This window comes from Rhodanobacter sp. UC4451_H18 (genome assembly GCF_052978225.1).
This window is the reverse complement of record NZ_CM129663.1, coordinates 1298767-1756070: the sequence shown is the minus strand read 5'-3', so window position 1 is coordinate 1756070 and position 457304 is coordinate 1298767. Positions and strand designations below refer to the sequence as shown.

At 67.7% G+C, this 457304-nt stretch carries 386 protein-coding genes, 2 tRNA genes, 3 pseudogenes and 1 riboswitch (2 of these 392 only partly in view); of the genes and pseudogenes, 238 read left to right on the top strand and 153 right to left on the bottom strand.

The features are described 5' to 3' along the window. The 18 genes from ACVCMG_RS08060 to ACVCMG_RS07975 all read left to right on the top strand — a co-directional run. On the top strand, positions 1-914 hold the 3' portion of the coding sequence (locus ACVCMG_RS08060) for an eCIS core domain-containing protein (RefSeq protein WP_447115334.1). Its footprint begins 514 nt before the window's first position; the window shows 914 of its 1428 coding nt (coding positions 515-1428); its start codon lies beyond the left edge, outside the window; the stop codon is at positions 912-914. Further along, complete coding sequence (locus ACVCMG_RS08055) at positions 911-1723, top strand: hypothetical protein (RefSeq protein WP_447115333.1); 813 nt, start codon at positions 911-913, stop codon at positions 1721-1723. Before ACVCMG_RS08060 ends, ACVCMG_RS08055 begins: the two co-directional genes overlap by 4 nt. After that, positions 1720-2376, top strand: a complete 657-nt coding sequence (locus ACVCMG_RS08050) for a hypothetical protein (RefSeq protein WP_318159794.1) — start codon at positions 1720-1722, stop codon at positions 2374-2376. The genes ACVCMG_RS08055 and ACVCMG_RS08050 overlap by 4 nt, the downstream gene beginning before the upstream one ends. Positions 2377-2439: 63 nt before the next feature. Beyond that, positions 2440-3048 (top strand): M15 family metallopeptidase, encoded by a 609-nt coding sequence (locus ACVCMG_RS08045; RefSeq protein ID WP_447115332.1) that lies wholly within the window; start codon positions 2440-2442, stop codon positions 3046-3048. A 39-nt stretch (positions 3049-3087) separates the two neighbouring features. Continuing rightward, on the top strand, positions 3088-3408 hold the full coding sequence (locus ACVCMG_RS08040) for a LysM peptidoglycan-binding domain-containing protein (protein ID WP_318159792.1): 321 nt from the start codon (positions 3088-3090) through the stop codon (positions 3406-3408). Beyond that, a complete protein-coding gene (locus tag ACVCMG_RS08035; protein WP_447115331.1) occupies positions 3401-4537 on the top strand; it encodes a hypothetical protein in 1137 nt (378 codons plus the stop codon). Before ACVCMG_RS08040 ends, ACVCMG_RS08035 begins: the two co-directional genes overlap by 8 nt. Then, positions 4534-5040: a phage baseplate assembly protein V gene (locus tag ACVCMG_RS08030; RefSeq protein ID WP_447115330.1), complete on the top strand. Its 507-nt coding sequence runs from the start codon at positions 4534-4536 to the stop codon at positions 5038-5040. Before ACVCMG_RS08035 ends, ACVCMG_RS08030 begins: the two co-directional genes overlap by 4 nt. Positions 5041-5050: 10 nt before the next feature. Next, positions 5051-5374, top strand: a complete 324-nt coding sequence (locus ACVCMG_RS08025) for a hypothetical protein (protein ID WP_447115329.1) — start codon at positions 5051-5053, stop codon at positions 5372-5374. A 7-nt stretch (positions 5375-5381) separates the two neighbouring features. Continuing rightward, complete coding sequence (locus ACVCMG_RS08020) at positions 5382-5741, top strand: GPW/gp25 family protein (protein WP_447115328.1); 360 nt, start codon at positions 5382-5384, stop codon at positions 5739-5741. Beyond that, positions 5738-8473 (top strand): putative baseplate assembly protein, encoded by a 2736-nt coding sequence (locus tag ACVCMG_RS08015; protein WP_447115327.1) that lies wholly within the window; start codon positions 5738-5740, stop codon positions 8471-8473. Before ACVCMG_RS08020 ends, ACVCMG_RS08015 begins: the two co-directional genes overlap by 4 nt. Then, positions 8470-11586: a putative baseplate assembly protein gene (locus ACVCMG_RS08010; RefSeq protein WP_447115326.1), complete on the top strand. Its 3117-nt coding sequence runs from the start codon at positions 8470-8472 to the stop codon at positions 11584-11586. The genes ACVCMG_RS08015 and ACVCMG_RS08010 overlap by 4 nt, the downstream gene beginning before the upstream one ends. Next, entirely contained in the window at positions 11583-13817 is a 2235-nt protein-coding gene (locus tag ACVCMG_RS08005) for a hypothetical protein (RefSeq protein WP_447115325.1), read from the top strand. The genes ACVCMG_RS08010 and ACVCMG_RS08005 overlap by 4 nt, the downstream gene beginning before the upstream one ends. Positions 13818-13827: 10 nt before the next feature. Further along, the gene (locus ACVCMG_RS08000; protein ID WP_447115324.1) at positions 13828-15465 is read left to right on the top strand and encodes a DUF6519 domain-containing protein; all 1638 of its coding nucleotides are present in this window, start codon (positions 13828-13830) and stop codon (positions 15463-15465) included. Between the two features lie 55 nt (positions 15466-15520). Next, positions 15521-17020 (top strand): esterase/lipase family protein, encoded by a 1500-nt coding sequence (locus ACVCMG_RS07995; RefSeq protein WP_447115323.1) that lies wholly within the window; start codon positions 15521-15523, stop codon positions 17018-17020. Between the two features lie 60 nt (positions 17021-17080). Then, positions 17081-18064: a tRNA dihydrouridine(20/20a) synthase DusA gene (gene dusA / locus ACVCMG_RS07990; RefSeq protein WP_447097355.1), complete on the top strand. Its 984-nt coding sequence runs from the start codon at positions 17081-17083 to the stop codon at positions 18062-18064. A gap of 81 nt (positions 18065-18145) precedes the next feature. Beyond that, positions 18146-18457, top strand: a complete 312-nt coding sequence (locus tag ACVCMG_RS07985) for a PepSY domain-containing protein (RefSeq protein ID WP_298851460.1) — start codon at positions 18146-18148, stop codon at positions 18455-18457. Between the two features lies 1 nt (position 18458). Next, on the top strand, positions 18459-19151 hold the full coding sequence (locus ACVCMG_RS07980; protein WP_136259750.1) for a response regulator transcription factor: 693 nt from the start codon (positions 18459-18461) through the stop codon (positions 19149-19151). Further along, the gene (locus ACVCMG_RS07975) at positions 19117-20538 is read left to right on the top strand and encodes an ATP-binding protein (RefSeq protein ID WP_395121329.1); all 1422 of its coding nucleotides are present in this window, start codon (positions 19117-19119) and stop codon (positions 20536-20538) included. The genes ACVCMG_RS07980 and ACVCMG_RS07975 overlap by 35 nt, the downstream gene beginning before the upstream one ends. Before the next feature lie 6 nt (positions 20539-20544). On the opposite strand, the gene ACVCMG_RS07970 is transcribed toward ACVCMG_RS07975, so the two are convergent. Together ACVCMG_RS07970 and ACVCMG_RS07965 are read right to left on the bottom strand one after the other, a co-directional pair. Then, positions 20545-21330, bottom strand: a complete 786-nt coding sequence (locus ACVCMG_RS07970; RefSeq protein ID WP_395116212.1) for a M90 family metallopeptidase — start codon at positions 21328-21330, stop codon at positions 20545-20547. Positions 21331-21342: 12 nt separating this feature from the next. Continuing rightward, positions 21343-21660, bottom strand: coding sequence for a hypothetical protein (locus ACVCMG_RS07965; RefSeq protein ID WP_395116214.1), 318 nt, complete (start codon positions 21658-21660; stop codon positions 21343-21345). A gap of 197 nt (positions 21661-21857) precedes the next feature. Between ACVCMG_RS07965 and ACVCMG_RS07960 the strand changes: the two genes are divergently transcribed. The 7 genes from ACVCMG_RS07960 (at position 21858) to rocF (ending at position 26503) form a co-directional block, all read left to right on the top strand. Next, on the top strand, positions 21858-22838 hold the full coding sequence (locus tag ACVCMG_RS07960; RefSeq protein ID WP_395116216.1) for a biotin--[acetyl-CoA-carboxylase] ligase: 981 nt from the start codon (positions 21858-21860) through the stop codon (positions 22836-22838). Continuing rightward, on the top strand, positions 22835-23596 hold the full coding sequence (locus ACVCMG_RS07955) for a type III pantothenate kinase (protein WP_447101006.1): 762 nt from the start codon (positions 22835-22837) through the stop codon (positions 23594-23596). The genes ACVCMG_RS07960 and ACVCMG_RS07955 overlap by 4 nt, the downstream gene beginning before the upstream one ends. A gap of 32 nt (positions 23597-23628) precedes the next feature. Beyond that, on the top strand, positions 23629-24288 hold the full coding sequence (locus ACVCMG_RS07950; RefSeq protein WP_447115322.1) for an SPOR domain-containing protein: 660 nt from the start codon (positions 23629-23631) through the stop codon (positions 24286-24288). Between the two features lie 37 nt (positions 24289-24325). Continuing rightward, positions 24326-24401: transfer RNA gene (locus ACVCMG_RS07945), tRNA-Thr, on the top strand. A 167-nt stretch (positions 24402-24568) separates the two neighbouring features. Next, positions 24569-24811, top strand: coding sequence for a hypothetical protein (locus ACVCMG_RS07940; RefSeq protein WP_395116221.1), 243 nt, complete (start codon positions 24569-24571; stop codon positions 24809-24811). Positions 24812-24902: 91 nt separating this feature from the next. Further along, complete coding sequence (locus tag ACVCMG_RS07935) at positions 24903-25112, top strand: hypothetical protein (RefSeq protein WP_447101004.1); 210 nt, start codon at positions 24903-24905, stop codon at positions 25110-25112. 476 nt (positions 25113-25588) lie between these two features. Further along, complete coding sequence (gene rocF, locus ACVCMG_RS07930; protein WP_447115321.1) at positions 25589-26503, top strand: arginase; 915 nt, start codon at positions 25589-25591, stop codon at positions 26501-26503. A gap of 135 nt (positions 26504-26638) precedes the next feature. Here the strand turns inward: rocF and ACVCMG_RS07925 are convergent, their stop codons facing one another. Both ACVCMG_RS07925 and ACVCMG_RS07920 read right to left on the bottom strand, forming a co-directional pair. Then, positions 26639-27238 carry a hypothetical protein gene (locus ACVCMG_RS07925; protein ID WP_447105515.1) on the bottom strand — a complete coding sequence of 200 codons (600 nt, stop codon included), beginning with the start codon at positions 27236-27238 and terminating at the stop codon, positions 26639-26641. A gap of 79 nt (positions 27239-27317) precedes the next feature. Further along, positions 27318-27908: a hypothetical protein gene (locus ACVCMG_RS07920; RefSeq protein ID WP_447115320.1), complete on the bottom strand. Its 591-nt coding sequence runs from the start codon at positions 27906-27908 to the stop codon at positions 27318-27320. 372 nt (positions 27909-28280) lie between these two features. Here ACVCMG_RS07920 and ACVCMG_RS07915 point away from each other — a divergent pair, with 372 nt between their 5' ends. The 18 genes and pseudogenes from ACVCMG_RS07915 (at position 28281) to ACVCMG_RS07830 (ending at position 47773) form a co-directional block, all read left to right on the top strand. Continuing rightward, the gene (locus tag ACVCMG_RS07915; RefSeq protein WP_447115319.1) at positions 28281-29642 is read left to right on the top strand and encodes a tryptophan--tRNA ligase; all 1362 of its coding nucleotides are present in this window, start codon (positions 28281-28283) and stop codon (positions 29640-29642) included. Positions 29643-29699: 57 nt separating this feature from the next. Next, on the top strand, positions 29700-30023 hold the full coding sequence (locus ACVCMG_RS07910; protein ID WP_447097345.1) for a hypothetical protein: 324 nt from the start codon (positions 29700-29702) through the stop codon (positions 30021-30023). Between the two features lie 162 nt (positions 30024-30185). Then, positions 30186-32414 carry a DUF5916 domain-containing protein gene (locus ACVCMG_RS07905; RefSeq protein ID WP_447101003.1) on the top strand — a complete coding sequence of 743 codons (2229 nt, stop codon included), beginning with the start codon at positions 30186-30188 and terminating at the stop codon, positions 32412-32414. Positions 32415-32492: 78 nt separating this feature from the next. Further along, positions 32493-33011 (top strand): YgjP-like metallopeptidase domain-containing protein, encoded by a 519-nt coding sequence (locus tag ACVCMG_RS07900; protein WP_447115318.1) that lies wholly within the window; start codon positions 32493-32495, stop codon positions 33009-33011. A gap of 2 nt (positions 33012-33013) precedes the next feature. Next, positions 33014-33658 (top strand): DUF6348 family protein, encoded by a 645-nt coding sequence (locus ACVCMG_RS07895; protein ID WP_447115400.1) that lies wholly within the window; start codon positions 33014-33016, stop codon positions 33656-33658. 597 nt (positions 33659-34255) lie between these two features. Continuing rightward, positions 34256-40126, top strand: coding sequence for a hypothetical protein (locus ACVCMG_RS07890; protein ID WP_447115317.1), 5871 nt, complete (start codon positions 34256-34258; stop codon positions 40124-40126). Further along, a complete protein-coding gene (locus tag ACVCMG_RS07885) occupies positions 40123-41058 on the top strand; it encodes an RHS repeat-associated core domain-containing protein (protein WP_447115316.1) in 936 nt (311 codons plus the stop codon). The genes ACVCMG_RS07890 and ACVCMG_RS07885 overlap by 4 nt, the downstream gene beginning before the upstream one ends. A gap of 11 nt (positions 41059-41069) precedes the next feature. Next, a complete protein-coding gene (locus tag ACVCMG_RS07880; protein ID WP_447115315.1) occupies positions 41070-41429 on the top strand; it encodes a hypothetical protein in 360 nt (119 codons plus the stop codon). 101 nt (positions 41430-41530) lie between these two features. After that, positions 41531-42496, top strand: a complete 966-nt coding sequence (locus ACVCMG_RS07875) for an RHS repeat-associated core domain-containing protein (protein ID WP_447115314.1) — start codon at positions 41531-41533, stop codon at positions 42494-42496. Between the two features lie 2 nt (positions 42497-42498). Beyond that, on the top strand, positions 42499-42951 hold the full coding sequence (locus ACVCMG_RS07870; RefSeq protein ID WP_447115313.1) for a hypothetical protein: 453 nt from the start codon (positions 42499-42501) through the stop codon (positions 42949-42951). Between the two features lie 283 nt (positions 42952-43234). Further along, positions 43235-44224, top strand: coding sequence for an RHS repeat-associated core domain-containing protein (locus tag ACVCMG_RS07865; protein WP_447115312.1), 990 nt, complete (start codon positions 43235-43237; stop codon positions 44222-44224). A 64-nt stretch (positions 44225-44288) separates the two neighbouring features. Continuing rightward, entirely contained in the window at positions 44289-44579 is a 291-nt protein-coding gene (locus ACVCMG_RS07860; RefSeq protein WP_447115311.1) for an energy transducer TonB, read from the top strand. A 250-nt stretch (positions 44580-44829) separates the two neighbouring features. After that, entirely contained in the window at positions 44830-45051 is a 222-nt protein-coding gene (locus ACVCMG_RS07855; RefSeq protein ID WP_447115310.1) for a hypothetical protein, read from the top strand. Further along, entirely contained in the window at positions 45044-45742 is a 699-nt protein-coding gene (locus ACVCMG_RS07850) for an RHS repeat-associated core domain-containing protein (protein ID WP_447115309.1), read from the top strand. Before ACVCMG_RS07855 ends, ACVCMG_RS07850 begins: the two co-directional genes overlap by 8 nt. Before the next feature lie 11 nt (positions 45743-45753). Beyond that, positions 45754-46230 (top strand): hypothetical protein, encoded by a 477-nt coding sequence (locus tag ACVCMG_RS07845; RefSeq protein ID WP_447115308.1) that lies wholly within the window; start codon positions 45754-45756, stop codon positions 46228-46230. A 259-nt stretch (positions 46231-46489) separates the two neighbouring features. Then, a complete protein-coding gene (locus tag ACVCMG_RS07840; RefSeq protein WP_447115307.1) occupies positions 46490-46804 on the top strand; it encodes a DUF1153 domain-containing protein in 315 nt (104 codons plus the stop codon). A 100-nt stretch (positions 46805-46904) separates the two neighbouring features. Beyond that, positions 46905-47126, top strand: a pseudogene (locus ACVCMG_RS07835) (YgjP-like metallopeptidase domain-containing protein); the annotation flags it as partial. Positions 47127-47128: 2 nt separating this feature from the next. After that, positions 47129-47773 (top strand): DUF6348 family protein, encoded by a 645-nt coding sequence (locus ACVCMG_RS07830; protein ID WP_447101510.1) that lies wholly within the window; start codon positions 47129-47131, stop codon positions 47771-47773. An 88-nt stretch (positions 47774-47861) separates the two neighbouring features. Here the strand turns inward: ACVCMG_RS07830 and ACVCMG_RS07825 are convergent, their stop codons facing one another. The 4 genes from ACVCMG_RS07825 to pdhA form a co-directional block, all read right to left on the bottom strand. Then, entirely contained in the window at positions 47862-48635 is a 774-nt protein-coding gene (locus tag ACVCMG_RS07825) for a DUF2306 domain-containing protein (RefSeq protein WP_447115306.1), read from the bottom strand. A gap of 470 nt (positions 48636-49105) precedes the next feature. Beyond that, positions 49106-50506, bottom strand: coding sequence for a dihydrolipoamide acetyltransferase family protein (locus ACVCMG_RS07820; RefSeq protein ID WP_447115305.1), 1401 nt, complete (start codon positions 50504-50506; stop codon positions 49106-49108). Between the two features lie 112 nt (positions 50507-50618). Then, on the bottom strand, positions 50619-51599 hold the full coding sequence (locus ACVCMG_RS07815) for an alpha-ketoacid dehydrogenase subunit beta (protein WP_447097340.1): 981 nt from the start codon (positions 51597-51599) through the stop codon (positions 50619-50621). A 3-nt stretch (positions 51600-51602) separates the two neighbouring features. Next, positions 51603-52688 carry a pyruvate dehydrogenase (acetyl-transferring) E1 component subunit alpha gene (gene pdhA / locus ACVCMG_RS07810; protein ID WP_447105521.1) on the bottom strand — a complete coding sequence of 362 codons (1086 nt, stop codon included), beginning with the start codon at positions 52686-52688 and terminating at the stop codon, positions 51603-51605. A gap of 332 nt (positions 52689-53020) precedes the next feature. Between pdhA and ACVCMG_RS07805 the strand changes: the two genes are divergently transcribed. Beyond that, positions 53021-53869, top strand: coding sequence for a tryptophan 2,3-dioxygenase (locus ACVCMG_RS07805; protein WP_447115304.1), 849 nt, complete (start codon positions 53021-53023; stop codon positions 53867-53869). 14 nt (positions 53870-53883) lie between these two features. Here the strand turns inward: ACVCMG_RS07805 and ACVCMG_RS07800 are convergent, their stop codons facing one another. After that, positions 53884-54591, bottom strand: coding sequence for an ArsR/SmtB family transcription factor (locus ACVCMG_RS07800; protein ID WP_447115303.1), 708 nt, complete (start codon positions 54589-54591; stop codon positions 53884-53886). A 177-nt stretch (positions 54592-54768) separates the two neighbouring features. On the opposite strand from ACVCMG_RS07800, the gene ACVCMG_RS07795 reads away from it, so the two are divergent. Then, positions 54769-56271, top strand: a complete 1503-nt coding sequence (locus ACVCMG_RS07795) for a peptide MFS transporter (protein ID WP_447115302.1) — start codon at positions 54769-54771, stop codon at positions 56269-56271. Positions 56272-56450: 179 nt separating this feature from the next. Further along, a complete protein-coding gene (locus ACVCMG_RS07790; RefSeq protein WP_447105522.1) occupies positions 56451-57959 on the top strand; it encodes a peptide MFS transporter in 1509 nt (502 codons plus the stop codon). Positions 57960-58055: 96 nt separating this feature from the next. On the opposite strand, the gene ACVCMG_RS07785 is transcribed toward ACVCMG_RS07790, so the two are convergent. Beyond that, a complete protein-coding gene (locus ACVCMG_RS07785; RefSeq protein WP_447105523.1) occupies positions 58056-58517 on the bottom strand; it encodes a MarR family winged helix-turn-helix transcriptional regulator in 462 nt (153 codons plus the stop codon). A gap of 107 nt (positions 58518-58624) precedes the next feature. Here ACVCMG_RS07785 and hppD point away from each other — a divergent pair, with 107 nt between their 5' ends. The 5 genes from hppD (at position 58625) to ACVCMG_RS07760 (ending at position 64484) form a co-directional block, all read left to right on the top strand. Next, positions 58625-59719 (top strand): 4-hydroxyphenylpyruvate dioxygenase, encoded by a 1095-nt coding sequence (gene hppD, locus ACVCMG_RS07780; protein WP_447115301.1) that lies wholly within the window; start codon positions 58625-58627, stop codon positions 59717-59719. A gap of 12 nt (positions 59720-59731) precedes the next feature. Further along, positions 59732-61030, top strand: a complete 1299-nt coding sequence (gene hmgA, locus ACVCMG_RS07775) for a homogentisate 1,2-dioxygenase (RefSeq protein WP_447115300.1) — start codon at positions 59732-59734, stop codon at positions 61028-61030. A gap of 37 nt (positions 61031-61067) precedes the next feature. Continuing rightward, positions 61068-62054: a fumarylacetoacetate hydrolase family protein gene (locus ACVCMG_RS07770; RefSeq protein ID WP_447097335.1), complete on the top strand. Its 987-nt coding sequence runs from the start codon at positions 61068-61070 to the stop codon at positions 62052-62054. 232 nt (positions 62055-62286) lie between these two features. After that, entirely contained in the window at positions 62287-63687 is a 1401-nt protein-coding gene (hemN, locus tag ACVCMG_RS07765; protein ID WP_395116267.1) for an oxygen-independent coproporphyrinogen III oxidase, read from the top strand. Positions 63688-63722: 35 nt separating this feature from the next. Next, complete coding sequence (locus ACVCMG_RS07760; protein ID WP_395116269.1) at positions 63723-64484, top strand: helix-turn-helix domain-containing protein; 762 nt, start codon at positions 63723-63725, stop codon at positions 64482-64484. 56 nt (positions 64485-64540) lie between these two features. Here the strand turns inward: ACVCMG_RS07760 and ACVCMG_RS07755 are convergent, their stop codons facing one another. The 3 genes from ACVCMG_RS07755 to ACVCMG_RS07745 are packed head-to-tail and all read right to left on the bottom strand — an operon-like array spanning position 64541 to position 67280. Further along, entirely contained in the window at positions 64541-65302 is a 762-nt protein-coding gene (locus tag ACVCMG_RS07755; RefSeq protein WP_447115299.1) for a glycosyltransferase family 2 protein, read from the bottom strand. Then, positions 65299-66090, bottom strand: a complete 792-nt coding sequence (locus ACVCMG_RS07750) for a beta-ketoacyl synthase chain length factor (RefSeq protein ID WP_447115298.1) — start codon at positions 66088-66090, stop codon at positions 65299-65301. The genes ACVCMG_RS07755 and ACVCMG_RS07750 overlap by 4 nt, the downstream gene beginning before the upstream one ends. Continuing rightward, positions 66087-67280 (bottom strand): beta-ketoacyl-[acyl-carrier-protein] synthase family protein, encoded by a 1194-nt coding sequence (locus tag ACVCMG_RS07745; protein ID WP_447115297.1) that lies wholly within the window; start codon positions 67278-67280, stop codon positions 66087-66089. Before ACVCMG_RS07745 ends, ACVCMG_RS07750 begins: the two co-directional genes overlap by 4 nt. Before the next feature lie 154 nt (positions 67281-67434). Between ACVCMG_RS07745 and ACVCMG_RS07740 the strand changes: the two genes are divergently transcribed. Beyond that, positions 67435-68118 carry a YdcF family protein gene (locus tag ACVCMG_RS07740; RefSeq protein WP_447115296.1) on the top strand — a complete coding sequence of 228 codons (684 nt, stop codon included), beginning with the start codon at positions 67435-67437 and terminating at the stop codon, positions 68116-68118. Positions 68119-68213: 95 nt separating this feature from the next. After that, on the top strand, positions 68214-69116 hold the full coding sequence (hemF, locus tag ACVCMG_RS07735) for an oxygen-dependent coproporphyrinogen oxidase (RefSeq protein WP_447105531.1): 903 nt from the start codon (positions 68214-68216) through the stop codon (positions 69114-69116). A 96-nt stretch (positions 69117-69212) separates the two neighbouring features. Here hemF and ACVCMG_RS07730 read toward each other — a convergent pair whose 3' ends face one another. Continuing rightward, positions 69213-69869 carry a hypothetical protein gene (locus tag ACVCMG_RS07730; RefSeq protein WP_447115295.1) on the bottom strand — a complete coding sequence of 219 codons (657 nt, stop codon included), beginning with the start codon at positions 69867-69869 and terminating at the stop codon, positions 69213-69215. Between the two features lie 142 nt (positions 69870-70011). Here ACVCMG_RS07730 and gpmA point away from each other — a divergent pair, with 142 nt between their 5' ends. Both gpmA and ACVCMG_RS07720 read left to right on the top strand, forming a co-directional pair. Further along, entirely contained in the window at positions 70012-70755 is a 744-nt protein-coding gene (gpmA, locus tag ACVCMG_RS07725) for a 2,3-diphosphoglycerate-dependent phosphoglycerate mutase (protein ID WP_395116283.1), read from the top strand. Positions 70756-70858: 103 nt separating this feature from the next. Further along, positions 70859-71419, top strand: coding sequence for a DUF1453 domain-containing protein (locus ACVCMG_RS07720; RefSeq protein WP_447115294.1), 561 nt, complete (start codon positions 70859-70861; stop codon positions 71417-71419). A gap of 19 nt (positions 71420-71438) precedes the next feature. On the opposite strand, the gene ACVCMG_RS07715 is transcribed toward ACVCMG_RS07720, so the two are convergent. From ACVCMG_RS07715 to ACVCMG_RS07705, 3 genes are all read right to left on the bottom strand, one after another. After that, on the bottom strand, positions 71439-72755 hold the full coding sequence (locus ACVCMG_RS07715) for an amidohydrolase (protein ID WP_447115293.1): 1317 nt from the start codon (positions 72753-72755) through the stop codon (positions 71439-71441). A gap of 95 nt (positions 72756-72850) precedes the next feature. Continuing rightward, positions 72851-73969 (bottom strand): cell division protein ZapE, encoded by a 1119-nt coding sequence (zapE, locus tag ACVCMG_RS07710; protein ID WP_447115292.1) that lies wholly within the window; start codon positions 73967-73969, stop codon positions 72851-72853. 8 nt (positions 73970-73977) lie between these two features. Then, entirely contained in the window at positions 73978-74667 is a 690-nt protein-coding gene (locus ACVCMG_RS07705) for an alpha/beta hydrolase (RefSeq protein WP_447105536.1), read from the bottom strand. Between the two features lie 42 nt (positions 74668-74709). Here ACVCMG_RS07705 and ACVCMG_RS07700 point away from each other — a divergent pair, with 42 nt between their 5' ends. Next, positions 74710-75300: an acyl carrier protein phosphodiesterase gene (locus tag ACVCMG_RS07700; RefSeq protein ID WP_447115291.1), complete on the top strand. Its 591-nt coding sequence runs from the start codon at positions 74710-74712 to the stop codon at positions 75298-75300. 345 nt (positions 75301-75645) lie between these two features. Here ACVCMG_RS07700 and ACVCMG_RS07695 read toward each other — a convergent pair whose 3' ends face one another. Beyond that, entirely contained in the window at positions 75646-76110 is a 465-nt protein-coding gene (locus tag ACVCMG_RS07695) for a c-type cytochrome (RefSeq protein WP_395121332.1), read from the bottom strand. 504 nt (positions 76111-76614) lie between these two features. On the opposite strand from ACVCMG_RS07695, the gene ACVCMG_RS07690 reads away from it, so the two are divergent. The 6 genes from ACVCMG_RS07690 to ACVCMG_RS07665 all read left to right on the top strand — a co-directional run bounded on the left by ACVCMG_RS07690 (position 76615) and on the right by ACVCMG_RS07665 (position 88094). Further along, positions 76615-77832 carry an efflux RND transporter periplasmic adaptor subunit gene (locus ACVCMG_RS07690; RefSeq protein WP_447115290.1) on the top strand — a complete coding sequence of 406 codons (1218 nt, stop codon included), beginning with the start codon at positions 76615-76617 and terminating at the stop codon, positions 77830-77832. Between the two features lie 84 nt (positions 77833-77916). Beyond that, the gene (locus ACVCMG_RS07685) at positions 77917-81156 is read left to right on the top strand and encodes an efflux RND transporter permease subunit (protein ID WP_447105538.1); all 3240 of its coding nucleotides are present in this window, start codon (positions 77917-77919) and stop codon (positions 81154-81156) included. A 160-nt stretch (positions 81157-81316) separates the two neighbouring features. Continuing rightward, a complete protein-coding gene (locus tag ACVCMG_RS07680) occupies positions 81317-84454 on the top strand; it encodes an efflux RND transporter permease subunit (RefSeq protein WP_447115289.1) in 3138 nt (1045 codons plus the stop codon). Between the two features lie 106 nt (positions 84455-84560). After that, positions 84561-84845, top strand: coding sequence for a LysM peptidoglycan-binding domain-containing protein (locus tag ACVCMG_RS07675; RefSeq protein ID WP_447115288.1), 285 nt, complete (start codon positions 84561-84563; stop codon positions 84843-84845). 281 nt (positions 84846-85126) lie between these two features. Further along, the gene (locus ACVCMG_RS07670) at positions 85127-85633 is read left to right on the top strand and encodes a hypothetical protein (RefSeq protein ID WP_447115287.1); all 507 of its coding nucleotides are present in this window, start codon (positions 85127-85129) and stop codon (positions 85631-85633) included. Between the two features lie 235 nt (positions 85634-85868). Then, positions 85869-88094, top strand: a complete 2226-nt coding sequence (locus ACVCMG_RS07665) for an NADP-dependent isocitrate dehydrogenase (RefSeq protein ID WP_447115286.1) — start codon at positions 85869-85871, stop codon at positions 88092-88094. Positions 88095-88112: 18 nt separating this feature from the next. On the opposite strand, the gene ACVCMG_RS07660 is transcribed toward ACVCMG_RS07665, so the two are convergent. Together ACVCMG_RS07660 and ACVCMG_RS07655 are read right to left on the bottom strand one after the other, a co-directional pair. Next, on the bottom strand, positions 88113-89057 hold the full coding sequence (locus ACVCMG_RS07660) for an aldo/keto reductase (RefSeq protein ID WP_447105543.1): 945 nt from the start codon (positions 89055-89057) through the stop codon (positions 88113-88115). 102 nt (positions 89058-89159) lie between these two features. Further along, complete coding sequence (locus ACVCMG_RS07655; RefSeq protein WP_447097255.1) at positions 89160-89357, bottom strand: hypothetical protein; 198 nt, start codon at positions 89355-89357, stop codon at positions 89160-89162. Positions 89358-89465: 108 nt separating this feature from the next. Between ACVCMG_RS07655 and ACVCMG_RS07650 the strand changes: the two genes are divergently transcribed. From ACVCMG_RS07650 to ACVCMG_RS07635, 4 genes are all read left to right on the top strand, one after another. Further along, positions 89466-90386: a LysR substrate-binding domain-containing protein gene (locus ACVCMG_RS07650; protein WP_447115285.1), complete on the top strand. Its 921-nt coding sequence runs from the start codon at positions 89466-89468 to the stop codon at positions 90384-90386. A gap of 73 nt (positions 90387-90459) precedes the next feature. Continuing rightward, positions 90460-91572, top strand: coding sequence for an S-(hydroxymethyl)glutathione dehydrogenase/class III alcohol dehydrogenase (locus tag ACVCMG_RS07645; protein WP_447115284.1), 1113 nt, complete (start codon positions 90460-90462; stop codon positions 91570-91572). A gap of 234 nt (positions 91573-91806) precedes the next feature. After that, complete coding sequence (locus ACVCMG_RS07640) at positions 91807-92766, top strand: class I SAM-dependent methyltransferase (protein WP_447115283.1); 960 nt, start codon at positions 91807-91809, stop codon at positions 92764-92766. Positions 92767-92789: 23 nt separating this feature from the next. After that, positions 92790-93326, top strand: a complete 537-nt coding sequence (locus tag ACVCMG_RS07635) for a pseudouridine synthase (protein ID WP_395116325.1) — start codon at positions 92790-92792, stop codon at positions 93324-93326. Between the two features lie 61 nt (positions 93327-93387). Here ACVCMG_RS07635 and ACVCMG_RS07630 read toward each other — a convergent pair whose 3' ends face one another. Next, positions 93388-94185 carry a TatD family hydrolase gene (locus tag ACVCMG_RS07630; protein ID WP_447115282.1) on the bottom strand — a complete coding sequence of 266 codons (798 nt, stop codon included), beginning with the start codon at positions 94183-94185 and terminating at the stop codon, positions 93388-93390. Positions 94186-94390: 205 nt separating this feature from the next. On the opposite strand from ACVCMG_RS07630, the gene ACVCMG_RS07625 reads away from it, so the two are divergent. The 15 genes from ACVCMG_RS07625 to ACVCMG_RS07555 all read left to right on the top strand — a co-directional run bounded on the left by ACVCMG_RS07625 (position 94391) and on the right by ACVCMG_RS07555 (position 114328). Continuing rightward, complete coding sequence (locus ACVCMG_RS07625; protein WP_447115281.1) at positions 94391-95983, top strand: M4 family metallopeptidase; 1593 nt, start codon at positions 94391-94393, stop codon at positions 95981-95983. A gap of 134 nt (positions 95984-96117) precedes the next feature. Next, on the top strand, positions 96118-98568 hold the full coding sequence (locus ACVCMG_RS07620) for an ESPR-type extended signal peptide-containing protein (RefSeq protein WP_447115280.1): 2451 nt from the start codon (positions 96118-96120) through the stop codon (positions 98566-98568). 148 nt (positions 98569-98716) lie between these two features. Further along, positions 98717-100447, top strand: a complete 1731-nt coding sequence (gene gspE / locus ACVCMG_RS07615; RefSeq protein WP_447100984.1) for a type II secretion system ATPase GspE — start codon at positions 98717-98719, stop codon at positions 100445-100447. Between the two features lie 114 nt (positions 100448-100561). Next, on the top strand, positions 100562-101779 hold the full coding sequence (gene gspF / locus ACVCMG_RS07610) for a type II secretion system inner membrane protein GspF (RefSeq protein ID WP_447115279.1): 1218 nt from the start codon (positions 100562-100564) through the stop codon (positions 101777-101779). Between the two features lie 297 nt (positions 101780-102076). Then, on the top strand, positions 102077-102445 hold the full coding sequence (locus tag ACVCMG_RS07605) for a type II secretion system protein GspG (protein WP_246031223.1): 369 nt from the start codon (positions 102077-102079) through the stop codon (positions 102443-102445). Positions 102446-102579: 134 nt separating this feature from the next. Continuing rightward, positions 102580-102990: a GspH/FimT family pseudopilin gene (locus ACVCMG_RS07600; protein WP_447105552.1), complete on the top strand. Its 411-nt coding sequence runs from the start codon at positions 102580-102582 to the stop codon at positions 102988-102990. A 140-nt stretch (positions 102991-103130) separates the two neighbouring features. Next, a complete protein-coding gene (locus ACVCMG_RS07595; protein WP_447099538.1) occupies positions 103131-103499 on the top strand; it encodes a type II secretion system protein in 369 nt (122 codons plus the stop codon). Then, positions 103496-104158 (top strand): prepilin-type N-terminal cleavage/methylation domain-containing protein, encoded by a 663-nt coding sequence (locus ACVCMG_RS07590; RefSeq protein ID WP_395116336.1) that lies wholly within the window; start codon positions 103496-103498, stop codon positions 104156-104158. Before ACVCMG_RS07595 ends, ACVCMG_RS07590 begins: the two co-directional genes overlap by 4 nt. Further along, positions 104155-105027, top strand: coding sequence for a type II secretion system minor pseudopilin (locus ACVCMG_RS07585; protein ID WP_395116338.1), 873 nt, complete (start codon positions 104155-104157; stop codon positions 105025-105027). The genes ACVCMG_RS07590 and ACVCMG_RS07585 overlap by 4 nt, the downstream gene beginning before the upstream one ends. Then, entirely contained in the window at positions 105024-106178 is a 1155-nt protein-coding gene (locus tag ACVCMG_RS07580; protein ID WP_447115278.1) for a type II secretion system protein GspL, read from the top strand. Before ACVCMG_RS07585 ends, ACVCMG_RS07580 begins: the two co-directional genes overlap by 4 nt. Further along, positions 106175-106813, top strand: coding sequence for a type II secretion system protein GspM (gspM, locus tag ACVCMG_RS07575; RefSeq protein WP_395116342.1), 639 nt, complete (start codon positions 106175-106177; stop codon positions 106811-106813). Before ACVCMG_RS07580 ends, gspM begins: the two co-directional genes overlap by 4 nt. After that, on the top strand, positions 106810-107532 hold the full coding sequence (locus ACVCMG_RS07570) for a hypothetical protein (protein WP_447115277.1): 723 nt from the start codon (positions 106810-106812) through the stop codon (positions 107530-107532). Before gspM ends, ACVCMG_RS07570 begins: the two co-directional genes overlap by 4 nt. 22 nt (positions 107533-107554) lie before the next feature. Next, positions 107555-109855: a type II secretion system secretin GspD gene (gene gspD / locus ACVCMG_RS07565; RefSeq protein ID WP_447115276.1), complete on the top strand. Its 2301-nt coding sequence runs from the start codon at positions 107555-107557 to the stop codon at positions 109853-109855. Positions 109856-109919: 64 nt separating this feature from the next. After that, positions 109920-112577, top strand: coding sequence for an ATP-dependent helicase HrpB (gene hrpB / locus ACVCMG_RS07560; RefSeq protein WP_447115275.1), 2658 nt, complete (start codon positions 109920-109922; stop codon positions 112575-112577). Positions 112578-113257: 680 nt separating this feature from the next. Next, positions 113258-114328: an IS110 family transposase gene (locus ACVCMG_RS07555; RefSeq protein ID WP_447115274.1), complete on the top strand. Its 1071-nt coding sequence runs from the start codon at positions 113258-113260 to the stop codon at positions 114326-114328. Between the two features lie 367 nt (positions 114329-114695). On the opposite strand, the gene ACVCMG_RS07550 is transcribed toward ACVCMG_RS07555, so the two are convergent. The 3 genes from ACVCMG_RS07550 to ACVCMG_RS07540 form a co-directional block, all read right to left on the bottom strand. Next, positions 114696-115676: a hypothetical protein gene (locus ACVCMG_RS07550; protein WP_447115273.1), complete on the bottom strand. Its 981-nt coding sequence runs from the start codon at positions 115674-115676 to the stop codon at positions 114696-114698. Between the two features lie 104 nt (positions 115677-115780). Further along, on the bottom strand, positions 115781-117214 hold the full coding sequence (locus ACVCMG_RS07545) for a hypothetical protein (protein ID WP_447115272.1): 1434 nt from the start codon (positions 117212-117214) through the stop codon (positions 115781-115783). A gap of 82 nt (positions 117215-117296) precedes the next feature. Further along, positions 117297-118004 (bottom strand): FRG domain-containing protein, encoded by a 708-nt coding sequence (locus ACVCMG_RS07540; RefSeq protein WP_395120837.1) that lies wholly within the window; start codon positions 118002-118004, stop codon positions 117297-117299. 613 nt (positions 118005-118617) lie between these two features. Between ACVCMG_RS07540 and ACVCMG_RS07535 the strand changes: the two genes are divergently transcribed. The 12 genes from ACVCMG_RS07535 to fabB all read left to right on the top strand — a co-directional run bounded on the left by ACVCMG_RS07535 (position 118618) and on the right by fabB (position 133487). Then, positions 118618-121248 (top strand): bifunctional diguanylate cyclase/phosphodiesterase, encoded by a 2631-nt coding sequence (locus tag ACVCMG_RS07535; RefSeq protein WP_447115271.1) that lies wholly within the window; start codon positions 118618-118620, stop codon positions 121246-121248. An 89-nt stretch (positions 121249-121337) separates the two neighbouring features. Further along, entirely contained in the window at positions 121338-122579 is a 1242-nt protein-coding gene (locus ACVCMG_RS07530; RefSeq protein WP_447115270.1) for an NnrS family protein, read from the top strand. A 418-nt stretch (positions 122580-122997) separates the two neighbouring features. Then, entirely contained in the window at positions 122998-124512 is a 1515-nt protein-coding gene (nirK, locus tag ACVCMG_RS07525; protein WP_447100978.1) for a copper-containing nitrite reductase, read from the top strand. Positions 124513-124514: 2 nt separating this feature from the next. Next, positions 124515-125279 (top strand): formylglycine-generating enzyme family protein, encoded by a 765-nt coding sequence (locus ACVCMG_RS07520; protein WP_447115269.1) that lies wholly within the window; start codon positions 124515-124517, stop codon positions 125277-125279. 10 nt (positions 125280-125289) lie between these two features. Next, positions 125290-125862 (top strand): SCO family protein, encoded by a 573-nt coding sequence (locus tag ACVCMG_RS07515; protein ID WP_447100976.1) that lies wholly within the window; start codon positions 125290-125292, stop codon positions 125860-125862. 189 nt (positions 125863-126051) lie between these two features. Beyond that, entirely contained in the window at positions 126052-127299 is a 1248-nt protein-coding gene (locus ACVCMG_RS07510) for an alginate export family protein (RefSeq protein ID WP_447115268.1), read from the top strand. A gap of 68 nt (positions 127300-127367) precedes the next feature. Next, on the top strand, positions 127368-127658 hold the full coding sequence (locus ACVCMG_RS07505; RefSeq protein WP_395116363.1) for a DUF2249 domain-containing protein: 291 nt from the start codon (positions 127368-127370) through the stop codon (positions 127656-127658). Beyond that, on the top strand, positions 127639-128892 hold the full coding sequence (locus tag ACVCMG_RS07500; protein ID WP_447115267.1) for a hypothetical protein: 1254 nt from the start codon (positions 127639-127641) through the stop codon (positions 128890-128892). The genes ACVCMG_RS07505 and ACVCMG_RS07500 overlap by 20 nt, the downstream gene beginning before the upstream one ends. Positions 128893-129166: 274 nt before the next feature. Then, complete coding sequence (gene nadA, locus ACVCMG_RS07495) at positions 129167-130192, top strand: quinolinate synthase NadA (RefSeq protein ID WP_447115266.1); 1026 nt, start codon at positions 129167-129169, stop codon at positions 130190-130192. Next, positions 130189-131637, top strand: a complete 1449-nt coding sequence (locus tag ACVCMG_RS07490) for an FAD-binding protein (protein WP_447115265.1) — start codon at positions 130189-130191, stop codon at positions 131635-131637. Before nadA ends, ACVCMG_RS07490 begins: the two co-directional genes overlap by 4 nt. Positions 131638-131761: 124 nt before the next feature. After that, entirely contained in the window at positions 131762-132277 is a 516-nt protein-coding gene (gene fabA, locus ACVCMG_RS07485) for a 3-hydroxyacyl-[acyl-carrier-protein] dehydratase FabA (protein WP_395116372.1), read from the top strand. 1 nt (position 132278) lies between these two features. Continuing rightward, positions 132279-133487 carry a beta-ketoacyl-ACP synthase I gene (gene fabB / locus ACVCMG_RS07480; RefSeq protein WP_447115264.1) on the top strand — a complete coding sequence of 403 codons (1209 nt, stop codon included), beginning with the start codon at positions 132279-132281 and terminating at the stop codon, positions 133485-133487. Positions 133488-133551: 64 nt separating this feature from the next. On the opposite strand, the gene ACVCMG_RS07475 is transcribed toward fabB, so the two are convergent. Next, positions 133552-133914 carry an ArsR/SmtB family transcription factor gene (locus ACVCMG_RS07475; RefSeq protein WP_447115263.1) on the bottom strand — a complete coding sequence of 121 codons (363 nt, stop codon included), beginning with the start codon at positions 133912-133914 and terminating at the stop codon, positions 133552-133554. Between the two features lie 127 nt (positions 133915-134041). On the opposite strand from ACVCMG_RS07475, the gene ACVCMG_RS07470 reads away from it, so the two are divergent. The 6 genes from ACVCMG_RS07470 (at position 134042) to ACVCMG_RS07445 (ending at position 141042) form a co-directional block, all read left to right on the top strand. Beyond that, positions 134042-134248 carry a YgaP family membrane protein gene (locus ACVCMG_RS07470; RefSeq protein WP_447097230.1) on the top strand — a complete coding sequence of 69 codons (207 nt, stop codon included), beginning with the start codon at positions 134042-134044 and terminating at the stop codon, positions 134246-134248. Between the two features lie 18 nt (positions 134249-134266). Then, on the top strand, positions 134267-134650 hold the full coding sequence (locus ACVCMG_RS07465; RefSeq protein WP_136257650.1) for a DUF302 domain-containing protein: 384 nt from the start codon (positions 134267-134269) through the stop codon (positions 134648-134650). A gap of 95 nt (positions 134651-134745) precedes the next feature. Further along, positions 134746-136035: an NAD(P)/FAD-dependent oxidoreductase gene (locus ACVCMG_RS07460; RefSeq protein WP_447115262.1), complete on the top strand. Its 1290-nt coding sequence runs from the start codon at positions 134746-134748 to the stop codon at positions 136033-136035. Between the two features lie 104 nt (positions 136036-136139). Continuing rightward, entirely contained in the window at positions 136140-137216 is a 1077-nt protein-coding gene (locus ACVCMG_RS07455) for an efflux RND transporter periplasmic adaptor subunit (protein ID WP_447115261.1), read from the top strand. Further along, entirely contained in the window at positions 137213-140461 is a 3249-nt protein-coding gene (locus tag ACVCMG_RS07450) for an efflux RND transporter permease subunit (RefSeq protein WP_447115260.1), read from the top strand. The genes ACVCMG_RS07455 and ACVCMG_RS07450 overlap by 4 nt, the downstream gene beginning before the upstream one ends. Before the next feature lie 83 nt (positions 140462-140544). Next, the gene (locus tag ACVCMG_RS07445) at positions 140545-141042 is read left to right on the top strand and encodes a DnrO protein (protein ID WP_447115259.1); all 498 of its coding nucleotides are present in this window, start codon (positions 140545-140547) and stop codon (positions 141040-141042) included. A gap of 20 nt (positions 141043-141062) precedes the next feature. On the opposite strand, the gene ACVCMG_RS07440 is transcribed toward ACVCMG_RS07445, so the two are convergent. The 6 genes from ACVCMG_RS07440 to ACVCMG_RS07415 all read right to left on the bottom strand — a co-directional run bounded on the left by ACVCMG_RS07440 (position 141063) and on the right by ACVCMG_RS07415 (position 150451). After that, on the bottom strand, positions 141063-142262 hold the full coding sequence (locus ACVCMG_RS07440; protein WP_447115258.1) for an acetate/propionate family kinase: 1200 nt from the start codon (positions 142260-142262) through the stop codon (positions 141063-141065). A 13-nt stretch (positions 142263-142275) separates the two neighbouring features. Continuing rightward, on the bottom strand, positions 142276-143247 hold the full coding sequence (locus ACVCMG_RS07435; protein ID WP_447115257.1) for a bifunctional enoyl-CoA hydratase/phosphate acetyltransferase: 972 nt from the start codon (positions 143245-143247) through the stop codon (positions 142276-142278). A gap of 144 nt (positions 143248-143391) precedes the next feature. Further along, positions 143392-145785, bottom strand: a complete 2394-nt coding sequence (locus tag ACVCMG_RS07430; RefSeq protein ID WP_447115256.1) for a phosphoketolase family protein — start codon at positions 145783-145785, stop codon at positions 143392-143394. Positions 145786-145994: 209 nt separating this feature from the next. Next, on the bottom strand, positions 145995-148598 hold the full coding sequence (gene mgtA, locus ACVCMG_RS07425) for a magnesium-translocating P-type ATPase (protein WP_447115255.1): 2604 nt from the start codon (positions 148596-148598) through the stop codon (positions 145995-145997). Positions 148599-148777: 179 nt separating this feature from the next. After that, positions 148778-149578, bottom strand: coding sequence for a universal stress protein (locus ACVCMG_RS07420; protein WP_395116402.1), 801 nt, complete (start codon positions 149576-149578; stop codon positions 148778-148780). A gap of 138 nt (positions 149579-149716) precedes the next feature. After that, complete coding sequence (locus tag ACVCMG_RS07415) at positions 149717-150451, bottom strand: cyclic nucleotide-binding domain-containing protein (RefSeq protein WP_447097222.1); 735 nt, start codon at positions 150449-150451, stop codon at positions 149717-149719. 227 nt (positions 150452-150678) lie between these two features. Between ACVCMG_RS07415 and ACVCMG_RS07410 the strand changes: the two genes are divergently transcribed. Both ACVCMG_RS07410 and ACVCMG_RS07405 read left to right on the top strand, forming a co-directional pair. After that, positions 150679-150966 (top strand): toxin-antitoxin system TumE family protein, encoded by a 288-nt coding sequence (locus ACVCMG_RS07410; protein WP_447115254.1) that lies wholly within the window; start codon positions 150679-150681, stop codon positions 150964-150966. Next, complete coding sequence (locus tag ACVCMG_RS07405) at positions 150963-151301, top strand: HVO_A0114 family putative DNA-binding protein (protein WP_447115253.1); 339 nt, start codon at positions 150963-150965, stop codon at positions 151299-151301. Before ACVCMG_RS07410 ends, ACVCMG_RS07405 begins: the two co-directional genes overlap by 4 nt. Positions 151302-151373: 72 nt before the next feature. Here ACVCMG_RS07405 and ACVCMG_RS07400 read toward each other — a convergent pair whose 3' ends face one another. The 4 genes from ACVCMG_RS07400 to ACVCMG_RS07385 form a co-directional block, all read right to left on the bottom strand. Next, positions 151374-152159 carry a prephenate dehydrogenase/arogenate dehydrogenase family protein gene (locus ACVCMG_RS07400; protein ID WP_447115252.1) on the bottom strand — a complete coding sequence of 262 codons (786 nt, stop codon included), beginning with the start codon at positions 152157-152159 and terminating at the stop codon, positions 151374-151376. Continuing rightward, the gene (locus ACVCMG_RS07395; RefSeq protein WP_395116408.1) at positions 152156-154111 is read right to left on the bottom strand and encodes a pyridoxal phosphate-dependent decarboxylase family protein; all 1956 of its coding nucleotides are present in this window, start codon (positions 154109-154111) and stop codon (positions 152156-152158) included. The genes ACVCMG_RS07400 and ACVCMG_RS07395 overlap by 4 nt, the downstream gene beginning before the upstream one ends. Continuing rightward, positions 154108-154512 carry a SirB2 family protein gene (locus ACVCMG_RS07390; protein WP_136257637.1) on the bottom strand — a complete coding sequence of 135 codons (405 nt, stop codon included), beginning with the start codon at positions 154510-154512 and terminating at the stop codon, positions 154108-154110. The genes ACVCMG_RS07395 and ACVCMG_RS07390 overlap by 4 nt, the downstream gene beginning before the upstream one ends. Positions 154513-154585: 73 nt before the next feature. After that, positions 154586-156868 (bottom strand): nitric-oxide reductase large subunit, encoded by a 2283-nt coding sequence (locus tag ACVCMG_RS07385; RefSeq protein WP_447115251.1) that lies wholly within the window; start codon positions 156866-156868, stop codon positions 154586-154588. Between the two features lie 165 nt (positions 156869-157033). On the opposite strand from ACVCMG_RS07385, the gene ACVCMG_RS07380 reads away from it, so the two are divergent. Next, positions 157034-157699, top strand: a complete 666-nt coding sequence (locus tag ACVCMG_RS07380) for a DUF2238 domain-containing protein (protein WP_395116412.1) — start codon at positions 157034-157036, stop codon at positions 157697-157699. Between the two features lie 28 nt (positions 157700-157727). Here ACVCMG_RS07380 and ACVCMG_RS07375 read toward each other — a convergent pair whose 3' ends face one another. Both ACVCMG_RS07375 and ACVCMG_RS07370 read right to left on the bottom strand, forming a co-directional pair. Further along, on the bottom strand, positions 157728-158576 hold the full coding sequence (locus tag ACVCMG_RS07375) for a universal stress protein (protein ID WP_447105579.1): 849 nt from the start codon (positions 158574-158576) through the stop codon (positions 157728-157730). Between the two features lie 27 nt (positions 158577-158603). After that, complete coding sequence (locus tag ACVCMG_RS07370; protein WP_136257633.1) at positions 158604-159176, bottom strand: GNAT family N-acetyltransferase; 573 nt, start codon at positions 159174-159176, stop codon at positions 158604-158606. 271 nt (positions 159177-159447) lie between these two features. On the opposite strand from ACVCMG_RS07370, the gene ACVCMG_RS07365 reads away from it, so the two are divergent. Together ACVCMG_RS07365 and ACVCMG_RS07360 are read left to right on the top strand one after the other, a co-directional pair. After that, positions 159448-160011, top strand: coding sequence for a cytochrome b (locus ACVCMG_RS07365; RefSeq protein WP_447115250.1), 564 nt, complete (start codon positions 159448-159450; stop codon positions 160009-160011). A gap of 102 nt (positions 160012-160113) precedes the next feature. Beyond that, the gene (locus ACVCMG_RS07360) at positions 160114-161463 is read left to right on the top strand and encodes a ferredoxin reductase family protein (RefSeq protein WP_447115249.1); all 1350 of its coding nucleotides are present in this window, start codon (positions 160114-160116) and stop codon (positions 161461-161463) included. A 143-nt stretch (positions 161464-161606) separates the two neighbouring features. On the opposite strand, the gene ACVCMG_RS07355 is transcribed toward ACVCMG_RS07360, so the two are convergent. The 6 genes from ACVCMG_RS07355 to ACVCMG_RS07330 all read right to left on the bottom strand — a co-directional run bounded on the left by ACVCMG_RS07355 (position 161607) and on the right by ACVCMG_RS07330 (position 168214). Beyond that, positions 161607-163295 carry a cbb3-type cytochrome c oxidase subunit I gene (locus ACVCMG_RS07355; RefSeq protein ID WP_447115248.1) on the bottom strand — a complete coding sequence of 563 codons (1689 nt, stop codon included), beginning with the start codon at positions 163293-163295 and terminating at the stop codon, positions 161607-161609. Beyond that, positions 163295-164257 (bottom strand): c-type cytochrome, encoded by a 963-nt coding sequence (locus tag ACVCMG_RS07350; RefSeq protein WP_447115247.1) that lies wholly within the window; start codon positions 164255-164257, stop codon positions 163295-163297. The genes ACVCMG_RS07355 and ACVCMG_RS07350 overlap by 1 nt, the downstream gene beginning before the upstream one ends. Then, positions 164254-164505, bottom strand: coding sequence for a hypothetical protein (locus tag ACVCMG_RS07345; RefSeq protein WP_447115246.1), 252 nt, complete (start codon positions 164503-164505; stop codon positions 164254-164256). Before ACVCMG_RS07345 ends, ACVCMG_RS07350 begins: the two co-directional genes overlap by 4 nt. 230 nt (positions 164506-164735) lie before the next feature. After that, the gene (locus tag ACVCMG_RS07340; RefSeq protein ID WP_447115245.1) at positions 164736-165254 is read right to left on the bottom strand and encodes a PEGA domain-containing protein; all 519 of its coding nucleotides are present in this window, start codon (positions 165252-165254) and stop codon (positions 164736-164738) included. A gap of 34 nt (positions 165255-165288) precedes the next feature. After that, entirely contained in the window at positions 165289-166623 is a 1335-nt protein-coding gene (locus ACVCMG_RS07335; protein WP_447115244.1) for a hypothetical protein, read from the bottom strand. A 199-nt stretch (positions 166624-166822) separates the two neighbouring features. Continuing rightward, positions 166823-168214 (bottom strand): MBL fold metallo-hydrolase, encoded by a 1392-nt coding sequence (locus tag ACVCMG_RS07330; RefSeq protein WP_447105587.1) that lies wholly within the window; start codon positions 168212-168214, stop codon positions 166823-166825. 163 nt (positions 168215-168377) lie between these two features. On the opposite strand from ACVCMG_RS07330, the gene ACVCMG_RS07325 reads away from it, so the two are divergent. From ACVCMG_RS07325 to ACVCMG_RS07305, 5 genes are all read left to right on the top strand, one after another. After that, a complete protein-coding gene (locus ACVCMG_RS07325; RefSeq protein WP_447107183.1) occupies positions 168378-169799 on the top strand; it encodes a diguanylate cyclase in 1422 nt (473 codons plus the stop codon). A 66-nt stretch (positions 169800-169865) separates the two neighbouring features. Beyond that, positions 169866-170138, top strand: coding sequence for a PepSY domain-containing protein (locus tag ACVCMG_RS07320; protein ID WP_056081726.1), 273 nt, complete (start codon positions 169866-169868; stop codon positions 170136-170138). Positions 170139-170168: 30 nt separating this feature from the next. Continuing rightward, positions 170169-170687 (top strand): cytochrome b/b6 domain-containing protein, encoded by a 519-nt coding sequence (locus tag ACVCMG_RS07315; protein WP_395116424.1) that lies wholly within the window; start codon positions 170169-170171, stop codon positions 170685-170687. 247 nt (positions 170688-170934) lie between these two features. Next, positions 170935-171609, top strand: a complete 675-nt coding sequence (locus tag ACVCMG_RS07310) for a winged helix-turn-helix domain-containing protein (RefSeq protein WP_447105589.1) — start codon at positions 170935-170937, stop codon at positions 171607-171609. Next, positions 171606-172988 (top strand): ATP-binding protein, encoded by a 1383-nt coding sequence (locus ACVCMG_RS07305; RefSeq protein WP_447115243.1) that lies wholly within the window; start codon positions 171606-171608, stop codon positions 172986-172988. Before ACVCMG_RS07310 ends, ACVCMG_RS07305 begins: the two co-directional genes overlap by 4 nt. 19 nt (positions 172989-173007) lie before the next feature. Here the strand turns inward: ACVCMG_RS07305 and ACVCMG_RS07300 are convergent, their stop codons facing one another. The 15 genes from ACVCMG_RS07300 to ACVCMG_RS07230 all read right to left on the bottom strand — a co-directional run bounded on the left by ACVCMG_RS07300 (position 173008) and on the right by ACVCMG_RS07230 (position 189390). Then, complete coding sequence (locus tag ACVCMG_RS07300; RefSeq protein WP_136257623.1) at positions 173008-173481, bottom strand: cytochrome c; 474 nt, start codon at positions 173479-173481, stop codon at positions 173008-173010. A gap of 53 nt (positions 173482-173534) precedes the next feature. Further along, the gene (locus tag ACVCMG_RS07295; RefSeq protein ID WP_136257622.1) at positions 173535-174389 is read right to left on the bottom strand and encodes an LOG family protein; all 855 of its coding nucleotides are present in this window, start codon (positions 174387-174389) and stop codon (positions 173535-173537) included. Further along, the gene (locus tag ACVCMG_RS07290; protein WP_136257621.1) at positions 174386-175801 is read right to left on the bottom strand and encodes an MBL fold metallo-hydrolase RNA specificity domain-containing protein; all 1416 of its coding nucleotides are present in this window, start codon (positions 175799-175801) and stop codon (positions 174386-174388) included. Before ACVCMG_RS07290 ends, ACVCMG_RS07295 begins: the two co-directional genes overlap by 4 nt. Before the next feature lie 59 nt (positions 175802-175860). Further along, positions 175861-176430, bottom strand: a complete 570-nt coding sequence (locus ACVCMG_RS07285) for an alpha/beta fold hydrolase (RefSeq protein ID WP_246031061.1) — start codon at positions 176428-176430, stop codon at positions 175861-175863. After that, positions 176423-177931, bottom strand: coding sequence for an efflux transporter outer membrane subunit (locus ACVCMG_RS07280; RefSeq protein WP_136257620.1), 1509 nt, complete (start codon positions 177929-177931; stop codon positions 176423-176425). The genes ACVCMG_RS07285 and ACVCMG_RS07280 overlap by 8 nt, the downstream gene beginning before the upstream one ends. A 32-nt stretch (positions 177932-177963) precedes the next feature. Beyond that, a complete protein-coding gene (locus ACVCMG_RS07275) occupies positions 177964-179082 on the bottom strand; it encodes an ABC transporter permease (protein ID WP_136257619.1) in 1119 nt (372 codons plus the stop codon). A 4-nt stretch (positions 179083-179086) separates the two neighbouring features. Beyond that, positions 179087-180250 carry an ABC transporter permease gene (locus tag ACVCMG_RS07270; protein ID WP_136257618.1) on the bottom strand — a complete coding sequence of 388 codons (1164 nt, stop codon included), beginning with the start codon at positions 180248-180250 and terminating at the stop codon, positions 179087-179089. Continuing rightward, complete coding sequence (locus tag ACVCMG_RS07265; RefSeq protein ID WP_136257617.1) at positions 180247-182019, bottom strand: ATP-binding cassette domain-containing protein; 1773 nt, start codon at positions 182017-182019, stop codon at positions 180247-180249. Before ACVCMG_RS07265 ends, ACVCMG_RS07270 begins: the two co-directional genes overlap by 4 nt. Position 182020: 1 nt before the next feature. Beyond that, positions 182021-183046, bottom strand: a complete 1026-nt coding sequence (gene hlyD / locus ACVCMG_RS07260; protein ID WP_136257616.1) for a secretion protein HlyD — start codon at positions 183044-183046, stop codon at positions 182021-182023. A gap of 28 nt (positions 183047-183074) precedes the next feature. Then, a complete protein-coding gene (locus ACVCMG_RS07255) occupies positions 183075-183497 on the bottom strand; it encodes a hypothetical protein (RefSeq protein WP_136257615.1) in 423 nt (140 codons plus the stop codon). 46 nt (positions 183498-183543) lie between these two features. Further along, a complete protein-coding gene (locus tag ACVCMG_RS07250; protein WP_136257614.1) occupies positions 183544-184152 on the bottom strand; it encodes a TetR/AcrR family transcriptional regulator in 609 nt (202 codons plus the stop codon). A gap of 217 nt (positions 184153-184369) precedes the next feature. Beyond that, on the bottom strand, positions 184370-186901 hold the full coding sequence (locus ACVCMG_RS07245) for a cation-translocating P-type ATPase (protein ID WP_447115242.1): 2532 nt from the start codon (positions 186899-186901) through the stop codon (positions 184370-184372). A gap of 37 nt (positions 186902-186938) precedes the next feature. Further along, entirely contained in the window at positions 186939-187376 is a 438-nt protein-coding gene (locus ACVCMG_RS07240; RefSeq protein WP_136257612.1) for a universal stress protein, read from the bottom strand. A gap of 25 nt (positions 187377-187401) precedes the next feature. Beyond that, positions 187402-188163 (bottom strand): glucose 1-dehydrogenase, encoded by a 762-nt coding sequence (locus ACVCMG_RS07235; RefSeq protein ID WP_447105594.1) that lies wholly within the window; start codon positions 188161-188163, stop codon positions 187402-187404. A 108-nt stretch (positions 188164-188271) separates the two neighbouring features. Continuing rightward, positions 188272-189390 (bottom strand): PLP-dependent cysteine synthase family protein, encoded by a 1119-nt coding sequence (locus ACVCMG_RS07230; protein WP_447105595.1) that lies wholly within the window; start codon positions 189388-189390, stop codon positions 188272-188274. A gap of 241 nt (positions 189391-189631) precedes the next feature. Here ACVCMG_RS07230 and ACVCMG_RS07225 point away from each other — a divergent pair, with 241 nt between their 5' ends. After that, positions 189632-190069, top strand: coding sequence for a CopD family copper resistance protein (locus tag ACVCMG_RS07225; protein WP_447105596.1), 438 nt, complete (start codon positions 189632-189634; stop codon positions 190067-190069). Between the two features lie 25 nt (positions 190070-190094). Then, positions 190095-190595, top strand: coding sequence for a thiol peroxidase (gene tpx / locus ACVCMG_RS07220; RefSeq protein ID WP_395116444.1), 501 nt, complete (start codon positions 190095-190097; stop codon positions 190593-190595). A 90-nt stretch (positions 190596-190685) separates the two neighbouring features. On the opposite strand, the gene ACVCMG_RS07215 is transcribed toward tpx, so the two are convergent. Next, on the bottom strand, positions 190686-191093 hold the full coding sequence (locus tag ACVCMG_RS07215; protein ID WP_447105597.1) for a group III truncated hemoglobin: 408 nt from the start codon (positions 191091-191093) through the stop codon (positions 190686-190688). A gap of 88 nt (positions 191094-191181) precedes the next feature. Beyond that, the gene (gene azu, locus ACVCMG_RS07210; protein ID WP_395116448.1) at positions 191182-191628 is read right to left on the bottom strand and encodes an azurin; all 447 of its coding nucleotides are present in this window, start codon (positions 191626-191628) and stop codon (positions 191182-191184) included. A 141-nt stretch (positions 191629-191769) separates the two neighbouring features. Here azu and fdxA point away from each other — a divergent pair, with 141 nt between their 5' ends. Continuing rightward, complete coding sequence (gene fdxA / locus ACVCMG_RS07205; RefSeq protein WP_447107184.1) at positions 191770-192093, top strand: ferredoxin FdxA; 324 nt, start codon at positions 191770-191772, stop codon at positions 192091-192093. A 465-nt stretch (positions 192094-192558) separates the two neighbouring features. On the opposite strand, the gene katG is transcribed toward fdxA, so the two are convergent. From katG to ACVCMG_RS07190, 3 genes are all read right to left on the bottom strand, one after another. Continuing rightward, positions 192559-194748 carry a catalase/peroxidase HPI gene (katG, locus tag ACVCMG_RS07200; RefSeq protein WP_447115241.1) on the bottom strand — a complete coding sequence of 730 codons (2190 nt, stop codon included), beginning with the start codon at positions 194746-194748 and terminating at the stop codon, positions 192559-192561. Positions 194749-194965: 217 nt separating this feature from the next. Then, entirely contained in the window at positions 194966-196309 is a 1344-nt protein-coding gene (locus ACVCMG_RS07195; RefSeq protein ID WP_447115240.1) for an Nramp family divalent metal transporter, read from the bottom strand. Positions 196310-196447: 138 nt separating this feature from the next. Continuing rightward, positions 196448-196960: a Dps family protein gene (locus ACVCMG_RS07190; protein WP_447105600.1), complete on the bottom strand. Its 513-nt coding sequence runs from the start codon at positions 196958-196960 to the stop codon at positions 196448-196450. Positions 196961-197050: 90 nt separating this feature from the next. Here ACVCMG_RS07190 and ACVCMG_RS07185 point away from each other — a divergent pair, with 90 nt between their 5' ends. Further along, positions 197051-198049 carry a LysR substrate-binding domain-containing protein gene (locus tag ACVCMG_RS07185; protein WP_447105601.1) on the top strand — a complete coding sequence of 333 codons (999 nt, stop codon included), beginning with the start codon at positions 197051-197053 and terminating at the stop codon, positions 198047-198049. Positions 198050-198387: 338 nt separating this feature from the next. Here the strand turns inward: ACVCMG_RS07185 and gap are convergent, their stop codons facing one another. Next, entirely contained in the window at positions 198388-199389 is a 1002-nt protein-coding gene (gene gap / locus ACVCMG_RS07180) for a type I glyceraldehyde-3-phosphate dehydrogenase (RefSeq protein WP_447115239.1), read from the bottom strand. A 172-nt stretch (positions 199390-199561) separates the two neighbouring features. On the opposite strand from gap, the gene ACVCMG_RS07175 reads away from it, so the two are divergent. The 4 genes from ACVCMG_RS07175 to ACVCMG_RS07160 all read left to right on the top strand — a co-directional run bounded on the left by ACVCMG_RS07175 (position 199562) and on the right by ACVCMG_RS07160 (position 203605). Further along, the gene (locus ACVCMG_RS07175; RefSeq protein WP_447115238.1) at positions 199562-200392 is read left to right on the top strand and encodes a S1/P1 nuclease; all 831 of its coding nucleotides are present in this window, start codon (positions 199562-199564) and stop codon (positions 200390-200392) included. Between the two features lie 45 nt (positions 200393-200437). Continuing rightward, positions 200438-201910: a pyruvate kinase gene (gene pyk, locus ACVCMG_RS07170; RefSeq protein WP_447115237.1), complete on the top strand. Its 1473-nt coding sequence runs from the start codon at positions 200438-200440 to the stop codon at positions 201908-201910. 94 nt (positions 201911-202004) lie between these two features. Further along, the gene (locus ACVCMG_RS07165; protein ID WP_447115236.1) at positions 202005-202445 is read left to right on the top strand and encodes an energy transducer TonB; all 441 of its coding nucleotides are present in this window, start codon (positions 202005-202007) and stop codon (positions 202443-202445) included. Positions 202446-202600: 155 nt separating this feature from the next. After that, a complete protein-coding gene (locus ACVCMG_RS07160; RefSeq protein WP_447115235.1) occupies positions 202601-203605 on the top strand; it encodes a class I fructose-bisphosphate aldolase in 1005 nt (334 codons plus the stop codon). A 70-nt stretch (positions 203606-203675) separates the two neighbouring features. Here the strand turns inward: ACVCMG_RS07160 and ACVCMG_RS07155 are convergent, their stop codons facing one another. Beyond that, positions 203676-204275, bottom strand: a complete 600-nt coding sequence (locus ACVCMG_RS07155) for an outer membrane protein (RefSeq protein WP_447115234.1) — start codon at positions 204273-204275, stop codon at positions 203676-203678. Between the two features lie 255 nt (positions 204276-204530). Between ACVCMG_RS07155 and tkt the strand changes: the two genes are divergently transcribed. Next, positions 204531-206540 (top strand): transketolase, encoded by a 2010-nt coding sequence (gene tkt, locus ACVCMG_RS07150; RefSeq protein WP_447115233.1) that lies wholly within the window; start codon positions 204531-204533, stop codon positions 206538-206540. Positions 206541-206879: 339 nt separating this feature from the next. Next, positions 206880-207860, top strand: coding sequence for an IS110 family transposase (locus ACVCMG_RS07145; protein ID WP_395118692.1), 981 nt, complete (start codon positions 206880-206882; stop codon positions 207858-207860). Positions 207861-207901: 41 nt separating this feature from the next. Here ACVCMG_RS07145 and ACVCMG_RS07140 read toward each other — a convergent pair whose 3' ends face one another. Together ACVCMG_RS07140 and ACVCMG_RS07135 are read right to left on the bottom strand one after the other, a co-directional pair. Continuing rightward, positions 207902-208537: an HAD hydrolase-like protein gene (locus ACVCMG_RS07140; RefSeq protein WP_447105608.1), complete on the bottom strand. Its 636-nt coding sequence runs from the start codon at positions 208535-208537 to the stop codon at positions 207902-207904. Continuing rightward, positions 208537-209721 carry a phosphoglycerate kinase gene (locus ACVCMG_RS07135; protein ID WP_447105609.1) on the bottom strand — a complete coding sequence of 395 codons (1185 nt, stop codon included), beginning with the start codon at positions 209719-209721 and terminating at the stop codon, positions 208537-208539. Before ACVCMG_RS07135 ends, ACVCMG_RS07140 begins: the two co-directional genes overlap by 1 nt. 182 nt (positions 209722-209903) lie before the next feature. On the opposite strand from ACVCMG_RS07135, the gene maiA reads away from it, so the two are divergent. Further along, positions 209904-210566: a maleylacetoacetate isomerase gene (maiA, locus tag ACVCMG_RS07130; protein ID WP_447105610.1), complete on the top strand. Its 663-nt coding sequence runs from the start codon at positions 209904-209906 to the stop codon at positions 210564-210566. A gap of 99 nt (positions 210567-210665) precedes the next feature. Here the strand turns inward: maiA and ACVCMG_RS07125 are convergent, their stop codons facing one another. Next, positions 210666-211778: a PilT/PilU family type 4a pilus ATPase gene (locus ACVCMG_RS07125; RefSeq protein ID WP_395116475.1), complete on the bottom strand. Its 1113-nt coding sequence runs from the start codon at positions 211776-211778 to the stop codon at positions 210666-210668. Positions 211779-211850: 72 nt separating this feature from the next. Here ACVCMG_RS07125 and ACVCMG_RS07120 point away from each other — a divergent pair, with 72 nt between their 5' ends. The 5 genes from ACVCMG_RS07120 to glmS all read left to right on the top strand — a co-directional run bounded on the left by ACVCMG_RS07120 (position 211851) and on the right by glmS (position 217070). After that, entirely contained in the window at positions 211851-212435 is a 585-nt protein-coding gene (locus ACVCMG_RS07120) for a DUF4398 domain-containing protein (protein ID WP_395116477.1), read from the top strand. Beyond that, on the top strand, positions 212432-213091 hold the full coding sequence (locus ACVCMG_RS07115) for a hypothetical protein (protein WP_447115232.1): 660 nt from the start codon (positions 212432-212434) through the stop codon (positions 213089-213091). Before ACVCMG_RS07120 ends, ACVCMG_RS07115 begins: the two co-directional genes overlap by 4 nt. Before the next feature lie 332 nt (positions 213092-213423). Continuing rightward, positions 213424-213651: a YdcH family protein gene (locus tag ACVCMG_RS07110; RefSeq protein WP_136257589.1), complete on the top strand. Its 228-nt coding sequence runs from the start codon at positions 213424-213426 to the stop codon at positions 213649-213651. Between the two features lie 151 nt (positions 213652-213802). Continuing rightward, positions 213803-215173, top strand: a complete 1371-nt coding sequence (locus ACVCMG_RS07105; protein WP_447097185.1) for a pyridoxal-phosphate dependent enzyme — start codon at positions 213803-213805, stop codon at positions 215171-215173. A gap of 67 nt (positions 215174-215240) precedes the next feature. Continuing rightward, complete coding sequence (gene glmS / locus ACVCMG_RS07100; RefSeq protein WP_447115231.1) at positions 215241-217070, top strand: glutamine--fructose-6-phosphate transaminase (isomerizing); 1830 nt, start codon at positions 215241-215243, stop codon at positions 217068-217070. Between the two features lie 7 nt (positions 217071-217077). Here the strand turns inward: glmS and ACVCMG_RS07095 are convergent, their stop codons facing one another. The 4 genes from ACVCMG_RS07095 to ACVCMG_RS07080 all read right to left on the bottom strand — a co-directional run bounded on the left by ACVCMG_RS07095 (position 217078) and on the right by ACVCMG_RS07080 (position 225692). Next, the gene (locus ACVCMG_RS07095; RefSeq protein WP_447115230.1) at positions 217078-218637 is read right to left on the bottom strand and encodes a glycoside hydrolase family 30 protein; all 1560 of its coding nucleotides are present in this window, start codon (positions 218635-218637) and stop codon (positions 217078-217080) included. A 54-nt stretch (positions 218638-218691) separates the two neighbouring features. Next, positions 218692-220725 (bottom strand): glycoside hydrolase family 3 protein, encoded by a 2034-nt coding sequence (locus ACVCMG_RS07090; protein WP_447115229.1) that lies wholly within the window; start codon positions 220723-220725, stop codon positions 218692-218694. A gap of 348 nt (positions 220726-221073) precedes the next feature. Further along, positions 221074-223623, bottom strand: coding sequence for a TonB-dependent receptor (locus ACVCMG_RS07085; protein ID WP_447115228.1), 2550 nt, complete (start codon positions 223621-223623; stop codon positions 221074-221076). Positions 223624-223673: 50 nt separating this feature from the next. Further along, positions 223674-225692: a tetratricopeptide repeat-containing sulfotransferase family protein gene (locus ACVCMG_RS07080; RefSeq protein ID WP_447115227.1), complete on the bottom strand. Its 2019-nt coding sequence runs from the start codon at positions 225690-225692 to the stop codon at positions 223674-223676. Between the two features lie 302 nt (positions 225693-225994). Between ACVCMG_RS07080 and ACVCMG_RS07075 the strand changes: the two genes are divergently transcribed. From ACVCMG_RS07075 to ACVCMG_RS07065, 3 genes are read left to right on the top strand one after another with little or no spacing between them, the layout of a single operon-like run. Further along, on the top strand, positions 225995-227065 hold the full coding sequence (locus ACVCMG_RS07075) for an aromatic ring-hydroxylating oxygenase subunit alpha (protein ID WP_447115226.1): 1071 nt from the start codon (positions 225995-225997) through the stop codon (positions 227063-227065). A 25-nt stretch (positions 227066-227090) separates the two neighbouring features. Beyond that, complete coding sequence (locus ACVCMG_RS07070; RefSeq protein WP_447115225.1) at positions 227091-228419, top strand: APC family permease; 1329 nt, start codon at positions 227091-227093, stop codon at positions 228417-228419. Positions 228420-228423: 4 nt separating this feature from the next. Then, on the top strand, positions 228424-230484 hold the full coding sequence (locus tag ACVCMG_RS07065) for an oxidoreductase (protein WP_447115224.1): 2061 nt from the start codon (positions 228424-228426) through the stop codon (positions 230482-230484). Between the two features lie 84 nt (positions 230485-230568). On the opposite strand, the gene ACVCMG_RS07060 is transcribed toward ACVCMG_RS07065, so the two are convergent. The 5 genes from ACVCMG_RS07060 to rfbB all read right to left on the bottom strand — a co-directional run bounded on the left by ACVCMG_RS07060 (position 230569) and on the right by rfbB (position 235667). Continuing rightward, entirely contained in the window at positions 230569-231981 is a 1413-nt protein-coding gene (locus ACVCMG_RS07060; protein WP_447115223.1) for a mannose-1-phosphate guanylyltransferase/mannose-6-phosphate isomerase, read from the bottom strand. A gap of 248 nt (positions 231982-232229) precedes the next feature. Next, a complete protein-coding gene (gene rfbD / locus ACVCMG_RS07055) occupies positions 232230-233180 on the bottom strand; it encodes a dTDP-4-dehydrorhamnose reductase (RefSeq protein ID WP_447115222.1) in 951 nt (316 codons plus the stop codon). Continuing rightward, positions 233177-233734 carry a dTDP-4-dehydrorhamnose 3,5-epimerase gene (gene rfbC, locus ACVCMG_RS07050; protein ID WP_447115221.1) on the bottom strand — a complete coding sequence of 186 codons (558 nt, stop codon included), beginning with the start codon at positions 233732-233734 and terminating at the stop codon, positions 233177-233179. The genes rfbD and rfbC overlap by 4 nt, the downstream gene beginning before the upstream one ends. Then, entirely contained in the window at positions 233731-234621 is an 891-nt protein-coding gene (rfbA, locus tag ACVCMG_RS07045) for a glucose-1-phosphate thymidylyltransferase RfbA (RefSeq protein WP_447115220.1), read from the bottom strand. Before rfbA ends, rfbC begins: the two co-directional genes overlap by 4 nt. Continuing rightward, positions 234618-235667 (bottom strand): dTDP-glucose 4,6-dehydratase, encoded by a 1050-nt coding sequence (rfbB, locus tag ACVCMG_RS07040; RefSeq protein ID WP_447115219.1) that lies wholly within the window; start codon positions 235665-235667, stop codon positions 234618-234620. The genes rfbA and rfbB overlap by 4 nt, the downstream gene beginning before the upstream one ends. 182 nt (positions 235668-235849) lie before the next feature. Here rfbB and ACVCMG_RS07035 point away from each other — a divergent pair, with 182 nt between their 5' ends. From ACVCMG_RS07035 to ACVCMG_RS07000, 8 genes are all read left to right on the top strand, one after another. Further along, a complete protein-coding gene (locus ACVCMG_RS07035) occupies positions 235850-237016 on the top strand; it encodes a cystathionine gamma-synthase (RefSeq protein WP_447115218.1) in 1167 nt (388 codons plus the stop codon). Further along, positions 237013-237870 (top strand): ABC transporter permease, encoded by an 858-nt coding sequence (locus ACVCMG_RS07030; protein WP_447115217.1) that lies wholly within the window; start codon positions 237013-237015, stop codon positions 237868-237870. The genes ACVCMG_RS07035 and ACVCMG_RS07030 overlap by 4 nt, the downstream gene beginning before the upstream one ends. Then, positions 237860-239239 carry an ABC transporter ATP-binding protein gene (locus ACVCMG_RS07025; RefSeq protein ID WP_447115216.1) on the top strand — a complete coding sequence of 460 codons (1380 nt, stop codon included), beginning with the start codon at positions 237860-237862 and terminating at the stop codon, positions 239237-239239. Before ACVCMG_RS07030 ends, ACVCMG_RS07025 begins: the two co-directional genes overlap by 11 nt. Before the next feature lies 1 nt (position 239240). Continuing rightward, entirely contained in the window at positions 239241-243344 is a 4104-nt protein-coding gene (locus ACVCMG_RS07020; protein WP_447115215.1) for a glycosyltransferase, read from the top strand. A gap of 38 nt (positions 243345-243382) precedes the next feature. After that, the gene (locus ACVCMG_RS07015) at positions 243383-245161 is read left to right on the top strand and encodes an HAD family hydrolase (protein WP_447115214.1); all 1779 of its coding nucleotides are present in this window, start codon (positions 243383-243385) and stop codon (positions 245159-245161) included. A 285-nt stretch (positions 245162-245446) separates the two neighbouring features. Beyond that, on the top strand, positions 245447-246004 hold the full coding sequence (locus ACVCMG_RS07010; protein WP_447115213.1) for a hypothetical protein: 558 nt from the start codon (positions 245447-245449) through the stop codon (positions 246002-246004). A 356-nt stretch (positions 246005-246360) separates the two neighbouring features. Next, complete coding sequence (locus ACVCMG_RS07005; RefSeq protein ID WP_447115212.1) at positions 246361-247374, top strand: IS30 family transposase; 1014 nt, start codon at positions 246361-246363, stop codon at positions 247372-247374. A 100-nt stretch (positions 247375-247474) separates the two neighbouring features. After that, positions 247475-249055 (top strand): acyltransferase family protein, encoded by a 1581-nt coding sequence (locus ACVCMG_RS07000; protein WP_447115211.1) that lies wholly within the window; start codon positions 247475-247477, stop codon positions 249053-249055. A gap of 118 nt (positions 249056-249173) precedes the next feature. On the opposite strand, the gene ACVCMG_RS06995 is transcribed toward ACVCMG_RS07000, so the two are convergent. From ACVCMG_RS06995 to ACVCMG_RS06980, 4 genes are all read right to left on the bottom strand, one after another. Then, positions 249174-250313 carry an NAD-dependent epimerase/dehydratase family protein gene (locus tag ACVCMG_RS06995; protein WP_447115210.1) on the bottom strand — a complete coding sequence of 380 codons (1140 nt, stop codon included), beginning with the start codon at positions 250311-250313 and terminating at the stop codon, positions 249174-249176. A gap of 141 nt (positions 250314-250454) precedes the next feature. Next, positions 250455-252386 carry a rhamnan synthesis F family protein gene (locus ACVCMG_RS06990; protein ID WP_447115209.1) on the bottom strand — a complete coding sequence of 644 codons (1932 nt, stop codon included), beginning with the start codon at positions 252384-252386 and terminating at the stop codon, positions 250455-250457. A gap of 684 nt (positions 252387-253070) precedes the next feature. Further along, positions 253071-254015: an electron transfer flavoprotein subunit alpha/FixB family protein gene (locus tag ACVCMG_RS06985; protein WP_447115208.1), complete on the bottom strand. Its 945-nt coding sequence runs from the start codon at positions 254013-254015 to the stop codon at positions 253071-253073. 157 nt (positions 254016-254172) lie between these two features. Then, positions 254173-254919, bottom strand: a complete 747-nt coding sequence (locus ACVCMG_RS06980) for an electron transfer flavoprotein subunit beta/FixA family protein (RefSeq protein WP_447115207.1) — start codon at positions 254917-254919, stop codon at positions 254173-254175. Between the two features lie 291 nt (positions 254920-255210). On the opposite strand from ACVCMG_RS06980, the gene ACVCMG_RS06975 reads away from it, so the two are divergent. Continuing rightward, positions 255211-256197 carry a glycosyltransferase family 2 protein gene (locus ACVCMG_RS06975; RefSeq protein ID WP_447115206.1) on the top strand — a complete coding sequence of 329 codons (987 nt, stop codon included), beginning with the start codon at positions 255211-255213 and terminating at the stop codon, positions 256195-256197. Further along, on the top strand, positions 256190-257134 hold the full coding sequence (locus ACVCMG_RS06970; protein WP_447115205.1) for a glycosyltransferase family 2 protein: 945 nt from the start codon (positions 256190-256192) through the stop codon (positions 257132-257134). The genes ACVCMG_RS06975 and ACVCMG_RS06970 overlap by 8 nt, the downstream gene beginning before the upstream one ends. 140 nt (positions 257135-257274) lie before the next feature. Here ACVCMG_RS06970 and ACVCMG_RS06965 read toward each other — a convergent pair whose 3' ends face one another. Continuing rightward, the gene (locus ACVCMG_RS06965) at positions 257275-258882 is read right to left on the bottom strand and encodes a 4Fe-4S dicluster domain-containing protein (RefSeq protein ID WP_447115204.1); all 1608 of its coding nucleotides are present in this window, start codon (positions 258880-258882) and stop codon (positions 257275-257277) included. 336 nt (positions 258883-259218) lie between these two features. Between ACVCMG_RS06965 and ACVCMG_RS06960 the strand changes: the two genes are divergently transcribed. The 8 genes from ACVCMG_RS06960 (at position 259219) to ACVCMG_RS06925 (ending at position 267778) form a co-directional block, all read left to right on the top strand. Beyond that, positions 259219-260619, top strand: a complete 1401-nt coding sequence (locus ACVCMG_RS06960) for an amidase (RefSeq protein ID WP_447115203.1) — start codon at positions 259219-259221, stop codon at positions 260617-260619. 192 nt (positions 260620-260811) lie between these two features. Then, complete coding sequence (cysD, locus tag ACVCMG_RS06955) at positions 260812-261723, top strand: sulfate adenylyltransferase subunit CysD (RefSeq protein ID WP_447115202.1); 912 nt, start codon at positions 260812-260814, stop codon at positions 261721-261723. Further along, on the top strand, positions 261723-263591 hold the full coding sequence (gene cysN / locus ACVCMG_RS06950; protein ID WP_447115201.1) for a sulfate adenylyltransferase subunit CysN: 1869 nt from the start codon (positions 261723-261725) through the stop codon (positions 263589-263591). Before cysD ends, cysN begins: the two co-directional genes overlap by 1 nt. Before the next feature lie 79 nt (positions 263592-263670). After that, positions 263671-264771 (top strand): glycine cleavage system aminomethyltransferase GcvT, encoded by a 1101-nt coding sequence (gene gcvT, locus ACVCMG_RS06945; RefSeq protein ID WP_447115200.1) that lies wholly within the window; start codon positions 263671-263673, stop codon positions 264769-264771. 84 nt (positions 264772-264855) lie between these two features. Then, positions 264856-265251, top strand: a complete 396-nt coding sequence (gene gcvH, locus ACVCMG_RS06940) for a glycine cleavage system protein GcvH (RefSeq protein WP_395116546.1) — start codon at positions 264856-264858, stop codon at positions 265249-265251. 147 nt (positions 265252-265398) lie between these two features. Further along, positions 265399-265677 carry a hypothetical protein gene (locus tag ACVCMG_RS06935; protein WP_447097152.1) on the top strand — a complete coding sequence of 93 codons (279 nt, stop codon included), beginning with the start codon at positions 265399-265401 and terminating at the stop codon, positions 265675-265677. Positions 265678-265860: 183 nt separating this feature from the next. Then, complete coding sequence (metJ, locus tag ACVCMG_RS06930; protein ID WP_447115199.1) at positions 265861-266427, top strand: met regulon transcriptional regulator MetJ; 567 nt, start codon at positions 265861-265863, stop codon at positions 266425-266427. A 331-nt stretch (positions 266428-266758) separates the two neighbouring features. Next, the gene (locus ACVCMG_RS06925) at positions 266759-267778 is read left to right on the top strand and encodes an energy transducer TonB (protein WP_447115198.1); all 1020 of its coding nucleotides are present in this window, start codon (positions 266759-266761) and stop codon (positions 267776-267778) included. 276 nt (positions 267779-268054) lie between these two features. On the opposite strand, the gene ACVCMG_RS06920 is transcribed toward ACVCMG_RS06925, so the two are convergent. Then, positions 268055-269335, bottom strand: a complete 1281-nt coding sequence (locus tag ACVCMG_RS06920) for a serine hydrolase domain-containing protein (protein WP_447115197.1) — start codon at positions 269333-269335, stop codon at positions 268055-268057. A gap of 55 nt (positions 269336-269390) precedes the next feature. Between ACVCMG_RS06920 and ACVCMG_RS06915 the strand changes: the two genes are divergently transcribed. Both ACVCMG_RS06915 and ACVCMG_RS06910 read left to right on the top strand, forming a co-directional pair. Then, positions 269391-269978, top strand: coding sequence for a LemA family protein (locus ACVCMG_RS06915; protein WP_447097150.1), 588 nt, complete (start codon positions 269391-269393; stop codon positions 269976-269978). Positions 269979-270028: 50 nt separating this feature from the next. Continuing rightward, positions 270029-271906 (top strand): M48 family metallopeptidase, encoded by a 1878-nt coding sequence (locus ACVCMG_RS06910; RefSeq protein ID WP_447115196.1) that lies wholly within the window; start codon positions 270029-270031, stop codon positions 271904-271906. A 109-nt stretch (positions 271907-272015) separates the two neighbouring features. Here ACVCMG_RS06910 and ACVCMG_RS06905 read toward each other — a convergent pair whose 3' ends face one another. Then, complete coding sequence (locus ACVCMG_RS06905) at positions 272016-273638, bottom strand: GMC family oxidoreductase (protein WP_447115195.1); 1623 nt, start codon at positions 273636-273638, stop codon at positions 272016-272018. Between the two features lie 79 nt (positions 273639-273717). Between ACVCMG_RS06905 and ACVCMG_RS06900 the strand changes: the two genes are divergently transcribed. Next, entirely contained in the window at positions 273718-274983 is a 1266-nt protein-coding gene (locus tag ACVCMG_RS06900) for an NTP/NDP exchange transporter (protein ID WP_447107186.1), read from the top strand. A 36-nt stretch (positions 274984-275019) separates the two neighbouring features. Here ACVCMG_RS06900 and ACVCMG_RS06895 read toward each other — a convergent pair whose 3' ends face one another. Together ACVCMG_RS06895 and mtgA are read right to left on the bottom strand one after the other, a co-directional pair. After that, entirely contained in the window at positions 275020-275448 is a 429-nt protein-coding gene (locus ACVCMG_RS06895) for a CBS domain-containing protein (RefSeq protein ID WP_395116563.1), read from the bottom strand. Positions 275449-275532: 84 nt separating this feature from the next. Next, a complete protein-coding gene (gene mtgA, locus ACVCMG_RS06890) occupies positions 275533-276261 on the bottom strand; it encodes a monofunctional biosynthetic peptidoglycan transglycosylase (RefSeq protein WP_447105641.1) in 729 nt (242 codons plus the stop codon). An 83-nt stretch (positions 276262-276344) separates the two neighbouring features. Here mtgA and hslO point away from each other — a divergent pair, with 83 nt between their 5' ends. After that, the gene (gene hslO, locus ACVCMG_RS06885; RefSeq protein WP_395116567.1) at positions 276345-277244 is read left to right on the top strand and encodes an Hsp33 family molecular chaperone HslO; all 900 of its coding nucleotides are present in this window, start codon (positions 276345-276347) and stop codon (positions 277242-277244) included. 9 nt (positions 277245-277253) lie between these two features. Here the strand turns inward: hslO and ACVCMG_RS06880 are convergent, their stop codons facing one another. Beyond that, positions 277254-280154: a bifunctional diguanylate cyclase/phosphodiesterase gene (locus ACVCMG_RS06880; RefSeq protein WP_395116569.1), complete on the bottom strand. Its 2901-nt coding sequence runs from the start codon at positions 280152-280154 to the stop codon at positions 277254-277256. A 275-nt stretch (positions 280155-280429) separates the two neighbouring features. On the opposite strand from ACVCMG_RS06880, the gene ACVCMG_RS06875 reads away from it, so the two are divergent. Further along, on the top strand, positions 280430-281350 hold the full coding sequence (locus ACVCMG_RS06875; RefSeq protein WP_395116571.1) for a hypothetical protein: 921 nt from the start codon (positions 280430-280432) through the stop codon (positions 281348-281350). A gap of 117 nt (positions 281351-281467) precedes the next feature. Here ACVCMG_RS06875 and ACVCMG_RS06870 read toward each other — a convergent pair whose 3' ends face one another. The 5 genes from ACVCMG_RS06870 to ACVCMG_RS06850 form a co-directional block, all read right to left on the bottom strand. Further along, on the bottom strand, positions 281468-282376 hold the full coding sequence (locus ACVCMG_RS06870; protein WP_395116573.1) for a DUF4097 family beta strand repeat-containing protein: 909 nt from the start codon (positions 282374-282376) through the stop codon (positions 281468-281470). A 20-nt stretch (positions 282377-282396) separates the two neighbouring features. Beyond that, complete coding sequence (locus ACVCMG_RS06865) at positions 282397-282825, bottom strand: hypothetical protein (RefSeq protein WP_395116575.1); 429 nt, start codon at positions 282823-282825, stop codon at positions 282397-282399. Further along, entirely contained in the window at positions 282822-283367 is a 546-nt protein-coding gene (locus ACVCMG_RS06860) for an RNA polymerase sigma factor (RefSeq protein WP_395116577.1), read from the bottom strand. Before ACVCMG_RS06860 ends, ACVCMG_RS06865 begins: the two co-directional genes overlap by 4 nt. Positions 283368-283542: 175 nt before the next feature. Continuing rightward, on the bottom strand, positions 283543-285327 hold the full coding sequence (locus ACVCMG_RS06855; RefSeq protein WP_395121341.1) for a phosphoenolpyruvate carboxykinase (GTP): 1785 nt from the start codon (positions 285325-285327) through the stop codon (positions 283543-283545). A 122-nt stretch (positions 285328-285449) separates the two neighbouring features. Beyond that, positions 285450-286028, bottom strand: coding sequence for a TetR/AcrR family transcriptional regulator (locus ACVCMG_RS06850; RefSeq protein ID WP_395116579.1), 579 nt, complete (start codon positions 286026-286028; stop codon positions 285450-285452). 113 nt (positions 286029-286141) lie between these two features. On the opposite strand from ACVCMG_RS06850, the gene ACVCMG_RS06845 reads away from it, so the two are divergent. The 3 genes from ACVCMG_RS06845 to ACVCMG_RS06835 are packed head-to-tail and all read left to right on the top strand — an operon-like array spanning position 286142 to position 290018. Further along, complete coding sequence (locus tag ACVCMG_RS06845) at positions 286142-287041, top strand: alpha/beta fold hydrolase (RefSeq protein WP_447097141.1); 900 nt, start codon at positions 286142-286144, stop codon at positions 287039-287041. Between the two features lie 17 nt (positions 287042-287058). Further along, positions 287059-289509, top strand: a complete 2451-nt coding sequence (locus tag ACVCMG_RS06840; RefSeq protein WP_395116583.1) for an acyl-CoA dehydrogenase — start codon at positions 287059-287061, stop codon at positions 289507-289509. 35 nt (positions 289510-289544) lie between these two features. Further along, on the top strand, positions 289545-290018 hold the full coding sequence (locus ACVCMG_RS06835) for a hotdog fold domain-containing protein (RefSeq protein WP_395116585.1): 474 nt from the start codon (positions 289545-289547) through the stop codon (positions 290016-290018). A 3-nt stretch (positions 290019-290021) separates the two neighbouring features. On the opposite strand, the gene ACVCMG_RS06830 is transcribed toward ACVCMG_RS06835, so the two are convergent. From ACVCMG_RS06830 to ACVCMG_RS06815, 4 genes are all read right to left on the bottom strand, one after another. Then, a complete protein-coding gene (locus ACVCMG_RS06830; RefSeq protein WP_395116587.1) occupies positions 290022-290927 on the bottom strand; it encodes a CPBP family intramembrane glutamic endopeptidase in 906 nt (301 codons plus the stop codon). A gap of 74 nt (positions 290928-291001) precedes the next feature. Continuing rightward, complete coding sequence (locus tag ACVCMG_RS06825; RefSeq protein WP_395116589.1) at positions 291002-292603, bottom strand: peptide chain release factor 3; 1602 nt, start codon at positions 292601-292603, stop codon at positions 291002-291004. A 381-nt stretch (positions 292604-292984) separates the two neighbouring features. Continuing rightward, positions 292985-293806, bottom strand: a complete 822-nt coding sequence (locus tag ACVCMG_RS06820; RefSeq protein WP_447115194.1) for a hypothetical protein — start codon at positions 293804-293806, stop codon at positions 292985-292987. Positions 293807-293942: 136 nt separating this feature from the next. Continuing rightward, on the bottom strand, positions 293943-295340 hold the full coding sequence (locus ACVCMG_RS06815) for a M20/M25/M40 family metallo-hydrolase (RefSeq protein WP_447115193.1): 1398 nt from the start codon (positions 295338-295340) through the stop codon (positions 293943-293945). Between the two features lie 304 nt (positions 295341-295644). Between ACVCMG_RS06815 and ACVCMG_RS06810 the strand changes: the two genes are divergently transcribed. Beyond that, positions 295645-296211 carry a manganese efflux pump MntP gene (locus ACVCMG_RS06810; protein ID WP_447115192.1) on the top strand — a complete coding sequence of 189 codons (567 nt, stop codon included), beginning with the start codon at positions 295645-295647 and terminating at the stop codon, positions 296209-296211. A 39-nt stretch (positions 296212-296250) separates the two neighbouring features. Here ACVCMG_RS06810 and ACVCMG_RS06805 read toward each other — a convergent pair whose 3' ends face one another. The 9 genes and pseudogenes from ACVCMG_RS06805 to ACVCMG_RS06765 form a co-directional block, all read right to left on the bottom strand. Further along, complete coding sequence (locus ACVCMG_RS06805) at positions 296251-297549, bottom strand: M20/M25/M40 family metallo-hydrolase (RefSeq protein ID WP_447099540.1); 1299 nt, start codon at positions 297547-297549, stop codon at positions 296251-296253. A gap of 168 nt (positions 297550-297717) precedes the next feature. After that, on the bottom strand, positions 297718-298398 hold the full coding sequence (locus tag ACVCMG_RS06800; protein ID WP_447099594.1) for a winged helix-turn-helix domain-containing protein: 681 nt from the start codon (positions 298396-298398) through the stop codon (positions 297718-297720). A 38-nt stretch (positions 298399-298436) separates the two neighbouring features. Continuing rightward, a pseudogene (locus ACVCMG_RS06795) lies at positions 298437-299822 on the bottom strand (sensor histidine kinase); the annotation flags it as partial. 87 nt (positions 299823-299909) lie between these two features. Further along, positions 299910-301787, bottom strand: coding sequence for a potassium transporter Kup (locus ACVCMG_RS06790; RefSeq protein WP_447115191.1), 1878 nt, complete (start codon positions 301785-301787; stop codon positions 299910-299912). A 268-nt stretch (positions 301788-302055) separates the two neighbouring features. Further along, positions 302056-304185 (bottom strand): elongation factor G, encoded by a 2130-nt coding sequence (fusA, locus tag ACVCMG_RS06785; RefSeq protein ID WP_395116608.1) that lies wholly within the window; start codon positions 304183-304185, stop codon positions 302056-302058. 236 nt (positions 304186-304421) lie between these two features. Beyond that, complete coding sequence (locus ACVCMG_RS06780; protein ID WP_395116610.1) at positions 304422-304868, bottom strand: hypothetical protein; 447 nt, start codon at positions 304866-304868, stop codon at positions 304422-304424. Positions 304869-305079: 211 nt separating this feature from the next. Next, the gene (locus ACVCMG_RS06775) at positions 305080-305766 is read right to left on the bottom strand and encodes a M24 family metallopeptidase (RefSeq protein ID WP_447115190.1); all 687 of its coding nucleotides are present in this window, start codon (positions 305764-305766) and stop codon (positions 305080-305082) included. Continuing rightward, a complete protein-coding gene (locus ACVCMG_RS06770; RefSeq protein ID WP_447115189.1) occupies positions 305763-306116 on the bottom strand; it encodes a DUF1304 domain-containing protein in 354 nt (117 codons plus the stop codon). The genes ACVCMG_RS06775 and ACVCMG_RS06770 overlap by 4 nt, the downstream gene beginning before the upstream one ends. 88 nt (positions 306117-306204) lie before the next feature. Continuing rightward, the gene (locus ACVCMG_RS06765) at positions 306205-306954 is read right to left on the bottom strand and encodes a 2OG-Fe dioxygenase family protein (RefSeq protein ID WP_447115188.1); all 750 of its coding nucleotides are present in this window, start codon (positions 306952-306954) and stop codon (positions 306205-306207) included. Between the two features lie 175 nt (positions 306955-307129). Next, positions 307130-307246: riboswitch (SAM riboswitch) on the top strand. Positions 307247-307333: 87 nt separating this feature from the next. Between ACVCMG_RS06765 and metX the strand changes: the two genes are divergently transcribed. The 3 genes from metX to ACVCMG_RS06750 all read left to right on the top strand — a co-directional run bounded on the left by metX (position 307334) and on the right by ACVCMG_RS06750 (position 310715). Next, positions 307334-308344 (top strand): homoserine O-succinyltransferase MetX, encoded by a 1011-nt coding sequence (gene metX / locus ACVCMG_RS06760; RefSeq protein ID WP_447115187.1) that lies wholly within the window; start codon positions 307334-307336, stop codon positions 308342-308344. A gap of 101 nt (positions 308345-308445) precedes the next feature. After that, a complete protein-coding gene (gene metB / locus ACVCMG_RS06755) occupies positions 308446-309636 on the top strand; it encodes a cystathionine gamma-synthase (protein WP_447115186.1) in 1191 nt (396 codons plus the stop codon). Next, a complete protein-coding gene (locus ACVCMG_RS06750; RefSeq protein ID WP_447115185.1) occupies positions 309633-310715 on the top strand; it encodes a homoserine dehydrogenase in 1083 nt (360 codons plus the stop codon). Before metB ends, ACVCMG_RS06750 begins: the two co-directional genes overlap by 4 nt. Before the next feature lie 9 nt (positions 310716-310724). Here ACVCMG_RS06750 and ACVCMG_RS06745 read toward each other — a convergent pair whose 3' ends face one another. The 3 genes from ACVCMG_RS06745 to ACVCMG_RS06735 form a co-directional block, all read right to left on the bottom strand. Continuing rightward, the gene (locus ACVCMG_RS06745; RefSeq protein ID WP_447105658.1) at positions 310725-311312 is read right to left on the bottom strand and encodes a YceI family protein; all 588 of its coding nucleotides are present in this window, start codon (positions 311310-311312) and stop codon (positions 310725-310727) included. A gap of 143 nt (positions 311313-311455) precedes the next feature. Continuing rightward, on the bottom strand, positions 311456-313120 hold the full coding sequence (locus ACVCMG_RS06740) for an APC family permease (RefSeq protein WP_447115184.1): 1665 nt from the start codon (positions 313118-313120) through the stop codon (positions 311456-311458). Positions 313121-313374: 254 nt separating this feature from the next. Then, on the bottom strand, positions 313375-316311 hold the full coding sequence (locus ACVCMG_RS06735; protein ID WP_447115183.1) for a DEAD/DEAH box helicase family protein: 2937 nt from the start codon (positions 316309-316311) through the stop codon (positions 313375-313377). An 85-nt stretch (positions 316312-316396) separates the two neighbouring features. On the opposite strand from ACVCMG_RS06735, the gene ACVCMG_RS06730 reads away from it, so the two are divergent. Next, positions 316397-316678 carry a type II toxin-antitoxin system RelE/ParE family toxin gene (locus ACVCMG_RS06730; protein WP_395116628.1) on the top strand — a complete coding sequence of 94 codons (282 nt, stop codon included), beginning with the start codon at positions 316397-316399 and terminating at the stop codon, positions 316676-316678. Positions 316679-316690: 12 nt separating this feature from the next. Then, the gene (locus ACVCMG_RS06725; RefSeq protein ID WP_447115182.1) at positions 316691-316996 is read left to right on the top strand and encodes a HigA family addiction module antitoxin; all 306 of its coding nucleotides are present in this window, start codon (positions 316691-316693) and stop codon (positions 316994-316996) included. A gap of 62 nt (positions 316997-317058) precedes the next feature. On the opposite strand, the gene ACVCMG_RS06720 is transcribed toward ACVCMG_RS06725, so the two are convergent. Beyond that, entirely contained in the window at positions 317059-318990 is a 1932-nt protein-coding gene (locus ACVCMG_RS06720) for a DNA methyltransferase (protein ID WP_447115181.1), read from the bottom strand. A 106-nt stretch (positions 318991-319096) separates the two neighbouring features. Between ACVCMG_RS06720 and ACVCMG_RS06715 the strand changes: the two genes are divergently transcribed. Beyond that, a complete protein-coding gene (locus ACVCMG_RS06715; protein WP_395116634.1) occupies positions 319097-319495 on the top strand; it encodes a helix-turn-helix domain-containing protein in 399 nt (132 codons plus the stop codon). 111 nt (positions 319496-319606) lie between these two features. Here the strand turns inward: ACVCMG_RS06715 and ACVCMG_RS06710 are convergent, their stop codons facing one another. Continuing rightward, complete coding sequence (locus ACVCMG_RS06710; RefSeq protein WP_395116636.1) at positions 319607-320989, bottom strand: L-serine ammonia-lyase; 1383 nt, start codon at positions 320987-320989, stop codon at positions 319607-319609. A gap of 67 nt (positions 320990-321056) precedes the next feature. On the opposite strand from ACVCMG_RS06710, the gene ACVCMG_RS06705 reads away from it, so the two are divergent. Further along, complete coding sequence (locus ACVCMG_RS06705; RefSeq protein WP_447105664.1) at positions 321057-321293, top strand: glutaredoxin family protein; 237 nt, start codon at positions 321057-321059, stop codon at positions 321291-321293. A gap of 102 nt (positions 321294-321395) precedes the next feature. Here ACVCMG_RS06705 and ACVCMG_RS06700 read toward each other — a convergent pair whose 3' ends face one another. The 5 genes from ACVCMG_RS06700 to ACVCMG_RS06680 all read right to left on the bottom strand — a co-directional run bounded on the left by ACVCMG_RS06700 (position 321396) and on the right by ACVCMG_RS06680 (position 325683). Further along, positions 321396-322757, bottom strand: coding sequence for a DUF697 domain-containing protein (locus tag ACVCMG_RS06700; protein ID WP_447105665.1), 1362 nt, complete (start codon positions 322755-322757; stop codon positions 321396-321398). A gap of 8 nt (positions 322758-322765) precedes the next feature. Beyond that, positions 322766-323314: a YceI family protein gene (locus ACVCMG_RS06695; RefSeq protein ID WP_136257514.1), complete on the bottom strand. Its 549-nt coding sequence runs from the start codon at positions 323312-323314 to the stop codon at positions 322766-322768. Beyond that, positions 323311-323889, bottom strand: coding sequence for a cytochrome b (locus ACVCMG_RS06690; RefSeq protein ID WP_136257513.1), 579 nt, complete (start codon positions 323887-323889; stop codon positions 323311-323313). Before ACVCMG_RS06690 ends, ACVCMG_RS06695 begins: the two co-directional genes overlap by 4 nt. After that, positions 323886-324497, bottom strand: a complete 612-nt coding sequence (locus ACVCMG_RS06685) for a YceI family protein (protein WP_447105668.1) — start codon at positions 324495-324497, stop codon at positions 323886-323888. Before ACVCMG_RS06685 ends, ACVCMG_RS06690 begins: the two co-directional genes overlap by 4 nt. A gap of 184 nt (positions 324498-324681) precedes the next feature. Next, positions 324682-325683, bottom strand: coding sequence for a polyprenyl synthetase family protein (locus ACVCMG_RS06680; RefSeq protein WP_447115180.1), 1002 nt, complete (start codon positions 325681-325683; stop codon positions 324682-324684). Positions 325684-325815: 132 nt separating this feature from the next. Here ACVCMG_RS06680 and ACVCMG_RS06675 point away from each other — a divergent pair, with 132 nt between their 5' ends. The 3 genes from ACVCMG_RS06675 (at position 325816) to ACVCMG_RS06665 (ending at position 328987) form a co-directional block, all read left to right on the top strand. Beyond that, the gene (locus ACVCMG_RS06675; protein WP_395116652.1) at positions 325816-327018 is read left to right on the top strand and encodes an MFS transporter; all 1203 of its coding nucleotides are present in this window, start codon (positions 325816-325818) and stop codon (positions 327016-327018) included. A 149-nt stretch (positions 327019-327167) separates the two neighbouring features. Beyond that, positions 327168-328157: a DedA family protein/thiosulfate sulfurtransferase GlpE gene (locus ACVCMG_RS06670; protein ID WP_447115179.1), complete on the top strand. Its 990-nt coding sequence runs from the start codon at positions 327168-327170 to the stop codon at positions 328155-328157. A 179-nt stretch (positions 328158-328336) separates the two neighbouring features. Beyond that, complete coding sequence (locus ACVCMG_RS06665; protein ID WP_395116656.1) at positions 328337-328987, top strand: BON domain-containing protein; 651 nt, start codon at positions 328337-328339, stop codon at positions 328985-328987. Positions 328988-329078: 91 nt separating this feature from the next. Here ACVCMG_RS06665 and ACVCMG_RS06660 read toward each other — a convergent pair whose 3' ends face one another. After that, positions 329079-329882 carry a universal stress protein gene (locus tag ACVCMG_RS06660; protein WP_395116658.1) on the bottom strand — a complete coding sequence of 268 codons (804 nt, stop codon included), beginning with the start codon at positions 329880-329882 and terminating at the stop codon, positions 329079-329081. 201 nt (positions 329883-330083) lie between these two features. On the opposite strand from ACVCMG_RS06660, the gene ACVCMG_RS06655 reads away from it, so the two are divergent. From ACVCMG_RS06655 to ssb, 4 genes are all read left to right on the top strand, one after another. Then, on the top strand, positions 330084-331967 hold the full coding sequence (locus tag ACVCMG_RS06655; protein ID WP_447115178.1) for a DUF4118 domain-containing protein: 1884 nt from the start codon (positions 330084-330086) through the stop codon (positions 331965-331967). Beyond that, the gene (locus ACVCMG_RS06650) at positions 331886-332599 is read left to right on the top strand and encodes a sensor histidine kinase (protein WP_447115177.1); all 714 of its coding nucleotides are present in this window, start codon (positions 331886-331888) and stop codon (positions 332597-332599) included. Before ACVCMG_RS06655 ends, ACVCMG_RS06650 begins: the two co-directional genes overlap by 82 nt. 10 nt (positions 332600-332609) lie before the next feature. Then, positions 332610-333302 (top strand): response regulator, encoded by a 693-nt coding sequence (locus ACVCMG_RS06645; protein ID WP_447115176.1) that lies wholly within the window; start codon positions 332610-332612, stop codon positions 333300-333302. 167 nt (positions 333303-333469) lie between these two features. Continuing rightward, positions 333470-333979, top strand: coding sequence for a single-stranded DNA-binding protein (gene ssb / locus ACVCMG_RS06640; RefSeq protein ID WP_447100862.1), 510 nt, complete (start codon positions 333470-333472; stop codon positions 333977-333979). 57 nt (positions 333980-334036) lie between these two features. Here the strand turns inward: ssb and ACVCMG_RS06635 are convergent, their stop codons facing one another. The 5 genes from ACVCMG_RS06635 to ACVCMG_RS06615 form a co-directional block, all read right to left on the bottom strand. Continuing rightward, on the bottom strand, positions 334037-335341 hold the full coding sequence (locus ACVCMG_RS06635) for a S8 family serine peptidase (protein WP_447115175.1): 1305 nt from the start codon (positions 335339-335341) through the stop codon (positions 334037-334039). Continuing rightward, on the bottom strand, positions 335338-335973 hold the full coding sequence (locus ACVCMG_RS06630) for a zf-HC2 domain-containing protein (RefSeq protein ID WP_395116687.1): 636 nt from the start codon (positions 335971-335973) through the stop codon (positions 335338-335340). The genes ACVCMG_RS06635 and ACVCMG_RS06630 overlap by 4 nt, the downstream gene beginning before the upstream one ends. Beyond that, positions 335970-336554: an RNA polymerase sigma factor gene (locus ACVCMG_RS06625; RefSeq protein ID WP_395116689.1), complete on the bottom strand. Its 585-nt coding sequence runs from the start codon at positions 336552-336554 to the stop codon at positions 335970-335972. The genes ACVCMG_RS06630 and ACVCMG_RS06625 overlap by 4 nt, the downstream gene beginning before the upstream one ends. 76 nt (positions 336555-336630) lie before the next feature. Beyond that, positions 336631-337407, bottom strand: a complete 777-nt coding sequence (locus ACVCMG_RS06620; RefSeq protein WP_447105673.1) for a hypothetical protein — start codon at positions 337405-337407, stop codon at positions 336631-336633. A 316-nt stretch (positions 337408-337723) separates the two neighbouring features. Continuing rightward, entirely contained in the window at positions 337724-339082 is a 1359-nt protein-coding gene (locus ACVCMG_RS06615) for a cytochrome C (RefSeq protein ID WP_447115174.1), read from the bottom strand. A gap of 226 nt (positions 339083-339308) precedes the next feature. On the opposite strand from ACVCMG_RS06615, the gene ACVCMG_RS06610 reads away from it, so the two are divergent. From ACVCMG_RS06610 to ACVCMG_RS06540, 15 genes are all read left to right on the top strand, one after another. After that, the gene (locus tag ACVCMG_RS06610) at positions 339309-339746 is read left to right on the top strand and encodes a sugar 3,4-ketoisomerase (protein ID WP_395116695.1); all 438 of its coding nucleotides are present in this window, start codon (positions 339309-339311) and stop codon (positions 339744-339746) included. Continuing rightward, positions 339731-340396, top strand: coding sequence for an acetyltransferase (locus tag ACVCMG_RS06605; RefSeq protein WP_395116697.1), 666 nt, complete (start codon positions 339731-339733; stop codon positions 340394-340396). The genes ACVCMG_RS06610 and ACVCMG_RS06605 overlap by 16 nt, the downstream gene beginning before the upstream one ends. Positions 340397-340402: 6 nt before the next feature. Then, complete coding sequence (locus ACVCMG_RS06600) at positions 340403-341356, top strand: hypothetical protein (protein WP_447115399.1); 954 nt, start codon at positions 340403-340405, stop codon at positions 341354-341356. Further along, positions 341343-342275 (top strand): GNAT family N-acetyltransferase, encoded by a 933-nt coding sequence (locus tag ACVCMG_RS06595; protein ID WP_447115173.1) that lies wholly within the window; start codon positions 341343-341345, stop codon positions 342273-342275. Before ACVCMG_RS06600 ends, ACVCMG_RS06595 begins: the two co-directional genes overlap by 14 nt. After that, entirely contained in the window at positions 342275-343432 is a 1158-nt protein-coding gene (locus ACVCMG_RS06590; RefSeq protein WP_447105676.1) for a DegT/DnrJ/EryC1/StrS family aminotransferase, read from the top strand. The genes ACVCMG_RS06595 and ACVCMG_RS06590 overlap by 1 nt, the downstream gene beginning before the upstream one ends. After that, on the top strand, positions 343429-344682 hold the full coding sequence (locus ACVCMG_RS06585) for an O-antigen translocase (RefSeq protein ID WP_447115172.1): 1254 nt from the start codon (positions 343429-343431) through the stop codon (positions 344680-344682). Before ACVCMG_RS06590 ends, ACVCMG_RS06585 begins: the two co-directional genes overlap by 4 nt. Next, entirely contained in the window at positions 344682-345608 is a 927-nt protein-coding gene (locus ACVCMG_RS06580) for a glycosyltransferase (RefSeq protein WP_447115171.1), read from the top strand. The genes ACVCMG_RS06585 and ACVCMG_RS06580 overlap by 1 nt, the downstream gene beginning before the upstream one ends. Beyond that, on the top strand, positions 345605-346768 hold the full coding sequence (locus tag ACVCMG_RS06575; RefSeq protein ID WP_447115170.1) for a hypothetical protein: 1164 nt from the start codon (positions 345605-345607) through the stop codon (positions 346766-346768). The genes ACVCMG_RS06580 and ACVCMG_RS06575 overlap by 4 nt, the downstream gene beginning before the upstream one ends. Positions 346769-346778: 10 nt before the next feature. Then, a complete protein-coding gene (locus tag ACVCMG_RS06570; RefSeq protein ID WP_447115169.1) occupies positions 346779-347597 on the top strand; it encodes a Wzz/FepE/Etk N-terminal domain-containing protein in 819 nt (272 codons plus the stop codon). 183 nt (positions 347598-347780) lie between these two features. Further along, positions 347781-348626, top strand: a complete 846-nt coding sequence (locus ACVCMG_RS06565) for a class I SAM-dependent methyltransferase (protein WP_447115168.1) — start codon at positions 347781-347783, stop codon at positions 348624-348626. Positions 348627-348630: 4 nt separating this feature from the next. Continuing rightward, complete coding sequence (locus ACVCMG_RS06560; RefSeq protein WP_447115167.1) at positions 348631-349851, top strand: amidohydrolase family protein; 1221 nt, start codon at positions 348631-348633, stop codon at positions 349849-349851. A gap of 2 nt (positions 349852-349853) precedes the next feature. After that, positions 349854-350555 carry a class I SAM-dependent methyltransferase gene (locus ACVCMG_RS06555; RefSeq protein WP_447115166.1) on the top strand — a complete coding sequence of 234 codons (702 nt, stop codon included), beginning with the start codon at positions 349854-349856 and terminating at the stop codon, positions 350553-350555. A gap of 26 nt (positions 350556-350581) precedes the next feature. Then, positions 350582-352099, top strand: a complete 1518-nt coding sequence (locus ACVCMG_RS06550; RefSeq protein WP_447115165.1) for a B12-binding domain-containing radical SAM protein — start codon at positions 350582-350584, stop codon at positions 352097-352099. Positions 352100-352103: 4 nt separating this feature from the next. Beyond that, positions 352104-353240: a glycosyltransferase family 4 protein gene (locus ACVCMG_RS06545; RefSeq protein ID WP_447115164.1), complete on the top strand. Its 1137-nt coding sequence runs from the start codon at positions 352104-352106 to the stop codon at positions 353238-353240. Next, positions 353237-354364 (top strand): glycosyltransferase family 4 protein, encoded by a 1128-nt coding sequence (locus ACVCMG_RS06540; protein ID WP_447115163.1) that lies wholly within the window; start codon positions 353237-353239, stop codon positions 354362-354364. The genes ACVCMG_RS06545 and ACVCMG_RS06540 overlap by 4 nt, the downstream gene beginning before the upstream one ends. On the opposite strand, the gene ACVCMG_RS06535 is transcribed toward ACVCMG_RS06540, so the two are convergent. From ACVCMG_RS06535 to ACVCMG_RS06525, 3 genes are read right to left on the bottom strand one after another with little or no spacing between them, the layout of a single operon-like run. Then, entirely contained in the window at positions 354340-355299 is a 960-nt protein-coding gene (locus ACVCMG_RS06535; protein ID WP_447115162.1) for a methyltransferase domain-containing protein, read from the bottom strand. The two genes, ACVCMG_RS06540 and ACVCMG_RS06535, sit on opposite strands and share 25 nt — an antisense overlap. 9 nt (positions 355300-355308) lie before the next feature. Next, positions 355309-356526 carry a nucleotidyltransferase family protein gene (locus ACVCMG_RS06530; RefSeq protein WP_447115161.1) on the bottom strand — a complete coding sequence of 406 codons (1218 nt, stop codon included), beginning with the start codon at positions 356524-356526 and terminating at the stop codon, positions 355309-355311. Beyond that, the gene (locus ACVCMG_RS06525; RefSeq protein ID WP_447115160.1) at positions 356501-358015 is read right to left on the bottom strand and encodes a B12-binding domain-containing radical SAM protein; all 1515 of its coding nucleotides are present in this window, start codon (positions 358013-358015) and stop codon (positions 356501-356503) included. The genes ACVCMG_RS06530 and ACVCMG_RS06525 overlap by 26 nt, the downstream gene beginning before the upstream one ends. Before the next feature lie 231 nt (positions 358016-358246). On the opposite strand from ACVCMG_RS06525, the gene ACVCMG_RS06520 reads away from it, so the two are divergent. The 3 genes from ACVCMG_RS06520 to ACVCMG_RS06510 all read left to right on the top strand — a co-directional run bounded on the left by ACVCMG_RS06520 (position 358247) and on the right by ACVCMG_RS06510 (position 361954). Next, a complete protein-coding gene (locus tag ACVCMG_RS06520) occupies positions 358247-359275 on the top strand; it encodes a serine kinase (RefSeq protein WP_447115398.1) in 1029 nt (342 codons plus the stop codon). A gap of 136 nt (positions 359276-359411) precedes the next feature. After that, positions 359412-359999, top strand: a complete 588-nt coding sequence (locus ACVCMG_RS06515) for a peroxiredoxin (RefSeq protein ID WP_447115397.1) — start codon at positions 359412-359414, stop codon at positions 359997-359999. Positions 360000-360187: 188 nt separating this feature from the next. Further along, positions 360188-361954 carry an ATP-binding cassette domain-containing protein gene (locus ACVCMG_RS06510; RefSeq protein ID WP_447115159.1) on the top strand — a complete coding sequence of 589 codons (1767 nt, stop codon included), beginning with the start codon at positions 360188-360190 and terminating at the stop codon, positions 361952-361954. Between the two features lie 111 nt (positions 361955-362065). Here ACVCMG_RS06510 and ACVCMG_RS06505 read toward each other — a convergent pair whose 3' ends face one another. The 5 genes from ACVCMG_RS06505 to ACVCMG_RS06485 all read right to left on the bottom strand — a co-directional run bounded on the left by ACVCMG_RS06505 (position 362066) and on the right by ACVCMG_RS06485 (position 368015). Continuing rightward, complete coding sequence (locus ACVCMG_RS06505; RefSeq protein WP_447115158.1) at positions 362066-362932, bottom strand: AraC family transcriptional regulator; 867 nt, start codon at positions 362930-362932, stop codon at positions 362066-362068. 715 nt (positions 362933-363647) lie between these two features. Continuing rightward, entirely contained in the window at positions 363648-365246 is a 1599-nt protein-coding gene (locus ACVCMG_RS06500; protein ID WP_447115157.1) for an alpha-amylase family glycosyl hydrolase, read from the bottom strand. Then, the gene (locus ACVCMG_RS06495; RefSeq protein ID WP_447115156.1) at positions 365243-366067 is read right to left on the bottom strand and encodes an alpha/beta hydrolase; all 825 of its coding nucleotides are present in this window, start codon (positions 366065-366067) and stop codon (positions 365243-365245) included. The genes ACVCMG_RS06500 and ACVCMG_RS06495 overlap by 4 nt, the downstream gene beginning before the upstream one ends. Then, positions 366064-367182 (bottom strand): zinc-binding dehydrogenase, encoded by a 1119-nt coding sequence (locus tag ACVCMG_RS06490; protein ID WP_447115155.1) that lies wholly within the window; start codon positions 367180-367182, stop codon positions 366064-366066. Before ACVCMG_RS06490 ends, ACVCMG_RS06495 begins: the two co-directional genes overlap by 4 nt. Continuing rightward, positions 367179-368015, bottom strand: coding sequence for a phytanoyl-CoA dioxygenase family protein (locus ACVCMG_RS06485; protein WP_447115154.1), 837 nt, complete (start codon positions 368013-368015; stop codon positions 367179-367181). The genes ACVCMG_RS06490 and ACVCMG_RS06485 overlap by 4 nt, the downstream gene beginning before the upstream one ends. 659 nt (positions 368016-368674) lie before the next feature. Here ACVCMG_RS06485 and ACVCMG_RS06480 point away from each other — a divergent pair. From ACVCMG_RS06480 to ACVCMG_RS06460, 5 genes and pseudogenes are all read left to right on the top strand, one after another. Continuing rightward, a pseudogene (locus ACVCMG_RS06480) lies at positions 368675-368872 on the top strand (alpha/beta hydrolase); the annotation flags it as partial. 116 nt (positions 368873-368988) lie between these two features. Next, positions 368989-370296 carry an ABC transporter permease gene (locus tag ACVCMG_RS06475; RefSeq protein WP_447115153.1) on the top strand — a complete coding sequence of 436 codons (1308 nt, stop codon included), beginning with the start codon at positions 368989-368991 and terminating at the stop codon, positions 370294-370296. Position 370297: 1 nt separating this feature from the next. Beyond that, positions 370298-371530 (top strand): ABC transporter permease, encoded by a 1233-nt coding sequence (locus ACVCMG_RS06470; protein WP_447115152.1) that lies wholly within the window; start codon positions 370298-370300, stop codon positions 371528-371530. 505 nt (positions 371531-372035) lie between these two features. Beyond that, positions 372036-373061 (top strand): type IV toxin-antitoxin system AbiEi family antitoxin, encoded by a 1026-nt coding sequence (locus tag ACVCMG_RS06465; RefSeq protein ID WP_447115151.1) that lies wholly within the window; start codon positions 372036-372038, stop codon positions 373059-373061. After that, positions 373045-373884 carry a nucleotidyl transferase AbiEii/AbiGii toxin family protein gene (locus ACVCMG_RS06460; protein WP_447115150.1) on the top strand — a complete coding sequence of 280 codons (840 nt, stop codon included), beginning with the start codon at positions 373045-373047 and terminating at the stop codon, positions 373882-373884. The genes ACVCMG_RS06465 and ACVCMG_RS06460 overlap by 17 nt, the downstream gene beginning before the upstream one ends. A 120-nt stretch (positions 373885-374004) precedes the next feature. Here ACVCMG_RS06460 and ACVCMG_RS06455 read toward each other — a convergent pair whose 3' ends face one another. The 5 genes from ACVCMG_RS06455 to ACVCMG_RS06435 all read right to left on the bottom strand — a co-directional run bounded on the left by ACVCMG_RS06455 (position 374005) and on the right by ACVCMG_RS06435 (position 381310). Next, the gene (locus tag ACVCMG_RS06455; RefSeq protein WP_447115149.1) at positions 374005-375507 is read right to left on the bottom strand and encodes an MFS transporter; all 1503 of its coding nucleotides are present in this window, start codon (positions 375505-375507) and stop codon (positions 374005-374007) included. Positions 375508-375806: 299 nt separating this feature from the next. Continuing rightward, complete coding sequence (locus ACVCMG_RS06450) at positions 375807-377780, bottom strand: M1 family aminopeptidase (protein WP_447115148.1); 1974 nt, start codon at positions 377778-377780, stop codon at positions 375807-375809. Beyond that, a complete protein-coding gene (locus ACVCMG_RS06445; protein ID WP_447115147.1) occupies positions 377777-379012 on the bottom strand; it encodes an AGE family epimerase/isomerase in 1236 nt (411 codons plus the stop codon). The genes ACVCMG_RS06450 and ACVCMG_RS06445 overlap by 4 nt, the downstream gene beginning before the upstream one ends. Then, entirely contained in the window at positions 379009-380001 is a 993-nt protein-coding gene (locus ACVCMG_RS06440) for a carbohydrate kinase family protein (RefSeq protein WP_447115146.1), read from the bottom strand. The genes ACVCMG_RS06445 and ACVCMG_RS06440 overlap by 4 nt, the downstream gene beginning before the upstream one ends. Then, the gene (locus ACVCMG_RS06435; RefSeq protein WP_447115145.1) at positions 379991-381310 is read right to left on the bottom strand and encodes a sugar MFS transporter; all 1320 of its coding nucleotides are present in this window, start codon (positions 381308-381310) and stop codon (positions 379991-379993) included. Before ACVCMG_RS06435 ends, ACVCMG_RS06440 begins: the two co-directional genes overlap by 11 nt. Positions 381311-381464: 154 nt before the next feature. Here ACVCMG_RS06435 and ACVCMG_RS06430 point away from each other — a divergent pair, with 154 nt between their 5' ends. From ACVCMG_RS06430 to ACVCMG_RS06415, 4 genes are all read left to right on the top strand, one after another. Beyond that, positions 381465-383762, top strand: coding sequence for a GH92 family glycosyl hydrolase (locus ACVCMG_RS06430; RefSeq protein ID WP_447115144.1), 2298 nt, complete (start codon positions 381465-381467; stop codon positions 383760-383762). Positions 383763-383825: 63 nt separating this feature from the next. Further along, a complete protein-coding gene (locus ACVCMG_RS06425) occupies positions 383826-385622 on the top strand; it encodes a sensor histidine kinase (RefSeq protein WP_447115143.1) in 1797 nt (598 codons plus the stop codon). Beyond that, positions 385619-386065: a response regulator gene (locus ACVCMG_RS06420; protein ID WP_447115142.1), complete on the top strand. Its 447-nt coding sequence runs from the start codon at positions 385619-385621 to the stop codon at positions 386063-386065. Before ACVCMG_RS06425 ends, ACVCMG_RS06420 begins: the two co-directional genes overlap by 4 nt. Before the next feature lie 90 nt (positions 386066-386155). Then, complete coding sequence (locus tag ACVCMG_RS06415; protein WP_447115141.1) at positions 386156-387715, top strand: response regulator; 1560 nt, start codon at positions 386156-386158, stop codon at positions 387713-387715. A gap of 150 nt (positions 387716-387865) precedes the next feature. Here the strand turns inward: ACVCMG_RS06415 and ACVCMG_RS06410 are convergent, their stop codons facing one another. From ACVCMG_RS06410 to pgmB, 5 genes are all read right to left on the bottom strand, one after another. Next, on the bottom strand, positions 387866-389260 hold the full coding sequence (locus ACVCMG_RS06410) for a sigma-54-dependent transcriptional regulator (protein ID WP_395116778.1): 1395 nt from the start codon (positions 389258-389260) through the stop codon (positions 387866-387868). A 255-nt stretch (positions 389261-389515) separates the two neighbouring features. After that, the gene (locus ACVCMG_RS06405) at positions 389516-391759 is read right to left on the bottom strand and encodes a glycosyl hydrolase family 95 catalytic domain-containing protein (protein WP_447115140.1); all 2244 of its coding nucleotides are present in this window, start codon (positions 391757-391759) and stop codon (positions 389516-389518) included. Between the two features lie 19 nt (positions 391760-391778). Further along, the gene (locus ACVCMG_RS06400; RefSeq protein WP_447115139.1) at positions 391779-393026 is read right to left on the bottom strand and encodes an MFS transporter; all 1248 of its coding nucleotides are present in this window, start codon (positions 393024-393026) and stop codon (positions 391779-391781) included. Positions 393027-393139: 113 nt separating this feature from the next. Next, positions 393140-395683, bottom strand: coding sequence for a TonB-dependent receptor (locus ACVCMG_RS06395; RefSeq protein ID WP_447115138.1), 2544 nt, complete (start codon positions 395681-395683; stop codon positions 393140-393142). 73 nt (positions 395684-395756) lie between these two features. Beyond that, complete coding sequence (pgmB, locus tag ACVCMG_RS06390; RefSeq protein WP_447115137.1) at positions 395757-398783, bottom strand: beta-phosphoglucomutase; 3027 nt, start codon at positions 398781-398783, stop codon at positions 395757-395759. A gap of 343 nt (positions 398784-399126) precedes the next feature. Between pgmB and ACVCMG_RS06385 the strand changes: the two genes are divergently transcribed. Continuing rightward, the gene (locus ACVCMG_RS06385; protein ID WP_447115136.1) at positions 399127-400131 is read left to right on the top strand and encodes a LacI family DNA-binding transcriptional regulator; all 1005 of its coding nucleotides are present in this window, start codon (positions 399127-399129) and stop codon (positions 400129-400131) included. A gap of 110 nt (positions 400132-400241) precedes the next feature. Here ACVCMG_RS06385 and ACVCMG_RS06380 read toward each other — a convergent pair whose 3' ends face one another. Further along, positions 400242-401885 carry a sensor histidine kinase gene (locus ACVCMG_RS06380; protein WP_447115135.1) on the bottom strand — a complete coding sequence of 548 codons (1644 nt, stop codon included), beginning with the start codon at positions 401883-401885 and terminating at the stop codon, positions 400242-400244. A 298-nt stretch (positions 401886-402183) separates the two neighbouring features. On the opposite strand from ACVCMG_RS06380, the gene sucC reads away from it, so the two are divergent. The 3 genes from sucC to ACVCMG_RS06365 all read left to right on the top strand — a co-directional run bounded on the left by sucC (position 402184) and on the right by ACVCMG_RS06365 (position 406088). Next, the gene (gene sucC, locus ACVCMG_RS06375) at positions 402184-403347 is read left to right on the top strand and encodes an ADP-forming succinate--CoA ligase subunit beta (RefSeq protein ID WP_447099541.1); all 1164 of its coding nucleotides are present in this window, start codon (positions 402184-402186) and stop codon (positions 403345-403347) included. A gap of 14 nt (positions 403348-403361) precedes the next feature. Next, complete coding sequence (sucD, locus tag ACVCMG_RS06370; protein WP_395116784.1) at positions 403362-404234, top strand: succinate--CoA ligase subunit alpha; 873 nt, start codon at positions 403362-403364, stop codon at positions 404232-404234. A 183-nt stretch (positions 404235-404417) separates the two neighbouring features. Further along, on the top strand, positions 404418-406088 hold the full coding sequence (locus ACVCMG_RS06365; protein WP_395116786.1) for an NAD+ synthase: 1671 nt from the start codon (positions 404418-404420) through the stop codon (positions 406086-406088). Positions 406089-406168: 80 nt separating this feature from the next. Here ACVCMG_RS06365 and ACVCMG_RS06360 read toward each other — a convergent pair whose 3' ends face one another. After that, complete coding sequence (locus tag ACVCMG_RS06360) at positions 406169-407035, bottom strand: outer membrane protein assembly factor BamD (RefSeq protein WP_395116788.1); 867 nt, start codon at positions 407033-407035, stop codon at positions 406169-406171. 70 nt (positions 407036-407105) lie between these two features. Here ACVCMG_RS06360 and rluD point away from each other — a divergent pair, with 70 nt between their 5' ends. Next, positions 407106-408080 (top strand): 23S rRNA pseudouridine(1911/1915/1917) synthase RluD, encoded by a 975-nt coding sequence (rluD, locus tag ACVCMG_RS06355; RefSeq protein WP_447097095.1) that lies wholly within the window; start codon positions 407106-407108, stop codon positions 408078-408080. Between the two features lie 82 nt (positions 408081-408162). Then, a complete protein-coding gene (gene pgeF / locus ACVCMG_RS06350) occupies positions 408163-408912 on the top strand; it encodes a peptidoglycan editing factor PgeF (RefSeq protein WP_447100828.1) in 750 nt (249 codons plus the stop codon). Here the strand turns inward: pgeF and otsA are convergent. Genes otsA through otsB form a run of 3 tightly spaced genes read right to left on the bottom strand, consistent with a single transcriptional unit; the run spans position 408903 to position 412916 of the window. Further along, positions 408903-410312: an alpha,alpha-trehalose-phosphate synthase (UDP-forming) gene (otsA, locus tag ACVCMG_RS06345; protein WP_447115134.1), complete on the bottom strand. Its 1410-nt coding sequence runs from the start codon at positions 410310-410312 to the stop codon at positions 408903-408905. The two genes, pgeF and otsA, sit on opposite strands and share 10 nt — an antisense overlap. Continuing rightward, a complete protein-coding gene (locus ACVCMG_RS06340) occupies positions 410312-412117 on the bottom strand; it encodes a glycoside hydrolase family 15 protein (protein ID WP_447105700.1) in 1806 nt (601 codons plus the stop codon). The genes otsA and ACVCMG_RS06340 overlap by 1 nt, the downstream gene beginning before the upstream one ends. Continuing rightward, positions 412077-412916, bottom strand: a complete 840-nt coding sequence (otsB, locus tag ACVCMG_RS06335; protein ID WP_447115133.1) for a trehalose-phosphatase — start codon at positions 412914-412916, stop codon at positions 412077-412079. The genes ACVCMG_RS06340 and otsB overlap by 41 nt, the downstream gene beginning before the upstream one ends. A 160-nt stretch (positions 412917-413076) precedes the next feature. Between otsB and clpB the strand changes: the two genes are divergently transcribed. Continuing rightward, entirely contained in the window at positions 413077-415662 is a 2586-nt protein-coding gene (gene clpB / locus ACVCMG_RS06330; protein WP_395116800.1) for an ATP-dependent chaperone ClpB, read from the top strand. A gap of 113 nt (positions 415663-415775) precedes the next feature. Here the strand turns inward: clpB and ACVCMG_RS06325 are convergent, their stop codons facing one another. Next, a complete protein-coding gene (locus ACVCMG_RS06325) occupies positions 415776-418196 on the bottom strand; it encodes a TonB-dependent receptor plug domain-containing protein (protein WP_447100826.1) in 2421 nt (806 codons plus the stop codon). A gap of 349 nt (positions 418197-418545) precedes the next feature. Next, a complete protein-coding gene (locus ACVCMG_RS06320) occupies positions 418546-419274 on the bottom strand; it encodes a CsgG/HfaB family protein (RefSeq protein WP_395116804.1) in 729 nt (242 codons plus the stop codon). 425 nt (positions 419275-419699) lie between these two features. On the opposite strand from ACVCMG_RS06320, the gene ACVCMG_RS06315 reads away from it, so the two are divergent. From ACVCMG_RS06315 to ACVCMG_RS06230, 18 genes are all read left to right on the top strand, one after another. Beyond that, positions 419700-420023 (top strand): FmdB family zinc ribbon protein, encoded by a 324-nt coding sequence (locus ACVCMG_RS06315; protein ID WP_447115132.1) that lies wholly within the window; start codon positions 419700-419702, stop codon positions 420021-420023. Positions 420024-420151: 128 nt separating this feature from the next. Continuing rightward, the gene (gene aspS / locus ACVCMG_RS06310) at positions 420152-421915 is read left to right on the top strand and encodes an aspartate--tRNA ligase (RefSeq protein WP_447115131.1); all 1764 of its coding nucleotides are present in this window, start codon (positions 420152-420154) and stop codon (positions 421913-421915) included. A gap of 49 nt (positions 421916-421964) precedes the next feature. Then, positions 421965-422663, top strand: a complete 699-nt coding sequence (locus tag ACVCMG_RS06305; RefSeq protein WP_395116810.1) for an esterase/lipase family protein — start codon at positions 421965-421967, stop codon at positions 422661-422663. 39 nt (positions 422664-422702) lie between these two features. Further along, positions 422703-423437: a YebC/PmpR family DNA-binding transcriptional regulator gene (locus tag ACVCMG_RS06300; RefSeq protein ID WP_447115130.1), complete on the top strand. Its 735-nt coding sequence runs from the start codon at positions 422703-422705 to the stop codon at positions 423435-423437. Positions 423438-423470: 33 nt separating this feature from the next. Beyond that, positions 423471-423992 carry a crossover junction endodeoxyribonuclease RuvC gene (gene ruvC, locus ACVCMG_RS06295; RefSeq protein ID WP_447115129.1) on the top strand — a complete coding sequence of 174 codons (522 nt, stop codon included), beginning with the start codon at positions 423471-423473 and terminating at the stop codon, positions 423990-423992. Continuing rightward, positions 423989-424585: a Holliday junction branch migration protein RuvA gene (ruvA, locus tag ACVCMG_RS06290; protein WP_447097085.1), complete on the top strand. Its 597-nt coding sequence runs from the start codon at positions 423989-423991 to the stop codon at positions 424583-424585. The genes ruvC and ruvA overlap by 4 nt, the downstream gene beginning before the upstream one ends. 15 nt (positions 424586-424600) lie before the next feature. Continuing rightward, complete coding sequence (locus ACVCMG_RS06285; RefSeq protein ID WP_395116816.1) at positions 424601-426517, top strand: potassium transporter Kup; 1917 nt, start codon at positions 424601-424603, stop codon at positions 426515-426517. 110 nt (positions 426518-426627) lie between these two features. After that, positions 426628-427677 carry a Holliday junction branch migration DNA helicase RuvB gene (ruvB, locus tag ACVCMG_RS06280; RefSeq protein WP_447115128.1) on the top strand — a complete coding sequence of 350 codons (1050 nt, stop codon included), beginning with the start codon at positions 426628-426630 and terminating at the stop codon, positions 427675-427677. Next, the gene (gene ybgC, locus ACVCMG_RS06275; protein ID WP_447097083.1) at positions 427670-428089 is read left to right on the top strand and encodes a tol-pal system-associated acyl-CoA thioesterase; all 420 of its coding nucleotides are present in this window, start codon (positions 427670-427672) and stop codon (positions 428087-428089) included. The genes ruvB and ybgC overlap by 8 nt, the downstream gene beginning before the upstream one ends. A gap of 40 nt (positions 428090-428129) precedes the next feature. Then, positions 428130-428813, top strand: a complete 684-nt coding sequence (gene tolQ, locus ACVCMG_RS06270; protein WP_136260021.1) for a protein TolQ — start codon at positions 428130-428132, stop codon at positions 428811-428813. Positions 428814-428826: 13 nt separating this feature from the next. Further along, entirely contained in the window at positions 428827-429291 is a 465-nt protein-coding gene (tolR, locus tag ACVCMG_RS06265) for a protein TolR (RefSeq protein WP_136260022.1), read from the top strand. Continuing rightward, complete coding sequence (gene tolA / locus ACVCMG_RS06260) at positions 429278-430219, top strand: cell envelope integrity protein TolA (protein ID WP_447115127.1); 942 nt, start codon at positions 429278-429280, stop codon at positions 430217-430219. The genes tolR and tolA overlap by 14 nt, the downstream gene beginning before the upstream one ends. Next, a complete protein-coding gene (gene tolB, locus ACVCMG_RS06255) occupies positions 430216-431544 on the top strand; it encodes a Tol-Pal system beta propeller repeat protein TolB (RefSeq protein ID WP_447115126.1) in 1329 nt (442 codons plus the stop codon). The genes tolA and tolB overlap by 4 nt, the downstream gene beginning before the upstream one ends. Before the next feature lie 249 nt (positions 431545-431793). Beyond that, entirely contained in the window at positions 431794-432303 is a 510-nt protein-coding gene (gene pal, locus ACVCMG_RS06250) for a peptidoglycan-associated lipoprotein Pal (RefSeq protein WP_395116826.1), read from the top strand. Continuing rightward, entirely contained in the window at positions 432303-433142 is an 840-nt protein-coding gene (gene ybgF / locus ACVCMG_RS06245; protein WP_395135990.1) for a tol-pal system protein YbgF, read from the top strand. Before pal ends, ybgF begins: the two co-directional genes overlap by 1 nt. Positions 433143-433149: 7 nt before the next feature. Continuing rightward, positions 433150-433842: a 7-carboxy-7-deazaguanine synthase QueE gene (queE, locus tag ACVCMG_RS06240; protein ID WP_447105707.1), complete on the top strand. Its 693-nt coding sequence runs from the start codon at positions 433150-433152 to the stop codon at positions 433840-433842. Between the two features lie 103 nt (positions 433843-433945). Next, entirely contained in the window at positions 433946-434632 is a 687-nt protein-coding gene (queC, locus tag ACVCMG_RS06235) for a 7-cyano-7-deazaguanine synthase QueC (protein ID WP_395116832.1), read from the top strand. Between the two features lie 76 nt (positions 434633-434708). Continuing rightward, positions 434709-434784: transfer RNA gene (locus ACVCMG_RS06230), tRNA-Lys, on the top strand. Positions 434785-434821: 37 nt separating this feature from the next. On the opposite strand, the gene ACVCMG_RS06225 is transcribed toward ACVCMG_RS06230, so the two are convergent. The 4 genes from ACVCMG_RS06225 to ACVCMG_RS06210 form a co-directional block, all read right to left on the bottom strand. After that, positions 434822-436744, bottom strand: coding sequence for an ATP-binding protein (locus ACVCMG_RS06225; protein ID WP_447115125.1), 1923 nt, complete (start codon positions 436742-436744; stop codon positions 434822-434824). Between the two features lie 102 nt (positions 436745-436846). Continuing rightward, positions 436847-437557, bottom strand: coding sequence for a TVP38/TMEM64 family protein (locus ACVCMG_RS06220; RefSeq protein WP_447105708.1), 711 nt, complete (start codon positions 437555-437557; stop codon positions 436847-436849). Next, entirely contained in the window at positions 437554-438114 is a 561-nt protein-coding gene (locus tag ACVCMG_RS06215) for a nucleoside deaminase (protein ID WP_395116838.1), read from the bottom strand. Before ACVCMG_RS06215 ends, ACVCMG_RS06220 begins: the two co-directional genes overlap by 4 nt. Before the next feature lie 10 nt (positions 438115-438124). Continuing rightward, positions 438125-439873, bottom strand: coding sequence for a glutamine--tRNA ligase/YqeY domain fusion protein (locus tag ACVCMG_RS06210; RefSeq protein WP_447105710.1), 1749 nt, complete (start codon positions 439871-439873; stop codon positions 438125-438127). Between the two features lie 113 nt (positions 439874-439986). Between ACVCMG_RS06210 and ACVCMG_RS06205 the strand changes: the two genes are divergently transcribed. The 14 genes from ACVCMG_RS06205 to folE all read left to right on the top strand — a co-directional run bounded on the left by ACVCMG_RS06205 (position 439987) and on the right by folE (position 451156). After that, positions 439987-440256, top strand: coding sequence for a putative signal transducing protein (locus ACVCMG_RS06205; protein ID WP_395116842.1), 270 nt, complete (start codon positions 439987-439989; stop codon positions 440254-440256). 100 nt (positions 440257-440356) lie between these two features. Further along, positions 440357-441307: a muramoyltetrapeptide carboxypeptidase gene (gene ldcA, locus ACVCMG_RS06200; protein WP_395116844.1), complete on the top strand. Its 951-nt coding sequence runs from the start codon at positions 440357-440359 to the stop codon at positions 441305-441307. A gap of 39 nt (positions 441308-441346) precedes the next feature. Further along, positions 441347-441811, top strand: a complete 465-nt coding sequence (ribH, locus tag ACVCMG_RS06195) for a 6,7-dimethyl-8-ribityllumazine synthase (RefSeq protein ID WP_136259631.1) — start codon at positions 441347-441349, stop codon at positions 441809-441811. Further along, the gene (gene nusB / locus ACVCMG_RS06190; RefSeq protein WP_447105711.1) at positions 441808-442254 is read left to right on the top strand and encodes a transcription antitermination factor NusB; all 447 of its coding nucleotides are present in this window, start codon (positions 441808-441810) and stop codon (positions 442252-442254) included. The genes ribH and nusB overlap by 4 nt, the downstream gene beginning before the upstream one ends. Further along, positions 442254-442799 (top strand): GNAT family N-acetyltransferase, encoded by a 546-nt coding sequence (locus ACVCMG_RS06185; RefSeq protein WP_395116848.1) that lies wholly within the window; start codon positions 442254-442256, stop codon positions 442797-442799. The genes nusB and ACVCMG_RS06185 overlap by 1 nt, the downstream gene beginning before the upstream one ends. Before the next feature lie 30 nt (positions 442800-442829). Then, positions 442830-443798, top strand: coding sequence for a thiamine-phosphate kinase (gene thiL / locus ACVCMG_RS06180; protein WP_395116850.1), 969 nt, complete (start codon positions 442830-442832; stop codon positions 443796-443798). Continuing rightward, positions 443795-444316 (top strand): phosphatidylglycerophosphatase A family protein, encoded by a 522-nt coding sequence (locus ACVCMG_RS06175; protein WP_395116852.1) that lies wholly within the window; start codon positions 443795-443797, stop codon positions 444314-444316. Before thiL ends, ACVCMG_RS06175 begins: the two co-directional genes overlap by 4 nt. 246 nt (positions 444317-444562) lie before the next feature. Next, complete coding sequence (locus tag ACVCMG_RS06170; RefSeq protein WP_447115124.1) at positions 444563-445672, top strand: catalase family peroxidase; 1110 nt, start codon at positions 444563-444565, stop codon at positions 445670-445672. After that, a complete protein-coding gene (locus ACVCMG_RS06165) occupies positions 445669-446235 on the top strand; it encodes a cytochrome b (protein WP_447115123.1) in 567 nt (188 codons plus the stop codon). Before ACVCMG_RS06170 ends, ACVCMG_RS06165 begins: the two co-directional genes overlap by 4 nt. Positions 446236-446338: 103 nt before the next feature. Beyond that, positions 446339-446917 carry a lipocalin family protein gene (locus tag ACVCMG_RS06160; protein ID WP_447115122.1) on the top strand — a complete coding sequence of 193 codons (579 nt, stop codon included), beginning with the start codon at positions 446339-446341 and terminating at the stop codon, positions 446915-446917. Then, positions 446914-447675 carry a hypothetical protein gene (locus ACVCMG_RS06155; RefSeq protein WP_395116860.1) on the top strand — a complete coding sequence of 254 codons (762 nt, stop codon included), beginning with the start codon at positions 446914-446916 and terminating at the stop codon, positions 447673-447675. Before ACVCMG_RS06160 ends, ACVCMG_RS06155 begins: the two co-directional genes overlap by 4 nt. Before the next feature lie 24 nt (positions 447676-447699). Next, positions 447700-449223 (top strand): cryptochrome/photolyase family protein, encoded by a 1524-nt coding sequence (locus ACVCMG_RS06150; RefSeq protein ID WP_447115396.1) that lies wholly within the window; start codon positions 447700-447702, stop codon positions 449221-449223. A 49-nt stretch (positions 449224-449272) separates the two neighbouring features. After that, positions 449273-450307 (top strand): ferrochelatase, encoded by a 1035-nt coding sequence (gene hemH / locus ACVCMG_RS06145; RefSeq protein WP_447115121.1) that lies wholly within the window; start codon positions 449273-449275, stop codon positions 450305-450307. A gap of 177 nt (positions 450308-450484) precedes the next feature. After that, positions 450485-451156, top strand: coding sequence for a GTP cyclohydrolase I (folE, locus tag ACVCMG_RS06140; protein ID WP_447105716.1), 672 nt, complete (start codon positions 450485-450487; stop codon positions 451154-451156). Positions 451157-451230: 74 nt separating this feature from the next. Here the strand turns inward: folE and ACVCMG_RS06135 are convergent, their stop codons facing one another. Further along, complete coding sequence (locus ACVCMG_RS06135; RefSeq protein ID WP_447115120.1) at positions 451231-451899, bottom strand: oxidoreductase; 669 nt, start codon at positions 451897-451899, stop codon at positions 451231-451233. A 163-nt stretch (positions 451900-452062) separates the two neighbouring features. Continuing rightward, positions 452063-452788 carry an SDR family NAD(P)-dependent oxidoreductase gene (locus ACVCMG_RS06130; RefSeq protein ID WP_395116868.1) on the bottom strand — a complete coding sequence of 242 codons (726 nt, stop codon included), beginning with the start codon at positions 452786-452788 and terminating at the stop codon, positions 452063-452065. Positions 452789-453022: 234 nt separating this feature from the next. Between ACVCMG_RS06130 and ACVCMG_RS06125 the strand changes: the two genes are divergently transcribed. Then, on the top strand, positions 453023-453790 hold the full coding sequence (locus ACVCMG_RS06125; RefSeq protein ID WP_395116870.1) for a MipA/OmpV family protein: 768 nt from the start codon (positions 453023-453025) through the stop codon (positions 453788-453790). Positions 453791-453880: 90 nt separating this feature from the next. Here ACVCMG_RS06125 and ACVCMG_RS06120 read toward each other — a convergent pair whose 3' ends face one another. Then, positions 453881-454777, bottom strand: a complete 897-nt coding sequence (locus tag ACVCMG_RS06120; protein ID WP_447115119.1) for a LysR family transcriptional regulator — start codon at positions 454775-454777, stop codon at positions 453881-453883. A gap of 104 nt (positions 454778-454881) precedes the next feature. Here ACVCMG_RS06120 and ACVCMG_RS06115 point away from each other — a divergent pair, with 104 nt between their 5' ends. Further along, positions 454882-456468, top strand: a complete 1587-nt coding sequence (locus ACVCMG_RS06115) for a proton-conducting transporter transmembrane domain-containing protein (protein ID WP_395116874.1) — start codon at positions 454882-454884, stop codon at positions 456466-456468. A gap of 10 nt (positions 456469-456478) precedes the next feature. After that, on the top strand, positions 456479-457304 hold the beginning of the coding sequence (locus ACVCMG_RS06110; protein ID WP_395116876.1) for a YbcC family protein. The gene runs 1691 nt beyond the window's last position; only the first 826 of its 2517 coding nucleotides appear in the window; the start codon lies at positions 456479-456481; its stop codon lies off the right edge, out of view.

Sequence of the window (457304 nt, the reverse complement as noted above, 5' to 3'; positions counted from 1 at the left end):
GCAGTGCCAGGGGGGCGCGATTGCTCGCGCACGAGCTGACCCATGTGGTGCAGCAGGGCGCTGCGGGTCGCCTGTCCTTGCAGCGCGACGGGAAGAAGGACAAGGCGAAAGACGATGCGGCCAGGCAGCAACCTGCGCCGGTGACCCCGGATCCGTCCACGGCCTATTTCCACATCGTGGTGCGCGACCCGGGACTCGACCTGGGAGGCGGCGTGCTGGTGTCCGACCTGGCCGCCGCCAAGGCCCGGCTGATGCAGCGCAGGATCGACAAGCCCTGGACGCTGGTGCTGGCGATCCACGCCTCGCAGAACCGGCTCGGTGCGCAGGCGCCGCCGGACTGGCAGAAGAACGCGGTCTTCTACGACGATGCCGCCATCAAGGCCCTGTTCGGCGGCGACAGCGCGTTCGTCGGATGGCGCGACCAGTTCGGTCCGAATCGCGTCGTGCTCTACGGCTGCCAGGTGACGGCGGCCTTCGAGCAGACGATTGCCGACAACCTGGCGCGTGGCGGCAAGGCACCGACCGCCGCGGGGCTGGGCGAAGGCTGCAAGCCGCTGGCGACCACGGTGACGTTCGGGGTGGAAAGCCGACGTGCCTATGACGCGCTTTCCGACGACGACAAGCAGAAGGTGCTCGGCGAGGTCCAGGCGGCCAACGCCACCTGGGGTTACTACGGCGGGCCGCCGGTGCCGAGGGACCAGGTGCTCGACTACCTCTTCAAGGGGCCGAAGCCGGGGAGCTGGCCGCAGGTCGAGGTCATCGTCAAGCAGGGCGACGACTACGTCTCGGCGAACCCGCCGATCCCTTACTGGAACCGCCTGTCGAACTCCACGTTCCTGCGGATGTGCACCCGCGCTGTTGGCAACTTGCGCGAACGCACGCCGCAGGCGCCGACGATGAGGGAGGGCGAATGAACATGAACATCTTCGACGGCCTCTACGGCTACGAAAAACTGATGCTGGTGTGCGGCTTCATCCTGTTCGTGTTCGCGCTGGCGGCGATCACGGTGATGATCGTGCAGCGGCGCGACTTCAAGATGGCGATGGGGTTGATCGTGTTCGCGATCGTGCTGATGGGCTTCCCCGGCATCCAGGCGGTGAAGTTCAGCCAGGACACGGTGGAGCTGGACCGCATCCGCACGCAGCCGCAGGCACCGACTGACCCGGCGCAGAAGCAGCAGGCGCAGCAGGTGCTGGCCGATCTGGAACGCCGCGCGGCCGACAACCCGCAGCTGCAGGCGCAAGTGTCGGACGGCTATCGCGCGATCGGCGAGGTGGACAAGGCCTACGACCTGGCCAGGTCGGTGCTGCGCGAGAAGCCGTCGGCGCAGGTGCAGGCCACCCTGGTGCCGGTGCTCACCGCGAAGTTGAACCAGGTGCAGGCGAATGCGCCGATCGCGGCGCCGCCTCCCGCTGTCAGCGTGCCGTCCACGGCCGCGAACACCGCGGTGGCGACAACGGCCCCCGTCGGTACCGCCGCCGTCCCGGCGCCCACGCCGGCGGACAGCGCGCGCCAGCATCAGATCGCCGAGATCGCCCGGCAGTTGCAGTCGACCGACGCGGCGCTGCCTGCCGCGTCGCATGCGGCGCTGGCCAAGGCCTACGTGGTGCTGGGCCAGCCGCAGAAAGCGCAGGCGAACGTCGAGGCGGCCCGCCGCATCGACCCGAACATCCGGATCAACCCCAACGTGCTGCGCGCGGCCAGGACGGGCGACCACCCATGAGCGCCTTCCCCGGTTCCCCGCGCATCCTCAAGGGCGGCATCGTGCTGATCGATGCGGCCAGCTCGGCGGTGCGGCGGGTGATCGCGCTGCAGTACAACCCCGATTCGCTGACCCGTTCGCTGCAGGTGCAGGGAATGAGTGCGGATGGCGGCGACCGTTCGGAGGCGCTGCGGCTGAAGGGGCCGCCGGTGGAGACGCTGAAGCTGGAGGCGGAGATCGACGCCACCGACCAGCTGGAGTTCCCGGAGCAGAACGGCGGCGTCACCCGGTCCGGCATCTTCGCCCAGCTGGCGGCGCTGGAAACCATGGTCTACCCGAGCAGCGGCCAGCTGCGCGCGAACGACGCGCTGGCGCAGATCGGCACGCTGGAGATCGTGCCGATGGAGACGCCGCTGGCGCTGTTCGTGTGGAGCCGCTCGCGCATCCTGCCGGTGCGGGTCACCGAGTTCGGCATCACCGAGGAAGCGTTCGACACCGCGCTGAACCCGATCCGCGCCAAGGTCAGCCTGGGCCTGCGCGTGCTGTCGGTGAACGACGTGCCGAGTGGGCACAAGGCCGCCAGCCTGTTCATGAGCTACCTGCAACAGAAGGAGCGCCTGGCCGGCGGCGCCGGCGGCCAGCTGGCCGCGCTCGGCCTGAGCGGCGTGCCGTGAGCGGGGCGCGGGAATCGTATTTGCGCCCGTGAAAGCCGGGCATCGCACGAAACGGAGAGCGACATGCGTATCGAGGAAATGATTGCCGCCGTCCAGCAGGCCCTCGGCGTGGAGGTGGACGGCAAGGCCGGCCCGCAGACCTGGGGTGCGATCTACGCGCGGCTGGTGGACAAGAAGATCGATCAGATGAAGCCGGCCGAAGCCGTTTCGCCGGTGGATGATCGCAGCGAGAACGTGATCGCCACGCTGCTGCCGCCAGTGCGCCCGATCGCGCGCGCCCTGGTGCAGAAGGCCGCGGCCGCCGGCATCACCATTCGCGTGATCAGCGGCCTGCGCAGCTACGAGGAGCAGGCGGCGCTGTATGCGCAGGGGCGCACGGCGCCCGGCAACAAGGTGACCAACGCCCGCGCCGGCTACTCCAACCACAACTTCGGCATCGCGTTCGACGTTGGCGTGTTCGAGGGCAACCGCTACCTGCCGGACTCCCCCAAGTACAAGGCCGTCGGCGCGCTGGGCATGGATCTGGGCCTGGAGTGGGGCGGAAACTGGAAGACCATCGTCGACCAGCCGCATTTCCAGTTGCGGCCCGCCTGGGCGGCCGACGAGAGCGAGCAGCAGATGCTGGCCGAACTGCGCTCGCGCAAGGATCGCGGCGAGGCGGTGTACGCCTGACGCCAGCGCAGCGATCGACACGCCGCCACGGAGATGCCCATGACCTCGAACTTCCCGCCCACCAGCCGCTACGCGCTGACCCCTACCACCAGCCTGGTGCGCGCCGACGGCAGCATGGTGACCTACCTGAAGCGCCGCTTCGTGCCGGCGCCGGAGAACTTCGCGCTGTTGCAGTGGCACCGCGTGGTGCAGGGCGAGCGGCTGGACAACATCGCGGCGCAGTACCTGGGCGATCCCGAGCAGTTCTGGCGCCTGTGCGACGCGAACCGCGCGCTGCGGCCGCAGGAGCTGACCGACACGATTGGCCGGAAGCTGCGCATCACCTTGCCCGAGGGCATCCCGGGGGTGCCAAGTGCTTGAGGGCGTGCACCTGACCTTGCTGGTCGGCCCGGTGGTGCCGGTGCCGGTGCCGCAGCTCGTGCTGGATGCGCTCACCCAGGTCGAGGTGAATGCGCCGGACGAGGGCGCGGGCGCGTTCACTTTGCAGTTCACGTTGAGCGTGCGCTCGCCGCTGCACACGCTGTTCCTGCTCTCCGGCGGCGGCGTGGTGCCGCTGCTGCGGGTGATCGTGGTAGCCACGGTGAACGGCATGCCGCAGGTGCTGATCGACGGCGTGGTGACCCGCACCGAAGTGCTGCCCGGCGCCGACCAGCGCCACACCACGCTGCAGGTCACCGGCGACGACCTCACCACGGTGATGACCAAACTCGAGTTCTCCGGCCTGCCCGGGGTGCCGTACCCGGCGATGCCGGCCGAGGCCATCGTGGCGCTGCTGCTGGCTAAGTACGCCTTCCTCGGCATCGTGCCGCTGGTGATCCCGAGCATCGCCATCGACGTGCCGATCCCGACCCAGCGCATTCCCACCCAGCAAGGCAACGACCTGGAATACATCCGCCTGCTGGCCGAGCGCGTCGGCTACGTGTTCTATCTCGATCCCGGTCCGCTGCCCGGCACGAGCACCGCGTACTGGGGGCCGAAGATCAAGGTAGGCGTGCCACAGCCGGCGCTGAACGCGGACATGGACGCGGCCAGCAACGTCGACGAGCTCAGCTTCAGCTACGACGGCAACGCGCGCCAGCTGCCGGTGGTCTACATCCAGAACGAGCAGACCAAGCTGCCGCTGCCGCTGCCGATTCCGGACATCGGTCCGCTGAATCCGCCGCTGGGCCTGCTCGATCCGCCGCCGCAGCAGTTCCGCCCCTTGCCCGAGACCGCCAAGTATTCGCCGCAGCGCGCGCTGCTGCTGGGCATGGCCGAGGCGGCGAAGTCGGCCGATACCGTCACCGGCCGCGGCAGCCTCGACGTGGTGCGCTACGGCCGCGTGCTGAAGCCGCGCCAGCTGGTCGGCGTGCGCGGCGTGGGGCCCGCGTTCGACGGCCTGCACTACGTCAGCCAGGTGCGCCACACGATCAAGCGCGGCGAGTACCGGCAGAGCTTCCAGCTGTCGCGCAAGGGCCTGCTCTCCACCGTGCCGCTGGTGCCGCCATGAACAAGTTCTTCGGCAAGTACCGCGGCACGGTGGTCCAGAACGTGGACCCGGAGCAGCGCGGGCGCCTCCAGGTGATGGTGCCGGACGTGTCCGGGCTGATCCCGTCGAGCTGGGCAATGCCGTGCGTGCCGATCGCCGGCAAGCAGAGCGGCGTGTACGTGGTGCCGCAGATCGGTGCCGGCGTGTGGATCGAGTTCGAGCAGGGCGATCCGGATTACCCGATCTGGGTCGGCGGCTTCTGGGGCAGCGCGGCGGAAGTGCCGGCGCTGGCGCTGGCGGGCAACCCGGCCAGCCCCAGCGTGGTGCTGCAATCGGGGCTGCAGAACACCATCGCGATCAGCGACGTGCCGGGGCCGGCCGGCGGCATCCTGATCAAGAGCGTCACCGGCGCGATGATCATGGTCAACGAGGTCGGCATCACGATCTCCAACGGCCAGGGCGCCACCATCGTGCTCGCGGGGCCGACGGTGACGGTGAACAACGGCGCGCTGGTGGTCACCTAGGAGGCATGCGATGCCGGGCTTCCTCATCCATGTCGGTGCCAGCGTGCTGTGTGCGCACGGCGGCCAGGCGCAGGCCACCGCACCGAATCCGCGCGTCAGCGTGAGCGGCCAGCCCACGGTGACGATTGCCGCGCCGTGGCTGGTCGCCGGCTGCACGCTGCCGCCGCCCACGGCCGCGAACGGGCCGTGCGTCAGCGCGCAGTTCGTCACCGCCGCCATCCGTGTCACTTCCAACGGCCAGCCGCTGCTGCTCATCGACAGCCAGGCGATCTGCGCGCCGACCGGCACGCCGCTGGCGATCGTCGCCAGCCAGACGCGCGTCACCGCGATGTGAGGACGCCATGAACATCGACTACCCGTTCCATTTCGATCCGCGCGGCCGCACCGCGGAGACCGGCGACGACGAGCACGTGCGCGACCTGATCGAGCAGCTGCTGTTCACCAGCCCCGGCGAGCGGGTGAACCGCCCCGACTTCGGCAGCGGCCTGCTGCAGCTGGTGTTCGCGCCGAACAGCCCGGAACTGGCCGCCGCGCTGCAGTTCACCCTGCAGGCGGCGCTGCAGCGCTGGCTGGGCGACGTGATCGAGGTGGGCGGCCTGGAAGTGAGCAGCGAGGACGCCAGCTTGCGCGTCGACCTCAGCTACACCGTGCGCGCCAGCGGCGACACGCGCAGCGACAGCTTCGTGCGGAGCCTGCCATGAACACCGCGCACGAAACGGCGAGCCTCGGCACCATCGGCTGCGCGCCGCTGCCGGCCTGCAGCGTGCCCGCGCGGCGCGACAAGCTGCGCCGGGCCGGCACGCTCAACGGCATCGACTACGTCGAGGTCGGCGATGACGGCACCAGTCTGTGCGTGCACCTGTTCGGCGACATCCCGCAGGGGCTGGGCGTGGCGAACGTGCGCATCAGCGGCGGCGAGCGCATCACCGGCCTGCGCGTGCTCGGCGTGAATCCCGAGCTGGAGCCGGAGCGGCATGACGATGCCTGCCTGCGCGTGCTGCTGGATCGCGAAGGCGACCACACCGCGTATTGCCTGTGCCTGGTGGAGGCGACCTCCGGCAACGATCCGGCGAGCTGGCGCGCGTATCCCGGCTTCGATCCGCGCTACGCCTGCGCCACGCTGCACTTCCGCCTCGACTGCGCGAAGACGCTGGACTGCGCCGACGAGGCGCCATGCGTGCGGCCACCGTCGCCTGCGCCGGAAATCAACTACCTGGCGAAGGACTACGCCAGCTTCCGCCAGCTGTTCCTCGATCGCCTCGCGCTGGACATGCCGGCATGGCAGGAGCGCCACGTGCCGGACATCGGCATCGCGCTGGTGGAGGCGCTGGCGTATACCGCCGACCAGCTCAGCTACTACCAGGACGCGGTCGCCACCGAGGCCTACCTCGGCACCGCGCGCAAGCGCATCTCGGTGCGCCGGCATGCGCGGCTGGTGGATTACCGCATGCACGAGGGCTGCAACGCGCGCGCCTTCGTCACGCTGGCCTCGAGCAACGACCTGAGTCTGGACCTCGCCAACCTGCTGTTGCTGGTGCCGCCGTCGGGGCCGACGCAGCCGCCACCCGGCATCATCGACGCGGACCAGCTCGCGGCGGCGCGGGCGGCGGGCGCGCTGATCTACGAGCCGATGCCGCTGGATGGCATGACCCGCTTCGACGTGGTCGCCGCGCACAGCGCGATCCGCCTGCACACCTGGGGCGACGAGCTGTGCTGCCTGCCGCGCGGCAGCACGCGCGCCACCCTGGTCGACACGCCGCCGCCGGCGCCGGAGGCGCCCGCCGTGCTGTTGGCGGCAACGGATACCGCAAGCGCGCCGGCGCGCGCGCTGAAACTGGCTGTCGGCGACCTGCTGATCTTCGAGGAAGTGCTGGGCCCGCAGACCGGCAATCCGGCCGATGCCGATCCCGCACATCGCCATGCGGTTCGCCTCACGGCCGTCCAGACGTCCGTCGATCCGCTGGACGGCACGCTGCTGCTGGAGGTGGCGTGGGACCCCTGCGACGCGCTGCCGTTCGACCTGTGCCTGTCGGTGCGCACGCCCTCGCCCGACTGCGCGTGGCTGCACGACGTCAGCCTCGCGCGCGGCAACGTGCTGCTGGTCGACCACGGCGAACACGTGCGCGGGCAGTGCACCTCCAGCGCCATCTGCACGCCGAGCGGCAGCGATGGCGACTACCCCGGCCTCGCCGCCGCGCTCGCCGCGATGCCGGATGCCTGCGCGCGCTGCGGCACGCTGGCCGAGGATTGCTGGCTGGTGCCGGGCGACACGCAGTACGGCTGCTGCCGTTGCGACGGCGCGGTGCCGGACGTGCGCCGTCCGCCGTCCGCCACCGGCCACGTGCTGCCGGACGTGCCGCTGACCTGGGCCGAGCCGCTGCCGCCACACGCGCCGGTGTGTCGGCTGCTGGCGCGCGACCCACGCCAGGCGCTGCCGCAGCTCGCCGTGCACGGCGGCGCGCTGGCCGACGTGCTGGTGGCCGGTACGCCCGACCCGCGCTGGCGCTGGCAGCCGCGCTACAACCTGCTGGAAAGCGGCCCGGACGATCGCCATTTCGTGGTCGAGATCGACGACGACGGCGCCGCGCACCTGCGCTTCGGCGACGGCGTGCTCGGCGCGCAGCCGCAGGCCGGCGACTTCTTCCGCGCCGCCTCGCGCATCGGCAACGGCCCGGCCGGCAACGTCGGGCGCGACAGCATCGTGTGGCTGGCGCTGAAGTCGGGCGTGTTGTCGGCCGACCTGGTGCCGCGCAATCCGCTGCCGGCCAGCGGCGGCACCGCGCCGGAAAGCCTGGCCGAGGTGAAGCTGTATGCGCCCGGCGCGTTCCGCGCGAAGCCGCTGCGCGCGATCGTCGCCGACGACTACGCGAGGTTCGCCGCGCGCGCGCCGGAGCTGCAGGGCGCCGCCGCCGCGCTGGAATGGAGCGGCAGCTGGTACGCCGCCGACGTGGCGGTCGATCCACTGGGCCGCGAAGACCTGCCGGAGGGCCTGGCGCGGCGGATCAGGGCGCAACTGGAGCGCTACCGCCGCATCGGCCACGACGTCGAGGTGCATGCCGCCGGCTACGTGCCGCTGCGCATCGCGCTGAACGTCTGCGTGCGGCCGGACTTTCTCGTCGCCCATGTCGAGGCCGAGCTGCGCGACCGCTTCGGCGCCGGCCTGCGCCGCGACGGTACGCCCGGTTTCTTCCATCCGGACCGGCTGAAGCTGGGTGCGCCGGTGTTCGTCAGCGCGCTGCTGGCCGAGGCGCAGGCGATCACCGGCGTGGCCCACGTCGAAGTGTCGTGCCTGGTGCGCGCCGACGACCCGGCCGACGGCGTGCCCGCCGACGGCGTGCTGCACCTGGCCGCGCGCGACATCGCGCGCGTCGACAACGACCCGGACCATCCCGATCACGGCAGCATCCGCTTCACGCTGGGAGGTGGCCGATGAGCTGTTGCAGCGCCTGTGGCAAGCACGCCTGCGCCTGCGGTTGCGGCGCGATCGCCGGCACGCCGTTGCCGCTGGCCAACCGGCCGGGGCTGGCGGCGCTGGATTACCGCGTCGGCCGCTACGCCGATTTCCGCGCCACCATGCAGGCCGCTCTCAGCGACGCGGCGCTGCCGGCATTGGCCGGACTGCGCACGCGCGAAGCGGACGATCCGGCGATGGCCCTGCTCGACGCCTGGGCGGTGGGCGCCGACGTGCTGAGCTTCTACACCGAGCGCATCGCCAACGAGGCCTACCTGCGCACCGCTACCGAGCGCCGTTCGGTGCTGGAACTGGCGCGCCTGGTGGACTACCGGCTGCGCCCGGGCGTGGCCGCCAGCGTGTACCTCGCCTATACGGTGGAAAAGGATTCGCCGCCGGTGACCATCCCTGCCGGCGCGCGCGCGCAGTCGGTGCCCGCGCCCGGCGAGCAGATGCAGACCTTCGAGACCGCCGAGCCGCTGGATGCGCGCTACGAATGGAACGCGCTCAGGCCGCGGCTGACGCGGCCGCAGGACATCACGCTGGACAACGTCGCCACGCTCGACGCGCTGTGGGTGGCCAGCACGGCCACCGGCCTGAAGCCGAACGATCGGCTGCTGTTCGTGTTCGGCGAACTGCCCGACGGCGTGCCGGTGGTTCGTCAGGTGCAGTCGATCGAGGTGCAGCCGCGGAGCGGGCGCAGCAGGCTGCTGCTGCAGCCGTTCGGCGCATTGCAGGGGCTGATCGTCGCGGCGGCGAAAGTGGCGATCGCCGCGTTGTCCGGCGGAACGCCATTGCGCGACCGGATCGAAAGGCTCTACCGCGGCTTGCTGCTCGGCGGCGGCGACGCCGGCAGCGTCAACCGTCTGCTGGGGAGCTTCGGCCTGGAGGTGGGTAATCTTGCCGGTGGCCCGGCCCCGGCGCAGGCGTTCCTGCTGGCCGTGGTGAAGGCGTTTGGCGGCGACGGCGCCGTCAGCCCGCCGCCGGCGGGCGGCTTCGGTGCGCTGTTCGGCGCGTTGACGCGGCCAGCCACGCTGCAGCCGGCCAACAGCTTGCGCCTGCAACGCAGCGTCGCCGCGGCACTCGGCAAGGCCAGCGATGCGCGGCCGCAACTGCTGCTGAAATTCGCGCCGCAGCTGCACGACACCTTCTACCGTGCCTGGGCCAGCGTGCCGCAGGGCGAGCCTTCGCCGACCCTGAACGGCGTGTACGCGCTGCGCCTGGCCGCGCCGCTGTTCGGCTACAACGCGCCGCGCATCATGGGGCTGGGACTGAATGACGACCCCGCCACCAAGGGCACCGTGCCCTACGTCTCCAGGCCCGACGGCGACTGGGATGCCATCGCGGACGGCGGCGAGGAGGACGACCTCGTGCAGCTCGACAACGCCTACGACGGCGTGCAGGCGGGCAGCTTCCTGCTGATCCAGTCGGGGCGCTACGGGCCGCCGGTCGTCGCGCAGGCCAGGCGCGTACAGGTGCATCCGCGCAGTGCCTACGGCATCAGCGGCAAGACCACCGGGATCGAATTGGTCAAGCCGGATGCGGATACGTCCGTGTGGCAGGCGCCGAGCATGTCGACCCTGCGTGCCACGCAGGTCCACGCACAAAGCGAGTCGTTGCCGCTGGCCGAGCTGGTGATCGGCGACGAGGTCGGCGCGCTCGTCGCCGACGGCAGCCCGCGCAGCACCGGCGACAGCGCCACCCGGCTCACTCTCGATGGCGCGGTGGATGGCCTCAAGGCCGGCCGCTGGGTGATCGTCGAGGGCCGGCGCAGCGACGTGCCGGGTACCGATGCGGTGACCGCCGCCGAGCTGGTGATGCTGGCCGCGGTGGAGCAGGGCACGGATGCGGACCTGCCTGGCGACACCGTGCACAGCACCCTGGTGTTCGCCAACCAGGGCCTGGCATACAGCTACGTGCGCGACAGCGTGACGGTGCGCGCCAACGTGGTGCGCGCCACCCATGGCGAGACGCGCAACGAGGTGCTCGGCAGCGGCAATGGCGCGTTGTCGATGCAGGCCTTCGTGCTGAAGCAGTCGCCGCTGACGTACGTTTCCGCCGCCACCGTCGACGGCGTGCAGAGCACGCTCACGCTGCGCGTCAACGGCATGCAGTGGCACGAGACGCGCAACCTCGCCTTCGCCGGCGCGGCCGAGCGCCACTTCGTCACCGCCATCGACGACGGCGGCAAGACCACCGTGCAGTTCGGCGACGGCACGCACGGCGCGCGGTTGCCCACCGGCATCGAGAACATCGTCGCCACCTACCGCAACGGCATCGGCACGCCGGGCAACGTGCGCGCGCAGCAGGTCAGCCTGCTGGCGACCCGGCCGCTCGGCGTCAAGGACGTGATCAACCCGTTGCGCGCTTCCGGCGGCGCCGACGCGGAGACACGCGACCAGGCGCGCCGCAACGTGCCGCTGGCAGTGCTGGCGCTGGACCGGCTGGTCTCGGTGCCGGATTACGCCGACTTCGCGCGCACGTTCGGCGGCGTCGGCAAGGCGGCGGCGGTCAAGCTCGGCCACCGGGTGCAGGTGACCATCGCCGGTGCCGCCGATGCGCCGATCGACCCGAGCTCCGACCTCTACCGCAACCTGCTGCAGGCACTGCAGCGCTACGGCGATCCGTCGCTGCCCGTGCGCCTGGACGTGCGCGAGCTGCTGGCGCTGACCGTGAGCGCGAAGGTGGGGCTGTTGCCGGACTTCGCATGGGAATCGGTCGAGCCGGCCGTGCGCGCGGCGCTGCTCGATGCGTTCGGCTTCGAGCGGCGCGCGCTGGCGCAGGCCGTCTATCTCAGCGAGCTGGTTGCCTGCATGCAGGCGGTGCGCGGTGTGGCCTGGGTCGACGTGGACGCGTTCGGCAGCCTCGACGAGGCGACCCTGCTGGCCGGCTTCGGCGCCGGCGACAACGGCAAGCAGGGCGATGGCGCCGCGTTGATGACCCACGTCACCGCCGCGACCGCCACGACGGTGCAGCCGCGCGTGCCGGTGCTGCCCGCCCGCTACGACGACACCGGCACGCTGCGCCCGGCGCAGCTCGCCTACCTGCCGCCGAACGTCCCCGACACCTTGCTGCTGCAGGAGGCCACGCCATGACTGCGCGCCCGGATCGGCTGTACGACCTGCTGCCGGTGGTCTATCGCATGCGCGATGCGGAGCAGGGCTGGCCGCTGCGCGACTTCCTGCGCGTGCTGGCCAGCCAGGCCGATGTGCTCGAGCAGGACATCGCCCGGCTGTACGACAACTGGTTCATCGAGACCTGCGACGACTGGGTGGTGCCGTATATCGGCGACCTGCTCGGTTACAGCTTGTTGCCCGAAGCGGCCACGCTGGGCGAGGACGGGCGCCGCGACGCCAGCCTCGGCCGCGTGCTGGCGCCGCGCGCCGACGTGGCCAACACGATCGACGCGCGCCGGCGCAAGGGCACGCTGTCGCTGCTGGAAGACCTGTCCCGCGACGCGGCCGGCTGGCCGGCGCGCGCGGTGGAGTTCTACCGCCGGCTCGGCTGGATGCAGCACCTCGATCATCAACATCCGCAGCGCGGCGGCACGGCCGACCTGCGCGATCCGGGGCGGCTGCAACGACTCGGCTGGGCGAACGGCGCGTTCGATCCGTTCGCGCACAGCGTCGATGTGCGGCGCATGGGCGGCGTGCATCGGCGCGGCCGCCACAACATCCCGGCGGTCGGCGTGTTCGCCTGCCGCCTGCGCAGCTACCCGGTGAGCTGCACGCCGGCGTACTGCATCGAGGAACGCGGCCCGCAGTGCTTCAGCTTCAGCGTGCTCGGCAACGACACGCCGTTGTTCCAGCGCCCGGTCGCGGAAGCCGAACCCACCCACATCGCCGACGAGCGCAACCTGCCGCTGCCGCTGCGCCGCTGGCGTTTCGCCGAGCGCGGGCCGCTGGCCGACTACGCCAGCGTGGCGGACGAGTTCTACGGTGACGGCCGCAGCGTGCAGGTGTGGGCGCCGGACTGGCCGGCGAAGGGGCAGGGAGTGCCGGTGCCGCGCGAGCTGCTGGTGCCGGCGGATCTGTCCGGCTGGCGCGGGCAGGTCAAGCGCGGGCGCGTGGCAGTCGACCCCGAGCGCGGCCGCCTGATGTTCCCGGCCAACCAGCGGCCGAAGCGCGGCGTATGGGTGAGCTACCAGTACGGCTTCGCCGCCGACCTCGGCGGCGGCGAATACGCGCGGCTCACGTCGGAGCTGGAAGGCGCCACCCGCTACGTGGTGCATGCCGCCTTGCCGGATCGCGCGGCGAGCGGCAACTGGCCGGCCGGCCACTTCGGCAGCATCGCCGACGCACTGGCGGCCTGGGTGCAGGCCAAGGCGGCCACGCCGGCGTTGCGCACACTGGTGATCGAGCTGGCCGAAAGTGGCGTGTACGAGGGCAGCATCGACCTGCAGCTCGATGCGGGCGAGGCGATCCAGCTGCGCGCCGCCGAGCGCACGCGGTCGGTGCTGCGCCTGCTCGACGTGCGTGCCAGCCAGCCGGACGCGCTCAGCGTCAGCGGCCGCGCCGGCAGCCGCGTGCTGCTGGACGGCTTGCTGATCGTGGGCCGCGGCATCGAGGTGCACGGGCCGGGCGACGAGGCCGCCGCAGACGACGACCTGTGCGAGCTGCTGATCCGCCACTGCACGCTGGTGCCGGGCTGGGCGCTGCACTGCGACTGCGACCCGAAGCGCCCGGGCGAGCCCAGCGTCACGCTCGATGGCACGCGCGCGGCGCTGCGTGTCGAGCACAGCATCCTCGGCGCGATCATGGTGATCAGCCCCGAGCGCCGCGGCGAGCCGCCGCCGCTGGAACTGTGCGACAGCATCCTCGACGCCACCGGCATGGAGCGTGTGGCGCTGGGTGCGCCGGACGAGGCGGTGGCGTACGTCGAGGCCAGCTTCCGCCGCTGCACGGTGATCGGCGAAGTGCAGGCGCATGGCATCGCGCTGGCCGAGGACTCGATCTTCGCCAGTCCGCTGCGCGTGCTGCGTCGGCAGCACGGCTGCGTGCGCTTCTGCCACGTGGCGGACGGTTCGCGCACGCCGCATCGCTTCCATTGCCAGCCCGACCTGGCGCTGGCCGCGGTGGCGCCGGAGCAGCGCGAGCACGAACGGCTGCGCGTGGTGCCGCAGTTCCGCAGCCGGCGCTACGGCACGCCGCACTACCTGCGCCTGGCCGACGGCTGCTGCGCGGAGATCCGCCGCGGCGCGTCCGACCGTTCGGCAATGGGCGCCTACCACGACCTGTACGAACCGCAGCGCGAGGCGAACCTCGCGGCGCGGCTGACCGAATACGTTCCGGCGGGCACGGACGCCGGCATCCTCTTTGCGAGTTAGGAGATCGACCATGAAAGGCGACTTCGCACGCGTCAGCTTCGACCCGACCCTGCACTACAGCCAGGTGTTCCAGCAGCAGGGACGCGTGCTGCTGGAGGCGGACTGGAACGAACAGGCGCACATCCAGCTGCACCTGCTGCGCAGCCTGGTGCGCGACCTGGTCGGCCCGTGCTGGGCGGCAGGCGGCGGCTTCGCCATCACCGGCAGCACCACCAACGCCGATGGCAGCAGCAAGCCGTTGCCGCTGACCGACTGGCAGCTGGCGCCGGGGCATTTCTACGTCGACGGCATCCTGTGCGTGAACGAGGCCGCGTGCACGCTGGCGCAGCAACCGAACGCGCCGACCCCCGACTATGGTGTGGCCGACGGCAAGAGCGGTTTCGAGAATCCGCCGGCGGGTTTCGCGCTGTGGCTGGACGTGTGGGAGCGGCACCTGTGCGCGGTGGAAGCGCCGCGCATCGCCGACGTGGCGCTGGACGGCGTCGACACCGCCTCGCGCGCGCAGGTGGTATGGCAGCTGCGCCTGCTCGACCAGCCGCGGGCGCAGCAGCAGCTCGACGACGTCACCGCGGCACTGAAGACGCGCCAGCAGGCCGCCGGCAGTTCTGCCGACGCCGCTGCGATCAAGCAGCAGCTCGCCGAGGTTGCGCAGTTGCGCAAGGGTCTCGACGGCGGCAACCAGACCAACGCCTCGCCCTGCGCGTTGCTGCGCCAGCTGCTCGGCGCGCGTGCGGCGTACGCGTTGCCGCGATTGCGCGCGGAGCTGGCTCCGCAGGAGTCCGACGACGATCCCTGCGTGATCGCCGCCGACGCGCGCTACCGCGGCTGCGAGAACCAGCTGTACCGGGTCGAGATCCATCAGGGTGGGCCGGCCGGCACGGCCAGCTTCAAGTGGTCGCGCGAGAACGGCTCGGTGGTGTTTCCGGTCATGCGCAGCGACCTCGGCGCGGCGGCCGATGACGGCAGTGCGCCGCTCACGGTGACGCTGGCCCGGCTCGGTCGCGATGCCCGGCTCGGGCTGGCGGCGAACGACTGGGTGGAACTGGTCGACGACCGCTACACGCTGGGGCAGCGCGCGTATCCGCTGCTGCAGGTGATCGCGATCGACCTGGCAAGCTGCAGCGTCACCCTGAACGTGCCGAAGAACACCACGCCGTGGCCGCTGGACGACGACCCGCGCCGGCATCCGCTGCTGCGCCGCTGGGACCAGCGCGAGGCGGTGAATGCGCAAGGTGTGCTGGCCGTGGCCGAAGGCGCGCCGATCGCGCTGGAGGACGGCATCCAGGTCAGCTTCGAACCGGGCGGGTTGTATGCCACCGGCGACTACTGGCTGATTCCCGCGCGGGTGGCCGGCAACGGCCAGCTCGACTGGCCGATGACGGGTACGGCGCCCGCCGCGCTGCCGCCGCGCGGATGGCATCACCACGCGGTGCTTGGCGTCAGCGGCGACAACGGCGGCTACGACGAATGCTGCTGCCGCTTCGACAGCCTGTGCGAGTTGCTGCGTGCCTCGACCAAGGCCACGCCCGGCACGACCACGCACACGTTGTCCGCCGCGCCCACGGCCGGCGCGGCCAAGTCCACGGTGGCGGGTGGTGCCAGGCGCAAGCGGACCCGCAAGCCGGTGAAACCCGCCGGCCCGGCCTGAGCATTGTCGCGCCGATGTCTTTTCCGCCCGAGAACATCAAAGAGGAAACGGCCCCATGGATCCGCTGACCGCCCCCTACTTTCCGATCATCTACGTCCGCGGCTACGCGATGACGGCGAACGAGATCGCCGACACCGTCGCCACGCCGTACATGGGCTTCAATCTCGGCTCCACCAAGGTGCGCCAGGCCTGGGACGGCACCGTGCGGCGCCACGTGTTCGAATCGCCGCTGGTGCGGCTGATGAAGGACTACGGCTACCGCGACACCTACACCGATGGCAGCGAGATCGACGGTGAGCTGCCGGCGCGCAGCGTGGTGATCTACCGTTACTACGAAACGGCCGATACCGACCTTGGCGATGGCAAGGTACTGTCGATCGTCGAGGCCGCCACCGGCCTGCGCGACCTGATCCGCAAGCTGCGCGACCAGGTTTGCGGCGCCGACGCGGCGCGGAAGAAGGCATTCCGCGTGTACCTGGTCGCCCATTCGATGGGTGGACTGGTATGCCGCAGCTTCCTGCAGAACGACAAGATCAGCACCGGCGCCGACCGTGCCATGGTGGACAAGGTGTTCACCTACGCCACCCCGCACAACGGCATCGAGATGGCCGGCTTCAACGTGCCGGCGGTGCTCGGCCTGTGGGACATGAACAACTTCAACCGCAAGACCATGGCCGGCTACCTCGGCCTGAAGGGCACGCCGGAGCGCGTGGACACGCTGGACGGCAAGTTCGATCCGCAGCAGTTTTTCTGCTTTGTCGGCACCAATCACCGCGACTACGAAGCCGCGCTCGGCGTGTCGCGCAAGCTGGCCGGCGAGATGAGCGACGGCCTGGTGAAGATCGAGAACGCCACCGTGAGCGGCGCGCCGCGCGCGTTCGCCTACCGCAGCCACAGCGGCGTGTACGGCGTGGTCAATTCCGAGGAGGGCTACCAGAACCTGGTGCGCTTCCTGTTCGGCGACATGCGCGTGGACGGCACGCTGGAGGTCGACGCGCTGCCGCTGCCGGCCTCGGTGCAGAAAGCCAAGGACGACGGCAAGCAGGTGCGCGCCTCGTACTATTTCGAGGCCACCGTGGCGCCGCGCGGCACCAACAGCTACCGCCTGACCGAGCGCCGCCGCGACACCTTCAGCGCGGTGCTGCGCAGCTTCGACGAACTGCTGCGCCCGGCCAACGTCGGGCTGGACGCACCGCGCTCGCCGGTGCTGTTCTCGGCCTTCCTCGACACCAGCAAGATCACCTCCGGCAAGACCGTCGTGTTCAGCGTGGAGCTGACCGTGTCGACCACCGGCTACACCATCGACAACAAACTGTGGCTGGACAAGCACGTCGAAGGCGAATACCTGTTCCGCGACACGCTGGTGGTGCGTGCCACGCAGACCGACGAAGGCTGGAACCTGCGCTACCTGCTCGTCGACGAGCAGTCCAGCGAGAGCCTGGGCACCCTGGTCGAGCCGCAGGGCGACGGGGGTTACCTCATTCCGCTATCGTCGCAGAAAGGCTTCCAGGGGCGATTGCGCCTGGCGGTGTCGATGACGCGCGGAAAGGCATAGCCGCCGCCATGCAGCCCGGCTGCCGCCGGTGCGGGCGGCGGCAGCACGTACACTACGCGCATGAACGATTCCGCCGCCGCCTCGCCGTGGCACTTCAGCGTCGCGCCCATGATGGACTGGACCGACCGCCACTGCCGCTACTTCCACCGGCTGCTGTCGCCGCGCGCGCGGCTGTACACCGAGATGGTGACCAGCGCCGCGCTGGTGCGCGGCAAGCAGCTGCGCCTGCTCGAACACAGCCAGCAGGAACATCCGCTGGCGTTGCAGCTGGGCGGCAGCGAGCCGCAGGAACTGGCACAGGCGGCGCGCTTCGGCGCGGAGGCCGGCTACGACGAGATCAACCTCAACGTCGGTTGCCCCTCCGACCGGGTGCAGTCGGGCCGCTTCGGCGCCTGCCTGATGCGCGAACCGGCCCTGGTCGGCGAGTGCGTGAAGGCGATGCGCGATGCGGTCGAGGTGCCGGTGACGGTGAAGTGCCGCATCGGCGTGGACGACCAGGATGACTACGCAGGCCTGCAGCACTTCACCGAGACCATGCTGGAGGCGGGCGTGCGCGTGCTGGTGGTGCACGCGCGCAAGGCCTGGCTCAAGGGCCTGTCGCCGAAGGAGAACCGCGAGATCCCGCCGCTGGACTACGAGCGCGTGTACCGGCTCAAGCGCGAGTTTCCCGAGCTCGTGGTGGTGGTCAACGGGGGCATCACCACGGTCGAGCAGGTGCGTACCCACCTGGCCCGGCTGGATGGGGTGATGCTGGGCCGTGCGGCATACCACGATCCGTACCTGCTGGCACAGATCGAGCACGCGCTGCACGGCGAGCCGCTGCCTACCCGGGAAAGCGTGCTGCAGCGCCTGCGGCCCTACATCGAGGCCGAGCTGGCGCGCGGCACCGCGTTCAAGCACATCAGCCGCCACCTGCTGGGCCTTTACCAGGGCGAGCCTGGCGCGCGCGCATTCCGCCGCGCGCTCAGCGAGGGCGCGCATCTGCCCGGGGCAGGCTGGGCATTGCTCCAGCAGGCCATGGCGCCGTGCGCGGCGGCAGCGTGACAGGCGCGCCCCGTCCGGCCAGTATTCAGGCCTGACCTCTTAGGCTGGGCGTTCGCTCAACGCCGGACAGGATATTCACGCATGATCAGGTACAAGAGCATGCTGCTGGCAGCCCTGATCCCGTTCGGGGGCGTGGCGGCGGCGCAGACGGGCAAGCCGGCGGTGACGCTGGATCAGGCGGTGCTCCAGGTGCAGCAGGAAACCGGCGGCAAGGTATTGTCGGCGGAGTCGCGCGGGGTCGGCCGCCGGATGGAGTACCGCATCAAGGTGCTCACCCCGAACGGCCATGTGAAGGTGATGGCGATTTCCTCCGAAGCGAGCAAGAATCCGGGGTCGGCCCAGTCGACCAAGAACCCGCCCGGGCGGAATGCGGGCAGCAAGGAGAAACATTGATATGCGCATCCTGTTGGTGGAAGACGAGGCGCCGTTGCGCGAGACGCTGGCGGCCCGGCTGAAACGCGACGGCTTTGCCGTCGATGCGGCGCAGGACGGCGAAGAGGGCATCTATCTCGGCCGCGAGGTGCCATTCGACCTGGCCATCATCGACCTTGGCCTGCCCAAGATGTCGGGCATGGACCTGGTCAAGGCGTTGCGCGAGGCGGGCCAGCGCTACCCGATCCTGATCCTCACCGCGCGCGGCAGCTGGCAGGACAAGGTCGAGGGACTGAAGTACGGCGCCGACGACTACCTGGTCAAGCCGTTCCACGTCGAGGAGCTGCTGGCGCGCATCAACGCGCTGGTGCGCCGGGCCAGCGGCTGGTCCAAGCCGATCCTGGCCTGCGGCGTGATCAAGCTCGACACCACCGCGCAGACGGTGACCGTGGAGGGCAAGCTGGTCGACCTCACCAGCTACGAGTACAAGGTGCTCGAATACCTGATGCTGCACGCGGGCGAACTGGTCTCCAAGGCCGACCTCACCGAGCACATCTACCAGCAGGATTTCGACCGCGACTCCAACGTGCTGGAAGTTTTCATCGGCCGCCTGCGCCGCAAGCTCGATCCGGAAGGCACCCTGAAACCCATCGAGACGGTACGTGGACGCGGATACCGCTTTGCCATCCCGCGCACCGACGGCGACGACGAATGAGCCATCGCCCGCGCGCCGCCCGCTGTCGCTGGCGGCGCGCGCGGCGATCGCCACCGGATTCGTGCTGGCCGGCTTCCTCGGCCTGGTCGGCCTGACCCTGTCGCAGGCGAACAAGGAGCGTGCGCTGAGCGCGCTGCACGACCGCCTGCAGAACTTCGCGATCGCCTACATCACCAACTTCGACGTCAACCGCTACGGCCGCATCCTGTCGCCGGACACCTCGCCGGATCCGAATTTCTCGCGCCCGGGTTCCGGCCTCTACGCGGTGGCGGTGGGCGACAAGGACTTCCGCTGGGAGTCACCCTCCGCGATCGGCCGTGACTTCAGTTTCCTGGTGCCGCTGGAGCCGGGCGCCAGCCGCTTCGTCGGCCCGATCGACACGCGCATGGGTCGCCTCTACTACTACAGCTACGGCGTGGCCTGGGACACCGAGGCGGGCAAGTCGGTGCGCTTCACCGTGATGGTGGCGCAGACCGAGGATCAGCTCGAGGGCGGCAACATGGCCTACCGGCGCGCGCTGGTGATCTGGCTGTCGATCCTGGGCGTGATGCTGATGGTGCTCCAGCTATTGCTGCTGCGCTGGAGCCTCACCCCGCTGCGCAAGGTGGCCAGCGACATGAGCCGGGTCGAGCGCGGCGACAGCGAGCAGCTGGACAGCCAGTACCCGCTGGAACTGACCGGCCTGACCGAGCGCATCAACGCCTTCATCACCAACGAGCGCGAGCAGCGCACGCGCTACCGGCACACGCTGGCGGATCTCGCGCACAGCCTGAAGACGCCGCTGGCGGTAATCCGCTCGCAACTGGAATCCACCACCGGCGAGGTGCTGGCCGGGCGCAGCACGGCGGTGCTCGATCAGGTGCGCCGGATGGACGAACTGGTCGCCTATCAACTGGCCCGCGCGGCCACCTCTGGCCGGCAGACTTTCGCCAGCGCGGTGCCGATCGCGGGCGCGGCCGAGGATCTGGTGCAGGGTCTGGAGAAGGTCTACGCGGCCAAGAACGTGTTGTGCGAGTTCGACATCGGCGAGGGCGCGGCGTTCTACGGCGAGCAGGGCGACCTGCTCGAACTGCTCGGCAACCTGCTGGAGAATGCCTTCAAGTGGGCCTCCCACCGCGTGTTGCTGGAGGTCAAGGCGCAACCGGAGCACGGGCGCAAGCGGCCGGGCCTCTACATCAGCGTGGAAGATGACGGCCCCGGCATCGCCGAGGACAAGATCGAGAAAGTCCTGCAGCGCGGCGTGCGCGGCGACGAGCGCGTGCAGGGCCACGGCATCGGCCTGTCGATCGTGCAGGACATCGTGCACGCCTACCAGGGCGAACTGGTGGTCGATCGTTCGCCGGAACTGGGCGGCGCACGCTTCAGCGTGCGGCTGGCCGCGAGCTGATCCTGCTCAGCGGCGACAGCCGCCGCACGGCTCCTCGCCGTCGGCGGGCGAGGGGCCGTAGAACGCGTGCAGCAGTTCGGCCACCGCCGGCTCGGTTTCGCGCAATACGGCTGGCTGCGAGTAGTGCAGCTCGCTGACCACGGCGAAATACTCGCCGGCGCTTTCGGTCGCGTAGTGGTCGATCGGCGCGTGGCCGGGGCCGGCGGCCAGCAGGCGGTCGTAGGCGCGCTGGAACTCCCCGATCCAGCGCCGCCGCGGAATCTCGCGCAATGGCGGCACGCCGTCGGGCGGGCCATCGAGCATGTCCAGCTTGTGGGCCATCTCGTGCACGACCACGTTGTAGCCGTCCCACGGCTGCTCCAGGTCCAGTTGCACGTCGGCCAGGGACAGCACCAGCGGGCCATGCTCCCAGGCCTCGCCGATCAGCACCTCGTCGCTCTCGGTGACCACGCCGGTGTGGTCGTCATGGTGGCTGCGGCGCACCTTGAACTCGCCCGGGTAGATCAGCACGTCGCGCCAGCCGCGCAGGCTGGTCGCACCCTGCTGCAGCGCCGGCAGGCAGGCCTGCATGGCAATCAGCAATCGCCAGTAGTCGTCCAGTACCGCGCCGGCCAGCGCGTGAAAACGCTTGCGCGCCAGGAAGATGCCGGCGAGCTGGCGCAGTTGCAGTTGTCGCGCGGGGTCCAGCCGACGCGCCAGCGGACAGGCCGCCAGGGCTCGCCGCCACAGGGGGTCGGCGATCGGTGCAGGTTCAAAGTGTGCCCGCAGGGATGTCCACCAACGGCGCGGCATGCCGCCGAACGCTTACTGGATCGACCCAGGCAGCAGCGATTGCCAACCCAGATGTGGCCGGGGCGCAGGGGCCGGTGCCGGCGAAGCCGCGCCGGAACGGTCGTTGCTGCTGCGCACGGCGCCGCTGGTGCTGCTGCTGCCGGGGCTGCTGTTCTCGCGGTTCATGCCCAGCACGTCGCCGGCGATGCCGTCTTCGCTATCGTGCGATGACGCGTTGCTTGCGGTTGGGCTGCCGCTGTCCACGCCTTGGCTATCGAGGCTGGCCGCTGCTGTCGCGCCGGCGAAGGCGAGGCACAGGATGCAAGCGATGATCCGGTGGGTGGCGCGCATGGCAGTGAAACTCCCCAGGCCGCAAGCGAAGAATCCGATCGTCGCAGAAACCGGGCGCTGCTGCCAGTGCAAGCGGCGGGCGCGCGTGCCGCAGTGCAGCGTGCGGCAGGCTAGAATGATTCGATGGTTCTTTTCTCCACCGTTCCCCTGCCTCGCGCTGCCCCCACGGCGCGCGCCGCCGCGCGCCGGGTTCGCTGATGCAGCCGCTGCAATTGCTGGCCTTGCTGGCTCCCGGCGCACCGCTTTCCGGCGCGGCGCTGGCCGAGCGCAGCGGGGTGACCCGGGCGGCGATCTGGAAGCAGGTCGAGGCACTGCGTGCGCGGGGCGTGCCGGTGCAGACCCGCGGCCGGGCCGGCTATTGCCTGCCGTGGCCACTGCAGATGCTCGACGCGCAGCGCATCCGCGCCGCCTTGCCGGCCGATGTCGCACGCACGCTGGGTACGCTGGAAGTGCACGACGAGCTCGACTCGACCTCCAGCGAACTGCAGCGGCGGCTTGCCGATGCAGCCGACCTTTGCGTGGTGCTGGCCGAATCGCAGAGTGCCGGGCGCGGCCGGCGCGGTCGCGACTGGCTGTCGCCGCCGGGGTTGAACATCTATCTCTCCTGCCTGAAACGATTCGGTGCGGGCTTCGCGGCGCTGGGCGGCCTGTCGCTGGCGATCGGCGTGATCGTGCTGCGCGCGCTGGATGAACTGGGCGTTGCCGGTGCGGGGCTGAAATGGCCGAACGATGTCTTGGCCAGCGACGGCAGCGGCAAGCTGGCGGGCATCCTGGTCGAGCTCAGCGGCGAATTCCAGGGGCCCTGTTCGGCGATCATCGGCATCGGACTCAACCTGCGCCTGACCCCGGCCCTGCAAGGCCAGGCCGGCCAGCCGGCCACCGACCTGGCCAGCCTGTGCGCGGGCGCGCCGCCGGATCGCAACCGCGTGGCCGCGGCGCTGATCGCTGCGTTGGCGCAAGGCCTGGCCGAGTTCGAGCGCGAAGGCTTCCACGCCTTCGCCGCCGACTATGCGCGCCACGACCTGCTGCGCGGTCGGCCGCTGCAACTCAGCGGAGCGCTCGGCACGTTCGACGCACTCGGCGCAGGCATCGACGCGCGCGGCGCCTTGCGGGTGCAACTGCCTGACGGCAGCGAGCGGCGCATCGACAGCGCCGACGTCACGGTGCGCCGCGCATGAGACTGCTGCTGGATCTGGGCAATTCGCGCCTGAAATGGGCGCTGCAGGGACCGTCGCCCGCATGGCTGGCGCAGGGCGTGCTGGAGTGGCGCGAGGATCTGGCCACGCTGCCGGATGCGGCGTGGGCGGGTTTTCCGCGATCGACCCAGGTAGTCGGCGCGTCGGTGGTCGACGACGCGCGCGAGCAGCGCGTTGCCGCCGTGCTGCGGCAGGCATTCGACAGCGCGCCCGAATGGCTGCGCACCCCGGCCAGCGCCTGTGGCGTACGCAATGCCTATGCCGAGCCACAGCGGCTGGGCGTGGATCGCTTCCTCGCCATGGTTGCCGCGCATGCCACCCATCGCGAGCCGTGCGTGCTCGCCAGCGCCGGCACCGCGCTGGTGCTCGATGCGCTGGCCGCCGATGGCCGGCACCTGGGCGGGTTGATCGCGCCGGGCGTGCAGCTGATGCAGCGCTCGCTGCTCGATGCGACTGCGCTGGTGCGCCCGCAGCGACCCGGCGACATCCTGCAGCTGGCCGACAACACCGCCGATGCGGTGACCTCCGGCTGCTGGCAGGCCGCCGCCGCACTGATCGAGCGCTTCCATGCGCAGATGCGTCCGCGCCTGGGCGGCGAACCGGCGCTGATCCTCGACGGCGGCGATGCGCCGCGACTGGCGCCGTTGCTGTCGCTGCCCGTGCAAGTCGGCCAGGACAGCGTGTTGCGTGGCCTGGCATTGTGGGCGGATGCGCACATGCCGACGCCGGCCAGCCACTAGAATGAGTGGTTGGCGGTCTTGATGGGGGTTCGATGTTCCTGCGTCTGCTGTTTGTCCTGTTGAGCGCGCTGAATATCGCGGTCGGAGCGTGGCTGCTGTTGGGCCAGCCCTACCGGCACGTCGGCGACGCCACCGACCCGGGCGTGGCGCCACTGCAACTGTTGTCGGAACTGCCCGCGGCGGAAGGCACGATCGCGGTGCCCGAAACGCCGGCCGCGGCCGTCGATGCCTCGCAAGGCTTTCGTTGCATGGCGCTGGGGCCGTTCGACACGCCGCAGGACCTGCGCAGCGCGCGCCAGGCGCTGGACGGGCACGTCGCGCGCATGCGCTCGCGCCAGCAACAGACCACCCAGCCCAGCGCGTGGTGGGTCTACCTGCCCGCCGCCGCCAGCCGTGCGCAGGCGCTGCAGACGGCCCGCCAGCTTGCCGCGAAAAACATCAACGACTATTTCGTGGTCGGCTCCGGCGACCAGGCCAACACGGTGTCGCTCGGCCTGTTCCGCGACCCGGCCAATGCGCGCAAGCGCCTGGACCAGGTGGCCGCCGCCGGCTTTCCCGCGCGCATGAGCGAGCGCAGCGAAAGCGTCCCGGAGTACTGGCTCGACCTCGCCATCGGCGCCGCCCAACCCTTCGACTGGCGCCAGTACCTCGGCGCCAGCGACCTCGGCACGCAGGACATCCGCTGCTTCTGAGCGAGCGCAGCGCCCCGCTGCTAGAATCCCCGCCTGCGCCGGCATAGCTCAGTTGGTAGAGCAGCTGATTTGTAATCAGCAGGTCCCGGGTTCGATTCCTGGTGCCGGCACCATCCGCCTGCATGGCCGCCGCCGCGCCATCCGCCCGCGGCGCGCCGACTCCCCACAGCAACTGTAGGCCTGCGCTGACAGACCCGGCGCCAGGCCTCGACACATCCTTGGCAAGCTCCGGTGCGCCCCTGCGCGCATCGGTCTCTATTCTTCGGCCGAGGGGGCGCCCATGAGCGTGGTCCTGACCATCAAGGAAAGCCGCCACGGCCTGTGGCGCATCTGCAGCGGCCCGGACGTCCTGTTCGACCGCCTGCGCTTTGCCCATGCCATCCGCCTGGGTCGCGGCCTGGCCCGCGAGGAGCACGCCAGCTCCGGTACCGCCGCCCGCGTGGAGATGATCTGCAACGATTTCAGCATCCCGCTGGTGCAGTACGCCGAGGTACGCCGCTCCCCGATGACCGCCGTGTCCTGAGCCCAAAGCTTGGCGGTACGTTGCGGCGCGGCGTGCGTGCGTCGCGAAATTTGTTACGATCGCTTCAACGGCTACGCAGGGGTAGCCGGGAGTGATCGACATGCAAACACCGTATGTGCAGCCCGCCCTTTGGCGCGGCTTGCAGCTGTTTGCAGGGATGCTGTGGGGGAAACCGGCCAAACCAGCTACCGCGGGCGCGACAGCGCGTGCGGCGGGCGATCTGGTGACGTGGCGGGCCGGCGCGCGATCGCGCCGCGAGGATGAACTCGAACGCATGCGCGACGACGCACCTCTGACTTGACGGCGTCCCGACCCGGTTTCGGGCTCGTCGTTCCGGCGAAGGCAAGCTGTTGTCCGCAGCAGATCCGTTCTTGACGTCCACCGCGTCAAGGCGCAAGACGGGCGTTGCGTGGCCCACCTCGACACGCCCGCTTGCCCCTTCGTCGGTCCGGCGGAGGCTGGCATTGTCCTTCCGTCATGCCACCACACGGCGCGCGGGCCATGGCAGCCCACGGGCCTCGGGTTTCGCTGTCGTCGCAGGCCACCCGCCGGTCATGGCGTGGTGGGTCACGCATCGCGCGTGACGCGGCCCCCACGACCTGATCCGTTAGACTTGCACCATGCGCGGCGGTCATCGCCGCGCATGCATTCTTGCGTCCACGACCGCGCACCATGTTTGCGCGATGTCCCGGTACAGCGCCATGGACGCCGCGTGATCCACCGTGCCGGTGCACCGCGTCAGCGTGCGCGCCGGACTCCACCGCAGGCAAGAACTTCATGAACACACAAACCGTTTCACTGATCGGCGTTCCCACCGACATCGGCGCCGGCCACCGTGGCGCCTCGATGGGGCCGGAAGCCATGCGCGTCGCCAACCTGGCCGCCAAACTCGAACAGCGCGGCCTGCAGGTAATCGACCGCGGCAACCTGCAGGGGCCGCTCAATCCGTGGCTGCCGCCGGTCGACGGCTATCGCCATCTCGACGAAGTGGCCGCATGGAATACGGCCGTCTATACGGCTGTTCGCCAGGAGCTTCAGTCCGGCCGCCTGCCGATCATGCTCGGCGGCGACCATTGCCTCGCCATCGGCTCGATCAGCGCGGTGGCCGACCACTGCCGCGAAACCGGCAAGCAGCTGCGCGTGCTGTGGCTCGACGCGCATTCGGATTTCAACACCGCCGAGGCGACGCCGTCGGGCAACATCCATGGCATGCCGGTGGCCTGCCTGTGCGGCCGCGGCCCGCAAGTATTGACCGGGATCGGCAGCCACACCCCGGCGATCACCCCCGACGTGATCCGCCAGATCGGCATCCGCTCGGTCGACTACGGCGAGAAGCAGCTCGTGCGCGAAGCCAACGTGGGCATCTTCGACATGCGCCGGATCGACGAGGACGGCATGAAGCGGGTGATGGAGCAGGCACTGGACGGCATGGACGACAACACCCACCTGCACGTGAGCTTCGACGTCGACTTCCTCGACCCCAGCATCGCGCCCGGCGTCGGCACCACCGTGCGCGGCGGCCCCGGTTATCGCGAGGCGCAGCTGTGCATGGAAATGATCTCCGACAGCGGCCGGCTGGCCTCGCTCGACCTGGTCGAACTCAACCCCGCCTTCGACCGCCGCAACGCCACCGCCAAACTGGCAGTGGATCTGATCGAGTCGCTGTTCGGCAAATCCACGCTGATCCGCTGAAGCGGATCGCAAGACCGCTTCATGCGTGCACCATTCCTTCAATACGCGTGCAACATGTTGACTGAGCAGATTCGTAGGGAAACCTCAGACTCTGCCCATCTTTCTGTGCTGAACTGGGGTCTGGAAACCGCCTAGCTATTTGTATGGGCCTCGCTCACCGAAGAAAACTAACAGGATCGGACTAGTGATTGCCGCGATCAGGTGGGCCAGCGAGGAGAGAAAAAACCTTCGTTGCTTGGCTTGCGACGATGCGTAGAACCTCAAACCCCAAGGCATGCCGCTAAAGAAGGCCCGCAGATACCACCGATTTGCGGCGGAAAAGTCATTTTTAGTATTCTGAAGCACATGGCCCATTATCATCATGGCCTTGGCATTCCCGTCGACAGAGACTGCTCTCTCGCATAAATCAAGAACCTCGTTTGCATTTTCCCTTTCGCTAAGTCTGTACAGCATTCTTGCCCGACCAATTAGGCCTTCACTTTGAAACTCGCCTTCTTCTGAAGATAGCTCGGAAAAAGCACTTAAAGCAACTGGGTTGTTGTTTCCACCAAAGGCACCTTCTTCTTCGAGCCTCGCATAGATATATCGCATTCCAGTAGCACTTGGAAATGAAGAAGGATCGGATTTAGATCTATCCAATAATTTTTTAACCTGATCAAAGTCATCCTTATCAAGGCAACGCATAATTTCACGAAGCTTTTTTTCCGCAAGATATAACTGACTAGTTGATTTCACGCGCTTGTCTCCGACTAATGCCGCCGACCATGGCCACCGTTACTTTATATAGGATGCGAGCCAGGGCGGGCTCTAGATTTTAGGCGGTGGCGGTGGCGGTGGCGATGGCGGCTCGGGCGGTGGCGGACGGCAGGCGATAGGGGCCACCACTGGACGGCACAGGAACGGCTGCGTCCAACCCCAGTGCCGTGGTGTCGCCTCGACCGGGCAGGTGGATGGCGATACCTTGCCAGGCTTCGCCGCGGGAGAAAGCCATGTTAGGCCCGAACGCCAAACCGGGAACGCTTCCCTGGGAGCAACGTTGCGCGCTCCAGCCAGTCGACGTCGGGTAGGTCGCGGCCATCAACGGCACATCGACATCCCAATTGCCCGTGCCTCGAAGCAGAGAGTCGTAGGGCTGGATATCGTCCTGCGGTTGCAGCTCAATGGCCAACGTGCGGGCAAGTTGCACAGGCAAGCCGAAATTGCCCGGCACGTCGATATCGGTGACGGAAAACGACGTCGAGCCATTTGAAAGGCTGACATGTTCGCCCGCAAAGCCGTTCTCTAACGCTGAAATTTGCTGAGTGGCCTTGATGCGCTTGGCATATTCGACCCATGTCGGAATGCCGCCTCCGCTGTCCAGTGCGAACGCCCTCGGCGCGGCACACAGCGGCACCAGCAAAACCATCAGACAAAATGCCACTCGCGTGGCAAACCCTTGCGGTAGCCGCATCGTGTTCCGAGCCATGCTTCCCCCTTTTCCCTGTGCCGCTTCGGCGGAAATCCCTCGTGCACAGGCCTTGCGTAGCCTTGCGCGGCGCGTGGTACGGCGTGTTCGCTCTCAATACTCGCCGCAAGTTCATGCGTCAAGGGGTTGCTGGCAGCAAGCTTTCGCCGTTGATGCAAGATCATGCATGAGGAGACGCATTGACCGCTCCCATGAGGCTGTGCAGGAGCTGCATAGTGGGCGCGCTCGTTGCCTGCCGGCGTGCTACCAGCCCCGCGGTTCAATCCGCGCGGTCCGATGTCGTAGACTGGCGTTTTCCTTGCGCGGCGCAGCATGAACACCCGAGTCCTTACCGGCATCACCACCACCGGCACGCCGCATCTGGGCAACTACGTGGGCGCGATCCGCCCCTCGGTCGAGGCCAGCCGACGGGCGGACGTGGATGCGTTTTTCTTCATGGCCGATTACCACGCCCTGATCAAGAGCGATGACGCGGCGCGGATCGAGCGGTCGCGGCTGGAGATCGCGGCGAGCTGGCTGGCGGCGGGGCTCGATCCGGCGCGGGTGACGTTCTATCGGCAATCGGACATCCCGGAAATCCCCGAGCTGACCTGGTTCCTCACCTGCATCGCGTCCAAGGGCATGCTCAACCGCGCGCACGCATACAAGGCGGCGGTGGACAAGAACGCCGCGGCAGGCGAGGACGCCGACGCCGGCATCACCGCCGGCCTGTACATGTATCCGGTGCTGATGGCGGCCGACATCCTGGCGTTCGATGCGCACCAGGTGCCGGTGGGGCGCGACCAGATCCAGCACATCGAGATGGCGCGCGATCTCGGCCAGCGTTTCAACCATCTGCATGGCCGCGAGTTCTTCGTGCTGCCCGAGGCGCTGATCGAGGAGCAGGTGGCCACGCTGCCGGGGCTCGACGGGCGCAAGATGTCCAAGAGCTACGACAACACGATCCCGCTGTTCGCCGGCGGCAGCAAGGCGCTGCGCGAGGCGATCATGCGCATCGTCACCGACTCGCGTGCGCCGGGCGAGCCGAAGGATCCGGACGACTGCGCGCTGTTCACCATCTTCCGCGCCTTTGCCAGCGAGACCGAAACGGCGGCATTCCGCCGCGCGTTGGAGGAGGGGCTCGGCTGGGGCGAAGCCAAGCAGGTGCTGTACGAGCGCATCGAAACCGACGTGGCGCCGATGCGCGAGCGCTACGACACGTTGATGGCCGACCCGGCCGCGATCGAGGTGATCCTGCAGGAAGGCGCGCGCAAGGCGCGGGCGATCGCCACGCCGAAAGTGGCCGGCCTGCGCGAGGTGCTGGGTTTGCGTGCGATGCGCACGGCTGGCGCAGCGGCGGGCCCGGCGCGGCCGGCGAAGGTGCAGCGCGTCGCACGGCTGGCCAGTTTTCGCGACGACGACGGCCGCTTTCGTTTCCGCCTGTTCTCGGCCGAGGGCGAGGAGCTGCTGCTGTCGGTGCCGTTCGCCGACCCCAAGGCGGCGGGTGCAAGCCAGAAGCGCCTGAAGCAGTTGGGCGCCACCGCGGCCGTGGTGCAGGTGCGCGGCGCGAATCTGGTGCTGGAGATCGATGGCGAGGCCGTGGCGAGCACGCCGGATTATCCGGACGAAGCCGCGCGCGAGCAGGCGCTGACGCGCCTGCGGCTCGCGCTGGACCAGCTCGCGACGCAGGATTGAATGGCCGCGGTGCTCTCGCCGTTCCGACTCGCCGCCGCGCCCTGAAAGGAGATATCCGTGCGTTACCTGTCCATCCTGTTGCTGGCCCCCTGGCTGCTGGTGCTGTGCGTGATCTACTGGATCTGGCCGCGCAGCCTGCCGCGAACGGCGGGCCGGCGCACGTTCGACGTGCTGGTGCTGCTGCTGGCCGGCATCGCCACCGCGCTCGCCGCGCTTGCCGGTTTCGATTCGGCCGTGCTGCCGGAGCCGGGCGAATTCGGCCCGGTCAGCGGGTCGATCTGGCAGCAGGTGCTGCCCGCGTTGTGGGGCTACGGCGCATTTGCCGCGGTGATCGTGCCGGCGCTGGTGCTGCGCCAGTGGTGGTGGGGGCGCAAGCGCTGATCGTGTCCCGGCGCGGCGCGGGCCGCGCCCGCGTCATGCCCTTTGCATGACCAATGGCCGTCGAGGAATTCAAACCTTCGCGGCAAGCTGTGCATCTACCCCATGCCGAGCGCGCCGGTTCCACTGCGCCGCGCGGCATTCTCTCCCCGTGGATTCCCCGACATGCGCCTTGCATGCCTGTTGTTCCTGACCCTGGCCGCGGCCTCGGCGCCGGCGCTCGCCGTCGAGATTGACGGTCACATCCAGCCGGCCGAGTGGGCCGGCGCACGACACATCACCGATTTTCGCCAGACCCAGCCGCTCAACGGCCAGCCCGGCACGCTGCATACCGAGGCCTGGGTGCTGGCGACGCCGGAGGGGCTGGCGGTGGCGTTCCGCTGCGACCAGCCACCGGAGGTGCCGCGCACGCGCCAGCGCGTGCAGCGCGATTTCGACGACCAGGTGGACCGCGTCAACGTGATGGTCGACTTCAACGGCGACGGGCGCACCGGCTACGATTTCGTGGTCAGCTCGACCAACGGCATCAACGATGCGGTGATCACCAACGAGAGCCGGTTCAACAAGGACTGGGACGGCAGCTGGCAGCACGCGGTGAGCGAAGATGCGGCCGGCTGGAGCGTGGAGATCCTGATCCCCTGGTACACCGCGCCGATGCATGCGGCGAAGGACGGCCAGCGCACGCTCGGCATCTATCTCGATCGCGTCACCGGCTCCACCGGCGAACGCGACGCATGGCCGGTGGCCAGCTTCATGCGCCCGCGCTTCCTGTCCGAGTTCGAGCGGATCGAGGTGCCGCAGTACCACCAGTCGCTGTTTGCGATCACGCCGTATGCGTCGGGCCTGTACGACAACGTGCGCGGCCGCAGCCATTTCCAGCAGGGCGCCGACATCCTGTGGAAACCGAACGGCCAGTTCCAGCTGACCGCGGCGTTGAACCCGGATTTCGGCCAGGTCGAGAGCGACGACCTGGTGGTCAACTTCGGCGCCACCGAAACCTACGTCAGCGACAAGCGCCCGTTCTTCACCGAGAACCAGGGCATCTTCGATTTCAGCCTGCTCGACGACAACAGCCAGCTGGTCTACACGCGCCGCGTCGGTGGTCCTTCGGACGATGGCATGGGCGCGGCGGACATCGACGCCGCGGTGAAGCTCAATGGCAGCGTCGGCACCACCAGCTACGGCGTGCTGGCCGCCGACGAGGACGGTCAGGCCGGGCGCTTCTTCGGGGCCGCGCGGGTGACCCACGACTTCGGCACGCAGAGCCTGGGCATGCTGCTGACCCGCGTCGACCGGCCATGGCTGGATCGCGAGGCGACCGTGCTCGGCGTCGATCACCACTGGCAGCCCACCGCGCAGCTGACCATCGCCACCAACGTGGTGGCCAGCGACATCCTGCAATCGGGAACGCACACGCGCGACAGCGGCGGCACCGTCATCGCCGACCTGGAAATGGGCGACGGCTGGCGCCAGCAATGGCTGGGCATGCACTTCGGCGACCGACTGCAGGTCAACGATTTCGGCTACCTCGAACGCAACAATTTCAACTACGCCCACTGGGAGGTGCGCAAGCGCTACGCCTCGCTGCCGGCGGACTCGGCCTACAGCTCGCACGACTGGCATTTCCGCATCGACGCGCTGGACAACGACCACGGCCTGCGCCTGCGGCGGCAATTGCGCATCCGCCGCACCAGCACGTTGCGCGACGGCACCACCGAGGATGCACAGCTCAACGTCAACACGGCCGGCTGGGACGACTTGCTGACGCGCGGGCATGGCGCGCTGTTCCTGCCGCCGTCGCTGGATTTCTTCTACGAGCGCATCAGTCCGCGCCACGGCGACTGGGCGTTCAAGCTGGATGCGGAGGTTTTCACCGGCGGCCTCGGCGGCAACCGGCAGGCCGCCTTCGACATCGAGTTCGTGCCCACCTACTTCATCAACGACGCCTTCAGCGTGTACGCCGGGCCGTCCTGGCAGCGCATTCCGGACTGGCTGGTCTGGCAGCACGACAACCTGATCGGCCGCTTCGACCAGCACACGCTGCAACTCGATGCCGGTTTCGACTGGGCCATCGACCCGCGCCAGGAACTGCGCGTGAAGCTGCAGGCGATCGGGCTGGACGCGCGCCTGCGCGGCGGCTACCGCGTCGGCGCCAGCGGCCGCGCCGAGGCCAGCGACGAGCCGATCGACGACTTCAACGTGCGCAACCTCGGCCTGCAGATCCGCTACCGCTACGAGCTGGCTCCGCTGTCCTACCTGTACGTGGTCTACGGCCGCGGCGGTTACGCGATGGATGGCCTGGCGCGCCACACGGGCGATGTCCTCGGCAACAGCTTTGCGTTGCGCGACGACGAGCAACTGCTGGTCAAGCTGAGTTACCGCTTCGACATGTAGCGGCGTGCGTCGTCGCATCCGCGCGACTTCCGTGGGCGCTCCACCCGGATCGAGGCGGCGCAGTGCGAGAATGGCCGCATGGTCGCGCTCAAGTATCTCCAGGCATACCCCGCCACGCTGCAGGACAAGGTGCGCGCGCTGATCGCGCAGGAGCGCCTGGGCGAGCACCTGGCCAGGCGTTACCCGGCGCGCCACGACGTGCAGAGCGACAAGGCGCTGTATGCCTACGTGGCTGCCTTGAAACAGCAGCACATGAAGAATGCACCCGGCATCGACAAGGTGCTGTACGACGCCAGGCTCGACGTGCTGCGCAACGCGCTCGGCCTGCACACCGCGGTCTCGCGCGTGCAGGGCGGGCGGCTCAAGGCGAAAAAGGAGATCCGCGTGGCCAGCCTGTTCAAGGCTGCCGCGCCGGAGTTCCTGCAGATGATCGTGGTGCACGAACTGGCGCACCTGAAAGAGATGGAGCACAACAAGGCGTTCTACCAGCTGTGCACGCACATGTTGCCGGACTACCATCAGCTGGAGTTCGACCTGCGTGTCTACCTGACCTGGCGCGAGCTGCCGTCGAACGACACCACCCCCTCGCAGGCATGACGATGGACAGCGCGGCGTTGCAGAAATACCTGTTGCAGTTGTTCGAGCGCCACGACGTCGAGCTGGAAGCGGACGAGGACGGCTGGCTGGTCACCGACGGCGATTTTCCGGCGATCCGCGCTGCCTGGCATGCGGGTGCGGCGGGCGAGCCCGGCCGGCTGGACGTCGACGTGGTGCTGAGCGAGGAGCGCTACATCGAGGAGAGCTTCGCCGGAGCGGGCGGCGGCGACACCGGTTGCCGCGACGCGCTGCGCGCGTTCGAGCACGATGCGTTCCACCCGCTGCTGGCCGCATGCTGGTACGTCACCGACGACCGCCGCATGCGCATTGCCGCGTGGGAGATCGGCGTGCGCACGTGGGACGTGTTCATCGGCCCGTTCAGTGCACGCGGCGCGGATGCCGCCAGCATGCCCACCGAGGCGCTGGCGTCGATCGAGGCGGCATTGAAGCGCGAAGCGCTCAGCCCCGAACTGCACTGGGTGCGCCTCGTGCACAGCCATGCCGCGGATGGCGATTCGCGCTGCGAGGCACTGCTCGACAACGAGCTGTGGACCGCCGGCACGCTGGCGTTGAACGCGGTCGCCTGGCCGCAGGCCGGTGACTACAACGCGCGCTGTTTCATGCTGCCGGATGTGCGCGACTACTGACATCGTGTTCCCCGCGCGATGAAGCACATCGTGCAAACATCTGGGCTATGCCCAGTGCCGTCTGGTTCTTCGGCTTCCTGATAAACAGTTCCGGCGTATTCAGGCGCCAGGCGCGCGTTTGCCATGCCGTCACCTGGTAGGCGCAGATTTCACGCTTGCCCGTCGCGATCCTGATTCTGGTTCTGCATGAAACACAGGCTGGTGGTCAGCGCACGCGCTTCGGTCGGCAAGGATAGCCATGGAGGATGCAGGCCCAAGGATCCCTCTCCGGATATGACCGTTCACGCGGACGTCTCATCGACACAGATTGCTTCTTGCCATACGCTTGTGATCGAGCTAGGTTTTCGCGGTCGGATGCAAGGTTCGATTTAGGGGGCCATGGGGATGGCGTTCAAATTGCAAATTCGCTGCGGCTCGCCGATCCGTTCTGGATAGCGCGGTTCCTACACCTTCGCTGTGGTGCTTTTTGCAGTATTCACCAGCAGCTCAATGCTCATTTGACTCGTTCAAGACGAGCGTTTTGGCATCTTCGCACCATGCCGTGTGCACCAACGCGTGAACGGCAATTCGCAGTAGTAAATGGACTTTGGGGAAATCATGAAGACACGCACGGGAAGCTGGTTGGGCTTGGTATTGTTGATGGCGACGCTGGGGGTTCACGCGCAGTCCACCGATGGCGTTGAGCCCTACGAAGAATACGGCAAGCACCTCCGCAGTGCGCAGGAGGTTTCCCCGCTTACATCCGATCTCTTTGGAGACCAGGTCAGTCTCTACAACGGCGCCACCGAGTTCGATGTTGCCGACATCGACTTGCCCGGTAACAGCAGTTTGCCGGTGCGCTTCGGTCGCCGCCTTACCATCGACGACCGGCGTCGCCCCACCGGGCGGCTGGGCGGGTTAGGCGACTGGGACCTGGATGTTCCCTACATCAATGGGGTGTTCACGCAGCAGAACGGATGGGTCGTCCTGGGTAGCGATTACCAGACTGCGAGCACAGCACGCTGCAGTATCACCCACCCGGTGTACACAACGGTTGGATCCGAAGTGCCGCCGGTGGCATCGGTCTGGGACGGCAACCAGTTGCATATTCCTGGTGCGGGTAGTGAGGAGTTGCTGCGCAACACCGAGGCGAAATTGCCGGCTATCACTGATGGCCAAACCTACCCATGGATCACCAAGAATTACGATCTGGCGAGATGTCTTTCCAGTACCGCCAATGGCTATCCCGGCGAAGCGTTTTCCGTACTCACGCCGAGCGGCGTGACCTACACCTTCAACTGGGCCTTGATCAATCCCACATCGACCCTGCTCTACTCGGGCGTGGCAACCAACGGCGCGTCCTACAACGCCAACGTGACGCGTTCTCGCATCTATCTGTTGGCTACCCGGGTGCAGGACCGCTTTGGCAACTGGGTGACGTACACGTACAACAGCTCCTCGCAGTTAACCAAGATCTTGGCCAATGATGGCCGCGAGATAGATATCACCTGGTCCGGTGATCATGTCACCAGCGCCGCAGCCGGCACGCGAACCTGGACCTACGGCTACGCCGGTGATGGCAGTTTGATCAGCGTGACCCGACCCGACGGGTCGCAGTGGAAGTACGCCGTTGTTTCCGGTTCGCTGGCGACGGTCACCAATCACGATCACTCGCCGCCCCCTTCGGCGCACTGCCAATTGGCGCCCGACCCCAACACCGGAAACGTCGTCTACGCCATGGATAGCCCTTCGGGCGCCCATGGCGTGTTTACGTTCCAGTACCAGCGCCACTGGCGCACCTACGTGCCCAAATCATGCGTGCCGTACAACGAGTACACCGCATACGCTGAAATTTATGACTTCTTCGACAACTTCACGCTCCAATCCAAGCAGATCAGCGGTGCCGGGCTGAGCACTCAGAACTGGACCTACGACTACGGTAGCAACAATGGCGGGTATTTCACGCCAACGATCCCGGCCTCCGTCAATGAGGGTGAGGACTACATGCCACCGGGTGATTGTTCGACGTGTGCCGTGTCCAAGGTGGTGACGGTGACCAGTCCCGGCGACATCAGCAAATACACTTTTGGCGTCGAGTACGCGCGCAATGAGGGTCGCCTGCTGCAAACCGAGACCGACGCACTTGACGGCACCACGTTCAGGACGGTCAGCAATACCTACCTTGACGATAGCCAGATCGGCGCGCAGGCCTTCCCGGACAATGCCGGCATCTCGGTGCAATCGATCGCCAAGAACCCCATGGTCGGGCGCATTCGACCAGTGGTCACAATCGCCACCGTGCAGGACAACAACACTTACACGCGCCAGAACCAGGCTTTCGACGCCTTTGCCAACCCGACCTTGGTTACGCGTTCGAACGACATTGCGGGCCAGACCCCAATCACCGAACAGACGACGTACTTCAACGATTTGAGTCGATGGGTGCTGAGTCTGCCGCAAGACGTGACCAACACAGGCACCGGCGAAGTGGAGTCGAGCAACACCTATGACCCCAGCGATGACACGTTGCTGAGCCGGGCGCGGTTCGGCCAGACGCTGATGCATTACACGTACAACAGTGCCGGCCAGTTGGCCAGCTTTACCGACGGCGATAGCAACACCACAAGTCTGAGCAACTACTACCGCGGCATTCCTCGACTGATCAACTATCCCGACAGCACCAGCCAATCCGCCACCGTGAGTGACTACGGTGAGATCACCTCGGTGACCGATCAGCTTGGTCACACCACCAACTATCAGTACGACGCCGTGGGCTGGCCTGTTGAAATCGACTATCCCGGTGGCGACGAGGCCGCGTGGTATCCGCGCAAGTTTGCGTTTGCCTACGTGGCCAGTGCCGAACGCGGCATCGCCGGTGGTCATTGGCGGCGTACCGTCAGCACGGGTAACAACGTGTCGGTGACGTACTTCGACGCAATGCTGCGCCCGCTGCTCAGCGACACTTACATCAACGGCACCGCGGGTTCCGACATCACGATGGCAAGCGCTTTCGACTGGCGTGGTTTGGCGACGTTCTCTTCCTACCCGGTGAGCGGTACGCCTGACCTGGCTGCGATCACCTCGGGCACTCATACAACCTATGACGTGCTGCAGCGTCCCACGCAGACTGCGCAGGATTCCGAGCAGGGAACGCTGCTGACCAAGACCCAGTATCTGTCCGGCGCTCGCGTGCAGCTGACTGATCCCGGAAACAATGTCACCACCACCACCTATCAGGTTTTCGACCAGCCCTCCACCCACGCCGTCATCCAGGTACAGGCGCCCGAGGGCGTGACCCAGACGATCGCTCGCGACGTCTACGGCAACCTGACCGCAATCACCCAGTCGGGCCTCTACGGCACCGAAACGGACAGCGTTGCCAAGCAGTTCTACTACGACAGTTTCCATCGTCTGTGCCGCACTACCGAGCCGGAAAGCGGCAGCACGATCACCACCTACGACAACGCCAACAATGTGCACAGCACGGTATCGGGGCTGGCGATCAGTGGCGACGGCTGCGGCAGTGCTCAGGCCAGCGCGCTGACCACCTTCAGCTACGACCCGATGAACCGGGTCACGTCCATCCTGCCGCCGGCAGGCACCCAGAGCACGTCCTATCACTACACACCCGCCGGCAATGTGGATCAGGCCAACTCCGGCACCAGCCTGTGGAGCGCGCACTACAACTACCGCGGCATGATGACCGATGAGACCTTGACGCCTGCCACGGGTCAGAACCCATTGATGCTGGGCTACGCGCACAACGCCTACGGCGACCTCGATCACGTGGTCTACCCGGACAGTGAAAGCGTCAGCTACGCACCCGACGCCCGCGGCCGCCCGACGAAGGTCGGCAGTTATGTGCATGGCGTGGAATATTTCCCGAACGGCCAGGTCGCCGGATACACCTATGCCGACGGCACCAGTTACGTCGCCGAGCAGAACGCACGGCAGTTGCTGAAGAATTTCACCTACGGCAACGGCACAAACCTGACCCTGAGCGAGGATCTGAGCTACGACCACAACGGAAACATCCTGAGCGTGCAGGATCTGGTCGACGGCAAACGCAGCAAGACATTTGGCTACGACGGCCTGAACCGGTTGGTCAGCGCCGTGGCTCCCCAGCTTTGGGGAACTGAATCCTACAGCTACGACCCGCTCAACAACCTGCGCACGCGCCTGACCGCCGGCCAGACCAATGTCTATGCTTACGATCCGTCCAATCGCCTGACAAGTATCGTACGGGCCGGCGTCACCATCGCCAGTTTCGGCTACGACAATCGTGGCAACGAAACCAGCCGGAACGGCAACGCGTTGCTGTTCGATTTGAAAAATCAGCTGACCCATATTCCGGGGTTTGACAGCTACCAGTACGATGCCGCAGGGCGGCGTACCGTGAAAACGCCGGACAACGGCGGTGGATCGACCTACAGCTTCTATAGCCACGCCGGTCAGCTGCTGTACCAATACGAGCCGGGAATCAGCAAGAGCACCAATTTCATCTATCTTGGCAGTCACCTGGTTGCCGACAAGGAGCACCTGCAATTGTCGGCACCCGGAGCGGTGAGCTTCGATGCCAACCCCAACAACGGCAATTACACCGTGAGTTGGGGTGCGGTCACGGGGGCCTCCAGCTATCTGCTGCAGGAACAGCCCAGCAACGGGAGCTGGACTACGGTCTACAGCGGCGCGGCAGCGAGCAAGGCACTGAGCGCCCGGGTCGGCGGCAGCTACGTTTATCAAATCAAGGCATGCAATGGCAGCGCTTGCGGGCCCTGGACGCTATCGGCCACGCTGGGCGTGCGCCCGACACTGCCCGTGGTGACGGTGCCCAGCGGTACCGTCAATGGCGGCTACACGGTGAGCTGGACAGCACCGGCCAGCGCCAACGCCTATCAGGTACAGGAACGGGTCGATGGCGGCGCCTGGACCACCATTGCCAGCAGCACGCCAAGTACCTCGATCAGTCGCCCAGGAACAAGCAGCGGCAGCTACACCTACCGGGTGGCGGCCTCCAACAGTTACGGCACCCGCGGTTGGGCCACCTCCGGCGCGGTGACCGTGGACACGACCTACGGTGTGCTGCCCGATGCACCGACCAGCCTCAGTGTACCGGCGACCAGCAACAATGGCAGCGCCACGCTGAGTTGGGCGGCCACGACCCTGACCACTAGCTACACGCTGCAGCAAAGCGGCAACGGCGGCACCAACTGGGCAAACGCCTACCAGGGGACCGCGACCAGCACCACCGTGTCAGGTCTGCCCGATGGTTCATACAGCTATCGCGTGCAGTCGTGCAACACCTATGGCTGCAGTCCCTGGCAGGCCGGCAGCGGCACTCTGGTGGTGACGCATCCGCCCGCCGTCGCTCCGGCGTTGAATGCCACTCCGGACAGCAGCAACGGCAGCTACACGGTTACCTGGAATGGCGTCAGTGGCGCGCTGACCTATCAGTTGCAGGAACAGGTCAACGGGGGCAGCTGGACTACCGTCCAGAACTCCGCCGCGACCCAGTGGAGCGCCAGTGGGCGCGGCACCGGTACCTATGGCCATCGTGTCCAGGCCTGCAACGTAGGGGGCTGCGGGCCATGGAGTGCCACGGACAGCCTGAGCGTGCTGCTTCCGCCGCCGGTCCCGGCCAGCGTCAGCGTGCCGCCGACCAGCAATGGCCCGGTCACGGTGAATTGGTCGGCCAGCGCGACGGCGACAAGCTACACCCTGCAGCACGCCAATAACGGCGTCACCGGTTGGAGCACGCTCTACAGTGGTGGTGCGACAAGCTACAGCGGGAGCGAGACCACTACGGGTTCCTGGATTTATCAGGTGCAGGCGTGTAACGCGAGCGGCTGCAGCGCCTTCCGCGTCAGCAGCGGGGTGACGGTGACGATACCGCCGGCCAGCGCACCGAGCCTGAGCGTGCCGACGAGCAGTGCCAACGGCAGCTATACGGTCACTTGGAGCGCCATCAATGGTGCCAGCGCCTACGTCCTGCAGGAGCAGGTCAATGGCGGCGGCTGGAACACCACACAGAACAGCGGCGCCACCAGCGACGCGTTCAGCGGCAAGAGTACCGGGTACTACGGCTATCGCGCGCAAGGTTGCAATGCCGGTGGTTGCGGTCCCTGGAGCGCGGTCAGCACCATTGCGGTGGCGCAGCCACCGGCCCCGCCATCATCGGTAACGGCACCATCTTACGTGCACGGCACGGCGTACACCGTCAGCTGGAGTGCCTCGTCAGGCAGCACGTCCTACAACGTGCGTCGCACCAACACCGACACCGGTGGGTCGGCCATCATCGCCAGCACCGCGGCGACCAACGTCGGCATTGCCGCGCCCACCTCCAGCCAGACCTTGCAGTACGCGGTGCAGGCCTGCAACGCCAACGGCTGCTCGGGCTTCACCAACGCCCCCAACACCACCTATACCGATCGCAAGGGGACACCGCAAATCGTGAATCCCGTGCCGCTCCAGCTGGGAGGCACGCCATGAATACCTGGCAGAAGATCGCGCTGGCCGTGTTGATGCTGGCCGCCGGCCAGCTGCACGCCGAGGACGCCGTGCACTACTACTACACCGATCCGCAGGGCACGGTGCTGGCCAAGGCGGACGCGACGGGCAATGTCATTGCGACCTACGACTATGCGCCGTACGGCAGTCAGGCGCTGGGGATGCCGCCAAGCGGCCCGGGGTATACCGGGCATGTGAACGATCCGGATACCGGGTTGGTGTATATGCAGGCGCGCTATTACGATCCTGCCACAGGGCGGTTCCTGAGTACCGATCCGGTGGGGCCAAGTCCTGGGAGTCTCTTCCACTTCAATCGGTACGATTATGCCAATGACAATCCGTATCGGTATACGGACCCCGATGGGCGGTGCGCCGACGGTTTGAGTTGCGACACGATGGTGCAGTCCTTTGGAGGGCAGCCGTCGTCACCGCAGGCAGCAGAGCTGGCGGCCAGTGCGCTTCCGGTTGTAGGCGATGCTGTCAACATCGCCGAGGCGATCAAGAATCCGAGCGCGTTGACTATTACAGCGGCTGTCATCGGGGTCGTTCCGGAGGGCGCTGTAGTCGGTAAGGCGCTGAAGGGAGTCGCGAAGCTTTTTGGAAAGGCACAGAAAACCTTTAAGGCCGGAAAGGAAACGATGCACGCCGCAACAAGCGAAGGAATTGCTGCAAAGGAACTGACCCGCACTGACGCGGTAAGCGTGAATCTAAATCAGACCATCACTACCGCAACCGATGGCGAAGTAAAATCTGCGCTGCGCCCGGATGTACAAACGGTCCGCACAGACGGCAAGGTTGATGTTCATGAGGTGCTGTCGCCAGGGCAGAACGCGAATGCCTCAGCTGCTAAGTACACCAACGCGTTGGGTGATAAGGCCGGAACGGTTAAGTGTGTTCCCCAAGACAAGTGTTAGATGACTCACGCATGGAAAACAAAAATGACTATGCGCTAGACAGCGAACATCCGATTCCAAACTTGGATGTAGTTGATGTAAACACCGTAAAGAAAGGCGGTGGTTCTGATTTGTTTATCGTGGTCGCGACGCCACTCTCTGATGATCGCCGGTCACTGCAGCGCTTGTTGCGCAAGATTGAGCGCTATTTGGAGTTCATGCACACCTCGGAGTTTCGCACTGAGAGCGGCATACACACGGTCGAAAATACAAATATCATCGTGAAGATCCACCCCGATTCATCTCCAGCCGCCTTTGAACTGTTGGAGCGCAGTAAGCCATGGGTGACGGACAACAATGCTAATCTCGTTGTCGACACGCAGCTTACATAGGAACAGAACAAGAAAAGGCAATTAATGGGGACGTGGCTAATTAAGTCGCAAGGGGCACCGCAAATCGTGAATCCCGTGCCGCTCCAGCTGGGAGGCACGCCATGAATACCTGGCAGAAGATCGCGCTGGCCGTGTTGATGCTGGCCGCCGGCCAGCTGCACGCCGAGGACGCCGTGCACTACTACTACACCGATCCGCAGGGCACGGTGCTGGCCAAGGCGGACGCGACCGGCAATGTCATTGCGACCTACGACTACGCGCCGTACGGCAGTCAGGCGCTGGGTGCGCCGCCGAGCGGCCCGGGGTATACCGGGCATGTGAATGATCCGGATACCGGGTTGGTGTATATGCAGGCGCGGTATTACGATCCGGGGGTGGGGCGCTTTCTCAGCGTCGATCCGGTGACGCCGTCACCGGGAAATACGTTCAACTTCAACCGGTATGACTACACCAACAACAATCCGATCAATCACACCGATCCGGATGGGCGCAACCTCACCGAGGCGCTAGGCGGACTGTTTTACGAAACGGGGTCCTTCGTCACAGGCAATGGCTTCCACGGTAGTCAAATCGTGGGCGCGTTGAAAGATGGCTACAACGGCGAAGGCGGTGGTGTATTACACGCACTTGGACAGGATGCGACCACGATTTCTGTTGCCGCGGGTGGTGTCGGCGCGTTGAGGGCTGCAGGAGCCCTTGCGGTTCGAGAAGCTGCTACCGAGGGCGCGGGCGTGGTCTACAAGAGGATTAACCCGGAAACCTTGGAAGAATACGTCGGAAAAGCTAAGTCGATTGAGCGTTATATTGCTAGGCAAGGCGAGCATAATCGCAAATTGGGCATAGATCATGAATACAAAATACTAGGGCGCGCTGAGCCAGGAAAAGAACTGAGCTATTTGGAAGAGACCCAGATTCGTGCAAATGGATGGTTGCAAAAGGAAGGAGGGACGCTTGCAAACAAGATTCACGCCATGAGTCAAAAGAATTACAATAGTTTCCAAGGCACGTTCAGGGTAGAAGGGCGTATAGATTCGATCAATCTCGGAAAGAAATTGGATGGTGGCTAGCCGTGATCAGAAGAAAAATAAAATACAAAGAAGGGGATGTTTTTTTCATCCCTTCCTCAAAAGAAGGGTTTTATGTGGGGCAAATTGCGGTTGATACCACGGGTGAGATCGGCGCTCCTTTTTGTTATATTTTTGATGGCAATGTGCCGAATGACTATGCATGCGAAGCGATAGCATTAGATTCTTCGCGAGTCATTAGTGCAAATCTCATCACTCCTGAGTTGCTTAAGTATGGGGTGTGGAAAATATGTGAAAATAGGCCAGTGCCCGCTCATATCGCCATGCGAGATTTGAAAAGAGCTAGAGAAAATGGTTTTGTGGGTAGCTCTATAATTGGCGCTGGATTGGCCACAAAATATCTCGACACATTTTATGGTGTTATGGACCTAAACCATTGGCCGGACCCAAGCTTTGTCCAAAAATTTTTCTTGATTTCCTTGCCTCATCTGCCGTAAAGCAGGACTACCGTTCGGCGAGGCGCAAACGCAAACGGCACAAGGGGTCAGGTCATGAGGTTTCCCCACGAATTCATGCTGGCACACCGAGTTGATCGAGCAGTTGTGGGCATGGATGTCGTAGCTGGTTGATGGAGGCTCGGGGTCGTGTCTTGTATTGCCACATGGCTCCGGAAAGTCTCCCGCGCCGACGGACGTCAATTAATGGGGACGTGGCTAATTAAAGTCGCAAGGGGGCACCGCAAATCGTGAGTCCCCTGCCGCTCCAGCTGGGAGGCACGCCATGAATACCTGGCAGAAGATCGCGCTGGCCGTGTTGATGCTGGCCGCCGGCCAGCTGCACGCCGAGGACGCCGTGCACTACTACTACACCGATCCGCAGGGCACGGTGCTGGCCAAGGCGGACGCGACGGGCAATGTCATTGCGACCTACGACTATGCGCCCTACGGCAGTCAAGCGCTGGGGATGCCGCCAAGCGGCCCGGGGTATACCGGACATGTGAATGATCCGGATACCGGGTTGGTGTATATGCAGGCGCGCTATTACGATCCGAGCGTGGGGCGGTTTTTGAGTGTCGATCCGGTGGCGCCGGCGCCCGGGGATCGTTTCAACTTCAATCGGTATGAGTATGCGAACAGCAATCCAGTCACTAACATGGATCCGGATGGGCGCTGCACCGGCTCGCACATTGCGAATGATGATGGTAGCTGCGCAAGCACAGGTGAATTCACCACGCATGCTCAGAACGCTAGAAGTTTGGATGCTCGCAGTGTAGCTAAGGTTTTTACTCATTCGTCGGTGTCGCGATTGGGAGGAGATGCAGAATCTTCTCCTTTCCCTAGAGAAACGCGACATGCTCTACATAAATTTCTTGGTTCGGCTGTTGGAGGAAAAATTGGGAGAGAGGCGGTCAGTACGGGAGAAAAAATTGGTCTGGAGCAGATCTTGCCAACTTCAGGATATCCAGGAGTCTTCGCCACTGTTGGTGGCGTCATCACTTACACGCTGCAGTGGAAGCAGTTCCTTGCAGACAGCGAATTTGGCTATGAATTTAAAGGCGCAGGTCTGGACGTATTGCTTGCACACGAAATTGGCCATACACCTGTAGCAGGAAGAGCTTTTGGCTACCGGCCCGTTACGTCGGATTCCGACGCGGATGAGTTTAATGCCGTTAGATACTTGGAAAATCCATATCGGAGATATTTTGGCATCCCGTTGCGGACCCATTATTCAGGAATAAAGATACCAGATCCATTAATTACGGAGAAATAGAGTGTTGTCTACAACCTTGGCAATAGTGGTTTTCGCGTTGGGTGGCGGCTTGAAGTGCGATTGCATGCCGAACGAATGGGCGCAGGTAGTAGAGAGGACCGAAAGCCAAGTTGTGCGTAAAAAGTCGCTTCATATCCCGAAAGATCCAGTTGGAACCAACTACGCCAAGTCATGTGTGCGACTTGTGTTCAATATAGACAAAAATGGCGTACCTATAAATATAAGAATTGATCACAGCTCAAGAAACAGGATCCTCGACCTTGCGGCTAAAGACGCACTGAAACATTACCGATTCAAGCCCCTGCCAGAACAAGGGCATGAAACCCTATTGTCGTTGGTTTTTTGGTCAGACTAAAATAACGTTAAGGAAATTCTGAATTTGCTTTGCTGTCGAAGTGCGCAGTCCCCGTTTGTCACGATAGTTGTCCGCTCTTCTGGAACCAGCCCTGAGGGGGCAAGAGGAGAATTAATGGGGACGGAGAATTAATGGGGACGGAGAATTAATGAGAATTAATGAATGAGAATTAATGGGGACGTGGCTAATTAAGTCGCAAGGGGGCACCGCAAATCGTGAGTCCCGTGCCACTCCAGCTGGGAGGCACGCCATGAATACCTGGCAGAAGATCGCGCTGGCCGTGCTGATGCTGGCCGCCGGCCAGCTGCACGCCGAGGACACCGTGCACTACTACTACACCGATCCGCAGGGCACGGTGCTGGCCAAGGCGGACGCGACGGGCAATGTCATTGCGACCTACGACTATGCGCCCTACGGCAGTCAGGCGCTGGGGATGCCGCCAAGCGGCCCGGGGTATACCGGACGTGAATGATCCGGATACCGGGTTGGTGTATATGCAGGCGCGCTATTACGATCCCGCCGTGGGGCGCTTCCTCAGTGTCGATCCGGTTGGCCCAAGCCCGGGGAATACGTTTAATTTCACCCGATATGACTATGCCAACGCTAATCCGATCAATCGGACGGATCCAACAGGACGGGTTACGTTTTGTGATAGTAAGTTCTGCGTTACTACTGCGGATACGGCTAACTCGCATCGATCAATGAAGACAATTGAAGCTGGAGCAAAAATACAAGCCGCTGCAACCAAGGGCATTGGTGTAGTTGCTGTGCACAGTGGATCAAAGGAAAAAGCAGGATTTGTTGAAAAAGGAAGTGATACGGTCTCACCAGCAAAACATGTAAGGAACGGCTCCACTGCTACAGGGGTTACCGCGAAGGTCGAAGTGCCTTCGAATGCAGTGGCAATGGTGCACGGACACATAGACAGTGGCCCACAAGAGTCAAATGGGATGGTCGACGACCCCAAGAGTAACGGTGGTTACGGCGACACCCAGTCTCTAAAAATTGGTATACCTCAAGGTACTGTTTCGCATGGTCAAATTGGTTGGCACGAAATGGTGGATGGAAGGCTTCAATTTTCCTATCCGGCCGGAGCATTGAACAGCAAGCAGACGGATCAAATGCAGAATAATTTGAATGTTGAACAAAAGCTCTTCCAGTAGAAGGTCTTTCGATGATTAAATTAATTTTAATGTATTTATTAGCTGGGTTGGGTTTGACTAGCCAAACGGCTATCGATAAGAATGCGATATTAAGGCCAAGTGATCTAAATTCTAATGCTGCTGAGTATGATAAACACAAGGTATTCGTCCAAGGGTTTATTACAATAGGGCCGGAAAGTCATACGATTTATGAATCCTCTAATATTAATAAAGAATTTATAAAAAAATGGGATTCGGGCGATGATAATTTTGATCCAAAAAAATATGCTAAATATTGTTTAACAATCGCCAATCCAAAATTGTTCTACCAAAATCGTTCTAGAGTTAACGGGCAGACCATCGTAATAAAAGGAAAATTTATTAAAAATTACTTAAATGATCATAGTATTGATTTGGGGGCCTGCCCTTTGCCGACGGCAATATTAGTGGACGAAAAATATTTAGTTCGTCACTACCCTCTAATTTTCGTAAATTTTCGTACAAATTAATACAAATTAATGGAAATTAATGGGGCCGTGGCTAAGGAAATTAATGGGGCCGTGGCTAATTAAGTCGCAAGGGGGCACCGCAAATCGTGAATCCCGTGCCACTCCAGCTGGGAGGTACGCCATGAATACCTGGCAGAAGATCGCGCTGGCCGTGTTGATGCTGGCCGCCGGCCAGCTGCACGCCGAGGACACCGTGCACTACTACTATGTGATGACCCAGTGATTTTCTGCTCAGGTGCTACCTTTTACGGAGAGCACGATGAGCCAAGTGATGGAAGAAGAGATCAGGCGTTGGACGGCGCGACGGAAGTCGGCGCTGGTGCTGGAAATCATCCAGGGCAAGACGACGGTGGCCGAAGCCAGCCGGCAGTTCGACCTGACGCCGTCGGAGATCGAGAGCTGGATCGAGGACAGCAAACGGGGGATGGAGAACGCCCTGCGGGCGAAGCCCGAGGACGTCCGGGAGCAATACGAGCGCCAGCTTAAGGACCTGCAGGAGGCGTACGGCGAGGCCATGCTGGAGTTGCGCGCCCGAAAAAAATTGCAGTCCCTGTTGGGCAAGGACGAGACCTGATGGTCTCGATCCAGCAGGGGCTGCGGGACGATGGCTTCGAGGTCTCGATGGTGAAGCTGTGCCGCTGGTTCGGCGTGGCGCGGCGGACCGTGTACTACTGGAGATCCGCGTGGCCAGCTTGTTCAAGGCCGCCGCGCCGGAGTTCCTGCAGATGATCGTGGTGCACGAACTGGCGCACCTGAAAGAGATGGAGCACAACAAGGCGTTCTACCAGCTGTGCACGCACATGTTGCCGGACTACCATCAGCGGGAGTTCGACCTGCGTGTCTACCTGACCTGGCGCGAGCTGCCGTCGAACGACACCACCCCCTCGCAGGCATGACGATGGACAGCGCGGCGTTGCAGAAATACCTGTTGCAGTTGTTCGAGCGCCACGACGTCGAGCTGGAAGCGGACGAGGACGGCTGGCTGGTCACCGACGGCGATTTTCCGGCGATCCGCGCTGCCTGGCATGCGGGTGCGGCGGGCGAGCCCGGCCGGCTGGACGTCGACGTGGTGCTGAGCGAGGAGCGCTACATCGAGGAGAGCTTCGCCGGAGCGGGCGGCGGCGACACCGGTTGCCGCGACGCGCTGCGCGCGTTCGAGCACGATGCGTTCCATCCGCTGCTGGCCGCGTGCTGGTACGTCACCGACGACCGCCGCATGCGCATTGCCGCGTGGGAGATCGGCGTGCGCACGTGGGACGTGTTCATCGGCCCGTTCAGTGCACGCGGCGCGGATGCCGCCAGCATGCCCACCGAGGCGCTGGCGTCGATCGAGGCGGCATTGAAGCGCGAAGCGCTCAGCCCCGAACTGCACTGGGTGCGCCTCGTGCACAGCCATGCCGCGGATGGCGATTCGCGCTGCGAGGCACTGCTCGACAACGAGCTGTGGACCGCCGGCACGCTGGCGCTCGCCAGCGTCGCATGGCCACAAGCCGGCGACTACAGCGCGCGCTGTTTCCTGTTGCTGGACGTGCGCGATTATTGAACGGGCGCCACCCGCCGGGCACGCGCGAAGTCTTCCGGTTTGGGTGGTGAATCCCTGGCGGGCATGGCGCAGCGAGAGCAAGCTGGCGCTACCGCAGATGCGGCAGCCACAGCATCATCGACGCGGCGAAGATGCCGGCCGCCGTCAGCAGCGTCGCGGCAAACAGGCTCGCGGCCATGGCCGTGCGTCCGCGCGACCCGCCTCGTTCCTGCGCGTGGAAGTAGATCTGGAGCACGGCCAGCGGCAGCAGGTACTGGGCGAACGCGAGGGTGGTGAGCGCCGGCCCGGTGAACGTCTCCGGGTCGAAACCCGCCGGCCCCTGGTTCAGCAATATCCAGAACGTCAGGCCGATGCGGAAGAACCACACGCCGCTCACCGCCAGGAACAGGCGCAGCGCCCAGCGCCGATGCAGTGCGAAGCGACGGTCCATGGCGTGGCGCAACGCCATCGCCGCGCACAACAGGATCAGGATCGCGTTGATGCTGATCGCGACGTGCTGCCACGGGCCGCCCACCTTGGTTCCCGTCCATACCATCGCCAAGCCGCCCACGCCCATCACGAACGCCGAGGCGAGATAGATGCGTCCGTTCCAGCGATGGAAACGCGGGAACCGCCGCCGCACGCCCGTCGCCAACTGAAGCAGGCCGCCGATGGTGATCAGCGCCGCGAAAGCCAGGTGCGCGGCCACCGCGGCGTTGTGCAGCGGATCTCCCGCCACGTGGGCGCGTGGAAAGATCCGGTTCCAGGCGTCGAATTGGCCGAGCAGCGCGGTGCGGCCGTAAAAGCCGAACAGGTACGCGACGAAGATCAGCTGGCCCAGTCCGGCCACCACGAACCAGCCCGTCGCCGCGGCCTGCAGCACGGATTTTCCGTGCGCAGGTGGTCGCGCGCCAGCGAAGGCCGCCGCCGGTGAATTGCGTATCCGTGGATCGGAGGCGCAAAGGCTGTCGCTGGCAGGCGTCGTCGCGTCGGGCGGAGGAGTCATCGGGCCGGTTCCGGAGTGCATTGCCCGGCAGTGTTGCCAGTGGCGGCACTGCCGGGAACACGTCAGGCGACGGACGGCGGTTTGAGGTTGCCGAGGCACGGCGGGAGACGACGGCGTGCGCTGCCGCCGACCGGTTTCCCCGCGCGCCGGCCTGCGCGCCCGAAGTCGGAGGGCAGCGCCTCGACTTCCTCGCCCTCAAGTGCGAACGGATCTGGATCGGGTACGGCGGTACTGCGCGTCGCCGGTAGCGCGGGATGTTGTCCGGGAACGGGGGCCGTGCCCGGCCCGCGAGAGTGAAAGAAACAGGGCGCCCGCGGGCGCCCTGTTTTCCGCCGGGGGTCGCCCGCTCAGTTCGGCAGGGACAGATCGTCCAGCAGCGCCTTGAGGAAGCGGGCTGCTTCGCCGCCGGTGGCGGCGCGGTGGTCGAAGGTCAGGCTGATCGGCATGCGCCGGTGCACTTCGATGCCGCCCATCACCGCCACCACGTCGTGGCCGAGCTTGCCGGCGCCGATGATGGCGACGGTCGGCGGCACCACGACGGGCGTGGCGTAGCGGCCGGCGAACATGCCGAAGTTGCTCAGGCTGATGGTGTAGCCGGACAACTCGGAGGCGGGGATGGTGCGGTCCTCGACCTGCGTGCGCAGGCGCTTGATCGCGGTGCGGATGCCGGCCGCGTCGAGCATGTCGGCGTTGCGCAACGCCGGCACGAACAGGCCGTCGTCGGTGTCCACCGCGATGCCGATGTCCACCTGCGGGTGCAGCGTGCGGGTGAGGTTCTTGCCGTCGAACCACGCGTTCAGCGCCGGCACCGTCTTGCATGCGGCGACGATCGCGCGGATCAGGCGCGCGGTGATGTCCTGCTTGCCGATCCAGGCGTGCAGGTCGGCGTCGTCGACCAGGGTGGTCGGCACGACCTGCGCGTGGGCGTCGGCCATCACGCGGGCCATGTTGCGACGTACGCCCTTCAACTGTTCCGGCTGGCCGCTGGCGGTGACGCTCGGCGGCGCGGTGCGCACCGGCTTGCCGGCCAGCGAGACGGGGCCGCGCTGCGGCTCCGGCTGCGGCAGCTCGGGCGCCAGGTGACGACCGGCGGACGCAGGCACGGCGCGCGCCGGAGCGGCGCCGAGTGCTGCCGAGCCGTTTGCCGCAGCGTCCTTGACGTCCTTCATGGTAACCACGCCGTCGGCGCCGCTGGGGCGCACGCGGGCCAGGTCGACCTTGAGTTTCTTCGCCAGCGCGCGCACCGCCGGCACGGCTTTCACGCCGCCGATGCTGGCGGCCTGCTCGACGTGCACGCTGTTGCCGCTGACCATCGCGCCGACCACGGTGCCTTCGTCCTCGCGCTCCTTGCCGGTCTGCGCGATCTCGCCGCCTTCGTCCGAGGCGATCACCTGGTCGTCGGCGTCGTTCGGGTTCGGCGTGGGCGTGCCGGCGCCGGCGGCCGGCTTTTTCGGGCCGTGGTGGTGGCCGGTGGCTTCGGCTTCGGCGCGCTGCTTGGCGTTCGGATCGGGCTCGAACTCGGCCAGCGCGGCACCGGTCTCGATGATGTCGCCCGGTGCGCCGTGCAGCCTGGTGACCTTGCCGGTGTACGGCGAGGGCACGTCGACGACCGCCTTGGCGGTTTCCATCGAACACAGCGGCGCGTCGAGCTTGATGGTGTCGCCCACCTTCACGTGCCATTCGACCACGGTCGCGTCGGGCAGGCCTTCGCCGAGGTCGGGGAGGTAGAACGTCTTGATGTCAGCCATTGGTTTTTCCGGGAATAGGGAATAGGGAATGGGGAATCGGAAGAGCGGGCGGGCATCGCACCTTGGCTTTGCCCATTCCCCATTCTCTATTCCCGATTCCCGGCGGCAAGCCTCAGCTTGCCGCCAGCGTACGCTTCGCCGCGTCGACGACGCGTTCCACGCTCGGCAGGTATTTCATTTCCAGGCGGAACAGCGGGATGTGGGTGTCGGGGCCGGTGACGCGTTCGACCGGGGCAAGCAGGTCGTACATGCATTCCTCGGCCAGGCGGGCGGCAATCTCGGCGCCGAAGCCGGCGGTCTTGGGGGCTTCGTGCACGATCACGCAGCGACCGGTCTTGGCCACCGACTCGGCGATGGTGTCGAAGTCCAGCGGGGTCAGCGTGGCCACGTCGATCACTTCGGCGCTGATGCCTTCGGCGGCCAGCGCGTCGGCCGCTTCGAGCGACTCCTTCACCTGCGCGCCCCACGTGACGATGGTGACGTCGCTGCCGTCGCGCAGCACGAAGCACACATCCAGCGGCAGGGCTTCGCCGTCGTCCGGCACCTCTTCCTTGTACTGGCGGTAGATGCGCTTGGGCTCGAAGAACATCACCGGATCGGGGTCGCGGATCGCGGCCAGCAGCAGGCCGTAGGCGCGCGCCGGGGAGGAGGGCAGCACCACGCGCAGGCCGGGGATATTGGTGAACAGGTGCTCGTTGGCCTCGGAGTGATGCTCCGGTGCGCGGATGCCGCCGCCCCACGGCGCACGCCACACGGCCGGCACGGTGAGGCGGCCGCGCGTGCGGTTGCGCATGCGTGCGGCGTGGCAGGCGATCTGCTCCATCATCGGGTAGATGAAACCCTCGAACTGCGCCTCGGCGACCGGCTTCATGCCCTGCACGGCGAGGCCGACGGTGACGCCGGCGATGGTGGTTTCGTCCAGCGGCGTGTCGAGCACGCGCAGTTCGCCGAATTTTTCCTGCAGGCCCTGGGTGGCGCGGAACACGCCGCCGTTGACGCCGACGTCTTCGCCCAGCACCACGACCGATTCGTCATGGGCCATTTCGTAGGCGAGCGCCTGGGTGACCGCTTCGATGAGAGTGATTTGTGCCATGGCTTAGTGGGCCTTCTGGTCAAGCGAGAGAACGTGGTCGCGCTGTTTTTCGAGGTCGGCGGGCAGCTCCGCGAAGGTGTAGTCGAACATCGCCGAGACCGGCTGGGTCCTGGTTTCCAGGTACGCGTTGACCTCGTTGTCCATCCACTCGTCGCATTCGGCCTTCCACGCCTCTTCCCTGGCGTCGTCCCACACTTTCTTCTTCACCAGCCAGTTGCGCAGGCGCTTCATCGGCTCCTTGGCCCAGGCCTCGTCGACCTCTTCCTTGCCGCGGTAGCGACGCGCGTCGTCGGCGGTGGTGTGGTCGCCCAGGCGATAGGTGACCAGTTCCAGCACGCTGCCGCCTTCGCCGTTGCGCGCGCGATCGAGTGCGTCCTCCATCGCCTTGCGCACCGCGATGATGTCGTTGCCGTCGACCTGGATGCAGAACAGGCCGGCCGCGATGCCCTTCTGTGCCAGCGTCGGCGCACCGGACTGGATCTTGCGCGGCACCGAGATCGCCCACTGGTTGTTGACGATCACCGCCACCAGCGGCAGGTTCTGCGCGCCGGCGATGTTGATCGCGCCGTAGAAATCGCCCTTGGACGAACCGCCGTCGCCGATGGTGCACACCGCCACGCGCTTCTCGCCGCGGATCTTGAACGCCAGCGCCGAGCCGGCCGCGTGCAGGCATTGCGTGGCGATCGGCACGCTCCACGCGAAGTCGTGGCGCGCCGGCTCCTTCTGGTAGTCGTTGCCGCGTTCGTCACCACCCCAGTACATGTAGACCTCGCGCGGCTGCACGCCGCGATACAGCTGCGCGCCGTATTCGCGGTAGCTCGGTGCGTAGACGTCTTCGGGCTTCATCGCGCTGCCGATGCCGACATGGGCAGCCTCGTGGCCGAGGCAGCTGGCGTAGGTGCCCAGCTTGCCGGTGCGCTGCAGCGCGATCGACTTGGCGTCGAACACGCGGGTGGACAGCATCAGCTTGTACAGCTCGACCATGTGGTCGAGGTCCTTGGCGAAGGCCGGGAGATCCTTGCGGACTTCCTTGCCTTCGGCATCGAGGTACTGCAGGTATTCGATTTCAAACTTGGCGGCGATGGTCACGACTCGCTCCGGAGTGAGTACAGAGGAAAACCTGGTGGCGCATGTCCCGCCGGTTGCGATCGGGCCGCAAACGACTGCGCAAGACCGCGCTTGATAACAGGCTGGCATGTTGCACTGCAAGGTACAGTGCAGCATGCGTGGCGGTATGGAAGGGCGGTTGCGGAGCCCGAAACCCCTGCAGGAGAGCACTCCGTGCGCGATGCTTCCGCGAATCCCGGATTCCGTTCCGGAAAGCATCGCGCACGGGGAGGGCTGCGCCTCTGTCCTGGATCAAGGTTCATGCGTCGCCCCAGCCGTTACCATGCCCGTTTCCGATGACACGACGGAACACCATGAGCGACAACCAGCGCGATCTCGAAGCGGGCATCCAGACCGACCTCAACGGACAGATCACCTACGGCGGCTACCTGCAGCTGGACACCTTGCTGTCGGCGCAGCAGCCGCTGAGCAATCCGCCGCATCACGACGAGATGCTGTTCATCGTGCAGCACCACGTGGCCGAGCTGTGGATGAAGCTGATGCTGCACGAGCTCACCGCCGCGGTGGCGCACCTGCAGCGCGATGACGTCGATGCCTGCCTGAAGATCCTGGCGCGGGTGAAGCAGGTGCAGCGCCAACTGTTCGAGCAATGGGCGGTGCTGGAGACGCTCACTCCGTCGGAATACCTGGAGTTCCGCGGCGTGCTGGGGCCATCGTCGGGTTTCCAGTCGCTGCAGTACCGCAAGATCGAGTTCACCCTGGGCAACAAGAATGCCGCGATGCTCAAGGTGTTCGCGCATGCCCCGGTCGCGCAGGCCGGATTGCGTGCGGTGCTGGAGGCACCCAGCCTGTACGACGAGTTCCTGCGCTACCTGTCGCGCCGCGGCCATGCGGTGCCGGCCGAGCTGCTCGATCGCGACTGGACCCAGCCCTACCGCCGCAACGCGGGCCTGCTGCCGGTACTCAAGCGCATCTACGAGGGCCGTGCGGATTTCTGGCCGGAGTACCACCTGTGCGAGCAACTGGTGGACGTGGAGGAGAGCTTCCAGCTTTGGCGCTTCCGCCACATGAAGACGGTGGAGCGCATCATCGGCCATCGCCGCGGCACCGGCGGCTCGTCCGGGGTGAGTTTCCTGAAGAAGGCACTGGACCTGGAGTTTTTCCCCGAGTTGCTCGACGTGCGCACCGAACTCGGCGTCTGACGACGGCGACTCGCTCAGCCGGAAACGGCGTCGAGCGCGTCGGCGTCGATGCCGAACTCGCGCGCCAGCGCCGCCGCGCCCAGCGGGGTAGGTGTCAGTGCGCGGCTGCTCGGCCGCCGGCGCAGCCAGCCGACCCGATCGATCATGCCGTGCGCCAGATCGCGTCCCAGCGTGCCGCCGACGTGATGGCGGCGTTCGGTCCAGTCCAGGCATAGCCGGCCGCGCAAGGTGGCCGGGCTGTCGGCGGCCAGCAGGTCGAGCCGCTGCAGCGCGTCGCGTCCTGCCCGGCTGAGGTCGCAACCGTCGCCATCGAGTTGCAGCCAGCCGCGTTGCAGCAGCGATTCGCGCAACAGCACGCCGAGCTGGCCGGCCAGATGGTGGTAGCACAACCGCGCACGCCACAGCGACGGATCGCCCGGTCGCTGGCGCGGTGGCGGTCGTGGCATCAGGCTGGCCATCGCCTCCAGGGCGGCGGCCACGTCGGCATTGGCCAACCGGTAGTAGCGGTGGCGGCCCTGCGGCTCGACCGCGACGAAGCCCTCGGCGACCAGTCGCGCCAGGTGCGCGCTGGCAGTGGCGGCACTGATGCCGGCCAGTTGGGCCAGCTCGCCGGCAGGCAGGGCGACGCCATCCAGCAGGGCCGCGAGCATCGCGGCGCGGCTGGGTTCGGCCAGTGCGGCGGCGGGTTTGAACAGGTGTTCGGGCCAGACGGTTTTGCGCATGCCCGCAGTGTAAGTCGGCGGCCGCGGGGAGGTTTCGTCGCGCGACGAAGCATGGCGGTGGCGACGGTGTGCCGGCGTGCCGCGGGTTGACGGCGCGCCGTGGGCCGGTTACATCTTCGACGCAATATCTTGCGATCACGCCGGCCGCAGCCGGCGCATCACTCTCACGGAAACCCCATGACGACCAGCAACTCCACGACCGCGCCGCTGCCGGAATACCCGCAACTGCTTGGCCACCCGCGGCCGCTGTGGATGCTGTTCATGTCGGAGTTCTGGGAACGCTTTGCGTTCTACGGCATGCGCTGGGCGCTCACGCTGTACATCGTGGCGCAGTTCTACGGCGGCAACGACGCCGGCCAGGCGGACGCCAGCCGCACCTACGGTGCCTACCTGGCGCTGGTCTACGCCACGGCAGTGTTTGGCGGTTACGTGGCGGACAAGATCCTCGGCTACCAGCGCTCGATCCTGCTCGGCGCGGTGGTGATGGCGGCCGGCCTGTTCATGATCATGCTGCCCAGCCACGAGATCTTCATGCTGGGCCTGTCCACGATCATCGTCGGCAACGGCCTGTTCAAGCCCAACATCTCCTCGATGGTCGGCCAGCTCTACGCCCCCGGCGACTCGCGCCGCGACCGTGGCTTCACGTTGTTCTACATGGGCATCAATGCCGGCGCGCTGATCGCGCCGATCCTCACCAGCATCCTGGCCAACAAGGTGTTCGGCACGCCGGGCCATCACAGCTACAACGTGGTGTTCGCCGCCTCCGGCGTGGGCATGCTGATCAGCCTGGTGTGGTTCTGGTTCGGCCGGCGCCAGCTCGGCCCGGTCGGCCGGCCCGCGCCTGAGATGGCCAACCCGATGCGCGTGGTGTACGTAGCGATCGGCGTGCTGGTGGCGATCCCGCTGGTCTACCTGCTGATGGATCGCGCCGGGGCGGTGGTGCTGCAGTGGCTGCTCACCGCGTTGTTCATCGGTGTGGGCGTGATGCTGGTGATCGAGGCGATCCGCACCGGCCGCGTGCAGATCCAGCGGGTGATCGCGATGCTGATCATTTTCACCTTCAACGTGCTGTTCTGGATGTTCTTCGAGCAGGCCGGCAGCTCGTTCAACTTCCTCGCCCAGCACATCGTCGATCGCGACCTGGGCGGCTGGATGTTCCCGATCGGCTGGTTCCAGTCGGTCAACCCGGTGGCGATCGTCTGCCTGGCGCCGCTGGTCGCGCTGGCCTGGGGCTGGCTGGACAAGCGCCGCATCGAGCCGTCGATCCCGCGCAAGTTCGGCCTGGGCCTGATCGGCAATGCGCTGGGCTTTGCCGTGCTGATGTACGCGCTGTCCCACCTGGTCGGTGGCGACGGCATGATTCCGCTGTGGCCGCTGGTGCTGTGCTATGTGCTGCAGACCGCGGGCGAGCTGTGCCTGTCGCCGATCGGCCTGTCGATGGTGACCAAGCTGGCGCCGGTGCGGCTGGTCGGGCTGGGCATGGGCGGCTGGTTCCTGTCCACCGCGATCGGCAACAACCTGGCCGGCCTGTTCGCCGCCCACGTCAGCGGCGAGTCCGGCATGACCGTGGACTCGGCCCTCTCCGGCTACACCTCCGGCTTCTGGATCCTGCTCGGCGGCGGCGTGCTGCTGTTCCTGCTCGCGCCGCTGATCAACAAGCTGATGCACGGGGTTCGTTGAGGCGAGAAGTGAGAAATGAGGAGTGAGGAGTGAGAGGCTGGCTTTCTCTCACTCCTCTCCATTCACTCCCCGCCTCTCCGGCGACTTCACTTTCCAGCGACGACAATTGACGCGGAGCGGGGCGCCCGGTTACATCTGGGCGCTTGCGGCTGCCTCACGCATGCCGATGAAGGACTTGCATGAGCCAGACCGGTACCGTCGACGTCGTCCCGACGCCTGATTTCCCGCCATTGCTCGGGCATCCGCGACCGTTGTGGATGCTGTTCATGACCGAGTTCTGGGAGCGCTTCGCGTTCTACAGCGTGAGCTGGGCGCTGGCGTTGTACATCGTGGCCGAGTTCTACCACGGCGACAGTTCGGGCCAGGCGTGGGCCAGCGCGATCTTCGGTTCGTACACCGCGCTGATCTACGGCACCGGCATCTTCGGCGGCTGGGTGGCGGACAAGTTGATCGGCTATCAGCGCACGATCCTGCTCGGTGCGGCGGTGATGGCGGCGGGACTGTTCGTGCTGGCGCTGCCCGACCGCGTGATGCTGCTGCTCGGGCTGGCGCTGGTGATCGTCGGCGACGGCCTGTTCAAGCCGAACATCTCCTCGATGGTGGGCCAGCTCTACGGCCGCGACGACCCGCGCCGCGACCGCGGCTTCACCCTGTTCTACATGGGCATCAATGCGGGCGCGCTGATTGCGCCGCTGCTTACCGGCTGGATGGCCGCGCAGTTCACCGCCACCCCGCTGGAGCAGAATTACCGGCTGGTGTTCATCACCGCCGGCGTGGGCATGCTGCTGAGCCTGCTGTGGTTCTGGTTCGGCCGGCGCCAGCTCAAGGGCGTGGGCCGGCCTGCGAACGGCGCGGAAAGCCGCTGGCGCGTGCTGTGGGTGGCGGCCGGCGCGCTCGCCGCGGTGCCGGTGATGTACTGGCTGCTCTCGGGCATCGGCGCGCGCGGCCTGCAATGGGTGCTGGGTGCGCTGTTCGTGGTGGTGGCGGCGATGCTGCTGACGGAGGCGGCGCGGCACGGCCGGGTGCAGACCCGGCGGGTGATCGCGATGCTGATCATCTTCGCCTTCAACGTGCTGTTCTGGATGTTCTACTACCAGCTCGGCACCACCTTCAATTTCCTCGCCGAGAACCTGGTGGATCGCCGGCTGTTCGGCGGCTGGACCTTCCCGGTGGGCTGGTTCCAGTCGGTGAGCCCGCTGGCCATCATCGTGTTCGCGCCGCTGGTGGCGGCGGTGTGGGCGTGGCTGGACAGGCGCCGGCGCGAGCCCTCGATCCCGCGCAAGTTCGGCCTCGGCCTGGTCTTCAACGCGCTGGGTTTCCTGGTGCTGGTGTACGCACTGGGACAGCTGCTGGGCACCGACGGGCTGATCCCGTTCTGGCCGCTGGTGCTGTGCTACGTGATGCAGACCCTGGGCGAGCTGTGCCTGTCGCCGATCGGCCTGTCGATGGTGACCAAGCTGGCGCCGCCGAAGCTGGTCGGCTTCGCGATGGGCGGCTGGTTCCTGTCACTGGCGGTGGGAGGCAACCTGTCCGGCCTGTTCGCCAGCCGCATCACCGGCACCCACGGCCTCACCGCCAGCGCCGCACTCGACGGCTTCACCTTCAGCTTCTGGCTGCTGCTCGGCGCCGGCGTGCTGCTGCTCGCCATCGCGCCGCTGGTGAACCGGTTGATGCACGGGGTGCGGTGAGCCCGGGAATCGGGGATAGAGAACAGGGAATCGTCAAAGCTCGCGCGGCGAGCGGCGCTGTTGCTCTTCCCATTCCCGATTCCCGATTCCCGGCCTTCAGGCCAGCAGCTTGTCCAGTATCCGCTCCAGCCACTGGCGCTCCTCGGCATCGAGTTTGGCCAGCACTTCACGTTCGCGGGCGCGGGCCATCGGGGCGACGTCGTCGTGGATGGCCCAGCCGGCGGCGCTGAGCTTGAGCACCGAGCGGCGCTTGTCGTTGTCGTGCACCGTGCGATCCACCCGGCCCGCGGCGACCAGGCGCGCCAGCGCGCGGCTCACCGCCACCTTGTCCATCGCCGTGCGCTCGGCCACCTCGCGCGCGGACAGCCCTTCGAAGCGGGCCAGCACCGCCATCACCCGCCACTCCGTCACCGAGAGATCGTGGCGGCTCTGGTAGTCGTCGGCGATCGTCTGGCTGATCGTGTTGGACAGGATCGACAGCCGGTAGGGCAGGAAGTGCTCCAGTTGCAACGGGGCGTGCTCGGCGCGGGCCAGCGTGCTCTTGTGGCGGAGGGACATGGACGGGTTCCTTGCAATTGGTTTCATTTGTAACTATAACGAAGGATTACCAGTGGTGATGGCACGCTCGTGGGCGGCCATCGTGCACCGACAATCAGGAGAGCGCCATGAACGCCCAGCCCAACCTTGGCATGCAGGTCAGCACCTTCGACAACCCGATGGGGATCGACGGCTTCGAATTCGTCGAGTTCGCCGCGCCCGCCGGTCGTGCCGGGGAGCTGCACGAACTGTTCAAGCGGATGGGCTTCGCGGCAGTGCTGAAACACAAGTCGCGGCCAATCACCGTCTACCGGCAGAACGGCGTGAACTTCCTGGTCAACGAGGACCCCGATTCCTTCGCCGCGGATTTCGCCAAGGCCCACGGCCCCAGCGCCTGCGGTTTCGGCATCCGCTTCCGCAAGCCCGGCGCGCAGGTGCTGCAGGCGGTGCTCGACAACGGCGGCGAGCAGGTCGGCCACAAGGAAGCCAGCAAGGCGGTCAACGCGGCGGTCATCAAGGGCATCGGCGACTGCATGCTGTACCTGGTCGACCGTTACGGCAACGTCGGCAGCATCTACGACGCCGATTACGTGGCGATCGCGGGGGCGGAGCAGAACCCGACCGGGTTCGGCCTCACCTTCATCGACCATCTCACCCACAACCTGTACTTCGGCAACATGCAGAAGTGGTCGGACTACTACGAGAAGCTGTTCAACTTCCGCGAGATCCGCTACTTCGACATCAAGGGCGCCAAGACCGGCCTGGTCTCCAAGGCGATGACCGCGCCGGACGGCGTCGTGCGCATCCCGCTGAACGAGTCGAACGACCCGAAGAGCCAGATCAACGAATACCTCGACGCCTACCACGGCGAAGGCATCCAGCACATCGCCTGCTTCACCGACGACATCTACGCCACGGTGGAGAAGATGCGCGCGGCCGGCGTGGAATTCCTCGACACCCCCGACACCTATTTCGAGGTGATCGACGAGCGCATCCCCGGGCACGGCGAGGACGTGCCGCGGCTGGCGAAGAACAAGATCCTGATCGACGCCGACAAGGAAACGAAGAAGCGCCTGCTGCTGCAGATCTTCACCCAGAACTGCATCGGCCCGATCTTCTTCGAGATCATCCAGCGCAAGGGCAACGAAGGTTTCGGCGAAGGCAATTTCCAGGCGCTGTTCGAGTCGATCGAGCGCGACCAGATGAAGCGCGGTTTCCTCTGAGGAGCGGTTCCCATGGCGATCGGCGTCAGCAAGGGTTACCAGTCGGGTTTCGGCAACGAGTTCGCCAGCGAGGCCATTCCCGGCACGCTGCCGGAAGGACAGAACTCGCCGCAACGCGTGGCGCACGGACTGTATGCGGAGCAGCTGTCGGGCACCGCGTTCACCGCGCCGCGTCATAGCAACCGGCGCAGCTGGCTGTACCGGATTCGCCCGGCGGCGGTGCACGAGCCGTTCCAGCCGCTGGCGCATGCCACCTTCCACAATCGTTTCGACGAGGCGCTGGCCACGCCGAACCAGTTGCGCTGGGATCCGCTGCCGCTGCCGGCGCAGCCGACGGATTTCGTCGACGGCCTGGTCACCCTGGCCGGCAATGGCGGGCCGGCGGAGCAGGCGGGCATCGGCATCCATCTGTATGCGGCCAATCGCTCGATGCAGGGGCGGTTCTTCCACGACGCCGACGGTGAGCTGCTGATCGTGCCGCAACAGGGTCGGCTGCGGCTGGCCACCGAGCTGGGCGTGATCGAGCTGGAGCCGCAGGAGATCGCGGTGATTCCGCGCGGCGTGCGTTTCCGCGTCGACCTGCTCGACGGCGAGGCGCGCGGCTATGTCTGCGAGAACTTCGGTGCGCTGCTGCGGCTGCCGGATCTCGGCCCGATCGGCTCCAATTGCCTGGCCAACGCGCGCGACTTCCTCACCCCGGTGGCAGCGTACGAGGACGTCGAGGGCGCGTTCGAGCTGGTGGCGAAATTCCAGGGCGCGTTGTGGTCGGCGAAGATCGGCCATTCGCCGCTGGACGTGGTCGGCTGGCACGGCAATTACGCGCCGTACAAGTACGACCTGCGCCGTTTCAACACGGTCGGCTCGATCAGCGTCGACCATCCCGATCCGTCGATCTTCACCGTGCTGACCTCGCCCAGCGACACCGCCGGCACGGCAAACGTGGATTTCGCGATCTTTCCGCCGCGCTGGCTGGTCGCGCAGCACACGTTCCGGCCGCCGTGGTTCCACCGCAACGTGGCCAGCGAGTTCATGGGCCTGATCACCGGCGTGTACGACGCCAAGGCCGAGGGCTTCGTGCCCGGCGGCGCCTCGCTGCACAACTGCATGAGCGCGCACGGCCCGGATGCGGCGACGTTCGAGAAGGCTTCGACTGCCGACCTGTCCAAGCCTGACGTCATCACCGCCACCATGGCCTTCATGTTCGAGACGCGCAAGGTGATCCGGCCCACGCAGCAGGCGCTGGACGCGCCGCAGTTGCAGCAGAACTATTACGCCTGCTGGCAGGGCATCGCGAAGCACTTCGCGCCGTGACGGCCATCCATCCACGAAGCACATACAAGGCGACACGATGAAACTCGGATCTCTCAAGGAAGGCGGCCGCGACGGCACGCTGATCGTGGTCAGCCGCGACCTCTCCCGCGCGGTGAAGGCCGACGCCATCGCGCCGACGCTGCAGGCGGCGCTGGACGACTGGTCGAACGCGGCGCCGCGGCTCAATGCGCTGTCCGAGGAGTTGAATGCCGGCCATGCCGCTGGCGCCTTTGCGCTGGACGTCCACGCGCTGGCCTCGCCGCTGCCGCGCGCCTACGAGTTCGTCGACGGTTCGGCCTACCTGCCGCACGTGGAGCGCGTGCGCAAGGCGCGCGGCGCCGAGGTGCCGGCCTCGTTCTACACCGACCCGCTGATGTACCAGGCCACCAGCGCCGGCTTCCTGGGCCCGCGCGATCCGGTGGTGGTGCCCAGCGAGGATTTCGGCATCGACCTGGAAGCGGAAGTGATCGTGGTCACCGACGACGTGCCGATGGCGGCGACCCCGACGCAGGCGTCCGGACACATCCAGCTGGTGGGCCTGGTCAACGACGTCAGCCTGCGCGGACTGATTCCGGGCGAGCTGGCCAAGGGCTTCGGCTTTCTGCAGTCCAAGCCGCGCTCCGCGCTGTCGCCGGTGCTGGTGACGCCGGACGAACTGGGCGACGCCTGGCAGGGTGACAAGCTGCACCTGCCGATGCGCACCTGGCTCAACGGCGCCTGGTTCGGCGAGGCGGAGTGCGGCGTGGACATGCAGTTCTCCTTCGCCGAGCTGGTGGCCCACGTGGCGAAAACGCGTCCGCTCACCGCCGGCACCATCGTCGGCTCCGGCACCATCGCCAACCAGGACACCGGCAAGGGCGCCTCCTGCCTGGCCGAGCAGCGCACCGTGGAAACGCTGCGCGATGGCAAGCCGTCCACGCCGTTCCTCAAGTTTGGCGACCGCCTGAAGATCGACGTCACCGACGCCGCCGGCGCCTCGATCTTCGGCTCCATCGAGCAGCAGGTCGAACCGCTCAAGCGCTGAACCACGCCGCTTCTGCAGGCGAGGCGTGGCGCGCGGGAATGGCTCGCGCAGGGCGGACACCGTGCGCCTGCCGTTCGGCGGGAAGCGGCGGGCGGTGCCCGCCCTGCGCCGCGCCTCCACGCGATGTTTTCCCGAATCCCGGCACGCGACCCGCTGCGGCAGGTTGACGCGACTTCCGGCGGGTTGATCCGGATCAAGGCGGACGGGCAGGGGGGTGGACAGACTCGTCCCCATGGCCACTCCCATTGAACCTCCCGACTTCGACCCTGCGCTGATTGCCCGTTACGACGTGGCCGGTCCGCGTTACACCAGCTATCCGACGGCGCCGCAGTTCAAGACCGAATTCGACGAAACCGTGCTGCGCGGCGTGATCCGGGCGTCCAACGAGGAGCCGATCCCGCGCCCGCTCTCGCTGTACGTGCACGTGCCGTTCTGCATGAGCCCGTGCTTCTACTGCGGCTGCAACCGCATCATCACGCGCGACCACAGTCAGGCCGATCGCTACCTCGAGCGGCTGTACCGCGAGATCGAGCTGATCGCGCCGTTGTTCGACCGCGACCGTCCGGTGCGCCAGCTGCACTTCGGCGGCGGCACGCCCAACTTCCTCGACATCCGCCAGATGGGCGAACTGCTGGAATCGCTGGCGCGGCATTTCAGCTTCAGCCGCGCGGCGGATCGCGAATTCGGCATCGAGATCGACCCGCGCTTCGCCGACGGTGCCTATGTGCACGGCCTGGGCGAGCTGGGTTTCAACCGCATGTCGGTGGGCATCCAGGATTTCGACCCGGCGGTGCAGGAAGCAGTCAACCGCATCCAGAGTTTCGAGCAGACCCGCGAGGTGCTCGAGGCGGCGCGCAAGTCGTGGTTCCGCTCGACCAGCGTGGATCTGATCTACGGCCTGCCGCTGCAGACCGTCGAGGGCTTCAGCCGCACGCTGGAGCAGGTGGTGTCGCTCGACCCGGATCGCGTGGCCGTCTACGGCTACGCGCACCTGCCGGAGATGTTCAAGGCGCAGCGGCAAATCGCCGCAGCCGACCTGCCCGACGCCGCCACGCGGCTGGCCCTGTTCGGCCGCGCGGTGGCGCAGCTGTCGGCGGCGGGTTACGTCTATGTCGGCATGGACCATTTCGCCAAGGCCACCGACGAACTGGTGCTGGCGCAGCGCGCCGGCACGCTGCAACGCAATTTCCAGGGCTATTCGACCCACGGCCACTGCGACATCGTGGGGCTGGGCGTCAGCGCGATCGGCCGCATCGGCGACAGCTACAGCCAGAACGCGCGCGACCTGATGGGCTATTACGGGGCGCTGGACGCTGGCCGGCTGCCGGTGGCGCGCGGGCTGGAGCTGGACGAGGACGACCTGATCCGGCGCGAGCTGATCGGCGAGCTGATGTGCCACGGGGTGGTCGACAAGCAGCAGTTCGGTGCGCGCCATCGGCTGCTGTTCGACGAATATTTCGTGCGCGCGCGCGAACGCCTCGCGCCGCTGGTGGCTGACGGTTTGGTGGAAGACGACGCGCGCGAGGTGCGGGTGACCTCGCGGGGCCGTCTGCTGTTGCGTATCATCGCCATGTGCTTTGACGCCTATCTCGACGACAAGGCACAGGCGGCGCGCTATTCGCGCGTGATCTGATCCACGCAGCTCCGACCAGGCAACCCGATCGCATCATGGATTCCAAGCACCCGGCAGGGCGCCTGCCCGAGCCGCCCAATCCGATTGCCGACGACGGCGACGAGGCGCACTTCTGCGGTACCTGTGCGTTCTCCAGTGCCTGCATCGCTGCGGGCTACAACAAGCCCGAGCTGGCGCAGTTGCAATGCCTGGTCGAGCACGTCGGGCCGTTCCGTGCCGGCGAGCACATCTTCCGCACCGGCGATCCGTTCCGTGCGATCTTCGCGGTGCGCAGCGGCACGGTGAAAACCCGCATGGTGGACAAGGAGGGCCGCGAGCAGGTGCTGGGTTTCTACCTGCCCGGCGAGGTGATCGGCCTCAACGCGATCTATCCCGAGCACTTCCCCTGCGACGCGGTGGCGCTGGATACCTCGTTCTTCTGCCGTTTCTCCTTCCCCGCGATGAGCGCGCTGGCCTCGCGCATCCCGGCGGTGCAGAAGCACCTGTTTCGCCTGCTGAGCAAGGAACTGGGCAGCGCAAGCCTGCTGGCCGGCGACCACAGCGCGGACGAGCGCATGGCGGCGTTCCTGATGGATCTCGCCGGACGCTATGCCGCGCGCGGTTTCTCCGCCACGCGCTTCCACCTCAGCATGTCGCGCGGCGACATCGCCAACTACCTGCGCCTGGCCGCCGAAACGGTGAGCCGCGTGCTGAGTCGCTTCCGCAGCCAGAACCTGATCCGTATCGAGGGTCGCGAACTGGAGCTGCTCAACCCCGATGCCCTGCGCCAGCTCGGCCAGGCGCTGCTGCCGGACTGAGTTCCAAGGTGTTCTGACCAGGCCGTCGTTCCAGCGAGGACTTGGCCATGGTGTCTCTAAGCTGCCGGCACGGCTTCCTCGATCACTCGCGGACGCGCGCGCGAGCGGCGATAGCTGGCGATGATGTCGCCGTAGTGGATCACCCGGCCGATCGTGTAGGTGGTGATGCGGGTGACGTCGCGCACCGGTTTCAGGTGGCTGGGGCGGAACGTGCCGTGGTAGCGCGAGGCGATCGGCACCGAGACGATGCCGAGTTTCTTCTCGCGCGAGGCGGCGATCAGGATGGCGGCCTCGAACACGAAGTTCTCCGCGGCCAGGTCGACCAGTTCCAGTGCCTCGCGCGGATACCAGCGCTGGCCGCTCTGGGTGTCGGCCACCGGTTGGGCGCAGGCCCACGAGATGCCCCAGTCGGCGACCGCGTTGGCGCGGCGACGGCCCTTCGGTTGCTGCGCCTTGTCCAGCAGCCGCGCGCCGATCACGATGTGCTGCGGGTAGCGCGCGGCGGCGGCGACGATGCGCGGGATGTCGCTGGCCAGGTGCTGGCCGTCGCCGTCCATCGTCAGTACCGCGTTGTAGCCCAGGCGCAGCGCCTCGCGGAAGCCCCGGCGCAGCGCCTCGCCCTTGCCGCAGCGTTGTTCGTGGCGCAGCAGGGTTACCGGCAGGCTGGCAGCGATATCCGGCGTGCGATCGTCCGAGCCGTCGTCGATCACGATCACCGGCGCCTCCAGCGCGAGCACGGATTCGATCACCGCGCGGATCGCCGCCTCCTCGTTGAGACAGGGGATCAGGACGCACCAGCGTGCGGTGGATGTATTCACGCGACCTTCTCCATGGCGATCTGCAATCCCAGCGCGGGGGCGGCGGTCAGCCGGCATGATCCCGCATTACCGGCCAGCAGGGCGAGCAGGGCGAGGCTGCGGGCCGATGGATTGCCCCGGCACCAACCGGCCAGTGGCTCGGGCAGGGCATCGTCGGGCTGCGGCGGGGCCAGCTGCAGGTCGAGCCGGGCCAGCGTGGCCGCGCCCGCCGCAGGGGCCAGCACCAGCGCGCAGGCGAAGGGCTGGTCGCAGTCGGTGACTTCGGCCAGCGGCCAGCTGCCGGCGCTGTCGCTGCACACCAGCAGCACCGCGCGTTGCTCGGTCAGCACCTGGCTGGCCGCTTCGAGCAGGCCGGCACCGAAGCTGGCTGCCTGCGCCGCGATCGCGGTGGACGGCGCGTGGCAGCCGGTGGCGATGGTCCAGTAGCCGACGGCGGCGTTGTGCACCGAGTTGTGGAAGCGGATCGGCGACAGCTCGGCCGGCGCATGGGCGAGCGTGGCACACATGTAATCGGTGATCGTCTGGTCGCCGTGCGAGGAGGCGAACACGCACGCCAGCGTGGCGGCGTCGCGGCCGCTCATCGCGACCGCCTGTCCGGCCGCCTCGATCGCCAGCAGCACGCTGGCCGGTGCGCGCCGGCGCTCGTTCGGCGGCAGCGTGGCGGCAGTGGGGCGCGCCGGCGGCGGCGCTGGCGTCTGTCCGGCGAGCAGGCTGCGCAATGCGGCGAAGTCGGCCAGCTGCGGCGACCACAGGCCGATGCCTTCGATGTAGACGCGCAAGTCGCTCATGCGACGAACCCCGCGCGAGCGAAGGCCAGGCAGGCATTGTTGCCGCCGAAGCCGAACGAGTTGCTGAGTGCCACGTCGATGCGCTGCTGCTCGTTGTGCCAGGCGAACTGCGCGCCGCAGACCGGGTCGGGCGTGTCGCCGCCGAGGTTGCCGGGCACCAGGTCGTGTTCGATTGCCTGCAGCGCCATGGTCGCCTCGACGATGCCCGCGGCACCCAGCGTGTGGCCGGTGAAACCCTTGGTGGAGCTGGCCCGCGTGGTAGCCGGGAAGGCGCGCGCAACCAGCGCCGCTTCCACTTCGTCGTTCTTCTGGCTGGCGGTGCCGTGCAGGTTGATGTAGCCGACCTGCGCAGGATCGAGCCCGGCGCGCGCCAGCGCGTCGTTCAGTGCCAGCTCCGCACCGAGTCCTTGCGGGTGCGGCGTGGACATGTGGTGCGCGTCGCTGGATTCGCCGTAGCCCAGCAGGCGCGGCGCATCGGGTGCGGTGTCGATGCGCTCCAGCAGCGCGAAGCCGGCGGCCTCGCCGATCGAGATGCCGTTGCGCGCCGCGTCGAACGGCCGGCACGGCTCGGGCGAGACCAGTTCCAGCGCGTTGAAACCGAACAGCACGCTGTCGCACAAGGTGTCCACGCCGCCGACCACGGCCGCGTCGATCAGGCCCAGCCGCAGCATCCGCTCGGCGCTGGCGAACACCTTGGCGCTGGACGAGCAGGCGGTGGAGACGGTCAGGCACGGCCCTTCCAGTGCCAGCGCCGCGGCCACGAAGGCGGCCAGCGAATGCGGCGCGTGGATCGCCGGGCGCAGCATGTCGTCGGGAAAACCGCCGTCGGCGTCGAGCCGCCGATACGCCTCCTCGGTGGCGCCGATGCTGGCGGTGGAGGTGCCCAGCAGCAAGGCGACGCGGCCGGCGCCGTAGCGCGCGCGCGCGGCGCGCACGCGGTCGAGGAAGCCGTCCTGGTTCAGGCCGAGCCAGGCCAGCCGGTTGTTGCGGCAATCCCATGATGCGAGCGCGGCGGGCAGCGCGGCGGTTTCCAGGCCATCGACGCGGCCGATCCAGCATGCCAGCGGCGCACTGCTGAAATCGTTCGGACGCAGGCCGCTGCGCTCGCCGCGCAACGCGTCGAGCTGGGCGTCGAGCCCGTGGCCGAGTGCCGACGTGGCGGTGTGCGCGGTAACCGCGAGAGGTGTCATCACATGAGGCATCGCGAAAGCCTAGCGGTCGCCCTGCAGCTTGCCTAGCCTGCGACCATCGGCGGAGTCCGATCGTGGCCAGCACGGCATGAAGATGCCGCGAACGTCGTACACCGTTAAGCTGTCGCGTCTCCCGCACCGACGATGCCTTGGCGTGTCCGCCCCGCGAAAACCCTCGAAATACCTGCGCGACGCCGACGTGCTGCATGCGGCAGTGGTCACCGGGCTGGTCGTGGTGCTCAGTGCCGGCCTGGTCTGGCTCGGCTATCTGGTCCATGTATGGCGCATCGCCACGCGCAGCCCGCTGTCGCCGCCGCGACGGATGACCGTGCTGGTGTTCGGCCGCCGGCTGGAACATGACGCGCCCGGCCATGATTACCGGCAGCGCCTGCAGCGCGCGCTGGTCCTGGCACGGCAGCAACAGACCGATCATCTGCTGCTGCTCGGCGGTTGCAGCGGCAGCGAGCTGAGCGAGGCCGCTGCCGGCGAGGCCTGGTTGCGCCAGCACGAGCTGACCGGCGACGTGCGCGTGGAGCTCGAACAGGATTCGATCGACTCGCTGGAGAACCTGCGCCATGCGCGCCGGCTGCTGCTGGAACGAGGCCACCTGCCGCCGGTGGCGCTGGTGACCAGCCGCTACCACCTTGCGCGCTGTCTGCTGCTGGCGCAGCGGCTCGGCTTCGACAGCATTGCCGTGGCGGCGGAACCGACGCTGCCGCGGCATGCGCGCTACCTCGGCCGGCTCGTGCTGGAAGCGCGCTACCTGATGTGGATCGACATCGGCATGCGCTGGGCGCGGTTGATCGGGCACGCGCGCATGGCCGCACGCATCAGTTGAATTGTGCCGGATCAGGCCGGCGCGGCGCTGCACCGCAGCCGGTCGCGCACGGCTGCTTGCTAAGCTTGGCGCCATCGAATCTTTCGGGCCAGACGATGAGTGCACAAGCCGACCTTGCCGAAACCTTCCTGCGCGAACTGCAGGACCGCATCTGCGCGGCGATCGAGCAGGCCGACGGCGGCGCACGCTTCGTCGAGGATGCGTGGACCCGCGCGGCGGGCGGTGGCGGGCGCACCCGCGTGCTGCGCGATGGCGCGGTGTTCGAGCAGGCCGGGGTGAATTTCTCGCGCGTGCACGGGCATCAGCTGCCACCCAGCGCGACCGCGCACCGGCCCGAGCTGGCCGGCGGCAGCTTCATCGCCACCGGCGTGTCGCTGGTGCTGCATCCGAAGAACCCGCACGTGCCGACCACGCATGCCAACGTGCGCTACTTCGAGGCCAGCAAGGAAGGCGTGGAGCCGGTGTGGTGGTTCGGCGGCGGCTTCGACCTCACCCCGTTCTACCCGGTGGACGAGGACGTGCGCCACTGGCACACCGTGGCGCGCGACCTGTGCGAACCGTATGGCTCGGACGTGTATCCGCGCTACAAGCAATGGTGCGACGAGTACTTCTACCTGAAGCACCGCGACGAAACGCGCGGCGTGGGCGGGCTGTTCTACGACGACATGAACGAGGGCGGCTTCGAGCGCTGCTTCGCGTTCACCCGCGACGTCGGCCAGGGTTTCCTCGATGCCTATCTGCCGATCGTCGAACGGCGCAAGGCCACGCCGTACGGCGAGCGCGAGCGCGAGTTCCAGCTGTACCGGCGCGGTCGCTACGTGGAGTTCAACCTGGTCTACGACCGCGGCACCTTGTTCGGCCTGCAATCCGGCGGCCGCACCGAATCGATCCTGATGAGCCTGCCGCCGCGCGTGCGCTTCGAGTATGCGTACCAGCCGGAAGCCGGCTCCGCCGAGGCGAAGCTCGCCGACTACCTCAAGCCGCGCGACTGGCTTTGAGAGCCAAGGAGTGAGTGGAGAGGAGTGAGAAGCGAGAGAGTGCAGTCGAGCGCCGGCTTTTCTCCCTTTCTCACTCTTCTCCACTCACTTCCGCTCTTACGGCGTGGCCCCGCTGAACTTCTCCACCGTGGCACCCTTCACCGGGCCGATCTGCGCGCTGTCGCTGACTTTCAGTTCCACCTCGCGGCGGAACTCCAGCGTGCCCTGCACCACGGCGTGGGGGCCGATGACCACCACCGGCTTGCGACCGTTGAAGTTGAACCAGCCGTGCGGCTTGTCGATCAGGATGCCGCCTTCGACGCGCGAGTTTTCGCCCACGGTGATGTCGCCGCTCACCGTGGCCAGACCGCCGGCGACGTGGGCGGCATCCAGCACGATGGCGCCGTTGACGTTGCCCAGCTTGCCGCCGACCTCGGCGCCGCGCGCCAGGCGGATGCTGCCGTTGACCGCGCTGACGTCACCACTGACCTTGCTGGCTTCGCCCAGCGTGATCGAGCCGTTGACGGTGTCCACCGCGGTGGCCTGGGCGCGGTCGCCGAGCTCCACCGCGCCGTTGACCGTGCCGGCCTTGCGCACGGTGGCGCCATCGCCGACATGGACCGCGCCGTTGACCGAGCTGACGTCGCCGGCCTGTTGGCCCGCCTCGACGCGTACCGCGCCGTTGACCTTGTCGATGTCGCCGTCGCGGGCCACTGCCAGGGCAGGCAGCAAGGCGAACGTGCACAGGAGAAGAATGGTCGAGATGCGGTGCATGGCAGGCTCCGTGGTCGGTGGGAGTCTCTAGGATGCCGCCGCCGCGGCAAAGGTTTGCCATGACCTGTGGCAGGGTGCGGATTTGACGCTGCCGGGGCCGCACTGCACCATTCGCGGTTCATCCCGTTTGCTGAGCGCACCCATGCACAAGCTCGTCCTGATCCGCCACGGCCAATCGCAGTGGAACCTCGACAACCGCTTCAGCGGCTGGGCCGACGTCGACCTCACCGAGCAGGGCAGGGCGGAGGCGCGCGAAGCGGGCCGCCTGCTGACCGAAGGCGGCTACAGCTTCGACGTGGCGCACACCTCGGTGCTCAAGCGGGCCGTGCGCACGCTGTGGGGCGTGCAGGACGAGATGGGCCTGATGTGGCTGCCGGTGGTCACCGACTGGCGCCTCAACGAGCGTCACTACGGCGGCCTCACCGGCCTGAACAAGGCCGAGACCGCGGCGAAGTACGGCGAGGAGCAGGTGAAGATCTGGCGGCGCAGCTACGACGTGCCGCCGCCGCCGCTGGAGCGCGCCGCGAACGAGTCGGTGCACGATCCGCGTTACGCGAAGCTCGACCCGAAGGACATCCCCGATACCGAGTGCCTGAAGGACACCGTGGCGCGCGTGCTGCCGTACTGGCACCAGGTGCTGGCGCCGGCGATCAAGGCGGGCCAGCGCGTGCTGGTCGCCGCGCACGGCAACTCGCTGCGCGCGCTGGTGAAATATCTGGACGGCATCTCCGACGAGGCGATCGTCGAGCTCAACATCCCCAACGGCGTGCCGCTGGTGTACGAATTCGACGACGAACTGAAGCCGTTGCGCCATTACTACCTGGGCGATGCCGAGGCGATCGCGGCGAAGATGGCCGCGGTGGCCAACCAGGGCAAGGCGAAGTAGCCGGGATTCGGGCTTCGCCAGGAGCAAAATCGCCGGCAGCCGGTGCGGGTGCCTTTCCGAACCCCGGCCCCCAGCCCCAGTCCCTCATCCACCGGACCACGCCATGCCCGCCCATCTGACCAGTTACCTGATCATGCTGCCGCTGCTGGCCTGGATCGTGTGGCGGCGGGTCAGCCGGCAGTTCGGTCGCCAGCCGATCCGGCGCAAGCGGATGATCGCCCGCATCGTGATCTTCGCGGTCATCGGTGGCCTGCTGGCGCTGAGCGGTTTCCATCATCTGGCGTTGGCCGAAGGGTTGCTCGGCGGGGTGCTGATCGGCGCCGCGATCGGTCTGTTCGGCCTGTGGCTGACCCGCTTCGAGGTCGATCCGGTCAAGGGCGACTGCTACGTGCCCAATGCGTGGATCGGCGCCCTGCTCACCGTATTGCTGCTCGGGCGCCTGGGCTGGCGGTTGATGGTGGTATGGCCGCAGCTGCAGCACGCGCAGGCGGCGGCAGACGCGGGCACCTCGATGCAGCCGATGGGCTACGCGTCCAGCCCGTTGACCATGCTGGTGATCGGCCTGCTGGTCGGTTACTACATCGCCTATTACAGCGGCGTGCTGGTGCACCATCGGCGCTTCCTGCGCGCGCATCCTGCGGCGGCGGCCGCGCACGTCGAGTGATCCGGGGCGGCCCGGCGCTTCACGGCCCCGCGGCTCCCAGATAGTCCAGGCTTGCCTGCAGCATCGACTGCATGCCGACCTTCAGGGCGCCCTCGTCAAGGAAGAACTTCGGCGAATGGTTGGCCGGCGCGGTCGCGGCATCCTGGCCTTTCGGCGTGGCGCCGACGAAGAAATACACGCTGGGGACCGCCTCGGCGAACAGCGCGAAATCCTCCGACGCCATCCACGGTTTCGCCTCGCGCACCTGCGCTGAGCCGTTGATGCGCACCAGGCTGGCGCGCACGCCTGCGGCCAGCTTGTCGTCATTCACCAGCACCGGGTTGCTGAGCAGGGGAATCTGCTCGTCCACCGTGGCGCCATGCGCGGCGGCGACGTTTTCGGCGATGCGCTTGAGGCCGTCCAGCGCCTGCTTCCGCATGGCGGGGTCGAAGGTGCGCAGCGTGCCTTGCAACTCCACCTGGTCGGGCACGATGTTGTAGCGCGCCCCGCCATCGACGATGCCGAAACTGAGCACCGCCGGAAGCTTGCTGATGTCGAGCTGGCGGCTGACGATGGTCTGCGACGCGCTGATGATCTCCGCTGCGGTGACGATCGGATCGATTCCGTTCCACGGCATGGCACCGTGGGTCTGGCGCCCGTGCACGACCAGCTTGAACCAGTCCGAGCCGGCCATGGTCGGCCCCGGCCGCACCGAGACGGTGCCCACGTTGAGCGAGCTGACCACGTGCATGCCGAACATCGCATCCGGCTTGTAGTCGCGGAACATGCCTTCCTTCAACATCAGCTCGGCGCCACCTTCCTCGCCGGCCGGCGCGCCTTCCTCCGCCGGCTGGAACACGAACAGCACCGAGCCGTGCAGTTGCCTTTTCATGCCGGCAAGCGCCTGCGCGATGCCCAGCAGCATCGCCGTGTGCGCGTCATGGCCGCAGGCGTGCATCACGCCGGTCTCCTTGCCGCGGTACTCGCCCTTCGCCTTCGAGGCGAAGGGCAGGTCGACCTCTTCGGTCACCGGCAGCGCATCCATGTCCGCGCGCAGCGCCAGGCGCGGCCCGGGCAAATCGCCCTTCAGCAGCGCGACCACGCCGGTGTGGGCGATCCCCGCATGCACTTCCAATCCCAGCTTCTTCAACTCCCTGGCCACGAGCGCCGAGGTGCGCACCTCGCGGTTGCTCAGTTCCGGGTGCTGGTGGATATCGCGCCGCCACGCGGTGACCTGCGGCAGCTCCTGCTGCACCAGGGCCTCGACCTGACGGGTCGGCGTCTGGAGGGTGTCGGCGGCGCGCAGCGGCGAGGCGACCAGGGCGGCAAGCGCCAGGGCGAAGGCGGTGCGATGCATGGCTGTCTCCATGGCGGGGGTCGCTCGATGCTAGCGCCTGGACAGGCTGGTGCCTACGTGATGGCCGGCCTCTGCGCCGCGCAGGCGCCGCCGGCTCATTCGGGCCGATGCTCCAGCGCGAGGTATTCCTCGCTCTGCATCTCGATCAGGCGCGATTCGGTGCGGCCGAATTCGGCGCGCAGGCGCTCGCCGTCGTAGAGCTCGGTGATCGGCGCGGCGGCGGAAAGCACCAGCTTCACGCGCCGGTCGTAGAACTCGTCGACCAGTTGCACGAAGCGTTTCGCCGCGTCCTCGCTGTAGATGGTGAACTGCGGCACGTTGGCGACGATCACCGCCGGGCCGGCCTTGGCCAGCGCGATGTAGTCGGCCACGGCGCGCGGGCCCTCGCACAGCGCGGCGAACTGGAACCACAGGATGGTCTCGGCGCGCTTGTGGAACGGGATGTCGCGGCCGTTGATGCGCAGCATGCCGTCGAGTTCGATCGCGCCACTGGCCTGGCTGGCGAAGATGCGCTCCAGTGCCCGATGCGACTCGGCGCCCGGCGGGGTGAGGTAGACCGGCGCCTGGGTCAGCGCGCGCAGGCGCCAGTCATGCGCGGAAACCATCTCGACCACGTGGCAGTGCTGCTCGATCAGCGCGATCGCGGGCAGGAATCGGGCGCGCTGCAGGCCGTCCTTGTACAGGTTCGCCGGCGCGGTATTTGAGGTGGTGACCAGGCTCACCCCGCGCTCGAACAATGCGTCGAGCAGGTTGGCCAGGATCATCGCGTCGCCGATGTCGTTGACCAGGAACTCGTCCAGGCACAGCACGCGGCAGCGTCCGGCAATGCCGGCAGCGACCTCCACCAGCGGGCTCTGCCGCTCGCCCAGTGCGCGCAGGCTGTCGTGCACCTCGCCCATGAAGCGGTGGAAATGCCGCCGCAGCACCACGCCGTGCGGCAGGCTGGCGGCGAACAGGTCCATCAGGAACGTCTTGCCGCGACCCACGTTGCCCCACAGGTACAGTCCGGGAACGCCGCGCGGCGGCTCGTTGCCCAGCAGCGATTTCAGCCGGCCGAACAGGCCGCCTTCGCCGGCAGGTTCCGCGCACAGTGCCGCATGCATGCGGTCGAACTCGGCCAGCAGCGCCAGCTGGGCGGGGTCGGACTCCCAGCGATGGGCGGCCACGCCTTCGGCATAACGCGCGCTGGGCGCGAGCAAAAACGTTTCGGTCATGGAGGGGGTCAGGCCTGGCGTGTCGGCGGCAGCCAGTCGCGCACGGCGTGCTTGATCGCGCCGCGCAGATCCATCAGCCGGCGATGGAAGAAGTGGCTGGTATCGGGCATGCGCACCAGTTCGGGCGGGTGTTCCAGGCTGTCGAGCCAGTCGAACACCGCCTGCGGTTCGACCACCTCGTCGGCCTCGCCCTGCACGACCAGCCAGGGGCAGGTCGGCGGCGTGATCGCATCGAGCCCGTAACGGCCCGCCGGCGGCGCGATGCTGATCAGCGCATCGACGTGCAGCGGCGCCGCCTGGGCGATGCTCACGCCGCTGCCGAACGAGAAACCGGCCAGCCACAGCGCATCGTCGGGTCGCACGCGACGCACCCAGGCGACCACGGCGGCGAGATCGTCGCGCTCGCCGCGGCCCTTGTCGAAACTTCCCTCGGAACTGCCCGCCCCGCGGAAGTTGAAGCGTACGGTATCCAGCCCCGACTCGCGCAGCGCGCGTTCGACCATGGTCACCACCTTGTTGTGCATGCTGCCGCCTTCGCTGGTCAGCGGGTGGCAGATCACCGCCACGCCTCGGCGCGCGCCGTCAGGCTCGGCGATGTCGGTGACGGTTTCCAGCTTGCCGACCGGGCCGGTCAGCACGAAACTGGCGGCGACATCCGGAAAGCCGGCAGGGTCGGCAGGGAACGAGGCGGGTTTCATGCCCACGATGATAACCGCGACGCCGCGCTGCCGCCCGCGGCAATGAACCATCTGGCGCATGCGCTGCTGGCCGGCGATGACGAGGCGCTGCAACTGGGCGGCCTGCTCGGCGACTTCGTGCGCGGCCAGCCCGATCCGGCGCAGTTCCCGCCACGGGTGATCCGCGGCATCCGCCTGCACCGCGCCATCGACGGCTACACCGACGCCCACCCCGCCGTGCTGGCCGCCAAGGCGCAGCTGCCACCGCCGTATCGCCGCTACGCCGGCATCCTGCTGGACATGTGGTTCGATCACTTGCTGGCCCGGGAATTTCCACGCTGGAGCGCACAGCCGCTGGAGGACTACTCGCTCGGCCTGCGTGGACTGCTGCGGCGGCGCGATGCCTTGCTGACGCCTGCGTTGCGGCGGTTCCGCAGTTACATGGAAGCCAACGACTTGCCTGGCGGCTACGCCGATCGAGCGGTGCTGGGGCGTGCACTGGCCGGGATCGGCGAGCGGCTCACCCGCGCCAATCCGCTGGATACTGCCTTGCCGGTGCTGGTGGCGCGGGAGGAGGAGTTGCAGCGGCGGTTCGAAGTGTTTTTTCCGGAGTTGCGGGGGTTTGTGCGGGAGTGGATCGAGGGGCAGGGGTGAAGAACCTGCCGCCGGGGCGGACCCGGGCTGCCTTCCTTCGCGAAGCGGGGAGGGTGCCGAAGGCGGATGGGGGTGCTGTTGATTTTACCGTTGCCTGATCGGGAAGCTGCGCCCAGGGTCGTGGCTTCCCCTTCCCAACCTTCCCCCGGAGGGGGAAAGGGCCAACGAAAACGCCGCCCAAGGGGCGGCGTTTGCTTTTGTTTGATTGGAGCGGCACGGGGCCGTGAACCCTCACCCCAACCCTCTCACCCGCAAGGGGACTCCCGTGGGTCGCCGGAGGGAGAGGGGGCAAACGAAAACGCCGCCCATGGGCGGCGTTTGGAGAAAGCTTTTTGGATCAGGCGACTACTTCGCCTGATCGACGATCCAGTGCACGGCGGCGGTGACCTGCTCGTCGGTGAGCGCGGGATTGCCGCCCTTGGGCGGCATGAAATTGCCGTCGGGGCCGTGGTAGCCCTCGATCGCGTGCTTGACCAGCACGTCGATGCCCTGCTTGATGCGTGGACCCCACATGGCCTTGTCGCCGAGCTTCGGCGCGCCGGCGATGCCGGCCGTATGGCAACTGGTGCACAGGTGGTCGTAGATTTCCTTGCCGTCGGTGGTGCCGCCGTAGGCCACCTGGGAGGCGGCGGCCTTGGCGGCCTGGTCGGCGGCGGCCTGCATGGCGGCACGGCCGGTGTCGCCGGCATAGACGGCGCCGGCGGGGGCGAGCCGTGCGGCGACCGTGGCCGGGTGGTTCGGATTGGTTTCCTTGGGCTCGCTGTTGTTGATCGCCAGCGCGGACAACACAAGGATCACGGTAAGAACCATCAGCGCGCCGATGGTCAGCGAGAACTGACGCAGGAAGCCCTGGTCGGATTTGCTAAGGGGACCGCTCACGCACGTACTCCTGTCAGTGGGCGGGCTTGGACCGCCTTGTTGCCTTACCGTCACGCCGGAATCGCGAAACCGCCGCAGCCGCCAGGGTCGAAAACCTCGATGCACCCCAACCCCTGCTGCCGGTGTCCGGATCGCGCCCTCGGGGGGCGCGCTGGCGACCAGTCCGGTATTATAAACGAAGCGCCCGACAAGTTTCAGGGTGACCGATCGGGTGTATGCCGATGCGGTGCCCGGAACGTTGTGCACACGGCCCGGTCCCATGTGCGGCGGGGCGCAAAACCCTGCCATCGGTCATGCCCCACCCCTGTCGACCGGCATTGTTCAAAGCGGTTGCCGTCCACCTATGCTTTGTCCATGGGGGCGCGTCTGCCCACGTGGTGCCTGCGGCAGCGGCCTTCCCCGGTTGCTCGCCCCGGTTCAATCCAGGAGTTCCACATGTCGCGTTTTTGGAAGATCGCGTTGATCGTGCTGGCGGTGGTCGTGATCGCCGTGGTCGGCATCCGCATGTTGCACAAGCCGGGCGATGGCGCGGCGAAGGGCGCCGACGGCAAGGGCGGCGACGCGCCGCCGGTGCCGGTGACCGTGGTGCCGGTGGTCAAGCAGAACGTGCCGGTGTACCTGACGGCGCTGGGCACGGTGCAGGCGCTCAACACGGTGACGGTGATCCCGCAGGTGTCCGGGCGGCTGCTCAGCATCGAGTTCACCGAAGGACAGCCGGTGAAGCAGGGTCAGGTGCTGGCGCGCATCGACCCGCGCACCTTCCAGGCCAACTATGACCAGGCGGTCAGCCGGCGCAAGCAGGATCAATCCCTGCTGGCCACGGCGCGCAGCAACTACCAGCGCTCGCAGGACCCCAAGTACAGCCAGTACGTGGCCAAGATCGACCAGGTCACGCAGAAGAACACCGTGGCCCAGTACGAGGCGGCCGTGGCGGCCGACGAGGCCGCGATCCGCGACGCCAAGGTGCAGCTCGACTACACCGAGATCCGCTCGCCGATCGACGGCCTGGCCGGTATCCGCGCGGTGGACCCGGGCAACGTGGTGACCACCTCCAGTGCGATCGTCACGCTGACCCAGCTGCACCCGATCAACGTGATGTTTACCTTGCCGGAGCAGAACCTGGACATGGTGCGCAGCGCGGCGCAGGGCGGCAAGCCACTGGAGGTCACCGCGCTCGATCGCGTCGACGCCCATCCGATCGCCAGCGGCGGCGTGCTCAAGGTGATCGACAACCAGATCGACACCAGCACCGGCACGTTCCGCCTGAAGTCGGAGTTTTCCAACGAGCACGACGAGTTGTGGCCGGGCCAGTTCGTCAACGTGCGGCTGCTGGTGAACACCGTCGACGGCGGCCTGGTGATCCCCTCGCAGGGCGTGCAGCGCGGGCCGGACGGCGATTATGTCTACCTCGTGCAGGGCGACAACACGGTCAAGATGCAGTCGATCGTGGTGGCCGGCGAAGTCGGCGACAGCCACGTGATGGTCGGCAGCGGGCTCAAGGTCGGCGACAAGGTGGTGACCGAAGGCCAGTTCCGGCTCAAGCCCGGCAGCAAGGTCAACCCGCTCAAGCCGGGCGAAGTGCCGGCCGCGCCCACCGCGGCGGAATTGCAGAAGTCCAGGCAGGACAACAAGGGTGGCCGCGGTCGTCACTGATGTCCGCGTGAGCCCGCGGCGTTGCCGCGGGCTGGCGCGCGTCTCGAACGCGGCAACTGCCGCCCCACTTCGTCACGGATAGTCATGGGCTTCTCCACCCTCTTCATTCGCCGCCCGATCGCCACTTCGCTGCTGATGGTGGCGGTGCTGCTGCTCGGTATCCTGGGCTTCCGCCAGTTGCCGGTGTCGGCGCTGCCGGAGATCGAGGCGCCCAGCCTGGTGGTGACCACGCAGTATCCGGGTGCCAGCGCCACCACCATGGCGACGCTGATCACCACGCCGCTGGAGCGCAACCTGGGGCAGATCTCCGGGCTCAGCATGATGAGTTCGGACTCGTCCGCGGGCCTGTCGACGATCGTGCTGCAGTTCAACATGGGCCGCGACATCGACATCGCCGCGCAGGACGTGCAGGCGGCGATCAACCAGGCCAAGGGCACGCTGCCGGGCAACCTGCCGTATCCGCCGGTGTACAACCGGGTCAATCCGGCCGATGCGCCGATCCTCACCCTGGCGCTGCAGTCGGACAGCCGCCCGCTGCGCGACGTCAACGACCTGGCCGACTCGATCCTGGCGCAGAAGCTGTCGCAGGTGCAGGGCGTGGGCCTGGTCTCGATCGCCGGCAACGTGCGCCCGGCCGTGCGCATCCAGGTCAACCCGGCGCAACTGGCCAATCTCGGCCTGACCATGGAGGACGTGCGCAGCGCACTGACCCAGGCCAACGTCAACGCGCCCAAGGGCACGCTGAACGGCAAGACGCAGAGCTACTCGATCGGCACCAACGACCAGTTGGCCGATGCCGAGCAGTACAAGAGCACCATCATCAGCTACCGCGGCAACGCGCCGGTGCGGCTGTCCGACGTGGCCAGGGTGGTCGACGGCGTGGAGAACGACCAGCTCGCCGCGTGGGCCAACGGCAAGCCGGCGGTACTGCTGGACGTGCGCCGCCAGCCCGGCGCCAACATCGTGCAGACGGTGGAGCAGATCCGCCGCATCCTGCCCGAGCTGCGCAACGCGCTGCCGGCCGACGTGCACCTGGACGTGTTCGCCGACCGCACGGTGACCATCCGCGCCTCGGTGCACGACGTGGAGTTCACCCTGATCCTCACCGTGTTCCTGGTGGTGGGCGTGATCTTCGTGTTCCTGCGCCGGCTGTGGGCCACCATCATTCCGGCCACCGCGGTGCCGCTGTCGCTGCTGGGCACGTTCGGCGTGATGAGTTTCACCGGCATGTCGCTGGACAATCTCTCGCTGATGGCGTTGACGGTGGCCACCGGCTTCGTGGTCGACGATGCGATCGTGATGATCGAAAACATCGTGCGCTACATCGAACAGGGCAAGAGCGGCAAGGAGGCGGCCGAGATCGGCGCGAAGGAGATCGGCTTCACCGTGCTGTCGCTGACCGTGTCGCTGGTGGCGGTGTTCCTGCCGCTGCTGCTGATGCCCGGTGTCACCGGCCGGTTGTTCCACGAGTTCGCCTGGGTGCTGACCATCGCGGTGAGCATCTCGATGCTGGTCTCGCTGACGCTGACGCCGATGATGTGCGCCTACCTGCTCAAGCCCGACCAGCTGCCGGAAGGCGACGACGCGCACGAGCGCCACGCCGCCGCCGGCAGGCGCACCGTGTGGGCGCGCACCGTGCACGTGTACGAGAATTCGCTGGACTGGGTGCTCGACCACCAGCGCCTGACCATGCTGGTGGCCGGCGCCGCGGTGGTGCTGACCGTGTTCCTGTATATCGCCATCCCCAAGGGCCTGCTGCCCGAGCAGGACACCGGCCTGATCACCGGCGTGGTGCAGGCCGACGACAACATCGCGTTTCCGGCGATGGAGCAGCGCACCAAGGCAGTGGCCGAGGCGTTGCGCAAGGACCCGGCGGTGGCCGGCGTGGCGGCGTTCATCGGCGCCGGCACGATCAACCCCACCTTGAACCAGGGCCAGCTCAGCATCGTGCTGAAGGATCGCGGCGACCGCGACGGCTTGGACAAGCTGCTGCCGCGGCTGCAGCAGAGCGTGGCCGACATCCCCGGCGTGGCGCTGTACCTGAAACCGGTGCAGGACGTGACCCTGGACAGCACCGTGTCGGCCACCGAATACCAGTACGCGCTGTCCCAGGTGGACTCCGCCGAGCTGGCCAAGTACGCCGACCAGATGACCCGCGCCATGCGCCAGCGGCCGGAGCTGGCGGACGTCAGCAACAACCTGGCCGACCGCGGCAACGCGCTCAAGCTGACCATCGATCGCGAGAAGGCCAGCCGCATGGGCGTGCCGGTGCAGACCATCGACGACACCTTGTACGACGCCTTTGGCCAGCGCCAGATCTCCACCATCTTCACCCAGCTCAACCAGTACCGCGTGGTGCTGGAGGTGGCGCCGGAGTTCCGCAACAGCAGCGACCTGCTCAACAAGCTCACCGTGCGCGGCAACGGCTCCGGCGCGCTGACCGGCAGCAACGCCACCAGCTTCGGCCAGGTGAAGTCGAGCAACTCGGCCACCCCCAGCGGCATCGGCAACACCGGCAACATCGGCATCGCGCTGGGCGGCGGCGGCACCATCCCGCTGTCCTCGCTGGCCAATGCCGAGGTCACCAGCGCACCGCTGGTGGTCAGCCACCAGCAGCAGCTGCCGGCGGTGACGCTGTCGTTCAACGTGGCGCCGGGCTATTCGCTGTCCGACGCGGTGTCGGCGATCCACCAGATCAACGCGGAGCTGAACTTCCCGCCACAGGTGCGCGGCCAGTTCATCGGCAAGGCCGCCGAGTTCAACTCCTCGCTGGGCGACGAGGTGCTGTTACTGCTGGCCGCGATCGTGGTGATCTACATCGTGCTGGGCGTGCTGTACGAGAGCTACATCCACCCGCTGACGATCATCTCCACCCTGCCGCCGGCTGGCGTGGGCGCGCTGCTGGCACTGATGATGTTCGGCATGAGCCTGTCGGTGGACGGCATCGTGGGCATCGTGCTCTTGATCGGCATCGTCAAGAAGAACGCGATCATGATGATCGACTTCGCGATCGAGGCGCGCCGCACCGGCCTCAACGCGCATGACGCGATCCGCCGCGCCTGCCTGCTGCGCTTCCGCCCGATCATGATGACCACCGCGGCGGCGATGCTCGGCGCCTTGCCGCTGGCGCTGGGCACCGGCATCGGCTCGGAGCTGCGCCGGCCGCTGGGCGTGTCGATCGTCGGCGGCCTGCTGCTGTCGCAGCTGGTGACGCTGTACACCACGCCCGTGATCTACCTGTACATGGAGCGTTTCTCCGACTGGCTCGCCGCACGCCGGGAACGGCGTGCGCTGGAACACGCGCGGGCCGATCGCACGACGTGATCCGATCGCTTGCCGCCTGCCCCTGCCCGCGCGACGCCGGCAGGGGTTTTTCCTTTTCGCGTCCCGATCAACCGTTTTGCCGCTGGTGCGTTGAGGGTGGGATGATCCGCCTGGATCCCGCCCGGCATCGTGCCGCCTGCACCACGGTCGTGTTTCCCGCATGAATGTCTCCGGCTCCTTCATCCGCCGTCCGATCGGCACCAGCTTGCTCGCGATCGGCCTGTTCGTCGGCGGCATGATCTGCTACTTCCTGCTCGGCGTGTCGGCGCTGCCGAACATGCAGTTCCCGGCGATCTTCGTGCAGGCCAGCCAGGCCGGCGCCGACGCCAGCACCATGGCCTCCACCGTGGCCGCGCCGCTGGAACGGCACCTGGGCCAGGTGCCCGGCATCGAGACGATGCGCTCGTCCAGTTCGGAAGGGCGCACCTTCGTCTTCATGATGTTCCGCAACGGCACCGACCTGGGTTCGGCCGCGCGCGACGTGCAGGCGGCGATCAACGCGGCCGCGCCGGACCTGCCCAGCGGCCTCAACGGCGCGCCCAGCTACCAGAAGGCCAATCCCAACGACGACCCGGTGATCGCCTTCGCGCTGACCTCCGACACGCAGGCCGCGGGCGATCTCTACAACGTCGCCGACACCTTGCTGGCGCAGCGCCTGCGCCAGTTGCCGGGCGTCTCGTCGGTGGAGATCGCCGGCGCCTCGACCCCGGCGATCCGCGTCGATGTGAACCTGCGCGCGCTCAACGCGATGGGCCTGTCGCCGGACCAGCTGCGCAACGCCTTGCGCGCGGCCAACGTGACCTCGCCGGAAGGCTTCCTCAGCGACGGCAAGACGCGCATGGCGGTGGCCGCCACCACCTCGCTGCACAGCGCCGCGGACTTCGCGAAACTGGTGGTGGCCAGCCACGATGGCACGCCGGTGCGCCTCGCCGACGTGGCGAACGTCTACGCCGGTACCGAGGACGCCTACCAGGCGGCGTGGTTCGGCGGCCAGCCGGCGGTGCTGATGTACGTGTACAAGAAGGCCGACGCCAACGTCATCTCCACCGTGGACCTGGTCAAGGCGCAACTGCCGGCGCTGCGCACGTTCCTGCAGCCAGGCACCCGGCTCACCCCGTTCTTCGACGGCACGCCGACCATCCGCGCCTCGCTGCACGAGGTACAGGCGACCTTGCTGATCTCGCTGGCGATGGTGGTGCTGACCATGGCGCTGTTCCTGCGTCGTCTCGCACCCACGCTGATCGCCGCGGTGGCGGTGCCGCTGTCGCTGGCCGGTGCGTTCGTGGCGATGTACATCCTCGACTACACGCTCAACAACCTCACCCTGCTGGCGCTGGTGATCGCGATCGGGTTCGTGGTGGACGACGCGATCGTGGTGATCGAGAACATCATTCGCCACATCGACGACGGCATGACGCGCATGCAGGCCACCCTGGCCGGCGCGCGCGAGATCGGCTTCACCATCGTCTCGATCACCGCCTCGCTGGTGGCGGTGTTCATCCCGCTGCTGTTCGCCGGCGGCATCACCGGCATGTTCATGCACGAGTTCGCGGTGACCCTGGTGGCGGCGATCGTGGTGTCGGCCGCGGTGTCGCTGACGCTCACGCCGGCGCTGTGCGGGCGTTTCCTCGGCGGCCATCGCGCACGCGAGGCCAGCGCCGGACCCGCGCGCAGCCACGTGCTGGACCGCTTCCACGCCCGCATGCTCGGCGTGTACCGGCGGGCGCTGGATTTCTCGCTGCGCCACGTGCTGGCCTTCTCGCTGACGCCCCTGGTGCTGATCGTCGCCACGTTCTACCTGTTCACCGTGGTCAAGACCGGTCTGTTCCCGCAGCAGGACACCGGCCTGATCTGGGGCCGCGCCACCTCCAGCGCCACGGTATCGTTCGACGAGAGCCGGCAGCGGCTGGAGCGGCTCACCGCGATGCTGTTGGCCGACCCGGACGTGGCCACGGTGGGCACGCGCCTGGGCAGCAGCCGCCAGGGTGCCAGCGGCTCGTTCAACATCGACCTCAAGACGCGCAGCGAAGGGCGCACCGACGACACCTTCACCGTGCTGGCCCGGTTGAGCGCCAAGGCCGCGAAGTATCCCGACCTGCACCTGCGCCTGCGCGCCGTGCAGGATCTGCCCAGCGGCGGTGGCGGCGGCACCAGCCAGGGCGCGCAATACCAGGTCTCGCTGCAGGGCAACGACCTCGCCACGCTGCAACTGTGGCTGCCGCGACTGGTGGCCGAGCTGAAGAAGAACCCGCTGCTGCGCGACGTCGGCAGCGACGTGGAGGAGGGCGGCCTGCGCCAGAACATCGTGATCGATCGCGACACCGCGGCTCGGCTCGGGGTGTCCATCGGCGCCATCGACGGCGCGCTGTACGACGCCTTCGGTCAGCGCCAGGTGTCGACCATCTACTCGGACATCAACCAGTACAGCGTGGTGGTCAACGCGCTGCCCGCGCAGACCGCCACGCCGGACGCGCTCAATCGCGTATACGTGAAATCGAACCAGGGCCAGATGGTGCCGATCACCGCGTTCGCCCGCCAGGAATCCGGCCTGGCACCGTCGCAGATCACCCACCAGAACCAGTTCACCACGATGGACCTGAGCTTCAACCTCGCGCCGGGGGTGAGCATGGGCCAGGCGATGCAGGTGATCCAGGCCACCGTGGGCAACATGCGCATGCCCGGCGACATCAAGCTCAACATGGGCGGGGATTTCCGCCGCTTCCAGGAATCGCAGAGTGGCATGCTGTGGCTGGTGCTGGCCGCGATCGTCACCGTCTACATCGTGCTTGGCATGCTGTACGAGAGCCTGATCCACCCCGTCACCATCCTTTCCACGCTGCCGGCGGCAGGTGTCGGCGCGTTGCTGGCACTGTGGCTGACCCACACCGAGTTGTCGGTGGTGGCGCAGATCGCGCTGGTGCTGTTGATCGGCATCGTCAAGAAGAACGCGATCATGATGATCGACTTCGCCCTGGTCGCCCAGCGCGAACACCGCAAGCCGCCGCTGGAGGCCGTGCGCGAAGCCTGCCTGGTGCGCTTCCGCCCGATCATGATGACCACCATGGTTGCCATCCTCGCCGCGCTGCCGATCGCCATCGGCCTGGGCGAAGGCAGCGAACTGCGCCGCCCGCTCGGCATCGCCCTGATCGGCGGCCTGCTGATCTCGCAAAGCCTCACCCTGCTCAGCACCCCAGCGCTGTACGTGGTGTTCTCCTGCCTGGCCGAACGGCGCAAGGCGTGGAGCGCGCGCCGGCGCGAGCGCAAGCTGGCACGGCGGCAGCGCCTGGCCGAGGTGTGAGCGGCGCGCTTCGTGGCAGGAGCATGAACGCCGGGACACCCGCGCTCACGGGGCGTTGATCGCGCAGCCGTTACCCATGGCGCTTGGCATCGGATCGGAGATCGACATGGGCGAGCGGAGTGACCAGCGCGAAGAAGTGCGCCGCCAGGCGGCGCGGATGTCGCCGGCGAACAAGGCGGATTTCACCGATACCGCGTCGCACGCCAGCGGTGCGGTGGACGGGACCCGCATCTACGAGGTCGCCGCCGGCGACGACCTGCAGGGCATCGCCCGTCGCTTCTACGGCAATGCCGACGGCTGGCGGCGGATCCTGGACGAGAACCGCGACCTCATCGCCGACCCCGGTCGGCTCGTGGCGGGGCAGATGCTGAAGATTCCGGCGAAACCGTGAGCCTCGCGCGGCCAGGGCGACGCGCCGACATCGCGCGTTCAGCTGGCCGCCTCAAGCTGAACGGCGCACCGCGGTGCTGATGGCCTGCTCACGAGCTGTTTACCGCGCCGCCGTTACCTGTGGTCGCCAGCTTCCCGCAGTGCCTTGGTGAAGTCTCGTGTTCGACGCGCTTGGCGACGAACTCCCAACCCGGATCGGACCCAAGCCAGACGGGTCCGTGCAACCCCGGGCTTTCCGCGATGAAAAGAGGTGCCCCCATGAAAACTACCCGACAACCCCTGATGCTTGCCGCGTCGCTGGCCGCAGCACTGGCGCTGGGTGCGTGCGGCAAGAGTGAGCCGGCCTCGCCGGTGCCCTCCAGTCCGCCGCCGAGCGGAACGGCAGCGTCCACCTCGCCGGAGCCACCGGCATTTCCGCCCCCGGCCACCAGCACGGGCTTGGCCAATGAGAGCGACGTCGCGGCCGTGAGCTTCGCCTCGCTTGAAGTGGGTTCGAGCGTCGACGCCAACCACAAGGTCGTGGCCACAGCCACCAGCTTCGCGCCGAAGGACACCATCTACGCGTCGGTCGAGACCACGGGTTCGGGCCACGCCACGCTGACGGCCCGGTGGCTCGGCCCGCGGGACCAGGCCTTGCACGAGGACAGCAAGGAGCTCGATGCATCCGGCCCGGAAACGACGGCCTTCATGATCAGCCAGCCGGAGGGCTTCCCGCAGGGCGACTACAAGATCGAGATCTTGCTGGACGGGCAGCCGGTGGCGAGCAAGGACTTTTCCGTGAAGCCATGACGCTCCCTGCGCCTGGCCGCCGAAAGGGACGCGCTCGCCGCGTCCCTTTCGTTTTGCGGTGGAAAGGTCGGCGGGCATGACGGCATGAAGGCGACGCGCTTTCCCGTGGCACGCTAAAACGCGACAATGGGCAGATTGCACGCGCGATGATCGGGTCTTTCGCCGCCGCGATGACGCCGAGCGTGCAACGACATCCATCCCGCGCCACGCGGCAGCAGAGAGGTTCACTCATACCATGTCCACGTCGTCCAAGATCATCTACACGCTGACCGACGAAGCCCCGTTCCTCGCCACGCAGTCGCTGCTGCCGATCATCGCTGCCTTCGCCGGCACCGCCGGCATCGCGGTGGAGACGCGCGACATCTCGCTGGCCGGGCGCATCATCGCGCTGTTCCCCGAGCGCCTGCGCGAGGACCAGCGCATCGCCGACGACCTCGCCGAGCTGGGCCGCCTGGCCACCACGCCGGAGGCGAACATCATCAAGCTGCCCAACATCAGCGCCTCGATGCCGCAGCTGAAGGCCGCGATCAGGGAATTGCAGGGCCAGGGCTACGCGGTGCCGGATTATCCCGACGAGCCGAAGGACGCCGACGAGAAAGACATCAAGGCGCGCTACGACCGGGTCAAGGGCAGCGCGGTGAACCCGGTGCTGCGCGAGGGCAACTCCGACCGCCGCGCGCCGGTTTCCGTGAAGAACTACGCGCGCAAGCATCCGCACCGGATGGGCGCGTGGAGCTCGGATTCGAAGACCCGCGTGGCGCACATGGACGGCGGCGATTTCTACGGCAGCGAGAAATCCGTGACGGTGGAGCATGCCGGCAGCGTGCGCATCGAGTGGTTCGGCAAGGACGGCAGCCAGGTCGTGCTGAAGCCGAAGACGACGCTGCTTGCCGGCGAGATCATCGACGCGGCGGTGATGTCGCGCCGCGCGCTGGCCGCGTTCATCGACGCGCAGATCGCCGACGCAAAGAAGCAGGGCGTATTGTTCTCGCTGCATCTCAAGGCGACCATGATGAAGGTCTCCGACCCGATCATGTTCGGCGTGGCGGTGGGCGAGTTCTACAAGGACGTGCTGGTCAAGCATGCCGACGCGCTGAAGCAGGCCGGCTTCAATCCGAACAACGGCATCGGTGATTTGTACGCGCGCCTCGGCAGTCTGCCGGAGGCGACCCAGGCGGCGATCAGGGCCGACCTCGATGCCGAGTACGCGCAGCGTCCTGCGCTGGCGATGGTGAACTCCGACAAGGGCATCACCAACCTGCACGTGCCCAGCGACGTGATCATCGACGCCTCGATGCCGGCGATGATCCGCGACTCCGGCAAGATGTGGAACGCGAAGGGCGAGCTGCAGGACATCGTGGCGGTGATCCCCGACCGCAGCTACGCCGGCGTCTACCAGGCCACCATCGAGGACTGCAAGGCGCATGGCGCGTTCGATCCGGCCACCATGGGCAGCGTGCCGAACGTGGGCCTGATGGCGCAGGCGGCCGAGGAATACGGCTCGCACGACAAGACCTTCCAGATCGCCGGCGACGGCGTGGTGAAGGTGATCGACGAGGCCGGCAAGGTGCTGCTGCAGCATGACGTGGAAGCCGGCGACATCTGGCGCATGTGCCAGACGAAAGATGCGCCGATCCAGGATTGGGTGAAGCTGGCGGTGAGCCGCGCGCGGCACACGCCGGCGGTGTTCTGGCTGGACCCGCAGCGTGCGCACGACCGCCAGGTGATCGCCAAGGTCGAGCGCTACCTGAAGGACCACGACACCAGCGGCCTGGACATCCGCATCATGGATCCGGTGGCCGCCACCAAGTTTTCGCTCGAGCGCATCCGCCAGGGCCTGGACACCATCTCGGTCACCGGCAACGTGCTGCGCGACTACCTCACCGACCTGTTCCCGATCATGGAGCTGGGCACCAGCGCGAAGATGCTGTCGATCGTGCCGCTGATGGCCGGCGGCGGCCTGTTCGAGACCGGTGCCGGCGGCTCGGCACCGAAGCACGTGCAGCAGTTCCTGGAAGAGAACTACCTGCGCTGGGATTCGCTCGGCGAGTTCCTCGCGCTGGCCGCCTCGCTGGAACACCTCGGCAACCGCTACGGCAACGCCGAGGTCGACGTGCTGGCCAAGACGCTGGACCAGGCCAACGGCAAGTTCCTCGACACCGACAAGTCGCCCTCGCGCAAGGTCGGCGGCATCGACAACCGCGGCAGCCACTTCTACCTCGCCATGTACTGGGCACAGGCGCTGGCGGCGCAGGACGTGAGCGCCGCGCTGAAGGCGAGGTTCGCGCCGCTGGCCAAGGCGCTGACGGAGAACGAGGCGACCATCGTCGACGAGCTCGCCCGCGTGCAGGGCAAGCCGGTCGACATCGGCGGCTATTACCACCCGGACCGGATGAAGGCCGGCGCGGCGATGCGGCCCAGCGCCACGCTCAACACGGCGCTGGGGTTGTTGTCCGCGTGATGGCGTGATCGCGGCGGATCAGGCGCTGGCCTGATCCAGCGCCGCGATCTCGTCGGCGCGCAGCGAGAGCTGCAAGGCGCCGAGCAGTTCGTTCAATTGCGTCACGCTGGTGGCGCTGGCGATCGGCGCACTGATGCCCGGGCGCGCCATCAGCCAGGCCAACGCCACCTGGGCCGGCGTGGCGTGATGGGCGGCGGCCACCGCGTCCAGCGCAGCCAGCACGCCGAGTCCGCGCGGATTGAGGTGGGCGCGCACGCCACCGCTGCGTGCCGGATGGCCGGCGAGGTCGGCCGCCTGGCGGTACTTGCCGCTGAGGAAACCGCTGGCCAACGCGTAGTAGCAGATCACGCCGATGTTTTCGCGGCGGATCAGCGGCTCCAGTTCGGCCTCGTAGCCGCGGCGGCTGACCAGGTTGTATTCCGGCTGCAGCACGTCGTAGCGCGGCAGGTTGTGCTGCTTGGATACGGCCAGTGCGTCGGCGAAGCGTTCGGCGCTGTAGTTGGAGGCGCCGATCGCGCGCACCTTGCCCTGCTCGATGAGTCGCGCGAAGCCGCCCAGGGTGTCGGCCAGCAGCACGCTGGCGTCGTCCTCGTGCGCGAAATACAGGTCGATGTGATCGGTCTGCAGCCGCTGCAGCGAACCCTCCACCGCCTGCTGCAGATTCACCGGCGCCAGCCCGCGGTGCCGCGTCCATTTGCCGACCTTGCTGGCGATCACCACCTGGTCGCGCTTGCCGCTGCGCCGCAGCCACTTGCCGATGATGGTCTCCGACTCGCCGCCGTGGTTGCCCGGCACCCATGCCGGGTAGACGTCGGCGGTGTCGATCAGGTTGCCGCCGCCATCGACGAAGGCGTCCAGCAGCTCGAACGCGCGCGGCTCGTCCACCGTCCAGCCGAAGACGTTGCTGCCGAAGGCGAGCGGCGCGATCGAAAGGGAGGTGCCGCCGAGTGACCGCTGTTGCATGGAACGCCTCTCCTGGTAACGAGCATGGAAAAAGGCGCGCGACGGTTGTCGCGCACCTTCATTCACATGGTGCATTCCAGGCCGCATTCAAGCCGCGGATGGCTAGTGCGGCGCCACGATGCGCGGCCACACGGCGGCGCAGCAGGCCAGTGCTGCGGCCTTGGCGTCGCGGCTGACGGGTGCTTCGACGGCCTCGGTGTCGGCGGTGTCGGCGGCCGGTGTTTCCGTGCGCCATTCGAGGTCGTCCTTGTGCAGCAGGTGGCCGTGCAGGAACAGCAGATCTTTCCAGATCGAGCTCATGGGGTGCCTCCTCGGGAGGGTGTCAGGCTTGGGGTGTGCTCAAGATACGCGCGCGGACAAGCGCCAAAAAGCGATATATTCGCAAGCCAGACTTGAGAGATATTCAAGATGGGCAAGCTGCCGCTGGGACTGCTGCAACAGTTCGTGCTGATCGCCCGCCAGGGCAATCTGTCGCGCGCGGCGCGCGAGGCGAACCTCACCGTCAGCGCGCTCAGCCATCAGATGAAACAGCTGGAGGAGCGGCTGGATCGGCGCCTGTTCGAGCGCGGGCCGCGCGGGGTGACGCTGACCGTCGACGGCAACTGTTTGCTGGAAGCGGTGGGCGAGCACGTCGACGGCATCGAGCACGCGCTCGGCGCCTATCGCACGCGCCACCACGATGCGCTCACGCTCAGCGCCAGCCCCGGCATCATGTCGAGCTGGCTGGTGCCGCGGTTGCCGAAACTGGTCGCTGCGTATCCGGAGCTGGAACTCAGCCTGCAATCCGGTTCGACCCTGGTGAACTTCGCGCGCGAACCGGTGGACGTGGCGCTGCGTTACGGCCGCGGCCAGTGGCCGGAGCTCCTCTGCGAAAGGCTGTTCGGCGAATGGATCGCACCGGTGGCCGCGCCCGCACTGGTCGCGCGGATGGCCGGCGTCGATCCGCACGATTTGTCGCGCTGGCCGCTGCTCGGCGAGCCCGGCGAATCGACCCGCTGGAGCGACTGGTTCGGCCGCACCGGCGGCGCGCCGCCGAAACGCTACGTGGCGCAGTTCGACAGCCTCGACGCGCTGCGCCATGCGGCGCTGGAGGGTCTCGGCGTGGCGCTGGGGCGGATGGTGACGTCGAAGTCGCTGATCGACGCCGGCCGCCTGCAGGTGCTGGGCAACAGCTACCTGGCGGTGAAGGAGGCCTATTGGCTGGTGTATCCGCCGCGCTCGCAGGAGCACCGCGGCCTGCAGCGCTTCCGCGACTGGCTGCTGGCGGAGGCGGCCGAATACCGGGGGCAGATGTCGAGCTTCCGGCCCGACGACCTGGCGGTCGATTGACGCAGTTGCGCAAAGTGGCTGAAAACAGGCCATCATCGCGGGTCATTGCCGATCCATTGCGAGGAGTCGAACCATGAAATCACGCGCCGCCGTCGCCTGGGCCGCCGGCCAGCCGCTCTCCATCGAACAGGTCGACGTGGCCGGCCCGAAGGCGGGCGAGGTGCTGGTGCGCATCGTCGCCACCGGCGTGTGCCACACCGATGCGTTCACCTTGTCCGGCGACGATCCGGAAGGGCAGTTCCCGGTGATCCTCGGCCACGAGGGCGGCGGCATCGTCGAGGAAGTCGGCGCGGGCGTGACCTCGCTCAAGGTCGACGACCACGTGATTCCGCTGTACACGCCCGAGTGCGGCGAGTGCAAGTTCTGCCGCTCGGGCAAGACCAACCTGTGCCAGAAGATCCGCGTCACCCAGGGCCGGGGCCTGATGCCCGACGGCACCTCGCGTTTCTCGCTCGACGGCAAGCCGCTGCTGCACTACATGGGCACCAGCACGTTCAGCGAGTACACCGTGCTGCCGGAAATCTCGCTGGCGAAGATCAACAAGGCCGCGCCGCTGGAAAAGGTCTGCCTGCTCGGCTGCGGCATCACCACCGGCATCGGCGCGGTGCTCAATACGGCGAAAGTGGAACCCGGCGCCTCCGTCGCGGTGTTCGGCCTGGGCGGCATCGGCCTGTCGGTGGTGCAGGGCGCGGTGATGGCCAAGGCCGGACGCATCATCGCGATCGACCGCCACCCGGAAAAATTCGCGATGGCCAAGGCGCTTGGCGCCACCGACTGCATCAACGTGGCCGACTACCCCGACACGCCGATCCAGCAGGTCATCGTCGAGCTCACCGATGGCGGCGTGGACTACTCGTTCGAGTGCATCGGCAACGTCCACGTGATGCGCGCGGCGCTGGAGTGCTGCCACAAGGGCTGGGGCGAGTCGATCATCATCGGCGTGGCCGGCGCGGGCCAGGAGATCAGCACGCGGCCGTTCCAGCTGGTCACCGGCCGGGTGTGGCGCGGCTCGGCGTTCGGCGGCGTCAAGGGTCGCTCGCAACTGCCCGGCTACGTCGACCGCTACCTGGCCGGCGAGATCCACATCGACGAGATGATCAGCCAGGTGCTGCCGCTGGAGCGCATCAACGAGGCGTTCGAGCTGATGCACGGCGGCAAGGTGATCCGCTCGGTGATCCATTACTGAGCCGTTCTTGCGGGCTGCGGGATGCCGTAGAATGGGTGCGCGAGAGGGGCGGGCGCACGGCTCGCTTCCACCTGTCCACCTGGTCTGCACGGTCTTTCCGCCATATTGGCCGCCATCAACCGCTTTGTGCTCCACCTGCCCCGCGACGGCCTCGGCCGGAGGCGGGCAGTCGTGTGGCGCATTCGAACCACCACTGCATCGCGTCCGGACGGCCTGCGGGCCAGGGAGTCAACGATGAACCAAGCGAATCCTGCCAACTCTTCGTCCCGCGCACGATCGCGGCCGCGTTTTGCCTGGCTGCTGATCGCCGCGCTGGCGCTGCCGGCATGTGCGCAACAGGTGGCGCCGGGCGCCTCCACCGAAGCGGACCAGCCGGCCGATGCGCTGGTGCCGCCGACCAGCGCCAGCGATTTCACCGCCTCGCAACTGGACCAGGTGCTGGCGGGCAGCTGGCGTTCGCCGGCCAACCGTGCGCGTGACGTCTATCGCCATCCCAAGGCGACCTTGCAGTTCTTCGGCGTGCAGCCGGACCAGACGGTGATCGAGATCACCCCCGGCGGCGGCTGGTACAGCGAGATCCTGGCGCCGCTGCTCAACGACAACGGCCACTACATCGCCGCAGTGACGGCGCCGCGCCGCGACGCCGAGGCGCGCCGCGACGACAGCGCGCTGCATCGCCTGTTCGCCGCCGATCCGGCGCACTACGGCAACGCGAAAATCATCGAGTTCGATCCGCGCGCGCCGGTGTTCGGCCCGCCCGCCTCGGCGGACACGGTGCTGACCTTCCGCAATGTTCACAACTGGGTCCAGGCAGGTACCGCGCCGGCCATGTTCAAGGCGTTCTTCGCGGTGCTGCGGCCCGGCGGCGTGCTGGGCGTGGCCGACCATCGCGCCGCGCCGGGTGCCAGCCTCGAATCGGTGAAGGGCAGCGGCTACCTGCCCACCGACTACGTGGTGAAGCTGGCCGTCGAGGCTGGTTTCGTGCTCGACGGCAGCAGCGAGGTCAACGCCAACCCGCAGGACACGCACGACCATCCCAAGGGCGTGTGGACGCTGCCGCCCACGCTCACCATGGGCGAGCAGGATCGGGCGAAGTACCAGGCCATCGGCGAGTCGGATCGCATGACGCTGCGCTTCGTCAAGCCGACCGCGCCGACGAGTGCCGCCACTGCCGCCGCCACGTCCGCCCGGTAATCCGGGCGGTCGCTGCACCCGTCATGCTGCTGGCGCTCAACAAGCCGTACGGCGTGCTCTGCCAATTCACCGACCGCGAAGGCCGCGCCACGCTGGCCGATTACGTCGCGCAAACGGACGTCTATGCGGCTGGGCGGCTGGATCGCGACAGTGAAGGTCTGCTGCTGCTCACCGACGACGGCGCACTCGCGCACCGGCTCACCGACCCGCGCCACAAGCAGGCCAAGACCTATCTGGCCCAGGTCGAAGGTTGCATCGACGAGGCCGCGCTGGCCGCGCTGCGCCGTGGCGTGAGATTGAACGACGGCCCGACCCTGCCGGCCGAGGCCGCCTTCGCCGCCGAACCGGACTGGCTGTGGCCGCGCGACCCGCCGGTGCGCTTCCGCCAGGCGATCCCCACCAGCTGGCTCAGCCTCACCCTGCGCGAAGGCCGCAACCGTCAGGTGCGTCGCATGACCGCCGCGGTCGGCTTTCCGACCTTGCGGCTGATCCGCGTGCGCGTCGGCGACCACGCGCTGGATGGCCTGGCCCCCGGCGAGTCGCGCGTGCTGACGGTGTAGGGCGGGCGCTGCCCGCCGCTCTTCACTCTTCGGGACGCGGAATCCGGCGGGCAGTGCCGCCCTACGCCAGCGGCGGCAATCCGAAGAACGCCTCGGCGGTCGCCGTGCTGTTCGCGGCGGTGACTTCCGGACTCTCGCCGCGGTCGCGGGCGATCTCCTCGCAGATGTGCCTCAGGTACATCGGCTCGTTGCGCCGATGCGCCGGCGACGGACGCACCGTGCGTGGCAGCAGGTAGGGCGCGTCGGTCTCGATCATCAGGCGGTGCGCGGGGATCTCGCGCACCAGCTCGCGCAGGTGGGTGCCGCGGCGTTCGTCGCAGATCCAGCCGGTGATCCCGATGTGGCAATCCAGTGCGAGGTAGTCGCGCAGCGCCTCGCCGGTGTCGGTGAAGCAGTGCACCACCGCGCCGGGCACCTTGTCGCGCCAGCGCCGCAGCAGCGCGACGAAATCGTCGTGCGCATCGCGCTGATGCAGGAACAGCGGCTTGTGCACATCCGCCGCGATCCGCAGTTGGCGCTCGAACACGGCCAGCTGGACCTCGCGCGGCGAGTAGTTGCGGTTGTAGTCCAGTCCGGTTTCGCCAATCGCGCGCACCGCCGGGTCGCGCGCCAGCTCGCGCAGCAGCGCCTCGGTGGCGTCGTCGAAGTCGATCGCGTGGTGCGGATGCACGCCGGCGGTGGCGAACAGGCGGCCGGCGTGGTCGTGTGCCAGGGCCAGTGCGTGGCGGCTGCCGGCGGCAGAGGCGCCGGTCACGATCATCCGGCTCACGCCGTGCTCCTGCGCACGCGCCAGCATGGCGTCGAAGTCGTGCCGGAACGATTCGTGGCCAAGATTGGCGCCGATGTCGATGAGCTGCATGAAAGGCCTGCGGGAAGCGTGAAATGGGCGACGAAAGAACACGAGTTTGGACAGGTTCTCGGAATTTTTCCAATTGACGGGCCGCGCACTGCTCACCTACGGTCGCCGATTCGCCGCTCCGGGGAGGGCGGCGGAATCCAGCTGACCGTGCTGCGGCGCCTGCGCGCCGCCACGGCAGATCGTCTGAATGTTTTGGGGGATGGAAATGCTCAACAAGAAACTCGTCGCTGCCCTGGTCCTGGCCCTGGGTGGCGCCACCGCCGCGTCGTGCATGGCCGCAGCGCCGCTGCACATTCGCGCCGGTGCGATGGGCCGGATCGCGCCTGCAACGCTGGCGAACCGACTGGGCCTGGGGACGGACGCCTCGTTCCAGGCGGATCGCCAGCTGCGCACCGCGCACGGCACGCTGAAATCGCGCGAGCGGCAGACCTGGCGCGGCGTGCCGGTTTACGGCCGCAGCGTGGTGGTGGAACGCGACACGCGCGGCGCGGTGCTGTCGGTGGCGGGCTCGGCCGAGCGCGACATCGGCGCGCAACTCGCTTCGGCGCAGCCGCGGCTGACGGCCGCCGCCGCTACCGCCGCGCTGCGCCGGCACATGGGCGATACCGGCCTGGCGGCACGCAATGTCGACAGCGAGCTGTTCGTCTACCCGCAGGCCGGTCGCGCGCCGCGGCTGACCTATCGCGTGTCCTACGTGCTGGACAACCACGGCCAGCCGTCGCGACCGACCGCGATCGTCGACGCCGACACCGGCGCCGTGCTCAAGCAGTGGGACGGGCTCGCCCACGGCCGGCGTCCGCCGGGCGGCGGCAGCACGCCGGTCGCGGTCACCGTCACCGGCCCGGGCGGCAACGCGCTGACCGGCTCGTACAACTACGACAACTCCGGCCCGGGTCGCGAGCGCCTCGATGCGGTGCGCATCGGCAGCGTGTGCTACCTGCAGGACGCCGACGTGGCCACCTACAACCTGGCCGGCGGCCAGCGCGTCACGCAGTGGTCGTTCGGCTGTGCCGGCAGCAATCCGGCGCTGTGGGTGAGCCAGGGCGACGCGATCAACGGCGCATATTCGCCGATCAACGATGCGCATCATTTCGGCGGCGTGGTGCACGACATGTACTCGACCTGGTTCGGCGAGCCACCGCTGAAGAACACCGACGGCTCGGCGATGCAGCTGTCGATGTGGGTGCACTACGGCACCAACTACGAGAACGCGTTCTGGGACGGCCGCGAGATGGTGTTCGGCGACGGCGACCAGTACTTCTTCCCCTTCGTGGTGCTGGACGTGACCGGGCACGAGATCAGCCACGGCTTCACCGAGCAGCATTCGGGGCTGGAATACACCGGCCAGTCCGGCGGCATGAACGAGGCGTTCTCCGACATGGCCGGCGAAGCGGTGAAGTACTTCGACCGCGGCAGCAACGACTTCATGGTCGGCGCGGACATGGTCAAGCCGGCCACGGTGCCGCTGCTGGGCATGGCGGCGCTGCGCGACATGTGCACGCCGAGCAACGATGGTGCGTCCATCGACAGCGCGCGCGATTACAACGACTCGCTCGACGTTCATTACAGCAGCGGCGTGTACAACCGCGCGTTCTGCCTGCTGGCCAAGACCAGCGGCTGGAACACGCGCAAGGCGTTCGAGGTGTTCCACGACGCCAATGCGCTGTACTGGAGTCCGCAGGAAACCTTCGACGGCGGCGCCTGCGGAGTGGAACAGGCCGCCACCGACCGTGGCTATGCCGAGGCCGACGTGGCCGCTGCCTTCAACGCAGTGGACGTGGCCTGCGCCGCACCCTGAACCGGCCCGTTCGGGCCGAATCCGCCACCGGGCGTGACCGGCGCAAGCCGCACGCCCGGGTGGCTGCACATCACACGCCAGGCACCGCCACGCGCATCGTCGCGCGGGCGGCGCCGCACAGGAATCTCAAAATCATGAACACGATCTACAGCAAGATCTGGAATGCCGCGCTGGGCGCGGTGGTGGTGGTATCGGAGCTGGCCTCGCGGCGCGGCCGTCGCGGGGGTTCGCGCCTGCGCCTGGTCGCCGCCGGCGTGCTGGCACTGGCGCTGGCGCCGCTGACGATCCACGCGCAGACCGCAGCCGCGAGCTGCACCTACACCGTCGACGGCGTCACCACCACGGTGCCGGCCACGCCCACCGGCGACGGCGCCTTCGTCTGCGGCGTGGATGCAGTCGCCAGCGGCGACAACGCCAGCGCATTCGGCTCCCACGCCAGCGCCACCGATGGTTCAACCACGGCGGTGGGCGGCGACTATGTCGATACCGACGGCACGGTCTACAGCACCGAGGCGAGTGCCTATGGCGCGACCGCGTTGGGCGCCGGCGCCGGCGCGGACGGCGTCGACAGCACCGCGGTCGGCTCGCTGGCGTACGCCACCGGGCAGGGCGCGTTCGCCGGCGGCGCCAACTCCGGCGCGGATGGCTACAACAGCGTGGCGCTCGGCGCCAACGCGCAGGCATCGGACCGCGGCGGCATCGCGATTGGCGGCGGCGATCCGGACCCGGCCAACGGGTTCCTCGCCACCGAAGCCCAGGGTGAGGGTTCCATCGCCGTCGGTTCGCTGGCGGCTGCCGAAGGGCGCGGCGCGATCGCGCTGGGCTACCAGACCGTCGGCGTCGGCGACAACGCCACCGCCACCGGCAACGGTGCCTGGGCGCAGGGCGCCGGCGCGACCTCGGTCGGCGGCGCGGCCTACACCGGCGCCGACGCGGCCACCGCGGTAGGCAACAACGCCACCGCGCTGGCGCAAGGCGCATTGGCACTGGGCGCAGACAGCCATGCCGAAGGCGTGTTCTCGATCGGCATGGGTACGCAGGACAGCAACGGCTACGGCGGCGCCATTGGCGAACAATCGCTGGCGCTGGGCTACGACAGCGGCGCGCTGAATGCCGGCACGGTCGCGCTGGGCGGCTACAGCGTTGCGCCGGGCTTCCTGGGCACGGCGCTGGGCTACAACTCGATGGCCATCGGTGACTACTCCCTGGCCAGCGGCACGGGTGCAGCGGCCAGTGGCGCCAGCAGCGTGGCGGTGGGCGAGAACTCGGCGGCCAGCGGCGACGAGAGCGTGGCCGTGGGTGGCAGCGCCGTCGGCGGGCAGTTCTTCACCGAGGCATCGGGCGTCGGCGCGACCGCGCTGGGCGCCGGCAGTTACGCCACCGGCGACTATGCCGCGGCGTTCGGCTGGCTGGCCGGCGCCGACGCGGTCAACGGCACCGCGCTGGGTTCGGGCGCGTGGGTGCAGTCCACCGCCGACAACGCGGTGGCGCTGGGCGCGCAGTCGCTGGCCGATCGCGCCGACACGGTGTCGGTGGGCAGCGCCGGCTTCGAGCGCCAGATCACCAACGTGGCCGCCGGTACCCAGGGCACCGATGCGGTGAATCTGGACCAGCTCAATGCGCTGCAGGGGCAACTCGACCTGACCGGCGCCGCGCTGGGCGACAATACCGCCGCGATCACCACCAACACCGCGGCGATCGGCGCGTTGGATGGCCGCGTCACCACCATCGAGGGGCAGATCGGCGATCTGCGGCAGAGCACGATGGAGCTGGGCGCGGTGGCGATCGATACGGTCGGCGACGGCAGCGACGACGCCAACGTGCTGGCCGGCTCCAGGGGCCTGGCGATCGGTTCGGCAGCCTCCGCCGGTGGCGATCATGCCACCGCGATCGGCGGTGACAGCCTGGCCGCCGGCGCGAACGACACCGCGATCGGCGGCAATGCCAGGGTGAACGCCGACGGCAGCACCGCCGTGGGCGCCAACAGCACGGTCGCGGCGCGCGCCACCAACGCGGTCGCGCTGGGCGAAGGCGCCTCGGTGACCGCTTCCGGCGCCGTCGCGCTGGGCCAGGGTTCGCTGGCCGATCGCGCCAACACGGTGTCGGTGGGCACGGCCGCGAACAACCGCCAGGTCACCAACGTGGCGGCCGGCAGCCAGGCCACCGACGCGGCCAACGTGGGCCAGGTCGAGCAGGCGCTGGTGACGGCCAAGAGCTACACCGACGCCAACGCGCAGCAGACCCTGCGCAGCGCCAACGCCTATGCCGACGCCAAGTTCGCCAACGTCGCCTCCACCGCTGACGTGAACGGCTTGCGCGACCAGATGAACGACCGCTTCCACGGCGTCGACAAGCGCATGGACCAGGTCGGCGCGATGGGCACGGCGATGGCGCAGATGGCGTTCAGCACGCAGGGCATCAACACGCCCAACCGGCTGGGCGTGGGTGTGGGCGGCTACCGCGGTGAAGCGGCGTTGTCGGTCGGTTATTCGCGGCAGCTGTCGCCGCGCGCCAACCTGACCTTCGGCGCGGCGGTGAGCGGCAACGAGGCATCCGGCGGCGTGGGTGTCGGCTTCGGCTGGTGACACGGTGGGGACGGCGGGCGGTCTGATGCCGCCGTCCCCGTTTCGCGGTGGGTAATGCCCCGCAGGCTCCGTTGTGATACCAATGGCGTTTTCCGCGCGGTGTCGGGGGGCGCCGCGTATCGGGCATGCATTGAACGTGAGGTGACGGATGTCGGCAGCCATCGAGCCGGCGGGTGGCGGGGCAGGCGTGGGCGATGACCGCGAGGCCGCTGTCTGCGCCTGGCTGGTCGCGCGCGGCCGGCTGAAGGATTCCGACCTGGGCCGCGCACGGCGCCTGCACGAGGAATCCACCGAAGGTACGCTCACCACGCTGATGGCGCGGTTGGGGCTGGTTTCCGAACGCGACCTGGCCGAGGCCTGGGCCGAACTGCTGCAGGTGCCGCTGCTGGCCGCGCGCGACGCGCCGGAATTGCCGCCGGCCGAGCTGGAACTCTCGTTGCGCTTTCTCAAGCAGCAGCACGTGGTGCCCGTGCAGGAAGGCAGCGACGGGCTGGCCCTGCTGGTGGCCGATCCGGCCGATCCGTATCCGCTGCATGCGGTCGAGCTGGCCGCCGGACGCCCTGTCGCATTGCGCGTGGGGCTGCGTTCGGAGATCGATGGCCTGATCGAGCGCTATTACGGCTCCGGCCGTTCGGCGATGGGCACCATCGTGGAGAACCTCGACGGCAGCGCCGCCGAGGAGGACGACGTCGAGCACCTGCGCGACCTCGCCTCCGAGGCGCCGGTGATCCGGCTGGTGAACCTGATCCTGCAGCGCGCGGTCGAGCAGCGCGCCTCGGACGTGCACATCGAGCCGTTCGAGAACCGCCTGAAGGTGCGCTACCGCATCGACGGCGTCCTGCATGAAGTCGAAGCGCCGCCGTCGTCGTCGACCGCCGCGGTGATCTCGCGCGTGAAGATCATGGCGCGGCTGAACATCGCCGAGCGCCGCCTGCCGCAGGACGGTCGCATCCAGCTGCGCGTGCAGGGCAAGGAGCTGGACCTGCGCGTGTCCACCGTGCCGACCAGCTTCGGCGAATCGGTGGTGATGCGCATCCTGGACCGCGAATCGGTGGTGTTCGATTTCGAATCGCTGGGTTTCACCGACAGCTTCAAGCAGCGCTTCGTCGAGGTGCTGAACAAGCCGCACGGCATCCTGCTGGTCACCGGCCCCACGGGCTCCGGCAAGACCACCACGCTGTACACCGCGCTGAGCCAGATCAACACCAACGACGTGAAGATCATCACCGTCGAGGACCCGGTCGAATACCAGCTCGAAGGCATCAACCAGATCCAGGTGAAGCCGCAGATCGGGCTGGATTTCTCCGGCGCCCTGCGCTCGATCATGCGCCAGGACCCGGACGTGATCATGATCGGCGAAATGCGCGACCTGGAAACCTGCCGCATCGCGATCCAGTCCGCGCTTACCGGCCACCTGGTGCTGTCCACGCTGCACACCAACTCGGCCGCCGGCGGCGTCACCCGACTGCTCGACATGGGCGTGGAGGATTACCTGCTCGGCTCCACCATCAACGGCATCCTGGCGCAGCGGCTGGTGCGCCGGCTCGATCCGGAAACCGCGATTGCCTACGAGGCCTTGCCCGAGGTGATCGCGCAGTTCGAACTGGAGAAATACACCGACGAACGCCCGATCCGCCTGTGGAAACCCGGCACCAGCGCGACCAACCCCAGCGGCTACCGCGGCCGCCGCGCGATCATGGAGTTCCTCACCATGAGCGACCCGCTGCGTCGCCTGGTGATGCAGCGCGCCAGCGAGGGCGAGATCGAGAAACAGGCCCGCGCCGAAGGCATGCGCACCATGTACGAAGACGGCATCGCCAAGGCCGTCGCCGGCATCACCACGCTGGAGGAGGTGATGCGTGTCACGCAGGAGGGCTGAGAATCGGGAATCGGGAATAGGGAATAGGAAGAGCAGGGGCCGCAAACTCGCGGCGACCCGCTTTTCCCATTCCCTATTCCCTATTCCCCATTCCCGGCTGGCGGAGCCAGCCAAGTGAGCCAGTTCCGCTACAAGGCCGTCAACGACGCCGGCGAAACGCTGCAGGGCCAGATGGAAGCGGGCAGCGTCGACGAGGTGATCGCACGGCTGCAGGACCAGGGGCACACGCCGCTGGAGGCACGCTCGGCGGAGGGCGCGGCGACCGGCAGTGGCCTGGCGGGCATGTTCAAGCGCGGGCCGTTCACCGGCGACCAGCTGGCGCTGTTCACCCATCAGCTGGCGACCCTGCTCGGCGCGGGCCAGCCGCTGGACCGCGCGCTGACCATCCTGCTCGACCTGCCCGAGGGCGAATCGGCGAAAAAGCTGATCGAGCGGGTACGCGACCGCGTGCGCGGCGGCACCACGCTGTCCGCGGCGCTGGACGAGGAGCACGGCGTGTTCCCGCGCCTGTACATCAGTCTGGTGCGCGCCGGCGAGGCGGGCGGTTCGCTGGAGGAAACCCTGCGCCGGCTGGCCGACTACCTGGAGCGCGCGCAGGCCTTGCGCGGCAGCATCACCAACGCGCTGATCTATCCGGCGTTCCTGATGGTCGGCGTGCTCGGTTCGCTGGTGCTGCTGCTGGCCTACGTGGTGCCGCAGTTCGTGCCGATCTTCCAGGACATGCAGGTGCCGATCCCGTGGATCACCGCGGCGGTGCTGGCGCTGGGCAACCTGCTGGCGGACTGGTGGTGGCTGATCGCGGTGCTGCTGATCGGTGGCGGGCTGGTGTGGCGCGCGCGGCTGCGCGATCCGGCGACGCGGCTGGCCTGGCACACGCGCCTGCTGGGGCTGCGCGTGATCGGCCCGCTGCTGCTGAAGATCGAGACCGCGCGCATCGCCCGCACGCTGGGCACCTTGCTGCGCAACGGCGTGCCGCTGCTCGGCGCGCTGACCATCGCGCGCCAGGTCACCGGCAACGTTGCGCTGGACGCGGCGCTCGGTGCGGCGCACGAACAGGTCAAGGGCGGTGCCGGCCTGAGCCTTGCGCTGGGCCAGTCGAAACTGTTCCCGCGCCTCGCGCTGCAGATGGTGCAGGTGGGCGAGGAAGCCGGCCAGCTCGACGGCATGCTGCTGAAAGTGGCCGACACCTTCGAACTGGAATCGCGCCGCTCGATCGACCGCCTGCTCGCCGCGCTGGTACCCGCGCTGACCATCGTGATGACCGTGCTGGTGGGCATCATCATGGCCGCCATCCTGCTGCCGCTGCTGAGCATGACCAGCAGCATCCAATGATGGCCGGGCATCGGGAGTCGGGAATCGGAAGAGCGGCTCCGGCGGGTGTCGCCACGAACAACATGACGGTGAATTCATGATGGAGAAAGCGTGATGAAGATGACGGGATTCGGGATGACCAGACGTTCGTCTGTTGAAAACCGGGATTCGAGGTGGGTAATAACCAGGGCAAGAGCGGACGGCCGGCGCGCGCGCGCTTTTCCGGTTCCCGATGCCCGACGACCGTCCGGAAGTCCCCTTGCGGGGTTCCCGCATCCCGGGCGCACGCAGCGCGCCGGCGGCTTCACCCTCCTCGAAATGCTCGCCGTGATCGCGCTGATCGGCATCGTGGCGGTGGCGGTGATCACCAAGGTCATCCCCAGTTTCGACAAGGGCAAGTACAAGACCGGCAAGATCCAGTTGAGCACGCTGTCGCAGGACATCGACAACTACATGCTCGACAACGGCACGCCGCCGCAGCAGCTGGTCGACCTGGTGAAAAAGCCCGGCAACGCGCCCAACTGGCAGGGCCCGTACGCCAAGGAGTCGCAGCTGAAGGACCCCTACGGCCACGACTACGGCTACCAGTACCCCGGCCAGCACGGCAAATACGACCTCGTCTTCTACGGCGAGGATGGCAAGCCCGGCGGCGACGGGCTGAATGCGGATGCCGGGAACTGGCAATGAAACAGGGAATAGGGAATCGGGAATCGGGAATAGGAAGAGCGGCGGATTCGCGCGCTTTTGCCGTTCCCTATTCCCTATTCCCCACTCCCTATTCCCGGCGCGCGCAGCGCGCCACCGGCTTCACCCTCCTCGAAATGCTCGTGGTCATCGTGCTGATCGGGTTGGCGGCGGTGGCGGTGTCGGTGTCGGTGACGCGGGGGCTGGCCGGGGCGCGGGTGCGCGCGGCCAGCAGCGAACTGGCCGGGGCGTTGCGCGCGACGCGGGCGCAGGCGATCGTGCATGCCGACGAGCAGGTCTTCGACGTCGATACCCGCGCCAACAGCTACCAGGGTGCCGGCCATCGCGACGTCGCCCTGCCCAAGGGCCTCAAGGTCAGCATCACCAGCGCAAAGGAAGACCGCCCCGACGACCATACCGGCCGCATCCGCTTCTTTCCCGACGGCAGCTCCACCGGCGGCCGCATCACCTTGAAAGCCGGCCAGCGCGAATGGCACGTCAACGTGTCGTGGCTGACTGGCGAGGTGCGGGTGGTGGATCAGCCATGAGGGCGGGGAACAGGGAATCGGGAATAGGGAATAGGCAAAGCAAGTTGCCGCGGGGCCGTGGCTGTTGCTCTTCCCATTCCCTATTCCCTATTCCCCATTCCCGGCGCGCTCCGCGCGCCAACGGCTTCACCCTCCTCGAAGTGATCGCCGCGATCGCCCTGCTGGCGATCGCGTTCACCGTGTTGATGCGGGTGGCGGGCGGCTCGATCCGCCTGAGCGAGAATGCCGCCGACCACAGCGAGGCGGCGTTGTGGGCGCGCAGCCTGCTCGACACGGCGTTCACCAACGAGCCGGTGCGGCCGGGCAGCACGTCCGGGCGGTTCGACCAGCGCTTTCGCTGGCAGTTGAACGTGGCGCCGTGGCGTCCGGGCTCGACGCCGGCGCAGGCACCGCTGCAGCTCTATCAGCTCGATCTGGAAGTCAGCTGGGGTCCGGCGGTCCATCCGCAGGTGGCCCATTTCCGCACCCTGCGGCTGGCCGCGGCGGAGCCGGCGCAGGCGCAGCCATGAAGAAGCGCGCCGCCGGCTTCACCCTGCTGGAAATTCTCGCCGCGCTGGTGCTGCTGGCGCTGCTGCTGCTGGGCGTGTACTCGGGCATCGCCAGCGCCAGTCGCAGCGTGCGCTCGGGCACCGCCGCGATCGAGCGGATGGACCAGCTGCGCGCGGCGCAACAGTTCCTGCGTCGCGAACTGGCGCAAAGCCTGGCTGCGCCGATCAGCCGCACCGATCGTGGCGAGCCGGTCTATTTCCAGGGCGACGCGCACGAGATGCGTTATGTCGCGCCGCTGCCGGGCTACCTCGGCAAGCTCGGGCCGCAATTGCAGCAGTTGCAACTGGTCGACGACGGCGCCGGCGGCCTGCGCCTGGAGCTGCGCCTGGCCCTGCTGCCGCCCGATGGCGGCCCGCCGCAGGCGCTGGGTGAGCCGCAGGTGCTGTTCGACCACATTCGCGCAGGCGGCTTCCACTACCTGGGCACCGATGCCGACGGCAGCGCCTTGCCGTGGGCAGGCGAGTGGACGGCCGACCGCTCGCTGCCGCAAGTGGTGCGCATCGAGCTGCAGCCACAGGGCCGCGCCAGCTGGCCGCGGCTGGACATCCCGCTGCGCATCGAACCGCTCGACGCCGGCGGGCCGTTGCGCATCCACGTACTGCGACGTACCCCGCCATGAGCGGCCGTCTCGCGAATGCGTCCAGCCAGCGCGGGGTCGCCCTGCTGCTGGTGCTGTGGGCGTGCACCTTGCTGGCGATCCTGCTCGGCGGTTACGCCGCGCTGGCACGCACCGAGGGCTTGCAGGCGCGCTACCAGTTCGCCGGCACGCAGGCGCACTACGCGGCGGAGGCCGGTCTGATGCGCGCGATCTACGGCTTGCAGGATCCGCGCATCAAGCAGCGCTGGATCGGCGACGGGCGGCCTTACCCGTTCACCTACGACCACGCCAGCGTGGTGGTGCGTGCGATCGACGAGGACGGCAAGGTCGATCTCAACAGCGCCACGCCGGAGGTGCTGCAGGGCCTGCTGCATGCCGCCGGCTTGCGGCCGCGCGAGGCCGGCGAACTGGTCCGCCACATCGTCGACTGGCGCAGCCCGCCCAGCCTCGCCGGTGAAGTGGACAGCCAGCGCGCCGCCTATGCCGCCGCCGGTCGCGACTACGGCCCGCGCCACGGCCCGTTCGTCACCGTGGAGGAGCTGCAACTGGTGCTGGGCATGACGCCGGCGCTGTACCGCCAGCTGGCGCCGGTGCTGACGATCTGGTCCGGCAGCCCCAGCCCCAACCCGAACACCGCGCCGCCGCTGGCGCTGGAGGCGATTCCCGGGATGACTCCGCAGCAACTGGCCGCGATCCGCGCCACCCGGGCGAAAAACGCCAGCGATCCGAGTCTGGCTCTAAACAACGGAACCACGCATAGTATCGAGTCCGTCGCCACCCTGGCCGACGGGACGAGCGCGGTGTTGCGCGCGACGATCCGCATGCAGCCGGGGCAGGCTGGCGAGAAGCCTTACGCCGTGTTGCGCTGGCAGGAGGGAAAGTCCGAATGAGTACGGCGATGCCGTCGCTGCAGCCGGGTTGGGAGCGCGTTCGCCGCCAGTGGCGCGCCTCGCCGCTGCCGGGCTTTCTTGCCTGGTGGGGCGGCGAACTGCGCGCGCTGCTGCCGCCGCGCTGGCGCAGCTGGTTCGGCAGCGGCGCGGACTGGTACCTGCTGCAGGTCGAGGGCGAGACCTGGTCGTTGCGCCGGCGTGGCCATGCCGAGGTGCTGGCGCAGTGGAACGAGGCGGTCGAGGACCTGCCCGGGCGCAGCTTCGGCGCGGCGCTGGCACAGGTCGATCGCGAGGATCTGCGCGTCGCCCTGCTGCTGCCGTCCGCCCAGGTGCTGCGCCGCAGCCTGTCGTTGCCGCTGGCCGCGCGCGACAACCTGCACCAGGTGGTCGGTTTCGAGATGGATCGGCAGACCCCGTTCGGCGTGGCGCAGGTGTATTACGCCGTGCGCGAACTGAACGCGACGGCCGCCGGGCGCTGCCAGGTGGAACTGGTCGCGGCGGCCCGCGCCGGCGTCGATCCGCTGCTCGCGCGCCTGCGCACGCAGGGCATCGCGGTCGATGCGGTGGACGTGGCCGCGGCCGACGGTCGCCTCGGCGTGAACCTGTTGCCGCCGGAGCAGCGCCCGCGCCGCGCGCATCCGCGGCGACGGCTCAACCTGATCCTGGCTGCGGGCGTGGTGTTGCTGTTGCTGCTGGCCGGCCTCGAATGGCGGCACAACCGCGAGGTCGCGCTGGCCACCATGCAGGACCAGGTCGCCGCGATGCGCGGCGAGGCGGCGCAGGTCGCCTCGTTGCGCCAGCAACTGCAGGACAACGCCGGCGCGGCCGGTTTCCTTGCCCAGCGCAAGAAGAACACCGTCGGCATGCTGGAGTTGCTGCGCGATGCCACCGCGCGCCTGCCCGACGGCACCTGGCTGGAGCGCCTGAGTGTCGATGCCACCGGCCAGATCGGCATGCAGGGACAGAGTCAGCAGGCGGCCAAGCTGCTCGATGCCTTGAAGGATTCCGGCGTGATCACCGATGCCGGCTTCCAGGGCAGCATCCAGCCCGACGCCGCCACCGGCAAGGAGCGCTTCTACCTCACCGCGCGCATCAAGCAGGCCGCCGCGGCCAGGCCCGCGCCGACCGCCGGCAGCGGGGACACGCCATGACGCGCCCGACCCTCGCGCCGCGCGAACGCCGCATCGTTGCGGTGGCGCTGCTGCTGCTGGCGGTCGCGCTGGCTTACCTGGTGCTGCTGCACTGGTGGTTCGTCGCGCCGCTGCGGCAGATCCACGAGGAGATGGCGCACCTGCGCGACACGCACAGCCGCTACGCCGCCGCGATCGCGGAGAAGCCGGCGCTGCAGCGCCGGCTGGACGAGATGGGCGCGGGCCAGGCCGCCAGCGACGCGTTCCTTGCCGCCAGCGATCCGAACAATGCCGCCGCCGACCTGATGCAGCAGGTGGTGGACGTGGTCGGCCGCAACACCGGGCGCGGGCGCTGCGTGGTGAGCCAGAAGATGCCGTTGCCGACGCCGCCGACGTCGGCCGGCGAGCCGTATCGCAAGGCCGCCGTCAGCATCAGCCTGAGTTGCGACATCGAACCGCTGGCGGCGGTGCTGCAGGCGCTGGAGCAGGGCCGGCCGTACCTGTTCGTCGACGACCTCAGCATCTATCGCAACCCGGTCGCCGCACAGCGCGAGCAGGGCGCGCCGCTGGAGGTGCAGTTCACGCTCTCCGGTTACGTGCGCCCCTCGGCCGGCACGCCGATGCCCGCCGATGCCGATGCCGGAGCCGCGCCATGAACGCCGCGCAGCAACGTCGACTCACTCCCGTGCTGGCCGGCGTGGCCGTGCTGCTGGGCGTGCTGCTGCTGATGCTGCTCGGCGGGGTTGGCCGCGCCATTCGCTGGACGGCGCCGCGCACGCTGTCGCCGCTGCCGCCGGCCGGCAGCGCCGACCTGCCGCAAGCCGTGCCGCTGCAGCAGTTCAGCGTGGTGTGGAGCAAGCCGCTGTTCAATCCCGACCGCAAGCCGATGGCGCATGCCAGCGAGGGCGGCAGCAACCTGGGCGACCTGGAGCTGACCGGCATCATCATCACCCCCAGCCTGCGCATGGCGCTGCTGCACGACAAGAACGGCAACCACGAGATCCGCCTGCGCCAGGGCGAGAGCCTGCCCGACGGCAGCGTGACCCTGGTCGAGGTGCAACAGCGTTCGGCGGTGTTCGATTCGGCCGCCGGCCGCACCGAACTGAAACTGCCGGCCGGCGCGCCGATCGACCAGGTTCGCGGCGACGCCGCACCGGATCGCGACCGACCGCCGGCGGCGGGCGCCTCGATGCTGCACCCGCAGCCCGATGCCTCGGCGCGACCGCACTTCGAATCCGGTCCCGGGCCCGCCCGCTCGTCCATGGCGCCGGCCGCCTCGAACAGCCCATCCCGGTCGACGCTGGAACAACTGCGTCGCACCATCGAAAAACGTCGTGCGGAACGCGCTGCCGCGTCCCACGAAGGAGAGCACTGAACCCATGCCTCGCCGATTCCTCATGCGCACCGCGCGCACCGCCATCCTGGCCGCCGTGGTCGCACTCGCCGGCTGCGCCAGCCTCCCGCAGCCGCGCGACGACGGCGCCCTGCAACGCGAGGCGGTGGCCGGCACGCACGACCCGGTGCCCGCGCCGCTGCCGCTCAACCGCGACCTGGCTGCAGCCACCACCGCGCCGCCACCGGCCACCATCAGCGCCGGCAGCGGGCAGTTCGTGCGGCCCACTGCGCTGGTCACGCCGCGCAAGACCGCCGCCGGCAAGGATGCGGTCACCTTCAACTTCGAGAACCAGCCGGTGCAGGCGGTGGTCAAGGCGATCCTCGGCGACCTGCTGAAGCAGAACTACACCATCGTGCCGGGCGTGGAGGGCAACATCTCCTTCTCCACCGCCGAGCCGGTCGAGCAGGAGCAGGCGCTGCCGATCCTGGAAACCCTGCTGGGCTGGACCCACAACGCGCTGGTCCGGCGCGGGGGCGGCTACGTGGTGCTGCCGGCGAAGGATGCGGTGGCCGGCAACCTGGTGCCCAGCCTTGGCGCGGCCGCGCCCGGCGGCGGCCTGCAGGCGCGGCTGTTCCCGCTGCGCTACATCTCCGCCACCGAGATGCAGAAACTGGTCAAGCCGTTCGTGCGCAAGGATGCGGTGCTGCTGGTCGATCCCTCGCGCAACCTGATCGTGCTGGCCGGTACGCCGCAGGAGCTGGCCGACGACGAACGCATGATCCGCACCTTCGACGTGGACTGGCTGCGCGGCACCTCGGTGGGCGTGTTCAACCTGCAGTACGCCCGCGTGGCCGAGCTGATGCCCAAGCTGGACAGCCTGTTCGGGGAACACGGCAGCACGCCGCTGGCCGGCATGCTGCGCTTCATCCCGATCGAGCGCACCAACGCGCTGGTGGTGATCAGCACCCAGGCCGACTACCTGCGCGAAGTGGGCGAGTGGATCGGCAAGATCGACGCCGGCGGCGGCAACCAGCCGCAGCTGTTCGTCTACGACGTGCGCAACCTGAAGGCCTCCGATCTCGCCCGTTACCTGGCGCAGATCTACACCAACGGCGCCGGCAGCGGCGGCGACAACGGCGGCCAGGTCGGGCCGGGCCTGGGCAGCGGCACCCTGGGCAGCGCCGACAACGCCAGCGCCAACCCGCTGGGCAGCACCGCCGGCAGCTTCGGCAACACCGGCACTGGCGCGATGGGCAGCGGCATGAATGGCGCCGGCGACAGCGGCTTCAACAACGGTGGCGGGAGCCGCGACGGCAGCGGCAACGGCCAGCCCGGTGCGATGCCCGGCGGCATGGCCACGGGCTTCGGCAACACCGGCGGCAACACGGAGACCAGCCAGCAGTACGCCTCCAGCGACGGCAGCGTGCGGATCAGCTCGGTGGACAGCAACAACCAGCTGCTGATCCGCGCCCGCCCCTCGCAGTGGGAGGAGATCAAGCGCGCGATCGACAAGCTCGACAACGTGCCGATGCAGGTGCAGATCGAGACGCGCATCCTGGAAGTCAGGCTCACCGGCGCGTTCCAGTTCGGCGTGCAGTGGTACCTGAAGGGCTTCGTCGGCAGCAGCGTCGACAACAACGGCAACTTCATCCCCGGCTCCACCACCGCCAGCCAGTACGGCGCGTTGGGGCAGGGCGGGCCGGCGTACGGCGGCGAGCCGTTCTTCTACTCCTTCCTCAACCACAACCTGCAGGTGGCCGTCCGCGCGATGGAGACCAGCGGCAACACCAAGACGCTGTCGGCGCCCTCGATGGTGGTCATGAACAACCAGGTCGGTGCGATCCAGGTCGGCGACAGCATTCCGATCAACCAGACCACGGTCAACACCGGCATCGGCACGGGCACCAGCTACAACTCGGTGGACTATCTCAACACCGGCGTCATCCTCAAGGTGCGTCCGCGGATCAATCCCGGTGGCCTGGTCTACATGGACGTCAGCCAGCAGGTCAGCCAGCGCGATTCCTCGCAGCAGCTGGTCAACGGCAATCCGTCGATCTCGCAGCGTGCACTGTCCACCCAGGTGGCGGTGCAGAGCGGCCAGACCGTGCTGCTCGGCGGCCTGATCCAGCAGGATGAAGGCGTCACCAACACCGGCATCCCGGGCCTCAACCGCATCCCCATCATCGGCCGCCTGTTCGGCAGCACCAACCGCAACCGCGACCGCACCGAGCTGATCGTGCTGATCACCCCGCGCATCATCCGCAACAGCGACGAGGCCAAGCAGGTCACCGACGAGTACCAGGAGAAGTTCGAATCGCTGGCGCCGTTGCGCACGCCGGCCCCGGCCGAAGGCAAGCCCTGATCGACCGCCGCCCCGGCACCATGCCGGGGCGGCCGCGCAAGCGCCGCCGGCTATCATCGGCACGATGAGCGTGCCGCCTTCGTTTCCGATCACCCCGTTGCTGCCCGAGATCCGCGCCGCGCTCGCGGTGCAGCCGCGGCTGGTGCTGGAGGCGCCGCCCGGAGCCGGCAAGACCACCCAGGTGCCGCTGGCCCTGCTCGACGTGACGTGGCTGGCCGGGCGCAGGATCGTGATGCTGGAACCGCGCCGCCTCGCCGCGCGCGCCGCCGCGCAGTTCATGGCGGCGCAACTCGGCGAGCCGGTCGGGCAGACGGTCGGCTACCGCATCCGCTTCGAGTCGAAGATGAGCGCCGCCACTCGCATCGAGGTGGTCACCGAAGGCATCCTCACCCGCCTGATCCAGGCCGATCCCGAACTGGCCGGCGTCGGCGCGATCATCTTCGATGAATTCCACGAGCGTCACCTGGCCGGTGACCTCGGCATCGCGCTCGCGCTCGACGTGCAGGCCACCCTGCGCCCGGACCTGCGCCTGCTGCTGATGTCCGCCACGTTGGACGGCGAACGCGTCGCGGCCTGGCTCGACGCGCCGCGCCTCACCAGCCCCGGCCGCAGCTTCCCGGTGCGCATCGAGCATCCGCCGCAGCGCGCGCAGGAAAGCGGCGAACAGCACCTCGCCCGCGCCGTGCGCCAGGCGCTGGAGGAAACCGACGGCGACGTGCTGGTATTCCTGCCGGGCCGGCGCGAGATCGCGCGGGCGCAGGCGCTGCTGGAGAGAATGCTCCCCTCCCCCTTCGGGGGAGGGGTTGGGGGAGAGGGTGCGGGCGAAGCGCGGCACCTCGCTCCGCCCGCGCCCTCATCCGCCCCTGTCGGGGCACCCCGGATCGAGTCCGGGGCAGGCTCTTCTCCCGTGGGGAAAAGGGAGAGCGTCCACCTCGACATCCTTCCCCTGCACGGCGAGCTGTCGCTGGCCGATCAGCAACACGCCCTGGCCCCGGCCGAACCGGGCACGCGCCGCATCGTGCTGGCCACCAACGTGGCCGAATCGAGCATCACCTTGCCCGGCATCCGCGCGGTGATCGACAGCGGCCTCGCGCGCGAGCCGCGCTTCGATCCCAACTCCGGCTTCACGCGGCTGGAGACGGTCGCCATCTCGCAGGCCTCGGCCGACCAGCGCGCCGGCCGCGCCGGTCGCGTGGCGGCGGGTGTGGCGTATCGGCTATGGCCGCAGAGCCGGCGGCTGGAGCGCAGCCGCGGCGCGGAGATCGCGCAGGCGGAGCTGTCCGGCCTCGCCCTGGAGCTGGCCGCCTGGGGCGTCACGGCGGCGGATGGCGGCGGCCTGGCCTGGCTCGATCCGCCACCGCCCGGCGCGCTGGCCCAGGCGCGCGAACTGCTGCAGGCACTTGATGCGCTCGACCGCGACGCACGCATCACCGCGCTGGGTCGGCGCATGCTGGAACTGGGCGCCAGCCCGCGGCTGGCCGCCGCCGCGCTGCGGGCGCCGCACGAGCAGCGCGCCGTGGTCGCCGACCTGCTGGCCCTGCTGGAGGCGCGCTCGCCGCTGCGCGGTGCGCAGGCGCGCAACGACGATCTGCGCGTGCGCCTGGCCGCCTTGCATGCCTGGCGCGACCGCCGCGGCAGTGCTCCGCGTGGCGAGGTCGACACCGGTGCGCTGATCGCGATCGAGCAGGCCAGCAAGGGCTGGCGCAGGCGTCTGGACGTCCGAACCGCGGCCACCGGTGTGCCCGACAGCCACGCCGTGGGCGACCTGCTGGCGCACGCCTTCCCCGACCGCATCGCCCATCGCGACGGCGACGATCCGCGCCGCTACGTGCTGGCCAACGGCCGCGGCGTCCGCCTGCACGAACACACCGCCTTGCTCGGCGAACCCTGGCTGGTGGTGACCGACCTGCGCCTGGAGGCGCGCGACAGCCTGGTGTTCAGCGCCGCGCCGCTGGACCCGCGCATGCTGGAGCGCGATTTCCCCGCGCACTTCACCCGCGAACGCACGCTGCGCTGGAACGAGCAGCGCGGCGCAGCCGAAGCCTTCGAGGAGCACCGCTTCGGCGCCATCGTGCTGAACCGCCACAGCGTGCCGGTACGCCCGACTGACGCCTTGCCGGCGATGCTGGCGGCGATCCGCGCCCGCGGGCTGGAGGCGCTGCCGTGGAGCGACCACGCCCGCCGCCTGCGCGCACGCATGCAGGCCGTGCGCGCGTGGCTGCCCGAGCGGGGCCTGCCCGACGTCACCGACGCAAACCTGCTGGCCACGCTGGAGCAGTGGCTGGCGCCGTACCTGCACGGCAAGCATCGGCTGGATACCCTCGGCGCGGAGGAGTTGTCGCAGGCGCTGGCGGCGCTGTTCGACCATTCGCAGCGCCAACTGCTGGACGCCCAGGCGCCGGAACAAGTCGTGGTACCCAGCGGCCAGTCACGCCGCCTCGAATACGCTGGCGCCGATTCACCAGTGCTGGCGGTGAAACTGCAGGAACTGTTCGGCCTGGCCGACACCCCGCGCGTCGGCGGCGGCCGCATCCCCGTCACCCTGCACCTGCTCTCCCCCGCCGGCCGCCCGATCCAGGTCACCCAGGACCTGCGCGGCTTCTGGGAACGCACCTACCCCGAGGTGAAAAAGGAACTCAAGGGCCGCTACCCGCGCCACCCCTGGCCCGACGACCCGTGGACGGCGCAGGCCACGCATCGGGCCAAGCCGCGGGGGAGCTGATCACGCCTGCCTCGCCGACGACCGATCGCCGCAGGAGGCTTCGATGAAGGGCGATCAACTGTGCGATTCAAGCTTGATGCAACGCCTCAGAGCACTTCTTGCACGATGAGCGGAACGAACCGCTCACTCGGCGTTATCTGAAGCTGTCCCCAGTCTTGCGCGCACACTGATGACGCTTGTCAGGCCGCGTACCACTTGCGACCGACCAAGGGCGGGAATGGCGCCGAGCTCGGAGCCGTGGCAGCCGAACAAAAAGACCCGTCGATGGAACTTTGAGCCCCGATGACCGAGCAATGGACTCCGCAGGTGGCGAAAAAAGCACCGACGGCCGAGCTTTGAACTCCGACGGCCGGGCAATTTGCCCGGAGCACGGAGCCAAAAGTGTGGGCCGCCGGGCAAAGTGACCCGTTGATGGAGCTCCGAGAGCCGGTTCCCGAGCAGTTTGCTCGGAAGGTGAGGCCAAAAGCCCCGACGACAGAGTCCAAAGCCCCGACGCCAAGCCATTGATGCCGGCGGGTTGCTCGATTGCTGCCTTGGCATCTCTCACCACGGCCTGACGCTGGAGTTGACCGGCGGCACAGCCGTCCGCCTTGAACGAGTAAAAAGAGACTTCCTCCCCTTTCGGCCTCGAGGGCCATGATGGTGTTGCGACACAACCGTCAGCAGAAGAGGAAGTCTCCATGAGCACTATAACCCTGGGTGTGGACTTGGCGAAGAACGTGTTTTCGGTGTGCGCGATGGATGGCGCCGGACACGTGCTGGAACGACGGGAGTTCAAGCGTGAGGTCTTCGCCGTGTGGCTGGCGCAGCGGCCGGCGGGGACGGTGGTGGCGATGGAAGCCTGCAGCGGGGCCCATCACTGGGCGCGGCGGTGTGAAGAGTACGGGCTGCGGCCGCGGCTGATGGCTGCCCAGCTGGTCAAGCCGTACCGCAAGAGTCAGCGCAGCAAGAACGACCGCAACGACGCCGAGGCGATCGCCACGGCCGCCCGCCAGGGCAACATGCGTTTCGTGCCGATCAAGACCATCGACCAGCAGGCCCGGCTGTCCTGGCATCGGGTGCGCGAGGGTTACAAGGCGGAGAGTCTGGCGATCGGCAACCGCCTGCGCGGCCTGCTGGCCGAGTTCGGCATCGTGATGGGCAAGAGCGACAAGGCCCTGCGCCGGGTGCTGGCCGATCTGGATGCACACACCGCGCTGCCGGCAGAGTTCAAGGCGTTGATCCGCAGCGTGGAGGCCCACTGGACCCAGGTCCGCACGGCCTTCGACGCGTGCGATGCACGCATCGAAGCCCATGCGCGCGATGACGAGCGGTGCGTGCGCCTGCGCGCGATCGTCGGCATCGGCGCGCTCACCGCGGACGCCCTGATCGCCAGCCTCGGCAAGGCGCAGGAATTCCGCAATGGCCGGCAACTGGCGGCGTGGCTCGGCATGGTGCCGACCCAGCACTCCAGCGGCGGACACACGCGGCTGGGTGCGATCAGCTGTCGCGGCGATGGCTACCTGCGCACGCTGCTGATCCAGGGCGCGCGCAGCAGCCTGCAACGGGCCAAGGTGGTCGCCACGGAAAAGGCCACACCCGAACAACTCTGGATTCGGTCACTCGCGGTGCGGTTGCCATTCGGCAAGGTGCTGGTCGCCATCGCCAACAAACATGCGCGCCAGTTGTGGGTGATGCTGGCTCACGAGGTGGATTACAACCCCTGCGCCAGCCAGCGCCACCCGCTGCATTGCCCCGCTCAACTCGCTTGAGGAACCTTGCTTTCGATTCACGGTCAGCGCTACGCGGCAACAACGGGTCAGACCCACCCGGAGAGAACCTGACTAACATTCTGGACGTCCAAACGTGTTTCGGCCGATCCCCGAACACCGACGACACCGCTGAACGAATGAGGTCTCCGGGCGCGGTTTATACCCTGGTCCGAGCCGGCACCATCGACTCAACAAGACCGTCTAAGGAAATGCAGTCTGGCAACGTTCGACGCCGCATCCCACTGACCACGCAGCACACACGAAGCACAACACGACCACCGGCAGTCGCCCGAAAGCTCAGGGCAAAAGCATCATGCGCCCGGGGTTGACGGGAAGTCTCCTAAGGAATTGTTAGGTACGCAGCTTATCAAAATGGTATGTCATCGAATTGCACATCGACAGACGGTGGTGTGGCCCCATCAGGCAATGGAAGATTACTCACGATGTAGAGGTTAAGAATGTCGTCTCTATCCATGAAGAGGATCTGGCTGCGCTTAGTCGCATCCAGCTTTCCACCTAACCAGTTCCGTGCCTGCTTGGTTATTTCGCCACCAGCGACAATAAAGGCATGATCAACGAGAACTCTCTTGCTCGTTTCTGGATCGAAAATTTCATGACCGAGCATCATCAAAGCTTGGTTATGAATCTCCGCGACATTCGAGTTGGATGATTTTGAAGATCCTGACGCATCTAGCTTTCCCTTCTTGGCCTGCAGCCCGAAGTAGAGGACATGCTGCGTAGGGAGTACGTAGCGCATCCATACATCCTTTCCGTACTCGAGCGCCTTATCCTTGTGGCCCGCTGCAGAGATTCGGTGATACCCAAGTTGCCGGAACAATGGAAGCAACACGAGTTCAATAAGCTCATCTTCGGAGCACTTGTCGAGATAGCTGGTTAGCAGACTTCGCCGCTTGATCTCTGCATTGGTGAAAGGTCGATGCGGGCTAGGGTTGGCTGACACCGCATTGGTACGAATGTGCTTGATGTATAGGTACCCATCCTCTCCGTAGAAGGCTTCATATCCTTCGCGGTGGAGTGGCCTGTTGATCGTATCAAGTGCTTTCGTTCGCTCCGAGTCATCGTCCGTCGCATCGGAGCGGTCCATCAGTACGCGAAATACGTTCACGAAGCGGTCCGGCAGCAAGTTTGGCCCCGGCTGAGGATCCTGGAGTAATTCTTCTAGTTTTGACGCGGTCCACGCCCACCTTGTCGAGCCGTCGTGGACGAAGTCCAGATCACACTCCTCAAAAAACTCGGTTATATAGCTGCTTGAGCGATAGGGGAAGTAATCTGCATCGCCAATTACGGCTTCGGCGAGTTCGCGTAGGTTTCTGCTCTTGAATTTCATATATTGATGATAGCGACCATATGTCCAACGCACCTAACGCTTGAGCTTAGCCGGCGGCAGCCCGCGTAGCGGGATGACGGTCGGCTGCAGCGATTTGTTGGGCATCAGTCCACCAACGCCCGGAACTTATCGAACAATAGTGGGAAACCCATGGATAGGACGCCAAGTTTCGCATTTTCCATCAGCATGAATAGATCTTCGTCCGTTAGACATATGATAAAACCGCGATCATCTTTGGCCGTATCTATGCATCTTGCCTGAAGGGTGTCTGGCTTCTCGACGGAGCGACAAACCAACAGGCCAACTCGGCCCCTGCTCGGCGAAAAGCGACCGGAAAGCTGGTCTACCTCAGGGTTGCCTACTTCCTTTCCGTAGTTCTTACACTCAACGAAGATAAAGGCGCACGGGTAATGTTTGGCAACCCATTCAAAAAAGCCAGCCCTAGCTTCGTTTGTGTAAGTAATGTCGATCCTCTTTCTACCGTTGTGAATCTTGTGCTGCTTGGTAGGACTACACAGGGAGGGATAGAGCAGCGACGAAAGTATCTCCTCTACCAGCTTCTCGTAGGCATCCGCATGATCTGCACCAGTGGGCATAGCCTTTAATCGTTTAGCAAGTTCATCCCACGCTGGTGACTCGATTTCTTCGATCTCCGAAAATTGTTCATGGTCTAGTGGTGGAGGCGTGTTTTCAACCTTGTCCTCTCGGTACTCGTCAAGAACATGTGGATGTTTCAGGGTTTCCCGAAGTACAGCCAGTTTGTCCGACCCATATTTTTCTTTCAGGGCTTTCTTTGTTACGCGCCTTCGTCCATCTTTTAGTAACTCGACAAGCCCAGTGTTCGCTGCGAGCTCTTCGCTTTGCATTTCGGGTAACAGATAATGCGTATAGTATTCACTGTACTGGTAGCTTAGGCGATGACGGACGATCAATTTTGGGACAAGTATAATTTTGCCTTCATTTGTTGTCGGTAGTTCAACAAATGTCGACTTCCACGTTTGCTCATCGGGGTTCCAGACTGGGCCAGACGCGACATTTGGCGTCAATGGAATGCCGTAGTAGCGACAGGTATCTTGTGTATATCGGATCAAGGGGCCGCGAATGATATTGCATACAGCATCCGAAATCATATCGCGACCAATACCTTCGATCAGAAGGCATGTATCTTCCAGGTCCCTGAGTAGGCCGGACTTTGCGGCTTTGCTTTTTGACAGCGCACCCCAAACAGACTCTGCGGACTGTAGTCCAAAGGCACGCCCTTGGGATTTGGCGGATGAAAAGCCAAGATGGAATTCGTTGCGTTCACGGAGTTGACTGACAAGTTGTATAGCTCCGTGATCATCGCCGTCTCGAACTTTCTGAAGCGCTGCGTTAAAGTAGTGCTGGACTAACGATGCACACTCGTGTCCCCAGATCGATTTCAGGTCCTTCAGGGCCGTTGGATCGACAAAGACCTCGATATCCGTGTCGAGACGGATATCGACGAAGTCCAAATAGGGCTGGGACTTTCCTAGCTTGAAGTATTCAGAAACCCTCATTGTTGCCTCAGCCCCTCCACTGATGCCTAACGCTTGAGTTGAGCGGCGGCGGAGTCGTCCGCCTCGAACGAGTGGTTAGCACTCACACGAGGAAGTTCGACAGTTCACTTTTGATCCAGCGCGTGGTGCCTTCCAAACCTGGGTACACCGATCGGTGCGTAACGCCAAGTACAGATAACTGTTTGCGCAAATCGCGTTTTGCACCGGAAGGAATGATGATCTCATGCAAGAAGTCTAATGCGCCCGGGAAGCTGGCAGCCGACAGCTCAGGAACCGACATATCGGTTTTAGAGAGCGGAAACACAAGAAAGCATGCATCTTGTGCAGCAATCCGTTCGTGCAGTACTTCTGGAAAGCAGGCGAGAAAAGCCTTTACCTCACGGATGTGAGTAGTACCTTCCACCCAAAAGTTTGGATGAGTGATGTAGACCACGCCGTCCAAGGAATCCAGCTGGGGTTCCTCAGTTGCAAAGAACAGCGCCTTTAGGGGATTCGTAGACCAGTCGAGAAGCCTAGTAGGCAATCCGTAATGCTGCGCATGCACCAGTTGCTCAATGATCGGAAGCTTGCGGAAGTCTTGAAAGGAAACGCCAAACTGACGGAACCGCTCGAGCAAATGCTCCTCAAGATCGGAGATGCAATCGTAGCCGTCCAGTTTGGTAGCGAATCGCGCGATAGATGGAAGTAGCGGCCACGCTGCACTCCCTTGACCTCGAAACATGGTTTCTGCGCCATGGTCTTCGATGTGCCCGAGGAACTGGATGACAGATGAGGCAGTAAAGGTGGTCATTAGTGCTAACGCTAAGTAAATTTCAAAGTGCAGTCTAATCCGGCAGCCTAATCCATGCATCCCGTGGCCTGGCTAGGTCCATAGCCTACACGAATCAATGGCTTGCCCTGCTTGGAGCGGCCTAATTTGGCGGCCTAATTCCGCCATGTCCATACCTCGGGACAGGGGCCTTTCGCTGACTGGCAGAGAACGCGACCGCGCTGGCGGGTTTTTGCGGAATCCGGGCCGGGGCCGGGCAGAATCGGGGACCCAGCGGAAAAGGGCGAAGGCGCCGGGTCGGGCGGGCCTGGGCTTTTCTGGCGCCGAGTGGGTGTGAAGAGGCGGCTGGCGGGGCTCGTCCCCGTGCCCAGCGATCGCTACGAGGCATCGGTGCCGATCGGAAGATCTCAGCCGCGCCGCTCAATCATCTGGCCGCGTGGCCGATAGCCGGGGAGGGGGATATTCCGCCGGTCGACACGGGCGGGGGGACCCTGCGGCCGTGCGCTTTTCATCTGGCGCGCGCATCTGGCTCCTGTAGCATCGGACACACTGGACCCCCATGGCAGCGGAATTGCCACAGCTTATGGATCTCGACGAGCTCCATTCCACGCGGGCGGATCGCCGGACGGGCGGTGTGGCCGAGCCTGCCGCGGTGGCGCTTTCGGGCTCGCGCCGCAGCGCGCTGTGGTGGAGCGTGCTGGCCTTGCTGATGGGTCTGGCGCTGGCGTTTGCTGCCCACCTGCAACAGCAGCGGCGGCATCTCGTCGAGCAGTCGCTGGTGCAGGGCGAGATGGCGGGCAAGACCTATGCGGCGCTGCTGAGCCGGCTGCAGGCGGCCGAGTCGCTGTTGCGCGCGGTGCAGACGCTGTTCCTCTCTTCGGATGAGGTCACCGAGACCGAGTTCGGCAACTTCTACGGCAACATGCGCCCGCGCGCGCAGTTCCCCGGCCTGCTGGCGCTGGCCTACGCGCAGCGCGAGAGCGGCCCGCAGGGGGAGCATTTCGTCACCCGCTGGGTGCAGCCGCGCAAGGGCAACGAGGCGGTGGTGGACCTGGAGGTGGCCGCGCAACCGAGCAACCTGGCCGGGCTGCTGGCCTCGCGCGACAGCGACGAGGTGGCCTTGTCCGCACCTTTTCGTCCGGTGCAGCAGACCGGTTCCGGCGCGCCGGATGGCGTCACCATGCGGCTGCCGGTGTTCAGCCCGGGCGACCCGCCGCGCACGCTGGCGGAGCGGCGCGAGCGCACGCGCGGCTCCATCGCGATCTCGTTCCGCATCAGCAAGCTGCTCGGCAACGTGCTGCAGCCGGACGTGGGGCGGCAGCTGCGGCTGACGCTGTACGACGCCACCGATCCGGCGCACGTGGTGCCGATGTTCGACTCCGCGCCCGCGGCGGTGGAGGTCGGCGACGGCTTCCGCTTCCGGCGGCAACTGGAGTACGGCGGGCGCGTGCTGGACGTGGTGATGCGCTCGCGCCCGGCGGCGCAGCCGACGGCGCTGGACTGGAGCCAGTCGGCCCTGCCGGTGGGCGTGCTGGCCAGCGTGCTGCTGGCCATGCTGGTGTACTCCATCGTCAACACGCGGCAACGTGCGCTGGAACTGGGCCGGCGGATGAGCCGGCGCTACCGCGAGAGCGAGGAGCGCTTCCGCGCGCTGAACGAATTGCTGCCGGCACTGGTGGTGCTGGCCGATGCCGAAGGCGGGCGCATCACCTACGCCAACCAGGCCTCGCGCGATCGCCTCGGCGACCGCATCACCGCGCAGCGCCTGCCCGAGCTGTTCCACGACGAGGACCTGCACCGGCAATTGCAGGCACGCGACACCAGCGGCTGCGGTCGGATGGAAGCGCAACTGCAGGACGCCGGCGGCCAGCGCTTCTGGGCCAGCGTGGCGATCTCGCGGGTGGAACTGGGCGGCCACGGAAAGTTGCTGCTGGTGGCCAGCGACATCAGCGAGGAGCGCCAGCTCAACCAGTTGCTCAGTTACCAGGCCAGCCACGACGTGTTGACCGACCTGTACAACCGCCGCGAGTTCGAGCGCTGCCTGCAGAACCTGCTGGCGAGCGGTTCGCCCGCTTCGCCGCTCGCCGCCCTGCTGTACGTGGACCTGGACCAGTTCAAGTTGGTCAACGACACCTCCGGCCACCCGGCCGGAGACCAGTTGCTGGCGCAGCTGGCGATCGTGATGCGCCGGCAGCTGGGCAGCGGCGACGTGCTGGCGCGACTGGGCGGCGACGAGTTCGGCGTGCTGCTCACCGACCTGACCGACCGCGACGACGCCGAGCGCAGTGCCGAGCGCGTGCGCCGCTGCATCGACGGCTATGTGTTCATCTGGGAGCAGACCAGCTACATGGTCAGCGCCAGCATCGGCGGCGTGCTCATCGACCACTCGGGCGTGTCGGCGCGCGACCTGCTGGCCCAGGCCGACACGGCCTGCTACATGGCCAAGGAGATGGGCCGCAACCGCGCGCATTTCTACTCCGGGCGCGACGACCAGACCGTGCGCCGGCGCAGCGAGATGGACTGGGCCAACCGCCTGCGCTGGGCGATCGACGAGCGCCGCCTGCAGCTGGCCTACCAGGAGGTGTGGCCGCTGCCGCCGGGCAGTGGCCGGCCGGGCATCGAGATGCTGCTGCGCTTCCGCGAGGAATCAGGCGAACTGATACTGCCCGGCGTGTTCGTGCCGGCGGCGGAGCGCTACGGCCTGATGCCGCTGGTCGACCGCTGGGTGATCGAGACCACGCTGGCGAATTTCGACCGGCTGCATCCGGCCGGCGGCGCGATGGAGATGGTGGCGATCAATCTTTCCGGCGCCAGCATCGAGGATTCCGCGCTGGTCGAGCGCATCATCGAATGGCTGCGCCGCTACCGGGTGGAGCCCTCGCGGGTGTGCTTCGAGATCACCGAGACGGTGGCCGCGCGCAGCCTCTCGGCGGTGGCGCGCTGCATGGCGCAGCTGCGCGCCGCCGGCTGCCGCATCGCGCTGGACGATTTCGGCGCCGGCATGTCCTCGTTCACGTATTTGAAGAACCTGCCGCTGGACATCATCAAGATCGACGGCAGTTTCGTGCGCGACATGCTGACCGATCCGGTCAGCCACCTGATGGTCAAGGCGGTCACCGACATCGGCCACCGGCTGGGGCTGGAGGTGGTCGCCGAATGGGTCACCGACACGCCCACCGTGGAGGCGCTGACCGCGCTGGGCGTGAACCGCGTGCAGGGCTTTGGCCTGCACCGGCCGGAGCTGGCGTTGTTCCAGCGCGAGTGACGGCGTCGGGCACGGCTGATGCAGGTCATGGGGACCGCATGCACGGCTGTGGCACGATGACGGGTCATTCGCATCCGCGGGATCACGCCATGTCCGACCAGACCGAAACTTTGTCGCCGCTTGCCGACATCCCCCGGCTGCTGGCGGCCGCGCCGCACCGGCCGCTGTTCCTTGCCGGCACCGTCGCGGTGATGTTGAGCATGGCGTGGTGGGCGGTGGAGCTGACCTCGATACGCTTCGGCCTGGCCGGCTGGCCGCAGCCGTCGATACCGCCGCTGTACGCGCACGGCATGCTGATCCAGTACGGCCTGTTCCCGCTGTTCATGTTCGGCTTCCTGATGACCACCTTCCCGCGCTGGCTCGGTCGCCCCGACCTGCCGCGCACGCGCTTCCTGCCGGTGGCCGGCTGCCTGTTCGTCGGCTACGTGCTGGCCCACGTGGGCCTGCTGGCGCTGCCGCGGGTGCTGGAGCTGGGCGTGGCGCTGATGCTGCTCGGTTACGCGATCGGGGTGTGGACGCTGGCCGGCGTGCTGCGCGCCTCGGTGGCCGAGCGCAAGGGGCACGCGCGCTCGTGCCTGGCGGCGCTGTCGCTCGGCACGCTGGGGCTGGCGATCTTCCTCGCTTACCTGTTCGGCGCGCCGGCGGAGTGCGCGCTGCTGGCGGTCAGGATCGGCACCTTCGGCCTGCTGCTGCCGATCTATTTCACGGTGATGCACCGCATGCTGCCGTTCTTCACCGGCAACATGGTCAAGGGCTATGCGGTGGTGCGCCCGGACTGGAGCATGCCGGTGGTGTGGCTGCTGCTGTTGGCGCATCTGGTGTTGTCATGGCGCGGGGAGCTGGGCTGGCTGTACATGGTCGACGTGCCGCTGGCACTGGTGTTTGCCTGGCATTCGCTGACCTGGCAGCCGTGGCGCGCGATGCATCCCGGCATTCTGGCGGTGCTGCACCTGGCGTTCGCCTGGCTGCCGGTGGCGTTCGTGCTGTTCGCGATCCAGGACGTGGTCTACGCCACCAGTGGCCAGTTCATCCTGGGCCGCGCGCCGCTGCATGCGCTGGGCATCGGCTTCTTCGGCTCGATGCTGGTGGCGATGGTGACCCGCGTGACCATGGGCCATTCCGGCCGGCCGCTGCAGATGGGCGCGGTGCCGTGGCTGTGCTTCGTGCTGCTGCAGGTGGTGGCGCTGCTGCGCATCCGCGCCGAACTCGGCGGCGACATGTACCTGTGGCTGGTGATCGCCGCCTACGGCTGGCTGCTCGCCTTCCTGCCCTGGGTGCTGCGTTCGGCATGGATCTACCTGACCCCGCGGGCGGACGGCAAGCCGGGGTGATTTCCGCAGGTTCCGGAACTTGCCAGTTCCGGCAACCCGCCCCTCGTCATTCCTGCGAAGGCAGGAATCGCACTTCCGTCGTGCGGTGAAACAACGTGCTGGCCATGCTATCCGTTGGCCTTCCATGCGTGACGTGTTCCTTGTCGTCCAGATGCGATTCCTGCCTTCGCAGGAATGGCGACAGGGGAGGAGTGGGCATGTCGAGTCAAGATCACGGGTGACGCATGTTCGGCGTGGTGCCGCAACGTTTCCGACGCCCCACCAGAAAAGTTGTGCCGGGCAGCTGTGCGTTCGCGGGAAACCGCTGTGGCGCGGTGACGCAGCGGGCGGGTTTCGGGGAGTCTTTTGACGCCGGTCAAATGGCGGCGGGTTTTGCCGGGCATGCTTCCAGCCAGGCACAACCAACGGGAAGATCCCCATGTCGCGTCCGCTGTCCACCGTCCTAGCCGCCCTCGCTGTGTTCGCGCTGGCCGCCTGCTCCGACAAGCCCCCGGCGTCGCCCGCCGCGGCCACCCCACCGGCCAGCACCTCGGTGGCTTCCCAGCGCGGCGACTTCGGCCCGCCGCAGGGCGAGCCGATCAAGGCGGTGCTGACCAGCCCGCCGCACGTGCCGCCACCGATCCATCGCAACTACCCGGCGAAAGTCATCGTCGAGCTGGAGGTGATCGAGAAGGAGATGCCGATCTCCGAGGGCGTCAGTTACACCTTCTGGACCTTCGGCGGCACCGTGCCGGGCAGCTTCATCCGCGTGCGCCAGGGCGACACGGTGGAGTTCCACCTGAAGAACGCGCCGGACAGCAAGATGCCGCACAACATCGACCTGCACGGCGTGACCGGGCCGGGCGGCGGCGCGGCGTCCAGCTTCACCGCGCCGGGGCATGCCTCGCAGTTCACCTTCAAGGCGCTGAACCAGGGCATCTACGTGTACCACTGCGCCACCGCGCCGGTCGGCATGCACATCGCCAACGGCATGTACGGGCTGATCCTGGTCGAGCCGCCGGAGGGCCTCGCCCCGGTCGATCACGAGTACTACGTGATGCAGGGCGATTTCTACACCACCGGCAAGTACCGCCAGAAGGGCCTGCAGCCGTTCGACATGGAGAAGGCGATCGACGAGCACCCGACCTACGTGCTGTTCAACGGCAAGGAAGGCGCGCTCACCGGCGACAACGCCCTGACCGCCAAGACCAACGAGACGGTGCGCCTGTTCATCGGCAACGGCGGTCCCAACCTGGTCTCCAGCTTCCACGTGATCGGCGAGATCTTCGACAAGGTGCAGCCCGAAGGCGGCACGGAGGCCCAGCACAACGTGCAGACCACGCTGATCCCCGCCGGCGGCGCGGCCACGGTGGAGTTCCACACCGACGTGCCGGGCAGCTACGTGCTGGTCGACCACTCGATCTTCCGCGCGTTCAACAAGGGCGCGCTGGGCATCCTCAAGGTCGATGGCCCGGAGAACAAGCTGGTCTACTCGGGCAAGGAGGTCGACTACGTCTACCTGGGCGACCGCTCGGAGCCGAACCTCAAGGCGGTGAGCGTCGCGGCCAAGGCACATGCGGCCGGCACGCTGACCAAGGAGGAGCAGATCGCCGCCGGCAAGCAGTTGTTCACCGGCACCTGCTCGGTCTGCCACCAGGCGAATGGTGAAGGTCTGGCCAACGTGTTTCCGCCGCTGGCGAAATCGGATTACCTGGCGGCTGACCCGAAACGCGCCATGACCATCGTGACCCACGGCCTGACCGGCAAGATCACCGTCAACGGCCACGAGTACGATTCGGTGATGCCGCCGATGGCGCAGCTGACTGACGACGAGGTGGCCAACATCCTCACCTACGTGATCAACAGCTGGGACAATCCGGGCGGCCAGTACAGCAAGGAAGACGTGGCCAAGGCGCGTGCCGAAGCCGGTCCGCAGTCGGCCCCGGAGCACTGAGCATGCGCACGCGGCTGGCCCTGGCATGGCTCGGCCTGATGCTGGCACTCCCGGCAGCGGCGGCGGAGTACGCCGCACTGCCGGGAGGCACGTTCACCAGCGTGCTGCCGGCCGACGGCAAGGCGGCCGCGGCGCAGGTCGCACCGTTCCGCCTGCGCACCGAGCTGGTCACCAACGGCGAGTTCCTGGCCTTCGTGAAGGCGCACCCCGAATGGCGACGCGACAAGGTTGCCGGCATCCTCGCCGACGCGCGCTACCTGACCCAGTGGGCCGGTGCCGACGAACTTGGCGAGCAGGCACTCCCGCGCCAGCCGGTGACGCGGGTGAGCTGGTTCGCCGCGCAGGCGTATTGCGAAAGCGAAGGCGCGCGGCTGCCGAGCTGGTACGAGTGGGAGTTTGCCGCGGCGGCGGACGCCAGCCGTCGCGACGCGCGGGCCGACCCGGCCTGGCGCGAAAGCATCCTGGGCTGGTATTCGCGGCCATCGAACGCCGCGCTGCCCGCCGTCGGCGGTACGGCCAACGTCTACGGCGTGCGCGACATGAACGGCCTGGTGTGGGAGTGGGTCGACGATTTCAACGCGCTGATGGTGGCCAGCGACAGCCGCCAGCAGGGCGATCCCGACCTGCTGAAGTTCTGCGGCGCCGGCGCGATCAGCCTGCAGGAGAAGGAGAACTACGCGGTGCTGATGCGCATCGCGATGCTCTCCGCGCTGAAGGCCGCCGATACCACCAACAACCTTGGCTTCCGCTGCGCGAAGTCGAACTGAAGGAGCGGCGATGAAACATCTTCTGCCCGTGCTGGCCCTGCTGGCCGTGCTGTTCGGCGGCCGCGCCGAGGCCGCCCCGCCGCTGCCCGGCGACTCGGTCTACAACCTGCCGGTGCAGCTGACCACGCAGGACGGCCGGCAGCAGATGCTGGCCGAACGCCGCGGCCGGCCGCAGCTGGTCACCATGTTCTACACCTCGTGCCAGATGGTCTGCCCGATGATCATCGACAGCCTGCGCCTGACCCGCAATGCGCTCGACCCGGCCACGCGCGCGAAGATCGACCTGCTCGCGGTGAGCTTCGACCCGGCGAAGGACGACGTGGCCACGCTCAAGACCTATGCCGAGAAGCGCAAGCTGGACCCGCGCATCTGGACCCTGGCCCGCGCCGAGCCGGCGCAGGTGCGCCAGCTCTCCGGCGTGCTCGGCCTGCAGTACCGGCAGTTGCCCGACGGCGAGTTCAACCACTCCAGCGAACTGATCCTGCTCGACGCCGAGGGCCGCATCGCGGCGCGCACCACGGTGATCGGCCGGCTCGATCCGGCCTTCGTCAAGGCGATCGGGGAGACGGTGGACAAACCCTGAGGCGACGATCATCGGTGGACGTCCAGACGTCCATCCTTCACCGGAAACGCCGCCGTCATGGCGGCGTTTTCGCGTGATTGCGCGGCGTGTTGTCACAGTCGCCCCTTTCCGGATGCAGACCTGACCGCGGTCAACGGATCGCCGCGTCGCGGTCGGCAGACTGCGCGCATCCACCAAGGGGAACACACGATGAGAACGACGAGCCGAATGCTTTGCGCCAGCGGCCTGCTGGCGGCCGCGATCGCCATGCCCGCCGCCGGGGCCGCCATCACCCCGACGCCGCCGGCGGCGGCGCCGCTGCAGCTGGAATGGGATGCGCGACTGCGCCACGAACAGGTCGACGACGACGCCTTCAGCCGCGATGCGAACGCCACCACCTTGCGCCTGCGGCTGGGCCTGCGCGCCAGCTTCGGCGAGGGCTGGAGCGCGCTGCTGGAAGGCGCCGGCGTAGCCGCGGCCAACGAGCATTACAACAGCGGTGCGAACGGCCGCACGCAGTATCCGGCGATCACCGATCCGCATGGCAGCGAGCTCAACCAGGCCTGGCTGGCCTGGCAGAGCGACGTGTTCGGCGCCACGCTGGGGCGCCAGCGACTGCTGCTGGACAACCAGCGCTGGGTCGGCAACAGCGGCTGGCGCCAGCACGAGCAGACCTTCGATGCGCTGGCGCTGCAATGGCAACCGCTGGACAGCGTGACCGTGCGCTACGACTGGCTCGATCGCGTGCACCGCGTGGCCGGCCGCGACGCGCTCAATCCGCTGGCGCGCGAGCGCGCTCTGGACACGCACCTGCTCAACGCCGCATGGGTCCGCGGCGCGCAGCGATGGGTCGGCTATGCCTACCTGCACGAGGACCGCGACGTGGCCAGCGCATCGAGCGCCACCTGGGGCGCGCGCTGGAGCGGCAAGGCGCTGCACGACGGCAACGGCGCGGGCTGGACGCTGGAAGCGGCGCGGCAGCGCGACTACGCCAACAATCCGCTGCATTTCGCGCACAACTACTGGCTGCTGGAACCGACCTGGACGCAGGGCGGCATCACCGCGAAGCTGGGCTGGGAACATCTGGGCGGCAACGGCCAGCATGCGTTGCAGACGCCGCTGGCGACGCTGCACGCGTTCAACGGCTGGGACGATCAGTTCAACGTGACGCCCGCCGGCGGCCTGGAGGATCGCTACGTCGGCGCCGCCGGCAAGTTCGGTCGCAGCGGGCTGGCCGGCAAGCTGGCCTGGGTGGTGGCCTACCACGACTACCGCGCGGATCGCGGCGGCCGCTACGGCAGCGAGTGGAACGCATCGCTGAGCCTTCCGCTGATCGCCGGCCTCGACGCCATGCTCAAGCTGGCCGACTATCGCGCCGATGGTCTCGGTCGCGACAATGCGCGGGTGTGGCTGCAGCTGGAATGGCGCGGTCGGCAGGCGCTGGCGGGCGCGCGTTGAGCGTCGCTGGCGCGGCTGCGTTGACCCAGGTCAGCGCGCCCGCGCCCCTGCTGCGTTGAGATGGCCGCATGCCTGTCTCTCCACCGCCGGCCCACCACGACCACGCCACCGACGATGGCACCACCATCGCGCTCGACCTGCGCGCGCTGCCGGCGCCGGAGCCGATGATGCGTGCGCTGGAGGCAGCCGATGCGTTGGCGCCGGGGCAGACGCTCGAGCTGCTCACCCCGCTGCTGCCGACGCCGCTGCTCGACCTGCTGTCCGGTCGCCGTCTGCATGTCCGTGCGGAGATGCTGCCCGCCGGCGGCGCGCGCGTGCGGATCCATCGCCCGGACGACGATGGCCCGACTGGCGCTTGACCAGGCGCCGCCGGCATCGTTGCCGCGGCGGTTCCTGCTGAGTGCGCCGCTGTGGGGCGTGCTCGCCGGCGCGCTGCTGCTCGTCGACGGCGACGTTGCGCTGCGCACGCGCTGGCAGCCGGCCACGCTGGCGCTGGTGCACGTGTTCACCCTGGGCGTGTTCGGCAACGTGATGTTCGGCAGCGTGCTGCAATTCCTGCCTGCCGCCGCCGGCGTGCGGGTGCGTGGCGGCGCGCGGCTGGGGCGATTGCTGCACGCCGTGTTCAACCTCGGCGTGCTGTTGCTGGTGGCCGGCCTGCACGAAGGCTGGCGCGGCGCGCTGCGCGGCGGTGCCGTGCTGTTGCCGCTGGCGTTCGCGACGTTGGCCGGGATGACCGTGCCCGGCCTGTGTGTCGCCGCGGGTCAGCGGCTGCTGCGCGCGGGCATCGGCGCGGCGATCGGCTTCGGCGTGCTGACCGCGCTGCTCGGCGCGCTGTTGGCGCTCGCGCTGGTCGACGGCACGACGCTGTCGATGGCGGCGCTGGTGGACGTGCATGCGAGCTGGGGCGTGCTGGGCTGGATCGTGCTGCTGCTGGCCAGCGTGGCGCGGATCGTGATGCCGATGTTCCAGGGGACGGCGGCCATGCCGGAGCGGGCGCAGACCCTGTGGCTGGCCAGCGTGCTGCTGATGCTGCCGGCCGCGGCATGGTGGCGCTGGGCCCGCGACGACGGCCGCTGGCTGCTCGCCACCGTGGCGGTGCACGTCGCGCTGTTCGCCGGCGCTGCGTTGTGGCTGCAGTGGCGCTCGCCGCGCGTGCGTCGCGCACCTTTGCTGTGGAGTTGGCGCGGCGGCCTGATCGCGCTGGCGCTGGCCGCCGTGCTGCTGACCGGAGGCGCTCGCACCGCCGTGCTGGCGGCGACGCTGGGGCTGGGCATCGCGCTGCCGCTGCTGCTTGCCGGCATGGCGCTGGAGATCGTTCCCTTCATCGGCTGGATCGACCTGCACCGACGCTGCGGCCGCGGCCTGCAGTTGCCCGGCGTGCAGCGGTTGCTGCCCGACAGCGACAAGCTCGGCGTGCTGCTGGCGCAATGGCCGCTGCTGCTGTTGCCAGCCGCGGTGCTGTGGCCGTCGCCGTGGCTGGCGCGTGCGGCCGGCGTGGCGCTGGCGTGCGCGTGGCTGGGCACGTGGTCGGCGTTGCGCGGCGTGCACCGGCGCGCCGAGGCATTCGTGGCGGCGTTGCCGCAGCACCCGTGAGCGGAAAGCGTCCGACGTCATCGCGGTGGTGCGTCGGTTGCGGTTGACCTCGATCAAGGCGCGCCCGCGCGGTTGCCGGCGATGATGCGCGCCATCATGCCAAGCCTCTCGTTGCGTCGCTCCGTTCTCCCGCGCCTGCGGCCGCCGCCATCGCGGTTCGTCTCGCGCCCGCACATCGGGTTGCACTGCCTTGCGCGCATCGCGGCTCGTCGGGCGGACTGAACCGGCCAGCTGCGCCCTCGGATACTTCGCCCACCCTCCACCGCGGATTGCCATGCACGACCTCGCCGCCGTCCCCGTGCCTGTCTGGCGCGATGAACTCGAACACGAATACGCCGCGCTTGCCGAGCGGCTCGAACCGCTGGTGCCGTGCCTGGAGATCCCGCTGCACCTGCCGTGGATCGACGCGATCAACAAGCTGAAAAATCAGCGCGGCGCGGTGATCATGGCGCACAGCTACCAGTCGCCGGAGATCTTCCACGGCGTGGCCGACATCACCGGCGACTCGCTCGGCCTGGCCCAGGCCGCGGCCGAGTGCGAAGCCGAGCTGATCGTGCTGTGCGGCGTGCACTTCATGGCCGAGACCGCGAAGATCCTGGCGCCGCACAAGACCGTGCTGCTGCCCGATCTCGAAGCGGGCTGCTCGCTGGCCTCCTCGATCACCGCCGCCGACGTGCGCGCATTGCGCGCGCAGCACCCCGGCGTGCCGGTGGTGAGCTACGCCAATACCTCCGCCGCGGTGAAGGCGGAGTCCGATGCGATCTGCACCTCGGCGAACGCGGTGCAGGTGGTGGAGGCGATGGGCGCGCCGAAGGTGATCTTCCTGCCTGACGAATTCCTCGGCCGCCACGTGGCCAAACAGACGGCGGTGGAAATCATCCTGTGGCACGGCCGCTGCGAAGTGCACGAGCGCTTCACCGCGCAGGAAGTGCGGCACGTGCGCGAGCAGTTCGGCACCCGGGTGGTGGCGCATCCGGAATGTTCGCCCGAGGTGCTGGCCGAGGCCGACTTCGTCGGCTCCACCACCGCCATGGGCAAGTGGCTGGCGCGCGAGAAGCCGGCCCGGGTGGCGATGGTCACCGAGTGTTCGATGGCCGACAACCTCAAGTCGCAGTTCCCGCAGACCGAGTTCATCAAGCCGTGCAACCTGTGCCCGCACATGCAGCGGATCACCTTGCAGAACATCTACGCCTGCCTGCGCGACCTGCGCCACGCGATCGAGATTCCCGCGGACGTGAGCGTGCGCGCCCGCGCGGCGCTGGAACGCATGCTCGCCGTCGGCCGGCGCGAACGCGTGTGAGGCGAGCGCACCTGCCGATCGTGGTGGTGGGCGGCGGCGTGGCCGGGCTGGCGACCGCGCTGGCCGCGGCGCCCGCGCCGGTGCGCCTGCTGTGCCGCGCCCACGACGGCTGCGGCAGCGCCACCGCGCTGGCCCAGGGCGGCATCGCCGCGGCGCTCGATCCGCACGACAGCACCGCCGCCCACGCTGCCGATACGCTCGCTGCCGGCGCGCAGCACAACGACGCGGCGATGGTCGCGTGGCTGACCGCCGCGGCGCCGGCGGCGATCGACTGGCTGCAGGCGCTGGGCGTGGCGTTCGATCGGACCGCGGATGGCGCGCTGCAACTGGGTCGCGAAGGCGGCCATGGAACCGCCCGCATCGTGCACGCCGGCGGCGATGCCAGTGGCGCGGCGGTGTTCCGCGCCTTGCGCGAGCAGGCGCAGGCGGCCAGCCACGTGCAGTGGCGCGGCGGCGTCGATGTCGATGGCTTGTTGCTGCGCGGCGGTCGCGTGGTCGGCGTGCGCACGTGCGACGAGCGCGGCCGCCACGAACAGGTCGAGGCGGCGGCGGTGGTGCTGGCCACCGGCGGCATCGGCGCCCTGTACGCGCGTACCAGCAATCCGCCGGGCGCCGATGGCGCGGGCCTCGCGCTCGGCCTCGCCGCCGGCGCGGCGGCGCGCGACCTGGAGTTCGTGCAGTTCCATCCCACCGCGCTCGACGTGCCCGGCCACCGCCTGCCGCTGCTCACCGAGGCGCTGCGCGGCGCCGGTGCGCGATTGCACGACGATGCAGGCGACGCGCTGATGGCCGGCGTGCATCCGCTCGGCGACCTGGCGCCGCGCGACGTGGTGTCGCGGCGCGTGGCTGCGGCGCAGGCCGCCGGTGGCCGCGCCTGGCTTGACGCGACGGCGCTGGAGGGCGCCTGGGAGCAGCGTTTTCCCACTGTGCTGGCCGCGTGCCTGGCGCATGGCTTCGATCCGCGCCGGCAGGCGTTGCCGGTGACGCCGGCGGCGCACTTCCACATGGGCGGGTTGGCCACCGATGCGGACGGACGCACCAGCGTGCCGGGTCTCTACGCCGTCGGCGAGGTGGCCTGCAATGGCGTGCACGGCGCCAACCGGCTGGCCAGCAATTCGCTGCTCGAAGGCGTGCTGTGCGGACAGCGGCTGGGTCACGGCTTGCGTACGGCTGCCGCCGCGGACGTCGGCGTCGGCCCGCTGCGCGTCATCGACCACGGCGCCAGCCTGTCGCCGGTCGAGCTTGCCGGCTTGCGCGCGCTGCTGTGGCAGGCGGCTGGTCCGCGGCGCGAGGCGGGTGCATTGCGCGCCGCCTGGCGGATCGGCGCGGCGCTGGCCGACTCCGGCTGGCAGGCACGCCTGGCCAAGGCGCTGCTGCGCGCGATGCGCCTGCGTCGACGCTCGCTCGGCGCACACTGGCGTGAAGATCGCGGCTGCCCGTCCTGATGCCTGCGGACGTCGTCGCGAAGGCTTCACGATGCGCTGGCGTACGGCCGTCGCACGCGTCGCACGTCAAGACAGGACGGCGTCCAACTGGCACACTTGGCATTCCCCCACCCCCGAGCATTTCATGACACGTCCTTCCTCTTTCGACTACGAGCAGCTGCGCGCCTGCGGGCGCGGCGAACTGTTCGGCGACGACAACGCGCGGCTGCCTTCGCCGCCGATGCTGATGTTCGATCGCATCACGCACATTTCCGAAGAGGGCGGCAGCCACGGCAAGGGCTGCATCCGCGCCGAAATGGACATCCATCCGGACCTTTGGTTTTTCGGTTGCCACTTCATCGGCGACCCGGTGATGCCCGGCTGCCTGGGCCTGGATGCCATGTGGCAGCTCAGCGGTTTCTACCTGCCGTGGCTGGGCGAACCCGGCCGCGGCCGCGCGCTCGGCGTGGGCAACGTGAAGTTCTCCGGCCAGGTGATGCCCACCGCCAAGCTGGTGCGCTACGAGATCGACATCCGTCGCGTGATGCGCGGCAAGTTGCGGCTGGTGATCGCCGACGGCAAGACCTTCGTCGACGACCGCCTGATCTACGAGGCCAGCGACATGCGCGTGGGCCTGTTCCAATCCACCGAGGGTTTTTGACATGCGTCGCGTGGTGGTGACGGGCATGGGCATCGTCTCGTGCCTTGGCAACGATCTGGAAACGGTGGCTGGCGCCTTGCGCGACAGCCGCAGCGGTATCCGCGCGATGCCCGAATATGCCGAGCTGGGCATGCGCAGCCATGTGGCGGGCGTGCCGAACATCGACCTGGAGGCGGTGATCGATCGCAAGCTGAAGCGCTTCATGGGCGACGCGGCGGCGTATGCGTACGTGTCGATGCGTTCGGCGATGGCCGATGCCGGGCTGGATGCCGATCAGGTGCGCAACCCGCGCATCGGCGCGATCGCCGGCTCCGGCGGCGGTTCGCCGCGCTGGCAGATCGAGACCGGCGACCTGCTGCGCAACAAGGGCGTGCGCAAGATCGGCCCGTACATGGTGCCGCGCACGATGTGCTCCACGGTGTCGGCCACGCTGGCCACCACCTTCGGCATCCTGGGCCTGAGCTATTCCATCTCCGCCGCCTGCGCCACCTCGGCGCACTGCATCGGCGCGGCCGCCGACCTGATCCGCCACGGCGCGCAGGACGTGGTGTTCGCCGGCGGCGGCGAAGAGGAACACTGGGGCATGACCTCGCAGTTCGACGCGATGGGCGCGCTGTCCAGCCACCACAACGACACCCCGGCCAGCGCCTCGCGTCCCTACGACACCACCCGCGACGGCTTCGTCATCGCCGGTGGCGGCGGCATGCTGGTGCTGGAGGAGTACGAGCACGCCAAGGCACGCGGTGCGCGCATCCACGCCGAGCTGGTTGGCTACGGCGTCACCTCCGACGGCGCCGAGATGGTCGCGCCGTCCGGCGAGGGCGCGGTGCGCTGCATGCAGATGGCGCTGGCCGACGTCAAGGCGCCGGTCGACTACCTCAACACCCATGGCACCGCCACGCCGCTGGGCGACATCGTGGAACTCGACGCCGTGCGTGCCGTGTTCGGCGACGCGGTGCCGCCGCTGTCCTCGACCAAGGCGCTGACCGGCCACTCGCTCGGCGCTGCCAGCGTGCACGAGGCGATCTACAGCCTGCTGATGCTCAAGGAAGGCTTCGTCGCCGGCTCGGCCCACATCACCGACCTCGACCCCCGCGCCGAAGGCTTCCCGATCCTGCGCGAAAGCCGCCCGGCCACCCTGAACACGGTGATGTCCAACAGCTTCGGCTTCGGCGGCACCAACGGCACGCTGGTGTTCGCGCGGGTTTAGGGAACGTTCCCTGCGAGCAGGGAGAGGGCAGGAGCCGACTCTCCCTCCGCGCGAAGGCGTGCGCTCAGCGACGCCGCGCCGTGCCGCTTCGTTTCGCCGCCTTGCGCGTCGCGGGGGCGCAGTAGATTCCATACAGCGTGCCGATGACCGTCTGCGCAGGGCCAGGCGGCAGCGAATACCACACGGTCTGCGCTTCGCGCCGGGTATCGACCAGGCCTTCCTCGCGCAGGCGGGCCAGGTGCTGCGACAGCGCCGACTGGCTCAGTTCCGGCAGTTGTTCGTTGATCTGGCCGACCGACAGTTCGCCGTCGGCGAGCAGGCACAGCATGCGCAGGCGTTGCGCGTTGCCCAGCGTCTTGAGCAGGCGCGACGCCTCCTCGGCATTGGCCTGCATCAGGGTCATGTCGGTGCGGGAAGACGTGTCCATGGAAGTTCGGGTCCGCTGCGGTTTGGCGGCTTGACTTTACCACGCCATACTAATTAAGCTATCACTAATTTAGAAATAATTGTTGGTTCGCGATGTTCGCGGACAACCGCCAACCGAGGAGTTCAACATGAATGTCGATCGCATCGTGATGGGGTTCGCCGGCAGCGTGGTGCTGGCCGGTATCGCGCTGGCGCATTTCGTGGCGCCGGGCTGGATCTGGCTGTCGGTGTTCGTGGGCGCCAACCTGCTGCAGTCCTCGTTCACCGGCTTCTGCCCGCTGGCGATGATCCTGCGCAAGCTGGGGCTGAAGCCCGGCTGCGCGTTTCCTTCCTGACCCGAACGAGACCACGCCATGTATCACATCGTCGAGACATCCAAGAGCTTCGAGCAGGCCGCGGCCGACCTCGCCACCGCCGTCGCCGCGCATGGCTTCGGCGTGCTGCACGTGCACGACCTGGGCGGCACCTTGCGCGGCAAGGGCGTGGAGTTCGGCCACGAGTGCAAGGTGTTCGAGGTGTGCAACCCGCGCCAGGCCGGCCGCGTGCTGGCCAACGACCTGCGGCTGAACATGGCGCTGCCGTGCCGGGTGTCGGTCTACACGGAGGAGGGCAAGACCTGGATCGGCATGATCCGGCCGACGCCGATGCTCGGCATGCTCTCCAGCGATCCCGCGCTGGCGGCAATCGCGCGCGAAGTGGAGCAGACCCTGGTGAACGTCATCGCCGAGGCGGCGTAGCGCCGGCGAAGCGGCCTTTGAATTGACCAGGCTCAAATCCCTTGCGGTGCCGCCGGCGCAAGCTGTCGGCACCCTCAATGCAGGAGTTAGTCACCATGAGCGACGTCGTCATCCTGGGGTCGGGCCTGGGCGGCACCAGTGCCGCCTATGAGATCAAGGCTGCACTGGGCGATGCCCACCGCGTCACCGTGGTCGGCGAAGGGCGCCTGTTCTCCTTCACGCCATCCAACCCGTGGGTCGGCATCGGCTGGCGGCAACCGGCCGACGTGCAGCTCGATGCGGCCGCGGCGATGGCACGGCACGACATCGCCTTCATCGATTCGCCGGCCAGCGCGGTGCGCCCGGCCGACAACCTCGTGGTGCTGGCTGACGGCCGCGAACTGAGGTACGACTACCTCGTCGTCACCACCGGCCCGCGGCTGGCGTTCGACGAGATCCCCGGGCTGGGCCCGGTCGACGGCTACACGCAGTCGGTCTGCACCACGCCGCACGCGACCGCCGCGTGGCAGGCGTACCGGCAGTTCCTGGAGAACCCCGGCCCGGTGGTGGTCGGCGCGGCGCAGGGCGCCAGCTGTTTCGGCCCGGCCTACGAGTTCGCGCTGATCCTCGACACCGACCTGCGCCGGCGCAAGTTGCGCGACCGCGTGCCGATGACCTTCGTCACCAGCGAGCCGTACATCGGCCACATGGGCCTGGGCGGGATCGGCGATTCCCGCGGCCTGCTGGAGCGTCAGTTGCGCCAGCGTCACATCAAGTGGATCTGCAATGCGCGGATTGACAAGGTCGAGGACGGCAGCATGCACGTCACCGAAGCCGACGCGCATGGCCAGGCGCAGGAGCAGCACGCGCTCGCGTTCCGCTACGCGATGGTGATCCCCGCCTTCACCGGCGTCGTCGCCGTGCGTGGCATCGAGGGCCTGGTCAATCCGCGTGGCTTCGTGCTGATCGACAAGCACCAGCGCAACCCGACCTTCCGCAACGTGTTCTCCGCCGGCGTGTGCGTGGCGATCCCGCCGGTGGAGGCCACGCCGGTGCCCACCGGCGCGCCCAAGACCGGTTTCATGATCGAGTCGATGGTCAGCACGCTGACCGCGAACATCAAGGCGGACATCGAGAACCGTCCGGCCACGGCCGAAGCGACATGGAACGCGGTGTGCCTGGCCGACATGGGCGACAGCGGCGCGGCGTTCGTGGCACTGCCGCAGATCCCGCCGCGCAACCTGACCTGGGCGAAGGAGGGCAAGTGGGTGCATCTGGCCAAGGTGGCATTCGAGAAATACTTCATGCACAAGATCCGCACCGGCAATACCACGCCGGTCTACGAGAAGTACGTGATGAAGGCGCTGGGCATCGCGCGCATCCGGCCCGGCACGGGTGGCGAATGAGTACTCCCCGCGAACCGCTGACGGAAGCACGCGATGCAAACCCGCCATCCCGCCTGGCGTGTCGCGCGCGCCCACGCCGACCCGCGTTGCGAGGTCGCGTCGTGATGCGCGCGCTGCGCCCGGCCATGCTTGCGCTCGCGCTGGCCGCGCTGGCCGCGTGCGGGCGCACGCCGGCGCCGCCGGCTGCCACGGCACCGCCGCCGCTGGCTGCGCTGACCGTGCACCTCGAAACGGCGCACGACGAGCAGGCCTGGGATGGCGTGGTCGAGGCGGTGCACGAGGCGGTGATCTCGGCGCAGACCAATGCGCGGGTGGTCGAGTTGCCGCATGACGTCGGCGATGCCGTGCGCAAGGGCGACGTGCTGGTGCGTTTCAGCGACGTCGAGCAGAAGTCCGCAGGGCGCGCCGCGCAGGCGCAGATCGCCGCGGCGCAGGCGACGTATACCGAGGCGGATACGTCCTACCGGCGCTTCGCCGGGATATTCGAGAAAGGCTTCGTTTCCAAGGCGCAGCTCGACGCCGAGCGTGCCCGTCGCGACGCCGCGCTGGCGGCGCTGCAGTCGGCCCGCGCGCAGTCCAGCCAGGTCGGCCAGCAGCTCGATTACACGGTGCTGCGCGCGCCGTACGACGGCATCGTCACCCGCCGCTACGTGCAGGTGGGTGAGGCGGTGCAGTCGGGGCCGCCGGCGCCGCAGCCGCTGATCGCGCTGGCCTCGCTGCAGGATCTGCGGGTCGGCGTGCAGGTGCCGCAGAGCGCGATCGCCGCGATTCGCCGCTACCACGCCGCCGAGGTGGTGCTCGACGACGGCCGCCGCGTGGCGGCCGGCAAGCTCACCGTGTTTCCCTATGCCGACCCGCAGACGCACAGCTTCCGCGTGCGGCTGGAACTGCCCGGCGACGGCGTCGGCCTGGTGCCGGGCATGACGGTGAAGGTCGCCTTCGCCAGTGGCGAGGCGAAGCGATTGCTGCTGCCGATGAGCGCGCTGGTGCAACGTGGCGAGCTGGTCGGCGCATACGTACTGGGGGCGCATGACGTGACGCTGCGCCAGTTGCGCCTGGGCCATCGCCACGGCGATCGCGTGGAGGTGCTGGCCGGGCTGGACGACGGCGAGCGCGTCGCCACCGATCCGGCCGCGGCGGCGCGCTGGCTGGTCGCGCAGCGACGCGGGGACGCGCCGTGAGCGGGCCTCGGCTCGGCTTCTCCGGCCGCATCGCGCGCGCGTTCCAGGATTCGCCGCTGACCCCGATCCTGGCGATCGCGGCGCTGCTGCTGGGCCTGGTCGCGGTGATGATCACGCCGCGCGAGGAGGAGCCGCAGATCGACGTGACCATGGCCAACGTGATGGTGCCGTTTCCCGGCGCCGACGTGCGCGACGTGGAGAACCTGGTGGCGTTCCCGCTGGAGCAGAAGCTCGCCGAGATCGAGGGCGTCAAGCACGTCTATTCGGTGAGCCGGCCCGGCATGGCGGTGATGACGGTGGAGTTCCAGGTCGGCGTGCCGCGGCAGGCCGCGATCGTGCGGCTGTACAACCAGGTGTTCCAGAACCAGGGCTTCGTGCCGCCCGGCCTCGGCATCGGTCCGCCGCTGGTGCGGCCGATGGGCATCGACGACGTGCCGGTGATGGCGCTCACGCTGTGGAGCGACGACCCCGCGCAAGGCCCGGTGCAGCTGGCCGAGGTGGCGCATGCTCTGGAGACCGAATTGAAGCGCGTGCCCGGCACGCGCGACGTCTACACCATCGGCGCGCCGACCCGCGCGGTGGTGGTGCAGCTGGACGCGGCGAAACTGGCTGGCTACGGCATGACCGCGGGCGACCTGTCGAACGCCTTGAAGGCGGCCAACACGGTGACCCAGGCCGGCGACCGGGTGAGCGGCGACCGCGATGTGCCGGTGACCGCCGGGCGTTTCCTCGCCGACGCGGCGGAGGTGTCGCAGCTGGTGATCGGCCTGAAGAACGGCCAGCCGGTGTTCCTCTCCGACGTGGCCACGGTTCGTCCGGGCGCGGACCTGCCCGACAGCTACGCCTGGTTCGGCGCGCCGGCGGGCCGGGCCGGGCCGGCCACCGGCCACGCGCCGGCCGTGACCATCGCGGTGGCGAAGAAGCCCGGCACCAACGCCGCCGACATCACCGGCGCGATCCGCCAGCGGCTGGCCGCGCTGCGCAACGTGGCGATTCCCGCCGATGTGCACGTGGTGGTCACCCGCGACTACGGCCAGACCGCCACCGACAAGGCGGACAAGCTGATCCACAAGCTGATCTTCGCCACCTTGTCGGTGGTGCTGCTGGTGCTGCTGGCGTTGAGCTGGCGCGCGGCGGTGGTCGTCGGCAGCGCGGTGATCGTCACCCTGGCGCTGACCCTGTTCGCCTCGTGGGCGATGGGCTTCACCATCAACCGCGTCTCGCTGTTCGCGCTGATCTTCTCGATCGGCATCCTGGTCGACGACGCCATCGTGGTGGTGGAGAACATCCACCGGCACATGGTGCTGGGCGGACGCACCTTGCGCGAGGCGATCCCCGAGGCGGTCGGCGAGGTCGGCGGGCCGACCATCCTGGCCACCTTCACGGTGATCGCCGCGCTGCTGCCGATGGCCTTCGTGTCCGGCCTGATGGGGCCGTACATGCGGCCGATCCCGATCAACGCCTCGGCCGGCATGCTGCTGTCGCTGGCCGTCGCGCTGGTGGTCACGCCGTGGCTGGCGCTGAAACTGCTCGGCCACCAGCCACATGCCGAGGCCGCGCCGGCGGGCGCCGACGGCGCGCACGACACGCGCCTGCACCGCACGTTCCGACGGCTGATGCTGCCCTTCCTCGATGGCCCCCGCGCGCCGCGCCGACGGCACCTGCTGTTCGCCGCGATGGGCGCACTGGTGCTGGGGGCGGTGGGGCTGGTGGTGGTCAAGGCGGTGGTGCTGAAGATGCTGCCGTTCGACAACAAGTCCGAGTTCCAGGTGGTGGTGGACATGCCCGAGGGCAGCACGCTGGAGCGCACCAACCGTTTGCTCGGCGAGCTGGCGCAGGCGGTGGCCAAGCTGCCCGAGGTGAAGGACTGGCAGGGCTATGCCGGCACCGCGTCGCCGATCACGTTCAACGGACTGGTGCGCCAGTACTACCTGCGCAGCGGCCCGATCGTGGGCGACCTGCAGGTGAACCTGGTCGACAAGCACGAGCGCTCGCGGCAGAGCCACGCCATCGCGCTGGCGGTGCGCCCGGCGCTGGCGCAGATCGGCGCGCGCTACGGCGCCTCGGTGAAGGTGGTCGAGGTGCCGCCCGGGCCGCCGGTGCTGGCGCCGATCGTGGCCGAGGTCTACGGCCCGGACTACGCCACCGTGCGCAAGGTGGCGCTGGGGCTGGAACAGGATTTCAGGGCCAACCCGGACATCGTCGACGTCGACACCAGCGTGGAGGCGGATGCGCCGCGCGACGTGCTGGTGGTCGATCGCGCCCGCGCGGCGCGGCTGGGGCTGGATCAGGCGAGCATCGCGCAGGCGCTGCGCACCGCCTTGTCCGGCGACGACGCCACCTGGCTCATGGACGGCCAGGCGAAGTACGCGGTGCCGATCCGCCTGCGCCTGGGCGCGGGCGACCAGGCGTCGATGGAGCAGCTGCTGGCGCTGCGCGTGCGTGCGGCCGGCGGTGCGCTGGTGCCGTTGTCCGAGGTGGTCCGCGTGCAGCCGGCGCAGCGCGAGCAGGCGATCTGGCACAAGGACCTGCTGCCCTATGCCACCGTTACCGGCGACGACGCCGGCAGCACCGACAGCCCGCTGTACGGCATGTTCTCGCTGGTCGGCAAGCTCGGCCACGACAAGGTGGCGGGGCAACTGCTGCAGCAGCACTTCATCGCGCAGCCGACCGATACCACCGATGCCGCGGTGAAGTGGGACGGCGAATGGCAGATCACCTACGAGACGTTCCGCGACATGGGCCTGGCCTATTCGGCGGGCCTGCTGCTGATCTACCTGCTGGTGGTGGGCCAGTTCAAGAGCTACGTGGTGCCGCTGATCATCATGGCGCCGATCCCGCTGACCGTGATCGGCGTGATGCCCGGGCATGCGCTGGTCGGCGCGCAGTACACCGCCACCTCGATGATCGGCATGATCGCGCTGGCCGGCATCATCGTGCGCAACTCGATCCTGCTGATCGACTTCATCAACCACGCGCTGGCCGCCGGCAGTCCGCTGCGCGAGGCGGTGGTCGAGGCCGCGGCGGTGCGTGCCAAGCCCATCATGCTGACCGGGCTGGCGGCGATGATCGGCGGCTTCTTCATCATCGACGATCCGATCTTCCAGGGCCTGGCGGTGTCGCTGATCTTCGGCATCCTGGTCTCCACCGCGCTGACCCTGCTGGTGATCCCGCTGCTGTACTACGCCTGGCTGCAGCGGCGCGCCGGGCCGGATGACCGATTGTCGCAGGCGCCGCCGGCTTGATCCCGGTCAGGCCGGGGTGTCGGCGCCGCGCGCTAGCATGCCTGTGTCCGCGGCGTTCGCGCCGCCAAGCCGGAGATATCCGCATGAAAGCTGCCCGCATCCTCGTCGCCACCGCCTGCGCACTCGGTCTTGCCGTCGCAGCCCAGGCCACCCCCCAGCATGCCCATGACAGCCACGCGGCACATGCCGCCAGCGCCGCCACGCAGGTGCCGGCGCAGCGCTGGACGCCGGATGCGCCGCTGCGCGCGGGCATGCGCCGCGCGCACACCGCGGTGGCCGAGCTGGCCCACTACGAGATGGGCCACATGAGCGCGCCGATGGCGGTCGACCGCGCCGGCGAGGTGGAAAGCGCGGTGACCTACATGTTCGCCCACTGCAAGCTGTCGGCCGAACCCGATGCCGCGCTGCACGGCATCCTGGTGCCGCTGCTCACCGCCGCGCAGGCGTTGAAGGCCGACCCGGCGAAGGTGTCCGCGGTGGCCGACATGCGCGCGGCGATCGCGCATTACCCGCAGTATTTCGACGATCCCGGCTGGGACAAGCCGGTGCCGGCCGAGCACGTGATGCACGACGAGCCCTGACCGTCGCGCGACGCCTGTAGTCAGCCGATGCTGCCGAGTACCGCGGCGGCATCGCGCGCGGCGATCCATTCCTCGTTGGTCGGCTCGACGCCGACGATCACGCGACTGCCGTCGGCGGAGACGATCGGCGCGTGCGCGGTGTTGCGGTCCTCGTCCAGCGCGACGCCGAGGAAGGCGAGATCGCGGCACACGCGTTCGCGCACGAAGGCGTTGTGCTCGCCCACGCCGGCGGTGAACACCAGCAGGTCGAGTCCGCCAAGCACGGCTGCCAACGCGCCGACCTCGCGCACGATGCGGCGCACGTAGAGTGCAAGCGCCAGGCGCGCGCGTTCGCCGGGCTCGCCGTCGTCAGCTTCGTGCTGCACGATCACGCGCGGCTCGGCGGAAATGCCGGAGACGCCGAGCAGGCCGCTGCGGTGGTAGAGCAGGTGGCCCACCTGTTCGAGGGAGAGCTGCTCGATCTCCATCAGGTACAGCAGCGCGCCGGGGTCGAGCGCGCCGGTGCGCGTGCCCATCATCAGGCCGTCGAGCGCGGAGAAGCCCATCGTGGTGGCGACGCTCTCGAGGTTGCGCATCGCGCACAGGCTGGCGCCGCTGCCCAGGTGGGCGACGATGGTGCGCCCGCGTGCGGCGTCGCCGTGGCGTTCGGCCAGCGCGGTGGCCATGAACGCATATGACAGGCCGTGGAAACCGTACCGCCGCAGGCCGCGCTGCCAGGCATCCCACGGCAGCGGCAGGATCTGTTCCACCGCCGGCATGGTGTGGTGGAAGCCGGTGTCGAAACAGGCCACCTGCGGCAGCTCGGGCGACTCGCGCAGCAGGATCTCGATCGCTTCCAGCGCGAACGGCTGGTGCAGCGGCGCCAGCGGCACGTAGCTCGTCAGGTCGGCCAGCACGCCGGCATCGATGCGCGTGGGGTGGAAGTAGCGAGTGCCACCGTGCACCACGCGATGCGCGACCGCGGCGAGGCGACGGCCGTCGAGGCGCGCGTCCACGCGCTGCAGGATCAGCGTGAGCGCCGCGCGGTAGGGATGGGCCTCGTCGAGGGCAATCGCGAACGGCGCCACCCCGGTTTCGCCGAAGTCGGGCGCCGGGCCGCCGATGCCCTGCACCTTGCCATTCCACAGCGGCTGGCGCGGCAGCGGATCGGTCGCGGCGTCGAACAGCGCGAACTTGATGCTCGACGAGCCGCAGTTGAGGACCAGGATCAGGGGCGTCATGGTCGCGGTCGGATCAGGGCGGGCTGGTGCGGTAGTGGTGCGCCAGCATCAGCGCGATGGCGCACGAGGCAAGCCGCGAGCGGCGCGAATCGGAGCGGCTGGTGAGCACGATCGGCACGCGCGCGCCCAGCACGATGCCGGCGCTGTCGGCGTGACCCATGTACTCCAGCTGCTTGGCCAGCATGTTGCCGCTTTCCAGATCAGGCACCACCAGGATGTCGGCCCGGCCCGCCACCGCCGAGACGATGCCCTTCACGCGCGCGGCCTCGGGCGAGACCGCGTTGTCGAACGCCAGCGGGCCATCCAGCAGGCCGCCGCTGATCTGGCCGCGGTCGGCCATCTTGCACAGCGCCGCCGCGTCCAGCGTGGAAGGCATGCGCGAGTTGACCGTCTCCACCGCGGCCAGGATCGCCACCTTCGGTTCGGCCACGCCGAGCACGTGGGCAAGGTCGATCGCGTTGCGCACGATGTCGGCCTTGTCCTCCAGTGTCGGCGCGATGTTGATGGCGGCGTCGGTGATGATGAACGGGCGCGGATAGGCGGGCGTCTCCATCACGAAGCAGTGCGTGATGCGCCGCTTGGTGCGCAGCCCGGCGGCGGTCGGAACGATCGCGGCCATCAGTTCGTCCGAATGCAGGCTGCCTTTCATCAGCGCATCCACCTCGCCGCGGCAGGCCATCGCCGCGGCTTCCTCGGCGGCGGCGTGGCTGTGCGGCACGTCGATGCACGGGATGCCGTCCAGGTCGATCCCCGCTTCCGCAGCAACGGCTTGCAGCCGGGCGCGCGGGGCAACCAGCACCGGCCGGATGATGCCGGCATCGCGCGCGTCAATGGCGCCGGCAAGGCTGAGCGCGTCGCAGGGATGGACTACCGCCATGCGCACCGGCTCCATCGAGCGCACGTGCGCGATCAGGCGTTCGACTCCGCGCAGCACGGGTGGCGCCGATGGCGCGCGAACGGTGCTGGCAGGCTGGCTGCGGCTCATGGTGTTTTCCTCGTCTTGCCGGTGACCGCCCGCTGGGATCACTGATGCGTGCGCACGCCGGGCGCGCGCCCGGCAAGTGTCGCACGGGCTCGTCGCCGACGGATCAGGCGGCCTGCCGCCGATGCCGCCGGACTTCCGGCATGATCACGATGGCTTGCGGTCCAGGATCGAGCCCTGCCACGTCCAGTTGCGCACTTCGGGCAGGTCCTGGCCGTGCCGGTTGATGTACTGGCGGTGTTCGACCAGCTTGTCGCGCAGCTGCTGCTTCAGGTAGGTGCCCTGATTGCCGGTCTGCGGCAGGCGGTCGATCGCGCTGATCACCAGGTGGAAGCGGTCGAGTTCGTTCAGCACGGTCATGTCGAACGGCGTGGTGACGGTGCCTTCCTCCCGGTAGCCGCGCACGTGGATGTTGTCGTGATTGGTGCGCCGGTAGGTGAGCCGGTGGATCAGGTACGGGTAGGCATGGAAGGCGAAGATCACCGGCCTGTCCCGCGTGAACAGGGCATCGAAGTCGGTATCGTCCAGGCCGTGCGGGTGCTCCGCGCGAGGTTGCAGGCGCATCAGGTCGACCACGTTGACCACGCGGATCTTCAGCTCGGGCAGATGCTCGCGCAGGATCGACACGGCGGCGAGGGTCTCCAGCGTCGGCACGTCGCCGCAGCAGGCCATCACCAGATCCGGCGCATCGACCTCCTGGTCGTTGCTGGCCCACGACCAGATGCCGATGCCTTCGCTGCAGTGCCTGACCGCCTGATCCATGGTCAGCCACTGCGGTGCGGGGTGTTTGCCGGCGATCACCACGTTGACGTAATGCAGGCTGCGCAGGCAGTGATCCATCACCGACAGCAGGCAGTTCGCGTCCGGTGGCAGGTAGACCCGCACCACGCCGGCCTTCTTGTTCACCACGTGATCGATGAAGCCGGGATCCTGGTGGCTGAAGCCGTTGTGGTCCTGCCGCCACACATGCGAGGCCAGCAGGTAGTTCAGCGAGGCGATCTTGCGTCGCCACGGCAGGGATGCGGTGACCTTGAGCCACTTGGCGTGCTGGTTGAACATCGAATCGATGATGTGGATGAACGCCTCGTAGCAGTTGAACAGGCCGTGTCGCCCGGTCAGCAGATAGCCCTCCAGCCAGCCTTCGCACTGGTGCTCGCTGAGCATCTCCAGTACCCGGCCAGTGGCGGCAAGGTGCTGGTCGGTCGCCTGGGTGCCGGCGTTCCACTGCCGGTCGGTGACGTCGAACACGGCCTCCAGTCCGTTGGAGATGGTCTCGTCCGGGCCGAACACGCGGAAGTTGCGCTGGCTCTGGTTGAGCGCGGTGACGTCGCGCAGGAACGGCGCCAGCACCCGGGTATCGCCGATGCCGCGAACGCCGGGCTCCGCCACGGTACAGGCGTAATCGCGAAAGTCCGGCACGCGCAATTCGCGCAGCAGGCTGCCGCCGTTGGCGTGGGGATTGGCGCCCATCCGGCGCGGGCCCGCCGGTGCCAGCTGCGCCAGCTCCGGCAGCAGCCGGCCCGCGGCGTCGAACAGTTCCTCGGGCCGGTAGCTCTTCAGCCACGCTTCGAGCTGCCGCAGGTGTTCGGCGGGAGTCGAGGCGGAGACGGCGATCGGTATCTGGTGCGCGCGAAAGGTACCTTCCACCGGCAGGCCATCGACGACTTGCGGGCCGGTCCAGCCCTTGGGCGAGCGCAGCACGATCATCGGCCAGCGCGGCCGTTCCCGCTGGCCATGCTCGCGCGCCTCGCGCTGGGCGGCCCTGATCTGATCCACCGCCTGATCCAGCGCGCTGGCCATCGCCTCATGCATCACGGCCGGCTCGTTGCCCTCGACGAAGAGTGGCGACCAGCCGTAGCCACGCAGCAACTGCTCGAGTTCCTCATGGCTGATGCGCGCCAGCACGGTCGGGTTCGCGATCTTGTAACCGTTGAGGTGCAGGATCGGCAGTACCGCGCCGTCCGTGGCCGGGTCGAGAAACTTGTTGGAATGCCAGGCGGTGGCCAGCGGTCCGGTCTCGGCCTCGCCGTCTCCGACCACGCAGGCGACGACCAGTTCGGGGTTGTCGAAAACGGCGCCGAACGCGTGGCTCAGCGAATAGCCCAGTTCGCCGCCCTCATGGATCGAGCCGGGGCATTCCGGCGAGGCATGGCTGGAAATGCCGCCGGGAAAGGAGAACTGCAAGAACAATTTCTGCAACCCCGCCTCGTCCTGGCTGATTTCGGGGTAGATCTCGCTGTAGCTGCCTTCCAGGTAGGTGTTGCCGACCACGGCCGGGCCGCCGTGGCCGGGGCCGGAGACATAGATCATGTCGAGGTCGTGCTGCCTGATGATCCGGTTCAGGTGCACGTAGATGAAGTTCTGTCCCGGCGTGGTACCCCAGTGCCCCAGCAGCATGGGTTTCACGTCGGCGAGGGTCAGCGGACGCTTCAGCAACGGGTTGCTGCGCAGGTAGAGCTGGCCGACCGCCAGGTAGTTGGCGGCGCGCCAGTAGGCGTCCATGCGTCGCAGCAGGTCGGGGGTGAGGCTGGGGGATTTCATCGGCAGTGACTCCCGTGGCGGGCAAATCCCCCGATGTCGGCGTCGGCTACGGTGGTGGGGGACACCCGTTCAGTGCCGGAGCATGCGACTGCCCGGCGTGACGACGGCGTATCGCTTGTTTCATTCTGGAATGTTTCCCGTGCCGGTCATTTGACGGCGATCAACAACGCTCATCGTTCGCGTCGGGCTCGGTCGAGCTTCACGCATGCTCAGCGTGATCCGCGCTGGTAGCGCGTGAAGAACCAGCGGTTCGCCAGGTGGACCACACCCAGATAGGCCGTCGCGACGAGCGCGAGTGCGGCCAGCAGCGGAGCGGGCAGCGGCACGAACCCCAGCCAGTGGGCGAGTGGCGAATAAGGCAGGCCCACCGCCACCGCGATGGCAAGCAGGGCGCCCGCCACCAGCAGGGGATGCGGGTGGTCGCGGAAGGGGTTTCTGCTCCGGATGATGAAGATCACCAGCACCTGGGTGGCGAGCGATTCGACGAACCAGCTGGTGTGGAAAAGCCCTTCGTCGACCTGGAAGACCCACAGCAGGAGCCCGAACACCATGAAGTCGAACGCGGAGCTGATCGGTCCGAAGGTGAACATGAATCGGCGCACGACGCCCAGGTCCCAATGACGCGGCCGGGCCACCATCGCCTCGTCGACGCGGTCCAGCGGGATGGCCATTTCGGACAGGTCGTACAGCAGGTTGTTGAGCAGGATCTGGATCGGCAGCATCGGCAGGTAGGGCAACAGCAGCACGCCGCCGGCCATCGAGAACATGTTCCCGAAGTTCGAGCTGGTGCCCATCATGATGTACTTGAGGATATTGGCGAAGGTGCGGCGGCCCTCGCGGACGCCTTCCGCCAGCACGCCGAGGTCCTTGCGCAGCAGGATCATGCACGCGGCCTCCCTGGCCACGTCGACGGCGGTATCCACCGAGAACCCGACGTCGGCGGCGTGCAGCGGCGGCGCATCGTTGATGCCGTCGCCGAGGTAGCCGACCACGTGGCCCTTGCGGCGCAGCGCGCGGATGACGCGGGACTTCTGCACCGGCGTCATGCGGCAGAACAGCGTGGTGGCGTCGAGCCGGGCCGCCAGCGCGTCATCGTCGAGGGAATCGAGCACCGGGCCGGTCAGCGTGTCGCCCACGGCGAGGCCGAGCTCGCGGCAGACGTGCCGCGCCACCTGCTCGTGGTCGCCCGTGACGACTTTCACGGCGACGCCCAGTCCGGCCAGCGCCACCAGCGCTTCCCGCGCGCCGGTCTTCGGCGGGTCGAGGAAGGCGAGGAAGCCGGCGAGGGTCAGGCCGGTTTCATCGACGACCCCGGCATGCTGCCGGTCCTGTTCGACGGTTTTCCACGCGACCCCCAGCACGCGATAGCCTTCGCTGCCGAGGGCATCGAGAGTCCCGGCCGCGATGGCACGCGAAGCGTCGTCCAGCGGTGCCGACGGCAACCCGGGCCGCTCGTACGCCGTGGTCAGGCGCAGCACGTCTTCCGGTGCGCCCTTGACCACGAGCAGGCGCTGGCCGTCGCTTTCCACCAGGATCGAGACCCGGCGGCGCTGGAAGTCGAATGGCACCTCGTCGATCTTCCGCCATGCCGCCGGATCGAACGCGGCGGCTTCGAGGATGGCGTCGTCCAGCGGGCTCTTGAGGCCGGTTTCGAATGCCGCATTGACCTGCGCCATGCGCAGCACCGAGGCGCTTGCCGCTCCGCCCAGGTCGACCTCGCGCACCAGCCGGATACGGGCTTCGGTGAGCGTGCCGGTCTTGTCGCAGCACAACACGTCCATGCCGCCAAGATCGTGGATGGCGGTCAGGCGCTTCACGATCACGCTCTTGCGCGCCATGCGCAGCGCGCCGTGGGCGAGCGTCACCGACACCACCATCGGCAGCAGTTCCGGCGTGAGACCGACGGCGAGCGCCAGCGCGAACAGGAACGATTCGAGCGCCGGTCGATGGAGCAGCAGATTGACCAGCAGCGCGAACAGCACCAGCAGAACGGTCAGGCGCACGATCATCATGCCGAAATCGCGGATGCCGCTGGCAAACACGGTGGGTGGCGGCGTCTTCTGCAGTGATCGGGCAATCGAGCCCAACTGGGTGTCGCGACCGGTGCTCACCACCAGCGCCCTGGCCGTGCCGCTGACCACGGAGCTGCCGGTGAAGACGAGATTTGCCGGAAAGGCGTCCTGCCCCGGGGTGGACGTGGCCAGCTCCGCTCGTTTCCCGGTCGGATACGGTTCGCCGGTGAGCAGCGCATCGTCGACGTAGAGGTCCCGCGCCTCGATCAACCGGCAGTCGGCCGGAACCAGGTCGCCTGCAGCCAGGAGGATCACGTCGCCCGGAACGAGGCCGACGGCGGCGACCTGTTCCGGGCTGCCCCCGCGCAGCACGCTTGCCGACAGCGAGACCTGGCTGCGCAGGCTTTCCGCGGCGTTCTGCGCGCGGTGCTCCTGGACCACGTCCAGCGCCATCGACATGGCCACGATGAGGGTGATCACGACGAAGCTGGCGACGTCGCCGGTGAACGCCGACACGGTGGCCGCGCCGAGCAGGACCAGGACGAGCGGGTTGCGGAAGCGCGCCGAGACGGCCGACCACAGCCGCCTCGGCGCCGCGGTGTCGATGCGGTTCGGCCCGGCCGTGGCGAGCCTGGCCGCGGCGGTGGCCGCGTCCAGCCCGCTGTCGGCGGAACCCAGCGAGCGGAAGAGATCGTCCAGCGGCAGCGTGGCCGTGCGGATCATCGCCGCCCCGGCCGCTGCCGGTCCTGCGGGAGTCGCCGCGGCGTCCTGGACGGGTGCATCGGAACGGCGCGTGCCCATTTCGCCTCTGCCGGCTCGCCGACGGGACCGTCAGCGCGACGGTGGTGAGCCGATGGCGGCCGCCGCTCCGGCCGGGCCGGAACAGCCGGGCGGCAGGCCGGTGCGATCGGCAAGCGGGTCCGGGCAAACCATCGGTGTCGGTTGCATGGCGGTTTCTTCGCGCGTGGGGCGGGCAGCTCTCAGTGCGCGAGGAACAGCGGCAGGCTCGCGTTCCTGAGCATCCAGCGCGTGACGCCGCCCATGGCCAGCTCGCTGAGGCGCGAGCGGCCCCAGGCGCCCATCACCAGCAGGTCGGCATCGAATGCCCGGGCGGCGGCCAGCAGCGCGGGGCCTTCGTCGTGTTCGGCCGGGAACGGCTGCCATTGGGCCTCGATGCCGTGGCGCGCGAACCAGCCGCGCAGCGGCAGCGGCGGCGGGCTGATGCCGGGCAGGCCGCCGCGCTCGCCGTCGAGCACCCGCACGGCGGATGCCTGCGCCAGCAGCGGCAGCGCCGCCTTCACCGCCTGCGCGGCTTCGCCGGAGCCGTTCCATGCGATGACGATGCGCTGCGCCTGCAGCGTGTGGCTGCCGAGGTCGGGCACCAGCAGCATCGGTGAGCTGCGGGCGAACAACGCGCGGGTGACATCGTCGCCACCGAGCGCGGCATCCGGGTCGCCGACCTTCAGTTCGCCGATCATGAAGTCGGCCAGCCGCGAGCGCTTGGCCAGCGCCTGCGCGGAGATGCCGCGCATCACCTCCCATTCGCCCTCGACGCCCGCGCTTCGGCACTGCTGCAGCCACCAGTCGCGTCGGGCCAGCGCCGCCTGTTCCTCGGCGGCCAGCACGTCGATCACGTCCGGTATCGCCATCAGCGAAGGGCACACCGCGACCACCTGCAGCCCGGTGACGAAGGCGCTTTGGCGCTTGGCCAGCGCCAGCGCCGCGCCCGGCCACGACGGGTTGTCCGAGGTTCCGCCCACGTTGACGATGATGTCCAGCACGATCTCTCCCGCACCGGCCGTGATGGCCGGGCACGCTGGCATGCTCTGGCCGATGGCGCCGCGCGGTTTTGACCGTGGTCAAACCCCGGCACGAAAGCGGCGTGACCGGGCCGGTGGCGCGCCGCGGGACCCGACGGCCTACGCCATGTCGATGTCGCCGCCGCAGAGTTCGTCGAGCAGGTCGCGGCGCAGGATCTGCACCGACTTGCGATTCACCGAGAGGATGCCGGCCGATTCCATCTTGCCGAACAGCCGGCTGACCGTCTCCAGCGCCAGCCCGAGATAGTTGGCGATGTCCTCGCGCGACATCGGCAGGATCAGCGCCAGCGGGTCGCGCGACAGGCGCGCATAGCGGTCGGACATGCGCCGGATGAAGAACGCCAGCCGCCGCTGCGCCTGCTGCTTGCCCATCAGCACCAGGTGGCTCTGTTCGTTGACCAGCGCGCCGCTGATCACCCGCATCAGCTGGTGGTTCAGCGCCGGCAGGTTGGCGGTGGCCTCCTGCAACTGGGCGTAGCGCAGTTCGCACACGCTGGAGCGTTCCAGCGTCTGGGCGGTGCACGGGTAGTGCTCGTTGATGAGGCCGCCGATGCCCATGATGTCGCCAGGCAGGTGGAAACCGAGGATCTGCACGTCGCCTTCGGAACCTTCCACGAAGGTCTTCAGCGCACCGGCACGCACCACGTACAAGGCGCTGAACTTGCGCCCCTGCGGGAACAGCGTCTGCCCGCGATCGAGCGGCAGCATGTCGTGCGCGGAGGCGTTGAGCGTGTGCAGGTCGCCCGCGCTGAGTCCCACCGGCAGCTGGAAATCGTGGATCGCGCAGTAGCCGCAGTTGCGCCTGAGCTCGTCAAGATCGAGATCTGATGTCATGCCGTTCGACGCCATCACGCGTTCATTCGCCCTCCGGCCCGCACGTGGAACCGACCCTGCCGCGCCATCTCGGGTGGCGGACGGCTCAGGTTAACCGTTCCCGCGGCCAGGCGTGCACATGGCAATCAGTCGCACCCGGGAAGCAAGGCCCGCGCGGCTTCCGTCGCGCGATGCAGTGGCGTTGGAGCAATTGCCAACATTGTTCCGGTGTTGGTACTCTGGCCAACATGAAGGCCGAATTGCTGTTGCGCGAACGCCAGGCATTGACGACCACGGCCTTCGTGGAAATGGTGGTGTGGCGTCTGCGGCAGCCCGTTCCGGGCAGCACCCATCTTTTCAAGTACAGGCTGGCGCTGATCACAAACGGTGCTTGTGTGTTGCGTTACGACAACGAGAGCGGCAAGGGCGATCACAAGCACGTCGATGGGCGTGAAGTGGCCTATCGCTATCGCGACCTGGCGGCCTTGCAGGAAGATTTCTGGCGGGATGTGGAGGCATGGGAGTCCGAATCATGAAAACCGTCACCCTGGGTGTTTCGTCACGTGCCGCCAGCAAGCGGCGGCTCGCAGGCGCCCTGGCCGGGCAGGCGCAAGGCGAGTTCATCGCCTTCGCCTCGGTCGAGCTGCTGTGGAAGGTGCTTACCGCCAAGCGCTGGGAGATCCTGCGCGCCTTGACCGGGCAAGGCGAACTGTCCATCCGCGAGGTTGCCCGTCGCGTGGGGCGCGACGTGAAAAGTGTGCACGGCGACGTGACGGCGCTGATCGACGCCGGCGTATTGGATCGCGGCAAGCAGGGCGTGTGCTTCCCCTATGACGAGGTGCATGTGGAGTTCACCTTGAAAGCCGCCTGACGCGAGCCCCCACGAAATCCATCAGTCAATGAGCGTGGCCAGCTGTCGCCGTCTGGCGTGCGGATACCTTGGTCATGAACAAGGTGGCGCAGCGATGGCCAAGGTGTCGGGGTCGTCGTCTGCCAGCAACTGCCGGTGGATGCGCTCCAGTTCGCGCAGCAGGCTTTCGCGCGCTTCGGCGGCGTACGGGTTTTCGCGCTGGATTGCGCCGAACAGGTGGCCGGCATCGCCGCGCACCGCCTCCAGCATGCGCTGCAGGCCCTGGAACGACGGCGGCGCCATCGGCATGCCCTCGTCCACGCCCATGTCGATCAGCCCCTTGGCGATGAAGAACGCCAGCGCGTGCGTGCCGGCCATGGCGCGGTCGTGGCTTGCCGGGTCCTGCACGATGACCTCGCAGTCCAGTGCGCGGAACAGTTCGCCGGCGCGCGCGGCGGCTTGCGGGTGCGCCGCAGCGGGACACAGCACCACGCGGCGCGGGCGATCGCCGCGGGCGAGGCTGAGCGGGCCGAACAGCGGATGCGTGCCGAGGTGCGGGATGTCCGTGCCGAGCAGTTCGTCCATCAACGCGCACGGATGCAGCTTGACGCTGCCCACGTCGAACACGGTCTGCCCGGCGTGCAGCAGCGGGCGCAATGCCGGCAGCGCGGCGCGCAGGTGCGGCACCGGCATGGCCAGCACGATCCAGTTGGCGTCGGCAGTTGCCGCGACCAGCGAGGGTGCCGCCAGCTCCGCCGGCACCGTCGCATGCGGGTCGAACACCTGCACCGGATGGCCGGCCTGCAGCAGCAGTTCGACGAAGGCCTTGCCGAAGCGGCCGTAGCCGAGCACGGCCACGCGCGGCAGCGCGGCGCTCACGGCGGCGCGACCGGCGTCGCAAGCAGGCTGCGCACGCGACGGGCGAGGAAGTCGAAATAGCGGTCGATGTAGCTGATGCCGTTCTCGTGGTCGAGCAGGAACGGGTTCATCAGCGTATGGCGCAGGATCAGCAGGCGGTCGTCGTCGGCGACGAAGCTGGCCGGGTCCAGCCCGAGTGCGGCGAAGATGCGTGCGGTCTGCGCCGTGCCGAGCATGTCCGCGCGCAGGCTGGTCACCGAGCCGAAGAACTCCTTGGTCTGCAGTGGCTGGCGCGGATCGCAGCGCAGTTCGTCGTGCAGCGCGCGCACGAAGGCGTTGGCCGTCGCCACCGACGTGTTGCCGCGCGGGTTGAGCGCGAGGCAGACCAGGTTGCTGTCCGGCGCGAACGGCACCAGCGCGTGCACGCCGTCGGCCAGCTCCAGCGCGAAGCGCTGCGCACGCGCGTGGAAGGTCTCGGCGGCACGCACGGTGGCGCGCGGCAGGGCGCCGAAGTGGGCATGGTCCAGCGGCAGCACCTTGTGCGTCACGTACACCGCGGCCGCCGCGGCGCCGGATTTGGAACCTTCCGGGATGAACTGGCCGAGGCTGCGGTAACGCGCCAGGTAATCCTTCGGCGTGCCGCCGTGGAATACGTAATCCGCGCGCTCGGCCAGCAGCGCCATCGCGCGGTGGTCGCGGCAGACGAAGGCACCCGAGCCGTAGGGCAGGTAGCCGAGCTTGTGCGGGTCGACGGTGGCCGAGTCGGTATCGCCCAGCGCGGCGAAGGCGGCGTGCACTGCCGGCGTGGGGAACTGCACGTAGTCGGCGGCCACCTCATCGCGTGTGCGCAACGAGCCGTCCTCGTGGCGGAACACGGTGGCCAGGTAGCCGCCCCAGGCGGCGTCGACGTGCACGGCGAAGTCCAGCCCGCGCCCGCGTGATGCCTGCCGTGCGGCCAGCACGGCGTCGATCGGGTCGATGGTGCCGTACTCGGTGCCGCCGAGCACGGCCACGCACATCAGCACACTCTGGCGTTCGCGCGCGCAGCGTTCCAGCGTGTCGCACAAGGCGGCGCCGTCCAGCCGCATGCCGTCGGTGGGCAGCAGTTCGAGCTGGTCGCGGCCGAGGCCGAGCAGCTTCAGCCCCTTGCTCCACGAGTAGTGCGCGGTGACCGGTGCCAGCACCAGCGGGACCTTCAGCTGCACATGCGCGGCGAAGAAGCCGACCAGGCCGCGCTGTTCGATGCGCTCGCGCTCGACGCGCCGCAGCCAGCGCGAACGTTCGGCCGGCGTCTGCGCGGCGAGCCAGGCTTGCCACGCCGTCAGCAAGGCGATGCTGTCGGCCTGGGTGAGGTTGAAGGCGCTCCAGTCGTCCGTTGGCAGGTCGAGATCCGGCACCTGCGCCGCGCGCAGCGCCACCGGGAATGCCTTCAGCGCCAGCGCCAGGCGCAGCGCCTGGTAGTTGGCCAGGGTGCCGCCGGAGGTTAGGTGGCCGAACGCGCAGGCGTCCTGCGCCGGATCGTGCGGGTAGCCGAGCATGCGCGCCAGCTGCAGGCCGGCCTGCACCTCCATGTCGACGGTGACCGGGGCGGCGTCCTCGCTGACGTTGTTGGGGTTGTACGGCAGCGTGAGCATCTGCGCGGCCAGCCCCGGCAGCAGCAGGTCGCTGGCCATGTGCCCGATGTAGCGCGGGCTGTGGAACGGCACCGACTTCTTCAGCGCGGCGGAGAGCTGGTGCAGCTCGCGGCGCATGCGCGATTCGAACGCGAGGTAGTCCGGGTGATGCGCGGCGCCGGTGCCGATCGCCGGCGGATCTTCGGGGTGGAAATTGCGCCGCCAGTACACGTGGTCGCGCAGGAACTCGACCAGCATCTTCTCCAGCAGCGTGTCGTTCTCGCCGTAGGGGCCGAGGAAGCACGCGTCCAGCGTGTGGTCGCGCGAGACGTCGTGGTTGAATGGCTGCGCCGCGCTCATGCCAGCCATCCGTGCAGCCAGCCCAGCGGGTGGTGCATGCGCGCGACGCCGAGCATCCAGGCGTAGGTGGCCAATGCAGCCACATAGAAGATCATTCGGGCGCGCGGCGCATGCACGCGCTTCATCGCCAGCATGGCCAGCGCAACGTAGGCAAGCAGCAGGATCAGCTTGACCGTGAGCCAGCCGTTGGCGAACAGCGCACCGGGCAGGATCGATACCAGCATCAGCGCGGCGGTCAGCAAGACGGTGTCGATGGTGTAGCTGAGCAGGCGCAACGGCGCGCCCTGCGCCACGCCGGCCAGCCGCGTCTGTGCCATCAGCCCGCGCAGCGCGAACAGGCCGCCGCTGAGCAGCACGCAGAGGATGTGGACGGCCTTGATCTGGGGGTAGAACTCGATCATTTCGGCGCCGGGATTCGTGATTCGGGACTTGGACAAGCATCAGGGCGCGCCATGTGGCGCGTCCTGATGTGGGTCATGCGCTCTCGGACGCTGCGTCCGGCAGCGGCGTGGCGGCGACCTGTCGTTTCGGCCACAGCCACAGCGAGGCGACGAAGCCGGCGATCAGCATGGCGCCGATGGCGAACACGGTGTCGCCGGGCACGCGCATCCATACCAGCATGTGGATCAGCGGGCGGTCCATGAACTCGGCCGAGCGGGCGAACCAGTAGCCGTGTTCCAGCACGGCCTTCAGTTGCAGGATGCCCAGCGGCAGCAGGGTCAGCACGGCCATCAGGCCGAGGCCGAGGTTGAGCGTCCAGAACGAGCCCTTCAGCCAGCCCTCGCGCCACTCGGCCTGCGGCTTGATGCCGCGCAGGCAGAACAGCATCAGGCCCATGCCGAGCATGCCGTAGACGCCGAACAGCGCGGTGTGGCCGTGCGCGGCGGTAAGGTTGAGGCCCTGCATGAAGTACAGCGCGATCGGCGTGTTGACCAGGAAACCGAGCAGGCCGGCGCCGACCAGGTTCCAGAAGCTCACCGCCACGAAGAACATGATCGGCCAGCGGTAGCGCGCCATCCACGGCGCGGCGTGCTGCTTCTTCCAGGTGTCCCAGGCTTCCAGCCCGATCAGTGCCAGCGGCACCACTTCCAGCGCCGAGAAGCTGGCGCCGAGCGCGATCACCGCCGTGGTGGTGCCGCTGAAGTACAGGTGGTGCAGCGTGCCCAGCACGCCGCCGGCCATGAACACGATGGTGGCGAACAGCACGCTGGTGGTCGCCGTGCCCACGCGCAACAGGCCGAGGCGCACGAACAGGTAGCTGATCACCGCGGTGGCGAACACCTCGAAGAAGCCCTCCACCCACAGGTGCACCACCCACCAGCGCCAGTACTCCACCATCGCGATGTGGGTGTGTTCGCCCCACATCAGGCCGGCGCCGTAGAGCAGGCCGATCGCCACGGTGGAGAGAAACAGCAGGCCCACGATGGGGGCACCTTCCTTGCCGCCGCGCATCGCCGGCCACAGCGCGCGGCCGACCAGGAACAGCCACAGCATCAGGCCGATGAACAGGAAGATCTGCCAGAAGCGGCCGAGGTCGACGTATTCCCAGCCCTGGTGGCCGAACCAGAAGTTCTTCGACAGGTCCATCTTGTCCATCACCGCCATCCACTGGCCGGCAAACGAGCCGACCACGATGACCAGCAGGCACACCCACAGGAAGTTCACCCCGAGTCGCTGGTACTTCGGCTCGTGGCCGGAGATCAGCGGCGCGATGTACAGGCCGGTGGCCAGCCACGCGGTGGCGATCCACAGCACGGCCAGTTCGGTATGCCAGGTGCGGGTGAGGGCGTAGGGCAGGTAATTCGCCAGCGCGAAACCGTAGGCCTGCTGGCCTTCCACCTGGTAGTGCGCGGTGGTGGCGCCGAGCAGGATCTGCACCAGGAACAGGCCGATCACCGTCCAGAAATACTTGGCGGTGGCCTTCATCGAGGGCGTGGGTTTCAACTCGGTGAGCGGATCGCGCGCGGGGATCGGCGGCAGCGGCTCATGGCTCACCTGGCGCGCGTGGTGCCAGCCGAGCAGGCCGATGCCGAGGATCAGGAACAGCACGCTGAAAACCGACCACATGAAGTTGGCCGCGGTCGGCGTGTTGCCGGCCAGCGTGTCGTGCGGCCAGTTCTGCGTGTAGCTGATGGCGCTGCCCGGGCGTTCGGCCGCGGTGGCCCAGCTGGCCCACCAGAAGAACGCGGTGACTGCGCGGCGCTGGTCAAGCTCGGCGATGGTGTTGTCGCGCATCGCGTAGGTCTCGCGCAGCTTGGCGGTGGCCGGATCGTTGCTGAACAGGCTCATGTAATGCGCGCCGACCACCAGCATCGCCTGCGCGCGCAGCGGGGAGACGTAGATGGTGCCCTTGGCCGGGTCCCACGTGTTCGTGCGCAGCTCGCGCTGCACGCGCGAGCGCAGTGCGGCCTGTTGCGGCGCGTCGAGTTCGGCGTAGGAGCCGGCGCCTTCGTCGCGCGCTAGCAATTCCAGCATGGCCACGCCTTCGCGGTGCAGCCAGTCGGCACTCCAGTCCGGCGCGAGCAGCGCGCCGTGGCCCCAGATCGAGCCCAGCTGCTGGCCGCCGATGCGCTGCCAGACCTGCTTGCCCAGCTCGATGTCGTCGCCGGTGAACAGGGTCTCGTTGCCGCTGGTGACCACCGCCTGCGGCAGTGGCGGTGCGTACTGGTGCACCTGGTCACCCACCCACAACAGCACGCCAAACGAGGCGATCAGCAAGGCTGCCAACCCCAGCCAGAGTTTTCGAGTACTGCTCATTGCGCGACTCCCTGAAAGATGCGCGCATGCTCATTGACGGCTGCCGGATCGCTCTTGATGCAGGTCAAGCGGTCCAGCGCTCGCCGTGCGCGAATTGTCGCGGCCGGCGCCCGGGCGCGTGGCATCATCGGCACGACGCATGACGCGGAGGGATGGCAGACAGCAATGAACGAACGACCCGGATCGAAGGACGCCCGTTTTCCGCTGCTGCTGCTGGCCGCCTTCCTGGTCGTGGCGGTGGCGCTTGCCATCGCGCCGCACTATCGCCAGGACTGGTTGCTGGAGAACCTGCTGGTGATGCTGGCGTTGCCGGCGCTGGTGCTGGGGTTCCGCCGGCTGCGCTTTTCCGATGCCAGCTACGCGGCGCTGTTCGTGTTCCTCGTGCTGCACGAGATCGGCGCCCACTACACCTATGCCGAGGTGCCGTGGGATCGCTGGTTTGCCGCGCTGTCCGGCTTCTCGCTGCACGACGCGCTGGGCTTGTCGCGCAATCCTTTCGACCGCGCCATCCATTTTGCCTACGGCCTGCTGCTGACGCCGGCGGTGGTGGAACTGGTCGCTGCGCGCACGGTGTCGCCGGGCGCGTGGCGCTGGATCGTGCCGGTCAGCATGGTCACCGCCAGCTCCGCCTTGTTCGAGCTGTTCGAATGGGCTGCCGCGGTGTGGTTCGGCGGCGACCTGGGCGTCGCCTACCTCGGCACCCAGGGCGATCCGTGGGATGCGCAGCAGGACATGCTCCTCGCCCTGCTGGGCAGTGTCGTCACCGTGGTCGTGCTGGCGGTCGTGAGCGGGCATCGCCGCCGGCGGGCCGCAGCATCCGCCAACCAATAGCGCCTGCGCCGCTGCGGCGGCACGTCGGCTAGTGCTGCATCAGCACCGGGATGGTGGCTTCCTCCAGCACGCGCCGGGTGGCGCCGCCGAACACGCGTTCACGCATGCGCGAATGGCCGTAGGCACCCATCACCAGCAGGTCGGCGTCGATGTTGCCGACTTCCTGCAGCAGGATTTCCCCGGCCATCGCGGAGGAGGCGCGGACGTAGCTGGGCCGGGGCGTGATGCCGTGACGCAGCAGGTAGACGAACGGGTCGAAGCGCGGATACGCATCGTCGCCGTTGCCCAGGTCGCCGTCGACCAGGGTCACCTGTTTCGCCACCTTGAGGAACGGCAGCGCGGCGTGGATTGCGCGGATCGCCTCGGTGCTGCCGTTGCAGCCGATCACGATGCGCTCGAAGCGGATCTCCCGCCGCCACTGCGGAGGCAGGACCAGGCACGGCACGCCGCAGGACAGGATCGCTTCGCCGAGAATGTCGAGCAGGCCCGATGCGTGCACCATGTCGCGCTCGATCACCGCCAGGTCGTGCCGTGCGCCGAGCCGGCGCAAGGTGGATGCGATGTCGGTCCGGGCGATGACCCAGTCGGCGTTGCGCAAGCCGGACTGGCGTGCAAAGGCTGCGAAGGCGGCGTGCTCGTCGGCGGATTCGATGCGCGGTTCGAGCAGCAGGCCGAGCACGGTGGGCTCGCTGCCGGCTTTGCCGCCGGCGGGTTTGCGCAGCGCCGGGTCGATGAAGCATCCGGTCAGGTTGGCCTCCCAGCGCAAGGCGATGGCGATGGCGGCGACGGCAGCCGGGCTCCACGGCTCGGTCGCGGTCACCAGCGCGAGGATGTCGCCCGGGCGCGTCGTGCGCGGTATTTGTTCGGTGCTTGTCATGGCGATGCGGCCCGGGTTCGGCGTCGTTCAAAGATCCAGGGTGTGGATCACCTGCGTGCCGTCGTCCGGGTCGAGCCGGCGCTGGAAGCCGAGGTAGCCGGCCAGTTCGCGCATCGGTTCGTTCTCCGCGGCATCGATCGAGAACATGGTGTGGAAGCCGTTCTTGCGCGCGATGTCGATCAGGCGCCGCATCAACAGCACGGCGAGGCCGCGCTGGCGCCAGTCGTCGGCCACCGTCACCGCGCATTCGCACTGCTTCTCGTCGCCGCTGGCGCCGTAGCGGCTGACGCCGACCATGCGCAGTTCGCCGTTGTCGTGGGCGAGCGCGACGAAGGCCATGCGGCTGCGCTGGTCGACATCCATCAGCTGGTCGAGCAGGGCCGGGCTGGCTTCCTTCAATTTGCCCAGGAAGCGGAAGCGGCAAGCCTGCTCCGACAAGCGCTTGATGAAAGCCGTTTCGCGCTGGCGATCCTCCGGGCGCAGCGGGCGGATCAGCACCGGGCTGCCGTCGTTCAGGGTCTCGATCCAGTGGGTGCCTTCGATGGCGCCGAACGGCGTGGCGGAAGCAGTGTGGTGGTCGGCGGAACGGATCTCGGACATGGGCGGTTCCCGATGGTGCAGCGTGATGCTCATTCGTGCCGGATGGACGGCCACTCGGCGCAGCCTTGCCGGATCAGTTCTACGCCGGGTCGTGCGGGTCCGAGTTGACCGCGGTCAATTTGGACAGGCGCGCAGGCATGCGGCAATCGGCCGCTGCCGTGGCGCTGTTCGCGCGCATTTGACGGGGATCAAATCACGCTGGCACCGTTCGTCGCAGGCTGCCGGCATGGGCCGGATCGAGGCCGCCGAGACACCACCTGCGGAGATTGCCGTGAACTGGAAAAACACCACTGACCGCTACGGCTCGCTGTCGATCGGCATGCACTGGCTGATGCTGCTGTTGCTGGTTGCCGTGTACGCCTGCATCGAGCTGCGCGAGTTCTACCCGCGCGGCAGCGACCTGCGCGACGGACTGAAAACCTGGCACTTCATGCTGGGCCTGAGCGTGCTCGCGCTGGTCTTCGTGCGGCTGGCGATCCGCCTGGTGTCGGGCCCGGTCCCGCCGATCCGGCCGGCACCGCCGGTGTGGCAGGAGCGCCTGGCCGCGCTGATGCACCTGGCGCTGTACGCCTTCCTGATCGCGATGCCGCTGCTCGGCTGGCTCACCCTCAGCGCTTCGGGCAAGCCGATCCCGTTCTTCGGACTGCAGCTGCCGGCGCTGGTGGGTGCGGACAAGGCGCTTGCCGATTCGCTGAAGGAGATCCACGAAACCATCGGCACGGTGGGCTATTACCTGGTCGGCCTGCATGCGGTGGCCGCGCTGGTGCACCACTACGTGAATCGCGACGACACCTTGCGACGCATGCTGCCAGGACGGGGCGGACAGGCCTCGTGAGGCCATGCGCCGACGCCGCCGGCCCCGGCGGCGGACACGGCACGCGGCGAGCGTCGGCGGCCTGCGAAGTACTCCTGCATCGCGACGGCTGCAAGGGGCCACATGCGTAACCTCAAGCGTGCATTCTGGGGGACGCTCGCCTTCCTGGTCCTGCCGTGGCTCGTCGTCGAGCCCACCATGTTCCGCTCGGGCACCTTCTTCGGCCTGCGCGATGCGATGGTGCAACTGACGGGTTTCGTGGCGGTCGGGTGCATGAGCCTGGCGATGGTCCTGGCGCTGCGGCCGCGATGGCCCGAGCAGTGGCTGGGCGGCCTCGACAAGATGTACCGCATGCACAAATGGCTCGGCATCGCCGCGCTGGTCGTTGCCATCATCCATTGGCTATGGGCGCAGGCGCCGAAATGGGCGGTGGGTTGGGGCTGGCTGGAACGCCCGGCGCGTGGCATGCGGGGCAAGCCCGACAACCCGGTGGCGTCCCTGCTGTCGAGCCAGCGCGGCGCCGCGGAGAGCGTGGGCGAATGGGTTTTCTACGCCGTCGCCGTGCTGATCGTGCTGGCCCTGATCCGGCGTTTTCCGTACCACTGGTTCTACCGGACGCATCGCCTGCTTGCCGGCGGCTGGCTTGCCTTGGTCTTCCATGCGGTCGTGCTGTTGAAGTTCGGCTACTGGGCGACGCCGCTCGGCTGGCTGACTGCGGTGTTGCTCGCCTGCGGCAGCTGGGCGGCCATCGTGGTGCTGTTGCGCCGGGTAGGCACGCGCTCGCAGGTGGAGGGGAGAATCACCTTGTTGCACCATTTCGACGGGGTGAATGCGCTCGAAATCGAAACCGAGGTGCAGGGGTGGCCGGGCCACAAGCCGGGCCAGTTCGCCTTCGTCACCGCGGACCCCGCCGATGGCGCGCACCCCTACACCATTGCCTCCGGCTGGCGGAAGGAAATCCCCAGGATCACCTTCGTGGTCAAGGATCTGGGCGACCATACGCATCGCCTGCACGAGAGGCTGCGCGTGGAGCAGGCCGTGAAGGTCGAGGGTCCGTATGGGTGTTTCACGTTCGACGACGGCCGCCCGCGCCAGATCTGGGTCGGCGGCGGCATCGGCATCACCCCTTTCATCGGGCGCATGAAGCACATGGCGTGGCAGAAAGAGGATCGGGATTGGCCCGAAGGCCAGAAGATCGATCTCTTCCACAGCACCGCGGATGTCGATGAGGAAGCACTCGACCGGCTGGCGGGTGACGCCCGCTCCGCCAACGTGCGGCTGCACGTGCTGATCGACGCGCGCGACGGCTACCTGACGGGCGAGCGCATACGGGCTGCCGTGCCCGAATGGCGCGAGGCGAGCATCTGGTTCTGCGGGCCGACAGGCTTCGGCGACGCATTGAAGCGCGATCTGGCCGGGCAGGGATTTCCGGTGGAGCGGCATTTCCACCGGGAGTTTTTCGCGATGCGCTAGGTCGCCACCGCCACCGCTGTCGGTGCGATGGCGCCCGTGAACGTGCGGCGGAAGGCGGTGACCGGGACCAAGGGAAAAGGCCGCGGGGTCTCCCCCGACGGCCTTCCCCGTTGCTCCTTGCCACCGTTTCCGGTGTCGGCTGCTCAGCCCTGCGCCGGCAGTACCCGCAGCAGCGGCGAGATGGCCGGTGCGCTGGCCCGCGCTTCCAGCGAGGCGATGAAGCGCCACACGAACAGCAGGGTGACCAGCAGCAGGCCCGGATAACCCACGCCGGCCAGCACGTAGGGCAGGGTGGGGTCACCCGCCACGCGCACGTGCGGCAGGTTGAAGCTGAGCAGGCCGAGCGTGATGATCGTGCCGAACAGCCACATCAGCAGCAGCCAGATGCCGGCTTCGAATCCGGTCAGTGGTCGCCGCCAGCCGGTGGCCGGATGCGGGGTCGTTTCGGCGTCGACGGCAGCCTGCGGACGCATGCGCCGGCCCAGCGTGAACAGGTCGTACGCCAGCACGCCGGCGCCGGTGCTCAGCACCAGGCCGAACAGCGGCAGCATGACCTTGTAGGTGCCCATGGCGCGGTTGACGTCGCCGCCGAACCAGTCCAGCCCCAGGATGCGATAGACATAGACCTGCACCGTGCCGCCGATGGCGAACGCGAACGCCATGCCCAGCACGCCGGTGAACACCAGCCAGAAACCGAGCTTGCCCAGGCGCGGATCGAACTGCGGCACCTTGCGCAGGATCGGCGTGGCGTAATAGGCCGCGGCGATGCCGAGCATGCCGAAGGTGCCGAACAGCGCCAGGTGCGCGTGCCCGGCGGTGACCCAGGTGCCGTGCGACCACACGTTGGTCAGCGCGAAGGTCATCACGAAGCCGAGGATGCCCGCGCCGACCAGCTCCAGCACGGTCGAGCCGAGCAAGAAGTAGAACGCCGGCGCGTTCTCCAGCGGTCGCTTGTTGGTGTGCGCATCCAGGTAGATGTGCCAGAAGCAGAACACCAGCGGCAGCGGTTCCAGCGCGCTGAACAGCGAACCCCAGAACTGCCAGAACTCCGGCGTGCCGATCCAGAAATAGTGGTGCGCGTTGCCGATCAGCCCGGACAGCCACACCAGGGCGATGCCCCAGAACACCGCGAAGCCCACGGATTTCACGTCGGCCTTGAACATCAGTACCAGGAAGTAGCCGACCAGGCTGATGTGGATCACTTCCCACACGCCTTCCACCCAGTAGTGCACCACGAACCAGCGGAAGTATTCCTGCAGGTCCAGCCGCGCCACGTAGAACAGGCCGAACACCCACACCACCGCCAGCGCGCCGACGCCCAGGCCCAGGCCCCAGTGCACCTCGTTCCATTCGCGCACGCGCGGGAACGTGCGCAGCACCACGAAGGCCAGGATCACGAAGCCGACCAGGATCAGCACGCCGGCGATGCGGCCGGCTTCGAGATATTCCAGCCCCTGCTGCAGCCACGGTTGCCCCAACCACCAGCCGGCGATGCCGCGCTCGGCCAGGAACTGGGTGAAGAAGTTCCAGATCACGATGACGATGACCGCGTAGAACAGGAACTTGATCAGCCACGGCGCCACCAGCTCGCGCCTGGCCAGCAAGGGCGCCACGAACATGATCGCGCCGATGAAGCCGCACACGATCCACATGATGCCGAGGTTCAGATGCTCGGCGCGGGCGACGTTGAAGTTGAGCCATCCCTGCAGGAGGGTCGGGTCCACCTGCTGCGCGGCCAGGATCATGCCGTAGATCACCTGCACGACGAACAGCACCAGCATCAGCATGAAAAAGCGCAGGCTCAGCCGTTGGGTCTGGTATTGGATCTGCATCACTGCTTCTCCAGCGTGTGGAGGTAGGCCACGATGGCATCGACCTCGTCGTTCTTGAGCAGGGTGTCGTAGGCCGGCATCACGCCCGGCGGATAACCGGCCACGATCTTCGCGTTCGGCTGGCGGATCGACTCGGCCAGGTAGGCGTCGTCGGCGCTGACCTTGCCGCCGTCGGCCAGGCTCACGCTGGACCCATACAGCCCGCCCCAGCCTGGTCCCACCAGCTTCTTGTCGTCACTGGCGTGACAGGCCACGCAGCCGTAGTCCTTGACCAGTTGCGCGCCCAATGCGGCCGGATCGCTTGCCACCGGCGTTGTCGCCGCAGCCACCGCAGGCACGACCTGCGCCAGCGCGATCGGGCCATGCGCCAATTGCATGCGGCGGTCGAGCGTGCCGGCTTCGACCTTCGGTGGCCAGCCCTCGGTGTTCATCGCCGAGGTGTACTTGAGGTAGGCGATCAGCTGGCCGATCTCGTCCTTGCTCAGCGGCAGGTTCGGCATCAGCGTGGTGCCGCCGCCGCGCCGCTCGATGCGGGCCGCCGCACCGGGATATTTCTGCAGGTAGGCGTCGATGGTGTCGGTGCCGGTGTCGGCGTGCTGGTTCGGATCGAGCAGCTGGGCGCGTACCGCCGCCTCGGTGGGCCAGCCGCCGGCCGAGGGCAGGAACGCCGCCAGCCAGGCTGGCCCGGCGTGTTCGTACACCTCAGTGAGGTCCGGCCCCAGATAGGCGCCGTTGCCGACCAGGGTGTGGCAGCCCATGCAGTTGTAGGCCTGGAACACGCGCTTGCCGTCGTTGGCCTGGTACGGGCCGAAGCTCACCGGGTCGGGGGTGGCCTGTCCGCGCGAGGGCAGGAAGGAGAACACCGACAAGACGATGAAGATCAGCGCCATGACGCCGAGCAAAAGCAGCGCGCTGCGGCGCCGCGGTTTTTCGCAACTGCTGTCGCCTGATCCGCAGCTCATGGCCGGCCCCCCTTGTCATCGACGGAAGGCGGCGTGGCCTGGGTGTCATGCAGGAACAGGATGCGCAGGCTGCCGATGAACAGGTAGAACACCCACACCGCCAGCGCGAAGCCCACGGCGAAATAGATCCACCAGGCGACGTGCGATTCGGGCCAGTACTCGAAATCACGCCAGAAGGGCCAGGACAGCCCGAACGCCGCCACGCAGGCCAGCACCGAAAGCGTCAGATCCGAAATCCGCTGCGACATGCGATTCTCCCCTACGGTCGATTCGGGCCTTGCCGGGAAATCTCGTACACCGCGCGTCCCTCCCCGAGGAATCCGCGTCAGTCATGCCCACTATAGGAATGGCGGCAGGCGGCGCTTCTGATCCAGGTCAAGCAGATGTGCACTTTCGACACGCGCGGCACGAGCGGCGGACTTCACCACGGAGGGAACGTGGCTGCCGCCTCGCCGGTGCCGGGCGGCCGCGGGCTCTTTCAGTGGCCCGGGTGGGTGCCTGGCTGCAGGATCCGTCGACGCACGCGCTGTTCCTCGGCCGGGGTGATCAGGCCTTCGTCCAGCAGCTCCTGCAGCACCTCGAGCTGGCGCAGCCGTCGTTGCGGCACGGATGGCATCGGTGCAGGCGGCAGCGTCGCCGGGGCGGCCAGCGGCGCGGGCACCCGGCTGGCCGCGGGCGTCGACGCCGACGCGATGCAGTCCAGGCGCAGGTGCAGGTCCTGCTTGAGGTCGTCCAGCGTCACCCGATGGGTCAACGGCTCGCAGCCGGCGTGGCGCAGGGTGATCATGCCGTAGCGTTCGGCGCGGGCGTCCGGGTAGCGGTTCGGGTAGATGTCGCGCTCGGTGATCGTCAGCGGCGTCACGCCGGCCTTGCCGCCGATCAGCTCGACCTCCGCGCCCGACGGCGTCGATTCGACGCGAAGGGTGCCCACCTGCAACGCCTGCGCCTGCGCGCTGCCGCCGGCGGCCAGCACCAGCATCAGCACCGCGAGGTGCACGGATGACCGCGTGGGGAAGCGACGGGAGCGCACGTCAGAACGCCGTGTCGAAGCCGAACAGGATGTAGTTCTCGCTGCTCAGGTGGCCGGTGAAGTAGGGGCCGGTGGGCCGGGTCCGGTGCTGGAAATCGACGTTGAGCTCGATGATGCCCTTGACGTTGCGCATGAAGTAATACGACGCGGTCAGGCTCAGGCTGTTGATGTCGATGCCTTCGAAGATGGTGTTGGTATGCGCCAGGTCGCCGGCGCTGGCCCGGTTGTACAGCGCGGAGAACGCCCAGCGGTCATCGGGGATCCAGTCCACGCCGGCGAAGCCGCCGCTCCAGCGGTAGTTGCGCGTCGGGTCGGCATCGAGGAAGCCGTCCCAGTCGTTCCACAGGTATTGCGTGTACCAGTGGGTGTTGGCGCCGATGTCGCCGGACGCGTCCAGGCCGACGACGCGCTTGTCGGTGTTGCGCTGGCTCTTGTCCATGCCGGCCGGACCGGCGGCGCCGCGCTGCTTGCCCGCGGCGCCGAACACGCCCACCGCCACCGGGCCGATGTCGGTGCCGATGTGGGCGAAGGTGGTCTTGGAGCTGTCGCTGTCGAACATCCGGTCCGGCCGCGAATAGCCGGTGCCGCTGATCTTGAAGTTGTCGGTGATGCCGTTGCCGTTGGTGAAGCCGAGGTCGATGCCGAAGCGGCCGATGTCGCGGTCGAACAGCACGCCGCGATCGTAGGTGACGCCGGCCATGCGGTAGACCATGTAATCCTGGAACGGCAGGCGGATCTCGCGCGGGAACATCGAGTCGGACAGCGAGAACTGGCCGAGCATCATGCCGATGCCGCTGCCGAAGATGTCGGCATGGCGGAACCAGGCGTCCTCCACCAGGATTTCGCCGTTGCCGCCCTTCTCCCCCATGATCGCGTAGAAGTAATAGGTGATGTTCTTGCTCAGCGGCGCGCTGGACAGCAGCTTGAGCAGGTACGGCGACTGGAAGTCGGTCGCGGCGGATTGGCGGGCGCCGCTGATCGGGTCGATCGCCTGGCCCTGGCGGCCCTGCAGATAGGCCTGGGCGCGGATGGCAAGCGGCACGTGGTCGGGCAGCCCGAGCCGATCGTCGTTGAGCTGGGCGGAGGTTTCCATCCAGTTCGGCAGACGCATGTTGTTCTTGGCGAAGATCTCGCCGAACTTGTTGAGGCGCGGGAAGGCGGAGTGGCAGGCGACGCAGCTGAGGCTGTAGCGGCGCGCGAACTCGGGCATGGCCGAGGCATTCTGCGTTGGCAGGATCGCCAGCCACGCACCCAGCAGCAGCCACGGCACGGCGCGCCACAGGGACCGGGTCGCACGCGCGCGCTCGGTGCCGCTGCCGGGCGACGGGAGCACCATGGCATGGAGGTCGTGGCGCGCAGGGAAGCACGGAAGATGGATCCGCTTCATCATGATTTGCTCTCGACGTGAGACGGCCGCCTTCCCTTGGGGCGACAGGCGGCGGACCCAGTCTGCGCACCTGCGGCCAGCGTCTCTTTGACCAGCGTCAACTGCGCGGCGTGTCGTGTTTCGTTCGGTTGTCCGGCCGCCGGCGGCTTCAGTCGAGCTTGATCGGCTCGTGCAGGCCAGGCAGCTGGCAGGCGATGCCGCGCCCGGCCAGCACCTCCTGCATCACGCGCATGCCGCGGCCGTATTCGCCGTGTACCAGGAATACCTTGCGCCGCGGCGCGTCGCCCAGCCAGGCCAGCAGCGAGGGCCGGTCGGCGTGCGCGGAGAAGCCGTTGATGGTCCACACCTGCGCGCGTACCGGGATCTCCTCGTTGAACACGCGCACGCTGGGCGCCCCGTCGATGATCCGCCGCGCCAGCGTGCCTTCCGCCGCATAGCCGACGAACACCACGCTGCAGCGCTCGCGCCACAGGTTGTGCTTGAGGTGGTGGCGCACGCGACCACCGTTGCACATGCCCGAGCCGGCCAGGATGATCGCGCCGCCGTCGACGTTGTTGATCGCCATCGACTCGGCCGTCTCGCGGGTGAAGTGCAGGCCGGGCATGGCGAACGGGTCGCCGTGCCGCAGCTCGGCGAGGAAGCCGTCGTCGAAGCATTCCGGGTGGCGACGGAAGATTTCGGTGGCGGAGATCGCCATCGGCGAATCCAGGAACACCCGCACGTGCGGCGGGATCGCGCCGTCGGCGATGCCGCGGTGCAGGTAGTAGAGAATTTCCTGGGTGCGCTCCAGCGCAAAGGTGGGGATCACCACGTTGCCGCGCCGGTTCACCGTGTCGCGGATGGCCTGGTACATCTCGTCCACCGAGTCCGGCACCGAGCGGTGCGGACGGTCGCCGTAGGTGCTTTCCATCACCACGTAGTCGGCTGGTGGGGCGGGCGTCGGGTCGCGCAGCAGCGGGCGACCCGGGTTGCCGAGGTCGCCGGAAAACAGCATGCGCCGTTGCTTCTCGCCGTCGTCGATCTGCAGCAGGATCGAGGCCGAGCCGAGGATGTGGCCGGCATCGAGAAAGCGGGCGCGGATGCCATCGGTGACCTGCACGGTTTCGTCGTAGCCGACATCCGGGCCGAAGAAGTCCAGCGCGTGCAGCGCGTCGTCCAGGGTGTACAGCGGCGGCGCCACCGTCTCGCCGCGTCGGTTGTTGCGTTGCGCGCGGCGCGCGTCCTCTTCCTGCAGGCCGGCGGAATCGAGCATCACCACCCGCGCCAGTTCGCGGGTGGCGGCGGTGGTGACGATGCGGCCGCGAAAGCCCCGGCACACCAGCAGCGGAATCCGCCCGCAATGGTCCAGGTGCGCGTGGGTCAGCAGCAGCACGTCGATGCTGGCCGGGTCGAAGCCGAACGGTTCGGCATTGGCCCGCTCGACCTCTTCGCTGCCCTGGAACATGCCGCAGTCGATCAGCACGCGGCGATCGTTGCAGGTGATCAGGTGGCAGGAGCCGGTGACCTGCTTGGCGGCACCGTGGCAGCTGTAAATGAACATCATTTCCTCGACGGCGCAGGCGGCTGGCGCAGACTCTGGCAGGACGCGCCGGTCGCCGGCTTGATCGTCGTCAAGTCGGGGCACCGGCCGACTGTGCCATGGTGGGCCTGGTGCCGTCGTACTGCCGAAACCACGGCAGGCTCGCCGGAGCATGAGGGTGGCGATGATCACCGTGCCGTTCCATCACGATCTCGGCGCCGTGCGCGGGTTCCTGCGTTTCTCGCGTGCAGCTGCGTTGCTGGACTGCGCGACGGCGCTGGTCGTGCTCGCCGGCTGGTGGTCGCAGCGTCCGCTGCTGACCACGATGTGGCCGGGGCAGCCGGCGATGAGCGCGACTGCGGCGGTCGGATTCGTGTTGTGCGGAGGCTCGCTGCTGCTCAGCCACCATCCGGTGCCGTCGTGGTCCGGCATGGGCCGCTGGCTGTCGTTGGGCGTGCTGGCGCTCGGCGCGGCGACCCTGGCGGAGCATCTGTGGCTGGTCGACTTGCGCATCGATCGCCTGCTTGGCGAGCTGTCGGCCTACGACTCCGGACGCTGGCCCGGGCGCATGGCCGAACCGGTTGCGGCGGGCTTCGTGCTGCTCGGTGCGCTGGGCCTGCTGCCGGCGCGACGCTGGCCGCGCCTGCGCGACGCGCTGGCCCTGGTCGCGTTGGTCATCGCGATGAGCGGGCTGGCCTCCTATGGCATTGCGCTGGCCGGCAAGGGCGCCACGCCGTTCGGGCGCATGCCGCTGCACTCCACTTTGTTGCTGCTGCTGGCGACGCTCGGCTGGCTGTGCGCCTCGCCCACGCTCGGGCTGACCCGCGTGGCCACCGCCGACACGCTGGGCGGCGCCTTGGCGCGGCGGCTGCTGCTGCCGGCCTTGCTGCTGCCGGCGGTGTTCGCGTTCGTGTTCGAGTTGCTGCAGTCCTGGCTGGGCCTGCCCGAAGCGCTGGCCTTCGTGTTCGTGGCCCTGTTCAGCGGCGGCGCGGTGGCCGGGCTGGTGTGGTGGGTGGCCAACCTGTTCGACAAGCTGGAACGCCAGCGCCGCGAAAGCATCGCGTTGCGCAACGATGCCGGCACCGACATCCTCACCGGGCTGCCCAACCGGCGCGCGCTCGACGAGGCGCTGGCCGGCCTGCTGCGCGGGCAGCGCGAGCACGACACGACGTTCTCGCTGCTGATGCTCGATCTGGACCGCTTCAAGACCTTCAACGACGACTTCGGCCACCTGGCCGGCGACCAGGTGCTGCGCATCACCGGCCACCTGCTGCGCGCGGCGCTGCGCCCGGCGGACATGGCCGCGCGCTACGGCGGCGAGGAGTTCGTGCTGCTGTTGCCGGGTACCGACTTGAGCGGCGCCGGCGAAGTGGCGGCGCGCCTGCTCGACGCATTCCGCGGTTTCGCCTGGCCGCGGTGCACGGTCACGGTGAGCATCGGCATGGCGCAGGCGGTCCCCGGCGATGCCGCGGAGGACCTGATCCGGCGCGCCGACGGCTCGCTGTACGACGCCAAGCGCGGGGGACGCGACCGTGCGGTGGCGGCGATCGCGCCGCCCGAGGTGTTGCGCCCGGGAGCCTTCCCGCGCGCCGTTTCGGGTTCTTAAGACCCACATAAGCCGTCCCGGTTGCAATGCCGTCCAAGGCAATCCTGCCGATACCGGAGACGCACCATGAAACGCATCGTCATCGCCCCGTTGTTCCTCGCCGCCGCCGTCCTGTCGGCGTCCGCCTTCGCCGCACCGCAATGCACCAGCGCACCGCGTGCGCAGTGGCTGACCGAAGCGGCGATGAAGCAGAAGGTGCTCGACCAGGGCTACACCATCAAGGTGTTCCAGGTCTCGGGCAATTGTTACGAGATCTACGGCAAGGACAAGGCCGGCAAGAACGTGGAGATCTACTTCGACCCCACCGACGGCCGCATCGTCAAGAAGAAGGGCGGTTGATCGTCACCTGACCCCTAGCGAGGACAAGCCATGAACGCGATGGTCAAAGTGTGGGACCCGCTGGTCCGCCTGTTTCACTGGTCGCTGGCGGGCTTGTTCCTCGCCAACTTTTTCACCGAGGACGGCGAGCTGGTCCACCGCGGGATCGGCTACGCCGTGCTGGCCCTGCTCGCGGTGCGTTTCGTGTGGGGCTGGGTCGGCACGCGGCACGCGCGCTTCGCCGACTGGGTGCCCGGCCCGCGCCGGCTGCGCGATTACCTGCGCGAGCGCCTGGCCGGGCGCTCGCGGCGGCAGCTCGGGCACAATCCGGCGGCCGCCGTGATGATCCTGGCCCTGCTCGTTGGCGTGCTGCTGGTCGGCGTCACCGGCTGGCTGCAGACCACCGACCGATTCTTCGGTGAGGGCTGGCTGGAGGAGCTGCACGAAGCGCTGGCCTACGGCGTGCTGGGACTGGTCGTGCTGCACGTGCTGGCCGCGGTGGGCGAGAGCGTGCATTACGGCGAGAACCTGGTCGCCGCGATGATCCACGGCCGCAAGCGCGCGCCATGAGCCTGTCGGGCTTTGGCTGGTCGAGGCGAAAATCTGGCTGCGCGAGGACAGATTTTCGCCGGTTCGCCGCGCCATGGTGGTTCCATGGCGCAAGAATCGACGGAAATATGGACCGCGCAGTCGGATTTGCAGCCCGGCCAGCCAAAGCCCGACAGGCTCATAGGGCAGGATGCCGCAGCCGGCGAAAAAGCGGCGCCAATTGCTGCAAGTCAAGTGAGCGGCCCGATCGCGCGACAAGAATGAGGCCATGCGCATCCTGCTAGCCGAAGACGACCGGGCACTGGGGCAGGCGCTGGCCGACGGCCTGCGCCAGCTCGGCTATGCGGTGGACTGGATCACCGACGGCAACCAGGCCGCCGCGGCGCTGGCCGACACGAGCTACGCCGCGGCGGTGCTGGACTGGAACCTGCCGCGCAGCAGCGGCCCGGCGATCATCGCCGGCATGCGCCGCCGCCAGGACGCCACCCCGGTGCTGCTGCTGACCGCGCGCGACGAACTGGCCGACCGCGTCGCCGGGCTGGATGCCGGCGCCGACGATTACGTGGTCAAGCCGGTGCATCTGGACGAACTGGCCGCCCGCCTGCGCGCCTTGCTGCGGCGGGCCGACGGCCAGGTCGAGCCGGCGATCCGCGTGGGCGCGCTGGAAGTCACCCCGGCCGCGCGCAGCGCCACGCTTGCCGACGCGCCGCTGGAGCTGACCGCCCGCGAGTACGCGTTGCTGGAAATGCTGGTGCGCCATCCCGGGCGGGCGTATTCCCGCGAGCAACTGGAAGACGCGCTGTACGGCTGGGACCGCGAAGTGGCCAGCAACGCGGTGGAAGTGCACATCCATCACCTGCGCCACAAGCTGGGACCGGGCTGGATTCGAACCCTGCGCGGCATCGGCTATGCCATCAACCCGCCCGGCGGGGTCGCCGCGTGATCCGCCCCTCGCTCAACCGGCGGCTGGTGCTGCGGCTGCTGGCCGGCATCGTGCTGGTGTGGTGCGCCGCCGCCGGCTGGTTGGCCTGGCGCAGCCTGCACGAGGTCGATGAGATCTTCGACCAGATGCTGGTGCGCACCGCCGCCAGCGTGTTTGCGGTGATGCCCGACGACGTCGCCCGCGTCGGCGCGGTGCGCCTGCCGGACAAGCCGCTGCTCGACTCGGACGACACCGCCCAGCGCCCGGCCATCGTGCTGCGCGATGCGCGCGGCGAACTGCTGGTCGAGAGCGCCGAGCTGCCGCTGCTGCGTTTCGATCCGGGCGACGCGCATTTCCATTCGGTCGTGCACGACGACCGACGCTGGCGGGTATTCCAGCGCTGGGATGCGCAGCATCGGTACTGGGTCCAGGTCGGCGCGCCGCTGGACGAGCGCGACGAGCTGCTGCGCAAGCTGCTGGCGCCGGCGCTGCTGGCCTTGCTCGCGCTGCTGGTGCTGGTGCCGCCGATCGTGTTCGCCGGTTTGCGCAGCGGGCTGAAACCGCTGCGCCAGCTGGCGCGCGGCCTGTCCGCCGGCGCCGATCCGGGCGCCGCCTCGCTCACCGACGCGCGGGTGCCGATCGAGCTGGCGCCCTTCACCGAGGCGATCGACAAGCTGGTCGATCGCCTGCGGCTAAGCCTGGAACACGAGCGCCGCTTCACCGCCGATGCCGCGCACGAACTGCGCCACCCGCTGGCGGCGCTGCGGCTGGAACTGGACCTGGCCGGGCGCGGCGACGATGTGCGGGCGCGCACGCGGCACCTGCAGCGCGCGCAGGAGGCGCTGGATCGCATGCAGCGGCTGGTGGCTCAGTTGCTGCTGCTGGCGCGGGTCGAGAAACTGGCCGAGCTGGATGACGCCGGCCCGCTGCGTCTGGTCAGCGTCGCCGAAGCGGCCTTGCGTGACGCCAGCGAGCGCGCGGCGGCGCGTTCCATCGAACTGTCGCTGGACCACGACGGCAACGATTTCGTGCTGGGCAGCCGCAGCCTGCTCGACATCCTGGTGCAGAACCTGCTCGACAACGCGTTGCGCCACGCGCCCGAGCACGGCCAGGTGAACGTGCGCGTCGGCGGCCGCGACGAGCAGGTGAGCCTGGAGGTCAACGACAACGGCGCCGGTTTCGCCGCGGACGACATCGCGCGGCTGGGCGAGCGCTTCCACCGGCCCGAAGGCAGCGTGGGCGAAGGCAGCGGACTGGGCCTGTCGATCGCCCAGGCGATCGCCCGCCTGCATCACGGCCAGCTGAGCTTCGGGCGCTCCGCGCTGGGCGGCGCGCAGGTCGGTTTCAGCCTGCCGCGCGCCGCCACCTCGGCGGCGCCGCACGTGCCCGGTTACGTGTGAACGCGCCGCCGCGGATCGTTCAGGGCTGGCTGTGGAAATGCTCGCGGAACGGCTTGCGGAAGCGCTGGTGGCAGCCCAGGCAGGCACCCTGCACGTTGGCGAACGCGGCGATCGCCGCGCTGCCGTCCTGCCGTTGCGCGGCCTGCGCCAGCTGCTGGGCGGCGTCGTGGGCCTGGCGGTCGTAGTCGCGGAAGTGGCCGGCGTCCTTGCCCATGAAGGCCAGGATGCGCAGCTTCTCCCCCAGCGGCGGCTGCGGGTGGTCGGCGATGCGCACGGCCCGCTGCGCCACTGCCGGCCAGTCCTCGCGGGCGATGCCGTCGGTGACGCCCTGCATGTCCTTGCCCAGCTCGCGCATGATCGTGGTCAGCGCCATTGGCGCGGCCTGCTCCGGCGTATCGGCGGCACGGGCCGGCGGCGGCAGGCTGCCGGCCAGCAGCGCCAGCGCTGCGACGGCGGCGGCATGGGACAGGGTGGTGCGTGGCGTGCATGGCATGGGCGGTCTCCTTCGGGGTGGGATGATGGGCATCGGCATGGCACCGGTCGCGCTCAGGCCGGCGGTTCGCCGCCGTAGAACGCGTGGATCGCCGCCACGGCCTGTTCGGCGTTTTCGACCACGCTGACCAGCTCGGCGTCGCTGGCGTCGAGCATGCCCTGTTCGACCAGGAACCCGAGGTCGCAGGCGCGGCGCCAGAACGCGCCGCCGACCAGCACGATCGGCAGGCGCGGCATCTTGCCGGTCTGCACCAGGGTCAGCACCTCGAACAGTTCGTCCAGCGTGCCGAAGCCGCCGGGAAAGGTGACCAGCGCCTTCGCGCGCAGCATGAAATGCATCTTGCGCACGGCGAAATAGTGGAAGCGGAAGGCCAGGTCCGGGGTGATCCAGCTGTTGGGCCGCTGTTCGCGCGGCAGCGTGATGTTGAGGCCGATCGAGCGCGCGCCCGCCTCGTAGGCGCCGCGGTTGGCCGCGTCCATGATGCCCGGGCCGCCGCCGGTCACCACCACGAAATCGCGGCGCCCCTCGCACTGGAAACGGTACGAGACGATTTCCGCGAAGCGGCGCGCTTCCTCGTAGTAGCGGGCGCCGGCCAGCCGGCGGCGGGCGGCGGCGAGCTCGCGCGCCAGCTCCGGCTCGTCCGGATGGGCTTGCGTGCGCGCCGCCAGCTGCACCACTTCGGCCTGCGCCTGCTCCGGCGAGCAAGTGCGCGCGCTGCCGAGCACCACCACGGTGGAACGGATCGCGTGTTCATGCAGGGCGAGCTCGGGCTTGAGCAGCTCCAGCTGCAGGCGTACACCGCGCAGCCCGTCGCTGGCGAGAAACGCGACGTCTTCCTGCGCCAGCCGGTAGGCCTCGCCATGCACGATCGCTTCCTCGCGCCGCTTGCCCTCGTCGTTGTTGTTCATGCCGGGACTCCGCTGTCGTGCCATTGCACCTGCTGGCCCGCCGCGGGAACGGTCACCTTCCAGCCGCCGCGCGCACGCAGCCCGTCGGCCAGCGCCTGGGCCGCCGTTTCCTCGCCATGCACCACGAAGGTCTGCGCCGGCGCGCGCGCGAAGCCGGCGGCCCAGGCCAGCAGCGCGTCCCGGTCGGCATGCGCGGACAGTCCGCCGACGGTACGGATCGAGGCGCGCACCGGGATCTCCTCGCCGAAGATGCGCACCTGGCTGGCCCCGTCCACCAGCCGCCGGCCCAGCGTGCCCTCGGCCTGGAAGCCGGTGATTAGCACGCTGCATTCAGGCCGGCCGAGGTTGTGCCGCAGGTGGTGCTTGATGCGGCCGGCGGTGCACATGCCGCTGGCGGAGATGATGATGGCGCCGGAGCGGATCTGGTTCAGCGCGATGGATTCCTCCACGCTGGCGGTGAAGTTGAGATACGGCAGATCCTCGCCCAGCGCATGCCAGTCGGCGAGGCGGGTGGCGTTGTCGTCGAACAGGTCCAGGTGCTGTCGGGTGATCCGGGTGGCGGCGGTGGCCATCGGCGAATCGACGAAGATGCGCAGGTTGCGCAGCCTGCCTTCGCAGCTCAGCCGATGCAGGTGATACAGCACTTCCTGGGTGCGTCCCACCGCGAAGGCCGGCACGATCACGTTGCCGCGGGCCAGGGTGCGCTCTACCACGCCGATCAGTTCGTCCTGGGTGGCGGCAAGATCCTTGTGCAGGCGGTTGCCGTAGGTCGATTCGATGAACAGCAGGTCCGCTTCGGCAATTGGCGTCGGGTCGCGCAGGATCGCGCGCCCCGGTTGGCCGAGATCGCCGCTGAACACCAGCTTGGTGGTCCGCTCGCCCTCGCTGACCCACACCTCGATGATCGCCGAGCCCAGGATGTGGCCGGCGTCGCGGAAGCGGCAGCGGATGTCCGCGTGCGGGCGCAACTCGCGCCCGTAGCCGTGGGGCCGCACCTGGCGCAGGCAGGCGTCGGCATCGCGCAGGGTGTACAGCGGCGTGGCCGCGGCCTGCGCCTCGCGCGAGCCGCGGGCGCCACGCTGCGCGCGCAGCGCCTCCGTTTCCTGGATGTGCGCGCTGTCGGGCAGCATCACCTGCAGCAGGTCGGCGGTGGCGGCGGTGGCGTGGATCGCGCCGCGGAAACCGGCGCGGGTCAGTTTCGGCAACAGGCCGCTGTGGTCGATATGCGCGTGGGTCAGCAGCACGAAGTCGAGCGCCGACGGTTCGAACCCGAACGGTTGCCGGTTGCGCTGGGCGGCTTCGCGTCCACCCTGGAACATGCCGCAGTCGACCAGGAAGCGGACCTTGGAGGTCTCGATCAGGAAGCATGAGCCGGTGACTTCGCCGGCGGCGCCGAGAAAAGTGATTTGCATCGAAGCGGTTCTCCGGATTCGTTCAGTCGCGCCGGCACCAGCGGCCTGCGCACAAAGGGTCAAGGTTGCGCGGCACGGGCGGACTCCCCAGTGCTGTCGGGCGATCCGTGGCCGGGCGAAGCGTCGGCCGTCACCGGCTGCCAGTCCGGGTCGGCGAAATAGCGCGGATACAGTTCCAATGCGTCGAGCAGTGACGGCAGGCCGTCGGCGGCGAGCACGCGGCCGAGCAGCAGATGCAGGTTGGCGTCCATGCCGTTGCCGCGGGGAGGGCGGTCGACGATGGCGGCCACGCTGTTCTCGATCGACGCGGCGACGGCACGGGCTTGCCGCGTCGACAGCGAACCGTCGGCCTGCGCGTGCTGCATCCACAGCGCGATGGCGCGGATGCGTCGCATGCCTTCGCGCAGTGCGGTATCGGCCGGCCATCGCTGGCCGTGGTTCAGCTGCAGTTGGCGCTGGGCGGTGGCAACCGGGTGGTCTGTGGCGGTATCCGCAGCTTGCGCGAGTGACGGCGGTGCGCCGACCAGTGCCGCGACCAGCAGGGGCGCGCGCAGGACCCAGTGCAGGGCGCCGCCCATCCGGCGCGGGCCACCGCGGTCCGGGCGTTGCCGCAGCAGCCTGTCATCCACGGCGCTGCTCCTCGCGTGGTGCCGGCGACGATGGCGTGGTCGAGCCCTGGCCGCGTGCATCGTCGGCGTCGGCATCCCAGCCACCGCCCAGCGCCTTGAACAGCGCCACCAGATCGATCGCGGCGGCGGTGTGCGTGCGCGCATAACCGTCCTCGGCGTCGTGCAGCACGCGCTCTTCGGCCAAGAGGTCGGTCAGCGCGATGTCGCCGGCGGCGTAGCGCGCCTGCGCATGGGCGTAGCTGCGCCGCGCGGCGTCCGCGGCGGCCTGCTGGCGCTGCACCGCGTCCAGGCCCAGCCGGTAGTCGCCCAGCGCGCGTTCGGCGTCGCCCAGCGCGGTCAGCACGGCCTTTTCGTAGGCGAACGCCGCCTGTTGTTCGCGCGCCTCGCTGGCGCGGATCTCGGCGCGCACGCGGCCGCCGTCGAACACCCGCCAGGAGATCAGCGGCATGAGCGAAAACCGCTGGCTGGTTGATTCGAACAGCTGGCTCGCGTCCAGCGCCTGGAAGCCGCCGCTGGCGCCGATCGACAGCTTCGGGAACAGCTCCGCCGTGGCCACGCCGATGTCGGCGCTGCGCGCGGCCAGACGGCGCTCGGTCGCACGCACGTCCGGCCGGCGGCGCAGGATATCGGCGCGCTGGCCGACCGGGATCGGCAGCAGCGTGATCGGTGCGGCGGTGGTGTCGAGCAGGGCCAGCTCGCGTTCGGGCGGCGCGCCCAGCAGCACGCCCAGGCCCAGCGCCGCGGCGCGCGCGCGCGCCTGGATCGCGGGCAGGCCGGCGGCGGCGGCGCTCAGGCGCGCTTGCGCGGCATCGAGGTCCGCCTGCGCGGCTTCGCCCGCGCGCAGGCGCTGGCCGACCAGCTCGGCCGTGTGCGCGAGCGAGCGCACCGAGGCTTCGCGCGCGGCCAGCTCGCGTTGCGCGCCGCGCAGACCGAGGTAGCTGCGCGCCACTTCGGCGGCGATGCTGACGCGCACGCCGACGGCGTCCTCCTGCGCGGCTTGCATGCGCGCCTCGGCACCTTGCACGGCGCGGCGGGTGGCGCCGAACAGGTCGATTTCCCAGCCGGCGTCGAAACCGGCGTCGTAGATGGTCTGGTCCCGCGCCAGCCCGGGAATGGCGCCGATCGGCAGTGGGCCGTTCTCGCTCTGCCGGCGCCGGGTGACGCTGCCGCCGACGCCGACCGAAGGCGCGTAGCCGCCGGCGGCGCGGTCGCGCAAGGCCCGCTCCTCGGCGATGCGTGCCTGCGCCTGGCGCACGTCCAGATTGTCCGCCAGCGCGGTGGCGACCAGCCGGTCCAGGGTCGGGTCGCCCAGCGTGGTCCACCAGGTCGAGAGATCTGCCGGCGCCTGTGCGGCCACCGGCTGCGTCCAGCCGCTACCGGTGTCGACCTTCGGCGGCCCGCGGTAGTCGGGGCCGGCCGCGCAGGCGCCGAGCAGCAGCGTGCCCAGCGCGACGGCCGCTGCGCGTGGCGCACCGTGGCAGCGATTCGATGAGCGGGTCATGGCAACTCCTTCATGCATGGCTTGAGGGCCGGTCATTGCAGGCGGCTGCGCACCAGCAGCGTGGCCAGGGTCAGCGTCGCCAGCGCGATCAGCGCCAGCGGCCAGGCATTGGCGAGGATGTCCGCCGCCGGCATCGCCTTGAGGAAGCTGCCTTCGACGATGACCAGGAAGTGGGTAAGCGGGATCGCCTGCGCCAGCCATTGCAGCACCGTCGGCATGTTCTCCACCGGCGTGGCGAAGCCCGACATCAGCACTGCCGGCACGCCGATGGCGAAGGCGCCGAGGATGGCCTGCTGCTGGGTCGCACTGACCGCGGAAATCATCAGGCCGATGCCGACCACCGACAGGATGAACAGCACCAGGCTGGCCAGCAGCAGGGCGAACGAGCCGGTAAAGGGAATGCCGAACACGAACACGCCGGCGCCGATCATGAATAGGCCGAGCAAGGTGCCGATCGCCAGCGCCGGCAGCGATTTGGAAATGATGATTTCCGGCGTCGAGGTGGGCGACACCAGCAGCTGGTCGAAGGTGCCCAGCTCGCGTTCGCGGGCGATCGACAGCGAGGTGATCAGCAGCGCGCTGAACAGCGCCAGGATGCCGGTCAGGCCGGGCACGATGAACCAGCGGTAGACCAGGTTCGGGTTGAACCAGTGGCGCACGACCACCGGCTTCGGCGCCTGCGCGTCGGGCACCACCGCGGCGCCGACCTCGGCGGCGATGGTCGACAGATAGGCCACCGTGATCTGGCCGGAGTTGCTGCGCCGGCCATCGACCAGCACCTGCGCGCGGCCGCCGCCGCCGGCGGCGATCGTGCGCGAGAAATCCGCCGGGATGGCCAGCGCCGCGATGACCTCGCCGCGATCGATCAGATCGTGCAGCTGGCGCTGGCTGTCCACGCGCCGGACGTGGCTGATGAAGCGCGCGCTGTCCAGGCGCTGCATCAGCTCGAGCGACCAGCGGCCGGCGTCCTGGTTGTATACGGCGATATCGACGTTGCGCACTTCCAGCGTGGCGGCGAAGGCGAACACCAGCAGCTGCAGGATCGGCGGCACGAACACCACCATGCGGCTGCGCGGGTCGCGCAGGATGCTCAGGACCTCCTTGACGAACTGCGCCCGCAAGCGGGTGAAACTGAGGATGGCGTTGGACATGTCGCTACTCCAGGTTCTTGCGCGTGGCGCGCTTGGCCAGGAGGAAGAACACCGCGCCGATGGCGGTCATCGCCAGCAGGTTGGGCACGAACACCGCCCAGATGTCCCCGGCCAGGAACACCGTCTTCAGCGATTCGACGAAATAGCGCGCCGGGATCAGCCGCGTCATGGTGCGGATCGGCGCCGGCATGGCGTCGATCTCGTACAAAAAGCCTGACAGCATGAAGGCCGGCAGGAAGCCGGTGAACAATGCAATCTGCGCTGCCAGGAACTGGTTGCGCGCCAGCGAGGAGATCAGCAGGCCCTGGCCCAGCGCCGGCACCATGAACACCGCCGACAGCAGCAGCAAGGCCGCCAATGAACCGCGCAATGGCACACCGAACACGAATACCGCCAGTGCCGCGGCGCCCAGCGTGGACAGCATGCCGAGCACGAAGTAGGGCAGCAGCTTGCCGATCAGGATCTCGGCCACCGAGGCGGGCGTGGACAGCACCGCCTCCATCGTGCCACGCTCCCATTCGCGCGCCACCACCAGTGCGGTGAGCATGGTGCCGATGATGGTCATGATGATGGCGATGGCGCCGGGGATCAGCGCGCGGCGGCTTTCCAGCTCCGGGTTGAACCAGTAGCGCGGCTCCAGCGCGATGGTCGGCCCCGGCGCGGCCGATCGCCCGGCGCGCCAGGACTGCACCACGCCGCGGGCGTAGTTCTCCACGTAGTTGGCGGTATTGGGGTAGGAGCCGTCGGTGACGATCTGCACCAGCGGTTCGCGGCCGCGCCGGGCCAGGCGCTGCTCGAAATCCGGCGGGATCACCACGTAGCCGCGCAGCGCGCCGGAAACCAGCTGCCCGGCCACCTCGCGCCGGTCCTGCGCGAAGTGCGCGTCGAGGAAGCGGGTGCCGGCAAACGCGGCAGCCAGCGACTGCGCCGAGGCGCCGGAGGATTCCAGCACCACGCCGACGCGCACCTGCTTGGCGTCCAGCGACACCGCATAGGCGAACAGCAACAGCAGCACCACCGGCAGCACGAACGCGATCAGCAACGTCGAGGGATCGCGCAGGGCCTGATGGCTTTCCTTGACCACCAGCGCCATCAGCCGCCGCCGGTCGAACCGCCGCGAGCCGGCCGGCAGCGCGCCATCGCCGGGCGTGCGCGTGGCGGCGTTCATGCGGCGGCCTCCGTGTCGCGGTCGGCGGATTCCACCAGGTGGATGAAGGCATCCTCCATGGTCGGGTCCGGCTGCTGCGCGCTGGCGGCCATGCGCTTGAGCGCGTCGGGCGTGTCCAGCGCGATCAGCCGCGCGCGCGAGAGCATGGCCACGCGGTCGCAGTATTCGGCCTCGTCCATGAAGTGGGTGGTGACCATGATGGTCACGCCCTTGCGCGCCAGCCCGTTGATGTGGGTCCAGAACTCGCGCCGGGTGATCGGGTCCACGCCCGAGGTGGGCTCGTCCAGGAACAGCACCGGCGGGCGGTGCATCAGCGAGCAGGCCAGCGCCAGGCGCTGTTTGTGCCCCAGCGGCAGCGAGTCGGGCGTGGCCGAGAGCCAGTCGCCGAGGTCGAAGGTGGCGATCATTTCCTCGATGCGCTGGCGGCGCGTGTCGCCTTCCAGCTGATACACGCCGGCGGAGAACTCCAGGTTCTGGCGCACCGAGAGCAGGCCGTAGAGCGAGAACTTCTGCGCCATGTAGCCGAGGCGGCTCTTGGCCGCACCGGTGGCGCGGCGCAGGTCCAGGCCCACCACATGCGCCTCGCCCGCGCTCGGCTTGAGCAGGCCGCACAGCATCTTGAAGGTGGTCGATTTGCCGGCGCCGTTGGGACCGAGCAGGCCGAAGATCTCGCCCTTGCGCACCTCGAAGCTGACGTCGTCGGTGGCGGTGAAGGCACCGAAGCGCTTGGTGAGATGCCGGCAGGACACGGCGATATCCGAGCCCAGTTCGACCGGCGGCAACCGCTCGGCCAGCGTCGAGGTGCCGCCGGGGCCGCCGCCGAGCAGGTCGATGAAGGCGTCCTCGAAGCGCGCCGGCACCGCCGCCAGCTCCACCCGCGAGCGCGCGGCCAGCGCCTGCACCTGCTGCGCGTCCGCGCCCGCGCGCAGCACCACGCGCACGCCGGCGCCCTGGATCACGCCGTCGCTCACGCTTGGCAGGTCCAGCGCCTCGGTCAGCACCGCGCGGCGCTCGGCGCCGACGTTCTCGAGGCGGAAGCTGCGGCCTTCGAGCTGCGCGGTCAGTTCCTGCGGCGGCCCGTCGAACAGGAGCTGGCCCTGGTTCAGCAGCAGCACGCTCTGGCAGCGCTCGGCCTCGTCCAGATAGGCGGTGGACCAGACCACCGCCATGCCCTCGTCGGTCAGCGCCTGCACCATGCGCCACAGGTCCTGCCGGCTGACCGGATCGACGCCCACGCCGGGCTCGTCCAGCAGCAGCACCTTGGGCCGCGCCATCAGCGCGCAGGCCAGGCCGAGTTTTTGTTTCATGCCGCCGGAAAGCTTGCCGGCCAGGCGCGCGGTGAAGGGCCCCAGCCGGGTGAATTCGAGCAGCTCGTCGAACAGCTCGGTGTTGTGCTCTGCGTCCATGCCGCGCAGGCGCGCATAGAGGCGCATGTTCTCCATCACGGTCAGGTCTTCGTACAGGCCGAAGCGCTGCGGCATGTAGCCGCTGGCGACGTGGATGGCGTCGTTGTCCTTGACCACGTCGAAACCGGCCAGGGTGACGCTGCCGGCGTCGGGGACCAGCAGCCCGGTCATGATCCGCATCAACGTGGTCTTGCCGGCACCGTCGGGACCGACCAGGCCGGTGAGCCGACCGTAGCGGATGCTGGCGCTGAGCCCGCGCAGCGCCTGCACCTTGCCGAAGTGCTTGGCGAGGTTCTCGATCACCACCGCGGCGTCGTGCTGGCCGTGCTGGCGCGATGCATCGCTGGCCGACTGCGCGCCCATCTCAGTGCCTCCGCGCGGGCGTGCCGGCGGTGTCGACGTCGAGCGTCACCGGCATGCCCTGGCGCAGACCTTCGTCGGCGTCGGACACCACCACGCGCAGGCGGTAGACCAGGTCGGTGCGCAGGTCGGCGGTCTCCACCGTCTTTGGGGTGAATTCCGCGCGCGGCGAGATGAAGCCGATCTGGCCGTGATAGACGGTCGCCGAGGAATCGGTGTGCACGCGCACTTTTGTGCCCGATGCGATGCGGCCCAGGTCCGCCTCGCCGACATACGCGCGCAGGTACACCGGGTCGCGCAGGCTCAGGCTGTACACCGGCATGCCGCTGGCCACCATGCTGCCCGGTTCGCGCACGCGGGCGATCACGATGCCGTTGCTGGGCGCGATCAGCGTCGCATCGGCCACCGCGGTGCGCGCCTGGCTCAGGGCGGCGGCGGCCGCGGCCACGCGCGCCTTGCCGGCGGCGATGTCCTCGCTGCGGAAGCCGGCGCTGGCCAGCGCCAGCGCCGCCTGCGCGGCGGCCAGCTTGGCGGCGGACTGGTCGCGGGTGGCGCGCGCGGCGTCGGCGGCGCGCTGGCTGCTGGCGCCCGATTCGAGCAAGGTGCGCTGGCGCTTGAAGTTGCGCTCGGCCTCGGTGGCGCTGGCCTGCGCCTGGCGCACCTGCTCGCGCACTTGGGCGATTTCCTGCGGTCGGTTGCCGCGATGCAGCTTGTCCAGTTGGGCCTGCGCGGCCTGGAGTTCGGCTTCGGCCGCCGCCAGCTTCTCGCGGTAAGGCGTGGCGTCGAGCTGCGCCATGACGGCGCCGGCGGTGATGGTGTCGCCTTCGTCAAAGGCCATGTCAGTCAGGCGGCCGGACTGACGAAAGGCCAGCTCCACCTCGCGGATGTCGACGTTGCCGTACAGGCGCAACACATCCGGATTGCCGCGGTCGCGCAGCAGCCAGAACGCCAGGATGCCGCCCAGCGCGATCACCACGACGGCGATGGCGATCCAGCGGGTCTTTCCGGTGGGAAGGCTCGGAGTTTTCATGGAGAGAATTTCCGCGGGAGAAAGGCATTCAGTGCGTGCGTGCCAGCGGCGCGACGTTCGACGCGCGCCAAGCCATGGCCGCGATACCGGTCCACACCAGCGTGCGCAGGGCCATGGCGATCGGCGTGCGCTGTTCCCAGGCACCGCCCAAGGCCACATGCACGCCGAAAGCGACGAATACCAGCGCCGTCGCCAGCGCGATGGCGGACGCCAGCCACGCCGCCCAGCGCCGGCGCCGCCACAGCCCGACGCCGGCGATGACGTAGGCGAAGCCGGCCAGGAAATTGAACCAGAGCACGAACGGCACGTAGCGGCCGGCCGCTTCGCGCGCGGCACCGTCAACAAACAGCACGGTGCCGCCTTCCCTGAGGGTCAGCAGGCCGAAGCCGATGGCGAGCAGGGAAAGCAGTCGAGTCCAGATGCCGCGTCGCGGGTGGGTGGTCATCGTCATGGCGCTCGGTTCGTGGGGGGACTTCCAGTGCGGGAGGGAAAGCGCCTCAGGCGGCGCGCGCGATGCCGCGGCGGTAGATCGCAAATGCGCCCGCCGCTTGCTTGCGCATGCGGCGGGTGTCGCCGGCCAGCAGGGCCTGCATCACCAGGCCCTGGATGCTGCCGATGAACAGCGTGGCCGCCGCAGCCGGATCCAGCTGCGGATCCAGTTCGCCGGCCGCCTTGCCGTCTTCGATCAGGGTGCGCAAACGCTCGCCGTAGCGGCGGATCAGGGTCTGCACCATCTGCTTGGCGGCCGTGCCTTCGGCCCGCTGCAGTTCGCCGAACATCATGCGCGGCACGCCCGGGTGTTCGGCGACGAAGGCAATGTGCGCCATGAACATCGCTTCCAACGCGGCCAACGGGCTGGCGGCATTGCGCGCGGCGCGCTCGATCCGCGCCAGCAGGTGGTCGGCCACCCATTCCATCACCGCCTGCCAGATCGCGTCCTTGCTCGGGAAGTGGCGGAACAGTGCGCCTTGGGTCAGCTTCATCGAGCTGGCGATCGCTGCGGTGGTGATCTCGCTGGGATTTTGCTCCGCCGCCAGCTTGATGACCGCCTCGACGGTGACTGCGCGGCGCTCCTCCGCGGGCAGATGTTTGCGCTGGATGTCCATGGTGACGGGTTCGCCGTAAGTGAGTAAGTAATTACTAGCTTATTCGAAATCGCGCGGCTGTCAACCGTCATTGACGACGGAGTGGGCGGCAGGGCCTTGCCGAGACGACGGTCCGGGTAGCCCGCCGGCTCACGACTCGCAGGTCGGCCGGCGGCCGGGGTGGTTGGCGATGAGGAGCGGAGCCCGGCCATTGTCGGCACCGGACGCAAACGCTGTTTCAGCGCACAGCTGCCTTGCGCAACCTTCCGCGCGTCGCGCGGCGCAGCAGTTCCAGCCACGCGACGGCGGCGGCCAGCATCGCGGCGGCGGCGAGCAGGCTGAGCGGCGCCGGCACGGCCAGGCTCATCACGCCGCGGAGGAAGGGCACGCCGATCACGACCGCCAGCATCAGTGCCACGGCGCCGAACATCCGCGCCAGCCACGGGTTCTTCGCCGGATGGCGGGCCAATGCGGGATGGGTCAGGTCGCGGTTGGCCAGGGTCAGCAGGAACAGTCCGATCACCAGTGCGATGAACACGGCGCTGCGGCTTTGCGTCGCGTCCAGGTTCTGGCCCAGCAGCAAGCCGTAGCCCAGCAGCAGGATGCCGGCAAAACCCAGGCCCTGGATCACCGCGTGGCGCAGGTTGGCGGCGGCGAACGGCGAATCCGACGGTGCGCGCGGCGGCCCTTGCATGATGTCGTCGTCGGCAGGTTCGGCCTCGAACACGATCGAGCAGGCCGGGTCGATCAAGAGCTCCAGCAGCACGATGTGCACCGGCATCAGCAGCACCGGCCAGTGCAGCAGGGTCGGCACCAGCGCCAGCGCGATGATCGGCATGTGCACGGCGAACACGAAGCGGGTGGCCTTGGTGATGTTGGCGTAGATGCGCCGGCCCTGGCGGATCGCGTTGACGATGCTGGCGAAGCTGTCGTCCAGCAGCACCAGGGCGGCCGCCTCGCGCGCCACGTCGGTGCCGCGCTCGCCCATCGCCACGCCGACGTCGGCGGCCTTCAGCGCGGGCGCATCGTTGACGCCGTCGCCGGTCATCGCCACCACCTCGCCTCCTTCGCGCAGCAGCTGCACCAGGCGCAGTTTCTGCTCGGGCTGGAGCCGTGCGCACAGGTCGACGCAATGCAGGCGTTCGCGCAACGCGGCGTCGTCCAGTGCAGCCATTTCCACGCCGGTGACGACCTCGGCGCGCTCGCTCAAGCCCACCTCGCGCGCGATCGCCCGCGCGGTGGCCGGGTGGTCGCCGGTCATCATGATGATGCGGATGCCGGCGCTGCGGCATTCGGCGATCGCCGCCGGCACTTCGGGGCGCGGCGGGTCGACGAAACCGAGCAGACCGAGGAAGCGGAACTCGAAGTCGTGCTGGCTGCGCGGCCACGCCTCGCCTTGCCACTCGCCGCGGGCCACGCCGAGCACGCGCAGGCCGCGCTCGGCCATTGCATCCACCTGGCGCAGGATCGCCGCCGCCTCGGCATCGCTCAGGTGGCACAGGTCGATCACCGCCTCCGGCGCGCCCTTGGTGGCCAGCAGGTGCGCGTCGCGCGCACTGCCGCGAAACACGTGGGTCATCGCCAGGATCTCCGGCGACAGCGCGTACTCGAACTCCGGCGCCCACTCCGCATGTACGTGCTCGGTGCCGGTGAGCCAACGCAGGCCGAACTGCTGGATCGCCTTCTCCATCGGGTCAAACGGATCGGCCGGCGTCGCCAGCATGGCGAACTCGGCCAGCGCGTGGAATGGCTCGGGCAACTCGGTATCGCCTTCGCCGTGCGCGCTGTCGTCGGGCAGACGCAATTCAGCCACCTCCATGCGGTTCTGGGTCAGCGTTCCGGTCTTGTCGGCCGCCAGTACCGAGATCGCGCCCAGCGCCTCCACCGCCGGCACCCGGCGGGTCAGCACCTTGTGCCTGGAGATGCGCCATGCGCCGAGCGCGAGGAACACGGTGAGGATCACCGGGATCTCCTCGGGCAGGATCGCCATGGTCAGCGCGATCCCGGCCAGCACGCTCTGCAGCAGGCCGTGGCCGTCCCACAGCCAGCCGAGCAGCGCATACGCCGTGGCCAGCAGCAGGCCGCCGGCGGCGAGCCGACGGATCAGCCGGCGCGAAGCCCGCTGCAGGCCCGAGACAGGCTCGACGGTGGTGCTGAGCGCCTGGCCGATGCGACCGACCGCGGTGGACCCGGCGATGGCGTAAACCTCGGCGACGCCGACGCCCTTGGTCACCACGGTACTGGCGAACAACTGGCCGGCGTCCGCACCCGGCAGCTTGGTGACCGGCACCGCCTCGCCGGTGAGCAACGACTCGTTGACGTCCAGGTGCCCGTCCAGCAGCCACCCGTCGGCGGCGATGCGGTCGCCTTCATGCAGCACCAGCAGGTCGCCGACCACCACCTCGCGGCCCGGCACGCGGATTTCCTCGCCGCCGCGGATCACCAGCGCGCGCGGCGCGGACAGCTCGCGCAGCGACTCCAGAGCCCGCTGGGTCTTGCGTTCCTGCATCAGCGTGATGCCGATGATCACGAACACGGCCGACAGCAGGAACATTGCTTCGGCGCGGTCGCCGAGCGCCAGGTACAGGCCGCCGGCGACCAGCAGCATCAGGAACATCGGCTCGGTCAGCACGCCGCGGACGATCCCGGCCAGACTCTTCGGCGTGCTGCCCGGCAGCAGGTTCGGGCCGTGCTCGGCCAGTCGCCGCGCCGCCTCGGCCGGATCGAGGCCGGGGCGACCGGCCGGTTGGGGTGGTCTGCCTTCGCTCATGCGCCGAGCCGCTGGCCGCCCCCGCCGATACCGTCGCTCAGCGGCACACCAGTACCGGCAAATCGCCGTTGAGGATCACCTTGTGCGTTTCGCTGCCCAGCAGCAGGCGGTCGAAGCCACGCCAGCCGTGCGAGGCCATCACGATCAGGTCGCACTGCTGCTTGCGGGCGGCCCCGACGATGGCCGAATAGGGGCGCGCGTCGATCTCGTGGCTGCCCTCGCAGGGAACGCCGGCGGCTTTCGCGCGCTGGCGCACGTCGGCCAGGTAGCGTTCGGCATTGGCGATGGCTTCGCGGGTGTAGCCCGGTTCGTTGGCCACGACGAACTCGGCGAAGTAGACCGAGGCAGGGAACGGCGCGATGACGTGGAACGCGTACACGCGAGCGCCCAGCCTGGCGGCCAGTTCGATGCCGGTGTCGACCGCGCGCAGCGACAGCTCGGAGCCGTCGGTGGGCAGCAAAATGTGCTTGAACATGGTGGATTCCTCCAGCGGGGGATGGTCAGCGGCAGGTGTAGCCGCCATCGATGACCAGCTCGCTGCCGGTCACGAATTTCGCTTCCTCGGACGCGAGATAGACTACGCCCCAGGCGATGTCGTCGGGCTCGCCCATGTGGCCCAGCGGGTGCAGTGCGCCGACCTCGCGCCGGTGCGCGGCGGGGTCGCCGCCCATCGAGGCGATATGCTGTTCCACCATCGGCGTCCAGATGAAACCGGGGTGGATCGAGTTGACGCGGATGCGATCGGGCGCATACAGCACCGCGTCGGTCTTGCTCATCAGCCGCACCGCACCTTTGGACGCGTGGTAGGGCGGTGAATCCGGCGCGCCGACCAGGCCGTAGATCGACGACAGGTTGATGATGCTGCCGCCGCCGGCCGCGCGCAGCGGCGCGATCGCGTGCTTGATGCAGAAGAACACGCCCTTCACGTTGATCGCCTGCACCCGGTCCCACTCGGCTTCGGTGATTTCGTGGGTCGGCTTGTTCGCGCCGGCGATGCCGGCGTTGTTGACCAGGACGTCCAGACGTCCAAACGCGGCGACCGTGCCGGCTATCGCCGCGGCCACCTCGGCCTCTACCGCCACGTCGGCGTGGAAATAGCGCGCGCCCTCGCCGAGTTCCGCGGCCAGCTGCTGGCCCGGTCCGTCGTGCATGTCGACCAGCGCCACTTTCGCGCCGGCTTCCAGCAGCCGGCGCGCGCAGGCGGCGCCGATGCCCACGGCGGCGCCGGTCACCAGTGCCACCTTGCCGCTCAGTCTGCCCATCGCCGTGTCTCCCGTGAAATATGGAAGCCAGCATGGGCCGGCTGCGGGTGGCCGGTGTTGACCATGGTCAAATCGGCCCGGCGGTGCCTGCGGCGGATTGGCGCGGCGTCAGGCGGAGGCTGCCCGGCGCAGCGGTGCGCAGCCGGTCTCGATGCTGTGGCGCAGCGACGCTTCGCTGTGCGAGCGGTCGATGCCATGCGCGGTCAACCAGTGCGGGTCGAACAGGGTTTCGGCGTAGCGCTCGCCGCGATCGCACAGGAGGCTGACGATGCTGCCGCGCTGGCCTTCGGCGCGCATCGTGGCCGCCAGGGTCAGGCAGGCGACGAAGTTGGTGCCCGAGGAGCCGCCGTAGCGATGCCCGAACAGCTCGCCGAGCAGCCACGCGCCGGCGATGGAGGCTTCGTCCGGCACGCCGATCACGTGGTCCACCACTTCGAACACGAAGCCCGGCTCGACCCGCGGCCGGCCGATGCCTTCGATCAGGGTGGGGCGGCTGGCCACGGCGCTGCGGTCGTTGTTTTGCCAGCCGCACACGAAACCGCTGCCGACGGGGTCGGCGATGCACAGCCGCGTGTGCAGGCGGCGATAACGCAGATAGCGGCCGATCGTGGCCGAGGTGCCGCCGGTGCCTGCGCCGCAGACGATCCAGTGCGGCTCGGGCGAGCGTTCGCGGGCGAGCTGGCCGATGATCGACTCGGCGATGTTGTTGTTGCCGCGCCAGTCGGTGGCGCGCTCGGCCAGGCCGAACTGATCCAGGTGACAGGCGCCGCGCGCCGCGTGCTCGGCGGCGCGCGCATGCACCTTGGCGGGGTCGTCCACCAGGTCGACCTCGCCGCCCAGCGCCTGCACGTCGCGGATTTTCCCCGGCGCGGTGCACGCCGGCATCACCGCGACGAAACGCAGGCCGAGCAGGCGCGCGAACCAGGCCTCGGAGATCGCGGTGCTGCCGGAGGAGGCGTCGACCACCGTCTGGTCCGGGCCGAGCCGGCCGTTGCACAGCGCGTACAGGTACAGCGAGCGCGCCAGCCGGTGCTTGAGGCTGCCGCTGGGATGGCTCGCCTCGTCCTTGAAGTAGAAGTCGATGCCGTGGAAGCCGGGGAAGTTGAGTTTCAGCAGGTGCGTATCGGCCGAGCGCGCGGCTTCCTGGGCCAGGCACTCGAGCGCTTCGTGGACCCAACGCCGCCCGGCGTGGCGCAACGGATGGATGAGGGGGGCGACACTGTTCACGCGGAGCCTCGACTTGCCACGGGTGGCGAAAGAACGCGAATGCCGGCAATCGGCAGGGGACATGCTCGCGGCGGCGCGCGGCGGCGGCCCTGATGCAGGTCAACCGCGATGGCGGCGACGCGGGGCGGATTGTCACAGACCGTGCAGCGGCTGCGCCGCCGGTACCGGTTGATGCAGGTCATGGCCGGCGCCGCTTGGGCGGCGGATGCTGGGCGTTGGTTTTTTCTCATGGCCAACGCGCATGCTTGCCTGGTATCCGTGGATCGTTCTGCTGCACCTGGCCTGCGCCATCGTGTTCGTCGGTGCGGTGGCGTTCGAGGTGATCGTGGTGGAGTCGCTGCACAAGCACTTCGACATCGTCACCATGCAGCGCATCGAGCAGGCGGTGATGGCGCGGGTGCGGCGCTACATGCCGGTGGTGGTAGTGCTGCTGTTCGCCAGCGGCTTCATGCTGTTCGACATCCGCTGCGACGGCTTTGCCTGCATCGGCTCGCGCTTCGGCAACTGGCTGCTGCTCAAGGTGGTACTGGCGTTTGGCGTACTGGGCGTGTTCGTCAACGCGATGTGGGCGATGCGCCACGGCAAAATGGACGTCTGCCGGTTCAAGCACACCCACCGCATCGTGCTGGCGCTGATGGTCGGCATCGTGTTTCTGGCCAAGACCATGTTCTACTTGTAGCCTTTCACAAAGCAGGAGTCGCACCATGTCCACAGTTACCCTCCACGGCAAGCCGGTTCGCGTCGACGGCAGCTTTCCCGCGGTCGGCGCGGCCGCACCGGCGTTTTCGCTGGTGGCGGGCGACCTTTCCGACGCCGGGCTGTCGCGTTTCGCCGGCAAGCGCAAGGTGCTCAACATCTTCCCCAGCGTCGACACGCCGACCTGCGCGGCCTCGGTGCGCCACTTCAACGAGGCCGCGGGCAAGCTCGACAACACCGTGGTGCTGTGCATTTCCGCCGACCTGCCGTTTGCGCAGAAGCGGTTTTGCGGCGCGGAAGGGCTGGACCAGGTGGTCAACCTGTCGATGATGCGCGGCCGCGCATTCCTCGCCGATTACGGCGTGGCGATCGCCGACGGCCCGCTGGCCGGCCTTGCCGCCCGGGCAGTGGTGGTGCTGGACGAGCACGACAAGGTGCTGCACACCGAGCTGGTGGGCGAGATCGGCGACGAGCCGGATTACGCCGCCGCGCTGAAAGCGCTGGGCTGAGCAGAGCCTTCGATTGCCCCGTGCGCGCAGGGCGGGCAATGCCCGCCCTGCGCTACTGCAATGGCCTTGCGCGAATCGGGGTGTGGCCGATCAGCGATGGATACCGATCACAGGCACGCCGAACGGCTTCGCTTCGGGGTGCAGGCCCAGGCCGTACTTCAGGCTGCGGCCGATGCGCTGGGCGTACTCCAGCATGTGCTCGGCGTGGACCGGATCGAGTTCCTCGCCGCAGGTTTCACGCCACAGTGCCAGCCAGCGATCGAAATGCTCGGCGCGGATCGGGTGCGGGCGGTGTGCTGCCATCGGGTTGCCGCGATAGCTGCCCGCACGCAGCGCCACCGAACACCAGAACGAGGTCAGCAGGCGCTTGTGCTCGTCCCAGTCGTGCACGGCTGCATTGAACACCGGGCCGATCTCCGGATCGCGCCGCACCTTCTCGTAGAAGTGGTCGACCAGCGTGGCGATGGCGGTTTCGTTGAAGGGCTCGGCTGGGTTCATGTCGGGGCAGGGTGCACGAAACGGACGCGTGACGCAGAAAAGGCGCACCCGGCCATCTCGGCCGGGCGCGCTGCCGTTGCGGCAAAGCTTACTTGCCGAGGCTCAGCGTGCCCTTCATCAGGGCGGCATGGCCGGGGAAGGTGCAGAAGAACGCGTACTGCTCGCCGGCCTTGAGCTTGGCCACGTTGATCGTGGCGGTGTCGCTCTCGCCGGCGCCGATCAGCTTGGTGTGGGCGATGATGCGGCTGTCACCGGGCTTCTCGTAGCTGTTGGCCGCGCCGGCCTTCATGCCGTCGGCGACCACGCCGGCTTCATCCGAGGCGTGCGACAGCACCCAGTTGTGGCCCATCGCGGTGACCGGCAGCTTGCCGGTGTGCTTGAGCGTGACCTTGAAGGTCTTGCAGGTACTCGGCACGGTGATGGTCTTCTTGTTGAACTGCATCGCATCGCTGCCCTCGATGGTGGTGGCGCACTCGGCAGCCATCAACGGAGTGGAGAGCAGCCCGAGCAGGGCAACGGCAATCAGTTTGCGCATGGTGTCGCTCCTTGGGGAAGATGAGGAATCGGAAGGATTCTGCGTGGGCGGCGACCGTGGCACACTGATCTGGATCATGGTCACGGCAGCAGTTGCCGCGGACACTGTAGTTACCGCGGCGAGGCTGCGGAAGGAGGCATGATGACGCACGTCGTCACCGACAACTGCATCAACTGCAAGCACACCGATTGCGTCGAGGTGTGCCCGGTCGACTGCTTCCATGCCGGCCCGAATTTCCTGGTGATCGATCCGGACGAGTGCATCGACTGCACCTTGTGCGTGGAGGAGTGTCCGGTGGGCGCGATCTTCCCCGAGCTGGACGTACCGGCCGGGCAGGAGATCTTCATGTCGATCAACGCCGAACTGGCGCAGGAGTGGCCGGTGCTGACCAGCAAGATCGCCGCGATGGAAGACGCCGCGAAGTGGGATGGCGTGCCGAACAAGCGTCCCTTGCTCGAGCGCTGAGGCGACCGAGGTCGAGGATTGGTCGGGCACCGGCCAGGCATCAAGGAAGGGTGTCCGGATTCAAGTGTTGGTTCCGGGGTGGGTTGGTGCCGTGCTCTTCGTTATGAAAACCGGATTGAAATGTGGGATGGCGGCGCACCGTGCTGACTTGAAAACTGGATTTCGCTGTGGGGGAAGCCGTTGAATGATCTGCTCGGCTTGGAGAAGTTGTGCGCGATGCGCGTGCACGAAAGCGAAGGGGAATGCGCAATCGAGGCTGAGCGGACGGCTGTAGTACCCGCTTGTTCTAACTAAGGCCGATTCTGGGTCGCCTGTACAGACACGACGCGCGAACGCAGTCGTTCCAAAGTACCCCGATGCGTGAGATGCCGATTCCTACAGAGCAAATCGCCGTGGCGCCTTGCGGTGCCTTGGCGATCAAGGGATGCCACGGGGCGTGAACCCCGTGGCATTGCCGGAACAGCCCTACGCGAGTTCGAAGCGGTCCGCGTTCATCACCTTGTTCCAAGCCGCGACGAAGTCCTCGACGAACTTGCCGTGCGCATCGTCCTGCCCGTAGACCTCCGCGATCGCACGCAACTGCGAGTTCGAGCCGAACACCAGATCCGCACGGCTGGCAGTCCACTTGACCTTGCCGGTCTTGCGGTCGCGGACTTCGAATGCTTCCTTGGCGTCCGAGATGGGCTCCCACTCGTTGTTCATGTCGAGCAGGTTGACGAAGAAATCGTTCGTCAGCGACCCGACGCGATTGGTGAACACGCCGTGCTCGCTGCCGCCGTAATTGGCGCCCAGCACCCGCAATCCACCAACCAGCACCGTCATTTCCGGCGCGGACAGGTTCAGAAGCTGCGCCTTGTCGACCAGGAAGGCTTCAGTGGCGATCTCCTTGAACTTGTCGCTGCGGTAGTTGCGGAAGCCGTCGGCGATCGGTTCGAGCGCGGCGAAGGACTCGACATCGGTCTGTTCCTGCGTTGCATCCATGCGGCCCGGTGTGAACGGTACCTCCAGCGGGTGGCCGGCGTCCTTCGCGGCTTTCTCGACGGCCGCGCAACCGCCCAGCACGATCAAGTCGGCAAATGATACCTGCTTGCCGGCGGGCGCCATCTTGTTGAAGTCCGCCCTGATGCCTTCCAACGTCTGCAACACCTTCGCCAGTTGCCCCGGCTGGTTGACCTCCCAGTCTCGTTGCGGCGCAAGACGGATGCGCGCACCATTGGCACCGCCGCGCTTGTCCGAACCACGGAAGGTCGAGGCCGCGGACCAGGCGGTGTACACCAGTTCCCGCACCGACAGATCCGACCCCAGCAGCCGCTTCTTGATCGCACTGATTTCGTGGTCGCCGATCAGCTTGTGGTTGACCTTGGGAATCGGGTCCTGCCAGATCAGGTCTTCGGCTGGCACTTCCGGACCGATGTAGCGCGCCTTCGGGCCCATGTCGCGGTGGGTGAGCTTGAACCAGCCGCGGGCAAAGGCATCGGCGAACTCTTCCGGATGTTTGTGGAAATGACGGGAGACCTTCTCGTATTCCGGGTCGTAGCGCAGCGCCATGTCGGCGTCGGTCATCATGATCGGCACTCTTTTGGTGGCGTTGTGTGCGGCGGGCGCCATGTTGCGGTCGGTGTTCTGTTTCGGCACCCACTGCTTGGCGCCGGCGGGGCTCGTGGCCTGCACCCATTCATTGCCGAACAGCACGTCGAAGTAACTCATGTCCCACGTGGTCGGCGTGGGCGTCCACGAGCCTTCGAGGCCGCTGCCGATCGCATCATCGCCCTTGCCGCTGCGGAAGGTGCTTTGCCAGCCGAGGCCCTGGGCCTCGAGGCCGGCCGCTTCCGGCGCGGGCCCGACGTGGGTTGCACTGCCGGCGCCATGGGTCTTGCCGAAGGTATGCCCGCCGGCGGTGATCGCCACGGTTTCATAATCGTTCATCGCCATGCGCGCGAAGGTTTCGCGCACTTCCTTGGCGGTCTGCAATGGATCCTGATTGCCACCCGGGCCTTCGGGATTCACATAGATCAGGCCCATCTGCACGGCCGCCAGCGGGTTCTCCAGATCGTTGCGGCTGTTGCGCTTGTCGTCCATCCACTCCTTTTCCGAGCCCCAGTACACCGACTCGTCGGGCTCGTACACGTCGGCGCGCCCGCCGCCGAAGCCGAAGGTCTTGAAGCCCATCGTCTCCAGGCCGCAGTTGCCGGCCAGCACGATCAGGTCGGCCCACGACAGCTGGTTGCCATACTTTTTCTTGATCGGCCACAGCAAGCGGCGCGCGCGATCGAGCAGCACGTTGTCGGGCCAACTGTTGAGCGGCGCGAAGCGCTGCTGGCCCATGCCGGCGCCGCCACGGCCATCGCCGGTGCGGTAGGTACCCGCCGCGTGCCAGGCCATGCGCAAGAACAGCGGGCCGTAGTTGCCGTAGTCGGCCGGCCACCAGTCCTGCGATTCGGTCATCAGCGCGAGGAGGTCCTTCTTGAGCGCCTTGTAGTCGATCTTCCTGAAGGCTTCGGCGTAGTTGAACGACGGCCCCATGGGGCTGGTCGCCGGCGCGTACTGGTGCAGGATCTTGAGGTTCAATTGATTGGGCCACCATTCGCGGTTGGACTTCACTTCACTTGCCGCGGCGGTGGGTTGGGCAAACGGACATTTCGGTTGGGCGGACATGGTTTACTTCCTCGGACCAGGGGTTGTCCCTTTCGGGATTCCACTGTGCGCGCCCTGGCCTGATATTCCCAAGACATTGTCTGTATGAATTTGATAACCTCGCCTTATGACCACAAACCGATCAACGACGCCGCGGCGACGGGCTGGCGCCAAGCGTTGCCCAGTGCCGACATGCCTCCACTTTTCCAGGTCGCACGGATAGCGCCGGCGGGCCACCCTACATGGCGAAGCCGGGGATCGGCACGCCGGCGGCAGCGAGCAGGAGCGCGCCGTTCAGCCCCAGCACGATGGCGGCGCCGGCCGCGGCGGTGAGCCGCAGCGGCCAGCCGATCGCGAACTCGCCCATCACCGCGCGGCGCGAGGCAAACCACAGCAGCGCCAGTATCGGCACCGGCAGGGCCACCGACAGCACCACCTGGCTGAGCACCAGCGCGCGGGTGGCATCGACGCCCCAGGCGACGACGGCGAACGCCGGCAGCATCGTCACCGCGCGCCGCAGCCAGATCGGGATGCGCCGGTGCACGAAGCCCTGCATGATGAGCTGCCCGGCCATCGTTCCGACCACCGAGCTGGAAATGCCCGATGCGATCAGGGACACCAGGAACGCGCTCGCCGCAAGACTGCCCAGGAGCGGCGTGAGCGAATGATAGGCGGTCTCGATCCGGTCCACGTCGGGGTGGCCGAGATGGAAGGCCGCGGCGGCCATGATCACCATCGCCATGTTGACCATCCCGGCGACGCCGAGCGCGCCTGCCACTTCGAGGTTGGAATAGTGCAGCAGCTTGCGCTTCTCGGCCGGCGTCGCCAGCGGCACACGTTCCGCCGCGAGGCCGGAGTGCAGGAACAGCGCGTGCGGCATGATGGTCGCGCCGATGATGCCGACTGCGATCACCAGGGCGCCGAGATCGGCCAGCTTCGGCGTCACCATCCCCCGGCCCGCCGCCGCCCAGTCGACCGGCGCGATGAACACCTCGAGCAGATAGCACAGGCTGATGACGACGACGAAGCTGCCGATCATCCTCTCCATCGGCCGGAATCCGTGGCTGCCCAGCACCAGGAGCAGGTAGGTGACGATGGCCGTCAGCAGCATGGCCCAGACCAGCGGCAGCCCGGACAGCAGCGCGAAGCCCAGCGCGCCGCCGAGAAACTCGGCGAGGTCGGTCGCCATCGCCGCGACTTCGGAGATCAGCCACATGGCCCAGACCAGCCGGCGCGGCAGCCGGTCGCGGCTCACCTCGGCCAGGTTCCTGCCGGTGGCGATGCCCAGCCGCGCCGACAGCGCCTGGAACAGCATCGCGATCAGATTGGCGGCGATGACGACCCACAGCAGGCTGAAACCGTAACGCGCGCCGGCCTGGATGTTGGTCGCATAGTTGCCCGGGTCGAGGTAGGCAATCGAGGCGATCACCGCCGGGCCGAGAAACAGCAGCCGCGAGCGCAGCCCGCCGCGACCGGCGAGCGCGCTGCGGATGCGCGCCGAGGTGCGGGCGTTCGACGCCGTGTCCGGCGCGGCGGCGGCCGGCGCGAAAGCGCCGCGGATCGCATGTTCCAGCGCGGTCATGGTTCAAGGCCCGGCAAGGCTTGCACCCGTCCCGCGCGCGTCACGCGTGATCGGAATAGCCCGGATCTTGCACCCGGATCCACACGCCGCCGCGCAACCACGAGCCGGCCTTGGCGTGCGTGTCTGGCCCGCACGGCATCACTTCTCCAGCAGCGCGCGCAGCATCCATGCCGTCTTTTCGTGCGCCGCGAGGCGCTGGGTCAGCAGGTCGGCCGTGGCCTCGTCGCCCGCCTGGTCGGCGCGCGGAAAAAGTTCGCGCGCGGTGCGCGCCACCGACTCGTGGCCTTCAACCAGGATGCGCACCATGTCGAGCGCTTTCGGCGGTTCGGCGGGCACGTCGGGCAGTGACGACAGTTTGCTGAAGTCCGCATAGGACCCGGGCGCCACATGGCCCAGCGCGCGGATGCGTTCGGCGATCTGGTCGACCGTCGCCCAAAGCTCGGTGTACTGCGCCATGAACATCTCGTGCAGGGTGTTGAACATCGGGCCGGTGACGTTCCAGTGGAAGTTGTGGGTGGTCAGGTACAGTGTGTAGGTGTCGGCCAACAGGCGCGACAGGCCTTCGGCGATGGCGGCACGCTGGACCTCGCCGATGCCCATGTCGATGCGCGGCGCAGCGCCGATGGCCGAGGGTTTGAGATGAGCGGACATGATGTTTCCTCCTCTTTCGCGCCTCCACTGTGCGCGCCCTGGGCTGATATTCCCAAGACATTGTCTGTATGAATTTGATAACCTTGCCTTATGGAAATCGTTTCGCATCACCTGACCCTGCGGCAACTCCAGTACGCGGTTGCCGTCGCCGATTCGCTCAGCTTCCGCAAGGCCGCCGAGGGCTGTTTCGTCTCGCAGCCGGCGCTGAGTGCGCAGCTCGCGCAAATGGAGCAGGCACTGGGCGTACGGCTGTTCGAACGCGATCGGCGGCGCGTCATCCTCACCGGCCCCGGGCGGGAAATCATCGAACGCGCCCGGCTCATCCTGCGTGAAACCGGTGACCTCGAGGTGCTCGCGCAGCGCTCTGCCGATCCGCTTTCAGGCACCTTGCGCATCGGGGTCATCCCGACCGTTTCGCCGTACCTGCTGCCGCGCCTGAACACCGCGCTGCGCAAGACCTACCGGCGCCTGACCCTGCTCTGGACCGAAGAGAAGACCGCGCTGCTGGTGCAGCGCCTCGAAGAGGGTTCGCTCGATGCCGCGCTGCTGGCGCTCGAAGCCGAGATCGGCGACGTCGAATACGAGACCATCGGCACGGATCCGTTTGTGCTGGCGACGCCTGTGGGCCACCTGCTTGGGGCGAAGAAGGGTCTCGCCAAACCCTCGGAGTTGAAGAACGAGTGCGTGCTCCTGCTCGATGACGGGCACTGCTTCCGCCAGCAATCGCTCGCGTTCTGCTCGAGTGCGCAAGCCCGCGAACTCGCGTTCCGGGCCACGAGCCTTTCGACACTGGCGCAGATGGTCGCGACGGGCACAGGCGTGACGCTGCTGCCCGAGCTTGCCGTCGCCACCGAGGCGAAACACGCCGCGCTCTCGATCCGGCGCTTTGTCGCGCCCGCGCCCAAACGGACCATCGGGCTCATCTGGCGCAAGCGCTCGCCGCTGGCCCCGGCGCTTCGGGAGATCGCGGCCACGGCGCGTGAGGCGTACGACCAAGCGGCGGTGCCGAGCACGGGCAAGAGGCGCTTGCGCAAACGGGAAACGTCGCGTCGAGCCAGTTCAACTTCCGCTGCGCAACGCGCCGAATGACGTGAGGACACCATGTGATCTGGTCTGGTTTCCGCAGCATCCGCTTCGTGCGGATGGTGCCCTATACGCACTTGTATGGTATGCCGGCCATTCGCTGTGAAGGTCACGTGGCTAGACAGCGAATTCCTCGTTGCCCGCAACGAGCCCCGGTTGGCACAGATTTCGTCGTCCGGTCTGGGAGGCTGTCGAAGCAAAGGTAGACTCAGGCCAGTTAGCTACACAGCCATGAATTCAAATGCCACCGTCGAACGCATTCCAACCTACAGTCAAATCCGGATGCCCGCGGAAAACCCGTGTCGGGCAGCCGGCACGGGTTCTCTGCGATGTGACGTGAGGCTTTACGCGGCGACCACGCGCACCATCTCCAGGCACTTGTTCGAGTAGCCCCACTCGTTGTCGTACCAGCTGACCAGCTTGACGAAGCTGTCGTCCAGCGCGATGCCGGCATCGGCGTCGAAGATCGAGGTGCGCGCGTCGCCGCGGAAGTCGGTGGCCACCACCTTGTCCTCCGTGTAGCCCAGGATGCCCCTGAGGGCGCCTTCGCTCTGCGCCTTCATCTCGGCCTTGATTTCCTCGTAGGTCGCAGGCTTCTCCAGCTCCACGGTGAGGTCGACCACCGACACGTCGGAGGTCGGCACGCGGAAGCTCATGCCGGTGAGTTTCTTGTTGAGCTCGGGGATCACCACGCCGACCGCCTTGGCCGCGCCGGTGGAGGACGGGATGATGTTCTCCAGGATGCCGCGGCCGCCGCGCCAGTCCTTGTTGCTGGGGCCGTCCACGGTTTTCTGGGTGGCGGTGGCGGCGTGCACCGTGGTCATCAGGCCGCGCTTGATGCCCCACTTGTCGTTGAGCACCTTGGCCACCGGCGCCAGGCAGTTGGTGGTGCAGCTGGCGTTGGAGATGATCGCTTCGCCCTTGTAGGTCTTGTCGTTGACGCCGTAGACGAACATCGGCGTGGCGTCCTTCGACGGCGCGGACAGGATCACCTTCTTCGCGCCGGCGTCGATGTGTTTCTGCGCCGATTCCTTGGTCAGGAACAGGCCGGTGGATTCGATCACCACTTCGGCGTTCACCTCGTTCCACTTCAGGTTGGCCGGGTCGCGCTCCTGGGTCAGACGGATGCGCTTGCCGTTGACCACCAGGTGGTTGCCGTCGACCTCCACGTCGCCATCGAAGCGGCCGTGCACGGAGTCGTGCTTCAGCATGTAGGCCAGGTAATCGGGCTCCAGCAGGTCGTTGATCGCCACGATCTCGATGTCGTTGCCGAAGTTCTCCACGGCGGCGCGCAGCACGTTGCGACCGATGCGGCCGAAGCCGTTGATGCCGACCTTGATGGTCATGAGGGAACGTCCTCCTGAAGGATGCCGCGAGCGCGGCGGAAAGAACGCCGATTTTACCGCCATTTCCGGGTGCCTGCCTGCCCCGCGGGCCGTGGTGCGCGCCGGCGGCGGCAAAAAGCCGCAGTGCTCTGTGGCAGACTGCGGCGATCCCTCCCTTGCCGGAATGACTCGCATGAGCTTCGCCCGTCGCGCCACCACCGCCGTGCTCGCCTGCCTGCTGGTTACGCCGGCGCTGGCGTGGGGGCCGCTCGGCCACAGCGTGGTCGCCGAGCTGGCGCAGCGGCACTTGAGCCCCGCTGCGGAAGCCGAGGTCCAGCGCCTGCTGGCGCCGGAGCATACCGATTCGCTGGGCGACGTCGCCAACTGGGCCGACCAGATGCAGGACGATCCGGCCATGGCGAATCTGTGGAAGCAGACACGCAGCCAGCACTACATCAATTTCCGCGGTGGCCCCTCGTGCGACTACGTGCCGCCGCGCGATTGCCGCGACGGTCGCTGCGTGGTGGCGGCGCTGCAGTACTACGTGGGTGTGCTGGGCGACCGCAGCAAGCCGGACGCCGTGCGCCGCCGGGCGCTGAAGTTCGTGGTGCATTTCGTCGGCGACGTCCACCAGCCCTTGCATGCCGGCTATCGCGAGGACAAGGGCGGCAACACCTATCAGGTGCAGTTCGACGGCAAGGGCAGCAACCTGCACCGGGTGTGGGACTCCGGCATGCTCTACACCCGTGGGCTGGACTGGCAGCAGTACGCGCAGCGCCTGGATTCGGCGGTGCCGGTGCCGTTGCCGGCGCCGAGCGCGCCGCTGGACAACCCCTACGCGCAGTGGGCGCAGGAGTCGTGCCGGATCACCGCCGAGGCCGGCTTCTACCCCGCCGGCCACAAGATCACCCCGGGCTACGTGTCGACCTGGCTGCCTGTGGCCGACCGCCGCCTGCGCGAAGCCGGCCGTCGCCTCGCGCAATTGCTCAACCTGGCGCTCGGCGCCGGTTCCGCTGCGCGTTGAGCGTGGACCGGCGGCGCGGCGTGACGATTCTGCTAGGCTCAGCTGATGCTCATTTCCAAAATCCGCCGCACCAAGATCGTCGCCACCCTCGGCCCGGCCACTGACGCACCGGGCGCGCTGCGCAAGCTCATCGACGAAGGCGTCGACGTCGTGCGCCTCAACCTCTCGCACGGCGAGCCCGATGATCACCGCGCCCGCGCGCGGGCGGTGCGCGAAGCGGCCGAGGCTGCGGGCCGCGAGGTCGGCGTGCTGGCCGATCTGCAGGGGCCGAAGATCCGCATCGAGACCTTCGCCGACGGCCCGGTGCAGCTGGTCGAAGGTGCCAGCTTCGTGCTCGATTGCCGCCCCGGCGTGCCTCCCGGCGACGCCACCCGCGTGGGCGTGAGCTATTACGGCTTGCCCGATGACGTGAGCGCCGGTGACGTGCTGTTGCTTGACGACGGACTGGTGGGGCTCACCGTGCGCGAGGTGGTCGGCAGCGAAGTGCGCTGCGAGGTGCTGGTGGCCGGCAAGCTGTCCAACCGCAAGGGGCTCAACCGGCAGGGCGGCGGGCTTTCCGTCGACGCGCTGTCGGACAAGGACAAGGCGGACATCCAGCTGTCCGCCGAGATCGGCGCGGATTTCCTCGCCGTGTCCTTCGTGCGTTCGGCCGACGACATGCACCAGGCCCGCCGCCTGCTCAAGCTGGCCGGCGGGCGTGCCGCGCTGGTGGCCAAGATCGAGCGCGCCGACGCCATCCCGGTACTGGGCGAGATCATCGACGCCTCCGACGTGGTGATGGTGGCGCGCGGCGACCTGGGCGTGGAGATCGGCGATGCCGAGCTGCCCGGCCTGCAGAAGAAGATCATCCGCGAGGCAGTGCAGCGCAATCGCGCGGTGATCACCGCCACCCAGATGCTGCAGTCGATGGTGCGCTCGCCGATCCCGACCCGCGCCGAAGTGCTCGACGTGGCCAATGCCGTGATCGACGGCACCGATGCGGTGATGCTGTCGGAGGAAACCGCCGCCGGTGCGCATCCGGACAAGGCGGTGGCCGCGATGACGCGGATCTGCCTCGGCGCCGAGCGCCAGTTCGAGCCCAAGGACGACCTCTCCGCCGGTGGCCACCGACTCGACCGCACCGACCAGGCGATCGCGCTGGCCGCGATGATGCTGGCCGGCCAGCTCGGCGTGCGGGCGATCGTGGCATTGACCGAATCCGGCGCCACCGCGCAATGGCTGTCGCGCTACCGCAGCGCGGTGCCGATCTACGGCATGTCGCCGTCGGCCTCTGCACGGCGGCGCATGCAGCTGCTGCGCGACGTCCAGCCGGTGGAGTTCAGCCACGGCGAGAAACAGAGCATGGCCGCTTCCACCCGCGCCGCGGTGCGCCTGCTGTTCGAACAGGACAGGCTGGTCCAGGGTGACAGCGTGGTGATCACCTACGGCGACCGCGTCGGCCACGTCGGCGGCACCAACACGCTGAAGCTGCTCGCGGTCGGCCCCGACGGCACCATCGACAGCCTGCGCGACCTGTGAAGCCTGAACCGGCCGCGTCGCCGCGGCATCGTTGACGCTGGCGCGGCGTGCAGGCAGCTACACTGTGGCCATCGACACGTTGCCGGAGCCTGCCATGAACATCCCGTTTTCCTCCGTGTGCCGCGGCGTGCTGTTCGCGCTCGCCCTGGGCGCCGCCGCGCCGGTGCTGGCGCAGACGGTCAAGATCGACCAGCAGGACTTGTACCGCTACTGGATCCTGCTCAACACCCAGGTGCAGATGGATGCGCCCAACAGCGGCCTCAACCTGGACAAGCCCGGCTGCGTGGCGGTGACCTACACCGTCGGTTCCGATGGCGTGCCGATGGACGTGCAGGTGGCCAAGGTGGAGCCGAAGAGCGACCTCGGCCCGATGGCGCGCAGCGCAGTGGCCAATTTCCGCTACGGCCCGTCGCTGAACAACAACATCCACCAGCCGGTGGCCACGTATTACATCGTGGTGTTCAACGGTCCCAAGGACCCGGCCGCGCGCGCCCAGCTGATGGCCCCGTGCAAGCTGCCCGGCTACCCGGCCTGAGCTGAGCCGGCAGTGCCTGCGGGGTGCGGCGTCGTTTCGGCCCGTCGTGGCCCCGATCTGGCCTATAATCGGCGTTTTTCACCATGCCGCTTCGTTCTCGAGGCGGCGCCCACCATGGGTGGCCGGGCATCGCCCCCACCATCGCGGAGTCACCAATGAGCATTGAAGATCTCGAAAGCGTCGCCCTGGCGATGGTTGCGCCCGGCAAGGGCATCATCGCGATCGACGAGTCGACCAACACCATCCGCAAGCGCTTCGAGGCCGTCGGCATCGAGAACACCGAAGAGAACCGGCGCGCCTACCGCGAGTTGCTGCTGACCACGCCGGGCCTGTCCGAGCACATCTCCGGCGCGATCCTGTTCGACGAGACGATCCGCCAGTCCACCAAGGACGGCGTGCCGTTCACCCAGGTGATGAAGAAGAACGGCATCATCCCCGGCATCAAGGTCGACAAGGGCCCGCAGCCGCTGGCCGGTTTCCCCGGCGACGTGGTCACCGAAGGCCTCGACGGCCTGCGCGAACGCCTGCAGGAATACGCGAAGCTGGGCGCCCAGTTCGCCAAGTGGCGCGCGGTGATCAACATCTCCGAGGAAAACCCCAGCTCCACCGCGATCGAGGCGAACTGCCACGTGCTGGCTCGTTACGCCGCGCTGTGCCAGGAGGCCGGCCTGGTGCCGATGGTCGAGCCCGAAGTGATCATGGACGGCGACCACAGCATCGAGGTCAGCTACGAAGTGCACGAGGCGGTGCTGCGCAGCCTGTTCAACGCGCTGTACGAGCAGAACGTGATGCTCGAAGGCACGATCCTGAAGGTCAGCATGGTCATTCCGGGCAAGGACTCAGATGAGCAAGTCGACGTCGAGGAAGTGGCCGAGGCCACCGTGCGCGTGCTCAAGTCCACCGTGCCGGCCTCGCTGCCGGGCATCGTGTTCCTCTCCGGCGGGCAGAGCGATCAGCAGTCCACCGCGCATCTCAACGCGATGAACCAGATCGGCCCGCACCCGTGGCCGCTGTCGTTCTCCTACGGCCGCGCGATGCAGCAGGCCGCGCTGCAGTTGTGGTCGAAGGACCTGAAGGCCAACGTCGCCGAGGCGCAAAAGATCGTGCACGCCCGCGCCCGTGACAACGGTCTGGCCGCGCTGGGGCAGTGGAACGGCTGACCACCGGAGTGCTTCCGCGAAAGAAAAAGGGCGCCTTGCGGCGCCCTTTTTTGCGTCAGACGATGAAACTTCAGAAACGGTACTCGGCGCTGGCCGAGACCATGTCCGTGCTGAGGTCGATGTTGTCCTTGTTGGCATCGAAGTAGTCGTAGTTCACGCCCACGCTGAGCTGCGGGGTGATGTTGTAGCCGATGCCCGCGCCGGCGTACCAGCTGTTGTCGTCCAGGCCCTTGCGGATCGGGTTCACGTCGTTGTTCATGCCGTGACCGGTCCAGCTGTACAGGCCCGCGCGGCCGCTGAGGTACCAGTTGGGGGTCATGTCCAGGCGCGCATTGGCACCCACCGTCCAGCCGTGCAGCTGCGACTTGTTGTCGGCGACGACCGGGTCGCTGTTGAAGATGTTCTTGGCGTGGATGTTGCCCAGGTCGTTGTAGCCCACCTCGGCGCCCAGCGCGAAGTTCGGCGCCAGCGACCAACGGTAGCCGCCGTTCAAGGCATAGCCGGTGTCATGGCCGTCGTACGGCCCATGGTTGATCGCGGTGCGGCCGATGTTGCCGTTGACGAACCAGCCGGCGTTGTCGGCGGGCGCGTTCTGCGCGAAGGCGGCGGGGACGGCCACCAGGCCGGCAGAGACGAGAGCGAGGGCGAGCAGTGTTTTCTTGGTTTTCATGGATGAGGCTCCAATGGTCAGGACAGTTGGCCCCGGATGGGGAGGGCCGTTTGTCGAATGCGCCCCGCCCAAGACGGGCGGCGACACGAAGACTTAGATGGGTGGTGCCCCGAAAGATTCAATACTCATTAGTTCAGTATTAAGCGCAGATTAAGCCGGCCGAATGCGGGCCGTGCCCCGGGCCGTGTCCGGCGCGCGACACCGCGCGACCGGATCGGCGACAATGGGCGCTTTTGCACCCTCCGGAGACGCCCGATGACCACCCGCCGCGAACTCGCCAACGCCGTGCGAGCCCTTGCCATGGACGCCGTGGAAGCGGCCAAGTCCGGTCATCCGGGCATGCCGATGGGCATGGCCGATATCGCCGAGGTGCTGTGGAACGACTTCCTGCAGTTCAATCCGGCCAACCCGAAGTGGCCCAACCGCGACCGCTTCGTGCTGTCCAACGGCCACGGCTCGATGCTGCAGTACGCGCTGCTGCACCTGAGCGGCTTCGACCTGCCGATGGATCAGCTCAAGCGCTTCCGCCAGCTGCATTCGAAGACCGCCGGCCACCCGGAAGCCAGCGAAACGCCGGGAGTGGAGACCACCACTGGTCCGCTCGGCCAGGGCCTGGCGAATGCGGTCGGCTTCGCGCTGGCCGAGAAGGTACTGGCGGCGCATTTCAACCGTCCGGGCCACGATGTGGTCGATCACCACACTTACGTATTCCTCGGCGACGGCTGCCTGATGGAAGGCATCTCGCACGAAGTCGTCTCGCTGGCCGGCACCTGGGGCTTGGGCAAGCTGGTGGCGATCTACGACGACAACGGCATCTCGATCGACGGTGAAGTCCATGGCTGGTTCACCGACGACACCCCGGCGCGCTTCGAGGCGTACGGCTGGAACGTGATCCGCGGCGTGGACGGGCACGATGCCGAGGCGATCAAACAGGCGATCGCCAAGGCCACCACGCGGCACGACAAGCCCACCCTGATCTGCGCGAAAACCGTCATCGGCTTCGGCGCGCCACACAAGCAGGGCAAGGAGGAAAGCCACGGCGCGCCGCTGGGCAAGGACGAGATCGCCGCCGCGCGCGAGCAGCTGGGCTGGAAGTACGCACCGTTCGAGATCCCGGCCGAGATCTATGCCGGTTGGGATCACAAGGCCAAGGGCGCCGCCGCCGAACAGGCCTGGAACGATGCGTTCGCCAGGTACGCCGCCGCGCATCCGGAACTGGCCGCCGAGTTCAAGCGCCGCATGCGCGGCGAACTGCCGGCCGACTGGGCCGCGAAGTCGCAGGCGTTCATCGACAAGCTGCAGGCCGACGGTCCCGAAGTGGCCTCGCGCAAGGCTTCGCAGATGAGCATCGAGGCGTTTGCGCCGTTGCTGCCGGAGCTGATCGGCGGTTCGGCCGACCTGGCCGGCTCCAATCTCACCAAGTGGAAGGGCAGCCTCGACGCCGCCACCGGCAACAGTGCGGACGGCAAGGGCAACTACGTCTACTACGGCGTGCGCGAGTTCGGCATGACCGCGGTCGCGAATGGTCTGGCCCTGCACGGCGGCTTCATTCCCTACGATGCCACCTTCCTGGTGTTCTCCGACTACGCACGCAACGCGGTGCGCATGAGCGCGCTGATCCCGGCGCACGCGATCCACGTCTACACGCACGATTCGATCGGCCTGGGCGAGGACGGCCCGACCCATCAGCCGGTCGAGCACATGGCCAGCTTGCGCTACATCCCGAACAACCAGCTGTGGCGCCCGTGCGATGCGGTCGAGTCGGCCGCGTCGTGGAAGGCGGCGATCGAGCGCAGGGGCGCGCCGTCCTGCCTGATCTTCTCGCGGCAGAACCTCAGGCACCAGCAGCGCAGCACTCAGCAGGTCGCCGACATCCTGCGCGGCGGCTACGTGCTGTCCGATCCGCTGGACACGAAGTTCCAGGCGATCCTGATCGCCACCGGTTCGGAAGTGGAGCTGGCGATGGAAGCCTCGCGCGCGCTGGCGCAACAGGGCGTGGCCGTGCGCGTGGTGTCGATGCCGTGCACCGAGGTGTTCGACGCGCAGCCGCTGGAATACCGCGAAGGCGTGCTGCCGCTCTGGTGCCGCGCCCGGGTGGCGGTGGAGGCGGCCACCGCCGACTTCTGGCGCAAGTACGTGGGCCTGGACGGCGAAGTGGTCGGCATGACCACGTTCGGCGCCTCCGCTCCTGCGCCGCAGCTGTTCGAGCACTTCGGCTTCACCGTGGCGCATGTGATCGATGCGGTGAAGCGCGTTATCCGCTGAAACGCGTGTTGTTGTAGGAGCCCGCTCGCGGGCGATGCTTTTGCTCTGGATCTCTCAACCACTAGAGCAAAACATCGCCAGCGAGCGGGCTCCTTATGTGTCGATTCTGGTTCGCGACTGGACGAGAATCGCCGACTGATCATCGGTGGGAACGGGGTGACGCCGTCGGGCTCCCTTGGCTTTGCGCCAGCGCCGTAGATTCGCGCCCCCGTTCCGTTTTATCTGCCGCAAGCTGCAACGGTATCTTAGGCCCGCCCCGGCGTGAGCCTGCACGCGTAAGGATCGGCTTGGCGGATCTTCGATGATCGGATGTCCGAACGTTCATGAGGATTGACTGCAATGACCGAACCGATGGTGGGTATCGACGTGGCCAAAGCCACCTTTGACGTGGCCATGCCGCTGGAATCGAAGGGCAAGTACCGCACCAAGGGCAAGTTACCCAACACGCCCGCGGGCCTTGACATGCTGGGCGACTGGATGGATCACCACGCGCCGGGAGCGGCGGTGTGCATGGAGGCGACGGGCGTGTACCACGAGGCACTGGCCACCTTCCTGGTGGAGCGCGGCGTGACCGTTTACGTGGCCAATCCGGCCCAGGTCGCCGCCTATGCCAAGAGCGAGTTGTCGCGCACCAAGACCGATCGCACGGACGCCAAGCTGATTTCCCGTTTTGCGATGGCGCAGCTGCAGGTAGGCACCTCCTTGCGTCCGTGGACACCACCGACGCCCGCCCAGCGCAAGTTGCGCGCCCTGATCCACCGGCTGAACGACCTGGAGGGCATGCGCCAGATGGAACGCAACCGGCTGGATGTCAGTGATCGTGCGGTGCACGGCTCCATCACCGACGTGATGGAGACGCTGGACGCCCAGATCGCGGAGCTGAAGAAGGAAATCAACAACCACATCGACTCGGACCCGGGCCTGCGCCGGGATACCGATCTGCTGTCCTCCATTCCCGGGATTGGCGAACTCACCGCGGCCTTTGTGCTGGGATGCGCTGGTGACCTGCGCCGGTTCGACGACCCGCGCAAGCTCGATGCCTTTGCCGGCATGAATCCCGCCATCCGCGAGTCGGGCAAATGGGCGGGGCAAAGTCGCCTGTCCAAGCTGGGTCATGCACTGCTACGCGCCAAGCTCTACATGCCGGCGATGACGGCCATCCGCCACAACGTGGCCGTGCGTGCCTTGTTCGATCGGCTGGTAGCCCGCGGCAAGCCGCGCAAGCTTGCCTTGGGCGCAGCCATGCGCAAGCTGCTCCACATCGCCTGGGGCGTCATCCGTTCCGGCAAATTTTTTGATCCCAAAACCGCACTTGCCTGACGAGAGGCAAGACGGTATCTACGCGATGCGCGGGCCGAGTATCAGTCGAGCAGTCCGGCCAGTTCGTCCGGCGTTGCCGCAATGGCGTGGGCGCCGGCCTGTTCCAGTTCCGCGCGGCTGCCGAAACCCCAGAGCACACCGAAGCCACGCACGCGGTTGGCGACGGCGCCGTCGATGTCGAAGTGGCGGTCGCCAATCATCACCGTGTCGGCAGGATCGGCACCGAAGTCCGCCAGTGCCTCGGCGATCATCGTGGCCTTCTCGCTGTGCGCGCTGTCCGGGTGCGGGCCGTACAGGCGCAGGAACGCGTCGCCGAACGGCAGGTGGGCGAGGATCGGCGCGGCGTGGCGGTGCGGCTTGCTGGTGACCACGGCGAGCTGGTGGCCGGCGCCGCGCAGCCGCTCGATCAGCAGCTCGATGCCCGGATAGATCTCGTGCTCGCGCCAGCCGAGCGTGTTGAAGCGCTCGTGGTAGTACGCCACCGCCGCCTCGATCCGTTCGGCGTCGTGATCCAGCAGCGGCGCGAAGCTGTGCCGCAGCGGCGGGCCGATCCAGCGGCGCAGTTCCGCATGTGCCGGCGCCGGCACGTCCAGCCGCGCCAGCGCATGCTTCACGCAGGCGGTGATGCCGTGCTCGGAATCGATCAGGGTGCCGTCGAGGTCGAACAGGCAGAGCATTACTTCGCGGCTCGCGCCTTCAGTGCGGTGACCGCCGGCAGTTCCTTGCCTTCGAGGAATTCCAGGAACGCGCCGCCGCCGGTGGAGATGTAGGAGACCTGGTCGGCGATGCCGTACTTGTCGACCGCGGCCAGCGTGTCGCCGCCGCCGGCGATCGAGAACGCGTTCGACGCCGCGATCGCGCGCGCCAGCGTTTCGGTGCCCTTGCCGAACGCGTCGAACTCGAACACGCCGACCGGGCCGTTCCACACCACCGTGCCGGCCTTGGCGATCAGGGCGGCGTAGAGTTCGGCGGTCTGCGGGCCGATGTCGAGGATCATCTCGTCCGCACCGACCTGGTCGACCGGCTTGATCGTGGCCGGGGCCTGCGCGGAGAACGCCGGCGCCACCACCACGTCGATCGGCATCGGCACTTCGGCGCCGCGTCGTTTGGCGTCGGCCAGCACCTTCTTCGCCGCGTCGAGCAGATCCATTTCCACCAGCGAGTTGCCGACCGAGTGTCCCATCGCGGCGATGAAGGTGTTGGCGATGCCGCCGCCGACGATGAGCTGGTCGACCTTGCCGATCAGGTTGTCCAGCAGGGTCAGCTTGGTCGACACCTTGGAGCCGGCCACGATCGCCAGCAGCGGATGCGCCGGGTGCTCCAGCGCCTTGCCCAGCGCATCCAGCTCGGCGCACAGCAACGGGCCGGCGGCGGCGACCGGGGCGTACCTGATCACGCCGTGGGTCGAGGCTTGTGCGCGATGCGCGGTGCCGAACGCGTCCATCACGAAGATGTCGCACAGCGCGGCATATTTCTTCGCCAGCGTGTCGTCGTCCTTGCCCTCGCCGACGTTCATGCGGCAGTTTTCCAGCAGCACCACCTCGCCGGCGGCCACCTCGACACCGTTGACCAGGTAGTCGGCCACCAGCCGCACCGGCTGGTCGAGTTTGCTGCTCAGCCACAGCGCCACCGGCGCCAGCGAGGATTCGGCGTCGAACTGGCCTTCCTTGGGCCGGCCCAGGTGCGACATCGCCATCACCTTCGCGCCGGCGTCGCGGGCGGCCAGGATCGTCGGGAGGGCGGCGTCGAGGCGCTGGGTCGAGGTGATCCGGCCCTGTTCGTCGATCGGCACGTTGAGATCTTCGCGGATCAGCACGCGCTGGTTGCGCAGGTCGAGGTCGCTCATGCGGATGACGGACACGGCACAACTCCGTTGGATGGTGGGGGCTAGCCAGAACCGGCTGCAACCGCCTATTGTCCGGTGGCCGCGGCAGTGATGCAAACGCGGCCTGGCGAGGCACGCCGGGCCGACGACACGCGGGCGCGCGCAACGGCTGCACTTGTGGCTAAACTGCAGGCTATCCACGCAGGGGGGGACCGCTCATGGCGACCGGCTTGGTGCTCTACAGCTACTGGCGTTCCAGTGCTGCCTATCGCGTGCGCATCGCGCTGAACCTGAAGGGCCTGGACTACGAGACGCGTCCGGTGCACCTCGTGCGCGACGGCGGCGAGCAGCACACGGCGCAATACCAGGCGCTGAACCCGCTCGAATCCGTGCCGGTGCTGTGCGACGGCGACCGTGTGCTGACCCAGTCACTGGCGATCATGGAATACCTGGACGAGATGCACCCGGAGCTGGAAACCGCGCTGCTGCCGGTCGACGCCCGCGGCCGCGCCCAGGTGCGCGCGCTGGCCATGGCGGTGTGCTGCGACATTCACCCGCTGGGCAACCTGCGCGTGCTGCAGCATCTGGAGAAGGACTTCGGCGCCAGCGAGGAGCAGCGGGCAGCCTGGTCGCGGCACTGGATCGATGCCGGCTTCAAGGCGATCGAGGCCATGCTGGCGGAGAGCGCCGCCACCGGCCGCTACTGCCACGGCGAAACCCCGAGCATGGCCGATGCCTGCCTGATCCCGCAGGTCTACAACGCCATTCGCTGGAAACTGCCGCTCGACGACTACCCCACCATTACGCGCATCCACGCCGCCTGCAACGAGCTGGAAGCGTTTCAGCGTGCGGCGCCGGAGGCGCAACCCGACGCACCGTGAGCGGGAAGTGAGTGGAGAGGAGTGAGGAGTGAGAGAAGGTACACGTCGCCTCGTCCAGCTCTCTCTCACTCCTCACTCCTCTCCACTCACCCCTCAGCTCTAAAACCCCATCCCGTACGGGTCGTTGCCGGCCAGTTCGGCGCTGCTGTTGCCGCCTTCGGCGAGGCGGATCTTGAGGGCGAGGCCATCGCGGGAGTCGGATTTGCTGAGGGCCTCGTCCAGTTCCACGCGGCCCTCCTTGTACAGCTTGTACAGCGACTGGTCGAAGGTCTGCATGCCTTCCTGCAGGCTGCGATCCATGGCGTCCTTGATCTCGTGGATCTGGCCGCGGCGGATCATGTCGCGGATCAGCGGCGTGTTCAGCAGCACCTCGGCGGCCGGGATGCGGCGGCCGTCCTTGCCGATCACCAGGCGCTGGCTGATCACCGCGCGCAGGTTCAGCGCCAGGTTCATCAGCACGTTCTTGTGCGCCGATTCGGGGAAGAAGTTGAGGATGCGCTCCAGCGTCTGGTCGGAGTTGTTGGAGTGCAGCGTGGCCAGGCACAGGTGGCCGGTCTCGGAGAAGGCAATGGCCGCCTCCATCGTGTCGGTGTCGCGGATCTCGCCGATCATGATGACGTCCGGCGCCTCGCGCATCGCGTTCTTCAGCGCCTCGTGGTAGCTGTGCGTGTCCAGCCCGACCTCGCGCTGGTTGACGATCGAGCGCTTGTGCCGGTGCAGGTATTCGATCGGGTCCTCGATGGTGAGGATGTGCCCGGGCGACTGCGAGTTGCGCTGGTCGATCATCGCCGCCAGCGTGGTCGACTTGCCCGAGCCGGTGGCGCCCACCACCAGGATCAGTCCGCGCGGCTCCATGATCAGGTCGCGGAAGATCGGCGGCAGCTGCAGCTGCTCGATCGAGGGGATCTCGCTCTTGATCGCGCGGATCACCATGCCCACTTCGCCGCGCTGCTTGAAGACGTTGATGCGGAAGCGGCCGGCTTCCTTCACCGCCAATGCCATGTTCAGTTCGAGGTTGCGTTCGAACTGCGGCACCTGGCCCTCGTCCATCAGCGAATAGGCGATCTTCTTGACCATGCCGCTCGGCAGGCCGGTATTGCCCAGCGGATAAAGCTTGCCCTCGACCTTGATGTTCACCGGGGCACCGGTGGACAGGAACATGTCCGACGCGCCCTTGTCTACCATGAGCTTGAGGAAGTAGCCGATGTCCACGTTTTACCCCTGGGTTCCCGATGTACATTGCATTGCACGATTATGCCTGCCCACAATACGCTGCAACACACCATGAGGACTGTGATGTACTTCTTTTCCCCATCGGCCGCGCTCGCGCGCCGCATGCGCGCGGCGGCCACCATGCTGGCGCTGACCCTGGCCGTGGCCGGTTGCGCCACGGCGCCGCCGCCGAATGACGCGATGAACCTGGCCCAATACCAGCTGCAGGCCGCCCGTGACGCCGGCGCGGCGGATTACGCGCCGGTCGACCTCGGTTTCGCGCAGGACAAGTTCCAGCAGGCGCAGGAGGCGATGGCGGCGCGCAAGTTTGCCGATGCCGCGAACCTCGCCGAGGAATCCGGCGCCGATGCCGAGCTGGCGCGGGTCAAGGCGCGGCTGGGCGCGGCCCGTGCCGAGATGCAGGGCAAGCTGCAGGAAAACACCCGCCTGCGCAGCGAGGGCGAGCAACTGGCCGCCCGGCAGCAGCAGATGGAACAGGCGATCCCGGCACCCGCCGCCGACTCTTCCGCGCCGTTGCCGGTGGGCGACATGCCGGCGCCTTCGGCCTCGGTGCTCTCCGCGCCGGTCGACGGCACGCCGATCCCCGGCAATGACGATCCCGCGGCCGCCAGCAGCATTCCCGGAGGCCAGCCATGAAGCGCCTTGCCCAACTGCTCGCTGGCGCCGGCCTGGCGCTGGCCCTGGTCGGTGCCGCGCAGGCACGCCAGGACGACATCGACATCAACCGCCTGCGCGGCAGCCTGGACCAGCTTGCCAACGATCCCGGCCTCGGCCATTACGCCCTGTCCGAACAGGCGCGAGCCCGCGAGGCGATCCGCGCGCTGGAGGAGGCCGGACGTGGCGACCGGCCGCATGCCTTGTACCTCGCCGAGCGCCGCGTCGACCTGGCCAAGACCGCCGCGCAGTTGCAGGACGCCCAGGTCAAGCTGAACCAGCTCGATCGCGAACACGACCAGATCCTGCTCGCCAACAGCCGCCGCGAGGCGGACATGGCCCGGCTGGAGCTGGCCCGGCAGCGCCTGCAGAACCAGTTGGCGCAGGAGGAGGCCGCGCGCCTGCAGCAGCAGGGCATCGAATATTCGCAGCAGGCCGAGCAGGCGCGGGCCGAAGCCGAGCGGGCCAAGAAGCTGGCCGCGGCACAGAGCAAGGTGGCGCGGGCGGCCCGCCGCGAGGCGGCGCAGGCGGCGCAGGCGGCCAAGGCGATGCGCGCGCAGATGGACGATGGAAACACCCCGCCACCGGCTCCCGCCGAGCAGAAAAAGCCCACCCGCAAGCACTCCGCGGGGCACTGAAACGGCGCCGGGCGGCGCTTTGCCGCAGCGCCTCCACGGGCTGCGGCCAGCCGCCGCCCAATGCCTGCAAAACACTGTTTTGACAGGTATTTAATGCACCGACCGAAGTGTGATCCGACGCCTTGCGCCGGCCAGATCGGCGGAGTAGGGTCAAAGCCCCGGGAGGCATCCAGGCCACCGGGGTCAACGACCTGAATCATGCGCCCATCCCACGTTCAGATCCCCACCTGCGTTCCGGTTGACCGGCGTGGGTCGCGGGTGTGCGCCGATTCAGCTGTCGGCGGTCCGCCAACGTGGCGGCAACCGTCCGTTCACTCGCAGGAGGTCGGATCATGTTCGAAAACCAGCAGCGCGATGATGTCGAGGCATTGATGAAGGCGGACGCGGAGTTCCGCCGGCTTTATCAGCACCATCGGGAGCTCGACAGCAAGGTGCACGACGCCGATATCGGCGTGCTTCCCATCGACGACGCCACCCTCGCCGGCATGAAGAAGGAGAAACTGCTGGCCAAGGCGCGGCTTGAACGCATGTGGGCCGACAGGGCGCACCTCATCCACTGACGCAACGGTTCGCTGGCGCGGCCCCGGGTCTTCCCTGAAACAGTCATCGGGAAGATTGCCGGGGCCGCAGCGTATCCGGCGGCTCGGTTATCATGGGGGTTCTGCGGCCACGGCTTTGCGCCGACGCCGCCACGCCAGCGACGGAGCCCCCATGACGGTTCACCAGAGTGTCCTCGAACTGATCGGACACACCCCGATGGTTCGCGCGAGGCGCCTCGATACGGGTGCGTGCGAATTGTTCCTGAAACTCGAGAGCGCCAACCCCGGCGGCTCGATCAAGGACCGCATCGGCCTGTCGATGATCGAGGGCGCCGAGAAGGACGGCCGCATCCGCCCGGGCGACATCCTGGTCGAGGGCACCGCCGGCAACACCGGCCTGGGCCTGGCCCTGGTCGCGCAGCAGAAAGGCTACCGGCTGATCCTGGTGGTGCCGGACAAGATGAGCCGCGAGAAGATCTTCAACCTCAAGGCGATGGGCGCCGAGGTGGTGCTGACCCGCTCCGACGTGGCCAAGGGCCACCCCGAGTACTACCAGGACATGGCCGAGCGGATTGCCCGCGAAACGCCCGGCGCCTACTTCATCAACCAGTTCGGCAACCCCGACAACCCGGCCGCGCACATCGCCAGCACCGGCCCGGAAATCCTCGAGCAGATGGACGGCAAGGTGGATGCCGTGGTGGTCGGCTGCGGCTCGTCCGGCACGCTGAGCGGGCTGTCGAAGTTCTTCGCCGAACATTCGCCGCAGACCGAGCTGATCCTGGCCGACCCGGTCGGCTCGATCCTGGCGCAGTACATCAACGAGGGTACGCTCTCGACCAAGTCGGCGAGCTGGATGGTCGAAGGCATCGGCGAGGATTTCCTGCCCTCGATCAGCGACTTCACCCGGGTGAAGAAGGCCTACGCGATCTCCGACAAGGAGAGCTTCCTGACCGCGCGCGAGCTGCTGGCGAAGGAAGGCATCCTGGGCGGCTCGTCGACCGGCACTCTGCTTGCCGCGGCGCTGCGCTACTGCCGCGAACAGACCACGCCGAAACGCGTGGTGACCCTGGTCTGCGACACCGGCAACAAGTATCTGTCCAAGCTCTACAACGACTACTGGATGCTCGACAACGGCTTCATCGAGCGCGAGCAGCACGGCGACCTGCGCGACCTTCTGCTGCGCCCGTTCGCCCAGCGCGACACCGTGGTGGTCGGCCCCAACGAGCTGCTGATCACCGCCTACAACCGCATGAAGCTGTACGACGTGTCGCAGTTGCCGGTGATGGACGGCCGCAAGCTGGTCGGCATCGTCGACGAGTCCGACGTGCTGATGCACGTGCACGCCGACGAGACGCGCTTCCGCGACCCGGTGTCCACCGCGATGATCGCCGACCTGCACCGGCTCGACGTGCGCTCGCCGATCGAATCGCTGCTGCCGGTGTTCGAGCGCGGTCACGTGGCCATCGTGGTCGACGGCGACGATTTCCTCGGCCTGATCACCCGCATCGACCTGCTGAACTGGCTGCGCCGCAAGGTGAATTGACCGGCCGCGCCAGGCACTTTCAAAACAGCCCGGGGCGACCCGGGCCAGAACCGAAGGAAGCTCCGCCATGTGTGGAATCGTTGCCGCCGTAGCCCAACGCGATGTCGCCCCGCTGCTTATCGCCGGCCTGAAAGCGCTCGAATACCGGGGCTACGACTCCTCCGGCGTGGCCGTGCTCGACCACGGCGCGATCCGCCGCGTGCGCGCCAAGGGCAAGGTGCGCGAGATGGAGGCGCTGTACCTGGCCGACCCGCTGTCCGGCGGCACCGGCATCGCGCATACCCGCTGGGCCACCCATGGCGTGCCGAACGAGGCGAACGCGCACCCGCACATCGCCGGCCGGGTGGCGATCGTGCACAACGGCATCATCGAGAACTACGCCGGCCTGCGCGCCGAACTGCAGGCCGCCGGCCACGTGTTCACTTCGGAAACCGACACCGAGGTGATGGCCGCGCTGATCGACCGACGCATCGGCCAGGGCCAGAACCTGCGCGAGGCGGTGCTGGCCACCGTGCGCGAGCTGGAAGGCGCCTATGCGATCGCGGTGCTCAGCAGCGACGAGCCCGATCGCGTGGTCGGCGCGCGCCGCGGCGCCCCGCTGCTGGTCGGCCTCGGCATCGGCGAGAACTTTCTCGGCTCCGATGCGCAGGCGCTGATCCAGGTCACCAACAAGATGCTGCACCTGGACGAGGACGACGTGGTCGAGATCACCCGCGACGGCGTGCAGGTGTTCGCGCTGGACGGCACGCCGGTCGAGCGCAAGGTGTACGAGAGCGAGCTGTCCACCGACGCCGTCGAGCGCGGCGAGTACCGCCACTACATGCAGAAGGAAATCTTCGAGCAGCCGCGCGCGGTGGCCGACACGCTGGAGGCGCGCGTCGGCGCGCACGGCGTGCTGCCGAACATCTTCGGCATCGACAGCGAGGCGCTGCTCGCCGCCACCCGCGGCGTGCACATCATCGCCTGCGGCACCAGCTATCACGCCGGTTTGGTGGCCAAGTACTGGATCGAGGAATTCGCGCGCCTGCCGGTCGCGGTGGAGGTGGCCAGCGAATACCGCTACCGCGAGACCGTGGTGCCGCCGGGTACGCTGTTCCTGGCGATCTCGCAGTCGGGCGAAACCGCCGACACGCTGGCCGCGATGCGCGAGTCGCGCCGACGCGGCTACCTCGGCACCCTGGTCATCTGCAACTCGCCGGAATCGTCGCTGGTGCGCGAGGCGGACCTCAAGTTGATGACCCGCGCCGGGCCCGAGATCGGCGTGGCCTCGACCAAGGCCTTCACCACGCAGCTGGCCGGCCTGGCCCTGCTGGCGCTGGAGCTGGCGCACCGCAACGGCCTCGACCCGCAACGCTACGCGGCGCTGTGCGAGGAACTGCAGCGCCTGCCGCGCGCGATCGAGAACGCGCTAAAGCTGGAGCCGGCGATCATCGAACTGGCCGGCGACTTCATCCATCGCCAGCACGCGCTGTTCCTCGGCCGCGGCGCGCACTACCCGGTGGCGCTGGAAGGTTCGCTCAAGCTCAAGGAAATCTCCTATATCCACGCCGAGGCCTACCCCGCCGGCGAGCTCAAGCATGGCCCGCTGGCGCTGGTCGACGAGAACATGCCGGTGGTGGCGGTGGCGCCGAACGGCCCGCTGCTGGACAAGCTGAAATCCAACCTGCAGGAAGTACGCGCCCGTGGCGGTCGCCTGATCGTGTTCGCCGACGGCGCCGCCGGCATGGACGACACCGCCGGCAACGGCGTGACCCTGCGCGTGCAGTCCGGCGGCAACTTCATCGCCCCGGCCGTGTTCACCGTGCCGCTGCAACTGCTCGCCTACCACGTCGCCGTGCTGCGCGGCACCGACGTCGACCAGCCGCGCAACCTGGCCAAGTCGGTCACCGTGGAGTAGAGCCTGGTCAGCCGGCGCTGCCCGGCGTTGCGGGCGGCGCGATCGTGGCGGCGGCAGCGGCCTTGGCCGCCGCGGCGGCTGCTTGCCACACGAAGGTGGCCACGCTTTCGGCTGGCATGGTGTAGCGGAAGTCGAGGTCGCCTTGCTGCACGGCGACTTCGTGCGGCGCGGTCTTGCCGTTGATCAGCACCAGCACGATCGATCCGCCGTCGGGGTTGCGGAAGGCGACGTTCTTGATGTCGTCGCCGGTGTCGGTGGACCAGATGCGCACGGCGCCGGGGTGGATGAAGCGGCTGTAGTGGGCGAACGCGTAGTACTCGTCGTTGCGGCTCACCGCGCCGCTGCGCGAGTCGATCGTGACGATGCCCTTGCAGGTGTCGCAGCCGCCGAAGTGCGGCCCGTAGTTCTCGTCCAGCGCCAGGTTCCAGTACACCACGCCGCGCGCCCAGTTGCGCAGGCCGCCGAGCAGCAGGTCGCGCGCGAACCAGAGCAGTTCGCCGTGTTTGCTGGATTCCCAGTCGCCGCCGGAACACTCGGTGATGTAGGCGTCCTTGCGCGGAAAGGCGCGGTGCACGTCGCTCTGTGCGCCGGGCACGCCGCGGTAGCAGTGCCAGGCGATGCCGTCCAGGTAGCGGGCGGCATCGGCGTCGTAGAGCACGTCCAGCGGTTGCTGCGGTTCGTCCCAGTTGTGGTCCCAGCCGAGGATGCGCGTGGGCGGCCGGCGTCCGGCCAGCGCCGGGCCGAGGTACTGCGCGATGATGCGCGCGCGCTGCCCGGCGGAGAGCAGCATGCCGGGGTAGCTCAGCGGCACGAAGCCGGGCTCGTTCTGCAGGGTCAGCGCGAAGATCGGGATGCCGTAGCTGCGGTACGTGTCGACGTACTTCACCAGGTACTGCGCATAGGCCGCCTCGTACTCTTCGAGCAGGCTGCCGCCGATCAGGTTGGCGCTGGTCTTCATCCATGCCGGCGCGCTCCACGGCGAGGCGATGATGCGCAGCTGTGGGTCGATCGCCAGCGTCTCCTGCACGGTGGGGATGAGGTAGGGCACGTTGGCGGCGACGTTGAAATGCTGCAGCTCGGGGTCGACCTCACCGGCGGGCATGTCGTCCAGCGTGTACGGCTGCAGCGAGAAATCCGAGGCGCCGATGGTCAGCCGGATCATGTTGAAGTCGAGTCCGGGCGGCGGGCCGAACAGTTCGAGCAACAGCGCGTGGCGCGCCGGTGCGCTCAGCTTGTTCTGCAGCAGCCAGGCCGATGCGTCGGTCAGTGCCGCGCCAAAGCCGACGATGGACTGGTAGGTCTTGCTGGTGTCGATGACCACGTCGGCCGGCGCCGATCCCGCCGCGCCGACCGGCACGTCGAGCTGGCGGGCCAGGCGCAGGCGGCGATCCTGGGTGCTCAGCCACAGCTGGATCCCCGGGCCGCCCGGCTGCAGCACCGAGGCGACCACGGTGGCGAACATCGCCGGCGGGCGCCACGCCAGCCGCAGCGCCAGCAGGGCCAGCAGCGTGATCAGCGCGAATGACGCGATGGCGAGCCAGCGCGGGACGCCGCGGGACTCATCCATGCGGCATGCCGGCCGGACCCGCGGCCTGGTGCGGCGGCGCGAAGGGAGCTCGCTTCATCGCGGTGCGCCCTGCCTGGGGCAGGCCTGCACGTCCGGCCAGGTGGGCAGCGTTTCCAGTTCGTGCGCGGCCGTGTAGCGCAGGCCATAGCCGGGAGCGAACAGCCAGGCGGCCCGGTCGTGGCCGTTGCCGGCGTAGGGACATGGCACGCCCGGCCACGGCATGGCCAGGCTGCCGCGGAAGTCGTGATGGCCGCTGCCGTCGGCCATGGCGAACAGCACGTCGGCCACGCCGCCGCCCTCGGTGCCCGGCAGCCACGCCGCCACGAACGCATCGGAGAGATCGAGCAGGTCGTTGACGAACAGCGGGCGCCCGGACACGAACACCGTCACCACCGGTTTGTGCGCCTTGGCCACGGCCTGCAGCACGGCAAGATCTTCCGGGTAGCGATCGCTGTGGCGCAGCGTGGCCGGCAACTTGATGTCGCCCTTCATCTCCGCGTACGGGGTTTCCCCGATCACCGCCACGATGGCGTCGAAGGGCGTGAGGTCGATGCCGGTGGCGGTCTGGCTGTAACTGACGTTTGCCGCGCCATCGGCGGCGCGGATGCCGGCCAGGATCGTCTCGGCGTGCGGGAAGTCGGCGTTGGTGTTGTCGGTGCCCTGCCAGGTCAGCGACCAGCCGCCGGTCTGGTTCGGCAGGCTGTCGGCGCTCTTGCCGACCACCAGGATCTTCGTGCCCGCCTTCAGCGGCAGCGCGCCATGGTTGTTCTTCAGCAGCACCAGCGACTCGCGCACCGCGCGACGCGCCAAGTCACGGTGCTGCAGGGCGGCGGCATCGCCGGCGCCTTCGCGCTGCGAGGGCCGCTTGCCGAACAGGCCCATGCGCAGCTTGGCGCGCACGATCCGGCTCACCGCGTCGTCGATGCGGCTCATCGGGATCCGGCCGTCCTCGACCTGCCGGGTGGTGTTGGCGATGAAGGCCTGCCAGTCGTCGGGCACCATCACCATGTCGATGCCGGCGTTGATCGCCTGCGGGCAGCTGGCGTTGCTGCAGCCGGGCAGCTGGCCGATCGCATTCCAGTCGGAGACCACGAAACCGTCGAAGCCCATCTTCTCCTTCAGCACGCCGGTGAGCAGGTCGCGGGCGCCGGACATCTTGCCGTAGTCGATGCCGTCGGCCACGTCGTCCCAGCTGTTGTAGGAGGCCATCACGCTGAGCACGCCGGCGCGCAGCGCGCCGAAGTAGCCGGCGCCGTGCACGTTGATCATGTCCTGCCGGTTGACCCGGGCCTGGCCTTCGTCGACGCCGTTCCAGGTGGCGCCGTCGCCGATGAAGTGCTTGGCAGTAGCCATCACGTGGTGATCGTCGAAGTCGCCCTGCAGCCCGGTGACGTAGGCGCGCGCGTACTCGCGCACCAGCGGCGCCTCGCTGGAAAAACTTTCGTAGGTGCGACCCCAGCGCACGTTCTGCGCCACCGCGAGCGTGGGCGCGAACGCCCAGTCGATGCCGGTGGCGCGCACCGAGCGCGCGGTGGCCTCGCCGATGGCCTCGATCAGCGCCGGGTCATGCGCTGCGCCCAGGCCGATGTTGTGCGGGAACAGGGTGGCGCCGAACACGTTGTTGTCGCCGTGCACCGCGTCGGTGCCCCAGATCACCGGGATCTTCACCTTGGCATCGGTGGCCATCGAGGCGTCGTGCAGGCGGTCGGCCAGCGCCAGCCAGTCGCCGATGGCGGCGCGCTTGTTCTGCTGCGGCCAGGAGCCACCGCCGTTGAGCACCGAGCCGATGTAGTACTGCGTCACCTGCGCCGGCGTGATCGACTTGATCTCGGCCTGGGTCATCTGGCCGATCTTCTGTGCCAGCGTCATGCCGGCCACGATCGTGCGCACGCGCTGCTCCAGCGCCGGGTCGACGCTCGACGGGCCGCGTATCGACGGCCAGTCCCGGTAATGGGTCGGCCCGGGCGGGGCGTCCGCGACCGGCGCCCGGTGCGCTGGCGAGCGACCGGTATCGACGGCGTGGGCACTGCCGGCGCAGGCCAGCAGCAGGGGCAGGGAGAAAAACCACGGGCAGCGGATACGAACCATGGGAAAACCTCATCGCGTGGACCATCGCCCGGCCTGATCCTCGCGTGTGCGGCGCGGGCAGGCGAACGATGCCGTCAGCGCCACTTTAGCGCGCTCGCGGAGCGCCCGATCCGATTCTGCGTCACATCGCGCGCGATGGCCGCCGCTGCCCCGGCATGAGCGGGCAGCGGCGTGTCGCGGACGGCTTGTGGAAGGTCTGGTCCATCGGCTCCCTGCTCGTCATTCCTGCGAAGGCAGGAATCCGGTGCCTTGACGTCGCATGGCTTGGAGGCGCTGGATCCCGGCTTGACCGGCCCTTCGGCCGTTGAAAAGCGCCTCGCCGGGATGGCGAGCAAGATCAGGGCGTCCTCAGAAGTCCTGCTTGAAGCGGATGCCGATGGTACGCGGCAGGCTGTAGCCGGTGTAGACCTGACCGTTCGGATACTGCGCCACCACACCGTGCGCACCGCAGACGTCGACGCCGCACTCGGTGTACTTGTACTGGGCGGCCCGCTTGTCGAAGGCGTTGTTGACGTAGACGTCGGCCGACCAGCTGCCTTTCTGCACGCCGGCGGACAGGTCCAGCGTGTTGTACGCGGGCAGGTCGCCGAGCAGCGCGCGCTCGCTCAGGCGCAGGTCGGTCGTGCGCTTGCCGACGTGGACCAGCGCCGCCTGCACGAACGCATCGCTGTCACCGATGGTGAAGCTGTAGTGCGCGATCAGGTTGCCCTTGAACTTCGGCGTGATCGGCAGCTGGGTACCCTTGGGCGCCAGCGGCCCGGACACCACGCTGCCGTCCTGCGGATTGAGCGAGCCGGGCGGGCAGTCGGTGATCGGGCGCCCGCTGGCGTCGGTGAAGCCGCAGTAGTTGGCGGTCAGCCGCGCGCGATACAGCGCCCAGCCGGCGGTCAGTTGCAGGTTGTAGGTGGCCTGCCAGTTCAGTTGCGATTCGAGGCCGTCGATGCGGGCGGAGTTGGCGTTCTTGATTTCGGTGAGGCCGTTCGCGCCCAGGATCGGGAACTGGAAATCGTTCCAGGTTTCGCGGAACACCGCGCCGTTGAAGGACACCCGGTTGTCCAGCCACGAGGTCTTCCAGCCCAGCTCCTGGTTGATCAGGAAGTCGGCGTGGTACGGCAGCAAGGTGCCGCGCCGGTTGACGCCGCCGGGGCGGAAACCCTCCGAGCGGGTGGCGTAGATCATCTTGGTGTCGCTGATGTTCCAGGTCAGGTTGAACTTGGTGAGGTTGCCGCTCTCCTTCACCCGCTTGTTGAAGTCCAGGCACGGCGCGCCCATGAACGGCTCGGGCGACACGCAGGCGGCCTCGCCCTGGCTGGAGGAGAAGCCCGCGCCGTAGCCGAAGTAGCCGTACAGCTGGTTGCTGGTGCGGTAATAGCGTTCGCCGAAGGTGCCGGTGAGCACGTCGGGGATGAAATCCCAGGACAATTCGCCGAACAGCGCCTCGTCGCGGTCGTAGCGCATCTGCCGGGTCAGCCAGATGGTGTCGTTCCAGCCGGTGACCGAGAGCGCGTCGGCCAGGCCGTCGACCTGGTAGTTCTGCATGATGTCGTGCTTCTGCTTCTGCCAGAACGCGCCGGCGACCAGGCGCAGGCGATCGTCCGCCGGCGAGACCAGGCGCAGCTCGTGGCTGCTGTTGGTGTAGCCGTCGCGATCGCTGATGTGCTGCGACGGATTGATCAGCGCGCCGCTGTTGTCGTAGAAGTACGCGCCGGAACCGTACAGCGCGTCGTACCAGAATCCGTAGTCGCTGTAGTCGGTCTGCTCCTCCTGGTTGCGCTTGAGGTGCGCGTAGGCATAGGTCAGGTCGAAGTTGCCGATCTTGCCCTGCACGGTCAGCGCGCCCTGCCACCAGCGATCGTTGACGCGTTCGGGATAGAAGTGCGTGACGGCCAGGTCGCCCACCGCCGGGTCGCTGGCGAAGTTGCCGTGCGAGATGGTCTGCTGCCCCATCAGCATCGGCGTGATCGACCAGTTGTCGTCGAGGTCGACCTTCAGCGCGGCGCGCGCGCCGGTGATGTTGGCGTCGTTGTAGTTGTCTTTTGCATGGCCGACGCACTGGAACGCCGACGAGGGCGAGGTTCCGCTCGCCGTGCAGTCCGGCGCGTTGCTGATGGTGATGCCCGAGGTGGGGAAGGTGCGCGAGCCGGCCTTGTTGTCGATGTAGCCGGCGTCGTGCTCGCGCCAGCCGACCAGGCGGATCGCGGCCTTCGAGTTGATCGGCAGGTTGAGCATGCCCTCGGCGGTGTAGCCGATGCCGCCGTGCGCGAGCGTGTCCACGCCCAGGCTGTAGCCTGCCGCGTAGCCGCTCGGGTCGGGCTTGTTGGTGATGATGCGCAGGGCGCCGGCCTCGGCGCTGGCGCCGTACAGCGTGCCCTGCGGGCCGGCCAGCACCTCGATGCGGGCGATGTCGTACATGTGGATGTCGAGCGGGCCCTGGATCGTGGTCACCGGCTGGTCGTCGAGGTACACGCCCACGCTCGGCTGCGAGCCGGAGTGGTTGGTGTTGCCGCCGCTGGTCACGCCGCGCATGTAGATCGAGACGAAGCCGGGGCCGGTGGCGATGCCGCCGCCGCCCTGCTGGAACGTCACGCTGGGCAGGTACTTCACGTAGTCGTCGAAACTCTTCACGTGCAGCGCTTCGAGCTGGTCGGTGGCCAGCACGTCCATGCTGATCGGCACCTTCTGCAGGTTCTCCGTGCGCTTCTGCGCGGTCACCGTGACCACGCCGAGCGTGGTGGTTTTCTGCCTTGTCGCCGACGTGGTATCGGGCGGCGTGGACTGCCCGGTGTCCTGTGCGGCGGCGGGTGCCGCCATGGCGAGGCAAATGGCGGCCGCCAGCGGCAACCGGATCAACGTCGCCCGCCGGGCGTTCATGACCTGTCTGGACCTGCGTGTATGCATGAGATCTCCCCCTTATCTGGTGAACGGCAAACCAACCAAACCCCTGTGTTTCAGGTGAACCCGGGCACTTCGGGATAGCTGTCCAGCACCGGCCCGAGGGCCTGTTCCAGCGGTCCCAGCCACGGCGCAAAGTGGCGCCAGTGATCCACGCCCTCGCGATAGATCGGGCGGCGCACCTGTTCCGAGCTGGCGGTGTGCACCGGCCGCGGATTCTCGAAGAAGCGCAGGCACGCGTCCTCGAACGGCAGGCCGCAATAATCCAGCAGGCGACGAACCTCGCCTTCGGTGTCCGCCACCATGCGCTCGTAGAACACGCGGTGGATGCGCCCGGGCAGCATCGTGTCGAAGTGCGCCATCAGGCGGACGTAGTCGCGGTAATAGCGCCCGACGTCGCCGAGGTCGTAGCTGAAACTCTGCCCGCGCGCGAAGTGCTGCTTGAACGCCGAGAAGCAGCACGCCAGCGGATGCCGGCGCGCGTCGATGATCTTTGCATTCGGCAGCATGAGATGGATCAGGCCGACGTGCATGAAGTTGTTCGGCATCTTGTCGATGAACAGCGGTGCCGAGGTCTTGCGATGGATGCGCGTGTGCGCGAGGTAGCGCTCGCCAAGCACGCGCAGCGCGTCGGCGTCGAGCGCGGCCAGCGCGTCGTGGTAGGGCGTCGCGCCTTCACCCTCGCCCTGCCGGCGCAGGCCGCGGGTGATCGAGGCGACTTCGGGCAACTCCATCGTGCCCTCGACCTGGCTGTGGCTGGACAGGATCTGCTCGATCAGGGTGGAGCCGGCGCGCGGCAGACCGACCACGAAGATCGGATCGCGCGCCGGGCAGCCCATGCCCGCGCGCGCGGCGAAGAAATCGCCGGTGTAGTGCGCGCAGGCGCGGTCCACCCGCGCGCTGGTCCCGTCCGCGCTGTAGTGCAGTTGCGCGCGGCGGATCGCGTTGCCGCGCGCGTAGTGGGCGAACGACTCCGCGCAGGCGTCGGCATCCTCGCGCGCCTTGCCCATGGCGAACTCCAGGTGCAGGCGATCTTCGTCCGACAGGTCGCTGCGTGCCAGCTGATCGCTCATCGTGGCGAGGTCGGCCGCGCTGAAGCGGAAGGTCTTGAGGTTGGCCAGGCTCCACCAGACTTCGCCGAACGAGGGCAGGCGTTCCACGCTGTGCCGGTAGGCGGCGATCGCGCGTTCGCCGAAGCCGGCGGTCTTCAGCGCGTGGCCGTAGCTCATCCACACCCGCGGGTTGTCGGGGTAGCGCTGCACCAGATCGGTGTAGATCGCGATGGCCGGCTCGTAGTCGCCGATGCGGCACAACACCACCGCCTTGAGGTTGCGGTAGGCCGGGTGCTGCGGGTCGTTCGCCAGCAGGCGCTCGATCTGCGCCAGCGCCTGCTCGGGCTGGTTGCTGCGATGCAGGACCATGGCGTAGTGCTGGCGTGCGGCGTCGAAGCCGGGGGCCAGTTCGAGGCAGCGCACGAGCAGGTTCAGTGCATCCTCGTTGCGACCCACGCGGGCGGCGACTTCGGCGAACATGCGGATCGCCGCCACGTCGGTGGGCGCCTGTTTCAGATGCTCGCGCAGCAGCGCCTCGGCCTGCGGGATGCGGCCTTCGGCGAGCGCCACGGCGGCGCCCATCAGGCGCGGATCGTGGGTGGAATGCAGCACGTGCCGGGCGTACGCGGCATCGGCCGCCTCCTGCTCGCCGGCTGCCATCAGGTGGTCGCCGAGTTCGCGCCAGGCTTGCGGCAGGTCGGGTTTCAGCGCCACCGCGCGGCGCAGCGCGGCGATCGCCTCCTCGCCGCGGCCCAGCCGGCCCAGCACCACGCCCAGGTCGAACTGCAGCGCCGCCCATGCGGGTTGCGTCTGCGCCAGCGGAAGCAGGATGTCGAGCGCGGCCTGGGCATCGCCCTGGCGCAAGCGCGCGGACGCCAGCAGTTGCAGCGCCAGCGGATGGGCGCCGACTGCCTGCAGGATTTCTTCGAGTTGCTCGACCGCCAGCGCGGGGTCGCGCTGCAGCAGCCGCTCCGCGTGCGCCAGCGCCTGCTCCAGCGTGCCGCTGGTCGACGCCGCGATCATGCCTCGCCCCGCCGTGGCGACGGCAACGGCAACGGCCCACGCGGTGCGATGGGGCGGAGTGGCGACAGCAGTACGGCGCCTGGCATGGACGGCAGCGGCTTCTCGCGGGTTTCATCGCAATCTACAACTGAATCCGGCTGGTAGATAGGGGTGCCGTGCGGGACGGCCGGATGCCGGCGCGGTGCGCCTGCGGTTGCCGTCGGTTCGACACCCGCGCTAGGCTCAGCCGGAAGCGTCCGCCGGGCTGGGCGGTTCGCATCGGCCGGGTTGTTCGCGGCCATCCAACCGGGGGAAAGCAACCCATGCACACCGACGGCATCGTCGAACCGCTCGACCGCGCGCACGCCTTGCCCGCGCGCTACTACGCGGGGGAGGCGATGCTGGCGATGGAGCAGCGCGCGGTGTTCGCACGCAGCTGGCAACTGGTCGCCCAGCAGGGGCAGCTGGCCGGGCCCGGCGACCACGCCGTCGAACAGGTCGCCGGCGTGCCGTTGCTGCTGGTGCGCGGCGAGGATGGCGTGCTGCGCGCCTTCCCCAACGTCTGCCGCCATCGCGCCGGCCCGCTGGCGCTGTGCGACGGCAAGGGCGCGCGGGCGCTGCACTGCAAGTACCACGGCTGGACCTATACCCTCGACGGCCAGCTGCGCAGCGCGCCGGAAATGCAGGGCGCCGCCGATTTCCGCGTGGAGGACATCCGCCTGCCGCCGTACCGCGTGCACGAGTGGCAAGGGCTGGTGTTCGTCGCGCTGGACGAGGAGGTGCCGCCGTTCGAGCAGGTCTACGGCGGCATCGCCGAGCGCATCGCGCCGATCGACCTGGCGGCGATGCGCTACCTGCGTCGCGACACCTACGACATCGACTGCAACTGGAAGGTCTATGTCGACAACTTCCTCGAGGGTTACCACCTGCCGCACGTGCATCCGGGCCTGTCGAAGGTGCTGGACTATCGCGCCTATGACACCGAGCTGTTCGCGTGGCACTCGCTGCAGTCCTCGCCATTGCGCAACAGCACCGACATCTACGGTGACGGCGAGGCGTTCTATTACTTCGTCTACCCCAACGTGATGCTCAACATCATGCCCGGCCGGCTGCAGACCAACCGCATCCTGCCGCTGGGTCCGGATCGCTGCCGCATCGTGTTCGACTACTACTACGCGCAGGACGCCGCGGCGCAGGCGCGCATGGAGGCCGACCGCAGCTTCAGCGACGAGGTGCAGAACGAGGACATCGGCATCTGCGAAGCGGTGCAGCGCGGACTGGCCTCCGGCGCCTACCGCCCGGGCCGGCTCAATCCAAGGCGCGAAAGCGGCGTGTGGCATTTCCAGAACCTGTTGCGCGCGGCGTACGCGGGGCCGGCCGGCGAGTCGGCATGAGCGCGACAGCCGTGGTGGACGCGGGATGAAGCCGCCAACCGCCATGCGCGATCGCCAGCGGATCGGCTTCTGGACCTGCACCGCGCTGGTGGTCGGCAACGTGATCGGCATGGGCATCTTCCTGCTGCCGTCCTCGTTGGCGCCGTACGGGTTCAACGCGCTGATCGGCTGGGGCATCACCCTGCTCGGCTGTCTCACCCTGGCGCGGGTGTTCGCGCATCTTTCCGCGGCGCTGCCGGGCGCGGACGGCCCCTACGGCTACGTGCGCGAGACGCTCGGCGATCTGCCTGCCTACATGGCGATGTGGGCGTACTGGGTTTCGCTGTGGCTGACCAATGCCGCACTGGCCACCGGCGTGGTCGGCTACCTCACCGTGGCGGTGCCCGGCCTCGCGACGGTGCCGTCGACGGCGTTCGCGCTGGCGCTGGTGTGGCTGTTCGTGCTGGTCAACCTGTTCGGCGTGCGCACCGGCGGCGTGGTGCAGATCGTCACCACCGCGCTGAAACTGCTGCCGATGCTGGCGATCGCCGCGCTCGGCGGCTGGGTGCTGCTCAGCTCGCCGGGCAGCTACGTGGCGCACCCGCCGACCACGCCGGTGAGCTTCGGCGGCGTGATGGCGGCCTCCACCATCGCGCTGTTCGCGATGCTCGGCATCGAATCGGCCAGCATCCCGGCCGAGCGTGTCGACGACCCCGGTCGCACGATTCCGCGCGCGACGATGGCCGGTGCGGTAGTGGTCGCGGCGATCTACCTGGTGGTCTGCGCGGTGCCGCTGCTGCTGATTCCGGAGCACGTGCTGGCCAGTGCCAGCGCGCCGTTCGCGCTGCTGATGGAGCAGTTCGGCGCGGCCGGCTCCGGCCGCTGGCTGGCGCTGTTCGTGGTGGTCAGCGGACTCGGCGCGCTGAACGGATGGACCCTGCTGGCCGGCCAGCTGACCCGCACCATGGCTGCCAACGGCGTGCTGCCGTCGCTGCTCATGCGCGGCAACCGGCACGGTGCGCCGACGACCGCGCTGGTGGTCACCGGCGTGCTGGCCTCGGTGATGGTGTGGATGAGCTACAGCAGCTCGCTGGTGGCCGCGTTCACCTTCATCACGCTGCTGGTGACCGCGGCGAACCTGCCGCTGTACCTGGCCTGCGCGCTGGCGCTCGCGGTGTTGTGGCGGCGTGGTGCCGCGCCGTGCCGCGGGCGCGGCGTGCTGCTGGTTGCCGTGATCGCCACGCTGTACGTGGTCTATGCCTTCATCGGCATCGGCGGCGCACCGTTCGTCTATGCGCTCGGCCTGATCGCGGCCGGGCTGCCCCTGTATTTCTTCATGCGACGTCGCGGCGCGACCGCGGCGACCAAGGCCTGAACCCATGCGCGACCCGCGTTACGATCTCCTGTTCACCCCGCTCAAGATCGGCCCGGTGACCGCGAAGAACCGCTTCTTCCAGGTGCCGCATTGCAACGGCATGGGCCACGCGATGCCGCTGGCGCACGCGGCGATGCGCGAGGTGAAGGCCGAGGGCGGCTGGGCGGTGGTCTCCACCGAGGAGTGCGAGATCCACCCCAGCGGCGATCTGACCCCGTACGTCGAGGCGCGGCTGTGGGACGACCGCGACATTCCCGCGCTGGCGCTGATGTGCGACAAGGTGCATGCGCACGGCGCGCTGGCCGCGCTGGAACTCACCCACAACGGACCCACCGCCTCCAACCTCTATTCGCGCGAGGTGCTGATCGCGCCGTCGCACCAGCCGACCAAGTACGGCTACCCGCACCAGGCGCGGGCGATGACGAAGCACGACATCCGCGAGTACCGCCGCTGGCATCGCGAGGCGGCGATCCGCGGCAAGCGCGCGGGCATGGACATCATCTACGTCTACGCCGCGCACGACCTGTCGCTGGCCATGCACTTCCTGCAGCGCCGGCGCAACCAGCGCAGCGACGAGTACGGCGGCTCGCTGGAGAACCGCGTGCGCCTGCTGCGCGAAGTGCTGGTGGATACGAAGGAAGCGGTCGGCGACACCTGCGCCGTGGCGCTGCGTTTCGCCACCGAGGAGCTGCTGGGGCCGGGCGGCGTCGAACTGGCCGAGGCGAAGGAGATCGTCGCCATGCTGGCCGAGCTGCCCGACCTGTGGGACGTGAACCTCGCCGCCTGGTACAACGACTCGGTGCCCTCGCGCTTCGCCGCAGAGGGCGCGCAGGAGCCGTTCATCGACTTCGTGAAGCAGACCACCAGCAAGCCGGTGGTGGGCGTGGGCCGCTTCACCTCCCCCGACACCATGGTCTCGCAACTCAAGCGCGGCGTGCTCGATCTGATCGGCTGCGCGCGCCCGTCGATCGCCGACCCGTTCCTGCCGCGCAAGATCGAGGAAGGCCGCCTCGACGATATCCGCGAATGCATCGGCTGCAACATCTGCGTCTCCGGCGACATGACCATCTCGCCGATCCGCTGCACGCAGAATCCGACCATGGGCGAGGAGTGGCGCAAGGACTGGCACCCGGAACGCATCGCGCCGAAACGCTCGGCGGCGCGCGTGCTGGTGGTCGGCGCCGGCCCTGCCGGGCTGGAAGCGGCGCGTGCGCTGGGCCAGCGCGGCTACGAGGTGAGCCTGGCCGAGGCGCGCAAGGAACTCGGCGGCCGCGTCACCCGCGAATCGCGCATGCCGGGCCTGGCCGAATGGGCGCGCGTGCGCGACTGGCGCGTCGGCCAGATCCGCAAGCTGGCGAATGTGGCCGTCTATCTCGATTCCGCACTCACGGCGCAAGACGTGCTCGACTTCGGTGCCGACCACGTGGTGCTGGCCACCGGCTGCCACTGGCGCCGCGACGGCTACGGCCGCAGCCACGGCGCGGTCATCGACGGCTTCCCCGACAACCCGCGCGTGTTCACGCCCGACGACCTGATGGACGGCCGTCTGCCCGAGGGCCGCGTGGTGGTGTTCGACGACGACGGTTTCTACTACGGGGGCATCGCCGCCGAAACCTTGCGCCTGCGCGGTTGCGAGGTGACGTATCTGACGCCGGAAGACAGCGTCGCGCCGTGGAGCCAGCACACGCTGGACTACCGGCATATCCGCAAACGGATGGCCAAACTCGGCATCGAGGCGATCGTGTCGCACGACATCGTCGGCTACGCCGGCTGCACGCTCAGCGTCGAAAACGTGTGGGACCACCGGCACCGCGACCTGGCCTGCGACGCCATCGTCACCGTGACCGCCCGCATGCCGGACGATGCGCTGTACCAGCAACTGCTGGAGCGCGAAGCGGAATGGCCCGCCGCCGGGCTGCACTCGCTGCGCTGCATCGGCGACGCCGAGGCGCCCGGCCTGATCGCCCATGCGGTCTACGCCGGCCACCGCTACGCGCGCGAACTGGAAGAACCTGTTGCCGCCGGTGTCCCGTTCAAGCGGCACTTCCACGTCGCAGAGACATAGGGGCGCACTTTGTGCGCGTTGCCTTTGCGCACGTGACGAGGAGCATCGCGCACAAGGTGCGCTCCTGCAGAGTCCTGGGTGCCCTCACGCCCGGCCGTAAACGTCGTCGTAGCGCACGATGTCGTCTTCGCCGAGATAACTGCCGGATTGCACCTCGATCAGTTCCAGCGTCACCTTGCCCGGATTGCGCAGACGGTGCTTGCTGCCCAGCGGAATGTAGGTGCTCTGGTTTTCGCCGAGCAGGAACACCTTGTCGTCGCAGGTGACCTCGGCAGTGCCGGAGACCACGATCCAGTGTTCGGCGCGATGGTGGTGCTTCTGCAGGCTCAGCGAGGCGCCGGGCTTGACCTGGATGCGCTTGACCTGGAAGCGCTCGCCCGCCTCCAGCGAGTCGTAATTGCCCCACGGGCGATGCACCACGCGATGCAGCGAATGCTCGCTGCGGCCGGCGGCCTTGAGCTGTTCGACGATCTTCTTCACGTCCTGTGCCGCGTCACGGTGCGCCACCAGGGTGGCGTCCGGCGTGGTCACCACGATCAGGTCGTCGACACCGACGGTGGCAAGCAAGTGGCGATCGTGCGAGCGGAGCAGCGAGTTGCGCGTGTCCACGGTCAGCGTGTCGCCCTCGCGCAGGTTGCCCGCGGCGTCCTTGTCGCCGGTGAGCCACAGCGCCGACCACGAGCCGATGTCGCTCCATCCGCAGCTGACCGGTACCACGGCGGCGCGCGCGGTCTTTTCCATCACCGCGTAGTCGATCGAATTGTCCGGCACCTGTGCGAACGCGTCGCGATCGATGCGCACGAAGTCGAGATCGGCCGTGGCCTTGGCATGTGCTGCGCGCACGGCCTCCAGCATCGCCGGCGCGTGTGCGGCCAGCTCCTCCAGATAGCGTGACGCCCTGAACAGGAACATGCCCGAGTTCCAGTCGTAGCCGCCGTCGGCGAGGTAGGACTCGGCCTTGGCGAGACTGGGCTTTTCGACGAACTGCCCGACGCGGAAACCATGCCCGTCGATCGCCTCGGCACGGCGGATGTAGCCGAAGCCGGTCTCCGGGCGATCCGGGCGGATGCCGAACGTGGCCAGCCAGCCGTCCTTCGCCAATGGCATTGCCTGCGCCACCGCCGCGGTGAATGCGGCGGTGTCGCCGATCAGGTGATCGGCCGGCAGCACCAGCAGCAATGCGTCGGGATCGTGCTGCAGTGCCTGCAGCGCGCCCAGCGCGATCGCCGGCGCGGTGTTCCGTGCCAGCGGTTCCAGCACGATCGTGGCGCCTTGGACGCCTGCTTCCAGCAACTGGTCGGCGGCGAGAAAGCGGTGATCCTCGCTGGCCACCACGATCGGCGCGGCCACCTCCGGCAGCGCGCGGGTGCGCGCGACGGTCTGCTGGAACAACGTGCCCTTGCCGGCCAGTTCGAGGAACTGCTTGGGCAGGTTTTTCCGCGATACCGGCCACAACCGGGTGCCGCTGCCGCCGCTGAGGATCAGGGGAATCAACATGAGCTCGACGTTCCTGGCCGGATGTTACGTGTAGGAGCGCACCCTGTGCGCGATGTTTCTTCATCACGTCACGAAAAGCGTCGCGCACAGGATGCGCTCCTACGCAGGGAGAGCTGTGCGGATTGCTCATTATGCCGCAACGTTCCCGCCGCGTAGGGCGGACACTGCCCGCCGGCAGGCCTTCGCGGGCCGGCGCGAAAGCGGCGGACAATGTCCGCCCTACGCGACAACGCGCGACAGCAATCGGATTACGGCGACCGGGGACCGTCGAACTTGCTGCCGAGCTGATCCATCACCCGGAGCATGCCGTCGCGCCAGTCCGGCAGCGGCGAGGCAAACCGCCGCTGAAAATCGGTGTTGTCCAGCAACGACCACGCCGGACGCACCGCCGGCGTCGGGTAGTCGGTGGTGGCGATCGACACCACATGCGGCGGATTTGGAAGCAGCCCGCGTACTCGCGCTGCGTCGAAGATTGCACTGGCGAAACCGTGCCATGTCGTCGCGCCGCTGGCGACCAGATGATGCGTGCCGATGAGCGATTCACGTGCCGCGCGATCCGACGTCATCCAGCGATCCAGCGCGGCGAGCGTGCCGTCGACGATCAGCCCGGTATCGGTCGGTGCGCCGTGCTGGTCGGCAACCACGCGCAGCTCGTCGCGCTCGGCTCCGAGGCGCAGCATGGTGCGCAGGAAATTGTGCCCGTGCGCCGCGTAGACCCACGCGGTGCGGAAAATGAAATGGTCGGCACCGCTGTCGCGCAACGCCTCTTCGCCCGCCAGCTTGCTGCGGCCGTAGGCGCCGAGCGGACCGGTTGGCGCGTCGACGGCGTAGGGTTGCGACTGGTGGCCGTCGAACACGTAGTCGGTGGAATAGTGGATCACCAGCGCACCGTGCGCCGCCGCCCAGCGACCCAGCGTGCCGACCGCCTCGCCGTTGACGCGGGTGGCCAGCGCCTCTTCTTGCTCGGCGCGATCGACTGCGGTGTAGGCGGCAGCGTTGACGATCACATCTGGGCGCAGGCGGTCGAGCAGGGCGGGCAACGATTCGGGGGTCGACAGGTCGGCCGTCTCGGCGGAGCCTCCGGCTGTCAACGCGCCATCACGGCTCGCCGCGATCAACTCGCCGCGCGCGGCCAAGCCAGCCTGGTCGAGGAAGGTACGACCGAGCTGGCCGTTGGCGCCGAGCAACAAGATCCTCATGGCTCGTAAACCGGCAACCGCTCGGGCGGCACGTCCCCGAGCAAGGGCGTCTTGCCATCCTTGTCCGACAGCAGGGGAGCGCTGACCGGCCAGTCGATGGCCAGCGCCGCATCGTTCCAGCGGATGCCGGCATCGGCCTTCGGGTCGTACAGCGCGGTGCACTGGTAGGTGAAGGTGGCGAAATCGGAGACCACGCAGAAGCCGTGCGCGAATCCTTCCGGTATCCAGAAATGGCGGTGGTTGTCGGCGGTAAGCATCACGCCGACCGATTGTCCGAACGTGGGCGAGCCGCGGCGGATGTCCACCGCCACATCGTAGACCTCGCCCTCGAGCACGCTGACCAGCTTGCCCTGGGGATTCGGCCACTGGTAATGCAGGCCGCGCAATACGCCGCGGGCCGAGCGCGAGACGTTGGATTGCACGAAGCGGTGGTCGACGCCGGCCGCGCGGTACTTCGCCTCGTTGTAGCTTTCGTAGAAGAAGCCGCGGGCATCGCCGAACACCTGTGGTTCGAGTACCAGCGCACCGGGGAGTGCCGTTTCAATGACCTTCATCGCGCCAGGCCCTGTTGCGTCAGCTGTTGCAGGTACTGCCCATAGCCGGTCTTGGCCAGCGGTGCGGCCAGCGCCAGCAACTGCTCGGCGTTTATCCAACCGTTGAGGTAGGCGATCTCTTCCGGGCAGCACACTTTGAGACCCTGCCGGTTCTCGATCGTCTCGATGTAGTTGCCCGCTTCCATCAGCGACTCGTGGGTGCCGGTGTCCAGCCAGGCGAAGCCGCGGCCGAGTTGCTCCAGATGGAGCGAACTGTCTTCGAGGTAGCAGCGATTGAGGTCGGTGATCTCCAGCTCGCCGCGCGGCGAAGGCTTCAGTGCGGCGGCGTAATCACAGACGCGCTTATCGTAGAAATACAGGCCGGTAACCGCGTAGTGCGACTTCGGCTGCGCGGGCTTCTCTTCCAGGCCGACCACCTTGCCATTCGCGTCGAACTCGGCGACGCCGTAGCGTTCCGGGTCCCTCACCCAGTAGCCGAACACGGTGGCGCCGTGCTCGCGCGCGGCCGCACGCTTCAGGCGCTCGGTGAAGCCATGACCGTAGAAGATATTGTCGCCCAGCACCAGGCAACTCGACTTGCCGTCGATGAAGTCGCGGCCGATGGTGAAGGCTTGGGCCAGCCCGTCCGGTGACGGCTGCACGGCATAGTGGATATCCAGCCCCCATTGCGAGCCGTCGCCGAGCAGGCGCTGAAACATCTCCTGCTCGTGCGGCGTGTTGATGATCAGCACTTCGCGGATGCCGGCCAGCATCAGGGTGGCTAGCGGGTAGTAGATCATCGGCTTGTCGTACACCGGCAGCAGCTGCTTGCTCACCGCGCGGGTGATCGGGTGCAGCCGGGTGCCGGAACCGCCGGCGAGGATGATGCCTTTCTGCGTTGTGCTCATGCGCCGAGTCGCTCCATGCGGTAGCTGCCGTCGAGTACGCGCTGTACCCATGGCTGATGCGAGAGATACCAGTCGACCGTCTGCGCGATGCCGCTTTCGAAGGTCTGCGAGGGCCTCCAGCCCAGCTCGGCCTGCAGCTTGCTGGAATCGATCGCGTAGCGGCGGTCGTGGCCGGGGCGATCCTTGACGAAGGTAATCAGGGACTCGCGCGCACGACCGTCGGCCAGTGGCCGGCGTGCGTCGAGCAGGGCGCAGATCGTCTTCACCACGGTGATGTTCTCGCGTTCGGCATTGCCGCCCACGTTGTAGGTTTCGCCCACCCGGCCGGCTTCCAGCACACGGCGGATCGCGCTGCAGTGGTCGCCCACGAACAGCCAATCGCGGATGTTCAAGCCGTCGCCGTAGACCGGCAGCGATTCGCCGGCCAGCGCCTTTGCGATCACCAGCGGGATCAGCTTTTCCGGGAATTGGTACGGCCCGTAATTGTTCGAGCAGTTGGTGGTGAGCACCGGCAGGCCGTAGGTATGGTGGAACGCACGCACCAGGTGGTCGGAGGCGGCCTTCGACGCGGAGTACGGTGAATTCGGTGCGTACGGCGTGGTCTCGGTGAACTTGCCCTCGGCGCCCAGCGAGCCGTAGACCTCGTCGGTCGACACATGCAGGAAGCGGAACGCCTCGCGCGCCGCACCGTCGAGCGAGCGCCAGTAGTCGCGTGCGCACTCGAGCAGTCCCAGCGTGCCGACCACATTGGTCTGCACGAACTCGGCCGGACCGTCGATCGAGCGGTCGACGTGCGATTCGGCGGCGAAGTTCACGATCGCATCGGGGTGGTGCTCGGTTAGCAGTCTCGCCATCAGCGCGCGGTCGCCGATGTCACCCTGCGCGAAAACGTGACGTGCATCACCATGTAGCGAGGCCAGCGTGTCGAGGTTGCCGGCGTAAGTGAGCTTGTCCAGGTTGACCACGTGCAGGCCGTCGGCCACTGCCTGCAGCACGAAATTTGCACCGATGAAGCCGGCGCCGCCGGTGACTAGCAGCGTTCTCATGAATCACTCATTCCTTGGGTGAGGAGGCGCCTATTGTGCCATGAGCTCCATGCAACCCGGTATGTAGGGCAGCGGCTAACTGACCGGGAGCAGTCAGCGTTAAGGCAAAGCATGACAGCACAGGTACAATACGCGATCCCTCACGCGACACCGCCCGTGCCGCACAACCTGCCACGCCCACCATGCCCAAGAAGATGCCTGCCACCCCCCAAGGACTCGGAACGCGCGCGATCCACGCCGGTCAGCATCCTGACCCCAGCACCGGCGCCATCATGACGCCGATCTACGCCACCTCGACCTACGTGCAGGAGAGTCCCGGCAAGCACAAGGGCTACGAGTACTCGCGCACGCAGAATCCTACGCGGATGGCTTACGAACGCTGCGTGGCAGACCTTGAAGGCGGCGTGGCCGGTTTCGCGTTCGCCTCCGGCCTGGCGGCGGCGGCGACCGTGCTGGACCTGCTCGACTCGGGCAGCCACGTGATCGCGATGGATGACCTGTACGGCGGCACCTACCGCCTGTTCGAGCGGGTGCGCCGGCGTTCGGCCGGGCTGGACTTCAGCTTCGTCGACCTGAACGACACGGGGGCGCTGAAAGCGGCCCTGAAGCCGAACACGCGGATGATCTGGGCCGAAACCCCGACCAATCCAATGCTGAAGCTGGTCGACCTGGCCAAGGTCGCCGCGTTCGCGAAGAAGCACGGCCTGATCCTGGTGGTCGACAACACCTTCTGCTCGCCGATGGTGCAGCGGCCGCTGGAGTACGGCGCGGACCTGGTGCTGCATTCGGCCACCAAGTACATCAACGGCCATTCCGACATGGTCGGCGGCATCGTGGTTGCCAACGATCAGGACCTGGCCGGACAGATGGCTTTCCTGCAGAACTCGGTCGGCGCGGTGGCCGGCCCGTTCGATGCCTTCCTCTCCATGCGCGGCCTGAAGACCCTGCACCTGCGCATGCGCCAGCACTGCGCCAGCGCGCTGGAACTGGCCAACTGGCTGCAGAAGCACCCGGCCATAAAACGGGTGATCTACCCCGGCCTGAAAAGCCACCCGCAGCACGCACTGGCCAAGCGCCAGATGCGCGGCTTCGGCGGCATCGTGACCATCGAGGTGAAGGGGGGATTGAAGAAGGCCAAACGCATGCTGGAACGCTGCGAGCTGTTTGCCCTGGCTGAATCCCTGGGCGGTGTTGAGAGCCTGATCGAACATCCCGCCATCATGACTCATGCCTCGGTACCCGTTGTCAATCGCAAGCGGCTGGGAATCAGCGGTGGATTGATCAGGTTGTCGGTGGGCGTGGAGGATGTCTCCGATCTGCGAGCGGAACTGGAGGGCGCGCTGCAATGAGTTCGGCGCCGCAATTGGGAAGTAGTGACGCCACAGTACTGCAGGAACAACGTCGTTGGGAGAGTCCCTTCGCCGCGCTGATTCGAAACAGGTCGCTGACATGGGAACTGGCCAAGCGCGAAGTGTTGGGGCGCTACCGTGGAGCAAGCTTCGGCATGGCTTGGTCGGTCATCAGCCCTTTCCTTATGCTTGGCGTCTATGCCTTCGCGTTTGGTACGGTAATGAAAAGTCGCTGGCCACAGCAGTCCGGCGGCGATCATTCATATGCGGTGATCTTGTTCGTGGGTTTGATTATGCACGGATTTCTGGCTGAATGTATTACCCGCGCGCCCACACTGATAGTAGGTAACGTTAATTTCGTCAAACGGGTTGTGTTTCCAATCGATATATTGCCGTGGCCAATGATGTTTTCGGCGCTATTTCACGCATTGATCAATGCAATCGTACTGTTGGTGTTGGTGTTGGTGCTTGAACATCGACTGCATCCAACCCTGTTGTTGCTGCCTCTAATTTTTATTCCATTGGCGTTGTTCGCCATGGGGGTGTCCTGGTTTCTGGCTTCGTTGGGAGTCTATGTTCGAGATATCAATCAAGTAACGCCGGTGGTCGCGACAGCCCTGTTGTTTCTGTCTTCGGCGATCATCCCGGTCAGTGTCCTGCCATCCGCGTTGCGGACGGTGTTTTATCTGAATCCTCTGACTTTTTTCATTGATCAGGCTCGTGTAGTGGTGCTGATGGGCGGTTGGCCAGATTGGGGTCTGCTTGCACTGGCGACAGTGGGCGGATTTCTGGTGGCCTGGTTGGGGCACGCCTGGTTCATGGCGACGCAGCGGGGGTTTGCTGATGTCCTCTGATGCCATCGTCGAGATCAAGGGACTGACCAAGACTTTTCCGATTTACGACAAACCGCATTACCGCCTGATGCAAATGCTGCTCGCTGACCGCCGCAGGTGGTACCGCGAGTTCACCGCGCTGTCTGATATCAATTTCGTCGTCCAGCGTGGGGAGACGGTAGGTATCGTGGGGCGCAATGGTTCGGGCAAGTCCACCTTGCTGCAGATTATCTGTGGCACGCTGGCACCTACCAGGGGCGAGGTGCGCGTCAGGGGGAGGGTAGCTGCCCTGCTCGAACTCGGCGCCGGCTTCAATCCCGAGTTCACGGGGCGGGAGAATGTATATCTCAACGGTACGGTGCTCGGCCTCACTCGAGCAGAAGTTGAACACAAGCTCGACAGCATTCTGGCATTTGCCGAGATAGGCGACTTCATCGATCGACCGGTGAAGACCTATTCCAGTGGCATGTATGTCCGGTTGGCGTTTGCCGTTGCCATCCATGTGGAGCCGGACCTGCTGGTGGTGGACGAGGCACTATCCGTGGGAGATGAGGCATTCCAACGGAAATGCTTTGCACGCATCGAGCGTTTGCGTGAGGGCGGTTGCACCGTGTTGTTTGTGTCGCATGCGGCAACGACGGTCGTTGAGCTGTGCGATCGCGCCATTCTGATTGACCGTGGGGACTTGCTGGCCGACGGCGCGCCAAAGGCGGTGATTTCCCGTTACCAGCGGATGCTGTATGCGCCGCAGGAGCGGCTTGCCGAGTTGCGGGATCAGATGAAGCGTGAGCGTACCGAAGGAGGGTTACTGACGCAGGAACCGCTGACGGGAAGCTCTTCGTCCCGGAGTGCCTCTATCATTTCGCGTAATGAATCCTCTAATCAGGCCTATTTCGACGAAGGCCTGCGTTCGCAAAGCGAAGTGATGTACCCAAGACAGGGCGCGACGATCATCGATCCTCACTTGGAGCTGCCGAACGGTACTCGCGTGAACGTGGTAAATGCCGGCAAGAAGTACGTCTACACGTACAGCGTGGAGTTCCATCAAGGCGTTACGGGCGCCCGGTTCGGCATGATGATCAAGACTCTGACCGGAGTGGAGCTCGCCGGTGCGGTTAGTGCTCTGGCCAACGAGGCGGTCGAGTGGATTGATGCGGGCGCCCAACTGGTGATCCGTTTCGAGTTCACGTGTGCGCTCGCTGGCGGCACTTACTTCATGAACGCGGGCGTGCTGGGACGTTTGGGTGAAGGGGAGACTTATCTCGATCGGCGTATCGATGCCCTCATGTTCCGCGTAATGCCATCTGTCAGTCGGCTTTCGACTGGTTTTGTCGATCTCGTGGACAATGTGGATGTTTCCGTAGCCTCCCGCATTCAGGTAACGAGCTGATATGAATTCAACTGCTTCATCGGCTAGGCCAACCTGCGTATTGGTGCTGGGTATGCACCGCAGTGGCACGTCTGCGCTGACCCGCTGTCTCAACCTTGTGGGCATGGATCTCGGGTCGAACCTGCTCAGCCCGGCAAAGATGAATGCCAAGGGTTTCTGGGAGCATGGAGACGTCGTCCGCATCAATGACCAGTTGTTGGAAGCGCTTGAGCTGTATTGGTACGACCTCAGTCCGCTCCCCGATGGATGGCAGACGAGTGCAGCCGCAGATGCGGCGCGCGATGAAATCCGCATGATCGTAAAGCGCGATTTCGACGGCGTGCCGCTGTGGGGACTTAAGGATCCACGCTTGTGCCGGCTCGCTCCATTGTGGATCGAAGTGCTCCAGGAAATGGGCATCAGGGTCGTATCCGTCTTCATGATTCGCTCTCCTATGGAAGTGGCCGAATCCCTCCATCGCGCTCATCACCTTGGCGTTCCGCATGGCGTTTTGCTGTGGGCGCAGCATCTGGAGGAGTCGGTGATTGCTGCGGACTCCATTCCAAGGGTGATGGTCGACTACGAACATCTGCTATCTGAACCCGTTGAAGTAGTGTTTAAAATTGGACGCGAATTGGAGCTGGTCTGGCCTGTTCCGCCGGACGAGCGAGGCGAGGCCATTCTGGCCTTTCTCGACGTTGGCATGCGTACACACAACAAGAGCGTTTCGGCAGATCAAGTGCCGCCTTTGGTGACGGAGCTGGTCAAGGCATGTGCTTCCATTCTTCACGATCCATCGCCCGCCAAATGGTCACACTTGACCAAAGTATCGGCTCGTGTCGCGGAGCAGCTCCCGACTTTGTCCTATTTGGGGGTCGCTGCAGGATTCAAGGATCGCGGCTATTCCGAGTTGCGGACCATATCCGCCGGATGGGTTCCGAACGCGGCCCTTTACTACGCGACAGATGACGATCCGGAGTTCTCGGAGGATCGCTGCCTGGTGAGGGCCGTTCCTCGGGGACGCAATCAGTTGGATTTTGCGTTGCCCGTTGTTGCTGGCGTGCCCGCGCGCTTACGTTTTGATCCGCTGGATCGGGATGGGGCCTATGTGCTCTATTCGTTAGCCTTGTTCGATCGCATGGGGCAGGTGGCGTGGGGTTGGCCGGACGCAGGTGATGGTGTAGAGCTCGTGGGAATCAACTTGATGCCGAGTCTGGCAGGTGCTGGTCGCACCGTCGCATATACCAGTGACGACCCGCAGATCTGCATTGAATTGCCACGTAGCGTTGTCGAGCGTCGGGTGGTAATGGTTCGTGTTGATATCGAATACCTCGACGCAGGGGCAGTGTCTGGCGAGATTTCAGCACAGGCCGCACGTGCTGATTTCGAGTGCGCTCGCGCCTTGGAGAGTGAAGAAGCGCTGCGTGGTCGCGTCGAAGCATTCGCCGAAGAGCATCGTCGCCAAGCCGAAGTGCGAGCGGAGGAGCGCCGCCAGTTCGAAGCACTGGCCGAAGAGCATCGTCGCCAAGCCGAAGTGCAAGCGGAGGAGCGCCGCCAGTTCGAAGCACTGGCCGAAAGGCATCGTCGCCAAGCCGAAGTGCAAGCGGAGGAGCGCCGCCAGTTCGAGGCACTGGCCGAAGAGCATCGTCGCCAAGCCGAAGTGCGAGCGGAGGAGCGCCGCCAGTTCGAAGCACTGGCCGAAGAGCATCGTCGCCAAGCCGAAGTGCAAGCGGAGGAGCGCCGCCAGTTCGAAGCACTGGCCGAAAGGCATCGTCGCCAAGCCGAAGTGCAAGCGGAGGAGCGCCGCCAGTTCGAGGCACTGGCCGAAGAGCATCGTCGCCAAGCCGAAGTGCGAGCGGAGGAGCGCCGCCAGTTCGAAGCACTGGCCGAAGAGCATCGTCGCCAAGCCGAAGTGCAAGCGGAGGAGCGCCGCCAGTTTGAAATATTCTCAGAGGACGAACGGTTGATTCACGAAAGGACTTTGGAGGCAGAGAAGGAGCGCTCTCAGCTTCGGATTGATCAGTTAAGCGAGCAGTTGCGCATCGGCATGGAATCCAGCCGGAGAGAAATCGATCGTTTGATGGCGATCCAACTTGCCCAAACGCGTGAACTTCGGGCGATTCACGCGAGTAGGAGCTGGCGCGTGATGGTGCGCTTGCAGCGCGTGACGTCCCGCGTCCCAGTTGGATTGAGAAGGCAGCTGCGTCGCGTACTCAAGGCCGTATGGTGGTGTGCCACCCCTTGGCGGTTGCCGGCGCGCATGCGCTTTTTGCGAGAGCGAAGGGCCGTGCAGATGTGGCGACAGCAAGAGGCGCTTCACGCGGCTCCAGAGGCCACGCATCTGGCGCCAGAAATCCCGGATTTGGGGTCACCCGTCCCGGGCGGCCGCCGGTCGATTTCATTCGTTCCGACAAGCGATAGCGCATTGGGCGCGACGGATGGGTACTACGAACTGAGCCATGGTGATCAGCGCTACACCTACATTCCGCCCCGCCAACCGACGAATCTCGAGCATGAGCTGGCGATCATGTCCCGCGCACCGCGGTTCTCCATCGTGGTGCCCGTGTACAACACGCCTTCCGGTCTGCTGGATAAGTTGTTGCACTCGGTACTTGCCCAATGGTATCCGCATTGGGAATTGATCCTCGTCAATGACAACAGTTCGCTGGAGCACGTTGTGAATGATCTGGATAGACTGAGCGACCCGCGCATCAACGTCGTCCATCTGGCCGAAAACAAACGCATCGCTCTGGCGACCAATGAGGGCATTGCTAGGGCCAGCGGTGACTTCATCGTGTTCACTGATCACGACGATGAACTGACGCCCGATTGTCTTTATCAGCTGGCATGCTGCGTTGAGCGAGAAAATCCCGACTTCATCTACAGCGATGAAGACAAGATCGACGAGGGTGGCCGGTATGTCCAGCCATTCTTCAAGCCTGGCTGGTCGCCCGATACAATGATGAGCACGATGTATACGTGCCATGTATCGTGCGTGCGCCGTGAGCTGGTCAACGAGTTGGGTGGTCTGCGCCCGGAATACGATGGTTGTCAGGATTGGGATTTCATCCTACGCGTGATGGAGAAGACCGACCGCATCGCTCATGTCCCCAAAGTGCTCTATCACTGGCGCATCATTCCTGCCTCGGTGGCATCAAGTCTCGATGCCAAACCCCATGTGATTGAAGCTAGCAAGCGCGCGCGCGAAGATGCAATGGCGCGGCGTGGCCTAAATGGCGTGATGGAGGCCGTCGAAGAGATTCCGGGGTATTTCAGGGCGGTCTATCAGCTGCAAGGCGAGCCCTGCGTCTCGATTATCATTCCGAGCAAAAACAACCATCGCATGCTGAAGCAGTGCATTGACTCGATCGAGTCGAAGTCAACTTATCGTAATTTCGAGATCGTGATCATCGATCATGGGTCGACTGACCCATTGACGATGCAATACGTTGAAGGTCTGCGCGGAAATGCACGGGTCAAGGTTCTGTCGTATGGCAAAGCCTTCAATCGAGCGACGATCAACAACCTTGGCGTGCGGGCGAGCCGCGGTGAACTGGTAATCTTCCTTGATGACAGTGTCGAGGTGCTTGTCCAAGACTGGCTGGAACGTATGGGAGCTTATGCGCAACTGCCTCATATGGGCGCGGTTGGCGCCAAGCTGCTCTATCCAGGCGGGCAGGTCGTGCAACATGCGGGCATCGTCAACCTTTCCACGGGACCGGGCTATGCGTTCGCCGGCCTGCCCGCCAAAGGCCATGGTTATTTCGCGCGCGCGGTGCTTGAGTACAACTGGCTCGCAGTCACCGGTGCCTGCCTAATGGTTGAGCGTTCGAAGTTCGAGCGCATTGGTGGTTTTGATGAAGGCTTCGCCGCCAGTTGCCACGATACAGATCTTTGTTTCGGCCTCGTCGAGGCAGGCTACTACAACCTGGTCAGTCCCGCAGTGAAGCTTGTCAACCATGGGCCATATGGGTTCGGGTCAGACGAGGCCAGCCCTGAGCGCCAGGTCGAGCTCAAGCGAGAGATGCAGGCGCTATACCAAAAGCACCCGCGGTTCTATCAGTACAACCCGTTCCATAGCCCCAATCTTGCATCCAACGATGTGTGCTTCGGCCTGCCACAATGAGGCCGATCGATGCATCCATGCCCATGGATAGGCTTTACATGAATCATTCCGAACTCTTGCATTGCATTGATGCAGCCGAAGTGGTGTCGTTCGATGTCTTCGACACACTGTTTGTCCGCCCGCTGTCGGACCCCGAAGACGCTTTCGACATGTTGGGCGAACGCTTCGGTATCTCCGGCTTTCGCCGCATTCGTTGCGATGCGCAGTTCGAGGCTTTTCGCCAAATGCATCTCGCCGGGCGGGGCGAAATCACGCTTGATGATATTTACGCATGCATGAACGGGTTGCCCCCTGGTGTAAGCGCTGCGTCGCTGTGCCAAGCAGAGATTGAGCTCGAGCTGGCGCTTACGGTGCCAAATGCTGACCTCATCGACATGTTCAAGGACGTCGTCAGCCGCAAGCGTGTGGTCGTTGTTTCCGATATGTACATGCCGCAATCGTTCTTCGAGGCGTTGTTTGACAAGTACGCGTTGCCCCGTGTGCCCATGTACATCTCCTCTGACCGAGGGGCGACCAAGCGCGATCACGGCGAGCTGTTCGATCGCGTGGTGGCGGAGATTGGCGTGTCCCCCGACAAGGTGCTCCACATTGGCGACAACCCTCATGGCGATGTGTTGCGTGCCCGGGAACATGGTCTCCAAGCCTTCCATTACGTCAATACGGTAGCGGCGACGTATACAGTTTCCCCGTCGTTGGGGGCGTCCATCGCAGCTGCGATGGCAAAGTTGCATGAGCGACGGGATGCGGTGAATACGTTCTATGGCCTGGGTTACCGCTTTGGAGGGCCTGCAGCACTTGGCTTGCTCGAGTGGGTACGTGATCAGGCCGTACTTGATGCAGTGGATGTCGTGCTTTTCGTGGCGCGAGATGGCTATGTGCTTGATCAGCTTGCGAAACGCGGGCATGCTCCTGGGATACCGCCCTATGCCTATTTCCCGGGTTCGCGCGTATCATTTGCGTTGTCTACGATCAACGAATGCAACTTCGATCAGTGGATGGATTTTTTGGTTTCGGGTTGTCACGGCCTCAGTCCGGATGAGGTCCTGGAACGTATTGGTGTAACGGTGCCCGAGCGAAGTGTGATGGAGGACTTGGGTCTCGGCGATGCAGTCATCATAGATGCAGAGAACCTCGGGCGCGTGCGTGAATTCTTGTCTGCCTATCGTGCTGAGATCATTCGCACAGCCGCCCGCAATCGTCGCGGATTGTTCAATCTTCTGCATTCGCTCGGAATAAGGGCTGGGATGCGCGTGGCGATGGTCGATGTCGGCTGGAACGGAACGACGCAGGAAACCATGCGTAATGCGCTGGCCGAGTTACTCGACGTGGAACTGGTGGGCTACTACCTGGGGCTGGTCGATTCCGCAGAATGTCATCGACGTCGCACTGAGATGCCCATGAAGGCACTACTGGATAGCAGTTCAGTTGGCGCGGAGCGCATGGCAAAACTCCATGAACGAAGGGTTGGCATAGAGATGATGTTCTGCGCGCCCCACGAGTCTACTATTGGCTATGAACTAGAATGCGACGGGACAGTTCGCGCGGTTGAGGACATTGGAAGGGGTGCCGACCATCTTGCTTTACGCGAAGTTGTTCGAGAGCTTATGCGCGGCATGCTGGACTTCGCTGACAGCTACAAGGTGGTGAGTGATCGTATGCAGTACCGTGCTCGCCCAAGCGAGTTGGCCGAAGCTGCACTCGATTTCGCTCATATGCCGGTTGAGTATTGTGATGTTCTCTATACATTGAAGAACTCCGACGCATGGGGCAGTTCGCGGAATCTCAGCATGACCATTGGACATTACAGCCAGGAATAAGGTCGCCGATGAAAGCGCTTTCAATCATGTTTCCGGCAACTGGCTTGCACCAACTGAAGAGAAGCGACGCTTTGAGGGTGGAGTACTTCATGCTTGAACGCCGGGCAAAGGATTGCCCCGGTATTCCGCACACACAGCCTACTTGATCCTGACAGACGCGCCTCCGGTCAGGATTTTCACCGTATTTGACGTGGTGATTAATCGGAACAGTACATTGCGTCACTGAGGGTACTTGTTTCGCAAGCGCGCGAGCCTTGCTTTATCCATCAACAACGGAGACTTTTCATGAATACATTTCAGAATCGCAAGCCGGGCGTGGCTGTGGCAATTGTCACCGCGGCGATGACCTTATCCCTCGCGGCCTGTTCGCCGTCAAGTAGCGACAATGATCAGCAAGCCCACACCGCGGCCAGCACACCATCCGCTGTGCCTCCTGCGGCGAATGCTGCATTTGCCGCGTACACGGGCTCCATCCCCGCTATTGCGACCAACAAACAGTGTGCGCTCGATAACATCAGCGGCCAGTCTGCCGGCGGTGCAGCGCAGTTGCACACAGGAACCAGCGCATTGTTTGTCGGTTGGGCAGGCAACGGTAAGGGCCAGGCAGCCAATGGCTTCCTGTTGGTGCTGAAGGGTTCGCAGTCGTACTCGGTCCCGCTCACAATGAACGTTGCACGCCCCGATGTGGCGAAGGCCCTGTCGAGCGAAGGCATGGCCAACTCTGGCTATCAAGTGAGCGCGTCGTTGTCCGGGGTGGCTACTGGGGCGTATCACGTTGCTATTGTGGACCCCGCGGACGCTTCCAATATCTGCGATACCGGTCGCGACATCGCCGTGCAATAAATGCAACACGACGTGTGGATTCATGTTTCGACCATCCATTGGCAGGACCAACCATTGGCAGTGGATACCGCTCAACTTTCGCTAGGTGCCCCGTGCGATTCTATTGCTCGGCGCCCTTTCAATCTTTGGCGTGTACGGTCAAGAAGTTATTTTGGCGGCATCCTTGATCATTACCGCTCCGGCATGAGGAGCGGTCTTTCCGAGGCCATCGTCGAGCGCGCCCAAGCCGCAAGGCGCGACTGCATCGACGCACAGTTGGTCACCCCAGCCCCTCGTCTGCATCAAGCTCAAGCACTTGCTCGGCCGGCTCAAACTCCACGTGCAACACCATGCCACTTCTGACATAGGCTGTTGCGATGAGAACGTACAACGAACTGACGCTGGAAGAACGAGTGGAGATCCAGCAGCGCCTGGAGTCGGGGGATAGCCTGCGAGCCATTGGAAGATCGCTGGGGCGCGCACCGAGCACGATCAGTCGCGAATGCCGTCGAGCGAGCGCTTCCCCGGACAGCTACAAGGCCCAGGCGGCACAACGGCACAGCGAGCAGTGCCGGGCCACGCCGCGGGTCACGCGGAAGCTGGACGACCCGGCGCTGTGGGAGACGGGACAAGCGCTGCTGCGGGCACGCTGGTCGCCGGAGCAGATCGCCGGGATACTGGCGCGAGGGTTTCCTGATACAGCGAGCTACCGGGTGTCCCACGAAACGATCTACACCGCGGTGTATCTGGTGCCTCGCGGCGAACTGCGCAAGGAACTGATCGGGTGTCTACGCCAGGGCCGCAGCACACGCAAGCCGCGTACGCGTGGCACCGATCGACGTGGCCAGATTCCCGACATGCAGAGCATCCACGTGCGTCCGCCGGAGGTCGAGGATCGCCTGATTCCCGGGCACTGGGAAGGTGACCTCATCAAGGGTGCCGGCAACCGCTCTTCGGTGGGCACGCTCGTCGAGCGCACCAGTGGCTTCGTGGTGCTGGCCAAGATGAGCAGCGCCAGCGCAGCCGATGCGCTGGAGAGCTTTGGCAAAGCCCTGAAGGGCATCCCCGAAGCCCTGCGCAAGACGCTCACGTACGACCAGGGCAAGGAGATGAGTTATCACGCGGCACTGACCTTGCGCACCGGCGTGCAGGTGTACTTCGCCGACCCGCACAGCCCGTGGCAGCGCGGCAGCAACGAGAACACCAATGGCCTGCTGCGGCAGTACCTGCCCAAGGGCACGGACCTGTCCGTCTACAGCCAAGCCGAGCTCAACCAGATCGCCCTGAGCCTCAACACCCGGCCGCGAAAGCGCCATCAATTCCGCACCCCGCTGGAGGTTTACAACGATCACCTCAGGCTTGCTGAGGCCAGCGCTGGAACGATCCACTGATCATGTTGCACGTGGACCTTGAAATCGCCCCCTTTAAACCTTGGCTCCATCGGCTCAGCCAGCAAAGGCCTGAGAGTCAACTACAGGAAACGAGAGAGCCATGAATGATTTGAGATTACAGAATCCGGCCCTCCTGGATGGGGGGGCGGCTGCGTCTTCGGAGACCAAGCGTTCGTCCCCTACCATCTACCCACTTCAGTATCTTCGCGCCATCGCGGCATTTGCCGTCGTGTTGTGTCACGCCTCGTATTACGTGAAGGAGATAAGAGGCGACGGCCGGATGTGGGTGATGTTTGACCGCTCCGGTTATCTCGGCGTTGTCCTGTTTTTTGCGATTTCTGGCTATTTGATGGCGCGATTGGCCGAAAATTCCACAGGATTGCGCTTTCTCGCACATCGTTTGATTCGCATCTACCCCATCTACTGGTTGTGTATTTTCGCCGTATTGCTGGTCGAGTGGATCTTCGGGCAGCCTGCCTGGATTGGCAACGCGGCGCTGCTGTTGATTCCGGGTGCACGTTCCTATGTATTAGGTGTGGAGTGGACGTTGCCGTTCGAACTCACATTTTACTCAATCGTGTTCGGTATTATCGTGGTTGGGATGCGTCGCGCCATACCAGCCATAGCTTTGGCTTGGATTGTCTTGATCGAGATGCTTTACTGGTGGCGGCCCGAGTTGCAGCGGGGGCAGTTTCCCACGCTGTTTCACCTGCCACTTGACCTTTACAGCGTGCCATTTGCGGCCGGGTTACTCGTCCCTTATATACTGCGCAAAGGACTGATAGGGGCGTCTGCGCCATTAATCGGCATAGGGCTGCTGGTTGCGTATGAGGCCATGAAGCCGGTCTCTCTTGGGTTGTCCTCGGCCTTTGCCGGCATCGGCAGCATGTTCCTCGTCGCTTACGCCGTGCACATCGGTACAACACGGTCGTCGGCACCAATCCGCCCGCTGGCGGCGCTCGGTGATTGGAGCTATGCGCTGTATTTGATCCATGTACCCATCATCAGGGCGCTGTGTCACATAATGCCCACGTCAGTACCTACCATGCAGCTGTGGTTCGCTGCGGTGGGAATACCGATCATCGCGTGTATTTTGTTTGGAAAGATCGACCTGGCGATGTATCGGGCATTGAAGATTCGTGTCGATCGGTTGGGGCGCAGGTCCCTAATGCTGCTTGCCGTGGTGTTTGTGGGCTTGCTGCTGGCGTTCAGTGGATACGCCTACGCGAAGATGTTCCGGACGTACCTGGCCAATAAAAAAGTGGCGCCATTGTCGGCGAGGATTGAAACACTGCTAGGAGGTTCGTCCGATGTTGCCGTGCTAGGACGTGCTGTTGAGCTAGAGGGCTACAACGCCGATGATGCTCTGAGAGGGCATTTTGATAGTATCAATCGGGTGGAGGATGGAATCTTTGTCAACGGTTGGGCGGCGGATACCCGCAAGGAGCGTGATGGAAAGCAAGCCGTCCAGGTTCTCGTGTTCCATTGCGGTCGATCTCTAGGCTTGGCCCCTCTGGGCAGTAGTCGGGCGGATGTGGCTCGTGTGTTGGGAATTTCTAATGACAACAGCGGCTTTAACATAAGCCTGCATGAGAACCCTCCCTGTGGAGCAAACGAGGTGAGTGCGCTTATTTTGACGACGGACAACCGTTATGCGCTCATGTCGGGTCAAGTTCACTGATTATGTTGCACGTCGACCTTGAAAGCGCCTTTGAGAAAGAATGCGGCGGTGCAGGGACTTGATGCGATGCGCCAAGTCCCTGTACACAAAGCTTAGCCTCTCCGGTGCTGGCAGCGCGTCAGAGCAGTGGTAGTTCCTGTTTATCGATCCATGCGCACAGTGCTTCCACGCCAGATTCGACGTTCCACTGGGGGTGCCAGCCAAGTTCTGCGCGAGTGCGTGTAATGTCGGCCGATGCAGCCCGAACGTCTCCATTGCGAAACTCGCCACTGACTTTGGGTTCCGGTGCACCGTAGATCGTGGCTATATAGCGCGCTAGTTGCGCGATCGTAGTGGCTTCGCCGGAGCCAACATCATAGGCGACGTTCGAAGGCACAGTGCCAGTGGCCATGTGCGCGACGGCGCGCGCCACGTCGTCGATGAAAACGAAGTCCCGTACGATCTCTCCATCTTCGTAGAGCGGAATGGTTTTGCCTGCTTTTGCCATTCGCGAGAACAGCGACACGATACCCGTGTAGGGATTGGTCAGTGATTGACCAAGGCCATACACATTCTGCAATCGCAGCAACCCCACCTCTACTCCAAAGGAGAGCGCCCAGGCGCTGAGGATCATCTCCTGCGTCAGTTTGGTGGCGCCGTAAATGCTCGTCGGCCGCGGCTCAGTTCGCATAGCCTCGAACGGAAGGCATTTGAGGCCTGGGAAATCCCATATGCCCGCCTCGAGCTGTGCGCGCGAACGCTGGCCTGGATAACTGATGCGGCCTTGGTCATCGATCCATGCCCCCTCGCCGTACACGGCGCGACTGGAAGTCAGCACTACGCGTTTGGGAATGCACTTGTGAGCGACCAGCGCGTCGAGCATTCGCGTGGTGCCCACGACATTCACGTGGGCGTGGCGGGTTCCCTCGGTGAGGGACTGGCCGGTACCTGTTTCAGCAGCGAGGTGAATGATGACATCGGGTTTGAGCCCCGCTAGCAGCATGTCCCACGTCGCCGCCTCGGTGACGTCGCCCACCACGAGTTCCACCGCCGGATGCAGCCTATCTGGACGCTGGCTGGTCGGATGCACTTGCGGGTGCATGTTGTCCAATGCGACCACGCGGTCGAACTGATTCCTGATCAATGAGGAGATGGCGCAGCCGATAAATCCAGCGCCGCCAGTTACAAGGCAGGTCTTTGCCACTGTCGATACTCCAAAAACATGATGGGCGATTGTATTGATGCTTGATGGTGCGGGCGCGACAGAATGCTGGCCCATGGACGCGCGCGGGAGGCTGGCGAGCGGCAAGACTCAGCTCATGACGTGCGAACAAACACGTCAGTATCCTCGTACTGTTGGCGGAAATATTGAGGCACCTTCGTTCGACGGTTCGAGGTGCATGATGGTTTTTGCAGGCATTCAGTGGACACCCTGATCGGGCTTGTGCGCTGAAAGAGTTCGGTATACAGCGCGCAGAGACTTTGACACTCCGGGAAAACGATAGGCAACTGACCGACGCGCCGACTGCAGCAGGTTGATGAAGGCCTTCCGCGTGGTCATTGGATGCGCACTTGTGGGGTACCCAAGTCGTCGCCAGTGGTCCAGGAAGTAAAACTGGCCAGTGAAGTCCGCGTTCGGTAGAGCCGCCGAAAACTTCTGTAGCTTGTACTCCAGCATTGCGAAGTTTCGATTTGCCAGATGGGTGCACAGGATTTGCTGAGTGGTGTAGCCAGCATCCTGGGCGACGTAGCAGATCATTCGCTCAAGCACGTGGGCCAGGCCACCATCGATATGGTGAGGCTCGGCGTTGAAGTCCGACCACTGCCAAGGGTGGGCGAACAGCTTGCGCAGTGCCTTTGGGCGGAACCAGAACATGGTGCCGAACGCACCTACCGGCGTGTCCGGGTCGAAGTCGACTTTGAGGTCAAGTGTCATCTTGAGTTGTTCGGCTGCCTCTCGGTTGTTGAACCATACGTGTCCCATCGTGGGAAAGGCGATGTGGACGAGCGGCGGTACGGCTACACCGATCCAAGGCTTGTCCCGGAGCATATCGAGTACGTTGGCTGTGTAGCCGGGGCTATTCAAAAGATTCTCGAACATGTGCCGTTTGAACATGTTACCGACGCCAGCAGCTACTTGGGGAGACTTCTTGGTGTGCAGGCGGCATACAAAGTCGTAACGGTCATCGATAAAGAGGTCGCGACAAGTTATGAACAGCGAAGACATGTCGCGGCCGCGGTTTTGTTCCACCACGCGCACGATGACATTGCCAACGTTCTTGCGGCCGTTGACAGTTTTTTCGATGACCTCCTTCTTTTCCTTCGAATCCGTGGTTGCGATGAAATCGTAATTGCACGGAATGTTGTCGGTAATAGACAGCAATTCTTCGACCATATCTGTGTAGTACACATGTGCGCAAACGGCCACGCGACCGTATTCCGGTTGGGGGCATGATTTGATGCGTACGTCTGGCAGGATGCTGGTTAGCGCGGCATTGGTGTTGAGGGTACGCAGTTCGGCAGTCCGCACGATGTTGTGCCAGATCAGTGCGGGGTCGTAAGTGGATGTCCGAGCCATTACCTGTAGTGTTCGCGGAAGATCCGCCGCGAAATACTCAAGGAAACGCGGTTCCTGGAAGAACGCGCGCCGCTCTAGTAATGGGTTCCGATCGATCAGCATCTCATCGAGGTTCAGGAGAGCCGGATAATGCGTACTGTACTTGCGACAATCGAGATAAGTGTCGCCCTTGAAGCCGAGCACCGTGAAAAATTCAGTGAAGCGTGTTTCATGCTCCTTTATGGCTTCTTCGTCTCCCGATTCGACTGATAGGGAGCCCCAATACTCCCGGAACGCTGGGGAGTTGAGCATCCTTGAACGCACGGCCATGAAGTTGGTGTTGATGTAGTACGGCAGGCGGCCTGTTCCGTTGATAGGATCGGGCGCCGCTTCCAAGTGCGAAGTGATGCCCCAAAAGTCACACTCGCGCTCTTCCATCGCACCGAATAATTCAGCGAACGGGTAGATGGGGCCGTAGCAGGTGTGATTGACCATCAGCACCTCATCATAGGCCTGGTCCTCGTTGAACGAGATGCGCTCCAGCCCATCCTTGTACGCCAGTACGTCGGGGTCCTCGTTAGGGCGAATGATTACCTCATGCGCGATACCCCGTAGCGTCTCGATAGACGCCTCGTCGAGCGGCCCGTTGGAGTAGAAAAGAGTACGTTCGACGTGTCGGCCTATCTCTTTTAGGAAATAGGTCACGTAGTCGTCGACGACCCCCTGTGCGTCCTGAAATGAAAAAATGCACAAGCGGCGCACGGGCTGTAGTTGAGAGGCATCGCTGGCCGACATAGGGTTCCTCCAAACGGCTACGGTCCCTGAGCTGGGGACGGTGATATCTTCCATGCAGCGCAGGGAGTTCCCGCCGGGATACCGGATTGCAATAGCCATTCCGCGTAAAACCGAAGCCGCCAGCCTGCCCGGGGCTGAAGATAATTTGTGAACTTAACAGGGTATAATATAGCAGTTTGAGCTCATTGGGTGGAGGGTGCTGACGGCTGCCGAAAGAGGCCCATGGTGCTTCGGGCAACAGGGTTCGCTGACGAGTTCAATTCTGAAGTGCATCACCCCACTCGGTGGATCGGCGCAGGTGCGGTAGTCTGCGCAGCTTCACCGCCAATCGGCGGGCGCACGCCTCTCATCCTCGGCTAGCGGCCCTACCACTCGTCGATACCTCTTTCGGATCATGTTATGGACAGCGAGGTGAGCTGCCCAAGACATAATGCACTCGCCCAGCCTCAAACTGAGGTTCGTTCAAAGCCCCGGGACTGACACCGCCTGGATGGGTATGTCGGCGAGCTCACCGGACCGCTTCTTCTTTGGATTTCGGGGTAAACAGCTGGCTGTTCATGCGGCCTCCTCCTATGCGCAAAATCATGGGCTGGAAGTGCCGTGATCTCCGGGGTAATCTTTAAATGCTACCTCTTATCTACGGGATCGGAGGCGTGCCATTTGCTTTCGCCGGCTGTGGGGAGCTCAGCCAATAGCTAGTTCGAGGTCCGGAACGATCTTGAACAAGTCCCCCACCAAACCAAAATCGGCAATCTCGAAGATCGGCGCCTCGCCATCCTTGTTGATCGCCACGATGGTGCCGGCGTCCTTGATGCCGGTGAGGTGCTGGATGGCGCCGGAGATGCCGATGGCCATGTACAGCTCGGGGGCGATGATCTTGCCGGTCTGGCCGACCTGCATTTCGTTGGGGCAGTAGCCGGCGTCGACGGCGGCGCGCGAGGCGCCCACGGCGGCGCCGATCTTGTCGGCGAACTTGTAGATGATGTCGAAGTTTTCCTTCGAGCCGACGCCGCGGCCGCCGGACACGACCTTGCGGGCGCTCTGCAGGTCGGGGCGGTCGCTCTTGCCCTGTTGCAGTTCGACGAAGCGGGTGTGGGTGGGCAGCGCGGCATCGACGGCGATGGCCTCGACCGGCGCGCTGTTGCTGGCGCTGGCAGCGGCGGACCACGACGCGGTGCGGATGGTGGCGACCACGGTGTGTGCCGGGTCGGCTTCGACCGTGATGATGGCGTTGCCGGCGTAGATCGGGCGCTTGAACGTGTGTGCGGCTTCCACGCTCATCACGTCGCTGACCTGGGCCACGTCGAGCAGGGCGGCCACGCGCGGAGCGAGGTCCTTGCCGAAGGTGGTGGAGGGCACGAAGACGTGGCTGTAACCGGCGGCGGCCTTGGCGATCTGCGGTGCGAGCACGGCGGCCAGCGCATGCGCGTTCTCGGGCCGGGCGACGGTGAGTACGCGACTTACGCCGTCGATCTTCGCGGCTTCCGTGGCGATCGCGTCGGCGTTGTCGGCGAGCACCAGCACGTCGATCGCCTCGCCCTTCACGGCGACGGCGGCGCTCACGGCGCGCGCAGTGGAGGGGTTGAGTTTGCCGTCGAGGTGTTCGGAGATGACGAGAATCTTGCTCATGATGATTACCTTTGGCAGTACGTCGAACATGCCTTCGTGCCGTCATTCCCGCGAAAGCGGGAATCCATTTTCCGCACGCCTGAAAGACACTGGATTCCCGCTTTCGCGGGAATGACGGCAAGTGAAAGCGCGATGTTCATATGTGAGGATGGGCAGATCAGAGCAGACCTTTCTGCTTCAGCGCCGCGACCAGTTCGGCCGCGTCCTTCACCATCACGCCCTTGCTGCGCTTGGCCGGCGCGGCGTAGTGCGTGGTTTTCAGGTGGTCGTTCGCTGCCACGCCGAGCGAGCCGAACTCGATTGTGTCGATCGGCTTGGACTTCGCCTTCATGATGTCGGGCAGCTTGATGAAGCGCGGCTCGTTGAGGCGCAGGTCGGTGGTGATCACCGCGGGCAACTCGGCCTCGATCACTTCCAGGCCCGCATCGACCTCGCGGGTCACCGTGGCCTTGCCGTCGGCGATCTCCACCTTGCTGGCGAAGGTGGCCTGCGGGCGATCCCACAGCGCGGCGAGCATCTGGCCGGTCTGGTTGGCGTCGTCGTCGATCGCCTGCTTGCCCAGGATCACCAGCCCCGGCTGCTCCTTCTCGATCAGCTTGAGGAACACGCGCGCGGCGGTCAGCGGCTGCACGGCGTCGCCGGTGACCACGTGGATGGCGCGGTTCGCGCCCATCGCCAGGCCGTTGCGCAGGTGCGCGGTGAGATCGGCCGGGCCGATGCCGACCACGATGACTTCCTCGGCCACGCCTTTCTCGCGCAGGCGCAGAGCCTCTTCCAGCGCGATGTCGTCGAATGGGTTGGCGGACAGCTTGACGCCGTCGGTGACCACGCCGCTGCCGTCGGGCTTGACCTGGATGCGCACGTTGTAATCCACGACGCGCTTGTAGCCCACCAGAATTTTCATCAGCTGTTCCTTTGAATTGCAGGGCGCCGAGACGCCGGGCGCGATGGATCAGTCCCGCATTCTAACCTGTCCGGGCTATCCATGCGGCAGCGTACGGAATGGGCGGGTTATGCCTTGTCCCGTGAACCACGCAGCCCGCCCGTGGAGCCGGGCGAGGCTCATGAAAGATCGCGGCGCATCGACACTATAGAATGCATGTATCCCCGGGCTGTGGGCCTGCCGGCAATGAAGGTGCTCGCAACGCGGCATCGCTTTCGCTGTCCGCCTGGCTTTCCGCGCCAACGAGCGACCATGACGCGATTGCGACTTTCCATCGTGCTTTGCACGTACAACGGCGCCGTCTATCTGCAGCCGCAGTTGGACAGCCTGTTGGCACAGACGCGCCGGCCCGACGAGATCGTGATCGGCGACGACGGTTCGACCGATGCCAGTGTGGCCATGCTGCAGGCGTTTGCGGCGCGGGCACGGGATGCCGGCATCGAGGTGCAGCTATTGTGCCACCGGGAGAACCTGGGTTACGTCGACAATTTCTCGGCGGGACTGCGTGCGGCGCAGGGCGATGTGCTGTTCCTGTGCGACCAGGACGATGTGTGGCGGGCCGACAAGCTGGCGCTGATGGCCGAGCGGTTCGAGCAGGATTCGTCCTTGCTGTTGCTGCATGGCGATGCGCGGCTGGTGAATGCCGGGGGCCATTCGCTGGGCTGCTCGCTGTTCGAGGCGTTGCAGATGACGGCGCAAGAGCGGAAAGCCATCCACGACGGGCGCGCGTTCGACGTGGTCTTGCGCCGCAGTTTCGTGACCGGCGCGACGGCGGCGCTGCGGCGCGAGCTGGTGGCGAGGGCGTTGCCGGTAGCCCCCGGCTGGATCCATGACGAATGGCTGGCCGCGGTGGCGGCCGCGGTCGGCCGGGTCGATTCCATCGATCTGCCCTTGATCGACTACCGCCAGCACGGCGCCAACCAGATCGGCATGCGCAAGCGCACCTTGGCGATGAAGTGGCGGGATCTGCTGCTCTCGCGCGGGCGTTTGCTGGCTGATGAGGCAGAGCGCCTGCGGCGGTTGGAGGACTTTCTCGTGCAGGCGAAATTTCACGGCAGTCGCGACCGTGCCGCGCAGGTGCGGGACAAGCGAACCCATTTCGAACGGCGGGTGGCGATCGGCCGCTTGCCGCGGTGGCGTCGGTGGTTGCCCGTGCTGCGCGAGGCGCGCGGCGGTTTTTATCGTCGTTACGGTACCGGCATCCGATCGGTGCTGCGGGATCTGCTGCGCCATGACTGATGCAACCGTCGGCGACGTGTGCGCGGTGGTGGTGAGCTACCGCCCTGAACCGGACGCGATGGTGCGACTGGTAGACGCGGTTATGCCGCAGGTCGGTGCGGTGGTGCTGGTCGACAACGCCAGTGATGGGGACTGGAACCAGGTGCTGGGCCGGCGCTTGTCTGTGCAAGGCGGCGCGATGCTGAGCCAGTCGCGCAACCTCGGTCTCGCCGCGGCGCAGAACGTCGGCATCGCGTGGGCGCGCGAGCACGGTTATGGCCACATCTTGCTGCTGGATCAGGACAGCGAGCCGGCTGAAGGGATGGTCGCAGTCCTGCTGCGCGCGCTGCAGGAGCTGTCGCTGGCCGGACCGGTGGCGGCGGTGGGCCCGCGCTTCCACGACATGCGCGAGCGTCGCGCCGCGCCGTTCGTGCGCATCGGCTTTCCGTTCAATCGCAAGCTGTGGTGCGATGGTTCGACGCCGACCATCTCCTGCGATTTCCTGATCAGCTCGGGCATGCTGATTCCGCTGGCCGCGCTCGACCGGATCGGCGTCATGGATGCGGGCCTGTTCATCGACAATGTCGACCTGGAATGGAGCTTTCGTGCGCGGGCGCGGGGCTACTCGCTGCACGGCGTTTGCGCGTCGACCATGCGCCATCGCCTCGGCGACACCCGCCGCGCCTTGCCGCTCGGGCTGGGCCAGGTGGTGGTGCATGGGCCGCTGCGCCTGTATTACATGATGCGCAACCGGGTGCGGCTGTACCGGATGGCGCACACGCCGCGCGCGTGGGTCGCGCAGGACGTGCCGCGGGTGCTGGTCAAGCTGTTTCTTTTCGGCGTGTTGATCGGACCGCGTCGGCGCAATCTGCGCTGCATGCTGCGCGGGTTGGTCGACGGCATGCGTGGGCGTGAGGGCGAGGCGCCGGCCGACCTTCTGCAACGATGCAGCATGTGAACGACGAGCCAGCGATTGGCGCAAACGGATCGTCCCCGAGCCGAAGGAAGCTTGCTTCACGCGGAGAACCCCTCACTTCCCGTCACTACCAGCTTTCGCGGGGATGACGGCGGCAAGGAGGTGCCTCTTCCCTGGCGCGCCTACAGGTTCTGGTAATTCGGCCCCGAGCCGCCCTCCGGCGTGACCCAGGTGATGATCTCGTACGGGTCCTTGATGTCGCAGGTCTTGCAGTGCACGCAGTTGGCGGAGTTGATCTGCAGGCGCTTGCCGTGTGGCTGGGTTTCGTCGGCCACCATCTCGTAGACGTTGGCGGGACAGAAGCGGGTGCAGGGGTTGTCGTATTCCTCCACGCAGCGCGTGGCGCAGATGTCGGTGTCGGCCACGTGCAGATGGATCGGCTGATCCTCGTCGTGCTCGGTGGCCGCGAAGTAGACGCCGGCGAGGCGGTCGCGCGGCGGCAGTGTGCGCTGCACGTAGTCGCGCTTGGGCTCTTCGCATTCGCCCAGCTTGTGCAGGCTGGACCAGTCGGCCTTGTTCTTCAGCGTCCACGGCGACAGGCCGGCGGTGACGGTTTCCCAAGCGGCGTTGAAGATGCCGAACCACAGGCCTTTCTTGAAACCCGGTTTCACGTTGCGCACTTTCTTCAGCTCGGCCATCACCTCCGAGCCGCGCAGCTTCGCGTCGAAGCCGGTGCTTTCCAGCTTGCCGGCCAGGTGTTCGGCGGCGAGCATGCCGCTCTTGATCGCCTGGTGGGTGCCCTTGATCTTGGGCACGTTGAGCAGGCCGGCGGTGTCGCCGATCAGCAGCGCGCCGGGCATCTCCACTTTCGGCAGCGACTGGTAGCCGCCGGTGGCCATGGCGCGCGCGCCGGCGGAGAGAATGCTGCCGTCTTCCAGCAGCGGCTTGATCAGCGGGTGGTGCTTCCATTGCTGGAACGCTTCCCACGGCTTGTATTCGGGGTCGCTGTAGTCGAGCCCGCTGACGTAGCCCAGCGCGATGCGGTCGCCGTCGAGGTGATAGAGGAAGCCGCCGCCGTAGGTGTGGTTGTCGGCGGGCCAGCCGAAGCTGTGCACGATCTTGCCCGGCGTGACGCGGCCGGCGGGCACCTGCCACAGCTCCTTGATGCCGATGGAATAACCCTGCGGGTCGCTGCCGGCATCCAGCTTGAAGCGCTTGACCAGTTGCTTGGTCAGGCTGCCGCGCGCGCCCTCGGCCAGCACGGTGACCTTGGCCTTGATGTCGATGCCTTCGGTGTAGCCGGGCTTGTGCGTGCCGTCCTTCGCCACGCCCATGTCGCCGATGCGTACGCCGGCGACCGAGCCGTCCGCGTTGTAGATGTTGTCCGCCGCAGCGAAGCCGGGGAACACGTCCACGCCGAGCGCCTCGGCCTGCGGCGCCAGCCACGCGCACAGCGCACCCAGCGAGACGATGAAGTTGCCGGTGTTGTGCATGCCCGGCGGCAGCGGCAGCTTGCGCGCGCCGGTCTTGCTGAGCAGGTAGAACTCGTCGTGGCCGGCCGGCACGCAGATCGGCGGGGGGTTGTCGCGCCAACCGGGCAGCAGCGCATCCAGCGGCTGCGGTTCGATCACGGCGCCGGAGAGAATGTGCGCGCCGATGGTCGATGCTTTCTCGATCACGCAGACGCTCACGTCGGCGTTCAACTGCTTGAGCCGGATCGCGAACGCCAGGCCGGCGGGGCCGGCGCCGACCACGACGACGTCGTATTCCATGGTTTCGCGCTCGCTCATGGCGAACTCCTGCAGTGCGGGAAAAGGTGGCGTCTTCGATGCGTCATCGACGCACGATACCCTGCCGCATTGTCCGGATTCGGGCCATGCAGGGCAACGCGTGCTGCGCCACCGCTTGCAATCGCTGCGGGTCGGGCGGCGATAATCCCAGCCGTATTGCCAAGGAGCGTGGGTGGCAGAAATCTTCCGGGCTGCAAAAGCGGCTGCGCGGTCCGTATTTCCGCCGGTTCTTGACCCATGGAACCACCATGGGCCCGCGAACCGTCGAAAATCCGTCCTCGCGCATCCACTTTTTCGCCTCGGAAGTTTCTACCACCCACGCTCCTAGGAGAGTTCATGAATTCGATGCCGCCGATCGCCGATATCGACCTGCGCCGCGCATCGCTGTGCCAACTGCTGCACTGGCTTGCCACCGGCAGGGTGCGGCCGGAAGCCCTGGCCGATGTCTACCAGCAGGCCATCGAGCGGCTCGATCCCGAGCTCAACTGCTATGTCGACCAGCGTCCGGGGCTGATGCAGGAACAGGCGCACATGGCCGACCGGCGTCGGCGCGACGGCGTGATCGGCCGGCTGGACGGCATCCCGCTGGCATTGAAGGACAACCTCGACATGGCCGGCTGGCCGACGCGGGCCGGCTTGCCCGGGCGGCGCAAGCCGGTGGAGAACGATGCGCACGTGGTGGCGCGCCTGCGCGCGTCGGGCGCAGTGGTGATCGGCAAGACCAACATGGACGAGGGCGCGCTGGGCGCGGCCACCGACAACCCGCATTTCGGCGCCACCCACAACCCGCACCGTCACGGCTACAGCGCCGGCGGGTCTTCCGGCGGCGCGGCGGCCGCGGTGGCCGCGGGTCTGGCGGTGGCGGCGGTGGGTTCGGACAGCCTGGGCTCGATCCGCATCCCGGCGAGCTACTGCGGCATCTACGGGCTGAAGCCCACCCACGGCGAGATTTCCGCGCGCGGCCTGGTGCCGGCGGCGCGCCGGCTGGACTCGGTGGGCTTGCTGGCGCGCAGCGTCGAGGATCTCACCGTGCTGCTGCAGGTGCTGGCCGGCTACGACGCCGACGACGCGCGCTCGCGTCGCCGCCGCGTGGCGTTCGCGCTGCCGGACTGGGACCCGGGCCATCTGCGCGCGGGCCTGCTGCCGGATCTGGCGGCGGTCGGCGTGCAGCCGGAGGTGGTCGAGCTGTTCGAGTCCGCGCTGGCCCGGTTGCCGCACGCGCTGAGCGACCGCCGCACGGTCGACTTCGACGACTGGAACTTCGCCCGCACCCGGCGCGCCGGTCTCCTGCTGATGGAGGCGGAGATGCTCGGCACGTTTGCCGAGGATCTTTCGGCTGACGCGAAACATCCCGTGTCCGACCGTTTCCGCCGCATGCTCGGCTACGCCGCCGGCAAGAGCGCCGCGGATTACGCCACGGCCGACCGCGTGCTGGACGCGGCCACGTTGAAGATGCGCCGGCTGTTCGCCCAGGTCGACGTGCTGGTGCTGCCGACCACGCCGCAAGGCGCGTTTCCGCTGGATGGCCCGGCCCCGGATTCGGCCGCCGACCTCACCAGCTTCGCCAGCCTCGCCGGTTGCCCGGCGGTGAGCCTGCCGATGGGCAAGCTCTCCGATGGCCTTCCGGTGGGCCTGCAACTGGTCGGACCGCGCGGCTCCGACCTGCGCCTGCTGGAGTTGGCCGCGGCCTGCGCCGCAACGCTGGACGCGGAGCCCGCCTACCCGGTGCTGGACTGACGCGCAGCGAGTAGGGCGAACACCCAACTGCCACCTCGATGCCATCGCCCCGGGCCATATCCATATGCGAACTCCTTTGGCCGTTGGTCCGGGGGCTGCCGTTCGCTCGATCTATACTGCGGGGCTCCAGGATGTCGTTCGCCCGGCGGGCGATGTCGTTTCAGCCCTGCCTGCTGCCGAGTTCGCTACCCCATGACGGCTACTGCACCGCGTTCCCACCTCGACGATCTCGAGGCCGAAAGCATCCACATCTTCCGCGAAGTGCAGGCGGCGTTCCGTCATCCGGTGATGCTGTATTCGATCGGCAAGGATTCCTCGGTGCTGCTGCACCTGTTGCGCAAGGCGTTCCACCCGGCGAAGTCGCCGATGCCGCTGCTGCACGTCGACACCACCTGGAAGTTCCGCGAGATGATCGCGTTCCGCGAGCAGGTGGCCGCGGCGGGTGACGTGGAGGTGCTGGTGCACATCAACCAGGATGGCGTGCGCCAGGGCATTTCGCCGCTCATCCACGGCGCGGCCGTGCACACCGACGTGATGAAGACCCAGGCGCTGAAGCAGGCGCTGGACCAGCACGGTTTCGACGCCGCCATCGGCGGCGCGCGCCGCGACGAGGAGAAGTCGCGGGCGAAGGAGCGCGTGTTCTCCTTCCGCAACGCGCAGCATCGCTGGGACCCGAAGAACCAGCGGCCGGAGCTGTGGCGCAACTACAACACCTTCGTGCGCCAGGGCGAGAGCGTGCGCGTGTTCCCGCTGTCCAACTGGACCGAGATGGACGTGTGGCTGTACATCCAGCGCGAGAACATCCCGTTGGTGCCGCTGTACTTCGCCAAACCCCGCCCGGTGGTGGAGCGCGACGGCGCGCTGATCATGGTCGACGACGACCGCTTCACCCTGCGCGAGGGCGAGGCCGTGCGGATGCGCGAGGTGCGCTTCCGCACGCTGGGCTGCTATCCGCTGACCGGCGCGGTGGAGTCCTCCGCCGACACCGTGCAGAAGATCATCGACGAGATGGCCGCCTCGCGCACCTCCGAGCGGCAGGGCCGGGTGATCGACCACGATCCCTCCGCGTCGATGGAGCACAAGAAGCAGGAGGGCTACTTCTGATGGCCGCGCCGGAGAAGGGCCTGCTGCGCTTCATCACCTGCGGCAGCGTGGACGACGGCAAGAGCACCCTGCTCGGCCGCCTGCTGTACGACGCCGGCATGCTGCCGGACGACCAGCTGGCGGCGCTGGCGCGCGAAAGCCGTCGGCTGCATGCCGATGCCGACGAGGGCGTGCTCGATTTCGCCCTGCTCACCGATGGCCTGGACGCCGAGCGCGAGCAGGGCATCACCATCGACGTGGCCTACCGCTATTTCCACACCGCGCGGCGCAGCTTCATCGTGGCCGACTGCCCGGGCCACGAGCAGTACACCCGCAACATGGCCACCGGCGCCTCCAACGCGGAGCTGGCGGTGGTGCTGGTCGACGCGCGCAAGGGCGTGCTGACGCAGACGCGCCGGCACACCTATATATGCGGCCTGCTCGGCATCCGGCACGTGCTGCTGGCGGTCAACAAGATGGATCTGGTCGATTACCGCCAGGACGTGCACGAGGCGATCGCCGCCGAGTATCGCGAGCTGGCCCGCAGCCTGGGCATCGAACACGTGCATTGCCTGCCGGTGTCCGCATTGAATGGCGACAACGTCGGCAGCCGCTCGCCGCGCATGCCCTGGTACGACGGCGGCAGCCTGCTGGAGCGGCTGGAGACCGCAGAAGTCGCGCGCTTCCGTGCCGCCGACTTCCGCATGCCGGTGCAATGGGTGAACCGCCCGGACCAGTCGTTCCGCGGCTACGCCGGTACCATCTGCGGCGGCAGCGTGGCGCGCGGCGACGAGATCGTGGTGCAGCCGGGCGTGCAGCGCGCGCGCATCGAGCGCATCGTGACCTTCGACGGCGACCTGGAGTACGCCGACGAAGGCCAGGCGGTGACGCTGTGCCTGGATCGCGAACTCGACGCCAGCCGCGGTGACGTGATCGCCGATGCGCTGCGCCCGGCGCCGGTTGCCGACCAGTTCACCTGCCACCTGCTGTGGATGGGCGACGGCAACCTGCTGCCCAACCGCACCTACCGGCTGAAGATCGGCACGCGCACGGTCAACGCGCGGATCATGTCGATCAAGCACAAGGTCGACGTCAACAGCCAGGCGCAGCTGGCGGCGCGTCACCTTGAGCTCAACGAGGTCGGTTACTGCACGGTCGGCCTGGACGACGCGATCGCGTTCGAGCCGTATGCCACCAACCGCGATCTCGGCGGCTTCATCCTGATCGATCGCCAGAGCAACGCCACGGTGGCCTGCGGCATGCTCGACTTCGCGCTGGGCCGCTCCAGCAACGTGCACTGGCAGCACGTGGACATCGACAAGCGCGTGCGCGGCGCCAGCAAGGGGCAGCATCCGCTGTGCCTGTGGTTCACCGGCCTGTCCGGCGCCGGCAAGTCCACCATCGCCAATCTGGTCGAGCGCAAGCTGCATGCGCTGGGCTACCACACCTACCTGCTGGACGGCGACAACGTGCGCCACGGCATCAACAAGGACCTTGGCTTCACTCCCGCCGACCGCGTCGAGAACATCCGCCGCATCGCCGAGGTCGCCCACCTGATGGTGGATGCCGGGCTGATCGTGCTGGTCAGCGCGATCTCGCCGTACCGCAGCGAGCGGCGCTCGGCGCGCGAGCTGTTCGACAGCGGGGAGTTCGTCGAGGTGTTCGTCGACGCGCCGCTGGAGGAGTGCGAGCGGCGCGATCCGAAAGGCCTCTACCGCAAGGCTCGTGCCGGCGAGATCCGCAATTTCACCGGCATCGACGCACCGTACGAGCGCCCGCTGTCGCCGGACGTGCACCTGCTCAGCGGCGGCCAGCGCGCGGAACAACTGGCCGAGCAGCTCACCGCGGAACTGCTGGCCGGGATCGACCGCAGCGGCGCCGGCGACTGAGCGTTTTGCCGCACGGCTTGGATTGCCCTGTGCCGACGGCGATAATGGCCCATTCCCCAAGCAGCAGGGCGCCGCCGCGATGACCGAGAAGACCGTACTCAACGCCACCCATCGCGCACTCGGCGCGCGGATGGTCGATTTCGGCGGCTGGGACATGCCGATCAACTACGGCTCGCAGATCGAGGAGCATCACGCCGTGCGCCGCGAGGCCGGCATGTTCGACGTCTCGCACATGACCGTGGTCGACCTGCACGGCGCCCGCACGCGCGAATTCCTGCGCCACCTGCTGGCGAACAACATCGGCAAGCTGAAGGTGCACGGCAAGGCGTTGTACTCGTGCATGCTCAACGAGCGCGGCGGGGTGATCGACGACCTGATCGTGTACTACCTCGGCGAGGAGTTCTTCCGGCTGGTCGTCAATGCCGCCACCCGCGCCAAGGACCTGGCCTGGATCGAGCGCCAGGCAAAGGCGTTCGACGTGCAGGTGAAGGAGCGCCCCGACTTCGCGATGATCGCCGTGCAGGGGCCGCAGGCGCGCGCGAAGGTGCTCGGCCTGCTGCATGAGGTCGACCGCCCGCGCATCGAGAAGCTGGGCAAGTTCGCCGCGGCCGCGGCGCAGGGCCCCGGCGGCATGCCGTTGTTCGTGGCGCGCACCGGCTACACCGGCGAGGACGGGTTCGAGATCATGCTGCCGGCGGAGCATGCAGTGGCGCTGTGGGAAGCGTTGCTCGCCGCCGGCGTGAAGCCGGCCGGGCTGGGCGCGCGCGACACCCTGCGCCTGGAAGCGGGCATGAACCTGTACGGCCAGGACATGGATGAGGACGTGACGCCGTGGGAGGCCAACCTGGGCTGGACGGTGTCGCTGGACGAGGGCCGCGACTTCATCGGCCGCGCCGCACTGGAGCAGCAGCAGGCCGCCGGCGTGCCGCGCGTGATGATCGGCGTGGTGCTCGACGAGAAGGGCGTGCTGCGCCACGGCCAGAAGGTGCTGGCGGCGAACGGCGAGGGCGAGATCCTCTCCGGCAGCTTCGCCCCCACCCTGGACAAGGCGATCGCCTTCGCACGCGTGCCGGCCGGCGACAGCGGCGCGCTGCACGTGGACATCCGCGGCCGCGAGGTGGCGGTGCGCCAGGTGAAATATCCCTTCGTGCGCGACGGCAAGCCCTGCGACGGCATCTGATCGCGCGTTGCCCTTTTCCTTACGGCGAATGCCGCTAGAATCCCCACCCGTAACCGTATTTCCACCCAACCACTGGACCCGACCATGAGCGAGATTCCCGGCGATCTGAAGTTCCTCAAATCCCACGAATGGGCCCGCGTGGAAGATGACGGCCTGGTCCGGGTGGGCATTTCCGACCATGCCCAGGGCCAGTTGGGCGACCTGGTCTACGTGGAGCTGCCGGAGATCGGCGCCGCGGTGAAGGCCGGCACCGGCACCGCCGTGGTGGAATCGGTCAAGGCCGCTTCGGACATCTATTCGCCGGTGTCGGGCGAGATCGTCGAAGTCAACGAGCTGCTCAACGACAAGCCCGAGACGATCAACGAGGACGCCTTCGGCGACGGCTGGATCTTCCTCGTGCGTCCCAGCGATCGTGCCGAGCTGGACGAGTTGCTCGATGCCAACGATTACCAGGAACTGATCGAGAACGACGATCACTGACCCGTCCGCTTCGAACCGCGTCGAATGCTCCGGCCGCCATGTGCGGCCGGTTGCATTTCTGGAGCTCGCCTCGGCGTTCGGTGATGTCGATGGAGTGCTCTCTCGGGCGATGCATCGAACTGTCGGATCGTGTTTTCGGGCGAGCGGATGAGCTCGCCTTCGCGTCGCCCGTCGCGAGCATCGGTCGATGCGTTTCGTCTTCGCCCGTCGCGCTTCGGCGCGGCGATCGCCGCGATCGCGGTCATCGGCGCCACCGCCGGGCTCCCCTCGGTCGTGTTCCGTTCATTTGCCGGAGACGGCCGGGTCGGGTGGCAATCGAGTGCCTTGGCGGCACTGCGTTCGTCGGCGCAGTGCATTCGGCAGATAACGCCGCGATTTGCAAATATCGCCTGTTTCACGCGGTTTGAAGCGTGTTTCTTGAAATGAGCGATTGAATGGATGGACGTCTAGACGTCCGATGTTGAATATGGTCCTTGTCGGCGCGGCCTTGCCGGCTGCGGCCTGCCGCGGCCATGGCCGTTCGGGATGCCGCCGACGCGTGGCGAAAATCAATTGACAGTTGAAATCTTCGGGGATAGCTTTCGCAGCAGATCACGGGGAATGCGTTTTATGGCGACAACGAAATTCATCAAGCCCTATGTCGAGCACGGTGAAAAAGCCAATGCAGTTCGCAAGATCACTGTCTCGATTCCGCTGCATGTCCTGCGACGGCTTTCTGATTTGCGCACCCACCGACAGGTGAACAATCTTCGGCACGCGACGAACAGCGACTTGCTGGTTGAAGCGTTCCTGCATGCTTTTACTGGGCAACCACTGCCAACTGATGAGGAGCTGAGACGAACCATGGCCACTGCCAAGAAATCCGCTGCAAAGAAACCGGCTGCCAAGAAGGCCGCTGCCAAGAAACCGGCTGCCAAGAAGGTTGCCGCCAAGAAGCCGGCGGCCAAGAAGCCGGCTGCCAAGAAGCCGGCTGCCAAGAAGCCGGCCGCCAAGAAGGCTGCCGCGAAGAAGGCCGTCCGCAAGCCGGCGGCTGCCAAGAAAGCCGCGGTGAAGAAGGTCGCGGTAAAGAAGGTCGCCAAGAAGCCGGCGAAGAAAGCTGCACCGAAGAAGGCTGCGGCGGCGAAGGTGGTCAAGGCCACCAAGACCGCAAAGCCGAAGGCCAAGACCAAGAAGTAAGCCACACGCAACACGCAACAAGGCGACACCCACAACAAGATATGCCATCGACTTCTCCCCCCGCGGTGCCCAGCGCGGGGGGAGCACTTCGAGAAAGTTCGTCCCGGCCTGGCCGGGACGCTTCATTTCCGGGGTACGCAATGAGGCGGGCGACCGTGTCGCCGCCCCTGCCATCTTCGCCGCGCCGACGCGCGCCCGCCCGGGGACGCGGCATTGCCGTGCTGCGCCATTGGAGTTACCTTCTGCACATCCGCGCCGCGGCGTATCCGGGGGATCGCCGCTCCTACAGGGGGAAAAAGCGCGGGTATCTGTCGACACTCAGTGAGAGACCATGGATACCCGATATTCACTTCAGACGCGCCGGCGCGCGCGTGGGGCCGTCCGGCCGACCTACATCGCGATCATTGCCGTCTTTGTGCTGCTGGCCATCGGCGCGTGGTTTCTCATCCTCAAGCCGCATCAGGAACTGATGCTGGCCGATTCGGGCGGGCATCCGTCGACGCCGGTCACCGCAGTGACGCGGGCGACGCCGCCGCCGGTCAACGTGGCGGGGATGGACATCAACCAGCTGGTGGATGAAGCGCGTTCGGCCATGGGCCAGCAGCGTTATCTGGCGCCGGCCGGCAACAACGCATTCGAGTTCTACTTGCGTGTGCTGGAGAAGGACCCGGGCAACAAGGTGGCCTCCGATGCGCTGCGCGAGACCTTCCCGTTCGCGGCCAACCAGGCCGAGCAGGCGATCAACTCGCGCGACTTCGGCGAAGCGCAGCGCGAGATCGATCTGCTCTCCAAGGCCGATCCGACCAACTTCACGCTGACCATCCTGCGCTCCAAGCTCGACGCCCAGCGCAAGACGCTGGATCAGCAACAGCAGCAAGCGCTGGATCAGCAGAAGGCTGCCGCGCTGGCGGCGCAGAAGGCCGCCGCCGACAAGGCCGCCGCCGAGCAGCTCGCGCAGCAGCAGGCAGCCCAGGCGGCCCAGCAACAGGCAGCGCAGACGACACAGGCCAAGCCGGCGCCAGGCACGGCGCCGTCGGGCAACAACGCCTCGACGGAGACGGCCGCAGCGGCGCCCACGGGCCAGACTTCCGAAGCAGTGCTGGTGAAGGCCATCGCCCCGCACTATCCACCTTCGGCCGTGCGTGCGCGGCAGCAAGGTTGGGTCGTGGTGGCGTTCCAGATCGACGCGGATGGCACCACCAGCGACATCAAGGTGGTCGACTCCGAGCCGCGGCGCGTCTTCGACCGGGCGGCCATGGAAGCCGTGGCGCGCTACCAGTTCACGCCGGCGATGAGAAATGGCGTGCCGGTGGCCAGCCAGCGTACGCAGCGGATCGAATTCAAGCTCTGAGAGGCGGCAAGCCTTTCAGCCTCGAAGCCGGGCGTCACACGCGCGAGCACAGCTCCTCCCCCTGCTTGCAGGGGGAGCTTGGCGACCGAGGGAAGTTCCCCGCGTGAGGGCAAAGTTCTTGTCCTTGTTGCTGGCCTGGTTGTAGTTCCTGGCCTGGTCGGAGCGACCCCATCCGGATTCTCCCCGGCGAGCATGAGAGGGACACAAGCTTCAGGACGTGAGTTGCCCTGCGCGGTCGGGCGCGTTCGACGCGATGCGCTGCCTGCCTGACGTGATTCAGTGCCGCCGGTGCGTCGCCTTGCGAACCTTCCTGCGCGGCGTGGCTTTCTTCGGCGGGCTCTCGATCTGCGCCCAGTCCACGTGCGGCAGGCCGAGCAGATCGTCGAACACCATCGGCATCAGGCCGCTGGGCGTCGGGCCGGTGGAGTTCCACAGGGTGACCACGCCGACGTTGTACTTCGGGAAGAAGCCGATCATGGTGCGATAACCGGCTACCGCACCGGCGTGATAGATCAGGGTTTCGCCGCCGTAGCGGTAGACGCGCCAGCCGAGCGCGTAGTGCGCGTCGGTCAGCCGCGCGCGGCGCCACGGGGAGGAGTGCAGTTCGCTGGGCGTGCTGACGCCGGGTGCGTGCAGCACGTCGAGCAGCGAGCCAGGCAGCACGTCCGGTCGCCCGCCCATCTGCGCGATCAGCCATTTCTCCATGTCGCGCAGGCTGGCGTTGACGCCGGCCGCCGGCGCCACGCGGTAGTAGGTTTCGTTCGGTTCGAACGGTACCCAGCCGTGGCGCGACGCATGGTGTGGACGCGCCCAGCTCTTGCTCGACTCCAGTCCGGCGCGACCGTAGGTGGCCGTGGTCATGCCCAACGGGTAGAACAGGCGTTTGTCGACCAGGTGGTAAAAGAAGTCGCCGGTGCGCGCGAGCACCACGTCGCCGATCATGCTGAAGGCCACGTTCTGGTAGCCGTAGCATTGGCCGACGCCGCAGGTCATGTCCACCTCGTCCAGCTTGCGCACCAGTTCCTGGTAGGGAATGTCACCCTCGAGCATGTTGTCGAAGGTGTTGCGCGGCAGGCCGATCTTCTGCCCGAGAATGTCGCTGACCGTGGCCTGGTCAGCCTCCTGCATGTTCTTGAGCTTGAAGTAGGGCAGCACGTCGATCAGGCGGGTGTCCCAATCGAGCTTGCCGTCGTCCACCAGCAGGCCGGTGATCGCGGTGGCGAAGGCCTTGGACAGCGAGGCCAGTCGGAACACCGTGGTCGGCGTCACCGGTTCGCGCGTGGCGGCATCGGCGTAGCCGACGGTGCCTTCGAACACCACTTTGTCGTCGACCACCACGGCGGTGACCAGGCCGGCGACGGCGTCGCGCTGGCCCAGCAGATTGAGCCACCGCTTGTAGTCGTCCAGGGTTTTCCGGATGCGTGCCGGCGGCAGCGTCGTCGTGCCCGCCGATGGCGCCGGCGCGGTGGCGGGCATGGCGGTGAGCGGGCGGCAGAAGAGCGCGCAGGACAGGCCGAGGCCGCCGGCGATCAGGAGGAAGATCTTGCGAAACGGCATGGTATTCTGGCGGTGTTCCGGCGTGGGGATACGCCTCTGGGTGGAGAACTTGTCGATGGGCCTGATCATTTTTCTGGTTGTCGTCGTCCTGATTGTCTTGTACTTCGTGGCGATCTACAACGGACTGGTTACCTCGCGCAACAGCTACAAGAACGCCTTCGCGCAGATCGACGTGCAGTTGACCCGCCGGCACGACCTGATCCCGAACCTGGTCGAGACCGCCAAGGGCTATCTCGCGCACGAGCGCGGCACGCTCGAGGCGGTGGTGCAAGCTCGCAATGCGGCGGTCAACGGCCTGGCCGGCGCCAAGGCCAATCCCGGCGATCCGGCGGCGATGCAGCAACTGGCCAGCAGCGAGAACGCGCTGACCCAGACCCTGGGCCATCTGTTCGCCTTGCAGGAGGCCTATCCGGACCTGAAGGCCAACCAGACCATGATGCAACTCTCCGAGGAACTCACCTCGACGGAGAACCGCGTGGCGTTCGCGCGACAGGCGTACAACGATTCGGTGCTGACCTACAACAACAAGCGCGAGGTGTTCCCCGCGTCGTTCGTGGCCAACAGCTTCGGGTTTGCCGCCGCCGAGCCGCTGAAGATCGAAGACCCCGCCGTGCGCGAAGTGCCGAAGGTGTCGTTCAGCTGATCGTCGCGGCATCGCGGCCGCGACGCCGCTGACCGTCCGTCGGAGCCTCCATGGATTTCTTCGCCCAACAGGCGCGCGTGCGCGGCAGCAGCCGGCGGCTGGTGATCCTGTTCGTGCTGGCGGTGATCGCCATCGTGGCGGCGATCGACGCGGTGGTCTGGTTTGCGCTGGGCCAGCATCCGGCGCCCGGTGAGCCGCCCGCGTCCAACCTGAACCTGCTGCTGGGCAGCAGCGTGATCGTGCTGGCCGGCATCGGGCTCAGTTCGCTGTTCCGCATCATGAGCCTGTCGGGTGGCGGCAAGAGCGTGGCCGAAAGCATGGGCGCGACGGTGGTGCCGCCGGACACGTCTGATCCCGCGCTGCGCCGGCTGCGCAACGTGATCGAGGAAGTGGCCATCGCCGCCGGCGTGCCGGTGCCGGACATCTACCTGATGGCCGACGAGCCGGGCATCAACGCCTTCGCTGCCGGCTACTCCGCCTCCGATGCGGCGGTGTGCGTGACGCAGGGTTGCCTGGACAACCTCACGCGTGACGAACTGCAGGGCGTGATCGCGCACGAGTTCAGCCACGTGCTCAATGGCGACATGCGGCTGAACATCCGCCTGATGGGCTTGCTGTTCGGCATCCTGGTATTGGCGGTCGTGGGGCGCCGGGTGATCTGGTTCGGCGGTGGCCGCAGCAATCGCCGCGGTGGCGGACAGGTGTGGATGATCGGCCTGGCGCTGATCGTGGTCGGCTACATCGGCTATTTCTTCGGGCGGCTGATCCAGGCCGCGGTGGCGCGCTCGCGCGAGTCGCTGGCCGACGCATCGGCCGTGCAGTTCACCCGCCAGGCCGACGGCATCGCCGGCGCGCTGAAAAAGATCGCGATCCTCAGCGAGGGTTCGCAACTGCAGGCAGCCAACAAGCAGGAGGTGGCGCACATGCTGTTCGGCGAGGCCGGCAGTTTCAACGCGCTGTTCGCCACCCATCCGCCGCTGCTCGAGCGCATCCGCGCGCTGGAACCCGGCTTCAAGGAGGTCGACCTGGCGCGCATGGCGGCGGGGATGCAGCGCGAAGCGGCGTCGCCGCCGGCGAGCGCACCGACCGCCGCCTCGGGCGTGCCGGGGTTGTCGTTGCCGCCGGTGCTGGCCGGCGTGCTGGCCGGCGGCGTGGCGGCGGCTGCTCCGGCCTTCCGGCGTGCCGCGGCCGTGCAGCAGGCGATGCCGGCGAGTTTGAACGATGCCGTGCAGCAGCCGGAATCCGCGCTCGCGGTGATGCTGGCGCTGGCGCTGTCACCAGCGGCCGAGTTGCAGCCCGCGCAGCGCCGGATCGTCGCCGATGCGTTCGGCGATGACGTGCAGCGCGCCGTGCAGGCGCAGGCTTCCGCCGTGGCCGCACTGGCGCCGATCGCCCGCCTGCCGCTGGTTTCGCTGGCGTTTCCCGCGCTCAGGCAATTGCCCGACGGGCGCCAGCAGACCCTGGTGCGCACGCTCGACGATCTGGTCAAGGTGGATGGCCGTGTCGACATCAACGAGTACTGCCTGGCGCGGCTGCTGCGCATTCAGCTGAGCGAGGCACGCGCGCCGCGCAGCGCGCCGGTCGATGGCGTGAAGAAACTGCCGGCCGCGCGTGACAGCGTGATCCTGGTGTGCACCGTTGTCGCCGCAGCCGGCTGCTCGGACGAGGCCGGCGCAAGGCGCGCGTGGCTGTTCGCGATGCAGCAGGCGTTTCCCGGCGAGGCGATCGAGTGGGTGCCGCCACCGGCGGCCTGGCAGGCGTCGTTCGAGCGCGCGCTGGACGATCTGGACGGCCTGAGCCCGATGGCCAAGGAACTGGTGATCCAGGCCTTGCTGCGCGCGATCCATGCCGACGGCCAGATCAGCGTGGAGGAGGCGGAACTGCTGCGGGTGATCTGCGCCAGCCTGCATTGCCCGCTGCCGTTGTAGGGACGCGCCGATGCGCGCGATGCCCGTTGCCTTTGCAGGAGCGCACTTGTGCGCGATGCTTTCGGTCACGTGACGGAAAGCATCGCGCACAAGTGCGCTCCTGCAGTGCTCAGCGGAGGATCAACGCGCTGGCGCGCTCGGCGATCATGATGGTGGGTGCGTTGGTGTTGCCGGTCGGCAGGGTGGGCATCACCGAGGCGTCGACCACGCGCAACCCATCCACGCCGCGCACGCGCAGCTCGCTGTCGACCACGGCGCGATCGTCCTTGCCCATGCGGCAGGTACCGACCGGGTGGTAGATGGTTTCGGCCTTGCGCCGGATGAAGTCGGCGTATTCCTCGTCGGTGTGGATGCGTCGCTCGGGGAACACCGGCGCGCCGCGGTGCGCGGCGAACGCCGGCTGGTCGAGGATCTCGCGCGACAGCCGTGCTGCCTCGATCATCATTTTCAGATCGTGGCCTTCCGCGTCGCCGAGGTAGTTGGCGTGGATCGCGATCGGTTGTGCGGGATCGGCCGAGTGCAGGCGCAGTCGGCCGCGGCTGCGCGGGTGCAGATGGCATGCATGCAACGTGTAGCCGTAGCCGGGCAGGCGGTGGCGGCCATGGTCGTCGAGCAACGCCGGCACGAAATGGAACTGCAGGTCGCAGCGCGCGTCGACGGCGAAGCGGCTGCGCACGAAGCCGCCGGCCTCGGCCACGTTGGAGCTGCCCGGTCCGTCGCGGTGGCGCAGCCAGCGCCAGCCGGCGGACAGTTCGTTGAGATGGTCGTAGCTGAGCTTGCCGGGGTTGCCGTCCAGCGTGCAGATATCCAGGTGATCCTGCAGGTTGGCACCGACGCCGGGCAGGTCGGCGTGCACCGCGATGCCGTGCTCGCGCAGGTGATCGGCGGGGCCGACGCCGGACAGCATCAGCAGCTGCGGCGAATTGATCGCACCGGCGGCCAGGATCACCTCGCCAGCTTCGATCCGCTCCGCTTCGTGCCGGCCCTGGCGCAGTTGCACGCCGACCGCGCGTCCATGGTCCAGCAGCACGCGCTCGACCAGCACGCCGGTACGCACATGCAGGTTCGTCCGCTGGCGCACCGGTTTCAGGAACGCCGCGGCACTCGAGCAGCGCGCGCCGTTGCGCTGGGTCACCTGGTACAGGCCGAAGCCGGCCAACTGCTCGCCGTTGAAGTCGTCGTTGCGCGGATAGCCGGCGCTGCTCGCCGCATCGATCAGCGCGATGGACAACTCGTTGCGATGGCGCAGATCGGACACCCCCAGCGGGCCGCCGCTTCCGTGCAACTCGCTGGCGCCGCGGCTGTTGTCCTCGCTGCGCAGGAACCATGGCAGCACCTCGCGCCACGACCAGCGCGGATCGCCGCTGGCTTCGGCCCAGCCGTCGTAGTCGGCTGCCACGCCGCGGATGTAGCACATCGCATTGATCGAACTGGAACCGCCGAGGGTCTTGCCGCGCGGCCACCACAAGCGGCGCTGGTTGAGCGCGGGCTCCGGTTCGGTGCGGTAGTTCCAGTTCAAGGCGCGGTTGTTGGCCAGCCGCGCGATGCCTGCCGGCATGTGGATCAGCGGGTGCCAGTCCGTCGGCCCGGCTTCCAGCAGCAGCACGCGCTTGCCCGGGTCGGCGCTGAGCCGGTTGGCCAGCACGCAACCGGCCGAACCGGCGCCGGCGATGATGAAGTCGTAATGGTCCAAGTCTTCCCCCTGCGCCTGCCTGGCGATGCGCGATCGCATGCTAGGCTTGCCGCGCCCCACGCTGGATGTGCCCGTGAGTTTGCCCCGCCAAGCCGTTGTGGAACAAGCCGCCGCGCCGCTGCTGTCCGCGCTGGCGTTCTTCTTCGTGATGACGTCGTATTACATCATCCGGCCAGTCAGGGACCAGCTGAGCGGCGCCGTGGGTTCGCAGTCGCTGCCGCTTTTCTACGGCGCGGTGCTCGTGGTGATGCTGCTGATCACGCCGGTGTTCGGCATGCTGGTGGCGCGCTTCCGCCGCCGTTCGCTGCTGGTGTGGAGCTACAGCTTCTTCATCGCCTGCCTGCTCGCGTTCGTGCCCGCGTTCATGGCGCAGGCGCAGATCGGCGCGCGCACGTTGGGCGTGGTGTTCTTCGTCTGGGTCAGCGTGTTCAACCTGTTCGTGGTGTCGCTGTTCTGGAGCTTCATGGCCGACATCTTCTCCAGCGGCCGGGCGCGCCGGGTGTTTTCGTTGATCGCACTGGGCGGCATGTTGGGCGCCATCTTCGGGCCGCTGGTGACCAAGCTGCTGGTGCACCTGGTGGGCGTGGCGCCCCTGCTGGTGGTTTCGTCGCTGTCGCTGGCATTGGCGCTGGGCCTGCTGCTGCACCTTTCCGCCACCCACGACAGCCAGCCCGGCAGCAGCGGCAACGAGGTGATCGGCGGTTCCTTGTGGGCCGGCCTGCGGCAGCTCTGGTCGCGGCCTTTCTTGCGTTACATGGCGTTGCTGATGCTGTTCGGCGACGGCATCGGCACGCTGGCCTACGCGCTGGTGGCCGACTACGCGAAGGCCCATTTCGCCGACGCGGTGGCGCGCACGGCCTTCTACAACAATCTCGATCTCGCCACCAACCTGCTCGGTATGGGGCTGCAGTTGAGCGTGACGCCGTGGTTGCTGATCCGCCGCGGTGCCGGCTGGGGCCTGGTGCTGCCGTCGCTGGTCAACCTGTTGCTGCTGGGCGCGGTGGCCCTGATCGGCAGCGGCAGTGTTTCCTTCTTCGGCTACAGCGTTCCGTTGCTGCTGGCCGTGATGCTGGTGATCACGCGCGGCTTTGCCTACGGCATGACCAAGCCCGCGGTGGATGCGCTGTACACGCGGGTGCCGCGCGAGATGCGCTACAAGGGCAAGAATTTCGTCGAGACGGCGGTATGGCGTTTCGGCGACCTCGTGGTGACCAGCGCGGTCAACGGCCTGCGCGCAGTGGGCCTGGGCGTGGGCGGACTGGCGCTGGCCGGTGCCGGCGTGGCCGCGCTGGCTACCATGGTGGCGCGCCGTGCCGGCTGGTCGCCGGATCTGGCCCCGGATGGCCGCGTGGCCGCGGACAGGGAAGCGAAAGCACCGACTTGAGGCGATGCTTCGCGAAATGGACCCGGAACGCGGACCTCAGCCCGTGATATAGCGCTCCAGATGCTCGATCTGCTCGGCCTGCGCGTCGATCACCGCCTTGACCAGATCGCCGATCGAGATCACGCCGACCAGCTTGCCGTCCTCGACCACCGGCAGGTGGCGGATGCGACGGTCGGTGCACAGGCGCATGCAGTCGAACACGTCGGTGTCCGGGCCGACCGTGATCGGCGTGCCGGACATGATGTCCGACACGGCGGTCTGCGAGGAGGACTTGCCCTGCAGGATCACCTTGCGCGCGTAATCGCGTTCGGAGACCACGCCGACCAGTTCGCCGTTGGCCAGCACCAGCAACGCGCCGATGCGGTGTTCGGCCATCTGCTTGATCGCCTCCAGCACCGGGGCATCGGGTGCCACGCTGAAGATGGTGCTGCCCTTGGTTTGCAGCAGGTGCCTGACTTGACTCATCTCGGGTCTCCTGGCGGTGGCCTTCGGTTGTCCGGGTCGAGTCTATCGCGCGGCGGCGTTGGCGTGTAGTGACGGGCCTTGGCGCTATTTCGGCGGCGGCGCGTCGAGGTAGTCCGGTCCGCCCAGTTGCTGCATCTGCTGCTCGATCCATGCGGTGCGGCGCTGCACGTACGCGCTCGGGCGGTCGACGTGCAGCCGGCGCGGGCTGGGCAGCACCGCCGCCAGGCGTGCGGCCTGCGCCGGCCCCAGGCGCGTGGGCGAGGTATGGTAGTAAGCCTCGCTGGCCGCGCCCACGCCGTAGATGCCGTTGCCCAGCTCGGCGATGTTCATGTACACCTCGAGGATGCGCCGCTTCGGCCAGGTCAGCTCGATCAGCACGGTGAAGTACGCCTCCAGTCCCTTGCGCACGAAGCTGCGGCCGTTCCACAGGAACAGGTTCTTGGCGGTCTGCTGGCTGATCGTGCTGGCGCCGCGCAGGCGCTTGCCGTCGTCGGCCGCGTCGATCGCCTTGTTGATGGAGTCGAAATCGAAACCGTGGTGGTAGGGAAACTTCTGGTCCTCGCCGGCCACCATCGCCAGCGGCACCCAGGGCGAGACCCGCTTCCACGGCACCCAGTGCTGGCGCAGGCGGAAACTCATGTCCCCGTGCAGCCATGCGCCGACCTGGCGCTCGACCATCACCGCCGAGGTCAGCGGCGGCACGAAGCGCAGGATCAGCACCGCCAGCCAGGTCGATCCCAGCCACGCCATGGCGAGAATGCCCAGCCAGCGAAGCAGCTTGCGCCATCGGAGTCGGCGTGACGGTGAAGACATGGCTGCAGTATACGAGGCGTTGTGCCGGTGCCGTGCCGACCCCATCTGTGCCGTTTCCCTGCCTGCCTCCGCGAGAACCGATCATGCCCGTGCCGTCCGACGACGACGTGATGTACCGCTTCCTGCTGCCGCGTGCCGGCGTGCGCGGCGCGCTGGTGCGCCTGGGCGCGTCATGGCGCGAGGTGGCGGGCCGTGCCGACTATCCGACGGCGTTGCGGGCGCTGCTGGGCGAGACGCTGGTGGCCAGCGCGCTGCTCACCGGCAACATCAAGCTCGATGGCGCGTTGTCGATCGAATTGAAGAGCGCGTCCGCACTGCGCCTGCTGTTCGCCGAGTGCGACGACGCCGGACGTCTGCGCGGGCTGGCACGCTGGCGCGAGCCGTTGCCCCAGCCGCTGGCGCTGAACGACCTGGCCGAGGCGATCATGGCAATCACCATGGGCAACGTCGAGCGCGGCCAGCGTTACCAGGGCCTGGTCGAACTGCGCGACGCCGGCCTGGCCGCGTCGCTGGAGAACTACTTCCGGCAGTCCGAACAGTTGCCCGCGCGATTCCTGCTGGCCAGCGATGCGACGCAGGCGGTCGGCCTGATGCTGCAGAAGATGCCTGACGAGGGCGGCCACGCCGCGGACATCGACGAGGACGCCTGGAACCGCGTGCTGCAGCTGACCGCGACGCTGGGCGTCGACGAGCTGCTGGCCACCCCGGCCGAGCCGCTGCTGTTTCGCCTGTACCACGAGGAGTCCGCGCGCCTGCTCGAAAGGCGCGCGCTGGCGTTCGGTTGCAGCTGCAGCCGCGAACGGGTCAGCGCCATGCTGCGTTCGCTCGGGCGCGACGAAGTGGAGGCCGCGCTGGCCGCGCGTGACGGCGAGATCGAGGTGGTCTGCGAGTTCTGCGCGCAGCGCTATGCGTTCGACCGCATCGACGCCGAGCACCTGCTGAGCGACAGCGCCGCCCCCGGCGCGCCGGGCACGGCGCAGTAGGGACTCCGCTCAGGCCGGCAGCAGCGGGCTGTTGGCGGCCAGCCAGGTGCTGGCCGGCTGCGGCGAGGCGAACAGGAAACCCTGGCCGTAGCGGCAGCCCACCCGCAGCAGCGCCTGGCGCTGCGACTCCTGCTCGATGCCCTCGGCGATCACCTTCATGTGCAGCGAATCGGCCAGCACCTGGATGGCGCGCACCAGGGCCAGGCCCTGGGTGTCGCTGTCGTCCGGCGGCAGCTCGACGATGAAGGAGCGGTCGATCTTCAGGCTCTCGAACGGGTACTGGTGGAGATAGCTCAGCGAGGAATAGCCGGTGCCGAAATCGTCCAGCGCGATGCCCACGCCGTGGTTGCGCAGGTTTTTCAGGATGCGCTTCACCTGGGTGGGGTTTTCCAGCAGCGCATGCTCGGTGACTTCGATGCGGATGCAGTGGCTGGGCACGGCGTACTGGTCGAACAGCGCGAGCAGGCGCTGGTCGAGGTCGACCGAACGGAAGTGCCGCCCGGACACGTTGATGCTTATGAAACCCTCGGTGCCGATCAGGCGCACCGCCTGGATGCACACCTGCTCGAAGATCTGCCAGTCGATCGCCTCGGCGCAGCCGCATTCCTCGGCGATCAGCAGGAAGTCGTGCGGCGGCAGCAGGCCGCGCTGCGGATGGTGCCAGCGCAGCAGCGCCTCGTAGCCGACGATGCGGCCGTCGGAGAGCTCGACGATCGGCTGGTAGTACGGTTCGAACTCGTTGCGGCCCAGCGCGTGACGCAGGTCGCTCTCCATGTCCAGCAGGGACAGTGCCTCGCGGCGCAGGCGGTCGTCGAACATCGCCGCGCGATGGCGGCCACCGTCCTTGGCGTTGTACATCGCCGCGTCGGCGTCGCGCAGCAGTTCCTCCGGCTGGCGATAGTGCGGGGCGGCAAGCGCGATGCCGATCGAGGCGGAGGTGAAGATCTCCTTGGTGCCCAGCCGGAACGGCGTCTGCAGCTCGTGGATGATGCGTTCGGCGATCAGCGAGGCCTTGTCGGTCTCGGTAATGCCCTCCAGCAGCACGGCAAACTCGTCCCCGCCGAGCCGCGCGACCACGTCGCGGGTCTTCAGGCAGGCGCGGATGCGGCCGCCGACCTGGAACAGCAGGTCGTCGCCGATCAGATGGCCGACCGAGTCGTTGATGACCTTGAAGCGGTCCAGGTCGATGAACAGCACCGCGAACCGCTCGTCACGGTTGGCCGCGTAGCGCTGCATCGCCTGTTCCAGCCGCTGCAGCAGCAAGGTGCGATTGGGCAGGCCGGTAAGCGAGTCGTGCAGGGTCTCGTACTTCAGCCGGCGCTCGACCCGCTCGCGTTCGGCGATCTGTTCGCGCAGGTCGCGGTTGGCCAGCGCCAGCGCGCGGGTGCGCTCGGTGACGCGGCGCTCGAGCCCGGCGTTGGCCTGCTTGAGCGAATGGGCCGCCTGCTTGCGCTGCAGCGCGTTGGCCACGTGGTAGCTGACGAAGGTCAGCAGCTCCTGGTCGCGCTCGCTGTAGTTGTGCGCCGGCGAATAGCTCTGCAGGGTAAGCACGCCCTTGGCCTTGCCGCCCCAGATCAGCGGCACGCCCAGCCAGCACACCGATGGCGCGCCGAAGTGGGCGATCTCGCCTGCGGCGTGCAGCTTGTCGATCAGCTCGGGGGTAGCCAGCAGCGGGCGGGCGGTGCGCAATACGTACTCGGTGGCGCCGCGGCCGTGCACGCGCGCCGGGCGCACGCGATCGACCTCGTCGACCGAATAGGGGAACGTCAGCTGGTCGGTCTCCTCGTCCAGCAGCGCGATGTAGAAGTTGCGCGCGTACAGCAGGCCGCTGATGACCTGGTGCACGGCGGCGTAGAACTTGTCCAGGCTTTCCGAGGTGCTGGCCAGTTCGGCGATGCGAAACAGTGCCGCCTGCAGGCGCTCGCCGCGCTGGCGCTGCAGCACCTGCTGGCGCAGCACGCGATTGGCCTCGCGCAGCGCCGCGGTGCGGTCGGTGACGCGGCGGCCCAGCTCCAGGTGCGCCTCGCGCCGTTCCAGCGCGGTCTGCACGTGTTGCGCCACGTAGTTGAGCAGCTCCATGTCGTGCCGCGAGTAATGCGTGTCCGAGCGGTAGCTCTGCACCACGATGCCGCCCGCCACGTGCCCGTCGCGCAGCATGGGCACGCCCAGCCAGTCCTCGCAGCGCGCGCCGAACAGGCGGAAACGATCGCCGATCTGCTGTACCAGGTCGTCGAGCGAACCCATCATCGGACGCCCTTGGCGCAGCAGGTTCCAGGTCAGGCTGTATTCCATCTCCTGCAGCGGCATCGGCTGGTTGAGCACGGGAAGGTCGGTGTCGACGATGTCCACGCAGTAGGTGAAGCGGATCTGGTCGGTGGCCGGGTCGTACAGCACGATGTAGAAGTTTTCCGCGTACATCAGGCTGCTGACGATCGCGTGCAGCGAGCGCATCATCTGCGGCATGTCGTGCTCGGCGCTGGCCTGGTCGGCGATTGCGTACAGCGCGCGCTGCAGGCGTTCGGCCAGCGCCAGACGGGAGATCGCCTCGTACAGGCGGCTGGTCTCGGCCAGCTGGCGCAGGCGGATGTCCGCCAGGCGGCCCAGCCATAGCAGCGAGTCGCGCGCAGCGGGAGGCGGCGGGGTCTCGTCCCATGTCATCGACAAGGTGCGCGTGGCCTGCGGGTCTTCGGCCAGGTCCAGCCATTTCTCGTCGGGGGCGCCATCCTCGTCGCGGGCGCGCCAGTGCAGGCGGCCGCGGATGCCGAGCTGGTCCAGCATCAGCTCGCAGATTTCCATCACCCCGGTGGCGTCGACTGCCTCGAACAGGCGTTCCACGGCGCCGTTCAGGGTCGCGACATCCCGGGCCGCGTGCGGCGGCTGGGAGGGTCGGATCGTCGGGCTGGCGCTCATGGCTGGTGGTCGATTCCGGAACGATTTGACGCGTCGACGTCAAAAGGCCTTTATACAGGGTGGGCCGCCGCTCCTGCCAGCGGGATCATAGCGGGAACCTGGCCCGGTCGAACGGGTCAAAGCTTGACACAGCAACCCATGCAACTGTGCGCTGGGGCGGGTTTTGGGCTGTTAGCAAAACGTAAAATGCGCTACCATCCCGATCGCACGACATCATCAATGCGAGCCGTGTTCGGATGATGGTTCCATCAGTCTTGGAGTTTCGTTCAAAAGCCATGCGTCGCCTGCCTGCCATGCTGTCGATTTTCCTGCTGCCGCTTGCGGCCGCCGGGCAATCCGTGGGCGGCGATGCGGCGCAGGCCGCGCAGTTGCTGGCGCAGCCGCAGAACGGGGCGCAGTTGACGAATGCCGACCCGGCCAGTTCCGGCGTGAACGTCCCGTTGTGGCGTGACAGCCATGGCCGCATGCTGATGCTCAAGGCCGATCGCGGCACCACGAACGACTCCGCCACGTCCCTGTATTCGCCGCTGTTGCTGCAGCCGCTCGATGCCGGCAACGCAATGGCCGCCGGCCTGCAGTACGGCGTCGGCCCGTTGCAGGCGCATGCGCAGGTCAGCCAGCGCTCGTGGCTCAACCACGGCACGCGGGTGTTCGGCAGCGAAGTGGGTGCCACCTACGACGCCGGCGATTACAGCGTCGGCGTGAGCGTGGGCGCCACCAGCACGCCCCACCGCAATGCGCCGCTGCCGCGCGTGCTGCCGGGTGCGGCGCCGGGCGGCCTGTACAGTTTCGACAGCAGCAACCAGCTCAATGCACGGGGCCGGCTGGCCCTGGGCAAGCAGACCGGCATCGACCTCGGCGCCAGCGTGGGCCGTGTGCACCTGCTGCCGGGCAACCTGCTGGGTGTCAACGTGCTCGACCAGAAGGCGCTGAGTTTCGGCGTCGACCACGGCCCGTTGAGCGGCATGCTCACCGGTCGCACCATGCAGCCCGAAGCCGGCGTGCCCGGCAGCCTGTACGGCGACCGGCGTTGGAACAGCATCGACCTGGGCGTGACCTGGCGCCTGCCGTGGCGCGGCTCGTTGAGCGTCGGCGCGCAGAACCTGTGGTCGTCCGGCACGCCGGCGAACACGCCGGTCGGCCCGGAGCCGGACCAGTCGCGCACGCCTTACGTGCAATATCACCAGGATCTCTGAGGCAGGAGTGAGCGCTCTGAGGCAGGAGTGAGCGGAGAGGAGTGAGAAACGAGAGAAATGCGCGCAAGCTGCAGCTCTTCTCTCACTTCTCACTTCTCACTTCTCACTCCTATCCGCTCACTCCTGCTTCTTGACGCGCAGGTCGCCGCTGAAGGTCTCGAGGTGGATCTTGCCGTCGCCGGCGCCGATGCTCGTGTCGAGCGAACTGCCGGGGCCGCGCTCGGCTTCGATCGGCTTGCCGAAGTCGCTGCGCAGGTCGCCGCTGAAACTGCTGGCGTGCAGCTTGGCCGAGGTGTCGGCCGGCAGGCGCAACTGCACATCGCCGCTCATGCTGTCGATGTCGATGCTGCCGCCGGCGGCCAGCTTGCCGGACAGCTGCACGTCGCCGGAGACGGTGCTCAGGGTGAGCGTCTGCCACGGCCCGCCGCCGGCCTGGATGTGGCCGGAGATGGTTTCCAGCTTGGCCGTGCGGCCCAGGGCCGGGGCCAGGATCTCGCCGCTCACGGTTTGCAGTGCGGCCTTGTCGGCCTGTCCGGAAAGCTCGATGCCGCCGCTGACACTGTCGACGTCCAGCGCAGGCGTGTTCGCGTGGATGCGGGCGTTGCCGCTGATCGTGTTGACCTTGATGTCGCCGCCGGCAAGGCCGTCGATCACCAGCGGCGCGCTGATCACCTTGACGTCCAGCGACGCGCCGCGCGGCACGTGCAGTTCCAGCGTGGTGGGCGCCATGCGGCTGTCGCCGCCGAAGTTGAACCAGCCCGAGCCCGAACCGCCGCGCGGTTCGACCTTGATCGACAGCCGGTCGTTGTCGCCGGTGATCTGCAGCGGTTTGGCGCCGTCGCCGAGTTCGCCGCCGACCTGGACTTCGTTGCGATCCCAGGCGGTGACATTCACCGAGCCGGCGATATTGCTGATGCTGATCCGCGTATCGGCGCTGGCGGCGTGCTGCAGTTGGATCGGCGTGCCGGCCAGTGCATCGCCGATGCACAGGCACAACAGCAGGGGCAGGCAGTGGGCGGTTTTCATGGGTTCTCCTCGGATGGTCATCAGCCGGCGCGGTCGGCCAGCTGGCGCAATTGCGCCTGTTGTCGTTCGGTGTGGCGCAGGAGCCGTTGCAGTGCCGCGGAATCCGGTGCCTGTTCGATCGCCAGCTGCAGTTCGAGGCGAGCGGCGTCCAGTTCGATGGCGGCGCCGGCCAGGCGCGGATCGGCGGGCTTCCAGCTGGCCTGGCGGGTCGTGCCGGCCGATTCGGCAGGTGCGGTGGGTGTGAACCACTGATGCCAAGCCATACCCACGACCAGCAGCAGCGATGCCGCCACGGCAGCGCCCGCCAGCATGCGCCGCCATGTCGCCCGGGCGGGCGGATCGGCGACGGCCTGGTCCAGCGCCGCGTCGATCGCCGGCCACAGGTCGCGGCGCGGCACATGCGGTTGCTGCAGCTCGCGCATCTGGCGGCGCCATTCGAATTCGTTCATGCGTTTTCTCCCAGCGTCTTGCGCAGCAGCTGGCGTGCGCGATGCAGTTGAGCCTTCGAGGTGCCCACCGCCATGCCCAGTTCGTCGCCGATGTCCTCGTGCCGCCAGCCTTCGATGTCGTGCAGTACCAGTACGGCGCGGGCGCGCGGCGGCAGCCTGCCGATGGCTTGTTCCAGTTCGTGTCGCTCGGCCGCGCAGAACGGCGTCTCGCCACTGTCCGGCAGGTGCTCGTCGTCCACTACGCGCACCGGATCGGCGCCGCGCGCGCGGATGTCCATCAGCGCCACGTTGACCGCCAGGCGATACAGCCAGGTGCCGAAGGAGCTTTCGTGGCGGAAGCCGGGCAATTTCTGCCAGGCGCGGATGAAGGCGTCCTGGGTGAGATCCTCCGCCCGCGCGTGGTCGTAGCCGGCCAGCCGGTGCAGCGCGCCGTAGACGCGGCCGACGTGCAGCGCGTACAGGCGCTGGAAGGCGCGACGGTCGCCCGCGGCTGCGGCGCGCACGTCGTCGCCGTCATGCGCGGCGCTGGAGACAGGCGGCATCAGGCTTCCGGAGGCAGGGCAGGCGGCGATCATCTTGCCAGCTTGGATGCCGCGGGGTGCGAAAGGGTTTGAAGCGGACGGGCCGCGCGGGCCCGTCCTTCGGGAGCGGCGAGGAAAACCACGAGCGTGGTTTTCCCGGTCGCGAGTCCGGTACGTGCCCGGACTCGCGCGTGCATCAGGACACGGCGGCCCGCCGCGCCGGCTTGGCGGTATCGGCCTGCAGCGCCTGCGCCACGCGTTGCTGCTCGCGGCGCAACCGCTCCGGCAGGCGCGGCGCGAAGGTTTGCAGGTAGGCGTCGATGGCTTCCAGCTCCGCCTGCCATCCGGCTACGTCGACCGCGAGCAATTCGTCCAGTCGCGCAGGCTCCAGCGCCAGTCCTTCCAGCTTCAGTTCGCCGGCCGCCGGCACGATGCCGATCGGGGTCTCGACGCCTTGGACATGGCCTTCGGCGCGGTCGATCATCCACTCCAGCACGCGCAGGTTCTCGCCGAAGCCCGGCCACAGGAACTTGCCGTCGGCGCCCTTGCGGAACCAGTTGACGTGGAACACCTTCGGCAGCTTCGCGCCGGGCCGGTCGAACGACAGCCAGTGCGCGAAGTAGTCGCCGTAGTGATAGCCGCAGAACGGCTTCATCGCCATCGAGTCGCGACGCAGCACGCCGACCGCTCCGGTGGCGGCGGCGGTGGTTTCCGAGCCCATCGCGGCGCCCATCAGCACGCCGTGGCTCCAGTCGCGCGCCTCCATCACCAGCGGCAGCAGCGAGGGGCGGCGGCCGCCGAACACGATCGCGCTGATCGGCACGCCTTGCGGCGCCTCGGCCTGCTCCGACCAGGTCGGGCACTGCTTCGCGCTGACCGTGAAGCGCGAGTTCGGGTGCGCGGCCGGGCCGTTGGCCGGGTCGTAGGGCCGGCCCTGCCAGTCGGTGACCGGCGTGCCGGGCAGGCCTTCCCACCACGGCTGGTTGTCGGCGGTGACGGCGACATTGGTGAAGATGGTGTCGTGCGAGATGCTCTGCATGGCATTGTGGTTGGTGGCGTCGCTGGTGCCCGGCGCCACGCCGAAGAAGCCGGCTTCCGGGTTGATCGCGTACAGCCGCCCGTCCGCGCCGGGGTGCATCCAGCAGATGTCGTCGCCGACCGTCCACACCTTCCAGCCGTCACGCCGGTAGCCTTCCGGCGGAATCAGCATCGACAGGTTGGTCTTGCCGCAGGCGGAGGGGAACGCGGCGGCGACGTAGTGCGTCTCGCCGCGCGGGTTCTCGATGCCGACGATCAGCATGTGTTCGGCCAGCCAGCCTTCCGTGCGCGCCTGGTTGCTGGCGATGCGCAGCGCGTGGCACTTCTTGCCCAGCAGCGCGTTGCCGCCGTAGCCGGAGCCGTAGGACTTGATCGAGAGTTCGGCGGGGAAGTGCATGATCCAGCGACGCTCGGGATCGAGCTCACCGACCGAATGCAGCCCCTTCACGAACGTCCCTTCGCGCTCGATCCGCGCCTGCGCGGCGGCGCCCATGCGGGTCATGATCTTCATGTTGGCGACCACGTACGGGCTGTCGGTGATCTCCACCCCGCAACGCGACAGCGGCGAGTCGATCGGGCCCATGCAATACGGGATCACGTACATCGTGCGGCCTTCCATGCAGCCGTCGAACAGCGCGTCGATCTTGGCGTGCGCCTCGGCCGGGTCCATCCAGTGGTTGTTCGGGCCGGCGTCCTCGCGCTTGGGGTGGCAGACCAGGGTCAGCTGCTCGACGCGGGCCACGTCCTTCGGATCGGAGCGGTGCAGGTAGCACCCCGGATGGGTGGTCTGGTTCAGTTCGATCAGGGTGCCGTCGGCCAGCATCTGCTGCACCAGCGACTGATATTCGTCCTGCGACCCGTCACACCAGTGAATCCGCGCCGGGCGGGTCAGTGCCGCCACCTGGTCGACCCATTGGGTAAGCGCTTCCAGCTTGCTGGTCATCATGTCCCTCGAAAGGCTTGTTGAAAAACGGAAGCGGCACGGTAGTTTGCGTGCACTGGTATTGCAAGGATGGGCGCAGCAACGGCAGCGCCGGAGGGCGCCGCGTGGCCGTTTGCGCAGGGCTACACCGGGGTGAGCGTGGCGATCATGTGTTCGACGTAGGCGTCGAACTCCTCGTGACTCAGGCGCGGCAGGCCCAGGGTGAAGTTCAGTTGCAGGAAGCCGACGTAGGCGGCATAGGTCAGCCGCGCGCGGTTCAGTGCCTGCGCCGGCGGCAGGCCGGCCTCGCGATACACGGTGGTGAGGAACTCCATGCGTCGCTGCGAGACGCGGGCCATCACCGGCACCACCTGCGGATGGTCCAGTGCCTTGAGCAGCGCGGCATAGACGCGATGCGGCTGCAATTCGTGCGCGACCCGGCGGAACAGCTCGGGCAGGCGCTGGCGCGGGTCGGCGATCTGCTCGATCTGGCCGATGATCTCGCGTTCGCCGTACTGTTCCCAGCGTTCCATGGCCGCATTGAGCAGCGCTTCGCGGGTACGGAAATGCCAGTAGAAGCTGCCCTTGGTCACCCCGAGCTGGCGCGCGAGGGCTTCCACTGCCAAGGCTCCGACGCCCTGGTCGGCGATCATCTGCAGGGCGGCCAGTTCCCAATCTTCGGCCGACAGGCGCGTGCGTTCCGGCTTGCTGCTGACATTCATGTCCGTATGGTAGCGACAGCCCGGGCATTTGTAATGGGGCGGCGTCGATCGGCGTGCGCCGCGGCCCGGCGAGCGGTTGACGGCCATCGCACAGGCAATCCATACTCTTCCGTATGGTCAATCCGATCCCGATGCCCCATACCGTCGAACGCGTCGCTGCAGGCGACCTGCGCCTGGCGGTGGAAACCTGGAACCCGCAGGGGACGCCGGGCCTGCTGTTCGCGCACGGCTTCGGCCAGACCCGCGGGGCGTGGAACGCCGCCGCCGCGGCGCTCGCCCGGACGGGTTGCCGCTGCGTCACGTTCGACGCCCGCGGTCATGGCGAGAGCGATCGCGTGGACGCCGCGACCGGCTATCACATGGACCAGTTCGCCGACGACCTGCTGCGCCTGGCCGCCGCGCAGCCGCAGCCACCGATCCTGGTGGGCGCCTCGATGGGTGGCCTGCTCGGCATCGTGTTGGCCGGCGAACGGCGACCCTCACCGTTCCGTGCGCTGGTGCTGGTCGACATCACGCCGCGCTGGGAAACCGCAGGCGTGCAACGCATCCTGGCCTTCATGCAGGCTCACCCGGACGGCTTCGCCAACTATGCCGACGCGGCCGAGCAGGTAGCCGCCTACCTGCCGCAGCGGCGCGAGCGCAAGAGCGCCGAGCAATTGCGGCCGCTGCTGCGCGAGGGTGCCGACGGCCGGCTGCGCTGGCATTGGGACCCGGCGTTGCTGGCCGGCGACCTGGTGCAGGAGAGCGAGCGCTACCAGCCGCGCCTGCTGGCCGCGGCGGCGAACATCGACGTGCCGGTGCTGCTGCTGTCCGGCGGCCGCAGCGACGTCGTCTCGCGCGGCACCGTGGACGAGTTCCTGCAGCTGGTGCCGCAGGCGCGCCATGTCGAGCTGGCGCACGCCACGCACATGGTGGCCGGCGACGCCAATGACGCCTTTGCCAATGAAGTGATCCACTACGTGCACCACCTTGAAATCCCCGTGACGCCGCGTACCGCCGGCGCCGCCCCCTGACCCTGAGAGGTGTCGAGATGTCCGTGTTGCTTACCTTGCTGGCGGCGTTGATTGCCTCCGGCGTCTGCGCCTATCACCGCACCAGCCTGCGTACCTGGGCCATCGTCACCGTCGCCGCCACTCTCGTGGTGGGTCTGCTGGTGCGCGCGCCGGCCACGATGGTGATCCTGCTCCTCATCGAGCTGGCGATCGCGCTGCCGCTGCTGATGGTGGACTTCCGCCGCAAGCAGATCAGCGCGCCGCTGCTGAAAATGTTCGCGAAAGTCACGCCGAAGCTTTCCGAAACGGAACAGACCGCGCTGGAAGCCGGCACCGTGGGTTTCGAGGGCGAGCTGTTCTCCGGCAAGCCGGACTGGCATGAACTGCTGAAGCAGCCCAAGCCCGAGCTCTCCGTGGAGGAGCAGGCCTTCATGGACGGCCCGGTGGAAGAGCTGTGCGCGATGATCGACGACTGGCAGATCACGCACGAACTGGCCGACCTGCCGCCGAACGTGTGGGAGTTCATCAAGAAGAACAAGTTCTTCGGCATGATCATCCCCAAGCAGTACGGCGGCCTGCAGTTCTCCGCGCTGGCGCACTCGGCGGTGCTGCAGAAGCTGTCCACGATGTCGGCCACGGTGTCCTCGACCGTGGCGGTGCCGAACTCGCTGGGCCCGGCCGAGCTGCTGCTGCACTACGGCACCGACGAGCAGAAAAACCACTACCTGCCGCGCCTCGCCGTCGGCGAGGAAATCCCCTGTTTCGCCCTGACCGGGCCGTATGCCGGCTCTGATGCCACCTCGATTCCCGACGTGGGCATCGTCTGCAAGCAGATGGTCGACGGCGTGGAAACGCTGGGACTCAAGCTCACCTTCGACAAGCGCTACATCACGCTGGCGCCGATCGCCACGGTGGTCGGCCTCGCCTTCCGCATGTATGACCCCGAGCACCTGCTGGGTGAAGAAGAGGATCTGGGCATCAGCCTGGCACTGCTGCCGCGCTCGACGCCGGGGCTGCAGATCGGCCGCCGCCATTTCCCGCTGAACATCCCGTTCCAGAACGGCCCGGTGCACGGCAAGGACGTGTTCGCGCCGCTGTCGGTGCTGATCGGCGGACCGAAGATGGCCGGCCACGGCTGGCGCATGCTGGTCGAGGTGCTGTCGGTGGGCCGCGCGATCTCGCTGCCGTCCAACGCCACCGGCGGCATGCGCGCGTCGGCGCTGGCCACCGGCACCTACGCGCGCATGCGCAAGCAGTTCGGCCTGGCGGTGGCGCGCTTCGAGGGTGTCGAGGAGGCGCTGGCGCGCATCGGCGGCCTGGCTTACGCCACCGCCGCGCTGTCGCGCGCCACGGCGGCGGCGGTCGATCGCGGCGAGAAGCCGGCAGTCACCTCGGCGATTGCCAAGTACCACGCCACCGAGTGGGCGCGCCAGGTGGCGGCCGACACGATGGACGTGCACGGCGGCAAGGCGGTGCAGCTCGGGCCGAAGAACTACGCCGGCCGCGGCTGGTCGGCGGTGCCGATCGCGATCACGGTGGAAGGCGCCAACATCATGACGCGCAGCCTGATGATCTTCGGCCAGGGCGCGATCCGCTGCCATCCGTACGTGCTGAAGGAAATGCAGGCGCTGTCGATCGCCGACCGCGGCGAGCAGCTGAAGACGTTCGACCGGCTGCTGTTCGGCCACCTCGGCTTCGGCATCTCCAACGCGGTGCGCAGCTTCGCGATGGGCCTCTCCGGCGCGCGCATCGGCGAGGCCGCTGGCGATGCCTACACCCGCCGCTACTATCGCAAGCTCGATCGCTACTCCGCCGCGCTCGCGCTGTGCGCCGACGTGTTCATGGGCGTGCTCGGCGGCAAGCTGAAGTTCAAGGAGAAGCTGTCGGCCCGCCTGGGCGACGTGCTGAGCTACCTGTACATCGCCAGCGCCATGCTCAAGCAGTACGAGGACAACGGCCGGCCGGAAGCCGACCGCCCGTTCCTGGCCTGGGGTTTCCACGAGTGCATGTGGCTGATCCAGAATGCGCTGGACGGCGCGATCCGCAATTTCCCGGTGCGCCCGGTGGCGTGGCTGCTGCGCGTCCTGGTGTTCCCGCTGGGCCGCCGCGAGGTGCCGCCGTCCGATCGTCTGGGCCGCCGCGTCGCCGCGCTGCTCACCGCGCCGAACGAGGCGCTCGACCGCCTCACCGACTGGGTCTACACCACGCCCACGCCGAACAACACGATCGGCCGCATGAAGGCGCTGCTGCCGGACGTGATCGCCGCCGAGCCGGTCGACCGCAAGTTCGGCAAGGCGCTCAAGTCCGGTCAGTTCAGCTCGCACGACTATCTTGACCAGCTCGTCGAAGCACAGCAGGCCGGGGTGATTTCCGAAGCGGAGGCGGAGTTGCTCAGGCGCGTGCGCGAGGGCGTGTTCGAGTTCATCTCGGTCGACGATTTCGATACCGACGAGATGCGTGCGTTCAAGACGCGCGCGGACGCCGGGTGAGCCGTGCGGACCGGTTCCATTTTGGAGGGTGACCGGTGAGCGCCTCGGTGCTGTCGCTGTATCGGCGCATCACGCGCTGGCCCGCGGGCCACTGGCTCTTCTCGCGGCTGATCTGCCTGAAGGCGCCGTATTTCACCACCATCGCGCCGCGCTTTGTGACATTGCAGCCGGGCCGCTGCGAGGTACGCATCCGCGATCGCCGGCGCGTGCACAACCACATCGGCACGGTGCACGCGATCGCGCTGTGCAACCTGGCCGAGCTCGCTGCCGGCATGATGGCCGAGGCGACCGTGCCGGCGGACATGCGCTGGATACCCAAGGGCATGAGCGTCGAGTACCTGAAGAAGGCGGTCGGCTCGATGCACGGCACGGCGACCCCGGAGGCGGCCGCGCCGCCGGCGGGCGCGAGCGGGGAATGGCCGGTCAGGGTAGAGGTGGTCGATGGCGCGGGCGACACGGTGTTCCGCGCACGCGTGCTGATGTGGTTGTCCCCGCGCAAGCGCGGCTGAACCTCACGGGCTCCGGCGCCGCCAGCACGGCGGCACGATGCTGCCGCGGCGCAGGGCGACGGCGAGCAGGCCCAGCGAACACAGCGTGCACAGGCTCAGCGCCACCACCGACGCCTCGGCGCCGAACACGCCGCCGCTGAGCCAGTCCGGACCGTGGCGGCTGGAAACCAGCCAGCCTTCCGCCTGCGAGCCCGACACCGGGATGCCGTAGATCGTGCCCTGGGCGAAGTTCCACGCCGCGTGCACGCCCATGCACACCGGCAGCGAGCGCGTCACGTGGTAGAGCAGGCCGAACAGCAGGCCCGCCTCGATCGCGATTGCCGCCGAGCTCCACAGCGTGGCGCCGGGGTTGGCGATGTGCACCGCGCCGAACAGCAGGGCCGAGATGGCCAGGGCCCACCACGTTCCCAGGCCTTCCTCGACGATGCGAAACAGCACGCCGCGGAACATGATCTCCTCGCCGATACCGGCGCCCAGCCCCACGACCAGCAGCGCACCCAGCCAGGGCGCGTCAGCGCGGATGGCCTCCACGTGGTAGCTGCCGGCCAGCCACAAGGCCGCCACCACGGCGCTGAACAGGACCAGCCCGATCAGCACGCCAAGCAGGCCTTGCGGCAGCAGCGTGCGCGGGGCCAGCTCGGCGAGCGGCCGGCGTTCGATCAGCCTCACCAGGATCAGATATGCCGCCAGCGGTACCAGCGCACGCAGGACGAACTGCGCCAGGTCGCGCTGCAACACCGGCGTGTCCTTGTCCAGGCCGAGTGCGAAGAAGGCGAACTGCACCGCCACCATGAGACCCGCCAGCCAGGCCACGAAGATCGCGATCCGCGCCGGTGGGGAAAACAGCAGCCAACGCTGCCACCGAGGTGCCGTGGCCGGTGTGGAAAACGCCAACGTCTGTTGTTGCATGCAGCCTCCCCTTGTGCGAACGCCCAAGGTAGCGGCGTGCCGGCGCGCTGGCCAGTGGGGCAGGGTGGCTTTGCTCAGGCTTCCACGGAGGCGGCATGCTCGCGGGTGGCGGCGAAGCGCACCTGCGGCCAGCGCTCCTGCGCCAGCTGCAGGTTGACCCGCGTCGGCGCGATGTAGACCAGCTCGCCGGCACCGTCGATGGCCAGGTGCATCGCGTTCTTCTCGCGAAACTCATCCATCTTCTTCTCGTCGTCGCAATGCACCCAGCGCGCGGTGCTCACGCCGACCGGCTCGAAGCTGGCGTCGACGTTGTATTCGTCCTTCAGTCGGTACGCCACGACCTCGAACTGCAGCACGCCGACCGCGCCGAGGATCAGATCGTTCGACATCAGCGGGCGGAAGAACTGCGTGGCGCCTTCCTCGGAAAGCTGCGCCAGGCCCTTCTGCAGCGCCTTCATCTTCAGCGGGTCGCGCAGCCGCGCGCGGCGGAACAGCTCGGGCGCGAAGTTCGGGATGCCGGTGAAGGTGACCAGCTCGCCCTCGGTGAAGGTGTCGCCGATGGTGATGGTGCCGTGGTTGTGCAGGCCGATCACGTCGCCCGGGTAGGCCGTCTCGACGATCTCGCGGTCGCTGGCCATGAAGGTCAGCGCGTTGGCGATGCGCACCTCCTTGCTGGTGCGCGTCTGGATCATCTTCATGCCGGCGTTGTAGGTGCCCGAGCACACGCGCATGAACGCGACGCGGTCGCGGTGCGCCGGGTCCATGTTGGCCTGGATCTTGAACACGAAGCCGGACAGCTTCTCCTCCTCCGGCTGGATCTCGCGCGTGGTGGTGGCGCGCGGGCGCGGGCTGGGCGCGTGCTCGACGAAGAAGTCCAGCAGCAGCTGCACGCCGAAATTGTTCACCGCCGAGCCGAAGAACACCGGCGTCTGCCGGCCGGCCAGGTACTCGTCGATATCGAAGGAGGGCGCGGCGCCCTGCACCAGCTCCAGTTCCTCGCGCAGCTCGCGCATCGCCTCCGCACCGATCTTCTCTTCCAGCCCCGGTGCATCCAGGCCCTTGAAGATGGTCGAGTCCTGTCGCGTGAAGTTCTTGCCCGCCTCGAAGATGTGTACCTCGTCCAGCGCCAGGTGGTACACGCCCTTCAGCCGCTTGCCCATGCCGATCGGCCAGGTCAGCGGCGCGCAGGCGATGCCCAGCACCGACTCCACCTCGTCCAGCAGTTCGATCGGCGAGCGGCCCTCGCGGTCGAGCTTGTTGATGAAGGTCATGATCGGCGTGTCGCGCAGCCGGCACACTTCCATCAGCTTGATCGTGCGCTCCTCCACGCCCTTGGCGCAGTCGATCACCATCAGCGCCGAGTCCACCGCGGTGAGCACGCGATAGGTGTCCTCGGAGAAGTCCGCGTGGCCCGGCGTGTCGAGCAGGTTGACGATCTTGCCCTCGTACGGGAACTGCATCACCGACGAGGTCACCGAGATGCCGCGCTCCTTCTCCAGCGCCATCCAGTCCGAGGTGGCGCTGCGCGACGTCTTGCGACTCTTCACCGAGCCGGCCATCTGGATCGCGCCGCCGAACAGCAGCAGCTTCTCGGTCAGCGTGGTCTTGCCCGCGTCAGGATGGCTGACGATGGCGAAGGTGCGGCGGCGGCGGGTTTCGTCGAGATGGGTGGACATGGGGAGCGGGTCGGCTTGAGCGCGAACCGGTCATTGTAGCGTGGATATGTTGATTGCCCTATGACTCCCTAGAGTGCGATGCACGTTTCCTGCTGGGCGCAATCGAGAGAAGGGCTGATTTTGGTAAGCCGACGTCGTGCTCGGGCTCACGGCCCGACGGCTGTGCTGACGGCGCAAACAACGTCTTCAAGATCGTTGAAGATAGGCGCTCACGTAAGGCTGATGCTTGGGCTCAGTCTTTTGTACGGATTCCTCGATGCGCTTTATCTGATCGGGGGACAACGCTTTCGGTTGCTCCTTGGAATCGCAACGAACCTGCGAGGGGCTTGGGATAGTCGAAGGGTGTGCAATGGGCTCAGCGAACTTTTCCATGGCGACCTCTCACTTGTTTAGCGCTGCTGGGTAGTAGTGCTTGCGCGCGACCCACTTGAAACCGTTGAACTTGGTTATGGCCGCGAGATCGATAGGTTTAGCTACCGCCATATGACCAGGAGCGAACCGTACGTAGCCGCAGGTCACTTCGATAAGGTAATGCACAAAGTCAACCGCGTCTTGAATAGGCATGGCACCGTTGATCAGTGGTTCCATGCTTGCAAGGAGTTTCTGAGCTGCGTCTCGTGATACACCGGCGTCAGTCAAGCGCCGAACGATCTGGTTCGAGTATCCGAAAAGCATACGTTGAATTGGCTCGCGAGCACCTTCCCAAGCACAGTCCCACTGTGCATCAGCATCGATGAGTTTGGTGACTTCACAGCCTCCACGAGTGAGTAGCAGCCTCCACACTTCTGCACTCTGCTTCTCCGAGGCGAAACCCCCTACGAAGAAGCCCATGACGCTACGATCACTCATGGGGTCGGGAGGGGCGGGCTCGTTCTTGAAAGCTTCGGTATACAGCTCGTCGTAGTAAAACCGCTTGAAGCGGTCAACAACATCTTCAAGCGTGAAGTTCGCTGGATCAACCCGCCAGCTTGGATCTTCGCTGATCAGTCTACGTCGGAGATCATTTGCAAGGCTGGACACTGAGCGATTGTTGAGAGAACCAAGTCCGAAAGTCAGTGCGCCAACGGGAAGTCCGTTGACGTGCATCAATTTTTCTGTATTGAAATATGAGTTGTGGTACTCGGTCGCGGTGAAGAGCGTCGAGGCGCTATCTGCCCCAAGTACGAGTCCATCACCTACCTTCAATGCGACAACGATTGTCATCCCTGTTCCCCTGATACATCCGCGTGGCTGACTGTACACCCAACCCGAACGGGCATATTGGTGTCAGGTCCGGACTCGGTACGGACGCCGCTGAGTGGCGAGCGACGTAACAGCCACAGGGTCTTTCGTCGACGCTTCATTTTGCCAGCTGCACCAGCACTCGATGCCAGAACTCCAACCCCGCCGCGACTTCCGACGCCGGCAGCCTCTCGTTGAGGCCGTGGGCAAACGTGTCGTCGGGTTTGGTGAAGGCGGCATCGATGCCGTAGCTGGGGACGCCGGCGGCGCGGAAGTGCTTGCTGTCGGTGGCGCCGGCGGACATGCTCGGCACCACGTTCACGCCCTGGAAACGTTGGTGCACGGCGGCGGTGACGGCGGCGATCACGTCCGGGCGCAGCGGCGAGGCGGCGTTGGGCACCGGCGGGGTGGACACCCGGGTCACGCTGGCGGACTTGTCGTCGATCACCTTGACCAGGGTGTCGCGCACGCTGTCGACCGACGTGCCCGGGAAGATGCGGCAGTTGATGTTGACGCTGGCGCGCTGCGGCAGCGCGTTGACCGCGTGGCCTCCTTTGAGCATGGTTGCCACGCAGGTGGTGCGGATCTGGCCGACGTAGGCGGGGTCGGCGGAGATGGTGGCCGCCGCGGCGGCATCGTCGGGATGGGCGGCGAAGCGGGTCATCGCCGCGCCCAATGGGCCGGGGATGTGGGCGCCGAGCGCACGCAGCGAGGCGAGCGTGATCTCGTTGTTTTCCGTCGGAAACTGGTGGGCGGCGACGCGGTCGATGATGCGCGCCAGCCGGTAGATCGCGTTGTCCGCGCCGGGTTCGCTGGAGTGCCCGCCGGGCGAGGTCAGGGCGATCTGGAAGTCCGCATAAGTCTTCTCGGCGGCCTGGATCTGGTACAGCAAGGGCTTGCCGGTCTCGGCGTCGAGGGTACCGCCGCCGGCGTCCGCGTTGAACAGGAATTCGGCGTCGTGGTAGCGCTTCGCCAGCTCGCGGGTCGAGGCCATCGCGGTCTCCTCGTCGCCGGACAACAGCAGGATCAGGTCGTGGCGCGGCGTGAAGCCTTCGCGCTTGAACCGGATCAACGTTTCGACCAGCACCACCGCAGCGGCTTTCATGTCTGCCACGCCGCGGCCGTAGAGATAGCCGTTTTCCTCGACCAGGGTGAACGGGTCGCGGGTCCAGTCTTCGCGCTTCGCCGCCACCACGTCCATGTGCCCGGACAGCAGGATCGGCCGGCCTCCGCCGGTGCCGCGGTAGCGCGCCACGAGCGCGGCGGTGTCGTCCACCGGAATGATTTCGACGTCGCCGTCGGCAAAGCCGGCAGCCTTGAGCTTGCCGGCCAGGTATGCGGCCAGCACCGGCACCTGGCGTTCGCCCTCGACCGTGCGGATGCCGACCGCATGTTTCAGCATCGCCATCGTTTCAGGCAGTGCCTCGGTGGCGGTGTTGGCGCGGGCCGGACCGATGCCGGTGCAGAAGATCAGGGCGGCCACCGCGGCGGGGCCAAGCGCTCGTGCTGCTCTCATTCGAAATCCCCTTGCATGCCTTGAACGAAGCCCCAGTATGCGCGACGGCATGCCCGTCTGCCTGTGCCGGGCCCGCTGCGCCGTTGTGCTAACCTTGCCGCCGCGCTGCGGGCTTTGCCGGCAGCGCAACATCCCTTGGGGAGTAGCCTGCCTCGCTGCGGCGAGGCGTCTCCGTCAACATGCTCGGCGTCCATCCGCCGTGGCGAAGACACCGATCCTGGTTGGCGAGACCAACGGCTCACGGCGCCACTGCGGTCGGGCGCGTCGTGGTGCCGTTGCGCCTGGCCCGACCGAATGGCTGCTCATGAACCCCGTCTCCATCCTGTTGCTTGGCTTTGCCATGTCCACCGATGCGTTTGCCGCGGCGATCGGCAAGGGCGCGGCGATGGCGCGCCCGCGGCTGTCCCAGGCGCTGCGTGCCGGCGCGATCTTCGGCGTGATCGAGGCGATCACGCCGGTGGTCGGCTGGCTGCTGGGCAAGGGCGCTTCGCGCTACATCGAGGCGTGGGACCACTGGGCCGCGTTTGGCCTGCTGCTGGCACTGGGCCTGCACATGATCTGGAACGGGCTCAAGCCCGAGCCGGACGAGCCGGTCGATGAAGCGAAGCGGCACGGTTTCGTCGGGCTGGCCATCACCGGCCTGTCCACCAGCATCGACGCGCTGGCGGTGGGCGTGGGGCTGGCCTTCGTCGATACGCCGATCGCGGTGGTCGCGGTGGTGATCGGCCTGTGCACCTTCAGCATGGTCACGCTGGGCATCATGCTTGGTCGCGCGCTGGGCGAGGTGGTGGGCAAGCGCGCGGAGGTGATCGGCGGTTTCATCCTGATCGGGGTGGGCGTGGTGATTTTGTACGAGCACCTGGCCGGGTGAGGCGACGCCCACCCCGCCGGCACGGTCGCGCCGCGCGGCTTACTTCGCCAGCTTCGTCAGCAGGCTGTGCCAGAAATCCAGCGCGGCCGGGACCTCGGAGGCCAGCAGTTTTTCGTTGAGGCCGTGGGCGAAGCTGTCGCCGGGTTTGCCGAAGTTGGGCGAGACGCCGTAGCTGGGCACGCCGGCGTTGCGGAAGTGCAGGCTGTCGGAGGCGCCGGCGGACATGCCGGGCACCACGTCCAGCCCCGGGAAGCGCTCGTGCACGGTGGCGGTGACGGCGGCCACGATGTCCTCGCGCAGCGGCGAAGCCGGGCTTTGCACGGGCGGCGGTTGTTGCACGGTGATCTTCACGCTGGGGTCGGCCACCACCTGGTGGAGCGTGGCCTCGACGGCGGCGACGCTGGTGCCGGGGAAGATGCGGCAGTTGATGTTGGCGCTGGCGCGTTGCGGCAAGGCGTTGAGTGCGTGGCCGCCGTCGAGCATGGTCGCCACGCAGGTGGTGCGCAGCTGGCCGACGTAGGCGGGGTCGGCCGAGATGACCGCGGCGGCCCGGGCGTCGTCGGGGTGGGCGCTGAACTGCAGCATGGCCTGCGCCAGCGGGCCGTGGCTGTGTTCGCCCACCGCCTTCAGCGAGGCCAGGGTGATCTCGTTGTGCTGCACCGGGAAGGCGTAGCCGGCGACGCGATCGAGCGCCTGGGCCAGCCGGTAGATCGCGTTGTCGGGCGTCGGTTCGCTGGAATGGCCGCCGGGCGAGGTGACGGTGAGCAGGAAGTCCGCATAGGTCTTCTCGGCGGCCTGGATTTCATAGTCCACCGGCTTCAGCTGGTCGTCGAAGGTGCCGCCGCCGGCGTCCGCGTTGAGCAGGAACTCGGCGTCGTGGTAGCGCCTGGCCAGCTCGCGGGTGGAAGCCATCGCGGTCTCCTCGTCGCCGGAGAACACCAGGATCATCTCGTGGCCGGGCACGAAGCCCTCGCGCTTGAAGCGCATCATCGTGGCGACCAGGGTGACGAGGTTGGTCTTCATGTCGGAGGTGCCGCGGCCGTACAGGTAGCCGTTCTCCTCGATCAGCGTGAACGGGTCGCGGCTCCAGTCCTTCGGGTTGGCCGCCACCACGTCCATGTGCGCCGAGAGCAGGATCGGCTTGCCCTTGCCGCTGCCGCGGTAGTGCGCGACCAGCGCGGCGGTCTCGCCGACCGGGATGACCTCGATGTCCGACTTGGCGAAGCCGGCCGATTCCAGCTTGCCGGCGAGATAGCGCGCGAATGCCGGCACCTGGCCCTTGCCTTCCACCGTCTGCGCGGCGATGGCATGGCGCAGCATGGCCATGGTTTCGGGCATCAGCTGTGCGGTGGTTTCGGCACCTGCGCTGGAAGGTTGCACAAGCGCCAACGCGAGGCCAACACAGGGCAACAAGTGGCGCATCGACATGGCGGCATTCCAGGCAGTGGCGTTGAATGCCGAGTATATCCGCCAGTGCACGCCCATCAGCCAGTGGCGGCAAGGATTTCAGCTGGGTGCGGATTCGTCGCCGCTGCCGTCCAGGAAACGGTAGCCTATGCCCGGCTCGGTCTTCAGCCAGCGTGGTGCGGCGGGATCATCGCCCAGCTTCTGGCGCAGGCGGCCCAGCACGATGCGCAGGTAATGCGTGTCCTGCACATGCGTCGCCCCCCACACCTCGCGCAGCAATTGCTGCTGGCTGATCACGCGGCCGGCATGGCGCAGCAGCAGGGAGAGCACGGCGTACTCCTTGCGGGTCAGCGCGATCTGTTTGCCATCGAGGCTGACTTCGCGACGGGCCAGGTCGATCGCCAGATGGCCGTCGTCATACCGCGGCGGCACGTCGGCCGCGCCGGTGGCGGGATGGTGGCGCAGCAGGGCACGCAGCCTGGCCATCAGTTCCTGCATGCCGAACGGCTTGGTCACGTAGTCGTTGGCGCCGTTGTCCAGCGCGCGCACCTTCTCGCTCTCGGCGCTGCGCACGGACAGCATCAGCACCGGCACCGAGCTCCATTGGCGCAATTCGGCCAGCACTTCATGGCCTTCGCGGTCGGGCAGGCCCAAGTCGAGGATGACCAGATCGGGCGATTGGGTAGCGGCCAGGGCCAGCCCTTCGGCAGCGTTGGCCGCCTGCAGCACCTGATAACCCCCGGCACGCAGGCCGATGTCGAGGAAGCGACGGATCTGCATCTCGTCGTCTATCACCAGCACGCGTGGCGCGGAAGTGTTCAAGCGCTGCTCTCCGGTGCGGGTGGCAGGGGCAGGGTGATGCGGATGGTGGTGCCGCCGCCAGCGGTAGCCAGCGCTTCCACGCTGCCGCCGTGCGCGCCGATCATGCCGCGACAGATCGACAGGCCCAGCCCGGTGCCATTGTTGCCGCGATCGCCACGCGAGACCGAATGGAACATGTCGAAGATGCGCGCCCGCTCATCCGGCGGAATGCCCGGCCCGTGATCGATCACCTCGATCTGCAGCTGTTCGCCGATCACCGCCGCCTCCAGGCGCACGGCCTCGTCGGGCGGCGAGAAGTGTGCGGCGTTTTCCAGCACGTTGAACAGCGCCTGCTCGATCAGCGCCGGGTGCACATAGAGCAGTACCGTCTCCTGCGGCAGCGCGGTCTGCACGGCGAGTGCCGGGAAGAACCGGCGCAGCCTGTCGGTGGCGGTCACCAGCACTTCGGTCGCATCGACCCAGTCGCGATGCAGCTTGAGCGCGCCATGGCCGAGCCGGGTCATGTCCAGCAGGTTCTGGATGTAGCGGTCCAGCCGCTGGCCCTCATGCACGATCGACTGCAGCAGCTCCTGCCGTTCGTCCCGCGGCAGCTGCGTTTCGTACATGGCTAGGGTGTCGGCGGCACCGATCATCGAAGCCAGCGGCGAGCGCAGGTCGTGCGAGACGGAGGAGAGCAGGGCGTTGCGCAGCCGCTCGGTTTCGCCCTGCACGCGGGCCTGCTCGAGCTCGTGCGCCAGGCGGGCGCGTTCCAGTGCCAGTGCGATGTCCTGGCCCATCGCGAGGGCCAGCTCGCGCCGCTCGGCATCGGGTTCGTCCGAACCTCGCGTGGCAAACATCACCGTGCCGTGGCTGTGGGCGCCGACGGTCAGCGGAACCACCCACTCGCCGCCGGACTCACCGTTTCGATCGACGGCGGATGCTTGCTCGGCAGGGTTGATGTGGGCGGTTGCGCCGACCGCCTGCGTCAATGCGCGAGCGCCGACCTCGCGAATCGCCGCGGCACCGGCGGCGGTGGCCAGTTGCCTGCCCAGCTGCAACAGCGTGCGCGTGCGCTGCTGCGCGGTTCGCAGGGAGGCGATCTGGTCGGAGAGCCGGGTGGCCATGCGGCTGCAGACGAGCGCGACGATCAGGAACAGCACGATCGCCAGCACGTCGTCGCCGTTGGCGATGGCCAGCGTGTACCGCGGGCGGGTGAAGAAGAAGTTGTAGCCGAGGAAACACAATACGGCCGTATAGACGGCTACCGCCATGCGCTTGCGTACCGCGACGGCGAGCACGCCGGTCAGAAGGATCAGCGAGAGATTGGCGATCGACAGGTAGCGGTCGGCAACGAAAGTCAGCGCAAAAGCCGCCAGCGTGACCGCGGTGGCGAAAAGGTAGTCGGCCGCGGCCGCGTCGTGCGGGCGGCGTGGCGCCGGCTCATGCATGCGGAAGGTGTTCCCGGCGATGGGTCGATGGCCGATGTCGTGTCATATCTCCACCTCCGATCCCAGTTCGATGCGCCGGTTGCCGGGAATCCGGAAGAACGCGGTCGCGGACAGCGCATTGTGCGCCATGAAGGCGAACAGGCGGTCACGCCAGGCCGCCATGCCGTGGGCATGCCGGCCGGCCACGACGGTCTCGCGGGACAGGAAGAAGGTGGTATCCATCATGTCGAACGGCAGGCCGTGATGGCCGCACTGTGCCAGTCGCAGCGGTATGTCCGGGTCCTCGCTGAAACCGAAACGCAGGCGCAACCGGGTGAAGCCCTGGCCCAGCGCAGTCCATTCAAGTCGTTCCGGAGGTTCGGCCCGGGGCGTATCCAGTGTCTCGACGGTAAGCAGCACATTGCGCTCGTGCAGCACCTTGTTGTGTTTGAGATTGTGCAGCAACGAGCTGGGAATCGCCTCGGCATTGGCGGTCAGGAACACCGCGGTGCCAGGCACGCGCACCAGCGGATGATCCGCCAGGTTGCGGATGAACGGCGCCAACGCCACGCCGCCTTGCTGGATTTCCCGTACCACCAGTTCGCGTCCGCGGCGCCAGGTCGTCATCACCGCGAACACGCACAGGCCCAGCGCCAGCGGAAACCAGCCGCCGTGTTCCACCTTGACCAGGTTGGCGCTGAAGAAGGCGACGTCCACCGTGAGAAGGGCAGCGCCGGTGGCGATCACGGCCGGCAGGCGCCAGCGCCACTGGTAGCGCGCCACCACCAGTGCCAGCAGGGTGGTGGTGACCATGGTGCCGGTGACGGCGATGCCATAGGCAGCGCCCAGGTTGTCCGACGAGCGGAAGCCGAGCACGGCCGCCACGATCAGGATCAACAGGATTCGGTTGATCCACGGCACATAGATCTGGCCGGCCATCTCCGACGAGGTGTGCACCACCCGCATGCGCGGCATGTAGCCCAGTTGCATCGCCTCGCGCGTCATCGAAAACGCGCCGGAGATCACCGCCTGCGAGGCAACCACGGTGGCGGTCGTGGCCAGCGCGATCATCGGGTACAGCATGAAGCGCGGCACCAGGTGATAGAACGGATTGGCCACCGCGGCGGGGTCGTGCAGGATCAGCGCGCCCTGGCCGAAGTAGTTCAGCACCAGCGCCGGCAGCACGAAGTTGAACCAGGCCAACTGGATCGGGCGCCTGCCGAAGTGGCCCATGTCCGCATACAGCGCCTCGGTGCCGGTAACCGCCAGCACCACCGCCCCGAGCGCGAAGAACGCCTCGGCGTGGTTGCGCAGGAAGAAGTCGATGCCGTAGGTCGGGCTGAGCGCCCGCAGAACCTCCGGATGGCGCGCGATGCCCAGCACGCCGAGGCCGGCGATGCTGATGAACCAGATCACGCAGACCGGGCCGAACACGGCGCCGATCCGATGCGTGCCGTGCTTCTGCAGCCAGAGCAGCCCGATGATCACCCCGACGGTGATCGGCAGCACCCAGGGCTCCAGCCCCGGTGCGGCGACCTTCAGCCCCTCGACCGCCGACAGTACCGAGATCGCCGGCGTGATCACGCCGTCGCCATAGAACAGGGCGGCGCCGAACAGGCCGAGCACGATCAGGCCCACGCGCAGATGCGGCACGTGGCGCGCGCTGCGCTGGGCCAGCGCCAGCAAGGCCATGATGCCGCCTTCGCCCTTGTTGTCGGCACGCATGATGAACAGCACGTACTTGATCGACACCACGATGATCAGCGACCAGAACACCAGGCTCAGCGCGCCCAGTACGTTCGCTGGCGTGACCGGTACGCCATGCTCGCCGAACACTTCCTTCAACGTGTAGAGCGGACTGGTGCCGATGTCACCGTAGACCACGCCGACGGCGCCGAGCGCCAGCGCGGCGAACCGGCGCTTTTGCGGAGCGGCGCTCATGGGCCATGGCCGGTGGCGAGCACCTCGGCGGATGCCGGTGCGATGGGAAGAACGACGATGTGAAACATCTGCGCTGCCTGGAATGGATCAGGCGCGCAGTCTGGGCGTTGGGCCGTAACAACGGCATAGCGTCGAGCGGCGACGGCATAAAATCCGCGTAAAAATTACCGTGGGCGTCGTGGGCAGCCCCAAACGAACAGGCCCGGAATACCAGCTCCCGGGCCTGCTCCATGCGTCGCGGCGATCATCGTCGCAGCGCCTGTCGGGTCTACTTCGCTTCCTTCTCCATCAGCTTCTCCACCATGCTGGCGGGCACTTCCTGGTAGTGGTCGAAGATCATCGAGAAGTTGCCGCGGCCGCTGGTGGCCGAGCGCAGGAAGTTGATGTAGCCGAACATCTCCGACAGCGGCACGAAACCCTGCACGAAGGCCGACGTGCCTTTCTGGCCCTGGTCGGAAATGCTGCCGCGGCGGCGGTTGATGTCGCCGATGATGTCGCCGAGGTAGCTCGCCTCGGTGACCACCTCCAGGCTCATGATCGGTTCGAGCAGCTTCGGCTTGCTGAGCTTCTGCGCCTCGCGGAAGCAGGCGCGCCCGGCGATCTCGAAGGCCAGCGCGGAGGAGTCCACGTCGTGGTACTTGCCGTCGATCAGGCGCGCCTTGAAATCCACCACCTCGTAGCCGGCCACCTGGCCCTGGCGCGATTCGACCTCGATCGCGTGCTGCACCGCGGGGATGTATTCGCGCGGCACCCGGCCGCCGACCACCTCGTCGGAGAACACCACGCCCGAGCCCGGCTCGCCCGGTTCGAAGATGATCGTCACCTCGGCGAACTGGCCGGAGCCGCCGGATTGCTTCTTGTGCGTGTAGGTGTGCTCCACCGTCTGCCCGAACGCCTCGCGGAAGCTGACCTTGGGCTTGCCCATGTTCGCTTCCACGCCCAGCTCGGTGCGCATGCGGTCGATGGTGATTTCCAGGTGCAGCTCGCCCATGCCCTTGAGCACGGTCTGGCCGGTTTCCTGGTCCACCTCCATGCGCAGCGAGGGGTCGGCCTTGACCATCTTGTAGAGCGCGGTGGAGAGCTTGTCGACGTCGTTGCGGTTCTTCGGCTCCACCGACACGCTGATCACCGGGTCGGGGAAGCGCATGCGTTCGAGCAGGGCCGGGTGCGCCGGGTCGCTCAGCGAGTCGCCGGTCTCGGTCTCTTTCATCGAGACGAAGGCGCAGATGTCGCCGGCGCGGGTCTCGTCGATCTCGCGGGTGTGGTCGGCCTGCACCTCGACGATGCGGCCCACGCGCTCCTTCTTGCCGCGGGTGACGTTGAGCAGGGTGTCGCCCTTCCGGATCACGCCGGAGTAGATGCGGCAGAAGGTCAGCGTGCCGAACTGGTCGTTGATGACCTTGAACGCCAGCGCGCGCGCGGGCGCATCGTCGGTGACCGGCTGTTCGCCGATGGCGTTGCCGTCCTCGTCGACGATGGAGATGCCGCCGTTCTCGCCCGGGTAGGGCATGTAGTCGACCACGGCATCCAGCAGCTGCTGCACGCCCTTGTTCTTGTACGAGGAGCCGCACAGCACCGGCACCAGCTTGCCGCTGACGCAGCCCGTGCGGATGCACTTCTTCAGCACTTCTGGGTCGTGCTCGCCGGTTTCGATCAGGCGCTCGAAGGCGTCATCGTCCATCGCCAGCGCGTGTTCGAGCAGCTCCTGGCGCAGCGCGGGCAGTTGCGAGAGCCACTCGTTGTCGGCGGCCGTGGCGAACTTCAGGCGCTGCTGCGCCTCCTCGAAGGAGACCGTCTCCCACTTGCTGTCCTTGTCGTCGGACTGCCAGATCAGCGCCACGCCGGCGACCAGGTCGGCCATGCCGCAGAACTCGTCGCTGCTGCCCAGCGGCACCTGGCACAGCAGCGCCGGCGCGTTCAGGCGTTCGCGGATGCCCTTCACGCAGTGCGCGAAGTTGGCGCCGATGCGGTCCATCTTGTTGACGTAGCACAGCCGCGGCACGTGGTACTGGTCGGCCAGGCGCCAGTTGGTCTCGGTCTGCGGCTCCACGCCGGCGACGCCGTCGAACACGACCACGGCGCCGTCCAGCACGCGCAGCGAGCGGTTCACCTCGATGGTGAAATCGACGTGGCCCGGGGTATCGATCAGGTTGATCTGATGGCCCTTCCACTCCGTGGTCACCGCCGCCGACTGGATCGTGATGCCACGCTTGCGCTCCTGCTCCATGTAGTCGGTGGTGGTGGAGCCCTTGCCGTCCTTGGTCTCGTGCGTGTTGACGATCTGGTGCTTGCGGCCGGTGTAGTACAGCACGCGCTCGGTCGTGGTGGTCTTGCCCGCGTCGATGTGCGCGATGATGCCGATGTTGCGGAAACGTTGCAGAGGTTTGCTGCGAGCCATGACGCGCGTCCATTGGAGAGGGCCGGAAGCGCAGGATGCGACCGGCGATCCGCCCATTGTAGCGAGGAGGGACGTGCAGGGATCAGGGCGTGGCCGGGCACGGGTGGCGGTGCGCCACGCGCTGCCGCTCCCCCGGGGATGGGGAGGGTGAGGGGATGAGGTTCTTGTTCTCGCTCCTCGTTTGCCGGGAGCGAGCCACCCGACCCTCCCCCGCAAGCCGGGGAGGGGGCGCAGGCTCAGCCCGCGACGATGCCGTAGTGCGGGTCGTTGCGCGCCGGTTCGCCCAGTTGGCTGAGCAGGATCGCGGTGCGGATGGTGAAGTCGTTCCAGCTCGGCAGCGCGGCCAGTTCCAGCCAGTCGGTCCATTCGGGCGCGAGTGAGCTGTCGTTGCGCCGTGCGGCGGCCTTGCGGCCGTCCAGGATGGCGTCGCGGATCGCCGGCATGCACGACATGAAGTGGCGCATGGTGTCCTTCTCCGTCACGGACAACCGGCTTGCCGGCGACTCCACCAGCCAGGTGCCGGCGGCTTCCATTTCCCACTGGTATTCGCCGGCCAGGAACCAGGTGAACACGTCGCCCTCGGCTTCGCCGGCGGCGACCGCGCGGGCGTGCTCCATGAAGCGGCGCACGGTCTGGTCGTGTCGATCTGACGTATCGGCGGAGTCGGTTGTAGTGGCCAGCATGTGCGTGTCCTCGTTCCCCAGTGGCGACGACCCGGCGAATGGGGCGCGTCGCGTTGCCTGCCTTGGCTCATGCACGAGCGGTGCCAAAAGTCTTGTCCACGCCGCCGGCCGCGCCAGCGCGGGCAGCGCCGGCCCAGGCTGCGCCTGCCTCGGCCGGTCGCGCTGCCGGCGGCCAGCGACGCGATGCGTCAGCTTGTGACCGGCGCGACCCTCAGCTCAGGCGGTTGCCCTCGAGCAGGTCTTCGTGGAAGGCGCCGAAGGGTTCGCTCGGGTGGGCGAGCTGGATCTCCAGGATCCACAGGCCGCTGGCCGGCACGCGGTCGAGGTCGCCGAGGTCGCCGCCGTGGTGGATCGCGTGCGGAAAATCGCTGACCCGGTGGCCCTTGATCGCCTGGTTGAAACGCCAGCCCATGGCCGCGGCGCGTTGGGCGGCGAAGGCGTACAGGGCGCGGCCGCTCAGGCCGTCGTGGCGCCAGGCGTCGGCCACCTGCCGGAACAGGGCGCGCGCCGCGTCGGCGCAGGCCTGGCGTTGCGGCGCGTGACCGACCACGAAGGTGTCGCCCACGTCGCCCTCGTGACCGTCGAAGACGAGCCCGAGGTCGATGAAGTAGCTGTCATGCTCGCCCAGGCGCACGTCCGGTTCAGACGGCTCACGGAACGCCTTGGTGGTGTTGCGGCCAATCCGGATCAGTGGCCGGTGCCACAGGCGTTCGCAACCCTGTTCGGCAAACACCTCGGTGGCCATCGCCACTGCCTCGGCCTCGCTGATCCCCGGCAGCATGCGTTCGCGGATCGCGTGCAGCGCTGCCCAGCTGCGCTCGCGGGCACGCAGCATCAGCGCCGGGTCGAAACGCGCGCCTGTCGCTTCGCGCGGCGAAGGCGTGCCGGGTGCGCTCATGCGAGCACCAGCAGCAAGGCGATCGCGGCCGGCAGCGCCTGGAACCAGAGGATCTTGCGCGCCGCGGTGAGCCCGCCGAACACGCCTGCCGCCAGCACGCAGCCGAGGAAGAACACCTTGATGGCGAACCCGGCCGGACCCAGCCACGCGCCCCAGATCAGCCCGGCGGCAAGGAAACCGTTGTACAGCCCCTGGTTGGCCGCCAGCGCCCGCGATTGCTCGGCAAACTCCTCGCTGAGTCCGAACGCCCGACGGCCGGAGGGGCGCGTCCACAGGAACATCTCCAGGATCAGGAACCACAGGTGCAGCAGCGCGATCAGGACGATCAGAACGTTGGCGACGAGGGACATGGCGTGCTCGCTGGAGGCTGCTGGCGCGGTCGAAGGGCGATTGTTGCAGCCGCCGATCGTGCCGCGCAAATCGCCGCCGGCGAAGCCTTCAGGCGGGCGGTGTCGCTGCCGGCGGGGCGGCGCGAAAGGTCACCACCAGCACGTCGCGGTGGGCGTGTTGAGCCGGGTCGATGGGGGTGACCGCAGTGACGCCATGGCTCACGCGGGCATCGATCACCATCGCCGCGTCCAGCGGGTGGGCCAGGGTGAAGCTGCCCAGCAGCGCGCCGTCGTCGGCGTGGATGGTGGTGGTGCCGCTCTCGATGTTCTGGCGGTCGATCAGCAGCACCAGCACGTAGTCGACGCCGTCGTGGTGCACGCCCTCGGGGGTGGGCTCGCCCGGTTCGTCGGCGCGCGCCTCGATGCGGAACTGATGCGTCTCGACATGCCAGCGGTGCGGTCCGCCGGGCGTCATCGGCGCGAACAGCGCATGCGCCAACTGCAGGATGCTGCGCATGCTGGCGCCATCGGCCAGCGCCGGCCGGATCGGCAGGAACCAGCGCTGGATGTCGCCCTGCAGCGAGTTGTAGCGCGCGCTCTGCCAGTGCGGCTGGTGCGGCTGGCGTTGCAGCGTGCCGTCCGGTTCCACCGCGAAGGTGGCGTGGCGCCGGCTCCGGTGCCGGCCCACCGCGGCCAGGTGGGTGTCGGGCGCCAGGTCGTTCCAGCTGGCGCGGAATGCCTGCCAGTCATCCATGCCGCTGAGGGGCAGCAACTGGCGCATGTGTTCGGCGGTGACGAAGGCGAAGCCGTCGCGATGCAGGCGTGCCTGCAAGGCGGGGCGGTCGAGAGGGGGAGTCATGGGGCGACACGGTAGCAGCATCCCCTGCGGCCGGACAGTGCGCCGCCGCGGCGACGCGCGGTGCGGACGTTTCCCGCATGCCGGGTACTCGTCACCAGGTGTTCGATCATCCATATAAACGTTTAGATGTTTAGACGTCTATTGACACGGGCCGTATCAGGCGTCACCATCCGCCCACTCATCGAGACCGGCTGAGGGACAGGCCCTTTGAAGCCGGGGCAACCAGCGGAGTGTTTCCGCCACGGTGCCAACTCCTGCGGAGGTGCTGCGCGCACCTGCCGGTAGATGGGCGTCACCCGGTACGCGGCCTTCGCCGCCACGCCACGGGTGGTGGCCACTCCGGTTCCCCCGCGGGGCGATGCCGACCGGAGTACCTGGCATGACCTTGCAGACCCAAGCCCGATGTACCGAAGCCTCGCAGGATGCATTCGCGACGCTGGTGGAGCCGTACCTGCGCCTGACCGACCCGCGCGGCAGTCGGCGTGTGACCCTGGCGCCGAAATACGGCAACGGTCAGCGCGAGGTCGAGGTCGCTTACGCCTGGCACGGTGCGGCGGGGGCGCCGACGGTGATCGTGCAAGGGGGCATCTCGGCCGATCGCGATGTCAGCGGTGCGGCCGGCTGGTGGCGGGAATTGGCCGATGAGGGCGCGGCGATCGACCTGGCGCGCTGCCGGGTGCTGTCGATCGACTGGCTGGACCGCACGCAACTCGGCGCCGAGGCGGTCTCCAGCGAGGACCAGGCCGATGCGCTGGCTGGCCTGCTGCGCGTCCTGGGCATCACCCGCGCCCATGCCTTCGTCGGTTCGTCCTATGGCGCGATGGTGGCGCTGGCCTTCGCCGCCCGCCATCCGCGCGCCGTGGAGCGGCTGGTGCTGCTGGCCGGTGCCCATCGTCCGCACCCGCTCAGCACCGCCCAGCGCAGCGTGCAGCGCGGCATCGTGCGGCTGGGCCAGGCCAGCGGCCATGTCGACGAGGCGCTGGCGCTGGCGCGGCAGCTGGCGATCACCACCTATCGCGGCAGCGCCGAGTTCGGCCGCCGCTTTGCCGGCGCACCCGAGCAGCGCGCCGAACGCTTTTATTTCCCGGTCGAGGATTACCTGGAGCACCAGGGCCGGCGTTTCGTCGAGCGCTTCGACGCCGATCGCTTCCTCGCCCTGTCCGAGTCGATCGACCTGCACCAGGTCGATCCCGAGCAGGTAGCCGTGCCGGCCACGCTGATCGGCTTCCCCTCCGACCGCCTGGTGCCGTTGGCCGACCTGTGCGAACTGCAACGCCGGCTGCGCGGACCGGCCACGCTGGAAGTGGTTGAGTCCCCCTACGGCCATGACGCCTTCCTGAAAGAACCCGAACAACTCACCCCGCTGCTGCGCGAAGCATTGAACCTGTAGGAGCGCACCCTGTGCGCGAGCTCTTCGCGTAGAGGAAAGGCATCGCGCACAGGGTGCGCTCCTACAAAAGAAGACGCGACGAAGACGATCCGGAGAACGACATGAGCGACACCCCCGCCCCCTGTACCCGCGCCGTGCGCGCCGGCATCGAAAGCGACACCCAGCACGGTGCGGTGGTGCCGGCGCTGCACCTGTCGACCAACTACAGCTTCGAGGGCTTCGGCCGCAAGCGCGCGTACGACTATTCGCGCAGCGGCAATCCCACCCGCGACCTGCTGGCCGAGGCGCTGGCGGAGCTGGAGCAGGGCGCCGGCGCGGTGGTCACCTCCAGCGGCATGTCGGCGGTGGCGCTGGCGCTGGAGCTGGTGCCGCCAGGCGCCACCGTGCTGGCGGCGCACGACTGCTACGGCGGTACCTGGCGCCTGCTCGATGCGTGGGCGAAGAAGGGACGCTTCGCGGTGGAGTTCGCTGACCTCACCGACAACGTGGTGCTGGCTGCCGCGCTTGCGCGCAAGCCGGCGCTGGTGTGGGTGGAGACGCCGTCCAACCCGCTGCTGCGGATCACCGACATCCGCCACGTGGCGCAGGCCACGCATGCCGCCGGCGCGCTGCTGGTGGTCGACAACACCTTCCTGTCGCCGGCGCTGCAGCAGCCCCTGCTGCTGGGCGCCGACGTGGTGGTGCACTCGACCACCAAGTACATCAACGGCCACAGCGACGTGGTCGGCGGCGCGGTGGTGGCACGCGATGCGGCGGTGGCCGAACAATTGAAGTGGTGGGCCAACTGCACCGGGCTCACCGGCGCGCCGTTCGACAGCTACCTCACCCTGCGCGGCCTGCGCACGCTGGGCGTGCGTCTGCGCCAGCACCAGGAGAACGCGGCGCGCCTGGCCGAGCGGCTGGATGCCCATGCGGCCGTGCGCAGGGTCTACTACCCGGGCCTGGCCAGCCACGGCGGCCATGTGCTGGCGGCGCGCCAGCAACTCGGCTTCGGCGCCATGCTCAGCTTCGAACTGGACGGCGACGTGCCGCAGATCGAGGCCTTCGTCGACGGGCTGGAATATTTCTCGCTGGCCGAATCGCTGGGCGGTGTGGAAAGCCTGATCGCCCACCCGGCCACCATGACGCACGCCTCGATGGCGCCGGAGGCGCGGCGCACGGCCGGCATTTCCGACAGTCTGCTGCGCGTGTCGGTGGGTATCGAGGACGGCGACGACCTGCTGCGCGACGTCGACGCCGCGCTGGCCCGGGCCGAAGCGGTGCGGACGTCCAAACGCCGGGTGCCCGCATGAACGCGGTGCTGGCCGAACCCGGCGTTCGCGCGCGTGGACACGCGGCGCCGTCCACCGCGATCGTGCTGCTCGGCACCGGCGTGGTGGGCGGCGCCCTGCTCAAGCTGCTCAATACCGACGCGGCCCGTTCGCTGCGCCTGGTCGGTGCGGCGAACTCGCGGCGCCAGGAGACCGATCCGCAGCGACTCGCCCAGCGCGGCCTGCGCGACCAGCTCAACCAGCATGGCGCGCCGCGCGACAACGCGGGCCTGCTCGCGGCACTGGATGCCAGCGGGGCGGTGGCGAAGGTGATCGTCGACGCCACCGCCAGCGCGACGCTGGCGGCGCGCCATGCGGAATGGCTGGCGCGCGGCTATCACGTGGTCACCGCGAACAAGGCGCTGGCCGGCGGCGAGTTGTCCGGCTGGCGTGCCTTGCAGGCGGCGCTGGATGGCGGCGGTCGTTACGGCGATTCGGCGACGGTCGGCGCGGGCCTGCCGGTGCTGTCCACGCTGCGTCGGCTGCGCGCGTGCGGCGATCACCTGCTGACCCTGGAAGGTGTGTTCTCCGGCTCGCTGTCGTGGCTGTTCAACCAGTACGACGGCAGCCGGCCGTTTTCCGAGCTGCTGCGCGAGGCGCGCCGGCTGGGCTACACCGAGCCCGATCCGCGCTCGGACCTGTCCGGCGAGGACGTGGCGCGCAAGCTGCTGATCATCGCGCGCAGCGCCGGCTTCTCGCTGGGCAGCGACGAGGTGCAGGTGGAAGGCCTGGTGCCCGAGGCGCTGCGCTCGCTCGATGCCGACGCGTTCCTGGCGCGACTGGACGAGCTGGACGCGCCGCTCGCCGCGCGTCACGCCGACGCGGCCTCGCGCGGTTGCGTGCTGCGCTTCCTCGCCCGCCTCAACCAGCGCGGCCTGGCCCGGGTGGGCCTGGCCGAAGTACCGCTGACCCACCCGGCCGCGCGCCTGTACGGCACCGACAACCAGTTCGCCCTCACCACCACCCGCTACAACACCCAGCCGCTGGTGATCCAGGGCCCGGGCGCCGGACCGGAGGTGACGGCGCAGGCCTTGCTGGGGGACGTGCTGGCGCTGGGGTGAGGGCGCGTCTTACTTGACCGCAATCGCCTCGACCTGGATGCGCAGCGTCACGTCCATGTTGAAGCCGTAATCCCTGCCGGCATCGATGCCGAAGGTGTCGCGCCGGAACGTGGCCAGTGCATCGGCGCCGCAGACTTCGCGCTTGAACACCGGATGCGGCATGCACTTGAAGCTGTTGATCTTGAGATCCAGCGGATGGGTGGCGCCGTGCAGGGTCAACTTGCCGGCGACCCGCGTCGGCGCACCGTTGACGAAGTCGACGAGCTTGCCGGTGTAGGTCGCCTGCGGGTAGCGGCTGCTTTCGAACAGGTCCTTGCCCTGCGCGCTCCGGTTCAAGGCGTCCAGGCCGAAGTCGGCACTCTTGATGTCGACGGTGACATCCACCGTGCCGGTGCCGGCGGTCTTGTCCAGCGTGACCGTGCCGCGAGTGTGATTGAACTTGCCGCGCCACACCGACAGCCCGCCCATGTGATCGGCCTCGAAGCTGGGGTAGGTGTGGTCTGGATCGATCCGGTAGGTCACCGCGGCGGCGACGGCGCTGCCACTGGCGGCAAGCAGCAGAGTGGTGGTGATGATGGCGGTGCGTATGGAAAGCATGGCGGACTCCCGTTCGATGTGCAGCCGAAAGTGGATGCATGTCAGGGCGACGAACCGGCCGCCGCGTTTTCGACACGGCCGGGAACGCATGAACGAAAACGCACGGCCTGGGCCGTGCGTTTCGTCGATTGAATGAGGCGGGCTCAGCGGCCGGTGATGCGCTCGGCGCTCTCTTCGTCCGGCGGCACCTGCAGCTCACCCGGATGCTCGTGCGCCTCGAGGCGTACGGCTTCCACCGACGGCGTGCGCCAGCCGGATTTCACGCCCCACAGGTAGAACACCAGGCCGATCACCGCCACCAGCGCCAGGTCCCAGCCGTAGGACAGGTAACCCTTGCCGCCGAACATCGTGCTCCCCGCCCACGACACCAGCGCCAGCGTGGGCAGATAGCAGACCAGCCACCAGGCGCCCTTCATCTGCCGGCCGAAATCGTGCCAGCCGGCCTTGGCCTGGTAATAGAAGTACACCGGCAACGCGACCACCATCAGCACGATGATCTCGCCCGTCAGCGGCCACCTGGCCCAGTACAGCAGTTCGGTGGACATGATGAAGGCGACGCCGGCCAGGATCGGCAGGCCGGCAAGGCGGAACGGGCGGTTCAATTCCGGCGCGGTCCGCCGCAGCGTCATCACGCTGACCGGGCCGGTGAGGTAGGAAATGATCGTGGCCACCGAAATCACCGCCGCCAGCGCACCCCAGCCGCGGAAGAAGAACAGGAACAGGAACGACACCGCCAGGTTCACCCACATCGCCGGCCGCGGCACGCCCCACTTCGGATGCACGGTGCCGAGGATCTTCGGCAAGGTGCCGTTGCGCTCCATGCCGTACAGCATGCGCGCGGTGGTGGCGGTATAGGTCATGCCGGTGCCGCTGGGGCTGATCACCGCGTCGATGAACAACAGCGTGGCCAGCCATTGCAGCCCGAGGATGATCGCCAGATCGGCGAACGGCGAGCTGAAGTCGATGCCGTGCCAGCCCACATTGGCCAGCATCTCGCGCGGCACCGCGCCGATGAACGCCACCTGCAGCAACACGTACACGATGGTGGCCAGCGCGATCGCGCAGACGATCGCGAACGGGATGCTGCGGCCCGGGTTGCGCGCTTCGCCGGCGAGGTTCACCGGGCTCTGGAAACCGTTGAAGCTGAACACGATGCCGGCGATCGCCACCGCGGTGAGGATCGAGGCGAAATCGGTCTTGTGCAGCTCGCCGCGGATGCCGACGCTGAAGTTTTCCGGATGGAAGCCGCTCATCATCAGCAGCACCGCGGTGAGCGCGGGGATCACCAGCTTGAACAGGGTGATGGCGGTGTTGGAGCGCGCGAACAGCTTCACACTCCAGAAGTTGAACAGGAAGTACACGATCACCAGCGCCGCGGCGATCAGCAGGCCGGCGGTGCTCAGCTCGCCATGGCCGCCTGGCACCTGGTGGTACAGATCCTTCGCCCAGTCCCACTTCCACGACGACATGTACTGCGCCGACGCTTCCGCCTCGACCGAGATCACCGAGACGATCGCGATCCAGTTCGCCCACGCCGCGATGAAGCCCACCAGCGAGCCGTGCGAGTAATGCCCGTAGCGCACCATGCCGCCGGATTCGGGAAACATCGCGCCCAGCTCGGCGTAGGTCAGCGCGATCGCCATGATCACCGCCGCGCCGATCACCCACGCCCAGATCGCCCCCGGTCCGGCAATCTGCGCGGCGCGCCATGCGCCGAACAACCAGCCCGAACCGATGATGGAGCCCAGGCCGGTGAGCATCAGGGCGAACGGGCCGACATCGCGGCGGATCGCGCGTTCTTGGGTCATGCGAGGTTCCCGTATCGACGCGAAAGCGCGCCGTGAAGGGGCCGATGGTTGCAGAATTGACCGCCCCATGTCACCCCGCACAAGTCACGAGCCGGCACCAGCCCTGGCGGGGCCCCGCGCCGCAGGAACCCGCTCGCGGGCTCCTGCACCGTAGGGTGGGCACGGCCCGCCAGCTCTTCAACCGATCCGGAAACGGCGGGAGGTGTCCGCCTACCGCCACTCATGCACCTGGCGCGCGATACTGAGTCGGGCCTTCATTCTCCAAACGCCAGGCCGCCCTGCGACTGTGCCGTTGGCGCGGCGCGTGCACGCGAGAACGCGAGCAGCTCGCCCAGCCGCGCACCCTTGTCGCGCCAGTCATGGAACAGCGACTCGCCGACCAGCGCGTAGTGCCACACGCGCCCGCCGCGCTGGTCCGCGTCCAGTGCGTTGATTCGCTCGCACCAGGTGGTTGCCGCCTTCAGCTTGCGCTGCACGTTCGGATGGTTGACCTGTTCCTGCCCCTTGGTCTCGACCAGGTAGATCGCGTCCGCCGTGCGTACCAGGAAATCCGGGATGTACAGCGCGGCCACGCCATCTTCCTTGACGTAGCGCAATCGCACGAAATCGTGCCGGTTCTCGCTGATCTTGCAGAATGCCTCGACGCTTGCATCGCTTTGCGCCCATTCGATGAAGCCGCGTTCCAGCCCGCCGCTGCGGGCGGGGTAGGGCAGCCGTTGGTAGATGCACTTGGTCACTTCCACTGAAGCGCTCTCGCGCACCATCAGCCTGGTCACTTCCGACAACCGGCGGTGACGCACCTCGGTGCTGCCGGTGACGGAGTGCTCCTCGGCGCGCACCAGCGCCAGGCCGAAGATCTTCACGATGTGGTCGATCACCGGTTGCAGCAGCAACAGTCGCCAGCCTTCGTCCTCGAAAGGCTCGAAGGATTCGTCGAACAGCCGTTCGCGGATGTAGTCGTCCAGCGCGGTCGCCAGCGCCGCCGTGTTCATCTGCAGGTACGGGCGATCCAGATGCGGCGAGATCCTGTTGCCCTTCGGCAGCGGGTAATTCAGCGCCTGGCTCACCCGTCGGGTCAGCCGCGACAGCAGTTCGTTGTAGCCGCTGACGTTCATCGCCGCGCCGTCGACGCGGTAGTCGCCGAACAGCGTGCTGCTCTGCAGGTCCTGCGAGGTGAAGGTGTCGCCCTTGCCCAGCAGTTCGGCCAGCTTCGCGCGACTCATCGCGCTGAAGGTCGGCAGGGCGGCGATGTCGATCGGCAGGTGTTCGACGCTGTCGTCCGCTTCGCGCAGGATGAATGGAATGGCGAAGTCGTATGCCTCGTAGCCTTCACGCAGTTCGGACGGAATCAGGTCGCCGGTGCTGCTGCCTTCGTCGTCGCCGGTCTCGCCGACCAGGCCTTCGCGCATCAGCTCGTCGTAGAAGCTCTGGAACGCCGGATGCTCGACGATGGAGAGGATGTCGATCAGCGAACCCGGCTCCTCGCCGTGGTTGATCCGCTCGCGGTTCTCGCGCTTGATATCGACGTACTCCGGGTCGCGCCACATCAGGCGCAGGCCGCGGCCGATGGTCTGCTCCAGCAGGATCTGCGCCTGGCTGGAACGCAGCGGCACGATCACGCAGATGTTGTTGACGTCGAAACCCTCGCGCAGCATCAGCACGCTGACGATCACCCGCGGCTGCGCGTGCCGGTCCACGTTGAACAGGCGCTGGCGCAGGGGTGCCCACTGCTTTTCGCCCAGCTCGGCCTTCTTGCCGGAGTCGACGGTGAGCACGTCGTCGTCATGCAGTCCTTCGTCGAGCAGGAACTTCGCCACCAACGGCGACACCGTGGTGTCCTCGCACACCACCAGCATCTTCGGGTGGCGTGTAGCGTCGAGCCGGGCGAAGTCCGCCTCCAGCTTGCGCAGTTTCTGCAGGCCGGCACGCAGCATCACGCGCTGGCCTTCGGACAACGCCACGTTGCCGTCGGCGTCGCGCTCGGCCTTGAACTCCAGCGGCAGCGCGCCGAGCTCCTTGCGCTTGTCCAGCACCAGCGATTTCACCAGGCCCAGCCGCATCGCGTCCTTCAGGTCGAAGTCGACCACGATGTGCGGGAAATACAGCTTGGCTTTCTTCCTGCCGCTGCCCACGTCGTTGTACGGCGTGGCGGAGAAATCCATCTGCACGAAACGGCGGCCCTTGCCCTCGGCGATGATCGACAGGCTCTTCTGCCACTCGACCTCGGTGGTCTCGCCTTCCTTCTTCAACTCGTGGATGTGGTGCGCCTCGTCGTTGAACACCATCAGGTCGGGCAGGTCGGCGAGATAGGACAGCACGTTGCCGCGGGCCCAGCGCCGGTCGAGCACGTCGAGGCTGTTGCCGGTGGCGCGGCCGGGTGTCAGGGGCAGCACGTCGTAGGCGACGCGGGAAGCGTCGGCGATCATGCCGGGCGCGATGGCTTGCTCGTCCTCCTCGATCTCCTCTTCGGCCTCGCTGAGCAGATGCCAGTTGGTGATTGCGATCATGCCGTTGCCGGTGGCCTTCAGGCCGATCTCCTGCTTCTGGCAGACGTTGCCGCGCACGAACTGCGCGATACGCTCGCGCCGCGCCGGCGGCGCGAACAGCTCGGCGTAGCTGGCAATGTCGGAGCTGGCGAAGTCGCGGCTCTTGTCCTCGTTCTCCTTGCCGAGGAACGCATCCAGCAGCCGCTCATACACGATCAGCCCCGGCGCCACGATCAGGAAGCGGCGGGTGAAGCGCGGATCGTCGCGCCCCTCGTCCAGCGCCGCGGTCTTGTTCAACAGCTGCCACACCAGAAGCGCCTGCAGCACCCAGGTCTTGCCGGTGCCGGTAGCCATCTTCAGGCAATACTTCGGATGGCCGTGCTTGCCTTGGGTCACGTCCGCGAGCCGCCTGCCTTCCAGCAGCGCCTCGGCGCAGACCTGCTCGTAGAGGTTCTTCAGGTTCGGGCTGTCCAGCACCTCGTGCGCCGCGATCACATTGAGGATCGCCTGGCGCTGGCCCGGATGGAAATTGTACGTGCGCGACTGGCAGGCATCCTCGCCGAACCACCAGCGCAGCAGTTCGGCGGTCACCGGCGTCACCAGCTCGTAGATATCGGCGATGCCCTGTTCGAGGCCGATGCACAGTTGCTCGGTGCGGCGGGTGAGGGCGGTGGCGAGCGCCAGCGGGCGGTTGGCGTCAGACATGCGCACACTCCCCGGCGTTGCATGGCGTAAACATGTTGTTTATGCTTGGCGGGCCGTCATCAGCCATCCCGACAGGAGTCACCGGATGATCAGGAGCTTCGCCGACAAGGAAACGGAACGGTTGTTCGCGACCGGAACGGCCAGGCGGTTGCCGCGGGACATCTTGCGCCGTGCGCTGACCCGCCTGAGGTACCTCGATATCGCCATCAGTCCCGAAGACCTGCGCCAACCGGCCTCCAACCGACTGGAGCTTCTGGGTGGGGATCGGGCCGGCCAATGGAGCGTCCGCATCAACGACCAATGGCGGTTGTGTTTTCGCTTCGAGGGCGGTCACGCATTTGATGTCGAGATCGTTGATTACCACTGAGGATTCGCAATCATGTCCATTCCAGCCACCGTCAACGGTCTTCCGCCCATCCATCCCGGCGAACTGCTGGAGGAAATCCTGAACGACCTCGACATGAGCCAGGCGGCGTTTGCGCGTGCGATCGGCGTGTCGCCCATGCGCATCTCGCACATCGTCCGGGAACAGCGGCCGGTGACCGCTGAACTGGCGCTGCGTTTCGGGCGTGCCTTCGGGCAGAGTCCGCAGTTCTGGATCAACCTGCAGACCTCCTACGACTTGAAAATCGCCGAACGCGAGCTCGGCAGCAGCCTGAAGAAGGTGCGGCGCCTCGCTGCCTGACTTCTCCCCTTCGGCTGTTGAGAGCCGCCGGAATGGCGAGTGAAGGGATTTCGCGAGCGGGCTCACGCCCGCGCCTCCGCCACCACCTGCACCACCTCGGCCTCGAAGCCGAACACGTCGACCACGCGCACGCATACCCGGCGTTCGCCGGCCTTGCGCGGCACGCTGAACTCGGCGCTGGTGATTACCCGCAGCGGGTCGTCGTCGTTGGCGGTGTTGCCGCGGTAGTCCTGCCAGACCGAGCGGAACACCTTGCCGTCGTAGTCGGGGTCGACCGCCCAGTACTCGATCAGCGCCAGCGGTTCGGCGTTCATCACCTTGTGCAACTTGGCGCGGTTGTCCTCGTCCAGGTTGATCGCCTCGGGCGAGAGCAGCACGTAGTTGTCCAGCGTGACCTGCAAAGTTTCTTCTTTGCCGCTGCGCGTGCGCCGCACTGGCTTGATCGTGAGGTACTGCAGGCTGGAGAAGCGTACCTGGCCGCGCAGCTTCTCGATGCCGCCCTTCTTGCGCAGGCGGTCAAGCAGGTCGGGCGGGATCACCAGCACTTCCAGCCGATTGTCGTTCAGCGCGGTGATGCTCTGGCCGATCGACGGTTCGAAATTCCAGCCCAGCACCACCACCCGGTCCCAGCCGCCGAGCAGGTGCTCGCGCTGGGCGATCGCCTTGCGCAGGGTGGCGTCGCCGGTGAGCTTGTTCGGCGAATCCACCAGCACCAGCGTCTTCTTGCCGCCGTACACCACCGCGCCGAGATTGCGCAGCGGGTTGTCCTCCGGCGGCAGCGGCAGCGCGCCGTACAGCGATAGCACGATGCCGGAGAGGTCGCCGACACGAAAGCTGCGCCCCATCGCGCTCTTCGCCGCCTCGACCTGGTAGTCGCCGATCGCCTGGTACAGGAACGGCTTGGCACCCTGGTCGATCAGCCGCTTGCGCATGATCATGCAGGCCGGCTTGCCGAGGTCGCTGGTGATCCAGCGGCGGCCAAGCTTCTCGGCGACGGCGGCGGTGGTGCCGGAGCCGCCGTTGAAGTCGGCGACTAGATCATTCGGTTTCGAGACAGCTAGAAGAACTCGTTCAAGTATCGATTCAGGTTTTTGGGTCAGGTATCCAGAGTTTTGCGTTTTGTCAGCGGGTTGAAGCATGGAGAGGCGCCAAACGGAGTCCACCGTCCGGGCATCTCGCTCGACATACTGGACGTTGCCATGTTCATCGCGCGCATTAACCATGCGCCCGTCCACCTTCTTTCGGACAAGCTGCTTAACTGGCTTCGCTCTGCGCTCTTCCTGATGCTCAAAGAAATATTCGGATTTTTCGTTCTTTGCGTACCAATAGATGACATCGTGTGATCGAGGGAAGATTTTGTTTCGCGTGTCTGGCATTTTGTTGTAGTAGTACCAGATGAGCTCGTTGCGGAATTGCTTCTTTCCGAACAACTCATCAAGGACGATCTTCACGTAGTGCCCGACATGCCAGTCCAAATGGACAAAGATCTGTCCGGTGTCAGCAAGTAACTCCCGCATCAAGATCAACCGCGGCGTGATCATCGCCAGATACGACGCCGTGCCATCCGACCACGTATCGGAATACGCGAACTGCTCGATCACTGTGGGCTTCTGCTCCAGCTCCACGCCAGGCAGCGAAACCTTGGTGCGGTAATCGGCCTTCGAATCGAACGGCGGATCGATGTAGATCAGGTCCACCTTGCCGCGCAGGCAGGGCGTGTGTTCGTCGCCGGCCAGCAGGGCGGCCATCGCCAGCAGGTTGTCGCCGTAGATCAGCCGGTTGGTCCAGTCGGCCGTGCCTTCGTCGCCCAGGTGTGCCTGCCGGTTCGCCGCGGCGATCCAGTCGCTGTCGCGCGTGTCTTTCGACGGCAGCACCCACTCGCGTGTCTGCAGGCTGACCCGGTGGCGTCCTTCCAGGCTCTCCAGGATCTTCTCGGCCTGCTGGCGTCCGCGGGCGACGATCTCGGGCAGCTGTTCCAACAGCGACTTGGGCATGGCAACGACCGGCGTAAGGTTTGATCGGCCATGAAAGCAAAATTTTCAATTTATATAAAGCATAACTTTCAGTTGCATGGCGGAGCGGCACCTATGGTCGCAAGCCATGAAGATCGACAAGAAAGCTTTCGCCGACCGTCTCCGGGCTGCCTTGAAGCGCGAGAGGATCGAGGCGAGCGCGTCGGAACTCGCTCGGCTGCTGGAACTGCAGGGCGAGGAAGTGTCCTCGCAGGCCGTGTCGGGATGGCTCAACGGCAAGCATCGTCCGCGTCCGGCCCATCTGGAGGCGCTGGCCAAGATCGTTGGCGTCGAGCCGCACGAACTGGAGTATCGAAAGATTCGACCCAAGGGCGTGCAGGACGTGAACATCGCCTGGCCCGACCACGTGCGTGGTCATGACCGGCTGGCGTTCGAAGACTATCTGCTGCTTTCCGAAGACAAGCGAAAGCTCGTCCGCGACCTGATTGCGGAGCTGGCAAAGGGTACGTCGGGCAAGACGCGCTGAAGCCAGGCAAGGTCGCGCTGTAGGGCAGGCACTGCCTGCGCTACGAAACCGGCCTTACGTGTCTGCCTAGTGGGGAGCATCGCCCGCGAGCGGGCTCCTACAGGGGGCGGCTCAGCATTCGATGACGTTGACTGCGAGGCCGCCGCGCGAGGTTTCCTTGTACTTGTCCTTCATGTCGCGCCCCGTATCGCGCATGGTCTTGATCACCTTGTCCAGCGAGACGCGGTGCTTGCCGTCGCTTTTAAGGGCCATGCGGCTGGCGTTGATGGCTTTCACCGAGCCCATCGCGTTGCGCTCAATGCAGGGGATCTGCACCAGGCCGCCGATCGGGTCGCAGGTGAGGCCGAGGTTGTGTTCCATGCCGATTTCGGCGGCGTTCTCGACCTGCATCACGTTGCCGCCGAGCGCGGCGGTGAGGCCGCCGGCGGCCATCGAGCAGGCTACGCCGACTTCGCCCTGGCAGCCGACTTCGGCGCCGGAGATCGAGGCGTTCTCCTTGTACAGGATGCCGATGGCGGCGGCGGTGAGCAGGTATTCGATGATGCCTTCGTCGTCCGCCTTCGGGCAGAAGCGCAGGTAGTAGTGGCCGACCGCGGGCACGATGCCGGCGGCGCCGTTGGTGGGCGCGGTGACCACGCGGCCGCCGGCGGCGTTTTCCTCGTTCACCGCCAGCGCATAGAGGTTCACCCAGTCGAGGATGGTCAGCGGGTCCTTCAGCGCGGCCTCGGGCTGGTTGCGCAGATCCTCGAGCATCGCCGGAGCGCGGCGCGCTACCTTCAGGCCACCGGGCAGGGTGCCGGGCGAGCGCAGGCCGCGGGTGACGCAGTCCTGCATGGCCTTCCAGATGGTCAGCAGGCCGGCGCGGGTTTCCGCCTCGGGGCGCCACACGCTTTCGTTCGCCATCATCAACTGCGCGATGGTCAGCCCGTGCTGCTTGCAGAGCGCCAGCATCTGGTCGCCGGTGGTGAAGGCATAAGGTTGCTCGGTGGTGTCGGCGACGATGCGATCCTCCGCCGCCTCGTCGGTGTTGACCACGAAGCCGCCGCCGACCGAGTAGTAGTCGCGGCTGGCCAGCTCGTTGCCGTCGGCGTCGTACGCGGAAAAACGCATGCCGTTGGTGTGGAACGGCAACTTCTGGCGCTTGTTGAAGACCAGGTCGGCCTTTTCGTCGAACGCGATCTCGCGCTTGCCGAGCAGAAGGATGCGGCCGGTGCCGCGGATGCGTTCGAGCGTGGCGGGGATCCGGTCGGGATCGACGGTGTCCGGGTGCTGGCCTTCCAGGCCCAGCAGCACCGCCTTGTCGGTGCCGTGGCCGCGGCCGGTCATCGCCAGCGAGCCGTACAGCTCGGCGCGCACGCGGGCGACGCGGTCGAGCACGCCCTTTTCCTCCAGCCAGCGTTCGGCAAAGCGCGCGGCGGCGCGCATCGGGCCGACCGTGTGCGAGGAGGACGGACCGATGCCGATCTTGAACAGGTCGAATACGCTGACGGCCATGGATGCGCTGCGAGGTGAAGGATTGAACCAGCTATTCTACGCGGCGCCCCGATCCATTCGCAGCAGCATGTCCGACCTCATCCTCTACCAGCGCGATTACTGCCACCTGTGCGACAAGGCCCTCGCCGTGATGGCCGAGGCGCGCGCGCCGGATTTCGACAGCGAGTGGGTGGACGATTCGCCTGAGCTCGAGCAGCGCTACGGCACCCGCGTGCCGGTATTGCGCGATGCACGCGACGGGCGCGAGCTGGATTGGCCGTTCGACGCCGCGGCGGTGCGGCAATTTCTCGCAAAGCTCCCGTAGGAGCCCGCTCGCGGGCGATGCCTTTGCTCGGAGTCGGGAATCGGAGGAGCATCGCCCGCGAGCGGGCTCCTGCGGGGGTGGGTACCCGTCCGGCAAAAGCGATCAGGCGCGGCGCGACTTCAACCGCTTGAGGATTTCCTCGCGCGCCTCGCGCAGGATCGAATCGCGATCCAGGCTGGCGACGACATCGGCGACGGCGCGCTTGGCGCCGGCTTCGCCCCAGGACTTGCCGCCGACCAGGTAGCGTTCGGCGGCGCGGCCGATCAGCACGGTGGCATACCAGCCCAGCGCCCCCTGCGCGGCGGCGGTGACCACCACGGAGAGGCCGGCACTGATGCCCTTCAGTGCGGAAGCGACCAGCTGCATGCCCCAGATCGCGCCCATCAGTGCGGCCAGCTGCGCCGAGATCACCGCCACCAGCCGGCCGGACTCGGCGCGGGTCAGCGGCAGGCCGTAGATGCGCGAGAGCTGCACCACCATCGCCGCGTCCAGCCCGGCGGCGGCGAGCAGGTCGGCCACCGGGATCGGGTTGAGCGCCACGGCGACGCCCTTGGCGATGCAGTAGTTGTGGATCAGTTTCGCCGCCACGGCCTTGCGGGTCTGCGCGATGCGCGCGCTGACCTGGTCAGTGAGGCGGCCGGCGTAGAGGCCGGCATTGATCGCCGAGAGCGCCTTGCCTTCGCGTGCGGCGATCGCCAGCAGGCGTTCGCGCAGCACCGCGACATCCGCCACCCGGGGTTGTTCGTGGACGTGCTCCTCGTCGCGCGCGTCGACTTCCACCACACGCTGCGGGGTCGGGTGCGCGGCGACGGCCAGCACGTCCTCGGTGCGGACGAGGCCGGCGGTGCGCTGGCGCAGGTGGTCGAGCAGGCCGTCGCGTTCGTCGGCGCCGTAGCGATCGGCCTTGTTCAGCGCCAGCAGCAGCGGACGCTGGGTGGCGGCCAGCGTCTTCAGCGCGTCGAGTTCCTCGCGGGTGAGGTCGCCGTCGCAGACGAAGATCACCAGGTCGCTGACCTCGGCGACGTCGAACGCCAGCTTCTCGCGCGCCTCGCCGTCGAGCTCGTTGATGCCGGGCGTGTCGATCAGCACCAGGCCGTCGTGCTGCGCCTCGTCGAGCACGGCGTGTTCGGCGTCCGTGGTGGTGCCGTGCAGGACGCCGACGCGGAACGCCTCGCGCCCGAGCAGGGCGTTGCCCAGCGCCGACTTGCCGGCGGAGACGCGACCGAACACCGCCACGTGCAGCTCGCCGCGTTCGAGCCGGGCCAGCATGCTTTCGATGCGGCGGAATTCGCCGGCCAGCTCGCTGCGTACCGAAGGCGGGATCGCCGGGTCGTCGAGCAGGCTGCGCAGGCTGTCGGCGACGCGGCTGGAACCGTCATCGACGCGCGCGGTGGGTGCGGTCCCGCGCGCCGGTTCGTGCCGGAGCCGGCTGCGCAGGCGCCGCCACCAGGACGCGTCGCTCATCGAGGGGTCTACTTCGCGGCCAACTGCAGGTGCGCGGTGATCTTCACCTCGGCACCGATCACCGAGGTGTCGGCGTACTCGCCCGAGCCCACGCCGAAATCAAGCCGCTGCACCGTGCCGCTCACGTCCAGCGTGGCGCCGCTCCCTTGCGGGGCGAAGTTCACCTGCAGGCTCACCGGCTTGCTCACGCCGCGCAGGGTGAGCGTGCCGTCGGCGACTACCTGGTTGCCGCTCTTGCGGAAGCCGGTGGTGACGAAATGGGCATCGGGATACTTCGCCACGTCGAAAAACGCCTCGCCGGGCAGCGCCGAATCGCGGTCGCTGTCGCCGGTCTGCACGCTGGCCGTGTGCACGGTCACGTCGAATTTCGATGCGGCCAGGTTGGCCGGGTCGTAGCTGATCGCGGCGCTCCACTGGCCGAAATGGCCCTGGAACGTTTCGCCCTGGAAGGTGCTGCTGAAGCCGAGCGTGCTCGACGCCGGCTGCACGGTGTAGTCCGCCGCGGCGGCCAGGCCGGGCAGGGCGAGGGCAAGCAGAAGAGTGGCGAGGCGTTTCATCGGCGGTCTCCTTCGGGCGGGTTCGCGCGCAGTCGGCCGAACGGAAGCATCCGGCGCAGCACGTTGTCCTGGTCGAACACATGATGCTTCAGCGCGCCGCCGACGTGGGCCAGCAGCAGCAGGACGAGAAACCAGAACAGGTACTCGTGCACGCCGTGCGCGAAGTGGCGCAGCGCGTCGTTCTTCTCCGCCAGCGCTGGCAGGTTGAACTGCTTGAACCATTGCAGCGGCTTGCCGGTAACCGAGTTGAACCACCAGCCGCTGAGCGGGATTGCCAGGATCACCACGTACAGCACGGCATGCATCGCGTGCGCCGCCAGCGCCTGCCAGCGTGGCATCGGTGCGTCCGGCGGGCGGCGATCGAACGCGCGCCACACGATGCGCAACAGCACCAGCGCCAGCACGGTGAGTCCGATCGACTTGTGCAGCGCCAGCCAGTTGAGCTTGCGCATCGGCGAGCCGGCCAGGTCCATCATCAGGCCGAAGATGCCGTTGCCGATGATCGCCAGCGCGATGATCCAGTGGAAGAACTTGCTGACCGCGCCCCATTGGCGATCGTTGTTGCGCAGGCTCATGGCTGATCCTTTGTCGACGGTTGCTCGCGGGTGGCTTCCAGCTCCAGCCAGACGCTTGCGTGGGCGCCGATGGAGTTGGGGTTGGCGCTGATGCCGAAGTCGTTGCGATCCAGGCTGGCCGTGGCCGAGAAACCGGCTACCTCGTGCAGTTCGTAGATGGTCCGGGCGGCGCGGTTGAAAGTGAAGGCCAGGTCCACCGGGCGGGTGACACCGCGCAGGGTCAGCTCGCCGTGCAGCACGCCGTGGTGCTCGTCCTTGCCCGTCACGCCGGTGCTGCGGAAGTGCGCGTAGCGATGCGTCGCGCAGTCGAGCAGCGCCGGCTTGCATACGGCCTTGTTCCAGTCGGCGTCGCCCATGTCCAGGCTGGCCAGGTCGATGTCCAGTTCGGTCGCCGCCGTGCTCCAGTCATCGGGGTCGAAGCGCAACCAGCCACGCGCGATGTGCAGCCGCCCGAACGGCCGCGAGTAGCCGTTGTGGCTGATGCTGAAGACGATCTGGCTGTGCACGGTGTCGTAGCGCCAGGTGTTCTCGGCCGCATGCGCCGCTGCCAGCGGCAACAGCATTGCCGCGAGGCTCCACAGCCAGCGGGTTGGACGCAGACGGAACATGCACCGAAGTCTGGCCGATCGACGGCCCGACTGCCAGCGCCGGGGGCTGAACGGTGGGTTTCCGTGGTTGATTCAATGAGGGAGCGGTTGATCTCGACCTCTGCTCCCTTTTGAGCTTGGGCTTTTGCTCGCCCGCTCCTGCACATACGCGCGGACGGCCACGTCCGCGCCAAGGGCAAAACGTTCAGAACGTGCGCTGCACCGAGTAATCGGCCAGCGTGGCCAGTGCGTCGCGATGCGCCGAAGGCGGCAGGGTGGCGAGGGCCTCGCGCGCAGCACGGGCGTGGCGCAGGGCGCGGTCGCGGGTGCGTTCCAGGGCGCCGGAGTCGCGGATCGAGGCGATGATGCGTTCCAGCGAGTCGAGTCCGCCGTGTTCGATCGCGTGGCGCAGCGACTGCGCCTGTTCCGGGCTCGCCTTTTCCAGCGCATAGATCAGCGGCAAAGTCGGCTTGCCCTCGGCGAGGTCGTCGCCGATGTTCTTGCCCAGGGTGCCGGCGTCGCTGGTGTAGTCGAGCAGGTCGTCGGCGATCTGGAACGCGTAGCCCAGCTCCATGCCGTAGTGGCGCAGCGCGGCCACCTGGTCCTCGGGCAGGCCGCCGAGGATGCCGCCCAGTTCGGTGGCGGCAGCGAACAGCACGGCGGTCTTGCGTTCGATCACGGCGAGATAGGCCACCTCGCTGACGTCGGCGTTGCCGATGTTGAGCAGCTGCAGCACTTCGCCTTCGGCGATGGTGTTGGTGGTGTCGGCAAGGATGCGCATGATGCGCATGTCGTCCAGTTCCACCATCAGCTGGAACGAGCGCGAGTAGAGGAAGTCGCCGACCAGCACGCTGGCGGCGTTGCCCCACAGCGCGTTGGCGGTCTTGCGGCCGCGGCGCAGGTCGGACTCGTCGACCACGTCGTCGTGCAGCAAGGTGGAGGTGTGGATGAACTCGATGATTGCGGCGAGCTTGATGTGGTGCTCGCCGCGGTAGCCGGCGGCACCGGCGGCCAGCACGTGCAGCATCGGGCGCAGCCGCTTGCCGCCGGAGGCGATGATGTGGTCGGCGATCTGGTTGATCAGCACCACGTCGGAGGACAGCCGGCGGCGGATCAGTGCGTCGACGCGCTGCATGTCGGCGGCGGCGAGGTCGCGCACCTGGGCGAAGTCGGCGGGGCGGTTGGCGTCGGCAGGCATCGAATTCATGGGTGCATCGCAGCGGCGTAAGGCGCGATTATAGGGTCTGCAGGAACTTGCGCCGCGACATGTCGCCGCAAACGGCGGCGCGGGACTCGCCCCTATAATGCGGGCCATGCCCGTCCCGACACCTCTTTCCCGGTGAGCAAACTCTCCAGCCTCGAACGACGCAGTGCGTTGACGCTGGCCTGCGTGATCAGCCTGCGCCTGTTCGGGCTGTTCCTGATCATGCCGGTGTTTTCGCTGTACGCGAAAGCGATGCCCGACGCGACCGGCTTCATGATCGGGCTGGCGCTGGGCGTCTACGGCATCGGCCAGGTGCTGCTGCAGATTCCGCTGGGGCTGCTGTCGGACCGGATCGGGCGCAAGCCGGCGATCACCATCGGCTTGATCCTGTTCGCCATCGGCGGACTGATCGCGGCCATGTCGCATACGCTGGCCGGCATCGTGGTCGGCCGCGCGGTGCAGGGCATGGGCGCCGTGGCCGGCGCCGGCATCGCGCTGGCGGCGGATCTCACCGCGGAGGAAAACCGCGGCAAGGCGATGGGCATCATCGGCGTGTCGATCGGCCTGGCGTTCCTGCTGGCGCTGATCCTGGGGCCGCCGCTGGAGGCGGTCGCCGGCTTGCCCGGGCTGTTCGCCGCCACCTCGATCCTGGCGCTGGTTTCGCTGGCGCTGTTGTGGCTGATCGTGCCCACGCCGGCGCGCGCCCAGGCGCCGGCGGCGGCGGGTTTCGGGGCCGTGCTGGCCATGCTGCGCGACGGCCGCATGCTGGTGTTGAACGGTTCGGTGTTCTTCCTGCACGCGCTGCTCACCGCCAGCTTCGTCGGCCTGCCGCTGCTGCTGGCGAACACCTTGCACCTGCCGGTGAACCGGCACTGGGAGCTGTACTTGCCGGTGATGACGGTCGCCGCGTTCGTGATGGGCGCGAGCCTGCACCACATGCGCGAGGTGGCGCAGAGCCTGCGCATCGTGACGGTCTGCGTGGTGGCGATAGGGCTGGCGCTGCTCGGCTTTGCGCTGTCCGGCAGCCACCTGGCCGCGTTCGGCGTGGCCGCGGCGGTGTTCTTCTCCGCCTTCAACCTGCTGGAGGCCGCGCTGCCCAGCCTGGTCTCGCGGCTGGCGCCGGGGCATCTGCGCGGCGCGGCGATGGGCGCGTATTCGACCAGCCAGTTCATCGGCGCCTTCGTCGGCGGCGCGCTCGGCGGCATTGCGCTGGGGCGGCTCGGCCCGGATGGCGTGTTTGCGTGTGCCGCGGCGTTCACCCTGTTGTGGTTGCCGCTGGTGATCGTCGGCTCGCGCCGGATCGGTCGCCAGGCCGCCGGCGAAGCCCAGCCGGCATAGGGCGGGCACTGCCCGCCGTTTGTCGGGACCGCGAAGGGCCGGCGGGCCGTGCCCGCGGTGCGCGATGGGCCTGCGCCAGGGTTTGCATTGGCCGATCGGCGGACCAATGATGGAGTCTCGGCGGCTTCGCTGCATCGAGTACTGCTCCGATGGCTCACGAAATCATCGCGCTGATGGCGCAGTACGGCGTGCTGCTGGTGTTCCTCAACGTGCTGGTGACCCAGTTGGGCGCGCCGCTGCCGGCCGTGCCCACGCTGGTGGTGGCCGGTTCGCTGGCGGCCGCCGGCGGGCCGCTGGCGCTGGCCGGCACGATGGCCGCGGTGGTGGCGGGCTGTCTGCTCGGCGATTCGTTCTGGTACGTCGCCGGCCGGCGCTACGGTGCCGGGGTGATGCGCCTGCTGTGCCGCATCTCGCTGTCGCCGGACTCCTGCGTGCAACGCTCGGAACTGCGTTTCCAGCGCTGGCGCGGGCAGGTGTTGCTGGTCGCCAAGTTCGTGCCGGGGCTGTCGACCGTGGGGTCGTCGCTGGTGGGCGCGATGAGGCTGCGCTGGCCTCTGTTCATGCTGTTCGACGGGCTGGGGTCGCTGCTGTGGGCCGCGCTGTGGACCGGGCTGGGCTACACCTTTGCCGCGAGCGTCGACCGCGTGCTGTCCGCTGTCGCCAGCGCCGGCACGCTGGCGATCCAGCTGCTGCTGGCGCTGCTGGTCCTGTACGTGCTGGCGCGCTGGTGGCAACGGCGCCGGCTGCTGCACACATTGCGGATGGCGCGCATCACGGTCGACGAGTTGCACCAGGCGATGCGTACCGAGCGCGCCCCGGTGGTGGTCGACGTGCGGCCCGAGGCCTCGCGCCAGCTCGACACCCGCGTCGTGCCCGGCGCGCTGCTGGTCGATGCGCAGGGCATCGATCGCACCGTCCACGACATCCCGCTCGATCGCGAGCTGGTGCTCTACTGCAACTGCCCGAACGAGGTATCCGCCGCGCGCGCGGCAAAGGTACTGATCGCCCAGGGTTACCGCCGGGTGCGGCCGCTGCTCGGCGGACTGGAGGCATGGGACGCCGCCGGCTACGGCGTCGAACGGCTGCCGGGCGCCGGTGATCCGGGCGACCCGCAGGTGGCGGGCACGACGCTGGCCTGAGGCGTCGCCCGCTGCGCACGGCGGCCCGGGGATGACCGGACCTTTTGGCATCCGGAGCTTGGCCGACCGGACCCTTGTTGATGGCGATGGCCCCACGTGCGAAAGACTTGATCCTGCTCAAGTGGCACTCGCCCCGTGGTGGCTCAATGGCATTCCCGCCACAGACAACGAGGTGTGCCATGAACGACCTGAGCCTGAGGGACAGCGTGCTTGAAGAACTGGACTTCGAGCCGAGCGTCGATGCGTCGAACATTGCGGTCATGGCCAAGGACGGCGTAGTGACGTTGACCGGGCATGTTTCGAGCTACACCCAGAAGATCGCCGCCGAACGCGCGGCCTGGCGCGTCAACGGAGTCAAGGCGATCGCCCAGAACATCCATGTCGAACTTCCGGGCGACAAGAAACTCAGCGACGACGACATCGCCAAGCGTGCCCTCGACATCCTGGCCTGGGATGACTTGACGCTTTCCGACCGCATCCACATCAAGGTCTCCGCTGGCTGGGTGACCCTGAGCGGCGAGGTGCCCTGGAATTACCAGCGGCAAGCGGCCGAGGCTGACGTGCGCAAGCTTTCCGGCGTGACGGGTGTCTCCAACAACATCATGGTTGTTCCGCGCGTGCAGGCGGGCGACGTGCGCAAGAACATCGTCGACGCGCTCAAGCGACATGCGGAAGTGGAGGCCGGGCGGATCAAGGTGGACGTCAATGCCGACGGTGCCGTGGCCATCGAGGGCCGCGTGGACGACTGGGAGGAACGCCAGGCCGTCGAACGGGCGGCCTGGTCGGCGCCTGGCGTGCGCACGGTGGAGAACCGGGTCCGCATCGTCTAGGCTTCGACCCCACAGGCTTCGACCCCATAAGCTTCGACCCCATAAGCTTCGACCCCAAGGGGGGGGGCGCGTCGGCGCCCCCTTTTCTTGCTCAGTTCTTCAGGAATACCGGCAGATGGGCCTGGGTCAGCACGATGCTCGTGGACGTGCCCAGGCTTCGTTGTCCCAGCCGCCGGCATCCGCGCGCGCCCATCACGATCAGGTCCGCCCGGGTAGCGTTGGCATAAGCGAGCAACTGTTCGCCGGCCATCTCGTCGGTGCCGTCGATGGTTTCCACGGTACCCACGCGCACGCCGCGCGCGCACAGGTGCGAGAGCGCGTCGGTGTGCTGCGCCTGCGTCGACCCCGCGGCGGGTTGCGACAAGGACACCACCTGCGCCGATTGCAGCAAGGGCAGCGCGGCGTGCAGTGCGCGGCTGGATGTGGGGGAGCCGTCCCAGGCCACCATGACATGTACCGGGAGGCCCTGGGCGACGTTGGCGTGCGGCACCACGATGCAAGGGGTGCCGGAGAGCAGGACGTCGCAGATCACGCGTTCCTGCGGGTCGCCGGACGAGGCATTGCCCTGCAACACGATCAGGTCGTGCCAGTTGCCGGCCATGGCCAGGGCATCGGATGCCGGTCCCAAGGCAACTTGCCAGCGGGCGTCCGCCACCCCCCACCGTGCCGCCCATGCCGCGAAGTCGCGGCCGGCCAGCACCGCCTGCTGCAGTTCGTCGTGCACGTAGGCGGCCATTTCCGCGGCCAGCCGCGGAGGGGCGGGAATGGGCGTGCCGGGCGGCGTGACAAACAGGCCCGTCAGCGATGCCTGGATCGCAGCCGCCAGCTGCGCGGCATAGCGAACGTTGCCGTGCCAGGAAAAATAATCTGGGCTGTGGGCCAGGATGTCACGCACGGGAGCGCCCTTCTGTCAAACCGGATTCGTACGGGTGCAGCGTGCCGCACCCCGTGGGCGCGGTTTTGACCTGGATCACTCCGGCGCAGGGACGGGCGCACTCGCCGTCCAGTTGACCTGCATCACATGCCGTGTTTGCCGATCGCCTAGTGTCTTGGCGACGCGGCCCCACCGGGGTAGCGCCACGCCCTGGGGGCAGCCATGTACGACATCCTCGTCAACACCATCGACTTCGAGAGCTGGTCACGCGGCGCACAGTACGGCACGCGCCTGGCGGCGCTGATGCAGGCTTCGGTCACCGGTGCGTACGTCTATCCGTCGCCGCTCTACGCGTCGCCCAGTTTCGGCTCGCCGGAACTCGTCGAGGCGGTGCTGGAGACCGCCCGCGCTCTCGAGGCCAGCGCGCTGGCCGCCGAGCTCCCCTTCGTCAGCTGGGCCAATCGCATGGGCATCAAGCATGCTGCCTGGGTGGTGGGGCAGGGCAACCTGGTCGATGCGATGGCGCGGATCGCGTGCTGGCACGACCTGCTCGTGCGGGAGCACCACCCGGACCGCACCTGGGCGACGCCCTCGGATCTGGCTTCGGTGATCATGGCGGTGGGGCTGCCGTGCATCGTGGTGCCGCCGCGCGAACTGATCGGCAGGCTGAAACAGGGCAAGGTCTACGTGCCCGAAACCGCGGCGGCGGCGTTGGACGCGTTCTTCTCGCCGACCAACCTGGCAGCCCTGCGCGAGCTGGCGCTGGAAACCATCGCCAGCCATGTCGAGAACGACTTGCGCGAGTCGATGCTGGCGCGCGGCAGCGCAATGCCGGTGCGTCGCCGTGTGCTGGCGGCGATCGACGGGCAGGCGCAAAGCGAGTACCTGGTGCGGGTGGCGCGGCGCATCGCCGAGCGGCGCGGCGCCCGATGGGCCGCGGCCTTCGTGGATACCGGCAGCGTCGACCCCGCGCGTGCCGAGCGCGTGGAGGCGGCGATGCGGCTGGCGCGGCGACTGGGCGGCGAGGCGGTGCTGCTGCGTGGCCACAACGTAGCCGACGAGTTGCTGGCGCTGGCCGACCGCGACGGCGTGGGCCAGCTCATTCTCGGCCGTACCCGCGAACGATGGGTGGCACGCATTTTCGGCCGTTCCTTGACCCAGCAGCTGTTGCGTCGTGGCGCGCACCTGGAGCTGGCGATCATCGCCACTCCGGCCGAGCGTAGCCGCGCGCGCCGTGGCGTGCGCCTGCGCCGTACGCCGCAGGCGCGCGGCGAATACCTGTTCGCGGCGCTGGCCACGCTTTCGGCGCTGGGTCTGGCGGCGCTGGCCCGGCACTACCTGTCGGTGGCCAACCTGTCGCTGATCTTCCTCACCGCCGTGCTGGTGGTGGCGGCGCGCACGCGCATGGCGGTGGCGGTGTTCGCCGCCACGCTCTGTTTCCTCGGCTACAACTTCTTCTTCGCGCCGCCGCTGTATACGCTGGCAATCGCCAATGCCGACGACGTGCTGGCTGTGTGCCTGTTCTTCCTGGTGGCGCTGGTATGCAGCCGGCTGGCCACGCGGCTTGCCAGTCAGGTGGTCTCGCTGCGCGCGGCGCAGGCGCGCGGCCGGGTGCTGCTGGATCTGGGCCAGCGGCTGGCCACCAGCACCGATGCGGACGGCATCCGCGATGCCGGCGCGCGAGCGCTGGCGCGCGCGTTGGAGGTGCAGGCCGCGATCCTGGCACGCGACCCGGCGGGACAGTTGCAGGTCGCCGCCACAGCGCCGCAGCCGTTCGGGCTTTCCGTGCAGGACCTGGCCGCTGCGGACTGGTGCGAACGGCACGCCGAGTCGGCGGGGCGCTACACCGGCACGCTCAACGGCGCGGCTTGCTGGCTGCTGCCGCTGGGCGCGGAGGATCACCCACTGGGGGTGGCTGCGCTGCGCTTCGGCCGGATCGCCGCAGCCTGGCGCTGGCGATGGCCCAGGACATCGGCCAGGCGCTGGAGCGTGCGCGGCTGTCCGATGAGCTGGAAGGCGCACGCGTGCAAGGCGAGACTGAGCGGTTGCGCAGCGCGCTGCTGTCGTCCGTCTCGCACGACCTGCGTTCGCCGCTGGCCTCGATGATCGGCGCGGCAGGCACCCTGTCCAGCTATGGCGACAAGCTGCCGCCGGCCGAGCGCCGCGACCTGCTGCAGGCGATCCTCGGCGAGGGCCAGCGGCTCGATCGCTACATCCAGAACCTGCTCGACATGACCCGCCTCGGCCACGGCACGCTCAAGCTCAAGCGCGACTGGAACGACAGCGCCGAGATCGTCGCGGCCGCCGTGACCCGGTTGCGCAAGCTGTTCCCCGAGTTGCGCGTGGAGACGCACCTGCCGGCTGAGACAGTGCTGCTGCATGTGCATCCGGCGCTGATCGAGCAGGCGTTGTTCAACGTCCTGGAAAATGCTGCGCGCTTCTCGCCGCCGGGCAAAGCGGTGCGCGTGGACGTGCGCAGCAGCGGCGATCGCCTGCTGATCGATGTCGCCGACCGCGGCCCGGGTATCCCGGAAGACGAGAGGGCGCGCATCTTCGACATGTTCTACTCAGTGTCGCGCGGCGACTGCGCGCCGCAGGGCAGCGGGATGGGCCTGGCCATCTGCCGCGGCATGATCGGCGCCCATGGCGGCAGCGTGGAGGCCTTGCCCGGTGACGGCATCGGCACCACCATCCGCATCAGTCTGCCCCTGCCGCCACCCCCTGCTGGTGACGAATGACGTCCTTCGCATGACTTCAGCTGCTCCACGCATCCTGGTGGTCGACGACGAGGCACAGATCCGCCGCTTCCTCGACATCGGCCTGCGCGCCGAAGGCTACGACGTGCTGCTGGCGGCCACGGGTGCCGAAGGATTGGCGCTGTTCGCGACGCAATCGCCGGATCTGGTCGTCCTGGACATCGGCTTGCCCGATATGGATGGCCACGCCGTGCTGGTGGAGTTGCGCCGCTGGAGCCAGCTTCCGGTGCTGATGTTGTCCGTGCGCGACGCCGAGCGCGAGAAAGTGCGCGCGCTCGACCAGGGCGCCAACGACTACGTGACCAAGCCGTTCGGCATCCAGGAGCTGATGGCGCGCTTGCGCGCCCTGCTGCGCAACCGGCCCGGCGATCCGGGCATGCCGCCGTGCTACGACGACGGCCGCCTCGGCATCGACCTGGCCCGCCGCGAAGTGAGCCTGGATGGCGTGCCGCTGGCACTGACGCGCAAGGAGTACGCCGTGCTCCAACTGCTGCTGCGCCATGTCGGGCGGGTGGTGACCCAGCAGCAACTGCTGCGTGAGCTCTGGGGACCGACCCATGTGCAGGACACCCACTACCTGCGAATTGTGCTCGGCAAGCTGCGGCAGAAGCTGGGCGACGACCCGGCCGCGCCGCGCTGGCTCAGGACCGAGCCGGGCGTGGGCTACCGTTTCCTGGCGGACTGAGCTGCCCGGCGCTTGGCGCCTACGCGGACAGCGGACGGAGCCGACTCGCCGTTAAGCTATTTCGCGGTCTGCGCTCGGCCCTTCCCGCAGTTATGATAGCCAGCCAGGTTCACCACTCCGGCTGCAACCCATCGCAGACTTGCCGCCGGCTCAACGAGGACACTCCTATGGCACGTGGCGTCAACAAAGTCATCCTGATCGGCAACCTGGGCTCGGACCCCGAGGTACGCAGCACCGGCAGCGGCACTACCGTATGCAGCTTCAGCCTGGCCACCTCCGAGTCGTGGACCGACAAGCAGAGCGGCGAGAAGCAGGAACGCACCGAGTGGCACCGCATCAAGATCTTCGGCCGCCTCGGCGAGATCGCCGGCGAGTACCTGAAAAAGGGCCGCCAAGTCTATATTGAAGGCTCCATCCGCACCGACAAGTTCACCGGCAAGGATGGCGTGGAAAAGTATTTCACCGACATCATCGCCAACGAGATGCAGATGCTCGGCAGCAATGAGGGCGGCGGCGGTGGCGGCGGCTACCAGCGCGAACGTCCGCAGGGCGGCCAGCGCCAGGGCGGCGGCAACTACGGCGGCCAGTCCCGCGGCAACGACGATCGCGGCTCCTCGCGCCCGTCCTCGCCGGCCCCGGCCGACAACGGCTTCACGGACGACGAGATTCCGTTCTAGCGAACGCCCGCCGAGGCGGTTGCCCCCGACAGCCCGCCCTCCGGCGGGCTGTTCTCGTCAGGGCCCGCCTTTTTCCTCGCTGCGCAGGCGCGCGACGGCCGACGCGGCATTCACCTGCAGCGTGCCGTCGGAAACCCGGCTGCTCTGCAGCAGCAGGTCATGCACCGAACGCGCGTCCAGTCCGGGCGCCATCGACAGCAGCAAGGCGGCGATGCCGCTCACGTGCGCGGCGGCCATGGACGACCCGGAGGTGAAGTCGTAGCCGCCGTCCGGCTGGGTGGTGAGGATGTCGTTGCCCGGGGCGCTCAGCACGCCGGGTGGCGCCCGCGACGCATTGCTGGTGCGCACGACGATGACGCCCGGCGCGCTGTCGGGAAAGCCGCCGACGTTTCCGTCCGGCGGCATCGCCGCGATCACGATGCGGCCCTGCTCCAGCAGCCGTGCAAGCAGTTCATTGAGCAGCGGGTCGGCCGGGCCACCCAGGCTCAGGTTGATGATGCGCGTATCGGTGTCGATGATCGCGGCCAGTGCCTTGGCCAGGGTGAAGGTGTTGCAGCGTGCGCCGGCGTGGGACGCCGGCGGATACCAGCACGCCTTGTAGACGCTGAGGAAGGCCTTGGGTGCGATCCCCACGATGCCCTGCCGGTTGTTGGCGTCGGCGGCGATGATGCCGGCCACTTCGGTACCGTGGTTGTCGCGGTCGAACGCCGTGCGGTTCGCGTCGACCAGGTTGCGCGTGTCGCGGATGCGTCCGTGCAGGTCGGGATGCGCCAGGTCGGCACCCGTGTCGACGATCGCGACCTCGACCCCGGCGCCCTGGCTGAGGTTGTGCGCGAGCGCGGCATCGGTTTCGACAAAGCCGCGCTGCAGGCCGGCATAGGGATCGTTGTAGCGCGGCGCATCCCGCGGCGGCGGGTTGGCGTAGACGGAATAGTCCTGCAGCGGCTCGACAAGCCGCACCCGGGCGTCGGCGGCCAGGGCCTTGAGCAGGGCGTCGCGCGGCATGCCGGCCGGCGGCGTCAGCACGATGCAGTACAGGTCCAGCGCCTTGACCGGCCAGCCGGCCACCTCCTGCCATCCGTAGCTTTTCTTCAGCGCGGCGAGTGTCGACGCCGCCCGCTGGCCGATGCCGTAATTTCCCGACGAGACATAACCGAGCACACTGGAACCGGCATGCGTGGCGGGGGGCACCAGCGGGTTGGCGACGGCCAGCACGATATCGCGCCGGCTGTCCATGGAAGACACGCCGGCGACGGCTGGGCGCCCGGCGCGAACCGGGTCGTCGCCGGCTGGCGCGGGCCGCAAGTGTGCGCAGGCACTCAGCGCCATCGCGGCGGCGAGGGCGAGGATGCCGACCTTCATGGCGTGCTGGTGACGGGCTCGGCCAGGCGGATGCCGTGGGCGGCGCGCAGTTGCTGCAGCACGTGTTGCTCGGTCGAGGTGGAGTCCTGCGGCACGACCGTGTAGGCACCGACGTCGTTGGGGCCACCCACCACTTGCAAGCCGATGGCGTGCAGCAGTGCGTCCCAGTCGGCCAGTTTCATGCTGGCGTCGGGCACGACGCGGATCGAACCCGTGGGGGCGGGTTGGGCCGTTTCGCTGAGGGTGCGATAGCGTGGGAGGCTGCCTTCCGACCACAGCTTCATGCCCAGCACGCCGATGCCGAGCGCCTGGACCAGCACCGCGGCGACCAGGGCGCGAGTCAGCCAGCCGGCCGTCCGCGAACGGCCGGGGGCTTCCTGCGGCGCCGGCGCATCGAGGCGGCCCAGCAAGTGTTTCAGCCCCACGTTGGCGTCGAGAGGCACATCGGAGGGCAGCGACATCGCCAGCTGCAGCCGGCTCTGCCGCGCAAACTCGGCGCGACACTCCTCGCAGTGCACGAGGTGGCTCATCAGCGCCTGGCCCTGCTCGCGCGGGGCACTGCCCTGCAGCACCCAGGGCATGGCTTCCCAGGCCTGGGCGCAGTCCCGATCGGGATTCGTCTGGAATGTCATGGCACGTTCTCCTCGCGCATCGGCGAGTCTCCAGCCAGAGAGGGAAGGACGTTGCGCAGCTTCACGCGCGCATGGAACAGCCGCGCCTTCACCGTGCCGACCGGACATTGCATGATCGCGGCAACGTCATCCAGCGAGTGTCCCACGCCGTAGACCAGCTCGATCACCACTCGCTGATCCACCGAGAGGTGGACGAGGCCCTTGCCCAGCCAGTCGCGCAATTCGCGGTCCTCATCCGGGTTGTGGGCCGGAACGCGGCTTTCCGGCACGGCATCCTCGGCGACGGGTTCGTCGCCATGCTGGCGCAGTGCCTTCAACCCGCAGCGGTAGGCGATGCCCATGATCCAGGTCGAAACGCGCGAATCGCCGTGGAAGTTGCCTGCTTTCTGCCAGGCGATCCAGAAGCAGTCGTTGATGACCTCTTCGATGATGTCGGGACGCCGGGTCAGGCGGGACAGGAAGCGGCACAACCTGCCGTGGTAGCCGCGATACAGCACCGCCAGTGCGGCGCGGTCGCCCGTCGACATGCGCTGGAGCAGCATGCGGTCGGTGGCATCAGCGTCGGTATCAGCATCGTTCATGGCTTCGCCGGAGGTGGTCGGAACGCGGTCGGTCGGTGCATGCGTGCCGTTTCGGCCGCAAAAGGTTGCCGGTGCATCAGAACGATCGCGAGATCGTGGCCATCCAGGGCTGCGCTTTCACGTATCCGGTCGATTGCCACGATCCCAGGTCGGTCACGACACGATCGAGCTCCAGCCGCCATGGCCCGTTGACCCACATCAGGCCGATCTGGCCATAGCGGTAGAAGCCGTCGCGATCGTAGCTCCGGTAATGCCCATGACGGCGGTAGCGCGCCGGCGGGACGTGGGCGACACCGGCGCCCGCGGAGAGGAAGGCATGCTCCGTCAACGGCCAATGGAAATCGAGGTCGGCGGCAACACGCGTCCGCCGGTCGCCGGGGCCGATGAAGCGGCTGGCCGACAGGCCAAACGCCAGGGTGTCCCGGTACAGCCAGTGGACCCCGACTTCGCCGCGGTCATGGACGGACGAGCGGGTGCTCCCGGCGTAGCGGTAGTAGAGCAGACCGGCCTGCACCTGCCAGTCGGCGGAGAGCGACCAGTGGCGCGCTCCCTGGAGCAGGGTCTGGGCGATGCGCCCCGGCGAACGGGCTTCGGCACTCCCGGACAGGCCCACCGACCAGCCGGTCGACGAGGTCCACGAGGCGGCCGCCTGGACGACGGGCGTGGCCGGCGTGATCGCCAGCCCACGGTCGACCAGCTGCGAGCTGAGCGCGACCGTGCCGGTGGCCCCTGGCGCCGACTGGGCGTGCAGCAGCGCGGGATGGCAGGCGGCCACCGCCAGCGCAAGCCAGGCCAGCCCGGTGCGGGCGAGGTGCCCGCCGCGGCGGCCGAACCCGGTGCGGCATCGGTGCAACGCGATGCTTGCGTGTCGTGGGCAACCTGCGGCCATGGGATCTATCTGGTGTCCAGGTGCATCGCTGCCGTGCGGTGGACGTGCGCAGCGACGATGCGCAGCGTCGGAAAACCTGGCCGGGAGGCCATCGGGCCACATCGCTTCATTGTTCGACTGACCGGGCATGGCTGCCTTGCATGGCCTGCTCGCGCCACGAAAGGCGCGCGCCCGTTATAGCCGATCCGCACGGTGAAGAGAGGGCCCGTCGGCGGAGTCGGTCCTGAAGGCCCGCCCGCCCGGCAGCGCGGGCCCCGCGTGCCGGCGTCCGTGCACGTCTTCAGAATGCCGCGCTCGCGGAAATCGTGAACGCGCCCAGATCCGCCGCATCGGTCTTCGGTGCCCCGGGCGGCGCGCCGAAGACGTTCGTGCGGGCGCCGTTGAACCGGCTGAAACGGAACCAGGTGGCGTAGATCCTGAAGTTGGCCAGCGAGCTGAAGGACTCCTTGCCGAATGGCACCCAGAACACGCTGACCAGATTGCTGGTGCTGTCGGGGCTGCCGTAGGGCACATAGCGGGCGGGGTCGCGCGAGCCGGTGCTCACCATGTGGGACACGGCGATGCCGTAGCTTTGCCTGAAGGTGTAGATGGCGGTTGCGATCTGGTCGCGGGCGGAGCCCTGCGGCAAGGCGAGCAGACCCGGCACGACGGGACTGGGCGGCGTACTGCCGTAATCGCGCTTCTCGAAGATGTTGACGTAGCTGAGCTGCAGGATGTTCTGCCGGTTGCCCAGGTACTGGTAGCTCAGGTCGTAACCCAGGTCGGTCACGTCGTCGGCCAGTCCTTGCCGCGGCCGCTGGCGTCTGGTCGACAGGCCCACTACGCCGGCCGAGACGAACTGGGTCTTGAACTCCTTCATGTAGGCGAAGCGGAAGTATCCCGTGTCGCTCAACTTGCCCGGATCGCCGCCGGTCGAATAGCCCAGGCGATCCTGCACCGAGGGCTGCATCGAGTTGTACGTGCCGACCTCGCCGTACCAGTTCGAGTCGAACAGTGCGTAGACCGTGGCGCCGATGACGCGGTTGGCCGGTGCCGCGGGGCTGGAAAGGTTGAGCAAGGTGCCGGTGACGCCCGGCGGGCCCAGGTTCGATGCTGCAGGAAGGACGGCCAGCGGGTCGTTGAAGCCGGGACTGTTGTTGACGCTCACGCCGAGGGTCAGGTCCTTGCCGATGAACTTGAGCGTCCTGGCGACGAAGCGCAGGTCGAGGTTGCGCAGCCGGGTGTTGTATTTGCCGTCGCCGACGTTGTCGGCCTCGATCTTGACGAAGCCGCCCACGTGGTCGGTGAGTCGTCCGGCCAGGTAGAGGTCCGCCTCGCTCAGCCGGGTCTGGCTGTCGCCGCGCAGCGGGTTGGTGTGCGCCAGCGTGACCTGCGCGGCCAGCGGCAGGGCGCCGCTGATGTTCGCCTCGGTATAGCCACCGAGCTTGAAGCGCATGCCGGCCGGCGTCAGCGCCGGTCCGTTGTCGCCGCCGCCGTACGCACTGGAGTGGCAGACCGCGCAGACGTAACCGGTCTGGCGCGCAAACGCGGGAACGGCCTGGGCAGCGCCGCTGGCGAGCAACAGCAGCAGCGCGAGGCCATACCACGGGTATCGGGTTCCGGATCGGCGAATCGCGGGTCGGTGCGGGAAAGGCAGCATGGGGTTTCCTTCGTCTTGAACGGATGCGGCAGCCGCTGAGCGGCCGTGAGCCCGTCGGCGATGCCGCCCGGCCGTGCCGGTGCGTCGCCGCAAGATGCGGGTAAGTGCCGCACGGGCCGCGAAAGGTTGTGCCGGCCCTTCGCGCGCTTCGACGCAACCTTCGGCCGGCCAGGCGGCACTCAGCCATGTAAGTCGCCATCCCATGATTTGCAGCCGGATCCGACCCATGGAAATCCAACGCGTCCCCTTGCTCAAGCATGGCGACCACCGCGGCATGCTCGTCGCGCTGGAACAGGGCGGCAACGTGCCTTTCGCGATCCGGCGCGTGTACTACATCTTCGCCACGAAGGACGGCGTGCACCGCGGTCGGCACGCGCACCGTCACCTCACCCAGCTGGCGGTGGCGGTGCGCGGTTCGGTGACCTTCCTGCTGGATGACGGCAGCGGCGCGGTCGAGGTCGTGCTCGATGATCCTGCCCAGGGCCTGCTGCTCGGCAACATGGTGTGGCGCGAGCTCTACGATTTCAGCGACGACTGCGTGCTGATGGTGCTGGCCGATCACCTGTTCGATCCGGACGATTACATCACCGACTACGCCGACTTCATGCGTGAGGTCAGCGGCACCATGCAACTGGCGGACATGACAGCATGCCAAGGCCGCTAGTCCTGGTCGGCGCCGGCGAGTTCGCGCAGATCGCCTGCGAGTACTTCGAACACGACAGCGACCACGACGTGGTGGCCTTCAGTGTCGAGCGCGACTACCTGGTGCAGCCGACGCTGGCGGGGCGTCCGGTGGTCGCCTTCGAAACACTCGAAGCGGATTACCCGCCGGCCGATGTGGACGTGTTCGTCGCCGTCCCGTCCAGCCAGCTCAACCGCTTGCGCACGCGCCTTTACCGGGAGGCGAAGCGTCGCGGGTACCGGCTTGCCACCTATGTCAGCACGCGTGCCTTCGTGTGGCGCAATGCCGAGGTGGGCGAGAACAGCTTCATCTTCGAGGGCAACGTGATCCAGCCGTTCGTGCGTGTCGGCAGCAATTGCATCCTGTGGAGCGGCAACCACGTAGGGCATCGCACGGTGGTGCGCGACAACGTGTTCATCGCCTCGCACGCGGTCATTTCCGGTTACTGCGAAATCGGCGAGAGCAGCTTCGTCGGGGTGAACACCACCTTCAACGACCACGTCAAGGTGGCACCTGACAACGTGATCGGCGCCGGCGCGCTGGTGACGCGCGATACCGAGCCGGGCCGGATCTACGTCGGCTCGCCTGCGCGCGCCGTGCCGGACAAGTCCAGCTTCGACGTGAAGCTCTGAATGCGCATGTTCGAGTGGAGCAAAAAGGGGCTGGTGTTCGAGACCGCGCGGCATGGCGTGGGCGGCTGGATGCGCCACTCGGCGCTCACGCCCACGCCGTATCGCCTCGACGAGGAGTGCATCCGCGTCTACGCGGGCTTTCGCGATGGTGACGGCGTCAGCCGCATCGGCTATGTCGACGTGCGGGCGGATGATCCGGCGACGATCGTGCGCGTCAGCGCCGAGCCGGTGCTCGACATCGGCCGGGGCGGCTGCTTCGACGACAACGGCATGATCCTCGGCGACGTGGTCGACGGACCGGGCGGCCTGCACCTGTTCTACGTCGGCTTCCAGCATGTGGCCAAGGCCAAGTTCCTGGCCTTCACCGGCCTGGCGCTGTCGACCGACGGCGGCGAACATTTTCGACGCGTGCAGGAAACGCCGATCCTCGATCGCGCGCCCGGTCGCAGCACCATCGGTGCGGTGCATTCGGCGCTCCACGAGGATGGTCGCTGGCGGCTGTGGTACGCCGTGGGCGACGACTGGGAAATCATCGGCGGCCAGCCGTTTCCGCGTTACCACATCCGCTGTGCACAGACCGATGATCTGCGCGTCATGCCGCGCGAGGACCAGGTCTGCCTGCTGCCGCGCGGCAGCGAGTACCGGATCGGGCGGCCGCGCGTATACCGCTTCGACGGCAAGTACGTCATGTACTTCACCCGCGGCAATCTCGGCGGCGAATACTTTCCCGGCATGGCGTGCAGCGAGGATGGCGTCCACTGGGAGCGCCGCGACGAGTCGCTGGGCCTGACACTCTCCGCCAGCGGCTGGGATGCGCGAACCCTCTGCTACCCCGCGATTGTCCGCCAGCGCGACAAGCTGCTGATGTTCTACAACGGCAACGACATGGGCGTGGACGGCTTCGGCGTGGCCGAAGCCCCCGCGTCGCACCTCGACGGTGGCGCCGATGCTCGCGGTTAGGCCTTACGTGGCTGCCGATGCCGGCGCCTGGGATGCCGTGGTCGAACACTCGCGCAACGGCAATCTGCTGCATCGGCGCGGCTACATGGATTACCACGCCGACCGCTTCATCGACGCCTCGCTGATGATCGAGCGCCGCGGAGAGGCCGCGGCGGTGTTTCCGGCGAGCAGGCTGGGCGACGTGGTGACCAGTCATGGCGGGCTCACCTATGCCGGCCTGATCAGCACCCACGCCCTGCGCGCCGAATCGACGCTCGCCGTGTTCGAGCAGATGGCCGGCTGGTATCGCGCGCATGGCGTGCAGCGCATCGTCTACAAGGCGGTGCCGCACGTATTCCACGCGTATCCGGCGGAGGAGGATCTGTACGCCCTGCAGCGCATGGGTGCGCGCCTGGTGCGCCGCGACCTGTCGTCCGTCATCGCGCTGCAGGAGCCGTTCCGCTTCACCGAGCCGCGGCGCCGCGCGATCAGGAAGGCTGGGCGGGCAGGCATCGAGCTGCACGTGGCCACCGATCCGGCATCGTTCCACGCGCTGCTGTCGGACGTGCTGCGCAAGCATCAGGTGACGCCGACCCACAGCCTGGCGGAACTGCGCCTGCTGCAGGCGCGCTTTCCGCGCCGGATCGTGCTGCACGAGGCGCACAGGCAGGGTGTGCTGCAGGCCGGTGCCCTCGTCTACGATTTCGGCCGCGTGGTGCATACCCAGTACCTGGCCGCCTCCGAGGAGGGGCGACAGCTCGATGCGCTCAGCTTCCTGCTCGCCGCGCTGATCGGCAGCACGTATGCGGGCCGGCAGTATTTCTCCTTCGGGGTATCCACCGAGCAGGCCGGGACGGTGCTCAACGGCGGGTTGGTCGCGCAGAAGGAATACTTCGGCGCGCGCGGGATCGCGCACGATTTCTACGAGTGGCCGCTGTGATGGGCTCCGTCGTGATGAAGAACGGACCGGCAGGCGCTGCCTCGGGCGACGTCCCGTTCCTGAACCTCGGTGAGGTCAATGCGCGGTACGCCGACGAGTTGAAGGCTGCGGCGGCGCGCGTCATCGATTCGGGCTGGTATGTGCTGGGCGACGAACTGAAGGCCTTCGAGCGGGAGTTCGCCGCCTGGTGCGGTGCACGCCATGCCGTGGGCACGGGCAACGGGCTGGATGCGCTGTCGCTGATCCTGCGCGGCTACAGGGAGCTCGGTGTCCTCGCCGAGGGCGACGAGGTCATCGTGCCCGGCAACACGTTCATCGCCAGCTTCCTGGCGATCAGCGAGAACCGCCTGGTGCCGGTGCCGGTGGAACCCGGCGCGGCGACATTCAACCTCGATCCGGCCTGCGTGGCGGCGGCGATCGGGCCGCGCACGCGCGCGATCATGGCGGTGCATCTGTATGGCCAGCTGGCCGACATGCCGGCGCTGCGGGCGCTGGCCCGGCGGCACGGCTTGCTGCTGATCGAGGACGCGGCACAGGCGCATGGCGCCGCACGTGACGGGCGCAAAGCCGGTGCGTTCGGCGATGCGGCCGCCTTCAGCTTCTTCCCGGCCAAGAATCTCGGCGCGCTGGGCGACGGCGGCGCGGTGGTGACCGACGACGACGCGCTGGCGCAGCGCATCGCGGCGCTGCGCAACTACGGCTCCGACGTGAAATACCACCATCTGTTCCAGGGTGTGAACTCGCGCCTGGACGAAATGCAGGCGGCGCTGCTGCGGGTAAAGCTGAGGTATCTCGATGCGGACCTGGCATGGCGTCGCCGGGTGGCGCGTCGCTATCGCGATGGCATCCGCCATCCGCAGATCCGGCTGCCGGACGTGGCCCGCGAGGAGCAGCACGCCTGGCATCTGTTCGTGGTGCGCTGCGCACGGCGCGATGCGCTGCAGCGGCATCTGCACGTCCACGGTATCCAGACCCAGGTGCACTATCCGGTGCCGGCGCATCGGCAGCCGGCGTATCCCGCGCTGCGGGATTGCCGCCTGCCGCGGACCGAACGACTGTGCGATGAGGTGCTGAGCCTGCCGCTGGGGCCGACCTTGCGCGATGGCGACGTGGAGCGGGTGATCGAGGCCTGCAACGCGTTCGGGCGTGGCGCATGAACATCGCCCGCACCGGTTTCTACACGAGCATCGCCACCGGCGCGCGGCTGCTTGCCGGGCTGGTGGCGATCAAGCTGGTGGCGTGGTTCGCCGGGCCCGAGGGCGTGGGCAAGCTCGGTCAGTTCATGAGCCTGATGTCGCTGCTGGCGGTGCTGGCCGGCGGCGGCATCAGCTCGGCCATCGTCAAGTACGTCGCCGAGTACCGCGACGATCCGCAGCGGCTGTCGCGTCTGCTGTCCGCCGCGCTGTGGTACGCGTTCCTTGCCTCCTGCCTGATGGGCGGTCTTGCCCTGTTGCTGAGCCGGCAGCTCGCGCTGTGGCTGCTGGACGATGCGGGCTATGCCGGCCTGATCCGCGTGCTCGCCGTCGCGCAGCTCGGCATTGCGCTGCTCAACTACATTCTCGCGGTGGTCAACGGCTTCATGGACGTGCGCCGGCTGGCCTTCATCCAGGTGAGCGGATCGGTGATCGGCATCGTGATGATGGTCTGGCTGGCGCGCTGGCTGCATCTGTACGGCGCGCTGCTGGCGCTGGTGCTGAGCCAGGTGCTGTGGCTGGTCGTCGGCGTGCCGGCGTGGTGGCGCAGCTCGTACTTCCGCCGCGGCATGCTGCGGCTGCGCTACGACCGTGAAATGACCTTGCGGCTGGCGACGTTCTCGGTGATGACTCTCACTTCCGCGCTGCTGCCGCCGCTGGTCAACATCGCCGTTCGGGACCACCTCGCGCTGCAGTTCGGCTGGAGCCAAGTCGGCTACTGGCAGGCGGTGGGCAAGGTGTCGGATGCCTATCTGCTGTTTCTCACCGCGGCGATCAATATCTACTACCTGCCCAAGCTGGCATCCACGCACGGACGCGAGGCGCTGCTGGCCGAGCTGCGCACCGCCTGCCGCTACGTCCTGCCGGCGGTGGTGGTGCTGGCGGCCATGGTGTACCTGCTGCGCGAGTGGGTGACCTGGCTGCTGTTCACGCCGGATTTCGCCGCCGCCAACGCGCTGTATGGCCCGCAGCTGGTCGGCGACGTCATCAAGATCGCCTCCTTCATCCTTTCCTACCTGATGCTGGCCAAGGCGATGACGACACTGTTCGTCATCTCCGAATGCGTGTTCGCGGCCAGCTATCTCGCGCTGGTCTGGGTGCTGGCGGCGCGCTTCGGCGTGGTCGGGGCGATCTACGCGTTCGCGGCGAACTATGTGCTGTATCTCGCCTTCAACCTGCTGGTGGCCCGGCGTTACCTGGGAGGGCTGCGATGATGAGCGACGACGTGCCGCTGGTGTCCGTGCTGATACCGGCGTTCAATCACGAGCGTTTCGTGCAGCGCTGCCTGGACAGCGTGCTGCAGGACCCATACCCGGCCAAGGAGCTCATCGTCATCGACGACGGCTCCACCGACGGCACCGCCGAGCGGATCGCCGACTGGGTCGCGACGCACTGCATGGATATCCCGATCGAGTACGTGCGGCGGGAGAACCGCGGTATCGCGGCGACGCTGAACGAGCTGGCGGCGCGCGCGAGCGGCGAGTTCCTGCGCCCCGGCGCGAGCGACGACTACCTGCTGCCCGGCGGTCTCGATGCGCAGGTGCGCTACCTGCTGGCGCATCCGGACAAGGGTGCGGTGATCGGCGATTCGGTCGTCGTCGACCAGGACGACAACAAGCTGCATGACAGCGGCATGAGCCTGCTGCATGGCGGCAACAAGGCGCTGTACCAGTCCGACGACGGCATCCGCCGCGCCATCATCAGCCACTGGGCCATCGGCGGGCCGGTGGCGCTGATGCGCCGGAGCGCGCTGGATACCGTCGACCGCTGGAGCGAAGGCCTGCGCATCGAGGACTGGGATCTGTTCCTGCGTCTGGCGGCCCGTGATGCGCTCGGCTTCATCGACGTCGGCGTCTGCGCCTACCGCATCCACGGCACCAACCTGAGTCGGACGCGGCACGCCGCCACGCGGATCGGCAACCTCGCCGAGTCGCGCCAGGTCGCGCTGCGCCGGGCGTGCCTGTTCGACGAGCCGTACCGGACCCTGCTGCGGGCGCAGGCGCACTACATCGGCGCCAAGATCGCGTTCCTGCAGGGACGGCCGTGGTCGCTGGCGCGGCATCTGCTCGCCTGGTCGTGGTTGCGGCTGCTGTCGAAGCTGCGGCCTTCATCCGGGCACCGCAGCGCGGAGGCGACATGAAACGGTTGCTGTGCCTGCCCTCGGCGTATCTCGCGCTGCCGTTGCTGCTGGCCTGCGCGCTGACCCTGCTGACCTACGATCTTCCCGTCGACTACCTGTCGGGCCTGCTGCTGCTTGCGGTGGTGGCCGCGGCGATCCTGCTGTTCGACGTGCAGGCGGGGATCAGGATTCCGTCGCCCGCGCGGTTCCGCGCGCGCAGCTACGTCGGCACGCGCGATGCGTTCGTCGCGCTGGCCTTCGCGGGCCTGATCGCGTTTTTCTGCGTGCTCGACCTGGCGCTGTTCCCGATCCCGCTGTTCAACAATCCCTCGTCCTATGCCGTGATGGGGGGCGGGCGCGAACACGTCCGGCACGTGTCGGACATCTGCTGGGTGCTGCCGCCGATCGGGCTGCTGTGCGCCCGCAGTCGGTGGCTGCGCACCGCGCTCATCGCCATCGGCTTCCTGTTTCCGATCCTGGTGATCGACCGCAACCGGGTGTTTGCGACGGTGTTCTCGTTCGCGCTGGTGATCCTGCTGCGCCGGGACGAGGCCAGGCCCTTGCCGTGGAAGGCCGTCGGCCTGCTCGGCTTCGCCGGCGTCAGTGTGTTCTCGGTACTCGGCATGTTGCGGTCCGGGACGCTGGATTACATCACCCTGCCGTTCAGCGCGATGTATCGCGCCGCACCGGAAGGCATCAAGTGGCTGCTGCTCTACGCCAGCGCCGGGCCCTACAACTTCAGTGCGATCCTGGCCAAGGGCTACGTCAACACCAGTTTCCTCACCCATCAGATCGTGCCGCTGAGCGGGTCCGTCGCGACGGCCGGCACCGGCATTCCGCTGGACGCGCCGACCATCAACGTGGGCACGGAGTTCTTTCCGTTCCTGATGGCGTGGGGGCCGATCGGCGCGGTGGCTGCCATCGTCGTGCTCTACGCGATGCTGCGCTGGAGCGTGCAGCGCCTGCGCGCCTCGGTATCGCTGTTCGCGGTGCTGATCTTCCTGCGCATTTCCTACGTTTGCGTGATGGCGCCGTTCGCGCCGCAGGCCTACACGTGGACGAATGCCGGCTTCATCGGCCTGTGCCTGCTCATGCAGGCGTTCGCGGCCTGGCTGCCGAACCGGCGAGCGGCGGCGTCCGCGAGCGCTGCGCGAATCACGGCTCCCCCTTCCACCCAGTGAGTGCCCAACCATGGAACAAGACGAAATCTATCTGATCGACCTCTGGCGGATCTTCACCCGCGGCTGGATGTGGTTCGTCGGGGTATTGCTGCTTACCCTGGTCTGCACCTATGTCTTCGCGCACACGGTGAAGCGCCAGTGGCAGGCGACCGCGTGGATCCAGATCGGGCAGGTCGGGCAGGTGTTGTCCGGCCAGGACCCGAAGGTCGAGCCACTGCTGCGCGTGATCGAGCGGCTGGAACTGGTGCCGTTCGAGAACGAAGTCCTGCAAGGCGCCGGCTACGCGCGCGATTCGTCGGTGGCAAAGCTCTATCGCAACAGCCTGAAGCTCGAGCCGCTGCCCTATGCCGGCCCGCTGATCCGCTTGCGGGTGCGCGCCTATTCCCGCGAGCAGGCCGCCGAACTGGCCACGGCGACGGTGGCCCGCCTGGGTGCGATCCATCAGCGCCTGGAAGAGGCACCGCTGAAGGCGGCGCGCGAGCGCCTGGCCCGCAACGAGGTCGACCTGCGGACCGCCGAGGCCGACCGGGACCGCTATCTGCAGGCGGCTGCGCCGGACGGCAAGGACGCCCAGGGTCCGGTGCTCGCCAGCCTGCTGCTGGCGAACAAGAACGAGGAGATCCGCGGCTTGCGGCAGGTGCGGATGGATCTGATCGAACGCCTCGGCCCGACCTACACCTACCAGACCTCGATGGTGTGGCCGGTCTACGTGCCCGACAAGCAGGCGTTTCCGAATCCCGAGCTGACCTGGGGCATCGGCCTGCTGCTGGGCCTGTTCCTCGGCGCATGCGCGGCCGTGGCGAAGGCCGGCCGGCGACGGATCGCCTGAACGTTTGCCGGTGCGTTCAACCAAAACGGCGTCCGCATGCACTCACCGGTCAGACCCGTGACGTGTCGCGGGCGACCCTGGCTGCACCCGAAGGCGTCGTGCTGAAGGAAAGCCGGCGTCATGGCGGGACGGAGTTCGTTCGATATGCGTGGATTGCACAAGCAGGAATCCGGGCACCGCACCATGCCCGCCGGCAGCGCCCGCCGGCCGCCGCGGCACGCGCCGCTGGACGAGGCGCAACTGCTCGACACGCAGCGTGCGTTCGACAGCGTCGCCGCCGACTACGACGGGCCGCGCGGCAACAACGAGCTGATCCAGCGCATGCGCACGACCTTGTGGGACGTCGTGCACAGCGAGGTGCAACCCGGCGCCCGCCTGCTCGACCTGGGCTGCGGTACCGGTATCGACGCACTCGAGTTCGCCCGGCGTGGCTTTCGCGTCGTCGCCACCGACTGGTCGCCGCTGATGGTCGAGCGCACGCGGGCGCGCGCGGCGGGCGCAGCCATGCAGTCTCGCGTCACCGTCGCCCACCTCGGCGTGCAGCAACTCGATCAGCTTGGGGGCGAGTTCGACGGCATCTATTCGAACTTCGGCCCGTTGAACTGCGCGCCGGATCTCGCTGCCGTCGCGGCCGAATGCGCGCGCCTGCTGCGCCCGGGCGGCAGCCTCGTGTTCTCGGTGATGGGCCGGATCTGTCCGTGGGAGCTGGGCCACTACGCGCTGCGCGGCCGCTTCAGGCGGGCCGGCGTGCGCGCCGCGCGCGGCGCGACCGCGGTGGGCATGAACCACCACACGATCTGGACCTGCTACTACCTGCCGCGCGAGTTCTACCGTGCCTTCGCCGAACATTTTTCGCTGGCGGGCTATCGCGCGCTGAGCCTGTTCATGCCGCCGCCCTACCTGGTGGACTACTACCGTCGACGGCGCCGCTGGTACGAACGGCTGGGCCGGCTCGACGACCGCCTGGGCGCGCTGCCGTTGCTGCGCGACATGGGCGACCATTTCCTGATCGTGATGCGGCGGCGCTGAGCGCATGGACTTCCTGCAGGCCGCGATGGACGTCAGCTTGTGCCGGGCCGTTTCGGTCACGGCGGGGGTCAGCTCGCGCGTGCCGCTGCCGATCCGCGCCGGGCGGATCGGCTCGTCGCTGGCCGCGCGGGCGTACCGGATCGACCTGCGCGACCACCTGGTCTTTCCCGGCCTGATCAACGCGCACGATCATCTGCACGTCAACGCCGTGCCGCCGCTGCAAGCCTGTGCGCCGTTCCCCAACAGCTATGCCTGGATCGCCGCCTTCCGCGCGCACTTCGAGGAGCCGGCGGTGATCGCCGCGCTGCAGGTGCCGAAGGCCTTGCGGCTGCGCCACGGCGCGCTGAAGAACCTGCTCGCCGGCACCACCTGCGTGGCGCACCACGATCCCTGGCACGCGGCGCTCGACGCGACGGATTTCCCGGTCACCCTGCTGCGCGACTACGGCTGGAGCTATGCGCTGGGCTGGCCCGATTACGGCCCGCCGGTGCAGCAGAGCTTCGCCGCCACGCCCGCGGACCGACCCTGGCTGATCCACCTGGCCGAAGGCACCGATGCGACCGCGCAGGCGGAGCTGGCCCGGCTCGACGCGATGGGCTGCCTGGCGGCGAACAGCGTGCTGGTCCACGGGGTAGGCCTGAGCGAGCGGGACATCGATCGGGTGATCGGGCGCAGCGCGGCGGTGGTCTGGTGTCCGACCAGCAATCGCAATCTGCTTGGGCGCTCGCTGGACCCGCGGCGCCTGTGCGCGGCGGGCCGGCTTGCCCTGGGCAGCGACTCGCGGCTCAGCGGTGCCCGCGACCTGCTCGACGAAATGCGCGGTATCGCCGCGCGCGGTGAACTCGATCCCGACCAGTTGCTGGGCCTGGTCACCAATCAGGCCGCGCGCATCCTGCGGCTGTTCGCGGGCGGCAGTCTGGCGCCGGGAGCGCCGGCGGATCTGGTGATCGTCGAGGATCGCGGCGGCGACGAACGCTGCGGCCTGGTCGGCATCGAGCGCAGCGACATCCGTGCGGTGGTGCGTCACGGCGTGCCGCGCATCGCCGATCCTGATTTCGCCGAGTGGTTCGACGTCGCCGGCATGGAAGCCGTGCCGGTGATGCTGGACGGCAGACCGAAACTGCTGGCCAGGCCGCTGGCCGAAGCGGCGCTGGTGGCGCTCGAACCCGGCCTTGAACTGGTTGCCGCGCACCGCGCGCGCGACCTCGTCATGGAGGCCGGCTAGCCATGCTGCCGCGTCCGCCGATGCTGATGCCGGCCGAGGCGTATGCGCTGTGGGCATCCAGCTATCCCGCCCGCGCGCACAACCCGGTGATGCAGGCGGAGGAGCGCGCCATGCTCGCGCTGATGCCGGACACGCTGCAGGGAGCGGCGGTGCTCGATGTCGGCTGCGGCAGCGGACGCTACATGCTGCATGCGCTGCGCCGCGACGCGGCGCGCGTGATCGGCGTGGATCTGTCGGCGCCGATGCTCGCGCGCGCCGGCACCGAGCTGGCCCGGTGGCAGGCTGCCGCGGACATCGACCTGGTGCAAGGCAGCCTCGAAGCGCTGCCGATACCCGATGCGCGGGCCAACCTGACGCTCTGCGGCCTGGTCGTCGGCCATCTCGACAATCTTCAGCGATCGCTCGCCGAGCTGTGCCGGGTGACCCGGCCCGGCGGCACGCTGTTGTGCAGCGACGTGCATCCGATCGGGCACGCGCTGGGCTGGCTGCGCGATTTCAGATCCGGCGACCGGCACTACGCCGTGCAGCACACCCGACACCTGTACAGCCACTGGCACGCGGCCTGCGCCGCACTCGGGCTGCGCATCGAGCAGGTGCTGGAACCCATGCTCGACCCGGCCGACATCCCGGCCGATGCGCGCTTCGACCGCACCGCGCTGGAGGTTCCCGTGGCGCTGGTGTTCCGGCTGCGGCGCGAGCCATGACTTCCCCGAATTCGCAGGCTTCTGCCATGACCCATGCCTCACGCACCTTGCTGATCAATCCGACCATCACCTCGCGGCGCAGCGCGCGCTTTCCGCTGTCCCTGCTGCACCTGTCGGCGGCGCTGGAGCGCAGCGGCCACGACAGCCGGATCATCGACGGCAACGTCGACCGCGATTTCGTCAGCGACACCTTGCGCGCGATGGAACAGAACGCCTTCGACGCGGTCGGCGTCAGCGTCATGGGCGGCCCGCAGCTGGCGCCGGCGATCGCCGTGTCCAGCGCGATCCGCGCACGTTATCCGGCGGTGCCAATCATCTGGGGCGGCTATTTCCCCACGCTCAATCCGGATGCGGCACTGGCCGCGCCCTACGTCGACTACGCGGTGCGCGGGCAGGCCGGGGAAACCCTGCCCGAGCTGATCGCCGCGCTGGACGGCAAGACCGAAGCGAAGCTGGCGACGATCGGCGGGCTGTCGTGGAAGCACGGCGGCGCGGCCGTGCACAACCCGAACCGCCGTTTCACGCTGGCCGACCACGGCCAGGTGCTGCCCTACGACAAGCTCGGCGATCCGCGGCGCTACCTGGCGCGCACCTACCTCGGCCGCCGCACCGTCGCGCACCAGGCGTCGATCGGTTGCCGCTTCCGCTGCACCTTCTGCGGCGTGGCCGCGATGTTCGGCGGCACCACCGTGCTGCCGGCGGCGGAACAACTGGAACGCGACCTGGGTTATCTGAAGTACGAGCTGGGCGCGGACTCGGTGCAGTACTTCGACAACAATTTCTTCGATCGCGAGCGGGACATGCTGCCGCTGCTCGAAGTGATGGCGAAGTTCGAGATGCCGTGGTGGTGCTTCGCCCGCGCCGACGCCCTGCTGAACCTGTCGGAGCATGCGTGGAAGCTGGTGCGCCAGAGCCGGCTGCGGATGGCCTACATCGGCGCGGAATCGCCCAACGGCCAGATGCTCAAGGAAATCCGCAAGGGCACGCGACCGGACCAGACCATGGCGGTGGTCGAGCTGTGCCGGCGGCACGGCGTGATCCCCGAGCTGTCCTTCATGGTCGCGCCGCCGGAGAACACCGAGGAGGAGACCGAGCACACCTTCGAGTTCATCCGCGCCCTGAAGCGGATCAATCCGCAGTCCGAGGTGGTCATCTACGTCTACACGCCGCTGCCGGAAAGCAGCCGGCACGAGCAGGACCGCGCGAAGCGGCCGGGCAGGCCGCTGTTCGGTCTCGACGGCGAACCGGTGGTGTTCCCCACCACGCCGGAGGAATGGGCGCAGCCGCGCTGGGTCGACTACACCTGCCATGCCGATGCACCCTGGCTCGACGACAGGCTGCGCCAGCGCATCCGGGATTTCGTCACCGTGCTGCGCTGCCGCTTCCCCACCGTGCAGGACCTGCGCTCGCCGCCCTGGGCCAAGCGCAGCCTGAGCGCGATGGCGCTCTGGCGCTATCGCTACGGCAGGTACGACCGGCCGTGGGAGCTGGAGCTGGCCAACCGGCTGGTGCGCCTGCGCATGCCGCAGGTGTCGGGCCTGTAGCCGGGTGCGTGCCTTGCACGTTGCGCAGCTCAATTTCCTGCCCGCGCCCGCGGGACTCGCGCCTGCCGACGTGCTCGAACAATGGCACTCGCTGGCGGACATCGCCGAGGCGGCCGCCAGCGCCGGCACTCGCGTGTCGGTGATCCAGGCGGCGGCGCGCGAGGAGCGGATCACGCGTGGCGGCATCGACTACCACTTCGTCGACATCCGCGGACTGGAAACGGCGACCAACCGTGGCCGCCGCTTCGCCAGCCTGCTCGGCGACATCCGGGCCGACGTGCTGCACGGGCACAGCCTGGGTTTTGCCGAGGATGCCTTCGCGATCGCGCAATGCCTGCCGCAGTTGCCGATCATCCTGCAGGACCACGCCGACCGGGCACCGCGCTGGTGGCGTCGCCGGCGCTGGCGGCGCTGGTATGCGGCCGCCGCGGGGGTCGCCTTCACCGCGCGCGAGCAGGCGCAGGCGTTCGCCATGGCCGGCATGTTCGGACCGCGCATGCGGGTGTTCGCGATACCGGAATCCAGCAGCCGCTTCACGCCCGGCGACCGCGCCGAGGCCCGCGCCGAAACCGGCCTTCACGGCGAGCCCTGCGTGCTGTGGGTCGGCCACTTGAACTCCAACAAGGACCCGCTGACCGTGCTCGAGGGCGTGGCGCAAGCGGTGGCGCAGTTGCCCGGCCTGCAACTGTGGTGCGTGTTCGGCCATGCGCCGCTGCTGGAGGACGTGCACCAGCGCATCGGTGGCGATCCGCGGCTCGCCGGCCGCGTGCATCTGCTGGGCAAGGTGACGCATGCGCAGGTCGAGCAGCTGATGCGGGCGGCCGACGTGTTCGTCGCGGGCAGCCATGCCGAAGGCAGCGGCTACGCCCTGCTGGAGGCGCTGGCCTGCGGCGTCGTGCCGGTGGTCACCGACATCCCGTCGTTCCGGGCGCTGACCGATGGCGGCCGCGTCGGCAAGCTGTGGCCTTGCGATGACGCGACAGGCCTCGCCGCGGCCCTGCTCTCCGTCGGGTCGAACGGGATGCCGCCGGCGCGGGTGCGCGCGCATTTCGACGCCGCGCTGTCGTTCGCCGCCGTGGGCCGGCAATGGGCCGAGGCGTACGCGCAAGTGCGCGAGGACCGGCGCCGGGGCGCGTCGTGAAACTCGCGCTGGTGATGCCGGGCGGGGTGGATCGCGGCGGCGAGTTCCGCGTGATTCCCGCTTTGCTGGCGCTGATCGAACGGCTGGCGCGCGCGCACGAGGTGCATGTCTTCGCGCTGCACCAGGAAGCCGCGGCAGCCCGCTGGGAACTTGCCGGCGCGAGCATCCACAACATCGGCACCGGCTGGACGCGCCTGCGCGCGATCGCGGCGATCCGCGCCGAGCATCGCCGTGCGCGGTTCGACCTGGTGCAGGCGATCTTCTCCGGTTCCTGCAGTCTGGTCGCCGTCGCCGCGGCGAAATGGCTGCGGCGGCCGAGCCTGGTGCATGTCGCCGGCGGCGAACTGGTCGCGCTGCACGCGATCGGCTACGGCGGGCGCCGAAAGTGGAAGGGCAGGCTGCGCGAGGCGTGCGTGCTGCGCGCCGCCGATGCCGTCACCGCGGCCAGCGCGCCGATCATCGACGCCTTGCGGGTGCTCGGCATCGAGGCGCAACGCGTGCCGCTCGGCGTCGACCTGCGCACCTGGCCGCCGCTCGCGCCGCGGGCGCGCCGCGCCGGCCCGGCGTGGCTGATCCACGTGGCCAGCCTCAATCGGGTGAAGGATCAGCCGACCCTGCTGCGCGCATTGGCCATGCTGCGCGAGGACGGCCCGGCGTTCCGCATGGCCATCGTCGGCGTGGACACCTTGCACGGCGAGATGCAGCGGCTGGCGCGCCAGCTCGGGCTGCAACACTGCGTGGATTTTCTCGGCTTCAAGACGCAACGCGAATTGCGTCCGTGGCTGGAAGCGGCCGATCTGCTGGTGATGTCGTCGCAGCATGAAGCCGGCCCGCTGGTGCTGCTGGAGGCCGCGGTGGCCGGCGTGCCGGCGGTGGGCACGGCGGTCGGACATTTCGTGGAGTGGTCGCCCGCGGCGGCGTGCAGCGTGCCTGTCGGTGACGCGGGTGCGCTGGCCGATGGCATCCGGCAGCTGCTTGCCGACGAACCGCTGCGGCAGCGCATGGCCGGGGCCGCGCAGCAGCGGGCGCTGGCGGAGGACGCCGACTGCACCGCGCGCCTGTTCGAGGCGCTGTACCGGCGCGTCCGCGGAGGTGCGGATCAGGCGGGCTTGCGCGCGAGGTAAAGGCGAAACCGCGAAGGCTCGCGACGGCCGCGAAGTTTCGCGATGAACGGGCGCAGCGCCCAGCGCGGGCCATACCACGGGCGATGCACCTCCCAGCGGATCGACAGCGCATCCGCCAGGCGGCGCAGCCGCTCGTCGGTGAGGTAACCCAGGCTGGCGATGGCATCCGCCGCGATGCCGTGGCGGCGCAGGAACACTTGGCGACGCTCGGTGAGCATCCGTTGGCCGCTTTCGTCGCGGGCGTACCAAGGCGTATCGGCGATGATCACCATGCCGCCGGCTTTCACGCAGCGCAGCGCTTCGCGCAGGCAGGCCTCGCCGTCTTCGGCGTAGTGGAAGGAGGCGTTGAACACGGCGGCGTCGAACTGCGCGTCGGCGAACGGCAGGCGGCGCATCTCGGCCTGGAAGCGCGGGAACAGCGCCGGCAGCCGCGCCCGGTAATGCCGGGCCGCGCCCAGCCCGTCGCGGTCATGGGCAAGCAGGTCGACCGCCACCGGCCGGTAACCGGCCAGCGCCAGGCGATAGCTCATCCAGCCGTTGCCGGCGCCGAGGTCGAGCACGCGACTGCCTTCCAGCAGATGCCGCACGATGTAGTCGTAGCTGCGCGCGCGCATCCGCCACTGGTCGCGATCCGTGCCGCCAGTGTCGCGGTAGGGCAGGGCGAGGTAGAACGCTCCGCTTTCGCTGCCGCGGCCTTCCGCCGTCCTGATCCGCTCGTAATCCGCGATGAAGCGGGCCAGGTGCGCAGCCGATTCCGGCGGCAGCGCATGGGCGATGCCGTCCTCGACGGCGATGACGAAGCCGCATGCCGGGCAATCCAGCATGTCGATCGGGGTTCTGCAGCGCGGACAGCGCAGGCGCAGGTCCGCCAGCGCCGCCGCGTCCGCGGCATGGCGGGCGGGGGAGGTATCCGGCGCTGGTCGCGTGCGCGGCATGGGCGGCTGCTACGGCGCGCGGGCCGGTGATTCCAGCGCCGCGCGCACCGCGAACATGGTGTCCATCCGCGGCACCGGCCGGGTGAGCCAGGTGAGGATGCGCCGCCGCTGCGACAGCCCGGCCCAGGCCGGGCCCTGTTGCAGCCAGAGTTGCGTGCGCACCATGTCGGCACGCTCCCGGTTGGACTCCTGCGTGGGCCTGATCCGCTGACCGAGGTAGCGTCCCAGTTCCCCGGCGGAGCGTGACCATTCGATGCCGTGAAGCGCGTGCAGCCACAGGTCGGAGGACGAAACGCGGGTCAGGGTCTGGCGGTGCGACACCATCCGCAGCAGCGGATGGCAATCGGCCCCGAGCCGTGCGAGCACATCCGGCGGAATCACGCCCCGGTAGTACCGCTCAACCAGCAGCAGCGGCGGCAGCGCGTACCAGGGCGACTCGGCGCGCTCGTCCCACAGCACGTTCCAGTCGCGCGCGGCCAGGCGTGCCGACAGCAGCGCGATGTCGTGCAGATGAAGCAGGCGCAGGCTGCGGTTGCAGAGATTGCCCGCGGCGTGCAGCAGCAGATGATTCATCAGCGCGCCGGCTGACGGGTAAGGGTTCAGGCCGGGCCGCGGCTGCGGCGGACGGATCCGCGCGGTGATGTCGACTGCGGTGACCGGCAGCCGTTCCTGGATGCACGTGTGCAACTCGATGTTGACCGGCGTGTCGCGGTGCTCGCCCAGGCCGGCGAAGGGCGCGCCGGTCGCCGGCTTGAACACCCGGTGCTTCCAGGCGACGAACGACTCCACGTAGCCGAGTTCCTGCAGCAGCCCGATCGCCGGCGCGACATCGTCCTCGCGAACCAGCAGGTCGATGTCGGCCATCGGCCGCTCGCCGGGTGCGTAGACGCCCAGCGCGTGCAAGGCGCAACCCTTCAGCGCGATGACGGCGACACCGCTGGCGCGGGCGCCGGCATCGATGCCCTGCAGCAGCGTCTCGATGCGCCGATGGCGATGCTCGACATGCGCGTGCTGTTCGGCCAGGAACGCCTGCCATGGCGGATGCCGCCACGCGGAGAGTCGGCACAGCAACGGCGACACGCCGTGCACGGCAGCGGCGGCCGCGGCCAGCTGCCATTCGAGATCGCTCCACGGCGGCGTGGCACCGCCGGGCCGCGCCAGCTCCGCGGCAAGCGCCTCGGTGGTGCGGCGCAGGCCGGCCCTAACGACCTTGAGCGGTGGCAGCATGGGGCAGCAGCCGGATGTCGATGCGTTTCGCTGCCGGCGCCGAAGGCGTGGCGTCGTCGTTGCGGTGCGCCCGTTCGGACGCGACCAGCGCGTCCCATTTGGCATCCAGTGCCACGCTCGCCTGCCGGTGATGCTCCGGCGAGTCGGTCGCCTTCGGTTGCTGCAGCGTGACCTGCTCGTGCAGCAGGTCGCGCACGCTGCGGTAGAAGTCCGAGTCGTAGGCGCCGTGGAACATCATGGCCAGGTCGCCGCTGTCCCGCCAATGCGTCTTGTCGCCGAGCTGGGCCTTGACCTTGTCGTAGAACCTGGTTCCTGGCAGCGGGTAGGAGACGCTCACGCCGATGTCGTCGGGTGCGGCTTGCGCCACCAGCTCGCGGGTCGCCAGCAAGTCGTCCAGCTGCTCGCCCAGATAACCGAGCTGGATGAAGAAGCCCACGCGGATGCCGCGCTGGCCCAGCCGCACCCGCGCCGCAATCAGGTCGGCGACGCGGGTGCCCTTGGTCATGCTGTCCAGCACGCGCTGGCTGCCGCTTTCCGCGCCCAGCCACGCCTCGGCGCAGCCGGCCTGTTCGAGCGCGTCGGTCATGCGCTCGCTCATCAGGTCGGCGCGGGTCTGGATGGTGAACGGCACCGATCCGCCGGCGGCGCGCAGGCGCGCCCCGAACTGCGCCACCCAGTCGACGTGGAAGCCGAAGATGTCGTCCGCCATCCAGATGTGGTCGGGCCTGAACGTCTGCTTCAGGTAGATCATCTCCGCGGCCACGTCGTCGGCGCTGCGCTGCTTGTAGTGGTTGCCCCAGATCGGCTTGGCGCACCAGTTGCAGCGGAACGGGCAGCCCCGCGACGCGGCCATGTTGAGGCTGAAGTAGCCGTGCCGTTCGTGCCACAGGCTGCGGTAGCGTTCGACATCCACCAGGTCCCAGGCGGGGCGGCCGATCAGCCGGGGGTCCGGCGGCATCGCGCCCATGCGTCGCGCCTGGGTCGTGCCGTCCACCCGCGTCGCGATGCCGGCGATGCCGTCGAGCCAGTGGCGGTCGTCGATGGCCGGGTCGCGCGCCAGCCGCCCGGTCAGTTCGAGCAGCGCCGCAATCCCTTCGCCCGTCAGCACGGCGTCCGCGCCGGCGTCGAGAAACGGGTCCGGCTGGTCGGAGGCGTCGGAACCGGCCACGATCACGCGGGCGCCGCGCGCATGCGCCTGCGCAATCATCCGGCATGCCGCCTCGCGCATGCGGCCAAGGCACATCTTGGTCAGGTAGTTGAAGTTGTCCTCGTAGAGAACCACGACGTCCGGCTGCACGGCGTGCACGGCGCCTTCGTAATCCTCGACGCCATCGGCGAGCATCGCGTCGAACAGCGCGACCTCGTGACCCATCTGCCGGAGGAGTGCGGCAATCTGGATCGTGGCGAGCGGGGGGTAGGGCTTGCCGCGTTCCCACTGCTTGGGGTCGTACCTCAGGAAATAGGAGTGACCGACCTGGATCTTCAGCATCGCGAAAGGGCCTCGAGCGTCGCCGCGGGAATCAGCAGCGACGGCGGAAAAACCGGCCCCGTCGTCGATGCTGCCGGCAGGTGAGTGCCCCTGCGCACGGCTTCGGTTGCCCTGCGTGGCGAACCGGGTTGGGCGTGCAACCTTTTCGGGGTGACTGCGCACTCAGCAGCAGACCACCGCCATCGGATTCGCCGCACCGTGCAACTCCCCCTGGGCCGGGCAACTCGTTCGATGGCGATGACATCGCCTTTCCATGGCGCCGGCGCCGGCGCCGACCCGTTCGGTGAGCGCTCGCTCGCTCGCCGTGTCGTGCGCCGGCGGATACTCGGCGGGCGTTTTGGTTTCGAGAGCGCCAGCGAGGCGCTGCTGCAACTGGTCGAGGCCGCTTATGGCGGCCTGCCGCGGCACCGTGTGTCGATGGCGATACCCGAGTTCCGCATCGAGTTGCGCCTGTCGCCGCCGCGGGTCTCGCCGCCCGTGGACGAGCCGCCGCCGGTGCAGATGCAGTCGGGAGCAGGGTTGATCTGCGGCGTGATGGACCCGTCGAACTACGTGGTGCTGGCGCCTGCGCAGCGACAGGCGCTGGTGGTGGCGTCCGCCGACATGCTGGAGCGGCCCTACCATCTTCGCTACGAGCTCATCGAGTTCGCCGTTTTCACGTTGGCCACGCGCGGGCAGGGACTGGTTCCGCTGCACGGTGCCTGCGTGGGGCGGCTGGGCCGGGGCGTCTTGCTGCTGGGAGCCAGCGGTTCGGGCAAGTCGACGCTGGCCCTGCAGGCCCTGCTGCAGGGCCTGGATTTTCTCGCCGAGGACGCGGTGTTCGTGGCGCCGCAAGACATGCTCGCCACCGGCGTGGCCAACTACCTGCACGTGCAGGCCGATGCGCTGCGATTCGTCGAGGACGCCGGCGCCCGCCGCTGGATCGGCGAGGCGCCGGTGATCTGCCGCCGCAGCGGGGTGCAGAAGTTCGAGGCCGACCTGCGGCTCGGGCCCGGCCGGCTCGCCACGGCTCCGCTGCAGCTGGTCGGTGCCGTGCTGGTTTGCGGCGAGCCTGCCGCCGACCCCGCCGCGGTGCTGCGCGCCGTGCCGGCGGCCGAGGTAGCCGCGCGATTGGCCGCCAGCCAGCCGTATGCCTCCGGGCAGCCGGGCTGGGCCCGCTTCGAACAGAAGATGGCGGCGCTGGGCGTGCATGAACTGCACCGCACCGATCATCCGCGGGATGGCGTGGCGGCGTTGCGGCAATTGCTGGGCGACGGGTGACCGCCCCGCACCACCGACCGCCGGCGCGACGGCGAGTAAGCTGGGGCTTCCCCGGGCTCACGTTCCATCTCCGGCGGACCACGAGCCCCCCCCCCTCACGAGGATCACGACGATGAAAATGCATTTTGCGGGATCGATGGCATTGGGCGCGCTGATCGCGCTGGCTTCGGCGACGGCGACCGCCGCCGCGCTCGCGCCCGGCACCGTCGCGCCGACATTCACCGCCCAGGCCAGCCAGGCCGGCAAGGAGTTCACCTTCTCGCTGGCCGACGCGCTCAAGAAGGGGCCGGTGGTGGTGTACTTCTATCCCTCGGCCTATACCAGCGGCTGCGACCTCGAAGCCCACACGTTTGCGGTCAACCGGGACAAGTTCGACGCCGCCGGTGCGACCATCATCGGCGTGTCGGCCGACAGCATCGATCGGCTCGACGTGTTTTCGGCGGACCCGAACTACTGCGCCGGCAAGTTCCCGGTCGCGTCGGATGCCGAGGTCAAGGTCGCGCTTTCCTACGGCCTGGAGGCGATGAAGGCGCGTCCGGGCATGAAGGACGTGCGCGGCGTCGAGATCGACCATGCCTTCATCCCCCGCACGACCTTCGTCATCGCCGGCGACGGCAAAATTGTCGCCACGCTTTCTTCGGAGACCGATCATCTGCGTCCCGACCAGCACGTGAAAGAGGCATTGGCCATCGTGCAGAAACTGCACGCCGGCAAGGCGCCGTAAGCGGAACCCCGGCGCGCAGGGAATGACCTGCGCGCCGACCGGCCGGGTGACGATGCAACCGTGTGCGTGCCGGATGGCACTCACTGGCAGCGCGGTCGCCTGCGGTGACGAGGCGCTGCCGTCGATCGTGACGGAGCGTTCCTGCAACTGCGGCGCGTCGTGCCGACCATCCACCCGGATCAGCAGCGATGCCTGACGAACCCTCGGCGCCCGGCCGCACGCTCGACCTGCTGCGTTCGCTCGCGCGCACGCTCACGGCGGATGACGTCGCGGAAATCGTCGCCTATGTCGTGCTGTCGCTGGCGGCGGCGCTGGCCGGCAGCCTTGCCGCGGTGCTGCTGGTGCCGCTGGTGCAGCCGGGGCATGCCTTGCAGCTGGCGGGTGGCATGTTCGACGTCGGCGGCGGCGTCGAGAGGCGGGCGGCCGCGTTCGCGGCGGCCACCGCGGCCTTCGCCGTGCTGCGCTGGCTGGTCGCGTGGCTGGGCGCGCGGCTGACCAGCCGTTACGGCGTGGCCCGGCGGCGTCTGGTGCATGCGCGGCTGGTCGATGCGCCACTCGCCTCGCTGGCCGACTCGACCTCCGCCGAAATCGCGAACGTGCTGACCTACAACGTCGAGTTCCTCACCCAGGGCTTCGCCGCGCTGCTGCAGTTGCTGGTTGCCGGGGTCACCACGGTCGTCAGCCTGGCCTTCGCGTTCTGGGTGTCGCCGCCGCTGATGCTGGCGACGCCCCTGCTGGTCGGTTTCGCACTGGTCGCGTCACGCAGCTTCGGCCGTGAACAGTCGCAGGTCGGCCGCCGCTATGTCGCCGACATGACGCGGCTGTTCTGGCTGAGCGAGGATTTTCCGCGGCGCCTGCGCCACATCCGTTCGTTCGAGCGCGCGGATGCGGAGAAGGAAAGCTACGGCGCCATTTCCGCGGCGCTGGGCCATGGCTACCGGCGCCAGCTGGAGCTGGTGGCGGCCGGCCGGCTGCTGCTCGAACTGCTGGCGGCGGTCGCGATCGCCGCCGTCTTCGTGCTCGCCTGGCGCTGGCACGGCGTCGATCAGTCGTCGCTGATCGCGGTATGCCTGCTGCTCGGGCGCCTGCTGCCCTACCTGGTATCGACCCGGCAGTGCTTCCAGCAATTGCGCTCGGCCGTGCCGGCGTTCGCGCTGTGGCAGCGCTACATGAGCCTGGACGCGGTGCGTGCGCCAGCAGCGCCATCGCCGGCCAGGCCGCCGGAGCGGAGCGCGCTGCACATCGAGCGAATGCAACTGGCGCCGCCGCTTGCCGGCATCGACGTCCGTCACTTGTGCCTGCGTCCCGGCGAACTGACCCTGGTCTGCGGCGACTCCGGCATCGGCAAGAGCAGCCTGGTCGACGTGCTGGCCGGCATGAGCGTGCCGGACGCTTTCGCGGCGCGAGTGGATGGACGCGCCATCGACTTCGGCGAATACCGGGAACTCGTGCGGCATGGCGCCTACGTCAGCCAGAGCGTGCGGCCGTGGCAGCACTCGGTGCGCGAATGCCTGCGCTGGGCCGCGCCCGAGGCCGACGACGCGGCGATGCAAGCCGCGCTGCGGGACGTCGGCCTCGGCCCGCGACTGGCCGCTTCGCCGCAAGGGCTGGACACCGCGCTGCACGACGCATCGAGCCGGCTCTCCGGCGGCGAACTGCAGCGGCTGCTGCTCGCCCAGGTGATCCTGCGCCATCCCTTCCTGGCCGTGCTCGACGAAGCAACCAGCGCGCTCGACGCAGCCTCCGAAATCCACGTGCTGGCCGCCATGAAACACCGGCTGCCGCAGACGATCCTCGTCGTGGTGTCGCACCGGGCCAGCGTGGCGGAGCTTGCCGACCAGTGTCTGGCCATCGACGCCGATCTCGTCGCGACGGTCGCTGCCAGGGCCGATTCGTGCTGCGCCGCGCCGCAAAAGCATGGCGGGCGTGGGCGTCCGCAGGACAGCCTGGTCTGAGCCATCGACCGGCGCGTTGCCGTCAACCCGCGCCCGCGGCGATCCTTCGTGATGAGTTCCAGCCGCTGATCTCCCTGCCGGCGCCGCCCTCGTCGTGGGCGAGCCGCGGGATCAACCGCGCGGCGTGGCGGTCCGCTTGCGACCCGCGCGTCGGTACGCGCCCGGTGTCACGCCGTAGCGGTGCAGGAACAGCTCGCCGAAGTGCGAGGGCGTGGCGAAGCCCAGGCCCGCCGCGATGGCGGCGATGCTCTGCGGCGTTTCGAGCAGGCGGCGGCTGGCCAAGTGCAGGCGGTGCGTGCGCACGTAGTCGCTCCAGCTCATGCCGACCTGCTGCTTGAAGCGACGGCTGAAATAGGCGGCCGACATCGCGCACAGCGCCGCGGCCTGTTCCGCGCCAGGTGCATCCGCGGGCCGTCTGCGCAGGCGATCGATGGCCGGGCGCAGGCGTTGCAGGCCGCGCGCATCGGCGGCCAGCTTTTCGGCGGCGACCGGCGGCGCCAGTGCCGCCGCTCGCAGCAGCAGTTCGGCCAGCGGCAGCGCCAGCGGGTCGCGTGCGTCGAGCTCGACCAGCCAGCCGGCGAGCTGCTGCAGGCGTCGGCCGAGGGCCCGGCCCGGCCTGGCGCAGAACGGCTCGCGCAGGCGCTTCAGTTCGGCCAGCCGCGCCAGCGATTCGCCGGCCGCCGCCTCGATCTGCACCAGCACCCAGTCGCGCGGGCCGGCCTCCAGCGCGAAATCGTGCTGGTGCATCGACGGGACGAAAGCGATGCAACCGGGCGCCAGCGCGTAGCGACGATCCTCGACGTCGAAGTGACCGGCCACGCGGCCGAACAGCACCAGCTCGTGCACGTCGTGGAAGTGCACGAACGGTTCGCTGGCCGTGGCCTTGGCATCCTGGCGGACGCGCTCGACGCGCATCGGTGCGCCCGGCGGCAATTCGACGGGTTCGCAGATGGGGCGATCGAGATGGGGGAGCGCCATGGGGGCATTGTCTCCCATCGGGGGGTTGGGGGTGCCGCGTGGGTTTACGCCGTTATGCGCGTTGAACTCCCCGGGTCGTCATTCCGGCGAAGGCCGGAATCGCACTTCGGATGTGCAGCGAAAAACGTCTACTCCGTGGCGTCCGGGGTCAGTCCACGCGTGATGGTTCTTTCGCCATTCAAGTGCGATGACTCGCTGCGCTCGCCCCTGCGGGGCCAGCCTTCGGCTGTTCAACGCTCGCATGGCTCGCTTTTGTCCCGCCTTCGCGGGGATGACGACGGGGAAGGCTGTCGGAGTCTGGACACCGCGAGCGGCCTCACCTCCACCCGTTCGCGTTGAGCGTAGCCCGCGCAGCGGGCGGAGTCGAAACGCCTCGTTGCCGGTGGGGCCTTCGACTCCGCTTCGCTACGCTCAGGGTGAACGGTGATGGCGCTTCGCTACGCTCAGGGTGAACGGTGATGGTGCTTCGCTACGCTCGGAGGGTGTGAGAAATTCAAGGAAGGCGGGGCGTCTTGTTGTTCCTTCCCCCGCTTGCGGGGGAAGGTGCCGAAGGCGGAAGGGGGGCGCGGCAGAGCCGCGCTGCTGTTGCCTTTTTACGCCGATCGAAGAGCGCCCCCTTCAGCCCTCCGGGCAGCTTCCCCCGCGACGCAGGGGAAGCGAAAGCCGGCCTCGCGAACTCTCACAACCTCGCGGGGCGAACAGTGAGGGAGGGTTTTCAGCGCACAAGCGTACCCACGATGCGCACCTGCATCGGATGCAGCGTGGCGTCGGGCGAGGCGGGTGCGCCGTGGTCCAGCAGGTCTTTCCAGGTGTTGCCGGCGACGAGTTGCGGATCGAGTCGTGGTTTCGCGTCGACCGTGCCCAGGTTCACCAGCAGCAACGTGCGCTGCGCACCTTCCCCACGCAGGATGCACAGCACTGCGCTGTCGTCGTCGCACAGAACGCGCTGCCCGCCGGCGGAGATCTCCGGCCGCGCGTGGCGCAGCGCGAGCAGCTGCTTGTACCAGTGGTAGAGCGAATCGGGCCGCGCCTGCTCTTCCTGCAGCGAGACACCGTCGTGCGAGCGGTTGAAGCGATCCTTCCAGAACCACTGCTCGCCGCGGTACCAGATGGCCGAGCCGGGGGCTGCCAGGTTCGCGTCCCAGCGGAACGCCTCGCGTACCGGGATGCCCACGGCGTCGGTGAGCGGAATGCCGCCGGACTTGCCGAGGTTCTTCGGCTGCACGCCGCGCATACCCAGCTCCTGCCCGTAGTAGATCAGCGGATCGCCCTTGAGCATCAGCGCGATGGCGGCACCGGCGCGCGCCTTGGCGGGGTCGCCGTGCACCTCGGACATGTAGCGGTCGATGTCGTGGTTCTCCAGGAAGATCAGCTGGCGCTTGCCTGGCGGCGTGGCGACGTCGGTGGCGCGGATGTTCTCCACGATGGTCGCCTTGTCCAGCGACACCAGCGCGCCGCGCAGCGGGAAGGCGAACACCATGTCGGCATGGCCGTCGCGCAGCCATTTCTCGCCGTAGCCCCAGTCGGCCTGTTCGGCGAGGATGCGCAGCGCGGGGCGGCGCGTCTTCAGCGCGTGGAAGATCGGCGCCCAGAAGCCGTCGAACAGGTTCGTGTCCAGGCCCTTGTGGTCGAGGTCGTCCATCATGTGGTCGATGCGAAAACCGTCCACGCCGTCGCGGCCGCTGCCGTCGCCATGCGGGTCGGCCCAGTACAGCAGCAGGTCGCGGAAGTAGTCGCGCACCGCCGGGTTTTCCAGGTTCACCATCGCGATGCCGATGTCGCGGCCGTCGTAGCCGGCCCACTTCGCCTTGCCGAGGAAGGGCTCGGCCACGCAGTGCTGCTTGTCTTTCCACAGGAGGTAATCGGCGTACTTCGCGTGCGGCTTGCAGATCGAGTCCTGCCACCACGGGTGGCCTTCGGCGACGTACTGGAACTCCTGGTCGAGATATACCTTCAGGCCCAGCGCGTGCGCGGCGCGGACGAAGGCGAAGTAGTCGTCCATCGTGCCGTAGGCCGGGTCGATCGCCTTGAACGCGGTGGCGAAATAGTTGTGGTAGTACGGCGAGGGCTGCAGCGGCGTGAGCAGCACGGTGGTGGCGCCGAGTTGCCTGATGTAGCCGAGCTTCGCGGTCAGACCTTTGAGGTCGCCGATGCGGTCGCCGTTGGAATCGCGGAAGCTGCGGAAGAAGATCTGGTAGAACACCTGGCTTTGCGCCTGGGCGGCCGCCGGCACCGCGGCGCGCGCCGGCGGCGAAGCCATGCCGGCCAGCACGGCGACGGCAAGGATGGCGAACAGCGATCGTGCGAGTTTCATGGATCGTCTCCCGTGGTGTGCAGCACGTCGCCGAAGAAACGCAGCGTGCTTTCCAGCGTGGTGGACCAGTAGGGCCAGTCGTGGCCGCCTTCGGTTTCGGCGTAGTGGTGCGCGATGCCGGCGTGCTTCAGGGCGCGGTGCAGTTCGCGATTGGTTTCCAGGTACGGGTCGTCCAGGCCGCAGTCGATGCGCAGCGGCGGCAGGGTTCCGGCAGCGCCGGTCAGCGCGGCCAGCACGCTGCGGTCGGCGGGTGCGGGGCTCCAGTCGTCGCGCGTCTCCTCGATCAGCGCATCGAGCTGCGCGACTTCCGTCACGGCCGACAGCGCCGCGGCGGCGGCGAGGCGTTGCGGATACTTGCCGGCCAGCCCCAGCGCGCCGAAGCCGCCCATGCTGAGACCGGCCACCAGTAGCGGCGAGCGCGCGGTGCAGCCGGCGACGAGCTCGCATGCCAGCGCGGGTACCTCGTCAATGATCCAGCGTTCGGCGTCGTGGTCGGCATGCGCGACATAGCCGGAGCCGTCGCCCCACAGCCCGTCGGAAGGCATGGCCAGGACCACCGGCGGCAGCGCGCCTTCGTCGATCAGCCGCGCGGCGGTGAGGTGTGCCGCACCCTTCAGCGCCCACGCCCAGTGCGAGCCGTACACGCCGTGCAGCAGCATCACGATCGGCAGGTTCGCCACGCCGCGCGCCGAGGGCGGCACGAACAGGGTGACGTCGGCGCGCCGGCGCAGTGCGGGGCTCTTGACGGTGACGAAGGTCAGCCCGTCCGCCGCGAGGGCAGGGTCGGAAACCTCGATGGTGCGGAAGATGTCGTCGTTCATGCGATGCGCAGCACGCCCTTGGTGCTGCGTCCGGCCAGCATGTCGTCGAAAGCCTGGGCGAGCGATTCCATCGGGTAGCGATGGCTGATCAGCGAGGCGAGTTCCAGCTTGCCCTCGGCGATCCAGCCGAGCAACCGCGGAAAGTCGCGCGAGGGCACGCAGCCGCCGTACAACGGCGCCAGGTAGCGCTTGTTCCAGAACAGGTCGGTGAGTTCCACCGTGGGCGAGCCATGCGCGCCGCTCACCTGCAGCGCATTGCCGCCGTTGCGCGCGAGCCGCAGGGGCAGGAACGCCAGCGCAGGCACGCCGGTGGCTTCGAAGGCGTGGTCGGCGCCGCGGCCGTCGGTGAGCGCGCGCACCTCGGCAACAAGTTGCACGTAATCGTCGTCGAGCGCGTGCGGCGCCAGCGTGTGGGTGGCGCCCAGCTCGTGTGCGCGTTGCAGCCGGGCAGAAACGTGGTCGATGGCGATGATGGTGCGTGCGCCGGCGATGCGCGCGCCCTGCACCACGTTCAGCCCAACGCCGCCGCAGCCGAGCACAGCCACCGTGTCGCCGGACGCCACGGCTGCCGCGTTCAGCACCGAGCCCACTCCGGTCATCACCGCGCAGCCGAGGATGCAGGCGGCGTCGAGCGGCAGCTCCGGCGGCAGCGGCGTCACCGCTTCCGCGCGCACCACGGTGTGGCTGGCGAAGGTGCCGAGGTGGAAGGAGCGTTCGATCGGCTGGCCGCGCCAGCGCGTGGCGCCGGCATGGGCGCGGCTGTTGCCGAGCTGCGGCACATCCAGTTCGTGGGTGCGTTCGCACAGCGGCGCGGCGCCGCGTTCGCACTGGAAGCAATGGCCGCAGGGGATGGCCCAGTTCAGCAGCACGGGTTGGCCGATCTCGAGACCTTCCACGCCGGCGCCGATCGCCTCGACGTGGCCGGCGCCCTCATGGCCCAGCACCAGCGGGCCGGGCCAGCGCAGCGAGGCATGGTCGGTATGGCAGACGCCGGCCGCCGCGATCGCCACGCGCACCTCGCCGGCGGCGGGCGGATCGACCTCGACGGTCTCCAGGCTGAAGTGGCTCTCGCCGTCGGCGATGAGCGCGCTGCCGCGGATGACGTTGGCCGTCATGCGGTGACCGCCTTGTCCTCAAACAGCTCGCTCTCAAAAAGCAGGGGGTTCTTCGGCGTGTCGATCACCTTGCCGACCACGGCGCCGGTACACCAGCGTTCCCAGTCGGCCTGCTGCATGTGGTTGTCCGGTGCCTTCAGGCGCATGTCGCGATCCATGTAGATCACCGTCATCACCGAACGCGGCTGCGCGGAGCGGTTGGGGCCGGCGCGATGGAAGGTCCAGCCGGAGTGGAAACTCACCTCGCCCAGATCGAACGGTTCGTCCACCACGCGGAAGCCCTGCGCCTCCATGTTGGCGGTGATCGCGTGCTCGCTCTCGTCCGAGATGCCCAGGTCGCGGCCGAACTCCACGTGCTGGCTGCCGGCGAAGAACGCCAGCGGCCCCATGTCCTGCGGCACCGCCTGCAGCGGCACCCAGGCGGTGATGGTGCGATCGCTGGCCAGCGGCCAGTAATACTGGTCCGCATGCGCGGGCGTGATCCCGCCGGCCGGCTCCTTGTACAGCGACTGGTCGTGATACAGCCGCACGCCGTCCACTTCCATCAGCGCGGCGGCAAGACCGGCCAGGCGCTTGCCGAACACGAACTCGCGTACCGTCTCGCTCTCGCACCACAGGTTCATCACCTGCAGGAACGCGCGGTCATAGGTGCTGCGCTCCTCCAGCGGCTTGGTCTGCGTGTTCAGCGCGATGGTGAGGCGGGTGATCTCCGCGCCGTAATGCGCCAGCTCGTCGGCATTGAACACCTGCTTGAGCTTGATGAAGCCGTCGCGCCGATAGTCGGCGATCTGCTGCGCGGTAAGCGGGTAGGGGCGGTCGAGGTCGATGGCCATGTCGGATTCCTGTCGTGTCGTGCAAGCCGCTGCGGCGATCGCGGGTTGGCTTGACTTGGGTCATGGTAGGAACCCGAAGTGCCACAAACATCGGCGGCACTTGTCCAATCACCGCCGGGGCCTGTCGGATTCATGACCTCATGAAGTCACGCTGCCTGCGTTGGCAGCTATCGGCTGTTCCCGAACATGTCGCGCGACGCCGTCCGACGCTGGACTGCTTTCTTGCCGCGGATGGGCGAGAGCTTTCGCTTGAACGGTCGCGAGAGATGATTCCTTCGGGTAGACGTCAGCTGTCGACCCGTTTCTGCCGGCGGTGACCGTCCGCTTGGGGGACGTGTGGTCTACGACGAACTTCGGTGCTGGCGTTGCCCAACCACCTGCGATGGTGGCCCGACAAATCCGATCTATTGAAATTTTTGCGCGTTAACTTGCAGATTGCTGCCGATGCGGAGCCTCAATTGGGCGAGTATCGGTTTCGGATGCATACCCACTGCTGCGCGCAACGACTGAAGCTTCTGCAGCCAACTGGCCCGAAAAAGCCATGAAATCGTCAGCAGCACGCACGATCTGGTGCGCAAAATTGATAGGGCTAGTCTGGCGTCCTGCCTTGATCGCACAACTTTGGTCGAGCGCCAAAATGAGCAGCTTTATGAAAGTTTGAAGATGACTACATGGATGGGCTGCATCAGTCGCTGGTCTACTACGCTGCGCTCGCCAAGGCGCACGTGCCAGCAGAAATGCATCTATACGCACACGGTGAACACACGTTCGGTTTACGAAGAGCAAAGTTGCCGATCACCGGCTGGACTGCGTTGGCCGACGTGTGGCTAAGGACGATCGCCATGTTGTCGGACTAGTCGTGGCCAGCTGGGCTCTACATCGCTAACGCGGACACTTCCAAGAATACCGAAGACCCGCAAAACGTCGCATCAAGCAAGCCTCCACCGTCAACTATCGGCAAGGATTTTTTCGCGTGTTTGGCTATTACCTTGATCTTGCCCTACGTAGTCTGAAGCGTAACAAGGCACTCACCGCGCTGATGGTGCTGGCGATTGCGCTGGGCATCGGCGCCAGCATGACTACGCTGACTGTGTTGCATGTGCTGTCGGGTGATCCGGTGCCGGGGCGCAGCAGCACGTTGTATTACCCGCAGATCGATCCGCGTGACATGAGCGGCTATCTGGCAGGCAAGACCGAGCCGATGAATCTGATGAGCTGGATCGACGGCATGAATCTGCTGCGCGCCAAACGCGCGGATCGTCAGGCCCTGATGACCAGCGGCCTGGTGGCGGTGCAGCCGCACAATGCGATGCTCGATCCGTTCTACGACGCGGCGCGTTACACCACCGCCGATTTCTTTCCCATGTTCGGCGTGCCGTTTGAATACGGTCGCGCGTGGAATGCGGCGGACGACGATGCGCGTGCGCGCGTGGTGGTGATCAGCGCCGCGCTCAACGACAAGCTGTTCGGTGGCAAGGACAGTACGGGTCAAACGCTGCGCGTGTCAGGGGCGGCGTTCCGCGTCATCGGCGTGCTCGGCGACTGGGATCCCAATCCGCAGTTCTACGACCTCACTCGCAAAAGCTACGGTGAAAATGAAGACGTCTACCTGCCGCTGTCCACCTCGCAGGACGTGGGCGTGAATCACGACGGCGAAGTCCGCTGCTGGCGCAACGCTGGTGCCGGCAAGCACCCCAGCCATACGGCGTCTTGCGCGTGGCTGGAGTTCTGGGTGCAACTGGATACGCCGACCAAGGCGGCCGCATATAAAACGTTCCTTATCCATTACTCGAAACAGCAAAAAGCGCTCGGCCGCTTCCAGCGACCACCCAACGTGCAGCTATTCAACGTCATGCAGTGGCTGGACTACAACCAGGTGGTACCGGATGACGTGCGCCTGCAGACGTGGTTGGCATTCGGTTTTCTGCTGGTGTGTCTGGTCAACACGGTGGGCTTGATGCTGGCCAAGTTCATGCGCCGTGCTGGCGAGCTGGGCGTGCGCCGCGCGCTGGGTGCATCGAAACGCTCGCTGTTCGCGCAATTGCTGGTGGAGTCTGGTGTGGTCGGCCTTGCTGGAGGCATCGGTGGCCTGCTGCTGGCCTGGCTCGGACTGTGGCTGGTGCGCCGGCAGCCGGCGGAGTATGCGGCGTTGGCGCATCTGGACCCGGCGATGCTGTTGGCCACCTTCCTGCTGGCGTTGGGCGCAAGCCTGCTGGCCGGTCTGCTGCCGGCCTGGCGCGCCTGCCAGATCACGCCCGCGTTGCAGCTGAAGAGCAACTGACATGGACATCCTGCCGATCCTCTCCACCCTGCGCCGGCACAAGCTCACCGCATGGCTGCTGATTCTGGAGATCGCGCTGACCTGCGCCATCGTCTGCAACGCGGTGTTCCTGATCGGCCAGCGACTGCGGCGTATGGACATACCCAGCGGCATCGCCGAGCACGAATTAGTGCAGATCCAGCTGGGATACATTGACAATACCCCCGATGCCAAGGCGCAGACGCAGACCGACGTGGCGGCGCTGCAGCAGATTCCCGGCGTCAAGCAAGTGGCGCTGGACCGCTACTTGCCGTTCGCCCTCGATGGCTCGTCGAGCAAGAGCATCAAGTTGGATCCTCTGCAGCAAGAGAAAACGCTTGATGCAGGTCAGTATCTAGGCCAGAACCTGCTGCCCACACTGGGAGTGCAATTGGTGGCGGGTCGCGATTTCCAGCCCGACGAGTTCGTCGACTTCGAGACCGCGGTGGCTGCCTTGAACCGTGGTGACCTGAAGGGCCTGCCGCAGGTCATGATCATCACGCGCGCCATCGCCGAGCGGTTGTGGCCTGGGCAGGAGGCATTGGGCAAGACGCTCTACGTCCGCAACGGCATTCCGTTTCGCGTAATCGGTGTGGTCGCTGTTCTGGCGCGCCAGAACAACCTGCAGCAGGGCGCGCAGTACAGCACGTATTGGCCGCTTCGCATGACCTCGGCCGATGGTGCGAGCTACTTCATCCGCTGCGCGCCGCAGGATAGAGAGTCAGTACTGAAAGCGGCGGTGGCCAAGCTCAAGCAGCTCAATCCCAATCGTGTGGTACTGAAAGCACGCACTTACGATGAGGCGCGCCGCGAGTTCTTCGCCAACGATCGAGCCATGGCCGGCATCCTTGCCGGCGTGATCGCCGCGCTACTGATCGTCACCGCGCTCGGCATCGTCGGCCTGGCCAGTTTCTGGGTTTCGCAGCGCCGCCGCACCATCGGCGTGCGCCGTGCGCTCGGTGCCACCCGCGGCAACATCCTGCATTACTTCCAGACCGAGAACTTCCTGCTGGCGACGATCGGTATCGCCTTGGGGATGGTGCTGGCCTATGGCATCAACCTGTTCCTGATGCTGCATTACGAATTGCCGCGACTGCCGGCGATCTACTTTCCGGTCGGCGCGATCGCGTTGTGGCTGGTCGGTCAGCTCGCCGTGCTAGGGCCGGCATTGCGTGCCGCGTCAGTGCCGCCAGTGGTGGCGACGAGGAGTGCTTGATCTGCCGTCATCGTGAGCTATCAACGTCCGCTATCTGGTGACCCCAGCAGAGATGACGACTGACGGGCCTTGGCCGGTCAGCGACCGTTGGTCGACGTTCGCCGATTCGTAGGCTGGTGAGTGTTGCCGATGATCGCTGTCCGACCCAAAGGGGACGTCCCAGCAAGCCTCTCGGCAGCTAGAACGGGCGGCAATAGGGGACGGAGGCAATTAAGCAGCCGGGATACTGGCCTCACGACGGATGGCGGCTACGCCCTGGTTGGAATGGCGGCATCATTTTGCGCACCATCTGCTCCGTGGGCACAGCGCTGTACTTGCTCATGTCTGGCTTCAATCGCCCCCGCTCGGGCGGATTCAGTAGAGCGAACAATTGTTGTGACAGAGGGCGGGCGCGTTCCATTCTGTCCAACAATCTGGCTTGTCCACAAAGCATGGACGGTAGCTTTCAGTGGACAAGTTTGTCCATTATTGACCGATGTCCACGAAACGTGGACAATACGTATAAATGGACAAAGCCGCCCGAAAACCCGGGGACACCCTACTTCCAGCCGCCCTGGAGGCGGCGCAGAGGCATGGTCTGGATGCGCGCCTGGTTACCGCCGGGACCGCCAAAGGAGAGCGGCAGGCCGATGCGGTTGTTGATATCCACTATGGCGATCACCAAGCGCGGTACGAGGTGGAGACCAAGCGGGGCCTTCGCCCCGGAACGCTGGGCGCCATCGTCCATCAGCTCCGTCAGCTGGGGCCAAACAGGATGCTGGTGACGGATTACGTAACCCCGAACCTCGCAGACGAACTGCGCAAGCGGCAAGTGCACTTCATGGATGCCGCGGGCAACGCTTATCTGCAGACGCCCGACTTCATGGTCTGGGTGAAAGGTGAGCGCCCGCGTGTCGCACCTGAGGCGCCAACAGGCACGGGGCGCGCGTTCACGGCTACGGGTCTGCAGGTGCTGTTTACGCTCCTGTGCGCACCGGAGCGCGCCGCGCTTCCTTATCGGGACATCGCGAAGTTGGCGGGCGTGGCTCATGGCACGGTCGGGTGGGTCATGGCCGAACTGCCGCGCCTGGGATTCCTCGCGACCGTGCCGCAGCATGGCCGGCGCCTGGTAAACGTGGAAACCCTCGTCGCGCAGTGGACAGAGGCATACGCACGCACGCTGCGGCCAAAAATGGTGCTTGGTCGCTATCGCGCCGAGACATTGGAGTGGGCTACTCCGGAGAATGCCCAGCGGTACGACCTTGCCTTGGGCGGGGAACCGGCGGGCGCCAGGCTCACGCAGCACCTCAGGCCTGGCACCGCGACGTTCTATGGCCATCGTCTCGAGCCGCGCCTACTCCTTGAGCAGCGACTGCGGCCAGACGCCGTGGGCAATGTGGAGGTGCTCCGTCGATTCTGGGCGTTCGAGGATGACGAGCAGGGACTCGTACCCACGCTGCTCGTCTACGCGGATCTGCTGGCGATCGGTGATGCGCGATGTCTGGAAACCGCGACACTACTCCATGGAGCAATCCTTGATCGACTTGAGTAGCGATCGGCGTCTGCAGTCGATGGCGGACGTGGTGCGGGCTGTCCTGGCGCAGACAGGTGACGCGCCAGTCCTCCTCGTCGGCGCGATGGCGCGGGACATCCTGTTGACGTATGCGCACGGTATCGCGATTGCCCGCGGTACCGCCGACATCGACTTTGCGCTCGCGACTCGGAGCTGGCTGACATTCCAGCGCACAAGAACGAACCTCATCGAGACCGGCGAATTCATCGCAGTACAGGGGACCATGCACAGGCTGCAGTACAAGAACGGCATGCCGGTCGACATCATCCCTTTCGATGGTGTGGAAGGCGTCAATCGGCATGTCGCATGGCCGCCCGAGCATGATGTCGCCATGAACGTGCTGGGCTATCGCGAAGCACTCCAGTTCGCCGAACGGGTCCGGTTGCCTGGTGACGTTGTTCTCAGCGTCATCTCGCTACCCGCCTTGATGCTGGTGAAGTTGATCGCATGGTTCGAGCGCGGCCGCGATGCGCCTGGAAAAGATGCCTATGATCTCTACCTGGTGCTGCAAAACTACCTTGATGCTGGCAACAGCCAACGACTCTCCGGCGACGCGACCTACCTGTTGGGCGACACATTCGACTACAACCGAGCCGGTGCGTGGTTGCTGGGCGCAGATGCAAGATCTGTTCTTGACCAGCCCGGAAACGAACAGTCCATCACCACTATCACCAGCATCCTGGAGCCGCAGGTGGATCCGGCCGGCACGCTTCGACTGGCAGCCGAGATGGACCGCGCAGACCCTGTGCGCGCCTTGACGCTGCTGCAGGAGTTTCACAAGGGATTCCTGGGGCGCCGCTGAGAAAAGGTTGGGGCAATCGATCACGCGCCAACTGCCGCGTCCACTGGGGCAATCGACCCATTCGCAGCGGCGGGAAGCCGCAGAAACACCAGGTTCCTGATTCGATTGGTGGTTGTGCTACTACCCCTCCCCCAACCGCACCCGCAACGTGCACAATCCCGCAACAAAGAGGCTCACCCCACCCACCGCCAATGCCCACACGGGCTCCCCATGGAAGCACCGCTTCAACAGTTCGCCCAGCACGCTGGCGGCGATCAGTTGCGGGATCACGATGAAGAAATTGAAGATGCCCATGTACACGCCCATCTTTGCCGCGGGCAGGTTGTCCGACAGCATCGCGTAGGGCAGCGACAGGATCGAGGCCCAGGCGAAGCCCACGCCGAGCATGGGCAGCAGCAGCCAGTGCGGGTCGCGGATGAACAGGAACGAGAGCAGCCCTGCGCCGCCCAGCCAGAGGTTGATCAGGTGGCTGGCGCGCAGGCCGCAGCGGCGCACCATCCACGGGATCGCGAACGCGGCCAGCGCGGCGCAGGCGTTGTAGGCGCCGAACAGCACGCCGACCCAGTTGGCCGCCTGGTTGAACAGCGCCGAGTGCGCGTCGGTGGCGCCGAATTGCACCTGGGCCACGCTGGCGGTGGTGTAGATCCACATGGCGAACAACGCGAACCACGAGAACAGTTGCACCCAGGCGAGCTGGCGCATGGCCGGCGGCATCACGTGCAGGTCGCCCAGCACGTGGCCGATCAGGCCGCGTCGGCGGCCGAGCGCGGGGCGCAGTTTCAGCATGAGGTTGTAGCCGAGTAGCAGCAGGCCGTAGACGGCAAGGCCGGCGGCGAGCAGGTAGACCTCCTGGCGCAGCCGGTACTGCTCGATCAGCGAGGCCAGCACGGCGCCGGCCAGCAGCCACGCCGCGCCGTTGCGCCAGATGCCGTGCAGGTCGGGCAGCGCCTGCACGGCAGGCGCCGGGTCGAAGGCCTGCAGTTGCTCCGGCGGATACTCGCGCGTGCTCAGCACTGTCCACAGCACGGCGCCGAACATCGCCGCGCCGCCAGCGTAGAAGGCGTACTTCACCGTGTCGGGAATTGTGCCCGGCGGTGCCACGTTGCTGACGCCGAAGTGGGTGAGTATCCACGGCAGCATCGAGGCGACCACCGCGCCGATCCCGATGAAGAAGCTCTGCATCAGATAGCCCAGCGGACGCTGGCGCACCGGCAGCTGATCGGCGACGAAGGCGCGGAACGGCTCCATCGCCACGTTGAAGGTGGCGTCCATCAGCCACAGCGCGATCGCCGCCGCCCACAGCGTGCCGGCGTTCGGCATCCACAGCAGTGCCAGCGTGGCCAGCAGCGCGCCGACCAGGAAGTACGGCCGCCGCCGACCCAGCCGCGTCCAGGTGCGGTCGGAATAGTGGCCGATGATCGGCTGCACGATCAGCCCGGTGATCGGCGCGGCGATCCACAGCGCCGGGATCTGCTCCAGCGAGGCGCCCAGGGTCTGGAAGATGCGACTGACGTCGGCGGTCTGCAGAGCAAAGCCGAACTGGATGCCGAGGAAACCGAAGCACATGTTCCAGATTTGGCGGAATGAGAGCTCCGGTTTGTCGCGCGCGGCGGCACTCAGCATTGCGGGGTTTGGCGTGGCGAGTTGGTGCGTGCGCAGGGATTCATCGGTAGTTTCCTGGCTGGCGGTGTGGCCCTTGCACTGCGAGATTTGAACAAGCCGTCATCCCAGCGTTCGCTGGGATGACGGCAAAGGCTTGGCAAGAACGGCCCTAGGCTAGGTGCTATCGCGCTGCAGCAACCAACGTCCACATACGTATTCATAACGTCGGGCGATGCGAATGCCTGCGGGCGAGCCGCCAGCGGCATCGTGTGGGCGCGGAACCTCGCCAAGGCAGCCGGTGGCCGGCTGCCGGGCCGCGCTTACGGCATCGCGAAACTGTTGTTGCTGCGATCGCTGTCGGGCAGCGCCAGGGCCGGGTCGAGCGTGGCGGATTTCAGCTTGCGCGTGCCGTCGACGTGGATCACGTAGCTGCGGTGCTGCATCCAGGTTTCCCAAGGCACGCGCACGTCCTGCTTGCTGCCGTCGTCGTAGACCAGTTGCAGGGTGGCGGGCAGCACCAGCTGGTCGAGGTTGGCCACGGTGACGTCGACGCCCTTGCGGTAGTCGCCGTCGGTGTAGGCGGCTTTCTGCACGGCCATGTCGAATTGCCAGTTGTGCTCGAACCAGCCGCGCCAGAACCAGCCCAGGTCTTCGCCGGTGTCGCTTTCCATGAAGCGGAAGAAGTCGGACGGGCTGGGGTGCTTGTACGACCAGGTGGCGATGTAGCGGCGGAAGGCGGGGTCGAAGCGTTCCGGGCCGATGATCTGCTCGCGCAGCAGCACCAGGCCGAAGGCGGCCTTGAAATAGGTGATCGGGTGGCGGTACTTCTCCGGGATCGCGTCGGCCAGGGTCATCGGCGGCGGCGCGGCGGCATCCTTCAGGATGGCGGCGATCTGTTCGGCGGGCGTGCCTTTCCCGGGGGCGTATTCGCTGTCGCGCTTGGGCGCGAACTTGCCGCCGTCGAACGCCTCGGCCTCGTAGACGTCGACGAAGGTGTTGAAGCCTTCGTCCATCCACGCATCGCGCCGCTCGTTGCTGCCCACGACCATCGGGAACCAGGTGTGGCCGATCTCGTGCGCGATCAGCATGCGCAGGACGGCGCCGGCGGCCTTCTTGTGGTCGAAGGTGATACCCGGGTATTCCATGCCGCCGGCGGTGCCGGCTTCGTTGATGGCGACGGGGTACGGATACGGGGAGTAGGTGCGCGAGAAGAACTCCACCGACTTCTTCAGGTTCTGCGTGGCCACGCCCCAGGCCTGGTCGCCGGCGCTCTCCACCGGGTAGGCCGACATCGCCAGCGCGGTCTTGCCATCGGGCAGGTTGATGCGCGCCGCATCCCAGATGTACGCCTTGGACGCGCCGAAGGCCACGTCGCGGGTGTTCTTCATCGCGAAGTGCCAGGTCAGCGTGCCGCCGTGTTTCGGGCGGCTGGCCGGGTCGCCGACTTCGGCGGCGGTGCGGATCATCACGGTGGCGTCGCTGTGGCGGGCCTGGTCGAGACGCTTGCGCTCGGTGGCGGTCAGCACGTCCTGCGGGTTGAGCAGTTCGCCGGAGCCGACCACGAGCATGTCCGCGGGCACGGTTACGCGATAGTCGAAGTCGCCGTATTCGAGGTAGAACTCGCTGTTGAGGTAGGGCTGGGTGTCCCAGCCGCGCAGGTCGTCGTAGACGGCCATGCGCGGATACCACTGCGCTATCTCGAAGATGTCGCCCTGCTTGTTCGCGTTGACGTCGGTGCGCCCGCCGAACTCGCCGGGTACGGTGTAATCCCAGGTGATGTGCAGCTTGAGCTGGCCGCCGTGGCCTTTCAGCGCGGTGGGCAGGGTGACCTGCATGCGGGTGTCGCTGATCGTCCAGCGCGCCTTCTGCCTGTGGCCGCCGGCGTCCTCCACCTCGACCGAGCGGATGTGCTCGCCGCTGGTGAACTCGGTGGGGAACTTGGCGCCGCCGAACGCACCGCGGGCGTCCTTGCGGTAGCGGTTCTGTTCGATCTGCAGCCACAGCACCGGCAACGTGTCGGGGCTGTGGTTGGTGTAGGTGATCACTTCGCTGCCGCTGAGCTTGCGGGTGGCGGGATCGAGCGTGGCCTGGATGTGGTAGTCGGCTCGGTTCTGCCAGAACAGCGGGCCGGGCTTGCCGCTGGCATTGCGCATGGCGTTGGCCGGTTGCGGGTAGGTGAACGGCGCGAACGTCTGCAGCGGGTTGTATGCGGCGGGCGCAGTGTCGGCGGCGAAGGCCGGCAGTGCCAGCAGGACGGCGAGTGTCGCGGCGAGGGTGCAGGTGAATTTGTTCATGCGCTGCCTTGGGAAGGGGGTGTGGTTTGTTCGCTGCGGCGGTGCAGCGTCAGCAGTTCGTGACACGCGCCCATGGTGTGATAGTCGGTCTTGCCGGCCGGGCTCTTCTCGTCATCGATCTTGCGGTTGTCGCGGGTGAGGATGCGGTACCAGGCGCCATGCCGGTGATCCACGAAATACTCCCACGCGTAGGACCACAGGCGCCTGTACCAGTCGTCATAGACGGGCTCGCCGGTCCGTGCGTGCAGCAGCGCGGCGGCGGCCAGCGACTCGGCCTGCACCCAGAAATATTTTTCGCCGTCGCAGACGCTGCCGTCCGGCGCGAAGCCGTAGCAGATGCCGCCGTGTTCATCGTCCCACGCGTGGGACAGCGCGCGGTCGAACAGTTCCCTTGCGCGTGGCAGCAGCCAGTCCTGCGGCGTACCGCGCGCGCGCAGCAGCGGTTCCATGATCAGCAGCAGCTTGGCCCATTCGGTCTGGTGGCCGGGCTGGAAGCCCCACGGCTTGAACAGGTTCTTCGGGTCGTCCCGGTTGAACTCGCAGTCGATGTTCCAGTTTCGGTCGTAGTGTTCCCACACCAGGCCACCGGCCTTGGCGGCCTGGTCGCGGGTCATGCGGTCGGCGAGGGTGAACGCGCGTTCGAGATAGCGCGGTTCATGGGTAGCCTGGTAGGCGGCGATCATCGCCTCGCACATGTGCATGTTGGCGTTCTGGCCGCGGTAGTCGCTGAAATGCCAGTCGGCATCGGCTTCGTCGCGATACAGCCGCGCGTCGGCCTCCCAGTAGCGCTGCTCGAGCAGATCCCAGGTCTCGTCCATCCAGTCTTTGGCTTCCTCGATGCCGGCCTTCAGCGCAGTGGCATAGGCCAGCAAGACGAAGGCGACGCCGTAGGCCTGGTTGGAACTGTCTTCCGGCCGGCCGTCGCGGATGGTCCAGTGGTAACCGCCGTTGGCGGGGTTGCGATGGACCTCGCGCAGGTAGCGCAGGCCGTGCCGCGCCGCGTCGAGATAGTCCGTGCGTTCGAATTCGATCGCCGCCATGGCGTAGTTGAAGACGAAGCGCGTGCTGCTGACCAGGTGGCGATGGCTGCGGTCGTATACCGTGCCGTCGTCCTTGAAGTAGTGGAAGAAGCCGCCGGCCGGGTCGATCGCGCGTGGGTGGTAGAACGCCATCGTCTGCGCGATGTGCTGGCGCAGGAATTCGGGCGAGCGGAAATCGGGTGCGGCAGTCATGCTTGCCTCTCCATGAAGTCGAGCACATCAGCGCCACTGGGCATCGCGGCGAACGAACCGCGGCGGGTGACGGTGAGCGCGCCGCAGGCGGCGGCGAAACGCAGCATCGCGTGCAGGCGCGGCAGCTGGCCTACCAGGCGGTCGAGCCGGTCGGGCGTGGCATCGAGTTCGGCCAGGCGGCACAGCAGGCCGCCGACGAACGCGTCGCCGGCGGCGGTGCTGTCGACCATCGCCACGGCATAGCCCGGCAGTTCCCCTTCGGCATCCGGATGGAACCAGCGCATGGGCCGCGCGCCGTCGGTGACCACCAGCAGCCGCGCGCGGCCACGCCACAGGCGGTCCAGCGCCTCCTCCTCGCCCCCCGGGGCCAGCCAGGCGAATTCCTCGGCCGAGAGTTTCACCACGTCGGCCAGGTGCAGCGCCGGCCATATCCGCGGCAGCGGATCGACGCCGGTCGGCCACAACGCCGGGCGCAGGTTGAGGTCCATGCTGACCAGCGCGCCGGCGCCGTGCGCGCGCTGCATGCCTTCGCAGGTGGCGTCGGCGATGGCCGGCTCGGTCAGGCAGTTGGAGCACACGTGGAACACGGCCACGTCGTCGAATGCCTCGGCGCGGAAATCGGCGGCGCGGAATTGCAGGTCGGCCGTGCGCTCGCGATGGAACATGAAGCTGCGCTCGCCGGCGGCGTCCAGCGTGACCAGCGCCAGCGCGGTGGGTGCGGCCGTGCGCGACACGTCCACCGTGCCCACGCCGGCGCGTTGCAGGTCGGCCAGCAGGAAATCGCCAAAGCGGTCGGTGGACAGCATGCCGGCAAAGCGCGCGTTGCCGCCGAGGCGTGCGACCGCCACCGCCACGTTCGCCGGCGCGCCGCCGGCGAACGGAATGAAACTGGCGGCGAAACCGTGCGCATCGACGCCGCTGGCATGCAGGTCGATCAGCGCCTCGCCGAAGCAGAGGATGGGCCGGGGAGGGGCGGGGTCAGTCGACACTGCTGCGGATTTTCGAGCCGCTGACGCCGTAGAACACGATGTACAGGTAGCACAGCAACGGTAGCGCGAAGGCGTGCTGCAGGCCGATATGGTCGGCCAGCACGCCCTGCAGTTGCGGGATCACCGCGCCGCCGACGATGGCCATGATCAGCAGGCTCGATGCCTTGCTGGTCATCGGCCCCAGCCGCTCGATGCCGAGTGCAAAGATGGTCGGGAACATGATCGAGTTGAACAGGCCGATCGCGATGATGCTGTACATCGCCGTGTCGCCGCTGCTCAGCATGGTGGTCAGCACCAGCGCCGCGTTGACCGCCGCGAAGGTGGCCAGCAGCTTGCGCGGCGAGATCACCGCCATCAGCGCCGACCCGGCGAAGCGCCCGAGCATCGCGCCGCCCCAGTACCAGGATACGTATTTCGCCGCCTGCTGCTCGCTCATGTGGCCGATGTCGGGCATCGACAGGTAGTTGACCATGAAGCTGCCGATGGACACCTCGGCACCGACGTAGAAGAAGATGCCCAGCACGCCGAACAGCACGTGCGGATGGCGCAGCACGTCGGCGAAGCCGTGGCGGCCGTGGTCGTCCTTGTCGGTGGACTCGGTCAATGCCGGCAGCCGGAACATCCACACGAACAGCGCCAGCAGGAACAGCACCACCGCCAGCCCGATGTACGGAAATTGCACCGCCTGCGCCTGCTGGGTGTCGTAGAGCAGGCGTTGCGCCGGTTCCAGGACGGCCAGTTCGTCCGGGCTCTTGACCACGTTGGAGAGGATCAGCAGGCCACCGAACAGCGGCGCCAGCGTGGTGCCCAGCGAGTTCAGCGCCTGCGCCAGGGTCAGTCGGCTGGAGCTGGTCTTCTCCGGCCCGAGCAGGGCCACGTACGGGTTGGCGGCCACCTGCAACACGGTGATGCCGGTGGCCAGCACGAACAGCGCGCCGAGGAAGGCCGCGTACAGATGCAGCGCCGCGGCGGGCCAGAAACCCAGCGCGCCGACGCCGGCGATGGCAAGCCCGGCGACGATGCCCTTCTTGTACCCGAGTGCCGCGACCATGCGCCCGGCCGGCATGCCCATCAGGAAATACGCGCCGAAAAAGGTGAACTGCACCAGGATCGCCTGCGCGTAGTTGAGCTGGAAGATCGACTTCAGGTGCGGGATCAGGATGTCGTTGAGGCAGGTCAGGAAGCCCCACATGAAGAAGATCGTGGTGAGCACGCCCAGCGCCAGCCAGCTGCTGGTGTAGGGCGCGTGCGGCAGGCTGGAGCCGGGCGTGGATGCCGTGGGACGGGGCGGCGTAGCGGCGAGGGCCATGGTGGTTTCCAGTGCGGGAGGCGGTCGGGTGCGCGCCATGCGGCTGGCGGGCAACCGCGCCAATGTAACCGTTTCCACCGTCGCGCCAATCGCGCGCTGCAACATGCTGGCGCCGGTGTTACTTTCGAAATTCGTCCCCTCCACCGAGATTGCCATGACTCCTCGCCCCACGATGCTGCTTGCCCTGCTGGCTGTCCTGGCCAGTTCGCCGGCGCTGGCCGCGGGCGGCCACGCTGCCGACGTCGATCCGCGCATCGGCACCGGCGGCGATGGCCACACCTTCCCCGGCGCCACGGTGCCGTTCGGCATGATCCAGCTCTCGCCCGACACGGCGATGCCGGAATTCAAGCACGCCTACAAGTGGGCCGCCGGCTACCAGTACGGCGACAGCAGCATCATGGGTTTCTCGCACACGCACTTCTCCGGCTCCGGTCATTCGGACCTGGGCGACGTGCTGGTGATGCCGGTGGCAGGCGAAGTGAAACTCGAACCGGGCGATCCCGCCAAACCGGGCAGCGGCTACCGCTCGCGCTTCTTGCACGACAGCGAAGTGGTGCAGGCCGGCTATTACGCGGTGACGCTGAGCGACTACGGCATTCGCGCCGAACTCACCGCCGGTCGCCGCGTGGGCTGGCACCGCTACACCTTCCCGAACGACAAGCCCGCGCATCTGCTGCTCGACCTGCGCCCGAGCATCTACGACTACCCCGGCAAGGTGCTGTGGTCGCAGTTGCGGGTGGCCGAGGACGGCACCGTCAGCGGCTGCCGCACCACGCGCGGCTGGGCGCCCGGGCGCGAGCTGTGCTTCGCCATGCGTTTCAACCAGCCGATGACCGGGCGCACGCTGTACGACCGCGAGCACGACATCGTCTACAAGGGCTTCAAGGGTCCCGGCAACCAGCCGGTCGACCACGACGCGCAGAACGGCCGCGCGCTGGTCGGCGTGTTCGACTTCGGCGCGCTGAAGCAGCCGCTGGAGGTGAAGGTGGCGATCTCGCCGGTCAGCGCCGCCAACGCGGTGGCCAACCTCGACGCCGACGGCAAGGGCTGGGATTTCGACGCCCGCCGTGCGCAGGCGAAAGCCGCGTGGGACCAGGCGCTGGCGGTGGTCGACGTCGACGCGCCGGCGACCGTGCGCAGGCAGTTCTACACCGCGCTCTACCACGCCATGCTTTCGCCCACGCTGAGCATGGACGTCAACGGGCAGTACCGCGGTCCCGACCATGCCGTGCATCAGGCCAAGGGTTACGAGTTCCATTCGACCTGGTCGCTGTGGGACGTCTACCGCGCACAGCAGCCGCTGATGGTGCTGCTCAATCCCGAACGCAGCAGCGACTTCATCCGCTCGCTGATCGCTGCGCGCGAGGCGAGCCCGTTCGGCATCCTGCCGGTGTGGGCGTACCAGGGCCTGGAGACGTGGTGCATGATCGGCTACCACGCCGTGCCGGTGATCGCCGACGCGTACATCAAGGGCGTGCGCGGCTTCGATGCCGGCAAGGCATTGGATGCCATGATCGCCAGCGCCACCTACGCGCCGTACGGCGATCTCGCCGACTACATGAAGCTCGGCTACGTGCCGATCGACAAGGAACCCGAGGGCGCCTCCAAGACGCTCGAATACGCCTACGACGACTGGTCGCTGGCGCAGATGGCGAAGGCGATGGGCAAGACCGATGTTGCCGCCACCTTCGGCAAACGCGCCGGCAACTGGAAGAACGCGTGGGACCCGCAGACCGGCTTCATGCGCGCGCGCCTCAGCGACGGCAAGTTCCGCGAACCGTTCGATCCGACCGCCGCCGGCTACGGCAGCGACTTCACCGAAGGCAACGCCTGGCAGTATTCCTGGTACGTGCCGCAGGACGTGGCGGGCCTGATCGAGGCGATGGGCGGCAAGGCGAAGTTCGTGGCGAAACTGGACGCGCTGTTCGACGCCAAGGTCGACCCGGCGCACTTCAAGCACGTCGAGGACATCACCGGCCTGATCGGCTGGTACGCGCACGGCAACGAGCCCAGCCACCACATCGCCTATCTCTACGACTACGCCGGCGCGCCGTGGAAGACGCAGGAGAGGCTGAAGCAGATCATGGACAGCCAGTACGCCGCGCGGCCGGACGGACTCTCGGGCAACGACGACCTGGGCCAGATGTCGGCCTGGTACGTGTTCACCGCGCTGGGCTTCTACCCGGTGACGCCGGCCAGCGACGTCTACGCGATCGGACGGCCGTTCGTCGGCCGCGCCACGCTGCACCTGACCGACGGCAAGGACTTCACCGTCAGCGCTGCGCCGCTGGATGACGCGCATCCCTACGTCGGCGAGGTCACCCTCAACGGCAAGCCGCTGGCCGGACCGTTCCTGCGCCACGCGCAGATCCTCGCCGGTGGCGAGCTGCACTTCCGCATGCAGGCCACGCCCAACCGCCAGTGGGGCGTGCGCGCCCCGCCGCAGGGATAATCCGCCGGGTCGTGCCAGAATGGAGCGGTCGTTGATGCTGGCGGTCGCGGAGGGCTGGATCGAATGAATTTCCGCAGCTTCATGAGTTGGCGGGTCGCCGGGCTGCTGTCGGCCATGCTGATCATCGTCGGCCTGCCGTACGTGGTGACCCGGCTGAACACGCAGGACACCGTGCTGGCCAACAGCTGGGTCACCCATTCGACCGAAGTGCGCTCGGTCGCCTATCGCGTCGCCTACCTGATCCGCAGCAGCGAGGTGGCGACCTACCGCATGCTGGTCGGCGACGTCGGCGCCGAGACGCGCGCCGAGGCCGAGAGCACCGCGGCACAGGTGCCGCAACTGCTGCAGCAGCTGCGTGCGATGACCCGCGACAACCCGGCTCAGCAGACCTTGATCGGTGCGTTGGAGAACAGCGTCACCGGCCGCCTCACCCTGATGGCTCGTGCGCGCGAACTGCAGCAGCGCGGCGACGTGGGCCGCGCTGGACAAGCGATGGGCGAGGCCACCGACCTGTTTCCGTTCGCCGCCAAGATCGACGGCATCGTCGCCAACGAGGATGAGCTGCTGGCCGCACGCAAGCAGGCTGCCCACCACCGCGAATTCAACGGCCAGCTGGTGCAGGGCATCACCGCGCTGGCGCAGTTGGTGCTGCTGGCGATCATCGTGATCGCCTCGGAGCGGCAGATCCGCCAGCGGCGCCGGGCCGAGACGCGCGAGGGCCGCGCGGTGCTGCGCTCGCGGCTGATCCTGCAGTCCGTGCGCGAGCCGATCGCGCTGTTCGACGCGAACCTCAACAGCCTGCTGGTGAACAACGCTTTCGGCGACCTGTACGGCGAGGACCCGCAGCAACCCTCGCGGACCCTCACCGAGATCGGCGGCGGCGTGTGGAACGACACCGCCCTGTTGCAGCGTTTCCGCGACGTGTTGCTGAGCGATCGTGAACTGTGGGACTACGATCTGGTCCAGCGCACGGCCGACGGCGAGCAGCGCCACATCGTGGTCAATGCGCGCCGGCTGCAGCAGGATCTCACCGACGAACCGGCGCTTCTGCTCACGGTCAGCGACGTCACCGTGCGCGCACTGACCGAGGAGAAGGTGATCGAGCTCAATCGCCAGCTCGAGGGCAAGATCGACCAGATCTCCGACATCAACCGCGAGCTGGAGGCGTTCAGCTATTCCGTCTCGCACGACCTGCGCGCGCCGCTGCGCCACGTGGCGGGCTTCGTGCGCAAGCTGGAGCACCACCTGGCCGGCCGGCTCGACGACAAGACCAGCCACTACATCGGCGTGATCGACAGCGCGGCCCAGCGCATGGCGCTGCTGATCGACGACCTGCTGGTGTTCTCGCGCCTGGGCCGCGGCCCGCTGCGGTTGCAGGCGGTGGACATGCAGTCGCTGGTGGAGGAGGCGCGTGCACTGGCCGAATCCTCGGCGGAGGGCCGGCGCATCGTGTGGACGATCGGGCCCCTGCCGATGGTCATCGGCGACGCCAACATGTTGCGCACGGTGTGGCAGAACCTGCTCGGCAACGCGGTGAAATACACCGGGCGCCGCGAGGTAGCGCGCATCGAGGTCAGCGCCGGGCGCAGCAGCCGCGGCGATTACGAGTTCGCCGTGGCCGACAACGGTGCCGGCTTCGACATGCAGTATGCGGACAAGCTGTTCGGCGTGTTCCAGCGCCTGCACCGCGCCTCGGATTTCCCGGGCAACGGCATCGGTCTGGCCAATGTGCGGCGCATCGTCACGCGCCACGGCGGCAAGGTCTGGGCCCAGGCCACACCGGACCAGGGCGCCACGTTTCACTTCTCGCTGCCGGCCATCGACGTGGCCGGGGCGCAAAATGGAGAGTCGACGGCATGAACAAGAAAGAACTGCGCACCGTGCTGCTGGTCGAGGACAGCCTGGCGGACGCCGAGATGGCGATGGACGCGCTGGCCGAAGCCCACCTGGCCAATCCGGTGGTGCACGTCGAGGATGGCGTGGAATGCCTGGAATACCTGCGTGGCACCGGCGCCTGGGCCGGGCGCGAGCCGGGCGATCCGGCGGTGGTGCTGCTGGACATCAAGATGCCACGCATGGACGGCCTGGAAGTGCTCACCCGCATGCGCCATGACGAGCACCTGCGGCGGGTGCCGGTGGTGATCCTGTCCTCCTCGCGCGAGGAGAACGACCTGGCGCGCAGCTGGGACCTCGGCGCCAACGCCTACGTGATCAAGCCGGTGGACGTGGACCAGTTCTTCGAGGCCGTGCGCACGCTGGGCCGGTTCTGGGCGGTGCTGAACGAGGCGCCCGAAGCCAGTTGACGGCCAATTGATGCACAACGATGCAACCGCGGGCGCGTTTCCGTCCGCGGTTCCAGCAGCAGGGCCGCAAGGCCAGTGATGGAGAACACCATGCCGAACCGGCAGATCAAGTCGATGCCGACGATACGGGTGCTGCAAGTGGAGGACAGCGAGCTCGATGCGGAGCTGGTGCTGGCCGAGCTGGACGCCGACGGCATCCTGCACGAGGCGCGGCTGGTCGACGACGAAGCCGGCTACCTGGCCGCGCTGGACGAGTTCGCCCCGCACATCGTGCTGTCCGACTTGAGCGTGCCGGGTTTCTCCGGTCAGCGCGCGCTGGAGCTGCTGCGCGAGCGCGACGAGGACCTGCCCTTCATCTTCGTCTCCGCGACGCTGGGTGAGGACGCTGCGATCGAGGCGCTGCGCAACGGCGCCACCGACTACATCCTCAAGCAGAACCCCGTGCGCCTGGCCAGTGCGGTGCGCCGCGCGCTGGTCGAGGCCGAAGCGCGCAAATCCAGCCGTCGCGCCGAGGCCGACCTGATCCGCGCGCAGCGTTTCGAGAGCCTGGCGATGCTCGCCGGTGGCCTCAGCCACGACCTGCGCAACCTGCTGCAGCCGCTGCTGCTGGCCGGCGACAGCCTGCGCGACTACCAGGACGATCCGCGCCTGATGCGGCTGGGCAACCTGGTGCGCGATTGCGGCAAGCGCGGGCTGGAGATGGTGCACTCGATGCTCTCCTTCGCCCGCGGTGCCCGCCGCGCCGAGCGCGTGCGCGTAGGCACTCTGATGAGCGCGTTCGGCCTGCTGATGCAGGGCAGCGTGCCGCGTTCGGTGGTGATGGAGCTGGCCATCGACGACCCCGAGCTGGCCTTCGAGGGCAACCACACGGAGCTGCAGCAATGCCTGCTCAACCTCTGCCTCAACGCGATCCAGGCGATGCCCGACGGCGGCGGCCTGCGCATCGAGACCAGCCAGCAGCGGCTGGCCGACGACTTCTTCCTGCCCGAGGAGCTGCCGCACACCGGCTGCTACCTGCGCATCAGCGTGATCGACTCCGGGCCGGGCATGGAGCCGGCCGTGCTGGAGCATCTGTTCGAACCGTTCTTCACCACCAAGGACGCCGGCACCGGCCTGGGCCTGATCTCGTGCAAGCGCATCGTGGCCAGCCACGGCGGCGTGATGCGGGTGGACAGCAAACCCGGCAGCGGCACCCGTTTCGACCTCTACATCCCGCTGGACGAAATGGAAGCCGACGCCGAGGCGATGGACGACATGCAGAGCCTTGAAGGCGCCGCCGAACGCGTGCTGGTGGTGGTGGAGGAGGCCGGCCAGCTGTCGCTGCTGTCCGATACGCTCGATGCCTACGGCTACCAGGCGCACGCCAGCCAGAGCGGCACCGCCGCGCTGCAGTGGATCGAGGCCGGCGGCCTGCCCGACCTGGTGCTGCTCGACGCCGACATGAACCTGTTCACCGGCGTGCGCACGCTGGCCGCGCTGGTCGAACAGGGTTACCAGGGCGGCGTCGTGCTGCTCGCCCGCCCGGACGCGCCACCGGACCCGCAGGAACTGCCCCCGCTGGACAACCTGCAAATCGTGGACAAGCCGGTCAGCACCGCGGCCCTCCTGCGCGCGCTGCGCAAGGGATTGGAGGGCGACGACTCCGCGTAGCCCAGGCACGGCGCGCCGCTTTGCGGTCCGCGTGGCCGGAACCGGCGGTTGCCGCCCTGCGCGGCGGTCGCGGGGCATTCCCCGTGCGAACGCCTTCCCTCGTTGCGCGGCGGAAAGCCGTCGCGCGCGGGTAGGCGTCGGGTTGCGCCTTCAGTCGATGCCGAGCTTCTTCAGCTTGTAGCGCAGGGCGCGGAACGTGATGCCGAGTTTGCGGGCGGCGGCGGTCTTGTTGTAGCGCGATTCTTCCAGCGCCTTGACGATGGCGGTGCGCTCGATGTTGCTGATGTAGTCGTCCAGCCCGCCATCGGCGCTGGGTGCCGCGGCGGCGGCAGCGGCCGGAGCGCCGGCGGTGGCGGCGACCTCCGTCGGCGCCGGGCGCGCGCCGCGCTGGGGCAGCATCAGGTCGGAGGCCTCGATGCTGGCGCCGTCGCTCATCGCCATGGCGCGTTCGAGGATGTTCTCCAGCTCGCGCACGTTGCCGGGGAAGTCGTAGGCTTCCAGCGCGTCGAGCGCGGCCGGCGTCAGCCGCCCGACCTCCTGGCCGCTCTTGCCGGCCAGCGACTTGAGGATGAACGCGGCCAGCTGCGGCACGTCGCCGCGGCGTTCGCGCAGCGGCGGCACGCGCAGCTCGATCACGTTGATGCGGTAGAACAGGTCCTGGCGGAACTGGCCCTGCTCGACCAGTTGGCCGAGGTTCTTGTGGGTGGCCGAGAGGATGCGCACGTCCACCGGGATCTCGTCGCGGCCGCCGATCGGGCGCACCGCTTTTTCCTGGATCGCGCGCAGCAGCTTGACCTGCATGTGCAGCGGCAGTTCGGCCACCTCGTCGAGGAACAGCGTGCCGCCCTGGGCGGCCTGGAACAGGCCTTCCTTGTCCGCGCTGGCGCCGGTGAAACTGCCCTTGCGATGACCGAAAAACTCACTTTCCATCAGCTCGGACGGGATCGCGCCGCAGTTGACCGGCACGAACGGGCCGCCCGCGCGCGGACCGCGCTCGTGGATCAGCCGCGCGACCAGCTCCTTGCCTACGCCCGATTCACCGGCGATGTAGACCGGCGCCTGGTTGCGTGCCAGCTTGGCGATGGTGGCGCGCACCTGTTCCATCGCCGGCGAGTCGCCGATCAGGCGGTCGCCGGAGCCGCCGGCCTTGGCGGCGCCGCCGCCTTCGCGCTTCTCCTCGGCCAGCCGCAGCGCGGTGCGCACCAGGCCGCGCAGCATCTGGATGTCGACCGGCTTGGAGACGAAGTCGAACGCGCCGGCCTTGAGCGCGTTCACCGCCGCGTCGACGTTGCCGTAGGCGGTAATCATCGCCACCGGCGTGTCCGGGCAGGTTTCGGCGATCAGCTCGATGATCTCCTGGCCGTTGCCGTCGGGCAGGCGCATGTCGGTGAAGCAGAGGTCGTAGCTGTTTTCGCTCAGCGCGCGGCGGGCGTCGGCGACGGTGCCGACGGCTTCGACCTGCAGGTCCATGCGCCCGAGGGTGATGGTGAGCAGCTCGCGGATATCGCGTTCATCGTCGATGACCAGGACGGTCTGGAGGCTCATGGTTTGTCGCGCGGTGGGGAATCTTTTCCAGAATACCCGGCCCCGCGCCGTGGGGCAAAGGCTGCGCGCATCTGCTGGTGCTCCTGCCGACGACCGAGACAGCGCGCCCTCACGGCATGCGCCTGGCGCGATTCGGGCATCTCCCGGGTCGGAAAAGAGCGCCTGCCACATGCCGTCCAGGGCGCGCAATGCAGCACCGAGCCCGCCGGGGGCACGTTGCGGTCATGCTGTCCGCCTCGACCGGGCGCGAAAGGTTCAGCGCGTCTCGCGAGTCAGCCGCACCTTGCCGCCGGCATCGCGGTCGATGCGGATGTCGTGGCGCTGGCCGCGGAGGACGACGTTCTTCAGCGTCAGCGATGTCCACGCCGGCGGCAGTACCGGCGGATACGCCTGCACCAGCCCGTCGTCCTCGATGCGCAGGCCGCTGAGGCCGTAGACGAAGCTCTGCACGAAGCCGGCCGAGCTGGACAGCAGGTAGCCGGCGTTGTTGGCGACGGTCTCGGTGCGCACGTTGAACGGCGGCTTCAGGAAGCCGACCAGGTTGCGATCGATCCACTCGCCGGCGGCCTTGCCATCACCCAGCTCGGCCTCGCCCACGGCGAGCATCACCATCATCATCTCGTTGGGGTCGTCGCCGTGGGTCTTCAGCGCCTCCAACTGGAAGTCGAAATCATTGCGGCGCACTTGCGGCGACATCGGCAGGTCGAGGTTCGGGTACATCAGCCAGATCAGCGAGGAGCCCATCCAGGTGATCTTGTCGTGCGGCACCGAGGCGTCGAAATCGAGGTGGCGCTGGTGCTGCTGGTCGAACGGGATGTACATCTTGTCGGCGATCGTCGACCACTGCGGATCGGGCGTGGTGCCGACCAGCTTGGCCGCCTTGACCGCGATGCGCAGCGCCTTGCGCGCCGCGGCGTTGGTGAACGAGTCGTTCGGCACGTCGTCGTAAGCCTCGTCGGGCGAGGTGACGTGGTGGATCTCGTAGCGATCCTGCGCCTGGTTCCAGCTGACCCGGCTGGCCCAGAACTGCGCGATCTCGCGGATCACCGGCCAGCCGTACTGCTTCAGCCAGGCCTGGTCGCCGGTGGCCAGGTAGTACTGCCACTGGGCGATCGCGATGTCCGCGTTGACGTGGATCTCGCGCCACACGCCGTAGGCGAAGTGCGGCGTGTAGTCCGCACCGCTTTCGGGATCAGCCTCCCACGGATACATCGTGCCTTTCGCGCCGTACCGTTTTGCACGTTCGCGCGCCGGCTGCATGGTGCGAGCACGGAACATCACGATCGGCTTGGCGCGTTCGGGATGCAGCAGGAGCAGGGCCGGGAACACCCACGAATCGCTGTCCCAGAATGCGTGGCCGGCGTAGCCCGGAGTCAACGCGCAGGCGCCCATCGGCCAGGCCGTGCCCACCGTGGTGTTGGAGAGCAGGTAATACAGGTCCGAATGCACGGCGCGCTGCACGTCGGGGGCACCATCGATCACGATGTCGGATTGCCACAGTACGTGCCAGGCGGCGCGGTGTTCGGCGAGCAGCTTGTCGAAGCCGGTGTGGCGTGCGGCAGTGGCCAGCGCCACGTCGGCGCGGGCGTCGCCACCCCAGTCCTGGCGCGAGATCGCGACGTACTTGGTGAAGGCGTAGGTCCGGCCCTTGCGCACTTTCGCGGTGAGGTTCAGCGACAGCTTGTACGGGCCTTTCTCCAACTGCACGCTCTCCACGTCGAGGCCGGTCGGCAACTCGATCGCCGCGGCCTCGGCCATTGCCAGTCCGTGCTCGGCGCGGCCGTCCAGCCACACGGTCAGGGTCTTGCTGTCGCCGTCGCTGGCCAGTACGCGGGTGCGACCGGGGTACCACACGGCGGCGCGGTCGGGGGTCGGCACCGGCTTGTTCTGCAGGTTCTGGCCGCTGGCGATCACCGCGGCGATCATCTGGTCACCGGTCAGCGTGGCGATCGGGAACCGCGGCTGGTGCTCCGACCACAGCCGGATCGGAAAGGTGATCTGCACGCTGCCGTCGAATTGCGGGGTGATCGTCAGCCGGGTGGCGGCGAGATGGTGCGCCGCCTGGCTCACGAACGTGGTGACCTGCACGTCGGTCGACTTGTTGGCGTAGACGAAGCGGTAGTTCGTCGACAGCGTGCCGTCGTGCATGTTCAGCGTTTGCGCGTAGTCGGCGAAGATCTTCGGGTCGAGCCGGGTCGCGTTGAGCCAGCCGCCGCCGGGGTTGTAGTCGATCTCGCTCCAGCCGGGGATCGCGGCCGGGCGCGCGATGTCGCCGGGCTTGTAGTCCATGAATGCCACCATGTACGCGCGGTCGGGTTCGGTACCCCGCACCGAGGTCATGGTGGAGAAGTAGCCGTTGGCCAGGTAGCTGGGGAAGTAGCTGTCAAAGTTCGTCGCGGTGCCGGTGAGCAGGAAGCCGGGGTCGGTGGCGGCATGCGTCGGCAGGGCGAGCGCGGCGAACAGGAACAGGCCGGCGAGGGAGACGTGGCGTGGCTTCATGGTCGCTCCGGGTGGCGGGTCATTTCGCGGCAAGCCGGATCGCCGGGACCGCGCCGGCGCTATCGGTCTCTCGCTTGAAGAAGAACAGGGTGAGCAGGATCATGCTCATCGGCAGCAGCGAAAAATAGAACGCATGGATGCCGTCGAAGCTGGCGAACACCCGCGCGGTGATGTACGAGCCCAGTGTGCCGCCGAGCGCGGAGAACACCACGATCAGCCCCGTCATCGCCGCGTGCATCGGCTTGGGCAGCGAGCTCAGTGCCACCGAGTTGATCACCGGGTAGATCGGCGCCATCAGCAGGCCGAGCAGCGGGATCAGGTAGGCCGCCAGCGGCGCGTTGAACCAGCCCACGTCGGGCCGCGCCACCACGCCGCGGGCCAGCGGCAGCACCAGCAGCACCAGCACGCCCATGCCGATCACGCAGACGTTGAGCAGGACATGCCAGCGCACCCGTTTCAGCACGAAGCCGGCGAGGATGCGGCCCAGCGCGGTCATGCCGGCCAGGATGCTGGCGAACTGGATGCTCATCGCATTCGGCAGCTTCAGGATCTCGTTGTTGAAGGTGGGCAGCCAGGTGCCGAAGCTCTGCTCGATCAGCACGTACAGGAACGCCGAGGCGAGGAACACGTAGACCAGCGGACGCACGAACAGGCGCAGCATCTCCATGATGGCGTCGCCGAAGGAGTTGTTGTGTCCCTGCGCATGCGCGGCGCTTTCGTCCAGGGCGCTGGTGGCCAGCAGCGCTATGGTCAGCGCGCAGGCGCCGGCGAGCAGCCAGTACACGTTGAACCAGGCCGGGTCGCCCGGATTGGCCGGGTCGATGTAGGCGCTGAAGATCCAGTTGCCGGCCAGCACGCCGAGCATGAACAGGCCTTCGATGGTGTTGGTCAGGCGCGAATGCGCGGTCTTGTCTGCGGTGAGCAGGCCGATCGACGAGTACACGGCGACCTTGGCCAGCGCGAATGAAAAACCCACGCAGGCGAACAGCAGCCGCGTGGTAGGGAAACTCGGGTAGAGCGGCATCATCACGCAGGCACCACCGACGATCGCCAGCGCCAGCATCATCGAGCGCCGGTAGCCGAACATCGGCAGTAACGAGGCGACCAGGAACGAGGTGAACGCGATGGTCAGGTCCTTGTAGCGCTCCAGCGCGCTGGCCGCGGGCTTGTCGATGCCGAACGTGGCGATCGACTGCAGGATCACCGTGCCGACGCTGTTGAGCAGGATCGCGAAGATCATGTAGATCAGCACCAACGCGACGATCATGCGGATTCGATTCATGTCACCCCCCCGGTGTCGCGGTGAAAGGCTGGCGAAGATACGCGATCCGGATCGCTTGAGGGTTCGATCCGGATCGCGCGCCCCGCAGCCACCCAGACTCAGAACAGGTACTTCACCGTCATGTTCATTTCGCGGCCCTCCAGCGGGCGGGCCAGGATCACGCCATCGGTGCCGGCGGCCGAGCCGAAGATGCGCGAGTTGCTCTCGGTCAGGCCCAGTTCGTTGGTCATGTTGGTGCCTTGCAGGCGGACCTGCCAGTTTTGCCGCACGTTGGCAACGATGCCGAAGTCCAGCGTGTCATAGCTGCCCAGCTGCTGCAGGCCGGACTGATCCTGCGTGTGCGCGCCGACGTGGGTATAGGTCACGAAGGCGGTCACGTCGCCCCAGGCGAACGGCAGGCGGTAGCTCGGCGTGAGCATGTAGCGCACCTTCGGCTGGCGCTGCAGCTGCTTGCCGTTGACGGTGATGCACCGGGTGGTGCCGGTGGCCAGGTCGGTGTACAGGAAGCAGGAGTTGTTGTGCGAGTAGTGGCCGTCGAGGTAGTTGGCGACCACCTGCAGCTTGAAGTTCTCGAACGGCGTGATCGCACCGGACAGGTTGATGCCCTTGGAATCGGAGCCGTACAGCGCCTGCGCGCCGACCGGCACGCCCTGGCCGTTGGTGGGCTGGTAGGTCAGGCCGTTGAACTGGCGGTGGTACACGCTGATGTCGGCGTAGACGAAGTCCGACTGGTACTTGAAGCCACCTTCGAAGTTCTGGATCTTCTGCAGCGGCGGGGTGTTGCCGGTGGTGTTGCCGCGCAGCGCGTTGTCGAAGTCGCCGAAATGCGCACCCTTGTTGGCGCGGACGTAGACGCTCATGTTGTCGGCCAGCTCGTAGTTCACGCCGGCGGTCCACGACGGGTGGGTCTTGTCGTAGCGGGTTTGCGCGTAGGAGCCGTCGCACACCGGCACGTTGTTGTCGTACACCGTGTTCGGGTTGCCGTCGAGGTCGACGTTGTGGAGGTTGCACACGTTGTTGGTGGCGTTCTCGTTTTCGATGCGGCCGGACACGTCGATCAGCCACGGCCCGCTCCGCCACACGTCGGACAGGTAGAACGCCTTGTTGGTGGCGGTGCCGTGCTGGGCGATGTTGTAGCCGCCGTAGTCGAGGAAGCCCTGGTTGTCGGTGAGCTGCTTGGTCTGGCCGCCATCGACATAGCTGACCTGGATCGGCTGCGCGTTCGGCGTGTTGGTCATCAGCATCTGGTTGCCCAGTGCCCACTTGTCGTTCATGGTGTAGTGGGTCAGGTAGAGGCCGGCGGTGAGCGTATTGCCCTCGAACAGCTGCTTGCTCAGGCGGAAGTCGTTGCTCATGTTCTTCAGGTGCTTGTGGATGTACCACCAGCCCTGGTGGATCACGCTCTGGTTCGGGTCGACCGCGCCGCCGCCGTGCACGTAGGTGGCGGTGGCCGAGCCGGCGGGCAGGTTGAATGCGCCCATGCTGGCGGTACCGGTGTAGAGCATGTCGTTCATGCTGCCGGGGTTGTTGCCGGAGAACAGCGCGTTGGTGTCGACGTCGCCGCCGTCGATGAGGAACTTGTCCGACAGGTTCCAGCCGTCGCCCAGGTCGTAGTCGAAGTTGCCGCCGAGGAAGCTGAACTTGGCGCCGCGGCCGTTGGCGAGGTCGGCGTTGGTGCCGCCGCCAGGGTAGCCCGGCAGGCGCACATGCTGAATCCCCTTGCCGTTGTAAGTGTCGGTCAGCGGGTCGAAGCCGGGGTAGGCGCTGAAACTGTCGGTGCCGTGCTGGATCAGCGGGATCGGCGTGATGAACTGGTTTTTGTCGTCCAGGTGGCGCGCATACAGGGTGAAGCTGCCGTTGTCGCTGTCGTGGCTCAGCGTGGCGGTGAGCTGGCCGCCCTTGTCGGCGGGGAACTGCGGGTCGCGCACACCATCGGAGTCGCGATAGAAGCCGCCCACGCTGCCGTACCAGTTGTTGCCGAGCGGGAAACCCACGAAACCGTCGACGCGGCGCAGGTTCTCGTCACCCAAGGTGACGCCGACGCTGCCGCTGGGCACGTCGGTGCCGGTCTTCAGCATGAAGTTCGCGGTGGCGCCGATCTGTCCGTCGCCGAATACCACCGACGGGCCGCCCTGCAGGATTTCCACGCGGTCGACGGTGTCGTCGAGGCGGAAGAGCGAGGTGGTCTCGAAGAACGACAGCGTGGGCATGCCGTACAGCGGCGAGCCCATCAGCTGGGTGCTGAAGTAGGGCGCGTCGCCGCCGCCCGGGAAGCCGGCGATCTCGATGTTGGCGCCGGTCTGGCCGCCGGTGGACTCCGGCCACATGCCGGGGGAGATCTTCAGCAGGTCGGCCGTGCTCTTCGGGTTGGCTTCCTTGATCTGCTCGGCCGTGGCGGTGGTGACCGAGTAGCTGGTGTCGATCTTCTTCAGGCCGCCGGTGGCGGCGTTGCCCGTCACCACCACCTGCTCCATGGTCTTGGCCTGGGCGATCTCGGCCTTTTTCTGCGGGGTCGAACTCCGCGTGGCCGATGCTTGCGCACCCTGCGCCGGCGTGGTGTCCTGGGCCATCGTCGCACCGCAGAACAGGATGGCGGCAATGGCCACCGGAAGGCTCAGTCTGGACAGTTGCTTGGTCTTCATTTCCGTCACTCCCCACCAGTTGGATTGAATTGTTTTCACCGCGCAGCTCATGCCGGCTGTGCGGAACGGCCGCTCATGCGATGAAGCGGCTGATGTCGAACGCGGCAATGTCCGGCAACAGCACATCCGCCTTGTCCAGCTCCTGCGCGCGGCCGATGCCGACCGCCGTCATGCCCGCCCCGTGCAGGGCGGCGATACCCGCCGAGGCGTCCTCCACGCCGAGGCACTCCTCCGGGGCCAGGCCGAGCCCGCGCGCCGCCGCCAGGAAGATCTCCGGGTCGGGCTTGGAGCGGGCGATGTGGTTGGCGTCGACCACGTAGTCGAACAACGCGCCGATGCCCAGCCGGGCCAACAGCTGCGGCGCGTTGCGGCTGGCCGAGGCCAGCGCGGTCTTCAGTCCGACGCGGCGCACGGATTCCACTGCGGCGCGGGCGCCGGGCAGCAGGTCCTGCGGACCGAGCCGCTGGATCAGTTCGACGTAGTGGGCGTTCTTGCGCGCGGCCAGTGCGTCCTTTTCGGCCTCGCTGTATGGGCGCGGCGCCCGCTCCAGCAGGATCTCCAGCGAGCCGCGGCGGTCCACGCCCTTCATGCGCCCGGCGGTGATCTCGTCGAGCGGCACGCCGATCTCGTCCGCCAGCCGCTGCCATGCCGTGCGGTGCAGCACGGCGGTGTCGGCGAGCACGCCGTCGAGGTCGAACACCACGGCCTTCGGCGGCGACGGCGAAGCGACGATGCCGGTGCAGCGCAGGCGCAGCGGCTGGCCGGCGTGCAGGCGCTGCGGCAAGCCGTCGTGCAGGAAGGTGAACGGGCCGCCCTCGGTGAGGGTATAGCGCGCGCCTTCGCCGTCGACCTCCACGCGCAGGTGCGCGCCGCGCCAGCGCAGGCCGAAGCGGTAGCTCGTCCACGCCGCCGGCAGCCGCGGCGCCAGCGCGGGCAGGCCGTCGTGCACGCGCAGGCCACCGTAGCCCCAGGTCAGCGCCAGCCAGCTGCCGGCCATCGCCGCCATGTGCAGGCCGTGCGCCGCGTTGCCGTGCAGGTCGTCCAGGTCGACGCGCAGGGTGTCACGGAAATAGTGGAATGCCTTGTCGGCATGGCCCACCTCGGCCGCGAGCACGGCGAAAGTCGAGGCGGACAGGGTGGAGTCGTGCACGGTGACGCTTTCGTAGTAATCGAAGTTGCGGCGCTTGGCGGCCAGCTCGACCTGCTCGCCCGCCAGCATCAGTGCCAGCAGCGTATCGGCCTGTTTGCAGACCTGGTGGCGGTAGAGGGTGAGCGGATGCAGCTGCAGCAGCAGCGGCTGCCGCTCGGGCGTGACGGCGAGCTGCGGCGGCAGGCGCGGCTTGTCGAGGAAGCCGTCGTCCTGCGGGAAGACGCCGAGGGCGGCGTCCTCCGGAAGATGCATCGCGCGGGCGGCGCGACGCCACTGGCCAGCCTCGTCCTCGTGCAGGTGGAGGCGCGCGCCCAGCGCAGCATGTTCGGCCGGGTGGCTCAGCTTCATCCAGTCGGCGACGTCGGCGGCGTCCCGCAGGTGACGTTGCGCCATGCGGTTGGTGTAGTGGTTGTTGTCAACCAGGGCGGAGTACTCGTCGGGCCCGGTCACTTCGTGGATGCAGAAGGCGCCGCCGTGGCGCGCGCTGAAGTGTCCAATCTGCAGCCAGATGCGCGCGGTCTCGAACAGCATCTCGGCGCCGTACGCGAGCAAGAACGCCTCGTCGCCGCTGGTGTCGACATAGAGGCGGATCGCCCAGGCCACCGCCGCATTGATGTGGTACTGCGCCGAGCCGCTGGGGAAGTAGGAAGAGCACTCGTCGCCGCTGATCGTGCGCCACGCGTACAGCGCGCCGCGTGAGTGGTCGAGCTCGCGCGCATGGCGGCGCGCGTGGTCCAGCGTGCGGTAGCGGTACATCAGCATCGCGCGCGCCAGCTCCGGCGCCAGGGTGGCCAGCGCCGGCAGCATGAACACCTCGGCATCCCAGAAATAATGCCCCTCGTAGCCTTCGCCGGTGAGGCCTTTGGCAGCGGTGGTGCCGTGGCTGTCGCGGCTGCTCGACTGGAACACGTGGAACAGGTTGAAGCGCAGCGCCTGCTCGGTCGCGGGGTCGCCGTCGATGGCCAGGTCGGCCTGCGCCCACAATGTGGACAGCACTTGGGCCTGGCGCGCCAGCAATGCCGGGTAGCCGACTGCGTCGGCGGCGTCCAGCGAGGCGCGGGCGCGAGCGAGCAGGTCGTTTGCCTGATCTGCGGCCAACGGTGAGCTGAAGGTATAGGCGACGTATTTTTCCAGGCTGATCGCCTGGCCGGGCGTCAGCATGCCCTCGTAGACCTGGGTGACGCCGTGCGGCGCCAGGTTGGCGTGGCGGAAGCGCAGCTCGCCGGCGTGCCGGTGCCGCTGCGCGCAGATCAGCCGGATGCCGCTGTGGGTAGTCTGCTGGCCGACCCAGGCGAGGTCCTCTCCGGCGTGGGCGTCGCAGGTGCCCAGGCCGCCGTCGATGCGGCTGCCGATGCGCGGGTCGAAGCCTTGTTCCGCAGCCTCGCGCGCGGTGCTGATGGACGACTCCAGCGTGATCGGCCCGGCGTAGTCGAGCGAGCGCACGCGGTAATGGATCGCCAGCAGGCCGGCGTCTTCCAGGCTCACGATGCGCTCGGCTTCGATTTCCAGCGTGGCGCCCTCCGGCGAGCGCCAGCGCAACCGGCGCCGGTAGCAGCCCTGGCGCAGGTCGAGCGCACGTTCGAAATGCAGCCAGTTGCCCTGGTCCAGCCGTACCGGCTTGTCCCCGAGGCGCAGGTGGATGCGTGCGGCGTCGGCGACCGGGAGGCGCGTGTCGGTATACGCGGCGAAGCCGGGGAACCGTTCGTGGTAGTCGATCGGGCTGCGTTCCCACACGGTGGACAGCAGGGTGGCTTGGCTGGGGCTGTCGCTTTCCTCCAGATTGCCGCGCACGCCGAGGGTGCCGTTGGCCAGCGCGAACAGGCTCTCGTCCTGCGCAAAGCCGGCCGGATCGGTGCCGTGGCGCACCAGCAGCCAGGGGTCGACCGCGACCTCGGTGCCGACGGACGGCAGCTCGGCATCGAGCAGCACGGCTGAGTAGCTATCCACCATGAGTCCCCATTTCCCGGCCCCGCGCACCGGGCCGGGCGGCCCGCGAGGCTGCGGCTGGCGGCGAGCTTGCCAGCAATTGTTATCGGTATCAAGATACCGATAACAATTGCTGCGGAGATCGCCATGACCATGCTGTGGCGGGAGGCGGCGGCCGGGGCCTGGCACTCGCCCCATGCGCCACGGCGCAACCCGCACCGGCCCGGCCCGGCCCGGCCCGGCCCGGCGCGAGCTTGCATCGGCACGGCGAATGTCGACACACTGCGGGCGTAGGCCAGCGCCGTTGCTGGATGGCGGCGTGGCGGCACCGGGCCGGGATCGGCCAGACCAACAGGGAACCGGGCAGTTGAGCAAGAAGGGCGTGCGCCGGCACGCGTCGGGTGGCCTGACCATGGCCGACTTGGCGCAGCTGGCCGGGGTATCCAAGATCACCGTCTCGCGGGCGCTGGGGAACAGTCCGCTGGTCAATCCACAGACCCGCGAACGGATCCAGACGCTGGCGCGCGAGCACGACTACAAGCTCAACATCAGCGCGCGCAACCTGCGTCTGCGCCGCAGCCATACCGTGGCGGTGATCGTGGAGATGAAGCCGTCCACCGACCGAACCATGTTCGACCCTTACCCGCTGGTGCTGCTGGGCGGCATCTCGCAGGAACTGACCGCGGCCGGCTACAGCGTGCTGCTGACCACCCGCCAGGGCGCCAGCGCGGCGGCGGTGCAGGCCGCCGACGGGCTGATCCTGCTGGGCCAGGGCGCGCATCAGGACGCGGTGCGCCGCTTCGACAAGCTGAACCTGCCGATGGTGGTGTGGGGTGCGCAGTCGGCCAGCGACGCGCATGTGGTGGTGGGCAGCGACAACCGCCTCGGCGGCGCGGTGGTGGCGCGGCACTTCATCGCGCTGGGCCGGCGCCGTCCGGTGTTCATCGGCAATCCCAGCCACCCGGAGATCTTCGAGCGCCTGAACGGTTTCATCGACGCGCTGGCGGTGCGCGGGATCAAGCCGCTGCTGCTGCGGCGCGACGAGTTCACCGTGGACTCGGGCATGGACGCGGTGCACTCGCTGCATGAACGCAAGGTCGGCTTCGACGCGATCTTCGCCTGCAATGACCTGCTGGCGATGGGCGCGATCCGCGCCACGCTGGATCTCGGTCGCGCGGTGCCGGCCGACGTGTCGGTGGTGGGCTATGACGACATGCCGCTGGGCGCCAGCTTCTTGCCGCCGCTGAGTTCGGTGCGGCAGGACTGGCAGGAAGGCGGCATGCTGCTGGCGCGCAAGGTGCTGGCGCTGATCGAGGGCGAGCCGGCCGGATCGGAATGCCTGCCGGTCAACCTGATTGTTCGCTCCACCTGAGCCACGAGGCGGGTCGCCAGCGCTGGTGAAGCAAACCACGGCCATGCCTTCGCCATGGCCGGCGTGAGAGGTTGAAAAGTTCACCGCCTCTCGGCGGTGCGTCGGAACCTTCAGCCTTCGGCTTCGCCGTCGCCGGCGCCGCGGTTCATCTGCGCCGGCGTCAGGGTAAGCCGGAAGCAGCTGCCACCGCCGGCCACGCGCACGTACTCCAGCGCGGCCTGGTTGGCCTCGCTCATCTGCTTGGCCAGGTACAGGCCCAGGCCGGTGCCGTATTCGTGGGTGGTGTAGAACGGCTCGAAGATCTGTGCGGCCACCTTGGGCGCGATGCCGGGGCCGCGGTCGATCACCTCGAGGATCGGCACGCCATGCTCGCCCTGGCGTGCGACCACCATCACCCGCGCCGGCTCGCCGGGCAGGCGGCCGTAGCGCAGCGCGTTCTGCACCAGGTTCCACACCACCTGTTGCAGCTGCTGCGGATCGGCCAGCGCGACCACCGCCACGCCGGTGCTGGCGATCGCGCGCAGCGAGTCGGCGCCGAGGTCGTTGCCCTGGCGGTATTCCTCCACGAAATCCTGCGCCCAGTCGCCCAGGTCCAGCGCTTCCGGGCGCGAACGCTCGCGGCGCGACAGCTGCAGGATGTTCTCGATGATCTCGTTGAGCCGCACGCAGTGGTTGTTGATGATCTCGACCATGCGCTGGTCGGCGCCGTCCATGGTGCGCGATTCGGCCAGCAGCTGCGCCGAGTAGCGGATCGCCGCCAGCGGGTTGCGGATCTCGTGGGCGATCGAGGCCGACAGCCGGCCGAGCGAGCTGAGCGTGAGCTCCTCCGCGCGGCGCGACAGCAGCGAGGTGTCGTCGAGGAAGATCAATACGTGCGAGTCGTCGTTCGGCGCCAGCCGGGTGAAGCGCGGCACCACTTCCGGGACGCCGTCGGCGAGCTGGGTGGCGGTTTCGTCGAGCTTGCCCGAGGTCATCCAGTGGTACAGCCGGCGCGACAGCTCCGGCGCCAGCAGCCCGAGGTCGCGCTGGTCGGCGCCGGGATTGCCCAGCAGCATCCAGGCCGATTCGTTGATCTGGTGGATGCGGTTGGCGTCGTCCACCAGCAGCACGCCGGTCTTCATGCGGCGGATGATCAGTTCGTTGATCTGCGACAGGTTGGCCAGGTCGGTGCTGCGCTGCTCGGCCAGCGCCTCGGTGGCGCGCAGCTGCTGGCCCAGCACGCTGCACAGGGCGGTGGTGGCGAAATAGGCCAGGCCGAACAGCGCCGCTTCGAGCAGGTCGCGGTCACCGGCGTGGGGCGACAGCGACCAGCCGAACAGCGAGATGCCCAGCATGCCCAGCGTCGCCAGCGCGGCGAAGAAGCCGGACATGCGCAGCGGCAGGATCAGCGCGCCGGCGCAGAGGTTGACCGCCAGCATCATCGCGATACCGATGCGCGCATCGTGCATCGCCACGATCGCCAGCACCGCGGCGACGACGTCGACCACCAGGGTGGCGGCCACGGCGGTCTTTGCGTGGGCCATGCTGCGCCGGTTCAGCAGCAGCGCCAGCAGCGCGAAGATCAGGTACAGCGTGGCCAGCGTGCGCGCGAAGCCCGGCGCGGCCAGCTGCGGCCAGCCCATGCCGGGCGGGCTGAATGCCAGGGCGACGTACACCAGCGCCTGCACCAGCCTGAAAACATTGAGGAACGACAGCTCGTGGCGGATCGTCGCCGTCCCTGCGCGCGGATCGTTTAACGTAGCTAGGGTGGACACGTAGGCTGCGATTCCGATGCGGTTGCGGTCGAGTATATGACGCCCCGGGCAACCCCGGGCGGGAGCCGCACCACCGTCGTGGAGGCCGGAAAATCGCCGCCCGGCCGCTCGCGGCGGGAGTCCGCCCTTTCCATTGCGGCCCGCTTCCGCGAAAATGGGCGGCCGTTTGCTGCGGTTCGGCCCGTGTCCGGCCCTGTGCCGCGACCAGGTCGTGTGTGATTCCACCGCCGATCCCCTGACCCACGCCTTTCTTCATGCGTGCGGCCGTCATCGTTTCTCCGTTCGCTCGAGGTATCGAATGAATTTCCACGAATACCAGGCCAAAGAACTGTTCGCGCAGTACGGCATCGCCGTGCCGCCGGGCAAGGTCGCCAACTCCCCCGACGCCGCCGTCGATGCCGCCAAGGCGCTCGGTGGCACGCAATGGATGGTCAAGGCGCAGATCCACGCCGGCGGCCGCGGCAAGTCCGGCGGCGTCAAGTTCTGCAAGAGCTTCGACGACGTGCGCGCCGCCGCCAAGGGCATGCTCGGCACCAACATGGCAACCTACCAGTCGGCCGGGCGTGCGCTGCCGGTGAACCTGGTGCTGGTGACCGACGCCACCGACATCGCCCGCGAGCTGTACCTGTCGATCCTGGTGGACCGCGATTCCAAGGCCATCTCGTTCATCGCCTCCAAGCATGGCGGCGTGGACATCGAGCAGGTGGCGCGCGACACGCCCGAAGACATCCACACCATCGTGGTCGATTTCGTCGAAGGGCTGCAGCCGTACCAGTGCCGCCAGCTCGGCTTCGCGATGGACCTCAACAACAAGCAGGTCAACCAGCTGACCAAGATCATGCTGGGCCTGTACAAGCTGTTCAACGAGCAGGACCTGGCCCTGGTCGAGCTGAACCCGCTGGCCGTGCTGGAAGACGGCAACCTCGCTGCGCTGGATGGCAAGGTCAACTCCGACGACAACGCGGAGTTCCGTCATCCGAACCTGGCCGCGATGCGCGACCTGACCCAGGAAGACGCCGCCGAAGCCGCCGCGCAGCAGAGCAACCTCAACTACGTGACGATGGACGGCAACATCGGCTGCATGGTCAACGGCGCCGGCCTGGCGATGGCCACCATGGACGTGATCAAGCTGGCGGGCGGCGAGCCGGCCAACTTCCTCGACGTCGGCGGCGGCGCCACCAAGGAGCGGGTGACCGAGGCGTTCAAGCTGATCACCTCCTCGGACAAGGTCAACTGCATCCTGGTCAACATCTTCGGCGGCATCGTCCGCTGCGACATGATCGCCGAGGGCATCATCGCCGCGGTCAAGGAAGTGGGCCTGAAGATTCCCGTGGTGGTGCGCCTGCAGGGCACCAATGTCGATCAGGGCCGCGAACTGCTGGCCAACTCCGGCCTGGCGATCACGCCGGCGGATGATCTCAACGACGCGGCGCAGAAAGCCGTGGCTGCGGCCAAGGCCTGAGGAGCAATCGAAACATGAGCGTTCTCGTAAACAAAGACACCAAGGTGCTGGTGCAGGGCTTCACCGGCCAGCAGGGCACCTTCCACGCACAGCAGTGCATCGACTACGGCACCAAAGTCGTCGGTGGCGTGACCCCGGGCAAGGGCGGTTCGGAGCACATCGGCCTGCCCGTGTTCAACTCGGTGGATGAAGCGGTGCTGGAAACCGGCGCCGACGCCTCCGTCATTTTCGTGCCGCCGCCGTTCGCGGCCGACTCGATCCTCGAGGCGATCGACGCGGGCATCAAGACCATCGTGGCGATCACCGAAGGCATCCCGGTGCTGGACATGCTGCGCGTGAAGAACGTGCTGCAGCAGCATCCGGAGATCGTGCTGATCGGGCCGAACTGCCCCGGCATCATCACCCCCGGCGAATGCAAGATCGGCATCATGCCCGGCCACATCCACAGCAAGGGCAGGGTCGGCGTGGTCTCGCGCTCCGGCACGCTCACCTATGAGGCGGTGTTCCAGACCACCAACGAAGGCCTCGGCCAGAGCACGGTGATAGGCATCGGCGGCGATCCGATCAACGGCCTGAACTTCATCGACTGCCTCAAGCTGTTCCAGGACGATCCGCAGACCGAAGGCATCATCATGGTCGGCGAGATCGGCGGCAGCGCCGAGGAAGACGCCGCCGAGTTCATCGGCGAATACGTGAAGAAGCCGGTGGTCTCGTTCATCGCCGGCGCCTCGGCTCCGGCGGGCAAGCGCATGGGTCATGCCGGCGCGATCATCTCCGGCGGCAAGGGCACCGCCGCGGCGAAGTTCGCCGCGCTGGAGAAGGCCGGCGTCACCACGGTGAAGTCGCCGGCCGACCTGGGCAAGGCGCTCGCCAAGCTGATGAAGTAGGCGTTGGCGCAGGAGAACAAGGGCCGCGCATTGCGCGGCCTTTTTTTTGGCTTCGGCGCCGTCACGCGCCGGCAACGATCCGCCGCACGATCGGCGGATCTGAATGCAGCGCCCGCGTGGACGGGCCACCCGGCGCGGCATTCCACTACCATTCGCCGATTGAATCCAAGGAATGCTGCGTCCATGGCAAAGCTGCGACTGGCGCTGGCCCAACACGATTTTGCCGTCGGCGCGGTGGCGGCCAATGCCGCCAAGGCGGCAGGACTGATGGCACAGGCGCGCGAAGGCGGCGCCGCGCTGGTGGCCTTTCCCGAGCTGACCCTGAGCGGCTATCCGCCGGAGGATCTGCTGCTGCGGCCGAGCTTTCTCGCCGCCTGCGAGCGCGAGCTGTGCGCGCTGGCCTGCGCGGCGCAGGGCGTCGCGGCGCTGGTCGGCCATCCGCACAGCGCCGGCGAGGTCTACAACGGCGCCAGCCTGCTGCGCGAGGGGCGGATCGAGTGCACCGCGCACAAGCAGGCGCTGCCCAACTATGGCGTGTTCGACGACCTGCGCTATTTCCGCCCCGGCAACGGCACCACGACGCGCGTGATCGAGGGCGTGAGCGTGGGCCTGCTGATCTGCGAGGACGTGTGGCAGCCCGAGCCGGCCGCGCAGGCCGCGGCTGCGGGCGCGCAGCTGATCGTGGTGATCAATGCGTCGCCGTGGGACGACCGCAAGCAGGCCGAGCGCGAGGTCGTGCTGGCGGCGCGGGCGCGCGAAACCGGCTGCGCGATCGCCTACCTCAACCTGGTCGGCGGCCAGGACGAGGTGGTCTACGACGGCGCCTCGATCCTGGTCAACGGCGACGGGTCGATCGCGGCACGGGCGCCGGCCTTCGTCGACGCGCTGCTGTGGGCCGAGTTCGACCCGGCCACGCGCACGCTCGCGGCGATCGACTGGCCGGTGCCGGCCGACTCGTCGATGGAGGCGACGCTGTACGCGGCGCTGGTCCGCGGCGTGCGCGACTACATCGACAAGAACCGCTTCGACGGCGTGCTGCTGGGCCTTTCCGGCGGCATCGACTCGGCGCTGACGCTGGCGCTGGCGGTCGACGCGCTGGGCGCCCGGCGCGTCACCGCGGTGATGATGCCCACCCGCTACACCTCGCAGCTCTCGCTCGACGGTGCCCGCGCGCAGGCCGAGCAGCTGGGCGTGGACTACCACGTGATCCCGATCCAGGCGACGTACCAGTCGTTCATGGATGCGCTCACTCCCGCCTTCGCCGGCAAGGCCGCCGACACCACCGAGGAGAACCTGCAGTCGCGCACGCGCGGCGTGATGCTGATGGCGCTGTCCAACAAGCACGGCCGCCTGCTGCTCGCCACCGGCAACAAGAGTGAAATGGCCGTGGGTTACGCCACCCTGTACGGCGACATGTGCGGCGCCTACGCGCCGCTCAAGGACGTGTACAAGACGGTGGTGTATCGGCTGGCGCGGTGGCGCAATGGAGCCGGTAACCGGGAACGCATGTCCTCGCCGACATCCGGCTCTTCGACGATGCCCGATTCCCGATTGCCGATTCCCCCCGAAGTCATCGCCCGTCCGCCCTCGGCCGAGCTGCGCGACAACCAGGTCGACCAGGATTCGCTGCCGCCGTACGACGAGCTGGATGCGATTCTCGAACGCTTCATCGAGGGTGAGCAGTCGCAGGCGGAGATCGTGGCCGCGGGCCACGATGCCGCCACGGTGCAGCGGGTGGCGCGGCTGGTGCTGCTCAACGAGTTCAAACGCCGCCAGTCCGCCCCCGGCCCCCGCGTCACCACGCGCGCCTTCGGCCGCGAACGCCGTTACCCGATCACGTCAGGGTGGCGCTGAGCCGGGATTCCCGGGAGGACCGCCCGGCGGTCGTGCGTATGTCCTTCCTGTTTACCGTTCCCGGCCGCGCAGCAGCCGGCTCAATGATGCCCGGAGAACGGAATCATCTTGCGCACCAGCGAGGGTGCGTGCGGCCACTTGGGATCGGTGAGATAGGGGTGGTTCGGATAGTTCAGCGCCAGCACTTCGCGGGTCTGCGCAGCCAGTTCCTTGCGGTCCAGCGCCAGGTAGCTGCGGGCGAGGATGGCCAGCGCATCGCCGGTCTGCGGCGCCTGCTGGTAGTGCTCGATCACGTACTGCGAGCGGTCGGCCGCCGCGATGTAGGCCTTGTTCTGCAGGTAGAACTCGGCCACGTTGATCTCGTACTGCGCCAGCAGGTTGCGCAGGTAGATCATGCGCTGGCGTGCGTCGGCGGTGTAGGCGCTGTCGGGGAAGCGCCGCGACAGTTCGGAGAAATCGTCGAACGCCTGCAGGTTGTAGCCCTGGTCGCGGCGAGTCAGCCCGCCGGCGCGCTTGGTGAAGCGCTCGATGAAGCCGCTGGTGCGGTCGAAATTGATCAGGCCGCGCAGGTAATAGGCATAATCGACGTGTTTGTTGGCCGGATAGGTCTTGATGAAGCGGTTGATGGTGGACAATGCCTCGTCCGGCTGGTTGTCCTTGTATTGCGCATAGGCCAGCTCAAGCTGGGCCTGCTCGCTGTACGGACCGGACGGGAAGCGCGCGATCAGGCGCTGGAACGCCCGCACCGCGCCGGAGTAATTGCCCGCCTCCAGGAAGCTGTGGGAGCGGTTGTACAGCGGCTCCAGCGGCATCGTGTCGATGGTGTTGCCCTTGCGGCCGAACATCGAACAGGCGCCAAGCACGGCCACCAGGGCGACCACGGCGAGCAGCCTGGCGGCGTGCAGCGGGAACAACGATGGCGTGGTCGAGCCACTGGATGGGCGCATAGGAATGAATTCGGATGTCGGAACGAACAGGCATGATAACTGAAACCGGTTGCCGCCCGCGGGGGCTGGCATGACCACCATACGGCAGCAGGCGGAGGTTCCGCTGAGTGCAGCAGGCCGTCGCTTCGACCAGGCTTTGGCCGAGATGTTCCCCGCCTATTCGCGTTCGCGGCTCAGCGGCTGGATCAAGGCCGGCGCGGCGACCCTGGATGGCGCCCCGGCTGCGCCGCGGCAACTGCTGCGCGGCGGCGAGCGGGTCGAGCTGGATGTCGAACTGGAAACGGAAGTGCACAGCCAGCCCGAGGCGATTGCGCTGACGATCGTGTACGAGGATGCCGACCTGCTGGTGCTGGACAAGCCCGCCGGACTGGTGGTGCATCCCGGCGCCGGCAACCCGGCCGGCACGCTGCTCAACGGCTTGCTGCACCACGACCCGCAGCTGGCCGAGCTGCCGCGCGCCGGCATCGTGCATCGGCTGGACAAGGACACCTCCGGCCTGATGGTGGTGGCCAGGACGCTGTCCACCCATACCGCGCTGGTCGATCTGCTCTCGCGGCACGAAGTGGAACGCCAGTACGAAGCCGTGGTGATGGGCACGATGGTGGCCGGCGGCACGGTGGACCAGCCGATCGGCCGCAGCATGGGCGACCGCCTGCGCCAGGCCGTGCGTGACGAGGAGGACGGCAAGCGCGCGGTGACCCATTACCGCGTGCGCGAGCGCTTCCGCGCGCACAGCCTGCTGCAATGCCAGCTGGAAACCGGCCGCACCCACCAGATCCGCGTGCACCTGGCGCACATCGGCCACCCGCTGATCGGCGACCCGTTGTACGGCGGCGGCCTCAAGTTGCCCAAGGGCGCCAGTGACGGCCTGGTCGCCGCCTTGCGCGGCTTCCGCCGGCAGGCGCTGCACGCGGAGAAACTCTCGTTCGTGCATCCGGTCACCGGCGAGGCGCTGTCGTTCACGGCCGAGCGCCCCGCCGATCAATTGGCCCTGATCGAGGCGCTGCGTGCGGATCTGGCCGAACACGGTCCGGACCCGTATTGATGGGTCGGTACGCGCCGCCGCCAGCCGTGCGATGCTTGGGGAATCCCCGATCCCCGATCCCCGATCTCCAATCCCGGCCCCCATGACTGAAAGCTGGATCTTTCCCGACTGGCCCGCGCCGCCGCAAGTCCACGCGGCCGTCACCACGCGGCTGGGACCGGGCGTGTCTTCCGCGCCGTTCGAGCGCTTCAACCTCGGCCTGCGCTGCGGTGATGCGGCCGAGGCCGTGATGGCGAACCGCGGCGCGCTGCAGCAGGCGCTGCGACTGCCGGCCGCGCCGCGCTGGTTGCATCAGGTGCACGGTTGCGGCGTGGCCGAACTCGGCCCGCTGCCCAGCGCACACGAGCCTCAGGCGGATGCGGCGGTCTCGCACATTCCCGGCACGGTGCTGGCGATCCTCACCGCCGATTGCCTGCCGGTGCTTTTGTGCAGCGAGGATGGCGGCGAGATCGGTGCGGCCCATGCCGGCTGGCGCGGCCTCGCCGCCGGCGTGCTGGAGGCCACCCTGGCGCAGATGGTCAGCCCGCCGGCGCGCGTGCTGGCGTGGCTGGGCCCGTGCATCGGCGCGCCGTCGTACGAGGTGGGCGAGGAAGTGCGCGCCGCGTTCGTCGCGCGCGACGCGGCTGCCGCGGCGTGCTTCGAGGCCACGCGCCCGGGCCACTGGCGCTGCGACCTGGTCGCGCTGGCGCGGCAGCGCCTGGCGCGCGCGGGCGTGACGCGCGTCTACGGCGGCGGCGACGATACCCATGCCGACCCGCGTTTCTACTCGTACCGGCGCGACGGCGCCGCCAGCGGCCGCTTCGCCAGCCTGATCTGGCTCGCTCAGGGCTGATCCGGCGCGGGTTTCCCGGGCGCGCGCAACGCCTCCAGGAAACCGGTGCGCCAATGCGTGATGTCGTTGTGGCGCAGTACCCGCATCATCGCCTTCCAGCGCCGGCGCCGTTCGGTCAGCGGCATGTGCAGCGCCTGCTCCAGGGCGTCGGCGACCTCTTCGGTGTCGGCCGGGTTGACCAGCAAGGCATCGCCCAGTTCCAGCGCGGCTCCGGCGAAACGCGAGAGCACCAGTACGCCGGGGTCTTCCGGGTCCTGGCAGGCCACGTACTCCTTCGCCACCAGGTTCATGCCGTCGCGCAGCGGCGTGACCAGGCCCACGCGCGCGCTGCGGTAGTAGCCGGCGAGCAGGCGGTGCGGGAACGACTTGTTGATGTAGCGGATCGGCACCCAGTCCGGCGCGGCGTACTTGCCGTTGATGTGGCCGGCGCTGCGCTCCAGCTCGCGGCGGATCGCGCGGTACTCCAGCACCGCGCCGCGCGAGGGCGGCGCGATCTGCATGAAGGTGACGTGGCGGTGCAGCTCCGGGTCGCGTTCGAGCAGCCGCGCGTAGCCCTGGAAGCGATGCGGCAGGCCCTTTGAATAGTCCAGCCGGTCGACCCCGATGATCAGCGCGATGCCGCGGGTGCTTTCGCGCAGCTGCACGATTTCCTTCAGCCCCACGGCTTTCTGCGCGATCCCGGCGATGTGTTCGGTGTCGATGCTGATCGGGAAGGCGCCGGCGCGGAATTCGCGCCCGCCGGGCATGCGCATGCGCCCGCCCAGGCGCATCACCGCACCGGCCTCGTGCAGGAAATAATCCTCCAGCGCGCGCAGGTAGCGATGGGTGTGCACGCCGATCAGGTTGTAACTGGCCAGTGTTTCCAGCAGCTCGTGGTGGTTGGGCAGGGCAATCAGCAGGCCGGCGGCGGGCAGCGGCGTATGCAGGAAGAAGCCGATGCGGTTCTTCACGCCGAGCTTGCGCAGCATGGCGGCCAGCGGGATCAGGTGGTAGTCGTGGACCCAGATCGTGTCGTCCGGGCCGATCAGCGGACGCAGGCGCTCGGCGAAGGTCCGGTTGACCCGCAGATAGCCGTCCAGATGGCTGCGCTGGTAGTCGACCAGGTCCGGCCGGTAGTGCAGCAGCGGCCATAGCGCGCCATTGGAAAAGCCGGCGTAGAACGCGTCGTGGTCGGCGCGCGAGAAGTCCACGGTGGCGTAGTCGATGCCGTGGTCGCTGGCCTGGTGCAGTTCGGCGCCGGTCTCGGCGGCGCTCACCTTGCCGCTCCAGCCGAACCACAGCCCGCCGTTTTCGGCCAGCGCCGCGCGCAGGGCCGAGGCGAGCCCGCCAGCGGCGGTCTGGTGGGGCAGTGCGACGCGGTTGGAGACCACGATGAGCCGGCCGGGAGTCTTGCGCGCCATCACATGGCGTCCTCCCAGCGGCGGGACAGGCGCATCGCCGACTGGATCAGCCCCACCAGCGAATAGGTCTGCGGGAAGTTTCCCCACGGCTCGCCGGTCTTCGGCGCGATGTCCTCCGAGAGCAGGCCCAGCGTGGTGCGCTGGGCGAGCATGTTCTCGAAGGTGGTGCGGGCGCGCTTCTCGCGGCCGGTGGCGGCAAGCGCGTCGATGTACCAGAACGTGCAGATGTTGAAGCTGGTTTCGGGCGCGCCGAAGTCGTCCGGCGCGATGTAGCGGAACATGTAGTCGCCATGGCCGAGCTTCTCGCCGATCGCGTCGACGGTGGCGACGAAGCGCGGGTCGCTCGCCTGGACGAACCCGATGTCGGCCAGCAGCAGCAGGCTGGCGTCCAGCCGCTCGCCGTCGTAGGCGTCGACGAAATGGCCAAGCTTTTCGTTCCAGGTGCGCGCTTCGATGCGCCCGTGCAGCGCGGCCGCCTCGTCATGCCACCAGCGCGCGCGGTCCTCCAGCCCCAGCTCGGTGGCGATGTGCGCCAGACGGTCGCACGCGGCCCAGCACATCGCCGCCGAGTAGGTGTGCACGGCCATGCGCCCGCGGTACTCCCACAGGCCGGCATCGGGCTCTTCGGCCATGCGCAGAGCGGTTTTGCCCAGCTGCTCCAGCCGCTCGAAAGTCACCTTGTCGCCGCGATGCTGCAGGCGCTGGTCGAAGAACAGTTGTGCCGAGGCCAGCAGCACCGAGCCGTAGACATCGTTCTGGCGCTGCTGCCATGCGTCGTTGCCCACGCGTACCGGCCCGTCGCCGCGGTAGCCGGCCAGCGTGTCGACCTGCCGCTCGGGCAATTGCTCGGCAAAGGTGATGCCGAACACCGGGCCGAGTTCGGCCTGCCCGCGGTTGGCGACCAGGTTGAAGGCGTAGCGGATGTACTCCTCCATCGAGCGCGTGGCGCCCAGCCGGTTGAGGCCGCGCACGGTGAAGGCGGCGTCGCGCAGCCAGCAGTAGCGGTAATCCCAGGTGCGCCCGCTGCCGGGCGACTCCGGGATCGAGGTGGTCAACGCCGCCACGATCGCGCCGGTGGCCTCGTACTGGCACAGCTTCAGCGTGATCGCGGCGCGGATCACCGCCTCCTGCCACTCGAACGGGATGGACAGGTAGCGGGTCCATTCGCGCCAGTAGTCCAGCGTGCGTTCCAGTGCCAGGTGGATGAAGTCCGACACGTTGCCTTCCAGCGTCTCATCCGGACCGAACAGGAAGTGCGCGGGCTGCTCCAGGCCGAATGGCAGGCCGCGTTCGACCATCAGCGGCGCCACGTCGCAGGTCAGTCGCTGGATGGTGTCGCTCAGCAGGTAGCGGATGTGGTTGCTGCCGGAGGTGGTCTGCGGCGTGCGCGCGCCGTAGTCGCACAGCGGGCGCATGCGGACGCGGATGCGCGGCGAACCGGAGATCGGCGCCACGCGCCGCGCCAGCATTTCGGGATGGTAGAGCCGGCCGGAGGCGCGGTGGCGCGGGGCGAAGTCGGTGATCTCGATCGCGCCGCCCTGGCGGTCGAACAGCCGCGTGACCAGCACCGCGGTGTTGCGCAGGTAGAACTGCTCGGCATGGTCGAAGTGCTCCAGCTCGATCGCCCAGTCGCCGCCGGGAAGGGTCGGCGAGAGCAGGCTGCAGAAGCTGGCGTCGGCATCGAACCGCGGCAGACAACACCAGACGATGCGTGCGTGGCTGTCGACCAGCGCGGCCACGCTGCCGTTGCCGATCACGCCCAGTTCAAGACTGGCGCGAGGTTTCTCGTTCGGATGGTCGGGCATGGGTGGGGGCTCCTTGCATCAGTGCGCCCAGGACGCGGGCCAGCCAGGCGATCGTGGCGACCGGATCGGGCAGGGTGAAGCGCGCGGCGCTGGGATGGCGGTCACCGACGCGGACACTGAGTCCGTGCGCGCGATTGACCGCGTCGAAGGCGTGCTCGTCGGTGAGGTCGTCGCCGAGGTAGACCGGCAGCCGGCCCTTGAACGGTTCGCCTTGCAGCAGTTCGGCGACGGCGCGGCCCTTGTCCATGCCGCCGGGCTTGAACTCCAGCACGCGGCGACCGGCCTGCAGTTCGTAGCCGGGCAGATGGGCGATCGCGCCGATGGCCGCCTCGCGCAACTGTTGCCACTCGTCCGACGACCCGCGGCAGTGCAGCGCAACCGCCTGCTGCTTGTTTTCCAGCTGCACGCCGGCAAAGTGCGCGGCCAGCGCCTGCGCCTCGTGTTGCATGCGCGCCTGTTGCAGCGGCATCACCACATGGCGGCGCAGTTCGCCGGTAGCCGCGCGCAGCTCCACTCCGTGCAGGCCGATGGCGGCCCGGTGCGGGCGCTCGAACAGGCGGTCGATGTCGTCCAGCCGGCGCCCGCTGACCAGCGCCAGCGCGCCGCCGGTCGCCCCGTGCAGCGCGTCGAGCAGGGCGAGCAGCTCGTTGTCCACGCGCACCGCATGCGGGTCATCAGCGAAGTCGAGCAAGGTGCCGTCCACGTCCAGCAACAGCGCCCAGGCAGTGTCTGCTGTGGGCAGCGGCGGAGGGGGAAGCGGCGCGTGGGTCGTGGCGTTGGCGGGGCGTGGCGTGGACATCGGGCCGCACCGTAACAGGGTGAATGTGAAGAGCCGGCCATGCGCCGCGTGCGGCCACGGTGAACGGCGATCGGCCGACCGGGCCAGCTTGAATCGGTGCATTCCGGCCACACGTTTGCGCCGTGGCGATTGCCGCCCTACCGATGCGGGGATTCTCGACATGCGAATGGACAAACTCACCTCGCGGTTCCAGCAGGCGCTGGCCGACGCGCAGTCGCTGGCCGTGGGCCGCGACAACAACATGCTCGAACCGGCGCACGTGATGGCCGCGCTGCTCAACCAGCAGGGTGGCTCGACCGGCCCGCTGCTGACCCAGGCGCAGGTCAACGTGCCGATGCTCATGCAGCGCGTGAACGAGTTGCTCGATCGCCTGCCGCAGGTCCGCGGGCAGGAGGGCAACATCAATCTCGGCAACGACCTCAACCGCCTGCTCAACCTCACGGACAAGCTGGCGCAGCAGCGCGGCGACCAGTTCATCGCCAGCGAACTGTTCGTGCTCGCGGCGCTGGAGGACAAGGGCGAACTGGGCGCGGCACTGAAGGCCGCCGGGGCGACCAGGGCGCATCTCGAAGCGGCGATCGAGAAGCTGCGCGGCGGCGAGAAGGTGCAGAGCGAGAACGCCGAGGAACAGCGTCAGGCGCTGGACAAGTACTGCATCGATCTCACCGAGCGCGCCGAGCGCAACAAGCTCGACCCGGTGATCGGCCGCGACGAGGAAATCCGCCGCACCATCCAGGTGCTGCAGCGGCGCACCAAGAACAACCCGGTGCTGATCGGCGAGCCCGGCGTGGGCAAGACCGCGATCGTCGAAGGCCTGGCCCAGCGCATCATCAAGGACGAAGTGCCCGAGGGCTTGCGCGGTCGCCGGGTGCTGGCGCTGGACATGGGTGCGCTGATCGCCGGCGCCAAATTCCGCGGCGAGTTCGAGGAACGGCTCAAGGCCGTGCTCAACGACCTGGCCAAGCAGGAAGGCCGGGTGATCCTGTTCATCGACGAATTGCACACCATGGTCGGCGCCGGCAAGGGTGAGGGCGCGATGGATGCCGGCAACATGCTCAAGCCGGCCCTGGCGCGCGGCGAGCTGCACTGCATCGGCGCCACCACGCTGGACGAATACCGCCAGTACATCGAGAAGGACGCCGCGCTGGAGCGGCGCTTCCAGAAGGTGTTCGTGGGCGAGCCATCGGTGGAGGACACCATCGCGATCCTGCGTGGCCTGAAGGAGCGCTATGCCGTGCACCACGGCGTGGAGATCACCGACCCGGCGATCGTCGCCGCCGCGACCTTGTCGAACCGCTACATCGCCGACCGCCAGCTGCCGGACAAGGCGATCGACCTGATGGACGAGGCCGCCAGCCGCATTCGCATGGAGATCGACTCCAAGCCGGAGGAACTGGACCGGCTCGAACGTCGGCTGATCCAGCTCAAGATCCAGCGCGAGATGCTGAAGAAGGAGAAGGACAGCGAATCGAAGCAGCGCCTGGCCGACCTGGAAGCCGACATCGAGAAGCTCGAACGCGAGTTCTCCGACCTCAACGAGGTGTGGAAATCCGAGAAGGCCGCGCTGCAGGGCACGACCAAGGTCAAGGAGCAGATCGAACAGGCCAACCAGGATCTGGAAGCGGCGCGGCGCGCGCAGGATTACGCGCGGATGAGCGAGATCCAGTACGGCAAGTTGCCCGAACTGGAAAAGCAGCTCGCCGCGGCGCAGGCCGCCGAGACGCAGGATTTCAAGCTGGTGCAGACGCGCGTCACCGCCGACGAAATCGCCGAAGTGGTGTCGCGCTGGACGGGCATCCCGGTCAGCAAGATGCTGGAAGGCGAGCGCGACAAGCTGTTGAAGATGGAAGACGAGCTGCACAAGCGCGTGGTCGGCCAGGACGAGGCCGTGCACGCCGTGGCCGACGCGATCCGCCGCTCGCGAGCCGGCCTGTCCGATCCGAACCGGCCGAACGGCTCGTTCCTGTTCCTGGGCCCCACCGGCGTGGGCAAGACCGAGCTGTGCAAGGCGCTGGCCGAATTCATGTTCGACACCACCGACGCGATGGTGCGCATCGACATGAGCGAGTTCATGGAGAAACACTCCGTCTCGCGCCTGGTCGGCGCGCCCCCGGGCTACGTCGGCTACGAGGAAGGCGGCTATCTGACCGAAGCCGTGCGGCGCCGGCCGTACAGCGTGATCCTGCTCGACGAGGTGGAGAAGGCGCACCCGGACGTGTTCAACATCCTGCTGCAGGTGCTGGACGACGGCCGCCTCACCGACGGCCAGGGCCGCACCGTGGACTTCCGCAACACCGTCATCGTGATGACCTCGAACCTCGGCTCGCAGATGATCCAGGACGCGGCGGAAAGCGGCGGCGACGCGGAGGAGCAGTACACCCAGATGAAGGCCTCGGTGATGGGCGTGGTGCAGGCGCACTTCCGCCCCGAGTTCATCAACCGGCTCGACGAGATCGTGGTGTTCCGGCCGCTGGACAAGAACCAGATCCGCGCCATCGCGAAGATCCAGCTCGAATACCTGGAGAAGCGCCTGGCCGAGCGGCAGCTCAAGCTGGACGTGGGCGACGACGCGCTGACCCTGCTCGGCAACGTCGGCTTCGATCCGGTCTACGGCGCGCGGCCGCTGAAGCGGGCGATCCAGCAGCAACTGGAGAATCCGCTCGCGCGGCAGATCCTGGAGGGTCGTTTCCAGGGCGGCGACACCATCCACGTGTCGACCGCCGGCGGCCAGCTGGTGTTCCGGTAGCCGCGGGTCAACCCGGCGCGGCGGATGCTTCCGGCGCGCCGCGTTCGGTGTCGGTTCCCGTGTGGAGGCCGCAGCGCAGATCCCGCGCGTCGACCTCGCCCCAGCCGATCAGCTCACCAGTGATAGGCCACCGTGCCGTAGTAGTACGCGCCGCTGAAGCCGAACGGCGACGAGCCCGAGTAGGTCAGGATGCCGTGGAAGTTGTTGGCGGCGCTGCTGCGTTCGGGGTAGGCGTTGTTGAGGTCGTTGGCGCCCACGGTGAAGGTCCAGTTGTTCCAGGCGTAGTTCGCGTTGGCATCGAGCACGAAGCGTGCGCCGTAGGTCTGGTCCGTGGCCGGGTTGTTGCCCAGCGTGGTGAACTGGCCGTAGCGGGTCAGCTGGCCGTGGAAGCTCCAGTTGCCGACGTTCCAGTCGGTGGCGAGGAACGCCTTGGTGCGCGGGGCACCCTTGGTGATGCGGCCCTGTTCGGTGCGGTCGATGATCGGCAAGGTCAGCCCGACCAGGCCCAGTTGCGGCGGGTTCGGCGCGATCGCGCGGATGTCGGTCTTGTTGTAGTTCACTCCGCCGGTGAACTTCAGCGCGGAGTGTTCCAGCTGCAGCGGCCAGGTGGCCACCAGGTCGACGCCTCGCGTGCGCGTGTCGACCGCGTTGGTGAAGAAGCGGCCGCCGCTGACGAACGGAATGCCCACGGAGGTGAGGTAATCCTGCACGGGCGTTCCGACCAGGTTGCCGCTGAGGATGATCCGGTGGTCGATGTCGATCTGGTAGAAATCCAGTGTGGTGTACAAGCCGCTGGAAGGGGTCAGCACCAGGCCGAGGCTGTAGTTGCGTGATTTCTCCGGCTTCAGTGCCTGCGCACCCAGCGCCTGCGCGGCGGGGTTGCTGACCGGGAAGGTACGGATCGTGTACGGGATCAGGTTGCCGCTGCCGTCGGCGACGAAGTTGATCGCGGTGCTGGAGTAGTACTCCTGCTGCAGCGACGGCGCGCGGAAACCGTTCGACACGGTGCCGCGCAGGGCCAGCGTGTCGGTCAACGCGAAACGCCCGGACAACTTGGCCGAGGTGGTGCCGCCGAAATCGCTGTAATGCTCGCGGCGCACCGCCAGCCCGGCAGAGAGCTTGTCGGTGAGGTCGCTCTCCAGGTCCACGTAAAGCGCGCGGCTTTTGCGCGAGTGCGAGCCGGCGTCGCCGGGCTGGTAGCCGGGGAACACCTGCGCGCCGGAGCCGGCGTACGAGGCGGCGTCGCCCTGCTTGAGGGTGAACTCCTCGCGGCGGTATTCCAGGCCCCAGGCCACGGACAAGCCGTTCGGCAGCATGGCTGGCTGGAAGTCGCGGCTGAAGTCGGCGTTGTAGACATCCTGCCGGTTGGTCAGGGTGCCGATGTAGAAGCCGGTGGGCGAATCCGGGTCCAGCGAGTAGTTGTAGGTGTCGCTGGTGTGCAGCTTCCAGTGGTTGCCGCCGGTGTTGGCGCTGAGGTCGTAATGCCAGCCGGCCACCGTGCCGCGCAAGCCGAGCACTTCGCTGTCGTCGCGGATCGCGCTGTTCTCGATCGGCAGATAGCCGTCCGGATAGACCGCCGCCGCGCCGGGGTAGCTGCCGGCATAGGTCGACAGCGAACGGAAGAAGCCGCCGGCGCTGACGTCGCGCTTGTTGAACAGGCTGAAGGCGTAGAGCTGCGCGTTCGGGGTGAAGTCGTACTGCAGGTTGATCGCCGCCTGCCTGGCCCGCACCAGCGGGATGCCGTAGTGGAAGGTGACTTGCCCGTAGCTGGGATCACCCGGGTAGCGCACGTCGGCACCGGCACGATTGGTCGGGTCCTGGTGGCTGGCGTTCGCGCTCAGGTGCACCCAGCCCTTGTCGCCGAGTTTGAAGCCGCCATCGGCGCCGCCCTGCCAGGTGGTGCCGTCACCCTTGCTGTACTGGCCGCCGGTGAGGCTGAGCGAGCCGTGTTGCGCGCCACCCTTGAGGATGATGTTGATCACGCCGGCGATCGCGTCCGAACCGTATTGCGCCGCGGCACCGTCGCGCAGTACCTCGACGCGCTCGATCGCGTTGACCGGGATCGCGTTGATGTCCACCGGCGAGGAGCCGCGGCCCAGTGAGCCGTTGACGTTGACGATCGCGGTGGTGTGCTGGCGCTTGCCGTTGATCAGCACCAGCGTCTGGTCCGGCGAGAGCCCGCGCAGTTGCGCGGGCTGGATCGCGTCGGTGGCGTCAGTCACCGAGGGCTGCGGAAAGTTGAACGAGGGCAGCAGCACGCGCAGCGCGGTGGCCAGGTCGGTGGCACCGGTGCCGACCAGGTCCTTCGGCGTCAGCACGTCGATCGGCGCCAGCGAGGTGGCTTCGGTGCGGTCGAACACGCGGGTGCCGGTGACCACCACCGCCTGCAGTGCGGTGACATCCTTGGCGGCAGGCTTGTCCGGCGCGGCGCCGGGGTCCTGGGCGCGCGCGGGCAGGGAGAGGGCAAACGAGGACAGGACGAGGGCGATGGCGGCGGCGAGGCCGCCCCGGATCGGGAATGATTTGGCTTGCATGCGCGAACCCCGGGCAATGGCGAGCATGTAGTCGGCGGGTCCATGACTGCGACCTGGCACGCGCATTCGCTCGGGGATGTGGTGTCGTGCGTCCCTGACGGGCTCGAACTTAGGTTGCTGCAGAATGACCTGTCAAGCGCGGCGCCGTCGGCGCGGCGAAGGAACTTGCGAGGGGCTTGCGCCATCCTCCGCACGAGCGCCTCGCGAACGCATCATGGCGCCATCGGCGCCACGCAAACGGCGACATGATGCAGGCGTGGCTGCGCTCGCGCGGATCGGGCACCGGTGTGCCCGATCCGCATCCGGTGGTGCGCGGCCGGGCTTCGACATCGAGAACCCGGCGACCTCTTCAGTCGAGATCCAGCGAATCGCGGTCGCCCTGGCGACGCTTCTGTTCCTTCTGCTCGTAGCGGGCCTCGCAGCCGTCGCGCTTGACCATGGCGCAGTCGAGATAATCGGTGGCCTCGATCAGCGCGGCGCGCACCGCCTTGCTGGCCGGCGTCTTCTCCTTGTGGCCGAAGTCGCCGCCGACGCCGCGGGTGTAGCCGCTCAGGCGAATCGCCTTGTCGGTGCTGCGCCCTTCCACCGTGCGCGAGAACACGACCTCCGAGGTTTCCGCGTCGATCACGCGCAGGTCGATCGCCACATAGGCCTTGGCCTGGCCGCCGCCGACGTGGAAGCCCGCGAAGCTGAGGCCGCCGCCGGTGTTGGAGGTGTCTTCCGTGTACGAGGCGACGCTGCCGGTGATCAGGTACTGCGCACCGGTGATGTTGCCGGTGTGCGGACTGCTGCCCGGGCGCATGCGGTACGAGCTGGCCAGATCCTGTTCGGCCAGCACGGCGTTGATCTTCTGCCGCTCGATCACCTTGAAGTCGCCGGTGGCGCTGAGTTCGTTGCTGAGCACGTCAGCCAGTTGCGAGCCGACGCCGCCGTGCCACCAGGCGACGGAGTCACTGTTGTTGGTGAAGTCAACCACCGCGACGGTCAAGGTCGGTGCTTCGCGGGCCATGGCGGCGCCACTCGCCAGCACGGCAAGCGCCAGCATGGTGCCGGTGGCAAATCGTCGTGTTCGTTTCATCGTTGTCCCCTCCGCTTGATGGAGCGCTGATAACCCCCTGATTGCCGGCCCTCGCGCCGGCAAGCCGCGGCGCCGACGGCGTGGCCGACGCCGTGGCGGCGCCCACCCGGCTGCACCGCGTGCGGCGCAGGCCATAGTGGCCGTTTTTCGGCTCCCTGTTCAAGCGTGGCGCGCCGTGGACGTGTAGGCGCCGGCCGTGAAACCCTGTCCGCGGCATTCCGCCGGCCAGGTCGTCGCCCCTCCCGCGGCCGCCGGGAACCGCCGCCGCCCGCGGATCTGGCGACCACCCGGTGGCGCCGCTACGATGACGCCCTGTGCGTGCCGGCCCCGCGGCCCGGTCGCGCCGCCCGCGTTGAAATCGGCGCCGGCCCACCCGATATTGCGACCAGTCCCGCTCCATCCTGGTCCGGAGTCCAGAAACCACCATGCCCATCTACGAATTTGAATGCAGCGGCTGCGGCCATCGTTTTGATCGCCTGCAGAAGCTGTCCGATGCCGATCCCACCGTCTGCCCCGCCTGCGCGGCAGCCAAACTGCACCGCCGGGTCAGTGCGCCGGCGTTCCGCCTGGCCGGCAGCGGCTGGTACGAGACCGATTTCAAGAAGGACGGCGAGAAGAAGCACAACCTCGCCGGCACCACGGCGGGCGAGGGCAGCAAGTCGGCCCCGGAAGGCAAGCCGGCGTCGGCGCCGGAGGCGTCCACCGCCAAGCCCGCTGCACCCGCCAAGGCGGCCGCCGGGGCGGATTGAGTCCGCCCGCGCGTCCTCCCGTTCGGCTCCAGCCGCGGCGGCCCGGCGTTTGCCGGAAGGCCGGCGATGCTAAGATTCCGGGTCTTTTCCCCCGTTCATGCCGCCAGCCGGCCCGGAGTTTCCAGCGCATGCGCACGCATTACTGCGGCCTCGTCAACGAGGCCCTGATCGACCAGACCGTCATCCTCTGCGGCTGGGTCAACACGATCCGCCTGCAGGCGCACGTGGCTTTCGTCGACCTGCGTGATCACGAGGGCGTGGCGCAGGTGGTGATCGAGCGCGACAACGTCGCGGCCTTCGCCATCGCCGGCGACATCGGCAACGAATACTGCCTGCGCGTCACCGGCACGTTGCGCCGCCGCCTGGCCGCGAACGACAAGCTCAAGACCGGCACGGTCGAGCTGCTCGCCGACACCGTGGAGGTCCTCAACCCGGCGAAGGACCTGCCGTTCGCGCTGCACGAGAATCCCAACGAGGACATGCGGATGACCTACCGCTACCTCGACCTGCGTCGCCCCGAGATGCAGGCGATGCTGCGCAAGCGCACACGGCTGGTGCAGACGCTGCGCCGCTACCTCGACGCGCGCGGTTTCCAGGACATCGAGACGCCGATCCTGACCAAGGCCACGCCCGAGGGCGCACGCGACTACCTGGTGCCCAGCCGCGTGCATCCGGGCCAGTTCTACGCGCTGCCGCAGTCGCCGCAGCTGTTCAAGCAGATCCTTATGATGGCCGGCTTCGACCGCTACTACCAGATCGCGCGCTGCTTCCGCGACGAGGACCTGCGCGCCGATCGCCAGCCGGAGTTCACTCAGCTCGACATGGAGTTCGCCTTCGTCGAGGAGAAGGACGTGCAGGACATGGTGGAGGACCTGATCCGCCACGTGTTCCGCGAGGTGCAGGGTGTGGAGCTCGATGCGAGCTTCCCGCGCATGACCTGGGCCGAAGCCATGCGCCGCTTCGGTTCGGACAAGCCGGACCTGCGCATCGCTCTGGAACTGGTCGACGTGGCCGACGCGCTGAAGGGCGTGGAGTTCAAGGTGTTCGCCGAACCGGCCAACGATCCGGCCGGCCGCGTGGCCGCGCTGCGCGTGCCCGGCGCTGCGGCGCTGTCGCGCAAGGATATCGACGGGCTCACCGAGTACGTCGCCCGCTACGGCGCCAGGGGGCTGGCCTGGATCAAGGTCGAGGATCGCGCGAAGGGCCGCGAGGGCATCAGCTCGCCGGTGGCCAAGTTCCTCGATGACATGGCGCTCGATGCCGTGCTCGATGCGACCGGCGCGCAATCCGGCGACATCGTGTTCGTCGGTGCGGGCAAGTGGAAGACCGTCACCGACTTCATGGGCGCGCTGCGGCTCAAGGTCGGCAAGGATCGTTCCCTGGTCGAGGAGGGCTGGAAGCCGCTGTGGGTTACCGACTTCCCGATGTTCGAGTACGACGAGGGCGAGCAGCGCTACGTGGCCCTGCATCATCCGTTCACCGCGCCGAAGATCGACGACATCGCCGACCTGAAGAGCCATGCAGCCACTGCCGTCAGCCGCGGCTACGACATGGTGCTCAATGGCAACGAGATCGGCGGCGGCTCGATCCGCATCCATCGCCCGGAGATGCAGAGCGCGGTGTTCGGCCTGCTGGGCATCGGCGCCGACGAAGCGGAGGCCAAGTTCGGCTTCCTGCTCAAGGCACTGAAGTTCGGCGCGCCGCCGCACGGCGGCATCGCCTTCGGCATCGACCGCATCGCCGCGTTGATGGCCGGCACCGAGTCGATCCGCGACGTGATCGCCTTCCCCAAGACCACCAGCGCGCAGGACCTGATGACCGACGCACCGTCGCCGGTATCCGCCGCCCAGCTGAAGGAGTTGTCGGTGGCGACCGTCGAGGGCAAGCCCTGAGGCGCGAGGCGCGTACCCTTGCCGACAGCCGGTGGTGGCGAGACGCGTGATGACCGAATCCCGAAATCCCGATCCCGCGTCCCGGCTGCAGGCCCACGTGATCCTGCTGCACGGCCTGTGGATGCGCGGGTTCGCGCTGTCCATGCTGCATCACCGGTTGATGGAGGCCGGCTTTCGCGTGCACCGCTTCGATTACCTGAGCGTGGCCGCCAGCCAGCAGCACATCCTGGATCGCCTGCACCAGCGCATCGCCACGCTGGCCGGCGAGGCCGACGCGGTGCACCTGGTCGGCCACAGCCTGGGCGGGCTGCTCGCGCTGCGGGCCTGCAGCGACGGCAAGGCGCTGCCGCCGGGACGCATCGTCTGCCTCGGCTCGCCACTGCGCGGCAGTGCCGCCGCGCGCGGTTTTGCCCGCTGGGGTCGCGGCGGCGAGCTGTTGCTGGGACACAACCGCCAACTGCTGGAAGAAGGGTTCGAGCGCTGGGATGGCGAGCGCGAGGTGGGCGTGATCGCCGGCCGCGTCGCGCTGGGGCTGGGCGCCGTGCTGGGTCAGCTGGAGGGCGAGCACGACGGCACCGTGGCGGTGGCCGAGACGCGCCTGCCGGGGTTGGCCGACCATTGCGTGGTCGAATCGAGCCACACCAGTCTGCTGTTCTCGCCGGAGGTGGCGCGGCGGGTGGCCTGTTTCCTGCGCGAGGGGCGATTTGCCGCGGAGCCGGGCGCCGGCACACCTGCCGATTTCAGGTAAAATTGCCCGCTTGTCCAATCGCTTCATGCAGGAATCGCCATGGGTAGAGGCCCGTCCATCGAAGGTCGCAAGAACGCCGAGGACGCCAAGCGCGCCAAGGTGTTCACCAAGCTGATCCGCGAGATCACCGTGGCTACCCGCGCGGGCGTCGCGGACCCTGGCGGCAACCCGCGCCTGCGCGCGGCGGTGGACAAGGCGCTGTCGGCCAACATGACCAAGGACACCATCGAGCGCGCGATCAAGCGCGGCTCCGGTGCCGACGGCGGCGCCGACATGCAGGAGCTGCGCTACGAGGGCTACGGCCCGGCCGGCATCGCGCTGATCATCGACTGCTTCACCGACAACCCCACCCGCACCGTCGCCGACGTGCGTTACGCGCTGACCAAGCACGGCGGCAACCTGGGCACGTCCGGTTCGGTCGCGTTCCAGTTCACCCGCTGCGGCGAACTGGTGTTCGCCACCGACAACGACGCCAGCGCCGAGGAGTTCGTGCTCGATTCGGCGCTGGAAGCGGGCGCCGACGACGTGATCAACGAGCACGGCGAGAGCATCGTGCTGTGCTCGCCGGAGCACTTCGAGGCGGTGCAGCAGGCCCTGATCGACGCCGGCCTCAACGCCGTGCACGCCGGCGTGGTGATGCGCCCGAACAATCGCGTCGAGGTGCCGGCGGAAGCGCTGGAGCCGCTGCTCGACCTGCTCGAGAAGCTCGATGCGCTGGACGACGTGAGCGAGGTCTCGCACAACGCCCTGCTGCCCGCCGGGACGGCCGAATAAGTCGGAGGCCTCGCGCCTTCGCATCGCATCGTGATGATCCGCATCATCGGCATCGATCCCGGCAGCCAGCGCACCGGCGTGGGCATCATCGACGTGGACGAGGCGGGCCGGCTCGCCCATGTCTTCCATGGCGCGCTGGCGGTGGCCGGCGAGGCCAGCTTCCCGCTGCGCCTGAAACGCATCTTTGACGAACTGTGTGACATCATCGCCGCCCATCACCCGGTCGAGTGCGGCATCGAGCGCGTGTTCATGGCGCGCAATGCGGATTCCGCGCTGAAACTGGGGCAGGCACGCGGCGCCGCGATCTGCGCGGTGGCCAGTCGGGGGATCGTGGTGCACGAATACGCGGCAACCGAGGTCAAGCAGTCCGTGGTCGGCAGTGGCCGCGCCGACAAGGCGCAGGTGCAGCACATGATCGGCGTGCTGCTCGGCCTCAAGGGCCCGCTGCAGGCCGACGCCGCCGATGCATTGGCCATCGCGGTGGCGCATGCGCACACCCGCGCCAGCCTGGCCCGCGTCGGCATCCCGCGCACGGCGTGGAGGCGGCGCCGGTGATCGGCCGACTGCGTGGCACCCTGGTTTCCCGCCAGCCGCCCTCGCTGCTGGTGGAGGTGGCCGGCGTCGGCTACGAGGTCGAGGCGCCGATGTCCACGATCTACGACCTGCCCGCCACCGGCACCGAAGTGACCTTGCTGATCCATCACGCGGTGAAGGAGGACAGCGTCGCGCTGTACGGTTTCCTGCGCGAGAACGAGCGCACGCTGTTCCGCAGCCTGCTCAAGGTCAGCGGCATCGGCGCGAAGATCGCGCTGGCGGTGCTGTCGGGGGTTTCCACCGATCACTTCGCCCGGCTGGTGCATGCCGGCGACGTAGTGGCGCTGACCAAGATCCCCGGCATCGGCAAGAAGACCGCCGAGCGCATCGTGGTGGAGCTGCGCGACCGCGTCGACGGCTTGTCCACTCCCGGCGGCGTATCCCTGCCCGGTGCCGCCGCGGCGCTGGACGCGGCGGGCGAGGCCACGGTGGCGCTGCAGCAGCTCGGCTACAAGCCGGCCGAGGTGAGCCGGCTGGTGCAGAAGGTCGCCGCCGATGGCGACAGCGCCGAGGCCATCATCCGCAAGGCCTTGCGCGCTGCGTTGGGCAACTAGGCCGTCAGGATTTCCATGAGCGAACAAGTGCACGACCAGGCGCCCGCTTCCAGCGGCACCGACAACGGCCACGGCGCCAAGTCGGCCTTGATCCTCGGGGCGCTGGGCGTGGTGTTCGGCGACATCGGCACCAGCCCGCTGTACACGATGCACGAGACCTTCCTGCCCGACCACGGCCTGCACCCGCACCCGAGCACGGTGCTGGGCATCCTGTCGCTGGTCACCTGGTCGTTGATCATGGTGGTGGCGGTGAAGTACGTCAGCCTGGTGATGCGCGCCGACAACAAGGGCGAGGGCGGCATCATGGCGTTGATGACCCTGGCCCAGCGCGCGGCCGGCAAGTCGGTGCGTGCACGGCGGGCGATCATGCTGATGGCCTTGCTCGGCGCCGCGCTGTTCTTCGGCGATGGCGTGATTACGCCGTCGATCTCGGTGCTCTCGGCGGTCGAGGGCCTGCAGGTGGCCGCGCCGGCGCTGTCGCACTACGTGGTGCCGATCACGGTGGCGATCCTGCTCGGCCTGTTCTGGCTGCAGCGCCACGGCACCGCGCGCATCGGGGTGCTGTTCGGGCCGATCATGGTGTTGTGGTTCCTGGCGCTGGCGGTGATCGGCGTGCACAACATCATCAAGGCGCCGGGCGTGCTGTGGGCGCTCAATCCGTATCATGCGGTGCAGTTCTTCATGAGCCACGGGGCGGCGTCGTTCCTGGCGCTGGGTTCGGTGGTGCTGTGCGTGACCGGCGCCGAGGCGCTGTATACCGACATGGGCCACTTCGGTCGCTACCCGATCCGCGCGGCGTGGTTCGGTTTCGTGATGCCGGCGCTGCTGCTGAACTACTACGGGCAGGGTGGCTTGCTGCTCAACCACCCCGAGGCGATCGCCAACCCGTTCTACCATTCGGTGCCGGGCTGGGCGTTGTACCCGATGATCGGGCTGGCCACGCTGGCTACCGTGATCGCCTCGCAGGCGGTGATCTCCGGCGCGTTCACCGTGTGCCGGCAGGCGATCCAGCTCGGCTTCCTGCCACGCATGCAGGTGGTGCACACCTCGCGCGAGGCGATCGGGCAGATCTTCCTGCCGTGGGTCAACCGCGGCCTGATGGTGGCGGTGATCGCCACCGTGATCGGTTTCGGCTCCTCCAACGCCCTGGCTGGCGCCTACGGCATCGCGGTGACCGGCACCATGGCGATCGACACCGTGCTGACCATGATCGTGGCGCGCCGCATGTGGCACTGGAGCCGCACCGTGGTGATCCTCACCGGCCTGCTGCTGCTGGTGATCGACCTGAGCTACTTCGGCGCCAACACGCTGAAGATTCCCGACGGCGGCTGGTTCCCGCTGGTGCTCGGCGTGCTGTTGTTCACCGTGATGACCACCTGGCGCCGCGGCCGCGAGCTGGTGGTGCGCGAGATCAAGCAGGGCGGCCTGGCACTGGCGCCGTTCATCGAGAACATGACCGAACATCCGCCGATGCGGGTGCCGGGCACGGCGGTGTTCCTGACCGCCAACCAGGAGGCCGTGCCGCATGCGCTGCTGCACAACCTCAAGCACAACAAGGTGCTGCATGAGCGCAACGTGCTGCTCACCGTGGCAATCCTGGAGACGCCGGTGGCCGATGCCGAGGAGCGCATCCACATCAGCCGGCTGAGCGACGATTTCTACAGCCTGGAGCTGCGCTTCGGTTTCGCCGAGGACCCCAACATCCCGCTGGCACTGTCGCGCTGCACCCGCGAAGGGCTCGGTTTCGACATGATGGATACCACCTTCTTCCTGTCGCGCGAGAGCATCGTTTCCAGCGAGCGGCGCCCCGGCATGGCGCCGTGGCGCGACAAGCTGTTCGCCTTCATGGCGCGCAATGCGCTGCCCGCCACCGCCTTCTTCCAGATCCCCGGCAACCGGCTGATCGAGCTGGGCGCTCAGGTGGAAATCTGAAGCTGCAGGACAGCGCCCTGTGTGCGCGAAGCTTTTGCGCGCCGTGAAGAGGGGCACCGGGCACAAGGTGCGCTCCTACATACCCGGTGTGAGCCTGCCATAATCCCCGCATGACCGAAGCGCGCATCATCACCGCCGCTGCCCAGCTCGACGACGAAGCGCTGGAGGCGACCATCCGCCCCAGGCGGCTGGCCGAATACCTGGGCCAGCGGGCGGTGCGCGAGCAGCTCTCGATCTACATCGAGGCGGCGAAGAAGCGCGGCGGCGCGCTGGACCACGTGCTGGTGTTCGGTCCGCCGGGCCTGGGCAAGACCACGCTCAGCCACGTGATCGCCAACGAGCTGGGCGTGAACCTGCGCTCCACCTCCGGCCCGGTGCTGGAACGCGCCGGCGACCTCGCCGCGCTGCTGACCAACCTGGAGGCGAACGACGTGCTGTTCGTCGACGAGATCCACCGCCTGTCGCCGGTGGTCGAGGAGGTGCTCTATCCGGCGATGGAGGATTTCCAGATCGACATCATGATCGGCGAAGGCCCCGCCGCGCGCTCGATCAAGCTCGACCTGCCGCCGTTCACCCTGATCGGCGCCACCACCCGCGCCGGCATGCTCACCGCCCCGCTGCGCGATCGCTTCGGCATCGTGCAGCGGCTGGAGTTCTACACCACCGACGAGCTCACCGCGATCGTGCGGCGGGCGGCGAGGATTCTCGGCATCGTGTGCGCGGCGGACGGCGCGCAGGAGATCGCCCGCCGGTCGCGCGGCACGCCGCGCATCGCCAACCGCCTGCTGCGTCGGGTGCGCGACTACGCCGAGGTGCGCGCCGGTGGCGAGATCACCCTGGCAGCGGCACAGGCGGCGCTGGACATGCTGAAGATCGATCCGCAGGGTTTCGACGAACTGGACCGACGCCTGCTTGCCCTGATCATCGAGAACTTCGACGGCGGCCCGGTCGGGGTGGAATCGCTGGCCGCCGCCCTGAGCGAGGACCGCGGCACGCTGGAAGACGTGGTCGAGCCGTACCTGATCCAGCAAGGCTACCTGGTACGCACCGCCCGCGGCCGCATGGTCAGCGCCCGGGGCTGGCGCCATCTTGGGCTGACCCCGCCGCCGCGGCAGGCGCAGGCGGCCGACCTGTTCGACGGCGGGACCGACGATGCCTGAGCTTGCCGCGGAGCCCCCCTTCAGCTGGAAGGTGCGCGTCTATTGGGAAGACACCGACGCCGGCGGCGTGGTCTACCACGCCGGCTACCTGCGTTTCATGGAACGCGCCCGCAGCGAGTGGATGCGCGCGCTGGGCGTGGACCAGATGGCCTACAAGCAGGCCACCGGGCTGGCCTTCATGGTGCGCGACATGCACATCGACTTCCTGCGTCCCGCCCTGCTGGATGATGAACTGTCGGTAACGGTGGAAGTCAAAGAACGCCGCGCTGCCAGTATCCTGTTCGCCCAGACGATCATGAAGGCGGACGGCAAGTGCCTGGTTCGCGCCAGCGTGCGCGTGGCGTGCGTGGAGCTGGAACGCATGCGGCCGGCGGCGATACCGCCGGATCTGATCCCGCAACCCGAAGCCTGACACCCGTCCCTCGTCGAAATCCGCGGAGTACCTGCAAGCCATGAATGGTGGACTGAACATTTTCACGCTGGTGGCCGATTCGAGCCTGCCGGTGCAACTGGTGCTGCTTATCCTGCTGGTGTTCTCGTTCCTGTCGTGGGTGATCATCATCCGCAAGTACACCCAGACCAAGGCAGCGCTGGAAGACGCCGAGGCGTTCGAGGAGCGCTTCTGGTCCGGCGGCGACCTGGCCCAGCTGTTCCGCGAGGTCAGCAATCGCGGCGACAGCGGCGGCATCGAGAACATCTTCGAATCGGGCTTCCGCGAGTTCGCCCGCCAGCGCCAGCGCAAGACGCACGACGCGCGCGCGGCGATCGAGGGTTCCGAGCGCGCGATGCAGGTGGCCGGCACCCGCGAGATCGGCCTGCTCGAGCGCAACCTGGAGTTTCTCGCCAACGTCGGCTCGATCAGCCCGTACGTGGGCCTGTTCGGAACCGTGTGGGGCATCATGGGCGCGTTTCAGGGCCTGGGCGACATGAAGGACGTGACCATCGCCGTGGTGGCGCCGCACATCTCCGAGGCGCTGATCGCCACCGCCATGGGCCTGTTCGCCGCGATTCCGGCGCAGTGGGCGTACAACCGCTACGCCACCAAGGTCGAGCGCATCGCCTCGCGCTACGACGTGTTCCAGGAGGAGTTTTCCTCCGTGCTGCAGCGGCAGATCCAGACCGACGACGCAGCCTGAGCGGAGAGCGATCATGCGAACCTCCGGGCGCCACAAGCGCTACAAGCTGAAATCCGAGATCAACGTCGTGCCCTACATCGACGTGATGCTGGTGCTGCTGATCATCTTCATGGTCACCACGCCGATGCTCAACAACAGCGTCGACGTCCAGCTGCCGCAGTCCGATGCCAAGTCGCTGCAGCAGAAGAAGGACCCGGTGCTGGTGTCGGTGCTGCAGGACGGCCAGCTCTACCTGACCCTGAGCGGGGCGAAGAAGGAGCTGGTGGACGAGGACACGCTCAAGCTCAAGGTCGGCGCCTTCGTGCGTGAAAATCCGCAGGTGAACGTGCTGGTCGGCGGCGACGAGCGCGGGAGCTATGGCGGCGTGTTCAAGGTGCTGGCCGACCTGCAGGCCGCCGGCGTGGCCAAGGTCGGCCTGATGGGCCAGCCGGGCCCCGCGAACGAGCCAGGCAAGGGCGCGTCCGATGGACGAAAGTAGGGCGACGCCGAAGGCGGTCGTGCTGTCCGCCGTATTGCATATCGGCATCGTGGGGTTCCTGTTCCTCGCCGTGCTGCCGTGCGCGTCGTACGAGAGCTTCTTCAACGCGCTGCACCTGCCGTCGTGGATGAACCCGATCACCTGCTCGGCACCGCTGAAGCTGCAGGGTCCGATCATCGAGGCCACCCTGATCGGCCCCACCGGCAGCCCGCCGCCCAAGGCGGTCAAGGTCAAGCCGGTGCCCAACACCGTGCCGCCGCCGCCCACCGTGACGCCGCCCAAGCCGACGCCGGACAAGCCGGCGGTCAGCCAGTTGCCGCCACCACCAAAGCATCCGGACACGGTCGACCAGGAGCGCGTGGTCGAGGACGCGGCGCTGAAGGCCGAGGAAGCAAAAAAGGTGCAGGAGGAAAAGGAGCGCCAGCGCCAGGCCGAACTGGACGCCCAGGCGGCCAAAAAGAAGGAGGAGGAGCGCAAGAAGCTCGACGCGATCTTCGCCAAGATGGCGGCCGCCTCGGCGCAGACCCGGCAGCTGGACAACAAGGCCAAACAGGCCCAGCAGCAGCTGGCCGACCTGAAAAACGCCCAGGACAACGCCCGTCCCGACCTGCCGGCCACCGACCAGCTGCAGAGCGGCAACAACAGTCCGGACAGCGATCTGAGCAGCGAGTACGCAGCGGCCATTCAGAATGCGGTCACACCGAACTGGCTGCGTCCGGATAACATGCCTGAGGCTCCCTGCGATGTTCACATCGTGCAATCACCCGGTGGTGACGTCCTGAGCGCCACAGTCGACTCCAGCTGCCCGTACGACGAGGCCGGAAGGCGCTCGGTGGAAAACGCCGTGCTCCGCACCAAGACCTTGCCGTACAAGGGTTTCGAAAAAGTGTTCCGGCGCAATCTCACCTTCACCTTCAGGCCGCAATGACCAAGCCCACGCGAAAGTTCAGCCTAGGCATCGCCCTACTCATGGTGGCCGCGGCCGCGTTGTTTGCCGGCCCGGTGGTGGCCCAGTCGCCGCTGACGGTGGACATCATCGGCGGCGTCAAGACCGCCACGCCGATCGTGGTGGTGCCGTTCGCCCAGCAGGGCGGTGCGCCGCTGTCGACCGACGTGGCCGACGTGATGCGCAGCGATTTCAACCGCTCCGGCAAGTTCCGCTCGCTGGCCAGGAGCGACATCGTGGAGACGCCGGCGCAGGGTTCGGAGATCAAGTTCGCCACCTGGCGGCTGCTCAAGCAGGATTACATCGTGGTGGGGCGTATCGCGGATGCCGGCAACGGCACGCTCACCGTCACCTACGAGCTGTGGGACGTCAACAAGCAGCAGGAACTGCTCGGCGGCACCTTCACCACGCCGGCCGGCGACCTGCGCGGCGTGGCGCACCGGATGGCCGACAAGGTCTACGAGAAGATCACCGGCGTGCGCGGCGCGTTCTGGACGCGCATCGCCTACGTCACCTCGGTGGGGCTGGGCAACAGCACGACCTATTCGCTGATCGTCGCCGATTCGGATGGCTACAACCCGCAGGTGGCGGTGCGCTCGCGCGAGTCGCTGCTGTCGCCGGCGTGGTCGCCGGACGGCTCCAGCATCGCCTATGTCTCGTTCGAGGACGGCAACTCCTCGATCCGCATCCAGAACATCCTCACCGGCGCGCGCCAGCTGGTATCGGCCCGCAAGGGCATCAACGGCGCGCCGTCGTGGTCGCCGGACGGGAAGAAGCTGGCGGTGTCGCTGTCCTATGTCGGCAACCCGGAGATCTTCGTGATCGACCTGGCCAGCCACCAGGCCACCCGGTTGACCAACAGCCTGTCGATCGACACCGAGCCGGTCTGGGCGCCGGACGGCCAGAGCATCTACTTCACCTCCGACCGGTCCGGTCGGCCGCAGATCTACCAGGTCCCGGTCGCCGGGGGCACGCCGCAGCGGATCACCTTCCAGGGGCAGTACAACGCCAAGGCCTCGGTGAGCTACGACGGCAAGCAGATCGCGATGGTGCAGGGCGGCGGGAACGTGTATCGTATTGTCATTCAGGATCAGAGTCTGGGCGGGCAGCAGCGGTTCCTTTCGCCGGGCCCGCTGGACGACTCGGTCAGCTTCGCACCCAATGCCAGCATGCTGCTGTATTCAGCCACCGAAGGTAGTCGTGGAGTCCTGTATTCCGTGTCCAGCGACGGCATGGTGCGTGATCGCCTGCGCCTCGCCGAGGGCAACGTGCAGGAACCCGCCTGGGGGCCTTATCGGGAACCTTGAATTTTCATGTCGCCGTGCGGTCAGCCGCACGGCGGCATGATGCCCATGGAACGGGCCCGGACGGCGCCATCGGCGCGTTTCGGTTTCGGGTGGGACGCAGTTGCGGACCCGCCGGGCAGAGCGGCATGCAGCGTCACGCATCGTCGATCTTTCGCATGTGAAAATAACAGCCGGTCAACCGGCGGCCAGCGTTTGTAACCTCCTCGTCATCTGTTTGTCGGAACTCAACTCGTTATAAGGAACGTCACCATGAACAAAACCGTTCGCATTGCCCTGGTTGCCTTGCTCTGCGTGGGTGCAGCAGCGTGCAGCAAGAAGCAGGAAGTCAAGCCGCAGCCGCCGGTCGAGCAGACCGCACCGGCGCCGACCGCGCCCGCGTCCGATGGCAAGTACACCCCCGCCGACCTCGATACCGATGCCTGCCTGCGTCAGCGCGTCGTGTACTTCGACTTCGACAAGTCCGAGATCAAGCCGGAGTTCCAGCAGATCATGGCGTGCCACGCCAAGTACCTGCAGGATCGCCCGAGCGCCCAGCTGCGTCTGGAAGGCAACACCGACGAGCGCGGCACCCGCGAGTACAACCTGGGCCTCGGCGAGCGTCGTGCCAATGCCGTCGACAGCGCGCTGCAGGCCAACGGTGCCTCGGCCAGCCAGATGACGGTCATCAGCTACGGCAAGGAAAAGCCGGTCTGCCGCGAGCACAATGAAGACTGCTGGAGCAAGAACCGCCGCGTCGAGATCGTCTACACGGCGCAGTAATGATGAAGCGACTGGCTAAGGGTTTTTCGGCCAGGATCAGCATGGCGGGCGCCTTGGCGTCCGCCATGCTGTTCGCGTTCCCGGTACTGGCCCAGGACGCCCGGCTCAGCCTGGCGGATCGTGTCAGCCGGCTGGAGCAGCAGACGCAGAATCGCGACCAGAGCGGCACCGGCCTGGTCAACCAGATCCAGCAACTGAGCTCGCAGGTACGCCAGATGCAAGGTCAGATCGAGGAGCTGCAGCATCAGTTGCAGGTGCTCGAGGACAAGAACAAGGCCCAGTACGGCGACCTCGACGCGCGCCTGGCGCGCCTCGAAGGCGGCGGTGCGGGCAATCCGCCGGCGCCATCCGGCACCCCGGCAGCGGCAGCGGCGACGACAGCGGCAACTTCCGCCAGCGCGTCGAGCGCGCCAGCGCCGGCGTCGAGCAGCGCTGCCACGGCCGATCCGGCCGCGGCACAGGCAGCTTACGACACGGCATTCCAGTCGATCCGCGGTGGCAATTACGCGGCGGCCTCGCGGCAGTTCCGTGCCTTCATCCAGCAGTATCCGAACCATGCGCTGGTGCCCAATGCCTGGTACTGGCTGGGGCAATCGTATTTCGTCACCACCAACTACGGCGTGGCGCTGGATGCGTTCAAGCAACTGGTCGGGCAGTTCCCGCAGAGCGACAAGACCCCCGACGCGCTGCTCAAGATCGGCTATTGCCAGATCGAGTTGAAGCAGGTCGACGCGGCCAAGGCCACGCTGAAGCAGGTCATTGCCAAGTATCCCGGATCGGACTCGGCGAGCCTGGCGCAGGAGCGCCTGCAGCGCCTGCAAGTCCAAGCCGGCGGTTGAGGCGGCGGTGAGCGGTGACGATACGCGCGTGGCCTCCGCCACGCCTGCGACGGCAGTTGCCGAGCGCCTGCGCATCACCGAGATCTTCCATTCGATCCAGGGCGAAGCCGACGCCATCGGCTGGCGCACCGTGTTCGTGCGCCTCACCGGTTGCCCGCTGCGCTGCGTGTGGTGCGACACCGAGTATTCGTTCCACGGCGGCGACTGGCACGCGATCGACGACATCATGGTCGAGGTCGCGCGGCACGGCGCGAAGCATGTCTGCGTCACCGGCGGCGAGCCGCTGGCGCAGAAGCGCTGCCTGATCCTGCTGCGCAAGCTGTGCGACGCCGGCTATGAGGTGTCGCTGGAGACCTCCGGCGCGCTGGACGTGTCCGCCGTGGATGCGCGCGTGCACAAGGTGATGGACCTGAAGGCGCCCGATTCCGGCGAGAGCGGCCGCAACCTGTGGTCCAACCTGGATCATCTGCTGCCGCACGACCAGATCAAGATCGTGCTCGCCAGCCGCGGTGACTACGAGTGGGCGCGCGCCATGCTGACCGAGCACGCCCTGACCGGTCGCTGCATGGTGCTGTTCTCCCCGGTGCACGGCGCGGTCGAACCGCGCGAACTGGCCGAGTGGATCCTCGCCGACAAGCTCGACGTGCGGTTCCAGCTGCAGCTGCACAAGCTGCTGTGGAACGACGCGAAAGGCAAGTAGAGGAAGCGAGAAGTGAGAGAACAGCGGCGAGCAACGCCTTTTCCCACTTCTCACTCCTCTTCACTCGCTTCTCGCCGTTTTTCTTTTTCCATGGATGCAAACCATGCCTGACCCACAATCCCGCAAGGCCGTCGTACTCGTTTCCGGCGGCATGGATTCGGCCGTCACCATCGCGATCGCCCGCGAGCAGGGCTACCAGGTGCACGCGTTGAGCGTGGCCTATGGCCAGCGCCACCGTTCCGAGCTGGCGGCATCCGATCGGGTGGCGAGCATGCTCGGTGCGGTCGAGCACAAGACCGTGGCGGTCGACCTGCGCAGCATCGGCGGGTCGGCCCTCACCGCCGACATCGAGGTGCCGCTGGATGCGGGCGACAGCAGCGAGATCCCGGTGACCTACGTGCCGGCACGCAACACGATCATGCTGTCGATCGCGCTGGGCTGGGCCGAGGTGCTCGGCTCCAGCGACATCTGGTGTGGCGTCAACGCGGTCGACTACTCGGGCTATCCGGATTGCCGGCCTGCCTTCGTCGCGGCGTTCGAAGCGCTGGCCAACGTGGCCACGAAGGCCGGGGTCGAGGGGGCGGGTATCCGCGTGCACGCGCCGCTGATGCACATGAGCAAGGCCGACATCGCGCGCGAAGGTCGTCGCCTCGGCGTCGACTTTTCGGCCACGGTCAGCTGCTACCGCGCCGATGACGAGGGTCGCGCCTGCGGCCACTGCGACGCCTGCCGGCTGCGCGCGCAGGGCTTCCGCGAAGCGGGCATGGCCGATCCCACGCGCTACGCCTGAGCGCGCGTTTGCTTGTGCCATCATGGAGCACACCGTAAAATCGAAGGCTTGCCCGGCCACGGCCGGGCGCTTGCACGGGTCGTTAGCTCAGTTGGTAGAGCAGTAGACTTTTAATCTATTGGTCCCGGGTTCGAATCCCGGACGACCCACCAACTCCCCACGCGCCGCCGTTCGCGAATCCAGGCGGCGTCACGCCCCGTCACGGGCGGCCAGCGCGGCCAGCATCGCACTGCGCAAGCGCTGCGGCGAGACCGGTTTGTACAGCACCGTCAGCTTGTCGGCGAGCACCTCCTGCAGGCGCTCGGCGCGCGTCTCGCCGGTCACCAGCAGACGCGCGAAGCGCGCTTCGCCGTCGCGTTGGTAGAGGCGGTCGAGTTCCGCGAACAGGTCGATGCCGCGCTCGCCCGAGCGCAGGTGCAGGTCGCAGATCACGATGTCGACCGGCGCCGGCCAGTTCTCGATCGCCTCCTGCGCCTGCTGATGGTCTTCGGCCACCGCCACGTCGCAGCCCCAGCTGCGCAGCAGGAAGCGGATGCCGGAGAGGATCGCCGGATCGTCGTCGAGCACCAGCACCCGGCGGCCCGCCAGGTCGCCGGCGGGCTCTTCCTCCGCCTCCGTCGGCGGCGGCAACATCTGCGCGCTGGCCAGCGGCAGCTCGAAGTGGAACATGCTGCCGCGGCCGGGGCGCGAGTCCACCCCGACCACGGTGTCGAGCAGTTGCGCCAGGCGCTGTACCGTGGCCAGGCCCAGGCCGAGGCCCGACTGGGAGCCGTCGGCGAGCCCGGGGTCGCTGTGGTCGTCGATGCGGTAGAACTCGTCGAACACGTGCGCCAGGTGTTCGGCGGCGATGCCGCTGCCGGTATCCCACACCTCGATGCGCAGGCGGTCGCCGCCGCAGCGGCGCGCACCGATCAGGGCGCCGCCGCGGTGGGTGAAGCGCAAGGCGTTGCTGACCAGGTTGTTGAGCATGCGCGTGAGCATCGTGCGGTCGCTGCGTACCCAGTCGCGCACGGGGTGGAGGCGCAGCACCAGCCCGCGTTGCTCGGCCACCATGCTGAAGGTGCGGCTGACCGCGGCGAACACCTGGTTGAGCGGAAATTCGCTGATCTCGACCTGCACCGCGCCGGCTTCCAGCCGCGACAGGTCCAGCAGCTCGCCGAACAGATGGTCGAGCGAGTGCACGCATTCCTGGATGTGTGCGATGCGGTCCAGCCGCTGCGGGTCGTGTTCGTCGAGCGCCAGCGCGGCCGAGAACAGGGTCAGCGCGTACAGCGGCTGGCGCAGGTCGTGCGCGGCGGCGGCGAGGAAACGCGAACGGGCCTCGCTGGCCGCTTCCAGCGCGGCATTCTTGTGTTCCAGTTCGAGCGTGGCCTCCTCGATGCGCTCGCGCAGGCCGCGGCGACTCTCGAACAGCGCGGCGGCAGCGTGGTTGAAGCCCCGCTGCAGCTCGCCGATCTCGGTGTGATCGGTCACCGGCACGCTGGCGGGCTGGTCGTCCCGACCCAGTTGCCCCACCGCGCCGGCCAGGCGCCGCAGCGGTGCGCTGATCCAGCGCGCCGCCTGCCAGCCGATCACGCCGGCCACCAGCAGGCTCAGCAGCAGCACGATCAAGGCGTGGCGCAGCGTGGCCCGTTGCGCGGCGACGGCGTCGCGCAGGCTCACGTTGACCAGTACCGAGCCCAGCACCTGGGGCGTCGCCTGCGCGGTGTCGACGACCTCGCGCACCACGCTGGTGACGTCGTGGCCGTCGTCGGCGGCGCGATGATCGGCCAGGATCTGGCCGTCCGCGGTGCGGATCTGCACGCGTGTCACATGGGGCAGTTCACCGATCGAATCGGCGATGCGCAGCAGTTCGCGCAGCCGCATCGTCCGCAGAGGCTGCACGCACACCGACGCGGTCTGGGTGGCGATGGCGTTGGCGTTGCCGCGCGCCATCTGATGCAGGGTGTCCAGTTGCCGCTGGGTGAGCAGGGTCACCAGCAATGCAGCCGTGATCAGGGTGGGCACCAGCGCCACGAAGGCCATGCGCTGGACCAGCGACGTGTGGTGCCACAACCTTGCCAGCCACGAGTTGCCCGCCAGATCCATCGTCTGCCCGCCCCGTCGGAACACCCCGCCGATACCCCGGTACCGCCGCGGGATGCGTCGTGCACGCCGGGCGCCGTTGCCGGGAATGTAGCGCAACCCCGCGCAAAGGGAAGCGCCGGCGCGCGCTTACTCCCCCGTGCGGCGACGCCGGTGGCGGGCCAGCCGCTCGAACAGCAGCGGCAGCAGGGCGAGCAGGGCGATCGCGCCCAGCGGCAGCAGGACTTCGCGGTGCATGAACAGGCCCAGGCCGATGCGGTCGCTCTCGCTCATCGCGTCGGCCAGGCCGGCGCCAACCGACGTCTCGAACACCAGCGACACCGTGCCGCCCAGCCAGCTGGCGCCGAGGAATAGCCACAGCGGACAGCGCAGCCAGGCCAGTGCCACGGTGACCGCGCCGAACGGCAGGACCGGCACGAAGCGCAGGAACAGGGTGTAGCTGACCGGATGGCGTTCGAAGCCGTGGTGCAGCCGCGCGACCAGCGGCGGCGGCTGCGCGCTGCCCGGGCCGAACGCCTGGCGGCTGGCGAGATACAGGATCAGCGCGCCAAGGGTGAGCCCGAGCGACGAGGTCAGTGTCGCGTCGACCACGCCGAAGGCGAAGCCGCCGGCCAGGATGATCACGATGGTGCCGGGGATGCCGGTAGCCACGCCGAGGGTCAGCAGGCCGACGTAGGCCAGCCGGGCCAGCCACGGGTGTTGCTCGATCAGGGCGTGCAGCTCGGCCTGGTGGGCCAGCAACTGGCGCGGGGTCAGCGCGTGCAGCGAGCCCGAGGCGAACAGCAGCACGCCTGCCAGCAACAGCAGGGCCAGCGGCAGCGCGGCGCGCCAGCGGCTCAATACGGCGTGCCGGTGGCGCCGTAGCTGGCGAGCACGTCACGGGCCTGGTCGCGCAGGATGTCGCGGCGCACGGCGATGTGGCGGCGGGCCAGTTCGCCGATCCAGTCCGCCGGCAGCGGGCCTTCGTCGAACTGGGTGAGCTCCTCCACGTCTTCCGCGCGTGCGCCGATCAGCAACTCGTCGATGCCTGCCCACACGCTGGCGCCGTAGCACTGGCAGCACGGCTGCGAGCTGGTGGCCAGCGCGTATTGGCTGCCGTCCTCGTTGAGGCGGTGCCGGCTGAGCCGCTGCTGGGCGATCATGATCGCCATCATCTCGGCGTGGGCGACCGAGCAGCCTTGCGGCACCACGCGGTTGACGCCGACGGCGACCAGCCGCCCGCTGTGGTTGTTGAACACGGCCGCGCCGAACGGCCCGCCGCCGCCGCGCTCCACGTTCTGCCGGGACAGCTCGATCGCCAGCCCCACGCGCTCCTCGTCGCTGTGGTAGCGCTTGTTGGTATCGGCCACGTCGCCGATCCAGGGCGGCAGGGTCAGGTGGATCTGCAGCGGCAGCATCGCGGTCTTCCTACTGGCCGGCCGCGCGCGCCCAGACGTCGCGCAGGGTCACGGTGCGGTTGAACACCGGCGCGTCGGCGCGGTGGTCGTGGCGATCGGCGACGAAGTAGCCCAGCCGCTCGAACTGGAAACGTTGCTCGGGGTCGACGTTCGCGGCGGCCGGCTCCAGCCAGCCGCTGACCACGCGCTTGGCCTCGGGGTTGATGTGCTCCAGCCAGCTCTTGCCATCGTCCTCGCCATCGGGCGCGGGCACGCTGAACAGGCGGTCGTACAGGCGCACCTCGGCGGCCACCGCGTGCTTCGCGCTGACCCAGTGGATCGTGCCCTTCACCTTGCGGTCCGCGCCGGGCAGGCCGTGGCGCGTGTCCGGATCGAGCGTGCCGTGCAGTTCGGTCACGTTGCCCGCGGCATCCTTGACGACTTCGGTGCACTTGACGATGCCGATGCCGCGCAGGCGCACCTCGCCGTCCGGCTTCAGCCGGTGGAAGCCCTTCGGCGGCACCTCGGCGAAATCGTCGCGCTCGATCCATACCTCACGGGCAAACGGCACCTGACGGGTGCCGAAGCTTTCGTCCTTGGGATGGTTGGGGAAGGTCAGGGTTTCCTCATGGCCCGCGGGCAGGTTGGTCAGCACCAGCTTGAGCGGGTCGAGCACCGCCATGCGCCGCGCGGCCGTGGCGTCCAGGTCCTCGCGGATGCAACCTTCCAGCACGGCGTAGTCGATCACGCTGTTCTGCTTGGAGACGCCCACGCGCTCGACCAGCAGGCGCAGCCCGGCCGGGGTGAAGCCGCGCCGGCGCAGGCCGCGCAAGGTGTTCATGCGCGGGTCGTCCCAGCCGTCGACGAAGTTCTCGCTGACCAGCTGCGCCAGCTTGCGCTTGCTGGTGATGCAGTAGCTGAGGTTGAGCCGGGAGAACTCTATCTGCCGCGGCTTGGCCGGCTTCGCCTCCAGCCCGGCCTCGACCACCGACTGCCACAGCGACGGGTTCGCGGGCAGGTCGACGTTGTCCACGCACCAGTCGTACAGCGGCCGGTGATCCTCGAACTCCAGCGTGCACAGCGAGTGGGTGATGCCTTCCATCGCGTCGGACAGCGCGTGCGCGTAGTCGTACATCGGGTAGATCGGCCACGCGTCGCCGGTGTTCTGGTGGGCGATCTTGCGGATGCGGTACAGCGCCGGATCGCGCAGGTTGATGTTGCCGGCGGCCATGTCGATCTTCGCGCGCAGGGTCTTGCTGCCGTCGGCGAATTCGCCGGCGCGCATGCGCTTGAACAGGTCGAGATTCTCTTCGATCGAGCGCGTGCGATACGGCGAGTCGCGGCCCGGCTCGGTCAGCGTGCCGCGATAGGCACGCACCTGCTCGGCGTCGAGGTCGTCGACGTAGGCCTTGCCGTCCTCGATCAGCTTGAGCGCGCCGCGATAGAACACGTCGAAGTAGTCCGACGCGTGGCGCAGCTCGTGCCACCGGAAGCCGAGCCAGCGCACGTCCTCCTTGATGCCTTCGACGAACTCGGGGTCTTCCCTGCCGGGATTGGTGTCGTCCAGGCGCAGGTTGCACCAGCCGTCGAACTCGCGGGCGATACCGAAGGAGAGGCAGATCGCCTTCGCGTGGCCGATGTGCAGGTAGCCGTTGGGCTCCGGTGGAAAGCGGGTATGGATCTCCACGTGCTTGCCCGAGGCCAGGTCGTCGCGCACGATCTGCCGGATGAAGTCCTGCGGCGCGGAGGCGGGGATGGGGGCGGGGTGGTCGGTCGGCATCGAGTGACGCTCGCGCGCGGTGGTGGAAACCGCAAAGTTTACCCCGTCGCCCGGACCGGGCGAAGAACGCCGTGGCCTTGCCCCGCGCCGCGCCGCGGGGTAGCTTGCCGCTCATGCACACCGTCTACCGCGCGCAGAACCTGTTCGACGCCCATCTGGTCAAGGATGCGCTGGAGGCGGCCGAGATTCCGGCGTTCATCGCCGGCGAGTACCTCACCGGCGGCGTCGGCCAGTTGCCGGCGATGGATTTCATCGCGGTGATGGTGCCCGAAGCGGGGCTGGCACGGGCGCAGGACGTGGTGCGAGAGGTCGAGGCGGTGCTGGGCGAAGCCCGCCACGCGATCGACGAGATGCCCGACGATCCGCTGGCCGTACCCTGCTGAGCGGCGTGCGCCCGAACCGCCGAACCGCCCTGCGGTTGCCCCTGCGCCGCCCGGTCGTGCGCGGGATACTTGCCGGCATTCCGGTCGCCGAGAGCTTGCGATGCATCCCGCCCACATCCGCCTGATCGCCCCCTCGGGCCATGCGCATGATCCTGTCGCCATGGCGCGCGGCGTGGCGCGCCTGCGCGAGGCGGGCTGCACGGTCGACGGCGAGGAGGTGCTGGCGCGTTTCGCGCAGCGTTTCGCCGGCAGCGACGCCGAGCGGGCGGCCGACATCAACGCGCTGGCGACGGCGCCGGTGCTGCCGGACATCGCGCTGACCACGCGCGGTGGCTACGGCGCGGCGCGCTTGTTGCCGCAGCTCGACTACCCTGCGCTGCGCGAACGCCTGCACGGCGCACCGATCGCGCTGGTCGGCCACAGCGATTTCACCGCGCTGCAACTGGCCCTGCATGCGAAGAGCGGCCTGTGCACTTTCAGTGGCCCGCTGCTGGCCGACCTCGGCGCCGAGGTGCCGGATGACTTCAGCTGGCGCCAGTTCTGGGCCACGCTGACCGCGCCGACGGCGCAGGTGTCCTGGGCGACTTCCGCCCGCGCCGAGCTCGACCTGCACGGCCCGCTGTGGGGCGGCAACCTGGCGATGCTGTGCAGCCTGCTCGGCACGCCGTACTTCCCCGTCATCGACGACGGCATCCTGTTCGTCGAGGACGTCGGCGAGGCGCCGTACCGGGTGGAGCGCATGTTGTACCAACTGCATCTGTCCGGCGTGCTGGGGCGGCAGCAGGCGTTGCTGCTGGGCAGCTTCAGCCAGTGCGCGCCCGGCCATCGCGACAACGGCTACGAATTGCGCGACGCGTTCGCCCAGATCCGCGCCGTCGCCGGCGTGCCGCTGGTCGACGGCCTGCCGCACGGCCATGGCGCCGAACAGCTCACGTTGCCGTTCGGCGCGCCTGCGCGCCTGCGCGTCGAGGACGGCCGCGCGCGGCTGGAAATCGGCGGCTATCCCCACCTCGATTGCGCCAACCCGGCCGGCCCGCCCGAAAAGCCGTAAAATGGCCGGCCCGCACGGGCTTGCTCCCAGGAACAGACCATGAAGACCATCGAAGGCGATTTCGCCACGCCCAACGGCCGCTTTGCCATCGTCGCCGGACGCTTCAACGGTTTCGTGGTGGAGCCGCTGGTTGCCGGCGCCCGCGATGCGCTGCTGCGCCATGGCGTGGCGGATGACGCGATCGAGCTGGTGCGCGTGCCCGGCGCCTGGGAAATCGCGCTGGTCGCGCACAAGCTGGCGCATTCGGGTGAGTACGCGGCGGTGATCGCGCTCGGCGCGGTGATCCGCGGCGCCACCCCCCATTTCGATTTCGTCGCCGGCGAATGCGCCAAGGGCCTGGCCTCGGCCGCGCTCGGCTCCGGCGTGCCGGTGGCGTTCGGCGTGCTCACCACCGACTCCATCGAACAGGCGATCGAGCGCGCCGGCACCAAGGCCGGCAACAAGGGTGCCGACGCCGCCCTGGCGGCGCTGGAGATGGCCAACCTCTACCGGAAACTCGGATGAGCGCGCGCGTCCACGGCCTCGACCTGCAGGCGCGCTCGCGGGCACGCCGCCGTGCCTTGCAGGCGCTGTACGCATGGCAGCTCAGCGGCAGCCACATGGATGCGGTGATCGAGCAGTTCCGCCACGAACAGGACATGGAAGTGGCCGACCTGGAGTATTTCGAGGACCTGCTGCACGGCGTCGAGCAGCACGTCGACGAGCTCGATGCCTGCCTGCGTCCGCACCTGGATCGCGAGGTGGCGCAGGTCGATCCGATCGAACGCGCCGCGCTGCGGCTGGCCGCCTACGAACTGAAGCATCGGCCCGACGTGCCTTACCGCGTGGTGCTGAACGAGGCGATCGAGGTGACCAAGCGCTTCGGCGCCGATCACGGTCACAGCTACGTCAACGGCGTGCTGGACAAGCTGGCCGCCGAGTTGCGCGCGCTCGAGAAGGGCGCTTGATGCAGCCCGCCGTCGTGCCTGCGGGCATCGATCCGGTGCCTCCGCTCGAAACCGCGCGCCTGCGCCTGCGCGGCCATCGCGCCGACGACCACGACGCCCTGCTGGCGATCTGGTCCGATCCGGTCGTGGTGCGTTACATCGGCGGTCGCCCGTCCACGCGGCAGGAAGCCTGGTTGCGGCTGCTGCGCTATCCGGGCCTGTGGTGCGTGCTCGGCTACGGCTACTGGGCGATCGAGGAGAAATCCAGCGGTCGCTGCATCGGCGACATCGGCTACGCCGATTTCCGGCGCGAGATCGAACCCTCGCTCGAAGGCATGCCCGAACTCGGCTGGGTGCTGGCCGCGGACAGTCACGGCAAGGGTTACGCCAGCGAAGCGCTGGCAGCGGTGCTGGCCTGGGGCCAGGCGCATCTGGGCGACCACACCGCGGTATGCATCATCGATCCGGACAACGCCGCCTCGATCCGCCTTGCCGAAAAGGCCGGCTTTGCGCTGCGCCAGCAGACCACCTACATGGGCGACCCGGTGCTGCTGTTCACGCGCTGACGGGCCCGGCAACAGAGGCGAGCGACGCTGATGGAATTCGACCTGATCGAGCTGATCCGGCAGCGCACCGTGCAGGCGCGCGACGACGTGCGGCTGGGCATCGGCGACGACGCGGCCGTGCTCGCCGTGCCCGCCGGGCAGGAGCTGGCGGTGGCGATCGACACGCTCGTCGAAGGCGTGCATTTTCCGCGCGGTACCGATCCGGCCGACATCGGCTGGAAGGCGCTGGCGGTGAACCTCTCCGACCTGGCGGCGATGGGTGCCACGCCGGCCTGGGCGCTGCTGGGGCTGACCCTGCCGCAGGCGGATCGCGCCTTCGTCGAAGGCTTCGTCGACGGATTTTCGCGGCTGGCCGCTGTGCACCGGCTGGCGCTGGTCGGTGGCGATACCACGCGCGGCCCGCTGACCGTGAGCGTCGCGGTGCACGGCTTCGTGCCGCCGGGCAAGGCATTGACCCGGGCCGGTGCGCGCGTGGGCGACGCGGTGCTGGTCACCGGCACGCTGGGCGATGCCGCCGCCGGCCTGAACGTGCTGCAGCAATGGCGCCGTGAAGAGGATGATCGCGGCCAGTTGCGCGACTACCTCGTCGAACGGCTGAACCGGCCGACGCCGCGGCTGGCCGCCGGTGTCGCGCTGCGTGGGCAGGCGCATGCCTGCGTCGACGTTTCCGACGGCCTGCTCGCCGACCTGGGCCACATCTGCGCCGCCAGCGGCGTGGGAGCCGAGATCGACGCCGCGCTGCTGCCGCGCTCGTCGGCGCTGCTGGGTCTGTACGACGACGCCACCGCGCTGCACTTTGCGCTGGGCGGCGGCGACGATTACGAGTTGTGCTTCTGCGTGCCGCCCGACCGGTTGAGCCAGGTGCAGGCCGACCTGTCGCGGCTCGGCTGCGGTGCCACTCGCATCGGCCGGATCGTGGCCGGCACCGGGGTGCGCGTACGTGGCCACGACGGTGGCTGGATGGAGCCCGGCACGCCGGGCTGGGAGCATTTCGCGTGAATGACAGAAAGCGCCTGAGCGCCACGCAAAGGCGTGCCCTGCTGGCCACGCCGTGGGGCTGGCTCGCCTGCGGTTTTGGTTCCGGCCTGGCGCCGCTGGCGCAGGGCACGTTCGGTTCGCTGGCCGCGCTGCTGCCGTGGCTGGTCCTGCGCGGCCTGCCCGCGTGGGGCTACGTGCTGGTGCTGCTGACGGGCTTCGCCGTCGGCGTGCGTGCCTGCGACATCGCCGGCCGCGCGCTGGGCGTGGACGATCATCGCAGCCTGGTCTGGGACGAGTTCATCGGCCAGTGGCTGGCGCTGCTGCCGCTGCTGGGCGCGCTGCTTCCCGCCGATGGCCTCGCGTGGTGGATGCCGGTGGCCGGTTTCGCGCTGTTCCGCCTGTTCGACGTCTGGAAGCCATGGCCGATCCGCTGGCTGGACCGGCGCGTGAAGGGCGGTTTCGGCGTGATGGTCGACGACGTGATCGCCGGCGTGTTCGCCGCGATCGCGCTGGCCGCGCTGCTGCGCATCCTGGCCTGAGTCCCGCCGGCCTCGGGCATTCGGCCCGGGCCTGGATGCACAGCCGCGTGCGCATGGGACGAAGCGATGTTCCGGCACGGCGGTTAGCCGGCGCCGATGGTCGATCAGGGGCAGTCGCGGCAGCAGGCGCCGGACGCGTACGCGGCGTCTCCGGCCGGCGCCGGCGGCGTGTCGGGGTAACCGCGGCCGTCGTACCAGCGAAAGGAACCAGGCACCCTCGTTTCATCTCCATTGACCGGAGGCTCCATGCTTGATTCCGACCCCGCCGCCACTCCCGCCAGCCGTCGGCGTGCGACCTTGGCATGGCTTGCCATCGCGCTGATCGTCGCCGCGCTCGCCCTTGCGTTCGCATGGGTCGGCGGCTGGCTGGGTTCCAGCCGTCTCACGTCGCAACGTTTCACCAACGCGATCGAAACCGCCAACGGCCAGGTCTGGCGCGGGTTTCGCCGGGCTCACGCCAAGGGCGTCTGCGTGGCCGGCTATTTCGAGGGCAACGGGCAGGGAACGGCGCTGTCGAGCGCGCGATTGTTCGCGCCGATGCGCACGCCGTTCGTCGGCAGATTGTCGATCGGCGGCGGCTCGCCGTACGGCCTGGACGCCAAGGCGCGCGTACGCAGCATGGCGCTCAAGCTCGACGGCGGCGACGGCCAGCAATGGCGCATGGCGATGAACAGCTTTCCGTTCTTCGGCGTGTCCTCGGTCGAGGCCTTCTACGAGCAGACCCGCGCCAACACGCCCGATCCGGCCACCGGCAAGCCCGATCCGGCGCGCCAGGCGGCGTTCGCCAAGGCGCATCCGGAGTTCGCCCGCTTCGCCGATTGGGTCGCGCACGCGCCGTGGTCCACCAGCTGGGCCAACACCACGTTCAACGGCGTCGACACCTTCCGCTTCGTCAACCGCGCCGGCGAGGTGCGCAACGTGCGCTGGTCGATGCAGCCGCAAACCCCGTTTGCCGGGATGACGCCGGAACAACGCGAGCAGGCCGATGCCGATTACCTGGCCGAGGATCTTGCGGCGCGTCTGGCGAAGGGCGATCTGCGCTGGGACATGGTGGTGACGCTGGCGCAGGCCGACGACCCGGTGAACCCCTCGCAGAGCTGGCCGGAGGATCGCCCGCGGGTCACGGTCGGCACCGTGGTGGTGGAGAGCAGCAGCGCGCAGGCCACCGGCGCGTGCCGCGACATCAACTACGATCCGCTGGTGCTGCCCACCGGCGTGGAGGCTTCCGACGATCCGATCCTGGCGGCGCGTTCAGCCGTCTATTCGGTGTCGTTCAACCGCCGCGAGCACGACATCGCCAGCGGCGAGGCTGGCGCCGCTACCGGCCACGCCGCGACGCGGGAGTCGGACCGATGAACCGCGCCGGCAGCTCCGCCCATTTCAACCTGCTCGCCCGCGTGCTGCACTGGACGATGGCGCTGGCGATCGTGGCGATGCTCTTCGTCGGCGTCGGCATGGTCGCCTCGCTGAGCCTGCGTCCCACCCTGGTGAGCCTGCATCGCCCGCTGGGCATCGCGATCCTCCTGCTGGCGGCGGTGCGCCTGGCCAATCGCCTGCGCCATCCGCCACCGGCGTTGCCGGCCGACCTGCCGGCCATCCAGAAGGCTGCAGCGACGGCCTCGCACATGCTGCTGTACGCCTTGATGTTCGCCATGCCGCTGGTGGGCTGGGCCATGGTCTCGGCTGGCGGCTATCCGGTGACCATGCCCGGCGGGTTCAGCCTGCCGGCGCTCGCACCGCACGACCCGACGGTGTACGCCGTGCTGCGCACGGCCCATACCTGGCTGGCGCTGCTGCTGTTCGCCGTCGTGCTCATGCATCTGGCGGCGGCGCTGTACCACGCCTGGGTACGCCGCGATGGCGTGTTCGCCAGCATGGCAAGGGGAGCGGCGCGGCACCGGAGCGATATCGGCTCCTAGGCCGCCGACGCCGCGCCTGGTAGCGACAGGGCATCCAAATGCGAACGTGCGCCGTATGAGCTGCATGTAGCGGTCCTGATCGCAGCAGACGAGATTGCCCCGGGTGAAACGCTTGGTCATCCTGACGCTCCTCGCCGTGTGGGTGCTGCCCACGCCGGCAGCGCGTGCGCGCCAGTTCGACCCGATCCGGCCGGTGCACACCGCGGATGTGGGTCGCTACCTGGGGCGCTGGCATGTCCTCGCTGCCATCACGCCCCGTTTCGAGCGCGACAGCTACAACGCGGTGGAAACCTTCCGGCGCAACGACGACGGCTCACTCTGCATCTGGCTGCGCCAGCGCCACGGGGGGTTCGACGCACCGGCAAGGCTGTTCAAGTCGACCGCGAGCGTGGTCGAGGGCAGCGGCCATGGCGAATGGCGCGTACGCTTCTTCGCCTTCCTGAGCGCCCGGTATCTGGTCGGCTGGCTGAAGGCCGACGGCACCCAGGCGATGGTGGTGCGCGATGCGCGCGACTATCTGTGGTTCCTTTCCCGTACGCCCACCGTGTCGGAGGCCGACTACGCCGCCATGCTCGATCGGGCGTCCGCCATGGGGTACGACCCGACCGCGATCCGCCGGGTGCCCCAGCGCTGGCCCGAGCTTGGCGCAGACCGCGATCGCTTTGCTGGAGAATGCCCGTGAAATACCTCGTCGTCTTTCTCGCCTGGGCGATGCCCGTCGTCGCCTGGCTGTCCAACACCGGCGCGTTCGGGCCGACCAACGGCGAGATCTCGGATCGCTATCCCACCTTGATCGTGGCCGCCGGCTACGCGTTCGCCATCTGGGGGCCGATCTTCGTGCTGGACGCGATCTTCGGCACGCGACAGCTGTTCGAGCGGGACGCCACGGCGGCGCTGCGCCGCATCCGGGGGTTGACGGCGGCCGGCTTCGCGCTGACCTCGGCATGGATGATCGTGTTCTCGCAGCAGTGGTTCTGGCTCGCACTGTTCGTCATCTGGGCCAGCCTGGCGTGCCTGCTCGCCGCCGCCTGGCAGGCATCGCACACCGCCGGCCACGCGCGCGGGCCGTGGTGGCAGTGGGTCCCGCTGTCGCTGCACGCCGGCTGGGTGTCGCTGGCGGTGTTCCTCAACCTGGCCCAGGTGATCGTGGCGTTCCGCCTGTTGCCGGTGGCGGACATGCTGGCGTGGACGCTGGTGCTGTTCGCGCTGGCGGCGGCGCTGGTGCTGACCATGATCGTGCGCATGCGCGGCAACCCCTGGTATGCGCTCGCGGCGCTGTGGGGCCTGCTGGGGGTTTGCGTGAAACAGCGCAGCGCCGGCCTGGCCGGCGCGGATGCGGCCGCCAGCGTGGCCCTGCTGCTGGCCGTGGCGGTGCTCCTGGTGTCGCTGGTCTCGACGCTGCGCCAGCGCCGGGCGGCGACTTCGCCCACGGCGCGCTGACCCGGACGGCTGCGCACCGTGACCATGCTGCGCCTGCTGCTGGGAGACCAGCTCGACCCCGGACATTCCTGGTTCGCGGCCAGCGATCCCGACGTGCTCTACGTGCTGATGGAAGTCCGCCAGGAAACGGATTACGTCCTCCACCACGCGCAGAAGATCCTGGCGACCTTCGCCGCCATGCGCGACTTCGCCCGCGGGCTGGAGGCGAACGGCCATCGCGTGCGCTACCTCGCGATCGACGCCGCCGCCAACCGTCAGTCAATCACCGCCAACCTCGACCAGCTGATCCGGGAGTACCGCGTGCGCACGTTCGAGTACCAGGCACCGGACGAGTGGCGCCTGGACCGGCAGCTGGCGGAGTACGCGCAGCAGCTGCGCATTCCCGCCCGGCAGGTGGACAGCGAACACTTCCTGACCCGGCGCGACGAGGTGGCGACGTTCTTTGCCGGCCGGCGGCGCTGGAAGATGGAGCTGTTCTACCGGCACATGCGCGCGAAGCACCAGGTGTTGCTGGACAGGCAAGGGCGGCCGGTGGGCGGTCAATGGAACTTCGATGCCGACAACCGCAAGCGCTGGCCGGGTACGCCGAGCGAACCGGCCGATGCCCGACCGTCGCACGACCACCGCGCGCTGTGGCGACGCATCGTGGCCGCCGGCGTGCAAAGCTTCGGCATGCCCGCGGCCGGGACGTTCCGCTGGCCGCTCAACCGGGACGAGGCGCTGCTCCAGCTCGATGCCTTCCTGCGCCACGGGCTCGCCGGGTTCGGCGACTACCAGGACGCGATGAGCACGCAGGCGACGCGCCTGTTCCATTCGCTGATCTCGTTCGCGCTCAACGTCAAGATGCTTTCGCCACGCGAGGTGATCGAACGCGCCGAAGCGTGCTGGCGCGAGGGTCGCGCGCCGCTGGCGGCGGTCGAGGGTTTCATCCGCCAGATCCTCGGCTGGCGCGAGTACGTGCGCGGCGTGTACTGGGCGCGCATGCCCGCATACGCCGAGGCCAACTTCTTCGGCCACCGGCGCGATCTGCCGGCCTGGTTCTGGACCGGCGAAACCGGCATGAACTGCCTGCACCAGGCCATCACGCAATCGCTGGAGCATGCCTACGCGCACCACATCCAGCGGCTGATGGTTATCGGCAACTTCGCGCTGCTGGCCGGCCTGGACCCCGGACAGGTGCACCGCTGGTATCTCGGCATCTACGTCGATGCCTTCGAGTGGGTGGAGTTGCCCAACACGCTGGGCATGAGCCAGTTCGCCGATGGCGGCCTGCTGGCCACCAAGCCCTACGTTTCGTCGGCGAACTACATCCACAAGATGAGCGATTACTGCGCCGGCTGCCGCTACCGGCACGGTCAGCGCACCGGCGAACGCGCCTGTCCGTTCAACGCGTTGTACTGGGATTTCCTGGCACGCCATCGCCGCGCACTGGCGTCCCATCCGCGCCTCGGCATGGCCCTGCGCCAGCTCGAGCGCATGCCGCCCGCACAACGCGCCGAAGTGCAGCGGCGGGCGGAGGTCGTGCTCGGCGATCTCGACGCCTTGTGACCGGCAACGCACCTCGCACCCGCTTCCTTCCTCCACCGGAAAACCATCGATGCCCGACCAAGCCCTGATCCTGGTGAACCTCGGCTCCACGCCCTCCACCGACGTCGCCGACGTGCGGCGTTATCTCGACCAGTTCCTGATGGATCGCCACGTCATCGACGTGCCGTGGCCGCTGCGCCGGCTGATCGTCTCGCTGGTGTTGCGCACGCGTCCGGCGGCATCGGCCGCGGCCTATCGCTCGATCTGGTGGGACGAAGGCTCGCCGCTGCTGGTGATCGGCCGGCGCCTGCAGGCGCGGGTGGCCGAACGCTGGCACGGCGCGCCGGTGGAACTGGCGATGCGCTACGGCGAACCCTCCATCGAGAAGGTGCTGTGCGACCTCGCCCGCCGCGGCATCCGGCGCGCGACCCTGCTGCCGCTGTATCCGCAGTTTGCCGACAGCACCGTCACCACGGTCCTGGAAGAGGCGCGGCAAACCCTGCAGCGCCATCGCCTGCGGCTGCAGCTGGATCTGGTTGCGCCGTTTCATGACCGGCCGGAGTACCTGTCCGCGCTCGGCGCCAGCATGCGGCCCTATCTGGCGCAGCCGCACGACCATCTGCTGCTGAGCTATCACGGCCTGCCCGAGCGTCACATCCGCAAGGCGGACCCGACCGGCCGGCACTGCCTGTGCGGTCCGTCGTGTTGCCTAGAGCCTCCGGCAAACGTGCTGGAGCGCTGCTATCGCGCCCAATGCGTGCGCACCAGCGAGCGCCTGACCGCCGCACTCGGCATCCCGCATGAGCGCTGGTCGCTGGCGTTCCAGTCGCGGCTGGGCCGCGCGAAGTGGATCGAACCGCATACCGACGTCGTGCTCAAGGAGCTGGCTGCGCAGGGCGTACGCCGGTTGCTCGTGGCCTGCCCGGCCTTCGTGGCCGATTGCATCGAGACCCTGGAGGAGATCGGGATCCGCGGACGCGAAACCTTCCTCGCCGCCGGCGGCGAGGAGCTCACCCTGATCCCGTGCCTCAATGACCAGCCACAGTGGGCCGATGCCGTCGCGGCGCTCTCCCGACAGCCTTCGGGCCAGACCCTGGCTGCCTGAATCCGTCGATGGACGGCAAGCATGCATCCGGATGGCCCGGTGCTGCGTATGAGCTGATGGTGCATGCCGGGCATTCGGGTTCGACAGCGCACGACGCCATCCGCCGCTGCCAAAGGCCTGATCATGCAAACAGCACCCTCCGATGTGGCATCCATTCGCCATGCCGATGCCACCGCCATGTCGGACCGCATCCGCCACCGCCTGCGCGAGGCCGGCGCGCGGTTCCACGCCAACGACAACCTGGCGGATTTCATCCGGCCCGGCGAGCTGGACGAACTGCAACGGGAGGTAGAGGACAAGGCGGACGCCCTGCTGCGCGCCCTGGTGATCGACGTCGAGCACGACCACAACACCCGCGAGACCGCCAGGCGGCTGGCCAAGATGTTCGTGCGCGAGGTGTTTGCGGGCCGCTATCAGGCCGCGCCCGAGGTCACCGAGTTTCCCAACGTGCAGCATCTGAACGAGCTGATGATCGTCGGGCCGATGCGCGTGCGCAGCGCCTGCTCGCACCACCTGTGCCCGATCATGGGGCGCGCGTGGGTGGGCGTGATGCCCCATGCCGCATCCAACCTGATCGGCTTGTCCAAGTACGCGCGACTGATCGACTGGGTGATGAGCCGGCCGCAGATCCAGGAGGAAGCGGTGGTGCAGATCGCCGACCTGCTCGAATCACGCCTGCGGCCCGACGGCCTCGCCGTGGTGCTGGAGGCGGACCACTACTGCATGCACTGGCGCGGCGTGAAGGACGATGGCGCCAGGATGGTGAACAGCGTGATGCGCGGATCCTTCCTCGCGGACACCTCGTTGCGGAAGGAATTCCTGAGCCTGTTGGCCGAGCGCAGGGCTTGAGCCTCGCCGTCGTGCATGGCCGCCCGGCTGCACGAAACTTGCCGGGCACTCCGCGCTAACCACCTCGGGCCCGATCAGGGCGCGGCGAATGTGTTGATCTGCCTGTTCTCGACCACGACCATCCCGGTCCCTGAGGTCTCGGCCCTCGCCATGGCCAGCATGCACCTTCCCACGGCCGCGCTCGTGGTGAAGCTGCCGGGCATCAGGCGCACTGCCACGGACAGCACGGGACCGGCCAGCGCATAGAGCACCCGCCGCGAGCGATGCGGCGATCGCTCGCCCTGCACGGGGCAGATGGCACCGGGCCGCAGTACCGTGGTGGCCAGCGCGAAGCGGCCGGGCACCTGCTCGGCCTCGCCCTTGATCCGCAACGGCATCCAGCGGCTGCGGATGTCGGCGCCGGCGCCGGAGACATAGATCATCCGTCCTCGCGGATTGGCGCGTGCAAAGGCCCGCGACACACACTCGAGGGTGGCCACCGTCGCCTCGCGATAGGCCGCTTCCGAGAGAAGCACGGGCAACGGCCCGGCGCAGTACAGGCAGGCATCGATGCCGCCAAGGTCGAGTCCTTCCAGTGCCTTGTCGCAGAGTTCCGGTACTTGCAGCACGCGCACTCCCTGCGGCACGTCTGGCGACCGGCGGCGGACCAGCAACGTCACCCCGGGCCGCGCGGCGTCCTGCAGCAGCACCTTGAGGACGCCTTGTCCGACCAGTCCGCTCGCTCCGACCAGCAGGATCTTCATGGGTGACCTCCCGGGCAGGCCCGCCATCGACAGCGCCTGGACCAGTATTCCACCCCGGCCGGCCCGCGTGCCCATCTTCCGCACCCGTGGACCCCGCGGCAAGGGTGCACGCCAGGCTTGCCAGGCAACTCGCGATTGCTGCGCATTGCGCTGCCTGCTCCGGTCACTTTCCGGCGATGGCCGCGCGCCCGCCATCCACGCCGATCACCTGCCCGGTCATCCAGCCGGAGCGTGGCCAGAGCAGGTGGGCAGCAAGTTGGGCGATGTCTTCGGGTTCTCCCAGGCGGCCCAGGGGATGGGCTGCGGCGAACGCCTCGCGAAGCTTCGGGTTAGCCACCATGCGTGCGGCCAGCGGCGTCCGGATGAGCGATGGCGCAATCGCGTTGACCCGCACCGCGGGTGCCAGTTCGGCGGCAAGCGACCGGGTCAGACCCTCTACCGCCGCCTTGGCCATGGCGATGGACGCATGCGACGGAAAGCCGCGCGATGCTGCTACGGAGGAAAACAGCACCACGGACGCACCAGTGGTGCTTTTGCGCAGCGACGGCAGGGCCGCCCGGACGGCCAGCGCGGCGCCGATCGCGTTCAGCCGGTAATCGTGGGCCAGGTCAGCTTCGGAGACGCGCGAGATCGGCTTCACCGCGATGTTGCCGACCGCATAGACCAGGCCATCGAGGCTCGCGGGCGCAGCCTCGGTCACCGCGGCAAAGGATGCTTCATCCAGTACGTCGGCCACCGTCCATGTCGCCCCCAGGGATTGCGCCAATGGTCGCAACGTCTCCTCATGGCGCGCCACCAGGTGCAACTGCGATCCCGTATCGGCGAGTAGCCGGGCCAGGCATGCGCCGACGCCGCCGGTGGCGCCGTAGATGAGTATGGATGAGGACATGGCCAGAGCCTGTGGGTGCCTGATTCCAGATACGGAGATCCGGTGCGAATGGATGCAAGGCTTTCGGCAGCGCCGGCGGAGAAGCACAAGGAACGATCAGCGTCGAGGACGTCCTTCATCGCCGGTGAATGCGCATCCGCCGGTGGACGCGCTCCGTATGGATGGATATGCCCTTCTGCGTGGCAACGTCTGCAGGCGAGCGTCGCCTTCCCCATCCGATCGGAGTGCCGACCCATGCTTCCCCCCTTCTTCTGGATCGTTGTTGCCGGGCTTCTCTGCGCGTGCTGCTCGGAGGCCTTCGCCGCCGGGGAGACGGCCTCGCGCCGGCTACAGCGAGGCTGGCAAGCCGGTGCCATCGCGCTGGTCAGCAACGGTGGCTATGCCGGTTCCTCCCGTCGCCAGCTGGTGGTTCCCGCGGCGGCTTACGAAGGCGAGCACGTCTTCCTGCGCGGCCTGCAACTCGGTTGGCATGCCTGGCAACGCGACGACTGGCGGCTGGACCTGGTGGCGCAGGCGCGGCTCGACGGATTCGATGCCGACGACATTCCCCTGGACGGTCTTCGGGACCGGCGCCGGAGCATGGATGTCGGTGCCGTGTTGACCCGCTCCGGCAGGCTGGGAAACCTGCAGCTGACCGTGCTGACCGATGCCTTGTCGCGAAGCCGCGGGCAGGAGCTCGCCCTGCAATACGGCTACCCGCTGCAGTTCGGCAAATGGCGCGTCACGCCCGGCCTGGGCGTGCGCTGGTGGTCGTCCCGGCTCGCCGACTACTACTACGGCATCCGCCCCTCCGAGGCAGCCAACGGCGCACCGGGGCCCTATGCCGTTCCCGGCGTGCTGGTGCCGGAAGCCAGCCTCGGCGCGGTGGCTCCGATGGGTCGCCGCTGGACGTTCTGGAGTGCCCTGAAGTACCAGCGGCTGCCTCGCGCGATCACCGACAGTCCGCTGGTGGAGCGCTCCTCGGCAAGCACCGTGCTGGTGGGTTTCGTCTACGCCTTCTGAGGCCGAACAGATTCCGTTGCCGGCGGATGGCGGCACATGCACGACGGCGTGGCGGTCGATGTCCCTCGGGTCGCTCGGCGCACGCCCGCGCTAATCGGCGAGCTCAAGCGCCGCACGTGGACGGATCAGCTCGCGCAACAGCGGATTGGGAAAACGCCGCTTCATGGTGACCGCGAAAAAGGTTTCGCTGAGCTGCGGCAACTGGTGAACCTCCACCAGGCGGCCGCTGCTCAATTCATCCTTGACCACGATCGGCGGAACCACCGCCAGGCCGATGTCCTCCCGGGCGATCAGTCGCAGCATCGCCATGTCGTCGATCTCCGCGGCCACCCGCACTTTCCAGCCCATGCGTTCGACCAGCGCGTCGAATCCGATGCGCACGCTGCTCTCCATCGTCGGCAGCACGAGGGGTTGCCTGGTCAGCAGGGTCTTCAGCGTGCCGCCCTTGCCGATGCGTTTCGGCGTTCCGATCAGGCTGACGGGTTGTTCGGCAATGGCGTGGGAAACCCAGGGAGTGGCCGCATCGCGGGCGGGCGCGACATTGACCAGCGCCACGTCCAGCCGGTGTGCTTCCAGGCTTTGCAGAAGGAAGGCGGTGGTGCCCGAGCGAACGATGACCTCGACATTCCGGCGTCCCAGCAATGGCCGCAGGAAACCGATCTGGAAATTGCGCGACAGCGTGGCCAATGCCCCGACCCTGAGAATCGCACGCCGGCCGCCGGAGCGCTGCTTGAGCGTGGCGAGCAGGTCGCCACCGGTGGCGAAGATCGATTCCGCGTGGTCGAAGGCGATGCGCCCGGCTTCGGTCAGCACGAGTTGCCGGCCGCTGCGTTCGAACAGGTCCTGCCCCAGTTGAGCCTCGAGCTTCCTGATCTGGATCGACAGCGCCGACTGCGAGACCAGCAGCTTCTCCGCGGCGCGGGTGAGGTTTCCCTCGCGGGCAACCGCCCAGAAGTAGCGCAGGTGGTTGTAGTTCAGTGCGGCCATGCAATCATTCTATTTTGTATATCGACAGGTTTCGTTAAATGAATTTTTTAGAATGATGCGCGAAGCGTAGGCTTGCCGCGGCTCACCTGACCGCGGAGTGATTGATGTTGCCTGCCCTTGCGACGCTGTTTCTGCTTGCCCCCGCCAGCCTGTTGCTGGCGACCCTGTTTCCTTCACGGCCGGGACCTCGTCGGCCGCACGCCATGCTTCTCGCAAGCCGCCTGGCGACGTGGTTTTGCCTGGTACTCGCGGTGCTGGCCTGCCTGCTGACCGCGTGGGAAGGCCCGGCCACCAGCGGGTTGCTGGGAGCCAACGGCATCGGCTTGTCGGTCAGGCTGGATGCCATCAGTTGCACCATGTTCCTGCTGGTCGCCTTCGTCGGCGTCATCGTGGTCCAGTACAGCCGCAACTACATGGACGGTGAGCCGCGCCAAGGCGCCTTCATGGCCGGCCTGTGCCGGACGCTGGCCGCCGTGACGCTGCTGGTCTTCGCGGGCAACCTCGTGCAGCTGGTGGTTGCGTGGGTGGCGATGAGCCTCTCCCTGCACCGCTTGCTGGTGTTCTACCCGGAGCGCCGACCCGCAAGGATCGCCGCCCGCAAGAAGTTCCTCGCCGCTCGCCTCGGTGATGCGTGCATGCTCGGTGCCGCCGCCCTGCTGGTGACCACCTTCGGCACCACCGACCTGGCTACCGTGCTGGCCCGGGCGCAGGCCATCGCCGCCGAGGCCGCGCCGCCCGCACTCTCGCTGGCGGCCTTGCTGCTGGGCGTCGCGGCGCTCATGAAGTCGGCGCAGTTCCCCACCCACGGCTGGCTGCCGGAGGTGATGGACACGCCGACGCCGGTGTCGGCCCTGTTGCATGCGGGCATCATCAATGCGGGCGGATTCCTGCTGATCCGCTTTGCCGACGTGATGGTGCTCTCGATGCCGACGCTGCACGGCGTTGCCATCGTGGGCGGCTTCACGGCCTTGTTCGGCGGCGTGGTGATGCTGACCCAGACCAGCGTGAAAGGATCGCTGGCTTTCTCGACCGTGGCGCAGATGGGTTTCATGACACTGCAATGCGGGCTCGGCGCGTTCGCGATCGCGCTGCTTCACCTGGTTGCCCACTCGCTGTACAAGGCCCACGCCTTCCTCTCGGCCGGGGGCGTGGTGGAAACCGAGACGCTGCCGCGTTTCGCCAGGCCCCGCCTGCGCCCCGTCCTGCTGAGCCTGTTGCTGGCGACTGCGATCTACGTGCTGTTTGCCTGGGTATTCGGAACCTTCGTGCGGGCGGAGCCCGCCGTGCTGACCCTGGGCGCGATCCTGGTGATGGGCGTCAGCATGCTGCTGGCATCGTCACTGCAAGGGGCCACCACTTCCCGCCTGGTTGTGCAGACCCTGCTCGGGGCCGCCGGAACCACGCTGGCCTATTTCATCCTGGAAACCGCCTTCACGCGGCTGACCGCCGGCAGCCTGCCGGCGATTCCCCGGCCAAGCGGCACGGGCCTGCTGATCATGGGACTGGCCATCGCATCGTTCACCGCGGTGACCGTGCTGCAAAGCCTGGTCGTGCTGTGGAACCAGCGGCCGCTCTGGCGGGCGGCACGCGTCCACCTGGCCAACGGCCTCTATGTCAACGCCATCTTCAATCGCCTGGTGGGCGCCTTGCGTCGGGAAGACGCGCGCCATCACGCCCGGACCATCGCCTGAGGAGCCGCCCATGAACGCCATCGCATTGAAGATCAGGGAACAAGCCGATCCCATCCCACCTTCCTCCGACATCGGGGCAGGGCGTGCATGCGAAGCCGCGCAGCGCGCGTGTGGACGCATCGCGCCACTGTGGCCGCTGAAGAACTTCGTGGCCGTCAATCCCTTCCTCGGCATGGCCGACCGCCGCTTCGGCGAGGTCGCGCGCGTCATGGCCGAGGTGGCAGGCGCCCGCATGACCATGCCGCGCGCGTTCTACCGCGATGCCATCGCCCAGGGCCGCATCACCGACCGGGATCTTGGCCAGGCCCTGCTGCGCAAGGGAAGTGCAGCCCCTCGCACCCTCGACGTCGCGGCGCTGCGCCGCCAACTGCAAACCGAGGATGTGGCAACGCATGCGCCGCTGCCGACCGTTGCCGACGTCGCGGGCAAGCTGACCGGGCGAGACTGGGCCAGCTTTGCCTGCGAGCGGATCTCGCTGTGGGCGGCCGGCTACTTCGACGCGGGGCAGGCGCTGTGGCCAGCGTCGACACGGCACCTGGGTCCCTATGCGGCCTGGCGTGAGGAGGCCGCCATCGATCGCACGCCCCAGGTCATGGGGCTTGCCGGATTCCACCGCAGCATCGGCGCGCTTCCCGCCACTGCCGAAGCGATGATCGCCCATGGGGCGGCCCGCCTGAAGATGGACGAAGCGGGCCTTGCCGATTATTTCCACCGGCTGCTGATGAGCGTCGGCGGCTGGGCCGGCTACGCCCGCTACCAGGTCTGGCAAAGCGGCCTGGCGGGGCGCCGCGACGACACCTTGCTCGAACTGCTGGCGATACGGCTGGCTTTCGAGG

What these genes read in the sequence shown, in the direction of transcription:
- ACVCMG_RS08055 (WP_447115333.1), top strand. Translation starts at nt 911, where the DNA reads ATGAACATGAACATCTTCGACGGCCTCTACGGCTACGAAAAACTGATG.
- ACVCMG_RS08050 (WP_318159794.1), top strand. Translation starts at nt 1,720, where the DNA reads ATGAGCGCCTTCCCCGGTTCCCCGCGCATCCTCAAGGGCGGCATCGTG.
- ACVCMG_RS08045 (WP_447115332.1), top strand. Translation starts at nt 2,440, where the DNA reads ATGCGTATCGAGGAAATGATTGCCGCCGTCCAGCAGGCCCTCGGCGTG.
- ACVCMG_RS08040 (WP_318159792.1), top strand. Translation starts at nt 3,088, where the DNA reads ATGACCTCGAACTTCCCGCCCACCAGCCGCTACGCGCTGACCCCTACC.
- ACVCMG_RS08030 (WP_447115330.1), top strand. Translation starts at nt 4,534, where the DNA reads ATGAACAAGTTCTTCGGCAAGTACCGCGGCACGGTGGTCCAGAACGTG.
- ACVCMG_RS08025 (WP_447115329.1), top strand. Translation starts at nt 5,051, where the DNA reads ATGCCGGGCTTCCTCATCCATGTCGGTGCCAGCGTGCTGTGTGCGCAC.
- ACVCMG_RS08020 (WP_447115328.1), top strand. Translation starts at nt 5,382, where the DNA reads ATGAACATCGACTACCCGTTCCATTTCGATCCGCGCGGCCGCACCGCG.
- ACVCMG_RS08015 (WP_447115327.1), top strand. Translation starts at nt 5,738, where the DNA reads ATGAACACCGCGCACGAAACGGCGAGCCTCGGCACCATCGGCTGCGCG.
- ACVCMG_RS08010 (WP_447115326.1), top strand. Translation starts at nt 8,470, where the DNA reads ATGAGCTGTTGCAGCGCCTGTGGCAAGCACGCCTGCGCCTGCGGTTGC.
- ACVCMG_RS08005 (WP_447115325.1), top strand. Translation starts at nt 11,583, where the DNA reads ATGACTGCGCGCCCGGATCGGCTGTACGACCTGCTGCCGGTGGTCTAT.
- ACVCMG_RS08000 (WP_447115324.1), top strand. Translation starts at nt 13,828, where the DNA reads ATGAAAGGCGACTTCGCACGCGTCAGCTTCGACCCGACCCTGCACTAC.
- ACVCMG_RS07995 (WP_447115323.1), top strand. Translation starts at nt 15,521, where the DNA reads ATGGATCCGCTGACCGCCCCCTACTTTCCGATCATCTACGTCCGCGGC.
- dusA (WP_447097355.1), top strand. Translation starts at nt 17,081, where the DNA reads ATGAACGATTCCGCCGCCGCCTCGCCGTGGCACTTCAGCGTCGCGCCC.
- ACVCMG_RS07985 (WP_298851460.1), top strand. Translation starts at nt 18,146, where the DNA reads ATGATCAGGTACAAGAGCATGCTGCTGGCAGCCCTGATCCCGTTCGGG.
- ACVCMG_RS07980 (WP_136259750.1), top strand. Translation starts at nt 18,459, where the DNA reads ATGCGCATCCTGTTGGTGGAAGACGAGGCGCCGTTGCGCGAGACGCTG.
- ACVCMG_RS07970 (WP_395116212.1), bottom strand. Translation starts at nt 21,330, where the DNA reads ATGCCGCGCCGTTGGTGGACATCCCTGCGGGCACACTTTGAACCTGCA.
- ACVCMG_RS07965 (WP_395116214.1), bottom strand. Translation starts at nt 21,660, where the DNA reads ATGCGCGCCACCCACCGGATCATCGCTTGCATCCTGTGCCTCGCCTTC.
- ACVCMG_RS07960 (WP_395116216.1), top strand. Translation starts at nt 21,858, where the DNA reads ATGCAGCCGCTGCAATTGCTGGCCTTGCTGGCTCCCGGCGCACCGCTT.
- ACVCMG_RS07955 (WP_447101006.1), top strand. Translation starts at nt 22,835, where the DNA reads ATGAGACTGCTGCTGGATCTGGGCAATTCGCGCCTGAAATGGGCGCTG.
- ACVCMG_RS07950 (WP_447115322.1), top strand. Translation starts at nt 23,629, where the DNA reads ATGTTCCTGCGTCTGCTGTTTGTCCTGTTGAGCGCGCTGAATATCGCG.
- ACVCMG_RS07940 (WP_395116221.1), top strand. Translation starts at nt 24,569, where the DNA reads ATGAGCGTGGTCCTGACCATCAAGGAAAGCCGCCACGGCCTGTGGCGC.
- rocF (WP_447115321.1), top strand. Translation starts at nt 25,589, where the DNA reads ATGAACACACAAACCGTTTCACTGATCGGCGTTCCCACCGACATCGGC.
- ACVCMG_RS07920 (WP_447115320.1), bottom strand. Translation starts at nt 27,908, where the DNA reads ATGGTTTTGCTGGTGCCGCTGTGTGCCGCGCCGAGGGCGTTCGCACTG.
- ACVCMG_RS07915 (WP_447115319.1), top strand. Translation starts at nt 28,281, where the DNA reads ATGAACACCCGAGTCCTTACCGGCATCACCACCACCGGCACGCCGCAT.
- ACVCMG_RS07905 (WP_447101003.1), top strand. Translation starts at nt 30,186, where the DNA reads ATGCGCCTTGCATGCCTGTTGTTCCTGACCCTGGCCGCGGCCTCGGCG.
- ACVCMG_RS07900 (WP_447115318.1), top strand. Translation starts at nt 32,493, where the DNA reads ATGGTCGCGCTCAAGTATCTCCAGGCATACCCCGCCACGCTGCAGGAC.
- ACVCMG_RS07895 (WP_447115400.1), top strand. Translation starts at nt 33,014, where the DNA reads ATGGACAGCGCGGCGTTGCAGAAATACCTGTTGCAGTTGTTCGAGCGC.
- ACVCMG_RS07890 (WP_447115317.1), top strand. Translation starts at nt 34,256, where the DNA reads ATGAAGACACGCACGGGAAGCTGGTTGGGCTTGGTATTGTTGATGGCG.
- ACVCMG_RS07885 (WP_447115316.1), top strand. Translation starts at nt 40,123, where the DNA reads ATGAATACCTGGCAGAAGATCGCGCTGGCCGTGTTGATGCTGGCCGCC.
- ACVCMG_RS07880 (WP_447115315.1), top strand. Translation starts at nt 41,070, where the DNA reads ATGGAAAACAAAAATGACTATGCGCTAGACAGCGAACATCCGATTCCA.
- ACVCMG_RS07875 (WP_447115314.1), top strand. Translation starts at nt 41,531, where the DNA reads ATGAATACCTGGCAGAAGATCGCGCTGGCCGTGTTGATGCTGGCCGCC.
- ACVCMG_RS07865 (WP_447115312.1), top strand. Translation starts at nt 43,235, where the DNA reads ATGAATACCTGGCAGAAGATCGCGCTGGCCGTGTTGATGCTGGCCGCC.
- ACVCMG_RS07860 (WP_447115311.1), top strand. Translation starts at nt 44,289, where the DNA reads ATGCCGAACGAATGGGCGCAGGTAGTAGAGAGGACCGAAAGCCAAGTT.
- ACVCMG_RS07855 (WP_447115310.1), top strand. Translation starts at nt 44,830, where the DNA reads ATGAATACCTGGCAGAAGATCGCGCTGGCCGTGCTGATGCTGGCCGCC.
- ACVCMG_RS07845 (WP_447115308.1), top strand. Translation starts at nt 45,754, where the DNA reads ATGATTAAATTAATTTTAATGTATTTATTAGCTGGGTTGGGTTTGACT.
- ACVCMG_RS07840 (WP_447115307.1), top strand. Translation starts at nt 46,490, where the DNA reads ATGAGCCAAGTGATGGAAGAAGAGATCAGGCGTTGGACGGCGCGACGG.
- ACVCMG_RS07830 (WP_447101510.1), top strand. Translation starts at nt 47,129, where the DNA reads ATGGACAGCGCGGCGTTGCAGAAATACCTGTTGCAGTTGTTCGAGCGC.
- ACVCMG_RS07820 (WP_447115305.1), bottom strand. Translation starts at nt 50,506, where the DNA reads ATGGCTGACATCAAGACGTTCTACCTCCCCGACCTCGGCGAAGGCCTG.
- ACVCMG_RS07815 (WP_447097340.1), bottom strand. Translation starts at nt 51,599, where the DNA reads ATGGCACAAATCACTCTCATCGAAGCGGTCACCCAGGCGCTCGCCTAC.
- ACVCMG_RS07805 (WP_447115304.1), top strand. Translation starts at nt 53,021, where the DNA reads ATGAGCGACAACCAGCGCGATCTCGAAGCGGGCATCCAGACCGACCTC.
- ACVCMG_RS07800 (WP_447115303.1), bottom strand. Translation starts at nt 54,591, where the DNA reads ATGCGCAAAACCGTCTGGCCCGAACACCTGTTCAAACCCGCCGCCGCA.
- ACVCMG_RS07795 (WP_447115302.1), top strand. Translation starts at nt 54,769, where the DNA reads ATGACGACCAGCAACTCCACGACCGCGCCGCTGCCGGAATACCCGCAA.
- ACVCMG_RS07790 (WP_447105522.1), top strand. Translation starts at nt 56,451, where the DNA reads ATGAGCCAGACCGGTACCGTCGACGTCGTCCCGACGCCTGATTTCCCG.
- ACVCMG_RS07785 (WP_447105523.1), bottom strand. Translation starts at nt 58,517, where the DNA reads ATGTCCCTCCGCCACAAGAGCACGCTGGCCCGCGCCGAGCACGCCCCG.
- hppD (WP_447115301.1), top strand. Translation starts at nt 58,625, where the DNA reads ATGAACGCCCAGCCCAACCTTGGCATGCAGGTCAGCACCTTCGACAAC.
- hmgA (WP_447115300.1), top strand. Translation starts at nt 59,732, where the DNA reads ATGGCGATCGGCGTCAGCAAGGGTTACCAGTCGGGTTTCGGCAACGAG.
- ACVCMG_RS07770 (WP_447097335.1), top strand. Translation starts at nt 61,068, where the DNA reads ATGAAACTCGGATCTCTCAAGGAAGGCGGCCGCGACGGCACGCTGATC.
- hemN (WP_395116267.1), top strand. Translation starts at nt 62,287, where the DNA reads ATGGCCACTCCCATTGAACCTCCCGACTTCGACCCTGCGCTGATTGCC.
- ACVCMG_RS07760 (WP_395116269.1), top strand. Translation starts at nt 63,723, where the DNA reads ATGGATTCCAAGCACCCGGCAGGGCGCCTGCCCGAGCCGCCCAATCCG.
- ACVCMG_RS07750 (WP_447115298.1), bottom strand. Translation starts at nt 66,090, where the DNA reads ATGAGCGACTTGCGCGTCTACATCGAAGGCATCGGCCTGTGGTCGCCG.
- ACVCMG_RS07745 (WP_447115297.1), bottom strand. Translation starts at nt 67,280, where the DNA reads ATGACACCTCTCGCGGTTACCGCGCACACCGCCACGTCGGCACTCGGC.
- hemF (WP_447105531.1), top strand. Translation starts at nt 68,214, where the DNA reads ATGAGTGCACAAGCCGACCTTGCCGAAACCTTCCTGCGCGAACTGCAG.
- ACVCMG_RS07730 (WP_447115295.1), bottom strand. Translation starts at nt 69,869, where the DNA reads ATGCACCGCATCTCGACCATTCTTCTCCTGTGCACGTTCGCCTTGCTG.
- gpmA (WP_395116283.1), top strand. Translation starts at nt 70,012, where the DNA reads ATGCACAAGCTCGTCCTGATCCGCCACGGCCAATCGCAGTGGAACCTC.
- ACVCMG_RS07720 (WP_447115294.1), top strand. Translation starts at nt 70,859, where the DNA reads ATGCCCGCCCATCTGACCAGTTACCTGATCATGCTGCCGCTGCTGGCC.
- ACVCMG_RS07715 (WP_447115293.1), bottom strand. Translation starts at nt 72,755, where the DNA reads ATGCATCGCACCGCCTTCGCCCTGGCGCTTGCCGCCCTGGTCGCCTCG.
- zapE (WP_447115292.1), bottom strand. Translation starts at nt 73,969, where the DNA reads ATGACCGAAACGTTTTTGCTCGCGCCCAGCGCGCGTTATGCCGAAGGC.
- ACVCMG_RS07705 (WP_447105536.1), bottom strand. Translation starts at nt 74,667, where the DNA reads ATGAAACCCGCCTCGTTCCCTGCCGACCCTGCCGGCTTTCCGGATGTC.
- ACVCMG_RS07700 (WP_447115291.1), top strand. Translation starts at nt 74,710, where the DNA reads ATGAACCATCTGGCGCATGCGCTGCTGGCCGGCGATGACGAGGCGCTG.
- ACVCMG_RS07695 (WP_395121332.1), bottom strand. Translation starts at nt 76,110, where the DNA reads ATGGTTCTTACCGTGATCCTTGTGTTGTCCGCGCTGGCGATCAACAAC.
- ACVCMG_RS07690 (WP_447115290.1), top strand. Translation starts at nt 76,615, where the DNA reads ATGTCGCGTTTTTGGAAGATCGCGTTGATCGTGCTGGCGGTGGTCGTG.
- ACVCMG_RS07685 (WP_447105538.1), top strand. Translation starts at nt 77,917, where the DNA reads ATGGGCTTCTCCACCCTCTTCATTCGCCGCCCGATCGCCACTTCGCTG.
- ACVCMG_RS07680 (WP_447115289.1), top strand. Translation starts at nt 81,317, where the DNA reads ATGAATGTCTCCGGCTCCTTCATCCGCCGTCCGATCGGCACCAGCTTG.
- ACVCMG_RS07675 (WP_447115288.1), top strand. Translation starts at nt 84,561, where the DNA reads ATGGGCGAGCGGAGTGACCAGCGCGAAGAAGTGCGCCGCCAGGCGGCG.
- ACVCMG_RS07670 (WP_447115287.1), top strand. Translation starts at nt 85,127, where the DNA reads ATGCTTGCCGCGTCGCTGGCCGCAGCACTGGCGCTGGGTGCGTGCGGC.
- ACVCMG_RS07665 (WP_447115286.1), top strand. Translation starts at nt 85,869, where the DNA reads ATGTCCACGTCGTCCAAGATCATCTACACGCTGACCGACGAAGCCCCG.
- ACVCMG_RS07660 (WP_447105543.1), bottom strand. Translation starts at nt 89,057, where the DNA reads ATGCAACAGCGGTCACTCGGCGGCACCTCCCTTTCGATCGCGCCGCTC.
- ACVCMG_RS07655 (WP_447097255.1), bottom strand. Translation starts at nt 89,357, where the DNA reads ATGAGCTCGATCTGGAAAGATCTGCTGTTCCTGCACGGCCACCTGCTG.
- ACVCMG_RS07650 (WP_447115285.1), top strand. Translation starts at nt 89,466, where the DNA reads ATGGGCAAGCTGCCGCTGGGACTGCTGCAACAGTTCGTGCTGATCGCC.
- ACVCMG_RS07645 (WP_447115284.1), top strand. Translation starts at nt 90,460, where the DNA reads ATGAAATCACGCGCCGCCGTCGCCTGGGCCGCCGGCCAGCCGCTCTCC.
- ACVCMG_RS07640 (WP_447115283.1), top strand. Translation starts at nt 91,807, where the DNA reads ATGAACCAAGCGAATCCTGCCAACTCTTCGTCCCGCGCACGATCGCGG.
- ACVCMG_RS07635 (WP_395116325.1), top strand. Translation starts at nt 92,790, where the DNA reads ATGCTGCTGGCGCTCAACAAGCCGTACGGCGTGCTCTGCCAATTCACC.
- ACVCMG_RS07630 (WP_447115282.1), bottom strand. Translation starts at nt 94,185, where the DNA reads ATGCAGCTCATCGACATCGGCGCCAATCTTGGCCACGAATCGTTCCGG.
- ACVCMG_RS07625 (WP_447115281.1), top strand. Translation starts at nt 94,391, where the DNA reads ATGCTCAACAAGAAACTCGTCGCTGCCCTGGTCCTGGCCCTGGGTGGC.
- ACVCMG_RS07620 (WP_447115280.1), top strand. Translation starts at nt 96,118, where the DNA reads ATGAACACGATCTACAGCAAGATCTGGAATGCCGCGCTGGGCGCGGTG.
- gspE (WP_447100984.1), top strand. Translation starts at nt 98,717, where the DNA reads ATGTCGGCAGCCATCGAGCCGGCGGGTGGCGGGGCAGGCGTGGGCGAT.
- ACVCMG_RS07605 (WP_246031223.1), top strand. Translation starts at nt 102,077, where the DNA reads ATGCTCGCCGTGATCGCGCTGATCGGCATCGTGGCGGTGGCGGTGATC.
- ACVCMG_RS07600 (WP_447105552.1), top strand. Translation starts at nt 102,580, where the DNA reads ATGCTCGTGGTCATCGTGCTGATCGGGTTGGCGGCGGTGGCGGTGTCG.
- ACVCMG_RS07590 (WP_395116336.1), top strand. Translation starts at nt 103,496, where the DNA reads ATGAAGAAGCGCGCCGCCGGCTTCACCCTGCTGGAAATTCTCGCCGCG.
- ACVCMG_RS07585 (WP_395116338.1), top strand. Translation starts at nt 104,155, where the DNA reads ATGAGCGGCCGTCTCGCGAATGCGTCCAGCCAGCGCGGGGTCGCCCTG.
- ACVCMG_RS07580 (WP_447115278.1), top strand. Translation starts at nt 105,024, where the DNA reads ATGAGTACGGCGATGCCGTCGCTGCAGCCGGGTTGGGAGCGCGTTCGC.
- gspM (WP_395116342.1), top strand. Translation starts at nt 106,175, where the DNA reads ATGACGCGCCCGACCCTCGCGCCGCGCGAACGCCGCATCGTTGCGGTG.
- ACVCMG_RS07570 (WP_447115277.1), top strand. Translation starts at nt 106,810, where the DNA reads ATGAACGCCGCGCAGCAACGTCGACTCACTCCCGTGCTGGCCGGCGTG.
- gspD (WP_447115276.1), top strand. Translation starts at nt 107,555, where the DNA reads ATGCGCACCGCGCGCACCGCCATCCTGGCCGCCGTGGTCGCACTCGCC.
- hrpB (WP_447115275.1), top strand. Translation starts at nt 109,920, where the DNA reads ATGAGCGTGCCGCCTTCGTTTCCGATCACCCCGTTGCTGCCCGAGATC.
- ACVCMG_RS07555 (WP_447115274.1), top strand. Translation starts at nt 113,258, where the DNA reads ATGAGCACTATAACCCTGGGTGTGGACTTGGCGAAGAACGTGTTTTCG.
- ACVCMG_RS07550 (WP_447115273.1), bottom strand. Translation starts at nt 115,676, where the DNA reads ATGAAATTCAAGAGCAGAAACCTACGCGAACTCGCCGAAGCCGTAATT.
- ACVCMG_RS07545 (WP_447115272.1), bottom strand. Translation starts at nt 117,214, where the DNA reads ATGAGGGTTTCTGAATACTTCAAGCTAGGAAAGTCCCAGCCCTATTTG.
- ACVCMG_RS07540 (WP_395120837.1), bottom strand. Translation starts at nt 118,004, where the DNA reads ATGACCACCTTTACTGCCTCATCTGTCATCCAGTTCCTCGGGCACATC.
- ACVCMG_RS07530 (WP_447115270.1), top strand. Translation starts at nt 121,338, where the DNA reads ATGTCCGACCAGACCGAAACTTTGTCGCCGCTTGCCGACATCCCCCGG.
- nirK (WP_447100978.1), top strand. Translation starts at nt 122,998, where the DNA reads ATGTCGCGTCCGCTGTCCACCGTCCTAGCCGCCCTCGCTGTGTTCGCG.
- ACVCMG_RS07520 (WP_447115269.1), top strand. Translation starts at nt 124,515, where the DNA reads ATGCGCACGCGGCTGGCCCTGGCATGGCTCGGCCTGATGCTGGCACTC.
- ACVCMG_RS07515 (WP_447100976.1), top strand. Translation starts at nt 125,290, where the DNA reads ATGAAACATCTTCTGCCCGTGCTGGCCCTGCTGGCCGTGCTGTTCGGC.
- ACVCMG_RS07510 (WP_447115268.1), top strand. Translation starts at nt 126,052, where the DNA reads ATGAGAACGACGAGCCGAATGCTTTGCGCCAGCGGCCTGCTGGCGGCC.
- ACVCMG_RS07505 (WP_395116363.1), top strand. Translation starts at nt 127,368, where the DNA reads ATGCCTGTCTCTCCACCGCCGGCCCACCACGACCACGCCACCGACGAT.
- ACVCMG_RS07500 (WP_447115267.1), top strand. Translation starts at nt 127,639, where the DNA reads ATGGCCCGACTGGCGCTTGACCAGGCGCCGCCGGCATCGTTGCCGCGG.
- nadA (WP_447115266.1), top strand. Translation starts at nt 129,167, where the DNA reads ATGCACGACCTCGCCGCCGTCCCCGTGCCTGTCTGGCGCGATGAACTC.
- fabA (WP_395116372.1), top strand. Translation starts at nt 131,762, where the DNA reads ATGACACGTCCTTCCTCTTTCGACTACGAGCAGCTGCGCGCCTGCGGG.
- fabB (WP_447115264.1), top strand. Translation starts at nt 132,279, where the DNA reads ATGCGTCGCGTGGTGGTGACGGGCATGGGCATCGTCTCGTGCCTTGGC.
- ACVCMG_RS07475 (WP_447115263.1), bottom strand. Translation starts at nt 133,914, where the DNA reads ATGGACACGTCTTCCCGCACCGACATGACCCTGATGCAGGCCAATGCC.
- ACVCMG_RS07470 (WP_447097230.1), top strand. Translation starts at nt 134,042, where the DNA reads ATGAATGTCGATCGCATCGTGATGGGGTTCGCCGGCAGCGTGGTGCTG.
- ACVCMG_RS07465 (WP_136257650.1), top strand. Translation starts at nt 134,267, where the DNA reads ATGTATCACATCGTCGAGACATCCAAGAGCTTCGAGCAGGCCGCGGCC.
- ACVCMG_RS07460 (WP_447115262.1), top strand. Translation starts at nt 134,746, where the DNA reads ATGAGCGACGTCGTCATCCTGGGGTCGGGCCTGGGCGGCACCAGTGCC.
- ACVCMG_RS07455 (WP_447115261.1), top strand. Translation starts at nt 136,140, where the DNA reads ATGCGCGCGCTGCGCCCGGCCATGCTTGCGCTCGCGCTGGCCGCGCTG.
- ACVCMG_RS07445 (WP_447115259.1), top strand. Translation starts at nt 140,545, where the DNA reads ATGAAAGCTGCCCGCATCCTCGTCGCCACCGCCTGCGCACTCGGTCTT.
- ACVCMG_RS07440 (WP_447115258.1), bottom strand. Translation starts at nt 142,262, where the DNA reads ATGACGCCCCTGATCCTGGTCCTCAACTGCGGCTCGTCGAGCATCAAG.
- ACVCMG_RS07435 (WP_447115257.1), bottom strand. Translation starts at nt 143,247, where the DNA reads ATGAGCCGCAGCCAGCCTGCCAGCACCGTTCGCGCGCCATCGGCGCCA.
- ACVCMG_RS07430 (WP_447115256.1), bottom strand. Translation starts at nt 145,785, where the DNA reads ATGAAATCCCCCAGCCTCACCCCCGACCTGCTGCGACGCATGGACGCC.
- mgtA (WP_447115255.1), bottom strand. Translation starts at nt 148,598, where the DNA reads ATGGGCACGCGCCGTTCCGATGCACCCGTCCAGGACGCCGCGGCGACT.
- ACVCMG_RS07415 (WP_447097222.1), bottom strand. Translation starts at nt 150,451, where the DNA reads ATGACATCAGATCTCGATCTTGACGAGCTCAGGCGCAACTGCGGCTAC.
- ACVCMG_RS07410 (WP_447115254.1), top strand. Translation starts at nt 150,679, where the DNA reads ATGAAGGCCGAATTGCTGTTGCGCGAACGCCAGGCATTGACGACCACG.
- ACVCMG_RS07405 (WP_447115253.1), top strand. Translation starts at nt 150,963, where the DNA reads ATGAAAACCGTCACCCTGGGTGTTTCGTCACGTGCCGCCAGCAAGCGG.
- ACVCMG_RS07395 (WP_395116408.1), bottom strand. Translation starts at nt 154,111, where the DNA reads ATGAGCGCGGCGCAGCCATTCAACCACGACGTCTCGCGCGACCACACG.
- ACVCMG_RS07390 (WP_136257637.1), bottom strand. Translation starts at nt 154,512, where the DNA reads ATGATCGAGTTCTACCCCCAGATCAAGGCCGTCCACATCCTCTGCGTG.
- ACVCMG_RS07385 (WP_447115251.1), bottom strand. Translation starts at nt 156,868, where the DNA reads ATGAGCAGTACTCGAAAACTCTGGCTGGGGTTGGCAGCCTTGCTGATC.
- ACVCMG_RS07380 (WP_395116412.1), top strand. Translation starts at nt 157,034, where the DNA reads ATGAACGAACGACCCGGATCGAAGGACGCCCGTTTTCCGCTGCTGCTG.
- ACVCMG_RS07375 (WP_447105579.1), bottom strand. Translation starts at nt 158,576, where the DNA reads ATGACAAGCACCGAACAAATACCGCGCACGACGCGCCCGGGCGACATC.
- ACVCMG_RS07370 (WP_136257633.1), bottom strand. Translation starts at nt 159,176, where the DNA reads ATGTCCGAGATCCGTTCCGCCGACCACCACACTGCTTCCGCCACGCCG.
- ACVCMG_RS07360 (WP_447115249.1), top strand. Translation starts at nt 160,114, where the DNA reads ATGCGTAACCTCAAGCGTGCATTCTGGGGGACGCTCGCCTTCCTGGTC.
- ACVCMG_RS07355 (WP_447115248.1), bottom strand. Translation starts at nt 163,295, where the DNA reads ATGCAGATCCAATACCAGACCCAACGGCTGAGCCTGCGCTTTTTCATG.
- ACVCMG_RS07350 (WP_447115247.1), bottom strand. Translation starts at nt 164,257, where the DNA reads ATGAGCTGCGGATCAGGCGACAGCAGTTGCGAAAAACCGCGGCGCCGC.
- ACVCMG_RS07345 (WP_447115246.1), bottom strand. Translation starts at nt 164,505, where the DNA reads ATGTCGCAGCGGATTTCGGATCTGACGCTTTCGGTGCTGGCCTGCGTG.
- ACVCMG_RS07335 (WP_447115244.1), bottom strand. Translation starts at nt 166,623, where the DNA reads ATGGTGCTCCCGTCGCCCGGCAGCGGCACCGAGCGCGCGCGTGCGACC.
- ACVCMG_RS07330 (WP_447105587.1), bottom strand. Translation starts at nt 168,214, where the DNA reads ATGTTCATTTACAGCTGCCACGGTGCCGCCAAGCAGGTCACCGGCTCC.
- ACVCMG_RS07325 (WP_447107183.1), top strand. Translation starts at nt 168,378, where the DNA reads ATGATCACCGTGCCGTTCCATCACGATCTCGGCGCCGTGCGCGGGTTC.
- ACVCMG_RS07320 (WP_056081726.1), top strand. Translation starts at nt 169,866, where the DNA reads ATGAAACGCATCGTCATCGCCCCGTTGTTCCTCGCCGCCGCCGTCCTG.
- ACVCMG_RS07315 (WP_395116424.1), top strand. Translation starts at nt 170,169, where the DNA reads ATGAACGCGATGGTCAAAGTGTGGGACCCGCTGGTCCGCCTGTTTCAC.
- ACVCMG_RS07310 (WP_447105589.1), top strand. Translation starts at nt 170,935, where the DNA reads ATGCGCATCCTGCTAGCCGAAGACGACCGGGCACTGGGGCAGGCGCTG.
- ACVCMG_RS07300 (WP_136257623.1), bottom strand. Translation starts at nt 173,481, where the DNA reads ATGCCATGCACGCCACGCACCACCCTGTCCCATGCCGCCGCCGTCGCA.
- ACVCMG_RS07295 (WP_136257622.1), bottom strand. Translation starts at nt 174,389, where the DNA reads ATGAACAACAACGACGAGGGCAAGCGGCGCGAGGAAGCGATCGTGCAT.
- ACVCMG_RS07290 (WP_136257621.1), bottom strand. Translation starts at nt 175,801, where the DNA reads ATGCAAATCACTTTTCTCGGCGCCGCCGGCGAAGTCACCGGCTCATGC.
- ACVCMG_RS07280 (WP_136257620.1), bottom strand. Translation starts at nt 177,931, where the DNA reads ATGACCCGCTCATCGAATCGCTGCCACGGTGCGCCACGCGCAGCGGCC.
- ACVCMG_RS07275 (WP_136257619.1), bottom strand. Translation starts at nt 179,082, where the DNA reads ATGTCCAACGCCATCCTCAGTTTCACCCGCTTGCGGGCGCAGTTCGTC.
- ACVCMG_RS07270 (WP_136257618.1), bottom strand. Translation starts at nt 180,250, where the DNA reads ATGAACGCCGCCACGCGCACGCCCGGCGATGGCGCGCTGCCGGCCGGC.
- ACVCMG_RS07265 (WP_136257617.1), bottom strand. Translation starts at nt 182,019, where the DNA reads ATGGGCGCGCAGTCGGCCAGCGATGCATCGCGCCAGCACGGCCAGCAC.
- hlyD (WP_136257616.1), bottom strand. Translation starts at nt 183,046, where the DNA reads ATGAAAACTCCGAGCCTTCCCACCGGAAAGACCCGCTGGATCGCCATC.
- ACVCMG_RS07255 (WP_136257615.1), bottom strand. Translation starts at nt 183,497, where the DNA reads ATGACGATGACCACCCACCCGCGACGCGGCATCTGGACTCGACTGCTT.
- ACVCMG_RS07250 (WP_136257614.1), bottom strand. Translation starts at nt 184,152, where the DNA reads ATGGACATCCAGCGCAAACATCTGCCCGCGGAGGAGCGCCGCGCAGTC.
- ACVCMG_RS07245 (WP_447115242.1), bottom strand. Translation starts at nt 186,901, where the DNA reads ATGAGCGAAGGCAGACCACCCCAACCGGCCGGTCGCCCCGGCCTCGAT.
- ACVCMG_RS07240 (WP_136257612.1), bottom strand. Translation starts at nt 187,376, where the DNA reads ATGTTCAAGCACATTTTGCTGCCCACCGACGGCTCCGAGCTGTCGCTG.
- ACVCMG_RS07235 (WP_447105594.1), bottom strand. Translation starts at nt 188,163, where the DNA reads ATGGGCAGACTGAGCGGCAAGGTGGCACTGGTGACCGGCGCCGCCGTG.
- ACVCMG_RS07225 (WP_447105596.1), top strand. Translation starts at nt 189,632, where the DNA reads ATGCTTGCCTGGTATCCGTGGATCGTTCTGCTGCACCTGGCCTGCGCC.
- tpx (WP_395116444.1), top strand. Translation starts at nt 190,095, where the DNA reads ATGTCCACAGTTACCCTCCACGGCAAGCCGGTTCGCGTCGACGGCAGC.
- ACVCMG_RS07215 (WP_447105597.1), bottom strand. Translation starts at nt 191,093, where the DNA reads ATGAACCCAGCCGAGCCCTTCAACGAAACCGCCATCGCCACGCTGGTC.
- azu (WP_395116448.1), bottom strand. Translation starts at nt 191,628, where the DNA reads ATGCGCAAACTGATTGCCGTTGCCCTGCTCGGGCTGCTCTCCACTCCG.
- fdxA (WP_447107184.1), top strand. Translation starts at nt 191,770, where the DNA reads ATGACGCACGTCGTCACCGACAACTGCATCAACTGCAAGCACACCGAT.
- katG (WP_447115241.1), bottom strand. Translation starts at nt 194,748, where the DNA reads ATGTCCGCCCAACCGAAATGTCCGTTTGCCCAACCCACCGCCGCGGCA.
- ACVCMG_RS07195 (WP_447115240.1), bottom strand. Translation starts at nt 196,309, where the DNA reads ATGACCGCGCTGGAACATGCGATCCGCGGCGCTTTCGCGCCGGCCGCC.
- ACVCMG_RS07190 (WP_447105600.1), bottom strand. Translation starts at nt 196,960, where the DNA reads ATGTCCGCTCATCTCAAACCCTCGGCCATCGGCGCTGCGCCGCGCATC.
- ACVCMG_RS07185 (WP_447105601.1), top strand. Translation starts at nt 197,051, where the DNA reads ATGGAAATCGTTTCGCATCACCTGACCCTGCGGCAACTCCAGTACGCG.
- gap (WP_447115239.1), bottom strand. Translation starts at nt 199,389, where the DNA reads ATGACCATCAAGGTCGGCATCAACGGCTTCGGCCGCATCGGTCGCAAC.
- ACVCMG_RS07175 (WP_447115238.1), top strand. Translation starts at nt 199,562, where the DNA reads ATGAGCTTCGCCCGTCGCGCCACCACCGCCGTGCTCGCCTGCCTGCTG.
- pyk (WP_447115237.1), top strand. Translation starts at nt 200,438, where the DNA reads ATGCTCATTTCCAAAATCCGCCGCACCAAGATCGTCGCCACCCTCGGC.
- ACVCMG_RS07165 (WP_447115236.1), top strand. Translation starts at nt 202,005, where the DNA reads ATGAACATCCCGTTTTCCTCCGTGTGCCGCGGCGTGCTGTTCGCGCTC.
- ACVCMG_RS07160 (WP_447115235.1), top strand. Translation starts at nt 202,601, where the DNA reads ATGAGCATTGAAGATCTCGAAAGCGTCGCCCTGGCGATGGTTGCGCCC.
- ACVCMG_RS07155 (WP_447115234.1), bottom strand. Translation starts at nt 204,275, where the DNA reads ATGAAAACCAAGAAAACACTGCTCGCCCTCGCTCTCGTCTCTGCCGGC.
- tkt (WP_447115233.1), top strand. Translation starts at nt 204,531, where the DNA reads ATGACCACCCGCCGCGAACTCGCCAACGCCGTGCGAGCCCTTGCCATG.
- ACVCMG_RS07145 (WP_395118692.1), top strand. Translation starts at nt 206,880, where the DNA reads ATGACCGAACCGATGGTGGGTATCGACGTGGCCAAAGCCACCTTTGAC.
- ACVCMG_RS07140 (WP_447105608.1), bottom strand. Translation starts at nt 208,537, where the DNA reads ATGCTCTGCCTGTTCGACCTCGACGGCACCCTGATCGATTCCGAGCAC.
- maiA (WP_447105610.1), top strand. Translation starts at nt 209,904, where the DNA reads ATGGCGACCGGCTTGGTGCTCTACAGCTACTGGCGTTCCAGTGCTGCC.
- ACVCMG_RS07120 (WP_395116477.1), top strand. Translation starts at nt 211,851, where the DNA reads ATGAGGACTGTGATGTACTTCTTTTCCCCATCGGCCGCGCTCGCGCGC.
- ACVCMG_RS07115 (WP_447115232.1), top strand. Translation starts at nt 212,432, where the DNA reads ATGAAGCGCCTTGCCCAACTGCTCGCTGGCGCCGGCCTGGCGCTGGCC.
- ACVCMG_RS07110 (WP_136257589.1), top strand. Translation starts at nt 213,424, where the DNA reads ATGTTCGAAAACCAGCAGCGCGATGATGTCGAGGCATTGATGAAGGCG.
- ACVCMG_RS07105 (WP_447097185.1), top strand. Translation starts at nt 213,803, where the DNA reads ATGACGGTTCACCAGAGTGTCCTCGAACTGATCGGACACACCCCGATG.
- glmS (WP_447115231.1), top strand. Translation starts at nt 215,241, where the DNA reads ATGTGTGGAATCGTTGCCGCCGTAGCCCAACGCGATGTCGCCCCGCTG.
- ACVCMG_RS07095 (WP_447115230.1), bottom strand. Translation starts at nt 218,637, where the DNA reads ATGGATGAGTCCCGCGGCGTCCCGCGCTGGCTCGCCATCGCGTCATTC.
- ACVCMG_RS07090 (WP_447115229.1), bottom strand. Translation starts at nt 220,725, where the DNA reads ATGGTTCGTATCCGCTGCCCGTGGTTTTTCTCCCTGCCCCTGCTGCTG.
- ACVCMG_RS07085 (WP_447115228.1), bottom strand. Translation starts at nt 223,623, where the DNA reads ATGCATACACGCAGGTCCAGACAGGTCATGAACGCCCGGCGGGCGACG.
- ACVCMG_RS07080 (WP_447115227.1), bottom strand. Translation starts at nt 225,692, where the DNA reads ATGATCGCGGCGTCGACCAGCGGCACGCTGGAGCAGGCGCTGGCGCAC.
- ACVCMG_RS07075 (WP_447115226.1), top strand. Translation starts at nt 225,995, where the DNA reads ATGCACACCGACGGCATCGTCGAACCGCTCGACCGCGCGCACGCCTTG.
- ACVCMG_RS07070 (WP_447115225.1), top strand. Translation starts at nt 227,091, where the DNA reads ATGAAGCCGCCAACCGCCATGCGCGATCGCCAGCGGATCGGCTTCTGG.
- ACVCMG_RS07065 (WP_447115224.1), top strand. Translation starts at nt 228,424, where the DNA reads ATGCGCGACCCGCGTTACGATCTCCTGTTCACCCCGCTCAAGATCGGC.
- ACVCMG_RS07060 (WP_447115223.1), bottom strand. Translation starts at nt 231,981, where the DNA reads ATGTTGATTCCCCTGATCCTCAGCGGCGGCAGCGGCACCCGGTTGTGG.
- rfbD (WP_447115222.1), bottom strand. Translation starts at nt 233,180, where the DNA reads ATGAGGATCTTGTTGCTCGGCGCCAACGGCCAGCTCGGTCGTACCTTC.
- rfbC (WP_447115221.1), bottom strand. Translation starts at nt 233,734, where the DNA reads ATGAAGGTCATTGAAACGGCACTCCCCGGTGCGCTGGTACTCGAACCA.
- rfbA (WP_447115220.1), bottom strand. Translation starts at nt 234,621, where the DNA reads ATGAGCACAACGCAGAAAGGCATCATCCTCGCCGGCGGTTCCGGCACC.
- rfbB (WP_447115219.1), bottom strand. Translation starts at nt 235,667, where the DNA reads ATGAGAACGCTGCTAGTCACCGGCGGCGCCGGCTTCATCGGTGCAAAT.
- ACVCMG_RS07035 (WP_447115218.1), top strand. Translation starts at nt 235,850, where the DNA reads ATGCCCAAGAAGATGCCTGCCACCCCCCAAGGACTCGGAACGCGCGCG.
- ACVCMG_RS07030 (WP_447115217.1), top strand. Translation starts at nt 237,013, where the DNA reads ATGAGTTCGGCGCCGCAATTGGGAAGTAGTGACGCCACAGTACTGCAG.
- ACVCMG_RS07025 (WP_447115216.1), top strand. Translation starts at nt 237,860, where the DNA reads ATGTCCTCTGATGCCATCGTCGAGATCAAGGGACTGACCAAGACTTTT.
- ACVCMG_RS07020 (WP_447115215.1), top strand. Translation starts at nt 239,241, where the DNA reads ATGAATTCAACTGCTTCATCGGCTAGGCCAACCTGCGTATTGGTGCTG.
- ACVCMG_RS07015 (WP_447115214.1), top strand. Translation starts at nt 243,383, where the DNA reads ATGAATCATTCCGAACTCTTGCATTGCATTGATGCAGCCGAAGTGGTG.
- ACVCMG_RS07010 (WP_447115213.1), top strand. Translation starts at nt 245,447, where the DNA reads ATGAATACATTTCAGAATCGCAAGCCGGGCGTGGCTGTGGCAATTGTC.
- ACVCMG_RS07005 (WP_447115212.1), top strand. Translation starts at nt 246,361, where the DNA reads ATGAGAACGTACAACGAACTGACGCTGGAAGAACGAGTGGAGATCCAG.
- ACVCMG_RS07000 (WP_447115211.1), top strand. Translation starts at nt 247,475, where the DNA reads ATGAATGATTTGAGATTACAGAATCCGGCCCTCCTGGATGGGGGGGCG.
- ACVCMG_RS06995 (WP_447115210.1), bottom strand. Translation starts at nt 250,313, where the DNA reads ATGGGCCAGCATTCTGTCGCGCCCGCACCATCAAGCATCAATACAATC.
- ACVCMG_RS06990 (WP_447115209.1), bottom strand. Translation starts at nt 252,386, where the DNA reads ATGTCGGCCAGCGATGCCTCTCAACTACAGCCCGTGCGCCGCTTGTGC.
- ACVCMG_RS06985 (WP_447115208.1), bottom strand. Translation starts at nt 254,015, where the DNA reads ATGAGCAAGATTCTCGTCATCTCCGAACACCTCGACGGCAAACTCAAC.
- ACVCMG_RS06980 (WP_447115207.1), bottom strand. Translation starts at nt 254,919, where the DNA reads ATGAAAATTCTGGTGGGCTACAAGCGCGTCGTGGATTACAACGTGCGC.
- ACVCMG_RS06975 (WP_447115206.1), top strand. Translation starts at nt 255,211, where the DNA reads ATGACGCGATTGCGACTTTCCATCGTGCTTTGCACGTACAACGGCGCC.
- ACVCMG_RS06970 (WP_447115205.1), top strand. Translation starts at nt 256,190, where the DNA reads ATGACTGATGCAACCGTCGGCGACGTGTGCGCGGTGGTGGTGAGCTAC.
- ACVCMG_RS06965 (WP_447115204.1), bottom strand. Translation starts at nt 258,882, where the DNA reads ATGAGCGAGCGCGAAACCATGGAATACGACGTCGTCGTGGTCGGCGCC.
- ACVCMG_RS06960 (WP_447115203.1), top strand. Translation starts at nt 259,219, where the DNA reads ATGAATTCGATGCCGCCGATCGCCGATATCGACCTGCGCCGCGCATCG.
- cysD (WP_447115202.1), top strand. Translation starts at nt 260,812, where the DNA reads ATGACGGCTACTGCACCGCGTTCCCACCTCGACGATCTCGAGGCCGAA.
- cysN (WP_447115201.1), top strand. Translation starts at nt 261,723, where the DNA reads ATGGCCGCGCCGGAGAAGGGCCTGCTGCGCTTCATCACCTGCGGCAGC.
- gcvT (WP_447115200.1), top strand. Translation starts at nt 263,671, where the DNA reads ATGACCGAGAAGACCGTACTCAACGCCACCCATCGCGCACTCGGCGCG.
- gcvH (WP_395116546.1), top strand. Translation starts at nt 264,856, where the DNA reads ATGAGCGAGATTCCCGGCGATCTGAAGTTCCTCAAATCCCACGAATGG.
- ACVCMG_RS06935 (WP_447097152.1), top strand. Translation starts at nt 265,399, where the DNA reads ATGAGCTCGCCTTCGCGTCGCCCGTCGCGAGCATCGGTCGATGCGTTT.
- metJ (WP_447115199.1), top strand. Translation starts at nt 265,861, where the DNA reads ATGGCGACAACGAAATTCATCAAGCCCTATGTCGAGCACGGTGAAAAA.
- ACVCMG_RS06925 (WP_447115198.1), top strand. Translation starts at nt 266,759, where the DNA reads ATGGATACCCGATATTCACTTCAGACGCGCCGGCGCGCGCGTGGGGCC.
- ACVCMG_RS06920 (WP_447115197.1), bottom strand. Translation starts at nt 269,335, where the DNA reads ATGCCGTTTCGCAAGATCTTCCTCCTGATCGCCGGCGGCCTCGGCCTG.
- ACVCMG_RS06915 (WP_447097150.1), top strand. Translation starts at nt 269,391, where the DNA reads ATGGGCCTGATCATTTTTCTGGTTGTCGTCGTCCTGATTGTCTTGTAC.
- ACVCMG_RS06910 (WP_447115196.1), top strand. Translation starts at nt 270,029, where the DNA reads ATGGATTTCTTCGCCCAACAGGCGCGCGTGCGCGGCAGCAGCCGGCGG.
- ACVCMG_RS06905 (WP_447115195.1), bottom strand. Translation starts at nt 273,638, where the DNA reads ATGCGATCGCGCATCGCCAGGCAGGCGCAGGGGGAAGACTTGGACCAT.
- ACVCMG_RS06895 (WP_395116563.1), bottom strand. Translation starts at nt 275,448, where the DNA reads ATGAGTCAAGTCAGGCACCTGCTGCAAACCAAGGGCAGCACCATCTTC.
- mtgA (WP_447105641.1), bottom strand. Translation starts at nt 276,261, where the DNA reads ATGTCTTCACCGTCACGCCGACTCCGATGGCGCAAGCTGCTTCGCTGG.
- hslO (WP_395116567.1), top strand. Translation starts at nt 276,345, where the DNA reads ATGCCCGTGCCGTCCGACGACGACGTGATGTACCGCTTCCTGCTGCCG.
- ACVCMG_RS06880 (WP_395116569.1), bottom strand. Translation starts at nt 280,154, where the DNA reads ATGAGCGCCAGCCCGACGATCCGACCCTCCCAGCCGCCGCACGCGGCC.
- ACVCMG_RS06875 (WP_395116571.1), top strand. Translation starts at nt 280,430, where the DNA reads ATGCGTCGCCTGCCTGCCATGCTGTCGATTTTCCTGCTGCCGCTTGCG.
- ACVCMG_RS06870 (WP_395116573.1), bottom strand. Translation starts at nt 282,376, where the DNA reads ATGAAAACCGCCCACTGCCTGCCCCTGCTGTTGTGCCTGTGCATCGGC.
- ACVCMG_RS06865 (WP_395116575.1), bottom strand. Translation starts at nt 282,825, where the DNA reads ATGAACGAATTCGAATGGCGCCGCCAGATGCGCGAGCTGCAGCAACCG.
- ACVCMG_RS06860 (WP_395116577.1), bottom strand. Translation starts at nt 283,367, where the DNA reads ATGCCGCCTGTCTCCAGCGCCGCGCATGACGGCGACGACGTGCGCGCC.
- ACVCMG_RS06855 (WP_395121341.1), bottom strand. Translation starts at nt 285,327, where the DNA reads ATGACCAGCAAGCTGGAAGCGCTTACCCAATGGGTCGACCAGGTGGCG.
- ACVCMG_RS06850 (WP_395116579.1), bottom strand. Translation starts at nt 286,028, where the DNA reads ATGAATGTCAGCAGCAAGCCGGAACGCACGCGCCTGTCGGCCGAAGAT.
- ACVCMG_RS06845 (WP_447097141.1), top strand. Translation starts at nt 286,142, where the DNA reads ATGGTCAATCCGATCCCGATGCCCCATACCGTCGAACGCGTCGCTGCA.
- ACVCMG_RS06840 (WP_395116583.1), top strand. Translation starts at nt 287,059, where the DNA reads ATGTCCGTGTTGCTTACCTTGCTGGCGGCGTTGATTGCCTCCGGCGTC.
- ACVCMG_RS06830 (WP_395116587.1), bottom strand. Translation starts at nt 290,927, where the DNA reads ATGCAACAACAGACGTTGGCGTTTTCCACACCGGCCACGGCACCTCGG.
- ACVCMG_RS06825 (WP_395116589.1), bottom strand. Translation starts at nt 292,603, where the DNA reads ATGTCCACCCATCTCGACGAAACCCGCCGCCGCCGCACCTTCGCCATC.
- ACVCMG_RS06820 (WP_447115194.1), bottom strand. Translation starts at nt 293,806, where the DNA reads ATGACAATCGTTGTCGCATTGAAGGTAGGTGATGGACTCGTACTTGGG.
- ACVCMG_RS06815 (WP_447115193.1), bottom strand. Translation starts at nt 295,340, where the DNA reads ATGAGAGCAGCACGAGCGCTTGGCCCCGCCGCGGTGGCCGCCCTGATC.
- ACVCMG_RS06810 (WP_447115192.1), top strand. Translation starts at nt 295,645, where the DNA reads ATGAACCCCGTCTCCATCCTGTTGCTTGGCTTTGCCATGTCCACCGAT.
- ACVCMG_RS06805 (WP_447099540.1), bottom strand. Translation starts at nt 297,549, where the DNA reads ATGCCCGAAACCATGGCCATGCTGCGCCATGCCATCGCCGCGCAGACG.
- ACVCMG_RS06800 (WP_447099594.1), bottom strand. Translation starts at nt 298,398, where the DNA reads ATGCAGATCCGTCGCTTCCTCGACATCGGCCTGCGTGCCGGGGGTTAT.
- ACVCMG_RS06790 (WP_447115191.1), bottom strand. Translation starts at nt 301,787, where the DNA reads ATGAGCGCCGCTCCGCAAAAGCGCCGGTTCGCCGCGCTGGCGCTCGGC.
- fusA (WP_395116608.1), bottom strand. Translation starts at nt 304,185, where the DNA reads ATGGCTCGCAGCAAACCTCTGCAACGTTTCCGCAACATCGGCATCATC.
- ACVCMG_RS06780 (WP_395116610.1), bottom strand. Translation starts at nt 304,868, where the DNA reads ATGCTGGCCACTACAACCGACTCCGCCGATACGTCAGATCGACACGAC.
- ACVCMG_RS06775 (WP_447115190.1), bottom strand. Translation starts at nt 305,766, where the DNA reads ATGAGCGCACCCGGCACGCCTTCGCCGCGCGAAGCGACAGGCGCGCGT.
- ACVCMG_RS06770 (WP_447115189.1), bottom strand. Translation starts at nt 306,116, where the DNA reads ATGTCCCTCGTCGCCAACGTTCTGATCGTCCTGATCGCGCTGCTGCAC.
- ACVCMG_RS06765 (WP_447115188.1), bottom strand. Translation starts at nt 306,954, where the DNA reads ATGACTCCCCCTCTCGACCGCCCCGCCTTGCAGGCACGCCTGCATCGC.
- metX (WP_447115187.1), top strand. Translation starts at nt 307,334, where the DNA reads ATGACCTTGCAGACCCAAGCCCGATGTACCGAAGCCTCGCAGGATGCA.
- metB (WP_447115186.1), top strand. Translation starts at nt 308,446, where the DNA reads ATGAGCGACACCCCCGCCCCCTGTACCCGCGCCGTGCGCGCCGGCATC.
- ACVCMG_RS06750 (WP_447115185.1), top strand. Translation starts at nt 309,633, where the DNA reads ATGAACGCGGTGCTGGCCGAACCCGGCGTTCGCGCGCGTGGACACGCG.
- ACVCMG_RS06745 (WP_447105658.1), bottom strand. Translation starts at nt 311,312, where the DNA reads ATGCTTTCCATACGCACCGCCATCATCACCACCACTCTGCTGCTTGCC.
- ACVCMG_RS06740 (WP_447115184.1), bottom strand. Translation starts at nt 313,120, where the DNA reads ATGACCCAAGAACGCGCGATCCGCCGCGATGTCGGCCCGTTCGCCCTG.
- ACVCMG_RS06735 (WP_447115183.1), bottom strand. Translation starts at nt 316,311, where the DNA reads ATGTCTGACGCCAACCGCCCGCTGGCGCTCGCCACCGCCCTCACCCGC.
- ACVCMG_RS06730 (WP_395116628.1), top strand. Translation starts at nt 316,397, where the DNA reads ATGATCAGGAGCTTCGCCGACAAGGAAACGGAACGGTTGTTCGCGACC.
- ACVCMG_RS06725 (WP_447115182.1), top strand. Translation starts at nt 316,691, where the DNA reads ATGTCCATTCCAGCCACCGTCAACGGTCTTCCGCCCATCCATCCCGGC.
- ACVCMG_RS06720 (WP_447115181.1), bottom strand. Translation starts at nt 318,990, where the DNA reads ATGCCCAAGTCGCTGTTGGAACAGCTGCCCGAGATCGTCGCCCGCGGA.
- ACVCMG_RS06715 (WP_395116634.1), top strand. Translation starts at nt 319,097, where the DNA reads ATGAAGATCGACAAGAAAGCTTTCGCCGACCGTCTCCGGGCTGCCTTG.
- ACVCMG_RS06710 (WP_395116636.1), bottom strand. Translation starts at nt 320,989, where the DNA reads ATGGCCGTCAGCGTATTCGACCTGTTCAAGATCGGCATCGGTCCGTCC.
- ACVCMG_RS06705 (WP_447105664.1), top strand. Translation starts at nt 321,057, where the DNA reads ATGTCCGACCTCATCCTCTACCAGCGCGATTACTGCCACCTGTGCGAC.
- ACVCMG_RS06700 (WP_447105665.1), bottom strand. Translation starts at nt 322,757, where the DNA reads ATGAGCGACGCGTCCTGGTGGCGGCGCCTGCGCAGCCGGCTCCGGCAC.
- ACVCMG_RS06695 (WP_136257514.1), bottom strand. Translation starts at nt 323,314, where the DNA reads ATGAAACGCCTCGCCACTCTTCTGCTTGCCCTCGCCCTGCCCGGCCTG.
- ACVCMG_RS06690 (WP_136257513.1), bottom strand. Translation starts at nt 323,889, where the DNA reads ATGAGCCTGCGCAACAACGATCGCCAATGGGGCGCGGTCAGCAAGTTC.
- ACVCMG_RS06685 (WP_447105668.1), bottom strand. Translation starts at nt 324,497, where the DNA reads ATGTTCCGTCTGCGTCCAACCCGCTGGCTGTGGAGCCTCGCGGCAATG.
- ACVCMG_RS06680 (WP_447115180.1), bottom strand. Translation starts at nt 325,683, where the DNA reads ATGAATTCGATGCCTGCCGACGCCAACCGCCCCGCCGACTTCGCCCAG.
- ACVCMG_RS06670 (WP_447115179.1), top strand. Translation starts at nt 327,168, where the DNA reads ATGGCTCACGAAATCATCGCGCTGATGGCGCAGTACGGCGTGCTGCTG.
- ACVCMG_RS06665 (WP_395116656.1), top strand. Translation starts at nt 328,337, where the DNA reads ATGAACGACCTGAGCCTGAGGGACAGCGTGCTTGAAGAACTGGACTTC.
- ACVCMG_RS06655 (WP_447115178.1), top strand. Translation starts at nt 330,084, where the DNA reads ATGTACGACATCCTCGTCAACACCATCGACTTCGAGAGCTGGTCACGC.
- ACVCMG_RS06645 (WP_447115176.1), top strand. Translation starts at nt 332,610, where the DNA reads ATGACTTCAGCTGCTCCACGCATCCTGGTGGTCGACGACGAGGCACAG.
- ssb (WP_447100862.1), top strand. Translation starts at nt 333,470, where the DNA reads ATGGCACGTGGCGTCAACAAAGTCATCCTGATCGGCAACCTGGGCTCG.
- ACVCMG_RS06635 (WP_447115175.1), bottom strand. Translation starts at nt 335,341, where the DNA reads ATGAAGGTCGGCATCCTCGCCCTCGCCGCCGCGATGGCGCTGAGTGCC.
- ACVCMG_RS06630 (WP_395116687.1), bottom strand. Translation starts at nt 335,973, where the DNA reads ATGACATTCCAGACGAATCCCGATCGGGACTGCGCCCAGGCCTGGGAA.
- ACVCMG_RS06625 (WP_395116689.1), bottom strand. Translation starts at nt 336,554, where the DNA reads ATGAACGATGCTGATACCGACGCTGATGCCACCGACCGCATGCTGCTC.
- ACVCMG_RS06615 (WP_447115174.1), bottom strand. Translation starts at nt 339,082, where the DNA reads ATGCTGCCTTTCCCGCACCGACCCGCGATTCGCCGATCCGGAACCCGA.
- ACVCMG_RS06610 (WP_395116695.1), top strand. Translation starts at nt 339,309, where the DNA reads ATGGAAATCCAACGCGTCCCCTTGCTCAAGCATGGCGACCACCGCGGC.
- ACVCMG_RS06605 (WP_395116697.1), top strand. Translation starts at nt 339,731, where the DNA reads ATGCCAAGGCCGCTAGTCCTGGTCGGCGCCGGCGAGTTCGCGCAGATC.
- ACVCMG_RS06600 (WP_447115399.1), top strand. Translation starts at nt 340,403, where the DNA reads ATGTTCGAGTGGAGCAAAAAGGGGCTGGTGTTCGAGACCGCGCGGCAT.
- ACVCMG_RS06595 (WP_447115173.1), top strand. Translation starts at nt 341,343, where the DNA reads ATGCTCGCGGTTAGGCCTTACGTGGCTGCCGATGCCGGCGCCTGGGAT.
- ACVCMG_RS06590 (WP_447105676.1), top strand. Translation starts at nt 342,275, where the DNA reads ATGGGCTCCGTCGTGATGAAGAACGGACCGGCAGGCGCTGCCTCGGGC.
- ACVCMG_RS06585 (WP_447115172.1), top strand. Translation starts at nt 343,429, where the DNA reads ATGAACATCGCCCGCACCGGTTTCTACACGAGCATCGCCACCGGCGCG.
- ACVCMG_RS06580 (WP_447115171.1), top strand. Translation starts at nt 344,682, where the DNA reads ATGAGCGACGACGTGCCGCTGGTGTCCGTGCTGATACCGGCGTTCAAT.
- ACVCMG_RS06575 (WP_447115170.1), top strand. Translation starts at nt 345,605, where the DNA reads ATGAAACGGTTGCTGTGCCTGCCCTCGGCGTATCTCGCGCTGCCGTTG.
- ACVCMG_RS06570 (WP_447115169.1), top strand. Translation starts at nt 346,779, where the DNA reads ATGGAACAAGACGAAATCTATCTGATCGACCTCTGGCGGATCTTCACC.
- ACVCMG_RS06565 (WP_447115168.1), top strand. Translation starts at nt 347,781, where the DNA reads ATGCCCGCCGGCAGCGCCCGCCGGCCGCCGCGGCACGCGCCGCTGGAC.
- ACVCMG_RS06560 (WP_447115167.1), top strand. Translation starts at nt 348,631, where the DNA reads ATGGACTTCCTGCAGGCCGCGATGGACGTCAGCTTGTGCCGGGCCGTT.
- ACVCMG_RS06555 (WP_447115166.1), top strand. Translation starts at nt 349,854, where the DNA reads ATGCTGCCGCGTCCGCCGATGCTGATGCCGGCCGAGGCGTATGCGCTG.
- ACVCMG_RS06550 (WP_447115165.1), top strand. Translation starts at nt 350,582, where the DNA reads ATGACCCATGCCTCACGCACCTTGCTGATCAATCCGACCATCACCTCG.
- ACVCMG_RS06535 (WP_447115162.1), bottom strand. Translation starts at nt 355,299, where the DNA reads ATGCCGCGCACGCGACCAGCGCCGGATACCTCCCCCGCCCGCCATGCC.
- ACVCMG_RS06530 (WP_447115161.1), bottom strand. Translation starts at nt 356,526, where the DNA reads ATGCTGCCACCGCTCAAGGTCGTTAGGGCCGGCCTGCGCCGCACCACC.
- ACVCMG_RS06525 (WP_447115160.1), bottom strand. Translation starts at nt 358,015, where the DNA reads ATGCTGAAGATCCAGGTCGGTCACTCCTATTTCCTGAGGTACGACCCC.
- ACVCMG_RS06520 (WP_447115398.1), top strand. Translation starts at nt 358,247, where the DNA reads ATGGCGATGACATCGCCTTTCCATGGCGCCGGCGCCGGCGCCGACCCG.
- ACVCMG_RS06515 (WP_447115397.1), top strand. Translation starts at nt 359,412, where the DNA reads ATGGCATTGGGCGCGCTGATCGCGCTGGCTTCGGCGACGGCGACCGCC.
- ACVCMG_RS06510 (WP_447115159.1), top strand. Translation starts at nt 360,188, where the DNA reads ATGCCTGACGAACCCTCGGCGCCCGGCCGCACGCTCGACCTGCTGCGT.
- ACVCMG_RS06505 (WP_447115158.1), bottom strand. Translation starts at nt 362,932, where the DNA reads ATGGCGCTCCCCCATCTCGATCGCCCCATCTGCGAACCCGTCGAATTG.
- ACVCMG_RS06500 (WP_447115157.1), bottom strand. Translation starts at nt 365,246, where the DNA reads ATGAAACTCGCACGATCGCTGTTCGCCATCCTTGCCGTCGCCGTGCTG.
- ACVCMG_RS06495 (WP_447115156.1), bottom strand. Translation starts at nt 366,067, where the DNA reads ATGAACGACGACATCTTCCGCACCATCGAGGTTTCCGACCCTGCCCTC.
- ACVCMG_RS06490 (WP_447115155.1), bottom strand. Translation starts at nt 367,182, where the DNA reads ATGACGGCCAACGTCATCCGCGGCAGCGCGCTCATCGCCGACGGCGAG.
- ACVCMG_RS06485 (WP_447115154.1), bottom strand. Translation starts at nt 368,015, where the DNA reads ATGGCCATCGACCTCGACCGCCCCTACCCGCTTACCGCGCAGCAGATC.
- ACVCMG_RS06470 (WP_447115152.1), top strand. Translation starts at nt 370,298, where the DNA reads ATGGACATCCTGCCGATCCTCTCCACCCTGCGCCGGCACAAGCTCACC.
- ACVCMG_RS06465 (WP_447115151.1), top strand. Translation starts at nt 372,036, where the DNA reads ATGGACAAAGCCGCCCGAAAACCCGGGGACACCCTACTTCCAGCCGCC.
- ACVCMG_RS06455 (WP_447115149.1), bottom strand. Translation starts at nt 375,507, where the DNA reads ATGCTGAGTGCCGCCGCGCGCGACAAACCGGAGCTCTCATTCCGCCAA.
- ACVCMG_RS06450 (WP_447115148.1), bottom strand. Translation starts at nt 377,780, where the DNA reads ATGAACAAATTCACCTGCACCCTCGCCGCGACACTCGCCGTCCTGCTG.
- ACVCMG_RS06445 (WP_447115147.1), bottom strand. Translation starts at nt 379,012, where the DNA reads ATGACTGCCGCACCCGATTTCCGCTCGCCCGAATTCCTGCGCCAGCAC.
- ACVCMG_RS06435 (WP_447115145.1), bottom strand. Translation starts at nt 381,310, where the DNA reads ATGGCCCTCGCCGCTACGCCGCCCCGTCCCACGGCATCCACGCCCGGC.
- ACVCMG_RS06430 (WP_447115144.1), top strand. Translation starts at nt 381,465, where the DNA reads ATGACTCCTCGCCCCACGATGCTGCTTGCCCTGCTGGCTGTCCTGGCC.
- ACVCMG_RS06425 (WP_447115143.1), top strand. Translation starts at nt 383,826, where the DNA reads ATGAATTTCCGCAGCTTCATGAGTTGGCGGGTCGCCGGGCTGCTGTCG.
- ACVCMG_RS06420 (WP_447115142.1), top strand. Translation starts at nt 385,619, where the DNA reads ATGAACAAGAAAGAACTGCGCACCGTGCTGCTGGTCGAGGACAGCCTG.
- ACVCMG_RS06415 (WP_447115141.1), top strand. Translation starts at nt 386,156, where the DNA reads ATGCCGAACCGGCAGATCAAGTCGATGCCGACGATACGGGTGCTGCAA.
- ACVCMG_RS06410 (WP_395116778.1), bottom strand. Translation starts at nt 389,260, where the DNA reads ATGAGCCTCCAGACCGTCCTGGTCATCGACGATGAACGCGATATCCGC.
- ACVCMG_RS06405 (WP_447115140.1), bottom strand. Translation starts at nt 391,759, where the DNA reads ATGAAGCCACGCCACGTCTCCCTCGCCGGCCTGTTCCTGTTCGCCGCG.
- ACVCMG_RS06400 (WP_447115139.1), bottom strand. Translation starts at nt 393,026, where the DNA reads ATGATCGTCGCGTTGGTGCTGATCTACATGATCTTCGCGATCCTGCTC.
- ACVCMG_RS06395 (WP_447115138.1), bottom strand. Translation starts at nt 395,683, where the DNA reads ATGAAGACCAAGCAACTGTCCAGACTGAGCCTTCCGGTGGCCATTGCC.
- pgmB (WP_447115137.1), bottom strand. Translation starts at nt 398,783, where the DNA reads ATGGTGGATAGCTACTCAGCCGTGCTGCTCGATGCCGAGCTGCCGTCC.
- sucC (WP_447099541.1), top strand. Translation starts at nt 402,184, where the DNA reads ATGAATTTCCACGAATACCAGGCCAAAGAACTGTTCGCGCAGTACGGC.
- sucD (WP_395116784.1), top strand. Translation starts at nt 403,362, where the DNA reads ATGAGCGTTCTCGTAAACAAAGACACCAAGGTGCTGGTGCAGGGCTTC.
- ACVCMG_RS06365 (WP_395116786.1), top strand. Translation starts at nt 404,418, where the DNA reads ATGGCAAAGCTGCGACTGGCGCTGGCCCAACACGATTTTGCCGTCGGC.
- ACVCMG_RS06360 (WP_395116788.1), bottom strand. Translation starts at nt 407,035, where the DNA reads ATGCGCCCATCCAGTGGCTCGACCACGCCATCGTTGTTCCCGCTGCAC.
- rluD (WP_447097095.1), top strand. Translation starts at nt 407,106, where the DNA reads ATGACCACCATACGGCAGCAGGCGGAGGTTCCGCTGAGTGCAGCAGGC.
- pgeF (WP_447100828.1), top strand. Translation starts at nt 408,163, where the DNA reads ATGACTGAAAGCTGGATCTTTCCCGACTGGCCCGCGCCGCCGCAAGTC.
- otsA (WP_447115134.1), bottom strand. Translation starts at nt 410,312, where the DNA reads ATGGCGCGCAAGACTCCCGGCCGGCTCATCGTGGTCTCCAACCGCGTC.
- ACVCMG_RS06340 (WP_447105700.1), bottom strand. Translation starts at nt 412,117, where the DNA reads ATGCCCGACCATCCGAACGAGAAACCTCGCGCCAGTCTTGAACTGGGC.
- otsB (WP_447115133.1), bottom strand. Translation starts at nt 412,916, where the DNA reads ATGTCCACGCCACGCCCCGCCAACGCCACGACCCACGCGCCGCTTCCC.
- clpB (WP_395116800.1), top strand. Translation starts at nt 413,077, where the DNA reads ATGCGAATGGACAAACTCACCTCGCGGTTCCAGCAGGCGCTGGCCGAC.
- ACVCMG_RS06325 (WP_447100826.1), bottom strand. Translation starts at nt 418,196, where the DNA reads ATGCAAGCCAAATCATTCCCGATCCGGGGCGGCCTCGCCGCCGCCATC.
- ACVCMG_RS06320 (WP_395116804.1), bottom strand. Translation starts at nt 419,274, where the DNA reads ATGAAACGAACACGACGATTTGCCACCGGCACCATGCTGGCGCTTGCC.
- ACVCMG_RS06315 (WP_447115132.1), top strand. Translation starts at nt 419,700, where the DNA reads ATGCCCATCTACGAATTTGAATGCAGCGGCTGCGGCCATCGTTTTGAT.
- aspS (WP_447115131.1), top strand. Translation starts at nt 420,152, where the DNA reads ATGCGCACGCATTACTGCGGCCTCGTCAACGAGGCCCTGATCGACCAG.
- ACVCMG_RS06305 (WP_395116810.1), top strand. Translation starts at nt 421,965, where the DNA reads ATGACCGAATCCCGAAATCCCGATCCCGCGTCCCGGCTGCAGGCCCAC.
- ACVCMG_RS06300 (WP_447115130.1), top strand. Translation starts at nt 422,703, where the DNA reads ATGGGTAGAGGCCCGTCCATCGAAGGTCGCAAGAACGCCGAGGACGCC.
- ruvC (WP_447115129.1), top strand. Translation starts at nt 423,471, where the DNA reads ATGATCCGCATCATCGGCATCGATCCCGGCAGCCAGCGCACCGGCGTG.
- ACVCMG_RS06285 (WP_395116816.1), top strand. Translation starts at nt 424,601, where the DNA reads ATGAGCGAACAAGTGCACGACCAGGCGCCCGCTTCCAGCGGCACCGAC.
- ruvB (WP_447115128.1), top strand. Translation starts at nt 426,628, where the DNA reads ATGACCGAAGCGCGCATCATCACCGCCGCTGCCCAGCTCGACGACGAA.
- ybgC (WP_447097083.1), top strand. Translation starts at nt 427,670, where the DNA reads ATGCCTGAGCTTGCCGCGGAGCCCCCCTTCAGCTGGAAGGTGCGCGTC.
- tolQ (WP_136260021.1), top strand. Translation starts at nt 428,130, where the DNA reads ATGAATGGTGGACTGAACATTTTCACGCTGGTGGCCGATTCGAGCCTG.
- tolR (WP_136260022.1), top strand. Translation starts at nt 428,827, where the DNA reads ATGCGAACCTCCGGGCGCCACAAGCGCTACAAGCTGAAATCCGAGATC.
- tolA (WP_447115127.1), top strand. Translation starts at nt 429,278, where the DNA reads ATGGACGAAAGTAGGGCGACGCCGAAGGCGGTCGTGCTGTCCGCCGTA.
- tolB (WP_447115126.1), top strand. Translation starts at nt 430,216, where the DNA reads ATGACCAAGCCCACGCGAAAGTTCAGCCTAGGCATCGCCCTACTCATG.
- pal (WP_395116826.1), top strand. Translation starts at nt 431,794, where the DNA reads ATGAACAAAACCGTTCGCATTGCCCTGGTTGCCTTGCTCTGCGTGGGT.
- ybgF (WP_395135990.1), top strand. Translation starts at nt 432,303, where the DNA reads ATGATGAAGCGACTGGCTAAGGGTTTTTCGGCCAGGATCAGCATGGCG.
- queC (WP_395116832.1), top strand. Translation starts at nt 433,946, where the DNA reads ATGCCTGACCCACAATCCCGCAAGGCCGTCGTACTCGTTTCCGGCGGC.
- ACVCMG_RS06215 (WP_395116838.1), bottom strand. Translation starts at nt 438,114, where the DNA reads ATGCTGCCGCTGCAGATCCACCTGACCCTGCCGCCCTGGATCGGCGAC.
- ACVCMG_RS06210 (WP_447105710.1), bottom strand. Translation starts at nt 439,873, where the DNA reads ATGCCGACCGACCACCCCGCCCCCATCCCCGCCTCCGCGCCGCAGGAC.
- ACVCMG_RS06205 (WP_395116842.1), top strand. Translation starts at nt 439,987, where the DNA reads ATGCACACCGTCTACCGCGCGCAGAACCTGTTCGACGCCCATCTGGTC.
- ldcA (WP_395116844.1), top strand. Translation starts at nt 440,357, where the DNA reads ATGCATCCCGCCCACATCCGCCTGATCGCCCCCTCGGGCCATGCGCAT.
- ribH (WP_136259631.1), top strand. Translation starts at nt 441,347, where the DNA reads ATGAAGACCATCGAAGGCGATTTCGCCACGCCCAACGGCCGCTTTGCC.
- nusB (WP_447105711.1), top strand. Translation starts at nt 441,808, where the DNA reads ATGAGCGCGCGCGTCCACGGCCTCGACCTGCAGGCGCGCTCGCGGGCA.
- ACVCMG_RS06185 (WP_395116848.1), top strand. Translation starts at nt 442,254, where the DNA reads ATGCAGCCCGCCGTCGTGCCTGCGGGCATCGATCCGGTGCCTCCGCTC.
- thiL (WP_395116850.1), top strand. Translation starts at nt 442,830, where the DNA reads ATGGAATTCGACCTGATCGAGCTGATCCGGCAGCGCACCGTGCAGGCG.
- ACVCMG_RS06170 (WP_447115124.1), top strand. Translation starts at nt 444,563, where the DNA reads ATGCTTGATTCCGACCCCGCCGCCACTCCCGCCAGCCGTCGGCGTGCG.
- ACVCMG_RS06165 (WP_447115123.1), top strand. Translation starts at nt 445,669, where the DNA reads ATGAACCGCGCCGGCAGCTCCGCCCATTTCAACCTGCTCGCCCGCGTG.
- ACVCMG_RS06150 (WP_447115396.1), top strand. Translation starts at nt 447,700, where the DNA reads ATGCTGCGCCTGCTGCTGGGAGACCAGCTCGACCCCGGACATTCCTGG.
- hemH (WP_447115121.1), top strand. Translation starts at nt 449,273, where the DNA reads ATGCCCGACCAAGCCCTGATCCTGGTGAACCTCGGCTCCACGCCCTCC.
- folE (WP_447105716.1), top strand. Translation starts at nt 450,485, where the DNA reads ATGTCGGACCGCATCCGCCACCGCCTGCGCGAGGCCGGCGCGCGGTTC.
- ACVCMG_RS06135 (WP_447115120.1), bottom strand. Translation starts at nt 451,899, where the DNA reads ATGAAGATCCTGCTGGTCGGAGCGAGCGGACTGGTCGGACAAGGCGTC.
- ACVCMG_RS06130 (WP_395116868.1), bottom strand. Translation starts at nt 452,788, where the DNA reads ATGTCCTCATCCATACTCATCTACGGCGCCACCGGCGGCGTCGGCGCA.
- ACVCMG_RS06125 (WP_395116870.1), top strand. Translation starts at nt 453,023, where the DNA reads ATGCTTCCCCCCTTCTTCTGGATCGTTGTTGCCGGGCTTCTCTGCGCG.
- ACVCMG_RS06120 (WP_447115119.1), bottom strand. Translation starts at nt 454,777, where the DNA reads ATGGCCGCACTGAACTACAACCACCTGCGCTACTTCTGGGCGGTTGCC.
- ACVCMG_RS06115 (WP_395116874.1), top strand. Translation starts at nt 454,882, where the DNA reads ATGTTGCCTGCCCTTGCGACGCTGTTTCTGCTTGCCCCCGCCAGCCTG.